The 387,063-nt window shown below is 48.1% G+C and carries 370 protein-coding genes, 3 tRNA genes and 3 pseudogenes; 174 read left to right on the forward strand and 202 right to left on the reverse strand.

The genetic code is table 11. The annotated features are described in order from the left end of the window. The 4 genes and pseudogenes from H6G46_RS03090 to H6G46_RS03105 form a co-directional block, all read right to left on the reverse strand. A partial coding sequence (locus H6G46_RS03090) for a transposase (RefSeq protein WP_190759827.1) occupies nt 1-225 on the reverse strand: 225 nt, incomplete at its 3' end. Nucleotides 226-289: 64 nt separating this feature from the next. Next, a pseudogene (locus tag H6G46_RS03095) lies at nt 290-439 on the reverse strand (IS701 family transposase); the annotation flags it as partial. 222 nt (nt 440-661) lie between these two features. Beyond that, nucleotides 662-2,179: a mechanosensitive ion channel domain-containing protein gene (locus H6G46_RS03100; protein ID WP_010873813.1), complete on the reverse strand. Its 1,518-nt coding sequence runs from the start codon at nt 2,177-2,179 to the stop codon at nt 662-664. 131 nt (nt 2,180-2,310) lie between these two features. Further along, nucleotides 2,311-2,928 carry a DedA family protein gene (locus H6G46_RS03105; protein ID WP_010873812.1) on the reverse strand — a complete coding sequence of 206 codons (618 nt, stop codon included), beginning with the start codon at nt 2,926-2,928 and terminating at the stop codon, nt 2,311-2,313. A 182-nt stretch (nt 2,929-3,110) separates the two neighbouring features. Between H6G46_RS03105 and H6G46_RS03110 the strand changes: the two genes are divergently transcribed. From H6G46_RS03110 to H6G46_RS03120, 3 genes are all read left to right on the forward strand, one after another. Further along, complete coding sequence (locus H6G46_RS03110) at nt 3,111-4,349, forward strand: LL-diaminopimelate aminotransferase (RefSeq protein ID WP_010873811.1); 1,239 nt, start codon at nt 3,111-3,113, stop codon at nt 4,347-4,349. Between the two features lie 71 nt (nt 4,350-4,420). After that, on the forward strand, nt 4,421-4,888 hold the full coding sequence (locus tag H6G46_RS03115) for a hypothetical protein (RefSeq protein ID WP_010873810.1): 468 nt from the start codon (nt 4,421-4,423) through the stop codon (nt 4,886-4,888). After that, nucleotides 4,875-6,032 (forward strand): DUF2974 domain-containing protein, encoded by a 1,158-nt coding sequence (locus tag H6G46_RS03120; protein WP_020862043.1) that lies wholly within the window; start codon nt 4,875-4,877, stop codon nt 6,030-6,032. The genes H6G46_RS03115 and H6G46_RS03120 overlap by 14 nt, the downstream gene beginning before the upstream one ends. A 56-nt stretch (nt 6,033-6,088) precedes the next feature. Here H6G46_RS03120 and H6G46_RS03125 read toward each other — a convergent pair whose 3' ends face one another. The 4 genes from H6G46_RS03125 to cobW all read right to left on the reverse strand — a co-directional run bounded on the left by H6G46_RS03125 (nt 6,089) and on the right by cobW (nt 9,895). Continuing rightward, entirely contained in the window at nt 6,089-7,057 is a 969-nt protein-coding gene (locus tag H6G46_RS03125) for a protochlorophyllide reductase (protein WP_010873808.1), read from the reverse strand. 121 nt (nt 7,058-7,178) lie between these two features. Then, entirely contained in the window at nt 7,179-7,700 is a 522-nt protein-coding gene (locus H6G46_RS03130; protein ID WP_199303413.1) for a PD40 domain-containing protein, read from the reverse strand. A 60-nt stretch (nt 7,701-7,760) separates the two neighbouring features. Further along, a complete protein-coding gene (locus tag H6G46_RS03135; RefSeq protein WP_010873806.1) occupies nt 7,761-8,774 on the reverse strand; it encodes a Ycf66 family protein in 1,014 nt (337 codons plus the stop codon). A 62-nt stretch (nt 8,775-8,836) separates the two neighbouring features. Further along, the gene (gene cobW, locus H6G46_RS03140; RefSeq protein WP_010873805.1) at nt 8,837-9,895 is read right to left on the reverse strand and encodes a cobalamin biosynthesis protein CobW; all 1,059 of its coding nucleotides are present in this window, start codon (nt 9,893-9,895) and stop codon (nt 8,837-8,839) included. 130 nt (nt 9,896-10,025) lie between these two features. On the opposite strand from cobW, the gene H6G46_RS03145 reads away from it, so the two are divergent. From H6G46_RS03145 to H6G46_RS03165, 5 genes are all read left to right on the forward strand, one after another. Continuing rightward, nucleotides 10,026-10,763: a DevA family ABC transporter ATP-binding protein gene (locus H6G46_RS03145; protein WP_010873804.1), complete on the forward strand. Its 738-nt coding sequence runs from the start codon at nt 10,026-10,028 to the stop codon at nt 10,761-10,763. Between the two features lie 226 nt (nt 10,764-10,989). Further along, nucleotides 10,990-11,910 carry a response regulator gene (locus H6G46_RS03150; RefSeq protein ID WP_223211295.1) on the forward strand — a complete coding sequence of 307 codons (921 nt, stop codon included), beginning with the start codon at nt 10,990-10,992 and terminating at the stop codon, nt 11,908-11,910. Between the two features lie 173 nt (nt 11,911-12,083). Then, nucleotides 12,084-12,392, forward strand: coding sequence for a circadian clock KaiB family protein (locus H6G46_RS03155; RefSeq protein WP_010873802.1), 309 nt, complete (start codon nt 12,084-12,086; stop codon nt 12,390-12,392). A 109-nt stretch (nt 12,393-12,501) separates the two neighbouring features. Then, on the forward strand, nt 12,502-13,710 hold the full coding sequence (locus H6G46_RS03160) for a methyltransferase (RefSeq protein ID WP_010873801.1): 1,209 nt from the start codon (nt 12,502-12,504) through the stop codon (nt 13,708-13,710). A 116-nt stretch (nt 13,711-13,826) separates the two neighbouring features. Continuing rightward, nucleotides 13,827-14,438 carry a Uma2 family endonuclease gene (locus H6G46_RS03165; RefSeq protein WP_010873800.1) on the forward strand — a complete coding sequence of 204 codons (612 nt, stop codon included), beginning with the start codon at nt 13,827-13,829 and terminating at the stop codon, nt 14,436-14,438. A gap of 17 nt (nt 14,439-14,455) precedes the next feature. On the opposite strand, the gene hisB is transcribed toward H6G46_RS03165, so the two are convergent. Then, nucleotides 14,456-15,088: an imidazoleglycerol-phosphate dehydratase HisB gene (gene hisB / locus H6G46_RS03170; RefSeq protein ID WP_010873799.1), complete on the reverse strand. Its 633-nt coding sequence runs from the start codon at nt 15,086-15,088 to the stop codon at nt 14,456-14,458. Between the two features lie 286 nt (nt 15,089-15,374). On the opposite strand from hisB, the gene H6G46_RS03175 reads away from it, so the two are divergent. Both H6G46_RS03175 and H6G46_RS18610 read left to right on the forward strand, forming a co-directional pair. Next, the gene (locus H6G46_RS03175; protein ID WP_010873798.1) at nt 15,375-16,403 is read left to right on the forward strand and encodes an ABC transporter ATP-binding protein; all 1,029 of its coding nucleotides are present in this window, start codon (nt 15,375-15,377) and stop codon (nt 16,401-16,403) included. 24 nt (nt 16,404-16,427) lie between these two features. After that, entirely contained in the window at nt 16,428-16,550 is a 123-nt protein-coding gene (locus H6G46_RS18610) for a hypothetical protein (RefSeq protein WP_255347036.1), read from the forward strand. Nucleotides 16,551-16,649: 99 nt separating this feature from the next. On the opposite strand, the gene H6G46_RS03180 is transcribed toward H6G46_RS18610, so the two are convergent. From H6G46_RS03180 to H6G46_RS03225, 10 genes are all read right to left on the reverse strand, one after another. Then, complete coding sequence (locus H6G46_RS03180) at nt 16,650-17,267, reverse strand: potassium channel family protein (protein ID WP_223211294.1); 618 nt, start codon at nt 17,265-17,267, stop codon at nt 16,650-16,652. 116 nt (nt 17,268-17,383) lie between these two features. Further along, nucleotides 17,384-19,054: a SulP family inorganic anion transporter gene (locus tag H6G46_RS03185; protein WP_010873796.1), complete on the reverse strand. Its 1,671-nt coding sequence runs from the start codon at nt 19,052-19,054 to the stop codon at nt 17,384-17,386. 161 nt (nt 19,055-19,215) lie between these two features. After that, nucleotides 19,216-19,878 (reverse strand): class I SAM-dependent methyltransferase, encoded by a 663-nt coding sequence (locus H6G46_RS03190; RefSeq protein ID WP_010873795.1) that lies wholly within the window; start codon nt 19,876-19,878, stop codon nt 19,216-19,218. A 28-nt stretch (nt 19,879-19,906) separates the two neighbouring features. Beyond that, on the reverse strand, nt 19,907-20,905 hold the full coding sequence (locus H6G46_RS03195) for a DnaJ C-terminal domain-containing protein (RefSeq protein ID WP_010873794.1): 999 nt from the start codon (nt 20,903-20,905) through the stop codon (nt 19,907-19,909). Between the two features lie 117 nt (nt 20,906-21,022). Continuing rightward, nucleotides 21,023-21,796: a TIGR04283 family arsenosugar biosynthesis glycosyltransferase gene (locus H6G46_RS03200; RefSeq protein ID WP_010873793.1), complete on the reverse strand. Its 774-nt coding sequence runs from the start codon at nt 21,794-21,796 to the stop codon at nt 21,023-21,025. Between the two features lie 8 nt (nt 21,797-21,804). Then, nucleotides 21,805-23,175, reverse strand: coding sequence for an aldehyde dehydrogenase family protein (locus H6G46_RS03205; protein WP_010873792.1), 1,371 nt, complete (start codon nt 23,173-23,175; stop codon nt 21,805-21,807). 56 nt (nt 23,176-23,231) lie between these two features. Then, nucleotides 23,232-24,251, reverse strand: a complete 1,020-nt coding sequence (gene hppD / locus H6G46_RS03210; RefSeq protein ID WP_010873791.1) for a 4-hydroxyphenylpyruvate dioxygenase — start codon at nt 24,249-24,251, stop codon at nt 23,232-23,234. A gap of 23 nt (nt 24,252-24,274) precedes the next feature. Beyond that, nucleotides 24,275-25,159 (reverse strand): methyltransferase domain-containing protein, encoded by an 885-nt coding sequence (locus H6G46_RS03215; RefSeq protein WP_014407146.1) that lies wholly within the window; start codon nt 25,157-25,159, stop codon nt 24,275-24,277. Nucleotides 25,160-25,310: 151 nt separating this feature from the next. Then, nucleotides 25,311-26,939, reverse strand: coding sequence for an FAD-dependent oxidoreductase (locus tag H6G46_RS03220; protein WP_010873789.1), 1,629 nt, complete (start codon nt 26,937-26,939; stop codon nt 25,311-25,313). A gap of 166 nt (nt 26,940-27,105) precedes the next feature. Further along, nucleotides 27,106-28,701 carry an Hsp70 family protein gene (locus tag H6G46_RS03225; protein ID WP_010873788.1) on the reverse strand — a complete coding sequence of 532 codons (1,596 nt, stop codon included), beginning with the start codon at nt 28,699-28,701 and terminating at the stop codon, nt 27,106-27,108. Between the two features lie 171 nt (nt 28,702-28,872). Between H6G46_RS03225 and thrS the strand changes: the two genes are divergently transcribed. Continuing rightward, entirely contained in the window at nt 28,873-30,684 is a 1,812-nt protein-coding gene (thrS, locus tag H6G46_RS03230) for a threonine--tRNA ligase (RefSeq protein ID WP_010873787.1), read from the forward strand. Between the two features lie 2 nt (nt 30,685-30,686). Here thrS and hisH read toward each other — a convergent pair whose 3' ends face one another. Next, nucleotides 30,687-31,319: an imidazole glycerol phosphate synthase subunit HisH gene (gene hisH / locus H6G46_RS03235; protein ID WP_010873786.1), complete on the reverse strand. Its 633-nt coding sequence runs from the start codon at nt 31,317-31,319 to the stop codon at nt 30,687-30,689. Nucleotides 31,320-31,564: 245 nt separating this feature from the next. Between hisH and argC the strand changes: the two genes are divergently transcribed. Continuing rightward, complete coding sequence (gene argC, locus H6G46_RS03240; protein ID WP_010873785.1) at nt 31,565-32,620, forward strand: N-acetyl-gamma-glutamyl-phosphate reductase; 1,056 nt, start codon at nt 31,565-31,567, stop codon at nt 32,618-32,620. A 142-nt stretch (nt 32,621-32,762) separates the two neighbouring features. On the opposite strand, the gene H6G46_RS03245 is transcribed toward argC, so the two are convergent. The 4 genes from H6G46_RS03245 to rnhA form a co-directional block, all read right to left on the reverse strand. Then, on the reverse strand, nt 32,763-34,241 hold the full coding sequence (locus tag H6G46_RS03245; RefSeq protein WP_010873784.1) for a DEAD/DEAH box helicase: 1,479 nt from the start codon (nt 34,239-34,241) through the stop codon (nt 32,763-32,765). Between the two features lie 130 nt (nt 34,242-34,371). Further along, nucleotides 34,372-35,703 carry a 30S ribosomal protein S12 methylthiotransferase RimO gene (gene rimO, locus H6G46_RS03250; protein WP_010873783.1) on the reverse strand — a complete coding sequence of 444 codons (1,332 nt, stop codon included), beginning with the start codon at nt 35,701-35,703 and terminating at the stop codon, nt 34,372-34,374. A 371-nt stretch (nt 35,704-36,074) separates the two neighbouring features. Beyond that, complete coding sequence (locus H6G46_RS03255) at nt 36,075-36,863, reverse strand: response regulator transcription factor (protein WP_010873782.1); 789 nt, start codon at nt 36,861-36,863, stop codon at nt 36,075-36,077. 182 nt (nt 36,864-37,045) lie between these two features. Next, a complete protein-coding gene (gene rnhA / locus H6G46_RS03260; protein WP_010873781.1) occupies nt 37,046-37,528 on the reverse strand; it encodes a ribonuclease HI in 483 nt (160 codons plus the stop codon). An 80-nt stretch (nt 37,529-37,608) separates the two neighbouring features. On the opposite strand from rnhA, the gene H6G46_RS03265 reads away from it, so the two are divergent. After that, complete coding sequence (locus tag H6G46_RS03265; RefSeq protein ID WP_010873780.1) at nt 37,609-37,965, forward strand: hypothetical protein; 357 nt, start codon at nt 37,609-37,611, stop codon at nt 37,963-37,965. A 100-nt stretch (nt 37,966-38,065) separates the two neighbouring features. Here the strand turns inward: H6G46_RS03265 and H6G46_RS03270 are convergent, their stop codons facing one another. Continuing rightward, on the reverse strand, nt 38,066-40,507 hold the full coding sequence (locus H6G46_RS03270) for a GspE/PulE family protein (protein WP_010873779.1): 2,442 nt from the start codon (nt 40,505-40,507) through the stop codon (nt 38,066-38,068). Between the two features lie 222 nt (nt 40,508-40,729). Continuing rightward, on the reverse strand, nt 40,730-41,119 hold the full coding sequence (gene queD, locus H6G46_RS03275; protein ID WP_010873778.1) for a 6-carboxytetrahydropterin synthase QueD: 390 nt from the start codon (nt 41,117-41,119) through the stop codon (nt 40,730-40,732). 216 nt (nt 41,120-41,335) lie between these two features. On the opposite strand from queD, the gene gmhA reads away from it, so the two are divergent. From gmhA to H6G46_RS03295, 4 genes are all read left to right on the forward strand, one after another. Beyond that, the gene (gene gmhA, locus H6G46_RS03280) at nt 41,336-41,920 is read left to right on the forward strand and encodes a D-sedoheptulose 7-phosphate isomerase (RefSeq protein ID WP_010873777.1); all 585 of its coding nucleotides are present in this window, start codon (nt 41,336-41,338) and stop codon (nt 41,918-41,920) included. Nucleotides 41,921-42,029: 109 nt separating this feature from the next. Beyond that, a complete protein-coding gene (locus H6G46_RS03285; RefSeq protein ID WP_020862049.1) occupies nt 42,030-42,599 on the forward strand; it encodes an HAD family hydrolase in 570 nt (189 codons plus the stop codon). Next, complete coding sequence (locus H6G46_RS03290; protein ID WP_010873775.1) at nt 42,596-43,807, forward strand: hypothetical protein; 1,212 nt, start codon at nt 42,596-42,598, stop codon at nt 43,805-43,807. Before H6G46_RS03285 ends, H6G46_RS03290 begins: the two co-directional genes overlap by 4 nt. A gap of 42 nt (nt 43,808-43,849) precedes the next feature. Then, entirely contained in the window at nt 43,850-45,040 is a 1,191-nt protein-coding gene (locus H6G46_RS03295) for a TRC40/GET3/ArsA family transport-energizing ATPase (protein ID WP_010873774.1), read from the forward strand. Here the strand turns inward: H6G46_RS03295 and H6G46_RS03300 are convergent. The 4 genes from H6G46_RS03300 to sufB form a co-directional block, all read right to left on the reverse strand. Further along, nucleotides 45,030-46,292 (reverse strand): SufS family cysteine desulfurase, encoded by a 1,263-nt coding sequence (locus H6G46_RS03300; RefSeq protein WP_010873773.1) that lies wholly within the window; start codon nt 46,290-46,292, stop codon nt 45,030-45,032. The two genes, H6G46_RS03295 and H6G46_RS03300, sit on opposite strands and share 11 nt — an antisense overlap. A 67-nt stretch (nt 46,293-46,359) precedes the next feature. Then, nucleotides 46,360-47,721: a Fe-S cluster assembly protein SufD gene (sufD, locus tag H6G46_RS03305; RefSeq protein WP_010873772.1), complete on the reverse strand. Its 1,362-nt coding sequence runs from the start codon at nt 47,719-47,721 to the stop codon at nt 46,360-46,362. Nucleotides 47,722-47,856: 135 nt separating this feature from the next. After that, nucleotides 47,857-48,627 carry a Fe-S cluster assembly ATPase SufC gene (sufC, locus tag H6G46_RS03310; RefSeq protein ID WP_010873771.1) on the reverse strand — a complete coding sequence of 257 codons (771 nt, stop codon included), beginning with the start codon at nt 48,625-48,627 and terminating at the stop codon, nt 47,857-47,859. 141 nt (nt 48,628-48,768) lie between these two features. After that, nucleotides 48,769-50,211 carry a Fe-S cluster assembly protein SufB gene (gene sufB / locus H6G46_RS03315; RefSeq protein ID WP_010873770.1) on the reverse strand — a complete coding sequence of 481 codons (1,443 nt, stop codon included), beginning with the start codon at nt 50,209-50,211 and terminating at the stop codon, nt 48,769-48,771. A gap of 255 nt (nt 50,212-50,466) precedes the next feature. Here sufB and sufR point away from each other — a divergent pair, with 255 nt between their 5' ends. Continuing rightward, entirely contained in the window at nt 50,467-51,189 is a 723-nt protein-coding gene (gene sufR, locus H6G46_RS03320; RefSeq protein ID WP_010873769.1) for an iron-sulfur cluster biosynthesis transcriptional regulator SufR, read from the forward strand. Here sufR and H6G46_RS03325 read toward each other — a convergent pair. From H6G46_RS03325 to coaD, 4 genes are all read right to left on the reverse strand, one after another. Beyond that, the gene (locus H6G46_RS03325) at nt 51,186-52,094 is read right to left on the reverse strand and encodes an Hpt domain-containing protein (RefSeq protein ID WP_014407145.1); all 909 of its coding nucleotides are present in this window, start codon (nt 52,092-52,094) and stop codon (nt 51,186-51,188) included. The genes sufR and H6G46_RS03325 overlap by 4 nt on opposite strands. Before the next feature lie 229 nt (nt 52,095-52,323). Continuing rightward, the gene (gene rsmG, locus H6G46_RS03330; RefSeq protein WP_010873767.1) at nt 52,324-53,118 is read right to left on the reverse strand and encodes a 16S rRNA (guanine(527)-N(7))-methyltransferase RsmG; all 795 of its coding nucleotides are present in this window, start codon (nt 53,116-53,118) and stop codon (nt 52,324-52,326) included. Between the two features lie 16 nt (nt 53,119-53,134). Next, nucleotides 53,135-53,968, reverse strand: a complete 834-nt coding sequence (locus H6G46_RS03335; protein ID WP_010873766.1) for a DivIVA domain-containing protein — start codon at nt 53,966-53,968, stop codon at nt 53,135-53,137. A 65-nt stretch (nt 53,969-54,033) separates the two neighbouring features. Beyond that, complete coding sequence (coaD, locus tag H6G46_RS03340; RefSeq protein WP_010873765.1) at nt 54,034-54,513, reverse strand: pantetheine-phosphate adenylyltransferase; 480 nt, start codon at nt 54,511-54,513, stop codon at nt 54,034-54,036. A 448-nt stretch (nt 54,514-54,961) separates the two neighbouring features. Here coaD and H6G46_RS03345 point away from each other — a divergent pair, with 448 nt between their 5' ends. Next, entirely contained in the window at nt 54,962-58,792 is a 3,831-nt protein-coding gene (locus tag H6G46_RS03345; RefSeq protein ID WP_010873764.1) for a diguanylate cyclase, read from the forward strand. Nucleotides 58,793-58,853: 61 nt separating this feature from the next. Here H6G46_RS03345 and H6G46_RS03350 read toward each other — a convergent pair whose 3' ends face one another. Then, nucleotides 58,854-59,327: an RrF2 family transcriptional regulator gene (locus H6G46_RS03350; protein ID WP_010873763.1), complete on the reverse strand. Its 474-nt coding sequence runs from the start codon at nt 59,325-59,327 to the stop codon at nt 58,854-58,856. Between the two features lie 163 nt (nt 59,328-59,490). Between H6G46_RS03350 and H6G46_RS03355 the strand changes: the two genes are divergently transcribed. Next, nucleotides 59,491-59,880 carry an AbrB family transcriptional regulator gene (locus H6G46_RS03355; RefSeq protein ID WP_010873762.1) on the forward strand — a complete coding sequence of 130 codons (390 nt, stop codon included), beginning with the start codon at nt 59,491-59,493 and terminating at the stop codon, nt 59,878-59,880. Nucleotides 59,881-60,046: 166 nt separating this feature from the next. Continuing rightward, complete coding sequence (gene sdhB / locus H6G46_RS03360; protein ID WP_010873761.1) at nt 60,047-60,784, forward strand: succinate dehydrogenase iron-sulfur subunit; 738 nt, start codon at nt 60,047-60,049, stop codon at nt 60,782-60,784. Nucleotides 60,785-60,812: 28 nt separating this feature from the next. Here sdhB and H6G46_RS03365 read toward each other — a convergent pair whose 3' ends face one another. Then, nucleotides 60,813-61,385 (reverse strand): hypothetical protein, encoded by a 573-nt coding sequence (locus H6G46_RS03365; RefSeq protein ID WP_010873760.1) that lies wholly within the window; start codon nt 61,383-61,385, stop codon nt 60,813-60,815. Nucleotides 61,386-61,595: 210 nt separating this feature from the next. On the opposite strand from H6G46_RS03365, the gene H6G46_RS03370 reads away from it, so the two are divergent. After that, nucleotides 61,596-61,814, forward strand: a complete 219-nt coding sequence (locus H6G46_RS03370; protein ID WP_010873759.1) for a hypothetical protein — start codon at nt 61,596-61,598, stop codon at nt 61,812-61,814. Nucleotides 61,815-61,965: 151 nt separating this feature from the next. Here H6G46_RS03370 and H6G46_RS03375 read toward each other — a convergent pair whose 3' ends face one another. Both H6G46_RS03375 and H6G46_RS03380 read right to left on the reverse strand, forming a co-directional pair. Next, nucleotides 61,966-64,011, reverse strand: a complete 2,046-nt coding sequence (locus H6G46_RS03375; protein ID WP_010873758.1) for an NAD(P)H-quinone oxidoreductase subunit 5 — start codon at nt 64,009-64,011, stop codon at nt 61,966-61,968. Nucleotides 64,012-64,129: 118 nt separating this feature from the next. Then, nucleotides 64,130-64,378: a Ycf34 family protein gene (locus tag H6G46_RS03380; RefSeq protein WP_010873757.1), complete on the reverse strand. Its 249-nt coding sequence runs from the start codon at nt 64,376-64,378 to the stop codon at nt 64,130-64,132. Nucleotides 64,379-64,486: 108 nt separating this feature from the next. Here H6G46_RS03380 and H6G46_RS03385 point away from each other — a divergent pair, with 108 nt between their 5' ends. Next, nucleotides 64,487-65,725, forward strand: coding sequence for a [cytidine(C)-cytidine(C)-adenosine (A)]-adding enzyme (locus H6G46_RS03385; protein WP_041426045.1), 1,239 nt, complete (start codon nt 64,487-64,489; stop codon nt 65,723-65,725). 29 nt (nt 65,726-65,754) lie between these two features. Here H6G46_RS03385 and H6G46_RS03390 read toward each other — a convergent pair whose 3' ends face one another. Next, on the reverse strand, nt 65,755-66,969 hold the full coding sequence (locus tag H6G46_RS03390) for an EAL domain-containing protein (protein ID WP_010873755.1): 1,215 nt from the start codon (nt 66,967-66,969) through the stop codon (nt 65,755-65,757). A gap of 429 nt (nt 66,970-67,398) precedes the next feature. Further along, nucleotides 67,399-68,274, reverse strand: coding sequence for an META domain-containing protein (locus H6G46_RS03395; RefSeq protein WP_010873754.1), 876 nt, complete (start codon nt 68,272-68,274; stop codon nt 67,399-67,401). A 266-nt stretch (nt 68,275-68,540) separates the two neighbouring features. Here H6G46_RS03395 and H6G46_RS03400 point away from each other — a divergent pair, with 266 nt between their 5' ends. Both H6G46_RS03400 and H6G46_RS03405 read left to right on the forward strand, forming a co-directional pair. Continuing rightward, nucleotides 68,541-70,031 (forward strand): hypothetical protein, encoded by a 1,491-nt coding sequence (locus tag H6G46_RS03400; protein WP_010873753.1) that lies wholly within the window; start codon nt 68,541-68,543, stop codon nt 70,029-70,031. 2 nt (nt 70,032-70,033) lie between these two features. Continuing rightward, nucleotides 70,034-71,554, forward strand: a complete 1,521-nt coding sequence (locus H6G46_RS03405; protein ID WP_010873752.1) for an amidase — start codon at nt 70,034-70,036, stop codon at nt 71,552-71,554. Between the two features lie 71 nt (nt 71,555-71,625). Here H6G46_RS03405 and hemH read toward each other — a convergent pair whose 3' ends face one another. Beyond that, nucleotides 71,626-72,789: a ferrochelatase gene (hemH, locus tag H6G46_RS03410; protein ID WP_010873751.1), complete on the reverse strand. Its 1,164-nt coding sequence runs from the start codon at nt 72,787-72,789 to the stop codon at nt 71,626-71,628. A 112-nt stretch (nt 72,790-72,901) separates the two neighbouring features. Between hemH and H6G46_RS03415 the strand changes: the two genes are divergently transcribed. Then, a complete protein-coding gene (locus H6G46_RS03415) occupies nt 72,902-73,540 on the forward strand; it encodes a class I SAM-dependent methyltransferase (RefSeq protein WP_010873750.1) in 639 nt (212 codons plus the stop codon). On the opposite strand, the gene purM is transcribed toward H6G46_RS03415, so the two are convergent. Further along, entirely contained in the window at nt 73,537-74,562 is a 1,026-nt protein-coding gene (purM, locus tag H6G46_RS03420; protein WP_010873749.1) for a phosphoribosylformylglycinamidine cyclo-ligase, read from the reverse strand. The two genes, H6G46_RS03415 and purM, sit on opposite strands and share 4 nt — an antisense overlap. 133 nt (nt 74,563-74,695) lie before the next feature. Between purM and H6G46_RS03425 the strand changes: the two genes are divergently transcribed. Both H6G46_RS03425 and H6G46_RS03430 read left to right on the forward strand, forming a co-directional pair. Beyond that, nucleotides 74,696-76,705 carry an elongation factor G gene (locus tag H6G46_RS03425; protein ID WP_010873748.1) on the forward strand — a complete coding sequence of 670 codons (2,010 nt, stop codon included), beginning with the start codon at nt 74,696-74,698 and terminating at the stop codon, nt 76,703-76,705. 107 nt (nt 76,706-76,812) lie between these two features. Next, a complete protein-coding gene (locus H6G46_RS03430) occupies nt 76,813-77,076 on the forward strand; it encodes a hypothetical protein (RefSeq protein ID WP_010873747.1) in 264 nt (87 codons plus the stop codon). Between the two features lie 66 nt (nt 77,077-77,142). Here H6G46_RS03430 and rfbB read toward each other — a convergent pair whose 3' ends face one another. The 4 genes from rfbB to H6G46_RS18380 all read right to left on the reverse strand — a co-directional run bounded on the left by rfbB (nt 77,143) and on the right by H6G46_RS18380 (nt 82,277). After that, entirely contained in the window at nt 77,143-78,171 is a 1,029-nt protein-coding gene (gene rfbB, locus H6G46_RS03435; protein ID WP_010873746.1) for a dTDP-glucose 4,6-dehydratase, read from the reverse strand. 30 nt (nt 78,172-78,201) lie between these two features. Next, a complete protein-coding gene (locus H6G46_RS03440) occupies nt 78,202-79,113 on the reverse strand; it encodes a MoxR family ATPase (protein ID WP_010873745.1) in 912 nt (303 codons plus the stop codon). A gap of 196 nt (nt 79,114-79,309) precedes the next feature. Then, nucleotides 79,310-81,928: a replicative DNA helicase gene (locus H6G46_RS03445; RefSeq protein ID WP_010873744.1), complete on the reverse strand. Its 2,619-nt coding sequence runs from the start codon at nt 81,926-81,928 to the stop codon at nt 79,310-79,312. Nucleotides 81,929-81,980: 52 nt separating this feature from the next. Beyond that, nucleotides 81,981-82,277 carry a hypothetical protein gene (locus tag H6G46_RS18380; RefSeq protein WP_223211292.1) on the reverse strand — a complete coding sequence of 99 codons (297 nt, stop codon included), beginning with the start codon at nt 82,275-82,277 and terminating at the stop codon, nt 81,981-81,983. Nucleotides 82,278-82,505: 228 nt separating this feature from the next. Between H6G46_RS18380 and H6G46_RS03455 the strand changes: the two genes are divergently transcribed. The 3 genes from H6G46_RS03455 (at nt 82,506) to H6G46_RS03465 (ending at nt 86,069) form a co-directional block, all read left to right on the forward strand. Then, nucleotides 82,506-82,961, forward strand: a complete 456-nt coding sequence (locus H6G46_RS03455) for a pre-16S rRNA-processing nuclease YqgF (RefSeq protein WP_010873742.1) — start codon at nt 82,506-82,508, stop codon at nt 82,959-82,961. Between the two features lie 13 nt (nt 82,962-82,974). Beyond that, nucleotides 82,975-84,090, forward strand: coding sequence for an ABC transporter permease (locus H6G46_RS03460; RefSeq protein WP_010873741.1), 1,116 nt, complete (start codon nt 82,975-82,977; stop codon nt 84,088-84,090). Between the two features lie 284 nt (nt 84,091-84,374). After that, nucleotides 84,375-86,069, forward strand: a complete 1,695-nt coding sequence (locus tag H6G46_RS03465) for a SulP family inorganic anion transporter (protein ID WP_010873740.1) — start codon at nt 84,375-84,377, stop codon at nt 86,067-86,069. On the opposite strand, the gene H6G46_RS03470 is transcribed toward H6G46_RS03465, so the two are convergent. From H6G46_RS03470 to H6G46_RS03495, 6 genes are all read right to left on the reverse strand, one after another. Then, nucleotides 86,018-88,567: a PAS domain S-box protein gene (locus tag H6G46_RS03470; RefSeq protein ID WP_223211291.1), complete on the reverse strand. Its 2,550-nt coding sequence runs from the start codon at nt 88,565-88,567 to the stop codon at nt 86,018-86,020. The genes H6G46_RS03465 and H6G46_RS03470 overlap by 52 nt on opposite strands. A 234-nt stretch (nt 88,568-88,801) precedes the next feature. Beyond that, nucleotides 88,802-90,004, reverse strand: a complete 1,203-nt coding sequence (gene alr, locus H6G46_RS03475) for an alanine racemase (protein WP_010873738.1) — start codon at nt 90,002-90,004, stop codon at nt 88,802-88,804. Nucleotides 90,005-90,269: 265 nt separating this feature from the next. After that, nucleotides 90,270-90,485 carry a 30S ribosomal protein S18 gene (gene rpsR, locus H6G46_RS03480; protein WP_010873737.1) on the reverse strand — a complete coding sequence of 72 codons (216 nt, stop codon included), beginning with the start codon at nt 90,483-90,485 and terminating at the stop codon, nt 90,270-90,272. A gap of 96 nt (nt 90,486-90,581) precedes the next feature. After that, nucleotides 90,582-90,779: a 50S ribosomal protein L33 gene (gene rpmG, locus H6G46_RS03485; protein WP_010873736.1), complete on the reverse strand. Its 198-nt coding sequence runs from the start codon at nt 90,777-90,779 to the stop codon at nt 90,582-90,584. A 94-nt stretch (nt 90,780-90,873) separates the two neighbouring features. Then, nucleotides 90,874-92,787 (reverse strand): S9 family peptidase, encoded by a 1,914-nt coding sequence (locus H6G46_RS03490; protein ID WP_010873735.1) that lies wholly within the window; start codon nt 92,785-92,787, stop codon nt 90,874-90,876. Between the two features lie 25 nt (nt 92,788-92,812). Then, a complete protein-coding gene (locus tag H6G46_RS03495; RefSeq protein WP_010873734.1) occupies nt 92,813-93,745 on the reverse strand; it encodes a GDP-L-fucose synthase in 933 nt (310 codons plus the stop codon). 192 nt (nt 93,746-93,937) lie between these two features. Here H6G46_RS03495 and H6G46_RS03500 point away from each other — a divergent pair, with 192 nt between their 5' ends. Both H6G46_RS03500 and H6G46_RS03505 read left to right on the forward strand, forming a co-directional pair. Continuing rightward, nucleotides 93,938-95,131 carry a DUF4105 domain-containing protein gene (locus H6G46_RS03500; RefSeq protein WP_010873733.1) on the forward strand — a complete coding sequence of 398 codons (1,194 nt, stop codon included), beginning with the start codon at nt 93,938-93,940 and terminating at the stop codon, nt 95,129-95,131. Nucleotides 95,132-95,243: 112 nt separating this feature from the next. Beyond that, nucleotides 95,244-96,167, forward strand: coding sequence for a PstS family phosphate ABC transporter substrate-binding protein (locus H6G46_RS03505; protein ID WP_010873732.1), 924 nt, complete (start codon nt 95,244-95,246; stop codon nt 96,165-96,167). Between the two features lie 6 nt (nt 96,168-96,173). On the opposite strand, the gene H6G46_RS03510 is transcribed toward H6G46_RS03505, so the two are convergent. The 3 genes from H6G46_RS03510 to H6G46_RS03520 all read right to left on the reverse strand — a co-directional run bounded on the left by H6G46_RS03510 (nt 96,174) and on the right by H6G46_RS03520 (nt 98,239). After that, complete coding sequence (locus H6G46_RS03510; RefSeq protein WP_231848820.1) at nt 96,174-96,497, reverse strand: hypothetical protein; 324 nt, start codon at nt 96,495-96,497, stop codon at nt 96,174-96,176. A 32-nt stretch (nt 96,498-96,529) separates the two neighbouring features. Further along, nucleotides 96,530-96,862 carry an MliC family protein gene (locus tag H6G46_RS03515; RefSeq protein WP_010873730.1) on the reverse strand — a complete coding sequence of 111 codons (333 nt, stop codon included), beginning with the start codon at nt 96,860-96,862 and terminating at the stop codon, nt 96,530-96,532. Between the two features lie 129 nt (nt 96,863-96,991). Continuing rightward, on the reverse strand, nt 96,992-98,239 hold the full coding sequence (locus tag H6G46_RS03520) for an aminotransferase class I/II-fold pyridoxal phosphate-dependent enzyme (RefSeq protein WP_010873729.1): 1,248 nt from the start codon (nt 98,237-98,239) through the stop codon (nt 96,992-96,994). Nucleotides 98,240-98,349: 110 nt separating this feature from the next. Between H6G46_RS03520 and H6G46_RS03525 the strand changes: the two genes are divergently transcribed. Next, a complete protein-coding gene (locus tag H6G46_RS03525; RefSeq protein ID WP_010873728.1) occupies nt 98,350-99,306 on the forward strand; it encodes an acyl-CoA desaturase in 957 nt (318 codons plus the stop codon). Between the two features lie 124 nt (nt 99,307-99,430). Here H6G46_RS03525 and H6G46_RS03530 read toward each other — a convergent pair whose 3' ends face one another. Next, a complete protein-coding gene (locus tag H6G46_RS03530) occupies nt 99,431-99,784 on the reverse strand; it encodes a hypothetical protein (protein WP_010873727.1) in 354 nt (117 codons plus the stop codon). 245 nt (nt 99,785-100,029) lie between these two features. On the opposite strand from H6G46_RS03530, the gene acs reads away from it, so the two are divergent. Next, nucleotides 100,030-101,991, forward strand: a complete 1,962-nt coding sequence (gene acs / locus H6G46_RS03535; RefSeq protein ID WP_010873726.1) for an acetate--CoA ligase — start codon at nt 100,030-100,032, stop codon at nt 101,989-101,991. 16 nt (nt 101,992-102,007) lie between these two features. Here acs and H6G46_RS03540 read toward each other — a convergent pair whose 3' ends face one another. The 3 genes from H6G46_RS03540 to H6G46_RS18385 all read right to left on the reverse strand — a co-directional run bounded on the left by H6G46_RS03540 (nt 102,008) and on the right by H6G46_RS18385 (nt 104,219). Further along, entirely contained in the window at nt 102,008-102,562 is a 555-nt protein-coding gene (locus H6G46_RS03540; RefSeq protein WP_010873725.1) for a DUF2854 domain-containing protein, read from the reverse strand. 126 nt (nt 102,563-102,688) lie between these two features. Next, complete coding sequence (locus H6G46_RS03545) at nt 102,689-104,023, reverse strand: cytochrome P450 (protein ID WP_010873724.1); 1,335 nt, start codon at nt 104,021-104,023, stop codon at nt 102,689-102,691. Between the two features lie 64 nt (nt 104,024-104,087). Next, nucleotides 104,088-104,219 (reverse strand): hypothetical protein, encoded by a 132-nt coding sequence (locus H6G46_RS18385; RefSeq protein WP_321160081.1) that lies wholly within the window; start codon nt 104,217-104,219, stop codon nt 104,088-104,090. Between the two features lie 212 nt (nt 104,220-104,431). Between H6G46_RS18385 and H6G46_RS18390 the strand changes: the two genes are divergently transcribed. Both H6G46_RS18390 and H6G46_RS18395 read left to right on the forward strand, forming a co-directional pair. Next, nucleotides 104,432-104,659 (forward strand): CYTH domain-containing protein, encoded by a 228-nt coding sequence (locus H6G46_RS18390; protein WP_010873723.1) that lies wholly within the window; start codon nt 104,432-104,434, stop codon nt 104,657-104,659. 82 nt (nt 104,660-104,741) lie between these two features. Continuing rightward, nucleotides 104,742-104,894: a hypothetical protein gene (locus H6G46_RS18395; protein WP_020862062.1), complete on the forward strand. Its 153-nt coding sequence runs from the start codon at nt 104,742-104,744 to the stop codon at nt 104,892-104,894. 30 nt (nt 104,895-104,924) lie between these two features. Here H6G46_RS18395 and H6G46_RS03560 read toward each other — a convergent pair whose 3' ends face one another. After that, nucleotides 104,925-105,359, reverse strand: a complete 435-nt coding sequence (locus tag H6G46_RS03560; protein ID WP_223211290.1) for a hypothetical protein — start codon at nt 105,357-105,359, stop codon at nt 104,925-104,927. A 232-nt stretch (nt 105,360-105,591) separates the two neighbouring features. Here H6G46_RS03560 and H6G46_RS03565 point away from each other — a divergent pair, with 232 nt between their 5' ends. Then, a complete protein-coding gene (locus H6G46_RS03565) occupies nt 105,592-105,819 on the forward strand; it encodes a CD225/dispanin family protein (RefSeq protein ID WP_230401099.1) in 228 nt (75 codons plus the stop codon). Nucleotides 105,820-105,871: 52 nt separating this feature from the next. After that, the gene (locus H6G46_RS03570) at nt 105,872-106,318 is read left to right on the forward strand and encodes a DUF2752 domain-containing protein (RefSeq protein WP_010873719.1); all 447 of its coding nucleotides are present in this window, start codon (nt 105,872-105,874) and stop codon (nt 106,316-106,318) included. Between the two features lie 57 nt (nt 106,319-106,375). Here H6G46_RS03570 and H6G46_RS03575 read toward each other — a convergent pair whose 3' ends face one another. Then, entirely contained in the window at nt 106,376-106,762 is a 387-nt protein-coding gene (locus H6G46_RS03575; protein ID WP_199303414.1) for a hypothetical protein, read from the reverse strand. Between the two features lie 198 nt (nt 106,763-106,960). On the opposite strand from H6G46_RS03575, the gene H6G46_RS03580 reads away from it, so the two are divergent. The 5 genes from H6G46_RS03580 to H6G46_RS03600 all read left to right on the forward strand — a co-directional run bounded on the left by H6G46_RS03580 (nt 106,961) and on the right by H6G46_RS03600 (nt 110,257). Next, nucleotides 106,961-107,155 (forward strand): hypothetical protein, encoded by a 195-nt coding sequence (locus H6G46_RS03580; protein WP_010873717.1) that lies wholly within the window; start codon nt 106,961-106,963, stop codon nt 107,153-107,155. A 74-nt stretch (nt 107,156-107,229) separates the two neighbouring features. After that, the gene (gene holA, locus H6G46_RS03585) at nt 107,230-108,231 is read left to right on the forward strand and encodes a DNA polymerase III subunit delta (RefSeq protein ID WP_010873716.1); all 1,002 of its coding nucleotides are present in this window, start codon (nt 107,230-107,232) and stop codon (nt 108,229-108,231) included. A gap of 59 nt (nt 108,232-108,290) precedes the next feature. After that, nucleotides 108,291-108,971 carry a phosphatase PAP2 family protein gene (locus tag H6G46_RS03590; protein ID WP_223211289.1) on the forward strand — a complete coding sequence of 227 codons (681 nt, stop codon included), beginning with the start codon at nt 108,291-108,293 and terminating at the stop codon, nt 108,969-108,971. Between the two features lie 193 nt (nt 108,972-109,164). Beyond that, a complete protein-coding gene (locus tag H6G46_RS03595) occupies nt 109,165-109,500 on the forward strand; it encodes a translation initiation factor (protein WP_010873714.1) in 336 nt (111 codons plus the stop codon). Nucleotides 109,501-109,594: 94 nt separating this feature from the next. After that, a complete protein-coding gene (locus H6G46_RS03600) occupies nt 109,595-110,257 on the forward strand; it encodes a hypothetical protein (RefSeq protein ID WP_010873713.1) in 663 nt (220 codons plus the stop codon). A gap of 34 nt (nt 110,258-110,291) precedes the next feature. Here H6G46_RS03600 and H6G46_RS03605 read toward each other — a convergent pair whose 3' ends face one another. Next, entirely contained in the window at nt 110,292-111,770 is a 1,479-nt protein-coding gene (locus H6G46_RS03605) for a DUF2779 domain-containing protein (protein ID WP_223211288.1), read from the reverse strand. Between the two features lie 310 nt (nt 111,771-112,080). Between H6G46_RS03605 and H6G46_RS03610 the strand changes: the two genes are divergently transcribed. Together H6G46_RS03610 and H6G46_RS03615 are read left to right on the forward strand one after the other, a co-directional pair. After that, complete coding sequence (locus H6G46_RS03610) at nt 112,081-112,830, forward strand: PHP domain-containing protein (protein ID WP_010873711.1); 750 nt, start codon at nt 112,081-112,083, stop codon at nt 112,828-112,830. A gap of 122 nt (nt 112,831-112,952) precedes the next feature. Beyond that, nucleotides 112,953-114,674, forward strand: coding sequence for a diflavin flavoprotein (locus H6G46_RS03615; protein ID WP_010873710.1), 1,722 nt, complete (start codon nt 112,953-112,955; stop codon nt 114,672-114,674). 151 nt (nt 114,675-114,825) lie between these two features. Here the strand turns inward: H6G46_RS03615 and H6G46_RS03620 are convergent, their stop codons facing one another. Then, nucleotides 114,826-115,803, reverse strand: a complete 978-nt coding sequence (locus H6G46_RS03620; RefSeq protein ID WP_010873709.1) for a vitamin K epoxide reductase family protein — start codon at nt 115,801-115,803, stop codon at nt 114,826-114,828. 192 nt (nt 115,804-115,995) lie between these two features. Between H6G46_RS03620 and H6G46_RS18400 the strand changes: the two genes are divergently transcribed. The 6 genes from H6G46_RS18400 to H6G46_RS03650 all read left to right on the forward strand — a co-directional run bounded on the left by H6G46_RS18400 (nt 115,996) and on the right by H6G46_RS03650 (nt 120,745). Then, nucleotides 115,996-116,277: an SID1 transmembrane family member gene (locus H6G46_RS18400; RefSeq protein ID WP_223211386.1), complete on the forward strand. Its 282-nt coding sequence runs from the start codon at nt 115,996-115,998 to the stop codon at nt 116,275-116,277. Beyond that, nucleotides 116,193-117,230: an alpha/beta hydrolase gene (locus H6G46_RS03630; RefSeq protein WP_010873707.1), complete on the forward strand. Its 1,038-nt coding sequence runs from the start codon at nt 116,193-116,195 to the stop codon at nt 117,228-117,230. Before H6G46_RS18400 ends, H6G46_RS03630 begins: the two co-directional genes overlap by 85 nt. A 70-nt stretch (nt 117,231-117,300) precedes the next feature. Continuing rightward, nucleotides 117,301-117,657: a ferredoxin:thioredoxin reductase gene (locus tag H6G46_RS03635; RefSeq protein ID WP_010873706.1), complete on the forward strand. Its 357-nt coding sequence runs from the start codon at nt 117,301-117,303 to the stop codon at nt 117,655-117,657. A gap of 19 nt (nt 117,658-117,676) precedes the next feature. After that, nucleotides 117,677-118,519, forward strand: a complete 843-nt coding sequence (map, locus tag H6G46_RS03640; protein ID WP_010873705.1) for a type I methionyl aminopeptidase — start codon at nt 117,677-117,679, stop codon at nt 118,517-118,519. A 34-nt stretch (nt 118,520-118,553) separates the two neighbouring features. Continuing rightward, nucleotides 118,554-118,624 (forward strand) — tRNA-Cys (locus H6G46_RS03645). Nucleotides 118,625-118,849: 225 nt separating this feature from the next. Further along, nucleotides 118,850-120,745, forward strand: a complete 1,896-nt coding sequence (locus H6G46_RS03650) for a cation:proton antiporter (protein ID WP_010873704.1) — start codon at nt 118,850-118,852, stop codon at nt 120,743-120,745. A 125-nt stretch (nt 120,746-120,870) separates the two neighbouring features. Here H6G46_RS03650 and H6G46_RS03655 read toward each other — a convergent pair whose 3' ends face one another. The 5 genes from H6G46_RS03655 to H6G46_RS03675 form a co-directional block, all read right to left on the reverse strand. Next, nucleotides 120,871-122,235 carry an ABC transporter substrate-binding protein gene (locus H6G46_RS03655; protein WP_010873703.1) on the reverse strand — a complete coding sequence of 455 codons (1,365 nt, stop codon included), beginning with the start codon at nt 122,233-122,235 and terminating at the stop codon, nt 120,871-120,873. A gap of 176 nt (nt 122,236-122,411) precedes the next feature. Continuing rightward, nucleotides 122,412-123,272 (reverse strand): Tic22 family chloroplast protein importer, encoded by an 861-nt coding sequence (locus H6G46_RS03660; protein WP_010873702.1) that lies wholly within the window; start codon nt 123,270-123,272, stop codon nt 122,412-122,414. 202 nt (nt 123,273-123,474) lie between these two features. Next, on the reverse strand, nt 123,475-123,813 hold the full coding sequence (locus H6G46_RS03665; protein WP_010873701.1) for a 30S ribosomal protein PSRP-3: 339 nt from the start codon (nt 123,811-123,813) through the stop codon (nt 123,475-123,477). A 65-nt stretch (nt 123,814-123,878) separates the two neighbouring features. Continuing rightward, on the reverse strand, nt 123,879-124,463 hold the full coding sequence (pth, locus tag H6G46_RS03670; protein ID WP_010873700.1) for an aminoacyl-tRNA hydrolase: 585 nt from the start codon (nt 124,461-124,463) through the stop codon (nt 123,879-123,881). Continuing rightward, a complete protein-coding gene (locus H6G46_RS03675; RefSeq protein WP_020862075.1) occupies nt 124,460-124,687 on the reverse strand; it encodes a DUF2811 domain-containing protein in 228 nt (75 codons plus the stop codon). Before H6G46_RS03675 ends, pth begins: the two co-directional genes overlap by 4 nt. 541 nt (nt 124,688-125,228) lie before the next feature. Between H6G46_RS03675 and H6G46_RS03680 the strand changes: the two genes are divergently transcribed. Genes H6G46_RS03680 through panD form a run of 3 tightly spaced genes read left to right on the forward strand, consistent with a single transcriptional unit; the run spans nt 125,229 to nt 126,947 of the window. Then, on the forward strand, nt 125,229-125,447 hold the full coding sequence (locus H6G46_RS03680; RefSeq protein ID WP_010873698.1) for an NAD(P)H-quinone oxidoreductase subunit O: 219 nt from the start codon (nt 125,229-125,231) through the stop codon (nt 125,445-125,447). A 37-nt stretch (nt 125,448-125,484) separates the two neighbouring features. Further along, nucleotides 125,485-126,459, forward strand: coding sequence for a malate dehydrogenase (gene mdh, locus H6G46_RS03685; RefSeq protein WP_010873697.1), 975 nt, complete (start codon nt 125,485-125,487; stop codon nt 126,457-126,459). Nucleotides 126,460-126,509: 50 nt separating this feature from the next. Further along, nucleotides 126,510-126,947: an aspartate 1-decarboxylase gene (gene panD, locus H6G46_RS03690; RefSeq protein ID WP_010873696.1), complete on the forward strand. Its 438-nt coding sequence runs from the start codon at nt 126,510-126,512 to the stop codon at nt 126,945-126,947. A 57-nt stretch (nt 126,948-127,004) separates the two neighbouring features. Here panD and H6G46_RS03695 read toward each other — a convergent pair whose 3' ends face one another. From H6G46_RS03695 to H6G46_RS03810, 24 genes are all read right to left on the reverse strand, one after another. Then, nucleotides 127,005-127,454: an NUDIX hydrolase gene (locus tag H6G46_RS03695; protein WP_010873695.1), complete on the reverse strand. Its 450-nt coding sequence runs from the start codon at nt 127,452-127,454 to the stop codon at nt 127,005-127,007. Nucleotides 127,455-127,503: 49 nt separating this feature from the next. Beyond that, entirely contained in the window at nt 127,504-127,959 is a 456-nt protein-coding gene (locus tag H6G46_RS03700) for a thiol-disulfide oxidoreductase DCC family protein (RefSeq protein ID WP_010873694.1), read from the reverse strand. A gap of 5 nt (nt 127,960-127,964) precedes the next feature. Further along, nucleotides 127,965-128,726, reverse strand: a complete 762-nt coding sequence (gene map, locus H6G46_RS03705) for a type I methionyl aminopeptidase (RefSeq protein ID WP_010873693.1) — start codon at nt 128,724-128,726, stop codon at nt 127,965-127,967. Between the two features lie 157 nt (nt 128,727-128,883). After that, a complete protein-coding gene (gene bioF / locus H6G46_RS03710) occupies nt 128,884-130,065 on the reverse strand; it encodes an 8-amino-7-oxononanoate synthase (RefSeq protein ID WP_010873692.1) in 1,182 nt (393 codons plus the stop codon). Between the two features lie 293 nt (nt 130,066-130,358). Further along, nucleotides 130,359-130,811, reverse strand: coding sequence for a group I intron-associated PD-(D/E)XK endonuclease (locus H6G46_RS03715; RefSeq protein ID WP_010873691.1), 453 nt, complete (start codon nt 130,809-130,811; stop codon nt 130,359-130,361). An 827-nt stretch (nt 130,812-131,638) separates the two neighbouring features. Beyond that, nucleotides 131,639-133,435 carry a hypothetical protein gene (locus tag H6G46_RS03720; RefSeq protein WP_010873690.1) on the reverse strand — a complete coding sequence of 599 codons (1,797 nt, stop codon included), beginning with the start codon at nt 133,433-133,435 and terminating at the stop codon, nt 131,639-131,641. A 32-nt stretch (nt 133,436-133,467) separates the two neighbouring features. Further along, nucleotides 133,468-135,087 (reverse strand): hypothetical protein, encoded by a 1,620-nt coding sequence (locus H6G46_RS03725; protein WP_010873689.1) that lies wholly within the window; start codon nt 135,085-135,087, stop codon nt 133,468-133,470. Nucleotides 135,088-135,167: 80 nt separating this feature from the next. Then, nucleotides 135,168-135,944, reverse strand: coding sequence for a class I SAM-dependent methyltransferase (locus tag H6G46_RS03730; protein ID WP_010873688.1), 777 nt, complete (start codon nt 135,942-135,944; stop codon nt 135,168-135,170). Between the two features lie 85 nt (nt 135,945-136,029). Continuing rightward, on the reverse strand, nt 136,030-137,331 hold the full coding sequence (locus tag H6G46_RS03735; protein ID WP_223211287.1) for an FkbM family methyltransferase: 1,302 nt from the start codon (nt 137,329-137,331) through the stop codon (nt 136,030-136,032). A gap of 106 nt (nt 137,332-137,437) precedes the next feature. Further along, nucleotides 137,438-140,482: an FkbM family methyltransferase gene (locus H6G46_RS03740; protein WP_010873686.1), complete on the reverse strand. Its 3,045-nt coding sequence runs from the start codon at nt 140,480-140,482 to the stop codon at nt 137,438-137,440. 369 nt (nt 140,483-140,851) lie between these two features. Further along, nucleotides 140,852-142,375 carry a photosystem II chlorophyll-binding protein CP47 gene (gene psbB, locus H6G46_RS03745; RefSeq protein ID WP_010873685.1) on the reverse strand — a complete coding sequence of 508 codons (1,524 nt, stop codon included), beginning with the start codon at nt 142,373-142,375 and terminating at the stop codon, nt 140,852-140,854. Between the two features lie 563 nt (nt 142,376-142,938). Continuing rightward, on the reverse strand, nt 142,939-144,438 hold the full coding sequence (gene bchE, locus H6G46_RS03750) for a magnesium-protoporphyrin IX monomethyl ester anaerobic oxidative cyclase (protein ID WP_010873684.1): 1,500 nt from the start codon (nt 144,436-144,438) through the stop codon (nt 142,939-142,941). 150 nt (nt 144,439-144,588) lie between these two features. Continuing rightward, nucleotides 144,589-146,118 carry a YifB family Mg chelatase-like AAA ATPase gene (locus H6G46_RS03755; RefSeq protein WP_010873683.1) on the reverse strand — a complete coding sequence of 510 codons (1,530 nt, stop codon included), beginning with the start codon at nt 146,116-146,118 and terminating at the stop codon, nt 144,589-144,591. 158 nt (nt 146,119-146,276) lie between these two features. Further along, complete coding sequence (locus tag H6G46_RS03760; protein ID WP_010873682.1) at nt 146,277-146,561, reverse strand: DUF4090 family protein; 285 nt, start codon at nt 146,559-146,561, stop codon at nt 146,277-146,279. A gap of 154 nt (nt 146,562-146,715) precedes the next feature. After that, nucleotides 146,716-147,153 (reverse strand): molybdenum cofactor biosynthesis protein MoaE, encoded by a 438-nt coding sequence (locus H6G46_RS03765; RefSeq protein ID WP_010873681.1) that lies wholly within the window; start codon nt 147,151-147,153, stop codon nt 146,716-146,718. A gap of 5 nt (nt 147,154-147,158) precedes the next feature. Then, on the reverse strand, nt 147,159-147,404 hold the full coding sequence (gene moaD, locus H6G46_RS03770; RefSeq protein WP_010873680.1) for a molybdopterin converting factor subunit 1: 246 nt from the start codon (nt 147,402-147,404) through the stop codon (nt 147,159-147,161). Then, nucleotides 147,388-148,431: a cyclic pyranopterin monophosphate synthase MoaC gene (moaC, locus tag H6G46_RS03775; protein ID WP_010873679.1), complete on the reverse strand. Its 1,044-nt coding sequence runs from the start codon at nt 148,429-148,431 to the stop codon at nt 147,388-147,390. Before moaC ends, moaD begins: the two co-directional genes overlap by 17 nt. Then, nucleotides 148,432-149,415 (reverse strand): GTP 3',8-cyclase MoaA, encoded by a 984-nt coding sequence (gene moaA, locus H6G46_RS03780; protein ID WP_010873678.1) that lies wholly within the window; start codon nt 149,413-149,415, stop codon nt 148,432-148,434. Then, on the reverse strand, nt 149,391-150,563 hold the full coding sequence (locus tag H6G46_RS03785) for a molybdopterin molybdotransferase MoeA (protein ID WP_010873677.1): 1,173 nt from the start codon (nt 150,561-150,563) through the stop codon (nt 149,391-149,393). The genes moaA and H6G46_RS03785 overlap by 25 nt, the downstream gene beginning before the upstream one ends. Before the next feature lie 15 nt (nt 150,564-150,578). Then, nucleotides 150,579-151,028 (reverse strand): cyanase, encoded by a 450-nt coding sequence (cynS, locus tag H6G46_RS03790; protein WP_010873676.1) that lies wholly within the window; start codon nt 151,026-151,028, stop codon nt 150,579-150,581. Between the two features lie 223 nt (nt 151,029-151,251). Next, nucleotides 151,252-152,760: a ferredoxin--nitrite reductase gene (locus tag H6G46_RS03795; RefSeq protein ID WP_010873675.1), complete on the reverse strand. Its 1,509-nt coding sequence runs from the start codon at nt 152,758-152,760 to the stop codon at nt 151,252-151,254. Between the two features lie 358 nt (nt 152,761-153,118). Continuing rightward, nucleotides 153,119-156,331: a glycoside hydrolase family 9 protein gene (locus tag H6G46_RS03800; RefSeq protein WP_010873674.1), complete on the reverse strand. Its 3,213-nt coding sequence runs from the start codon at nt 156,329-156,331 to the stop codon at nt 153,119-153,121. A 301-nt stretch (nt 156,332-156,632) separates the two neighbouring features. Further along, nucleotides 156,633-158,018 (reverse strand): MATE family efflux transporter, encoded by a 1,386-nt coding sequence (locus tag H6G46_RS03805; protein WP_010873673.1) that lies wholly within the window; start codon nt 158,016-158,018, stop codon nt 156,633-156,635. A 133-nt stretch (nt 158,019-158,151) separates the two neighbouring features. Beyond that, nucleotides 158,152-158,715 (reverse strand): TetR/AcrR family transcriptional regulator, encoded by a 564-nt coding sequence (locus tag H6G46_RS03810; RefSeq protein ID WP_010873672.1) that lies wholly within the window; start codon nt 158,713-158,715, stop codon nt 158,152-158,154. A 216-nt stretch (nt 158,716-158,931) separates the two neighbouring features. On the opposite strand from H6G46_RS03810, the gene H6G46_RS03815 reads away from it, so the two are divergent. Together H6G46_RS03815 and H6G46_RS03820 are read left to right on the forward strand one after the other, a co-directional pair. Beyond that, the gene (locus tag H6G46_RS03815) at nt 158,932-159,771 is read left to right on the forward strand and encodes a tetratricopeptide repeat protein (RefSeq protein ID WP_010873671.1); all 840 of its coding nucleotides are present in this window, start codon (nt 158,932-158,934) and stop codon (nt 159,769-159,771) included. 84 nt (nt 159,772-159,855) lie between these two features. Then, nucleotides 159,856-161,196 carry a TldD/PmbA family protein gene (locus H6G46_RS03820; RefSeq protein WP_010873670.1) on the forward strand — a complete coding sequence of 447 codons (1,341 nt, stop codon included), beginning with the start codon at nt 159,856-159,858 and terminating at the stop codon, nt 161,194-161,196. Between the two features lie 56 nt (nt 161,197-161,252). Here the strand turns inward: H6G46_RS03820 and H6G46_RS03825 are convergent, their stop codons facing one another. Next, a complete protein-coding gene (locus tag H6G46_RS03825) occupies nt 161,253-161,450 on the reverse strand; it encodes a hypothetical protein (RefSeq protein WP_010873669.1) in 198 nt (65 codons plus the stop codon). 54 nt (nt 161,451-161,504) lie between these two features. Between H6G46_RS03825 and H6G46_RS03830 the strand changes: the two genes are divergently transcribed. The 3 genes from H6G46_RS03830 (at nt 161,505) to H6G46_RS03840 (ending at nt 166,454) form a co-directional block, all read left to right on the forward strand. Continuing rightward, nucleotides 161,505-162,077, forward strand: a complete 573-nt coding sequence (locus H6G46_RS03830) for a Uma2 family endonuclease (RefSeq protein ID WP_010873668.1) — start codon at nt 161,505-161,507, stop codon at nt 162,075-162,077. 145 nt (nt 162,078-162,222) lie between these two features. Further along, the gene (locus H6G46_RS03835; protein WP_010873667.1) at nt 162,223-166,182 is read left to right on the forward strand and encodes an NACHT domain-containing NTPase; all 3,960 of its coding nucleotides are present in this window, start codon (nt 162,223-162,225) and stop codon (nt 166,180-166,182) included. 29 nt (nt 166,183-166,211) lie between these two features. Further along, on the forward strand, nt 166,212-166,454 hold the full coding sequence (locus tag H6G46_RS03840) for a hypothetical protein (RefSeq protein WP_020862086.1): 243 nt from the start codon (nt 166,212-166,214) through the stop codon (nt 166,452-166,454). Nucleotides 166,455-166,798: 344 nt separating this feature from the next. Here H6G46_RS03840 and H6G46_RS03845 read toward each other — a convergent pair whose 3' ends face one another. Genes H6G46_RS03845 through metH form a run of 3 tightly spaced genes read right to left on the reverse strand, consistent with a single transcriptional unit; the run spans nt 166,799 to nt 170,859 of the window. Further along, the gene (locus tag H6G46_RS03845; protein ID WP_010873666.1) at nt 166,799-167,035 is read right to left on the reverse strand and encodes a type II toxin-antitoxin system HicB family antitoxin; all 237 of its coding nucleotides are present in this window, start codon (nt 167,033-167,035) and stop codon (nt 166,799-166,801) included. Next, the gene (locus H6G46_RS03850) at nt 167,035-167,244 is read right to left on the reverse strand and encodes a type II toxin-antitoxin system HicA family toxin (RefSeq protein ID WP_020862087.1); all 210 of its coding nucleotides are present in this window, start codon (nt 167,242-167,244) and stop codon (nt 167,035-167,037) included. Before H6G46_RS03850 ends, H6G46_RS03845 begins: the two co-directional genes overlap by 1 nt. A 27-nt stretch (nt 167,245-167,271) precedes the next feature. Then, nucleotides 167,272-170,859 carry a methionine synthase gene (gene metH, locus H6G46_RS03855; protein WP_010873665.1) on the reverse strand — a complete coding sequence of 1,196 codons (3,588 nt, stop codon included), beginning with the start codon at nt 170,857-170,859 and terminating at the stop codon, nt 167,272-167,274. A 209-nt stretch (nt 170,860-171,068) separates the two neighbouring features. Here metH and yidD point away from each other — a divergent pair, with 209 nt between their 5' ends. Continuing rightward, a complete protein-coding gene (gene yidD / locus H6G46_RS03860; RefSeq protein ID WP_010873664.1) occupies nt 171,069-171,308 on the forward strand; it encodes a membrane protein insertion efficiency factor YidD in 240 nt (79 codons plus the stop codon). A 135-nt stretch (nt 171,309-171,443) separates the two neighbouring features. On the opposite strand, the gene H6G46_RS03865 is transcribed toward yidD, so the two are convergent. The 7 genes from H6G46_RS03865 to H6G46_RS03895 form a co-directional block, all read right to left on the reverse strand. Beyond that, nucleotides 171,444-172,655 carry a GNAT family N-acetyltransferase gene (locus H6G46_RS03865; protein ID WP_010873663.1) on the reverse strand — a complete coding sequence of 404 codons (1,212 nt, stop codon included), beginning with the start codon at nt 172,653-172,655 and terminating at the stop codon, nt 171,444-171,446. 71 nt (nt 172,656-172,726) lie between these two features. Continuing rightward, the gene (locus H6G46_RS03870; RefSeq protein WP_010873662.1) at nt 172,727-172,939 is read right to left on the reverse strand and encodes a DUF2839 domain-containing protein; all 213 of its coding nucleotides are present in this window, start codon (nt 172,937-172,939) and stop codon (nt 172,727-172,729) included. A gap of 88 nt (nt 172,940-173,027) precedes the next feature. After that, entirely contained in the window at nt 173,028-174,281 is a 1,254-nt protein-coding gene (locus H6G46_RS03875) for a HAMP domain-containing sensor histidine kinase (RefSeq protein WP_010873661.1), read from the reverse strand. Nucleotides 174,282-174,550: 269 nt separating this feature from the next. After that, entirely contained in the window at nt 174,551-175,597 is a 1,047-nt protein-coding gene (locus H6G46_RS03880; RefSeq protein WP_010873660.1) for a hypothetical protein, read from the reverse strand. Between the two features lie 126 nt (nt 175,598-175,723). After that, nucleotides 175,724-175,951, reverse strand: a complete 228-nt coding sequence (locus tag H6G46_RS03885; RefSeq protein WP_010873659.1) for a ferredoxin-thioredoxin reductase variable chain — start codon at nt 175,949-175,951, stop codon at nt 175,724-175,726. A 167-nt stretch (nt 175,952-176,118) separates the two neighbouring features. Further along, nucleotides 176,119-176,898 (reverse strand): peptidylprolyl isomerase, encoded by a 780-nt coding sequence (locus H6G46_RS03890; RefSeq protein ID WP_010873658.1) that lies wholly within the window; start codon nt 176,896-176,898, stop codon nt 176,119-176,121. A gap of 69 nt (nt 176,899-176,967) precedes the next feature. Continuing rightward, on the reverse strand, nt 176,968-178,590 hold the full coding sequence (locus H6G46_RS03895; RefSeq protein ID WP_010873657.1) for an AAA family ATPase: 1,623 nt from the start codon (nt 178,588-178,590) through the stop codon (nt 176,968-176,970). A gap of 169 nt (nt 178,591-178,759) precedes the next feature. On the opposite strand from H6G46_RS03895, the gene gltX reads away from it, so the two are divergent. Next, complete coding sequence (gene gltX / locus H6G46_RS03900) at nt 178,760-180,211, forward strand: glutamate--tRNA ligase (protein ID WP_010873656.1); 1,452 nt, start codon at nt 178,760-178,762, stop codon at nt 180,209-180,211. Between the two features lie 102 nt (nt 180,212-180,313). On the opposite strand, the gene H6G46_RS03905 is transcribed toward gltX, so the two are convergent. Together H6G46_RS03905 and H6G46_RS03910 are read right to left on the reverse strand one after the other, a co-directional pair. Further along, nucleotides 180,314-180,463: a hypothetical protein gene (locus tag H6G46_RS03905; protein WP_162098354.1), complete on the reverse strand. Its 150-nt coding sequence runs from the start codon at nt 180,461-180,463 to the stop codon at nt 180,314-180,316. Nucleotides 180,464-180,557: 94 nt separating this feature from the next. After that, nucleotides 180,558-180,974 (reverse strand): 1,4-dihydroxy-2-naphthoyl-CoA hydrolase, encoded by a 417-nt coding sequence (locus tag H6G46_RS03910; protein WP_010873655.1) that lies wholly within the window; start codon nt 180,972-180,974, stop codon nt 180,558-180,560. A gap of 256 nt (nt 180,975-181,230) precedes the next feature. On the opposite strand from H6G46_RS03910, the gene H6G46_RS03915 reads away from it, so the two are divergent. The 8 genes from H6G46_RS03915 to H6G46_RS03950 all read left to right on the forward strand — a co-directional run bounded on the left by H6G46_RS03915 (nt 181,231) and on the right by H6G46_RS03950 (nt 187,855). Then, entirely contained in the window at nt 181,231-182,736 is a 1,506-nt protein-coding gene (locus tag H6G46_RS03915; protein ID WP_010873654.1) for an efflux RND transporter periplasmic adaptor subunit, read from the forward strand. 15 nt (nt 182,737-182,751) lie between these two features. Next, a complete protein-coding gene (locus H6G46_RS03920) occupies nt 182,752-182,967 on the forward strand; it encodes a type II toxin-antitoxin system HicA family toxin (protein ID WP_020862091.1) in 216 nt (71 codons plus the stop codon). 2 nt (nt 182,968-182,969) lie between these two features. Further along, complete coding sequence (locus H6G46_RS03925) at nt 182,970-183,173, forward strand: type II toxin-antitoxin system HicB family antitoxin (RefSeq protein ID WP_010873653.1); 204 nt, start codon at nt 182,970-182,972, stop codon at nt 183,171-183,173. A 159-nt stretch (nt 183,174-183,332) separates the two neighbouring features. Beyond that, complete coding sequence (locus tag H6G46_RS03930; RefSeq protein WP_010873652.1) at nt 183,333-183,956, forward strand: hypothetical protein; 624 nt, start codon at nt 183,333-183,335, stop codon at nt 183,954-183,956. A gap of 137 nt (nt 183,957-184,093) precedes the next feature. After that, nucleotides 184,094-186,079, forward strand: coding sequence for an ABC transporter ATP-binding protein/permease (locus H6G46_RS03935; RefSeq protein WP_010873651.1), 1,986 nt, complete (start codon nt 184,094-184,096; stop codon nt 186,077-186,079). A 207-nt stretch (nt 186,080-186,286) separates the two neighbouring features. Next, nucleotides 186,287-186,463 carry an NAD(P)H dehydrogenase subunit NdhS gene (locus tag H6G46_RS03940; protein WP_010873650.1) on the forward strand — a complete coding sequence of 59 codons (177 nt, stop codon included), beginning with the start codon at nt 186,287-186,289 and terminating at the stop codon, nt 186,461-186,463. A gap of 120 nt (nt 186,464-186,583) precedes the next feature. Beyond that, nucleotides 186,584-187,363 (forward strand): pentapeptide repeat-containing protein, encoded by a 780-nt coding sequence (locus H6G46_RS03945; RefSeq protein WP_010873649.1) that lies wholly within the window; start codon nt 186,584-186,586, stop codon nt 187,361-187,363. A 198-nt stretch (nt 187,364-187,561) separates the two neighbouring features. Then, the gene (locus tag H6G46_RS03950) at nt 187,562-187,855 is read left to right on the forward strand and encodes a YggT family protein (protein ID WP_010873648.1); all 294 of its coding nucleotides are present in this window, start codon (nt 187,562-187,564) and stop codon (nt 187,853-187,855) included. Nucleotides 187,856-187,898: 43 nt separating this feature from the next. On the opposite strand, the gene H6G46_RS03955 is transcribed toward H6G46_RS03950, so the two are convergent. Beyond that, complete coding sequence (locus H6G46_RS03955; RefSeq protein ID WP_010873647.1) at nt 187,899-188,804, reverse strand: CoB--CoM heterodisulfide reductase iron-sulfur subunit B family protein; 906 nt, start codon at nt 188,802-188,804, stop codon at nt 187,899-187,901. Between the two features lie 306 nt (nt 188,805-189,110). Here H6G46_RS03955 and sigC point away from each other — a divergent pair, with 306 nt between their 5' ends. Further along, entirely contained in the window at nt 189,111-190,325 is a 1,215-nt protein-coding gene (gene sigC, locus H6G46_RS03960) for an RNA polymerase sigma factor SigC (RefSeq protein ID WP_010873646.1), read from the forward strand. On the opposite strand, the gene egtC is transcribed toward sigC, so the two are convergent. After that, nucleotides 190,322-191,197, reverse strand: a complete 876-nt coding sequence (gene egtC / locus H6G46_RS03965) for an ergothioneine biosynthesis protein EgtC (RefSeq protein WP_020862095.1) — start codon at nt 191,195-191,197, stop codon at nt 190,322-190,324. The two genes, sigC and egtC, sit on opposite strands and share 4 nt — an antisense overlap. A 616-nt stretch (nt 191,198-191,813) precedes the next feature. Here egtC and H6G46_RS03970 point away from each other — a divergent pair. Continuing rightward, nucleotides 191,814-193,073, forward strand: a complete 1,260-nt coding sequence (locus H6G46_RS03970) for a DUF4912 domain-containing protein (protein ID WP_010873644.1) — start codon at nt 191,814-191,816, stop codon at nt 193,071-193,073. Nucleotides 193,074-193,176: 103 nt separating this feature from the next. Here the strand turns inward: H6G46_RS03970 and H6G46_RS03975 are convergent, their stop codons facing one another. From H6G46_RS03975 to H6G46_RS18615, 8 genes are all read right to left on the reverse strand, one after another. Continuing rightward, on the reverse strand, nt 193,177-194,838 hold the full coding sequence (locus H6G46_RS03975; RefSeq protein ID WP_010873643.1) for a phospholipase D-like domain-containing protein: 1,662 nt from the start codon (nt 194,836-194,838) through the stop codon (nt 193,177-193,179). After that, entirely contained in the window at nt 194,826-195,188 is a 363-nt protein-coding gene (locus H6G46_RS03980) for a hypothetical protein (RefSeq protein ID WP_223211286.1), read from the reverse strand. Before H6G46_RS03980 ends, H6G46_RS03975 begins: the two co-directional genes overlap by 13 nt. A gap of 56 nt (nt 195,189-195,244) precedes the next feature. Next, entirely contained in the window at nt 195,245-195,796 is a 552-nt protein-coding gene (locus tag H6G46_RS03985) for a TolB family protein (RefSeq protein ID WP_010873641.1), read from the reverse strand. Between the two features lie 55 nt (nt 195,797-195,851). Beyond that, nucleotides 195,852-196,559, reverse strand: a complete 708-nt coding sequence (gene rpiA / locus H6G46_RS03990; protein WP_010873640.1) for a ribose-5-phosphate isomerase RpiA — start codon at nt 196,557-196,559, stop codon at nt 195,852-195,854. 222 nt (nt 196,560-196,781) lie between these two features. Then, entirely contained in the window at nt 196,782-197,237 is a 456-nt protein-coding gene (locus H6G46_RS03995; protein ID WP_010873639.1) for an RNA-binding protein, read from the reverse strand. Nucleotides 197,238-197,465: 228 nt separating this feature from the next. Next, nucleotides 197,466-197,810: a rhodanese-like domain-containing protein gene (locus tag H6G46_RS04000; RefSeq protein WP_010873638.1), complete on the reverse strand. Its 345-nt coding sequence runs from the start codon at nt 197,808-197,810 to the stop codon at nt 197,466-197,468. A 36-nt stretch (nt 197,811-197,846) separates the two neighbouring features. Then, on the reverse strand, nt 197,847-199,454 hold the full coding sequence (locus tag H6G46_RS04005) for a SpoIID/LytB domain-containing protein (RefSeq protein WP_010873637.1): 1,608 nt from the start codon (nt 199,452-199,454) through the stop codon (nt 197,847-197,849). Between the two features lie 61 nt (nt 199,455-199,515). Next, a complete protein-coding gene (locus tag H6G46_RS18615) occupies nt 199,516-199,641 on the reverse strand; it encodes a hypothetical protein (RefSeq protein WP_255345203.1) in 126 nt (41 codons plus the stop codon). A gap of 9 nt (nt 199,642-199,650) precedes the next feature. On the opposite strand from H6G46_RS18615, the gene H6G46_RS04010 reads away from it, so the two are divergent. After that, on the forward strand, nt 199,651-201,156 hold the full coding sequence (locus H6G46_RS04010) for a hypothetical protein (RefSeq protein ID WP_010873636.1): 1,506 nt from the start codon (nt 199,651-199,653) through the stop codon (nt 201,154-201,156). A 26-nt stretch (nt 201,157-201,182) separates the two neighbouring features. Beyond that, nucleotides 201,183-201,635 (forward strand): YraN family protein, encoded by a 453-nt coding sequence (locus H6G46_RS04015; RefSeq protein WP_010873635.1) that lies wholly within the window; start codon nt 201,183-201,185, stop codon nt 201,633-201,635. Between the two features lie 36 nt (nt 201,636-201,671). On the opposite strand, the gene H6G46_RS04020 is transcribed toward H6G46_RS04015, so the two are convergent. Then, complete coding sequence (locus H6G46_RS04020) at nt 201,672-202,922, reverse strand: competence/damage-inducible protein A (RefSeq protein WP_010873634.1); 1,251 nt, start codon at nt 202,920-202,922, stop codon at nt 201,672-201,674. A 208-nt stretch (nt 202,923-203,130) separates the two neighbouring features. Further along, the gene (folE, locus tag H6G46_RS04025) at nt 203,131-203,835 is read right to left on the reverse strand and encodes a GTP cyclohydrolase I FolE (protein ID WP_010873633.1); all 705 of its coding nucleotides are present in this window, start codon (nt 203,833-203,835) and stop codon (nt 203,131-203,133) included. Between the two features lie 336 nt (nt 203,836-204,171). Between folE and pyrR the strand changes: the two genes are divergently transcribed. From pyrR to urtE, 9 genes are all read left to right on the forward strand, one after another. Continuing rightward, nucleotides 204,172-204,708 carry a bifunctional pyr operon transcriptional regulator/uracil phosphoribosyltransferase PyrR gene (pyrR, locus tag H6G46_RS04030; protein ID WP_010873632.1) on the forward strand — a complete coding sequence of 179 codons (537 nt, stop codon included), beginning with the start codon at nt 204,172-204,174 and terminating at the stop codon, nt 204,706-204,708. A gap of 13 nt (nt 204,709-204,721) precedes the next feature. After that, on the forward strand, nt 204,722-205,150 hold the full coding sequence (locus tag H6G46_RS04035) for a hypothetical protein (protein ID WP_010873631.1): 429 nt from the start codon (nt 204,722-204,724) through the stop codon (nt 205,148-205,150). A 118-nt stretch (nt 205,151-205,268) separates the two neighbouring features. After that, nucleotides 205,269-208,514, forward strand: a complete 3,246-nt coding sequence (carB, locus tag H6G46_RS04040) for a carbamoyl-phosphate synthase large subunit (RefSeq protein ID WP_010873630.1) — start codon at nt 205,269-205,271, stop codon at nt 208,512-208,514. A 65-nt stretch (nt 208,515-208,579) separates the two neighbouring features. Continuing rightward, nucleotides 208,580-210,145 carry a reverse transcriptase domain-containing protein gene (locus tag H6G46_RS04045; protein ID WP_010873629.1) on the forward strand — a complete coding sequence of 522 codons (1,566 nt, stop codon included), beginning with the start codon at nt 208,580-208,582 and terminating at the stop codon, nt 210,143-210,145. Nucleotides 210,146-210,247: 102 nt separating this feature from the next. Continuing rightward, nucleotides 210,248-210,466: a type II toxin-antitoxin system HicB family antitoxin gene (locus H6G46_RS04050; protein WP_010873628.1), complete on the forward strand. Its 219-nt coding sequence runs from the start codon at nt 210,248-210,250 to the stop codon at nt 210,464-210,466. Beyond that, complete coding sequence (locus H6G46_RS04055; protein ID WP_020862098.1) at nt 210,463-210,642, forward strand: type II toxin-antitoxin system HicA family toxin; 180 nt, start codon at nt 210,463-210,465, stop codon at nt 210,640-210,642. The genes H6G46_RS04050 and H6G46_RS04055 overlap by 4 nt, the downstream gene beginning before the upstream one ends. Before the next feature lie 135 nt (nt 210,643-210,777). After that, complete coding sequence (locus H6G46_RS04060; RefSeq protein WP_010873627.1) at nt 210,778-211,374, forward strand: DUF3177 family protein; 597 nt, start codon at nt 210,778-210,780, stop codon at nt 211,372-211,374. Between the two features lie 125 nt (nt 211,375-211,499). After that, entirely contained in the window at nt 211,500-212,801 is a 1,302-nt protein-coding gene (proA, locus tag H6G46_RS04065) for a glutamate-5-semialdehyde dehydrogenase (RefSeq protein ID WP_010873626.1), read from the forward strand. Between the two features lie 77 nt (nt 212,802-212,878). Next, nucleotides 212,879-213,628 carry an urea ABC transporter ATP-binding subunit UrtE gene (gene urtE, locus H6G46_RS04070; protein WP_010873625.1) on the forward strand — a complete coding sequence of 250 codons (750 nt, stop codon included), beginning with the start codon at nt 212,879-212,881 and terminating at the stop codon, nt 213,626-213,628. A 558-nt stretch (nt 213,629-214,186) separates the two neighbouring features. Here urtE and H6G46_RS04080 read toward each other — a convergent pair. Then, nucleotides 214,187-215,152 carry a septal ring lytic transglycosylase RlpA family protein gene (locus tag H6G46_RS04080; protein WP_010873624.1) on the reverse strand — a complete coding sequence of 322 codons (966 nt, stop codon included), beginning with the start codon at nt 215,150-215,152 and terminating at the stop codon, nt 214,187-214,189. Between the two features lie 749 nt (nt 215,153-215,901). Between H6G46_RS04080 and H6G46_RS04085 the strand changes: the two genes are divergently transcribed. From H6G46_RS04085 to cobA, 3 genes are all read left to right on the forward strand, one after another. Then, entirely contained in the window at nt 215,902-216,207 is a 306-nt protein-coding gene (locus H6G46_RS04085) for a hypothetical protein (protein ID WP_010873623.1), read from the forward strand. Between the two features lie 147 nt (nt 216,208-216,354). Beyond that, complete coding sequence (gene mfd, locus H6G46_RS04090) at nt 216,355-219,954, forward strand: transcription-repair coupling factor (RefSeq protein ID WP_010873622.1); 3,600 nt, start codon at nt 216,355-216,357, stop codon at nt 219,952-219,954. 195 nt (nt 219,955-220,149) lie between these two features. Beyond that, nucleotides 220,150-220,941 (forward strand): uroporphyrinogen-III C-methyltransferase, encoded by a 792-nt coding sequence (cobA, locus tag H6G46_RS04095; RefSeq protein WP_010873621.1) that lies wholly within the window; start codon nt 220,150-220,152, stop codon nt 220,939-220,941. Nucleotides 220,942-221,066: 125 nt separating this feature from the next. Here cobA and H6G46_RS04100 read toward each other — a convergent pair whose 3' ends face one another. Continuing rightward, nucleotides 221,067-221,816 (reverse strand): alpha/beta hydrolase, encoded by a 750-nt coding sequence (locus tag H6G46_RS04100; RefSeq protein WP_010873620.1) that lies wholly within the window; start codon nt 221,814-221,816, stop codon nt 221,067-221,069. 213 nt (nt 221,817-222,029) lie between these two features. Then, nucleotides 222,030-222,623: a hypothetical protein gene (locus H6G46_RS04105; protein WP_020862103.1), complete on the reverse strand. Its 594-nt coding sequence runs from the start codon at nt 222,621-222,623 to the stop codon at nt 222,030-222,032. A gap of 116 nt (nt 222,624-222,739) precedes the next feature. On the opposite strand from H6G46_RS04105, the gene lpxA reads away from it, so the two are divergent. Together lpxA and H6G46_RS04115 are read left to right on the forward strand one after the other, a co-directional pair. Then, a complete protein-coding gene (gene lpxA / locus H6G46_RS04110) occupies nt 222,740-223,627 on the forward strand; it encodes an acyl-ACP--UDP-N-acetylglucosamine O-acyltransferase (RefSeq protein WP_010873618.1) in 888 nt (295 codons plus the stop codon). Nucleotides 223,628-223,636: 9 nt separating this feature from the next. After that, complete coding sequence (locus H6G46_RS04115; protein ID WP_010873617.1) at nt 223,637-224,734, forward strand: glycosyltransferase family 1 protein; 1,098 nt, start codon at nt 223,637-223,639, stop codon at nt 224,732-224,734. A 314-nt stretch (nt 224,735-225,048) separates the two neighbouring features. Here the strand turns inward: H6G46_RS04115 and H6G46_RS04120 are convergent, their stop codons facing one another. Then, complete coding sequence (locus H6G46_RS04120; RefSeq protein WP_010873616.1) at nt 225,049-225,336, reverse strand: hypothetical protein; 288 nt, start codon at nt 225,334-225,336, stop codon at nt 225,049-225,051. A 145-nt stretch (nt 225,337-225,481) separates the two neighbouring features. Here H6G46_RS04120 and H6G46_RS04125 point away from each other — a divergent pair, with 145 nt between their 5' ends. Beyond that, nucleotides 225,482-225,760 (forward strand): hypothetical protein, encoded by a 279-nt coding sequence (locus H6G46_RS04125; RefSeq protein ID WP_199303419.1) that lies wholly within the window; start codon nt 225,482-225,484, stop codon nt 225,758-225,760. A gap of 349 nt (nt 225,761-226,109) precedes the next feature. Here the strand turns inward: H6G46_RS04125 and H6G46_RS04130 are convergent, their stop codons facing one another. Next, entirely contained in the window at nt 226,110-226,265 is a 156-nt protein-coding gene (locus tag H6G46_RS04130) for a hypothetical protein (protein WP_010873614.1), read from the reverse strand. Between the two features lie 474 nt (nt 226,266-226,739). Here H6G46_RS04130 and H6G46_RS04135 point away from each other — a divergent pair, with 474 nt between their 5' ends. The 5 genes from H6G46_RS04135 to H6G46_RS04155 are packed head-to-tail and all read left to right on the forward strand — an operon-like array spanning nt 226,740 to nt 230,357. Then, nucleotides 226,740-227,624 (forward strand): hypothetical protein, encoded by an 885-nt coding sequence (locus tag H6G46_RS04135; protein ID WP_010873613.1) that lies wholly within the window; start codon nt 226,740-226,742, stop codon nt 227,622-227,624. 5 nt (nt 227,625-227,629) lie between these two features. Further along, the gene (locus tag H6G46_RS04140) at nt 227,630-228,160 is read left to right on the forward strand and encodes a carboxypeptidase-like regulatory domain-containing protein (protein WP_010873612.1); all 531 of its coding nucleotides are present in this window, start codon (nt 227,630-227,632) and stop codon (nt 228,158-228,160) included. Next, nucleotides 228,161-228,805, forward strand: coding sequence for a cobalt transporter CbiM (gene cbiM / locus H6G46_RS04145; protein WP_010873611.1), 645 nt, complete (start codon nt 228,161-228,163; stop codon nt 228,803-228,805). Between the two features lie 2 nt (nt 228,806-228,807). Beyond that, nucleotides 228,808-229,581 carry a cobalt ECF transporter T component CbiQ gene (gene cbiQ / locus H6G46_RS04150; RefSeq protein ID WP_010873610.1) on the forward strand — a complete coding sequence of 258 codons (774 nt, stop codon included), beginning with the start codon at nt 228,808-228,810 and terminating at the stop codon, nt 229,579-229,581. Further along, entirely contained in the window at nt 229,503-230,357 is an 855-nt protein-coding gene (locus H6G46_RS04155; protein ID WP_010873609.1) for an energy-coupling factor ABC transporter ATP-binding protein, read from the forward strand. The genes cbiQ and H6G46_RS04155 overlap by 79 nt, the downstream gene beginning before the upstream one ends. A gap of 82 nt (nt 230,358-230,439) precedes the next feature. On the opposite strand, the gene H6G46_RS04160 is transcribed toward H6G46_RS04155, so the two are convergent. The 4 genes from H6G46_RS04160 to H6G46_RS04175 form a co-directional block, all read right to left on the reverse strand. Further along, the gene (locus tag H6G46_RS04160) at nt 230,440-231,351 is read right to left on the reverse strand and encodes a TIGR04168 family protein (protein ID WP_010873608.1); all 912 of its coding nucleotides are present in this window, start codon (nt 231,349-231,351) and stop codon (nt 230,440-230,442) included. Continuing rightward, nucleotides 231,351-233,933 (reverse strand): DNA topoisomerase (ATP-hydrolyzing) subunit A, encoded by a 2,583-nt coding sequence (gene gyrA / locus H6G46_RS04165; protein WP_010873607.1) that lies wholly within the window; start codon nt 233,931-233,933, stop codon nt 231,351-231,353. The genes H6G46_RS04160 and gyrA overlap by 1 nt, the downstream gene beginning before the upstream one ends. A 402-nt stretch (nt 233,934-234,335) precedes the next feature. Then, the gene (locus H6G46_RS04170; protein ID WP_010873606.1) at nt 234,336-234,776 is read right to left on the reverse strand and encodes a DUF29 family protein; all 441 of its coding nucleotides are present in this window, start codon (nt 234,774-234,776) and stop codon (nt 234,336-234,338) included. Nucleotides 234,777-234,829: 53 nt separating this feature from the next. Beyond that, entirely contained in the window at nt 234,830-236,926 is a 2,097-nt protein-coding gene (locus H6G46_RS04175) for a cation:proton antiporter (RefSeq protein ID WP_010873605.1), read from the reverse strand. Between the two features lie 134 nt (nt 236,927-237,060). Here H6G46_RS04175 and H6G46_RS04180 point away from each other — a divergent pair, with 134 nt between their 5' ends. From H6G46_RS04180 to H6G46_RS04200, 5 genes are all read left to right on the forward strand, one after another. Further along, nucleotides 237,061-237,687: a hypothetical protein gene (locus H6G46_RS04180; RefSeq protein ID WP_010873604.1), complete on the forward strand. Its 627-nt coding sequence runs from the start codon at nt 237,061-237,063 to the stop codon at nt 237,685-237,687. A 116-nt stretch (nt 237,688-237,803) separates the two neighbouring features. After that, entirely contained in the window at nt 237,804-238,442 is a 639-nt protein-coding gene (locus tag H6G46_RS04185; protein ID WP_010873603.1) for a histidine phosphatase family protein, read from the forward strand. Between the two features lie 216 nt (nt 238,443-238,658). After that, nucleotides 238,659-239,333, forward strand: coding sequence for a response regulator transcription factor (locus H6G46_RS04190; RefSeq protein ID WP_010873602.1), 675 nt, complete (start codon nt 238,659-238,661; stop codon nt 239,331-239,333). Nucleotides 239,334-239,337: 4 nt separating this feature from the next. After that, on the forward strand, nt 239,338-239,991 hold the full coding sequence (locus H6G46_RS04195) for a DUF1361 domain-containing protein (protein ID WP_010873601.1): 654 nt from the start codon (nt 239,338-239,340) through the stop codon (nt 239,989-239,991). A 21-nt stretch (nt 239,992-240,012) separates the two neighbouring features. After that, nucleotides 240,013-241,335, forward strand: coding sequence for a deoxyguanosinetriphosphate triphosphohydrolase (locus tag H6G46_RS04200; protein WP_010873600.1), 1,323 nt, complete (start codon nt 240,013-240,015; stop codon nt 241,333-241,335). Between the two features lie 60 nt (nt 241,336-241,395). Here H6G46_RS04200 and H6G46_RS04205 read toward each other — a convergent pair whose 3' ends face one another. Then, nucleotides 241,396-242,001 carry an NYN domain-containing protein gene (locus H6G46_RS04205; protein WP_010873599.1) on the reverse strand — a complete coding sequence of 202 codons (606 nt, stop codon included), beginning with the start codon at nt 241,999-242,001 and terminating at the stop codon, nt 241,396-241,398. Between the two features lie 145 nt (nt 242,002-242,146). Continuing rightward, nucleotides 242,147-243,781 carry a methionine--tRNA ligase gene (gene metG / locus H6G46_RS04210; RefSeq protein ID WP_256363830.1) on the reverse strand — a complete coding sequence of 545 codons (1,635 nt, stop codon included), beginning with the start codon at nt 243,779-243,781 and terminating at the stop codon, nt 242,147-242,149. Between the two features lie 348 nt (nt 243,782-244,129). Here metG and H6G46_RS04215 point away from each other — a divergent pair, with 348 nt between their 5' ends. Together H6G46_RS04215 and H6G46_RS04220 are read left to right on the forward strand one after the other, a co-directional pair. Beyond that, on the forward strand, nt 244,130-244,948 hold the full coding sequence (locus tag H6G46_RS04215; protein WP_010873597.1) for a carbon-nitrogen hydrolase family protein: 819 nt from the start codon (nt 244,130-244,132) through the stop codon (nt 244,946-244,948). A gap of 511 nt (nt 244,949-245,459) precedes the next feature. Next, nucleotides 245,460-245,678: a hypothetical protein gene (locus H6G46_RS04220; RefSeq protein ID WP_223211285.1), complete on the forward strand. Its 219-nt coding sequence runs from the start codon at nt 245,460-245,462 to the stop codon at nt 245,676-245,678. Nucleotides 245,679-245,688: 10 nt separating this feature from the next. Here the strand turns inward: H6G46_RS04220 and dacB are convergent, their stop codons facing one another. After that, the gene (gene dacB, locus H6G46_RS04225) at nt 245,689-247,149 is read right to left on the reverse strand and encodes a D-alanyl-D-alanine carboxypeptidase/D-alanyl-D-alanine-endopeptidase (RefSeq protein WP_010873596.1); all 1,461 of its coding nucleotides are present in this window, start codon (nt 247,147-247,149) and stop codon (nt 245,689-245,691) included. 14 nt (nt 247,150-247,163) lie between these two features. Then, nucleotides 247,164-247,784: a VWA domain-containing protein gene (locus tag H6G46_RS04230; RefSeq protein WP_010873595.1), complete on the reverse strand. Its 621-nt coding sequence runs from the start codon at nt 247,782-247,784 to the stop codon at nt 247,164-247,166. A 130-nt stretch (nt 247,785-247,914) separates the two neighbouring features. On the opposite strand from H6G46_RS04230, the gene H6G46_RS04235 reads away from it, so the two are divergent. Continuing rightward, nucleotides 247,915-249,990 carry a PP2C family serine/threonine-protein phosphatase gene (locus tag H6G46_RS04235; protein WP_010873594.1) on the forward strand — a complete coding sequence of 692 codons (2,076 nt, stop codon included), beginning with the start codon at nt 247,915-247,917 and terminating at the stop codon, nt 249,988-249,990. Then, nucleotides 249,983-251,770: a 2-succinyl-5-enolpyruvyl-6-hydroxy-3-cyclohexene-1-carboxylic-acid synthase gene (gene menD, locus H6G46_RS04240; protein ID WP_010873593.1), complete on the forward strand. Its 1,788-nt coding sequence runs from the start codon at nt 249,983-249,985 to the stop codon at nt 251,768-251,770. Before H6G46_RS04235 ends, menD begins: the two co-directional genes overlap by 8 nt. Here menD and dusB read toward each other — a convergent pair. After that, the gene (gene dusB, locus H6G46_RS04245) at nt 251,729-252,796 is read right to left on the reverse strand and encodes a tRNA dihydrouridine synthase DusB (RefSeq protein WP_010873592.1); all 1,068 of its coding nucleotides are present in this window, start codon (nt 252,794-252,796) and stop codon (nt 251,729-251,731) included. The two genes, menD and dusB, sit on opposite strands and share 42 nt — an antisense overlap. Nucleotides 252,797-252,948: 152 nt before the next feature. Between dusB and H6G46_RS04250 the strand changes: the two genes are divergently transcribed. After that, nucleotides 252,949-254,343, forward strand: a complete 1,395-nt coding sequence (locus H6G46_RS04250) for an ABC transporter substrate-binding protein (RefSeq protein WP_020862109.1) — start codon at nt 252,949-252,951, stop codon at nt 254,341-254,343. 20 nt (nt 254,344-254,363) lie between these two features. Here the strand turns inward: H6G46_RS04250 and H6G46_RS04255 are convergent, their stop codons facing one another. Together H6G46_RS04255 and H6G46_RS04260 are read right to left on the reverse strand one after the other, a co-directional pair. After that, nucleotides 254,364-255,845 (reverse strand): site-2 protease family protein, encoded by a 1,482-nt coding sequence (locus H6G46_RS04255; RefSeq protein WP_010873590.1) that lies wholly within the window; start codon nt 255,843-255,845, stop codon nt 254,364-254,366. Nucleotides 255,846-255,997: 152 nt separating this feature from the next. Further along, entirely contained in the window at nt 255,998-257,482 is a 1,485-nt protein-coding gene (locus H6G46_RS04260; RefSeq protein ID WP_010873589.1) for a folate/biopterin family MFS transporter, read from the reverse strand. A gap of 402 nt (nt 257,483-257,884) precedes the next feature. On the opposite strand from H6G46_RS04260, the gene H6G46_RS04265 reads away from it, so the two are divergent. Then, a complete protein-coding gene (locus H6G46_RS04265) occupies nt 257,885-258,199 on the forward strand; it encodes a DUF2499 domain-containing protein (protein WP_010873588.1) in 315 nt (104 codons plus the stop codon). Then, on the forward strand, nt 258,154-258,519 hold the full coding sequence (locus H6G46_RS04270) for a DUF3593 domain-containing protein (protein ID WP_010873587.1): 366 nt from the start codon (nt 258,154-258,156) through the stop codon (nt 258,517-258,519). Before H6G46_RS04265 ends, H6G46_RS04270 begins: the two co-directional genes overlap by 46 nt. Before the next feature lie 81 nt (nt 258,520-258,600). Here the strand turns inward: H6G46_RS04270 and H6G46_RS04275 are convergent, their stop codons facing one another. From H6G46_RS04275 to H6G46_RS04290, 4 genes are all read right to left on the reverse strand, one after another. After that, entirely contained in the window at nt 258,601-259,926 is a 1,326-nt protein-coding gene (locus H6G46_RS04275) for a HAMP domain-containing sensor histidine kinase (protein WP_010873586.1), read from the reverse strand. Nucleotides 259,927-260,140: 214 nt separating this feature from the next. Beyond that, complete coding sequence (locus tag H6G46_RS04280; RefSeq protein ID WP_010873585.1) at nt 260,141-261,031, reverse strand: mechanosensitive ion channel domain-containing protein; 891 nt, start codon at nt 261,029-261,031, stop codon at nt 260,141-260,143. A gap of 49 nt (nt 261,032-261,080) precedes the next feature. Continuing rightward, nucleotides 261,081-261,980: a glycine--tRNA ligase subunit alpha gene (gene glyQ / locus H6G46_RS04285; RefSeq protein WP_010873584.1), complete on the reverse strand. Its 900-nt coding sequence runs from the start codon at nt 261,978-261,980 to the stop codon at nt 261,081-261,083. A 39-nt stretch (nt 261,981-262,019) separates the two neighbouring features. After that, nucleotides 262,020-262,805: a hypothetical protein gene (locus H6G46_RS04290; protein ID WP_010873583.1), complete on the reverse strand. Its 786-nt coding sequence runs from the start codon at nt 262,803-262,805 to the stop codon at nt 262,020-262,022. 54 nt (nt 262,806-262,859) lie between these two features. Here H6G46_RS04290 and H6G46_RS04295 point away from each other — a divergent pair, with 54 nt between their 5' ends. Further along, entirely contained in the window at nt 262,860-263,027 is a 168-nt protein-coding gene (locus H6G46_RS04295) for a hypothetical protein (protein ID WP_158299081.1), read from the forward strand. 225 nt (nt 263,028-263,252) lie between these two features. Here the strand turns inward: H6G46_RS04295 and cobS are convergent, their stop codons facing one another. Then, nucleotides 263,253-264,035 carry an adenosylcobinamide-GDP ribazoletransferase gene (gene cobS / locus H6G46_RS04300; RefSeq protein WP_010873582.1) on the reverse strand — a complete coding sequence of 261 codons (783 nt, stop codon included), beginning with the start codon at nt 264,033-264,035 and terminating at the stop codon, nt 263,253-263,255. A gap of 255 nt (nt 264,036-264,290) precedes the next feature. Between cobS and H6G46_RS04305 the strand changes: the two genes are divergently transcribed. Continuing rightward, on the forward strand, nt 264,291-264,737 hold the full coding sequence (locus H6G46_RS04305; RefSeq protein ID WP_010873581.1) for a hypothetical protein: 447 nt from the start codon (nt 264,291-264,293) through the stop codon (nt 264,735-264,737). Between the two features lie 70 nt (nt 264,738-264,807). Here H6G46_RS04305 and H6G46_RS04310 read toward each other — a convergent pair whose 3' ends face one another. The 4 genes and pseudogenes from H6G46_RS04310 to thiO all read right to left on the reverse strand — a co-directional run. Further along, a complete protein-coding gene (locus H6G46_RS04310; protein ID WP_010873580.1) occupies nt 264,808-265,746 on the reverse strand; it encodes a folate-binding protein YgfZ in 939 nt (312 codons plus the stop codon). Nucleotides 265,747-265,847: 101 nt separating this feature from the next. Beyond that, the gene (locus tag H6G46_RS04315) at nt 265,848-266,426 is read right to left on the reverse strand and encodes a DUF3782 domain-containing protein (RefSeq protein WP_010873579.1); all 579 of its coding nucleotides are present in this window, start codon (nt 266,424-266,426) and stop codon (nt 265,848-265,850) included. 335 nt (nt 266,427-266,761) lie between these two features. Beyond that, complete coding sequence (locus H6G46_RS18405; RefSeq protein ID WP_269464884.1) at nt 266,762-267,619, reverse strand: thiazole synthase; 858 nt, start codon at nt 267,617-267,619, stop codon at nt 266,762-266,764. 93 nt (nt 267,620-267,712) lie between these two features. After that, nucleotides 267,713-268,732, reverse strand: a pseudogene (gene thiO, locus H6G46_RS18410) (glycine oxidase ThiO); the annotation flags it as partial. A gap of 201 nt (nt 268,733-268,933) precedes the next feature. Here thiO and ruvB point away from each other — a divergent pair. The 4 genes from ruvB to secA all read left to right on the forward strand — a co-directional run bounded on the left by ruvB (nt 268,934) and on the right by secA (nt 274,499). Beyond that, on the forward strand, nt 268,934-270,019 hold the full coding sequence (gene ruvB, locus H6G46_RS04325) for a Holliday junction branch migration DNA helicase RuvB (protein WP_010873577.1): 1,086 nt from the start codon (nt 268,934-268,936) through the stop codon (nt 270,017-270,019). 27 nt (nt 270,020-270,046) lie between these two features. Further along, entirely contained in the window at nt 270,047-270,445 is a 399-nt protein-coding gene (locus H6G46_RS04330) for a DUF4253 domain-containing protein (protein ID WP_010873576.1), read from the forward strand. Between the two features lie 442 nt (nt 270,446-270,887). After that, entirely contained in the window at nt 270,888-271,508 is a 621-nt protein-coding gene (locus H6G46_RS04335; protein WP_010873575.1) for a TMEM165/GDT1 family protein, read from the forward strand. A 192-nt stretch (nt 271,509-271,700) separates the two neighbouring features. Then, nucleotides 271,701-274,499: a preprotein translocase subunit SecA gene (secA, locus tag H6G46_RS04340; RefSeq protein WP_010873574.1), complete on the forward strand. Its 2,799-nt coding sequence runs from the start codon at nt 271,701-271,703 to the stop codon at nt 274,497-274,499. A 103-nt stretch (nt 274,500-274,602) separates the two neighbouring features. On the opposite strand, the gene H6G46_RS04345 is transcribed toward secA, so the two are convergent. Then, nucleotides 274,603-275,262 carry an MBL fold metallo-hydrolase gene (locus H6G46_RS04345; RefSeq protein ID WP_010873573.1) on the reverse strand — a complete coding sequence of 220 codons (660 nt, stop codon included), beginning with the start codon at nt 275,260-275,262 and terminating at the stop codon, nt 274,603-274,605. Nucleotides 275,263-275,362: 100 nt separating this feature from the next. Continuing rightward, nucleotides 275,363-275,584, reverse strand: a complete 222-nt coding sequence (locus H6G46_RS04350; protein WP_020862115.1) for a hypothetical protein — start codon at nt 275,582-275,584, stop codon at nt 275,363-275,365. 226 nt (nt 275,585-275,810) lie between these two features. Between H6G46_RS04350 and H6G46_RS04355 the strand changes: the two genes are divergently transcribed. After that, nucleotides 275,811-276,614, forward strand: coding sequence for a PspA/IM30 family protein (locus H6G46_RS04355; RefSeq protein WP_010873572.1), 804 nt, complete (start codon nt 275,811-275,813; stop codon nt 276,612-276,614). Nucleotides 276,615-276,787: 173 nt separating this feature from the next. Here the strand turns inward: H6G46_RS04355 and rpsN are convergent, their stop codons facing one another. The 3 genes from rpsN to H6G46_RS04370 form a co-directional block, all read right to left on the reverse strand. Beyond that, a complete protein-coding gene (gene rpsN, locus H6G46_RS04360) occupies nt 276,788-277,090 on the reverse strand; it encodes a 30S ribosomal protein S14 (RefSeq protein ID WP_010873571.1) in 303 nt (100 codons plus the stop codon). Between the two features lie 99 nt (nt 277,091-277,189). Next, a tRNA-Arg gene (locus H6G46_RS04365) sits at nt 277,190-277,262 on the reverse strand. Nucleotides 277,263-277,315: 53 nt separating this feature from the next. After that, nucleotides 277,316-278,407, reverse strand: coding sequence for a pentapeptide repeat-containing protein (locus tag H6G46_RS04370; RefSeq protein ID WP_242018581.1), 1,092 nt, complete (start codon nt 278,405-278,407; stop codon nt 277,316-277,318). A gap of 332 nt (nt 278,408-278,739) precedes the next feature. On the opposite strand from H6G46_RS04370, the gene H6G46_RS04375 reads away from it, so the two are divergent. The 14 genes from H6G46_RS04375 (at nt 278,740) to H6G46_RS04440 (ending at nt 291,416) form a co-directional block, all read left to right on the forward strand. Next, the gene (locus H6G46_RS04375) at nt 278,740-279,750 is read left to right on the forward strand and encodes a PstS family phosphate ABC transporter substrate-binding protein (protein ID WP_010873569.1); all 1,011 of its coding nucleotides are present in this window, start codon (nt 278,740-278,742) and stop codon (nt 279,748-279,750) included. 321 nt (nt 279,751-280,071) lie between these two features. Continuing rightward, nucleotides 280,072-281,223 carry a phosphate ABC transporter substrate-binding protein PstS gene (pstS, locus tag H6G46_RS04380; RefSeq protein ID WP_010873568.1) on the forward strand — a complete coding sequence of 384 codons (1,152 nt, stop codon included), beginning with the start codon at nt 280,072-280,074 and terminating at the stop codon, nt 281,221-281,223. A gap of 81 nt (nt 281,224-281,304) precedes the next feature. Next, on the forward strand, nt 281,305-282,258 hold the full coding sequence (pstC, locus tag H6G46_RS04385) for a phosphate ABC transporter permease subunit PstC (RefSeq protein WP_010873567.1): 954 nt from the start codon (nt 281,305-281,307) through the stop codon (nt 282,256-282,258). A gap of 185 nt (nt 282,259-282,443) precedes the next feature. After that, nucleotides 282,444-283,307, forward strand: a complete 864-nt coding sequence (gene pstA, locus H6G46_RS04390; RefSeq protein ID WP_010873566.1) for a phosphate ABC transporter permease PstA — start codon at nt 282,444-282,446, stop codon at nt 283,305-283,307. A gap of 25 nt (nt 283,308-283,332) precedes the next feature. Then, nucleotides 283,333-284,142 carry a phosphate ABC transporter ATP-binding protein PstB gene (pstB, locus tag H6G46_RS04395; protein WP_010873565.1) on the forward strand — a complete coding sequence of 270 codons (810 nt, stop codon included), beginning with the start codon at nt 283,333-283,335 and terminating at the stop codon, nt 284,140-284,142. Nucleotides 284,143-284,256: 114 nt separating this feature from the next. Then, nucleotides 284,257-285,057 (forward strand): phosphate ABC transporter ATP-binding protein PstB, encoded by an 801-nt coding sequence (gene pstB, locus H6G46_RS04400; RefSeq protein ID WP_010873564.1) that lies wholly within the window; start codon nt 284,257-284,259, stop codon nt 285,055-285,057. A 103-nt stretch (nt 285,058-285,160) separates the two neighbouring features. Beyond that, nucleotides 285,161-285,649 carry a thioredoxin family protein gene (locus H6G46_RS04405; protein WP_010873563.1) on the forward strand — a complete coding sequence of 163 codons (489 nt, stop codon included), beginning with the start codon at nt 285,161-285,163 and terminating at the stop codon, nt 285,647-285,649. A gap of 189 nt (nt 285,650-285,838) precedes the next feature. Then, a complete protein-coding gene (locus H6G46_RS04410) occupies nt 285,839-286,666 on the forward strand; it encodes a cytochrome c biogenesis protein CcdA (RefSeq protein WP_010873562.1) in 828 nt (275 codons plus the stop codon). A gap of 1 nt (nt 286,667) precedes the next feature. Then, nucleotides 286,668-287,225 (forward strand): sigma-70 family RNA polymerase sigma factor, encoded by a 558-nt coding sequence (locus H6G46_RS04415; RefSeq protein ID WP_010873561.1) that lies wholly within the window; start codon nt 286,668-286,670, stop codon nt 287,223-287,225. Nucleotides 287,226-287,229: 4 nt separating this feature from the next. Beyond that, nucleotides 287,230-288,033 (forward strand): anti-sigma factor, encoded by an 804-nt coding sequence (locus tag H6G46_RS04420; protein ID WP_010873560.1) that lies wholly within the window; start codon nt 287,230-287,232, stop codon nt 288,031-288,033. Between the two features lie 342 nt (nt 288,034-288,375). Beyond that, nucleotides 288,376-289,761 carry a cation:proton antiporter gene (locus H6G46_RS04425; RefSeq protein WP_010873559.1) on the forward strand — a complete coding sequence of 462 codons (1,386 nt, stop codon included), beginning with the start codon at nt 288,376-288,378 and terminating at the stop codon, nt 289,759-289,761. Between the two features lie 273 nt (nt 289,762-290,034). Continuing rightward, nucleotides 290,035-290,274 (forward strand): antitoxin, encoded by a 240-nt coding sequence (locus tag H6G46_RS04430; protein ID WP_020862133.1) that lies wholly within the window; start codon nt 290,035-290,037, stop codon nt 290,272-290,274. 2 nt (nt 290,275-290,276) lie between these two features. Further along, the gene (locus tag H6G46_RS04435; protein WP_010873557.1) at nt 290,277-290,678 is read left to right on the forward strand and encodes a type II toxin-antitoxin system VapC family toxin; all 402 of its coding nucleotides are present in this window, start codon (nt 290,277-290,279) and stop codon (nt 290,676-290,678) included. A 135-nt stretch (nt 290,679-290,813) separates the two neighbouring features. Continuing rightward, a complete protein-coding gene (locus H6G46_RS04440; RefSeq protein ID WP_010873556.1) occupies nt 290,814-291,416 on the forward strand; it encodes a low-complexity tail membrane protein in 603 nt (200 codons plus the stop codon). 60 nt (nt 291,417-291,476) lie between these two features. Here H6G46_RS04440 and H6G46_RS04445 read toward each other — a convergent pair whose 3' ends face one another. Beyond that, nucleotides 291,477-291,620 (reverse strand): hypothetical protein, encoded by a 144-nt coding sequence (locus tag H6G46_RS04445; RefSeq protein WP_158299080.1) that lies wholly within the window; start codon nt 291,618-291,620, stop codon nt 291,477-291,479. On the opposite strand from H6G46_RS04445, the gene pheS reads away from it, so the two are divergent. Further along, nucleotides 291,619-292,614, forward strand: coding sequence for a phenylalanine--tRNA ligase subunit alpha (gene pheS / locus H6G46_RS04450; protein WP_010873555.1), 996 nt, complete (start codon nt 291,619-291,621; stop codon nt 292,612-292,614). The genes H6G46_RS04445 and pheS overlap by 2 nt on opposite strands. Before the next feature lie 158 nt (nt 292,615-292,772). Here the strand turns inward: pheS and H6G46_RS04455 are convergent, their stop codons facing one another. Next, nucleotides 292,773-293,102 carry a hypothetical protein gene (locus H6G46_RS04455; protein WP_010873554.1) on the reverse strand — a complete coding sequence of 110 codons (330 nt, stop codon included), beginning with the start codon at nt 293,100-293,102 and terminating at the stop codon, nt 292,773-292,775. A gap of 40 nt (nt 293,103-293,142) precedes the next feature. Beyond that, complete coding sequence (locus H6G46_RS04460; protein WP_010873553.1) at nt 293,143-293,883, reverse strand: 4'-phosphopantetheinyl transferase superfamily protein; 741 nt, start codon at nt 293,881-293,883, stop codon at nt 293,143-293,145. A 127-nt stretch (nt 293,884-294,010) separates the two neighbouring features. Here H6G46_RS04460 and H6G46_RS04465 point away from each other — a divergent pair, with 127 nt between their 5' ends. Together H6G46_RS04465 and H6G46_RS04470 are read left to right on the forward strand one after the other, a co-directional pair. Further along, complete coding sequence (locus H6G46_RS04465) at nt 294,011-295,312, forward strand: homoserine dehydrogenase (protein ID WP_010873552.1); 1,302 nt, start codon at nt 294,011-294,013, stop codon at nt 295,310-295,312. A 93-nt stretch (nt 295,313-295,405) separates the two neighbouring features. Beyond that, entirely contained in the window at nt 295,406-296,407 is a 1,002-nt protein-coding gene (locus H6G46_RS04470; RefSeq protein WP_010873551.1) for an NAD(P)-dependent oxidoreductase, read from the forward strand. Here the strand turns inward: H6G46_RS04470 and H6G46_RS04475 are convergent. From H6G46_RS04475 to purN, 13 genes are all read right to left on the reverse strand, one after another. After that, on the reverse strand, nt 296,404-296,790 hold the full coding sequence (locus H6G46_RS04475) for a phosphomannose isomerase type II C-terminal cupin domain (RefSeq protein ID WP_010873550.1): 387 nt from the start codon (nt 296,788-296,790) through the stop codon (nt 296,404-296,406). The two genes, H6G46_RS04470 and H6G46_RS04475, sit on opposite strands and share 4 nt — an antisense overlap. Before the next feature lie 187 nt (nt 296,791-296,977). Beyond that, nucleotides 296,978-298,465, reverse strand: a complete 1,488-nt coding sequence (locus H6G46_RS04480) for a 2-succinylbenzoate--CoA ligase (RefSeq protein ID WP_231848038.1) — start codon at nt 298,463-298,465, stop codon at nt 296,978-296,980. Between the two features lie 17 nt (nt 298,466-298,482). Further along, on the reverse strand, nt 298,483-298,917 hold the full coding sequence (locus tag H6G46_RS04485; protein WP_010873548.1) for a gamma-glutamylcyclotransferase: 435 nt from the start codon (nt 298,915-298,917) through the stop codon (nt 298,483-298,485). Next, the gene (locus H6G46_RS18415; protein WP_010873547.1) at nt 298,904-299,359 is read right to left on the reverse strand and encodes a hypothetical protein; all 456 of its coding nucleotides are present in this window, start codon (nt 299,357-299,359) and stop codon (nt 298,904-298,906) included. The genes H6G46_RS04485 and H6G46_RS18415 overlap by 14 nt, the downstream gene beginning before the upstream one ends. 13 nt (nt 299,360-299,372) lie before the next feature. After that, nucleotides 299,373-299,510, reverse strand: coding sequence for a hypothetical protein (locus H6G46_RS18315; RefSeq protein WP_190595399.1), 138 nt, complete (start codon nt 299,508-299,510; stop codon nt 299,373-299,375). Further along, a complete protein-coding gene (murJ, locus tag H6G46_RS04495) occupies nt 299,486-301,087 on the reverse strand; it encodes a murein biosynthesis integral membrane protein MurJ (protein WP_010873546.1) in 1,602 nt (533 codons plus the stop codon). Before murJ ends, H6G46_RS18315 begins: the two co-directional genes overlap by 25 nt. Before the next feature lie 135 nt (nt 301,088-301,222). After that, nucleotides 301,223-301,714: a PAS domain-containing protein gene (locus H6G46_RS04500; RefSeq protein ID WP_010873545.1), complete on the reverse strand. Its 492-nt coding sequence runs from the start codon at nt 301,712-301,714 to the stop codon at nt 301,223-301,225. Nucleotides 301,715-301,790: 76 nt separating this feature from the next. Continuing rightward, the gene (locus H6G46_RS04505; protein ID WP_010873544.1) at nt 301,791-303,818 is read right to left on the reverse strand and encodes a DICT sensory domain-containing protein; all 2,028 of its coding nucleotides are present in this window, start codon (nt 303,816-303,818) and stop codon (nt 301,791-301,793) included. A 177-nt stretch (nt 303,819-303,995) separates the two neighbouring features. Beyond that, on the reverse strand, nt 303,996-304,400 hold the full coding sequence (locus tag H6G46_RS04510) for a CAAD domain-containing protein (protein WP_020862135.1): 405 nt from the start codon (nt 304,398-304,400) through the stop codon (nt 303,996-303,998). Nucleotides 304,401-304,502: 102 nt separating this feature from the next. Then, on the reverse strand, nt 304,503-305,261 hold the full coding sequence (locus H6G46_RS04515) for a class I SAM-dependent methyltransferase (protein WP_010873542.1): 759 nt from the start codon (nt 305,259-305,261) through the stop codon (nt 304,503-304,505). A 24-nt stretch (nt 305,262-305,285) separates the two neighbouring features. Continuing rightward, complete coding sequence (locus tag H6G46_RS04520) at nt 305,286-306,785, reverse strand: AAA family ATPase (RefSeq protein ID WP_010873541.1); 1,500 nt, start codon at nt 306,783-306,785, stop codon at nt 305,286-305,288. Nucleotides 306,786-306,795: 10 nt separating this feature from the next. Continuing rightward, nucleotides 306,796-307,518 (reverse strand): PD-(D/E)XK nuclease family protein, encoded by a 723-nt coding sequence (locus tag H6G46_RS04525; RefSeq protein WP_010873540.1) that lies wholly within the window; start codon nt 307,516-307,518, stop codon nt 306,796-306,798. Then, on the reverse strand, nt 307,515-308,168 hold the full coding sequence (purN, locus tag H6G46_RS04530; protein WP_010873539.1) for a phosphoribosylglycinamide formyltransferase: 654 nt from the start codon (nt 308,166-308,168) through the stop codon (nt 307,515-307,517). The genes H6G46_RS04525 and purN overlap by 4 nt, the downstream gene beginning before the upstream one ends. 116 nt (nt 308,169-308,284) lie before the next feature. Between purN and H6G46_RS04535 the strand changes: the two genes are divergently transcribed. Further along, entirely contained in the window at nt 308,285-308,404 is a 120-nt protein-coding gene (locus H6G46_RS04535) for a photosystem II reaction center X protein (protein ID WP_010873538.1), read from the forward strand. Between the two features lie 163 nt (nt 308,405-308,567). On the opposite strand, the gene H6G46_RS04540 is transcribed toward H6G46_RS04535, so the two are convergent. After that, a complete protein-coding gene (locus tag H6G46_RS04540) occupies nt 308,568-308,978 on the reverse strand; it encodes a hypothetical protein (protein WP_010873537.1) in 411 nt (136 codons plus the stop codon). Between the two features lie 191 nt (nt 308,979-309,169). Here H6G46_RS04540 and uvrB point away from each other — a divergent pair, with 191 nt between their 5' ends. Further along, a complete protein-coding gene (gene uvrB / locus H6G46_RS04545) occupies nt 309,170-311,179 on the forward strand; it encodes an excinuclease ABC subunit UvrB (RefSeq protein ID WP_010873536.1) in 2,010 nt (669 codons plus the stop codon). Between the two features lie 189 nt (nt 311,180-311,368). Here uvrB and H6G46_RS04550 read toward each other — a convergent pair whose 3' ends face one another. Continuing rightward, nucleotides 311,369-311,812: a response regulator gene (locus H6G46_RS04550; protein ID WP_010873535.1), complete on the reverse strand. Its 444-nt coding sequence runs from the start codon at nt 311,810-311,812 to the stop codon at nt 311,369-311,371. Nucleotides 311,813-311,826: 14 nt separating this feature from the next. Beyond that, entirely contained in the window at nt 311,827-314,073 is a 2,247-nt protein-coding gene (locus H6G46_RS04555) for an ATP-binding protein (protein ID WP_010873534.1), read from the reverse strand. 454 nt (nt 314,074-314,527) lie between these two features. Between H6G46_RS04555 and H6G46_RS04560 the strand changes: the two genes are divergently transcribed. The 3 genes from H6G46_RS04560 to H6G46_RS04570 are packed head-to-tail and all read left to right on the forward strand — an operon-like array spanning nt 314,528 to nt 317,091. Beyond that, nucleotides 314,528-315,790, forward strand: coding sequence for a gamma-glutamyl-phosphate reductase (locus tag H6G46_RS04560; RefSeq protein ID WP_010873533.1), 1,263 nt, complete (start codon nt 314,528-314,530; stop codon nt 315,788-315,790). Nucleotides 315,791-315,811: 21 nt separating this feature from the next. Further along, complete coding sequence (locus H6G46_RS04565; protein WP_041428192.1) at nt 315,812-316,015, forward strand: hypothetical protein; 204 nt, start codon at nt 315,812-315,814, stop codon at nt 316,013-316,015. Further along, complete coding sequence (locus H6G46_RS04570; protein WP_020862136.1) at nt 316,012-317,091, forward strand: AI-2E family transporter; 1,080 nt, start codon at nt 316,012-316,014, stop codon at nt 317,089-317,091. Before H6G46_RS04565 ends, H6G46_RS04570 begins: the two co-directional genes overlap by 4 nt. 238 nt (nt 317,092-317,329) lie before the next feature. Here H6G46_RS04570 and rpsD read toward each other — a convergent pair whose 3' ends face one another. From rpsD to fmt, 4 genes are all read right to left on the reverse strand, one after another. Next, entirely contained in the window at nt 317,330-317,938 is a 609-nt protein-coding gene (rpsD, locus tag H6G46_RS04575) for a 30S ribosomal protein S4 (protein ID WP_010873531.1), read from the reverse strand. Nucleotides 317,939-318,102: 164 nt separating this feature from the next. Further along, complete coding sequence (locus H6G46_RS04580) at nt 318,103-319,227, reverse strand: abortive infection system antitoxin AbiGi family protein (protein ID WP_231848037.1); 1,125 nt, start codon at nt 319,225-319,227, stop codon at nt 318,103-318,105. A 121-nt stretch (nt 319,228-319,348) separates the two neighbouring features. Beyond that, nucleotides 319,349-320,152, reverse strand: coding sequence for an ABC transporter ATP-binding protein (locus H6G46_RS04585; protein ID WP_010873529.1), 804 nt, complete (start codon nt 320,150-320,152; stop codon nt 319,349-319,351). Nucleotides 320,153-320,187: 35 nt separating this feature from the next. Beyond that, nucleotides 320,188-321,180 (reverse strand): methionyl-tRNA formyltransferase, encoded by a 993-nt coding sequence (fmt, locus tag H6G46_RS04590; protein WP_010873528.1) that lies wholly within the window; start codon nt 321,178-321,180, stop codon nt 320,188-320,190. A gap of 213 nt (nt 321,181-321,393) precedes the next feature. On the opposite strand from fmt, the gene H6G46_RS04595 reads away from it, so the two are divergent. Next, entirely contained in the window at nt 321,394-321,873 is a 480-nt protein-coding gene (locus H6G46_RS04595) for a nucleoside deaminase (RefSeq protein WP_010873527.1), read from the forward strand. A 37-nt stretch (nt 321,874-321,910) separates the two neighbouring features. Here the strand turns inward: H6G46_RS04595 and H6G46_RS04600 are convergent, their stop codons facing one another. Next, nucleotides 321,911-322,570, reverse strand: a complete 660-nt coding sequence (locus H6G46_RS04600; protein ID WP_010873526.1) for a hypothetical protein — start codon at nt 322,568-322,570, stop codon at nt 321,911-321,913. Nucleotides 322,571-322,687: 117 nt separating this feature from the next. On the opposite strand from H6G46_RS04600, the gene accC reads away from it, so the two are divergent. Further along, on the forward strand, nt 322,688-324,034 hold the full coding sequence (accC, locus tag H6G46_RS04605; RefSeq protein WP_010873525.1) for an acetyl-CoA carboxylase biotin carboxylase subunit: 1,347 nt from the start codon (nt 322,688-322,690) through the stop codon (nt 324,032-324,034). 2 nt (nt 324,035-324,036) lie between these two features. Here the strand turns inward: accC and H6G46_RS04610 are convergent, their stop codons facing one another. Next, entirely contained in the window at nt 324,037-325,098 is a 1,062-nt protein-coding gene (locus H6G46_RS04610) for an Mrp/NBP35 family ATP-binding protein (RefSeq protein ID WP_010873524.1), read from the reverse strand. Between the two features lie 220 nt (nt 325,099-325,318). Between H6G46_RS04610 and H6G46_RS04615 the strand changes: the two genes are divergently transcribed. After that, nucleotides 325,319-326,605 (forward strand): pitrilysin family protein, encoded by a 1,287-nt coding sequence (locus H6G46_RS04615; RefSeq protein WP_010873523.1) that lies wholly within the window; start codon nt 325,319-325,321, stop codon nt 326,603-326,605. A gap of 15 nt (nt 326,606-326,620) precedes the next feature. After that, nucleotides 326,621-326,773, forward strand: coding sequence for a DUF2256 domain-containing protein (locus tag H6G46_RS04620; RefSeq protein WP_071822661.1), 153 nt, complete (start codon nt 326,621-326,623; stop codon nt 326,771-326,773). Here the strand turns inward: H6G46_RS04620 and ribD are convergent. The 4 genes from ribD to H6G46_RS04640 form a co-directional block, all read right to left on the reverse strand. Beyond that, nucleotides 326,724-327,830 carry a bifunctional diaminohydroxyphosphoribosylaminopyrimidine deaminase/5-amino-6-(5-phosphoribosylamino)uracil reductase RibD gene (gene ribD / locus H6G46_RS04625; protein ID WP_010873522.1) on the reverse strand — a complete coding sequence of 369 codons (1,107 nt, stop codon included), beginning with the start codon at nt 327,828-327,830 and terminating at the stop codon, nt 326,724-326,726. The two genes, H6G46_RS04620 and ribD, sit on opposite strands and share 50 nt — an antisense overlap. Before the next feature lie 87 nt (nt 327,831-327,917). Beyond that, nucleotides 327,918-328,556, reverse strand: coding sequence for a class I SAM-dependent methyltransferase (locus H6G46_RS04630; RefSeq protein WP_010873521.1), 639 nt, complete (start codon nt 328,554-328,556; stop codon nt 327,918-327,920). Between the two features lie 221 nt (nt 328,557-328,777). Next, a complete protein-coding gene (locus H6G46_RS04635; protein WP_010873520.1) occupies nt 328,778-329,932 on the reverse strand; it encodes an RNA methyltransferase in 1,155 nt (384 codons plus the stop codon). Nucleotides 329,933-330,015: 83 nt separating this feature from the next. Beyond that, nucleotides 330,016-332,034 carry a GspE/PulE family protein gene (locus tag H6G46_RS04640; RefSeq protein ID WP_010873519.1) on the reverse strand — a complete coding sequence of 673 codons (2,019 nt, stop codon included), beginning with the start codon at nt 332,032-332,034 and terminating at the stop codon, nt 330,016-330,018. Between the two features lie 217 nt (nt 332,035-332,251). Between H6G46_RS04640 and grpE the strand changes: the two genes are divergently transcribed. From grpE to H6G46_RS04655, 3 genes are all read left to right on the forward strand, one after another. Further along, nucleotides 332,252-333,001: a nucleotide exchange factor GrpE gene (gene grpE, locus H6G46_RS04645; protein WP_010873518.1), complete on the forward strand. Its 750-nt coding sequence runs from the start codon at nt 332,252-332,254 to the stop codon at nt 332,999-333,001. 233 nt (nt 333,002-333,234) lie between these two features. Continuing rightward, nucleotides 333,235-335,313, forward strand: coding sequence for a molecular chaperone DnaK (gene dnaK / locus H6G46_RS04650; RefSeq protein ID WP_010873517.1), 2,079 nt, complete (start codon nt 333,235-333,237; stop codon nt 335,311-335,313). Between the two features lie 48 nt (nt 335,314-335,361). Then, nucleotides 335,362-336,396 (forward strand): AI-2E family transporter, encoded by a 1,035-nt coding sequence (locus H6G46_RS04655; protein ID WP_010873516.1) that lies wholly within the window; start codon nt 335,362-335,364, stop codon nt 336,394-336,396. A gap of 30 nt (nt 336,397-336,426) precedes the next feature. Here the strand turns inward: H6G46_RS04655 and H6G46_RS04660 are convergent, their stop codons facing one another. The 3 genes from H6G46_RS04660 to H6G46_RS04670 all read right to left on the reverse strand — a co-directional run bounded on the left by H6G46_RS04660 (nt 336,427) and on the right by H6G46_RS04670 (nt 338,855). After that, entirely contained in the window at nt 336,427-337,092 is a 666-nt protein-coding gene (locus H6G46_RS04660) for a hypothetical protein (protein ID WP_010873515.1), read from the reverse strand. A gap of 273 nt (nt 337,093-337,365) precedes the next feature. Then, nucleotides 337,366-338,475, reverse strand: coding sequence for a patatin-like phospholipase family protein (locus tag H6G46_RS04665; protein WP_010873514.1), 1,110 nt, complete (start codon nt 338,473-338,475; stop codon nt 337,366-337,368). 74 nt (nt 338,476-338,549) lie between these two features. Then, nucleotides 338,550-338,855, reverse strand: a complete 306-nt coding sequence (locus H6G46_RS04670; RefSeq protein ID WP_010873513.1) for a hypothetical protein — start codon at nt 338,853-338,855, stop codon at nt 338,550-338,552. A gap of 26 nt (nt 338,856-338,881) precedes the next feature. Here H6G46_RS04670 and H6G46_RS04675 point away from each other — a divergent pair. Further along, nucleotides 338,882-338,954: transfer RNA gene (locus tag H6G46_RS04675), tRNA-Ala, on the forward strand. A gap of 61 nt (nt 338,955-339,015) precedes the next feature. Here the strand turns inward: H6G46_RS04675 and H6G46_RS04680 are convergent. Continuing rightward, a complete protein-coding gene (locus H6G46_RS04680; RefSeq protein WP_020862140.1) occupies nt 339,016-339,339 on the reverse strand; it encodes a phasin family protein in 324 nt (107 codons plus the stop codon). A gap of 179 nt (nt 339,340-339,518) precedes the next feature. Here H6G46_RS04680 and H6G46_RS04685 point away from each other — a divergent pair, with 179 nt between their 5' ends. From H6G46_RS04685 to H6G46_RS04700, 4 genes are all read left to right on the forward strand, one after another. After that, on the forward strand, nt 339,519-339,941 hold the full coding sequence (locus tag H6G46_RS04685) for a hypothetical protein (RefSeq protein WP_020862141.1): 423 nt from the start codon (nt 339,519-339,521) through the stop codon (nt 339,939-339,941). A 46-nt stretch (nt 339,942-339,987) separates the two neighbouring features. After that, a complete protein-coding gene (locus tag H6G46_RS04690; RefSeq protein WP_010873510.1) occupies nt 339,988-341,175 on the forward strand; it encodes an AI-2E family transporter in 1,188 nt (395 codons plus the stop codon). Nucleotides 341,176-341,327: 152 nt separating this feature from the next. After that, nucleotides 341,328-341,594 (forward strand): transcriptional coactivator PipX, encoded by a 267-nt coding sequence (gene pipX / locus H6G46_RS04695; protein WP_010873509.1) that lies wholly within the window; start codon nt 341,328-341,330, stop codon nt 341,592-341,594. Between the two features lie 155 nt (nt 341,595-341,749). Next, a complete protein-coding gene (locus H6G46_RS04700; RefSeq protein WP_010873508.1) occupies nt 341,750-342,577 on the forward strand; it encodes an amino acid ABC transporter substrate-binding protein in 828 nt (275 codons plus the stop codon). 146 nt (nt 342,578-342,723) lie between these two features. On the opposite strand, the gene chlG is transcribed toward H6G46_RS04700, so the two are convergent. The 5 genes from chlG to H6G46_RS04725 all read right to left on the reverse strand — a co-directional run bounded on the left by chlG (nt 342,724) and on the right by H6G46_RS04725 (nt 345,793). Further along, complete coding sequence (chlG, locus tag H6G46_RS04705; protein ID WP_010873507.1) at nt 342,724-343,698, reverse strand: chlorophyll synthase ChlG; 975 nt, start codon at nt 343,696-343,698, stop codon at nt 342,724-342,726. Between the two features lie 143 nt (nt 343,699-343,841). Next, nucleotides 343,842-344,432 carry an aminodeoxychorismate/anthranilate synthase component II gene (locus H6G46_RS04710; RefSeq protein ID WP_014407140.1) on the reverse strand — a complete coding sequence of 197 codons (591 nt, stop codon included), beginning with the start codon at nt 344,430-344,432 and terminating at the stop codon, nt 343,842-343,844. A 36-nt stretch (nt 344,433-344,468) separates the two neighbouring features. Further along, nucleotides 344,469-344,996 (reverse strand): diacylglycerol kinase, encoded by a 528-nt coding sequence (locus H6G46_RS04715; RefSeq protein WP_010873505.1) that lies wholly within the window; start codon nt 344,994-344,996, stop codon nt 344,469-344,471. A gap of 64 nt (nt 344,997-345,060) precedes the next feature. Continuing rightward, the gene (gene ybeY / locus H6G46_RS04720; protein WP_010873504.1) at nt 345,061-345,600 is read right to left on the reverse strand and encodes an rRNA maturation RNase YbeY; all 540 of its coding nucleotides are present in this window, start codon (nt 345,598-345,600) and stop codon (nt 345,061-345,063) included. A 4-nt stretch (nt 345,601-345,604) separates the two neighbouring features. Beyond that, nucleotides 345,605-345,793 carry a DUF3285 domain-containing protein gene (locus tag H6G46_RS04725; protein ID WP_010873503.1) on the reverse strand — a complete coding sequence of 63 codons (189 nt, stop codon included), beginning with the start codon at nt 345,791-345,793 and terminating at the stop codon, nt 345,605-345,607. 229 nt (nt 345,794-346,022) lie between these two features. On the opposite strand from H6G46_RS04725, the gene ilvN reads away from it, so the two are divergent. From ilvN to H6G46_RS04750, 5 genes are all read left to right on the forward strand, one after another. After that, complete coding sequence (gene ilvN, locus H6G46_RS04730; protein WP_014407139.1) at nt 346,023-346,541, forward strand: acetolactate synthase small subunit; 519 nt, start codon at nt 346,023-346,025, stop codon at nt 346,539-346,541. Nucleotides 346,542-346,640: 99 nt separating this feature from the next. Then, nucleotides 346,641-347,588: a hypothetical protein gene (locus H6G46_RS04735; protein WP_010873501.1), complete on the forward strand. Its 948-nt coding sequence runs from the start codon at nt 346,641-346,643 to the stop codon at nt 347,586-347,588. A gap of 93 nt (nt 347,589-347,681) precedes the next feature. Next, nucleotides 347,682-348,236 (forward strand): glutathione S-transferase family protein, encoded by a 555-nt coding sequence (locus tag H6G46_RS04740; RefSeq protein ID WP_010873500.1) that lies wholly within the window; start codon nt 347,682-347,684, stop codon nt 348,234-348,236. A gap of 157 nt (nt 348,237-348,393) precedes the next feature. Next, a complete protein-coding gene (locus tag H6G46_RS04745; RefSeq protein WP_010873499.1) occupies nt 348,394-352,113 on the forward strand; it encodes a HEAT repeat domain-containing protein in 3,720 nt (1,239 codons plus the stop codon). 26 nt (nt 352,114-352,139) lie between these two features. Beyond that, nucleotides 352,140-352,910, forward strand: a complete 771-nt coding sequence (locus H6G46_RS04750; RefSeq protein WP_010873498.1) for a hypothetical protein — start codon at nt 352,140-352,142, stop codon at nt 352,908-352,910. A gap of 1 nt (nt 352,911) precedes the next feature. On the opposite strand, the gene H6G46_RS04755 is transcribed toward H6G46_RS04750, so the two are convergent. Further along, entirely contained in the window at nt 352,912-353,616 is a 705-nt protein-coding gene (locus tag H6G46_RS04755; RefSeq protein ID WP_041426032.1) for a carbonic anhydrase, read from the reverse strand. 177 nt (nt 353,617-353,793) lie between these two features. Here H6G46_RS04755 and purU point away from each other — a divergent pair, with 177 nt between their 5' ends. The 3 genes from purU (at nt 353,794) to H6G46_RS04770 (ending at nt 356,458) form a co-directional block, all read left to right on the forward strand. Then, nucleotides 353,794-354,648 carry a formyltetrahydrofolate deformylase gene (gene purU / locus H6G46_RS04760; protein ID WP_010873496.1) on the forward strand — a complete coding sequence of 285 codons (855 nt, stop codon included), beginning with the start codon at nt 353,794-353,796 and terminating at the stop codon, nt 354,646-354,648. A gap of 93 nt (nt 354,649-354,741) precedes the next feature. Beyond that, entirely contained in the window at nt 354,742-355,743 is a 1,002-nt protein-coding gene (locus tag H6G46_RS04765) for a glycosyltransferase (RefSeq protein WP_010873495.1), read from the forward strand. A 31-nt stretch (nt 355,744-355,774) separates the two neighbouring features. Next, nucleotides 355,775-356,458 (forward strand): helix-turn-helix domain-containing protein, encoded by a 684-nt coding sequence (locus H6G46_RS04770; protein WP_010873494.1) that lies wholly within the window; start codon nt 355,775-355,777, stop codon nt 356,456-356,458. On the opposite strand, the gene H6G46_RS04775 is transcribed toward H6G46_RS04770, so the two are convergent. From H6G46_RS04775 to H6G46_RS04790, 4 genes are all read right to left on the reverse strand, one after another. Further along, nucleotides 356,440-357,420, reverse strand: coding sequence for a ribonuclease Z (locus H6G46_RS04775; protein ID WP_010873493.1), 981 nt, complete (start codon nt 357,418-357,420; stop codon nt 356,440-356,442). The two genes, H6G46_RS04770 and H6G46_RS04775, sit on opposite strands and share 19 nt — an antisense overlap. Nucleotides 357,421-357,494: 74 nt before the next feature. Continuing rightward, on the reverse strand, nt 357,495-357,710 hold the full coding sequence (gene thiS / locus H6G46_RS04780) for a sulfur carrier protein ThiS (RefSeq protein WP_010873492.1): 216 nt from the start codon (nt 357,708-357,710) through the stop codon (nt 357,495-357,497). Nucleotides 357,711-357,735: 25 nt separating this feature from the next. Further along, a complete protein-coding gene (locus H6G46_RS04785) occupies nt 357,736-358,932 on the reverse strand; it encodes a saccharopine dehydrogenase family protein (protein WP_010873491.1) in 1,197 nt (398 codons plus the stop codon). Nucleotides 358,933-359,025: 93 nt separating this feature from the next. Then, nucleotides 359,026-359,829 (reverse strand): alpha/beta hydrolase, encoded by an 804-nt coding sequence (locus H6G46_RS04790; protein ID WP_010873490.1) that lies wholly within the window; start codon nt 359,827-359,829, stop codon nt 359,026-359,028. 62 nt (nt 359,830-359,891) lie between these two features. On the opposite strand from H6G46_RS04790, the gene sixA reads away from it, so the two are divergent. The 3 genes from sixA (at nt 359,892) to H6G46_RS04805 (ending at nt 363,065) form a co-directional block, all read left to right on the forward strand. Then, nucleotides 359,892-360,386, forward strand: coding sequence for a phosphohistidine phosphatase SixA (sixA, locus tag H6G46_RS04795; RefSeq protein WP_010873489.1), 495 nt, complete (start codon nt 359,892-359,894; stop codon nt 360,384-360,386). 193 nt (nt 360,387-360,579) lie between these two features. Then, on the forward strand, nt 360,580-361,773 hold the full coding sequence (locus tag H6G46_RS04800; protein WP_010873488.1) for a citrate synthase: 1,194 nt from the start codon (nt 360,580-360,582) through the stop codon (nt 361,771-361,773). A gap of 122 nt (nt 361,774-361,895) precedes the next feature. Continuing rightward, nucleotides 361,896-363,065 (forward strand): pyridoxal phosphate-dependent aminotransferase, encoded by a 1,170-nt coding sequence (locus tag H6G46_RS04805; RefSeq protein WP_010873487.1) that lies wholly within the window; start codon nt 361,896-361,898, stop codon nt 363,063-363,065. A 45-nt stretch (nt 363,066-363,110) separates the two neighbouring features. On the opposite strand, the pseudogene H6G46_RS04810 reads toward H6G46_RS04805, so the two are convergent. Both H6G46_RS04810 and H6G46_RS04820 read right to left on the reverse strand, forming a co-directional pair. Further along, nucleotides 363,111-363,230: pseudogene (locus tag H6G46_RS04810) on the reverse strand (transposase); the annotation flags it as partial. A 335-nt stretch (nt 363,231-363,565) separates the two neighbouring features. Next, nucleotides 363,566-365,044: a WD40 repeat domain-containing protein gene (locus H6G46_RS04820; RefSeq protein ID WP_231848036.1), complete on the reverse strand. Its 1,479-nt coding sequence runs from the start codon at nt 365,042-365,044 to the stop codon at nt 363,566-363,568. Nucleotides 365,045-365,381: 337 nt separating this feature from the next. On the opposite strand from H6G46_RS04820, the gene H6G46_RS04825 reads away from it, so the two are divergent. Continuing rightward, nucleotides 365,382-365,804, forward strand: a complete 423-nt coding sequence (locus H6G46_RS04825) for a hypothetical protein (RefSeq protein ID WP_010873484.1) — start codon at nt 365,382-365,384, stop codon at nt 365,802-365,804. 164 nt (nt 365,805-365,968) lie between these two features. Here H6G46_RS04825 and H6G46_RS04830 read toward each other — a convergent pair whose 3' ends face one another. Continuing rightward, nucleotides 365,969-366,292, reverse strand: a complete 324-nt coding sequence (locus H6G46_RS04830; RefSeq protein ID WP_010873483.1) for a DUF3082 domain-containing protein — start codon at nt 366,290-366,292, stop codon at nt 365,969-365,971. Nucleotides 366,293-366,445: 153 nt separating this feature from the next. Here H6G46_RS04830 and glcD point away from each other — a divergent pair, with 153 nt between their 5' ends. Then, complete coding sequence (gene glcD, locus H6G46_RS04835) at nt 366,446-367,924, forward strand: glycolate oxidase subunit GlcD (RefSeq protein WP_010873482.1); 1,479 nt, start codon at nt 366,446-366,448, stop codon at nt 367,922-367,924. A gap of 172 nt (nt 367,925-368,096) precedes the next feature. Next, entirely contained in the window at nt 368,097-368,390 is a 294-nt protein-coding gene (locus H6G46_RS04840) for a PQ-loop repeat-containing protein (protein WP_041425837.1), read from the forward strand. 156 nt (nt 368,391-368,546) lie between these two features. On the opposite strand, the gene H6G46_RS04845 is transcribed toward H6G46_RS04840, so the two are convergent. Then, nucleotides 368,547-368,810, reverse strand: a complete 264-nt coding sequence (locus tag H6G46_RS04845; RefSeq protein ID WP_041425836.1) for a hypothetical protein — start codon at nt 368,808-368,810, stop codon at nt 368,547-368,549. A 112-nt stretch (nt 368,811-368,922) separates the two neighbouring features. Between H6G46_RS04845 and H6G46_RS04850 the strand changes: the two genes are divergently transcribed. Together H6G46_RS04850 and H6G46_RS04855 are read left to right on the forward strand one after the other, a co-directional pair. Further along, nucleotides 368,923-369,708: a hypothetical protein gene (locus H6G46_RS04850; RefSeq protein WP_010873481.1), complete on the forward strand. Its 786-nt coding sequence runs from the start codon at nt 368,923-368,925 to the stop codon at nt 369,706-369,708. Between the two features lie 9 nt (nt 369,709-369,717). Further along, nucleotides 369,718-370,203 (forward strand): PIN domain-containing protein, encoded by a 486-nt coding sequence (locus H6G46_RS04855; RefSeq protein ID WP_010873480.1) that lies wholly within the window; start codon nt 369,718-369,720, stop codon nt 370,201-370,203. A 35-nt stretch (nt 370,204-370,238) separates the two neighbouring features. On the opposite strand, the gene H6G46_RS04860 is transcribed toward H6G46_RS04855, so the two are convergent. The 3 genes from H6G46_RS04860 to efp all read right to left on the reverse strand — a co-directional run bounded on the left by H6G46_RS04860 (nt 370,239) and on the right by efp (nt 372,497). Further along, on the reverse strand, nt 370,239-371,132 hold the full coding sequence (locus H6G46_RS04860; RefSeq protein WP_010873479.1) for a carbon dioxide-concentrating mechanism protein: 894 nt from the start codon (nt 371,130-371,132) through the stop codon (nt 370,239-370,241). Between the two features lie 229 nt (nt 371,133-371,361). Continuing rightward, nucleotides 371,362-371,826 (reverse strand): acetyl-CoA carboxylase biotin carboxyl carrier protein, encoded by a 465-nt coding sequence (gene accB, locus H6G46_RS04865; protein ID WP_010873478.1) that lies wholly within the window; start codon nt 371,824-371,826, stop codon nt 371,362-371,364. Nucleotides 371,827-371,933: 107 nt separating this feature from the next. After that, nucleotides 371,934-372,497, reverse strand: coding sequence for an elongation factor P (efp, locus tag H6G46_RS04870; RefSeq protein WP_010873477.1), 564 nt, complete (start codon nt 372,495-372,497; stop codon nt 371,934-371,936). 46 nt (nt 372,498-372,543) lie between these two features. Between efp and H6G46_RS04875 the strand changes: the two genes are divergently transcribed. From H6G46_RS04875 to H6G46_RS04900, 6 genes are all read left to right on the forward strand, one after another. Continuing rightward, complete coding sequence (locus H6G46_RS04875; protein ID WP_010873476.1) at nt 372,544-373,752, forward strand: peptidylprolyl isomerase; 1,209 nt, start codon at nt 372,544-372,546, stop codon at nt 373,750-373,752. A 103-nt stretch (nt 373,753-373,855) separates the two neighbouring features. Continuing rightward, nucleotides 373,856-374,818 carry an o-succinylbenzoate synthase gene (menC, locus tag H6G46_RS04880; protein WP_010873475.1) on the forward strand — a complete coding sequence of 321 codons (963 nt, stop codon included), beginning with the start codon at nt 373,856-373,858 and terminating at the stop codon, nt 374,816-374,818. 39 nt (nt 374,819-374,857) lie between these two features. Next, the gene (locus H6G46_RS04885; RefSeq protein WP_010873474.1) at nt 374,858-375,358 is read left to right on the forward strand and encodes a thioesterase family protein; all 501 of its coding nucleotides are present in this window, start codon (nt 374,858-374,860) and stop codon (nt 375,356-375,358) included. A gap of 145 nt (nt 375,359-375,503) precedes the next feature. After that, nucleotides 375,504-376,763 (forward strand): DUF445 domain-containing protein, encoded by a 1,260-nt coding sequence (locus tag H6G46_RS04890; protein WP_010873473.1) that lies wholly within the window; start codon nt 375,504-375,506, stop codon nt 376,761-376,763. A gap of 139 nt (nt 376,764-376,902) precedes the next feature. Beyond that, the gene (locus H6G46_RS04895) at nt 376,903-377,511 is read left to right on the forward strand and encodes a DUF3038 domain-containing protein (protein WP_020862156.1); all 609 of its coding nucleotides are present in this window, start codon (nt 376,903-376,905) and stop codon (nt 377,509-377,511) included. Beyond that, complete coding sequence (locus tag H6G46_RS04900; RefSeq protein ID WP_020862157.1) at nt 377,508-378,161, forward strand: DUF4335 domain-containing protein; 654 nt, start codon at nt 377,508-377,510, stop codon at nt 378,159-378,161. The genes H6G46_RS04895 and H6G46_RS04900 overlap by 4 nt, the downstream gene beginning before the upstream one ends. 37 nt (nt 378,162-378,198) lie before the next feature. On the opposite strand, the gene H6G46_RS04905 is transcribed toward H6G46_RS04900, so the two are convergent. After that, entirely contained in the window at nt 378,199-378,882 is a 684-nt protein-coding gene (locus tag H6G46_RS04905; protein ID WP_223211282.1) for an SIMPL domain-containing protein, read from the reverse strand. A 279-nt stretch (nt 378,883-379,161) separates the two neighbouring features. On the opposite strand from H6G46_RS04905, the gene H6G46_RS04910 reads away from it, so the two are divergent. The 4 genes from H6G46_RS04910 to H6G46_RS04925 all read left to right on the forward strand — a co-directional run bounded on the left by H6G46_RS04910 (nt 379,162) and on the right by H6G46_RS04925 (nt 383,990). Beyond that, nucleotides 379,162-380,022: a pentapeptide repeat-containing protein gene (locus tag H6G46_RS04910; RefSeq protein WP_010873468.1), complete on the forward strand. Its 861-nt coding sequence runs from the start codon at nt 379,162-379,164 to the stop codon at nt 380,020-380,022. Next, nucleotides 380,001-381,065 (forward strand): ABC transporter ATP-binding protein, encoded by a 1,065-nt coding sequence (locus H6G46_RS04915; protein ID WP_010873467.1) that lies wholly within the window; start codon nt 380,001-380,003, stop codon nt 381,063-381,065. The genes H6G46_RS04910 and H6G46_RS04915 overlap by 22 nt, the downstream gene beginning before the upstream one ends. Nucleotides 381,066-381,227: 162 nt before the next feature. Next, on the forward strand, nt 381,228-382,886 hold the full coding sequence (gene groL / locus H6G46_RS04920; protein ID WP_010873466.1) for a chaperonin GroEL: 1,659 nt from the start codon (nt 381,228-381,230) through the stop codon (nt 382,884-382,886). 192 nt (nt 382,887-383,078) lie between these two features. Continuing rightward, the gene (locus tag H6G46_RS04925; RefSeq protein ID WP_010873465.1) at nt 383,079-383,990 is read left to right on the forward strand and encodes a 2OG-Fe(II) oxygenase; all 912 of its coding nucleotides are present in this window, start codon (nt 383,079-383,081) and stop codon (nt 383,988-383,990) included. Between the two features lie 57 nt (nt 383,991-384,047). Here the strand turns inward: H6G46_RS04925 and trxA are convergent, their stop codons facing one another. Both trxA and H6G46_RS04935 read right to left on the reverse strand, forming a co-directional pair. After that, a complete protein-coding gene (gene trxA, locus H6G46_RS04930; RefSeq protein WP_010873464.1) occupies nt 384,048-384,365 on the reverse strand; it encodes a thioredoxin in 318 nt (105 codons plus the stop codon). 40 nt (nt 384,366-384,405) lie between these two features. After that, nucleotides 384,406-385,062 (reverse strand): DedA family protein, encoded by a 657-nt coding sequence (locus H6G46_RS04935; RefSeq protein WP_010873463.1) that lies wholly within the window; start codon nt 385,060-385,062, stop codon nt 384,406-384,408. 65 nt (nt 385,063-385,127) lie between these two features. Between H6G46_RS04935 and H6G46_RS04940 the strand changes: the two genes are divergently transcribed. Further along, nucleotides 385,128-386,399: a lipid-A-disaccharide synthase-related protein gene (locus H6G46_RS04940; RefSeq protein ID WP_010873462.1), complete on the forward strand. Its 1,272-nt coding sequence runs from the start codon at nt 385,128-385,130 to the stop codon at nt 386,397-386,399. A 31-nt stretch (nt 386,400-386,430) separates the two neighbouring features. Here H6G46_RS04940 and H6G46_RS04945 read toward each other — a convergent pair whose 3' ends face one another. Both H6G46_RS04945 and H6G46_RS04950 read right to left on the reverse strand, forming a co-directional pair. Beyond that, nucleotides 386,431-386,889 carry a DNA-3-methyladenine glycosylase gene (locus tag H6G46_RS04945; RefSeq protein WP_010873461.1) on the reverse strand — a complete coding sequence of 153 codons (459 nt, stop codon included), beginning with the start codon at nt 386,887-386,889 and terminating at the stop codon, nt 386,431-386,433. Nucleotides 386,890-386,931: 42 nt separating this feature from the next. Next, a partial coding sequence (locus tag H6G46_RS04950) for a transposase (RefSeq protein ID WP_190759818.1) occupies nt 386,932-387,063 on the reverse strand: 132 nt, incomplete at its 5' end.

Genomic DNA, 387,063 nt, shown 5'->3' on the forward strand with positions numbered 1-387,063 from the left:
GTGCCATTGCTGGAAATAACCATAGACCGTTCGCCATTTAGGAAAATCATGGGGCAGAAGTCGCCAGGCACACCCCGTTCTGAGCATGTAAAAAATAGCATTGAGTATCTCCCTCAGACTAGTTTTCCGTTTTCTTCCCCCAGTTTTTGCTTTGGGTAAATGAGGTTCTACCAATTGCCACTGGCTATCAGTGATGTCCGTGCTGTAAAATTCTCGGATTATCATTAATTATGGTGAAAATTTTATTCTTTTCACCATTTTCCATTCTTCACCCTACTTTTCAAACACGCTCTAACGACCAAGGGCTGTTACCGAAGAAATAGTCAAATCCTTGTCCATTTTCTAGTCCTACTACCTTAGCTATTTCTGGGAAGGTTTTTCTCTTTATATTCGCAATTAATCCTAGATGCAAGTATTTAAAGTATTCAAAGCTTCTCACTTCTGGAAATAAGTCTCTGTATCCTTCGCAGTATTTGTCAATGAATTATACTGTTTCTTTTGCTTCACGTGGGGCAACCATATACCACCTCTGCATTTCAGACTATCTTCTCCATTTTATCCTACCCACAATGATAGAAGAGCGATAGCCTCTGATCTTTCATAAAAATAGGAAAGCTGGAGGTTTATTTAAGGTCAATGTATGGCGACAACGTAAATAGGTTTAACGATATGCAGATTCTTGACTGACACCAAAAATCTTATTAATTCTTTGCCGAATCCATTCCACCGGGTTCTTTAGATCTGCCTCTTCGAGTAGTCCCATTTCTTTCAGTTTTTGTTCATAGCCCTGGAGAGCATCCTGGCGCTTACCCAATTCTTCTGCGACAAGATTTGATAGTTGGGGATGGTTTGCTAACAATATATGAAAACAATCTTTCCCAATCAAAAATAAAGTGGAATCTTCGGCCGCTATCATAGTAGTGGGATAGGGAATTTCTAACATTAATGGCAACTCACCAAAGAATTCTCCCTGTTTGAAAGTAAATATACGGTTGCTAATTTTTTCATTTTCATAAATTGCATCTATCGCCCCAGTTAGCACAATACAAAAATAGCTGTGGTATTGGTTTTGTTTAATTAAAATTTCTCCTGGCTGTAAATGCCATCGTTTACCCATTTCAATCACATTTCTAATTTCAAGATCGTTGAGTTTTTGAAAGCAGAAGTTTTTCTTCAGTAGCTGAGTGAGGGTAGGGGATTCACCTACTTCTTTCCCGGGGACTGTAGCGTTGTTGTCTTGATCACTAACTGCTAGACAGATACTTTCTGGATTTCTCAACCAGATATCCCTTTGGGGAAAGGGCATATTAATTCCTCGACGACGACAATTATATTGAATGATGTGATTAAGGGAGCTAAAGATGAGAAATCTTTGGTCAATTCTTTCAGTCCAAACCCAGAGTTCAAAATTAAGAGAATTGTCCCCAAATCCAAGGAAAACTGCTTTTGGTGCGGGCTCGCTGACAATATTTTTTTCCATGGCGGCGGATTCCAATAGCACTTCCGTGACCAAAACTAGGTCACTGCCATATTCCACACTAACTGGTACTTCCAGGCGGCCACTACAATTTTCATAATTCCAGTTAACAACTAAATTGCTGGTTAAATCCGTGTTGGGCACCACTAGGTCACTACCTCTAAAGGTACGGATGATGGTAGAGCGAATGGAAATTTCCTTGATGTAACCAATGTGATTATTAAATTCAATTAAGTCACCAACTTTAAGTTTATTTTCGCCGAAAATTGTCAAACCACTGACTAAATTCCTAGTTAATTCCTGCAAGCCAAAACCAATGCCAATCCCTAGTCCCCCCATAATTACTGCAAAGCTAGCTAGTTCCAAGCCCATGGCTTGCAATACAACGATAAAGCCTAATACGGCCACCCCCAAACTAGTTAATGTACCAATTACTTCTCGGTTACCTTCACTAAATCTAAGTTTGAGCAGTAGGAACTTTTTTAGGAATTGTTTAGTAGCTTTGGCGAATACTCCTACCAGCAAAAGGAGAAAACAGGCTTGAATAATCCACCATAAAGTGATGCTTTCAGTGCCCAATTTGAAGATGGGAGTATTCAGTGTTTCAAACAGCCAAATGTTCAGGAAATGCCATTGTTCAAGCACATTGGCGATCGCCTGGGGCCCTGGTCCTTGTGGTGGTGGATTAATTTGTGCAATCACAGTAAGTTTCCCCAGAATCGGGATGTTTGAATGTGGCCAAGACCCGATTTTAGTCTAAGGTTCATGGGGATAGGGGGATGGGTAACTGAAAAATTCACCATCGAAATAGGATTGAAGCTGGATCCTAAAAATTAAGCCCTTCGACGTAGCTGTTTGCGAACAATTAACAGCACAAGAATAGCGACTATACTAACTAGGACAATTTTTGACACTGGCCCCAAATATTGCTCCACCAGTTCGTAATGATCACCCAGTTTGTAACCTGCGCTAGCTAAAAAAGTTACCCAGAGAGATATGCCCCCCAAACTGTAGAGAGTAAAGGAAATCAAACCCATGGCATTGACGCCTGCGGGCAAGGAAACAATGGTACGAATACCAGGCACTAGGCGTCCAAAAAAGACGGATTGATGGCCATAGCGACCAAACCAAACGTTCGATTTATGGATATCTTTGGCGTCTAGGCCAATCCATTTACCATAACGGTCAGCCAGTTGTTCTAGCCTTTCTTCGCTGACCCATTTACCGATGTAGTACCAGGGATAAGCTCCCAGAATTGTACCGATAATACCTGCAACGATCGCCGGGAATAATTCCAATTTTCCCTGGGCAACGGCAAAACCAGCTAAGGGCATGATCAACTCAGACGGAATGGGAGGAAATAAGTTTTCCAAAAACATTAAAAGGCTAATTCCCCCATAGCCCAATTGATTCATTACTTGGGGAATCCATTCTGTGATCCACTGGGACATAAATGTTCGATGGGGGTGTTAAGGATAGGTTTTAGCAGAAATTTGGACTAGCTATGGCCGTCACCATGATTAAACCAACGGGAGCAGTATTGATTGGAGCGAGCATAAACCCATTGCCATTTCCCCTGGGGCGAGGGGTAACTCACCTTTTATAATGGCGATCGCCCTTTAATCACCAAGCCATGGCCAGTATCAACGACAACTATCTCAAACTGAAAGCCGGTTACCTGTTTCCCGAAATTGCTCGGCGGGTAAATGCTTTCACCACTGCCAATCCTAACGCCCAGGTGATCAAACTTGGTATTGGAGATGTAACGGAACCCCTGCCCCTTGCTTGTCGCCAGGCCATGGCCAAAGCCATCGACGACATGGGCGATCGCCAAACCTTCAAAGGATACGGCCCGGAACAGGGTTACGCTTGGTTGCGGGAAAAAATTGCCCAGCACGATTTCCAAGCTAGGGGCTGTGAGGTTAACGCCGAAGAAATTTTCATCTCCGACGGTTCTAAATGTGACACCGGCAATATCCTCGATATTTTCGGCAAAGATAACACCATCGCTGTCACTGACCCTGTTTATCCCGTTTATGTGGACACCAATGTGATGGCGGGCCATACCGGCGATGCCAATGAAAAAGGGGAATACGGTGGTTTAGTCTATCTCCCCATTTCGGCCGAAAATGACTTTGTCGCGGCCATACCAAGCAAAAAAGTAGATTTAATCTATCTCTGTTTTCCCAACAACCCCACCGGAGCCACTGCCACTAAGGCCTATTTGAAACAGTGGGTAGATTATGCCCTGGCCCACGGCTCGATCATCTTTTTCGATGCGGCCTACGAGGCATTTATCACTGACCCCACTTTGCCCCATTCCATCTATGAAATTGAAGGAGCGAGGGATTGCGCCATTGAGTTTCGCTCTTTTTCTAAAAATGCTGGTTTCACCGGTACCCGTTGTGCGTTAACCGTTGTGCCCAAAACCTTAACGGCTAAAGCCGCCGACGGCAGTGACGTGGAGCTATGGAAACTCTGGAACCGCCGCCAATCCACCAAATTTAATGGCGTTTCCTACATTATCCAGCGAGGGGCAGAGGCCGTCTATTCCCCCGAAGGCCAAGCCCAAGTACAGGAACTGATTGCTTTTTATTTGGAAAATGCTCGCATTATTCGGGAGAAATTAGCCGCCGCTGGTTTGCAGGTTTATGGTGGCATTAACGCTCCCTATGTGTGGGTCAAAACCCCCCATGGCCTGAGCAGTTGGGACTTTTTCGATAAGTTATTACACACAGTTAATGTGGTGGGCACTCCAGGCTCTGGCTTTGGCGCGGCGGGGGAAGGCTATTTCCGCATTTCGGCTTTCAATAGTCGGGCCAATGTGGAGGAAGCGATGGAACGAATCACTTCCACCCTCAAATTGGGTTAGAATCCCTCCCAAAGGTAGCTCTAGCTCTACGCCTTTATCAATTGCCATTCCAGTTTGAAAGGTTTGAAAACATGGTGCAGTCAACCGTCGAACTTTGGCAAAAAAATCTGCACCGGGCCAAGCAGGCCAGGGATTTAGTTTTCGATTACGCCTTGGGCACCAGTTTAATTACTCTGTTGCCGATCGCCGGTTACTATTCCCTGCGCTTGCTGTTGGTGTTATTTCTGCTGGTGAAGATGTGCCGGGACATTGGTAAGATTTGGCAATTTCCCCGGGGCCAAGACCTGTTGGCGATCGCCGGTAACATTTTTGGGGCCATTGGCGCAGTAATTACCGCCGCTGTGGTTTGGGTCACCCTACTGGCGATCGGGATTTGGGTGCCCTATTTCGACAGTTTTAAAGGCTTTGCGGGGCTGTTTACCCTCACTTGGATGTTGGGCCAAAGCACCAACCAGTACTATGCCAATGGCGCTTTGGGGCATCGTTTCCATCAACCAGTCCAGCCCGACCAGGAGAGCATCAACCATGGGCATCTTTAACCGCCGCCGACTATTGCTGGGGGGAGTGGCCCTGGGGGGAGCATTCACCATAGGCCGGGAGGAACGCCATCGCCAGGAAATCAGGGAATTACAGGCATTAGCCAAAGCCCAAGCGGCCAACACCGACCGCACCAGCATGTTAAATGCCGCCTTTGAAGCGGATGCGGAAAAAATTTACCGGGGCGAGGAAATTATTAACAGTGTTAGGCTCACTCCCCCTATCCTGCCCTACGATCGCCAAATTTCCCAATTGCTGATCCGTTGCAGTAAAATCGCCACCCAGCAATACTTAACTGGGAAAACCATCCCTAGCTACGACGGCAATATTCGCCAGTTACCGGCCTATAGCTCCGACCTGGATGAGTATAAACAAATTGCTTCTTTTCGCGGTAGGGAAGCTCACATTTCCGAATCCGTTGCGGTGCAAATTCCCCTGGATAATACCGGTGACCCCTTAGATAAAACCTGGGACCAAGCGGAAGATTCCCTGGGGGAAACCATTCGTCAAGTGGTCAAAGTAACCCAGGAAATCCCCGTTTACCTGGGTTTTATCCTCAGTTCTCCCCGCCGCAATCTCATTGTTTTTCGGGGTACCCAAACCACCATGGAATGGGTCAATAATCTCCGGGCCCAACAAATTCCCTTCACCGAACGGCGATCGGGGCAATATTTTGGCAAAATTCACCAGGGCTTTATCGAAAATTATCTCCGTATTGTCAGTCCCATTCCGAGGGAAATTGCCCAGCAGTTAGACCCGGCCGTGCCCTGTTACGTCACTGGCCATAGTTTGGGGGCTTCCCTGGCGGTGCTGGCGGCGTTGGATCTAGCGGTTAACCTCCCCAACTTACGGTCCCAGATTCAACTTTATAGCTATGCCTGCCCCAGGGTCGGCGATGTGACCTTTGCCCAACTCCATTCCCGCCAAGTGCCCAACAGTTACCGTATTGTTAACCTCGCAGACGTGATTCCCCTCCTGCCCCCCACTACGGGGTTAGGCACCTATGTCCATGTCGGGCAAAGTTGGAGTTTCCTCAGCCAAGGAGGGGACATCTTACCCAACCATGTGGTGGATACCTACCAGGGAGCAGTGGATAGGGAAGTGGAAACGGATCAGTCCAGAGATTATCCAATCGCCGCCGTTTGATCGTTTTTGAACTGCCCCCCTGACCCCCCCAAGGCTGGGGGGAATTTATCGGTGAACTAAACCAGACCCACTAACTTTTCGCTTAGATCCCACATGCGCTGAGCTTTTTGGGCATCGCTTCCCTGTTCCGAAAGTTCCTGCACAAAGGCTTCCCGGCCCGCTTGTTGACGGTTGCCCCAGCTCCAATGCACCCCAGAATCCTTAAATTTGTCATCGGCCACCACCATGGCCACCCGTTCCCCTGCCAATTCTTGGCTGACATAGCCTTTGGTAACGTTTTTCTGGAACCAGGGAAAAATGGTGCGGAACAAGGAATAGTGATTGCGGAATAGGGGAGTATCGGCTACACAGCCCGGATAGAGAGAATTAAAAACGATGCCCGTTTCTTGGTGGAAGCGACGGTGCAACTCCCTGGTGGTGAGCATATTGCAGAGCTTACTATCTTTATACGCTTTGCCCGATTTGAATTTTTTGTTATTAATCATGGCAATGGGTTTCTTAAAGCCCGCTTCAAACCCTTCAAAGTTGCCCAAATCCGGCGGGGCGGGGATGGGAATTTTACCCCCTAGTTCTTTGCTGTTGGCCGTAACAGTGCCCAAAATGATTAAACGCTTATCTGCATCGGGACAGGCTTTTAAATCTTCCAACAACAGATTGCAAAGCAAAAAGTGCCCCAGGTGGTTGGTCGCCACAGAAAGTTCATAGTCATCCGCTGACCAGAGGGGTTCGTCCAGCAAAGGAAAATAAACCGCCGCATTACAAACCAGAGCTTTGAGGGGACGACCCAATTCCCGAAACTGGGCGACAAAGCGGCGCACACTGTCCAGATAGCCCAAATCCAATTTGATGATGGTGTAGGAATCCTTGGGAAAACCCAATTCATCGGCTACTTTCTGGGTTTTATCCAAATTGCGGCAGGCCATAATCACGTGCCAACCTTTGTCAATTAAAGCTTTAGCTCCGTATAATCCCACCCCGGAGGAGGCTCCGGTGATGATCACCGTGGGTTTCATCGGTTGTTCCATGGATTTATAAATTTTTAATTAATTGTTAGTGGTTAAACTTTGCCATTCTTTAGGATCGCACAATGTTGAAGCCGCTTTTGTGAAGGAGCTTTAAGCAAAATTCAGTTTTACCAATGGTTGATCATGGTGCAGTGGGGGGGCTTTCCACGGGAGCACCTTCGGCAATATCCAATTCAATTTGGGGACCTCGATCAAGGATTTCAATGTCCCATTGTCCCCGTTTAGCGGTTTCAAAAACGATATAGCGACCATCGGGGCTAATCCTGGGATTGCGTACCCACTGGCGATAGTTGAGGGTTAACAGGTCAGTTTTTTTGGTCAGGCGATCGTATAAGGCGATGTCAGGCCGCCCTTGAATGCTGGACAGATAAACCAAATAACGGCCGGTGCGGCTCAGACTGGGACTTTCGGCAATGGTGTTGGCTTGGTTCAATCCCGGTAGGTTGACCAATTGATTGTTGCGCAGGTCATAGACCAGAATTTCCCTGGTGCCGTTGCGGTTAGAAACTAGGGCCAACCAGCGACCGTCACCACTGAGGCTGGGCTGTTCGTCATTGAAGCGGCTATTTAAGCTCTGATCCAATGGCGATCGCCTGACGTTATTACAACCACTGAGCGCTAGGGGGACTAGTATTATTGCCAACCATAACCATGGAGTCCGCCCTAAACTACTCCAAATTCTCACCCTGTTCACTGGGAAAAACTAATAATCAAACCGTTCTTGGTCATCAGCTCCGATGGGGGGCTCTTCGCCATCGACGGGGGAGCGACTAGGGCGTTGACTGCGGGGATTACCACTGCGACTCTGTTCCTGGTTCCTATCGGCAGGGTCCTCGGGAGTGGTGGGGCGGGGAGTTAAATCGGCTTCGTCAATGGGTTGATAGTCCACATAGGCCGCGGGCGGTTCATCTTCGTAGGGACGGGCATTGCGGGGGGCATTTCTCTCCGGGCGATCGCCAAAGGAATCATTGGGGGGATTATTACTAGGACGGGGACGACGGGAAGGGGCCGGATCATTACCAGCTTCGGGACGGGGACGACGGGTAGGCGGCCGACGGCTAGGGGTGGGATCATCCCACACATCATTGGCACCACTCTCCCAACCGGAATAATCGTCTTCGTAACCGTAGTTATCGTTGTAACCAGGGGCGGGGCCGGGTCTTTGGGGGGCACTGCGGCCAGCGGAGGGACGGGAACGGGTTGGTCTGGGGTTGGGGTTAGTGGGGGGAGCGTTACGGCCTTGGGAACGGGGTCTGGGGCGGGCTTCCGCTTCTCCATAGCCATCGGGACGGCCACTGCGGGCATCATCGTCATAACCCCTCAGGCGGCGATTATTGCGGGCCACGGGTTCATCTTCCGGTTCCAACTGATCCAATTCCGCTTCCGTATAGACCCTGGTTTTGCTCACCCGGCGATCGTCTGCGTAGGGGGCACTGCGCCGGGCCTGTTCGGTGGTGATGCCCCGCAAACGAATGGTTTCAGCGGCAAAAAACACGGTGGAACCACTTAATAGAAGTTGTCCAAATTGTAAAATCGGGTCGAGCCGCCAACCTTGGAATAGCAAAATTAGTCCACACAGTAAGCCCACAGCGGAGAAAAAGATGTCGTAATCCCGGGACACCTCCGGCCGCACTGAGCGCAGGAAATAGAGCCCGGCCCCGGCCACTGCAAGAAAAATACCAAGGATGCTAGCTGAATTAAGCCCGAAATTTACCATTACCTTGAAAGCTTGTGTTTCTCTGCTCCATGGTAGCCGATTCTGTTGATGGCCGAAGGGGTCTAAATGTTGGCGATCGCCATTTTGATCTTTTCCGATTCCAAGCCCTGGCCAATGACCACCAAGCGGGTTTGCCTGCTATCTTCTTCTGTCCAGAGGCGATCATAAAAATAATCAAATCGTTGCCCAACTCCCTGGAGTACTAGGCGCATTGCTTTTTTGGGCACGGCGACAAAACCCTTAATGCGATAAATCTCATGGTCTTGCACCAAATCAGTTAAACCTTGAACCAAATGCGCCGGGTCAAATTCCTGGTCTAGGGCCACATACACCGCATTAATATCCTCATCGTGGTCGTGGTCTTCTTCATGGTCATGGTGACTGGGGCGACTGTCCAGGTTGTCTTCCACCGCCGCATTAAAGCCGAGGAGAATTTCTGGACTAATTTGCCCTTGGTGACAGGGCACCACTTTGACTCCTGTGGGTAACTGGTCACCTAACCAATTTTCCAGCCGTTGTTGATCCCCATCCCCCAACAAATCGGTTTTGGTCAACAGCACCATATCCGCACAGGCCAACTGGTCTTCAAACAATTCTTCAATGGGAGTTTCGTGGTCGAGGCTATCATCGGCCTGCCGTTGGGCTTCCAAAGCTTCCAAATCCCCTACCATGGCCCCCCTGGCGAGGGCATCCCCATCTACCACAGTAATTACTCCATCCACCGTGGCCCCAGTGCGAATTTCTGGCCAACGAAAAGCTTGAATGAGAGGTTTGGGCAGGGCTAAGCCGGAAGTTTCCACCACAATGCAGTCAATTTCCTCTCGCCGCTCCAACAAAGCCTGCATGGTGGGCAAAAATTCCTCCTGCACAGTGCAACAGAGACAGCCATTGGCCAATTCAACAATCTTGGGGGCTTCATTGCTTGCCGGAAAGATTTGATTGCCGTCCTCGTCACATACCCCGCAACTGCGGAGAATATCCCCATCAATGCCCACTTCCCCAAACTCGTTGACTAACACTGCAATGCGTCGCCCTTGGTTGTTTTGTAATAGGTTCCTAACCAAGGTGGTTTTGCCAGAGCCGAGGAAGCCAGTGACTACGGTAACGGGGATTTTGTGCATGGATTTCGTAAAAATTTGTAAAAATTAAATGGTGGCTATCTAGGGGCGGATCTTTAAGTTTAGCCGTGGTTTTCCCCTCGACAAAAGGTCATGATGGATACAAGCTCTTTTTCCCACTATCTATTTGCCCATGGCAATGCTTCTTTCCTCCCCCTCCAGTGACCTAGTCACCATGACACCAGCGGAACCAGTGGTGGCCATGGAAAATCTCAGTCATTTCTACGGCACTGGCAATCTCCGCAAACAAATTTTATTTGATATCAATCTCCGATTGGACGAAGGGGAGGTGGTGATCCTCAAGGGGCCTTCCGGTTCGGGAAAAACAACATTGTTGACCCTGATGGGGGGGTTACGGTCGGCCCAGAGCGGTAGTTTGCGGGTGTTTGGTCAAGAGTTAAATGGAGCAAAAAAACAGGATTTGGTTCAGGTCCGCCGTCACATTGGCTATATTTTCCAAGCCCACAATTTGCTCGAATCCCTCACTGCTAGGCAAAATGTACAGATGGCCATCGAACTACACCCCCAATACAATGCTCAACAGGCGAAAGAGTTGTCCATTGCCATGCTGGAGGCGGTGGGACTAGGAGCTCACATTAACTACAATCCCCACAATCTTTCCGGTGGACAAAAACAACGGGTGGCGATCGCCAGGGCATTAGTAAGTCATCCCAAAATGATTTTGGCCGATGAACCAACGGCGGCCTTGGACAGTAAATCGGGCCATGACGTGGTGGAGTTGATGCGAAAATTAGCCCGAGAGCAGGGGTCTACTATTTTGATTGTCACCCATGACAACCGCATTTTGGACGTGGCAGACAGGATTATTCAACTCGAAGATGGGCAACTTTGTGCCGACCCAGGGGAGTGAAGATTAATTAACCGACATTAAAAACTTAGTTAAAAGCTCCATATAATAAGTGTGGCTAAATCCCAAATTAAATCATAGAAATATTTAGGATTAGTCAAAGCTTATTTGCCAAGTTTTAATTGTGCTTTAATTTGTCTCAAAACTGCGGGCATAGGGACATTACCAGGTAAACCCCAGAGAGGCAAAGGCATAGCATTAAACTTAACTAACCCATAAACCCCTCACCTTGGAACTTAGCCGTGATTACATGACCCAGGAGCCCTACCAAATTCTACTGATTGAAGATGATTCAGCAACGGCAGCCATGGTTGACCATTGCTTCGGACCGTCGATTGTATCCCCTTTGGTGGAACGTCTACCGGTACAAATTACGACGGTGTCAAATTTGGCTGAGGCGGTGGACATTTGCCAAGATCGAGAGTTTGCCGTGGTTTTATTAGATCTATTTCTATCGGAACTCCAAGGCATTGATACCCTAATTAAAGCCCGCACAATTTTCCCCGACCAATCCATCATTGTCTATAGCCAAAGTGAAGATGAGCATTTAGTTATTCAAGCGTTCCAGCATGGGGCCGATGGCTATTTACGACTGAAAAATCTCGACAGTTATTTGCTTTATTATGAATTACTATCGGTTTTAGAAAGAAATATTTATCGTCGCAAGAGTGAAAATCAACGAAACTTAGCCAGCCAACAGAAGGAATACAGCGCCCTGGAAACCTTAATTAGCTCCACCACCAGCGTCACTGCCCGGATGTTTGGTTCTGATACCATCAAAGATTCCTTTCCAGAATTATTTGGGGAGTTGAAACAAACCTATGGAGAGTTGTTAGAATTAGCATTGGATCAACGCGCTTTTAGGGTAGACCATAATCTTTCTGAGCGCTTGAGAAATTTAGCCGATCGCCTAGGTTTTATGAAAGCCAGCCCCAGGGATATTATCGAAATCCACACCACCGTCCTAAAGGAAAAGAATCACAATATTAATGTAATTAAATCCCAAGCCTACGCCACCGAGGGCAGATTGATAGTATTAGAATTAATGGGCTATTTAGCAAGCTTCTATCGCAAATACTATGTCAGCTTGAATAACTTAAATATTTCCTCGCGTATTTCACCACGATTTCCCCCCAAAGATAGTTCTTAAATTAATTATCTTTGCTTGATTGTTTAGTTGTTTAACTATAACCTATTACACTTTGTTTTAACTAGATTAATAATCCATTATTTGATTGTTTTATTTAAATTTCCTTTAATTCAGGTTACTGACCCCAGATTAATTGAGCTAGATTTAAGCATTGGCTTTATTTGTTATCAGCGATGGATATGAATAGGATTGTGTTAAGACTTTATATCACGGGTAATTCGGTGCGTTCTCAGCAGGCGATCGCCAATATTTACCGCATTTGCCAAGAAGATCTAGGGGATCAGTACAATGTTGAAATCATTGACGTGTTGGAACAGCCTCAACGGGCGGAAGAGGAAAAAATCATGGTCACCCCCACCTTGATCAAACAATTGCCCCCTCCCCTACAGCGGATTATCGGCGATATGTCCAATACGGAAAAAGTTTTGCTGGGATTAGATATTGTGCCCGAAGGTTTGCAGGTTCGTTTGCCGGAGGATTAACCGCTATCCCCTAGGCGGTGGGCCGATATTAGGTGATTATTAAAAACCAGGGCGAAAATTTTGCCCCCATTCCTCTGGCGATCGCCAAAGCTCCAGTTTTTTCCCAATTATGTTGTCCAACTCCGACCAGCACCGCGCAGTTCAGGCCCTCTACAACACCTATCCCTTCCCCCCCGAACCCCTGCTACAGGAACCACCTCCGGGTTACAACTGGCGCTGGCAATGGACTGCGGCCCATAATTTTTGTTTAGGACGGCGGCCGGCTAATCAAAAGGTTCGCATTTTGGATGCGGGTTGTGGCACTGGAGTCGGCACGGAATATTTAGTCCACCTCAACCCGGAAGCGGAAGTTCATGCCGTGGACATCAGTGAAGGGGCTTTAGCCGTTGCCCAAACAAGGTTGCAAAAGTCCGGTGTGGTTTGTGATCGGGTGCATTTCCACCATTTATCCCTGGAAAATCTGGCCCATCTTCCCGGACAATTTGATTACATCAATTCCGTCGGTGTACTGCATCATTTGCCCGATCCAGTGGCTGGAATTCAGGCCGTAGCGGAAAAATTGGCCCCCGGTGGTTTATTCCACATTTTTGTTTACGCTGAAATCGGCCGCTGGGAAATTCAACTCATGCAAAAGGCGATCGCCATCCTACAGGGGAAAAAACGGGGCGATTACCAGGATGGGGTTGCGGTGGGTCGAGAAATTTTTGCGAGTTTGCCGGAATATAACCGTTTAGTGAAAAGGGAAAAAGAGCGTTGGTCCCTGGAAAATCATCGGGATGAATCCTTTGCGGATATGTATGTCCATCCCCAAGAAACGGACTATAACATTGATACGTTATTTGAATTAATCGACTCGGCTGGACTGGAATTTTTGGGCTTTTCCAACCCTGATTATTGGCAACTAGATCGCCTGTTAGGCAAAGCACCGGATTTAATGGAACGGGCTAAAGATTTAAGCGAAAAGGAACGATATCGTCTAATTGAATTATTAGACCCCGAAATTACCCACTACGAATTTTTCTTGGCTAAACCCCCCATACAAATTAGTGATTGGACGGACGATCAAACCTTACTCAAAGCCCTGCCCAATCTTCATCCTTGCCTGACTGGTTGGCCGAGCCGCAGTTTATTTGACTATAACTATCAGCCCTTAGAGTTAACCGAAGAGGAATTTAAGTTTCTCCAGGCAGTAGAAGCTCAGACAGAAATTCAAGCAAACGTGGAAAAAGTTCTAACCGACCTAGGCGATCGATCCATCGACTTGGCATTGGTGCGGAGCCTGCAAACTCGGCAACTACTGACCCTCGGCAACTCATAGGGGCTGCTTTTACGACTTCTCGATGCCCTGAAATTGGGAAGATAAACTGAAACTTCGCAGACGGGGGCTAAGGACTAAAATTGAAAAGTCCCCCTGGTTGCACAGAGGAAATTGCCATGGTTCAGGTCGTTGATGATCCGAAATCACTGCCGTTGAATATTCCCGAAGAACTGGCCCTACAGGTCACGCCGGCCCAATTTGCCATTTTAGCGGCGGAAAATCGAGATTTAAGGCTTGAACGTACAGCAACAGGAATATTAATTGTGAATCCCCCCACTGGTGGCGAATCGGGTAATCGTAATTTTCATTTGACTACTCAACTCGGTATCTGGTGTGAAGCTAACGATCGCCTTGGGGAAGGGTTTGATTCCTCCACGGGGTTTGAGTTGCCCAATGGGGCCAATCGATCGCCGGATGCATCTTGGGTTACTAAGGCGCGCTGGGAATCCCTCACCCAGGAACAACGACAAGGATTTATGCCCCTTTGTCCCGATTTTGTAGTGGAATTGCGTTCTAAAACCGACAGCCTCAAAAAATTGCAGGAAAAGATGCAGGAATATATGGAAAACGGCGCTCAGTTGGGCTGGCTGATTGACCCCCAAAATAAAAAGGTGGAAATTTACCGCTCTGGACAGCCAGTAGAAATATTAGAAAATCCCAGCAACCTATCCGGAGAAACTATTTTGCCAGGGTTTACCCTATCTCTGCAAAGAATTTTTTCCAGTTAATACTGGCCAACTTTAATCTATAAAACCCCTTTGGAACTGGGAATGGTATCAGCCCGACGGGGGTCAACCTCGATCGCCATACGCATGGCCCGAGCAAAGGCTTTAAAGGTCGCTTCGATAATGTGATGGGAATTAATGCCGTCAAGCTGGCGGATGTGGAGGGTCATTTGACTGTGGTTCACCACGGCCACAAAAAATTCCCGAACCAATTGGGTGTCGTAGGTACCCACCCGTTCCGTGGGAATTTGTAGGCCATAGCTGAGGTGGGGCCGCCCGGAAAAGTCTAAGGTCACCTGCACCAAAGCTTCATCCAAGGGAGCAATGAAATGACCAAAACGATTAATGCCCCGGCGATCGCCAAGGGCTTCAGCTAAGGCTTGACCAAGGGTAATGCCCACATCCTCGTTAGTGTGGTGGTCGTCAATTTCAATATCTCCGGTGGCGTTCACTTCCAGGTCAATCAAGCCGTGGGAGGCAATCTGGTGCAACATATGATCCAAAAAAGGCACCCCCGTAGCCACATGGCACAAACCACTGCCCATCAAATTCAAACTCACCCGCACATCAGTTTCTTTGGTAACTCGATGTACCGCCGCCGCCCGGGGGGGAAAGTTGGGGATCAGCAGGGAAGGGGTGGATGACTCCGGCATGGGGAAAAGATTGGTGAAATTGAGTGGCAATGGCTTTTTTCAGAACAGCCTTAATCCATTTTAAAGGTAAAGAGAAGATTGCCAAAAGTTAGAGTCTGTTTTCCCAAAACTCCAGTATTGCGGTCGCTTGATTGGGTCAGTTTACAGGGCTGATCAGATCTGGCTAACAGATTATTGAAAAAATGAGCAAATCTAGAAGCTATTCTGAGTGACTCATCCGTTTGAGCGGCCGGCCGAGAAAGGGGCATAATGTGCCCAGGTTGTTTACTCACTAATTTCCCCTGCCATGATTGAGGTTGAACATCTCAGCAAAGTTTACGGTTCCACCACTGCCATCCAGAATGTGGACTTTTCGGTGCAAAAAGGCGAAATTCTCGGTTTTTTGGGGCCCAATGGAGCGGGGAAAACCACCACCATGCGGATTTTGGCTGGTTACATTCCGGCCACTACCGGGACAGTGCGGGTGGCAGGGTTTGATGTCCATGAACAATCCCTGGCGGTACGAAAGCGCATTGGTTACCTACCGGAAAATCCTCCCCTCTATGGGGATATGACTGTGGCCAGCTTTTTAAACTTTGTGGCTAGCATTAAGGGCGTTAAACCAGGCGATCGCCGGCAAAGGGTGATCTGGGCCATGGAACGGTGCCAGTTAACGGAAAAACGCAAAGTCCTAATTCGCAAGCTGTCCAAGGGTTTTAAGCAACGGGTGGGCATTGCCCAGGCCATTGTCCATGATCCAGCGGTGATTATTTTGGATGAACCCACCGTGGGTCTAGACCCGAAGCAAATTATTGAGGTGCGTAATTTAATTAAAAGTTTGGCAGAGGACCATACTATTATCCTTTCCACCCATATTTTGCCGGAGGTGAGCATGACCTGTGACCGGGTGACCATCATCAATCAAGGGCGGGTGGTGGCCACCAATACCCCGGACAATTTACTGGCGGAGCTAAAAGGAAATCTCAGTTATCAGTTGGAAGTAGCTGGGGCAGAAGGAATGGCGATCGCCCATTGTTTACAGTCCTTGCCCGGTGTGGAAGAGGTGCAAACTAAAACCCACCCCCAACAGCAGGAACGCCAACAAATTTTGGTGCGGAGTAATCAACTGGAAGAACTGGGGCAACAATTAGCCCAGGCGATCGTCACCCAGGGTTGGGATTTATACGAAATGCAACGGCTACGCCCCACTTTGGAAGATGTGTTTTTAAATCTGATTACTAGCGAGGCGGTGGACGAAGAAATGGCCGTGGAATTGCCCGAAGAAAAACCCGAAAATCCAGAAGAAAGCAATAAAAATTCAGAAAATGCTCAGTAATCGCTGTCAGCAACGCAAATTCCCTTGCATTTAATACCATTACTGGCGGTGCGGCGACAATGGGGACAAAGAATGGGTTCCGAATCCGACGAGGAAGGTGATGATCCTTGGCGATCGCCAGTTTGGGAAGTGGTTCTGTCGGAATGATCGGTGGCGGAGACAACCATGAAATAAGTTAAGTAATACTGTTTGGGCTTGGTTTCGCTTTTACCATTGTGCCAAGGGATGAATTTTCTCGCATGGGCTCTAATCAGATTCCTGTTCTTCCCGGATCTGACTGTGGCAATTGAGGTCAGTCGTGTAAAGACTAACCAGGCGAGCAACAAAAATAACCGAGTACATTTGACCGACAATGGCTTCCATGTTGGACAATCCCATGGCAATGGAATCCGTAGGAGTTATGTCACCGTAGCCCAGGGTGGTCAAGGTCGTAAAGCTAAAATAGAGCAAGATGAAATTATTAATCCCATCACTTTGTAATTCGTTAAAATTAGTGGGGGAAATAATATAGGATATCCGGTAGAGTAAAAACCAAAAGACTCCAATCAGTAAATAGACACTGATAGCTCCTAATAAAGCATTTTGGTCTACTTTCTGGACCTTATTCAATTGTTGGCTAATGGTAATCACTGCCGCCCCGAAGAACACCGCATAGACTATATCCGCCCAAGTAAAGAGTCTTTGGGAAATGGTGGGATTACTAATCAACAAAGTTAATAAATCACAGCCCAAGGCGATCGCCACTAGTCCCCGTAGAAAAGTTTTCCAAAGAGAGCTGATGGCCATATTTTTTACCATTACCAAAATAGTCACCGTGAACAAGATGGAAGTAATAGTTCCCCCCATTCTCGTTTTCACAAACATGGTAAAAAATAGTAATAAAACAATTGACCAAAACAGATTGCGGTAATGCCAGTTATCAAGATTTTTCTGTCGATATTTGCCAAACATAAATCCCTGGCTCCGTGGCCATCAAGCATCTAATCAACATTGATGCAGACGGCGGCCATTTGTAAAGCTAATAAACGGCTTTCCAAGCGATGGTGGGGAGATAATTGGGCCAATACCGGCAACCTTTGCAAACGAGCCTGGACTTGCCCCTTGGCCCCCACCAAAAAAACTTCCCTTTGTTTGGCCAACGCATCTTTGAGCATGGTTTCGATCGCCAGTAGGGCAGTGACGCCCAAGCGGGGTACCGTGGCCAAATCGAGGATGAGCACATCGTAATTTTCCACAATGGCTAACCTGCGGGCAATGGATTTCGCCGCCCCAAAACTCATGGGCCCACTGAGATGGAACATAAAAATGCGACCATTGGCTGCCCGCAAAATTTGTTGTTCTTCCTCTAGTAGCCAGTCCTCCCCATCGGCCCTGGTTACGCTTTTAATCGATTCGAGTTGAAGATCGGTCAAATTTTTCACAGTGAACAGATTGGCCACAAAGACCCCCACCGCCACCGCCGTAATCAAATCCACAAAGACGGTCAATCCCAGCACCAAGTACATTAACCCCGCTCCTTTGGTGGAAAGTTGGTGGGCCCGCTTGAGAAAACTCCAATCGACAATGTCAATACCCACTTTGATGAGAATGCCGGCCAAAACAGCGTGGGGAATGGGTTCTGTCAACTGTCCCGCTTTAAGGACAATCATTAACAAAATCAACGCATGGATCATCCCGGCGATCGGAGTTTTGCCACCGGAATTGATATTAATCACCGTCCGCATAGTGGCCCCAGCCCCTGGCAAACCACCGCATAGGCCCGAAACAAGATTGCCAATGCCCTGCCCTACTAATTCGCGATCGGAATCGTGATGACTGCGACTAATGTTATCTGCCACCAGGGAAGTCAGCAAAGAGTCTAGGGAACCCAGCACCGCCAACATGATGCTGTAAAGCAACATTTGTTGCAAACTACCCCAACTGAGATAGGGCAAATGAAGGCTGGGCAAACCAGAGGGAATTTCCCCAATGCGGGGTAGAGATACATTCCCGAAAAAAATCATTGAAATTATCGTTCCCAGCACCAGGGCGATCAGGGGAGCGGGCAAAATCCGGTTAAGGCGGGGCGGAGAAAAAAAGACGATCGCCAGGGCAATCAAGCCCAAACCCAGGGCGGCAAAATTAACATCGTTGAGATAAGTGGGAATTGCTTGCAGGGAAGGCACTACCCCAGGGGCTGTTTGGTGGCCCAACAGGGGTGCAATTTGCAAAATCACAATGATCACGCCAATGCCGGACATAAAACCGGAAATGACGGTGTAGGGCATAAAGGTGATGTATTTACCCAAACCGAGTAAGCCTAAAACTACTTGAAAAATCCCGCCAAACATCACCACCGTGAGAGCCATGGCCCAGCCATTTTCTGGATTACTAGCGGTTAAATTAGCAAAAGTGGAAGCCATCACCACCGTCATGGGCCCCGTGGGGCCGCTAATTTGGGCTGGCGTTCCCCCAAATAGAGCAGCGAAAAATCCCGTACAAATAGCTCCGTACAGTCCCGCAATGGGCCCAGCTCCCGAGGCAACCCCAAAAGCCAGGGCTAAAGGTAGGGCTACGATCGCCGCTGTGATGCCACCGAAAATATCCCCCCGCAGATTATCGAAACGAAGTCCATGGACAAAACGGGTGGGGGAAAGCAGGGTAGTAGCCATGGAAAAGGAAGGGGAATTGCATCAAGATTGCTAATCGTCAGCATAGACCAGGGTTATGAATCTGGAACCCACAACCATCAGCATTTCCGGACAGGAATTAAGTTCTACCCCCGTCCACGTCCCCCATTACTAAATTCGATTAATCGAGAATTGGATAATGGCTATTTTTTGAGTGCCAAAGTCATGCCGTCCCCCAGGGGAATCACACTGATCCGTACCCGTTCATCCTGGGCTAGGTCACGGTTAAATTGTTGTAAAACTTGGGTTTGGGCTTCTTGGGGGTCAACTTCCGTCACTTTTCCATGCCAGAGCACATTGTCAATAACCATCAATCCTCCCCGCCGCAGTAAATTTAAGCCGATTTCGTAATAGCGGGGATAGTTCCGTTTATCGGCATCAATAAAAATTAAGTCAAATTCAGGCAACGGTTTGCCCTGGGTCAACTGCTCTAATGTTGCCAGTGCTGGCCCCAACCTTAAACTAATTTTTTCGGCCACCCCAGCCTTTTGCCAATACTTTTTGGCGATCGCGGTAGCGTTGGGGTCTTGGTCACAGGCAATAATTTGACCATCGGGAGGAAGTTGCAAAGCCATGGCTAAGGCACTATAACCCCGAAAAACACCTATTTCCAGTACCTGTTTTGCCCCGGTTAAACTGATTAACAAACCAAGAAATTGGGCTTGCTCTGGGCTAATTTGCATGGGGGCACCGGGTAAATGGGCCGTTTCCCGCCGCAATTGTGCTAGATAGAACGAATCATCTGCACTAATGCTTTGCAGATAGGAATAAAGACTAGGATCAAAACCGGTGATGCCCTTACCCATGGTCTTTCCTGTTAAATTCTATGGCAACCTATGCCAACAAATTGGCGTATTTTTCCACCGCTTGGCGGGGATTTTCTGTCCGTTGCGCCTGAATTTTTTCATAGCATTCCCGTTCAATGGCGCTGGGATTTTTCGGAGCAGTGATGATTAGGCGTACTAACTGGTCACCACGGCCCTGTTTAGGGTTCGGCCAACCTTTCCCTTTTAACCGCAGGGATTGGCCGGATTTGACTCCTGCCGGGACTTTCATTCGCACCATGCCATCGGGGGTCGGTACACTAATATCGGCCCCCAACACCGCTTCGTCCGGGGCGATCGCCAATTCACAGACCAGGTTATCCCCTTCAAATTGGAAAAATGGATGGGGGGTCAGTTGCAAGTTGAGATACAAATCCCCCCTTTGACCGTAAGGACTGGCCATACCTTTGCCCCTCACCCGTACTCGACTGCCATTTTTCGCTCCGGCGGGAATCCGCACAGTGACCATTTCTTCCCCTAAGTTGAGACGTTTTTCCACTCCCCGAAAAGCTTCCGCCAAAGTTAACTGTAGGGTTGCTTCCCGATCGCCTGCGGGGGCCTGGGCATTGCCAAAACCACCAAAGTCATTAAAGCCAGGGCCGCCGGTGGAATAGCTGTAGGAAGTTCTCTGACCGCCGCCACCGGGGGTATTGAAGCGTCCCAACAGTTCATTAATAAATTCGTCAAAATTGCCGTACTGGCTAAAGTCAAAGCCACCAAAATCCACGCCGACTCCAGGGCCGTAGCTGCCACTGGGTTGTCCTGCCGTGCCAGCCTGTTGCCAATAGCGGCCAAATTGGTCATATTTCTGGCGTTTTTCGGGGTCAGAAAGCACCTCATAGGCTTCGCTAATTTCCTTAAATTTTTCCTCCGCCGCCTTATCCCCAGGATTTTTGTCAGGATGATATTTCAGTGCTAATTTACGAAACTGCTTTTTGATTTCAGCTTCTGAAGCGGTTTTGGTCACTCCCAAAATTTGGTAATAGTCTTTGAAATCTGTTGATGCCATACAAGTGTCCCTCCTGTGACCTGAAACTGCCGCCCTGGAGCAAAGCCAGGAAAAGTTTATCCAAACCGGCTATGGAGTTGATCAAACTGCCCCAGCCTTACCCCTAACTAACTTACTCTAACAAGAAGTCCCGTCGGAGTTTGGCCGGTTCCCCCGATTCGGTTTTGCCCCCCGATACCAATGGACCAAGGTTTGGGGAGAAACCCCCAGATGATAGCCCGCCACCACCAGCTGGTTAATGGCCGTAGTCCGCAGTAGCCCCAGCTTTTGCCACCGCCGTCCAGATGTAATCACTTTGCCCCCGGCGATCGCCACCTTGCCCCGTTGTTTTCCCAGTTTTTGCATAAATTGGTAATCTTCCATAATGGGCAAATCAGCAAACCCTCCCAACTGTTGAAAATCTTGCCGTTGGATAAATAAACCTTGATCGCCATAGGGTTTTTGGGCGTAAATGGAGCGCCAAAGAATTAATTTTTCTAGCCAACGATAGGGTCTACCGGGGAGATCAATAGTTAAACCAAAAGCTCCGGCTATGTAACTAGAATTGGTTAATATCTCAGCAATTTGAGTAAAAAAGTCATGGGGCAAAATACTATCTAAATGTAAAAATAATAACCATTCACTCCTAGATAAACTAGCACCATAATTCATTTGGTTAGCCCGCCCTGTTTGGGGACTAATAAAAACGTGTAAAGGTAAAGAATCAGCATAGGTCTGGCATAACTCCACTGTGCTATCCTGACTGCCCCCATCAATAATTAAAATTTCTATCCGTTGATCCTCGGTAAATTGTCCCAAATATTGTCTGGTATTTTCAGTCGGAGACTTTTGTAAAATTTTTGCTTCATTAAACACGGGAATAATAATACTCAACTGGGGACGGTCGGCCATGAATAATCCTAGGAGAACAACTTTTTGATTAAATTCATTTTTTTGCCATAGGGAGAATAGCGTAAATTAGTTTCCCCCCAAAAGGGTCGTCGTAAAATGCTTTTATAATTGCTCAATGTGTCAAAAGTAGCCTTGCCATGGTAGCGTCCCATACCACTTTCTCCCACCCCACCAAAGGGTAAGTCTGTCACAGTTAAATGAAGCAAAATATCGTTCAAACAAACACTACCGGAACTGGTAGATTGCAAAATTTCCTCCTGTTTTTGCCGATTATTGCTAAAAAAATAAAGTGCCAATGGTTTAGGTTTGATGTTAATAAAATCTATTGCTTCTGACAAACTCTGATAAGTTAAAATTGGCAAAATTGGGCCAAATATTTCCTCTTGCATTAAGGGAGAATTTAAATCTGGATCGATGATTAAAGTTGGGGCAATGTAGCGATCGCCTTCGTTATGATCTCCCCTTGTAATTACTTTGCCATGGCTTAATAAACTAACTAACCGTGACCATTGTTGTTGGTTAACAATGCGAGTGTAGTCAGGGCTATGGGCTGGATTTTCCCCGAAAAGCATCTGAATTGCCTGTTGTAAAGCTGGTAAAAGTTGTTCTAAGCAGGATTGCTCCACCAATAAATAATCCGGTGCCACACAGGTTTGGCCAGCATTGACTAGCTTGCCCCACATAATGCGTTTGGCTGTTTCCTGGAGGTTGATTTCCCTATCCACCACACAGGGAGATTTACCCCCCAATTCCAACGTAACTGGGGTTAATTGCTCTGCCGCAGCTGCCATAATTAACCGACCCACCCTAGGGCTGCCGGTAAAGAAAATATGGTCAAATTTTTCCTGTAACAATTGTTGGCTAATGGTTTCATCTCCCTCCACCACTGTTGCCCAAGCCGGGGAAAATACATTTTGGATTAATCTGGTAATTACCCCACTAATAGCTGGAGTATATTCCGACGGCTTTACCACCACACAATTTCCAGCGGCGATCGCCCCGATCAAGGGCATTAAACAAAGATAAAAAGGATAATTCCAGGGGCTAATAATTAGCACTACACCAAGGGGTTCTGGTCTTAACTGGGCACTGGCAGGAAAAACCATCAGATTCGTACCTACCCGTTGGGGCTTAGACCATTGCTGAAGATGTTTTTGATAATAATTAATTTCCCTAATTACCCCCAAAATTTCGTTTACATAGCTTTCAAAGGTGGGCTTACCAAAATCTTGCTTAAGGGCCTTAATAATTTCCTCTTCCTGGGCTTGAATTTGCGTTTTTAATTTTGCTAGAGCTGTTAATCTATCTTGGACTGATTTAGTTTTGCCCTGACGAAAAAAGTCCCTTTGCTCAGCAACAACAGTTTTAGCAGTATTCATAATGTTAATTATGCTTTAGTAACGCACACAAGTTATTGATAACCTAACCCAAGTTATTATGGCACTTCTAACTGTTTTTCTAAAGTCTCCACCGCTTCATAGAGAGCTTGAAAGTTTCCTTGACCAAATCCTTTTGCCCGGTGGCGGCGTTCAATAATTTCCCAAAATAGAGTGCCTACTCCATAGCAAGGCTGACTAAAAATTTGTAGCAGTAATCGCTCCCCCGTATTATCTTGATCATCCAGCAAAATTTCTAGGCACTGTAAGGTATCCCAATCCAAACTTGCATAATTAAAATAGCTACTGTTTCTTTGCTGTTGATAATAGCCAGTGGGGATTTTTAAAAAATTTACGCCCCTTTCCCGCAGATGAGCCACAGTTCGCGTAATACTCGTAGTGGAAAAAGCGACATGTTGAATACCAGCCCCATGGTTATTGGCTAAAAAAGTTTGAATTTGGGAACTGTTATTGGTGGGACAATTGAGGTTAAATTGGACTTTCCCATTGGCACTGGCCAGGGCTTCGCTATACAGACCAGAATGGGGCGTATTGACAGTAAAACTCTGCTGCACCGACCAGCCAAACACCTGTTGATACCATTGGGAAGCCTGGGTAAATTGATCGGCGGCAATGTTTAGCACCACATGGTCGATGGTCGTTAAACCAACACCATGCAATGTTTTATTCTGATTTAGCTCAGAACGAACAGGATAAATGCTATGGTGCACATCTCCCCAGAGCAAAAAAGTTAATCCTTCTGCTTTAGTCAGAGGATGAATAACTGGTGTGGTTTCTATCTGTAATTCTGATAATTGATGCTGAATTTTTTGCCAATTGGCCACCTGCCAAGCGACTTCACCTACGCCGGGGGGATGTTTCTGGAGATAGTCGGCATATCTACTCAAACTAGATTCCGATGCCGAAATTAGCAGAAGTATTTGCCCCTGTTGGTAGATGCCAGTAATTCCTTGGTCAGTAATAATTTTATTTACGCAAGTGAAACCCCATTGACGTTGATAACAACGATGAGCTGACTGATAATCGTCAACGTATAAATGAAGATAGTCGAATTCCATAATTACCTAGGAGATTGTGGACTTCAAACTAAAGGCTTTATCCCCGTTAATAAGCCAAAACGCACTAATCCCCGTTCATAGCCCCATTTCATTAATCGTAAACACAGGGCGGCATTGATAATTTTTGGCCCCGCTTGCCCCAAGGCCCACAACACCCGGGGATCGAACGCAGACTCAATCACCCGGTCCCAAAAAGGTGCCACCGCCACTGACCAATCGGCAGTCTTAATTTCCCCAAACCCACATTCCCTGGCGATCGCCTCGTAGTCCGGCAGGGAAACCACATAGGGCAAACAGTAAACGTCATAGATGGCTTGGAGATGGCGACGTTCATCGGCAGTCAGGGGGCCATTGCCGGGATCAATGGGACGATGACACCAGGTCGCTAAAATCAGACGGCCACCTGGTTTAAGTACCCGCCAAGCTTCTTGTAAAAACTGAGCTTTGTTGGGCATGTGCTCCCCACTTTCCAACGACCAAACCCAGTCAAAGGAATCGGAAGCAAAGGGCAAATCCAAGGCATTGGCCACCTGAAACTGGCAGGTTGAGCCCAACCCCAGGGCCCTGGCCCTTTCCCCCGCCCGTTCCACCTGCACTGGGGAAAGACTAGCCCCCATCACTTCTGCTTGGTGTTGCTGGGCCAAGTACAAACTACTGCCGCCAATGCCACAGCCTAAATCGAGAATTTTTCGTGGTTTGGCGCTATTTTGGGGCACTGCCCAGGCCAATAGTTCTTTGATCAGATCAATTTGAGCCTGGCGGCGATCGATCCGATAGGTGCCGTGGGGACCGTAGTAGCCGTGGTGCATATGCTCACCCCAAACGTCTTCCCAGAGACCGCTGGAGTCGTCGTAGAAATTTTTAATTTTTTCGTAGAGGTCTGCACTGGCAATGGTGGCGCTGGCCATGGTAAGCAAAGAGAAATAACAATAGAATGCTAAGAACAGGGCGTGCTTAGGCCTAACATGGTAAACCATTTATCATTTTGAGCTTCACTTGCCATACACCCCGATGATGAACCATAGGCATTTTTTAGTATGTTGATTTAGGCTTTCTGCTTTACCAAAAACGACGTTGTTGTTTTAAAAAGACCCGAGCGCAATTTCTACCGGGCATACCTGATATGGAGCCACCGGGATGGGTACCCGCCCCTGTTAAGTAAAGATTTTTGATGGGGGTTTGGTAGTTGGCAATTTCCGGTAGAGGCCGGAGGAACATCATTTGGTCCAAACTCATATCCAGATGATAGACATTGCCGTTGTAACTTCCCAGCCGTTGGGCCAGTTCGGCGGGACTTTCCACTCGGCGACCAATGATCAGAGATTTTAGGTTAGGGGCATAGTCCGTTAATTTATCAATCACCCGATCCGCCACTTTTTCCTTTAACTCATCGGTCCAACCTGTGCCCATTAACCCTGTCCCTTCCAACCCGGCGATGCGGTAGGGGGCAAAAAATTCGATCCAGAGGGTGTGCTGCCCAGGGGGGGCCATGGTGGGGTCCAATACAGTGGGAATATCCAAATATAAAGACGGATTAGCATCGGGAATTTGCCCCAAGGCAATGAGGGCGTGGGCTTCCTCGACATGGCGTACCGAGTCGGCAATCAAAATAGTTCCCGTTAGATCCTCCGGCCCGGCCATGGCAGTGAAGTGGGGTAAACCGGAGAGGGCACAATCGATTTTTAAAATGGCTTCGTTATTGTTCACAGTGCGCCGTTCCAGTCGTTCCCCTAGGTTTTGATTCACCTTGGCTAGGGCCCCCGGTTCCACCAATTGCAAAAATAAACGGCGGGCATCGATGTTAGAAATCACGCCTTTTTTGGCCCGGTACTGTTCTCCGTTAGCTACCTCCACCCCGATCGCCTGGTTGTTTTCCACCAATACCCGTTTGACGGTTTGGTCAGTGAGGATTTTTCCCCCTTGGGCTTGCACTAACTTCACCAAGGCTTCTGTGAGGGCTCCAGTGCCTCCTTTTGGTCTGGCAATTCCCTCCAAATGCCGCATGGCCACCATCATCATGCCGGAGCTACTACCCTTTTGGGATGGGGGAGCGCCAATTTCCGAACATAGTCTAGCTAAAGGAGCTTTAACCCGTTCGCTGTCGAACCATTCATTGAGCACATCTTCCGGGGAGCCGATCATAGTGCGGATAAAATCCAACGCCTTGGTTTTCGACCCGGCGATCGCCAGCACGGATTTTAAGTTTTCCCAACCATAGTTCAGGGCTAAATCTAGTAAAGCCTGGGGCGGAGCATTAAAAGCAGGCTGGACAGCGTTGAGCAAATCCGTCCAATAATTGACAAATTGCCGATATTTTTCCGCATCTCGGGGGCTATAGGTGGCAATGTGGGCACAGGTTTTTTCTAGGGAACGGTAGCTCATAAAAGCTTGGCCATCCAGCCCCGGACAAAAAACACTGGGGTCACAAAATAAATATTCCAAACCATACTGGGCTAAATTTAGCTCCTGCAACACCGGCCCCAGAAAGATAAATTCGTGGTCAATGGCACAGCGGTTAAAGCGAAACTGGGGGGATAGCTCCGGCATGAGAGCTTCTGTGGTGGCCGCCCCCCCTGGTACTTCCCGCTTTTCTAGTAACGTCACCCCCAAGCCCCGTTGGAGCAAATAGGCTGCACAGACTAAGCCATTGTGCCCCGCCCCAATAATGACAACATCGGTGGTGATCATAAAAAAATTGGCCTCGACTTCGGGTAGAACATTTTATCCTGACCGTGGCGATCGCCTGGAATGAATTTTTCCCTGGGCAAGGTATTGATGAGGATCGTGCTCCACTAATCCCCGGCGATGGAAGTTAATTAATACTTCCCGGTAAATATTCTTTTTGGTAGAAAAACTAACGCAACTGGGCTACCACTTGATTTTCCAGTAACAGCTTTTGCTGCAACAAATCCTCCACCGTCAGACGCAGGTAGCGCTGGTCATCTACCCAAAATTTGACCTTGATGCGATCGCCACCGGGCACCCCAGGGGGAGAAAGTTGGGCAATTTGTCGGGCCCCATTGCGGTCATTGAGGGGTTGGACCGTGAATGCTTGATTTTCTAAAACCCTGGTAATTAACTGATTACCGTCAAAGTAAACTTCCGTAGCCCCAATGCTGGAACCTAGTTCCCCCACAATTAATTCAATGCTGGGCTGATTATCCAAGGAAGCGCCTAGGGTTAATTCAATGGGTTCGGCCATGGGGTAGGTTTGCCCATTTTTAATAATTGGGTGCCAATTATGGCTATTTTTACGCCGATTCCAATACCTAACTCCGTAGCTATGGTAGAGATAATCCTGCACCTCACGGCCTTGGTAAATTTGCAACGCTCCCAAGGCGATCGCCCCAAAGGGTTGTTGATTGCGAATTTTACCGGCGGGAAATTGGGCGTTAATCCAATCCTGCACCATGGGCAATTGACTGGTGCCCCCCACCACCAACACTGCATCCAGGTTAGCGGGAGTCAAACCTCGCCGTTGGGCCGTTTGCTGAACCTGTTCCCACAGGGCTGTTAATCGTTCAAAAAATTGCCGTTGTTGCAAAATTTCTGTTAAGTCCGATCGCCGTAGTTGAAATTCATAGGATTCCAGGGCTTGATCGTCGAAGTAAACCTCTGTGGCTTCTTCCGCTTCCCCTAGGGCAATTTTCAATCTTTCCGCTAATCGTCTAATCCAGGGGGAAACCTGTAAACCCTGAGCCTCGGTGAAATATTCACTAATCCAATAATCGATGTCACTCCCGCCCAAATTGGCCCCCGCTTTCGCCAATACCTTGGCCAGGGCTGATTTTTCCTCCGCTTTAGAACCCCCAAGAATACCGCCCCATTTGAGCAAAAATCCCGAACGACCCTTTTGTCCTCTGTCCCCCAATTGCACCCAGGAAAAATCCACCGTTCCCCCACCAAAATCCAACACCAAGATTTGACTGGCATCCCCCACTCCGTAACCCAATGCGGCGGCGGTCGGTTCATCCACCAGGCGTACTTCTTCCACTCCCCAACTGCGACAGGTGTGACTCAGCCAATGGCGATAGGATTCAAAGCTATCCACCGGCACCGTTAAAGCCAAACAATCCGGCCCTTGACCCTCCTGCTCTGTCAATATTCGGATCAATTTATCTAAATACCACTGCCCCAATGTCTCTAAGGACAAGGTATGGCCATCCAATTGGGGCAAAAATCCCTGCACTGCCACCCCAATGCCCCGCTTAAAGTTCTTAAAAAACCTGGTATCCGTAGAAATATCCCTGCCCCGATCCAGCACTTCCCTGGCGATCGCCACTTGGCCGAGGGCGGCATTTTCCACATATAGCAAACTGGGAACCAAAGGGCCACTATCCCCCAGGGGATGGCTCAGGGAGGGGAGGTCAATTAAATTTCCCTGACGGGTTGCTTCATTCCAGCGAGCAATGACGGTATTGGTAGTACCAAAATCAATGGCGTAGGGCACGACAAAACCAGAGATGAAGGAAAACGCCTTGGATTATAACCTGTTCCCATGGGCCAGATTTCGACCAGCAGCATGGGTCTAACCTTCAACCCAGTGGGGGGCGGGAGCGGATCAAGTATCATGGGAAAGGGCTGAATTCCTTCGTCTGAAAACTTTTTGTAAACACAATCCATGGCCAAAACCGTAGTTTCCCCCGATACCATTGCCCTTCCCCGTACCAGTGAGTCGGAGCAACTAAAAAAAATCCGCCACACCACTTCCCACGTCATGGCCATGGCGGTGCAGAAACTTTTTCCCAAAGCCCAAGTGACCATTGGTCCCTGGACGGAAACGGGGTTTTACTACGATTTTGATGTGGCAGAACCGTTTACAGAGGCAGATTTAAAGGCCATCAAAAAAGAGATGGTGAAAATCATCAATAAAAAATTGCCAGTAATTCGAGAAGAAATTAGTCGGGAAGAGGCTAAACAAAGAATTGAATCCATCCAAGAACCCTACAAATTAGAAATCCTCGACAGCATCCACGAACCCATCACCGTTTACCATCTGGGGGATCAATGGTGGGATCTTTGTGCTGGGCCCCATTTGGAATCCACGGCGGACATTAATCCCAAGGCGATCGCCTTAGAAAGTGTGGCCGGGGCCTACTGGCGGGGGGATGCCAACAAAGCTCAGCTCCAACGGATTTACGGTACTGCTTGGGAAACCCCGGAACAATTGGCGGAATACCAACGGCGCAAGGAAGAAGCTCTCAAAAGAGATCACCGTAAATTAGGCAAAGAATTGGGGCTATTTATTTTTGCTGACCCAGTGGGCCCCGGTTTACCCCTCTGGACTCCCAAGGGGACCATTATCCGCACCATTTTGGAGGATTTTCTCAAGCAAGAACAAATTAAAAGGGGTTATTTGCCCGTGGTTACCCCCCACATCGCCCGGGTAGATCTATTTAAACAATCGGGGCATTGGCAGAAATACCAGGAAGATATGTTCCCCATGATGGCGGAATCTCCCGAGGAAGCGGCGCAGGAAATGGGCTTTGTGCTTAAACCGATGAACTGCCCTTTCCACATTCAAATTTACAAGAGTGAACTGCGCTCCTATCGGGATTTGCCCCTACGGTTAGCGGAATTTGGTACTGTTTATCGCTACGAGCAATCGGGGGAACTGGGGGGATTAACCAGGGTGCGGGGCTTTACGGTGGACGATTCCCATTTATTCGTTACTCCAGATCAGTTAGACGAGGAATTTTTGAGCGTAGTGGATCTGATTCTGACCGTGTTTAAAAGTTTGCAACTGAAAAACTTTAAAGCCCGCCTCTCTTTCCGGGATCCAGAATCCGACAAATACATTGGCTCCGATGAAGCTTGGGAAAAGGCCCAGGGAGCTATCCGTCGGGCGGTGCAGGAATTAGAGATGGATTATTTTGAAGCCCCAGGGGAAGCGGCTTTCTACGGCCCCAAACTAGATTTCATTTTCCAAGACGCCCTGGAACGGGAATGGCAACTGGGCACCGTGCAGGTGGATTACAACTTACCAGAAAGGTTTGATTTGGAGTACATTGCCGCCGATGGTTCCCGCCAACGCCCTGTAATGATTCACCGGGCCCCCTTCGGTTCCTTGGAAAGGTTAATCGGCATTTTAATTGAAGAGTATGCGGGGGATTTTCCCCTCTGGTTAGCTCCCATTCAAGTTCGCTTACTGGCGGTGAGTGATGAGTTTTTACCCTTTGCCCAATCCATTGTCCAACAAATGCAATCTTTGGGTTTACGGGCCGAAGTGGATACCAGTGGCGATCGCCTAGGAAAAATGATCCGCAATGCGGAGAAGCAAAAAATCCCGGTTATGGCGGTAATTGGAGCGAAGGAAGTGGAAGCTAATGCCCTCAATATCCGCACCAGGGCTTCGGGGGAATTGGGGGAAATTCCTGTAACGGAAGTGTTGGAAAAATTGCAAGCAACGGTCACCAATCACGATACTTGGTAGGGTTAAATATCGCTCAAAGCAACTTTTTTGACAAAGTTAGCCAAAATTTTTAGCCCCAGGGTGGAGGATTTTTCCGGGTGGAATTGCACCGCCATCACATTATCCTTGGCGATCGCCGCTGCGATGGTTTGACTGCCGTGGGTGGTACTAGCGGCAATTACCTGGGGATCAAGGGGAGCCATGTAGTAGGAGTGGACGAAGTAAACTTGGGGTTCCGGGGGTAAATCTTGCCAGAGACATAAATCCGGTTGGTTAAACTGCAATCCATTCCAGCCCATGTGGGGAATGGTCAGTCCCGGCTCGGAACGGAAATGTTTCACTTGTCCGGGAATAATGCCCAGCCCCGTTTCCTGGCCTTCTTCAGAACTGTCAAATAGCAGTTGGGAACCTAAACAAATGCCCAAAAAAGGAATTCCCTTGGCGATCGCCGTTTTGAGCACCTCTTCCAAACCCCTGGCCCGCAAATGCTGCACCGCTGGATCAAAGGAACCTACCCCCGGCAGGACAATAGCCGTAGCACCGTCGATAACGTGGGCCTGGTCCGTTACCAGGGGATTGCCTCCCACTTTCTCCAAACCCTTACAGACGGAGTGGAGATTGCCCATATCATAATCAACGACGGCGATGTAACCCATGGGAAAAAAGACGCAAAGTAGGACAGAGTTAGACCATTGATGATCGGACCTAACCCCCGTCTAGCCATTGTACGCAAAGTTGACCGCTCCCCAGGACGGACTAGCAATATCTCTGGGCAGAAGGATCCCGGAAAAAATCTTTGCTAAACCGGGGATCAAGTTCGCCATTGGGCAATTTTGATATTAGAATTCAGCCAACACACCAATTTCACTAATCTGTTGGCATTATTTGAGATTTGAGAACCATGGGGAATGAAAAAGCTAGAGTCGGTATCATTGGCGCGTCGGGCTATGGCGGCATTCAGCTAGTACGTTTATTGTTGGAACATCCCCAGGTGGAATTGACCTACCTAGCGGGGCACAGCAGTGCAGGCAAGCCCTACAGTGATCTTTATCCCCATTTAACCCACCGGGTAAACCTCACCATCGAACCCATTGACCTAGAGGCGATCGCCAGCCGTTGTGATGCGGTGTTCCTTGGTCTGCCCAATGGTTTAGCCTGTGACATGGCCCCGGCATTATTGGCCAAAGGTTGTAAAGTTTTAGATCTGTCGGCGGACTATCGTTTCCGCAATCTTAACACCTACACGGAATGGTACAAAAAGGATCGTCAGGACCAAGCCACCAATAACCAAGCTGTTTACGGCCTGCCGGAATTGTACCGGGATGCTATTAGGGATGCCCAACTAATTGGTTGCCCCGGCTGTTATCCCACCGCCAGTTTACTAGCCCTTTCCCCGTTGCTGAAACAGGGTTTCATTGTGCCCGAAACTGCCATTATTGACGCTAAGTCCGGTACTTCCGGGGGAGGTAGAGAGGCAAAAGTTAACATGCTCCTAGCAGAAGCAGAAGGATCTTTGGGGGCCTACGGAGTAGCTAAACACCGCCATACCCCTGAAATTGAACAGATTGCCAGTGATTTGGCCGGTACGGAGCTAAGGGTACAGTTCACGCCTCACTTGATCCCCATGGTGCGCGGTATCCTAGCCACCGTTTATGCCACCCTGCGGGATCCGGGTTTGGTGCGGGATGATCTGATCACCATTTACAGTGCTTTTTACCGGGCTTCCCCCTTTGTGAAAATTCTGCCCCACGGGGTTTACCCCCAAACGAAATGGGCTTGGGGGACGAATCTTTGCTACATTGGCATCGAAGTGGACCCCCGCACTGGGCGGGTAATTGTCCTTTCCGCCATTGATAATCTGGTCAAAGGCCAGGCAGGGCAGGCAGTGCAATGCTTAAACCTCATGATGGGTTGGGAAGAATCCTTAGGCTTGCCCCAACTGGCTTTTTATCCCTAGTTATTCGGTTGGAAAAACATCCCAATCTGAGCCAATTGCCATCAAAGTAAAACTCCCCCAGGGTCTTAGTTCTGGAGGAGTTATTTTTTTCCGAGTCATTAACCCGGCTTTATTTTTTCAAACAGGCTATCTGAATCAATGTTTACTGTTGGCGATCACTATAGGCAGGACGACGGCCACCGCTGGAGCGACGGGGTTTGCCCGGTTTACCTTGGTAACCACCCCCACTTTTGTTCTGGCCACCGCCAGCATTGCGGCCACGACGGAGAACGGGCTTGTTGAAATCAACTTCCGGCACTTCCCAATCGGATTTCATCCAATGGGGACAGCTCTGGTCATAGATCATCTGTAAAGCAGCAGCGGCGATCGCCTGGGCATCGTACTCATCGCTCAATTCCCGCACTAAAGGAAGGAAGGAGGCCATCCGCTCACCGGTCAGGGCTTCCTTGAGTTGTTCCTGCAGTTTTTCAATCCGCTTGGCTTCCACCTGCGAACGGTTAGGAATGGTACAAACTTCAATTTGTTGTTTCAGACGGTTTTCGATGGATCGCAGTAAACGACGGTCAATGGGTTCCACCAAGGCGATCGCCTTACCAGTCTTACCAGCCCGACCGGTGCGGCCAATGCGGTGAATGTAGGTTTCAGCGTTATCGGGTAAATCAAAGTTGACCACATGGCTGAGGTTATTCACATCTAAACCCCGGGCGGCGATGTCCGTGGCCACCACCAGCTTAATTTTGCCATCCCGGAAACGGTGCACCAAACGCTCCCGTTGGGATTGGCTCAGGTTGCCGTGGTACTCATCCACGCTATGGCCCGCTTCTTGCAAACGACTGGTGAGGTCTGCGGCGGTTTGTTTAGTACGAACAAAAATAATGGCGGATTCGGGATCTTCCATTTCCAGAATCGGTTGTAGCGCTTTAGCCTTAGACCAACCGCGGGGCACGTGATAAAGCTGCTGCTCAATGCGGGTGGGGGTGGATTGGGTCTGTTTAACGGTCACCAGGGCGGGATCATTTAAAAATTGGTTGACCAATTCTTTGATTTCCCGGGGCATGGTGGCAGAAAAACAAGCGGTCTGCCTGGTGGGGGGAGTTTTACGCAGAATGGTTTTCACATCGTCAATGAAGCCCATGCTCAGCATTTCGTCCGCTTCATCCAGCACCACCCATTGGATGGTTTCTAATTTAAGTTTTTTGCGGTCAATTAGGTCAATCACCCGTCCAGGGGTGCCCACCACAATTTGCACACCCCGTTCTAGGCTGCGAATTTGCCGCTCGATGGATTGACCACCGTACACATTCAAAATAAATAGACGGCGCTCGTGGGAAAAGTCCTTCATTGCTTCCGCCACCTGCTGGGCCAATTCCCGGGTGGGGGTCAAAATTAAGGCTTGCAAGTCCCCCTCTGGGTCAATGCGGTCCATCAAAGGTAGGGCAAAGGCGGCGGTTTTCCCCGTGCCGGTTTGGGATTGGGCCAGCATGTCCCGGCCGCTCAAAAGCAGGGGAATGGCTTCAGTTTGAATTTGGGTGGGAGCCTCAAAGCCAATGTCGGCCAAGAGTTGACAACGTTTTTCAGAAAGACCAAGGTCAGCGAAGGTACTAGTCAAAGTATTAGTCATGGAAAAGTTAAATAATTTCGGATAACAAAAGACGGTTTAGTGGGCAAATAATTAAGGATTAAAAAGTTTGCGGGAATGGCTGGGAACCAACCGTCAATAACACAGCCAGTCCATCCCCTTAGTTCAATAGCTAAAAAACCTTAGCCTCCTCGGCGGTCATACCGTACAGGTCATAATCGTCGGTGGCAGTGATCACGACCGGGACGATTTCATTCAAATTGGCATTGCCCTTGACATAGACTAATCCGTCCACCTCTGGAGCAAAGCGGGTTGATCGGCCGATGAATTCCCCAGTGCTGGGATTTTCCTGCTCGATCAGCACATCCAGGGTCTGCCCCAAACAAGCGGCATTTTTCTGGGCGGAAATGGGCTGTTGCAGAGCCATTAACCGATCCCGGCGATCGCCCATTACTTCTTCGGGCACAGCATTGGGCAGATCAAAGGCGGCGGTGCCTTCCTCTGGGGAAAAAGTAAACACTCCCACATGGTCAAATTGATGGCGTTGGACAAAGTCTAGCAAATGCCCAAAATGTTCCTCGGTTTCCCCAGGAAAACCAACAATGAAGGTGGTACGTAGCACAGCGTCGGGAAGGGCAGTTTTTAGTCTAGTGATGATGTCGTCGTTGACTTGGCCCTGCCAGGGGCGATTCATGGCTCTGAGAATGTCGGGATGGGAATGTTGCAGGGGTAAATCCAAATAGGGGAGGACGTTGGGAGTATCCCGAATTGCCTCAATTACTTTGGGGGTCAATCCGGTGGGATAGGCGTAGTGAATACGAATCCAAGGAATATCGACTTTACCCAGGGCCTGTAATAGTTCTGCCAGTTTCGGCTCCCCATACAGATCCAATCCATAATTGGTGGTGATTTGGGAGATGAGAATTAATTCCTTTACCCCTTGGCTAGCCAGTTGTTCGGCTTCCGCCACAATAGATTCAATCGGGCGAGACCGTTGTTTGCCCCGTAGTTGAGGGATGATGCAAAAAGCACAGCGATAATCACAGCCTTCCGCCACCCGCAGATAGGCGATCGCCTCGTTGGTGGTGCGATAACGTGGCAAATTTTCGTCGGCTATGAAACTGGGATTGGGGGAAATGGCTTTAACTCGCTGACCCTGTTCCGTGCGTCGAATAATATCAACAATATTTTGGTAATCCCCGGTGCCCACCACGGCCACCGCTTCGGGAATTTCTTCTAAAAGTTGCTCCTGGAAATGCTGGGCCAGGCAACCGGAAATAACGATTTTCTTCTTTGCTTCCGCTAGTTCTACTAAGGTTCTCACCGACTCCTGGCGAGCATCCTGGATAAAACTACAGGTATTAACAATGACGTAATCTGCTAATTCTTCATTGGCATCGACTTGGTAACCCGCTTCCACCAGCAGGCCTAACATATGTTCAGAATCAATGCGGTTTTTTTCGCAACCCAAATGGTTGATGGCGATCGTTGGCGTTTGGCCCATAAATTAATTACTAGGGATTAACTGACTATTGACTGAGTTCGAGTCCAAGGGATGTAGGGTAGGGACTAAACCAGGCAATGATCAGCAAATTCTGTAAATACAGCCTGCGGATGGGGAACGGTGGTCAGACCCTTTTTATTTGTAAAGACATTGTAACAGATTTACACCAGAAAACCTGAGGTCGTTTGGTGTAATGTTATACATTTCCTGACATTACTCCCAATATTCTCCTACTCTGACGTTGAAAATGCCCACAGAAAAGTCGCCTTAATCCAGCAATAGATAGAAATATGGCGAAAAATTCCCCCATTAGTCCCATTGAGGAAATGGAGGAGGTTCTGAGCAAAAAAGTTTAAATAAATAATAATTTTCTAACCAAAACGATAGCCAAAGCCCCGCACTGTGACTAAATATTCCGGCTGACTGGGGTCCTGTTCCAGCTTTTCCCGTAGCCAGCGGATATGGACATCCACCGTTTTGCTGTCTCCCATAAAATCAATGCCCCAAATATGTTCAATTAACTGTTCCCTAGACCAGACTCGACGGGGATAGCTCATGAACAATTCCAATAGGCGAAATTCCTTCGGGGCCAAACTCACTTCTTCTCCCCGCATTAACACCCGACACTCCTGGGGATAAAGCACCAAATCCCTAAATTTGCGGAATGGGGCAATGTTATTACCAGCCAAGCCCTGGCGACGGATCATGGCGCGGCAACGGGCCACCAATTCCTTCAGGCTAAAGGGCTTAGTGATGTAGTCATCGGCCCCCACTTCCAAGCCAGTTACTTTTTCCATTTCACTGCCTTTGGCACTGACAATTAAAATCGGGGTATTATCGCCACCAAAGCGCAAACTACGACATACATCTAAGCCGTTTACCTGGGGAAGCATGATGTCCAGAATGATCAGGTCTACGGCGGCCTGACCGGGGTCTTCGCTAAATTCTTGCAACAGAGCTAAGGCATCACGTCCATCGTCCACCGCATAAACTTCATAACCTTCTTCCTGCAGTGATAGGACAATGGTTTCACGAATGGAAACCTCGTCTTCAACGACCAAAATACGATGGCTGGGGGGAATTTCCTGGTGTTGCAGACTATGGGGGGGGGCTTCTAGCGTTGCCATTGGGAAACCTACTAGATGGTATTTAACCAACATATAACACAGAACATTGATGTTAACAGCAAACTTTTTGGCAAAATAATGACATGGTGAAAAAAGCTAATCTCCGCTAGGGCTGGAAATTGGGCACGAAAAAAATTCCCCCGTTTGCTATTGAGGGAAAATCGTTGAATTGGCAAAGCCTAGATAGGAAATGGAAATTGGTTAAGTTTTGCCCCCTAGAATTTGCCGAAGCCTTCATCTACTAAGTTGGGATTATTTTGATAGGCGGCCACCGCTAGGCGATCGCACCGCTCATTTTCCTTATTGCCAGCGTGGGCTTTGACCCACTGGAATGTAACTTGATGTTTTTCGCACAGCGTTAACATCGTTTCCCACAGGTCGGGGTTTTTGGCCTTTTCCTTGGCATTCCTTTGCCATCCGTTGGCTTTCCATTTCTTGGCCCAACCCTTGCTCATGGCATCGACCATATAGCGGGAATCGGTATAGAGCAACACTTGGGACGGTTCTTGTAAATGACTCAAGGCGGCGATCGCCCCCATAATTTCCATGCGATTATTGGTGGTCATTTTATAACCGGCGGACAATTCCTCCCGACGACCATCACCGTAGAGAATCACTGCGCCATAGCCACCAGGGCCAGGATTCATGGAGCAGGCACCATCGGTGTAGAGAGTTACGGAATTGGGGGTAGAGGCCATGGACAAATTCAGCAAGGTTAGGGTTAATGGGAAAATCAGCGCTGGTCAAGCTGGGATCATAAGCAGGATGGAAAATCAGAGTGAACGAAGAGCGTTTTGCCGACACGAAACTAATGCGCCTACAACTTTGTTTATACCTGCTTCCCGTAGTGGGCATATTACCGTCCCTCTGGCAGTTACGCCAACCAGACCAACCTAACTGGGGCGACAATCAGCATCACCGTCAACGTCGCCGTTTAAGTCGTCGGTCATTGCAATTAACCCTAGGTTGGCTCTGCCTGTACCTATTACTCTGGGGGACTGGCCAGGGCGCGGGGGAATTGGCCGCATTTAGACTAATGTACCTAAATGGTCTGATCACCACCGGTTATTTCCTGGTGTGTTTGCTGTGGATGGGCAGAATTTTTTTCCAGCCTTTGCCATCCACTAAGAATTGAGAGTTCCCTCGTTCAAGGGCTTGGGATTTCTGCTTCACCGGGTTTATCTAGTCTTGGCTGTTCTGTGTTCTATGAGCCGAACAAAGCAATGGTTTTTGGGTTACCAGGGGTCAATCACAGATTTAAACGGATTAAATTTTTTCCCCTCCGGGACGTTAGCTTCTTCTTCTGCAATAAAGGTTTCCTCCCCGGCATTGAAGGGGGCAGCGGCAGGTTGGCCCAATTGATCGTCAATTAATAATTCTTCAATTTGATCAAAACCTTCCATAACGGTTACGGCTTGTTCATGTCTGTCCCTAGCCTTGGGCCTTTTGTGGGCAGATAAATCCTCCAGGGCCTGCAATTCTGCCATGAGGTCTAAGTTGGGGCCAGCAGCCGATGGGGAATGATGATCGCCAGCCCGGGTACGGTGAGCAGAAGGGCGATCGCCAGCCATTTTTTTCAAATCCGCCAGGGCACGGTTAAGCTCCTGCACAGATTTTTCCAGTTGTTGCAGACGTTGCCACCATTGGTCATCGGAGAACATAGTTTCCCCTGGGATGGTTTGAGTTGCGGGGGGAGTCATTGGTGATGATTGTGCACTAATAGCTTCAGGGGGGGACGATCGGGGCGATAGTTGCCGGGGCAATTGGGGAAAAAGTCTGGTCACTTCTTCGAGGGTGGTGACTCCCTGACTCACTAGGGTGATCGCCTGGCGAGCGGGACTAGCAATGCCAGCTTGACTTAAACCATTGATAATTTCTGCGTGGGAACAGGGGCTACTGACTAACTGTTGGAGCTCAGGAGTAATGGCCACGACCTCAAATATCCCCGTCATGCCAGAGTAACCAAGGCCATGGCACTGACGACAGAGACGACTTTTGATCATGGGTTGGGCCATCAACTCCATACTCAAACTGTTAGCCCGATAAATAGTTCCCGGAGGCAGACCAAAACGTTGTTGCTCTTCCGGTGTCACTTCCCCCCTCAAACGACAGGCTGGACAGACCCGTCGCACTGGCCGCTGGGAAACAATGCCCTTCAGGTGTTGCCCCAATACCGCTGGTTCAAACCATTGCTGCAGTTGGGCGATCGCCGAGGGCACATCTTTGGCAATGACAGAGGTGAAAACTAAATGGCCTTGGTTGAGGACTTGGGTCAAAATTTGGGCTGTTTCCTGATCCTCCAAGGGATCCACTGCCATCACTGCGGGCCATTGATCCTGGAGGGACTGCACTGCCTTTTCGCTGGTAAAGTCCTTTTGGGGGTTTACTTCTAGCTGATTAATGTTTTCATAAACATGGACAAGGGGATCGGACACCAAGGCAACGGAGCGATTCTGGTCCAACTGCTGTCCCAAAAAAGCTTCCATGGTAGTGGTTTTGCCGCCATAGGCCGCCCCAATTACCACCACTAAACCTTGGGATTCCTGGGCTAATCTTTGTAAACTTTCCTGGCTCTGGCGATCGCCACAAAGTTGGGCAAAATCAGGTAATTTTTCTAGGTGAGGAACCACCCGTACCAGTATTTTTTCACCGTAAAAACTGGGCAGAATATTGACGTAGAAAAATACTGACTGGCCATTATAACTTTTGCGGATGCGGGCCTTTTGGGGGATGTTGGTCTGGCTGGTGTCCAAATGGGCCATGGTTTTCACCCTGGCGACCAATTTGGGGCCTAACTCCCTAGGCAGGGGTTCAAGCAACATCCGGAGATTACCACCCTGACGAATCTGCACCAGCACCCGATTATCCTGGGGGTCAATGTGAATTTCGCTGGCCCCTTCCCGCAACCCAAGGATGAGAATTTTATTAGCTAATTTAACTTCTGGCCCTTCGGATTTGGCCTCTGGATTAGAATCATTTGTATTTTCGGCTATGGCACTGACCGGCGGGGGAGCAACCGGGGGAGTATTCTGCAGAGCTGCGATTTGTTGCGGTAAATCCTCAATAATTTCCGTTACTTCCACCACCGTTGCTTTGCCATCGTAGGGATCTTCACTAATCTCAGTTTGGCGGTGGGCGTTCAGGGCGGCCTGCACTTCCGGATCGTGGTAAAGCTGATCGATTAAATTATCAAAATCATCCTTGGTCACCCCCCGCCGCCGCAGGGTAAGCCGATGGGGCGCTAGTTGTCGTTGTAAAAATTGACTTGCTTCCGGGTCGCTGGGGTCCACCATCACCACTAACAAAGCCCCCGGATTTTCCCGGTAATGGAGGGGTAAAAAACCATACTGACGGCAGATGGGCAAAGGAAAGTAACGGTTCAGTAAACTGGCGATCGCCTCGGTGTTGGCCAGGGTCGTTAACTGATGTTGGTCAAAAAACTTCACCCCATGGATCACCGAAAGGGCAAACCGTTGCTGAGCTTGGTACTGGCGATGTAGTTCATCGGGCAAAGATTCCCCCAATATTGTTTCCACCAAAGTCGGCAGAGCAATGCCGGTGCGACGCGCCTCCATTAAAGCCTGATGAATTTGGGAAAGGGAAAGATAACCCGCTTCAATGAGGGCTTGTTCAAAAGGGGAGAGGCTAAATTCGGGGGAATCGGAGGAAAAGACCATGGCAGGGGCGACCGAGATAACAGTTCAGCAAACAACAACAGTGATGAGTAGTGCTAATTTCAGAATGCCTCAAGGGAGCAAAATCCTATCAAAATTGCGCTAAATACCCAAGGCTGACAATTTTTCCTACTAAACTTAGTACTTTCCCCTAGTTTAAGCAATGGTTGGCCGACTGGGGTCAATTTGTTCGGTTAAATCCCCTAATCCCAGGGATTACGAAAATCACAGCAATGGGGACAAACGGGGGGAAAAGTAACGGGCGGCGGAGGTACAGGTTTCCAAGACTTCCACGGAATGTAACCCCGGTACCCCAGCTTCTTCTAATTTGGCAAAGATCCAAGCGGCGATCGCCTCACTGGTGGGGCTTTCCAAACCAAGACTGTCGTTGAGGTAATAATGGTCGAGGTGATTTTTCACCAAGGGGTCCAAATGGGCTTTGAGCACACTAAAGTCCATCACCATGCCCGTTTCTGAACCAGTGGTTTTCAGGCGATCGCTGGCCACGTAAACCCGGCCCCGAAAACTATGGCCATGTAAGCGTCGACATTTCCCTTCGTGGTGGGGCAATTGATGGGCCGCCTCAAAGGAAAACTCCTTATAAATAATCCACATAAAAATCTCAAATCACTGTCTACTCACCCTAGGATGAGGGAAAATCGTCCCCAGTGACCAAACGCTGACCCCTTTAACATTAGCCAATTTTTGCCTCCCTCGATTAAGATTAGGAACTATATTTTGGCCCCTGCCACTTTTTTATGGCAATGGGAGTCCCTAAAAGTCGAAGCTAGATTTTTTGGCTGCTTCAGGCTTTGAAAATGAGGATTTACTATGTCTGAATGGGTTGAACAGCGTTTACAGTCCCTTGCCAAGGCTTTCGATCAATCCTATTGCGGAGCCATTGAGGCCGTGGTAGATCTGATTTGCCAAAGATTCCAGGCGGGTAATAAATTGCTCATCTGCGGTAACGGGGGATCCGCCGCCGATGCCCAACACCTGGCCGCTGAATTTGTCGGCCGTTTCCATTTCAACCGCCAAGCCCTACCGGCGATCGCCTTGACCGCCAACAGTTCCATCCTCACGTCTGTCAGCAACGATTACACCTACGATATTGTTTTTTCCCGTCAAGTGGAAGCTTTGGGCCAACCGGGGGATATTCTTTGGGGTTTGTCCACTTCGGGTAAATCCACCAATGTGCTCCATGCGCTGAAATGTGCCAAGGATAAGGGTTTACACACCATCGGCATGGCTGGTAATAACGGTGGTTTGTTCCAGGAATTTGCTGACTATCCCCTCTTCGTCGCCGACAAAAACACTCCCTGCATCCAAGAAGTGCATTTGATGACCTACCATCACATCTGTGAACAGGTGGAATCCCGTCTCTTCGCCCAAAAGTCTGTGGGAATCAAAGTCTAGTTGAAAGGGTGATCAAATTTAGTTCGATGGGGGGTAGGACTGCGTCCCCGTCCTGTAGGATACTAAAGCCATTTTTAATCTAGCCAAATAAATATTCACACCGATAACCTTGAGTGCCCTCCGCAAAGCCCTGTTCCTCGACCGTGACGGCGTCATCATTGACTATATTCCCTACCTTGGTAAACCGGAGCAAGTGCAGTTACCGGCCGGTGCCGGGGAAGCTTTAACCCAGTGGCAAAAAGCAGGATATTTATTAATTGTGATCACCAATCAGGCGGGCATTGGCCGGGGTTATTTTGACCACGGTGACGTGGCGGCGGTCCATACCAAAATCCGACAAGAGTACGGCAAAGAGGGAGTAAAGTTCACCGATTTTTTCCTTTGCCCCCACCATCCAGAGGACGGTTGTGATTGCCGTAAACCTTCCCCCGAAATGTTGTTGCGGGCGGCGGAGCAGTACCAAATTTCTCTCCAGGAATCCTACTTTATTGGCGATGCCCCCAGTGACGTGGGAGCAGCCATTGCGGCCGGTTGTCAGCCAGTGGTGCTAATGACAGGGCGGGGTGAGGAAACTTGCCAACAGTTGGATAAGTTTAGGTTGCAATTAGCTGGGCCAATTCCCGTCTTTGCCAATCTGGGGGAAACTGTTAGTCTGCTGGCTTCCCTTTCAAGCAAATGAACTCTGACCATTCTCGGGATCAACCCCTATTTATTTCTCTCATACCCCATCTGATGGGAGGGAAAGGCCATATTGTGCCTTACCACGGGGCGGTACGGCGATCGGTAGAGTATTTGGGGTGGCAGTATCAAGCTTGGGTGCCCCAGGATGCGGATCCAAATTTAGAAGAAATTGGCGATCGCCTCCATCGAATTCTTCTGCCGGAGGATTTGGAAGCGGAGGGGAGCATGGTGGCAAAAATAACCCGTCTTCCCCAAGCCATGCAATGTAGTGATGTTTTAGCTCAACAATTGCAATCTTTGTTAACCAATGGGGAAAGTAGACCAGTTATTCTATTTTTAGAACGGTTCATCCATCTCCAACTGTTTGCTATCTGGTGGGGACTACGGCAATTATCTCCCGAAGCCCGAAGCCGATTGCATTTTTGGATCCTCTACCGTCGGGACGTGCATCTAGACCAAACCCGTTCTATTTACCATTGGCTCCACCAACGCTTACGGAAATTATTACCCCCACCCCAATGCCAATTTTTAACCGATAGTGAACCCCTCGGGCGATCGCTCCAGGATTATTTTGGCCAACCATTCACCGTGATGCCCATTCCCCACACGGATTTTGCTGAAGTTGTACCTTTATTTACAGAAGCTGATCCCATTCTTTGCTGGTGGCCCGGTGCCCCTCGGGAAGAAAAAGGTTGGTCGGTGATGCGTCATTTGGTTTCATTGCCCCGGCCTAATTCACCTAGGCTCCAACTAATTGCGGCGGCGGCTTCCGGATTAAAAAGTGACAGTGAAGGAATTGAAGTTCATTTAATTGGCGATCGCCTGACTAGGGAAGAATACGCCGGTTGGTTAAATAAAGCCCAAATTATTCTCTTACCCTACGATCCAGAAGCTTATGCAGAAAGGACTTCCGGCATTTTCACCGAAGCCATCATCGCAGAAAGAATACCGTTAGTATCTCCGGGCACCTGGATGGCCAGGGAATTAAACCAGTACGACCTCGACAGTTTAGTAGTGGATTGGCAAGCCCAATCCCTAGTATGGGCAGAAATTGACCAAAAGTTGGCCGATTCAAGCATCCATCAGCAATTAGCAGCCATGGCCCAAGCTTACCGTCGGCACCACAGCCTAGAAAGTTATGCCAAAACCCTGCAAGAAATCTGGCTTTCCCGGCATAATGGAAACATGGAAGTTAACAATATGTAACATTCCGTCTCCAATTTTTCATCTTTCTAGGCAGATCCATCCATGCGCGTAATTCTGATGACAGGTAAAGGGGGGGTTGGTAAAACCTCCGTTGCGGCGGCCACCGGTCTCCGTTGTGCGGAATTAGGCCATAAGACCCTAGTTCTGAGTACCGACCCTGCCCATTCCCTCGCTGACAGTTTTGATCTGGAGTTGGGCCATGAGCCTCGCCTGGTGAAGGAGAATCTTTGGGGAGCAGAATTGGATGCTTTGATGGAGTTGGAAGGCAACTGGGGCGCAGTTAAGCGTTACATTACCCAGGTATTACAGGCCCGGGGGCTAGATGGAGTACAGGCGGAGGAACTGGCCATTCTCCCTGGCATGGATGAAATTTTTGGTCTGGTGCGGATGAAACGCCACTATGACGAAGCTGATTATGATGTACTGATTATCGATTCTGCTCCCACAGGTACTGCCCTACGTCTGCTCAGTTTGCCGGAAGTGGGGGGGTGGTATATGCGACGTTTTTATAAGCCTTTACAGGGGATGTCCGTGGCCCTCAGACCATTGGTGGAACCCCTATTTAGACCGATCGCCGGTTTTTCTTTGCCCGACAAGGAAGTGATGGATGCTCCCTACGAATTTTATGAGCAAATTGAAGCCCTGGAAAAAGTGTTAACAGATAACACGCAGACTTCCGTACGTTTGGTGACCAACCCAGAAAAGATGGTGTTGAAGGAATCATTGCGGGCCCATGCCTACCTAAGTTTGTACAATGTATCCACGGATTTAGTCATTGCTAACCGGATTTTGCCCGAAACCATTGATGATCCCTTCTTCCAACGGTGGAAAAGTAACCAACAGGTCTATAAACAAGAAATTTATGACAATTTCCATCCTCTGCCGGTGAAGGAAGCGCCCCTATTCTCGGAAGAAATGTGTGGCTTAGCAGCTTTGGAAAGACTGAAGGACACTTTGTACAAAGATGAAGATCCTTCCCAGGTTTACTACAAGGAAAACACCATTAACATTGTTCAGGGCAGCAACAATGATTACAGTTTAGAACTTTATTTACCAGGTATTCCCAAAGAGCAAATTCAACTAAATAAAACTGGCGATGAGTTAAATGTTCGTATCGGTAACCATCGCCGCAACTTGGTTCTGCCCCAGGCTTTGGCGGCCCTAAGTCCCGCTGGAGCAAAAATGGAGGATGATTACCTCAAAATTAGGTTTGCTGAGGCAGTTAAACGGTAAAGTCGTCATCACTAAAGAAGCGAATGGTTGCTTGCAAAGATTGTAAAAATAGGTCAATTTCTTCTTTGGTGTTGTAGAAATACAGACTGGCCCTAGCACTGCCGGAAGCGTCAAACAATCGGTGCAACGGTTGGGTGCAATGGTGCCCGGAACGGATGGCGATACCGTCTTGATCCACCATGGTGGCCACGTCGCTGGCGTGGAGTCCCGCCACGTTAAAGGACGCTAAAGCGGCCCGATCGCCGTGTTTGGGATTGGGGCCGTAAAGTCGCAGTTGGGGAATTTGCCCCAAGCCTTGCCAGAGGTAATGGGTTAATTCCACTTCATAGTTATGAATATTTTCCATCCCTAAGTCGGTTAAATAATCCACTGCCGCTCCTAAGGCGATCGCCTCGGCAATGGCCGGGGTCCCCGCTTCAAATTTGTGGGGCAACTCTCCAGTGGTGAAATGATCAAAAAAGACTTCAGCAATCATTTCGCCGCCGCCAAAAAAGGGAGGCATGGCTTCTAAGATTTCTTCTTTGCCGTAAAGGAACCCAATGCCCGTGGGAGCGCACATTTTGTGACCACTGGCCACTAACCAATCACAATCAATTAGTTGTACGTCCAGAGGGTAATGAGGCGCACTTTGGCAGGCGTCAACTAACACTTTAGCCCCAGCTTGGTGGGCTAATTGGGCAATTTCTTCCGCCGGGTTAACGCAGCCCAAGGTGTTAGAAATGTGAACAACAGTGACCAACTTAGTCTTTTCAGAAAGTAGAGTTTTAAAATGTTCTAAATCAAAGCTTTCTTGCTCGTCTAATTGGACAAATTTTAGTACAGCCCCGGTTTTGGCCGCCACCATTTGCCAAGGCACTAAATTGCTGTGATGTTCCATCACGGTGGTAATGATTTCATCCCCTGCTTTGAGATTATTCATCCCCCAGCTATAGGCCACCAAATTAATCGCTTCCGTGGCGTTACGAGTGTAAACAATCTCCCTTGGCGATCGGGCATTAATAAATTTTGCCACTTTATTCCGAACTGCTTCGTAGGCATCAGTAGCCCGCACACTTAGTTGATGGGCTCCCCGGTGAACATTAGCATTATCGTTTTCATAGTAATGCATCAATTTTTCCAGCACAGCCCGGGGTTTTTGGGAGGTGGCGGCATTGTCCAAATACACCAGGGGATGGCCATTAATTTCTTGATTTAAGATGGGAAAATCTTGGCGGACAGTGGCGGCAAGGCTGGGAATTTGGAGAGCAACCATGGCTTAAAAATCAAAGAATACTAAGGCTAACTAAAAAATCAACTAAAATACCGAGTTTGCTGACTGACTAAATAGTCCGACAGGAAACACATTGCCGCAAACGTCCTTGCAAAGAGGCTAAGGGAATTTGATCCAGAATTTCCCCAGCAAAGGCATCAATCAATAAATGGCGAGCATCATAATCATTTAGGCCCCGACTACGGAGATAAAAGACCTCGTCCGCCTCCAACTGGCTAATGGTAGCTCCGTGGGAACATTTAACATTATCAGCGGTGATTTGTAGCTCAGGTTTTGTATTAATACGGGCTTTGGAAGATAACACCAAATTACGGTTTAACTGTTGGGCGTTGGTCAATTGGGCCGCCTGGGGTACTAAAACCTTACCGCTAAAAACTGCCTGGGCATATTCATCCACAATACATTTATGGAGTTGATTGGTTGCCCCATGGGGATGGTTTAAAGCTATGGTACTGTGGGTGTCGCTCACCTGCCGTCCCGCCAGGATAGTTAAGGCCAAAAATTCAGTTTTCGTGGCTTCTTCCTGCTGTGTCATTTGCAAATTATGACGGGATAATTTTGCGCCTAAGTTAACATCAATTAATCGGTAACGACTTTGTTTCCCCTGGGCGATCGCCGTGGTGGCAATGTGGAAGCTATCACCGGAGTCCCGTTGGTTACGGATATGGGTAACCTGGGCATTTTCCCCTAAATAAATTTCGCTGACGATGTTGTTAAAGTAGGGCTGTTGCTGCGGGCGATCCGTGCAATTGGTGCTGATCGCTCCGTAGGACTCGGCGATGGTTACTTGGGCGTTATTTTCTACTACCACTAACAAACGGGGTTGCACCATGATAGGGGTTGGATCAACCACCGTTAAAAACAGTAAGTGGATGGGACTTTTCAGTTCAGTATTGGCGGGAATCCAGACTACCGCACTATCTGTCATCCCGGCAGTATTAAGGTTACTAAAAACTTCGTTACCGTCCGTTTTTTGCCCCAAATAGTTGGCTAACTGCTCCCTTTGATGGGCGGCAAGATTAGTCCAGGATTGACAAGTAATGGCGCTGGGTAAATCATTAGTATTCGACAACTCTGGAGTAAAAAAGCCATTGATAAATACCAGGCGACTTTGATGGGCTTCCGGTAAGTAGAAATTTTCCGCCGCCGCCACATCCAGACTAACTTTACCAGCGGCCACAAAATCAATTGCTTTTAGCTCGCTTAAATCCGTAAATTGCCATTCCTCATCCCGCTTATGGGGCAACCGCAAACTACCCAACAAATCGGCTGCTCCCTGTCGTTTATTCACCAAAATGGAGTCCTCCGTCCCGGAGACCATGGCTTGCTCCTTAAGGGCTTGCAGTTCTTTGTCTATCTCTGTTTGGTGAACTTTTTGAGTCAGGGCATCGGCTAAAATCGCGGCGGTCATGGGCAGTATCCTTGGAGATGGGCAAAGTGGATTAGTTTAGTTAGTGCAGTAGCTCAAATTGTCTCAATAATGCCTGGCGATCGGCCAACTTGCCTAGCAGAATGGAAAATAACGCAACCAAGCTGAAACAGAAGTTTAAATGGGAGCCAAAACCTGTTCATCGAGGAAATCGTACCCCTTCTCTTCCAATTCCAGGGCTAACTCCTTGCCTCCACTCATGACAATTTTACCGTCATACATCACATGGATATGGTCAGGAATAATGTAATTTAACAAGCGTTGGTAGTGGGTAATAACCAAGGTGGCATTGTCAGGATTTTTAAGAAAATTGACCCCCTCAGAGACAATGCGGAGGGCATCAATATCCAACCCCGAATCAATTTCATCAAGGATGGATAAAGTTGGCTCTAGGATTGCCATTTGCAAAATTTCATTGCGCTTCTTTTCTCCTCCAGAAAATCCTTCATTTAAGCTCCTTTCTAGAAAAGCGGGATTCATTTTCACCACGTCTAACTTTTCTTGAATTAGATCTTCAAAATCAAAGGTGTCTAATTCTTCTAAACCTAAATGTTTGCGTTTAGCATTATAGGCAATGCGGAGGAAATCTAAATTGCTTACGCCAGGAATTTCCAAAGGATATTGGAAGGCAAGAAAAATTCCCGCTAAGGCCCGCTCATGGGGTTCCAAAGCTGATAAATCTTGCCCCTGGTAGATAATTTCACCGCCAGTAATTTCATAGTCGGGATGCCCAGTAATTACTTTAGAAAGAGTACTTTTACCAGAACCGTTGCGTCCCATAATGGCGTGGACTTCCCCTGCTTTAATTTCTAGGTTAACTCCTTTGAGAATTTGATTTCCATCAACAGAGGCAGTGAGATTTTTAATGGAAAGAATAGTCTGGCTCATAAACGTATCAGAAATAACTTAATGAAAGATAGCTTGGTGAAGAATGAAAAAATCTAGGTTCTACTCTGGCTAGAATAGTTAATTATTCAGGAGAAAAATAGGTCAAACTTAAACCTAGCAGTTACCCCCCTTCGACAATTATTAACCCACAGTACCTTCTAGTTTGAGACTCAGTAATTTATCAGCCTCCGCCGCAAATTCCATGGGTAATTCGTTTAGCACATCCTTACAGAAACCGCTGACTAGCATGGACACCGCATCTTCCTCAGAAATTCCCCGTTGGGCAAAGTAAAAGAGTTGATCCTCGCCAATTTTGGAAGTGGAAGCTTCATGTTCTACTTTGGCGGTATTATTGTCCACTTGAATATAGGGAAAAGTATTAGCCGCTGCCCGATCGCCAATGAGCATGGAATCACACTGGGAATAATTGCGAGCGCCCTGGGCTTTAGGTCCCATTTTCACCAAACCCCGGTAACTGTTGGCGGAATTACCAGCGGAAATGCCTTTGGAAATAATGATACTACGGGTATTTTTACCGATGTGAATCATTTTAGTTCCCGTATCAGCTTGCTGTTTGTTGTTAGTTAAAGCAATAGAGTAGAATTCCCCGACGGAATTATCCCCAACTAGCACACAACTGGGGTATTTCCAGGTAATGGCGGAACCGGTTTCTACTTGGGTCCAGGAAATTTTGGAATTAACTCCTTTACATAGACCCCGTTTAGTCACAAAGTTGTAAATTCCGCCCTTGCCATTTTCGTCCCCAGCGTACCAGTTTTGTACGGTGGAATATTTAATGTCAGCATTATCTAGAGCTACCAATTCCACCACCGCCGCATGAAGTTGATTGGTGTCATACATGGGCGCAGTACAACCTTCCAAATAGCTAACGGAAGCCCCTTCTTCGGCAATAATTAATGTCCGCTCAAACTGCCCCGTATCCCCATTATTAATGCGGAAATAGGTGGACAATTCCATGGGACACTTCACCCCTTTGGGAATAAAAACAAAGGAACCGTCACTAAATACAGCAGAGTTTAAGGCGGCAAAGAAGTTGTCGGCGGTGGGCACCACACTGCCCAAATATTTTTGCACCAGGTCGGGATGTTCCTGCAATGCTTCAGAAATAGAACAGAAAATTACCCCGTCTTCCGCTAGCTTTTCCTTAAAAGTTGTGCCAATGGAAACACTGTCAAAAATGGCATCTACCGCCACATTACTTAAACGTTTTTGCTCCGATAGGGGAATCCCTAATTTTTCAAAGGTTTCCAACAAAGCTGGGTCCACTTCATCTAAGCTTTCTAGTTTTTTCTTACTTTGCTTAGGGGCGGAGTAGTAAATAATATCTTGGTAATCAATGGGGGGATAATGCACCGCCGGCCAAGTGGGTTCCGCCATGGTCAGCCAATGCCGGTAGGCCCGGAGGCGAAAATCCAACATGAATTCGGGTTCATTTTTCTTAGCAGAAATGAGTCGCACCACGTCTTCACTCAGACCACGGGGGATAGCATCCGCTTCAATGTTGGTGACAAAGCCATATTTGTAGGGTTGGTTGACCAGGTTTTTAACAGTGGTGGAACTCATCGAATGCAGTGTTCTCCGGGGAATTCAGATAGGGAACTGCCCAAGGCAAGGTAGATTGGCAGTGGGACGAAATAAATCTCAAGGAGCGAAACTAAAACAACAGGTAAGTTGTTTTAATCTATTCTAGAATAGATTAGCAACCCGATTGTTGTCAAAGTGCCAAGGTCGGTGCTCCTACGGGAAGTCCCTTGGCCATGGACTAGGGTTAACTAATTGATAATTAGCCGACAATTAATTTAGGTAATCCTGCTTAGCATGGGGGTTGTCCTTTCAGTTTACTGGACTGCCACGCATCGGTTCCAAAATTTCCTTCTCCTGTTGTTGACCATGACCCTCAGTTCTTCCCACTCCACCAAAGAAGATATCCTCTGCTATCTCCTCAAAGAGGGGCAAGGATCGGCGATCGCCATGGCTGAAGAGTTGGGCATTAGTCCCCAGGCCATGCGTAAGCACCTCAAGGATTTAGAAAATGATGGCCTAATTGAGCATCAACAGGAAAGACAGAGCATGGGCAGACCCCAATTTCTCTATCAGTTGAGTAAACAGGGGCGGGAACAATTTCCCCAACGTTACGGTGAATTTGCCCTTTCGTTCATCGACTCCCTGGTGGAAACAGTGGGGGAAGAACAGTTGGGGGCAGTGTTGAAAAAACAATGGCAACGGAAGGCGGAAGCCTATCGCCAACAAATTGGCCAGGGCCCCTTATCCAAAAGGGTACATAAACTGGTGGAGCTACGGCGGCAGGAAGGTTATATGGCGGAAATTCATCCCCTTTCGGTGGAGCAAGCGGAAAAATTTATTTTGTCGGAGCACCACTGTGCGATCGCCGATGTGGCCGAATCCTACCCCACCGTTTGTGGCCATGAGTTGGAAATGTTTGCCGCTATTCTGCCGGACTGTGCCATCGAAAGAACCCATTGGCTTAATGATGGGGAACACACCTGTGGTTATTTGATCCAGTCTAAAACCCCGAACTAACGGGCGGCAGAAAGATTTTTAATCAATTGACGCAGTTGGCTGTCGTTGAATACCTTCATGAGAACGCTAGCTGCCGCCGCTGGGTCTGCTGGAATGAGAACCTGGGCCACTTGGCTAGAGGCCAATTGTTTAAGACCATCGCTGACCCGAATGTTTCCAGGCTTGGCTAACACAAAACAGTCATAGCCCTGTTTAAGATCCTTCAGCACCACCGGGGCCAAGGTACGGTAGGAATGCAATGGATTGGCGATCGCCTGTTTACTGAGGGAGAGCAAATGCTGCCAATTTTCTTGCTTGGGGGCTAGGCGACCCAGACGAGTGCAATATTCCTGAAGTTTTTCCCGAGAAGTGGCCGATGGTTCCTGCTTAAACAACTGCAACATTTTATGTAGCAGGACCTTAATTTCCTCCGGCACATCACTCTCATTGAACGTACCTGTACTGGTGGACTTGGCCGCCATAGTTTGGGTAGAAGTGGCCGTGGCACTGCCCTGGTTGAGGAGATAATTCAGATAATTCTGTAACTCTTCAAACTGATATGCTGCCCCATCCACAATGGAATCTGCCTCTTCTGGCTGAAGTCCAGCGGGACTCTGCAATTTTTCCACCAAATCCTGCAAGACATCGTAGCCGTTGAGGAATAGGGACTCCAATTTTTGATCCACGGGCAATTGATGCTCCTTCAACACCTTGAAGGCATCTTCCAAACGATGGGCCGTTTTTTGGATGCTGGTGTAGCCCAACATGGCCGCCCCCCCTTTAATGGAATGGGCCGCCCGAAACATTTCGTTGACCTGTTCCGAGTCCTGCACCACCTTACCCAAGTCAAGGATGCCCCGTTCCAGGGTTTCCAAATGCTCCTGAGCTTCTTCGATAAAATAGCCGAGGATTTTTTGCTGATCCAAGGTCGTACCCTCAAATTTGGATGGCCACTCCCCTAGCATATACCGCCAGCGAGCTAAAGATAACAATGAACGCAGTAAAAGTTAACTCTAGTCCAAAAAAGGTGCAGCGGGCCGCCTGAGTAGGATGCTTTATTATCTTATACGGCAAATTTTAGCTTCAATGACACTTTTCCCTCAGAAAAATTTTCTGTCAGCAATTTATGACAACAAATCTCCGGGGATAACGAAGTTAATTCTCCACCCCCAAGGGATGGGAACGGGGTACTCCGATCGCCCGGGGAAAATCACTGGGAGTAGGTTTTTCCTTGGTTAGATAGATAAAGTGTCGCTGGGCCCCACTCCAGGGGGTAACGGCTGCCACCGTGGCACTGACTTTGCCCCCCAATAGAGCGCAGGCCCGTTCCAATTGTTCTGCTTCCGCCGCTGACCATTGACCCCGGTAAAGCACCACCGTGCCCCCCACCTTCACCAAAGGTAGGGCATATTCCGCACAGACAACCCCCTCTCCCACGGCCCGAATTAAAGCCAAATCATACTGGGAGCGATGCTGGGGCTGGTTCCCCACAGCTTCCGCCCTGGCCACCAGATAGGCCAAATTAGCTAAGCCCAAACGGTGCCCCAATTCCTCTAGATAGTTAATTTTTTTATGGGTGGAATCCAACAGGGCCACAGACCACTGGGGCCACACCAAGGCCACTGGCAATCCAGGGAATCCTCCCCCAGTGCCAATGTCGATCACCCGAGCTTGGGGGCAATTACGGCTATGGTCCGACAATAAAACCCCCGCCAGGGAATCCCAAAGGTGTTTTTCTAGGAAATCCAGGGGAGCGGTAATGCGGGTCAAATTCAAGCGGGCATTACCGACCAGGACTCCTTGGTAGAGCTTGACCATGGCCTCAATCTGTTCCCCGTCAGGTTGCCAAACCAAACCTGGGGGCCAATTTTCTAACCCCCGACGAAATTCCCCTAAATGCCCCTGGTTTGACGATAGGTCGCGATTATCTTTGTCTAGATTCAATGACACAATAACTTACTTCAGCTTAACGGGAACGGCGGCGGGGGCGATCGCCTCTGGGGGGTTTGGGGCCAGGGGAAGGCGGGAGCACTGGGCTGGGGGTGGCCACGGGGGGACGGTTGGTGATGGTGGCGTTATGTTCAGCGGAATTTTCGTAGAGGATCTGGCGGCTTTGGCTCACACTGCGCATCATTTGCCCTAATTCTCCTTCCAGGCGGCTCAACAGGCGATCGGCATAGGTATCCACATCCCTCTGCATTTCGGTGGCTTCCTGTTCCGTTTGTTTTTGTAGGGCTTCACATTCCTGCACAGTTTGCTGACGAAACTGTTGGATTTCCTGATGGGTAACTTGCTTGATTTGCTCTAGTTCCCCCATGGTCTGTCGCCGTAGGGTGTCGCACTCCTGTTGGGTTTGCCTTTGCAAAGCTTCACATTCCTGTTGCACCTGGCGCTGGAGGGCATCGCAATCCTGTTGAACTTGGGCTTTGTATTGGTCGGCTTCGTATTGGGCCTTTTGGATAATGCCCGATTCATCCTTAATGCGCTGGGCCTCCTGGTGGGCCACTTCAATCATCCGTTGGGCTTCTAACTCCGCCCCCTGCAAAATTTGCTGTTCCCTTTCCAAAATGGCGATCGCCCGATGAACCGCCCCTGGAATAAATTCAGCAATGACATCAATTTGGTCCAGGATTTTTTCCTCATCCACCACACTCCAGGCTGTTAGGGGAATGTGGAAGCTGTCATAGAGTAATTCTTGCAGCTCAGCTAGTTGTTGTTGAATATCAAAATCCACCGTCTGGCCGGGCACAACGGCGCTATTCTCAGTTACTTCAGGATTGGCACTCTCTCGGCGGGTCATAGGGTTATCTAGGCGCTTGACGGGGCAAATAGAACGAAATTTAAAACAGTTTTAACGCAATTTATCTAGGGGGATGGATAGGAAGAGCAAATATCGGCCAAGATTGAGGGGGGAACAAGATGATCCACACTACCACCGAACTTGGCAATTTCTTTGACAATACTACTACTTAAAAAGCTATATTCCTTGGCGGTGGCCAAAAATACGGTTTCCACTCCGTCCCAAAGAGTTTGGTTAGTGTGGGCCATTTGTAGTTCCTTCTCAAAGTCCGACAGGACTCGCAGACCCCGTAGTAATACCGTTGCCTGTTTTTGCTTAGCGTAGTCCACCGTCAGTCCGTTAAAGCTATCCACGGTCACATTGGTCAGATGTTGGGTACAGTGGCGGATCTGTTCCAGCCGCTTTTCCACCGAAAATAGGGGTTGCTTGCTGGGATTACAGAGCACAGCGACAATGATTTGTTCAAACAAACCACTACCCCGCTCAATAATGTCCAAATGGCCGAGGGTGATGGGGTCAAAACTACCGGGATAAATGGCGATCACAGAAGAGGTAATTTCAAGTTACGGGTGTATAAACTATCGGAACCAAGACCGGGGAAATGAAGCCCCGCAAATTGGCTTTATTGTGGGGGCTAGCCGACCAAGGTGCAACTTTCCCAACCGAGGGGAAATACCATGACCCTAGTTCTGGCCTCAATTTTGTTAAGATATAGAGACAATTTAGCTGAGTAAATTTTTTACATTTACTTTATTCAATAGGTTAAATTTTATCTTCCTTTCCCATAAGTCTAATTGCTTAGAGGATAGGGTAAACATAGACGGTCAGAGTCATCAAAATTTTAAGGTTTGCCCTTGCAGCCATGGTTGCCAAAGGGATAAGCCAGGATTTTGATCGATTTTGCTGTTCCTAGTAATTTGTTCTTTCGGGTCTTGGGTTGTTGGTCGTTACAACGAGATCCTTCCCACCGCTTAATCCCCGCCGAGTCAAAACATGAACCCTAATCGATCCTTAGAAGATTTTCTCCGTAACGTCATCAATAAGTTCCACCGGGCTTTGACTTTACGGGAAACCCTCCAGGTAATTGTGGAAGAGGCTCGTATCTTTTTAGGAGTGGACCGGGTAAAAATTTACAAATTTGCCAGCGATGGCAGCGGGGAAGTGTTGGCAGAGGCAGTTAACAGAGCTGCTTTGCCATCCTTGTTGGGGCTACATTTTCCGGTGGAGGACATTCCGCCCCAGGCCAGGGAAGAGTTGGGTAACCAAAGGAAGATGATCGCCGTGGATGTGGCCCACCGTCGGAAAAAATCCCACGAGTTGTCCGGTCGCATTAGTCCGACGGAGCATAGTAATGGCCATTACACAACAGTGGATAGTTGTCATATTCAATATCTCCTTGCCATGGGGGTGTTATCCTCCCTAACGGTGCCCGTAATGCAGGATCAGCAACTGTGGGGCATTATGGCGGTACACCACAGTAAACCCCGGCGATTTACCGAGCAGGAGTGGGAAACCATGGCCCTGTTGAGCAAGGAAGTTTCCCTGGCCATTACCCAGTCCCAGTTAAGCCGGCAGGTACATCAGCAACAGGTACAGGAAGCGCTGGTACAAAGGCTAGAAACAACGGTGGCTCAGTATGGCGATCGTCCGGAAACCTGGCAGTATGCATTGGAAACAGTGGGGCAAGCCGTGGAAGCCGATGGAGCTGTGCTCTACATTGCCCCGGATTTAACCGGTTCTGTTGCCCAGCATTACCAATGGAACCTCAGATTTGACTGGGGCAATTGGCTGGAAACGTCCCTGTGGCAGGAGCTAATGCGGGGCCAACCTTCAGCAGCGATGGAGCCGATGGCCGCAGTACAGTCCACCTGGGAAAAACCTCGACCGTTCACCAGTGTGGCACCGCTACCTCCCACTAACTGTGTGCCCCATGGTTACACTTTGGGGGAATTAGAACAGCGCTCCGATTGGATTGCCCCGCCGGAATCCCTAAGCGCAGAAAATTTCCAATCTTTCCTGATTGTGCCCCTGGCGGCGGATCAGCAATGGGTGGGGAGCTTAATTCTGCTGCGGAAGGAGAAATCTTTGGTAAAACACTGGGCCGGGAAACGGGGCATTGACCGCCGCAATATTCTGCCCCGTCTTTCCTTCGAGGCTTGGGAAGAAACCCAAAAATTGGTGCCCACCTGGAATCGCTCAGAACGGAAATTAGCCCAAGTGGCCAGCACCCAACTGTACATGGCCATTACCCAACAGTTTGTGACTAGACTGATTACCCAGCAAACTGCCTACGATCCCCTGACCCAATTGCCCAATTGGATCATTTTTAATCGTCAACTCACCCTAGCTCTGTTGGATGCTCTCTATGAAGGGAAAATGGTGGGGGTTTTGGTTATTGCCATGGATAGATTTAAACGCATTAATGAAAGCTTTGGCCATAAAACCGGGGATGGTCTGTTGCAGGAAGTGGCCGATCGCCTCAATCAAAAACTTAGCCCCCTAGCGGCCTATAGCCCCCTTCTGTCCCGTTGGCATGGGGATGGCTTCACTATTTTGCTGACCCAAATTAGTGATAACCAGGAAATGATTCCCCTGTGTGAAAGACTGTTGAGCACCTTTCAAGAACCCTTTTTCCTCCAGGGCCAACCCATTTATCTCACCGCCAGTATGGGCATTAGCACCGCTCCCTACGATGGGGAAACGGCGGAATCTTTGCTGAAGTTTGCAGAAATTGCCCTCACTAGGGCGAAATGTCAGGGCAAAAACACTTACCAGTTTTACCGCCCCCAGGATTCAGCCCCCATGCTCGATCGCCTGACGTTGGAGTCAGACCTGCGGCAGGCCTTGACTAATCAAGAGTTTGTACTCTACTTCCAACCCCAGGTGGCCCTTGATACGGGTAAATTGTTAGGGGTAGAAGCCTTGGTGCGTTGGCAGCATCCCCGACTGGGGCAGGTGGCCCCCGATGTGTTTATTCCCCTAGCAGAGGAATTGGGGCTGATCAATCATTTAGGGCAATGGGTGCTGGAAACGGCCTGTGCTACCCACCAACATTTTTTCCGGGAAACGGGGCGTCGGCTACGCATGGCAGTAAATATCTCGGCCCGTCAATTCCAGGACGAAAAATGGCTTAATTCGGTGCTGGAATGTTTGAAACGCACAGGCATGCCGCCGGAGGACTTGGAACTCGAAATTACCGAAAGTTTGATGATGGAGGATATTAAAGGGACAGTGGTGCTGCTCCATCGTCTGCGGGAAGAGGGGGTACAGGTGGCGATCGACGACTTTGGCACCGGCTATTCTTCCCTCAGCATTCTCAAGCAATTGCCCATTCACCGCCTGAAAATTGATAAATCCTTTGTGAATGATTTGCTCAATGAGGGGGCAGACACCGCCATTATTCAGTACGTGATTGATTTGGCCAATGGTTTAAATCTGGAAACTGTGGCCGAAGGGATCGAATCGGAAGCCCAACTGCAACGTTTGCAGAAAATGGGTTGCCATCTGGGCCAGGGCTATTTCCTCACTAGGCCCCTTCCAGCAGAAGCGATGATGACCTATCTTTACTATCCACAGATTCTTGATTTTGGCCCCACTCCGCCCCTGCCCAAGGTTGCTCTGCCGGAAACAGAAACAGAGGCGGGCCAGGGTAATGTTGGCGATCGCCCCTTGCCCAATTCCCTCAATCGGGAAAATCCTTGGACAGAAAAACTGCACGATTACGTTTTGCTCAAGGAACGGTTGCAACAGCGCAATGTCAAGGAAAAATTAGTGTTGAAAATTGCCAATAAAATTCGCGCTTCCCTCAACATCAACGACATTTTGTACTCCACCGTCACCGAAGTGAGGCAATTCCTAAATACTGACCGGGTGGTGTTATTTAAATTTAATTCCCAGTGGTCGGGGCAGGTGGTGACGGAATCCCACAATGATTTTTGCCGATCAATTATTAACGATGAAATTGACGATCCCTGTTTTAAGGGCCATTATCTGCGGCTGTATCGAGAAGGTAGGGTGCGGGCTGTATCTGACATTGAAAAGGCTGACTTGGCGGACTGCCACAAGGAGTTACTGCGCCATTACCAGGTCAAAGCTAATTTGGTAGTGCCGGTGGTTTTCAATGAAAATCTTTGGGGTTTGCTCATTGCCCATGAATGCAAAACCCCCCGTTATTGGCAAGAAGAGGATCTGCAACTGTTGATGGAGTTGGCAACCCAGGTGGCGATCGCCATTCACCAGGGGGAACTGTATGAACAATTGGAAACGGCCAACATTCGGTTACAGCAAATTTCCTCCTTGGATGCCCTCACCCAAGTGGGTAACCGCTACTTATTTGATTCCACCCTGGAACGGGAATGGCAACGATTACAACGGATTAGGGAACCCTTAGCTCTGCTGCTTTGTGACGTGGATTTTTTCAAAGGTTTTAACGACAATTATGGTCATCCTGCTGGCGATCGATGTCTGAAAAAAATTGCCGATGCCATGGCCAAAGTTGCCAAAAGACCAACGGATTTAGTGGCTCGCTACGGGGGAGAAGAATTTGCTATTATTCTTTCCGAAACTAGCCTAGAAGGGGCAATCAATGTAACGGAAGCTCTCCAGGTGGAAGTGGCTAATTTGGCCATTCCCCACACGGTATCCGGCACGGGCCATGTCACCCTCAGCATTGGCATTGCCGTTTATACTCCCGAACGCCATATCAATCCCAACGCTCTGGTCAAAGCGGCGGATTTGGCGCTGTATGAAGCCAAAGCAAAAGGTCGCAACCAATGGCTGGCCTATGAAGGGTCCCAGTTGCCCCATGTTGATGGGGAAGTTTAGCCCGATCGCCTAACAATTAAGCGGTTTGAAGATTGATATCCCGCCTTTATTTTTCGATCAATCAAACAATAAAATTAATCCCTTCCCCTTGGGCCGCCTGCCAACTGCGGGCATCGTAATAAAGGTCAGCCAAAGTAATTGAATAGAGAGCTTTGACAAATTTTTGGTGTAGTTGTCGCCACACACTGAGGGTAACCCAATCCTCCGCCAAACTTTGGTCATCCCCATATTGGGGAAATGGTTCCAGGCTTTCTTCCAGGGCCGCTAATATTTGCCCCAGGGAAATTTGATCCGGGGCCTGGGCCAATTGATATCCTCCCCTCACCCCCCGATAGGCATTAACTATGCCCGCCCGTCGCAGGGTAATCAACAGTTTTTCCAGATAGGGCCCAGGGATATTCTGTCGCTCGGCGATCGCCTTCACCGAAGCAGGGCCGTAGTCCGGTTGTAGAGCTAAATCCAGTAAGGCTTTAACACTGTAATGGCTTTTTGTTGTCAACTTCATCCCTTTAGTATAGAAGCCATCCTTGCCCATCAACTATCCCATTAAATTAACTATTTATTTGAACAAACTAGATAATTATTCCAAGAAACGTGTAATATAAGCAGGGTAGCAAGGAGCAAAAGAGTCAACCATTCCTTCGACTAATCTTCCCTTGCTTACCAATTCTGATCAATCTCAATCACCGAAAACTTGAATGGCTAAATCAAACGCAACCAAGCCCCTAACTGGCGAAGCATTGCTCGAGAAAGTTAAAGAATTAGGCGATCTGCCCAAAGAAGAGAAAGCTAAAATCTGCGGTTATGTAACTTCCACAAAAAAAGGCCTGCCCCGGGTCAATATGATGAAGTTCTACAACGCCTTAATGGATGCCCAAGGCATTGATTTAGACAGTTCTGCTTCCGGTCAAGGTCGGGGTGGCCGCTCCGCTAGTTACCGCATTAGCGTGCAATCCAACGGCAATCTTCTCATTGGAGCCGCCTACACAAAAAAAATGAGCCTCAACGTGGGAGATGAATTTGAAATTACCCTCGGTCGCAAACACATTCACCTCAAACAGGTGGGGGCTGACGACGAAGAAGAGTAAGGCTAATTTGCTGGGACTAATGGGGATAAAATTTAAGGGGGACATCCTCCTACAATTCCCCATTGATCTATGGAATTTTGCCGGGACCAGGAATAAAAATTATTGCCCCCGGCCCTTCCGTAATAGGAAGGTCGAGCCTTTTTTGCCCTGTTGATTTCCTCATACCATGGAAATTGTTTGCAAAATACAACGACAACTAACTGATGGCGATCGCCATTGGCAGAATTATTATTTGGATGTTGATCCCCAAACCAGCATCCTAAATTGTTTAAATCAGATCAAATGGCAACAGGATGGCAGCTTGGCCTTCCGCAAGAATTGCCGTAATGCCATCTGTGGTAGCTGCGCCGTGAGGGTGAACGATCGCCCGGTGTTGGCCTGCAAAGAAAGTATTAAAAGCTTGGGCCAGTGGTTAGCCGAAAGTAACCAGGAAAATACCGGAGTTTTCACCATCAGTCCCCTGGGGAATTTACCCGTTATTAAAGACTTGGTGGTGGATATGGAGAAATTTTTTGCCGGGTTAGATGCGGTTTATCCCTATTTGATTAATAAGCACCAAGGGGAAAAAGGAGCAGAATTTTCCCAATCCCCAGAGCAGCGGGCTGCCCTCAACGATGTGAGCAATTGTGTTCTTTGTGGAGTTTGTTATTCCGACTGCGACGCCAAAAAGAAAAACGAAAATTTTGTCGGGCCCCATGCCCTAGCCAAAGCTAACCGTTTGATTTTAGATAATCGGGATATGGCCACTAAGGCCCGCCTCGAAGCCCTGGGCAAAGATAAACAGGGGGTGTGGGGATGCAACAACTGCCGCATGTGTAGTGATTCTTGCCCCACTGGGGTGGCTCCTCTGTCCCAGATTGAAGCCTTAAAAATTCGTTTATTTGACTTGATGGATCCCCTTTAAATTCCTAAATTTAAGTTTACTTAAACCATTATTCAGAAATTAGTTCTAGGGTTTCCGCCATTGTTAAATTGCCTTCACTGTGGAGCACAAAGGGCAACCCGGCTCCGGCCAGACCCTTTTGGATATGGTGGGGAGTTTGCTCAAAAATAATGAATAGGGGACAGATTTCCTCCGCCGCTTCACTAAACATATGTTTTTCCTGGGGGGGCATCAACCATTCATAGTCTTGGTCCAGATAAATTTGACTCCGACGCCAACGACTGAGTAGATCAGAAAAGTTTTCCTCTGGGCGGTGGATAAAGACCAAAATTTCCGAGCCTAATTTCACCTGCCATTCTGGGTCACACATCAAAATTGCCAGGTCACAGGGAATTACCTTGGCCAAGGGAGTGGTTTGTCGGCCCCCTTGGTCAGCATCGTTGAGGGGAAGATGGCGCAAACGGACAATGGGCAGGGGGATGGTGATAATGCTTCGTTCTGGCCGCCGCAAACTGGGTAGCTTTTCTAGGTAGGGTCGATGTTGGCGCAGTAGGGCGATCGCCCCTTCCCGATCGGTGAAATCTGCTAAGAGAGCATCGTAATCATTTTTTTTACCGGACACGGAATCAACACCTCCTGGTTAGAATCTCGGCTTACCCCATTTTAACGATGGCTAGTTCTCGCCTTGTTCGGTAGCAACGAAAACTATTTTTTGCTTAGCTTTGCAATGGGGGAAGTGGCAACGGCAACAAGGCAAAAGTTTCATGAAGCAAGGTTCTGTTTTTAGTTAGCTGGGTTACCATGGCGGAAACAGCATTGGAGAAATAAGACCATGTCTGACCACACCGCCCAGATTAATGACCTCTGCCAAGCTTTGGAAACCCTAGACCAAGCAGAAACGTTACAGGGGGCAGAATACCGGGAACAAGCCCAGGCTTTCTTGGCCAATTCCTCCGTCGCTCTAAGATTCAAAACGGCGATCGCCGACCTGTTGATGCAGGCCAATCAGCGTTTAGTGCTCAAAACCGTCCAAGGGGAAGATAGTTATTAATTTTGTCTGACTTTGAAACAATAAAAAACCATCTGGCAGAGTAACCAAATGGTCATAAAAAAAATATTTACCGGGTTTGGCTGGAAAGCTTAGCCCCTTTTTGGGGGGAGACAATGCTAATTAACTATGCCAATTAACTAGTTCTCCCAACCTAGGTGAGGCTAAAAACAATTACAAAGCCTAACACCGCCCCAAACACAATGAGGGCGTAGAATTGGGCCCGGCCATTTTCTAGATATTTCAAACCTTCCCCACTGACTAGGGTGACTAAACCAGTGAGGTTGACCGCTCCGTCAATGACCTTGTAGTCCACTTCCATAATCTGACGGGCCACTCGACGGGAACCCTGGACAAACAGCTTGTCGTAAAGGTCGTCAAAGTACCATTTGTTCAAGGACAGTTGGTACAAGGATGGAAACTTTTCTGCCAACACTTTGGGGTCAAATTTGTGTTGCCAATACATTAAGGAAGCCACGGTAATGCCAATTAAAGCAATGCCGATGGAATTTCCAGCCATGACGTAAAACTCGCCCCATTCAAATTCAGCGGCGTGTTCCACCACTTCCCCCGGCGCATGGATAAACGCTTCAAACTGGTTGGCCCAGGGCCGTCCCAACAGACCAATTAACACCGAAGGCACGGCTAGGGCCATGAGGGGAAACGTCATGGTCAAAGGGGATTCATGGGGTTCACTGCTGTGGCCATGGTCGTCGTGCCCGGCTTCATGGTCCAATTCCTTCACGTTCATGGCTCCTGGGCCAAAGTTGGGCAGTAAACCGTAGAACTGTAAAACCCCGTCTTTCGCTTCCTGGTCATTGCCCCGAAAACCCCCTTCAAAGGTCATGAAATACATCCGGAACATGTAAAAAGCAGTCATACCGGCGGTGGCCCAACCCACAAACCAGAGTAGGGGATTGGCCTGAAAAGCGAGGCCGAGAATTTCGTCCTTAGACCAGAAGCCCGCAAAGGGGGGAATACCGCAAATAGCTAAAGTTCCAATCAGGAAACAGGTGGCCGTGATGGGCATATATTTCCGCAATCCGCCCATAATGCGCATATCTTGGGCCAGGATTGGGTCGTGGCCCACCACCCCTTCCATACCGTGGATCACGGAGCCGGAACAGAGGAACAGCATGGCTTTGAAATAGGCGTGGGTCATCAGGTGAAATAGCCCAGCGGAATAGGCCCCAATGCCCATGGCCATCACCATATAGCCCAACTGGGAAATGGTGGAGTAAGCCAAACCTTTTTTAATGTCATTTTGGGTTAAAGCAATGGTGGCCCCCAAAAAGGCAGTGAAGCAACCGGTGAAGGCAATGGTATTCATCACCACTGGAATCGGTTCAAACACCGGATACATCCGGGCGACCAGGAATACCCCCGCCGCCACCATGGTAGCTGCATGGATCAAAGCAGAAATGGGGGTGGGACCTTCCATGGCGTCCGGTAGCCAGACATGGAGGGGAAATTGGGCCGATTTGGCCACAGGACCAAGGAAAACCAAAATGGCCAGAATGGCGGCGATCGCCCCGCTGAGGACTCCGGAGGATACTAAACCCTCCAGGCGTTCCCCAATGGTCCCGAAATCAAAACTGCCAGTGGCCCAATAAAGGCCAAGGATACCTAGTAATAAGCCAAAATCCCCCACCCGGTTGGTGACAAAGGCCTTTTGGCAAGCATCGGCAGCGGCTTTACGGTCATACCAAAAACCGATCAGCAGGTAGGAACACATCCCCACCAATTCCCAAAAGATATAAACCTGCACCAAATTGGGGCTAATTACCAACCCCAGCATGGAGGAAGCAAAAAGACTGAGATAGGCATAGAAACGCACATAACCCGGATCGTGGGCCATGTAGCCATCGGTGTAGATCATCACCAACAGGGCCACGGAGGTTACAATCACCAGCATCAAAGCACTGAGGTGATCGATCACATAACCCATTTCCAAATGGAAACTCCCCGCCGATGCCCATTCGATCATTTGGGCATAGCTGGCATGGCCTTGGATTTGATCCCAGAGCAAAGCCCCAGACATTACCAATGCAGCCCCCAAACAGGAAATGATGAAAACAGCGTTGATTTGCCGTAGTTTATTGGTTGCTTGATTGAAAGAAATGAGGCCAATGCCAACTACCGTTGCGCCAAATAGGGGCAGGACGGGAATTAGCCAGGCTAATTGATAGAGTAATTCCATCTTGAAACCTTGGTTAACGAAGTTGCCTATATGTTATTGATACCGCGTTCATTGTTGCACGGAGCGTTATTTTTGCCGCGTTTCGCTGTCAGGGGAAACTAGTTTTGGCCAAAAAAAGCTAGGTGGGGACTAATTCATTGGGGCGTAAACGGCTCCATTTGCCCATTTCTTGTAAAAAACTGTCGCAACCCACCACATCCCATTCCATTTCGATGCCATGGTCGGGGGTACGAATATTTACGTTGATAGAAGGGTTGACCGGATCAAAATCCGGGCGATCGCTCAAATGGGGTTGTTGATGTTGATGTTCCACTGCATGGTAGGTGATACAGCGGTCCACGTAATGGCAGTTCACACAAATACACATGGTAAACCTCAATTTTTGCCTATTTTTCGCTACTCTAGCTTAGACTTAGAGATTGTGCCTAAACTGCAAACTGTGCTGGGGTAACGGTTATTGATTATGCTTTGTCCTGTGAGCCACCTGGCTGATTTACGTCAACAGGTTCCCTTTGATCTGGCTCTACTTCCTCCCCAAGCCTGTTTGGTCGGTGGTGCAGTGCGGGATGCCCTTTTGGGGAGACGACGGGAATATTTGGATTGGGATTTTGTCGTGCCTAGTGGAGCCATTGAAACGGCTTCGGCGATCGCCAGTCGATACCGGGCGGGATTTGTGGTGTTGGATAAGGCTCGACACATTGCCAGGGTGGTATTTGCCCATGGCACAGTGGATTTTGCCCAACAGGAGGGCATGAGCTTGGAACAGGATCTGGCCCGGCGGGATTTCACCGTTAACGCCATCGCCTATAACTTCCAGCAAAACAAATTAATTGACCCCATGGCGGGGGTGGGGGATTTGCAACGGGGTCAACTGAAAATGGTGGCGGCCGTAAACCTGGCTGATGATCCTTTGCGGCTACTACGGGCTTACCGTCAGGCGGCCCAGCTACAATTCACCCTCGATCCTGACACAAGAACAGTTTTACGGGAATTAGCTCCCCGCATTAAAACGGTGGCCGCAGAACGGGTGCAAGCGGAATTTAACTATTTGCTGGGCAGCCCCCGGGGTAGTCAGTGGCTTTTGGCCGCTTGGCAAGATGGTATATTAGCTCACTGGTTCTCCCATGCTAACCTCAGTTCCCTCAATGCCATTGGTTGCATCGATTTGGCGATCGCCGCCATCAAAAACCAGTTAACCCTGGTGGAACGTCAACAATTTTTTCAAGCATTGGGGAAAAAGGGCATTGCCATTGCTAAGTTGGCCAGCCTAGTCTGTGCCGACGTGAAAATCGCCGAAGGGGAATTACAACGGTTGAAATATTCCCGCCACGAACTGCGCTCTGTGCAGGCAATTTTGCAGGGCTATCCCCAGTTAAGTTGTTTAGAAAATAGCCCCACGGTGCGACAACTGTACTTTTTCTTTGTCGAGTTGGGTAAATATCTACCCCATTTTGTCCTCTATGCCCTGGCCCACTGTCCCCATAATTACCACAGTTTTATCTTTGAACTGTTGACTCATTATCTGAATTCGGGCGATCGCCTAGCCCATCCCCAACCCTTAATTACCGGCAAGGATTTAATCGACAAGTTGCACATTAAACCTAGTCCTTTGATCGGCCAACTGCTAACGGAAATCAACATTGCCCACATCGAAGGAAAAATTAGTAATGAGCAGGAAGCTTTAGCCTATGCTCAAGAACTGGGAAAATCTTGAACCGGGGCAAATTTGAAGGATATTTTCCCCTAACGGAAAGCATCTTGATCCAAGACCATTACTTGGTCAAAGCGTAGAGGTCGAGAAAATAGATAACCTTGACCATAGTCACAACCGAGGGATTGCAAAATCTCCAATTGTGCTTGGGTTTCAATGCCTTCCGCCACCACTGTCATGCCCAGGGCGTGGGAGAGTTGCAAAATGGCAGAGCAAATACTTTCACTGTTTTGATTGGTGCCCAAGCCATCCACAAAGGATTTATCAATTTTTACCCGGTCAATTTTGTACTCATTCAGATATTGCAAGCTAGAATAACCCGTACCAAAATCGTCCAACACTAACGCAAAGCCTTGGGAACGACAGTTTTCAATCCAGGGGGCGGAACTTTCACCGCTAAAAAGGGTACGCTCGATGATTTCCAGTTTTACCTTATCGGGGGTTAACCCATAGTGGTCTACTTTTTCTAGTAGCCAGGGAACAAAATCTTCACTGTTGGTTTGCCGACCAACAATATTAAAACTCATCAACAAATGGGGGTTAAATTTTGTCTGGAAAGTTTTTAAATCTTTTAATCCTTGTTCAATTACCCATTGACCGATGGGAATGATTAGGTCTGTTGCCTCCGCCACTTCGATAAAACGATCAGGGCGGACAAAGCCCCGCTTAGGACTTTGCCAACGGATTAGAGCTTCAAATCCTTCGATGCGGAGGTCGTCCATGAAGACAATGGGCTGGTACACCAAATGGAATTGCTCTTTGGCGATCGCCTCTTTCATTTCCCCCTCTAAACGGATCATGTCCACTGCATCGGTGATGCGTTCTTTGAGGGAAAGTTTAGTTTTAGTTAGGGCCGCATCTAGGACCAAAGCTGGCTCAGTGGTGCCACGAAAATTATTGCTTTCAGAACGAAAATGGCCGATTACCACCAACAATAGTAGGCGCAAAATCGGGTCGGCCGTGTCGATGCGTTGGTTAACTTGATCGGGAGTAACCAGGGAAAGAATGCAATCCGTGAGGGCGGAAGCGGAAGCGGAACGAGGTTTGGCATCCACCAGGGCCAATTCCCCAAATAAACTGCCCGGTTGGAGCACATTCAGCACCCGGCGATCGCCATTGAGTTCTGTCCAGATTTCCACCTGCCCTTCCTCGATAATATAGGCAAAATTACCTTGATCTCCTTCACTGAAAATGGGATCACCGGCTCGGTAACGACGAGCGGTAAGTTGGGCATTGGAGGGATTCATGGCGGTGATGGGATTTTGCGATGAAATGGTGGGATTAATCAGCAATCAAGCTAAATTAACTCCTTCTGACGGTGCAATTGTCAAAAATTGTGACTGTTCCTCTGCCAAGTTAATATTCCTGGGCAAACAGGGGCTAAACTTGGAGGGCTTGTTGCTTTGCCCCCATGGTTGAAGGTTAACGGATTTAATCGGCGCCAAAGGCCCTAAACCCTAACACCTCCTTGATTGTATGACGCTCATCGACACCAACAGCCTCCATAATGCCGCCTTTGTGTTGGGAACAGTTCTCTTTGTTGGAATTCTAGTCTGGTCAGTGTGGTTCGCGTTCCACATGGATTGACGCCTCCATTCCCCAACGGCGGTGAACCGGAGGAGAGCTTTTCCCCTCTGTCCCATGCTTTGTCTATAGCTTGCCTTCGTTGGGAATTATTATCTTGGGGCTGAATCTTCCTCGGTTAAAGGCAAAAAGACTAACTGTTCAGTTTTCTCTCCCATGAGATAGTCGATCACCAATTCTCCGCTAGTCAAAATTTCATACTTCTGGGCATTAACTAAGGCTTGAATAAATTGCTGTTCCTGGGCCATTAAAGGTTCGGAGCAGGCCATCATGGTGGAAGCCATGCGTTCATCCACCGTCAAATTGTCCCCATCAATGGTGAATTGTCCCATCAACCGATTACAGCCCCCTGTCCCGGTCAGGCGATCGCCAAGGAATTGAAGTTGTGGTATGGCTCGGGAGTTTTCGTTAGCAATGGGTTCCACACCGGCCATGGTCACCAGTTCCCATTGACTGTTGTGGAGAGCGCTGTACTGATTGGCGGGAATGAAACTAATGCTACCCTGTTCCCCATCCTTTAGATACGTTAATGTCAGTTGCCCATCGTTCCCGATGCTATAGGACGTTACTTGGGGCAGAAGTTGTAAAAATCTTTGTTCCTGGGCCATCACCTCGGCGGTACAGGCTTTACGGGTTGTGGCCAGAGCTTGGTTAATGGTCAAGTTACCATCACCGCTGGTATAGGCACCATTAAAAGTATTGCAACCTGCTGTTCCCGTCAGGCGATCTCGCAGAGATCCGCTATGCGGTGCGCCCTTGAACTGCAAAGTAATCGGAGCACTGCCTGGCACTGGGGCGCTAGGCCAACCGCTAATATACCAAGTAGTACCTTGAAGGGATTGGGACTTGGAAGTTTCCATGGCTTGAACAGAATTGCTAGGAAAAAAGGGCTGGGCCTTACCCATAGCCAACGCAAATCCACCCATAATGGCGGCAAAAAACAAAGTCCGGGAAAAGTTCAGGCGCATGGTTGGAGTATTGCAATTAGCTAAAAAACAAGATATCTATACCCCCATGATTTTACCATTGGGAATTTCTTGCCTAGAATTGGGACGGAACAGTTTCCCAATTGTTTTTGCCTTTGCCATTAGAGGCTATTGCTGAAACCTTATTTTTCCCTGCAATGGTGAGCACTCCGAGCTAATCTCCCAAAACTTCTGCCAGGGAGGCTTTCCATGGCTAACCTTAAAGTCTGGTTAGCGGCCATCATTCAAGCATTTTGCCATTTCCAACTATGCCCCGTCCCTTTGACCGATCCAAAAAACATCTAGCAGTACCTCTTTGGTATGAGCGTATATTGGCTCTAATTTTGCTTGCCAATTACAGTTTAGTTTTGTTTGATTTGACCTATATCCCATTGCGGGATTTTTGGTTACAGGGGACAGTGCAGCTTTCAGTTAAAGTCGGCCCTTTCCAGCGGGTATTTCCCAAGCGGCCCGTGCGGATTTTTCCTTTCAACATTACCCCATACTACGATTGGGTAAAAGGCATTGAACCTTACCGTTCCACCGCTGCCTATTTAGAACTGGTGGATGAATTAAATAGCAAACTAGATGAACAGGCCTTGGATGGGGCTGGCAACGTACAACAGGCGCAGGAAATTGATAACATTCTCGCGGAATTACGCCAAGACAGTGCCCAAATGATTATCGAAAATCCCTTCCAAATTGCCAATAAAACCGGCACTTTTGAGCGGATCAAAAATCTTATGCGGCTCCATGTTTTTGGTTCCACCGATGCATCTGCCACCGAATCCTTTGAAACCTTTTGGTCTAAGGATTACCTGCTTAAAAACGGACTAACTAACCAGCTAGTATTTTTTGACCAAGAAATTAGACCTCTGATTGCCACTAACTATTTCCGAGAAATTGGGGAAAATGGCCAGCCAGTGGATAATTTTGCCTTAATTGATTTTCCCTTTTTCCTGATTTTCTTAATAGACTTTCTGGGACGTACCCGTTTAATTAGCCTGCGTTACCGGGGGGTCAGTTGGGTCGATGCCATGCTGTGGCGTTGGTATGATTTCTTTTTGTTTTTACCATTTTTCCGTTGGCTGCGCATTATTCCCCTCACCGTGCGGCTAGATAAAGCTAAATTAATGGATTTGAATAAAGTTAAAGGGCAGGCTACCCAGGGTTTTGTTGCCATCATTGCTGAAGATATGACAGAGGTAATTGTGGTGCGGCTGGTGGAACAAATGCAACAATTAGTGCGGGAAGGAGCCCTGCGAAAATTTTTAGACCGAGCCAAAACCACCCAATATATTGATATTAATAACCGCAATGAGTTAGTAGAAGTCATTAGAATTGTTTCCCAGGTTTTATTGCAAAAAGTATTGCCAGAAGTAGAACCAGAAGTACGAGATTTTATGCTATATAATATGCAGTCTTCCCTAGGACAAATTCAGGGTTACACCCAGTTACAGAGTTTGCCTGGAGTAAAAAATATGCAGCGGGAAATAATGGCCAATATGATTGCAATATCCTACGAGCGCATACTGACTACTCTACAGAGCTTTCTAGAACAGGATAAGGAATTTGATCGACTACTGGAAAATTTACTGACTAAGCTGACCATGGAACTTAATGTGGAATTGAATCAACAACACCACCTAGAAGACATTGAAGAATTATTAATTGATTTCCTCGAAGAATTTAAAATTAATTATCTGCAAAAACTTTCCGAAGCGGATATTGAACGAATTTTGGGTAATACAGTTAGTTGATTATGCGGAGACAGGCTGATAGGGAGTCAGTGCTGCCGGATTACGTTAAGGTTTTAAAGCCTTTGCCTTTTAATTTTTCTAATTTTTCTAACCGCCAATTATTTGCCAATTTTAAAATGACTGATTTTTGTTTACTAAGCGCCCTCGACTTAGCCCAATTAGTCCGCACTCGCCAGGTTTCTCCTTTGGAAATCACCCAGTATTATCTCGATCGCCTGGGGAAATATGATCAAACAGTAGGCAGTTTTGCCCACGTGGCCTGGGAGTCGGCGATCGCCGATGCGAAGCAGAAAACCAAATATTTAGCGGGAATGGGTAATTCTGAACCTTTGCCACCATTTTTTGGCGTACCCATTGCGGTGAAGGATTTAAACTGCGTTGCTGACATGCCGGTGAGCTACGGGGTGTCAGCCCTGAAGGAAAATTTAGCCACCTACGATGACGGTGTTGTGGCCAAAATGAAAGCGGCGGGATTCACCATCGTGGGTAAAACCGTCACTTCCCAACTGGGGTCATTTCCCTACACCGAACCCCCAGGATTTTTACCGGCCCGCAATCCTTGGCATTTGGACTATAACGCGGGGGGATCTAGCGGTGGCAGTGCGGCGGCGGTGGCGGCGGGTTTGGTGCCCATTGCCCAGGGCTCCGACGGTGGCGGCTCTGTGAGAACTCCAGCAGCTTGTTGCAGCTTAGTGGGCTTTAAACCCAGTCGTGGCCGGGTATCCCAGGCTCCAGTGGGAGATTACCAGAGTGGCATTGCCTGCCATGGTCCCCTCAGTCGCACTGTGTTGGAGGCGGCGGCTCTGTTGGACGTCATGGAAGGTTACATCACAGGGGATCCCTATTGGCTACCGTCCCCCGATCGCCCTTTTGTGGAGACCACGGGGGAAACCCCTGGGCAACTGCGCCTGGCCTATGCTTTTTCCCTACCTCCCTTTAGCAGTTCTTCTGAGATTCAAGGGGCTGTGGCCAAGGTGATCGCCGTTTGCGAAAATCTAGGGCATCAATTGGAGGAAGCCTGTTTTGATGTCACTAGTTTAATTGAACCCTTTGCCCAAATTTGGAAAGCTGGGGTGGGGGCTTCCGGCATTCCTTTACCCCTGTTGGAATCGGTTAATCAGTGGTTAGGGGAAACCAGTGGCACTGCGGGGGACTATCTGCGGGGGGTAAGGAATATGCAGGTGATTTCCCGCCAAATTGTCGGCTTTATGGAACAGTATGACGCCCTAATTTTGCCCGTTTTTAATCATCGGCCCCCAAAAATCGGGGAATGGACCCATCTATCGCCCCCCGACGTGGTGCAGAAAATTATTGAATGGATTGCCCCCTGCCCCCCCGCCAATGCGGCCGGCCTACCGGCGATCGCCATTCCGGTGGGATTTGATGACCAGGGTTTACCCCTCAGTGTGCAAATTATTGGTAAGCCCGCCGCCGATGCTTTAGTCCTAGCGTTGGCACATCAAATGGAGCAACAGTTGCAAGGGAACCAGCCCCGCCAACTACCGCTCCAATTTATGCCCTAACGCAGTGTCAAGATCGGTTGCAATAATCTAATTCCCCCATCATTGGGGGTTTGGGGACTTTCAAAAGTTTTCTAAAGCAAGCCGACAAAATGCAACGGGCCCTGGCCGCTGATCAACTCCACCAACAGGGCAATGAAACCCAACATGGCGAGGCGACCATTCCATACTTCCGCCGCCGTAGTCAAACCCCATTCCCATCTTTCCTGGGGATACATTTTCATGTTCTTTTTGGGATGGGGCACCGTTTCAAAGGTGCAGGGAGGATCGTTGAGGGAATCCATCACCATCTGGGCCAAGGCGTCGATGAAAACTGGATGGGTGTTTAGGGCCGGTACCCGCTGAAAATTATCAATGCCGGCTTCTTCGGCAATTTCCCGATACTCGATGTCAATTTCCTGGAGGGTTTCAATATGTTCTGACACAAAGCTAATGGGCACCACCAATAGATCGTCAATGCCCTCCGCCCCCAGTTTTTGCAGAGCTTCTTCCGTGTAGGGCTTGAGCCATTCCACTGGCCCCACCCGACTTTGGTAGGCCAACGTGTATTGGTTCGGACGATCGAGAGTCCGCATTATCAAACGGGTACAGGCTTCAATTTCTGCCTGGTAGGGGTCTCCCGCTTCATCCACATAGCTTTGGGGCACACCGTGGGCACTGAAGAAAATATGGGCTTGGTCTGGATTGGGGAATTTCTTTAATTCTTGAGCAATCAAATCCGCCATGGCCTGGAGATAGCCCGGATGGTCGTACCAAGAGGGGATCAGGCTATAGTCCAATTGCCGCAAACTGGGGTCGTTATGCCACATTTCCTCCAACACCCGGAAACTGGAGCCGCTAGTGCTAATGGAAAAATGGGGATATAGAGGCAAAATCACCAGCCGTTGCAGGCGATCGCCTTTAATTTTTTCGACGGCTTCCTCCGTAAAGGGGTGCCAGTAGCGCATGCCAATGTACACTTTTGCATCCTGGCCAAGGCGTTCCAGACGGGTCGTGAGGGCGGAGGCTTGGGCTTCGGTAATCTGCAACAGGGGGGAACCACCACCGATTTCGGCGTAGTTGGCCTGGGATTTTTTCGCCCGTAGGGTAGAAATCAGCCATGCCAGGGGTTTTTGCAACCAAGGAAAAGGGAGACGAATGATTTCCGGATCCGCAAACAGGTTAAAAAGGAAGGGGCGTACATCCTCTAACTTCTCCGGTCCGCCAAGATTTAGCAGTAAGACCCCAACACGACCCATAATTGTTAAGCTTAGTAGAATGATTTTTCAGTTTCTTTACCAAGTGTAACAATAGATGGCGAAAAGGAAAGAATCCCAACCTACAAACGGCGTCCCAATTTCTTTCTAGGTTATGGCAACTATTTTCCGCACTTGGAGTTATCAGTATCCGTGGGTTTACGCCCTAGTTTCCCGCCTAGCGACTTTGAATGTGGGGGGAGAAGAGCGTTTCCATCAATTGCCATTGGAGAATTTAGCAATTTCACCGGGACAGAAGGTGCTGGATTTGTGTTGCGGGGGTGGCCAAGCCACTGTTTACCTAGCTCAATCTGGAGCCACGGTGGTGGGGCTGGATGCTTCCCCCAAGGCCCTGGGCAGGGCGAAAATTAATGTACCCCAGGCGACCTATGTTCAGGGTTTGGCCGAGGATTTACCCTTTGGGGAAGGGGAATTCGACCTAGTGCACACCAGCGTCGCCCTGCACGAAATGACTCCGGCACAACTACAGAGCATTATCAGCGGCGTACACCGTGTGCTCAAACCAGGAGGAATTTTTGCCTTAGTGGATTTACATCGCCCCAGTAATTGGCTATTTTGGCCGCCCTTGGCAATTTTTATGGGCCTGTTTGAAACGGAAACCGCCTGGCAGTTAATTAACACCGATTTAGGGTCATTACTGGACCAAGCTGGTTTCACAGTTGTTCGTAAGCATCTCTATGCGGGGGGCAGTTTACAGGTAATCCAGGCCAGAGCAAATAAGACTGTTAACTAATCTAGCCAAACAAAAGCGCCATCGCCTTCGATTACTGTCCCAATCTGATTAGCCACCAGCCCCTGCCCGGAGAAAAAATCTAGGGTTGTCTGCCTCTGCTCCGGAGAGACAAGCACCACAAAACCTACCCCCAAATTAAAGGTTTCCAGCATGGCAGTGGAGTTGACTTGGCCTTTGTCAGCTAACCAGTTAAATACGGGTAAGGGTTGCCAACTTCCAGCTTTGACTTGGATGGATTGCCCCTGCCCCAAACAGCGGGGGAGATTTTCTGGCAATCCGCCGCCGGTAATGTGGGCCATGCCGTGGATGTTAATGCCTGACTTCAATAACGCCTGGATAGGTTTGACGTAGATCCTGGTGGGTTCTAAAAAGATTTCTCCTAAGGACTGGCCTCCCCACTCTGGTAAACAATCAGACCATTGCCAGCCATTGCTTTCAATGATTTTCCGCACCAGACTAAAACCATTACTGTGGACCCCCGAACTCTCCACGGCGATCGCCACATCGCCAATGTTTACCTGGGAGCCGTTGAGTAATTGGGACTTTTCCACAATGCCCACCGCAAAGCCCGCCGCATCATATTCTCCTGCCCCGTAAAAACCAGGCATTTCCGCTGTTTCCCCCCCCAACAAAGCACAGCCAGATTGTTTACAGCCTTCCACAATGCCGGTGACCACATCGGCCAATTGGGCCGGTTCCAACTTGCCCGTGGCTAAATAATCGAGAAAATATAGGGGTTCTGCTCCGGTGGTCAAAATATCATTTACACACATAGCCACCAAATCAATGCCAATGGTGTGGTGTTGGTCCATGGCCTGGGCAATCTTCAGTTTTGTACCCACCCCGTCTGTGCCGGAAACCAACACCGGTGCTTTATAGCCAGCGGGAATCTCAAACAGCCCGGCAAAACCGCCAATGCCCCCCATAACCTCTGGGCGAAAGGTACTTTCCACCTGTTGCCGAATGCGGCTGACAAATTCCCTGCCTGCTTCCACATCTACGCCCGCTTGCCGATAATCCATGTCGTTTTTTACCCACTGAAACTTAACCAGAGTTAACAATCTCCTGCCCGAATTTTACAAGAGATTGCGGAGAGGTTTGAGGCCGGGAATTCTGGGTTAGGCTCAGCAATAAGAGCCTTTCAGGTATTTTTTTATGAACAACCCCACCAATGAATCCCTCCGCAACGTGGCCATTGTTGGCCCCTATGGCAGTGGTAAAACCACCCTGCTTGAAAGTGTTTTGTGGGTTAGTGGCAGTGTCAGCCGTAAGGGGAATATCAAAGACGGCAACACAGTGAGCGATAGCAGCCCTGAGGCCAAGGCCCGCCAAATGAGTGTGGAAGTGAGTGTGGCAGGGATTGATTATGAAAATTTGCGCTTAAATTTCCTCGATTGTCCAGGTTCCATCGAGTTTGCCCAGGAAACCTATGGAGCGTTGGTCGGCGCCGGTACTGCGGTCATCGTTTGTGAGGCGGATGTGAGTCGGGTTTTGACCCTCGCCCCTTTGTTTAAATTTTTGGATGATTGGGCCATTCCCCATCTGGTGTTTATCAATAAAATGGACCGGGCTAAACAACCCTTTGGGGAAGTTTTACAGGCCCTGAAAAGTGTTTCTTCCCGGCCCCTAATTCCCCAGCAGTATCCCATTTACAAAGGGGAGGAGTTACAGGGCTATATTGACCTCATTACGGAGCAAGCCTATCAATACCACACTGGCAGTGCCGCCGATCCCATTGCGTTGCCAGCGGAATTAGCCGGGGCTGAACACCAGGCCCGCCAGGAAATGTTGGAGGCGTTGGCGGACTTTGACGATCGCCTGTTGGAGGAATTGTTGGAGGAAGTGGAACCGCCCCAGGCGGAAATCGAAGCGGATTTCAAACAGGAATTGGGGGCAGATTTAATTGTGCCGGTGGTGCTGGGGGCGGCGGAGCAGGATTTCGGTGTCCGACCATTGCTGGATGTGTTGATTAAGGAAGCACCGGACCCCAGTGTGACGGCGGCCCGCCGGAGTTTGAGCACCGATGGTTCCGGCCCCGTCATTGCCCAGGTATTAAAAACCTATTTCACTCCCCAGGGTCGATTATCCCTGGCTCGCATTTGGCAGGGAACTTTACGGGAAGCTGACTCCCTAAATGGTCAAAGGCTGGGGGGCATTTATCGTCTTTTTGGTAATCAGCAAACACCGGTACAAACCGCCACGGTGGGGGAAATTGTGGGTCTAGCTCGGTTAGAAAATATCAACACCGGGACTACCCTTTCTACTGCTGATGTCAAACCCCTGCCCTTTGTTGAGCCTTTGCCCCCGGTCTATGGTCTGGCGATCGCCCCGGAACAGAGGAAAGATGAAGTCAAACTCAGCACTGCCCTGGGAAAATTAGTGGAGGAGGACCCTTCCCTAACTTGGGAGCAAAATACCGAAACCCAAGAAGTAATCCTTTGGGGCCAAGGGGAGATTCATCTCAAAGTGGCACTGGAAAGATTGGAAAGGCAATATAAACTGCCCATGGTCAGCCAACAACCCCAAGTTCCCTATAAAGAAACCATTCGTAAAGGCACAGAAGTTCACGGCCGCTACAAACATCAAACCGGTGGCCATGGCGCATTTGGCGATGTGTACCTTACCATTAAACCCCTGGAACGGGGTAACGGCTTTAGCTTCAGTGAAACCATTGTGGGGGGAGTGGTGCCCAAACAATATATTCCTGGGGTGGAAATGGGGGTACGAGAATATTTAGCTAAAGGCCCCCTTGGCTACCCTGTGGTGGATATCGCCGTTACTTTAACTGACGGTTCCTACCATAATGTTGACAGTTCTGAACAGGCTTTTAAACAGGCCGCCCGCCTAGCCATGACGGAAGGAATGCCCCAATGTAATCCGGTGTTGTTGGAGCCAATTTTGAGCGTTAACGTCACCACCCCAACGGAATTTACCTCTCGGGTGTTGCAACTAGTAAGCGGCCATCGGGGCCAAATTCTTGGTTACGAAGCCCGTTCCGACTGGAAAAGTTGGGACCAGGTGGCTGCCCATTTACCCCAAGCAGAAATGCAGAACTTCATTATTGAACTGCGTTCTTTGACCTTGGGGGTGGGGAATTTTACTTGGCAATCTGACCATCTCCAGGAAGTGCCGGATAAGTTTGCGCCTAATTTACGTCCAGATTGATTGTCTTCCTTAAGAGATGCTTGGGGGATTAGGTAATTTTGGCCTTTGCCAAGGCGGAAAATCAGGATAACCTTAAGGGGCTATTTTGGCGATCGCCCTAAAATTTTATGGTTTTCCCTTCCCCCAATGGTGGTGGCTCCGATCAAGGTAACTCTAATTTTGACGAATACGACGACATCACGGGAGCTCGTCGGGAAGAGGCTCTGAAAAAAGCCCGCAACTGGTTTGTCATTTTGGTGGTGGGAGGACTGGTGCTGGGGGTAGTGGTGGCCTTTGGCGTGGTGCAGGTTCTCAATAGCTTGGGATTAACGGAAAAACCTGATGCTCCCCTCCGCATTGAGATGGAGCGGGAAAATCCACCCCAGCAATAGGATTTTGTCAATCTCTGCAATCCCTGTTACCCAATGGACTAGGCGATCGCCTTTGGTTGATATTCACTAACCCAACAGGGGCCTCCACCAGGCTTCATGGTCTAAATACCATTGCACTGTTTGTCTTAAGCCCCGTTCCACTGTTACTTTTGGTTCCCAGCCCAACTCCCGTTTAATCTTGCTGGCATCAATGGCGTAGCGGCGATCATGCCCAGGGCGATCGGTCACATAGCTAATCAGTTGTCGTGCCGGCTTAACTGGTAAATCAGGAGCTAATTCGTCCATCAAGTCGCATAAAATTTCTACCAATTCAATATTTTTAACTTCATTGTTGCCGCCAATGTTGTAGGTTGCCCCTGGCAAGGCTTGGTGCAAAACTAAGTCCAGAGCTTGGCAGTGGTCTGTGACATAAAGCCAATCCCGCACATTTTGACCGTCACCATACACCGGCAACTTTTCCCCACGCAGAATGTTGAGGCACATGAGGGGAATTAACTTTTCGGGAAATTGGTAGGGGCCATAATTGTTGGAACAATTAGTAATTAAAGTGGGCAAGCCGTAGGTGTGAAAATAGGCCCGCACCAAATGATCACTGCCGGCCTTGGAAGCGGAATAGGGACTGTTGGGGGAATAGGGGGTGGTTTCCGAAAAACCCGGTTCATTGGGGGTTAAACTGCCGTAAACTTCATCGGTGGAAACGTGGAGAAAGCGAAATTGGGCTGGGTTTCCCCGCCTTTGCCAATGTTCTCGAAAAGCTTCCAACAGGGTGAAAGTACCCACCACATTGGTTTGTACAAAGGCTCCAGGGCCAAGGATGGAACGGTCCACATGGGATTCCGCCGCAAAATGGGCTATGGTCTCAATCTGCTCTTCCCTCAATAGTTGATCCACCAAATGGCGATCGCCAATATCTCCCTGGACAAAGCGAAAATTGGGCAGTTTTTCCAATGGTGCTAAAGTGGCTCGGTTCCCAGCATAGGTGAGGGCATCGAGGACAACAATACGGCGATCGCCGCAGGTTTGAACGCAATGGTAAACAAAGTTGGCACCGATAAAACCGGCCCCACCGGTGACCAAAATGGGAGTTTTTGCCATGGGAAAGAAAGAACGATTTGGTTAAATAAATTAAATGGGTACGCTGTCCAAAAGTCTTTGCAAAATTGCCTTGGGATCTTTGCCGCTCGCAGGAATTAAGCGGTGGGCTAACACATGGGGAGCAACAAATTTCACATCGTCGTCAATGGCATAATCCCGTTCTTCCAAAAAGGCAAAGGCTTGGGTTGCCCGTTGTAGAGCTGTTGTGCCCCGGGGACTAACCCCCAAAGTAACGTCCTCATCAGTCCGGGAGGCCCGCACTAAGCGTAGGAGATACTGTTGCAAATCCTCCGTTAGTTTTACCTGCCGCACCGCTTTTTGTAATGCCTCCACTTCTTCCAAGGAAATGCAAGACTCTAAATCTCCCACGGCGATCGCCTCTGGATTTTGTTGCCGCTGGAGCATTTTCAGTTCTTCTGCTTCCGACGGATAACCCAAACTGAGGGAAAGGGCAAAACGATCTAACTGGGCCTCTGGCAAGGGAAAAGTGCCCTGGTACTCAATGGGATTTTGGGTAGCAATGACAAAAAACGGATGGGGCACCAAACGGGTTTCACCGTCCACTGTGACCTGTTTTTCTTCCATCACCTCCAACAAAGCAGCCTGGGTGCGGGGGGTAGCCCGGTTAATTTCATCGGCTAAGAGAATATTGGCAAACGCCGGGCCGGGCAAAAACTCAAACTCACGACTACTGGGGTTCCAAATGTTAGTGCCGGTAATATCTGTTGGTAATAAATCGGGGGTACACTGCACCCGCTGAAACTTGCCGTTAATGGAACGGGCCAGGGACTTAGCTAAGAGGGTTTTGCCCACACCGGGCACATCTTCCAGCAAAGCATGGCCCCCACTCAACAGGGCCACCAACACCAAACGAATAGCCTCATCCTTGCCCACAATGGTTTGACTAAGATTTTGGGTAAGGACAGAAATCTGTTCTCGCATAGGGGAAGCATAGCGCCGCAGGCTAGGGGGATTTGGATAACAAATTAACAGCTTTTACTGTACCTCACCCGATGTGCCCAAGGTGACTGTGTATTTGCGAATCCCATTGGTTCACCATTGATGGATAAAAAGCAGGGAAAAGCTTTTGGCAATCAATTTACCAGAAACTTTGTGGGTAAAACTTTCTTTACTCAATCTAGTAATCATTACTTCGTTGCAAATTTAAAAATTGGGTAAATTCCGGTTTAAATAACAATTTAACTACGCCAGTGGGTCCATTTCTATGTTTAACAATTAGCAATTCTGCTACCCCTGGGTCCGGCGTGTCGGGATTATAATATTCATCTCGATAAATCATCATAATTAAATCTGCGTCTTGTTCGATACTGTTATGGACAATGATGTCATTGGCGACAAAGTTATGTGGTCCTGGCACAGTCAAATCAAAAACCTCTTCGACTCCAGTCTCCGTAATAGAAACGATGGAGTCCCAGTAAATATCACTCTGAGACAACTTTTCTATTTCTGGTGATTGGGTAATAGTGGCTATTTTTGCTGCTCTTTCCCTACTCAAATTATGTTTATAAAGAGCTGTCCCACAGTAGGCATTACCAAGTCTCATTTGCAAGTCGCGAGTAGTTATCCCTTTTATTTGAATTTGTGGCAACACATAGGTCTTCCAAATTTGTTTTGGAATGACATCCCTGTTAGTGTTTGCTTGATGTTGAGCGATATGGGTTTTAATTTCCTCAACACTTGCCTGTTTGTCTTTGTCAACAGCGCCAATTTGATCAACAAAGATTTGTAAATCAGCTTGCCCTGTAATGGTTACATGATAGTTATCCCTGCCTTTGCCATTCTGACTTATTTTTGATAGACGTGCGTTAATGCCTAATTTCAAGAGTAACGACTGTACATCCTTTGCTAACTTCTCGCTACTAGTTGCGTAATAAGCTACCGGTCTAGATGATTTTTCTACTATTAATTTGACGCAACCATCTGTACTCCATAAATGTCTTAGAAAAATGGCGATCGCCCTCTGTGGTTGTTCAAAAACTTGATTAGGAACAAATTTTTCGTAGGAACGCAGTCCGAATACGTCTAAATTCTCTAGCCATTTTGTAATCGGATTTTTTTTGTTATGGGTTAGCCGATAACTAGCAGGGATATAAACTTGGTACCATTGCCTTTCTTGGCTGATACGAGGATTAATTTGGTCGCCAAAAACTGCTTTTGCTAATTCGACTACCTTTTCAGCTAATTCTATTTTATTGCTTGTATATTGAATAGCATGGCGAGGTAAAGTACAGCCATCACCAATTAGATGCCCTAGTAATCCTAGTTCCTCATCACTCATTAATTGTAAAGAGGAGCTTTCTAGTTTACGGGGTAGAGCAATATGCTCTTTTAAAGATAGCTCATCTAATCTTTTCCAACCATCAATAGTTAAAAATCTATGATTTGCTGTTGCCTTGATAGTTCTACCTAGTCGAGTTTTTAAAATATAAACTAGCTTTTTGCCAGTACAAAATACACGACTAACTTTAGCTGATTCTAGCTTCATCGTCTGTTCATTAATTGCCCATATTTCAAAATCTTTTTCATCTAACAAATCTTTAATAGAAACTCTTTTTCCTGTGCTCGCCAAGCTGATCAAACTATCTCCACTGATGCAGCCACTCTCTCTTAAATCTGACATCATTGGCCGTTTGTTAGTTCTAGATTCCACCGCTCGACTTAACTGAGATAAAGCAATTACTGGCGCGTTAATTTCCCTGGCTAAACCTTTGAGAGAACGGGTAATTTTTGATAATTCCTGTACCCGATTATCACTGCCTCCTTCCATCAGTTGCAAATAATCAATTAGAACCATACCCAATGGACCTTTTTGTTCACTTTGGAGGCGACGCACCTGGGAACGCATTTGGGTTACGGAAATACTTGCCGTATCGTCAATGTAGATAGGTAAACTGGAAAGGGTGCCCATGGCCGCCGTTAAAGGTTCAAATTCTGCTTGGCTAAAGTGCCCTGTCCGTAAACGGTTACTATCAATTAAGGATTCACTAGCCACTAGTCTTAATGCCAACTGTTCCTTGGACATTTCTAAGCTAAAAATAGCCACAGGCAAATTCTGGTTTTTAGCGATGTTAGCGGCAATTCCTAAACCGAATGCCGTTTTTCCCATCGACGGCCTGCCGGCCAAAATAATTAAATCTGCCCGCTGTAATCCCCCTGTCATTGCATCAAGATCATAGAATTGGGTTTCTACCCCTGGACTGGAAAGTTTTTCGTGTAATTTATCTAATTCAATGAAAGTATTAACTAAGGTTTCTGATAACGGTACTAGCCCTGCTTGGGGACGAGATTGGGTGAGGCGAAATATTTTTTGTTCCGATTCATCGAAAATTGTTTCTAATTCTTTGCTAGTTTCGTAACCCAAATCAACGATGTCATGCCCCGCTGCAATTAATTGGCGACGCAAATATTTATCCATGATTAGGGCGGCAAAACGGTCAATGTTCACCGCTGAAATGGTGCGATCTAATAATTGAGTTAATTTCACCATGCCCCCGATCGCCTCGAAATGATGGTGATCTTGGAGCCAACTGCTGACAGACATCAAATCCGTGGGCTGACTTTGGCCATGGAGACTAAGCATGGCCTCATAGATCAAACGATGGGCCTTGACGTAAAAAGCGTCTACTACCAGGAGGTCAATGATGCGCCCCATGGCCTCTGGATCGAGGAGAATCCCCCCCAGGATGCACTCTTCAGCTTCAATGTTTTGGGGGGGCAGGGCAGGGTTAGCAGCCATCAAGTTGGAATGATTGGGGACAGTCTAGTTCTCGACCAGTGGAGCAGATATTCTAAGCGGTGTAGGAAGAAACCATGGCGGGCCGTCGCTCGGGAGTGCCGTATCTTTTGGCATAGAAGGCGAGAATTTCCTCAATAATTTGGCGATCGCCGGGGGAAAAATCATCCTGTAGGGTCAGCTCCAGGCCCCCCACCTGACTGTTGAAATAGTCAAACTGGGTAAAAGTGGGAGTCAGAAGGGTCGCGGTCACACCGGCAAGCTGTTGCACATGGGCCGCGATTTCCCGGTAAACAGCGAGGGGTAGTTGAGGAAAACAAATAACTTCGCTATGCAAGGCAGTGGCAACCAACAAAAACGTCTTATATGCCCATGATATACTCAACCGCCTTTTCTCTCTATCACACCCTAGACTGACTGCCCAGGGAAAAATTCACTTTCAACCCCGGTCAAGAAGTTTTGTGAAAATTCTCCTTTGCAAAGGAATTCCGATAGATTTTTCAATGGTACGACGCTTTTCCAAAGATTTTCTCGGACTAGGTTAAAGACCAAGTTTTTGGATGACAGCCTAACCATTACCATGGGACGTTGGCCCACTGGAAAATTAAATAAATTACCAAGTTGTATGAATTATTTAGGATTTGATCCTGGTCGGGATAAATGCGGGGTGGCGGTGATGACTGGCGATCGCCAAATTTTGTACCATGAAACCATTGCGGCCCAGGAAGTGCCCCAGCGACTGCCGGCCCTGTGTGAGCAGTATCAAGTGGAGCAAGTAGTAATGGGGAATCAAACCACCGCTAAACAATGGCAAAAACAATTGCAAAGTTACTTACTCCCAGCCATGGCCCTGGCATTGGTGAACGAAAAAAACAGTACTGTGGAAGCCAGGCAAAGATATTGGCAAATGTATCCTCCTCAGGGATTAGGGCGTTTGGTGCCCTTGGGTTTGAGGACTCCCCCCCGCCCGGTGGATGATATTGTTGCTATTTTGTTGATTGAGCGTTATCTGGATTTGGATAGCGGCCGTTGCTAGGGGACAAATTTTTATGGATTGGTGGAAAAAACTGCGGCGCAATAGCCTGGCTCGTTGGGGTGCCATACTACTATTGTTGTTTTACGTCGCTGTCATTGGAGCGGATATTTTTGCCCCCTATAATCCCTACAACGCCCAAGTGGATGGTTCCCTACTGCCTCCCACCCAAATCCATTGGCGATCGCCGGGGGGGAAATGGATCGGGCCCACCGTTTACCCCACCCGCCAGTTACCCACCGATTTAGAAACGGGATTAAGACCTTTAGAGATAGATTTCAGCCAACCTTCCCCAGTCCGCCTTTGGGTCCAAGGGGATAGTTACGTCTGGGGACAAATTAAATTACCCTTACCCCCCAGTTTTGCCCCAGTGGAAATTTTTCCGGGTATCCCAGGCGATCGCCATTTAATTGGTACCTTAGGGCCGGGTAAGCTCAACTTATTGGGGACAGACGAACAAGGAAGGGATCAATTTAGCCGTTTATTATTTGGTGGCCGCATTAGTTTATTCATTGGCTTGATTGGGATTACCATTTCCTTTCCCCTGGGCATGGTGGTGGGAGGCATTGCTGGATACTTCGGTGGTTGGTTAGACGTGGTTTTAATGCGTCTAGTAGAAGTGCTGATGACCATCCCTGGCATTTACCTGTTGGTGGCCCTAGCGGCGGTGTTACCTCCTGGTCTGAGCAGTGCCCAAAGGTTTTTGCTCATTGTGGTAATTACTTCTTTCATTAGTTGGTCTGGGTTAGCTAGGGTAATTCGAGGTCAAGTGCTTTCCCTCAAACAACAGGAATACGTCCAAGCCGCCAAAGCCATGGGGGCCGGGGCACCAAGGATTATTGTGCGCCACATTTTGCCCCAAACCGCCAGTTACATTATTATTTCCGCCACGTTGGCAGTGCCCGGATTTATTGTGGCCGAATCAGTGTTGAGCTTGATCGGCCTGGGCATTCAACAACCGGATCCTAGTTGGGGAAATTTACTTTCCATTGCCACCAATGCTTCTATCTTGGTGTTGCAACCTTGGTTGGTCTGGCCCCCCGCAGTACTAATTATTTTGACTGTCTTGGCCTTTAATCTATTGGGAGACGGCCTGCGAGATGCCCTAGATCCCCGCAGTTTAGGGGAATAATAGAGAAAAATTTGCTCAATGGGGGCTGGGGAAGATTTATGGTTGCCAAGCTCGACAGCAGAGCACCGATCAATCCCTATCCCTAAAAAGATTTAGTTTAATCATTGGCCAAAATTGATCTCACCGCTCAGGCTCTAACGGGAGTCCTCTTTTGACATTTGGTATAGATTTTATCTATCTGTATCATTGCCTGAAGTAAAAACCAGCCCTAGAATATTCTCTATGGAAATCTATTTTAAATAGACTAAAGACTATGACTAACCCATTTTTGGGGATATTGAATAATGCAAATAACTAACAAAATTCATTTTAGGAACCTGCAGGGGGACCTTTTTGGCGGGGTTACAGCGGCGGTTATTGCCCTGCCCATGGCCTTAGCCTTCGGGATTGCTTCCGGAGCAGGGGCTACGGCCGGACTCTGGGGGGCGGTGATCGTAGGGTTTTTCGCGGCCTTATTTGGCGGCACCCCCACCTTAATTTCCGAACCGACTGGGCCCATGACGGTGGTGCAAACGGCGGTTATTGCTAGTTTAGTGGCGGCAGATCCCGACAATGGCTTGGCCATGGCCTTCACTGTGGTAATGATGGCGGGGTTGTTCCAGATTGCCTTTGGTCTGCTCAAATTGGGCAAATATGTCACCATGATGCCCTACACAGTCATTTCCGGCTTTATGTCCGGCATTGGGATTATTTTGGTGATTTTGCAACTGGCTCCCTTTCTTGGCCAAGCTAGTCCCAAGGGAGGGGTAATCGGCACCCTCCAGGCCCTCCCTAACCTAGTAAGCAATGTCAGGCCGGTGGAAACCCTATTGGCGCTCATGACGGTGGGCATTATTTGGTTTATGCCTTCCCGTTGGAAAAAGTTTGCTCCGCCCCAATTGGTGGCTTTAGTGTTGGGGACAATTATTTCCATCACCCTATTTGGCGATCTGGATATCCGTCGCATTGGGGAAATTCAGGCCGGTTTGCCCGCTCTACAGCTACCAGTGTTTCAGGCTGATCAATTACAGAGAATGCTGATTGATGCGGCTGTTCTGGGAATGCTGGGCTGTATTGATGCCCTCCTGACTTCGGTGGTGGCTGATAGCTTGACCCGCACAGAACATAACTCCAACAAGGAATTAGTCGGCCAGGGCATCGGCAATGTAATGTCCGGTTTATTTGGTGGCTTGGGGGGAGCTGGGGCCACCATGGGGACGGTGGTAAATATCCAGTCCGGGGGACGCACAGCTCTGTCTGGCTTGATCCGGGCGATGGTGTTGCTGGTGGTAATTTTAGGCGCAGCTAAATTGGCGGCTACCATTCCCCTAGCCGTATTGGCTGGTATTGCGTTCAAAGTTGGGGTGGACATTATTGATTGGGGGTTCCTCAAGCGGGCTCACCATGTCTCCATCAAAGGGGCCTTGATTATGTATGCCGTCATTGTCCTGACGGTGTTGGTGGATTTAATTGCGGCAGTAGGTATTGGTGTATTTATTGCCAATATTCTCACCATTGACCGTATGAGTGCGTTGCAGTCCAAAGCTGTGAAAAGTATTAGCGATGCCGACGACGAAATTCTCCTTTCCGCCAATGAGAAACGTTGGCTAGATGAGGGCAATGGCCGGGTCTTGCTTTTCCAACTCAGTGGCCCAATGATTTTTGGGGTGGCCAAGGCGATCGCCAGGGAACATAATGCCATTCAAGAATGTGCCGCCATTGTTTTTGATCTGAGCGATGTGCCCCATTTGGGAGTAACCGCTTCCCTGGCCCTGGAAAATGCCATTGAAGAAGCGGCGGAAAAAGGTCGGGCCGTTTACATTGTGGGGGCAACAGGGCAAACCAAGCGACGCTTGGAAAAATTGCAAGTGTTCCGCTTTGTTCCTGAAAGTAATTGCTATGACGACCGTTCTGAAGCTCTCAAGGACGCTGTCCTAGCTTTGGGACCTCATGAAAGTGAGGACTCCCCTTCCAGTTCTTCCGTCCAGACCACATACTGATTTCTGCCCCGGCGTTTTGCTTCATACAGGGCCATATCCGCTTGTTTGATAAGGGTCCTGGAGATGAGTTCCTTGGAGGGAAACTGGGTGCCGATGCCCAAACTGATTGTGATTTGCCCACTAATGGGGGAAGCTTCATGGGCGATCGCCAATTGGCTGATGGCTTGAATGATTTTCTCGGCAACCATAATTGCCCCCTTGGTGTCGGTTTCGGGCAAAAGCACCGCAAATTCTTCCCCCCCAAAACGGGCCACTAAGTCCGCTGGCCGACTGGCAGCTTTTCTAGCTGCTTGGGCCACCCTAATTAAGCACAGATCCCCCTCCGGATGGCCATAGCGGTCATTGTAATTTTTGAAGCAATCTATATCAAACATGATTAAGGATATGGGCACTTGAGCCCTAGATAATCTCCGCCACTCTTGTTTAATGCGGACATTAAAGCAACGACGGTTAGCAATCTTCGTCAACCCATCAATATCTATTAATTGACTTAGTTTTTTATTAAACCTTTCTAGCCGAATTTGAGCTTTTTGTAAGGTTTGCTCCGCTGTTTCTGCCCTTTCTTTGGCTTTAATTAATAAATATTCTTCTTCTTTGCGATCAGTAATGTCTTTAATATAGCCATGCCAAATGGTTCCTCCATCGCTTTCCCTCCGGGGCGTGGCGTAGCCTAATACCCAGATCACTCGTCCATCAGCAAAACAAACTCGATACTCGTAATACCAGGGAGTTAGGTTTGCTGCAGACTCATAAATGGATCGGGAAACTCCTGGCAATTCATCAGGGTGCAACACGTTAAAAACTGGGGTGGCATCTTCTTTTACCTCCTCAGGGCTAACTCCATAAATTTTCCGAATCCCCTCACTGGCATAGGGAAAGTGAAAAGTACCATCGGGACGCATGCGAAACTGATAGATTACCCCCGGAATATGGCGAGCTAATTCCTGCAAACGTTGTTGGGATTCCAACAGATCAGTAATATCAGCGGAAATACCCAATAAATATTGCGCTTGACCGGATGCGTCACAAATAGGGATTTTTTTAGTGTGTAAAATACGTATCCCTTCGTGGCAGGTTTGGATAACTTCCATGGGGATATCTTGAACTTCTCCAGATAGTAAAACTTGCCTATCCTCTTGGATAAACCATTCAGCCCGCTCCTGAGGAAATAGCTCATAATCATTTTTTCCTAACACTTCTTCTTTCGTATAACCGATTAAACTTTCACCAGCTTTATTTAATTCTAAAAATCTCAGAGTTTTTGCATCTTTAACAAAGATCATGTCAGGAATATTTTCCACAATGGAAGCAAGAAAAGTTTTAATTTTTTCCAACTCTATTTCCGCTTCTTTCCGTTGGGTAATATCCTGAGCTGTGCCTAAGGTTTGCCAAAGTTGTCCTGTTTCTGTGCGGGTAAAAACTAAGTCTCGGCTTAGGAGCCAGCGCCATTGTTGTCTAGCATCTCGGACACGATACTCAATTTCAAGTATTTCACCGTCCCTTAATTTTTGACAATTTTCAATGGCGGCTAAAATTCGTGGCAAGTCTTCTGGATGGCAAATATTTGTAAACAAGCTGGCCCCCATTGTTTTAATTTCTTCTGGAGAATAACCTAAAAATTCAGCAACAGAACGATTACTATAGATATTGGCTTGCTTAATATGGTCATATATGTATAGAAGGCTGGGGGTTGCTTCGGCAATGCTTTCAATAAATTTTTGACTTTGTCTTAATTCCAGTTGGGTTTCTTTCAGGGCTGAAATATCCCGACCAACGGACTGAATTTCAATTAATTGACCCTTGTCATTGAAAATTCCCCGACTAACCCATTGGGTGTAACCTAATACTCCTCCTGCCCTTTTATCCTGATTTTCATTGATAAATTGTGGCTGTTCTGGGGTTAAGCAGGCTATTTTGTCCAGCACTATTTTCAAGTCTTCTTCAACAATGAAGTCTAGCCATTGCAAGCCGATTACCTCGGGTAAAGCAAGCCCTAGGGCTTGACAAAGGGCATCGTTGGCAAAGGTGATGGTGGTATCTGGTTGGGAGCGTAAAATAAAATCTGTCTGACTTTGTACTACTTGCCGATATAGTTCTTTGGAGCCTTGGAGTTCTTCCTTGGTTTGTGCCAGGGATTGTTGTAACCGGAGGGCCATACCATTGATGGCTTTGGCAAGCTGCTGAATTTCGGCAATGGCCACTGGTTGTGTTATGGTGCCGTGGGAAGTGCCTTGGGCTAAATTTTGACTGGTAGTAACTAGTTTTCGTAGGGGTTCAATGACTAAACGAGCAATGTAGAGACTAGTCAGGGCGGGAATTAAAAAAATGATAATGCCCAGAACTAGAAAAAGATAGACATTATTATTAAGTTGACCGAAAAAATCTAACGATAGCGCGGAAAAGACCAAAACTGCCATAACCAGCAAAACTTGCAGCACTAAGGGGAGAATTAGTACCCAATACAAAGGAATATGTTTTTTGGGCAAAAAATCAGCCAATGCCGGTTAGGAAAATTTGTATGTCAATAAATAAAACAAAACGACTGAAAAGTTAATGGCAGTCATCCACCACTATGGTAATTTGTTTTTCGGGCGATCGCCTGTGGGTAAAGAATTAATTTACAGAGCGAATCGGCCCCATTTAGTTGACCTTCGAGCGAAATTCTGGGGGCTTGGCAACTGGGCAGTTTTTCCGGTCAGCAATTATGGTTGCAAGGGATTCACCATGGCTGATTAGATAAGAATACGGGGTAGACGGTGTTTGAAGCCACAGAGAATTTCCCAGGATATGGTGCCCAAAGTAGAGGCCCAATGGTCTGCGGTGATTTGGCGATCGCCGTCTTGGCCAATCAGGGTAACCACTTCCCCCACTTGGGGATCATCAATGCCCCGTAAATCCACCATCATTTGATCCATGGTGATGGCCCCGATTTGTCGCACTGGTTGGCCCCGCAAAAGCACTTCCAATTGATTGGAAAGATTACGGGGGACACCGTCCGCATAGCCAATGCCCACTACTGCCATGGGCATGGTTTCTTCACTAACGAATTGGTGACCGTAACTAACGCCGGTGCCGGGGGGAATGGTTCTGATCTGGGTGATTTTGGCCCGCACTGTTAATACGGGTTTTAGGTCCAGGCAATCGCCTAGGTGGGGAGCAGGATAAAGGCCATACAAACCTAAACCTACCCGGACCATGTCGTAGTGCCAAGCCTGGCCGTGGAGGGTGGCCGCAGAATTAGCTAAATGTAATTTGGGTATGGGTAATCGGGCTTGACGCAAACTGGCGATCGCCTTGGCAAATCTTTCCTGTTGCTGGAGCATGGTGGCGGTGTTGGGGTCGTCCGCTGTGGCCAGATGGGAATATAAACTAGCTAGCCGTAGCTGGGGCAAAGATTGCACCAAACCAACAAAGTTCGCCGCCTGGGGCCAGGGAGTACCCAACCTAGTCATGCCCGTATCCAGCTTGAGATGTACGGGTAAAACCTTACCCAACTTAAGCAAAATATCGTTGAACAATTGGGCCTGTTCCGGGGAGCAGAGGGTGGGCTGTAGTCGCCAATGGGCAATGGCTTCAATTTCCTCTGGGCTATTAATACCTCCCAAAAGCAAAATCGGGGCGGTGATGCCCGCTTCCCTCAGTTCGATGCCCTCCCCCAAAGTGGCGATCGCCAACCAATCAGCCCCGGCCTGTAAAGCAGTTTGGGCTACCCGGACTGCTCCATGGCCATAGGCATCGGCTTTGACCACCGCCATCAAATTAGTTTTTGGCCCCACATACTGGCGGAACTGCCGGACGTTATGCACCAACGCCGCTTGGTCAATTTCCACCCAAGCCCGCTGACGAATCAATTCAGCTAAACGGTAGCCGGATAACGTTGACGAAACCCTAGAGGCTTGCTCCGGGGAAGATTTAACGTCTCGACTCAAGACCATAAAGTTTACTCCTCTGCACCCAAATTCCCCAAGGGGATACGCCTAAGATAAGGGCAAAGTTGGAAAAGTTCCAGTTCCCTAGGATAGAAATTGGCTTACTCCGACCAAAATTTCTCTGACCGATGAATTTCACGAGTAAAGAAAAATGCAGCAACCACAAAAGCCACTGCATTTCCCCGTATTTGCTACCCTGAGGTAGAAAGACGCATAAAGAATATCTACTTATTCTTATTCTCAGACTATTCTTAGCCCAAAGACGGAAAAACTAAATTTCTTTGTTGACGAAAGGTAAGAGAGCCACCAAACGGGAGCGTTTCACTGCGGTGGTCAAGTCCCGTTGTTGTTTAGCAGTCAAACCAGTGATGCGTCGGGGGAGAATTTTACCCCGTTCAGTGATGAATTTACGCAATAATTCCGTGTCTTTATAGTCAATCGGCTGATTGGGGGGCAGGGGAGAAAGGCGTTTACGGTAGTAGTTCATGGAGATTAGCGAAGATGACTTGATAGGGTGCTAGTTTGGGCATCTCGGTTACAAAGCGGATACCGAACTAAGGAAAATGTTCACAGACCAGGGAAATTATTTGGTTTCCTTGTGGATAGTGTGTTTGTTGCAGTGGGTGCAGAATTTTTTCAGTTCCAACCGGGCGGTGGTGTTACGACGATTTTTCATCGTGGTGTAACGATTAACGCCATTGGAACGCTTGTCGGGGTTACTGCGGCACTCGGTGCATTCTAGGGTGATGACGAGGCGTGCCCCCTTACCTTTTTTAGCCATAACTGTTGCGGGAAGGAATACGGTAATTTATACGCAAACTCTGATTATTGCACAAATTAGTCTTGGGACAAAATCTGCCCCTGGTCATTGGCCGTCAATTTTTGGCAGGGGTAAAGCCGAACACTTCGCCGTAGAAAGCAAGTTCTGACTCCAGGGCTTTTTTAATGTTGGCGGCCATGCGGAAGCCATGTTGTTCTTCGGGAAAGGCCACATATTCCACCTTAATGCCTTTGGCTTTGAGGGCTTGCACCATCATTTCCGTTTGGTTAGGGGGCACAACTTTGTCCTCCAAGCCCTGGAAGAAAATCACCGGGCAAGTAAGCTGGTCTGCATGGTTCACTGGCGATCGCCGTTCGTATAAATCCTTTCTTTCTGGATAGGGGCCAATTAGGCCGTCGAGGTAACGGGCCTCAAATTTGTGGGTATCGGTGGCCAGGGCAGTCAAATCGCTCACACCGTAATAACTAGCCCCGGCTTTAAAAACGTTGTGGAAAGTCAGGGCTGCCAGGGTAGTGTAGCCCCCCGCACTACCACCGGAAATGGCCAGTTGCTCCCCATCCACCAAACCTTGGTCTGCCAGGTAACGGGCCGCATTGACGCAATCCGCCACATCAACAATGCCCCACTGACCATTTAGCCGTTGACGATAATCCCGGCCATAACCCGTACTGCCACCGTAATTGACATCCACATAGGCAAAGCCTCGACTAGTCCAATACTGAATTTTTAAACTCAGAGAATTACCGGCCGCCGCCGTAGGACCACCATGGCTTTTGACCAACAGGGGAGGCAGGGCATCGGAGGGGCCTCGGAAATCACCGTTGGTGGGGGGATAGTACCAGGCGTGGGCGGTTTGACCATCATCACCGGAAAAACTGATGGCTTGGGGCTGGGCAAGGTAGGCTGGGTCAAGGGTAAAATCACTAGCCACTTTGAGAATTTCTGTTTCTTGGGCCTCCACTGCTAGGGCAACCACGGCGGATGATGTGGTGGGACCACTGCCAATGAACCAGAGAGTTTTGCCGTCACTACATAAAGAAGAGTAATTGCTGTAGGGCAGTCCCAAAATGCTTAACTGTTTACGGGAGGGTTTCAGTTTGCCCAACTGCCAAGCGCCATCCTGGGTGAAAGTACAAAGAATCGTGTCGGTATCGACAAAGGTATAGCTCCGTAAACCAAATACCCAATGGGGATAGGCAAATTCTGCATCGAGGGGAAAAACGTTATCCACTTCCCCTTTGTGATAGCGGTATAGGTTCCACCAATCAGTCCGATCGCCAACAAAATATAAACTGCCGTCGGGGGACCATTGGGGTTCATGGATGGATTCATTACCTGCCTGGCCAGCAATGATTTTAAGATTACTGAGGTTCCCTGCTTGGTCAATGTCGGCCAACCATAGTTGGGTCGCATCCCAGGGCATATGGGGATGGTCCCAGGTAATCCAAGCCAATTTCTGCCCGTCAGGACTGAGGCGTGGGGAAGAATAAAAATCATGGACCGTGGCGATCGTCGTGACCTCTCCATTTTCTAGACTAATGGCGGCGAGAAAATTTTCCGGCTCCTTTGCTTCTGAGTGATGACGTTCACCAACGGCAATTAATCTTTGTCTGGGTTGATCCAAAACAAAATCAGCAAAACGACAGTCTGGTCTGTTGGTCAATCGTTGCGGTTCTTGCCCAACGCCTTGGACGTAAACCTGTTGATCGCTGAAATTACTGAAATAAACCCCATCCGCCGTGACCAAAAAGGCTCCGCCACCATATTCGTGTACCCTGGTGCGGACATTGAAAGGGGCCGGAGTGACATCCCGCACAGTGCCATCGGGTTGCCGGTGAACTAGAACATTACGCCCTTTTTCTGCCGGCCTCGCTTCTAGCCAAAAGACATCTTCACCGCTGTTTTGCACTGCCCCCAAACCAATACTCCCCGCCAACAACGCATCGGCCGTAATTGGCGATCGCCAGGAACCATAGGGGGCAATCTGTTTAGTGGTCATGGAAATCACAGGAGAGGGGAAACTAGTTACCCTTTCAGGATACAGAAGCAGGCACCAACTTTTCCTGTTCGCTCCAGAACCACTTAATGGTTTTGGCCAAACCCTGATCCAAACTGGTCAGTTGTAAATCCGGCATTAGGCCATGGAGTTTTTTCACCCCCAAGCATTTTGATTTGGCCCCCACGTAACGGCTGGTATCGAATTCAATCAGGTTAAAGTCGTAGTCCACTTCCTGGCAAATTAATTCCGCAAAGCGACGAATGGTAAATTCTTCCCCCGCGCCAATATTGACTAAATCGTTATCCACCATGGCCGCCAGTTCCAGGGCAATGCGGGCAAAATCCTCTACAAAGACCAATTCCCGCCGCTGATAACCGTCCCCCCAGAGAGTAACCGTTTCGCCGTAGAGCTTACCCCGAATAATTTTGCGAATCAGGTCAAAAATAAAATGCATCTGCCGCCCATCGGTATGGTATCCGGGGCCGTATAGGGTAGAAGGTACTAAGCAGAGATATTTGAGCCCATACTGTTTTTGCAATGCCAACGCCCCCGCATAAAGCATCCTTTTGGTCATGGCGTAGGTGAACAAACTATCAATGGGTAAACCAGTGAGGTAATATTCCTCCTCCAAGGGCAAATTAGGATCATAGGCGCAACTAGTGCCCATAAAAATCAACTTCGCCTGGGGTTGTTGACTATGCCACCAATCTAGAACGTTAGTGTTTAATTTTTGGTTGATCAGCCACTGTTCCCCCGGATGGGACAAACAAAAATCCCCCGCTTGGGTCCAAGCAGCCAGGTGATAAATTTGGTCAAAACTGCCCTTGGTAAACTGATGTAGGGAATCCGGTTGGGTCAGGTCACAGTTACGGGAATTGATTTTGGTTAGCTCATGACCCTGGGCCTCTAGTTGATTGCAGAGGGTTGTGCCTAAAAAGCCCGTGCCGCCGGTGACCAAAATTTTCATCCGTTTATCCTTAAAAATACTGAAACTTTTCTTGCCCTATCATCATACAAGAGAGAGCGTTGGACTATTTCACATCTGTGACCATGCCATTTTAATTATAATAAGTATTATTGTCTTTTATATTTCACTCTTTAATATTTCCTCGTGTCTTTTCTTTTTTCTGGCTTGCATCCAGATAATGGAGAGAAATGAATGATGGAACTCAATTTTTTCCTTCGAAATCAGAACTTATGTGTTTATAGTCCAAGTACAATTTTCTCGAAGGGTAAGTTAGCCAAATCGACGGTAATTAAACTTCTAGTTAGTGCGCTTGCTGTTGTGTTCATGGGGTCGGAAGCTACTGGTGCAGAACCAGAATGTAAGGCGATCAATCGGGAGGTTTTAATGTCCCATGGAATGACTTTCAACGAGGATGACAGTTGCCGCCAGACCGATGACCCTTATGAATTTCCTTCGCGAGTGTTTATTCGTCCAGATCCGGACCGTGTTCGCCGTTGGCAGAATGAAGATGGTAGGCTTTTTTGGTCAACGGCCACTCCTCCCGGAGCAAATCCGGCCGACGCTGGACAGTGTGTGAATGTTGAGCACTTCAGGCCCGTTATAGGAATAACGCCAGGGGAGCTGAATTTTTTGGGATTAAAACCAACTGAAAATCAGGTTGTTATTGCCAATGTGCGGGACTTAGATGGTTTTGCCATTGCGGTCTTTTCTCGCGATTCAATTGCAGACATGATTTTTCAAGTTGTTGAGGCGGATGTACCAGTATTAGGTCGTTTAGGCATTCACTCCCAGGTTCGCATGAGGCTTAAACCCGGTCACCAGGTTTTACTCCATCACCAATGGCCATATGAAGCAGTGCCTTACAAGATTGTTGATGAGTTGTTTTTTTCTATTCACGGCGTGGGCTCTGGCCAGGAAATAGGACGAATTAATTACAACCCGAAACTTCTTTTAAGTGTGCTTGACGGCTCCCGTTTACTTGTTTTCGCGATCCACACAAGGGAATTTCGCCTATGGGACACGTATGCGCGGTTGAAAAATGCAAATATTAATCAGTATCCTCTTCAGTTGAACCATAACGAAATCAATAGATATATAGACAAATTTCTTCGTATTTCGTCAGAGAGTCGCCTAAATAAGCACTATTTGCTCACGGAGCGGAATTGCACGAATGGGCAGTTTAGGTTGCTTGAGTATGCCAAGGGCCATCAGTTTCAGCCAGATTGTTTGTGGCCCCCTTGGACAAATGGAACTATCCATCCAGACAAGTCGGCGGAAGCCCTGCGGACAAGGGGATTAATTGCGCCTGATGAGGTGAATGCTATTGGTCATTACGAGGAGGAGCCGGCTGTTCTTGAGCTACTTCAATCTTGGGGTTTTCTTTAAAATTCATCGAGGGAACTAGACAAAATTGATGGGAGGTTAAGTACAGGTTAACGAAAGCTAAATGGGCTATGATCTGTCCACTTCGATGGCACAGAGTTGGGAGCAATGACCCATGGGGCAAAAAAATGAAGCGGTTATCTTAATCGGAGCTTTAGCCATTACCGGAGTGGTGGTGGCAGGGGGCGGTTGGTGGCTATGGCAACGCTTCCAAACAGGTGGTGAAAACCCAGGAGAGATGGTTAACGAACCAGGGCAGTTACCTCCTCCCCCAGAATTGCAAGCTTCCGATGCGTTTGTGGCGCCAACCCAAGTTCCAGCGGGGACAAAAGTTACCATTGATGGCTCTACTAGTATGGTCAACATCAATGAGGCCCTGAAGGCTCAATTTCAGCAAACTTTCCCCGGCACAGTGGTGCAAACCGATGCCCAGGGCACCGACAAGGGCGTTGTGAACCTAATTTTGGGCAAAGTTGATCTATCTGCTAGTTCCCGTCCCCTCACTTCCCAGGAACAGGCCCAAGGCCTTGCGGCGGTGCCGGTGGCCAGTGACACGATCGCCGTTATGGTGGGCAGGCAAAATCCCTTTGCTGGAGGGTTAACTTCGGCTCAGTTGCGGGATATTTTTACGGGAAAAATTAGTAACTGGTCTGAGGTTGGGGGGCCAAACAACACTATTCAAGTAATCAATCGACCTTCTGAAAGTGGCACCCAACAAACCTTTGCCGCCCAAGTGTTGCAAGGACAAGCGTTTGGCCAGGGCGCAAATTTCCAAACTATGCCCAGGGATGCCACCACCCCGATCATTCGGGCTTTGGGTAGCAATGGCATCAGCTACGCCACCTATGGACAGGTAGAGAACCAGCAAACTGCCAGGATTGTGCCCATTGACAGCCTTAGCCCCAACCAGGAAAATTACCCCCTGCGACGACAATTATTTTATTTTTACAAAACGCCTCCCTCACCCCAGGTGGAAGCATTTTTGGGTTTTGCCACTAGCCCCCAGGGTCAACAGGCGATCACCAATGCCTTTGAATAGGTCTAATTAGTTCATATTGCGGTACTTTACATCATCTTGATTTTCATATTCATACTGGTTGTCATTCTCATACTGATCGTCTTGTTCGTAATCTAAGCTATTATCATCGACGGATTTTTCGTCAGTTAAATCCTGATAATTTTCCTGATTCATATTTTCGTAATCCTTCCGGTCCGCATCTTCGTAACCCATGGGATTATTGGGATTTTCCTCTTCTCCCGCCTGGGCCAGCACGGGAAAGAACACCAACGCCGCAGTTAACAAACTCAGTAAAGTTACCAACAAAAAAGTAGGCGATCGCCGGGTTTGATCGGTGGAAGTAGTAACCATGGCGTTAATGTCCTCTGAAGGGATGAACATGATCAAATTTTGACGCAATCCTGCCATTTAACGTTGCCGCCCTCTTCCACCAAGGCAGTGTTGCCCTTGGACCAAACGGTGATGAAACCATTGCTGTATTTATTCCCAGAGGCCGATTCCGCTTGGGGTAAAACCACTGTGCGACCATCCGGCAGGGTAACCTGAATGGCAGATCCTTCCACCATTTTAATTGTCAATGTTTCGGTTGGGGAGCAGTAGTAAGTTTGGGTCTCCTGGGCATAGCTAGGTATCGCTAAACCCAAGCCACCAAGAATTAGGGCCACTAGGACAACTTTAGCTGGGCGACCCCAGAGAGCGGAATAGGAATTTTTCATAACTAATCGTGTCAATCACGCCTCCAAATACTGTGGCTGTTTTGACCAGCTACCCTGATTCTATGACCGGCGATGGTCTTCCTAGCCCTGCCACAGACCACTTCCCTAAACGGCTGATATGTTGACGATCTAGGCTTTTTTCCCGTCCTCCAACTCCTCAAAGGCGGCCAAAATTTCCTCCAAGGCGATCGCCATATGGGTCCAGTGGGTGCCTCCTTGGCAAAAAACGGTGTAGGGTTCCCGCAATGGTCCGTCGGCGGACAACTCGGAAGTACTGCCGTCAATAAATGTGCCCCCAGCCATCACCACTTCACTGGCGTAACCAGGCATAGCGGCGGGTACGGGTTGAAGATAGGAACTAATGGGGGAAGCTCCTTGTAGAGCCCGGCAAAAAGCCAATAATTTTTCTGGACTGCCCAACTGAATGGCTTGGATCACATCCCGGCGGGGAGATAGGGGCGCAGGATTAACCGGGTAACCCAATTGGTCAAACACATGGGCCAGCAGATGGTTACATTTCATCGCTTCCCCCACCATTTGGGGGGCAAGGAAGAGGCCTTGGAATAACAGACGATTTTGGTCAAAAGTGGCTCCCCCTTCCCGGCCAATGCCTGGGGCAGTCAATCTATAGGCCCCCGCTTCCACCCATTCCTCTTTCCCGGCTAGGTAACCCCCTGCCGTAACAATGGTGCCCCCAGGATTTTTAATCAAAGACCCAGCCATCAGATCCACTCCGATCGCCGTCGGTTCCACTGTCTCAATGAATTCCCCGTAGCAATTGTCCACAAAACAAAGGGTGCGAGGATTTTGGGCTTTAACAATTTCGATAATTCTGGCAATGTCGGCGATCGCCAAACTGGGGCGCCAACTGTAACCACAGGAACGTTGGATTAAAACTAAGCGAGTTTCCGGACGCACTGCAGTTTCTAGCCCTTGCCAATCCACCGTGCCGGCCGCCGTGAGGGGCAATTGACGATAAGAAATGTTAAAGTCAGCGAGGGAGCCTTGACAACTTCCCCTAAGACCAATCACTTCTTCGAGGGTGTCGTAGGGAGAGCCCACCGCCGACAGTAGTTCATCCCCCGGTCGCAAAATGCCGTACAACGCACAGGCGATCGCATGGGTTCCGGACACAAACTGTACCCGTACAGCGGCCGACTCTGCCCCCATCACCTGAGCAAAAACCCCGTCCAGAGTATCTCTGCCTAGGTCATCATGGCCATAACCACTCACCCCGGCGAAGTGCTGTACCCCTACCCGATGGTGCCGAAATGCCTCTATGACTTTGTACAGATTTTCCTTGACCTTTGCGTCGATTTCCGAAAAGATTGGGACTAGGTTTTCTTCTGCTTGTTTAAGGAAGCTGGAATATTTCATTAAGACATTATTTAACTTTTGATGTTATTTGGGAATTCCCCTTAAACTATCTTTCAATCTTCGAGATCATCACCGATTCGATTTTCTTGGATGGTTGGTAAATCCCGGCGATGTTAAACCCATTAAACATTGAATACCTATATTTAAGCAAACTTTTTGACAATAGTTTAATCGTTTTTAACAAGCGCCAATTATTCCGTTTTTTCGTTAGGTTTTTTTTCATGACTGCTGCTCTTCCCAACGATTCCAAGCCCAAGTTGACTCCAGCTTGGACTGTGATCTTCTTTTTTACCTCCATTCATTTGGTGGCCCTGTTGGCTTTCCTGCCCCAGTTTTTCAGTTGGAAAGCAGTGGGGATGGCTTTCTTGCTCTATGTAATTACCGGCGGCATTGGCATTACTTTAGGTTTTCACCGTTGTATTTCCCACCGCAGTTTCAATGTTCCTAAATGGTTAGAGTATATTTTCGTAATCTGTGGCACCCTAGCCTGTCAGGGGGGCGTATTTGAGTGGGTCGGCTTACACCGTATGCACCACAAATTTTCTGACACCACCCCGGATCCCCACGATTCTAATAAGGGTTTTTGGTGGAGTCACATCGGCTGGATGATGTTTGAAATTCCTGCTAAAGCTGATATTCCCCGCTACACCAAGGATATCCAAGACGATAAATTTTATCAATTTTGCCAGAATAATCTAATTCTTATCCAGGTCGCCCTAGGCTTGATTTTATTTGCCTTAGGGGGCTGGCCCTTCGTTATTTGGGGCATTTTTGTCCGCCTAGTGTTTGTTTTCCACTTCACTTGGTTTGTCAACAGTGCCACCCATAAGTTCGGCTACGTTAGCCATGAATCCAATGATTATTCCCGCAATTGTTGGTGGGTAGCATTGTTAACTTTCGGTGAAGGTTGGCACAATAATCACCACGCCTATCAGTACTCTGCTCGCCATGGTTTGCAATGGTGGGAAGTGGATTTAACTTGGATGACCATTAAATTCCTATCTTTGCTGGGGTTAGCCAAGGATATTAAACTTCCTCCGGAAACTGCGATGGCCAACAAAGCCTAGGAAATGATTTGAACATGATTCAGACATTTTCTGATCATCACTAAGGTTTCCCCATAAGCAACCGTTTCCCTGTTGACTTCATTAAGTTCAGCGGGGATTTTTGTTGCTATTAACTAGGGCAATATTAGTAATAAAAATACTCCTGGCGATAACGTTGATGGTGCCAATTATTATCCCTATCCCGACGCTCCCAACCGTCCACCCTACAGTTGATGCAATTACTACCGCCATTGATGATGGTTAATTCGTCCTTGCCCCGGTAATTACGGTTGTGGCCTCTGTAGTAACTATTAGGATAGGTATCGCTGCGATTAGGCATAAAGATCGGTTGGCTAAAACCAGGAGTGCCAATACGATCGCCAGGGTTATTGTAGTTGTTGTAGCGATTGTAGTTACGAAATTGGGCGTTGGCGTTGGGGGCTAGACTGGCCAAAATCCCAAGGGTGGCGATCGCCGTCAGTAGATAGTTCCGTTTCATAGATTTATCCTCCGAGTGAATGGGCTATGGGCTGCGTGTAAAGGGTCCGATGTTTTCTTGATCTTTTCCCCACTGTCCAATTAACCCGGACCAATACTAGTTTCCTTCTTCTATCCTAGATCGCCCCCAGGGTAAACAGCAGAGGCAAAGAAATACAAAAGGTTACAAATCTGGGGAAAGGGGAAAAATTTTTGCGACAATCATCAACGTTGGGCCCAAGCCATTAAAGACTTTGACGGAGAACCATGTCAGATACCATTGAATCCATCCTGCAGGAAGAGCGACTGTTTGATCCCCCTACAGAATTTAGTGAGCGGGCTTACGTGCGTAGTGGGCGGGAGTATGAGCAACTGTACAGCCGGGCGGCCAGCAATCCGGAGAAGTTTTGGGGTGAGCTGGCGGAGCAGGAATTACATTGGTTTAAAAAATGGGACCAGGTTTTGGATTGGCAACCTCCCTTTGCGAAATGGTTTGTGGGGGGTCAGTTAAATATTTCCCATAACTGTTTGGATCGGCACTTAACCACCTGGCGGCGCAATAAGGCGGCCATTATTTGGGAGGGGGAACCGGGAGATTCCCGGATAATTACCTATGCCCAACTCCATCGGGAAGTGTGTCAGTTTGCCAATGCCCTGAAAAGTTTAGGCGTGCAAAAAGGTGATCGGGTAGCAATTTATCTGCCCATGATTCCCGAAGCGGCGATCACCATGTTGGCCTGTTCCCGTATCGGTGCGCCCCATAGTGTTGTGTTTGGTGGGTTTAGTGCGGAAGCCCTGCGGGATCGATTAGTGGATGCTGAAGCCAAATTGGTCATAACTGCCGACGGTGGTTTTCGTAAAGATAAGGCGATCGCCCTGAAGCAGGAAGTGGATAAGGCCCTGGAACACGGTGCCCCCAGCGTGGAAAACGTCATCGTCGTGCAAAGAACTAAAGCCGATGTGACCATGACGGCGGGACGGGACCACTGGTGGCACGAACTCCAACCTCAACAGTCGGCCCATTGCCCAGCGGAACCCATAGACAGTGAAGATATGCTGTTTATTCTCTACACCTCTGGCAGTACTGGCAAACCAAAAGGCGTGGTCCACACCACCGGGGGTTACAACCTTTACACCCACATGACCACCAAATGGATCTTTGACCTCAAAGATACGGACGTTTATTGGTGTACCGCTGATGTGGGTTGGATTACGGGCCACAGCTACATTGTTTACGGCCCCCTGTCCAACGGTGCAACAACGGTAATGTATGAAGGGGTGCCCCGCCCCTCCAACCCCGGTTGTTTTTGGGACGTAATTGAAAGGTATGGGGTGAATATTTTCTACACCGCCCCCACCGCCATCCGAGCCTTTATTCGCATGGGGGAAGCCGTACCCAACGCCAGGGATTTATCCTCTCTCCGTTTACTGGGCACTGTGGGGGAACCCATTAACCCCGAAGCTTGGATGTGGTACCACCGGGTCATTGGCGGCGGTAAATGCCCCATTGTCGATACCTGGTGGCAAACGGAAACCGGCGGCATTATGCTCACTCCCCTACCTGGAGCTATCCCTACCAAACCCGGTTCTTGTACCAAACCTTTTCCCGGCATTGTGGCGGAAATTGTTGATTTAGATGGCAATCCCGTCGAGTCAGACCAAGGGGGCTTTTTAGTGATTAAACAACCTTGGCCCAGCATGATTCGGGATGTGTACGGCGACACCGATCGCTTCCGCCATACCTATTGGGAACATATTCAACCCAAGGAGGGACAATATCTCTACTTTGCTGGGGACGGGGCCCGCCGGGATAAAGACGGTTATTTTTGGGTCATGGGCCGGGTGGATGATGTGATTAATGTCTCTGGTCACCGTTTAGGCACTATGGAAATTGAATCGGCTTTGGTTTCCCATCCCCTCGTAGCGGAAGCGGCGGTGGTGGGTCGCCCCGATGAATTGACTGGGGAAGCCATTTTCGCCTTTGTTTCTCTGGAGGGTAACGCTGAACCCAGTGAAGAGTTGAAAAAAGATTTGGTCAAGCACGTCACTGAAGAAATTGGGGCGATCGCCAGGCCAGCGGAAATCCGTTTCACCGATGTGTTACCCAAAACCCGTTCCGGCAAAATTATGCGTCGTCTGTTGCGGAGTTTAGCCTCCGGGCAGGAAATTTCCGGGGACACTTCCACCCTGGAGGACCGGACAGTGCTGGACAAATTACGGGAGGGCTAATAGCGTGTTGGACAAATTACGGGAGGGCTAATTGGGAAATTAGATTCACTGTCACCACTTTTTCTTCCGGCTCAGCGACGGTAACTTCCAGGTCTGGGCCGAAGAATTTGGCAATTTTTTCCTGCTTTTCCTGCCAAGTTTCCAGGCTGATGAAGGGGGAGGTAAAGGTTAGGGTAAGCACGTATTTTCCCTCCCAATCCTGTTCCAAAAGACTAGTGAGTACTGGTCTTTCTTCATCCGTGGGACTCAAACCTAGGCGCTCTAGGGATTCGTCCAGATGGGCTTCCTGGCCGTAACGGTAACGGGTCACATCTTTGCGAATTTGATTTTGGGTGGGGGTGGCCAGTTGGTTTCGCAGGGCGATAATTTTTTCTGAGGTCGGTTGACTAAATGGAATAGGTTTCAACTCCGCCGCCTTAAGGGCCAAGCCCCCTAACACTAAGGGAATGCCATAGAAAAAGCCAGCCAGATTGAGGGTGGCATAGTCGAGGGCGTAGGCCACAAAGCCTGTAATGGTGAGGATTCCCCCCACCGTTAACCCCACTGCGGCCAAAGAAATTTTAGGAAGCATTTAAGTCAATATCCTTACCAAGGAAAAAAAATGGGCAAATTGTCCCACGGCAATAGTATCTACCAAAACTGAGGTCCCTAGCCACTGGGATTGGCGATCGCCAATAATAATTTCACTACCAAATAATTACATGAGTGAATGTAGCTTTACTCGCAAATTATCTTTGGGCCGGGGACTAGGGGTAACAACCAACTCTAAATTTTGCCCCGGTAACAATGTCCAATCAAATTGTTGGATTAATCGGGTGGCAAATAATTTCATTTCCAGCCGAGCAAATTCCTTACCTAAACATTCCCGTAAGCCACCGCCAAAGGGAACATGGGCAAAGGGAGGATTATGAGTTGCACTACCATCAGGAGTAAACCGTTCTGGATCAAACTTTTCTGGGTCAGGATATAAATCAGGATCGGCGTGGGTTTGGCTAATTTGATAAGAAACTAACCAGCCTTTGGGAAAATGAAAACCCTGAAATTGACAATCTTGGATTAATTCTCGAAAACCACCGCCCACAGGAGGAATTAACCGCAATACTTCTTGTAACACTTGGTCTAGATAGGGCATTTTTTTAAGAGTTTCTGCCGTCAGCTCTTGGCTTAACTGCAATTTGTTCTGTTCCTGTCTGACCCTTTCTCGAATGTCAGAATGTTGTCCCAACAATAGACAAAAAGAAGATAATGCGGAAGTTAAAGTTTCATGTCCGGCAAACAATAGCAATAAAATTTGATCCTTCAGCTCCGGCAAAGATAACGGTTGGTTATTATCATCTCGGGCGGCCAATAATATGCCCAATGCATCTTCTTCACTGGGGGGTTGCTGTTGTCGAGCTTTAATAATTTTTTCAAGCTCAGCCAATAACAAAGCCCTTGCTCGTTGGGATTTACCAAATAGGGTATTAGGTAAAGGAATTGGCAGACTAAATAGCCCTTGAATATAAGTTTCAAACCAGGGAAATAATTGAGGATTTTGACTTACTTTTTCCCCCATGAACAACGTTGCCGCCACATCAAAAGTCATTCGTCTTAATTGGGGATACCAAATCACTTCATTGGCTTTACCCCATTGCTCCAAATATCCCTGAACAATGCCATCCATTTTTGGGAGATAACTGTCCAATGTCCTGGGTAAAAAAGCTTGGTATAGAATTTTACGGCGCGAGCGATGTATTTCTCCCATTTGAGTCGCTAACGCATTAGGTCCTAACAAAATTCTGGTGCTGAGGGGCCAAGTTGCCTGAAAAGTTTCCTGCTCCTTGGTGAATAAAAATCTATTCGCTAATGCCCCAGAAATAAAAATGACATTTTTGCCAAATAAACGGGTTTTAAAAATTGGGCCAAATTGCTGCTGCCGCTTTTTACCGAAGTCCCCATCATTAAGAAAATTGAGAGTTTCTCCTAACCACGGTAAACCAAAGTCACCGGGGGGAATAGGTAAAGAATTTAAATTTGTAGGAGAAGTTATCATGGAAAGAAATAGGTTGATTTGTTCGATATTAGTACTTACGAAGCCATCATCATATCAATCAATTTTAAAACAAGATCATTGATAAAGCTTGCTCCTTCTCCTGTTCAGAAGCCGCCAGATAGTGGGACAACACATTCAAATTCTTGTGACCACTAATTTTTTGAATAACCCGGAGATTCATTCCCTTCCGACACATTATGGTTAACGTAGTCCGGCGAAAAGAATGGGTTGATGCCCCCCAACACCAATCCTGTCAGTGGTGGCCTTCAAAATTTTGTGGGCCATGGAAGAATACAGATGAAAGCCCACTCGTTTGCCCAGAAATGTATAGGACAATGGAAACCTATCGGATTGTTGAGCTTACCGGTAATCATCAAATAAAACTTGCAACATCGGGGGGCGGAGGTTGTGGCCATCGAGATTGAACATAAATTCCTGGTTAAAGATGACCGCTGGCGGAGTTTAGTCCAGGGTTATTTGTACCGTCAAGGTTACATTGCCACCCCAGATTTAACTACGCTGCGAGTCCGTACCATTGGCGATCGGGCCTATCTCACCATTAAGGGTAAAAATGCCAGCATTGCCCGCTTGGATTTGAGTATGAAATTCTTGCAGTGGAAGCCAATTAAATTTTGACAGAACTCTGTTCACCGCCCCTGATTGAAAATATCGTTATTGCCTCGATTACCATGGTAAAACCTGAGAAGTAGACGAGTTTTTGGGGGATAACCAGGGTCTAATTTTAGCGGAAGTGGAATTAACCTACACTGGTGAAAAAATAAGTCTACTTCCCTGGATCGGGGAAGAGGTAACGGATGATGCCCGCTATTACAACGTCAATTTAGCCCAACATCCCTACAAAAATTGGTGACAATTTAAACAATAAAAAATATAAGATTTTTTAAGTTTCTTTTTCTTGTTTAAATCCAAAGCATGGCCAACCAAATAATTTAAACAATCCATCAACTTTATTTTTGAAACCTTGATAAGCAGTCAACAAAATTAATTTATCTTCATTAGTAGTTTCTTTATCATCTTTGATAAAATTCTCTAAATCTGGCATCTGTGTCAAATTTGAAGCAATTAGTGCTACTAGTTCAAACTCCAGCCGATAACTTGATGGTTTTAATTCGCTAGGGCTTAAGCTAAGTGGCTGTCCACTCTCATCGCGACATCTCCTAAGAGACTCACGAATAGAAGTTAAGTTTGTAGAAGCCATCACATAGTAATTTCTGACTATTTTGCATGACAAAGAGTTTTTGCCGTGTTCTGAAAGCTTGGCGAAACTAGGACTAAATTCAGAAGAGCTGATAAATTGTTCAGCTTTGTATTTCATAAAAATCATGATCGCAAGTTTTTCTTTAAAAACACAATTACTTGTTTTTGGCGCTCTTCATTCCCCTATTGTTATTAATAGTGCTCTGAAACTAACAAATAAGCAAGATCAAATTGTGAAGAAAACGCAACAAAATGAACCATTAAGATAATTTCTGTCTATCCTGGCTGGTATATTCCAGTCTACTCAGAAATGAGTTTGTTTTATGACAAATCAGTATGTACCAAATTACTTGGCGCAATCGATCCTGGTAACTCTATTTTGTTGCTTACCCCTGGGTATTGTGGCCATTATCAAAGCATCGGAAGTTAATTCTCGTTTAGCTTCAGGGGACTATGAAGGCGCTGTAAAGGCTTCCAAGGAAGCGAAAAAGTTTTGTTGGTGGTCCTTTGGTGCCGGCATAATTTTCATTGCCATCTATTTTGTGCTAGTGGTTATTGCCGCCGTCTTTGGTCAGTAATTAAAGTTACATTTTTTGACTTTGCCTTGTTCACCATTCATTAACGAATACCATGTTTAGTTTGAAAAATTATTCCCCATCTCCATTACTATCCGCTAAGGCCAAGGAATATTTAGTATTCACTTTGGTAACCCTAACCATTGTCGTTGCTGGCACTCTTCTGTTCCTGTTTGATCCTGCTTCATCGAAATTATTTCCCCCCAGCCCCTTTCGCAGTTTAACTGGGCTGTACTGCCCCGGTTGCGGCACTTTACGGGCGTTGCATCAATTATTGCATGGCAACTTAGTGGGAGCTTTTGGCCTAAATCCTTTGATGATGATTTCCCTCCCATTTATGATTTATTCCTACGTTGCCTATGGCTTAAAAACTATTAATGGGCGGACTTTATTAGTTTGGTTTGTTCCCCCCAAGGTAATCTGGTTCATACTACAGGCGATTTTAGCTTATTGGGTGGCCAGAAATATTCCCTTTGCACCCTTCTCTTGGTTGGCACCGTAGTTTTAAAATCCAACTACATTAAACATTAAAGGTGTTTATTGTGTTAATCCTAATGATTTATGGGCATCGGTGACGGGTAAAACTGATGCCATCTTCGTGAATGCTAGTTAATTTTTGATGATTCTCGGAAAGGCGAAAATGAAAGGTATCTTTCCAAGTTTCTCCTTCTCCCGCTAATTTAGCAGTCACACGAAGATTTAGCTCATCATCCACTGTTACGGCAGTTATTTTTCCCCTCGACTCATGGAAATCGACCCAACCATCTGATAGAACTAATCTAGTGTCGTCCATGGGTAGAGCACAGTTTTTTAAATTTTCTACCCATGTGCCTTGGAAGCGCGGGGGAATGGATTGGGCCAACACCATAGTTATTCCCCCCAAAACTTGACTAAGTGTTAACCAAGAAATAGTCAATGTTTGTTTTTTTATTACCTTATTAGACATGGATAAGTAACTTTTTATGAATAGTTCCGACAAAAGTTGTGCCAAAATATCCACAACCAAAATTGATAATTAACAAAACTTTTGAACTATTTAAAAGGCAATCACCTTGTCGGATGCTGTGTCCTGGTGGGTAATTTGCTAAAATGAACCCAGTAACCGCCTTTGAGCACAGTTTCCACTCTCGGCGTCTCAAGCACTATGGGATATTTAGTTTCGTTTGTTCTTTTGGTGGTCTACGTCGGCGGGGTCTGGCGTTTTCTTTCTGGCTATCGCCACACCAATTTTAATCGTAGCTTAGCAACCCGCATCTCCCTGGCATTGCTATGGCCTGGACTGCTCCTGGTCAATCCCTCCTATCGCAAAAACTTTCAAAAAGCTCTCAAAGGTCGTTAGTCGTTAAAAGTTTGTGTGAAACGCCCCCTGGCCTAAGCTTAAGGGAAGCTACATGAAAATCCCCCGGTGTTGCTATGCCCGTATATTTCTATTGGGGCGAAGACCAATTTACCCTGCACCAAGCAGTCAAACAACTGCAGAAACGTTGTTTAGATCCCCAATGGGAGGCCTTTAATTTTGAAAAAATTCCGGGGGAACAAGCTGATGCTACCCAACGGGGTCTGGAGCAAGCCTTGACACCCCCTTTTGGTAGTGGCGATCGCCTGGTGTGGGTGGTGGACTCCACCTTAGGACAAAGTTGCGACGATGGTTTGCTGGCTAGGTTGCAAAAAAGTTTGCCCGCCATTCCCACCGACTGCCATTTACTATTCACATCCAGTAAAAAGCTCGATCGCCGACTGAAATCGACCAAATATTTGGAAGGTAATGCCACTATCCGGGAATTTGCCCTCATTTCACCCTGGAATGTGGACGCTCTCATCCATCAAATTCAGGCGATCGCCCAGGATCTGCAACTTCCCTTAGCAACGGAAACGGAAGGTTTTTTGGCAGAAGCGTTGGGTAATGACACGAGGCTAATTTGGAATGAGTTGGGCAAGCTCAAACTCTATAGCGAGAGTCAAACGGGCCCCTTAACGGTGGCCCAGGTAGAACAGTTGGTCAATACCAGCACCCAAAATAGTTTGCAATTAGCCCAGGCGATCCGGGATGGAGAAACCCCCCAGGCATTGCAATTGGTGGCAGACTTATTGCTGACCCACAACGAACCGGCTTTAAAAATATTGGCTACCCTCACCGGCCAGTTTCGTACTTGGACATTGATCAAGCTTGCTTTGGAGGCAGGGGAAAAAGATGACAAAGCGATCGCCGCCCAGGCCGATCTCAGTAATCCCAAACGTTTGTATTTTTTAAAGAAGGAATTGCGGGGCATTACCGGCGGGCAATTGCTCAAAACCTTACCCCTGTTGTTGGAATTGGAATATCAACTAAAGCGAGGAGCGGACCCCTGTTCGAGCCTACAAACTAAGGTGATTGAACTATCATCATTATTCCAGCCCATACACCGTCGCCGTTGATCTCCGTCGGTCGACAAATGGCCCTATGCTTAAAAATTGTCAATTCTTACACCTTGCCAATGAAGTCTTCGGCCCATACTTCTTTACCTCCCTGGTTAACCATTGTCGGTCGGGTTCCCTTTTTCTGCTGCTTGGCGATCGTTGGATTATTAATCGCCCTAGGCCACAATTTTAAGGAAGTGAACGATTTAAAGGAAATCGCCTTTGACATTGCCTTTTTAGATTTCCTCCATAAGGTAATTCCCGAGGCCATGGCCCCTTTTTGGATCAAAGTCTATAAAGGTACGGGGGTGGAATTGACCGCCACGATGATTGCCATCACCCTAGGTTTTTTAGCTTGGAAACGCTATTGGTCGGAGATTAAATATCTAGTTTTTGCCACCCTGGGCATTCTTTTGGTAATTGACCAAGTGTTGAAGCCCTTTTTTAACCGTACTCGACCTTTACCCCGTTTAGTGGATGTGGATGGGCGTAGTTTTCCTAGTGGCCATGCGGCGGGCGGAGTGGTGTTTTACTTCTACTTAGCTTTTTTGTTGGCGGCCCATTTTCCCCAATACCGTTGGCAAATTTATCTTGGTGCCACCCTTTGGGTCGGCTTCATTGGCATTGCCAGTATGTATTGTCGGGTTCATTGGGCAACAGATATTTTGGCTGGTTACGGAGTGGGCTTTATCTGGTTAACCCTCAGTTTGTTTTTGCTCAAGCGGGAAAAGCCTGATGTCTATTTAAAATCTCAGTAAAACTAAAGTGCCCTCAAGATTCTACCAACATGCCATAGATCAAAACTTTACAAATAAGCTCTCCCACTAACAGCGTTGAATCTGGTAATCTCATTAGTAGGCGTAATGTGTACTATTTTACCCCGGCGATCGGACGCTAATTCCTCAATCACTCCCTACTTGTTAGCGTTGCCCAATATTTTTTTCCAGTCCTATGGCCAGTTCCAAACCTCCAGCTCGCATTGTTTATCAAGAATTTGGTCCGGTGGCAGACCCCCTATCGGAGGAGCAAATTGATCTTCCCCCCCAACAGCAAAATGTCCGCATCCAAGCAACTCGTTCTGGCCGCAAAGGAAAAACGGTGACGGTAGTGAGTGGTTTGCAATTATCGGCCATGGGACAGCAAGCTCTACTCAAGGCCCTGAAAAGTTTTTGTGGCAGTGGGGGCACCTTGAAAGAAGACTGCGTGGAAATCCAGGGGGATCAACGGGAGAAAATTCTTGCTTATTTGTTAAAGCAGGGCTACAAGGCTAAAATTAGTGGTGGTTAGATTACTAGGGTTCAATTACGCCTAATTACGTCTTTTTTCCTTCATTCAGAGTCTATTCTGTCCGATTCTGGACCCTTTTCCTCCCCCGTTCACCATGGTCAGCAGCCAAAAGCCCATCGGTATTATTCTTCAGGAAGCAAAACTAATTACCCCTGGGCAATTGGAGGTGGCTTTGTACGAACAAAAGCAATTCCAGATGTTGTTGGGGGAGATTCTTTCTCACCATGGCTGGATTTCCCAGGAAACGGCGGACTTTTTTGTTGATCTTTGGCCTGCAATGGTTGGTCAGCCAGTGCAAGGTCCCATTGGCTACTATCTGAAGATGGCCCATCTTTTGGATGAAGACCAGATCGAACGTATTTTGCGGGAACAACGACGGTTGGGGGTCCGCTTCGGTTCGGTGGCGGTGCTCAAGGGTTGGTTAAAGGAAGAAACAATTAACTTTTTTGTTAAAAATATTGTCCGTGAAGCTCAGGAAGATACTCCTTCGGCGGCCCTGGTTTTGCCTGTTCCCCAATTGCCAATTTCTCCAGTTTCCCCATTGAAAACTCCCCGATGGCGATCGCCTGAGTTGGTGGAAGCCCAAGCAAAAGAAACCTATGAACTTTTGTCAAACGAAAAAGGAGAAAATCTCCCCCCCATAATCCCAGCCTCATTGAGAAAAGACACTGATTCTCCCCGTCAGGCAGCGGAAACCCTGATCCTATTCGATGACCATCACCAAAGTCAGGGTAAAGAGGATGGGGAGAGCGACTAGATTATCCATGGCAATCGATCCTTGTTAGTCCTGGTCAATCTTTTAATTCCTGTTGCAAAACCTCATAAATTTTCACCATACCCAGGGTATCTAAACCACAATACTCCCGTAGTTGTTGGGCCATTTCTGCCCTTTTATCCGGCGCGGAACATTCCAGCAGTGCTTCCCACACTAGAGGGGCTTCATTGCCGGACTTGATGACCAAGTCGTCGTGGCAAAATTGGGGGGCCATCACCGGCAGAACTTTTTTGAGGGAATAGGAACCCCGGAAACCAGGATGGAAATACGCCCTTTTAAAGATTACCTGTAAATCCCAGAGGCGATCGATAATCTGATTAATTTTGGCCCCATAGTTGGGATAGGCCGCTGCCAACTGTTGTAATACTCCCTTTTCAAAGGACTGGTTATAAACCACCACTGACCCCCGATCGCCAATGTGGTGTATTAGGGAAATAAGTAGGGGGAGTCGGGGATCGGAATCCTCCGTGTGTAAATATTCAAAGTGTTCCAGGGAACCGTCGGGATTAAGGCGGTGGCAACTGTACTGAAAAATACAGCGTTCGTAGGGGTGCAGACCGGCAAAACGGGGAATGGCACTACTGTGGGTTTCCACATCAAAAAAGTACAAAGGCTGATTGGGTTGAATCTGCCCCAACAATTGCCTCAATAAATCCTGGTCTATTTGGGGTTTTGCTGCCGTCATCCGGTCAATGAATGTTCTTTGCTTTTGGGTCAAGGGAAACTCCGCCGGAATATCCTCCAGATTCCAGATATTAGAATTCATCAAATTTTGCAATTTATCCTGCTTCAACAAAGGAATGTCAAAAATGGAAATCGGCGGCACATTCTGCCAGCAATGATCTTTAAACGGACAACGGTAAGGGCGATCGCAATGGCTGCCAATGGGCACTTGGGGAGCGGTCGGTTCCGTCAACAATGTGCGGAATTCTGCCAGTTTTTGGGGTAACTGCCCACGCCAACGCACCACCGCCGCCGTTACATCCTGATAACAAAATCTATCCTGCACCACACTCCAATTCCTGGCCATGGGATTGACCACCATGAGGCTCGTTTTTTCCACCGTTAACCCCAACCCCTCCAACACGTAATGTTGCAAGGTCAAGTCGGCAATGTGTTCGTCTTTTAACTTAGTGGCGGATTTTACTTCAATAATTTCCCAATTTCCTGAAGGTAAGCGCCGCAATACATCACAGCGCACCAAAATATCGTCGTACAAAAAAGCCGGTTCAAATAAACATTCCACTCCTTGCCCTGCCCCCACCACCGTCAATTCCCAACTTTTCTCTAGGCAATGTTTAAGATTTCCGTCCACCAATATGCCATTTTTAAAAGATTCCCGGGCCGCCACTCCGATCGCCTTGCCTTGTTTAATTCTTTGTTCAGCGGCCAAGGACATGGGGGAAGCATCTTCGGGACGGCAGATAGACAACCATAGACGTTTTGGACAGTGCAACCCTGCCAAAAAGTAGGTCTTGCTGATGGGAAAAGACATGGTGGCCGACTCCATAGAAACCCAACCTTAAAACGCAGGTTCTGAGCAGAGAGAAAAGTACACGGGGTTCACTCTACCGATGTTACGCTTAAACCATTGCCCCATGAGTCTTGGAAGAAAATAATTTCCGATCTCCACCTAATGTAACCCAGCCTGAGCGCTGTGATTTTTTTCGGGTTTTATTTAGGCTGATTCTTACCGATAAATTGATGATGGCTTGACAAGGGAAAACTAATGGTCGGTGGTGGGGAACTTTTGCCCCCAAGGACTGGACGAAGGGAAAAAGCCAATTATGTAAAGTTTTGTTATTGTGGGAAAAGGGTGGGATGTATTTATATCCAGCACCAACCCGTTGTCAGGATGGCATTTATTCATGGTTAACGACCTTATTTCTCCGCAGTCTCAACAGATGGAGCGCCAACTTACAACTGTTTGGCAGTCCCTGACCCCCACCAGTTGTCCACGGTTTTATAATTTTCATCTCCACACCCGATGTTCCGACGGCCAGATGACCCCGGAGGGTTTGATCGAACAGGCCATACATCAAGAATTACAGGGTTTGGCGATCACAGACCACCATTGTGTGGCGGGTTATTACCGGGCCCAGCGCTGGCTCACCGAACATTGCCATTATCCTAGTCTCCGGCCCCAACTTTGGACTGGCATTGAAATTACCGCCAATTTAGACGGCACTGAAGTGCACATCCTGGGCTATGACTTTGACCCTACCCACCCGGTCCTAGACCCCTATCTAACCGGCGATCGCCCGGATAAGTACTATGCCCAAGCGCCCAAAGTCATTAAGGCTCTCCATGATGCCGGTGGCTTAGTGGTGTTGGCCCATCCAGCCCGGTACCGTCAGCCCGCCAGTCACTTGATCCCAGCGGCAGCCCGCCATGGCATTGATGGGGTAGAGGCATTTTATGCCTATGGCAATCCCAAACCTTGGCAGAGTTCTGTGCCCCAAATGGAAGAAGTTTGTTACCTGGGGGATTTGTATAATCTGTTCCGCACCTGTGGCACCGATAGCCATGGGGAAAGCATCATGTATCGTCTCTGAAGTCTCTAGGGAAAGTCGTAATCGTTAGAGTTAAAAATATCAATGTTTGTTAACTTTCCCCGGCTCTGGCCCCTGGGATACACTGGACAGAGAGTTTTCATTACCAGTCCTAGGAGTACGGCATGTTCACTACCCCCCTCCCCCCCCAAAAGCGGCTTTCTACCCAAACTGAGGCGATCGCCAAAAATATTACTGCTATCCGTTCTTTGGACTGGGACCGGGACCGGTTTGATATTGAATTCGGCCTACAAAACGGCACCACTTACAATTCCTATCTAATCCAAGCGGATAAGGTTGCCCTAGTAGATAGCTCCCACGAGAAATTCCGCCAGTTATATCTAGATTTATTACAGGGATTAATCGATCCCCAGCGCATTGATTACCTAATCGTCAGCCACACTGAGCCAGACCACAGTGGGTTAGTAAAAGACATTTTGCAACTCAATCCCCGCATTACGGTGGTGGCCACCAAAGTAGCGTTGCAATTTCTCGACAATTTTGTCCATCAACCCTTTGAGCGTATTCAAGTTAAAAGTGGCGATCGCCTGGATTTGGGCCAGGGCCATGATTTGGAATTTGTCAGTGCTCCGAATCTCCACTGGCCGGACACCATGCTCACCTATGACCCCGCCACGGAAATTCTCTTCACCTGCGACGTGTTTGGGATGCACTATTGCTCCGATGCAGTTTTTGACATCGATTTGGGCAAAATCGCACCGGATTACCAGTTTTACTACGATTGCTTGATGGGTCCCAACGCCCGTTCCGTTCTCGCCGCCATGAAACGCATGGATAATCTGGGCACCATTAGCACCGTTGCCAATGGCCATGGCCCCCTATTGCGCCATAACGTTGGCGAATTATTACATCGCTACCGCCATTGGAGCGAGTCCCAAAGTAAAGCAGAAAAAACCGTGGTGGTTTTCTATGTGGCTGATTATGGCTACGGCGATCGCCTTTCCCAGGCCATTGCCAAGGGAATTACTAAAACCGGCGTGGGGGTGGACATGGTGGACCTAAGCTCCGCCGATCCTCAGGAAATCCAGGAACTGGTGGGCCATGCCAGCGGGGTAGTTCTGGGAATGCCGCCTTTACAGGCTAACGCTGATCTAAGCACCAATTTCGGCGCAGTGTTGGCCGCCATGCAACCGAAACAGGTCTTTGGTTTATACGAATCCTATGGTGGGGACGACGAGCCCATTGACCCCCTCCGCACCAAATTTTTAGACCTGGGTTTGCGGGAGGCTTTCAAAGTGATCAAGGTCAAAGACACCCCCAGCGAAAGCACCTATCAGCTTTGTGATGAGTCCGGCACTGACTTGGGTCAAAATCTCATCCAGGCGGCCAAAATAAAACAACTCAAATCCCTGGACAGCGATCTGGAAAAGGCGATCGGTCGCATTAGTGGGGGGCTGTATATCATCACTGCCCAAAAGGGAGAGGTTAAAGGGGCCATGCTTGCCTCTTGGGTTTCCCAAGCCAGCTTTAATCCCCCTGGTTTCACCGTTGCTGTGGCCAAGGACCGGGCCATTGAATCCCTCATGCAAGTCGGTGATCGCTTTGTGTTGAACATTTTGGAGGAAGGCAACTATCAAATTTTGATGAAACATTTCCTCAAACGTTTCCCCCCTGGTGCTGATCGTTTTGCTGGAGTAAAAACCCAAACCGCAAGCAACGGATCGCCTATTTTGACCGATGCGCTAGCCTATTTGGAGTGTGAAGTAGCTAGTCGGATGGAATGTAGTGATCACTGGATTGTTTACAGCCAAGTAACCAATGGTCGGGTAGCTAAAGCAGAAGGGTTAACCGCCGTACACCATCGCAAAGTCGGCAATTATTACTAATAAAAAACTGCAATCAAACCGCAAAACTATCAAGGAAAATCCCCCAGGCCATCTCTAGCTTGAGGGGATTTTGTTCGGGGAATGATGGCGTCGCTATACCGCCAGACGATGGATCACTTTGTTAGTCGGCTTAATCCTTGGGTAGGTCTAACTAATTTCTCAGGCCATATTTAAAATCCATATTGCCTTCATAGCCAGTGAGCTCTGCCAATTCCCGGAGAGTTTTGACCCCAGGGTTTAGTTCTCCGTCAATGCCCCAGGTGGGGAAGGATTGAATACCGACATCCACACAGGTTTGGGTCTGGGGATTTTTCCCGGCCGGGTCGCACTCAATATAGCTAATTTTTTCAAATGCTTCTTTGCCGAAAAGTAGTTTTTGGTCATAGCAGTGGGGACACCAGAAGGCACCATAGTTGAGTACCCCTTTGGCAGTGAGGTATTCCGCCAACTCAATTTCCGCTGGTCCCGACTGAGTGGTGATGGGCCAACCACTGGGGGGTCTGGGTTGACCGGCAATGGCAGGAATGGGAATTGTGCCATCGGCTCCGGCTTTAGGCCCTTCAGCAGTGGCATAGAGACCCAGGGTGCCGACAATGGTTACCATGGCCACCACGACGGTGGTAAAAAATACTTGACTCACTTCTTCCCACTCCCGACCAACGATCGCCAAAATGAACAACAACAAAGAACAAATAGCAGAAGTTAGGCAGTACCAGCAAGCTTCCTGGAGCCGGAAAAAGGAGATGTACATTAAGTAACCGCTGAACACCGCCATGGACGTACCCCCCACCAGGAGAAATTTTCCGGTGAGATCTTCCAGGGAGTTACGCTGTTTTTTGTTGCTCTCCTCACTGACCAAAAAGGGCACCAAAGCGGCAATGCCCATGGCCAGATAAGCTGCCAGCCCAAAAACACTGAGGGGAATGTCAAAAACTTTGGCGTAGGCACTCTGTAACACCAGGTCACAACTGGAGCTACCGGTGGCCTGGTCCACGGGACAAAGGGCTTCTCCCCCGGTGAAGGAAATATAGGCCAGGTAGGAGGTGATCAAGATCCCCAGGACGGCGATCGCCCCCATAATGAAACGGGAATAGCGATGAATCCAAGGCACCGAACGACGACGAACCATAAATTAAAAGAGCAATTGATTTACAACCAGGTTAGCAAAAACCCGCCATGGGATAAGCTGACCGCCCTAGTCCCCGGTGGGGCATGGTTACAAACACCAACGGCCATGGCTTTCCCTGCGACTTTTAACCATTCTAGGGGCAACCTCCCAGTTCCAATTCAACGGTGCCAAATTCTATCAAGGGCAAAATTTGTGGGCAAGCAACCATCTCGAAGAAAGCAATTGAGGATTTCCAAACGGTTACTGTTAGTGGTGTTAACCCTAGCGTTTAGTATGGCTAGTGTGGGCATTATGGAGGATTTTCAGGGTAATTTTTGGCTCAAAACTTATTTGCTGCTGGGGGCGTTATTTTGGGGCAATTTGCTCATTTATCTGAGTTTTTATCCCCGGTGGGGGCAAAAGTTATTGCAACGGGAACAAAAGAAAAGCGGTCCAATTTCTGGCCCCAAATCCCGCCACGGGCAAAAAAACTAAACCATACTGAAGAAGACCAGTCGCTTTGGTCAATGCCACAACCATTAGGAGACAGCATGATTGAACCCCTTGGCTTTACCCGCAATTCCCTAGTTACTTCCCTGGGAACCATTGTTTACTACGAAGCAACGGAGGCCCCCTGGGTAGAGGCGGTAGATTCCCTCGGCGATCGCCAAACGTTGGTATTTCTCCATGGCTTTGGGGGTGGTTCTTCTGCCTACGAATGGTCGAAGGTTTATCCGGCTTTTGCTGCTGACTACCGGGTGTTAGCGCCGGACTTGTTGGGTTGGGGTCGCTCCGATCATCCGGTGAAAAATTACACTCCCCAGGACTATATCCAGGTTATTCAGGAATTTTTGCAACAAACCTGTGACCAACCTGTGATGGTGATTGCCTCTTCCTTGGTGGCGGCGATCGCCGTTCGCACTGCCATAGAGCATCCCAACCTATTTACAGGTTTAATTCTGAGTACCCCCACAGGGCTATCGGACTTTGGTGAAGATTACCGCAGTAACTTTTTTGCCCAATTGGTCAGTGTGCCAGTGCTGGATCGTTTTATCTACACCACCGGCATTGCCAACACAGCGGGCATTATGAATTTTTTGGAACAACGACAATTTGCCCAAGCCCGGCGCATTTATCCCGAAATTATCGATGCCTATCTGGAGTCCGCCACCCAACCCAGGGCGGAATATGCAGCCCTGTCCTTTGTTAGGGGGGATCTCTGCTTTGATTTGGCCCAATTTATGCCGGATTTAACCGTTACTACGGCTATCCTCTGGGGAGAATATGCCCAATTTACCCCTCCGGCGATCGGTCGTCGTTTAGCGGCGCTGAACCCCAATGCCATTAAAGCTTTTGTGGAAATTAAAGACGTGGGGTTAACGCCCCATTTGGAATTACCTGGGGTAACAATTGGGGTGATTCGTCGGTTTTTGGCTCTGCTCCAATAGTGTGTCAAGATAAATACACCGACGGCAAAATTGGCGTTTGTGCCGACCATCTAAATTCCCTTGAGAATCTATGACCAGCAGTGACACCCAGAACAACAAAACACTGGCCGCAATGAAAAATTTTGCGGAGCAGTATGCTAAACGTACGGATACCTATTTTTGTAGTGATCTTTCCGTCACCGCCGTTGTTATCGAGGGTTTAGCTCGCCATAAAGAGGAATTGGGTTCTCCCCTGTGCCCCTGTCGCCACTACGAAGACAAGGAAGCGGAAGTAAAAAATACCTTTTGGAATTGCCCCTGTGTGCCTATGCGGGAGCGCAAGGAATGTCACTGTATGTTGTTTTTAACCCCAGATAACGATTTTGCTGGGGATGCCCAGGATATTCCCATGGAAACTTTGGAGGAAGTCAAGGCCAGCATGGCCTAGATTTTTGGGCACCCATCCTATGAATTTACTCAGCCAGTTATTTGCGCCCCCTTCCCCCGTACCCTCCCCGACACCAAAGGCAAAAAAACGTTCCCGCCGGGGAGTACAGATTAAAACCCCCGCCGAAATTGCCATTATGCGCCAAGCCGGGGCGATCGCCGCCCAGGTATTGAAGGAGATTGCCGCCACGGTGCAACCGGGCATGACCACCGGGGATTTAGACCAGTTAGCAGAGGAACGAATTCGCTCCCTGGGGGCCACTCCCAGTTTTAAGGGTTACCACGGCTTTCCCGCTTCCATTTGTGCTTGCGTGAATAATGAAGTGGTCCATGGCATTCCCCGTCGCCGTAAGAAAATTCGTTCCGGCGATTTGCTCAAAGTAGATACCGGAGCCTATTTCCAGGGCTACCACGGGGATTCCTGCATCACCATTGCGGTGGGTAAGGTTTCCCCCCAAGCCCAGCGGTTGATGGAAGTAGCGGAAGGGGCCTTGTATGCGGGGATTGAACAGGTGAAGCCTGGTAATTACCTGATGGACATTGCCGGGGCAATCGAGGATTACGTTAAGCCCACCGGTTACACCATTGTGGAAGAGTTCACCGGCCATGGGGTGGGCCAGGCCCTCCACGAAGACCCCCATGTGTTTAACGTCCGCTGCCGGGATTTGCCCAACGTTAAACTTAAACCGGGCATGACCTTGGCGATCGAGCCAATTGTCAATGCTGGTTCCCGTTTCACCCGTACCCTTGGCGATCGATGGACGGTGGTGACGGTGGACAATGCCCTTTCGGCCCAGTTTGAGCATACGGTGTTGGTAACGGCCACGGGCTATGAGTTGCTGACCGATCGCCGTTTGGTCTAGATTGCCAACTCTGTTATAATAATTGGCCGGACATGGCGGCATAGCCAAGTGGTAAGGCAGAGGTCTGCAAAATCTTTACCCCCAGTTCGAATCTGGGTGCCGCCTTTAATTTTTTAATTGTTTAACCGACAAATTGTGTAAAGTCCAAAGACTTGAGTGAATTGGCGATAAATTTTAGGTTGGTAAACAGTTCTCCCGGAGCAAGCTCCCCAGTTGGTGGCAGACTACCTTACTTTGGAGGGGAGTTATTTGGCCTTTTAACTTAAAGGGCCACAACCCTGGCAATGATTTACCGTTAACCCACAGGCAGAACCAATTCCTTTGAGCCTTATGGAAGGATCATTTTCCCTTACCCTCCAGATTATCCTCACTGTCCTGTTTGGCATTGGGGCCCAAGTATTGGCGGGATTTCTCAAACTACCAAGCATTGTCTTTTTGCTTATTTTTGGTGTCATCCTCGGCAACAGCGGCTTGCATTGGATTCAACCCGCCAATTTTGGGGATGGTTTGGAAGTAATTGTTTCCCTTTCCGTGGCGATTATTTTGTTTGAGGGGGGCTTAAATTTAGGCCTGCGGGAATTGGGCCAGGTTTCCGGTAGTCTGCGTAATTTGGTCACCATCGGCACCCTAATTACCCTAGTGGGAGGGGGATTAGCGGCCCATTGGTTGGCGGAGTTCCCATGGTATTTAGCTTTTTTATACGGCTCCTTGGTGGTGGTAACCGGGCCAACGGTGGTGGGCCCCCTAATTAAACAGGTCCAGGTGCAGAAGTCTGTGGCTACCCTACTGGAGGGGGAAGGGGTACTGATCGATCCGGTGGGAGCAATCCTGGCAGTGGTGGTATTGGAAACCATTTTTAATACCAATGTCAGCGTTGAAACCGACATTATCGAAATTGCCATGGGCCTAATATTGCGCCTTGGGGTTGGCCTGGCGATCGGGGTGGGGGGCGGTTGGCTATTGAGTAATTTCCTCAAACGGGCCAGCTTTCTCTCGGAAGATGTCAGTAATCTGGTGGTGCTAGCGGGGGTGTGGGGAGTATTTGGTGCGGCCCAAGCATCCCTGAGTGAATCGGGCTTAATGGCCACCGTAGCCATGGGCATTTACCTCAACTCCTCTGCCCTGCCTGATAACCGACTTTTGCGACGATTCAAAGGTAAATTAACCCTGCTTTGTGTCTCGGTGCTATTTATTCTGCTGGCGGCGGAATTATCCCTGAGTAGCTTTGGGGCTTTGGGCTGGGGCAGTGTGCTCACTGTGGCGGTGTTAATGCTAGTCATTCGTCCCATTAGTATCGCTATTTGTACTTGGACTAGCGCTTTTAACTGGCGACAGAAACTTTTTGTGGCTTGGATTGCCCCTCGGGGTATTGTTTCTGCATCCGTTGCCTCCCTATTTTCCCTACTGTTGACTGAACGGGGCATTAACGGTGGCGATGCGATCAAATCGATTGTGTTTCTCACCATTATGATGACGGTGTTCATTCAGGGCTTAACGGCGAAGCCCTTGGCTAAACTGCTACGTATCACCGACACCCACACCACCGGCGCAGTAATTATCGGTTGTACTCCCCTGGGACGACTGGTGGCCCGTTTATTTACAGCCCAAGGGGAATCGGTGGTATTGATTGACAGTGACCCGGAAGCCTGTGCGACGGCGATCGCCGAAGGATTAACGGCCATTCAAACCAGTGCGTTGGATTCCCATGCGTTGGAAAAGGCCGGCATTGAAGAGATGGGGGCATTTATGGCCCTGACCAATAACGGGGAAGTAAATTTGGTGCTGGCTCAAAATACCATCAATGAATTTAACCCCCCCCGGGTGTGTGTGATTGCTCCGGATAACTTACCGGAAGATAATCCCTTGCTGAAAAATAAAGGGGTAAGAATTTTTATGGAGCAAAAAACTTTCAAAACCTGGAATCAGTACCTTAAGGATGGGCAAATTAAACTGGGCAAAACCCTGTTTAAGGAAACTGGCTTAGCCCTACAGCAAGCCCACACCCAAGCCCTAATTCGCTCTGGGGAATTACTGCCCTTAATGCTGAAACGGCAGGGCAGTTTGCAACTAGCTAAGACCACTGAAAATGCCCAAATTGGGGACGAAGTTTTTTACCTGCTCCACGACCCACGCCCCCAATTGTTAAAACAACTTTCCGGCAGCCGATCGCCGGATGTATTGATCCCAGAACCCCTGGCGGAAGTGGAAGAAGTCCCCATCTACTAGGGGAAAGATCGAAGTTGAAAAACGCCAAACCGCTCTAAAAGAAAAGCCCCCTGGAGCAACCGATGGGGGCCATTAATGGTTAATTAAAACTGATCAAATTGGTCAAGACAATTTACGGAGAAGTACTAGGAACCGGAACCGGGGGTAACTTTATCGATTACCTCTAGGGTGCCATCCCCTTTCACCGTCCAGACATCGTAAGTACCTACCACATCACCATTTTCGTCGATGTCCACATTGCCGCTGGCTCCTTGGTAATTAATGTCCTTGCCTTCCCGCACCATGGCGATCGCCTCACAGGCATCGGTCACTTCTTCCCCTGGACCATTGGAGACATCCCGGATTTTGCTCTGGATCCCCGCTCCTGTATTAGATTTTGCAGCTTCTGCCGCCAACATCATCAAAACAGTGGCATCGTAGGTGTGGGGCACAAACGCAGTTACGTCCTTACCGCCAGTGGCATCTTTCCATTGGGCAGTGAAGGCTTCCAGGGATTTGCCATCGGCACCGGGTACCGTACCCAGGGCCCCAGATAAAAGGGAAACTCCATTGGCATCTTTGCCTACTTTTTCAACGAAATCGGGGGAATAAACGCCATCCGTTAATAGTAGGGTGACTCCATCCATTAAGCCCTGGCGGTAGGCCGATTGCACCAACACACTCCCCGTATCAGCATAAAGAATAGCCGCCACAGCGTCAGGACTATTGGCAAAGCCCTGGGCCGCTTCCGTATCCAACGTTGCCGCCTTGGGATCGTAGCGCACCGGGTTATCTTTATTGGTCACATTACCGCCATCGGCGGTGAAGGATTCCACAAATACTTTTTCAAACCCCACACCATAGTCATTGTTGATAACCACGGTGGCGGCGTCGGTAAAACCTTGTTTCTTGGCCAAGGCAGCTAGGGCCTGGGCTTGGTACGTATCGGGAGGAGCGGTACGGGCCCAAAAGCCTTTAAATTCGCCCTTCTTGGCCTGGTCAGTAAACACAGGACTAGTGCTGCCCGGGGAAATCATCATAATGTTGTTTCTCACTGCGATGGGCACCGCCGCACTGGAAACGCTGCTGGCAAAGGAACCTACCACGCCAGCTACCTGATCCGCTTCTGCCAATTTGGTCATGGCGGAAACCCCTGCGGTGGGATCGGTTTGATCATCTTCAATCACCACCGTTACGTCTTGGCCATTGACGCCGCCACAGGCATTGATGGTATCCACCGCCAATTGCACCGCTAAAGGCATATTTTGCCCGATGGAAGATAGATCCCCCGTAGCCGGCAGCAGGGCCCCTAGTTTTAGCGCTCCTCCTTCTCCCCCGGTGCTGGGTTGACTAGCTCCGTCCCCAGGGGTAGGTTCTGGTTCAGCACAGGCAAACATTAGTCCGGCGGTGGTGCCAGCAAGGGCTAGATTCAAGGCGATCGCCGTCAACCGACGACGGGACTGGGGCCAAAATAGACGCATCCTGAAAAAATCTCCCACAAGGTTATTCATGGGTTAAATATAGTTAGCCATGGTCCCTTCGGCAACCCAGTGTGGTGACTTCATCAATGCAGGGCCAGGGGGGGATAATCCATCAAAGTTATTTCCCATCCTTCCCCCCTGATTCGAGGTAAGTGGTAATTTATTTGCCCCCATTAAGCCCTTAGATTAGAGATAAACTCCAGGGATTACTTAGGTTGTTGGGCGGATAAAGAACGGATAAATTGAATGGCTTCCTGGGTAGGCACAATGCGGATTTGCTTGAGCATGGCATCGTCACTGGTTTGTAAGGTAGAAATAACATTCTCCATGGCAATCACGTCGATCACGATGCTGTCGGCCATGGCAGGTTGCTCTTGCTTAAACCGTTCCACCATTTGCTGAATTTGACTAGCCTCCAGGAAGAAAGGAATAATTTGCTCGTTTTCCTGTTGGATAGTAAGGTAACCTTGGTCTTCTCCCCCTCTGGCTACGAATAGGGGTACTCCCCCTTGGTATTCAGAATTGGGCATTTGCTGAGCTGCTTGCACCTGGGCCGGGATGGGCACATAGGCAAAACCCAGGGGGTCGGTCTGGTTCGCATTGGCCTGGGCAATTTTCACTACTTCCCCCAGGGAAACGGGTTGAACACTGACCTGGGAACCAACGTCGGGTTTTTGTTTTTTCAGTTCCTGTAAAAAGCCATTGGCTTCTTGTTGACTAATGAAAACACCGGTAACTTTTTCGTTGTCATTACCGACGGCCACTAAGGGGGCTCCCTGGGCATCCACAATGGTAAAAACCGGCACCCCTTGAAGAATTTTGACTACCTCTTCGGTGGGCAAGGCTAAGGCCTGGAGGGTGGTACCTAACCAGGTACCAATCGCGGTGGTACCAATCAGACCGAGGGTTGCGCCGATGCGGAGTAAGGATTTCATTGTTGCTGTCGCCTCAAAAAGTAATGACAATAAAAATATTGATTTAATCTTCACGAAAATCTTGTTTTTTAAATGTCTGCGGGCCAAGGAAAATGGCGATCGCCGAAAAGAAAAGGTTTGTAGCCAAGGCATGGTCAGCCCTCCCAAACCAGAGGCTATGACAGTCTGGCCATGGGGAAGTTCCCCTCGACCTTACGGTAGCATATCGATTTTTTGAGGCGCCCAGGGAGGGAACAGTGCTGTTTTTTGACTGTCCCCAGGGAAACAATTTCTCCGCCACAGCCAGTGGATATCGGAATATGAAAATATTTTTTCTTCCTCACCCCGGGGGGATTTAGTTACTGCCGCTGAACACCACTTCGGGGAATTTACCCTGGGCCTCGGCCATGGAGATTTGTTTATTTTGATTTTTCAAGTCCTGCCAGAAGTTGATCACCTCGGTGGCCTGATTGAGGACGTTAATGCGGTCCGCTTCGGCGATCCAATGTTTGGCTTCGAGTTCGTCTTTCAGTTGTTGCCAAGCATCGGCCCGGGGCCAGAAGAAGTAGGAAGTGAGGGGACTAGTGCCTTTGCCCACAATTTGATCCACGGCGATCGCCACGTTTTGATCGAGCCAGAGGACTTTAAGAATGAAACTGGTGTGTACGGTAGATGCTGCTTCGGCTGTAGTCACAAGCGAAATTCCCAAGAAATGTAATAATTTGCCGACTTCCCATCATACCCCATTAATCCCATTACCTAAGGGCAGACGTCACGATTATTAAATAAACTCATGGTTTTGGCAATGCCATGGTGCAGACTATGGGCGATCGCCTCCGTGGCCAGGTCTAAGCTTTTCTCGACGATGGGTAATTCCGACGGGCTAAATTTGCCTAGCACATGGGCGATGGTGTCTTTACTGCCGTCACTTTTGCCAATGCCTAACCGGAGGCGGGGAAAATCCTGGGTGCCCAAATGACTAATCAGGGATTTCATCCCGTTATGGCCCCCGGCGGAACCCGTTTGTCTCAGGCGTAATCGGCCCAGGGGTAAATCCATATCGTCATAGACCACCAGCACCGACTGGGGGTCGAGTTTGTACCAGTCCACCACCGCCCGCACAGCTTGGCCAGAGCGATTCATATAGGTACGGGGTTTGAGCAAACAGGTTTTTTGTCCGGCCATTAGCCCTTCGCCAAACCAGCCCTGGAAGCGCTTATGGTCATACCAAGAACACTGCCAGGTGATCGCCAACGCATCCACCACCGCAAAACCAATGTTGTGGCGAGTTTGATCATATTTCGGCTCAGGGTTACCCAAACCCACAATTAACTTGGGAATCATTCGGCAGTTTGCAATAAAGTTTCCAGATAGACCCGGGCACAGGCTTTGTAACTGGTGGACATGGGTTTGGTGCCGTAGCCTCCCTCATTTTGCAGCAGGAACAGGGACAGGGCAGCGGAAAACACCCGGTCTAGGTCCCAATGGGGATGTTTATCCAGATAGGTGGTCAAGGACTGGTGCAGGTCTTCGGGAATTTCAGCAAAAACACTAACGGAGGTATCCATGGTTCTTCTCTCTGTCAAAGGGCGGAGCTGCTTTGGGGAATAACTTGGCCGGCTGAAGATTACGGCCCCACACCCAAAGTTTTTCTGCTGTGTGCCCAATAGTTTTATCGAGGAATTCCCCTGGCTGTCAATGGCGGAAAATTTTGCCCCGGTGGGCATTTCTCATTTTTGCTAACGAAACTATAGGAATTTGAGCTATTTTTACTTAACTCAACTTAACAATAAAAGGGCTTTAACCAACTCTCTCTAATTTTTTCTGGGATTCCCCAGGCGGCGATCGCCAGAAAAATATTCCTACTATCCCTAGCGTCAAAACCCTAAAAAATTCCCCCACCCCTAGGGTGCCCACGGCCCAGTCAGGGTTAAGAAATAGCCTAAAAACCTTAACCTCCTGGGGATAAAATCCGCTAACTGGGGGAATCACTGGGGAAAGTCTGGGGAATGGCCTGGGGAGAAACTAGCCAAAAATAAGAATTACAAAATTTTGGGGTTATGTAACAATTTAGAGTTAATTTCCCAGTCTCCCAACGAGGGCAAAACCATGGCCGCTAAAATGAAAAAGGGCAGTTTAGTGCGGGTTATCCGCGCACAATTGGAAAACAGCCTTGAAGCCCAAGCCAGCGATCGCCGTTTACCCGACTACCTTTTCCATAGCAAAGGAGAAGTGTTGGATTTAAACGAAGAATATGCCCTAGTGCGATTTTATGTCCCTACCCCCAACGTCTGGCTGCGCTTAGACCAAATCGAAGCCCTGGCTTAGGTTGCTTTTCTCCACCATCAACACCCCGGAGGGTGCCATGAATATTTTGGAGTATGCTCCGATCGCCTGTCAGTCCTGGCAGGTTACCGTGGTCGGCGCTGGCAATGTGGGGCGGACCCTTGCCCAGAGGTTAGTGCAGCAAAATGTCGCCAACGTAGTTTTGTTGGACATTGTGCCAGGCTTACCCCAGGGCATTGCCTTGGATTTGATGGCCGCCCAGAGCGTGGAGGAATACGACAGCAAAATCATTGGCACCAATGAATACGAGGCCACCGCCGGCTCCGATGTGGTGGTAATTACCGCTGGTCTACCCCGCAGGCCCGGCATGAGTCGGGATGATTTGTTGGGCAAAAACGCCAACATTGTGGCCCAGGGGGCCCGGGAAGCATTGCGTTATTCCCCCAACGCCATTTTGATTGTGGTCACCAATCCCCTGGATGTAATGACCTATTTGGCCTGGAAAGTAACTGGTTTACCTTCCCAACGGGTTATGGGCATGGCGGGGGTGTTGGACTCGGCTCGGCTCAAGGCCTTCATTGCGATGAAATTAGGGGCCTGTCCTTCTGATATCAACACCTTAGTGCTGGGCGGGCACGGAGATTTGATGCTGCCCTTGCCACGATACTGCACCGTCAGCGGGGTTCCCATTACCGAATTAATACCCCCCCAAACCATTGAAGAGTTGGTGGAGCGTACCCGTAACGGTGGGGCTGAAATTGCCGCCTTACTACAAACGGGCACAGCCTATTATGCGCCGGCCTCTTCCGCTGCGGTGATGGTGGAGTCCATTTTACGCAATCAGTCTAGAATTCTCCCCGCCGCCACCTACCTTGATGGTGCCTATGGATTGAAGGACATTTTCCTTGGAGTGCCCTGCCGTTTGGGGTGTCGAGGAGTGGAAGATATTCTCGAAGTGCAATTAACCCCTGAAGAAAAAGCTGCCCTCCATCTTTCTGCAGAAGCAGTTCGCCTTAATATTGATGTGGCGTTGGCCATGGTTAGCGACGGTTAACACGATAACGGACAGTGCCAATACCGTTTTTTCACCGAGGTTAGGGCTTAATGGGGAGCATTCGTTTGATGCACGCAAAATTACATCGGGTCTGTGTGACGGAGGCCAATGTTAATTATGTGGGCAGTATCACCATTGACCCAGTAATGTTGGAGCGGGTGGGATTGTTGCCCCTAGAGGAGGTGGATATTATCAATCTCAGCAACGGTAATCGCTTTTCCACCTATGTCCTGCCCGGTCAAGCCCATTCCAAGGAAATTTGCCCCAACGGTGGAGCCGCCTTGCTTTGTCAACCAGGCGATCGCCTGATTATTTTTGCCTACGAACTGTGCGATCGCCGTGAGGTATTACAAAAGGGGCACCAAGCTAAGGTGCTAGTGACCAACGAAAGTAATGAAACGGTGGATTTTTATTTACAAGAACTGATACCCAAGGAAGATGGGGTGAAATTCATCAACAATATTTGTTCGGAAGCCATCCCCCATTGAATTTGTTAGATTTGCACTATTGGTCTAGAAGGAGCCAAGGAACTAATGCTTTGCCCGTTAGTCCCCCAAATAATTCCGGTGGGGATCGGGGCGTTGACGATAATAGCGGTAGCGGCGATAATCCCGCAAAATTTGTCCATGATCAAAGCAAACTGGGTCGGGAAATTCCCACAAATCAAAAAAGCCAACGGTTTTAGCATCGTCCGCCGCTTGGGGTTTGCCGGTGGCCGCCGCCAGGAATACCACACTGAGGGTGTGTTGCCGGGGATCCCGGCGGGGATCTGAGTAGGCATAAAACATTTCGATAAGCTGGACGTCCAGGGAAATTTCTTCCTTGGCTTCCCGCAGGGCTGCCGCTTCTAGGGTTTCGCCGTAGTCCACAAAGCCTCCGGGCAGGGCCCAGCCGTGGGGCGGATTTTGCCGCTCAATTAATAAAATAGGTCGGCGGGGTTGATCAATCATTTCGATGATCAAATCCACCGTGGGAACTGGGTTACGAAAATTCACGACTATGCCTGTATTCTTTTCAATGGCCTTCAATTATTGTCGCAAAAACCTAGGGCTTACCCTCAACACCACTGGTAACCGGCAATGCACAACCATCGGTGGCACACATTCCCTTTTCCCGCTGGGCAAGGATTTCCGCTAGGCTTGACCGCCCAGTCCAGCTCAAACGGAGATCGGCCCAAAAGTCGTAAATTCTATCCACCAAGGGTCCGATAATGGGCCAACGGGTGGGAGCATATAGCCAGCCGATACCGAGAATTTCGTAAACTTCTCGGAAAACGGCCACATTTTTTACCACACTGCCGTCAGCCTTCACCCCATGGATACGGGCCATGGCATCCTCAAAACTGACACCGCCATGGTCTAGGGGATTGTAGTCCGGCTGAGCAATGTCCACAAAGTTAACTAAGCCCCGGCCCTGGTCTTTACTACGGAGAAAATTAACTTCCCTCAGACAAAGGGGACATTCACCGTCGTATAAAAGTTCGATTTGCCAACTTTTCACCGTATTTACTCCCCTAGGGTCAAAATTTCCACTCCATCTTCAGTGACGGCAATGGTGTGCTCAAACTGGGCGGAGAGCTTACCGTCCTTGGTGATGGCAGTCCAACCATCATCTAGTAATACCGCTTCCCAGGTGCCTTCATTGATCATGGGCTCAATGGTAAACACCATCCCTGGGCGTAATCTTTTGCCTTTGCCTGCTTTGCCATAATGGGGAATTTGGGGAGCGGTATGGAAAATTTTGCTAATGCCGTGGCCAACAAAATCACGAACAACGGAAAATCCCTGGGCTTCAGCGTGGCTTTGAATGGCGGCCCCAATATCACCAATTTTACCGCCGGGTTTAACTGCTTCAATGCCTAGGCGTAGACATTCTTCGGTGACTTTGACCAGTTTTTCTGCCACTGGGCTGGGAGTACCGACAAAAAAGGTGCGGGAACAGTCGCCATGGTAGCCGTCCACAATGGGGGTAACGTCAACGTTGATGATGTCTCCTGCCTGCAATACCCGTTTGCGGTGGGGAATGCCATGGCAGATAACTTCATTGATGCTGGTGCAAATAGACTTGGGGAAACCGTTATAACCAAGGGGGGCGCTGATGGCTCCGTGGGCTTTCGTCCATTTTTCCGCTTCGTCATTCAGCTCTAGGGTAGTTATGCCCGGTTGCACCATTGGCGCTAGGTGATCAAGTAGGGCCGCCGCTAGTTGGCCCGCCTGCCGCATTTTTTCTATTTCTCGGCGGGAAAGGAGGGTAATAGTGTCGCCCATTGATAATGCTTACTCTTACTGTGAAAAATCAAAAGATATGGCTGGTTTCACTTTCAGTTTAACCAAAACCTCTACTGAGTTCACTGTCCCATGGCGGGGATGTGATGTTCAAGGGGTAAGTAGGGAGACTGACAACTATGCACCGTCAAAGGCAACTCTAATTGGGGTAATAGTGGTCCAGTACTTCTAATAGTTGGTCAATGTGCCCTGGGGAGTGGGTGGCCATGACCGAAAAACGTATTCGACTGTGGGGAACCGTGGGGGGACGAATGGCCGGGGCAAAAATGCCCTGTTCTCGTAAATGCTTGGCCATTTCCAGAGCCATGGCTGGATTGGCGGCCCCTACCCAGAGGATGGGGGAATTAATTGGCGATCGCCGAAAGTTTAATTTTGTCAGACTTTCCAACCCTGTGGCTAGGTAATCAACGTTGAGCTGGAGTTGGACAATGCGTTCTGGTTCCCGTTGGATCAGTTGGATGGCCGCCAGGGCAGCGGCGGTGTCAGCCGGTGAAAGGCCGGTGGTATAAATCCAAGTGGCAGCTCGATTGCGCAGAAAATCTATCAAAGATGCACTACCAGCCACATAACCCCCCAGGCTCCCCAGAGCTTTACTGAGGGTTCCCACCTGAATCCAATCTCCCACCGGTAACTGAAAGTGTTCTCGACAGCCCGTGCCCATTTTTCCCATAGTGCCAGTGCCATGGGCATCGTCCACTAGCAACATGCTTTGAAATTCTTCGGCGATCGCCACTAACTGGGGCAAGGGACATAAATCGCCATCCATACTGAACACCCCATCACTGAGAATCAAACAACGACGGTGATTGTCTCGATGTTTCATTAATAGATCGGTCAAAACCTCTGGGCACCCATGGTCATAGTTAATTACCTTGGCTCCACTCAACTGGGCTCCACGCTTCAGACTGGAATGGTTATATTCGTCCGCTAAAATCAAATCCCGTTTACCCACCAACGCCGTGATGGTGCCCAAATTAGCCAAATAGCCAGAACTGAACACCAAAGCGGCTTCCGTCCCCTTCCAGCGGGCAATGGCCTGTTCCAAGTCTTGATGGAGCTGACGGTGGCCACTCAGCAACCGGGAACCTGTACTGCCGGTTCCCCATTCGGCGATCGCCTTAATGGCCGCTGTTTTTAGGTGGGGATGGCTAGCTAAGCCAAGATAATCATTGCTAGCAAAATTAACTAGCCGTTGCCCCTCCAACTTAATTTCTGGCCCTGGCCCTTGGGTAATTATCTGGGGATGGCGATGCCAATGGGCCCGCTGAATAGTTTCTAGAGCATCGTCTAGCCAAGTGTAGGCAGTGGAACCAGTAGCCATAAACTTTAGATTGAATAAAACAAACCCCCCAACCATTATCCGGCGGGGGGAATTTTTTTCTTTTTTTTTAATGGCGGGAGGCGGATTTGAACCACCGACCTTCGGGTTATGCTTACCAACTACAGTTTTCACTGCCTGACTCTGTCAGTTTGTGGTCTGGACTTTCTCTTCACCCTCAGCTTTTCTGTTAGGGTGTCTCCCATTAAGTCTCTACACCTTCCCAGAAACACCAAGCATTCCTAGGTTTGGCTCGGGATTACCATTTGAAAGGCTTCCCCGAATTTGAGAGATAATCACGCAGAAGTTTCCTTTTGCGCAGCCCCTTTTTGCAAGATGAGATGCCAAGCCTCTCGGTAACCGAATGACCTTGGTTTTCTCTGACGCTTATCAGTTTCGACCAGGTGAATTTCACTGCCGTAACTGATAAAGACATCAACCGGGAAGACGTAAAACAGCTCAAGTTCTTCGACGTAGGCAACAGCAAAATCAAAGTCATTCCCACGATAAGGAGATCTAACAATGTTTCTTCTGTTTGTCCTTGTTCTGCGATTGTCAACAACATAGTTGCCAGTCTTTTCGCTGAACCAGGAGCTTTTAACCTGCACCTTCAGAAGGATCCCTTCGACATCAAAGACCAAATCGTAAGAAAGACGGTCTCCCAATGGCTTCAGAACCCCCCAACCAAGCTTCAATGCACGAAGAATGGCGGCTTGCTCTGCAATGTCACCCTTAAGCTTAGTGCTCATGGTTTACATCTTGCGACCTGAGCCCGACGAGCTACCAGACTGCTCTATCCCGCGTCGCTTCGAATATCATAACTGATCGGGGGAATTTTTGCCAAACTTTATTTTTAGGGCAGATTCATCCCATAGTCTATGCACTGAAGAGTAAGAATTTTAGGGATTTTCGAAGTATACGGGCGGTACTTTACTGCAATGGTCACAACTAGATGACATGACGCGATCAAATACGGGGAGAGTCGCAAAATTCGGCGGCAAAGTGGATTGTGGTTTTGGCTTAAGAGCAATTTTTTGTCCCGAGCTGGTCTTGATATAGTCTTTACGGACTAATTTTCTGTTTTCCTGCACTAGCAAAATTAGAATGTGTTTGAAAAGTTTTGCTCAATCCCTTGCTGAGCAAACATTTGAGTATGTTTTGATAATAAACGCTGAAAACCCTATTTAGTAGGGCTTAGAGCCTAATTTTCAAACAAGCTGTCACTCAACTACCCCTCTTTCCTGAATCTCGGAAAGAATATTTTTCAGTACTACACAAAAAGTCTTACTGTGGAGGCATTTCAAGATTTTCAAGACTCGATAACCATGGGCGCTAGTATTTTATGAAGTACACAATCTAAATACATTGTTGTTAATGGGCTTTGAGGGTTTGCAAAAAATCAACTTGCCCAGTCTGACAAAAGAGAAGTAAAAAAAATAAGAAACTTTTTATGCATTGCTAGATTGAAAAACGCTACAAACGTAGAAAGATGTTTCTTTATTCGCTTAATCCTCTTTATTCTATTTTTTTGTTACTTTAACCGCCTCCAGCAAACCTGCTAACAAGCTAATGTCAATTACTCTTGAGGCTGAAAATAAATACGTGGAACAGAACCGCAATAATCACAATCTGGTGGTGGCATCAAATGTTCAAAAATAACAGTGGTGGGTAAATCTAGAGTTGGTTGATCGTTTGTCTTAGGCTTTAGATAAATTATTTCTCCAGCCGTGGTCTGGAACTTCTCTTTCCTGACTAATTGCCCTTGCTCTTCCACTAGTAAAACAACATCTTGGGGTTCAACTATTCTTTCTGGTTCCCAGGGGAAGTAAAAAAATAAGCCGTCATTTTTACCGGATAAAACAAACTTCCGATTGCTAATTACTTTATCCTTCCACTGTTCAGGCTCAACTACATCTGAATTAAGACGGTAAGTCCTTGGAGAAAATTGCCAATCATCGGGAAAGTCATATATTGATTCCAACACAACTGGTAAGCTCCAGTCAAAGGGATTAATTTGCTTACCCCAGACCAGACTGGGTGCTTGCACAAGGATTATTGTTCCCTCCTTGATGTCAGGAACTAAGGTAAAAACATCATGCCAAAAAGCCTGTTGATATTGCCAACTCATTTTATAATATTGCTGAACGCTGATCGAGAAGGTTAACAAAAAACTGAGGTAGACAGACAATAATAAAATTAATAATGTATGCCAAAATTTATGCACGCGGGTAATATAAAAAGCAATACCCCAAATACAAGCAAGAATCAAAGTAATGCCCAAAGCTGCAGAAAAATGAACTCGGGAAGCCCGACCATTGATATCGTGAACAGATAAAAGTAATGCAGATGAATAACCTAGAATAGTCATCAGTAATCCTGTCCCTGACAACTTCCAAAATTCTTGAAATGTATTTAAATCTGCTGGGATATCATTTTGTAAAAACTGTTTATTGAATAAATACCTTAGAACGATAAAAAATAATATTAATCCAATACAAAAAATAATAATATTCTCTACCCTTGGGGATGAAATTACTTCGATGGGACGTTTGAAAAACGAATAAAAAGCTATTAAGGGACCCCAGAAAACTTGATATACAACTTTTTGGATAAGCTGAAGTCCCGTTATCCCACTTATCCTAGATTCCCCAGCTAATTTTCTGAGAAATAAATAGATGGCAAGAATTATTGTTAAGGTTAGAAAATGATAGAGTTTTTCCTTTTTTGTACTTTTGGGGTGATTAAGCAGGGGGGCAGTCAAAAAAATCAAGAATAAGCTTTCGTAATCTAGCAGAGATAGAGTTGCAAAAACATAGCTGATTGGCTTCCTAAAATAGTTTAATTTATGTTTTTCAGAAGAAGAAACGTAAACGTGAAAGGCAATGAGAAGAAACAACAGAGCGGTTTGGATACCGATTAAATGTTGTAAAAGACCAAATGTTGTATCGGCAGGATATAGGACAAAAAGTAAACTAGCAATGATTGCCACATTTTTATTTTTTGTAATTTTTTTTAATAAAGAATACCAAAGACAAGCATTTAAACTTAAAATCGTAAATCCAATTAAATATAGGGCCCTAATTCCTCCGAGTTTTGCCCCGATAAAGGGGATAAAGGTAAGAAAAGTCATATGGAGTGGACGACCCTGCCAAAAACTACCAAAGGAAGCCCTAAGCCTAATCCAGTTTTGAGCTAAATTATTTGAGATAGCTGTACCACTAAATGCCCAATCATCTTCGTAAAGTCCAAAATCATTAATGAAAAGAAAACGAGAAAAAAATACAAGGGAAATAATAAAAAGATAAGGAAAAATAAACTGAATATTGAAGTGCTTGAAATAATTGGTAGTCCTGTTTTCGGAAAAGTTAATCATACAAATTGATCGTAATATATATAATTGTTAATTTATTTTTTGCAGTAAAGAGTACTGGGGGCAAGACTAATATCAAACCGTTTCATTTGATATTCTTTTGGAGAAAACCAATCTATATTACTTTTGGCAAAATCATCATCTAAGCCATCAAATATCACTATTGTCTTAATATCACCTTTATCATGAATATCCAATAATGTTCCGTTATAGCTAGGCAAGATTGCCTTGGGGTCTAAAAAGTTCCACACAGCTTCAGTATCAGCCAATTTATCAGAGTAAAATAAACTTCCTTCTAATCCATAAGTAACAATAAACAATTGTTCTCGATGCTTTACACTTCGTAGAACTTTTTGTAGAGCGTCTGATACTTCATAACGAACTTTAGGATTAAGAACCACTAAAATTGGATCTGGTTTCTCTGAGCATATTTCAATTTGGTCTATCAGCTCATTCATATATTGTTTTTCTTGAGATTGTTGGGAATAAATATCCCAAGCTAATGGTGATTGATTAAAGACAAGTGTAAATAATAAACAAGAGACTAGCAAAACACCAAGCCACCTACAACTATCACCAATGAGCGACAAAATCTTAGACAATAAAAGGGTGGAAACAAGAATAAAAGGAAATAGATAAAAAGCAGCTATGATCCCTGATTTTGTATAAATTAAAGTTTGGGGAATTAGAGAAATGAAGAGCAGAATAATAAAAGGAATTATTTTTTTTAATGTAACTAATAATGAATGATGAGTTAGGCGAGTTGTAACAAAAAGAATTACAATGCTTATTATGATAGGCAGAAAATAGCTTTGTAGTAATAGATCTTTTGATGTTCTAAGAATAGCAAATAAATCTAATGTTTCATTATCAACGCCAGCGTACCCCATACCGCTAGTTCCCAAGAAAAAAACTATATAGGTAAGCTCTAAAAACATTACTGCTAATAACACTCCTACAAAAATCCTATTGGTATCAATTGATTTCCACAGGGAAGTTTTTTGAAAATCGCTATAAAGCCAAACCTTAAGAGAAATTAAAGTCGGTATAAAGATAATGTAAGACTCTTTACACAAGGACATTATTATAATTAAAATAATAGCAATTACGGAGTTGATTTTTGAATATTTACTATGATTACAGCTTAAACCAATAAATAATAAGGCGGCCGACAAAAAAAACATACCTTGAGCATCGGGTATCATTGGCCTAACCCAAATTTCTGATTGCTTTCCTAGCAAGGTAGATATCGGAAAAAATAAAGAAACCGGGATTGAAAAAAATAAGATTCGTCCAAAAGCAAACAGAAAAAAAGATGTAAAAGCTCCCAGCAAAGTAATATATGAAAACCACAAAAATGAGTTAACTCCCAGGAGTTGGGTGATGGTCACCACTTGCAGCTGAAAATAAGGACGAAATCGCTGGATACTTCTGTCATGATTAATCCATATTTTTGCTGTTTCCCAAAAGCCGTGATTATCGAGATCTTGTTTCATCACAGGAATCTGATGATCGTCAATGAAATAACGAAAGCCAGAGTTCAATAAATCACTATAGGATGCAGTTATAAAAAATATGCCAATAAATAATAATAGGGCTAAGATACTGACAAAAAACTCATTGTTTGTATTGGTGATTTTTGGCAACTTATTCATGAGTTAAAATATATTAAACTCTTGATTCGATAGCAATTTTTTCGAAAAATAAAAACCCAACTAATTACGCTAGCTTGACTTTAAGGTAAAAAATCAGGATCGGAATCTAAACCATAGTAGTCTCTATCTGTAAAACGATGAACTATGCCAAAGGAAGTCGATTCATCCAGTGTGGTGGTTTTGGTCAGTATAAAATCGTCAATTTCCCTTTGATGAAGCTCCGCGGCTAAAGCCTGTCGAATAAAATTTCTGTAGTTAAAGGCAAATAGTGGTCGGGCTAAATAAGCTTTGTTCCAACCACATAAAAACATGGATAACTTATGTTTATTAGCCGACAAAAAAGAAAAGGCCGCCTCCGTTAATTGAGGATACATAGGATTAAAAAAATCATCTAAAACTATGATGCCGTCATCTGACAATAGTTGTTCGCACAATTCAAGATCATTAATCACAGCCCTGCCCGTATGTTCACCATCAATATGAAGCCAACGGCAACTAGAACGCAAATCACCAAGGGAGTGGAGTGTTACTTGATAAGACGGTTGCTGAATATAATTCCCTCTGGTGCCCAAAATGGGAGCAAGGTTGGCTTCTGCGTCCTCAATATAGCGCGTGCAATCGATTAGAACAAATTTTTCTGTTTCTTTAAGGTGAAGGGAGGACATCAAAGCTGACAGACCTTTGTAAACTCCAATTTCCAGCATATTGCCATGGATACCATGGGTATTTTGAAAACTTAGCAAAGCATCCCAGAGAGCCGCACTTTGTTCCAAGAAAAAACCGGCAATTCCCCCCTGCAATTGCTTAAATTCACCTAGCTTAGAGAGATACAAGTAGTTGTCTTGAAGTGATAGCATGGGGGATGATGTGGAACTCCAGGTGAACTTTGTTGATTATGACTACTGACGAATTTTTTTGCTCCATTTAGTATTTAGGGACAAGCTACGCCGCAAAATAGGTGGCGGGCATAACTGAATTGCACCATTTTAAAGCCTGGCTAAAGATTTCGTAATCCTGAAAGAAGAAAACATTGCCCCAAGAATTTTCTAAGGAATAGTCCGAGTTGCAGTAATAACTGACCTCGTGCTGCCCCCAGATGCGATAGATGATTATATGCCAGCGGTAATCCCTTTGTCGCATAGCTGGCACCATATCCACTAGATGGTTCATGGCCCCGGTTTGCCCAAAGGGGAAAGTGGGATCCCAAAATTCGGCCAATACCACTGGGTAACGAAAATTTCCCATGCCCTTAATAACTTCTAGGTCAAATCCTTCTGTATCAATTTTGACTAAGCCAATATCATCAGGCAGAGTTCCCGCTTCATGCAAACTAGCGATGGTTTTGACTTCCACTGTAATACTGTCATGGAAGACTAAGCCTTCAGTGAGGGAATGGCGAGTCAAACTGCTATAAAAAGTGGCATCATCAAAGATTTTGTCTTCCGTTTGATCCACCACTAGGTGTAAATTCCTAGTCTCATTGGCGGATCCTAGGGCGTAGCCAAGAGCATGGAAATTGCTATTTTGTCCCAATCTTTCCTGCAATTTGGCTAATACTGGCGGGAAAGGTTCAAAGGCATAAACTTCGTAGCCAGTCTGTAACAATCTGGCGGAGACATCGCCCCGGTTGGCGCCCACATCGATCGTCCGTCGGTGGGGAAGATAAGAGTAGAGATAAACCATCAACTCAATGTCGATCGCCTGGAAATAGCTGGGATCGGTGACTACTTTGAATTTTTGATCATGGACATCAGCGGCAATCTGAGCTAGGGTTTCTCGTAAGAAAACGTCTTGCTGTTGGCTGTTTTCCTGTAAATCCAAGAACTTATCAATTAAAATTTCTTGGTAGTGCTGCAGATTACCCAAAACAGCCTGGAACTCTTGGTGGAGCAGTTGATACCTTTGCTGGGATTCGCTCCTGATATTTTGAAACTCTTGATGAATATAACCGTTACTCCTCTCTGATTCTTCCCTAATTCTTTGAAATTCTTGATGGATAGCATTAATCATCTGTTCGACAATAATTTGTCTTTGCTGTCCACTTTCAACTAAATATTTAATGGTTCTAGCTGTATCGAGGGCAGACTTAATTAGAAATATTTGATTTTCCAAAATCTGATTAATATTTCTATTTTTTTGCTCTAATTCTAATCTAATTTCTTCCAGGTTTTGATCGGTGGTTATTTTAATTTGGTCAACACTTGCCTGGAGGTCATCTAATTTCTGTAGAAAAAGATCTTTCAATACCTTGATTCTCTGAACGATACGATTATTTTTTAATAATTGTTTAATCATTATGATTAGGCTTGGAATAGAAAGGAATTAGATTGAAGAGCTAGAAAAAATAAAGCTAAATTTTACGACTGGTTTCAGGTATTAACAAATCCTGACGGATGAATACGACTTCTTTTTGCAATAGGGTACCATCAATGGGCGATCGCCATTCGCCGGTTTCGTCGTAATAACGGAAACCCAATTGATCCAAGAGATTAAGCATCTCTAAAAAGACCAGGGCATTTTCGTCATAGCGGACATAGGAAAGTTCTGCCATCACTAGATCCACCTGCTCGAGGAAAGTATTTGCCCCCGCCAAGACAAGATGTTCGGCGCACTGCACATCCAGTTTAAGAATACCCCGCCCTTGGAGATTTTCTTCCTCAGCCACTTGGTCAAGGGTTTTAACCGCCACTGTCACTGTTTCATAATCCCGAAAGTCCGCTGGGGTGAGCAGGGAACTACCGTAAAGATCAGGGGAAACCTGAAAACTGAGCTGCCCCGATTCGTTTGAAACGGCAATTTCTAAAAACTTAGCTTTGGGGATATTTTTAAGATAGTAATTACGGGCAGCCTGTTCATAACGATTAATCAGAGGATCAATTAAAATGAAGCGGGCTTCGGGAAACAGTTGACTAGCGGTGTGGGACCAAATACCGTGGGAAGCCCCCACGTCCATGACAAAATCAGGGCGGTAATGGTTAACTCTCAATCGCCGCATCACTTGGTACACTTGGGTGTAATCCTTGTAGATCAGGCTGGGCACTGGAGGCTCGATAAAATGTACTAAGTCAATGGGCGATCGCCGGAAGAGGGATTCAAAGCGGTCATCGGCGGCTTGTCCTTCGGCAAGGGAACTCCAAATCCAACTGTCAATATTGTGATCACTAAATTTTTCCGCTGCTGCCACGGCATTTTCCCTAAGAACCCTTTGACGTTGGGGGTCTAAAACTTCGGCCACCGCAGCCCCAAAACTTTCTGGGGTATAGTCACAAACCACGCCAATCTGAAAACGATTAATAAAACTAGCGGCGGAGGTTTTTTTGCTCCCCATCAAAATTACTGGCGTGTTAGATGTGGCCAGGGCAAACAAGATCCGTCCAGGTAAACTCAGTTGAGAAAGCTGGGGCTGGTCATCCCGCTCATCCATGGTGCCGGTGGGAACCACCACAAAAGGATATTCCTTCAGTTTTTCCACCAACTTATCTTCGGGAAAAAGTCCTTGAGGATAAATACCTTTGGCTTGTAAGTCCTGTTCGGATTCCGTTAGCCAATAATATTTGGAGTTGCCGTACCAATCTAATTGCATACCAGCTTCCTTCACACTGTGACAGAGGTCGGCAAACCACCGTTGACTCCAGATACTGCCCAGGAGGGCGCCCCGCTTTTGTTGACAGTTTTCCTGTCGGGGCTCAAACACTGTCGTTTTAATTAAATTGTGGGGAACCACTGCTGGCAAAATCCAAAACTTCAAACCAAATTTATTTTCGTAGGCATCCCGCAGTTCTGGGTGAGTGGCAAAGCGCACATCTGCCTTTTGCAAAAATTCCTCCATCAGAGCATCGGGAATATTGTTGACTCGAATATTTTGGTCGTCCATAATCCAAATTCCCAGGGGGACCCCAAATAATTCCTTAATGGCGATCGCCGTCAGCACATCTTCGGTGTAATAGGGCACACAAAAGATCCGACTAACTTCATGGTCAGCGAAAATCTGGGTGATATTGGTGAAAACCTGCTTGCGGCTCCAGCCCCGCTGGGGAAGATAGTAAGACTCGAGACCAAAGTTATGTTCACCGCCGTAATGATTGTCGGAGCGCACAGAAATAATTTGCCCATCGTTGGGGAACACCCGCCGCACCAAAGCCCCTGTACCGTGGCGATGGGTGACTTCATTGGCGGTGACAACCACACTGGCATCAATGATCTTGGCCGACTGAGCTTCAAAACGGGCATCCATAGCTTGACCTTGGGCGAGGGAATCCCAAATCCATTGGGCAATGCCGTCTGCACTGAGGTTTTGCCCCAGCTTAAAAGCTTGTTTACGCATGGGCCCTTGGTTTTCTAATAAGTAATCAATTTTGGCGGAAAAGTCCTCTGGTTGGTAAGCACAGACAGTACCGATGCCCTGGCTCTGGACAAATTGGGCCACCGCACTTTCGGGGGAGCCCACAACGAGAATTGGCAGATTGGCAGTGGCAGTGATAAAGCAACTACGGGAAGGTAGGCTTAATTTTGTTAATTCTGGGCGATCGCCGCTCTGGTCAGAAATGCCTGTGGGAATAACGGCAAAATCAGCGGTTCGAAGAATATCAATTAACTCATCTTCTGGCACAAAGCCCTTAAAGTTAATGCCGTCTTCTCCCAACTCCGCTTCGTTAAAATTCAGCCAATCCCGGTTGGGGTTACCATACCAATCAATTTTTACCCCCGTGGCTCGACACAAAGAACGCAGTTGATCTAACCATTGTTGACTCCAGACATTGCCAATCATCACGCCCTGCCGCTTACTCGGCGATCGGTCCCAGCTCTGGGGCGGTTCAGTTTTAATTAAATGTCCCTGCACCACCGGAGGCACAAACCAAAACTTACGCTTGAATTTAGCTTCATAGGCATCACAGAGGGGACGGGAAATGCCCAAGCAAATATCAGCCCGGTACAATAATTCATCTACCAAACTATCGGGTACCTGGGGAGAGTAGATATTTTGATCGTCCATAATGAAAACACACAATGGACAGTTATACAGTCGCTTTAGGGCAATGGAAATTTGGTAATCCTCTGGGAAATAAGGTACCGATAAAAATCTTCGGGGAGCATAATAGTGCAACAGCCACTGCACCTGTTGGGCAATGGTGACAAAACTTCCTCCCTGCACTAAAAAATGGCGATCGCCAAACTCCTGTTGCCCGCCGTAAAGATCATGGGAGCGAATTGTCAATAGCTCATCTGAGTTGGGAAAAAGCCTTTGCAGTAAAACCCCCACCCCATGGTCGGCATTAATTTCACAATGGCTAATAACTATGTCCCTTTCCAAAGAATGAATACTACGGCCCAGGGATTGGAGGGCATCGGCCAGTTCCTGTTGTAGGTTGTAGTGATTTTCAGTTAATTCGACCATGGTGATAATCAAGGGATGTTAAAAATTAGTAAAAGCAACTAATTTCAATTGCTTACCAGGGGCTTTGACCCTGGCATCATAGCACACTGGTAAGGTTATTAATAACTCCAAAAAAGCAACAAAAAGCGACTTCCCCTGTAGAAGAAATCGCTTTAAAAATAGTTTCTGTAAACTTTAAGTTTTGATTGAGTTAGCTCGAATTATGAGGGATAACTCCCAAGACTTAGAACCTGTTTGTAAAGTCTGACTCTGCTCCCTAAATCTCCCGATGCTGGGGGACTTTGACTTAGTTTCCCCCCAAACTTGGGTGACCAGGGAGGCTTTTCAAACACGCTCTTAAGCTGTGGTTAAAAGCTGTGCAAGAAGCACCTAGGCTTCTTTCCGGGTGGAAAGGTCACCAACCTTAGCAAACACACCAAATTCCACTTGTTCTTCCAAACCAGGATCAACCCCAGCAAATACGTCACGGAACAGAGTCCGGGAACCATGCCAGATGTGACCAAAGAAGAAGAGCAAGGCAAAGACAGCGTGGCCAAAGGTAAACCAACCCCGGGGACTGGTGCGGAATACACCATCAGAGTTGAAGGTTTCCGTATCGAAGTCGAAGCCTTCACCCAACTGAGCTTTCCGGGCAAACTTCTTCACATCACTGGGATTGCTGAAGGTCTGGCCGTCTAAAGCACCACCGTAGAAGCTGACGGTAACACCGGTTTGTTCCACACTGAATTTAGACTCGGAACGACGGAAGGGAATATCCGCCCGGACTACACCATCCGCATCGGTCATGATGACGGGGAAAGTTTCAAAGAAGTTAGGCATACGCCGTACCTCCAGTTCCCGACCTTCTTTGTCTTTGAATATGGGGTGACCAATCCATTCCTGGGCAATGCCATCACCACTGTTCATAGCACCGGTACGAAACAAACCACCTTTAGCGGGGCTGTTACCGACGTAATCGTAGAAAGCCAACTTTTCAGGGATGGTGGACCAGGCTTCAGATAGGGAAGCTCCTTCTGCTAACTGGCTATCAACCCGGCGTTGGATTTCTTCTTGAAAATAACCCTTATCCCACTGATAACGGGTGGGGCCAAAGAGTTCGATGGGGGTGGTGGCATTACCGTACCACATGGTACCGGCCACGACGAAAGCGGCAAAAAATACAGCGGCAATACTACTGGACAATACGGTCTCAATATTCCCCATGCGGAGGGCTTTATACAAGCGCTCAGGGGGCCGTACCGTAAGGTGGAAAAGACCGGCAATGATACCGACAATACCAGCAGCAATGTGGTGAGCCACTACCCCACCGGGGTTAAACGGGTTAAAGCCAGCTGGTCCCCATTCCGGTGCCACTGGCTGTACGTGGCCCGTCAGACCATAGGGGTCGGATACCCACATGCCAGGGCCCCAAACGCCGGTGAGGTGGAAAGCACCAAAACCGAAGCAGAGCAAACCAGACAAGAAGAGGTGAATACCAAACATTTTGGGCAAATCCAATGCGGATTCACCGGTACGGGGGTCAACAAATAATTCCAGGTCCCAAAATACCCAGTGCCATACGGCGGCTAGGAACAACAGACCAGATAGAACGATGTGGGCAGCAGCTACCCCTTCAAAGGACCAGAAACCGGGATCCAAACCAGTTTCTCCGGTGACGCTCCAGCCATTCCAGGAACTGGTGACACCGAGGCGGGCCATGAAGGGCAAAACAAACATGCCTTGCCGCCACATGGGGTTAAGCACAGCATCGCTGGAGTCAAAAATGGCCAACTCATAGAGAGCCATAGATCCAGCCCAGCCAGCCACTAGGGCAGTGTGCATTAAATGGACAGAGATGAGTCGCCCTGGATCATTCAGGACAACTGTATGAACGCGATACCAAGGTAGTCCCATTGACGCTCCTTCTAGTAACGAATAGTGTTTTGTGTCTTAAAGACGTTTTAATTTTTATTCTGCGTTGGGTAAATAAAACCCTTGTCTATAGGTTGTGTTAACCGAACAAGACAGACAGAGTCAAGTTTTATCCATTATCCCTTACAAAGTGAGAATATTTTGAAGGATTGTAACGAGCGGCCAGGATTTCTGCAAGCTGTCCAGGGGATAGGCAAAGGGCTTGAATGACCTAGGGACGGTGCGGTTAGCCCCACCTTGCTCCCATAAGAAACTGGCGATCGCCCATGGCGCGGCCACGATGGAATGGCCAGGGACTACACTTTTGTTGCTGACCTGATGATGGGGGTGAGCGAAGCTGAATTCATCAGTTTGGGGAATACTCCAAAGTGCGGATTCCACCGTCGGTTTGATTACTGTCTACCGGTCCAGGGACAACAAATGAAAAAATGACTACAAAAAGCTAGTGACAAGGAAAAAGTAAAATGCCGATCGCCTTGGGGGTTTCGATTTTACCTATGGCAGAGGTGATGGGGTTGAGCAAAAAATATTCTGACCGTTTTTAGCTATTTACGAGTGATACTCAAGGGAATTTCTTGATGTTCTTGTGGCATTCCCCAAAATTCCTGTAGTGTGGGCCCATTTTTCACTCGGCGATCGCCAAAGAAAAAATTAATCAGCTCATGTACTAAAACGCGACGACCCATCAGGGTAAACCAATACATTCCCCGTCGCGAAGCTTTATTCGGTTGAAACAATAAACGCCATAGTGCTTTCGGTCGAGTTTGTAGCAAAATTTCAATCAACTTTACCCACAGAAAAATTCGCCAGGGAGGCATATGGGTAGCTGCTAAAACTTGGTGCTTATAGTCCCATTTGGTTTGATCAAGTTGGATGACACGCCTTTCCGATGCAATGCCATAGAAACTAGTCCAACGATGGGGCGTAACGTACAACGACATAATTTGATCGGGATCGTAATACAGTAACTGCTTTAAAGCCTGAATAAAATCACGATCTCTAACCTCTTCAAAATCCGTTACCCAAGTGGCAAGGGAGAGAATATTATGCTGTCTTAATAATCGAATTGCTTCACGATCAGTGCTTGTCTTACTTCCTTTTCGTATGTGCTTGAGCGTAGCTTCATTTGTATTTTCCATACCTAACAAAAATCGCTCGACTCCTGCCCTGCGGTAAAGATGTAGAATATCGGCATCCCGTACAATATCATCTGCTCGAGTTGAACCGATAATAGTTATGGATATATTTTCGGCGATGATAGCTTCGCAAAACTCTTGCCAAATGGCTTTATTTACCGTTGGATTTTCATCCGCTAAATTAAATAATTGTACGCCGTGAGTTCGATGGAGCCAGACAATTTCCTGGGCAAATTTTTTAGGATCACGATGTCGCCAACGGGCCCAAAATCCCCTTTGTCCGCAATAGTTACACAAATGGGGACAACCCCGGGAAAACTGGATAACCACGGCCTGTTTACCGCCATAATAACTATATTTTTTCAAGTCTACGAGTTCCCAGCCCACACGATAGACATCAAGGTCTTGAATCATCGGAGCAGGAAGCGTTTCAATAATTTGTTCGTCGCGACGGAAGGCAATACCATCTACTTTATTTAAATCATTATGATTTTCAAGGGCGGCTATCAATTTGGCAACAGTAGCTTCACCTTCACCTCGAACAATAAAATCAATTTGGGGTTCCTTTGTTAGGATGTCATGAAAATGATAAGTCGGAAAAACACCACCATAAACAATTATCAAGTTTGGCAATCGTTCACGTAAAAACAACGTTAGGCGGCAAACGATGGGATGGGCAGAAGTTGATCCAGAATGCCCAATCAAAAGTAATTGTGGGCAATGAGCGCAAACTCGTTCTACGATTTCACTGTCTGTAAGTGGACCAAATTCAGCATCGAGCAGAGTAACATCATGGCCAGCATCCAACAATGGGCCACCAATACTTAAAAGCCCCAGAGGTGGCAGTTGTTCCTTTGGAATTCGGCTACCAATGGCCGGGTGGGGTGGGTTTAAAATGAGAATCCGCATTATTGTGCTTTATCCACTTTTTTTAGTCAGGGTCAGGCCATCCATGTCTCGATCTCCTAAGATTGTTCAAAAGCGCTCGCTAGTCTGATGATGACTAAGTAGATATTGGTAAATTATTTGGATATACGCAAAAAAAGCTAGCTTTATTGTTTAAGTGAACCTATCTAGGGTGCGGTATTGAATAGCTTCCGCCAGATGAGATGCTTGGATATGCTCCGATCGCCCTAGGTCAGCGATGGTGCGGGATACTTTCAAAATGCGGTCCATGGCCCGGGCGGAGAGCCCCAGTTTTTTGATCGCTCCTTCCAGCAGTTGACGGCAGTTTTCATCCAAGTGACAAAATTGACGCAATTGCCCTGCCTGCATTTCGGCATTACAACTAATTTTTGCATCTTTACTAAATCTGGCGATCGCCATGGCCCTGGCCTTGGCTACTCTTTGCCGCACTGGTTCTGAACTTTCTCCCTGGCCTTGGCTAGTCATTTCCTCTGGCTTAAGACGGTTAACTGCCACCTGTAGATCAATGCGGTCCATCAAAGGGCCAGAAAGCTTAGACCAATACATTTCCCTCTGGCGAGGAGAACAGGAACAGGCTTGAATGGGATCGCCAAAATAACCACAGGGACAGGGATTGGTGCTGGCAATCAGGGTAAATTGGGCTGGGAACATGATGGTTTGCTTGGTGCGGGAAATGGTAACGTGCCCGTCCTCCAAGGGTTGACGCAAAAATTCCAACACATTGCGTTTAAATTCTGTCAGTTCATCTAAAAACAAAACCCCCCGATGGGCCAAGGAAATTTCCCCCGGCCGAGGAAAACTCCCCCCTCCCACTAGGGAAGGACCAGAGGCGGAATGGTGGGGACTGCGAAAAGGACGCTGACGGATTAATTGTCCCCGTTCTTTCAGTAACCCTGCCACAGAATGGACTTGGGACACTTCCAACGCTTCTTCAAATTGGAGCGGCGGCAAGATACCAGGCAAACGGCGAGCCAACATGGTTTTCCCACTGCCTGGTGGGCCGACAAAAATCAAGTTATGGCCTCCGGCGGCGGCAATTTCTAAGGCTCTCCGGCCATGGGATTGCCCTTTCACATCTTTCAAATCCAAACAAGGCAGGGAGGTGTTCCACTGTTGCTTGGCATCCTGGGCATTAACTGGGGTAAATTTTTCCGGTGCTCCGAGAAAGTCCACCACTTCTTTAATGTGGTCGAAGCCATAGACTTTTAAGCCCTGCACCACGGAGGCTTCCAAGGCGTTGCCCGACGGTACCACTATGCCTGCTAAGCCCATTTTTTGCGCTGTGGCCGCAATGGGAAGAACACCGGCGATCGCCCGTAAACTGCCATCCAGGGACATTTCCCCTAAAAACAAATAATCTCCCAATAGTTGGGCATCCACCTGCTCCGATGCGGCCAGGATGCCAATGCCAATGGGTAAGTCAAAGCTGGGGCCTTCTTTACGTAAATCGGCCGGGGTGAGATTAATGACAATGCGCCGCACGGGGAAAGCAAAGCCCGCATTCTTTAACGCCGCCTTGACCCGTTCCCTGGATTCCTGCACTGCCGTATCTGGTAGCCCCACCACGGCGATCGCCGGAAGCCCAGCGGAAACGTCTACTTCTACCCCGACCTTAATGGCATCAATGCCCAACAGGGAAGCACTCCAAACCCTTGCTAACATAGTCGACCCACAAACTCAGTTCACCTAGCCTGATTTTACCTATCAAGATAACATGGGAAAATTTTCACTAAAGGTCCCAAACTCTGCAGGGTGACAATGGACTGTGGGCTTAGTTAGCCAAGAGGCAAGATAGCTACTCTGCTCAGACGCAAAGTAGCCTACTTAGCGCCATAGAAAAAAGCAATTTCTTTATCCTTGAGGGGTGCAAAGCCAGCGTCAATTAATTTTTGGTCTAGTTCTGCCTGGACAATATGTTTGGCTCCAATGCGGACAATGCGGGAGCGCATGGTATTACTGACCCCACTGCGTTGCCGACCTGCTTCCAAGCCCATCACCTGATGATAGAGTTCCAGCTTGGCTTCGGGAATGGCACTGCCATCAAAATCAATGCCAGCGGCGATCGCCTGGTCAATGGCATCGGCTCCTTTAGTTGTATTAGCCATGATCAATATTACCCTCGAGTTATTTTACTTTAATTATCCTAGCGAAAAAGGGTCACTAAAATTACCAATTCCCACCGGATAATTATCGTTATTAAATCAAATTAGTGCCATTAATTAGTGTTATTAATCTCCATTTAGCCAGATGGTTAGTAATCTAACTACCATGATGATGGCAACAATAAACCCATGTGGCCGGATAATCGAAGTAATGTTCCTTTTTCCAAATGGGTAATCTCAGTTTAATTTGGTCAATAACATACTGAGTACCTTGAAAAGCAGCTTGGCGATGGCTAGCCACAGTCCCCACCCATACTGCAGTTTCACCAATTTTTAAATGGCCACTACGATGGACGGCGATCGCCTGGTGGAGATCATATTTTTCTTTAGCTTCAGCAATAATTTTAAAACCCTCGTTGATGGCTAACTCCCGATAGACTTGGTATTCCAAAGAGTCGACTTGTTTACCGTCATTGTGGTTTCTCACCCAACCAGCAAAAGTTACTAGGGCTCCAGCTTGGTCACACTGTAAAGCTGAAATTAAAGGTTGGGTATTGATTGGTTGATCACTAATGTCAAATAAAGCTAAAGCCATGGAAATTAACCCCCAGCAACGGGGGGGATAAAAACAATTGTGGACTGGTCTAAAATTATATTTTCCATGGTGGTAAATTCATCATTAACTGCCACTTTGACTTGGGAGGAGGATAAATTAAAACCATGACGTTTAGCCAAGGAATCATAAAGTTCTTGGTAGGTATTTAGCTTTGTTACTAAACTTTCTTCTGCAACCTTAGCCTGTTCTTGGAGAGAAGCAAAATATCTGAGTTTAATTGATTTGGCCATAATCTTCAGGACTATTAATATTAGCGATATCAAATAAATTATCCGGTTTAATCAGCTGACAATCTGCCATTTGTAAAATTTTAACTGGACAATGTAAACCAATATTTTGGGCTTTAGTAAATAACTGTAGAGCAAGGGGAGTATAAAAACCACAGAGAGCTTCGGGAAAACCTTGATCCGCATTTTCGTAGCAAGTTGCCACCAAATCTTGGCGAGCCTGGGCAATTAATTTTTCCACCATTGTACTATTGATATAGGCTAAATCACAGGCAATAATGAGCCAATTAACCCCAGGATAGCTCTGCAAAGCCGTTAAAATTCCCGACATCGGCCCCACACTTTCTCCCCTATCTACTAGGGTAGGTAAATTTTCCAACGGTGTTCCTTGCCACTGACTAGGACGGGCAGACAAGAAAACTTGCTCGCAATATTTTGCCAACAAATCATAAATATATTGCCCATGGGGTTGCCCTTGATAATTAATTAAAGCTTTATCTTTCCCCATGCGTCTACTTTTTCCCCCGGTCAACACTAAACCGTAAAGGGGCGTTTGGCTAACATCAGCTTTACCACCAGTTTTTTCGATTAATTTAGTATTTTTGATGATAATTTCTGAGCTGATAGATTTACACATATCGTAAATAGTCAATGCTGCCACTGAAACCCCGCAAAGGGCTTCCATTTCCACGCCAGTTTTGTAATTAGTGTTAACAGCACATTGTAAAAATATTTCTAAATAATCTCGCTTTTGATAAACAATATTAATATCAAATTTACACCCATGGATTGGCAAAGTGTGGCAAAAGGGAATCAGATCCGCTGTTTTTTTCACCGCCATAGTACCGGCGATAATCGCTGTTTGAATAACCGGCCCTTTCTTGAGAAAAATTTCCTGTCCTGTTAAGTAATCTTTGATAGCTTTGGGTAACTGCACTATGCACTGGGCCACCGCCCGGCGATCGCCAGCTACTTTTTGACTAATGTCCACCATACGGGGCTGTTGATTTTCGTCAAGATGGGTAAACATTTATCCTCCAATTTGATGCATAGCGTGGCTAACTTCAGGGGGACGCAAATAGGGCTTCATCCCCAATAATTGCTGATAAACATGTTGGCGTTCCAAGGATGAAAAGTTACGAATATTGATCCCTTCATTTTTAAGTAAACAAGCCCTTAGAGTGCCATCTACCGATAACCGCCAACGGGAACAATGACCGCAAAATGGCTGGGATTCGGAGGCAATAAAACCGATTATGCCTCCACAACTAGTGCTGTAACGAAATGCCGTAGCATCTAAGGCAGATTGGATCGGTTTTAGGCTATATTTTTGCTGGATTTTTGCCAGTAACTCTTGGGCAGAAATAAACGTTTTTTCTTGGTGTCGACAGGCATATCCAATACGCATAATTTCCAAAAATCTAATTTCCATTTCCCATCGCTTAGCATATTCAATAAGATCAAAAATTTCACGGTCATTAATTTCCCTCATTACTACAGTGTTAAGTTTGATTTTAAATCCCTGACGAGAAGCTAATTCAAGATTACGAAGAATTGTATTAAGGCAATTGCGATGGGTGATTTCTGAAAAAGTTTTGGCGTTTAAACTATCGAGACTAACGTTTAAATCCAGAACATTATTCTCCCCCAGGGTATCTAAATGTCGATCTAGAACAATACCATTAGTGGTTAAACCAATCTTTTTAAGTTTTAATTGACCGATGGCTCGGACAATTTCAGTAAAATTCCTTCTTAATAAAGGTTCTCCCCCCGTTAAACGGACTTCTTCCAAGCCCAACGCAATTAACTCTCCAATAATTTCCCCATATTCCTGACAAGATAAATAGCTTGATTGCTCAAGAAATATTGCATCTACTGGCATACAATAATGGCAACGCAAATTACACTGATCCGTGAGGGAAACCCTCAATTTACGAATGCGACGGCCATAACTATCAACTAAGGTCTTAGACATGGGCAATGCTAATTCTACCAGGCATAGAAAGGAAAACATTCTCCAGCCTGAAAAGATGCTTGGTGTTGGGGTAATTCCAAAAAGCCATCACTGCCAGCTAGGGCAATAAATTCCCCGGAGTTTTTGACTGGCAGTGGCTCAGCTTTAATCACCGCTTGGGGTGTGTGACTTAGTTTAACAGGCAAGAAATAGGTTAAATCTTTTTTAAAAGTAAAATCCGTAGTTAACTGAGCGTAGATTGGAGCACTATCCAAAAAATAGCGATGTAGACAAACAAGGCTAGAAATTGGATTCCCTGGCAGACCAATAATAACAGTTTTACTCCGATGATCAATACCAAAATACATTGGTTTACCAGGCTTTTGAGCCACACCATGGATATATTTAGTTACCCCCAATTGGGACCAGACTTCTGGTAAATAATCAAATTTTCCTTTAGAAATACCACCGGAATAAATCAAAACTCTATATTCCAGTTTAGCCTTTTGATAATGGCGAATAATTACTTCTTTATCATCAGCTAAGTGGGTCAAATTTACGTTTTGAAACCCTCGGCTTTGCAAAGATACTTGGAGCCCATAAATGTTAGAGCGACGTAATTGATGAATTTTTGGCTTTTGAGTAATTTCTACCAATTCATCCCCAGTAGAAATAATTTGGATGCGGGGCTTTTGTTTAACTCTAACTTTAGTTTTTCCAAAGGAAGTAATAATATTCCAGGCAGGACCATTTAACTTTGAGGAAGATTCTAAAATGACTTTGCCTGCTCGACAGTCACTAGCCTTGGGGTGAACAAATTCCCCCGGTTCTCTCTGCCGAGGATTAATAATTTTTACCTGATTATCGGCGATCGCCACTTCTTCGTAAGGAATAACCAAATCACAATTCTGGGGTAGTAGGGCTCCCGTCATCACCTCTAAGCAACCGGTCTGGTCTGGCAAACTAGATTGCGGAGTCCCAGCGGCCACCGTCCCTAAAAGCTTGAAATGACGACGGCCCTGGTGGTATTCCGACCAAGCCAAGGCAACTCCGTCCATCATCACCCGATCGCCGGGGGGATAATCCCGGTCAGCTTCAATGGATTCTGCCAAAACTCTCCCATAGCTACCATCAACATCCATGGTAGTATCACCAAAATTGGGCCAATGGGCTTGGATAATTTCAACGGCGGCGGCAACGGAAATCATTTCGGTGGTCCCCCATTACCATTTCTTGTAGGGTAAAAACTTACCATTCATCGTTACTTTAACCCGATCGCCTTTAGGGTCTGCTTCCTTCTCAATGTCTAAGGTGAAGTCGATGGCACTCATGATACCGTCCCCAAATTTCTCATGGATTACTTCCTTCATGGGCATACCGTAGACCTGCATGATCTCATAAAAGCGATAAATGAGGGGATCTGTGGGCACAACCGGCCCCAAACCCTTAACCGAAGGAGCAGTCAGTTCGGGCACAAGATCATCGCTCAAGCCAAGGCAGTGAAGAAGTTTCTCCGCCTCATCAACGGAGGCGCTGGCCTGTCGATAAATCACAGCAGCAATCCAGACTTCATCCCGTCCGAGCAATTGTTCTAAATCAGCAAACGTGATTCCCTTTGCTTTTTTTGCTTCCAGCAGTTTTGTCGTGATAGCGGAAATTTCAGTGCCAGCCATGGGTTTCTCCTTGTGATTAGTTGTAATTAAATGTGATCCAATAATTTCAGTTCAATGGAATTATTTTTTCGGTGAGTAAGTTACCTACCTATCCACGAACCATTGCCGCCCAGCAGAGTTCAAAGCCATGGGATTCCCACGGGAAAACTCCCACAGGGTATTACAGCTGATAAATCTGGGGACATTAACGATGGGGAAGCGGACTAGGACTAGAACCCTAAAATCAACGCCGCACAGCGCCAAATTGTTCAATCAAAATCTGAGCTAACAAAGGCTGCAGTTCATCACAGGGAATACTCTTATGGACACAGGTACCCAAATGGGCATCCTTACCCACTTTTCCCCCCAGATAAACATCGGCACCATCCACTGTTTTGCCATCTTTCCGCACTTTGGTTCCCATCAGGCCAATGTCCGCCACCTGGGGTTGGCCACAGGAATTGGGACATCCAGTCCAGTGGATCCGCACGGGCTTAGGCACCGTCAACTCTTTTTCCAAAGCCGCCACCATGGCCAAAGCTCGATTTTTTGTTTCAATCAAGGCAAACTTGCAAAACTGCGCCCCCGTACAGGACACCACTGACCGTTGCAGATTGTGGGGGTCAACTCGAAACTTAGTTAATAACGGTTCCGCCAACAAAGCCTCCAGTTTTTCGTCAGGGACATTGACCAAAATTAAATTCTGTTCCACCGTCAGCCGCACTTCCCCACTTCCATAGGTATCTGCTAAACGGGAGAGTTCAAAAAAGTCATTGGCATAGAGACGGCCCACCGGCACATGGAGACCCACGTAATTTAACCCGGCTTGTTTCTGGGGATGAACCCCTAAATGATCTCGCTTATCCCAATCTAATTCGTCCTTAGGAGCCGCTGTTAACAGAGGGAAAGGCAACTTAGCGGCCACTTCTTCCCGGAATTTAGCCACCCCCCATTCATCAATTAGCCACATTAGGCGGGACTTTTGACGGTTAGCCCGCAGACCATGGTCACGGTAAATTTCCAAGATAGAACGGCATAAATCCACCACCTGCTGATCCGGTTGCACCCAAGCATCGAGGGGAATAGCGGCTTCACAACGACGGGAAGAGAAAAAGCCCCCCACCACTACGTTAAAACCGAGAATTCCCTCCCGATAGGCTGGGACAAAAGCCACGTCGTTAATTTCTGCGTGGACAGAATTATCCCGGCTTCCTTCGATGGCAATGTTAAACTTCCTGGGCAAGTTGGTGAATTCCGGATTGCCCCGACCACCATTGGTGATCATGTCCTGTACCCCTTGCACCAGGTCTCTGGTATCAATCAATTCATCTTTTTCCAACCCTGCCACCGGAGAGCCTGTGATGTTACGGACATTATCCATGCCGGACTGGACCGAGGTTAGACCACAGCTTTCCAGCTTGCTAAAAATATCGGGAATATCTTCAATTTTGATGCCCCGGACCTGCAAATTTTGCCTGGTGGTGATGTCCCCATTGCCCCGATCGCCGTAGCGGTTAATAATGTCGCCAATGACCTGTAATTGCTGACTGGTGAGCAAGCCGTGGGGAATACGAAAACGGAGCATAAACTCGCCGGGGGTGACAGGGCGGAAAAAAATGCCTAACCACTTCAAGCGCAGATCCCGGTCCTCTTCGGGGATATTTTCCCAACCAATCTGGGCAAAATGTTCCAACTCAGCCCGGACAGCCAAACCATCTTTGGTTGCCTTAACGGTCTCAAATTTATTAGCCACAACGCTTCAAGCCAGATAACAGTAGAGATCAATATAGGGTTCCCGTTTCGTTAAAATTTGTAACGTAAATTACACTCAGCCAAGGCATATGCAGTTTACGCATTTAGCATATGCGTTAAATTTTGTTAAACATGTTTTAGTCAATCATCATCATTATTGACCAATGATATTGATGGTATAGGCAAGGATCAATGAAGTCCTGCAGGGGGGCAAAAAAGCATTACCAGCCAATAAATTTCTATAAACTCAAATTCAAAAAGCTTTGTGAACAATTAAACCGAAAAATATTTATCGCCAGCAAAAATTTGGGGCTGGTGGGGAGTTGCCCTTCTCCCCGCAGCATTCTGAGCTTGTTTTCCTACATCCCTTGGGGCGCTGAAATACCAGGTAAAGCATTCAACTGGGCCGCCGTGAGGGGATTACCCCCAAACTGTTCCACCGACCAAGCCAATGCTCCCGTTAAGCCTGCATTGTAATCAATGGCCACTTCGTTGCTGATGTAGTCATCCCGGGAGTCGTTATAACTAAAGTCATTGGCCGCAGTGGGACCGCCCACCAAAGCACCGAACAAAATATGCTCATTGGGCAAGCCGTTGCGGAAACCGTCCCAGCCCACTCCCGAAGCTGCCCGATGGTGGGGCTGTTGGGGAAAATCATTGCCGTAACCCACCATATAGCTAGCATTGCGGGGATTACTGCCTAAAATATAGTCCACTGTGTCCTGGGCTAACTGGGCATACTTACCAGTGGGATCGGTTAAGCCGTCGGAATAGACCGCTGCCAGCATTGCCGTATTGGCCGCGTAGCGTAGGGAACCCCATTGGCTAATAAACCGCAAACCGCCGTCAGTGATTTGCACCCCATCGGTGCCATTGACCCAAGCATCTAGCCAGCGGGTCACATCTTGTTTAATCGCTTGATTACCGGTGTCTTGGGCTAATATTACCGCCACACCATAGGAGGCATCGTCCCAATTGTGGGTCCAACCCCGACTCAATCCCCCAATGTCACTGTTGTAAATGTTCAATGCCTTTTGCAGATAGGCAGAACCATCCCCCCCTGCACTATTAACCGCCCGGGACAACCACGCTGCCCCATAGGCCAACTCATCTTCATAGCCACTCCAGGAGTTGTAATAGTTCCGCACTTCGGGAATAGAGTCGGAATATTTACCCCGGTAGGTGTCCGCAAATCGATATAAAGATTGGGCATTGACTAACAATTCATCCGCATAGGCAAAATCCCCCGCTTCTCGGAACAGAATAGAAGCCGCCGCCAGGGCCGCCGCTGAACCCGCCGCCACATCGGAACCAGGTTTATTAGCAGTAACCGCCATGGCTGGCCGGGCAATGGTTTGGCTTTCCGGGGCACTCCAGAGGGAATGATCTGCTGAAGCGTTACCCACCTGGGCGACAAAAAATACTGTCTCTCCATTGGCGTTGGTAACGTGAGCTTTGAGTAGATAGTCCGTCCCCCACCGTATGGTTGCAAGGAGATCATCCATTTGGCCACTGGTTTGGTAACCGTCCGTAAATTCCACGCCGCCCCAGGCCAGGGTGGTTAATGTGGAAGCAAGGGGTAAGCCAAATTTGCCGTGGTCCCCCGCATCATGATAACCACCGGTTAAATCCAGGCTTAAACCTGCTTGTAAATTACCGCTACTTTGTCCACCAAAATAAATGCCATCCCGGCCATCCCTTAACCCGGAATCTCCCCGCCAGTCAATGCGTTTAGTGGATTCGTCTAAGTCTCCAGAACGGTTGGCTTCGTAAAACAGGAAAGATTTTTGCAACGCTTCGCCGTAATTATGGTCCCCATTGGCGATCGCCGGGGGATCGACGGGATCAACAGGATTGGGGTTAGGATTAATGGGGTCAGTGGGGGGATTGGGATTAGTGGGAGTTCCTCCAGTATTACCACCAGAGCCAGTGCTGGGTTGACCAACTATACCGCCACCGAGAAAGAGTAAATCTGCGGTTAAGGCCCCGTCGTTGGCGATCGCCGTTCCTTGGGTACCGTTAAAGCCAACTTTGACCGAACTGCCAGGGGCAATGGAAGCGGCCCATTCACTGCCGGTGACCACATAACGGGTAATGCCTCCTCCTAAATCTGTACTTTGGACAGTGGCTCCCCAGGGGCTACCGGAAATTTTATGCACCGTATCAAAGGTAAAGCTCCAGCTATTAAGCTTAGTTCCCGAAACGTTAGTTACAGTCAACTCCGCCGTAAAGCCATTCCACCAACGATTACCTCCCACCGTGACAGTGAAAGGACTAGTGGGAGAAACAGGATCGGTGGGTGGGGGCGTGACTGGATCGGTGACCGGAGGATTGGTAGTGCCTCCCCCCATGCCATCACCGGGATCAGAACCGTGGTCCATACCGCCGCCATGGTCATGGTCACCGTGATCATGGCCACTACCATGACCCCCAGCACCGCCGCTAAATTCCCCACCACCAATGGGAGTTAAACCATTACCGGGCCTGCTCTGATGACCATCGGTAATTTGTCCCGCTGGCCCCTGGGGAGTGGCTAAACCAGTGCGACTAACAACGGTAACTTGCTCGACAGTGACCCCAAAGGCATCTTCTAAGCGGTCTTCCACCACCTGGTCATGGTGAAATTCCAAATTAGCCGGAATGAGTTGACTGCGGGTTACCCCCACCAGCAACAAAGTTTGTCCCGTGGGTTGGGTGGCAATTAATAAACCCTCCGGCGTATCGCTAACGGTTAATCTTTCCCTAGTGCCGTAGTAGAGAAAGCTCAACTTCATGGTGGCGGGGTTAAAATTCTCGATCCGTTCCTGCACCCCATACTCATGGGAACGGACATAAACCGTATTACTATTTCTTGCCCCTAAACCTAATTCCCAACTGAGGACTCCGCCAATGTCCTGCCGCAGATGCTCGTTCTGCACAATGCCAAAATTGGCCGCTGTCAAATCATCAAAGCTAACTCCCCGGATAATCTGAAACTCAGGAGTCCAAGCCCAGGGATTAATGATGGCCACTTTCCCGGTGCTGGTTTTACCAAGGATGAGGTTATGCACCGACACATCGCCAAAATCCAACCTATCCACAGCGGGATTGAAACCGACAATATCGGCGGCCGCAGGATTGGCAGCAAATACTCTACCAGTGCCGGGGTTAGGAGTGGGATCTACGACTGGATCCGTGGGAGGAATAGGATCTGGATGCTGATGTTCTCCCCCAGTCCCCCCAGTATTGGCATTAACGTCGGTGAATAATAAAGCAGAAGTCAAAGAGCCGCTATTACCGATCGCCGTTCCCTGGGTACCATTAAAACCAATGGTGACGGAACCACCGGGGGGAATACTCGATGCCCAACCAGCCCCAGTTAATGTGTAGCGGGTGATGCCATTGCCCAAATCCACGCTGGTAAAAGTTGCGCCCCAGGGATTACCGGAAATTTTGTGGACAGTGTCGAAGGTGTAAGTCCAATTGCTGAGGCTAGTGGTAGAAGTGTTGGTGATGGTGAAATCAGCGGTGAAGCCATTCCACCAGAGGGAGCCGCCCACCGCTACGGTAATGGGGGAAAGGATGCTATTCATAGGGAGGAGCGTTAAAGGGAACTTTTATAACTTAAGCAACAATTTCTGGAAACCTAAACCCTTCAAGTGGAGGGTTTTTTACTGGTCATTGCCATCCTCCCCCCTCGTTGGCGATCGCCTATAGGTAAATACTCCTAAGTTGTTCCTTGTTGGCAGACAGTAATGGGAATATTTCCCCAGAGAAAATTTACAATTAGTTGCATTTAGTCTCCCCAATTATTAGTTTGATCAAGTTGAATATTTGGCTGAAAAGACATTCAATAGCTTTAACTTAATGCCAAAATTACATGGCAATTATGGATTAAGATCTAGCAACGGGAAGGGATTTTTTCCGCACCATAACCTTCTGGAATCGCCACAAATAGGCAATAGAGGCCGCCGCTAGGCCAATGTATGTTCCGATCCAAACCCCTGCCCCCGATAGAGGGGTATAAAATCCCAGTAAATAGCTTGCGGTTAAACCAATGCCCCAATAGGCGATCGTGCCAAGCACCATGGGAATGCGGGTATCTTGTAGTCCTTGTAAGACACCGTTGGCTGTTCTTTGTAACCCGTCCAATACCAGTCCAAAAGCAGCAATCTTCATAATGGAAATACCGACATTTAAAGCCTCCCCATTGGCAGGGTCATTAAGGTCAAGATATAGTCCGATAATTTGCTGGGGATAGGCCAATAAAGCGATGCCAGCGGTCAGCATGAATAATACAGCCAAACCAATACTCACCAAGGCCGCCTGTCGAATTTGTGGCCAATGCTGTTGACCAAACCATTGCCCGACCCGAACGGTGGCCGCGTAGGACATGGCCAGAGGAACCATAAACAGAACAAGCACAGTTTGGGACACCACTTGATGGGCCGCTAAAATCGGTGTTCCCAATGCCCCCATAAAAAAGCTAGCGGTTAGATATAATCCATACTCCAAAACGGCGGCGATACCGATGGGACCTCCGACCCAAAGTAACTGTTGCAGAATTCTTGGCTTCAAATGATGGAGAGAGTCGAACAATGAATATTGATGGAGGGGTTTGTGCCAAAGCATATAAACCAGCAAGGACAGAAACATAATCCAATGGGCACTGATACTAGCAATGGCTAAGCCGGTAATTCCTAGGGCAGGAAACCCCCATTTGCCAAATCCCAACCCATAGTTGCCAAGAATATTAAACAAAGTTGCTGCGATCACAATCAGCATTATCGGCCGCGCTTGGGAAAGGGCAATAATACAGCCCCGGAGCGTAGCAAAGGCGATCGCCGGAAATAAACCCCAGGCCATCACATTCAAATAGGAATCTGAAAGAATGATGGTTGTGTCAGCCTGGCCAGACCAATGCATCACCCCGTTGAGGTGGGTTATGAACAACATTCCCGGAATTGATAGCAGTAGGACAATCCATAAACCCTGACGAGTTAATTGCCCAATGCGCCGGGTTTGGCCAGCGCCATAGGCCTCTGCCACTAGGGGGCTGACCCCGGAGATTAATCCCACCCCAGTCATCATAAATGCCATAAAGATCATAGTGGCTAATCCCCCCGCCGCCAGCACATCCTGCCCCAGCCAACCCATCATGACCGTATCGACAAATCCCGTTGCCGCCTGAGCCATTTGAGCACCGGCCAGGGGCACTGCTAATTTAAGAAATTCACGGGCCTCTGCTTGCATGCCAAATCGCATTGAAATATCTGTCATAGCATTGACCCAAAGAACTAAAATAGTTATTAAATATGAAAAAACAAATTTTCTCTAAAGATATTCCCTAGAGCCACCAACCAGCGCTGGAAACCATTTGGCAAACGTCGGCAAAAGATGAAAAATTGGGAAACTATAGCTGGGCCAGTTTCAGAGCAGTGGCAATGACCTGGGAGCGCAGGGGGTCTTCCAGGGGAGCAAAACCGTGTAAGTGGGTTAACCAAAGACCGTCCATAGCTAATCGAATCACCGTTGCTACGGCCGGATCGAGCCCGCTAGCCATAATCTGCCCATGGCACTCTTGCCAAAAATGTCGCATGGGGGCCAACAATTCAGGATTGGTGAAGTTTGCGGCCAGCAAATTGAAATGGAGTTCATAATTTTCCTGGTCGTCTAGCGCTGAGGCTCGAATATAAGCCCTAACCCAATGCCCTGGGGTGTCGGGGGCTGGATCATTGGCAAGTTCCTGATGCAATGTTTCCACAAACCTGTCTAGGGCCTGCTGAACCATGCCCGCAATTAAAGCCTCCTTGGTGGGAAAGTAGTGTAACAATCCGCCTTTGCTCACCCCTGCTTCACTAGCCACCGCATCCAAGGTGAGGGCGTCCACCCCTTGACTAACAATGACTTGATTAGCCGCAGTTAGTAGTTGGCTGGGTTGGATGGACTTGGAACGAAGCCTTTTTCCAGAAACCATATAATTTCGCCTCCGCAGATAATGCAAATATTCTTTTTTAAATTGACAGAAGACCTGGAAATAATTAAACCGTCCAGTTGGTTGGACACTTTCAAGATACCGTCCGGTCGGTCGGAAGTCAAGTTCACCGGGGCGCAATAATTTGAAGATTACCGCGGAGAAAATTTACAATGAGTTGCATCCAGTTGATCCCATTCCCAACTCCAGATTTTTTTAATGCTTTCCCTTCTACGAAAATATTTTGCTTTGCTTATGCCCTCCCTCTGGGGCATTGTGTTGGTAGGTTTGTTGCTGTTTTTTCCTTCCCCAGTCTGGGCAACGGAAAGCCCCATTCCCCTTACCGATGAACAGTTAGAAGTGGGAGATAGCCTGACGGATAAAGCCTTTGCTGCCACTGAAGCAGGGGATTTTGTCACCGCCGAGAAATATTGGACGGAATTGATCGAAAAGTTTCCCCAGAATCCGGCTGTGTGGAGCAATCGGGGTAATTCCCGGGTTAGCCAAAACAAATTGGACGAGGCGATCGCCGATTTTAACCAGGCCATTGAGTTGGCACCGGAACAAACGGATCCTTACCTCAACCGGGGCACTGCCTTGGAAGCTAAAGGGGAATTTAAAGCCGCCATCGCTGACTATAATCGGGTTTTAGCCGTTAACCCGGAAGATGCCTTTGCCTACAATAATCGGGGTAATGCAGAAGGGGGTCTAGGGAATTGGACCAGTGCATTGGAAGATTTCCAGCAAGCCACGGCGATCGCCCCTAATTTTGCCTTTGCCCAGGCCAATACTGCCCTAGCGTTGTACGAATTGGGACAAAAAACCGAAGCCATTCAAACCATGCGTCGTCTGGTGAAAAAATATCCCATGTTTGCGGATATGCGGGCCGCCCTCACCGCTGTGCTCTGGGTAGATGGCCAACAGGGGGAAGCGGAAAGTAATTGGGTGGCCGCTGTGGGGGTAGATAGCCGTTACCAAGATCTGGACTGGGTGAAACAGATCCGCCGTTGGCCCCCCAGTGTGATCAGTGCCCTAGACAAATTTTTGAGCTTGAGCTAAAAACCCTTTCTCGCGAAGTTTGGATAGCTTTCGACCCCGTCCATTCGCTAAATTGGAATTATTCAGTCCACCATTGACAAGACTATGCTCGATATTCAGGCGATCGCCGACCATGCTCACCAGGGAGCCGCTGCACTGGGAATTAAACAATATGACATCTACGGTTCTTCCGTGGATGATGCCGGAGTGGAGGTGGATTCTGGAGAACCGAAGCAGGTGGAAGCGTCAAACCGGGCCAGTGTAATTGTGCGAGTCTGGAACGAAAAGGGTTTGGTGGGGGTAACCAGCACCACGGATTTGGACCAAGCCGGCATTAGTTTAGCCCTGGAAACCGCCGCCGAAGCCAGTGCTTTTGGCATCACAGATAATATTCCCGACTTCAGCCCCGAAGCCCAAGTGCCCATCGGTGGCGCAGAGAATGACGTGGCGGAGCCGGCCCCTATGGGGGATTTAATTACCACACTAGTTAAAGCTGAGCAGGACTTATTGGCCAGCCATCCCGCCATCACCGGGGTGCCCTACAACGGTTTATCGGAACAGACCACGGAGCGGTTTTACCTGAACAGTGCTGGGGCCAAACGCTATGAATGCCGTTCCTATGCTTCCATTTATCTTTACAGTCGGGCAGAACAGGAAGGTAAAAAACCCCGCAGTGCCGGAGAAATGAAAATTAGTCGGGATTTGGCCAGCCTCGACATTGATGGTTGCTTACAAACAGTTAAAGAGAAAACCCTTAGCCATCTGGATTACCGCCCCATCCCCACCGGAAAATACACCGTCGTCTTTTCCGCCCGGGCTTTTTTGAGTTTGCTCGGTGCTTTTTCTAACCTTTACAATGCCCAAAGTATCCTCGATAAACAGTCCTTAGCTACCAAGGAAACCCTCGGCACGGCGATCGCCAGTGAACTGCTCTGTGTCAGCGATGATGCTCTGCACCCAGGGAATATCTCAGCGGAACGGTTTGACGGCGAAGGAACCCCCACCCGGAGAGTGGACATTATTAAAAATGGGGTTTTAACTGGCTTATTACACAGCGCTGGCACTGCTAAGCGGTTTGATACCCAACCCACTGGCCACGCTAACATCGGGTCTAAAATCACCGTCGGAGCCCACTTTTACCATGTGTATAGCGAGAAAACTGCTGAAAAAAGCTACAGTCTTGATCAAGCAGAAAACGTAGTTTATATCGATAAACTCCAAGCTCTCCACGCCGGGGTCAATTCCCTCCAAGGTTCCTTTTCCTTACCTTTTGATGGTTGGTTAGTAAATAAGGGTGAAAAGCAGAGTATTGATGCGGCCACCGTGGCAGGGGACTTTTTAGAAGTCTTAAAAACTATTGTTTACCTGGAACCGGAAGCAGAAGTCACCCCAGGGGGAGTGTGTCCCCTAGTTTGGGTGGAAGGATTGGCCATTACCGGGGAGTAGGTTAAGTACTAAAGTGCATGGCAGTGGGATGATAGGCCATGATCGCCCTGGTCGGACTATTTTGGGTAGAGACAATCGGTGTAATTATCGCCAGCAAATAGTTCTCTCGCATATTCCGCTGCTATTTCCCCCACTGTCAAAGCTTGCAAAGGAAAAACATCGGTAATATCCGACTCTTTTGGGGCAAAGAAGCCCGTAATATAAAGCCGTCGCCCTGACTTTTGCAGGGGAAATTCAAATTTGGCGATCGCCATAAAATTACTAAATCGTTAGAATAAAAGCCTAATTATTTCTGAAAACGGTAGCCTATGTTAGCGCTCCAACCCCGCTTTAAAAGCTTTGACGAGTATCTTGCGTACGAAGACGATACTGATCAACTCTATGAATTATTCAATGGGGAATTAATCGCTGTGCCGACGGAATCGGGTTTAAACTTTCAAATTGCCACATTTTTACTGCTCAAATTTGCTGAAATTGTCGGTTATCGACGGGTACGGGGACACGGTTTAGAACTAGAAGTTCACGGCGAACCCAAAAACCGTTTTCCTGATTTGACGATTATTCGAGAAGAGCATATTGCCCAATTAGCTAAACGCAATACGATTCGGTTATCGATGTTACCGCCCTTGCTAGTGGTGGAAGTTGTCAGTCCGGGGGAATTACAACGGGAGCGGGACTACATTGCGAAGCGTCAACAATATCAAGCCTGTGGCATTCCTGAATATTGGATTGTCGATCCCCAAACCCAAACGGTCTTGGTTTTAGAATTATTAGCCGGTTGTTATCAGGAAGTAGGTAATTTTAAAGAGGTAATGGCAATTCAGTCCCCTACGTTTCCCCAGTTATCGTTAACTGTTAATGAAATTTTTAAGGATCTTTGATTAACGGCGATCGCCCTGTGACTCCCTACATTAACCAAATGGTGTTCTTGCTTTAATCTCTGATGCTAGGGGCAGATAGATTATAATTAATAGAGTTTCAGAGAAATTTATCCTTGAGTTAAAAAATTTCCCCGTTCGGCTGAGCATGTCGCAACAAAACTATAATTGGAAGCGGTTCTGGTGTCCTCGCTCAGGTAACATAAGTCTGAGAGATGGCGGTTACTTAGACGATCCAAATACAAAATGGGGCAAAGCATGTAACCCAGATCTGGTGAGTTTAGAAGATATTGCTGAGATTCCTTGCCTTGTTTTATTGGGGGAGCCTGGCGTTGGCAAAACCCACGAACTAGAAAAGCTACAACGATTTACCGAAGAAACAATCTGCGAATATAGTAAAGTCCTGGGCTTGAATCTTCGAACCTTTACTAATTTAAAAGAGGATTTGTTTAGGGATAAAACTTTTTCCGACTGGTTAGAGGGTCATTATCACCTCCATTTGTTTTTGGACAGTCTTGATGAAGGACTCTTGAACGTCAAATCCTTGGCGATAGGATTGGTTGATGAGTTTAAGAAACCTAAATATCGAAGTCATATTAATCGTCTTCATCTCCGTTTAACTTGTCGAACTTTGGCGTTTCCATCCATTTTAGAAGAAGCTCTAAAAGCTCTTTGGGAAGAAAGTAACTTTGCAATTTATGAACTAGCTCCACTTCGCCGTATAGACGTAATCAACGCTGTGGAAGCTGAAGGTTTTTCTTCCGATGACTTTCTGAAAGCGATTAACCAAAGGGATATTGTACCCCTAGCGATTAAACCAATCTCTCTAGGATTTTTATTGAATACATACCGCCGTCATAACAGCCAATTTCCTCCAGAACAGAAACGTTATGAATCTTATCTTGAAGGATGCAAGTGTCTTTGCGAAGAAGTAAGTAAATGTCGTCATGCCTTAAAGGAGACAGGCAATTTAGATATTGATCAACGACTGATTGTGGCAGCTCGAATTGCCGCCGTTACGATCTTTGCTAATCGATTTGCTGTGTGGATTGATGTCGAACAGGGACAAGTTCCGGCTGAAGATGTTCCTCGTCAAAAGTTATGTTTCGGTTATGAAGAATCAAATGGAAGAGAATTTGAGATTACTCAAGAAGTAATTCAAGAAGTTTTAGATACTGGTTTATTTTCATCTCGTGGATTGCATCGAATGGGATGGGCACACCAAACCTATGCTGAGTTTTTTGCGGCTTGGTATTTGACGCAACGAAACATTGACTTATCAAAGATTAAGACATTGTTGTATTCATCTGCTGATTCCACTCCTAAGCTTATTCCACAACTTCATGAAACAGCAGTTTGGTTAGCTTCCATGAGGGATAATGTGTTTCAAGAGATAATTAAAACTGATCCTGACGTTCTTTTGCAAACCGATATACCTACTGATTCAGAGCTTCGAGCGACAATTGTTGCTAATTTATTAATGCAATATGAGGAAGAAAAATTATTTGATCGAGGATTTTGCAACGTTCGTAATTACGCAAAATTAAAACATTCTGGGCTAGCTGAGCAGTTGAAAGTTTATATTTGTGATTCCAGCAAGAAAGAGGATACACGAAGGATAGCAATTGATATTGCCATAGAGTGTAATCTCTCTGAGCTTCAAGGTGACTTAGCAAAGCTAACTCTTTGTCCATCACAGCCAATAAGTATAAGAGTTAATGCCGCCCGTGCTATTAGTTCAATAGGTGATCAATCTACAAGATTAAAGCTAAAGTCCCTTGCACTCAATGTTTTACCGGAAGATGAGCAAGATGAACTAAAAGCCTATGCGTTGAAAGCACTCTGGCCAAGGCAACTAACAGCCGAAGAATTATTTCAGGCGCTCACTCCATCGAAAAGGATAAATTTGCTTGGAATGCATCGATATTTTCTTGAGTCTGAGTTAGTTCCACAACTTGATTCCGAAGATTTAGTTATTGCTCTCGACTGGCTGAAAACTCAAGGTGTGCGATGCTTTGGGCATCCATTTGAAGAACTAGGAGATGCAATTCTGCTAAAAGCATGGGAACACGTTAACGTTCCTGGAGTACTGGAGGGTTTTACGCAAGTAGCATTATTACAATGGAAAGAGCATCAGAAACTCATTAGTCATTCTCCGAGTTTACAAGCCCAATTTCAAGAATCACTTTTGGGAAACAATCAAAAGCGTTATGCTCTTATTGAAAATTTAGTTGAAAGCATTGCAGAAAAAGATGAAGATGAAGATTTTTATTTTTTAACAAGCTCAATGACAGAACCAATTATAAGCTCCAATGATGTTGATTGGATGCTAGAAAAACTCCAAGATTCCAACCATGAAAAAATTCAAAGAGCGTGGGCTAAAATAATCGAGGAAGTATTTGATCGTCGAGATACAAAGCAGATAAGTGAAATTATTAAAGCCACTCAAAACAACTCTATTCTTAGTGACGTTTTTAGTTATTACTTTACTCCTATTGAGTTGGACTCAGAAGAAGTGACTCAATTACGTGATCATTATCTTAAAATGAAAAATTCCTGGAATAAGCCGGACTTGCTAGATCCTCCACCAAAAGAAAGAGTTATTGACTGTTTAGAGCAGTTAGAATCGGGAGATTTATCCGCATGGTGGCGACTAAATCGAGAAATGACTTTACTGCCACAAAGCAAACGTTATGGTCATAACTTAAAATTAGATCTGACTCAGCTTCCGGGATGGAAAGAAGCAGAGCAAGCAACAAAAAAAAGAATTATTCAGGGGGCAATTCAATATATTCAACAGCAAACAAATATAGATTATAGCTGGATAGGAACAAATACATATAATTTTTCCGAATTGTATGGTTGCAAGGCATTACAGTTAATCTTGACGGAAGCTCCAAGAACTTTAGACAATTTTTCAACGGATATATGGAAAAGATGGACACCCATAATCCTGTCAGTTCCTAATAGTTTTATTGACTCAAATCCAAGAAAAAATTGCCGAAAATTAGTCAGCCTCTCATATCACCATTCTCCAGATGAATTTTTGACAACGCTTTTAAAATTGATTGACAAAGAAAATCAAGATAATAATATTTTTGTGATTGATCGCTTAGAGATGTGTTGGGATGAAAAATTAGAAAATAACTTGACAGAAAAAGTAAAAGATTCTCAATTAAAGCCTAACGTATTTAGAAAGCTATTAGAAAAACTTATTGAGCAAGGAGCTGTTCAAGCCAAAGATATCGCTTTATCCACAATACGAAATTATACTAATAGTGAATTTGATAGTGAACGGCAAAAAGCATTGTTCGCCATTAAAGCACTTATCACTTATTCAGATCCAGATAGCTGGAATGTAATATGGGAAAAAATTACGGCAGATGTACAGTTTGGACGCGAGGCATTTGAATTAGCCGCTTCTTGTAATTTAAGTGGAATCAAGTTTGACTTGACTGAAAAACAAATTGCAGATTTATATGCCTGGTTAGTGTGGCAGTATCCTCATTATGAAGATCCGGATCATCGAAACGAAGTAATGGCTTATATAGTTAGCCCTAGAGATAATATTGCATTTTTTAGGAATAACTCTTTATCACAATTAAGAGACAAAGGGACCATCGAAGCCTGTGCTGAACTTGAGCGTCTTATCCAGGAGCTTCCCCATCTCCCTTGGTTAAAAGAAACGCTAACTTATGCACAACAAAATATGCGCCGTGAAACTTGGCGACCTTTTAAACCAGATAAACTTCTTGAATTTTTAATTATTCCAGAGCCTTCTAATTTAGATTTATCTAATCAACTTAGTACCATAGATAAGAGGACAGAAAAAATGGAAGATGAGCCCAAAATTATCAACAATATTTCAGATTCAACAATTAATGCTCCGGTCGGTACAAGTGGTGTAACAAGTAATAACGTGACTTGTTCTAGTCCAGAGAAACAAAAAAGATTTAATTGGGAGATTCTGTTTGGAGTGATTGGAATAATTGGAGTTATTGCAACAGTAGTTGGTATTTTTTTTAATGGTATATTTAACGATGTGCTAAAGGATAGTTTAAATGGTTCCCCTTCAAAGATTGAACAACAAGCGATGCCCAAAAATTAATAAATGGTTAACCTCCGAGGGAAAAGAGAATGCAAATTACAATCAATCTACCGCCAGATATTGAACAAGATTTACTTCGTCAAGCAAAAACAGCGAATGTTCCCCTACAAACCATCATTTTGAAAGCCTTACGCCAAATGATTGAAATGCCTACCGTTTCCACTTCCCAATGGACAGAAGTCGTTATATCTTACGAAGGTTTTCCGAATTTCCCTGAATTTGAGTCGTATCGAGATGAGCTTCTCTCTCCCTGTGAACCAGAGTTATTCTAATGCGTTACCTGCTTGATACCTATGTGATTAGTGACTTTATCAAGGGAGAGTCGGGAACAACGACCAAACTCAAACAAACCCCACCAATCGAGATTGCCGTTTCAACAATATGGCTTAGCCCTAAATCCCCAACGTGCATTAAAAATTGAACAAGCAATTGCCAGCATTTTAACGTCTGTCAATATTTTACCTCTGGGCATAACAGAGGCAGAACACGCTGCTCAAAATTATTTAAGCTTGAAAAATTAAATAGCATTGCTATACACGTGGGTATGAAGAATCAATCATCTTTATAAAATTATTTGTGTTTTTTTAATCTATGTCTTAATTTTACTTGCCTTAACTTAAGTCGTAACTAATGATTGTTGAAAAAATTGGGGAATAGGCAAAATATTCCCTTCCTCTAGCGTAGTTTCAATTAAAAAATCCAACAACTCCTTCCCTTGTTGGAAAGCCTCCTCATAGGTATCCCCATGGGTGTGACAAAAATCACCCCATTCAGGTAAACTGACCACAAAGCAGTTGTCAAGATCTGACCATTGAATAATTAAAGAATAATGGTTTTGAACATTTTCCATCATCAATTTCCTCCTTTTTGTTTAACAATTTGAATAGCTTGTAAAACATCCTTTTCTTGATAAAACTTAGCATCACTGCCATCTTTACCAGAAAGTGTGACTATTCCATCCAGTAGGGGATGATCCCATTTTGTATGACTCCCCTTGCCCGATTTACAGGTAAAACCTGATTGAAAAAGCATCGTTTTTAATTCCCTAATTTTCTTAGGCATAGCGTCAAATAAGAGAGTATGGGAATTTTAAGCGCTGAAATATTTAGCCGCAGGATGATAGGAAATAATCGCCGTGGTGGATTGTTCTGGATAAACCTGTTCACTTTCATCCATATACAAGCCAATTCGTTCGGTTTGTAACAATTCTAATTGTGTGTATTGATCCTGCATGTTGGGACAAGCGGGATAACCAAAACTGTAGCGGGAACCTTGGTAACGTTGCTGGAGAAGATCACGGATGTTATCTGGATCTAAATGGCCAAAGCCCAATTCCTGACGTATCCGTTGGTGAGTCCACTCCGCTAAAGCTTCCGCCATCTGCACCGCCATGCCGTGGAAGTAGAGGTAATCGGTGTAATTATCGCCAGCAAAAAGTTTCCTTGCATATTCCGTCGCGATTTCCCCCACTGTAACCGCTTGCAAAGGAAAAACATCAGTAATCCCCGATTCTTTTGAAGCAAAAAAGTCCGCAATACAGAGCCGCCGCCCTGATTTTTGCCGGGGAAACTCAAATTTGGCGATCGCCGTTGCGTCTGGGGGAATTTGGCCATTATTTTGGCTGACCAATTCTGGGTCATAAATTAACAAGGTATTGCCCTGGGATTGACAGGGAAAATAACCATAAACCACCGTAGGATGGAGTAAATTTTCTGCCATGACCTTACCTTTCCACTCAGCCAAAATGGGATGAACTTTTTCCGCTAGGAATTGCTCGTATTCTTCCCTGGATTGCTCCCTAGGTTTGCGAAACTGCCACTGACCAACAAATAATGCTTGTAAATCCAGTAAAGGGAAGACTTCATCGAGGGAAATATCACTGGATTGCAAAATTTTAGTGCCCCAAAAAGGTGGCACAGGTCTTTCTAGATCAGGGTCCACCGCTTCAGAACGAACAGTATCAATTACCTCCGGCTCCCTAGACTGCTCACTAGCGTCAATTAATTTTTCTTCTTCAATGCCAAAATTAGTTTTAGCACCATCATCAGTGGTCACATTATGGCCATTTTCCGTTGCATATTCCCCTAAAAAGCCCTGGAAATCATCCCAATTGTGGCTATTTTTAGCGGGCATTAGCTTATCCATGAAATGTAAATCGGCGAACGCATCTTTGCCGTAAATTACTTGGCCTTTGTAGGTATTTTGGCAGTCCTGGTGAACAAATTTAGGCGTTAAAGCAGCACCACCAAGAATGACGGGAACAGTAATGCCCTCTTGGTTGAAAACTTCTAAATTTTCCTTCATAAAAGCAGTTGATTTGACCAACAAACCACTCATGGCAATGCAATCGGGCCTGTGTTTTTTGTAGGCTTCGATAATATTTTCCACTGGCTGTTTAATGCCTAGGTTGACCACTCGATAGCCATTGTTGGAAAGGATAATATCCACTAAGTTTTTGCCAATATCATGGACATCCCCCTTAACAGTGGCAATTAAAAAAGTACCCTTAGCATTGTCGGCGGAATCATCCTTATCCATATGGGGTTCTAAAAAAGCCACCGCCGCTTTCATGGTTTGGGCCGACTGCAACACAAAGGGCAACTGCATTTGCCCGGAACCAAATAGTTCCCCCACCACTTTCATGCCATCCAACAAATAGATGTTAATGATATCTAAGGGAGCGTAAAGTTTTAAAGCTTCATTGAGGGCCTCTTCTAAGCCCAATCTTTCCCCATCAATGATGTGGCGTTTTAATCTTTCTTCCACCGGTAAATTGGCATCACCGGATTTATCCCGTTTGGTGGTTTTACCTTCAAATAAAGTGGTGAGTTTGGTTAACGGGTCATATGTACAGCGCTCTCCTTCAAATTCCCGGCGGTCATAGATTAAATCTAGACAGACTTGTTGTTGTTCTGGGTCAATTTTTGCCAGGGGTAAAATCTTATTGGCACTGACAATGGCCGCATCCATGCCCACCTGCATACATTCGTGGAGAAAGATGGAATTGAGTACCTGGCGAGCGGCGGGATTCAAGCCAAAGGAAACGTTAGAAACCCCCAACAAAATATGACAATCGGGCAATTCCTGGCGAATTCTGCGGATAGCATCCACGGTGGCTTTACCGTTCTCCCTGTCTTCTTCAATGCCGGTGGAAATAGGCAGAGCTAAAGGATCAAAGAAAATTTCTGTGGCCGGAATGCCAAAGGCGATCGCCGCTTCGTAGGCCCGTTTGGCAATCTCAAATTTTTTATCTGCAGTGCGTCCCATGCCATCTTCATCGATGGTGCCAATGACAATACCAGCTCCATATTCTTTGGCAATTTCTAACACTTTATAAAACCGTTCTTCCCCGTCTTCGTAGTTGGTGGAATTGAGAATACATTTTCCCCCTGCAACTTTTAAACCCGCCTCCATTTTTTGCCATTCGGTGGAGTCCAACATCAACGGCAGGGTGACATTATTGACTAGTCGGGAAGCTAATTCTTTCATGTCCCTTACCCCATCTCGACCAACGTAATCCACGTTGACGTCAAGGATTTGGGCTCCTTCCTTGACTTGGGATTTAGCCAGGGAAACTAGGCTGTCCCAATCTTCAGCATTGAGCAGATCTCGACATTTTTTCGAGCCACTGGCATTGAGCCGTTCGCCAATGATTAAAAAAGAATTTTCTTGGGCGTAGGTTTGGGTGGAATAAATGGAAGCGGCGCTGGGTTCGTAGTGAGGTTGGCGTTGTTTGGGCTGGAGATCCTTGGCAATATCCGCCAGGGCCTTGATGTGATCGGGTCTAGTGCCACAACAACCACCAATTACCTGTACTCCCAGGTCTTCGATGAAGTGCATCAGGGACATTTGCAGTTCCATCGGGGTGAGGCGATAAAAAGCTTGACCGCCAACGTTTTCTGGCAAACCAGCATTGGGAATACAGGACACCACAAAGGGGGAATGTTCGGAAAGATATTTAACGTGTTCCTTCATCAAATCTGGCCCGGTGGCGCAGTTTAGCCCCAAAATATCGATGGGATAGGGCTCCAAAATGGCCAGGGCCGCCGCCATCTCCGTACCCACCAGCATGGTCCCCATGGTTTCCATGGTTACTGACACCATCAACGGTAGGCGATCGCCTTTTTCGGCAAAGACCTGTTCAATGGCGTTCAAGGCCGCTTTAATTTGCAGCACATCCTGGCAGGTTTCCACTAGCAATAAATCCACTCCGCCATCGTATAAACCCCGCACCTGAACCACATAGGCATCCTTGAGACTATCGTAGTCCACATGACCTAGGGTGGGTAGCTTGGTGCCTGGTCCCATGGAGCCGGCCACGAATCGAGGCTTTTCTGGGGTAGAAAATTCCGCTGCTACCGCCTTGGCCAACTCCGCCGCTGCTTTATTTAAGTAATAACTTTGGTCTGCTAAATCGTACTCCGCCAGCACCAGGGGCGTTCCCCCAAAAGTATCCGTTTCCACGACATCGGCCCCCGCTTCGTAAAAAGCACGATGCACCGTAGCCACGGCCTCTGGCTTGGTATGGACTAAATATTCATTGCAACCTTCGTATTCCGCCCCACCAAAATCCGCCGCCGTTAGGTTCTGTACCTGCAGGTTTGTACCCATAGCCCCGTCAAAGACTAATACCGGGCGATCGGGACTGTGGATACGGTCTAAAAAAGCACTTTTCATAGGGAGGTCGGAGACCAGAAGCTAGATTGGATCGGGGTTATGGCATATTATATGAGGCTTGGCGCTCATCTAACAACATGGAAATGGAGCCATGGCATTATTTTTGAGCAATAAATATAAATAAATTAGTTGTCAAGAACGAAAATTTAAAGATTAATTGAAGTCCCAATTAAAAAATTGTTATTCTGTGATCATATAGTTGCTAATTCATGATGAAAAAGTTGCTTTTAACTCTGATCAAACTCTATCGAATTTTGATTTCACCGTTATTTCCTCCTAGTTGTCGTTTCCAGCCCACCTGCTCCCAGTACGCCTTGGATGCGGTGGAGATCCACGGAGTTTGGCGGGGCAGTTGTCTAGCTCTGAAAAGGATTTTACGATGCCATCCTCTACATCCGGGGGGTTATGATCCTGTACCCAATCCGGAGCAAGGGAAAATTTCTTCTTAAGAGTTTTTTAATCGGTTAAATGGTTAGAATTTAGTCTTCTTGACCTCATTTTGTCAAGGAACAAATTAGGCAAAAAACTCCCGATATGGGGGAATTAGTTGCCCAAAATGGAACATTACAAACAGACCCTTGAATTTAGATATGATGACCGTTTTCCGGTAGATCTTCATGCCCCAAATTGGCTTGTTTATCTTGATTATCTGGGCGATCCTTTTGGGACTTTAACGGCAAATTCAGCAGGGAAATACGACTGGGAATGGGGGTGCGGGGCAATGGTTGTAATCCCTGTAATACTTCGGAAAGTTGTAACCTCTCTGGCTTAGTTTCTTTGAGTTTGTGCCAGACGGAGCGGGACATCAACAAACGATGTTGCTGGCGTTGGGCTCCCAACTGTTCCAAATATTCTTCCCGTTCATGTTGGTAGTCTGCTGACTCTAACATTAGGGCCTGGGGGGGAAGCTCTTGCACTAGTTGAGCCATTTTCACCAGCAATTTAGGGTACAACCAAGTGTAGGCAGGATGTACGGTTAACTCTGCCTGGTGGGCCTGTTGACCGTCGGTGGACAAAGTGAGTTTGAAGTAGGCGATCGCCGCCTTACGCTGAGGTTCAAACACGTAGCCACTAACTTCCTCTTGGTGAGTGTACCAATTTTGCCAGCGGTTTAATAAGGAACTCAAAAAGCGCCGCTTGAAATCCGCCACATGGCGATCAAACACTTGCCGCATCAAAGGAGGCATGGAAACACAATCAAGCTGACAGAGCAGGGCTGCATCGGCGTTGCTGACGGGTAACAAATTGGGTAAATCGGGATCGTTCTGCGCCAGACTGGTCAACAGTTCCGCCGACAAAGACCAATGGGTAATTTGGGCTAGGGGTTGAAAACCATTCTGCCGGTAAAGGGCCAGGATATTTTTATCATTGACGTCCACATCCAACACCCAGGTCCGGGCTTCCCAAACATTTTGAAAACAGTAGCGCAATAGTTGGGAACCCATACCTTTGGGATCTGTGACCAACTCCGGCTGAATGGCCTGGGCCTGCACCGATAGTTGCTCAATTTTCCAGGTGGATCGACTGGTATTGAATGGGGCCACCTGCACAAAGCCACCGATGGTACCCTGGGGTTTCTGTTCCGCCACAAAGCAATGGAAAAGATGTTGCAAAGGATTGGGAAAACAGCCCAAGGCCCGGAGCAGGCCGTACCAAAAAAGATTCTGGGGCAACCCCCCTGCCAAAGAACGGCCTGAAGTTACGCCCTGTTGGTCGGTCAGTTTATCTAAATCCTCCAGGTCCCGGAACTGAACTCCCCGAACCAACAACAATTCAGTTTCATTAAGGGTAACCATAGGGCAGCAAAGAATGGCATCCTCCCCATCTTAACTGCTTTTCCTGACCTTAGGACTCGGCGATCGCCGGTTTATTGGACGGTCCACCAGCCAAAAGTGGGGCCAATAAATCTGACTGTAACCCACAGGCCTGCCATAACACCGATGCCAATCCAAGCTCCTTTGGTGGTCCATTTATAGAAATCTTCGGCTTGTTTTTTGGTTAAAGGCAGCCACTCCACAACCCGTTGATCCTGGCCATAGCGATCGCCAAGGGATTGTTTACGACGCTTTGATTCGCCCATGGTTGTTTTTATCCTAATTCAAGAAATTGTGGTGATTCTAACAAGAGAATTTTATCGATAAAACTGCCAATTTTCAATCACTCCATGGTCAAGTTTGATAATTTTTGACCGATGTTTTTAAAGGTAGAATGGCTGAAAAACAGCTACCAACCCCAGGAGTTGAAGTTAATTGAATATCGCCGCCATGGAGTTGGGCCAAGCGACGGGAGAGGGCTAACCCTAGCCCCGTACCTTTTTCCGCAAAGCTAGGGGGATGGGAAATTTGCTTAAAAGGTTGAAACAAATCTCTCTGGTCTTCTGGATCGATGCCAATGCCAGTGTCAATCACAGAAAAAATTAATGCTTTATCGGTGGCTTTTACTGCCAGAGTCACACTCCCCTTAGGAGTAAATTTGACTCCATTAGAAAGGAGGTTAATTAAGATTTGTTTCCACCGCCTTTGGTCAACATAGCAAAAGTCAACTCCATCATCAATGGTTAAATTTAGGGCTAATTGTTTTTCCTTCGCTTTAGTTTGCACCATGGAAATTACCGCAAGACAGAGGTCTTCCACTGCTACCTGTTCATAAAATAATTCTTCGCAACGGGCATCAATTTTTGACAGATCAAGAAAATCATTCACCAGGGAGAGTAAATGTTCAGCCGAATTTAAGGTACCTTGCACGTATTGGTGCTGCTTAGGATTTAATTTGCCATAAAGTTCATCCCTGAGCATTCTGGCAAAACCAATAATCGCTGTGAGGGGAGTCCTAAATTCGTGGTGAATATGGCTCAGGTTAATTGTCATGGAGGTATGGCGATCACCTCCATTAAAACTTTTCTGGGGGGAGATGGTTTCAGACTCACCATGGTATTGGTAGGTAAATACGTTCCCCACTTCCTGCAGAAACAAATATTGCTCAAGACGCCATTGGCTGTGGGGCCAAACTAAACAAATACCACCCACATATTGATTCTGCTGAAAAACAGGTAAGAAAAAATAGGGTAAATCGTCATTGGTATTTGCCTGCACTGCACCGGAATCAAAACTAGCCGACGTAATCTCTTGCCAGTGTTGTTTTAAATCAGTTAACAAGCTCTTGCCCCGTTGCAAATCTCCTTGGCGATCGCCAATAAATTTGAGACATTTTTCAGCCATAGGCCATGGAGAGTGCCCAGTCTGGAAGGCCATGGAGAGGGTAGGGATAATTTCGATAATTTCCGGTGTTTCTGGGCTAGCACCCAAGCGCCAATAATAAATTTCCTGCACCGGAATCATGCTCGCAATCAACCTAGCTATGGATTGCTCAAACCCATCCCCGGCCGTTTGCAAACTTTTCCTATTGGGGAAATTGGAACCCATAGTGACACTCAAAGCCAAAGAAATATTGACGCCATCGGCAATGGCTGGGCTAATAAATAGAATTGTATCTATAATAGCTAATTAACCCAAGCTCATCGTTTAATTTATCGAGAATTGTCCGCCTAGGGTGAGGCTAACCAGCTTTCTAATCACTCGCAATGGAAAAAAAATAGTTGTAGCCCGCTGGATAGATGGTTTGGGAAAGTCACCTAGAAACCTTCAAAATTTATTCGTTGATTACGAACAAAGAAGATAAAATTTCTCAAACTCTATAGGGGCGCATTTTGCCCCAGGTCATAATAGTAAATCTGCTGATTCTTATCCGTTAGAGCATTTAAATATTTACGATAAACTTTCTCCCCAGGGATTGGTTCTGTGAACTCTGGTGGTTGTTTATAATCCGTTTCAGGATAGGATTGTTGAATATTAAAAATCAAACTATAGTACCTCAACCATTGGCGCAATACTTTGATTAACTCTTCAAACTTTAGAACTGTGTTGCGATGTTGATGGTTCAGAGCAATAAATTGCACTATTAAAGCGAAGGAACGACTATTATTTTTTTCTGGTGGTATCTGAACAATTTGGCTAATTTTATCAAAAAGATTAATGTTTTTATTGACCAAATGAGTCAGGATAGCCAGATCATTAACGTTGCGAATTTCAATATTGCGAATCAAGTCAGAAATACTAGCTAAAACAGAATAATCTGACTGCTCAAAGGAGTGAAATCTCCTCAATAAATTTAGCCCCAGGGGATTGTCCGAGATTTGCTTGAGATTGTCAGCATAATGGTCGAGAGCTTCTTTACCCTCCGCTGTTTTTGTTTGGGCAATGGCTTCAACGACGGTGCGTTCTAGTCTTTGTTTAAAGGTTTCAGCGTCCTCTGATTCCTTGAGAATTTCAGGTACTTGGTCATAAAATTCCTGTTGTTTATAGCCCCGATATCTCAGTTCGGTTTGGTTAATAAACAGAAGCAAATCTTTGACGTCAATGGCTAGCTCCAAGTATCGGTAACTTTGTTTAAGTCCCGCATATTCCCCCAGATCATTGTCCAACATATATTGGATTTTGATATAGGTGATGAATTCTTGATCTAAAAATTGGGGACTGTCGATCGCCTCGGCGGTTTTAGCAAAAATATAGAGGTCATTGGCGTGTTTTTTCCGCTCAATTAAAGCTTCTTCCGGTACCTCTTGTTTGCTGTGGATAATACCTTCAATTAGACCCCCTTTCCCCAACACGGGACGATTCCACCAGGGCTGTTCTCGACCTGATTCTGGGGATGGATTATCGTCCTTGTTTGATCTAGCCATGGGCGAAGCTTGGGAGAAATTTCCAGTGTTACTGAAAGGAGTTAAATCTAGCTCAATCAATATTTTAGTCAACTTGATTAAGCAGGTAATCGAGAAAGCAACGGCGCTACATTGAAGATAGGACGACTAATCTTCAATCAGGGTAACTTCATCCGGACGGAAATGGGCCTTAAAACGCTGTTCAAACTTGACTAAAACCGGCAAATTAGCGCTGATGGGCCTGCCCTGCCATTCGGTCAATACGGCGGCCACTTCCCCTTCCATACCTTGTAAATCAAAGGCTGTTTTTTTATGTTCTGGATGGTGGTAAACCACAACGGAGGAGGTGACTCGAACACGATCGCCGACATTCATAGGGCTTTTCTCTAGGGTTGGCTTAGTTTATTGACAAGGTCTAGGGGCCAGGAAACCAAAAAATGGCGCCGTGGACATAGAGTTTCCATTTTTGCATAGGTTAGCCACCGCTAAGCAAGCATTACCTTGGTAGGGGACTTTCTAGGACAATGATTAATAAGGACAGTTCACTCCTGGGCTGTGACCAAATCAGGATCTACCTGGGATGCTTTGGGGATGGATGGAAGGGCAAACTGAATTTTGGTTTGGATTTGTTGGCTTAACCAGGTTTGAAACAGATCATTGCGCAGTCGTTGCCGTATATTGTCATCCAGTTGACTAGAAATATATTTTTCCAGTCGGAGCAAAATCCACCACTCCCCAACGGCGATCGGCAGGCAGAGTTTCCCGGCGGGGGTGCTTTTTAGCAGTTGGACTATTTGGGGATGGGGTACATTTAGTTCAACAGGGCCAATCAAACCACCATTTTGGGCTTCTGGCCCCTCGGAATATTGCCGAGCTAGGGCACTAAAATCTCCCTCTCCTTCCTGAATCCTAAAATATAGTTCTTGAACAATGCCGGAATCTCGACTGCGGATCAGGGAGTAGATAACCTGGTCTAATTTATCTTTGCTATTGAGGAAATGGCCCTCCAGTTGGTCATCCCAGGTTTGGTGTTTAAATTTTTCCAGGCGAGCGGTGCGGAGAATGGACGTTTCCAACTGTTCCAGGGTCATGCCAGATTGCTTTAACCAAGCCTGTCTTTGTTCTTCGTTAGTAATCTGAGTCTGTTGATAAAAAAGCGCCAAATTCTGCTGTTGCTCTTCCGGGGTCAGTTGGATATGGGCGATGGCCTGGTCGAGGAGAATTTCCCTGGCTAAATGGGGCAATAGTTGATATTCCACCATCAGGGGATACAACTCGTCTTCTCTCACTTGGCGATCGCCGACCGTCAACACCACCGACATAATTAGCCAACTCCTAACGCACAATATAGCTTGATTGCTCCATAACCCTAGCCCAAGCTGACCTAAACATCAATCAGAGGAAGGGAGAAATATCCGTAAAAGTTCCTCGGGTAAATGGTCTTCTTCCACAACAGAGGTATCGAGGTAAAACACCAAGGGGTCTTCGGACTCGGTGAAATCTTCCCAATCCAGGGTTTGGAGGAGCAACAATGTCTCATTGGCATCGGAAACATCACCCCGGCGAGACTGCAAGCGTTTTGTTAAAACTTCTATGGGGGCATCGCAATGGATGATGGTTACAGAAAGCTGCTCCCGTAATGCTAATTCAACCATAGGCGATCGCCATTGCTCCCGGTCAAATTTGGCATCGAGAATGACATTAAAACCGGATTTGACCGCCAGAGAGGCTAAATCCTGTAATGAATGGTAGACTTTTTCCGTCATAGCTTGACTATATAAATTAGCTTTCCCCCGTTTATTTAAAGGTACTCCGCCTAAATGTTTGCGCACTGCATCGGAACGAATATGAATAGCTGGTAAAAGTTGAGCAATTTGTTTGGCAACGGTACTTTTTCCCGACCCTGATAGCCCGGCCATTAAAACTATTTCTTTCTTTTGTTGTTGCCCCTGTTGGCTATATTGCCAAGCTAACCGGTAATAATCTTTAGCTGTTACTAAAGCCTGATCCTTTTCTATTTTAGTTAAATTGACATCATCTAGTAGAAAAGAAGTTACTTTAGCCCGCACATAGGCCTGGCGACAAAGATAAAAGGGTAACACTTGTAAACCATGCCAATCCCCTGTTTGTTCCAAATAAGTATTTAAAAATAAATAAGCCCAATCAGTTCTGTCTTTGGCCTGGAGGTCCATCATCGTAAAGGCAATGTCATACATTACGTCCACAAAACGAAAGGGCTTGTTAAACTCAATGCGGTCAAATAATTGAATTTTTTTGCGCCAGTAACACAAATTCCTCAGGTGTAAATCTCCGTGGCATTCACGGATTTTGTCCATGGCCTGTCTTTCTCGAAAAATATAACCTTGGGTTTGGTAAAATTTTTCACTAAATTGGCGAATTGCTTGATATTGCTCGGGGCTTTGGGCAATGCCTAGATATTTTTCTGTGGCCAAAAAGTTATCCGACACCGATTGCCAAATTACATCTGGATCGCCAAAGCTCTTAATTTCTTCGTTCGTTGTTGTTCCTCGGTGAAACTCCGCCACCTTCTTTGCTAAGTCAACGATGTCTTGGCTGGATAACTTGCCCTGCTCAAACATGGATAAAAGCAAGCAATCCTGGGGAAATTGAGCCATTTTTAAAAGATAATCCTTGGGCTGGGAATTATCGGTAGAATCTTCTTCTTTCTGCCATTGCCATTGGTTATCTTTTAACTGAACTGTTAACACTTCCAGGTAAATGTCCGGTGCGACGAGGGAATTTAAACGTAATTCTTCTTGTAAAAAATGCTGACGCTTTTCCGCCGTGGAGTAGTCCAAAAAACCTAAATTAACTGGCTTTTTTAGCTTGTAGGCATACTTTCCCGTTAAAAACACCACGGAACAATGGGTTTGCAAACATTGAATCGGTTCTTGGACAGGATGGGGATAAAAATCAGCCTTTTGTAGAGTCTGCAACAAACTCAGGAAGGGATCTTGAACAGACGTGTCAAGCTGATCAGTAAGGTTATTCATGAAGCTTATTCATGGGTGGTGACGAGGCAATTCCTTTCTCCCATCGTAACCCCACCACCGGAGGCGATCGGGTAATGGTAAATGTCTTGAGGTATTAATGGAGGCAAAGCTTTGGGTTAGGATGGATAACCGCCCGGAAAATTGTTAACCATTGCAACGAGGAAAACCTGTGACTGTCCGTGTCCGCATTGCCCCTAGCCCCACTGGTAATCTCCATATTGGGACTGCCCGCACCGCCGTTTTTAATTGGTTGTTTGCTCGTCACACCGGAGGCACTTTCATTCTGCGGGTGGAGGATACGGATTTGGAACGCTCCAAGGCGGAATATACGGAAAATATTCAGTCCGGTTTGCAATGGTTGGGCTTGAATTGGGACGAAGGGCCTTTTTTCCAAACCCAACGGCTGGATCATTACCGCAAAGCAATTCAACAGTTGCTGGACCAGGGGTTGGCTTACCGTTGCTACTGCACTAGTGAAGAATTGGAACAAATGCGGGAAGCCCAAAAGGCTAAGAACCAAGCTCCCCGTTACGATAATCGCCACCGCAATTTGACTCCAGACCAGGAGCAGGCTTTGCGGGCTGAAGGTCGTCAACCAGTAATCCGTTTTCGCATTGACGACGATCGCCAGATTGTTTGGCAGGATCAAATCCGGGGCCAGGTGGTGTGGCAGGGCAGTGATTTGGGTGGTGATATGGTCATTGCCCGGGCATCGGAAAATCCTGAAGAAGCCTTTGGCCAGCCATTGTATAACCTGGCAGTGGTGGTGGACGACATTGACATGGCCATTACCCATGTGATCCGGGGGGAAGACCACATTGCCAATACCGCTAAGCAAATTTTGCTCTACGAAGCTTTGGGAGGTGCGGTGCCCACCTTTGCCCATACGCCGTTAATTTTGAACCAGGAGGGCAAAAAATTATCTAAGCGAGACGGGGTAACTTCCATCGATGATTTCCGGGCCATGGGTTTTCTGCCCCAGGCGATCGCCAACTATATGTGCTTGCTGGGCTGGACTCCCCCGGATTCGACCCAGGAAATTTTTACTTTGGCGGAGGCGGCAGAGCAATTTAGTTTGGAGCGGGTTAACAAAGCTGGGGCTAAGTTCGATTGGCAAAAATTGGATTGGATCAATAGTCAATATCTCCACGCTTTACCAGCGGCGGAATTAGTGCCCCTATTGATTCCCCACTTGGAAGCCGGGGGCCATCAAGTTGATCCGGATAGGGATCAAGCCTGGTTGGTAGGTTTGGCCACTCTAATCGGCCCCAGTTTGACTAGGCTCACCGATGCGGCCACAGAAAGTCAATTACTCTTTGGCGATCGCCTGGAACTCAAGGAAGATGGACAAAAGCAATTGGCTGTGGAGGGAGCTAAAGCGGTGTTAGAAGCGGCGTTAACCTTTAGTCAAAACACACCCGAGTTAACTTTGGATGAAGCCAAAGGGGAAATTAATCGTTTGACCAAGGAATTGGGTCTGAAAAAAGGCGTGGTGATGAAATCCCTCCGGGCTGGGCTGATGGGCACTGTGCAGGGGCCAGATCTACTGCAATCCTGGTTGTTACTACAGCAGAAAGGCTGGGCTACAACCCGTCTCACCCAGGCGATCGCCGCTGAATAATATTGGGTTATCGAATGTCGTAAAAACCCCGTGCTTTTCCATAGGAGAAGGGGGGAACTGAGAAAAACTTGGGTCAAAAACCTTAACCGTCTCTCCGGTCTTTCAGCCATTGTCCTGGTCTTGATCCGTGGCATTGGGGGAATTATTATTCTGCTCCTCCCGATTTTGTTTAGCGATGCGCCATTGTCCCGTATCAGGGTCTCGGTAGGCCTTGTAGGGGGAGGGTCGCAACGGTTGGGAAGAAATTTTCACAGATATCACCCAAAGCCCAGGCGATCGCCAGGCTAAATCTCACCAGTCTAAGTTTAATGTTTTGATTTAGTTTGACAATGACGACAATCACCCCTCACGGGTGATCCAAATCACAAATCGCCGTTTGCCAGGGTTGGGGTAAGGGCGCTTTTTTCCTTTCCGGTAGGGCAATGCAGACATGGTGGGTTTGGGCCCGGGCCAGCAGTTGGGCAGACTCGGCTTGGCTAATCTCATAATCACAGCAAAAACGATGGGCACTAGCCTGGGTAATGGTCAAGTTCACCAACAGGCGATCGCCGCAGTGGGCAGGGGCGAAAAAATCAATGCTGGCATGGACTAAGGGCAAGGCAAAATCCCCGACACTAATGATATTTTGTAGGGATAAATGTTCTGATGACAGCCAACTTTCATAGGCTTCATGGCACATTTGCAAAAATTGGTTGAAATAAACCACCCCAGCTCCGTCCGTGTCCGCCAGGTAAACTTGCCTTTCATAGGTAAATGTCCCCATAGTCCCCCCCAGTTAACCGACCACTATCCCTTGAACTACTCCACCTGTTCTGGAACTGGCCACAAAAATCCACAGTCAATCAGCCTGGAAATCAGCAACAATGGTCAAAAATATTAAGAATTGTGCGCCCATCAATCCCTGAACTAGTGGATACAATAACCTTAGATTACCTTCCTTGCTGGCTTTTCTCGGCCATCTTGTTCACCTGAGTCAATTAACTATTTCCGTTGCGTCGTTTTTCGGCTTTTACACTCCCATGGTTAGAAAACGCTCCCAATTCCCTGTGATCGGCTCAATGGTGGCCCTTGCCCTGCTCAACACCGCCTGTGGAGGGGACAAGCCAGGGGCCAATGCCCCCAGAGCAATTCCGGTGCAGTTACAGACCCTGGAACCCAGCTCTGTGGTGGATAGCAACGAGTTTGTCGGCAACCTAGTGGCTACCAACTTTGTCGAGCTGGCCCCGAAAATTGATGGACGTATTTTGCGAATTTACGCCCAATGGGGTCAGCAGGTGAATGAAGGCGACCCAATTTTACTGTTGGAACCGACCCAGCAACAGGAAAATGTCAATGCCGCTGTGGGTAATCTCAACATTCAGCGGTCTAATTTTCAGGTCAGCGAAGCCAATCTCCGCACCTCCGAATCGGAAAGGGATGCGGCCCAGTCTTTTGTTACTACCCAAGAAGCCAACCTCGCCCGGGCGATCGCCGATCTGGCCAATTCCCAGGAAGTGCTGAAAACTAGGGAAGCGGATCTAAAACGGGCCCAGGCCAATCTTAACTTGGCCCAAATTAACTTCAAACGAGCCCAATTTTTAGTGGAAACGGGGGTGCAACCCCAACAGGATTTGGACAATCGCACCACTGAATTGGAAGATGCCAGGGCCAACACCGAAGCGGCCCAAAAAACAGTCCAGGCGGCCAAAGCTACCGTTCAAGCTAACCAGTCCAGTGTGTCTGCTTCCCGGTCTGCCGTACAGCAGGCTAAGGATAATTACCAAGCCGCCGTGCAGAGGGTCAGTGCTTCCCGGGCCACCATCAATGCCCAAAAAGGGGCGATCGAGCAAGCTCAAGGCCAATTGGGAGCCACATCCCAGGAATTAATTTATAACCGGGTTTTAGCCCCCGTCAGTGGGGTAGTGGGTAACTTACCGTTGCAAATTGGTGATTTTGTCCGCACGGGGCAAAGCTTTACCACCATTACCAACAACAACGAATTTGAACTGGACATTAACGTGCCAGTGGAACGCTATAACGATCTGCGCCTTGGTTTGCCCGTGGAAGTTGTTCGCAGTGATGGCCAAGCTGGGGAAGTGGGACGCATCAGCTTTATTTCCCCCACCGCCAACCGCAACGATCAGTCCATTTTGGCCAAGGTTATTTTCAAAAATGATGGCAGCCTGCGGAATAACCAGTACGTCCGAGTGAGAATTATTTGGGATCGCCAACCGGGCTTTTTGATTCCCACCACAGCGGTTACTTCCATCGGTGCCCAGCAGTTCATTTTTGTGGCCCAACCTAAAAACACCCAGGGCGAAGGCAAAGATGGCACGAGCAGTACTGAATTGGTGGCTCGACAAACCCCAGTGGTGCTGGGGGGTATCCAGGGGCAATCCTACCAGGTTCTTTCTGGAGTCAAAGCCGGCGAGCGGGTGGCGGTGTCCCGGATTTTGGAATTGCGGGACGGCATAGCCATTGAGCCTGCCAGTGCGGCCACTCCTTCTAGTAACAGTTCCCCTGAAAAGCTCGAGTCTTCCCTGTAACCCATTCAGTAGTAAATGCCCAAGAAAATTAGAGAACTAAAAAGTCTACTTAGCAAAGCAGGATTTACCGTTGAGTCAGGGAAGGGAAGTCATAGTAAATGGAAGCATCCCAAACTGGAGCAAGCTATCATTATTTGTGGAAATGATGGCAGTGATGCCAAACCATACCTTGAAAAACAGGTAAAGAATAGCCTTGCTATGTTGCAAAAACTTGATCAAGAGGACAGTTAACGGTGAAATATACAATCGTTATTCAATGGTCAAATGAAGACAATTGCTTTGTTGTCTTTTTACCTGAGTTTGAAACAGTGATGCAACCTGTTACCCATGGTGAAACCTATGAAGAGGCTTTTGATAATGCCCAGCAGGTATTAGGTTTATTAACAAAAGATGATCAACCTTTGCCCAATCCTAAACCACTTTTATTTATGGCCTAGTGCTTGATGTTCATTATTGGGGAGAAGATATTAACTTAGACTTATTAAAGTTAGTTTATTCGTTATTAGTAAAAAGGTTGCTTTTTTCCAGTTTTTAAGTCTTTTCTTTGAATATAAACTCAGGCAAAATCAGAATCGAATCTAAAAAAGTATTAAATTATGAATATAAATAAAGGCAAAGTAACCTATTTTAATGGTTTTTATTTTAGAGGCAGAACAGAAGCAGCCTGGGCATCAATATTTAGAATGATCGGAGCTTTTTTTGAATACGAGCCAAAAACATTTAAGCTGCCAAATCGGGAATTATATGTCCCAGATTTTTATTTTCCGAAGCTTGACTTCTGGGTTGAAGTTAAATGTGAGCCGCCTAATGATCGCTCTATTAATCAAATATTTGAACTCTCAAGGATAACAAAATTGCCTTGCTTCATTCTCTACGGCATTCCCTGCTTTCAAATGTTTTCTGATGCTAAAGTCTTAACTAATTTTGGAATAACTTACTTTACCCCTCCCGATGAAAAAATATGCATTTATTCTGGTAAACTTTCCCATGGACTCAAGTCTATGTTTGAAGCAATATCATTAATAAATGACATGAATATATTGAATTTTGAAAATCTCGTGATTCAAGCCACCAATCTTATAAAAGAAGAAAATAGTGGGCCAAGAAAAATTGATGAAATGACCATCCAATATTTAGTAAATTCACAAAAATGGTTTCGTATAAATGATGAAAATGAGCGACTAGATGCGCTTCAAAAATGCTTGTTAGAATCTGATTAAAATTATGACTTATTATAATAAGTAAAATACTCAATTATTCATTTTGTAGAGTAACTTTCACAGTCCTTGACTGTTTGAATGACATCCGTAGATTCCATTACTCAACACACTAATGTTCAATCCGGCTTTTGAGAATTATGACCCAAGCCCAAGCCAAGCGTTTTCAGTTTGATCGCCAACTGTGGCACCGCTTTGTTGAAACTGCCCAGCCCTATTTTTATCCGGTGGGGCAAAAGCAAACTCGGGTTTTTCTCGGTCTCATCCTGGCCCTCATGGTGGTGGTGGTGGCCTTGACCCTATTTTTATCCATGGGGTTGACCCTCTGGGCCACAGCAATTTTCCCTGACTTTTTTGCTAAATCTGGTGAGGGTTTGGTAGATGGGGTACAAGGTCTGATCAATTCCCCGGCTCCTTGGATCGGTTTAGTGGCCTTGGCCATGGCCGGGGCTGTTTTCATCAGCCAGCGCCAAAAATTACAACAACGGTGGCTCCAGTGGTTGCTGTTGGGCGTATTATTATCTCTACTATTTGTTGTCAACGGCTTAAACGTTATTTTAAGCTTTGTTTTTCGCTTCATTGATACAGCTTTAAACGGCAAAGATGCAGAAGTATTTTGGCAATTTCTCTGGATTTATGGCATTGTCATTGTGGTGGCTATTCCCATCATTGTGGCCTACCGCTATTTACGACAAAAGTTAGGGGTGCTCTGGCGGCAATGGCTGACGGAACACTTTCTTGGCCGCTACTTTAAAGGGCGTTCCTACTATCATCTCGACTCCAATTCTGCCTATACCTTAATTGATAATCCCGACCAAAGGATAACCCAGGATATCCAATCCTTTACCGGGGTTACTCTGGATTTTTTATTGGATATCCTTGACTCCATCCTCACCTTAATTTCCTTTACCGCCATCCTCTACACCATTTCCCAAACCCTTATGTGGGGGTTGATTGGTTATGCGGTCTTCGGGACAGTGGTGGCGATCGCCATTGGCACTAGGCTAATCCGCATTAACTATGAACAACTGCGGTTGGAAGCTAATTTCCGTTACGGCTTGGTGCGGGTAAGAGATAACGCCGAATCCATCGCTTTTTACCGGGGAGAAGGGCTAGAGCGGAAACAGGTTACGGATCGTTTGCTAGGGGCGATTAGAAACTTTAATTTACTAATTATTTGGCAAGCTTTAATCAGCCTATTTCAGCTAGGCTATAACTATTTCACCAGGCTAATTCCCTATATTATTATCGCCCCCCTTTACCTCGCAGGAGACCTGGACTTCGGGGCGATCGCCCAAGCTAGTTTGGCCTTTGGCATGGTCCTTTCTGCCCTATCTCTAGTAACCAACCAGATTCAAAATATTACTGAATTTGCCGCCAGCATTAACCGTTTAGGAGAATTTTACGAATCTTTAAATGGCCCCAGCAATGAATTGGAACGGCCGGAAAGTACTGGTTTTGACCACAACGTTATCACAACCCGTATTGGTGCCACCGTTGCCCTGGAAAATGTCACCCTTTCTCCCCCCAATTCCTCACGGATTTTGGTACGGGATTTATCCCTGGCCGTGGCTCCCGGTAACCATCTGTTGATCATGGGCCCAAGCGGGAGTGGCAAAAGCTCTCTCCTCCGGGCGATCGCCGGTTTATGGGACAGCGGTCAAGGCACCATTGAACGACCTGAACTGGCGGACTTATTATTTTTACCCCAACGGCCCTACATGATTTTGGGCACCCTGCGTGAACAGTTGATTTACCCCAGTGCCCAATCCATAGCGGACGACGATTTTCTCTTGGAAACTTTAAACAAGGTTAATCTACCGGACTTAGCCGAGCGTTTTGGTGGTTTGGATAGCCTGGAAAATTGGTCCAGCGTCCTTTCCCTGGGGGAACAACAACGTATTGCCCTAGCCCGAGTTTTCATCAACCAACCCCGCTATGCCATCCTCGACGAAGCCACCAGCGCTCTGGATGTGAATAACGAGGCGGAACTCTACCATGCTCTGACGGATTTGGGTACAACCTTCATCAGCGTGGGACATCGACCTACCCTGCGAAATTTTCACCGGCAATGTTTGGAAGTTCAGGCAGAGGGACGGTGGCAAATAAGCCCCATTAACAATTAATCGATATTCACGCCATTCCATCTGATCCATTTGAACTACCCGGGTTGAGTCAAAGATAAATAAATCCCAAGACCCATCCCAGCCCCCAACCAAAGATTAGCCCATAGTACTTCCCCCCACATATTTCTATGGTTAACTCTAGGTTTAGGGGCGAAAGAAAACCTGCTCCTTTGCTAGAATTGTCCAATCCAAAATCAGGTAGCCATTATGATTTTTCCCGGTGCAACGGTGCGAGTCACCAATGTTGATGATACTTACTATCGCTTTGAAGGCTTAGTTCAACGGGTTAGTGACGGTAAGGCTGCAGTCCTATTTGAAAATGGCAACTGGGACAAATTAGTCACTTTTCGGCTCTCGGAACTGGAAGCAGTCAAACCCATCTAGGCACTTTGCTCCATGGCTTGACCCCTCCATAACTGAGTTGCGGCCATGGGGGTGGGGACTATCCAGATATTTGGCTAGAATGGAGAGCAATTTTAAGTGCAGTTCCCTTGGCGTTAACCCATGAAAATTCGTCCCTTTCTTGTGGCCCTGGGCCTAACTACCTTTGCTGGCGCTGCCCACGGGGCCAACTTTGAGGATTTGACCCAACTGCTATCCACTAAAAAATGTCCCCTCTGTGATTTGCGGGGGGCAGGCTTGGTGATGGTTAACCTCACCCGGGCGGATTTGACGGGGGCGGACTTATCGGGGGCCAATCTGTCGGGGGCAGATTTGACGGGAGCGAATCTTTCCGGTGCTAATTTAACTTCCGCTTCCTTGAATGGGGCTAATCTGTCGGGGGCAAATTTAAACGGGGCGATCACCGATGGTACCGATTTTCGGGAAGCCTATTTTGACCGGGCGACGTTTATCAATACCAATTTGGAAACCGCCTATATGCAGGGGGCCAAAGCCGTTCCGAATACAGCCGGCACTCCCCAACTATTCTATGGCTGGGGCCTGTTAGAAACCAGTAAGGGAAATTATCAATCTGCCCTCAACCACTATGACCAAGCCTTGGCCCTGGACCCGGAATTTGCGCCGGGATATTTAGGGCGGGGTTTGACCTTGCTGAAAATTGGCAATGAAGCTTCCGCTAAACAAAATGTGGAATATGCCCAGTTATTGTTTGAGGAAAACCAGGATGAGGTGGGGGTTAAAACTTCAGAGCAGTTTTTAGAAGATTTGGCCAATATGCAGGAGGCCCGACGTCAGGGGGCAGGAAATCCCCAGTTGGATGCCATTGTGCGGGGGGTGGCTTCCATGGCGTTTAAATATTTACTACCCCTAGTGGGACTCTAGGAATATCAAACTGTGGTTAGCGGCGATCGCCTACGAAGCCAGGGAAAAACCATAGAAATAGTGACCCATGCACAGGGCATAATCAGCGCTTAATTCTTGCCGGCCTAGTTCCTCATTTGAAGATTGACCGCCAATTTGCCTAAAATCAAAGCAGACCTTTTTGCCAAAATCTCAGCCTAGTTGGGGCACAGAAAAAATATGAATTATGCGGCGATCGTCGGCCAGGGCTTAGGAATTCTGCTGGCAGTGATGACGGTGTTATTTATTTTTCGGATTATTCTCACTTGGTATCCCCAGGTAGAGCTGACTAAATGGCCATGGAAGCTCATTGCCCTACCCACCGAGCCATTATTAATTCCCCTGCGTAAGCTAGTGCCCCCCATCGGCGGCGTTGACCTAGCTCCTATCCTCTGGGTCTTCATCTGTACCTTTTTACGGGAAATTCTTATCGGTCAGCAGGGGCTGATCACCATGGCCAGTCGCTTGCAGTAAACCCGAGTTAAGCCTTATTTGCCTGAACTAATTGTTAGATAAGTTAAGTAAGACCAAGCTTAGCTAACACTGGGGTAGTAGAAACCACATGGCGGTCAAGTCCCAGCTCCTTGGGATCAATGCCTAGGGCCAAACCTACCAATTGGGGCAGATGTAACACCGGTAAATTTAATGGTTGCCCCAATACCTGACCAATTTCCGGTTGACGGGAATCCAGTTGCAGATGGCATAGGGGACAGGGGGTAACTAAACAATCGGCCCCGGCGGCGATCGCCGTTTGTAAATGCCGGCCGGCCAGTTGAAAAGATTGGGGCGTAGCATAGCTGGAGATGGGCCAACCACAGCATTGGGTACGACCTTCGTAGTAAATGGGGTTAGCCCCTAGGGTAGTAAAGACTTTTTCCAGAGATTGGGGATCAAAAGGGTTAGCTTCCGGCAAATTTTCCTGGGCCCGGAGCAGGTAACAACCATAAAAAGAAGCACAGTTGAGGCCAGTTAGACTTTGCCTGACCCGCTGGGCCAAAGCTTCTAGCCCAAAATCCTGTACCAAAGCCCAGAGTAAATGGGTCACCCGGCTGGAGCCTCGATAGGGAGCACAGCTTTCTTTTTTTAGGTAACCGTTGATTTGTTCCACATAGGCTGGGTCATCTTTTTGGGCTTTTTTTAGCCGTTCGTCCACATGGGCAATTACGCCCTGACAGGTACTGCAATGGGTTAATAAGGGCAAATTTAACTGTTCTGCCAAGGCGATATTGCGGGCATTAACGCTATCTTCTAACAGTTGGGAATCTTCTTTGAAGGTGCCAGAGCCACAACAGGAAGCTTTTTTTAGCTCCAATAATTTAATGCCCAAAGCTTTGCTCAGAGCGGTGGTGGCCAGGTGCAATTCCCCACAGGCCCCCTGGGCAACGCAACCGGGAAAGTAGGCATATTCAAGGGCAGTAATCATGGCGGCGACGGGAAGTGTTCTCTCTAGGCAGTATATCGTGGGCTTTTGGTCGGGGAACAAAAAACGCCATTCCCCACTAAGTTTAGTCAACGTCTTTAATGCTCTCCGTCAATGGAAAAGCCTGCCATCGGCCATAGATTTTTTGAAAGGTTTACAATGGAGAGACCGGGATTATAGAACCATATTGTCCAGGCAAACCCCGACTATAGTCGGAACAGTTTGTAGGGGCAGCGCCGACAAAAAAATAGACAATTAAAGAATGTTACCCTTGACTTAACATCGAGTCCCAGTCACCCCCGGACCTCCATGACTAAACCAAGCAACGATGAGCCGCCACTGACTAATGTACGAGATTTGGAAGCTATGTTGCCGCTGGAGGAAGAGGATTTAACGGCAGACTCCCAGGATTTGGAATACACCGCTGTAGCCCATCGTCAGCAATTTAGTACTGATTTAGTGCGCCTTTACCTCCAGGATATTGGTCGCATTCCCCTGTTGAAGCGAGATGAAGAGGTGCACATAGCCCAGCAGGTGCAAAGCTATCTCCGCCTAGTGGAAATCCAAAATCGGGCCGCAGAATCCGATGCTGCCATTGACCAATACCAAACGGCGATCGCCGTCCACGATCAACTTTTAGTCCAGTTGGGTCATCGTCCTTCCTATGAACGTTGGGCCAAAATCCTCGGGCAAACCGTAGCGACCCTTAAGCAAACCCTCAAAAGCGGTAAAAAACGATGGGCGGAGTTGGCGGGGTTGACGGTGGAAGAATTAGAGAATATTGAAAAGCAGGGCATTACGGCCAAAGCCCACATGATCAAAGCCAATTTAAGGCTAGTGGTTTCCGTCGCCAAGAAATACCAAAATCGGGGCTTGGAACTTTTAGATCTGATCCAAGAGGGCACCCTGGGGTTGGAGCGGGCGGTGGAAAAATTTGATCCCACCAAGGGTTACCGCTTTAGCACCTATTCCTACTGGTGGATTCGTCAGGGCATCACCAGGGCGATCGCCACCCAGAGTCGTATGATTCGTTTGCCGGTGCACATCACCGAGAAGTTAAATAAAATCAAACGAGCCCAGCGGAAAATTTCCCAAGAAAAGGGCCACACTCCGAAAATTGACGAAGTGGCGGAAGAATTAGGCATGACCCCGGAGCAGGTGCGGGAAGTGCTGACCCAAGTGCCCCGTTCCGTCTCCCTAGAACTCAAGGTGGGGCAGGATAAGGATACGGAGCTAATGGATTTACTGGAAACCGACACCCAGTCGCCGGAGGATGAATTGATGCGGGAGGCTCTCCAGAATGACATGCAGGAAATTTTGCTAGATTTGACCCCCAGGGAACAGGAAGTAATCGCCCTGCGCTTTGGTTTTCAAGACGGCGTAGCCCACTCCCTATCTGAAATTGGGCGTATTTTGAATTTATCGAGGGAAAGGGTACGACAGATTGAAGCTAAGGCTCTGCAAAAGTTGCGCCATCCCCGCCGCCGGGACCGCATCCGGGACTATTACGAAAATTTGGGTTAGGCCACTGAATTCGCTAAAACTTTAACGGCGATCGCCTCTGGACTATTAATTACCAAAATACTTTGGGAGGGACAGGCCTGCCATTTTTGGTCGGCAAATAGGGGTTCCGAAGCCACAATCACTCCCCCCGGACACCGCTCACTATTAGCCAACCAATATAGACTAGGTTCCGGTTGACGACTGGCATAACGACAGGCCACAATGCGCTGACCATCGGCCAGCAGAATATTGGCGGAAAAAAACGTGTCATGTTGTCGAGCCAACTCCACCAACGTCAGTAAACTTGCCTCCAACGCTTTTCCTAAGCTCGTCTTTGCCCAATCACTATCACCAGGAGAAGTTTGCCTTAACCGCCGGAGATTATCCAAAATTAGGGCAAAAATATGTTCCGAGTCGGTGGTGCCATGGATAAACTGATAACTGGCATCGCTCAATAAATTGCGTAGAGGCCGGTAGAGAGTGGTGCGAAAATTATTAATAAAGCCATTGTGGACAAATAAAAGTCCTTCCTCAGTAAAGGGCTGACAATTAGTCAAATCCACTGCCAACGGCGGTGTGGCGCTACGGACATAACTGACAAAACAACTAGACTGGATATACCGACTCAAGTGGGGCAGATTAATATCACTCCAAATGGGCAGGACATTTTTGTAGAGATAGGGATTGGGCAAACTTTCCTGGTCAAACCAACCCAAGCCAAAACCGTCAGCATTCAAAAGCCCCGCTGTCATTTCCTGGGGTTGATAGCTCTGGACAATCAGGGAATGTTCCGGGCGATAAATTAGTTGCTCTGGTCGCAGTGGTTGACCCAGATACCCTAAAAGACGACACATAAAAAACTTTTGATAATCTTGGCGGCCCGCTGAAATCATCCCTACCGACGGGGAAACCAAAGGACAGTGGCTGCCCATCCCGAACTTTTACGGGGAGCATAGACCAGCTTGAAAAATCTTTCAGGGCAAAAAAAAGGCAAGAAAAAGCCCCTGGGCGTCTTTCCTTGTTTCGACTCCGGGGGCTTCAACTTACTCCTCACACACCTCTAGATAATAACTTCCTCACCCACCTACCCCATGGACACTATGACAGTTAAGAGATTGTCACAGCGCCTGGGTTGATTATCAAGAAAACTTGACTTTTGCCGCTTCACTCCGGAATTGATGGGAGCAAAAAACATAAAACTTCACAAAATAAATCAAGGATTCATGACATAGGATTCAGTGAAATGCCTGAAACTCTGTAGTAGTCGGTGATCTTGGGGTTTTGATCCCCTTGACGTTCCGCCGCTGCTCCATGTTACAAAAGGTGAAGTTCGTGATCCCCGTAGGACTCTCTCCGGCGATCGCCCTGGCTCAAGGTCAGGAACTTTAACAACATTCACCTTTGCTCCCCCTGTATCCACCATTGGAAGTAACTAAACCCATCCTCTTTCCACGGGCTGATTGTGGAAACCCGTAGTATGGACTGTCCCATAAACCCAGAGTAATTGTTATGGCTAAAGAAGACCGACCCTCCCTCAAAGACATGACGCTGCGACAATTACGCCGAGTTGCCAGTGAATGTAATATTTCCCGGTACAGTCGGATGCGTAAATCCCAGCTACTAGCAGAGGTGGAAAAAGCCCTCAACAAACCTGCCCCTGCCCCATTTTCTGTCAAACCCCTTAACCGTCCCCAGGAGGAACAAGCTGTGGAAGCTTCTAAATTTGAACTTGGTCAAGATGATAAAGTTGGCGCTCCCCTCACCGCCGTTGATGAAGTTTTGGGGGATTTGCCCGGTGGTTATGGTGAAAGCCGCATTACCCTCATGCCCAGGGATCCCCAGTGGGCCTACGCCTATTGGGATATTCCCAAAGAACATAAAGATGCTCTCCGCAGTCAAGGGGGACAGCAATTGGCCCTACGGCTCTACGATGTAACTGACCTCGATTGGCAAACCGCCAGCCCCCACAGTGTTCAGGAATATCTCTGTGATGAATTGGCCCGGGAATGGTATTTACCGATCCCCGTTAGTGACCGGGATTATGCCCTAGATATTGGCTACCGCACCTTTGATGGTCGCTGGCTCACCCTGGCCCGTTCCACCCCCATTCGCATTCCCCCCGTTTATCCCTCCGACTGGGTGGAGGAAGTATTTGTCACCGTCAATTGGGACGAAGACCTCCAAGGTAAAACCATTTACCAATTGGTTCCCCCCAGCAAACGGCCCGTGGGAGTTTCCACCGCTGTGTATGACCAAGTATTTGACATGGCCCAGGGAGCGGAGGCAATGCGGATGGCCGGTTCCCTCTACGGTTCTATGCAACATGTACCCGGTTCCATCACCCATGAGCAAACCTTGAGTTCCTATGTGTTTCCCTCCGGGGTGGGTCTGTGGGCTGCTCCCAATGTTTCTGGATTGAATATGTCCGGCATTGGCATGGGTTATGGCCTTTCCAGCAGGGAATTTATGGCTTCGGAAGCTCCAGTCCGTCCCCGGCAGTTCTGGTTGGTGGCCGATGCTGAACTGATTGTTTACGGTGCCACAGAACCCGATGCCACGGTGACCATTGGTGGCCGTCCGATTAAACTCAATGAAGATGGCACTTTCCGTTTCCAAATGTCCTTCCAAGATGGCTTGATTGACTATCCCATTGTGGCTGTAGCGGTGGATGGGGAACAAACCCGTAATGTGCATATGAAGTTTACCCGAGAGACTCCTTCCCGTAACACCAATACAAAGGAAGAAGCCGTACCGGAATGGTTTAGCTAGATTGGCTCGTTTCCAATTTATTTGCCATTGTTTAAACGAGATAAATCATAAATTTCCCGGCCAAAGGATGTGAGTTATTGCTGTTTCCTTGGTCGGGATTTTTTTACCAGGTAACTTTGCCCCGTAAACCTTCGATTTTGCTGGGACCAATGCCTTTGACCCGGCCCAAGTCTTCTAGGGAAGTGAAAGCCTTTTGCTCCCTGGTGGAGATGATTTTTTCGGCGGTGCTGGGGCCAATGCCGGGTAAACTTTCCAGTTCCTCTTGACTCCCTCGGTTCAAATTCACCAAACGATTGGGAGTTGCTTTTGCCAGGGGCTTAGGGCTAGGTCGGGGATTGGCGCACTCCTGCTCCTGGCGATCGATGCGGGCTTGTACTGTGGGAGGTAAACCATATTCTGTGACGGCATAAAGTCGGTCTAATTCCCGTTGGTAATGGGCTGCTATTTGGGCATTCTGTAAAACCAATACCGTTTCATCGTTGTTGTGGTTAGCGGCGGGGGACCAATTGTGGGAGCCGGTGATCACGGTGTCATCATCCACCAGGGCAAACTTATGGTGTAATTTATCTCCCCTTGGTAGGGCCGGGGTACCGACAAATTCAGTTGGCAAAGCCCAGGGACTATTACCAGGTTGTTCTAGGCAGTCTTCTAGCAAAGTTACTCCCAATAGATCCAGCCCTTCGCTGTAGTAACGAAAGGCAAATCCCCGATCAATTAAAGCTTTAACCTCCGTGCCCGCTTGAAATCTTTGGTTGATCACATTAGATAATGCTTGTTCACTAAAAACAAACAATGCTAATTGAATTTTTTGTTGGGCTTGATTGAGGTATTGGGCAATTAAACCATTACTGGTGTTGGGAAAAGGGATTGCTCGGCGATCGGGGGAAAACTTTACTGTTACCGTTGTCTCTCCTACTTTTAGCACTTTAGCTGGTCTGCTGGGCTTATTAATACCAAAGAGACTGTCTTTTTCTGCTCCAGGCCCGTCCCCCCAAAGTAGATTAAATTCCTCTGTGAAAAGATGGGCGACAGCGGGGGATTGGACCACCAATAGGTTATTGGCGTTGCCTCGAGTAAAATTGTCATCATAGTCGCCATGCTGGTCGCTAGGGGTAAAGTTAGCAGAAGTTACAATGACCGTTTTATTATCCAGGACCATAAATTTATGGTGCATTAAGCCTGAGCCTTTACTGCCATCTTCTGTGTCGTCAATGAGGGGAATTTTCTGAGTGCGGAGAATTTCAATGGCATCCCGTTCTGCGCTTTCTGCGGGACTAATGCGACCGTCTTGATTTTGATCTAAATAGGCTAGGGGACCACGGTAACGGAAGGGATCCTTTTCTGTTTCTACTGCTTCTTTGATGGTTTGGTTATAGGTATTTTCCAGCACCAATCTGACCCGGACCCCGGTCTTTTGTTTCTCGACCAATGCCTGGGCAATGCGAGGTAAGCGTAATTCCTGTACTGCTAGGTCAATGGTGGACTGGGCTTGGTCAATTTGCTCCAGAATTATCTGCTCAAAATTGTCCCCCTGACGTTTAAAGTCGCGGTCTGGGTCAATGAAATCGGCTCCCTTGGCATTGTTGAGGTTAAAGTAAACCTGGATCTCCTCTTGTTGTGGTAAAGGATCTGGTCGGGCCAGGGATTGTCCTAACCCCAATGGATCAACTTTGCCAATGCCAATGACGGCGATCGCCACTAGTAGGGCCAGGGCAACAAAAATGACAACGGGGTTTGGTTTCCAGCCTCTGTTTAGTTTTCCCATGGTTCAATCTGGACGATCGCCAACTCGGTCTTACTTTTACCGCAGGGCTCACTACTCTGGCAATCGTTAAAGGATAAGGGTTGATAGGTGAGTTTGACCTTTTGGCCAATCAGGGCAACCTGTTCGCAAATTTCAAAGGCGGCGTATAGCCCCTGATACTGATTACCTTGACTGTCCATCAAGTCCACATAACAAGCTAAATCTCCATTGACCAACTCTGTGATGGTGGCAACTGTGGGCAAATTCGCTTCCATCGGCTCGGCCTGCACCGGGGGCAGTTCTTTAATTGCAGTGCATGCAACCGCACCAAAGCAGAGAGTCAACCATAGGGGAAAGGAAATAGGTTTCATTGGTGTTAGCACTTTGGTCATATTCTAATTCTCTTGGCCCAGGAGTTTTGCAATTGTTAAGGGGTAGTAATAATTTTGCCCTGGGCATCCATTACCATAATGTCCCACTGGCCGTCCTGGGCCACTTCAAACGCAATGCGATCGCCGTTGGCATTGATGACGGGATTTCTAGTGTCGGCGGCTAAATCAGCGGTTAAATTACGCTTTTGTTCCGTTTGGCGATCGTAAAGGACAATGTCAGTCTTCCCTTGGCGACTGAGGGCAAAGACAATATAGCGTCCGTCCTCAGTAATGGTGGGATGACTGGCCACCTGGTCCAGGGCATTGAGGCGGGGCAGGGTTTCCAGGCGGTTATTTTGGAGATTGTATAGATAAATTCCCTGGGTCCCGTTGCGGTCGGAGGTAAAGACCAAAAAGGGATAGGTGACCTGGGGAAAAATTTCCTCGGAGGCACTGTTAACGCCCCGGCCACTGCGGTCAAAGGAAAGACTCAAGTAACGGGGATAGCCACAACCCCCCAATAAAAGCAACAAACCTGCCCAAGTTAAAAACCGCTTGAGCAAGTTAGTGAATGTTTGGAGGTAAAGTCTGGGGGAAAGGGTATCCATATCCCTTCTATTTTCCCACCTTGACTCTAGTTAAGACGATGGAGTTGAGAGAGAACTAGAATTCCCGCACCGTGGGTTGGCCGTCAATAATTTCCCCTACCAAAATTACGTCCGCTACCCCCACAAATAGGCCGTTTTCTAACACACCGGGGAGATTGTTAATGGTTTTTTCCAACTCCGCTGGGTTGGTAATGGCATCAAATTTAACGTCAATGACGAGGTTACCTTGGTCAGTGACAACGGGGCCAGCTTTTTTCACCCCCATGCGTAGTTCTGGTTTACCACCTAATTTAGCTAAAGCTCGCATTACAGGAGTTAGGGCCATGGGAATCACTTCCACCGGCAGTAAAAAAGTGGAACCCAATTTATCCACCAATTTGCCACTGTCTACCACCACCAGAAAAGTTTCCGCCAAGGCGTCAACAATTTTTTCCCTGGTGTGGGCGGCCCCTCCCCCTTTGATCAAATTTTTCTGGGGGTCAACTTCGTCCGCTCCATCGATGGCAATGTCAATGCGATCCGCCACATCCAACGTGGTTAGGGGAATGCCATATTTACGGGCCAATACTTCCGCCTGAAAGGAAGTGGGAATGCCCACTACATTTTCCAATTCTCCTTTTTTCAGGCGATCGCCAATGAATTCCAGGGCGTAGGCGGTGGTGGAACCGGTACCCAAACCAACAATGGTGTTGGATTTAACTCGGTCAGCGGCGGCTTTACCCACTGCCTGTTTCATTAAGTTGGCCGCATCTAGCTCAGCCATAAAAATTTAACCTCCGTTATTTTTTGTTTTAAATTTTTTAATTAATGGACCAATCAGAGTGACATTGGGCAAAATCCTATCACTCCAAATTACCCAACCTTTCTCTAGGCTCTATGGCGTTTTTTATTAAACTCTAAACAGGACAAAGCAATCCGGCGATCGCCGAAATCTCTACAGTGCGAACATTATCAGAACAGTTCCGGTTCAGGAAAACCTGTGGACCTACTGGGCCGCTGTCAGTTTTTCTTTTAGTTGGGCCAACTGGTCTGCCCAACGGGGGTCGGGCTGGAAACCTTCAGAAGCAGTGCTGGTGTTAGTGCTAGTGGCCGCGGCTTTTTTATTAGTCCGTTTTTTATCGGTGCGGGGTTGCTTAGTTTTTTCCCCACTGGCCACCGGAGTTTCACTGCCCCCTTCTTCGTCATCCTTGGAGCGGGGGTTAGCCTTCTCGATTTTTAAAGGGCTATCCATGAAGGATTGACCATTATATTTCTCGATGAATTCATCCGCCGCTTCGTCAGTGGAAACCGTTACAAAAGCAAATCCCCGGCATTTACCCGTTTTACGGTCTTTGATAACTTTGGTGGAAACAACAGCATTGGCTTCTGCAAATACTTCCTGCAGTGCTTCCCGCTCAATGGATTCTTTGGGTAGGTTACCGACGTAGAGACGAATGGACATGATCTAAATACCTCCGGGGATATTTTCTGTAGGAGAAATTGCTCGGGCAAAGGGCCCTGTTGGATATTAAAAAAGTTGACTATTGGGCTAACAGTTAACCAAGTTTATGACGATAATAGACACCAGGCCATGGGGACAGTCCCGTCCGCCCCGGTTACTTTTCTTAATAATATCGGCTATTGTCCTCAAAACCAAACAGTTCGGCCCCCTGCAGTTATCCAATGGGAGTTAATAACAGGGAATGGTGGCATCAATCAAACGGGAATAAGCATCAATTCCCCCCACTACGTTTTTAACTTTACTAAAACCTTGATCCACTAACCAGTGGGCCATCTGGTCTGAACGGATGCCGTGGTGACACAACACTACGGTTTCTTTCTCCCCATCGTAGCGCTCCCGAATGGTGCCAGACCACTGGGCAAACTCGCTCAAGGATAGGGTTTCAAAGCCTGGCAGGGCCGCAATTTCCACCTCATGGGGTTCCCGCACATCAATCAACTGGCGATCGCCGTTGGGGTGAGCCAACATCAGAGCCAGATCCTGAACAGAAATTTCGATGGGCATGGAAGTCATACGCAGTGAGGTGGTAATTAGGGAGAAAAATGAATATCAAGGGCGGGGGGTTTGCCCCAGAATTTGCTCATTGAGCTGTCTGATTTGAGTGCCAGGATAATAAAAAGCCAAAATTTGTTCCGCCGACCAACCCAACTGGGACAGTTTATAAGAACCGAATTGACTCATGCCGACCCCATGGCCAAAGCCCCCCCCCACAAAGAAAACGCTTTGAAGTCGCTGGTTAGCATCGTAGGTGGGTTCCAGGTAAAACAAGGTACTGCGCGGAGGGCCAAAGGCACTGCGGGCTTCGTTCTTGGCTAATTCCACTACGCCTTTATCCGTTAGCACTTCCAGGAGCAAAATTCTGCCCGACGGCGATCGACGGGTAACTTTCATATCGTAAATAGTGGTGAAGTCCGCCAGGGGATGACGCCGGTTAGTCAGATACTTTTTCAAATCCTGATTCAACTCTGCCAACGTGGCCGGGTAGCGCCAGCGCAAGAACTTCCGCCCCGTCTCGTTAAAACCCTCCTGGAGGTTAATAAATTTACGGAAAGTAGCTTCATCGGCCAAACTTTGGGTAGATAAGTTCCAAATGGGCTGGGCCGAGTCGATAACTGCCTGGAGATAGGGCCGCTCTTCCCCATTCCACACATCGCTAAATTTAGCCGTCACCCCCCCCGCCGTGGAGGAGTAGAGGGCATCCACCAATTGATTGTTGTAGGTTAAAACCTGCCCCGCCGTTTCCTTGATCGCCTCATCGGCCCTGGGGGTAGTCCCACTTAAACCGTAGTAAACCTGACAGTGGGTGGTGGCACATAACTCGTAGCCATCGGCGGCAAAACGACGCCGGTTCTGCAGGGCATAGGTGCGGGCAATGATGGTTTGGGCCTTGGCGGCCGTGGGGGGAGCACCTGGGCCAATTTCATGGGGCACCACCCCCCGGAGATAGGTTTCCAGGGGCACATGGTTCACCAGAGTGTAATTGCCGTAGGAGTTGGGCTGGAGTTGTAACCAACCGCCATAGACAAATTTTTTCTCCCCTTCCGTAACTTGAATTTGATTTTTGGCCGCAGTGACAGTCACTCGGTCGGCGGGATAGCTTTGACCATTGATGACCACCATCGCCTGGGGCTTACTATCCAACAGTACACTTTCCAGGTAGGGCAATTGATGACCCTGCTTTTTTAGATCCGCCAGTAACCAACGGCGCACCAGGGGACTATCGTATACATCCCGTTTAGCCCATACTTGCCAACGTCCTGGCTGGGTAACTTCCACCGCAATGCCTTGAGCTTGCCAACGGAGAGCATCGTCTTCTGCTGTTTCAAAGGTGGCATGGTCTCCGAGCACTAATACTTCCGCCAATTTCCTTGGCACGGCCCGACGGCTAATGGCAATGGTGCCCTGTTTGCCCTGGAGAGTGACCTTTTCTCCCTGGTTGTTAACTGCGGTAAAGGTTAAGTCATCGTTGCCCACCCCGCTAATGGTCAGTTGGTCTCGGTCTTCATCCCCAAAGCGCTGCACGACCCCCACCTGGAGCAGCACATCCTTGGCAAAACTGGGTAAAGCTCCCCCAGCCACTAAGCCCAGGGCAATGACTAAGCCACCCACACGTTGGACAGCAACCTTCAGTAAGTTACGGGGGGGGGAAATAAACATAAATAATCAACGGCGATCTATATTGGCGAGGGAATCAAAGGCAATCTAGCATCCTAACCTATCATTTTTGCTCTGCCATCTGGAGGGGATGGGGACAGTGGCCCAGGGCTAACACCGATCGCCAAAGGGTTTGTGTTATTTTGAGGGAACTGTGTAAACGGCCTCCAGCACCGGCATTTTTCCTCACTTTGCCCTGATGGAGACTGGGACCGTCAAAGTTTTTCTGGATGGCGATCAACCTATGGCAATGGATTTACCCCTCAGGTTAAGCAATGCTCCCTCATTGGGCCAGGTTTTCACTCCGGTCAATGTGGCTATTTTGAGTTCCCTCGGCATCCATGGCTTTATTTTGGGCTTGGCTTTACCCCATTGGCAATGGCAAGAATCCGCTGGGGATAACCTGACAGACCGCAATCCCGTGGGAGTGATCGAATTAACTCCAGCAGAACAAAGTCGTTTACCAGAAACGGACATTTTTTCTAGCAGTGGCCTTTTTCCCACTGCCCCCAGTGGTAGTGACCCAGGTGCCATTCCCGCTGACCCAAATTTGCCCATTCCTCCTAGCGGCGACTACAACTATTCCTTGCCTTCGGGGCCGGGCATTATGCCACCGCCACCGGCCATGCCCAATTTACCGGCCTACCCCAATTTGCCCCCCCTGACTAGCTATGGCAATTTGAGCCGTTTACCCATCACTGGTCCCCCCATTCCTTCCCTACCCCGGTTCCCTTCCACCAGACAGATTCCCCGTCCCCCAGGCCTATTTGCTCCCACCCCAGACCAGGGCATGAATCCCCTGGGCCCCGGCCCCAACCGGCCTGATTTTGGACCCTTACCTCCTTCCCAGGGCACAGGCTTTATTACTAGGGCTCCCCAGGGCATTACTACTCCCCAGGAACCGGGTTTGAGGGCGGAGGGAGAAGACACTTCTCCAGAAAAGCTGCGGGAAAATACGCTGGTTTCCATTGCCCAGCAAGGCCAGGCTTTAAAAGCGAAGGACACCATTAGCGGCGCCTATCCCCCCATTGCCTGTCGTAATCGTACGGAAGCTACGGTGGTCTATAACGTTTTTCCCAGCGGTCAGAAAGATCTGGTGGGCCGCTCCCGCTATCCCATCTTCAATCAGCTAGCTGAACAGGCGATCGCCAACAGAACCTATGGTGAACCCACCCAGGTGACAGTTTCCTTTAAATATGATGCCGAGATTTGTGGTGGTGTGGATCAATTCATTCCCCCCGGTGGAGAAACCACCAATCCAGCAGTGCCGACTGTCCCTACGCCTTCCCAAGTTACCCCGGCCCCCACGATTAGCCCCGCCCCAGGCATAGCTCCTTCCCCTGCTCCCCTGCAGCCTCAGCCCACGCCTCCACCGGCGGTGCGGTCTTCCCCCATGCCCGATGCCCCAGCGCCCCGACGACAGCCCACTACCACTCCCAGTGATCCTCCTATGAACGTGGCTCCGTCCCCTACCCGTTCTGCACCGGCGCCAGCCCCAACAGCCACCCCAACCCCGACTTCATCTCAACCTTCTTTGCCGAAAACGAAGGGAGAAATGTTGCTACAACAAAATCAGGCTCCTTCCATTGTGCCGCCCCAACCCAATGGCAATAATGGGGAAACAGAAGCAGAAGAAACCCAAAGCCAAGCTCCTGGCCTGAACAATAACAATGGTTTGCCGGGGCCCATCCAATCCAAAAAGTAGTTAATGGTGTAAACGAACAAGCAACCATGACGGATTTAGGACAGGCCGGGGAAAGTTTGGTGGCGGCCTGGCTTGAACAGCAGGGCGGAAAAATCCTGCAACAACGCTGGCGATCGCCGTGGGGAGAAATTGACTTAATTACCCATTTTCCGGACACCAAAATTATCGCCTTTGTGGAGGTAAAAACCCGTAGCGGCGGCAATTGGGACCAGGGGGGATTGTTGGCGGTCAACGCCCGTAAGCAGGAAAAAATCTGGCAAACAGCCAACCATTTCCTTGCTAGTCAGCCCCAGTGGAGTGATTGGAACTGTCGTTTCGATGTGATGATCGTTTTTTCCCAGGGTTCCGTTCCTACAGGGGAGAATGCCGAGGGGAAGTTTGCTAATTTACCGACCAATTTCCAGATGGGCCAAACCATTGTCTGGCAAGGTTACCGCCTGCGGTTGGAGCAATATTTAACCGATGCTTTTGGAGGCTAGAGAAAAATGGGGAAAAATTAGTGGGATTCAGCTAACTCAGCTACTCTGTAAACGCCGCCGCAGATGATCCAATGCTTGGCAAGCACTCAAATATCTAATCCATTCCCGTCCCCGGCGATCGCCAAATTGCAACAAGATATGGCTAGCTTGACCATGGGGATCCGCCAGGCCAACGTACACTGTACCAATAGGTTTTTCCTCCGTCCCACCACCGGGGCCAGCAATGCCGGTAATGGCAATGCCCCAATCTGTACCCAGTCTTTCTTTCACTCCCAGGGCCATCGCCTCCGCTGTGGCTTCACTAACCGCCCCACAGTATTCAATGATTTCCGGATCCACCCCGAGAAGTTTAATTTTCACCTGATTATAGTAGGCAATGACTCCGCCCCAGAAGTAGTCAGAACTGCCTGGTTGATCGGTCAACAAAGCTCCTAAACCGCCGCCTGTGCAGGATTCCGCCACCGCTACGGTTTCTCCCCGTTCTCGCAACAGGGCCCCCACCACCGACGCAATGGTATCTTCATCCTGGCCAAAATAGTCCAAACCGGCGATCGCCTTAATTTCCTCTGCTATTGGATCAATAATTTCTTTGGCCAGGGCTTCCGAAGAAGCGGGACAGGAAATTCTCAAACGCACTTCCCCTTTACCGGCATAGGGGGCCACGGTGGGATTGGTCAAAGTGAAAAAATCCGTTACTTTTTCTGCCAGGGCCGATTCGCCAATGCCCTGAAAGCGCAACACTCGGCTGTAGATGGTGGTTTTTCCCCAGCCCTGGCTTTGTAGATAGGGCACCGCCACCCCTTGCCACATTTGACGCATTTCTGATGGCACCCCAGGGAAAGTCAAAATCAATAGGTCCGGTTGGGGATGCCAAATCATGCCTGGGGCCGTTCCCGTTGCATTGGCCAATAATTCTGCCCCCAGGGGAAGCAGAGCTTGCTTACGATTATTGGCGGCCATGGGGCGCCCCGTTTGGGCAAATTTTGCTTCAATATCGGCAATAACAGCGATGTTTTCCTGTAAAGGAGTCCGGAAAAAATCCGCTATGGTTTCCGTGGTCAAATCGTCCGGGGTAGGCCCTAATCCCCCAGTAAAAATGAGAATTTGGGCCCGTTCCCGGGCAATGGCGATCGCCCGTTTGATGCGCTCCGGATTATCCCCCACCACCGTTTGAAAATAATGGGGAATGCCAAGGCGGGCCAACTCCTGGGCTAAATATTGACTATTACTGTTAAGGATTTCCCCCAGCAATAACTCGGTGCCAACACAGATAATCTCAGCCGCCATGGAATTAAGCCCGCTAACAAGGAAACATCACTGGGTCATTAGAATGATCAAAACTACTTCTGGGGGAGAAGTTATACCTAGCCCTATCCATCTCAGCATTGCTAAACCAATCCAAGTAGATTTTCAATGTCTGAGATTGATTACTAAATATTTCTCCCAAAACCCTAACTAATTCGATGGGTTTTAGATAATTCTCCCCAGGAAACAATTAATAGAAATTAGGTTGATGGCGAATCAGGTTCAAAAACTCTTCTCTGGTTTTTTGTTCATTTTGGAAAGAACCAATCATGGCACTGGTCACTGTCCAGGAACCTGGTTTTTGTACACCACGCATTACCATGCACATGTGGGTGGCTTCCATCACCACTGCCACACCTTGGGGATCGAGGATTTCCTGTACTGCTTCGGCGATCTGCCTGGTGAGACGCTCCTGTACCTGGAGACGGCGGGAAAACATTTCCACGATGCGGGCCAGTTTGCTCAGTCCCACTACTTTTTGGTTGGGAATATAAGCCAAATGGGCCTTACCCATAAAGGGCAACATGTGATGTTCACACAAACTGAAAAAATCAATGTCCCGCACCAATACCATTTCGTTATGACCTTCGTCAAAAATGGCGCCATTGACTAATTTTTCCAAGGATTGGTCATAACCCTGGGTCAAAAATTGCATTGCTTCTGCTACCCGTTTGGGGGTTTTTAGCAAGCCTTCCCTTTCCGGATCTTCCCCTACTGACTCCAACATGACGCGCACCGCGTCCATCATTTTTTCTTTATTCAACTCAACATTTTCGGGATGATATTTCACCTCTTGCCCATTGTGGGTATTACGGTCAGGTAGGGAGGAAAGCTGATTCACTAATTTACCGGTGTTCATGCCGTTATTGATGGAATGGGAAGAAGCAATGGTCACAATAAACTGGAGGTTATGGGTATGTTTTTTAGCCCTAATGCTCCAATCGCCTTGATTGTATCGAATGATGCAGTCTCTAAAATTGTATCCGTAAAAGACCTCTGCACCGCCGACGGGTCTGGATTATGGGCAATAATCACAGTCGAGCCAGACTACCCCTGGAGGTAAACTCCGGGGCTGGAGCCATAAAGATTAGGAATTCATTAAGAAATGTAACAATCGACGTTCTAGATCATACCACGCCCCCACTGTCCGGCAGGGTGAACAGAGGAGACTTTCCCCTGTTACAGTGTCAGTGACAAAACAACTTTTTGGCATCGGTGCAGGTGGTGAGCCATGGCGGCCCAGATCATTGAAATTCTTTCCCCGGAGGAAATCCGACGTACCCTTACCCGTCTGGCTTCCCAGGTAATTGAGAAAAATAGTGACCTGTCGGAGTTGGTCTTACTGGGGATCTACACCAGGGGAGTACCCCTCGCCCATCAGCTTGCCCAGCAAATTGAAATGTTGGAACAAGTTAAAGTCCCCGTTGGGGCGATCGATGTGACTCTCTACCGGGACGATTTAAAACGGATCAAAACCCGCACCCCGGCTAAAACCAAAATTCCCCTCAGTTTGACTGGCAAAAGGGTTGTATTGGTGGATGACGTAATTTATAAAGGCCGCACTATCCGGGCGGCACTCAATGCGGTGACAGAATATGGTCGTCCCCAGGTAATTCGTTTATTAACTTTGGTAGACCGGGGTCATCGAGAGTTACCCATCCATCCTGATTTTGTTGGCAAAATCCTGCCTACAGCGGCGGAGGAACAGGTGAAAGTATATTTACAGGATCCCGATGGTCGGGACACGGTGGAGTTAATTAAAGGTTAATTTTCAACTCAAAATGCAGAATTTTTTTGTCATTGGTTTTCAATCCTGTCTGCGGCTTTTTGGTGCGTTTTGGATTTTTGGCGGCTTTCTGACCCTACAGGCGGCGCGGGAATCCCTCTTTTTAGACCGGGCCATAGAGGCGATCGCCTTAAAAAAACAGGATAAATTACTGAGCTATTTTTTATTTTTGGGTAGCATTTTCACTTTAGCCACCGGGATAACTTTGGTCTTAGCTAGTCGCTGGGTCTTTTTGCCCCTAACCCTGTCCATTGTTTCCCAAATTGTTTATTTCTCCGTGCAAAAACGTCGATTTAGTCGGGCCAAAACTGAGGAAGAAAGGGAAGATGCCCAGGTACAACCCACTACCATCAATGCTTTTAAGACTTCTTGCGTGGTGGCGATCGCCTGTGCCCTAGGCTGGGCGGTGGGGGCGATTAAATAGGATTCGGACCCGGATTTTTGGTCAATAAACCTGGATATGGGAACGGGTGGCGATCGCCGATAAAGCCTATACAATGATTGGGATCGAAATCCCCATCACGTCTCGGACAGTTTTACCTATGCCACGCCGCAACGACTTAAACAAAATTATGATTTTGGGGGCTGGCCCCATTGTTATTGGTCAAGCTTGCGAATTTGATTATTCGGGCACCCAGGCGTGTAAGGCGTTGAAGGAAGAAGGTTATGAAGTGGTGTTGGTAAACTCCAACCCAGCATCGATCATGACTGACCCGGAGTTGGCGGATCGCACCTACATTGAGCCGCTCATTCCGGAAATTGTGGAAAAAATTATTGAAAAAGAACGGCCGGACGCAGTTTTACCCACCATGGGGGGGCAAACGGCATTGAACCTGGCGGTATCTCTGTCTAAGTCCGGGGTGCTGGAAAAATATGGGGTGGAATTAATTGGGGCGAAACTGCCGGCGATCGAAATGGGGGAAGACCGGGAATTATTCAAGGAAGCCATGGCCCGCATTGGGGTTCCCGTTTGTCCATCGGGCATCGCCAGTAGCATCGAAGAAGCTCGGCAGGTGGCCCATGAAATTGGTTCCTATCCGTTAATTATTCGCCCTGCTTTTACGTTGGCAGGTACGGGGGGCGGCATTGCCTACAACCAAGAAGAATATGAGGAGATGGTGCAATACGGCTTGGATCAGTCCCCCATGTCCCAAATTCTGGTGGAAAAATCCCTGTTGGGCTGGAAGGAATACGAGCTGGAAGTGATGCGGGATTTGGCCGATAACGTGGTCATTATCTGCTCCATTGAAAACTTTGACCCCATGGGGGTTCACACTGGGGATTCCATTACCGTTGCTCCCGCCCAGACTTTGACCGATAAGGAATATCAACGGCTACGGGACTATTCAATTGCCATTATTCGGGAAATTGGCGTGGAAACAGGGGGGTCAAACATTCAGTTTTCCGTTAACCCGGCCAATGGCGATGTGATTGTGATCGAGATGAATCCCCGAGTCTCCCGTTCTTCGGCCCTGGCTTCTAAGGCCACGGGTTTCCCCATTGCCAAATTTGCGGCCAAGTTAGCAGTGGGCTATACCCTCAACGAAATTTCCAACGACATCACTAAGAAGACTCCCGCTTCCTTTGAACCCACCATTGATTACGTGGTGACCAAAATTCCCCGCTTTGCCTTTGAAAAATTCCCTGGGGCCGAGCCAATTTTAAACACCCAAATGAAATCCGTCGGGGAAGCCATGGCCATTGGTCGTACTTTCCAAGAATCTTTCCAAAAGGCGTTACGTTCCTTGGAAACAGGACGGTTCGGCTTCGGTTGCGATCGCCATGAGACTTTGCCGACGCTGTCCCATTTGCGTTCCCAGTTGCGGACTCCCAACCCAGAGCGGGTCTTTTCTTTGCACCATGCGTTTAATTTGGGCATGACAGTGGAAGAAATTCATGAGTTGACGGCGATCGATCCTTGGTTTTTAGACAAACTAGAGGATTTGGTCAAAACAGAAAAATATATGAAACAACGGAGTTTAAAAGACCTCACGGCCGCAGATCTGCGCTACATCAAACAACAGGGCTTTGGCGATCGCCAGATAGCCTTTGCCACCAAAACCACGGAAGACGAAGTGCGGGCCTACCGCAAATCCTTGGGCATTACCCCCGTGTATAAAGTGGTGGACACCTGTGCGGCGGAATTTGAAGCCTTCACCCCCTACTACTACTCCACCTACGAACCGGAAGAGTGCGAAGTATTGCCATCGGACAAACCCAAAGTGATGATCCTGGGGGGGGGGCCCAACCGCATTGGCCAAGGCATTGAATTTGATTACTGCTGTTGCCATGCCGCCTTTTCCCTCAGTGATGCGGGCTATGAAACCATCATGGTCAACTCCAACCCGGAAACCGTTTCCACCGACTACGACACGAGCGATCGCCTCTATTTTGAGCCGTTAACGAAAGAAGACGTTTTAAATATTATTGAAGCGGAAAACCCAGTGGGCATCATTATCCAATTTGGTGGTCAAACGCCTTTGAAACTGGCAGTTCCCCTGCAAAAGTATTTAAACAGTCCCGATTGCCCCGTGCAGACTAAAATTTGGGGCACTTCCCCTGACTCCATCGACACCGCTGAAGACCGGGAACGATTTGAGAAGATTCTCCACGAGCTGGAAATTAGCCAACCTCCCAACGGCATTGCCAGGGATTATGAAGAGTCCAGAGTGGTGGCCAACCGCATTAGTTATCCCGTTGTGGTGCGCCCTTCCTACGTGCTAGGGGGAAGAGCCATGGAAATCGTCTATTCCGATGAAGAATTAGAACGGTACATGACCTATGCGGTGCAAATTGAGCCGGACCACCCCATTTTAATTGACAAGTTTCTGGAAAATGCCATTGAAGTGGACGTGGACTCCCTCACCGATAGCACCGGCAAAGTGGTCATCGGTAGCATCATGGAACACATCGAAGAAGCGGGCATCCATTCCGGGGACTCCGCCTGTTCCATTCCCTACACCAGCCTTTCCGATAACGTTCTGACCACCATCCGCCAATGGACAGAACAATTGGCCCGGGCCTTAAACGTGGTGGGTCTAATGAATATTCAGTACGCAGTGCAGGGGGACCAGGTTTATATCCTCGAAGCTAACCCCCGGGCTTCCCGCACCGTTCCCTATGTCAGTAAAGCCACCGGCCGTCCTTTGGCCAAAATTGCTTCCCTGGTCATGTCCGGCAAAACCCTAGAAGAATTAGGGGTAACGGAGGAATTTATTCCCCAACACGTGGCCGTTAAAGAAGCCGTTCTTCCCTTCAGTAAATTCCCCGGGGCGGATACTTTGCTGGGGCCAGAAATGCGTTCCACTGGGGAAGTCATGGGCATTGACAGCGACTTTGGTAAAGCCTTTGCGAAGGCAGAGTTGGGAGCGGGGGTAATTTTAGCCACCACCGGAACGGTATTTGTGTCCATGAGCGATCGCACCAAAGAGGCGGCGGTGCCCGTAGTGCGGGAATTAATTGACCTGGGCTTTAAGGTTGTCGCTACCTCTGGTACCCAAAAAGTTCTGCGGGAACATGGCATTGAAGGGGTGGAAGTGGTGTTAAAACTCCACGAAGGGCGACCCCACGTCATTGACTGGATCAAAAACGGCCAAATCCAATTTATTATCAACACCCCCAGCGGCGAGGAGTCCCAGTTGGATGGCCGCACCATTCGCCGGGCTGCGTTGGATTATAAATTGCCCATCATCACCACGATCGCCGGAGGAAAAGCCACCGTTGCCGCCCTCCGCAGTCTGCAGGATCACCCTTTAGACGTTAAAGCATTGCAGGATTATCTAGGCTAGTTTGTCATGATTGGGACGCTCTAGACCCATTAAGCCTAGCTTGTCCCATACAACAGAACAAAAAAATGACTTTAACAAGCGAGTCACTTCATTGGGCAGTTAACTTTTTATATCATCATTCCGATGGTGACTTTTTTCCGAAAGTCTTGGAAATAGATGCCATTTATAATATGGCAGATGAATTTGTAGAACAGGTTGAGAATAAAAACTTAGATTTAGATAGTTTTAAACCTGGTTCTTGCCGTCGTTTTATTGTCCCTAAAGATGAATTGGCATACCGCCAAGCTACACAATTAGATCCACAAGATTCAATTATTCTTTCTGCATTAATCTATCAATATGGTCAGGAGATTGAAAATCGTAGATTAACAAAAGAAAAAGTATTTAGTTATAGATTTAAGCCAGATTTTCAAACAGGTTTTTATGATAATCAAATCTCTTGGAACCAATTCTGGCAGAGTGCATACGCGCTGAGTAATGGCTTTGATACAGTTTTATACTGTGATATTGCTGACTTTTACAATCAAATTTATCATCACACTGTAGAAAATCAATTATTTGCATCAGGTTTTCCAAATCAAGCAAAAAAATGGATAATTAGTTTAATAGAATCAACAACGGCAAAAGTATCTCGTGGAATACCTGTTGGGCCTCATGCTTTACATTTAATCGCAGAAAGTACCATGATCCCTATTGATAATTGTTTGGTTTCTAAGGGAATTAATTTCATTCGTTTTGCTGATGATATCATAGTTTTCTGTAAATCCAGAAATCATGCTAAACAGTTAGCATATTCTATTGCATCAACATTAGATAAGCAACAAAGATTAACACTTCAAAGGCATAAAACCCAAACATATAATTCTGAAGAATTTAAAAAGCTGTGTCCATCTATGATTGAAGATAGACCAATTTCCTCGGATGAAGATAAGATACTAAGAATCATAAGAAAATATTCTGATGGTAATCCTTATATTGCAATTTCTTTCAATAAAATTAGTGATGAGGATTGGTTGTCAATTTCTGATGAAATAATTACGAAGATCATTAAAGATTATCTTGACAAAGACCAAGTAGATTATATTCGTCTTCGATGGTTTTATCGGAGATTAACGCAAATAGGTCATCCTGGTGCCGTAGATATTTCAATTTCACTACAAGAAATTGAGAACTTAAGTCCTTGTCTTGCCAACATATGCGCTTATTTTACTTCTGTACAATCTATTGAAAAAAATAAATGGATTCAGATTGGAGAAAGATTATTATCTCTCTTAAATTCTGATGAAATTAAGAGCAATGAATATCTAAAACTTTCTCTTTTAAGCCTTTTCACTAAAAACAAATATATTAATCATTTCTCAAAATTAACTGAACAATACGCATCGAGTGACCCATTTGTAAGAAGAGAAATTCTACTAGCTGCGAAACAAAATCATGCTTTTGATTGGCTTCGAGATTACAAAGAAAATTATCAATTGATGGATCCTTGGCAAAAAAATGCTTATTTATACGCCATTTCTGGTTTACCACAAGATGAAAAAAAGTATTTTATAAACAATCTATGTACTTCGATCAGGCCCTTTGAAAAAATTCTAGCTAAATGGGTAAAGGGAAAGAATAATTCATGTTAAAAATACTTTTTATCTTCGAATAGCATATCCAGCAATTTTGCAAGCAATGTTAACGTAAATAAACTGACATTTACTGCTATTTACCATTGGGAGAAACTCATCATGAAAGCTGAACTAACTGCAATTATTGAAGCCGCTGAGGATGGGGGATATTGGGCTATTTGTCCAGAAATTCCTGGAGCTAATGGTCAAGGTGACACTATAGCAGAAGCAAAAGCTAGCTTGAAAAGTGCCATACAACTTATTGTTGAAGATCGCCTGGAAGATATTCGTCGAGGTTTACCTGAAGAGGCCATTGAAGAAACGATTCTAATTCCATGAAGCGTAAGGATTTAGAGAAAAAGTTGCGGCAGGCTGGTTGTTGTTTAAAGCAAGAAGGTGGCTCCCACTCTCTTTGGATTAATCCTACAACTGGAATTGTTGAAGCTGTGCCTCGACATACAGAAATCAAGGAGTTTTTAGCTCAAAAAATCCTTAAAAGTCTAGACGCAAAGTAGTCTTTTTGTTTCCACTGAATGACGCTGACGGTTAATCCCGTAAACTGGTCTGAAAATTTGGTAGCCTAGCAAAGCTGGGGGTTCACATTTTGGTGTGCATTGCCCCTTGGTTTTGTCAAATTTTTCGATGGTGTTATGGAAGTAGACGGTATTTGGTTGCGGTTAATCTGGTTGGACTATCGCTTAGCGGTCATCGTTTCTGTGTTTATCCCCTTGGTGCTGATCATTTGGTCGGCATTTAAGCGGGTGGATGCCATCAATCGCTTGCTAATTATCTATTGGCGCGTGGCCAGCCTGTTGGTGGTAACGGTTTATCTCCTGATTCCCGGCTGGTCATTGGCTTTCTTCACTGGTTTTGCCGCCCGTTGTCTAATTCCCATTAGTTTATGGTTTTGGGTGGACCTCAATGATGAAATCAAAGATTTACCCCCTTCTCCTTTGAAATTGGCCACCACCACTTGGCGATGGGCCATCACTATTTTTTCCTGCTTTGCCATCTTGGTAAATATTCCTTTCCTCTCCTGTGGGCTGAATGGCATTGGTGGGGCAGAAAGTTTCTGTCAGGTTTGGCTCCAGCCCCCTCTCCATTACAAGGCTTGGTTCCACGCTAATTCCAACACCGGATTTCTCGGCTTTTTGGGCATTGTGGGCCTAGTGGCCTATGTGATGTATTTCCTCTCTTTCCTGATTTTTCGTTTGGGTCGTCAAGGGCGATCGGCTCTGGATCATTAAAGCCATTCCCCCAGGTTCAAGCCGTAAATATTTTTAAATACTTTCCCCTGCGCTTTGCTGTTTGCCCCCCAAAGTTGCCCTGTCCGAAAAATAACTAAAGTATCTGCATCGTCAACGTCTAACCCATGGTTATTTCCCCAAGCCTTTCTGCCCTCCACACCCTGGCCCACAATGCTCGTCAAGCGGCCCTCCATCTGGGTAGTTTAAACACCGCCGAACGTAATCAGGCGATCGCCGCCATAGCTGATGGTTTAACGGCCGCTATGCCAGAAATTTTGGCTGCCAACCAGGAAGATTGTGCGGCTGCGGAAGCCATGGGCATTGCCAAACCCCTTTATAACCGTCTGTTGTTGGGGGAAAGTAAGCTCAAAAGCACCATTGCGGGGGTGAAGGATGTGGAGCATTTACCCGATCCCTTGGGCCAAGTTACCCTCCACCGCCAATTGGACGAGGGTTTAGTGTTAAAGCGGGTTGGTTGTCCCCTAGGGGTTTTGGGGGTGATTTTTGAAGCGCGTCCGGAGGCCCTAATCCAAATTAGTAGTTTGGCGATCAAATCCGGCAACGCCGTAATTCTCAAAGGGGGTCGAGAGGCTACCCGCTCCTGTCAAGTTTTGACTGAAGTGATTCAAACGGCCTTGGCGAAAACCGTTGTGAGTCCTGAAGCGATCAACCTACTCACCACCAGGGAGGAAATTCGGGAATTATTGGGTCTGAACCAGTATGTGGATTTGATTATTCCCCGGGGTTCCAACGAATTTGTCCAATACATTCAACAAAACACCCAAATTCCTGTGTTGGGCCACGCCGATGGTATTTGTCATCTTTATCTGGATGCTCAAGCTGATCTTAGTAAGGCTATCCCCATCACAGTGGATGCCAAAACCCAATATCCCGCCGCCTGCAATGCCATTGAAACTCTTTTAGTCCACCAGGCGATCGCCGCTGAATTTTTACCACCCTTGGCCCAGGCATTGGGGGAAAAAGGGGTTAGTTTGCGGGGAGATAGTGGAACTCAAAAATTAATTGACTGTGAACCCGCCACCGAAGCAGATTGGTGCACCGAGTATAGTGATCTAATCCTCTCCATCAAAATTGTTGATTCCCTCGAAGCGGCGATCGACCATATTAACCAGTACGGTTCTAAGCACACCGATGGCATTATTAGCGAAGATTTAACCGCCGCAGAGCAGTTTTGTCAGCGGGTGGACTCCGCCGGGGTTTACCACAATTGCAGTACCCGCTTTGCCGATGGTTTCCGTTATGGTTTTGGCGCAGAGGTGGGCATCAGTACCCAGAAAATGCCGCCCCGGGGGCCAGTGGGTTTGGAGGGTTTGGTCACCTATAAGTACCAATTGTGGGGCCATGGTCACATTGCCGCCACCTATACTGGCCAGGGAGCAAAAGCTTTTACTCACCTTGATCTTTAAGCGCTCTTAATTGCCCCAATCCCATCCCATTGGGAGGAATAATTAGCAAAGGTTGACGGGACGTTTGAACATTCTGGATGGCTATGTTATCCTTTCCCCCATTCTTGGCTAATTGGATCGTCCCCATGCTACAAATTTCCGACCTGAATGTGTATTACGGAGAAAGTCATATTTTACGTAATGTAGACATGTCCATTGCTCCGGGACAGATGGTATGTTTGATCGGGCGCAATGGGGTTGGTAAAACTACTCTCCTTAAAACCATTATGGGACTGCTTTCCCCCCGCAGTGGTTACGTAGTATATGGCGATCGCCAGTTGAATTCCGTGCCGACGGATAAACGGGCCCGTTTAGGTATTGGCTATGTGCCCCAGGGGCGGGAAATTATTCCCCGCTTGACAGTGCAGGAAAATTTACTGCTGGGACTGGAAGCCTGTGCCGATAAAAGTCAACGGCAAAAAGGCATTCCCGATGAAATTTTCGAGCTTTTCCCTGTGCTCAAAACCATGCTTTCTCGCTGGGGAGGGGACTTGAGTGGTGGTCAGCAACAACAATTGGCGATCGCCAGAGCTTTGATGGGCCAGCCGAAACTATTGCTGTTGGATGAACCCACGGAGGGCATTCAACCATCCATCATTCTAGAAATTGAAGCAGCGGTAAAACGGATTATTGCCGCCACAGGTATTTCCGTCCTTTTGGTGGAACAGCATTTGCACTTTGTCCGCCAGGCTGATCGTTACTACGCCATGCAAAAAGGGGGCATTGTGGCATCCGGGGAAACCCAAACTTTGAGCCAGGAGGTTATCCAAAAATTTTTGGCAGTATAGAGAAGCATCACGTTGAATCTCTAGGGTCTAATTCCCCGCTAGTTGCAGTGGGGAGCCTTCATTCTAAGCTTTTTTAGATTTTCAAATAAATAATGATATGGCATGATAGAGAATATTGGGTAATGAGCTTTTGGAAAGATGCCTACACACTGTCACTGTCCTCAATGTGGTTATGGAAATGTCGTCAAAAATGGCTTTGTCGAGGGTAAGCATTGATATCACCATGGCAATATTTGCCAAATTCAGGGTCAATGGCAGCATAGAACTACTACGCAACTGGCGCCTCTCATTACTTTCTTGAAACTCTCAAACTTTTCAAACACTTTCTGAAATTCTTCCAACAACAACGACAAGGGATAGAGGACGAGATCGCCCATCAATCATCAAAATAAAACCGCCGATCGCCTTGGACAAATCAAACCGGCAGGAGTTAATTGCTCTAAATATTGAGCATGGACTATGCCAGGGATAATTGTGCCCCCAAGACCCTGGGGAAAGCTGGGAAAGTCATTATGCTGAGGGACAATGGCATAGCCCGAAATTATAGGTTTTTAACTATTACTGCACAATGTCCAGGGCAACATTACCCACGCCGCTGCTATGGATACCGATCGCCCTGGCCGCTCCGGCGGAAAGATCAATTACCCGTCCCCCAGTAAAGGGCCCCCGGTCATTAATACGCACCACCACAGACTGGCCGTTGCGAAGATTGGTCACCTTCACCCTAGTACCGAAGGGCAAAGTTCGATGGGCCGCCGTTAGAGCGTTTTGGTTAAAACGTTCACCGTTGGCTGTGCGTCGGCCATGGAATCCAGGACCATACCAGGAAGCAATACCCCCCTTGATCCTTTTAATGGTTGCGGCAGCATCAAAGGTGTTGACCCGGGCCACCTGCAGAGCTGCTGGTAAAGCCACAATGGGTTCTGCTCCCCCCAACAAACGGCGCAGACGGTTAGCGGTTTGCAGAGCAGTTTCCGGGGCGGAGAGTTTTTTTTCTGGTAAAACAGTATTTTTGTTGATAGTCAGCAGAATTTCGTCTTCAGATTTGACCACCAGTTGGCGGGTAGTGGCATCTAGACCCACTTTGATGGTGCTTGGGTCAAAGAACTCAGCCCCGCTCAGTTCGTCCAGGCGACGGGCAACGGTCTGGGCCCGCTCCATGGTGTCGGTGACTTGGTCATTGCTCAGAGCAGCCAACTCAGTGGCGGTGCCCAAAAAGGTGACCACGGGAATTTGGTTCACCCGCAGGGTAACAGCTAAACGATTTTCCGGCCCTTGGTGGGGAACTAAAGAAATTAGTTCGGTGTCTTGGAAAGCAGGTGCCGGGGTAGAAGAAGTGGCGGTAACGGAAGATTCTAAGGGAGCTAGAGAAGAATTATTCTCTGAAACAGCTGTCGGAGCATCTGCTTGGGTGATGGCATTTAAGGCCAACAATCCAGAAGGGCAGTTACCCCACACCAGGGTTGTCAAACTCGCTGTGCCAATAACACCGGCGATCGAGCGACAAACGTTAATTCCTTTCATAGACTTAGAGGTAAAGGTCAAGGACTGCAAACCCCGATTGAATCAGAGGTCGGTGGTGAAAACTCAGGCAAATAGATTGGTGAGTCCCAGGCAGTCCCACTCATCCACGCATAGTACAAAAAGGCGGACAAGATTTTCGCTATGGGCTTCCACAAACTACCACGTAAATTGGGGGTTAGGCCCCAGAAAATCTTATTAGAGAGATAAACAAAGTTTATTAAGGTCTGTAAAAGCTTGCATTACAAGGTGTAAAGAATTTGTTCCGTTTCCAAAAAGCAGTGGGACAATTTGGATAGTGGTGGGTGATCAACAGCAGATCAAATCTTTTGTGAACATATCAACTCAATGTTTTGGGAGGAAACCGACCATGTTCTGGAAGCTCAGACAAGTATCCCGTTTCTGGTTTTGTTACTTGAATCAACCTATTTTTAGTCGAGAGTCAAAATCCACATGGCGATTGAGCCATTTTTGGTCCATGTATCAGATCTCCCTGCTGGAATCCTGTTGGCAAAAAAGTCCCATCAAGGAAACTTCCCTCTGATGGCGGTATGCTTAGCCAGTCTTGGCAAAGGGTCGGGAGAGTTGGTGGTTGACCAAAGAATTTGATTGTGGGTCACCGCAATTATTAGTCTTACCCCCCAGACCCCAAGCAGTTACCTTACCAAAGAGGGCAGGGAGTTATGCTACGATCCTTGGCCAATAGCCCCAGTGGTTGACTTGGTGATGATTTTTGTTAGGAAAACCAATCTATGACCCCATCAGATTATCAGGATCAGGAAGTTAAAACCCCCAAAGTGGAGGTGGTAGATTCCTACGATACGGGAGACGATGGCATCACTGATGCAGCCCGTAGATATTGGTTGCAGTTCCAACAATGGTTTGATAATTTGCCCCTCCCCGCCAAAGGCGCTGTGGCGATCGCCGTTTTGTTTGTTGCTTTTTCGGTGCTGACCCAGGTGCTGAAGTTTGTGGCTTCCCTGGTCACTTTGGCTATTTTGCTCGTCATTCTCTACGGAGTTTATCGGGTCTTTCTGCGCCAGGATAAGGGTAATTGAACTTTGTCTAATTGCAGAATTTGTTTAGCTTCCCTCCACCCTGAAATTTGCTAGGAGTTGGGATGGGGTTCTTGCTGTACCTGTTTTTGATAACTGAACAAGGGCAAAAGTTTTCCTAGGGGTCGACCTTACTAGGGATGATTGGCCATGGCTGAGCCTAGGGCTGTCCTCAAACAGGGCAATCGGAATAGGGACAAGGATTCTGTCGGGCTGGGGAACAGGCTAAGATTTGTTAGTATCTCCTCTGCTCTGAACCCAATGACCTTTTCCTCCATACTCCGCCATCTGCAAACCTTACCGTTGAGCAAAGACCTGCGGGAAAAATTGCAAAAGCGGGGCCATGTGCAACTCAGTGGCCTACCCCGGTTACCCAAAGGCCTAATCGTTTCCAGTTTGGCCCAGTCCCTGGAGAAAAATCTTTTGGTCATCACTGCCACGTTGGAGGAAGCGGGGCGCTGGACAGCCCAGTTGGAACTGATGGGTTGGCAAACCGTTAATTTTTACCCCACTTCTGAAGCTTCCCCCTATGACCCTGGGCGACTAGAGTCGGAAATGGTTTGGGGACAAATGCAGGTGTTGGCAGAATTAATCCAGGGCCATCAGGTTAAGGGCAAGGCGATCGTCGCTACAGAAAAGGCCCTACAGCCCCATTTACCCCCGGTGGCAACCTTACGGGAATACTGTTTGGCCCTACGACGCGGTCAGGAGATGGATAGCAAAAGTCTGGAGCTTACCCTAGCGAGGTTGGGCTACGAGCGTGGCAGTACGGTGGAAACAGAGGGGCAATGGAGTCGGCGGGGGGATATTGTTGATATTTTCCCAGTGTCGGCGGAGCTACCGGTGCGGCTGGAATGGTTTGGTGATGAGTTGGAAAAAATCCGGGAGTTTGATCCTGCTAGCCAGCGTTCCTTGGATGACTTAACTGGTTTGGTGCTGACCCCCACCAGTTTTGATCAGGTGATCGAACCGGCGTTAAATGCCCAGGCCATTGATCTCTCTGCTTGGGGAGAAGATGCGGAAACGGAGCAATTATTCGGCAAAGAGGGATTACAGCGATTTTTGGGTCTCGCCTTTACTGAACCGGCTTGTTTATTAGATTATTTACCGACAGAAACAGTCTGTGTACTGGATGAACCAGAGCAATGTGCGGCCCACAGTGAACGGTGGTTTGAGGCGGTGGCCCAGGATTGGTCAGCTTTGCAGTTACCGAATTTACCCCAATTACATCGAAATTTTTCGGCCCTTGGCGATCGCCTAAAAACAGATTTTCAATACATTACCCTGTCAGAAATCCACGAAGCGAATGGGGATAGTTTAGATATTTCAGCTCGACCCATCCCCACCATGCCCCACCAGTTTGCTAAGTTGGCAGAAATTTTACGGGGGAAACGGGAAATTTATAGCGGTTTGACGTTGGGACAATACAGCACTTGGTTGATTTCAGCCCAGCCCAGTCGTACTGTTTCTTTGTTGCAGGAACATGATTGTGCGGTGCAATTTATTGCCAATCCGAGGGATTATCCTGCCATTGAAAAAAGTCAGATTCAACGGACAGCGGTGACGTTAAAGTATTCAGGATTAGCGGAATTAGAAGGGTTTATCTTACCGACCTTTCGTTTAGTTTTAGTCACGGATCGAGAATTATTTGGTCAGCATGCTTTAGCTACACCGGAATATGTGCGGAAACGGCGACGGGCTACGTCTAAACAAGTTGACATTAATAAACTTTCCCCTGGGGATTATGTAGTCCACAAAAGTCATGGCATTGGCAAATTTTTGAAGTTGGATGCGTTGGCTAATCGGGAATATTTAATGATCCAATATGCCGACGGCATTTTGCGGGTGCCCGCCGATAGTTTGGACAGTTTATCCCGCTTTCGCCATACGGGAACTAGACCTCCCGAACTGCATAAAATGGGCGGTAAAGTGTGGGAAGCCACCAAAAATAAAGTCCGCAAAGCAGTTAAAAAATTGGCCGTTGATTTGCTCAATCTTTATGCTAAGCGGGCAAAACAGGTGGGTTATGCCTATCCGCCGGATAGTCCCTGGCAACAGGAATTGGAAGATTCTTTCCCCTACCAACCCACCCCCGATCAACTAAAAGCAGTACAGGATGTGAAAAGGGATTTGGAAGGAGATCGCCCGATGGATAGATTAGTGTGTGGGGATGTGGGCTTTGGCAAAACAGAAGTGGCGGTGCGGGCCATTTTTAAGGCCGTGACCAGTGGCAATAAACAGGTGGCTTTACTAGCTCCCACCACGGTGTTAACCCAACAGCATTACCACACCCTTAAAGAAAGATTTGCTCCCTATCCCATCACCATTGGTTTACTGAATCGTTTTCGCACTGCTTCGGAGAAAAAGGAGATTTTAGCCAAGTTAAAAAGTGGTGAATTAGATATTGTGGTAGGTACCCAACAGGTATTAGGTACATCGGTAAAATTTAAAGATTTAGGACTTTTAGTTATTGACGAAGAACAGCGCTTTGGTGTTAACCAAAAGGAAAAAATTAAGACCCTGAAAACGGAAGTAGATGTATTAACCCTAACGGCAACTCCCATTCCCCGTACCCTTTATATGTCCCTTTCCGGCATTCGGGAAATGAGTCTGATTACCACACCGCCACCTTCCCGTCGCCCCATTAAAACCCATTTATCTCCCTACAATCCCGAAGTAATTCGCACCGCCATTCGTAACGAGCTAGACCGGGGTGGGCAGGTTTTTTATGTCGTGCCTCGCATTGAAGGTATTGAGGAATTGGGAGGACAACTGCGACAAATGGTGCCCAGTGCTCGCATTGCCATTGGTCATGGTCAAATGGAGGAATCTGAGTTGGAAAGTACTATGTTAGCTTTCAATGATGGTGAGGCGGACATTTTAGTTTGTACTACTATCATCGAAGCTGGTTTGGATATTCCCAGGGTAAACACAATTATTGTTGAAGATGCCCAAAAATTTGGCTTGGCCCAACTTTATCAACTGCGGGGTCGGGTAGGGCGATCGGGTATTCAAGCCCATGCTTGGTTGCTCTATCCTAACCAAAAACAGTTAACGGAAAAAGCTAGATTAAGACTGCGGGCATTGCAAGAATTCAGCCAACTTGGTTCCGGTTATCAACTGGCCACTAGGGATATGGAAATTCGGGGCGTAGGTAATCTTTTGGGTGCAGAACAATCGGGGCAAATGGAGGCGATCGGTTATGAGTTTTATATGGAGATGTTGCAAGATGCCATTAAAGAAATCCAGGGTCAGGAAATTCCCAAAGTGGAAGATACCCAAATAGATTTACCTCTCACTGCCTTTATTCCCAGCGACTACATTCCCGATTTAGAAGAAAAAATGGCCGCCTATCGTCGCATTACTAGCATTGAATCCACTGATGAGTTGCCGAAAATTGCCTTGGATTGGGGCGATCGGTATGGTATGTTACCAAGTCCGGTGGAGGAATTATTTAAAGTGGTTAAGCTCAAGCATTTAGCCAAATCCTTAGGCTTTTCTCGCATTAAAGTGGAGGGTAAACAAAATCTTGTCTTGGAAACGCCCATGGAGGAACCCGCTTGGAAATTATTAGCGGAAAATTTACCCAATCATCTCCAGTCCCGCTTTGTTTACAGTGCCAAAAAAGTGGTGGTGCGGGGTTTAGGAGTGTTGGCCCCAGCTAAGCAAATGGATAATTTAATTGACTGGTTTGGCAAGATGCAAGGGGCTTTACCAGAAACAAAAATGGAAACTTTAGTGGGTAAATAGCCTCTGGTAAAATGTTAAAAATTTGACGTGAATGACGTAAGAACGTGTTTAAAAAGTTTTATTCCGCCCCCTAAATTCCCCAATAATGGGGGACTTTCACTCAGTATTCCTCCTAATTTGAGGGGCCAGAGGGGCTTTTAAAACAGGCTCTAAAAACTGTTGAATATTTTTCTATCTCTATAATTTCTACAAAGGGTGGTTGTTAGGTTGCAAAACGGATTGATGGGCAAAGTGTATTTAGTTGGAGCGGGGCCTGGGGATCCTGGCTTGATAACTGTTAAGGGTAAAACTTTGTTGGAAAATGCCGAAGCAGTGGTCTATGACGCTTTGGTGAGTACAGCTATTTTAGCTATGGTTAATCCCCAAGCCGAATTGATTGATGCAGGCAAAAGGAGGGGCAGACACACCAAATTACAGTCAGAAACTACACAGTTATTGGCGCAATTAGCTGAAAAACACGCCGTGGTGGTGCGCTTGAAAGGGGGAGATCCATTTATTTTTGGCCGGGGGGGGGAAGAGATGGAAGACCTAGTCAAAGCTGGCATTGAGGTGGAAGTGGTACCGGGCATTACAGCGGGCATTGCTGCCCCTGCCTACGCTCAAATTCCCCTCACCCATCGGGCTTACAGTTCCTCCGTCACCTTTGTCACGGGCCATGAATCGGCGGGAAAATATCGGCCTGAAGTCAATTGGGCGGCGATCGCCAAGGGCTCGGAAACCATTGTGATTTATATGGGGGTGTACAGTTTGGCCACCATTTTGCCCCAGTTAATGCTGGCGGGGTTGGGGGAAGATACTCCCATTGCCCTAATTCGTTGGGGAACCTGTCCAGAACAACAGAAACTAGTTGGCACTTTTGCCACCATTTTGGCCCAGATTGAAGTAGAAAATTTTCAAGCCCCGGCGATCGTGGTCATCGGGGCAGTGGTTAATTATCCGGCTAATCTCCGTCAGCAATTGGCACCTATACTGGGCGGTGTCAATTAAAAATTCTGTGCTACCAAGATGGCTCTTTTAAGGGCTTTATTATGTACCCATCCAGTAAAGCCAGAAAATTGACATTTGCCGGTTACATCTGCAATAAAAATATGCCTAACACCCACAGGATTGACTCACTCTCGCAGGGTAATACCGTCAGAGAATGTATGGCTAATGGTTGCTCTTGGAAAATCTCTTTCGTCAGCCGGTGTCATTCCTTCTACATGCTCAAAATGATCAATTAATCGGGTTATTCTAGAATTCTCAGATGGAATTAGATATGGATGTAATAAAAACGACTTAACTTTTTCACCGATGATTAGATCTATAGGTAGATCTTGATGCTTTACATTGTTCCGTGTAAAAAAATGAGTACCATTTAGCCTGGTTGACTCGATAGGAATAACACCATCACCACCACCATTAACACTTCCGGCAATCACTAAAGTTGGTATCTTTTGTGTGATTTTTTCCGCTAAATATTGACGATTGCGTCCCAACTCTTGAGCAATACCAATCCCCCAACCAAACAGATCTACTGTTCTTGCCAAAGATGCTCCTTGGATTGGTGAACCTATTAAAACCAAGGCATCTAAGCGTTCTAGCCAAGATGGATTTCTAGATAAAACTTCCACCCAAAGAATGCCCCCCATGGAAAAGCCGACCACACTGAAAGTAGATTGAGGAAAATCATTCAGAGTCTCACTTGCAGAGCGTTCCACTACTTCAATGAGGGGATCAAGATTTAAAAAAGTAGTGAGCAGGTTTAAGTTAGGAACAACAACATATGCGTTTTCTGAAGCAACTCTTCCCGCCAAAATTTGCATATTTTGATTGCTTTCACCCATACCATGCTGGAAAAACAGAATTGGTGATTGGCTCATTTTCAGGGAAAGCTGAATAAGTAACAGGTTAGCTTAGTCTTTATAGACCATGCCTTGAATAAATAGGTATTGTCAATTTGGCTGGATGTTACTAGAAAGCTTGGGAAAACTATATTCAAAGTCTTTCCCAAACTATCCAAGGTTTTATTGAGATTTTCTTGAGAAATTAAGTTTTTTAGCCAGACTGGCATTGAAGGTTAATTTAAAGCTCTCCTAATTTGGTTGGGTTTCACTGTAGGCAGGGAAAAGATCCCGGGGGAAATCCTCTGCGGCTAGGCAGGTATTCATCGCTTTTTGGGGAGTGAAATCGGAAACTTCCCGACTCAGGGCCAGCACACATTCCGAATGGCGACCTGGCAGTAAACTTTGGCGACAGCTATTGAGGGCCGCCATGGTGACATCTTCCCCTTCGGGGGAACGGTTCCGTCCCACTACGCCCCGGTCAATATCCACTACACAATTACCCAAATCCACCGGGCGACGCACTTGAAAACAGGATTGCAGAGCCACAATGCCAGTAATGTTGGTGTTACGGCTGATCATGTTGACGCATTGGGACATTTCCTTGGGAATAATCGCCTGGGAGCAACCAGAAGCGGCCGCATCATCACTAACTCCGTTTCTTTTCAGTTCCGTCACACAAACATCAAACTGGTTCCAGTCCCCAGCCACGGCGGCGATCGGGGCAAAAACCATACCGCTGGCCATCAACAGGCCACAACCAATGGGAGCAAAGGGACGACGGAGTTGTTGGAAATAATTTTTAAAGCTATGTTTAGAGCCGTTAGAACCGATAGAGCTAAGCATACGGGTTAACACCAAGACGAAATTGACACCATCACCAGACCACTGGATTGTAGTCAGAGTTGCAGAGAAGATCAAGCCACCGGGGGTCACTCCAGGGGTACAATGCCTGCTAATCTATGGGGAAGTTATTTGCCCTTGTCCCTGCTCCGATTATCCCCCATTCCGAGAGATTAATGTTGACTGATAACCGCTTGGGAGAAGCGACCTTGTCCCCATCTATCCATCCAACGGCCATCATCCATCCCCAAGCCCAGTTACACGCCACAGTTCAGGTGGGGGCTTTTAGTGTGATTGGAGAGAAAGTCACCATTGGAGCTAATACGGTCATTGGTCCCCATGTGGTGGTGGAAGGCCCCACGGAAATTGGTACGGGCAATCGAATTTTTCCCGGTGCAGTGATCGGTTGTGAACCCCAGGATTTGAAATATAAGGGGGGAGAAAGTTGGGTCAAAATCGGCAACGATAACCAAATTCGGGAATACGTCACCATTAACCGGGCTACGGAAGAAGGAGCAGTGACCCGCATCGGCGATCGCAATTTGCTGATGGCCTATGCTCATGTGGCCCACAATTGTGTGATCGAAAACGAAGTAATTATTGCCAACTCCGTAGCTTTGGCAGGGCACATTTATATTGAATCCCAGGCAAGAATCAGCGGCGTTTTAGGAGTGCACCAATTTGTCCACATTGGTCGCTTGGCCATGGTGGGGGGCATGAGTCGCATTGAACGGGATGTGCCTCCTTTTACCATTGTTGAAGGTAATCCTTCTCGGGTGCGTTCTTTAAACTTAATCGGCCTGCAACGTTCCGGTATGTCGGCGGAGGATTTGAGTGCGTTAAAACAAGCTTTTCGGTTAATTTATCGTTCTGACACCCCCTACCAACAGGCCTTGGAAGAATTAGGGCGATCGGCCGCCCATCCCTACGTGCAACATTTCCAATGCTTTTTGCAGAAATCTAGCTACGACCAAGGGCGACGGGGCCCCATCCCCGGCAAAAAATAGGTCAGTGCCATGACCGGCTCCCATTTATTAGTAAATCTTTCTTTTCTGCTGGCCCAACCGACGGGGTTGAGTGTCTATGCCAGTAATGTTTTTCCCCATCTCAAACCCCTCAAGCCAACATTACTAACTTCCCAGTTGGTGGCGGAGTTTCCCTGCCAAACTGTGCCGAATAATCTCACCCCAGCCCAGGGCAGTCGGGGCCATTTTAATCGCTTAGTTTGGACCCAGTTTCAGCTACCAGAACTTTACCGACAATTAAAAGGTTCTTTGCTTTTTTCCCCCATCCCGGAAGCTCCACTTTGGGCCGATTGTCGCACAGTGGTGATGGTGCATGATTTGATTCCCCTCCGGTTTCCCAACTGGAAATCTCCCCTGACTAGCTATTGCAAGTTTTATTTGCCGTTGGTGCTGGGGCAAGCGGAACATATTTTGTGTAATTCCCAAGCCACAGCCGATGATGTGGTGGACTATTTCCAAATTCCCGCCAGTAAAATTACGGCGATCGCCTTGGGCTATGACCGGGAACATTTTCAACCGGGACAGGATAATTTAGCCCCAAGGAAAAAGCCCTACTTTCTCTTTGTGGGCCGCCACGATCCGCACAAAAATGTGGGGCGGCTGATTCAAGCCTTTGCTCGATTTGTGCAAAATACCAACAGCCAAGATATTGAGTTAATTTTGGCCGGTCCTACCGATCGCCGTTACACTCCCAAATTAATGGCCTTGGCGACAGAATTGGGGGTTGGGACAGAGGTACATTGTTTAGACTACGTTAGCTATGACCAACTGCGACAACTTTATCGCCAGGCGATCGCCTTGGTGTTTCCCTCTTTATGGGAAGGATTTGGTTTTCCAGTGCTGGAAGCCATGGCCTGTGGCACGGCGGTAATTACCTCTTCCGTCTCGTCCTTACCAGAAGTGGGAGGAGATGCCGTTCTATTGGTCGATCCCTACAGTATTAAAGAGATTTATCAAGCTATGGAGCAGGTGTGGAAAGATCGCCGGTTGTGTCAGCAGTTACAACAACAGAGCTTAGCCAGAGCAAGGGAATTTTCCTGGGAAAAAACTGGACATTTAACTAGGGAAGTATTGGCAAAGTATCTTTAGATGAGGGCAACCTAATCCCCTGACGAACTGCTACTGGCAATTGGGCGACCGGTTCAGACCAATCTGATTTTAACGGCAAAAAACGTTTCATAACCGATAATGCCACCGACATAGGGGTTAACACCAACACGGATAATTCCATTAACAGAAGGGGAAGTTTATTAATAGAAATTGCGGTAATAGCGTGAGGCCAAAATAGTTTTTGTCTATACTCTCCAAAATAGTGATGCCAAATGCTTGATCAAATACGGCACTCCATACATCGTTCACAACAATAAAACTATTATCGAAGAAAATAAATGGAGGGATTAATTTCAATTAAATGTATCTTTAAAAATTAATTTACCTTTTAAGTAAACCTCCACTGTGTCGTCATTAATTGAGTAAGTATAATCTCCATTTTTCCAGGTCGAAATGCCGGCCTTGCGATTGCGGCCTAATTTAATACATCCTGTCCCGTAAACACAGCCTCGGTAGGTTCCCGCTTCGTAGTCCACGGTATATTCGCCTTTTTGACCATAGTAGGTAATGGGAACGGCGACAGCAACGGTTGCATAAACCACAGAGAAAGTTGCCATCAGCGCCAAATGTAATACCTTCATGGTTTATCCCCCAATGTTTGATCGCAAAATAATTATATCCGCTACTTAAATTTTTCTATCTAGTATTTTAAGATAGTTAACATAAAGTCTTGATTTAAGTTTGGAATTGTCTAAAGTTATTCTGCCTGGGAGATAATCTGGTGTGATGTTGTTTGCGTTTTTCCAGCCCCTCGAATTTCCGGATAACTTCAATCAGACACTGGCGATAAATGTCTATGCGGAAACCATTTGCGGCAGTCAGGCGGTCCTAGAGGTGGCCCGTGGCCAAGCAAGTCAGGCGGCAATGGATGCTTTTAATCGCCATCGACAACTACATCTATTTCCTATGCTGCTCTTGGATACTATCGGAAAAAATACCGAAGCCGAGTTATTAAAAAGTTGGGACGAGTTTTCCCGGCAGGTCTGCCCCGAAAAGTTTGAGTGATTATCTGTGCCAAGGGCAAAGAGTTTCCACTTCGGTCTGAACTGAGCAAAGGATGGTCCATCATCCCCCCCTATGGGGAGAACATTGAGCGTTTTTTTAAAGAGCAGAAAGCTCTCATGATGACTTAAGATCTGTTAAAGTTTGATGCTCAAAATTTTTAGAAAACCATCAGGCGGTTAAAGTTCAAATAATATTTCCCTGGGCAGGCTGTCAGTAGTGCGGATCCCAGCAAAAAGGCGACCTATCTCGGGGATAAATCGCCATTAACTCTAGAAATTTCTTGCAAACTTTGTCTCAACTGGCAGTCAACTCTCTTGTTGACATTCTTTGAGCTTATTCTTGTGGAAACTTACAGGTGGAGATAAGCAGCTTCTGCTTCCAATTGACTAACTAAGGACTGATTGCCGGCGGCCCGTGCCCGCTCTAAACGGTGCTGGAGGTTTTGACGCAGGGTTTCTTTGTGGGCGATCGCCGTTTGAGTCAAAACACGTTTACGATTATTCATTACTTCTACCCTCCGAAAGGCAGTGAAAAACTTACATTTAGATTTACATTCAACATAACATAAAATTATAGGTAATTTCCAGAACGGTATCTATTGTTACTGAAGTTAACAAAAATGTATGGCAGGAATCCGAACGGAAGAGGCATTAGCCTGGGAAAAAGCGGTTTTTCCACCGTGGGCAAAATCTACCCTTAGGAATAGAGATCGCGGTCTAAACTCTTCCCCTGGAAGTCCGGTGCGATAAGAAGTTTCGAGCTTCCCCATTGGTCTTGGTTTTAAATAACTTTTGGTTTGTCCAACTGCCCTGCTGTACTGTCAAGAAATAATGGTTAAATCCATATCCCCCTTCCCCCCAGAGGGTATTGTACTTTTCAAGCGGCCAAGGTTAAGTAGAAATTGTGCTTTTAATTTTTCCAATGTTGAATAAATTTTTTTACCTTTGACCATGGGAAGAAAACATTAGGAGCGTTGTTTGTGCCTCCAAGGAAAAGTATGCGATCGCCATTTAAAAGTGGGTGGTCTTTAGTATCATTGCTATTCGTATTGCTATCGGGCTGTGGTGGTGAAAATCTTTCCTCCCCGGAAATGAACGCCTCTCCCTCGGCAAATCAAGGCACTTTAACGGTGCGAGCCAACGGAGAAGAACGGGCCCGGGAAGGTCTGACCACCAAGGATGGCTGGGTTCTGGACTTTAATCACGTTTATGTTTCCCTGGCGGACATTAATGCTTACCAGGTAGGGTCGGCCTTTGATGCCAGCACGGATGCTTCATTGCCGGAAACCGCCGTGGCGATCGCCATGCCAGGACCTACAGTGGTGGACTTAGCAATGACGGGAAAAGATGCAGAAACGGTTTTAGTGGGGGAAACTCCGGCTCCAGCGGGGAAATTTAACGCTTTATCTTGGCAAATGCCCTTGGCCACAGAAGGCCCAGCCCAAGGTTACTCAATTTTACTGGAGGGAATGGCCACTAAAGATGGTCAGACTATTCCATTCAAACTAGGGGTAAAGAAGGAGTTGGGTTTTGTCTGCGGTGATTTTGTGGGCGATGAACGTAAGGGAATTCTCACCGCTGGCGGCAAGGCAGACTTGGAAGCCACCTTTCATTTAGATCATTTATTTGGGGACGGACAAGAACCCGTCGATAGCGACATTAACCTTAGTGCTTTTGGCTTTGATCCCCTAGCAGCCCTGGCCGGGGAAAAGGGCATTGATCTCAATAGTCAGGACTTGCAAGCTCGATTAGGGGCGGCAGATTATCAAACCTTTTTACAAGTTTTAGCCAACCTTGGCCATGTGGGGGAAGGCCATTGCCGACAAACCAAGGCATTCACCACCATCACTTCCTTCAACCTGTAAATCCGATGAAATTTAACCTAGCTCTATTTTGTTTAGCGGGAGGCATACTTACCCAGACGGTCTCCGTCCTTGCCCACGGAGTTAAAGTGGAACATCATTCGGTGGCGGCGATCGCCGTGGCGGCCCATTATGACTCCGGGCAACCCATGGCCGAAGCCCAAGTATTAGTCTATGCCCCGAATAATTCCACTGAACCTTGGTTAACGGGGGTTACTGACAAAGAGGGCAAATTTATTTTTACTCCAGCAGGCGATCGCCCTGGCAATTGGGAAGTGGCAGTGCGGCAAGGGGGCCACGGAAATATGATCACCATACCTTGGCAACCAGAAACAACAGCGGTTGATAGCACCGATACAGCCAATGCCCTTACTTCTAGTGTCAACCAAGGCACTCCAGAAATTACCGTAGCCTCTGTACCGGATGCCAATGCTGCCCTATCTCCCATTCAACGGGGTATCACTTTAGGGGCCGTAATTTGGGGTTTTGTGGGTACTGCCCTATTTTTCAGCAGAAGCAAAGGTGAGGGCAGGGCCTAGATGCACATTCCCGATGGTCTATTGCCACCCCAGATCGTGGCCGGGGGCTATGCAGTGACGGGGTTAGCCACTTGGTACTGTCTGCGGCAAATTAATCGTCAAGGCCATGCCCAGGAAAATATTCCCAAAGCATCTTTGCTGACCGCAGCTTTTTTTGTTGCTTCCTCTATCTATATTCCCCTGCCGCCGGTGAGTGTCCACCTAATTCTCAACGGTCTGTTGGGGGTAATGCTGGGCTATTTTGCTCTGCCAGCCATTTTAATTGGCCTCTTTTTCCAAGCTTTGATGGTGGGCCATGGGGGGCTGACCACCTTGGGTATTAATGGTGTTTTGATGGGTTTGCCAACGTTGGCGGCCTATCATATTTTTCAACTGCGCCATGGGCTAGAAAAGTTTCTGCCGGAGCGCTGGGCCATGGGCATTGCTGCTTTTTTGGGGGGTAGCAGTGGTTTAGCCTTAACGGTGCTAATTTTCATTGCCCTCACTGTCACCAGTTTACCGACGGGTTTGGATGCCACCGCTGAGCGCCGAGCGATTATGGTGCTGGCGTTGGGCCATGTACCTCTGATTGTGCTAGAAGGCATATTCACTGCCCTGGTGGTTTTGTTTCTGCAACGGACTAAACCGGAATTACTGGAGAGTTAGCAATGGGTTTAATGACGTTGGAAACCTATGTGCCTGGGCGATCGCCAATTCATGGTTGGGAGCCTCGACAAAAACTGTTTAGTCTGATGGCGTTGATGTTTGCTTTGGCCATGGTGCAGCAAGCTTGGTTAATGGTGCCCATGGTGAGCGTCACTGTCTTGCTTTATTGGTTGTCTGGCTTACCCCTGAGTTTTTTACTGCAACGGTTGAGTTACCCCGGTTTATTTATTCTCACAGCGGTTATTCTCCTCCCCTTTGTCAGTGGGGAAACAGTGCTGGGGCAGTGGGGCTGGCTCACCATTCGTCAGGAAGGATTGACGGCTATGGTGCTCATTGCGGGAAGGTTTTTCTCCATTCTTACCCTGGGTTTTATTCTCTTTGGCACCACTCCTTTTTTAACCATGGTTAATTCCCTGCGCCGTTTAGGTTTGCCTCCCCTGATGGCAGATATGGCCCTATTGGCTTACCGTTACCTCTATGACATTGGTAATACTTTCCGTACCATGCACCAAGCAATGCAACTGCGGGGCCTAGGACAACAACAGCAAAAACGGCGATCAATACAACAGTGGGCTTTTTTGTTGGGCAATCTTTTACTACGGAGTTATGAACAGTCCCAACGGGTTTACCAGGCCATGGTCCTGCGGGGTTATGGCCAAGCTGTATCTCCCCAGCCTAGCCCTAGGACGGAGGGAAAATGTTCAACGGGTTTAGGTTTAACGGTAATCGTATTGGCGATCGCCGTTGGTTTTGTGGTGGCGGAGGTGAGCCTGTGACGGGAACCAATGTGCGGGCCATGGACCGGAGCCAAGAAAAGGAAGCAATTAAGTCACCCATACCACCGGCAATTAGGGTGCGGGAATTATCCTTTGCCTATGGCGGACAAACTCCAGTACTAAACAATTTAGCTTGGCAAGTCGCCCCAGGGGAAAGGCTAGGCATTATTGGCCATAACGGTTGTGGCAAAACTACCTTATTTTTACTGCTTTGCGGACTGTTAAAAGCTAGCGCTGGCACCATCCAGTTATTGGGCCAGGCCCTGGAAGCGGGAAAATTTTTGCCTGAAGTGGGTTTCCTGTTTCAAAATCCCACAGACCAACTATTTGCTACCTCCGTTTGGGATGACATTGCCTTTGGGCCACAAAATATGGGCTTATCCCCGGCTCAAGTGACGGAGAGGGTTAACCAAGCGGCGGAGTTAACTGGCATTACTTCTTTGTTAGATCGTCTACCCCAACATTTATCCGGGGGGGAAAAGCAAATGGTGGCGATCGCCGGTTTGTTAGCCATGGCCCCGAAAATTTTACTCTGTGATGAACCCACCGCTAGTCTGGATATTAAAGCCCGCCGTCAGTTGATTAACTTTTTGGGGCAGTTCCAGCAAACGTTACTAATTTCCTCCCACGATCTGGAATTTGTGCTGGAAGTCTGCAACCGGGTCATAATCATTGACCAAGGGCAGATTGTCGCCGACGGCCCGGCCCAGGAAATTATGGCCGACCAAACCCTGATGGAAAGCCATGGTCTGGAAAAACCCTATTCTCTCCGTTAAAGGCGATCAGCAAACTGTGGGGAAAGCTCAGCTCCGGCTTCCTAGAATTCCTGCATAATCAGATAGACCGGGTCGAGAGAAGTTAATGGGCACTAATCCAAAGGGTTTCCTGGCTGATAATTTCTCCGTTATTCCGTAACCACACCAGGGTGATTTTTTCCACAGTGCCATTCACCAAAGTCACCAGGGAAAAATTACGGGCAGCGGGCAAACCGTCTTTTTCCGTTTGGATGCGGGGTACACAGGCCGCATTCAGATATACCGTTCCTTGATGATCCACATAAACCCTCTCCCGCAGACGATCCTGACGATGTCTAAGGCGATGGTGCATATGGCCGAAGGTCACCAATGGTACCTGTTTACCCTGCTCCCGCACAGAGGCGATCGCCCAGGCCAGATCCGGATCGCCAAAATCGCCGCCGATGGGATTCCAATCCCGACCACAGATGGATTCGGCATGATTTCCTAAGCCGGTGGGACCATTGTGGGCCAGAAAAATTAACGTTTCATGGGGGCTAGCCAGGGCCGTTGCGGCAATGTGGGTTTGGGACTGGGCAAAACTTTCCATGCCATATCGTTCCCGCATAAACTGTTTATTCTTCCATTCATTGCCCCCCCAGGTAAAAGGCCTGCCCCCCACCACCGAGAGGCTAAATTGCTGAAAATCCCGGCGGCCATAGCTAACATCTGCCAACCCCAGGAGTTCCTGCTGAGCTTTCACCCGGTCTTCTTTTTGGCGATCGTAGGGGCACTTTTTGCGCCCCCAATCGGAGGCGGTGAACCAAGCATCGTGGTTACCAAATACCGTTGCCTTGGGAATGGGTAAGGAGGCAATCAAGCTGACCACCGGCAATGATTCGTTGCCAAAATCCCCCACAAATAGTGCCAAGTCTACGCCGATCGCCTGGAGAGCTTGGTGGTCCGCCAATTCCCATTGTTCATGGATATCCCCCACAACGGCCAGGGTAGTGGTTGCGGTAGGTTGGGGGGCCATCAGCTCTCTTCGCTTTCCGACATTTCTGCCAATTCTTCTTCCCCAGAAGGAGGCACTAGGGCCACAGCGGCGATCGCATCATCGGCATCTAACCTTTGTACCCGCACCCCAGTGGCACTACGGGATTGGGGGGAAATATCGTTCACGGACTGGCGGATAATAATGCCCCGGTTGGTGACAATCATCAACTCGTCATCGGCGTTGACCACATGGAGGGCCACTAGCTGGTCATCTTTGGATTTAAAGCGGATCGCTTTCACTCCCAGGCCGGCCCGATGTTGCAAGCGGAATTGACCAATGGGCACCCGTTTGCCGAAACCCTTCATGGTTACCCCCAGCAACCAGGGGCCAGGATTGTCGCTTTCTTCCAAAATGGCATCGGTATCGCCCCCTAAGTCCTCATCCGGCTCATCTTCGGAACCAACGGCAATATTGGCCACCACCTGGCTCGGCAAAATATCCATACTGATCAGCGCATCCCCAGACCGGAGCCGCATGGATTTAACCCCCCTGGTGGCCCGACCGAGGGCCCGCAGTTCATCCTGATCCGCTTTGAAATGGATAGCCATACCCTTTTGGGAACCGATAATGACGCTATCTTCCGCTTTGGCTAAACGAACCCAACGCAATTGATCCCCTTCCACCAAGGAAATGGCGATTAACCCATTGGCCCGGATATTACTAAAAGCCGAGAGGGCAGTTTTTTTGATGTAGCCCTGTTTGGTCAGCATGATGAAATAGGTATCATCGTCAAATTCTGAAACAGACACTAGGGAGGTAATTTTTTCATCCTTGGGGATGGGCAACATCTGCACAATGGGCACCCCCCGGGCCGTGCGGGAAGCAATGGGAATTTGGTAAGCGTTGAGGCTATAGACCACCCCCCGATCGCTAAAGAACAGCACTTTATCGTGGTCACAGCAGGAAAGGAAATGCTCCACTCCATCGTCATCTTTAATCTTGGCGGCGGCTTTACCTCTGGTGGCACGGTTTTGGGTACCAAAGGTGCTGGCGGGCATCCGTTTGATGTAACCCTGTTCCGTCAATAAAATTAGGGCTTGGTCATTGGCAATTAAATCCGTGTCAATTAATTCCCCATCTTCTTGGACAATGACGGTGCGGCGGGGAGTGGCGTGAATAGCCTTAATTTGCTCCAATTCTTCTTCGATGATGGCATTAACCCTTTCCCGGCGGGCCAAAATATCTTGGAAATCGGCGATTTTGGTTTGCAGTTCATCATGTTCAGCGGTGATTTTATCCGCTTCCAAAGCCGTTAACCGGCGCAGTTGCATTTGCAAAATGGCATCGGCCTGCACTTCGGAGAGGGAAAAGCCTTCCACCAGTTCCGTTTTGGCAGAGGCCGTGTCCGCCGCTCCCCGAATCAGACGAATGACCGCATCCAGGTTATCCAGCGCAATCAACAATCCCTGGAGCAGATGATCCCGTTCTTCCGCTTTCCGCAATTCGTAGCGGGTACGGCGGGTAATGGTTTCAATGCGAAATTCCCAAAAGACAGTGAGGAATTTTTTAATGGTGAGAACTTCAGGAGTGCCGTTAACCAGCGCCAACAAATTCGCCCCAAAGTTACTCTGGATGGGAGTTTGTTTGTAAAGATTATTGAGCACCACCCGAGCGTAGGCATCCCGCTTCAGTTCAATGACAATGCGCATACCATCTCGATCGCTCTCGTCCCGGATGTCGGCAATGCCGTCAATTTTTTTATCGTTAACCAGATCCGCAATGCGTTCAATTAAAGCGGCTTTATTGGTTTGGTAGGGTAGCTCGGTGACGATAATGGCATCCCGGTCAGGCCGCCCAGGATGTTCCATGGTTTCAATGGAGGCCACCCCCCGCATGGTGATGGAGCCCCGGCCGGTTAAATAGGCTTCCCGAATGCCCGATCGCCCGAGGATCTGGGCCCCGGTGGGAAAGTCCGGGCCGGGAATAATCTGCATTAATTCCTGTTCGGTGATTTCGGGGTTACGAATTAAGGCGATCGCTCCGTCGATCACTTCCCCGAGGTTATGGGGGGGGATATTGGTGGCCATGCCCACGGCAATGCCGGAGGAACCGTTAATCAATAGTTGGGGAATGCGGGCCGGGAGAACGGTGGGTTCCTGTTGGGAACCGTCAAAGTTATCAATGAAATCTACGGTTTCCGCCTCAATGTCCCGCAATAACGAGTTGGTGGAAAGGGGTCTAAGGCGAGATTCCGTGTACCGCATCGCCGCCGGGGGATCATTATCCACGGAGCCAAAGTTCCCGTGGCCGTCAATAAGCGGTTCCCGCATGGAAAAGTCCTGGGCCATGCGCACCAAGGCATCGTACACCGCCGTATCACCGTGGGGATGATATTTCCCCAGCACTTCCCCCACCACCCGGGCACATTTCCGAAAGGGGCGATCGGGGGTCAGCCCCAGCTCGTACATGGCATAGAGAATGCGCCGATGGACTGGCTTCAACCCATCCCGTGCATCGGGTAACGCCCGCCCAACAATCACACTCATGGCATATTCCAGGTATGACTGTGACATTTCGTTTCTGAGGTCAGTCGCAATCAGGCGATCGGGCGAGTCAGTCATGCAATTACTCCAAGGCAGTTTGAAAGGTTTGAGTTGGGCTCCAATTCCCCCCAAGGGGAACAGATAACAGGGCTCAAAACAGCCTCTATTCTACCATTGGCCAGGGTGGGAGCCTCCACAGCCCTAATGCCCTCTCCGATTGCTCCTCAATTTTCACTCTAAAGTTTGTTTGAAAAGTCCCCTCCTCAACGTTAAGGGGAAACCGCCTGAAATTTACCTAGTATTGCCCGAGCTTCCGTGGGTCGTTTTAGAGGACAGAATAAAACTCTGCAAACAAATTCTGAAAAATTATCTCTTATGGGAAAAAAACTTGGCGATCGCCATGGTGAATCAATTAAATAATTACCACCCTTATCTGATTTTGGTTGTTGGAAGTCAAATGGCGATCAACACAAATAAAACCTAGTTTTTGTCAGGTAAAGTCGATGTAATTAAATCTAAAGCATCATTGATTAGGGCACTGTAATCGACCATTTTAGCCAATTCTTCACTGGAATAGCGACCTTCAAAAGCTTCCGCCGCCGCCCCGGCCAGGGCAATTCGATAGGCATCAGTTAAGGCTTCCCTCAACTCTTCTGAAGATAAATAGGTGCCCCCTGCTTTGCGCCGTCGATTAGTTTTTTGGATTTCGTCCACTGAATTGGCGATCGATAAATCCCACGAGCGGGTACTGCGTTTTTCCGCCTGTCGTTTAATCAAATGTAGTAGAAGTATCTTGGCATAACTACTAATTTTATTAATCTTATCGTCCCTACTCATTTCCGTCATTTCCTCCACCAACACCAGAGCATCAGAAACATTCCCTTGGGACAATAACGTTTTCAGTTCTAACAATTCTTCCATTGCTTTTCTCCCATAAACTAACTATCTGAATTTAGACCAACAAATAACGCAGGCTAGGCGTAGGGATCGCCAAACAAGACGAAGGAACTGGTAATTTCCCGCAAAATTTTATCGGTCACTTCCCCCAGGGCCACTCCCCCCACCGATCGCCGGCGGAAAGAACGGAGCACCACCAGGTCAAAGGTGTGGGAGACCCGCACAAGCACCTTAGCGGCATCGTCATGGCAAATGACTTTAATGGGATAGTCCGCCGTGGCCCGACATTGGTTTAGAAACCGTTCCATTTCCGTTTTAAACGCTTGCACCTGTTGTGGGGAGGTGTTGTGGGGACAAACATGGAGCAGGGTAACAATGGCTCCGTTGGTTTCCGCTAAGCGCTGGGTGAACTGGAATAACTCCAACGTTTGGGGGGTGAGATTTTTGATGGGGAAGAGAATGCGATGGAAAGAACGGGGGTCAGACAATAACCGCATCACCGCCACGGGACAATGGGCCGACCAGAACACACTGTCAATGGTGCTACCGAATAATTTAGCCCGTAAACCAAGGGTTTGTTGACTCCAACCCATGATGATTAAGTCCGCATTTTTTTCCCTGGCAGTATGGCTAATGGCCCGGGCCACATCATCATCAATGCGGAGGGCTGGGTGGGCATCGACTTTCAGATTGGTGGCCAGTTCCGTAGCCTGTTGCAGTAACAGCTCATTTCTAGCTAACCGGCTGGTTAACCCAGGATCATCCATGTGCACCGGCGCTTTGGCGATCGCCAGGGGAATCACCACCCCACTTTCATGGCGGGCGATCAGGGCTCCCATTTCCAACAAATAGCTCAAGGTTTGGGGATTTTGGGTGGGCACCAATACGGTGAAGGTAGAAGCCTTGGGGGGGATTAGGGTTACGGCCCCATTTTCCTCGGGGTCGTCTAAATCTTCTGTCAAACTGGACAGAGTATTGGGAATCGGAATTTTGGGGGCAAATTTAGCCGTCATCAACGGGCCAACGATAGACGTAATCAGCATTAAAACAATGATGGTGTTTAACACCGTCTCCGACACCAGGCGATCGCCAGCGGCATTAACTGCTTGGTATCCGGCCACCGCTGCCGCCAATGTAGCCGCCACCTGGGGAATGGAGAGGGACCACATGGTTAAACCCTCCACCCAGGTATAACCTAGTTTCCATTGGGCTAAAATCGCCGCCACCCCTTTGGAGAGAATTAACCCCACCACAATGGCCACCACCAAAGGGAATAGAGTGGTCAAAGTCACCAAAAAAGCCGGCAGATCCAACAGCAGCCCAATGCCAATGAAGAAGAATGGAATAAATAGGGTAGTTCCTAGGAATTCCACCTTTTCCTTTACGGGGCTGTTGCCCAGCACATCATTTACCGCTAGCCCCGCCAGAAATGCGCCGACAATTTTGTCCACATTGATTAACTCTGACCCCACTGAAGCGAGGAACACCGCCAGCAACACAAAGAGAAATTGGTTACTCTGTTCATCCCCGGTGCGACGAAAATATTCCCGTCCCGCCCAATCAAAACCAATTAAAACCAAGGCACTGTAAACGGCGATCGCCACCAATTGCACCACCAAACCCGCTGGGGAAAAACTGCCACTGTGGATGGAAATACAAATGGCTAAAACCAATAAAGCGGCAATGTCAGTGAAAATTGTGGCCCCAATGGTGACCATCACCGCTTGATTTCGGACTATGCCCAATCGCTGCACAATGGGATAACCCAACAAAGTATGGGAAGCAAACAGAGAGCCGAGCAACACAGACGCATTGAAGGAATAGCCAAAGGTCAACCCCACCGCCAACCCCGTCAGCAATGGCACCGCAAAGGTGAGGGAACCATACAGTAGCGAACGGTTCCTGGTCCGGCGGAAATCCACCATGTCAATTTCCAGCCCCGCTACAAACATCAGGTAAATTTTGCCGATGTCGGTGAAGAGTTTGATGCTTTCCGAATCTTCATTCAGCACCCCCAAACCACTTTTGCCCAACACAATGCCGGCAAACAAAAGTCCCACCAGTCCTGGTAATTTCAAGCGCTCAAAAATGGGCGGCAGGATCAGGGTCACCAATAATAAAATAGTGAAGTCAATTAAAGGGTTACTCGGAATTGGTGCGAATAGGCCATCCATAAAGTGGGTGGAGATTGTTTAGGTCATAGGCAAAAGCCATCGGCATCATCATACCGTTCCGGCTCCCGATCGCCATTTCTCTTCCCTTTCCCCTAGCCGGTTTTGCCATTGCGCCCCTTTCCCCCTTTATCCCCATGCGTAACCAGTATTTTTCCCTCATCAGCCCAGCCCTATGGCCTGCTGTAGTCCCCACCCTGGCTAGTGTTTACCTAGGAACTCTGGTCATATCCTCCCCGGCGATCGCCCTAGATTGTGCTGAAATAGGGGCACTGGCCCAACGCAATTCCCGTTGTTGGGAAAGTTTGCCCTCCATCATGGGCCCCAAGGCTGACAATGGTGACCCCCATAGTCCCAGTACCACTCCCGCTATAGATGCTGGCGATGGACTGCAACCTTTTCAAGGCGTCTGGAAATTCGATTATGAAAAAACCATGGAAGCCCACAGAGAAAGTCCCGACTATAAGCCAGAGGAAGACATGGAAGCATTATCTGGACTGCTGAATCTAATGTTTGGCATGGTTTCCCTGAAAATTAGCGGAAATCAATTGCAAATGAGCGCTGCTGACAGCAATGAAGTTATTACCACCATCGACTGTGAAGTGGATTCCGCCACCGCCACCGTGGTCACAGCCCAATGTACCAAGGACGGTGAAACCAAAACAATCAAATTTGAGAATATTTTGCCTGGGCAATATATGAGATTTAATGCGGTGGGGGAAAACGATTGTCCCTACTGTACTTGGCGTCGGGTGGAGCCATAACTACCCGGTGAAGCTGTACCCTAAACCTTGGTAAGCAGTTAGTCTAGCTAGCAAAACCGCCAGTATTAAAGCCAATTAACCGTAAACCACACAAGCTATCGAGAAAATCGCCCATTATGACCCTCAATCTCTACTTTTTGCGCCACGGCGAAACCACTTCTAGCCAGACAGGGACCTTTTGTGGCCGCCTGGACATTGACCTCACCAGCCACGGTTACCAGATGGCCCACCAATTTGCCGAAGCCTACAAGGATGTGAGCTGGACGGCTATTTTTGCCAGTCCCCTGCACCGCACCATGGCCACTGCCACTCCCCTAAGTAAATTGATTAATCTCCCCATTCAAAAACGGGATGGTCTGAAGGAAATTGCCTATGGGGAATGGGAAGGAAAAACCCCGGCGGAAGTTAATCAACAATTCCATGACGATTATGTGCGCTGGTTAGCCGATCCAGGTTGGAATGCTCCTTCTGGGGGAGAAAAGGGCATTGATATTGCCCGCCGTAGCTCGGAGGTGCTAGAAGAAATTGAACGAACTTTTACCACGGGGAATGTGTTGGTGGTGTCCCACAAGTCCACCATCCGCATTATGCTCTGTAGCTTGCTGGGCATTGACATTGGCCGTTTTCGAGACCGCATTGGTATGCCTGTTGCGGCGGTGAGTATTGTCACCATGTCCGAACATGGTCCTCTGATTGAAGTCATGGGCGATCGCTCCCACCTCAACCAGGACTTGCGCGATCGGTACGGCACTTAAGAAAATATCACCCAGGTAATTACAGGTAATTAAACGATTAAACCCATTCAAATTCATTGGCTGTTGCCATGGCTTCTTCCTCAGGGGAAATTTTTTCTGGGCCATGTTTTTGAAAGGTTGCAACGTTTTGAGACCTTCCCCTTGGCTTAACCCAGGTTGAAAGCCGCAATGGGGCCTTAGGATGAACATATTTGCTATGCGATCGCCTAGTTTGCCATGAGTCACCGTGTTCTAGTTGTGGAAGAGGAAGAAAAGTTAGCCCGATTTATGGAGTTGGAACTCAAATATGAAGGCTACGATGTCAGTGTGGCTAGGGATGGCCTAAAGGGCTTTACCCAAGCCCAGGAATTTCCCCCCGATTTAATCATTGTGAATGGAGCCCTGCCGGGCATGTCCGGTTTAGAGCTATGCCGGAGGTTAAGGGAAATGGGCAGTCGCATTCCCATTATTCTGATCACCGCCAAGGACGACGTGGAAGAACGGGTGATGGGGTTAGATGCCGGTGCCGATGACTACATTGTCAAACCCTTTAACTCCGATGAATTTTTTGCTCGCATCCGGGTGCAATTGCGCCGCACCCACACCACCAGCGATGAAGTATTGCAATTCGCCGATCTACGTTTCAATCGCAGTACGAGGGAAATCCAACGGGGCGATCGCCTGATTGATCTCACCGCCAAAGAATTCGAGCTGTTGGACTATCTGCTCTCCCATGCCCGCCAGGTGTTGACTAGGGAACAAATTTTAGAGCGGGTCTGGGGCTACGACTTTATGGGGGATTCCAACATCATTGAGGTCTATATCCGTTATCTGCGGTTGAAGTTGGAGGCGGCGGGGGAACCTCGTTTGATTCAGACAGTGCGGGGGGTGGGCTACGTACTAAGGGATTAGGGGTATGGAACTAATCATTTCCTGGCTACGGTTGTCCTGGCAGGTATTGGCCATCAATGGCGATCGCATTGCCTGGAACACTTTTTTGGCTATTATTCCCCTGGTGCTAAGCGTTTGGTTATTCCGTTGGCAGAATTCCCAGCGCCAACCATGGCCCCGATCGCCGTTGTGGTGGGTAATTTTTGCTGTGTTTGTGGCTTTTTTACCCAATGCCCCTTACATTTTGACGGACATTATCCACTACTTCAAGTTAGTACGGCAGGGGATACCGACTAGCGTCATGATTTTCACCGCTACGCCCCAATTTTTTCTCTTTCTAAATGTGGGTTGGCAATGCTATGTCATGTCCTTGCTCAACGCCGGTTATTATCTGGAGCAACGGCAATGGTCCGCGTGGATTTTCCCCATGGAGTTAATGGCCCATTTGTTGTCGGCGATCGGTATTTACCTGGGTCGATTTCTGCGGTTAAACAGTTGGCACGTGGTCACTGATCCCAAAGATGTGGGGCAAAATTTAGCCCAAAGCCTTTCCCATCACCGTCCCCTCTTGGCTATTAGCGTTACCGTGGTGATTCTGAGTGTTTTTTATTGGTTCACTAAACAGATTAACCTCGGGTTAGTACTACGATGGCAACAGGTTCGTCGTGGTGCCCCATAGGCCAACGAAAGCATTAACCCAATGGAATGGCAACAATTACTCTCCCGCAAGCGCCTCGGTAAACAACAGTTGGAGGAGCATCAGTTTGAGCGCACCTCTTTTCTGAAAGATTATGACCGCATTGTCTATTCCACCGCTTTCCGGCGGCTGAAGGATAAAACCCAGGTTTTTCCCCTGTCCAAAAATGCCGATGTCCGCACCCGGCTGATTCACAGTTTAGAAGTGTCCTGTGTGGGGCGTTCCCTAGGGCGCATGGTGGGGGATCAAATAATTAAACGCCATCAACTCCAGGCGATCGAAGCGGCGGACTTTGGTGATATTCTCTCGGCGGCCTGTTTAGCCCACGACATTGGTAATCCCCCCTTTGGCCATGCGGGGGAGGACGCCATCCAAACCGCTTTTCAAAAATGGTATGCCCGCAAAAATCGTTCCGGTGCCTTGATTAATCCCCTGGAAAAAGCTGACTTTGACCGCTTTGAAGGCAATGCCCAGGGCTTTCGGATTTTAACTAGGCTTGGTCTACCCCATCGCCCAGGGGGACTGCAACTAACCTGTGCTACCCTGGCCACCTTTGCTAAATATCCCCGGGAATCCTTTATTCCCCAACGTACCCTGGCCCGTCATCCCGGCAAAAGTTTACAAAAATATGGTTTTTTCCAAGCTGAAAAGGATCTATTCACTGAAGTGGCAGAAACCGTGGGTCTCATCGGGCGATCGCCAAAGGTTGCTTGGTGGTGTCGCCATCCCCTCACGTTTTTAATGGAGGCGGCGGATGATCTGTGTTACTCCATTGTCGATTTGGAAGATGGTTTTCACATGGGCTATCTCCCCTTTGCAGCGGTGCAAGATAAACTCCAAAGCATTGCTGACATTGACCTGAACCAATACGAAGGCAGTCCAGCAGAAACCATCAAGCGACTGCGGGCCAAGGCCATTAATCGACTGGTGAAGGAAGTTGCTCAACTTTTTCTTGACCACGAACCGGATATTTTGGCAGGGAAATTTGACCAATCCCTAGTGGAGCTAAGTCGCTTTTCTCCCCAACTCAAGGAAATTGAAACCATGACCACCAATGCGGTTTTTCACCATCCCAATGTGGTGAGAATTAAAATTGCTGGCTTTGAGGTCCTGGGGGATCTACTAACCGATTTTTTGACCTCCGTACTGGAAAAACAACCCCGTCCGAAGGGAAAATTGCTCAAATTTATGTTGCCTCCAGAGCATCAAATAGCCCCCGATGAAGATAATTACAGCAAAATTCTGAAAGTAACCGACTACATTGCCGGTATGACGGATTTACAAGCTACTCTGCTTTACCAGCAACTGCGGGGAATTTCTTTGTAAACTCCCATCAAAAGATCAATGACAGTGAGTAAGGAGGAATAGAAAAAATTGGCTAGACTTTTAGGAAGATTTTTCCTGAGAAAAAATAGGCAAGGGATTGACGTTACGATAGCCACTATTGGGACGGGGTTGTTTTTGAATTTCCTCCTTAATACTGTCAAGATCCACGTAACGGTCGGACACATTAATTAAACTGTCGCTGGTCATGGAACGGAGACTCACCACTTCAATGCGCGCCCCCCGATAACTGACCGCATCGGCCGCATAGGCCAAATCCCCATCGCCACTGACCACCACTGCGGTGTCATAGGAACCCACCAGGGACATCAAGTCCACGGCAATTTCCACGTCTAAGTTAGCCTTTTTAGAACCGTCTGGTAATTGCACTAAGTCTTTGGCAATGACTCGGTAACCATTGCGGCGCATCCAAAGTAAAAATCCCTGTTGTTTTTCGTTACTACGGTCTACTCCGGTGTAGAAAAAAGCCCGCAATAGGCGGGAGCCGCCCGTTAAACAGTGCAATAGCTTGGTGTAATCAATTTCAATGCCCAACTGTAATGCGGCGTAAAAAAGATTGGAACCATCGATGAAAATGGCTACCCGCCCCCGGTTTTCTAATAACTGATCCGGCGTAAACAGTGCATCCTGTTCAAAGTCCTCAAACATGGTGTTCCTAAATGACTAAGTTGTAATTTAAAGGGGTTTTAAAAAATTTTTTCAAGGGGAAAAGGCGGGAAAGTTATAAAAATGTTAATTTTTGTTAAAAAATCTTAAAAAGATTGAAATTGACCTAGGGGGTCAGTTTTTGATTCTACTCCTCTGCCGGTAACTCCAGTTTGGTAAAAATAGGTTGGGCAGGGGGCAGATTTTGGTTCGCACCCAATTGGCCCCAGGATTGGTGACGGTTGAATTCTTCCGCTTGCTCCAACGGCGATCGCCACTGGTCAAAGTCCCAGGTAAAACCTAGCTGTTGATAAATTTTGGTACTCAGGCGGGGAACAATGGGGGAAAGAAGATAGGCCGAGAGCCGAATGGATTCCAACACGCTGTACAGCACGTCTTCTACCTCCTTCTGACTGCCCTGTTTAAATAATTTCCAGGGGGCCATGTCGTCAATATATTTATTCCCAGCCCTCACCAGAGTGAAAATTGCTTCACAGGCATCAGTAAAGGACAGCCTTTCATAGGCACTGCTCACCTCTTCTCCCAAATGACTGCCCAGCGCTTTGAGGGGATTATCCGGGGCTAAATCCGTGGCCATAACCTGGGGGCCTTGACCCTGGCAGTACTTTTTCACCATACCGAGGGTGCGATTGAGCAAATTACCCAGGTCGTTGGCCAAGTCAGCATTGAGCACATTAACAAACCGTTGTTCATTAAAATCCCCATCTTTACCAAACTCAATTTCCTTGAGGAAATAGTAACGGAAAGCATCCTCCCCGTAGCGGTTAATTAAATCCAGGGGATCAACGGTGTTGCCCAAACTTTTACCCATTTTTTGGCCATCTTTGGTGAGAAAGCCATGGCCAAAAACCTGGGCGGGGATCGCTAATTCCGCTGACATTAACATGGCGGGCCAATAGACTGCATGAAAGCGCAAAATATCTTTGCCAATCAGGTGTAGATTAATCGGCCACCACTTAACCAGAGCGTTAGTTAAATTTGGTTCTTCATCTTCATCCAAGAGAGCGGTGACATAGCCCAAAAGAGCGTCAAACCAAACGTAAATGGTATGGTTGGGATCATTAGGGAGAGGGAAACCCCAGTCCAAATTGACCCGGGAGATAGAAAAATCTTGCAATCCCTGGGCGACGAAATTCAACACCTCATTGCGACGACTACTGGGTTGAATAAATTCCGGTCGTTGGGCGTACAGTTCTTCCAAGGGGTGTTGATAGCGGGAGAGGCGAAAAAAATAGTTTTCTTCATCCCGCCATTCTGCCTTGCGGTTGGGGTGCAGGGGGCAATGGTTATCTTCTAATAAATCTCTTTTTTCCTTAAATTCTTCGCAAGCTACACAGTACCAGCCCTGTTGTTGGGCCAGATAAATATCCCCTTTATCCCAAACCCGTTGAAAAAAATCTTTGACAATGGCTAAATGGCGGGGATCGGTAGTACGGCTAAAGCGGTCGTAAAGGATATTGAGCGATCGCCAGAGTTCCTTAAACTTGACTACGGTGCGGTCACAATGGGTTTGGGGATCAAGCTCTTGGGCTTCGGCGGTACGTTGAATTTTTTGCCCATGCTCGTCGGTACCAGTGATCATCAACACGTCATAGCCCTGTAATCTTTTAAAGCGGGCCAGGGTGTCCGCCACCACCGTGGTGTAGGCACTGCCCAAATGGGGCACATCATTAACGTAGTACAGTGGAGTGGTAACGGAAAAAGTGGGTACGGAAGAATCAAGCATTCGATCAAAAAAATTTGTAAAAGTGCTATGGAGAATATTCAGTTTGGTTAACCACCATGCTCAGAATGGTCAACGATAACGGTTACTTCTCTAATCTCCAGAGGATAGATTCCCAAGGGGAATTGTTAAGTAAACCTTGTTATTGTCCTTAGAAATTCTTATCAATAAGGCTAAAAATAGACTCTTAAAAATATGTTGAGATTAACAATCTTAAAAAGCGGGGGACTTCAGTCTAGCAAACACCAAACTTTAAGCAAGTTTTTCTCCATAATATCTTAAGATGTGAAGCCCTCTACCTCTTTTTTGGAGCAAGTTCCGTCCCTACACCCGATCAGGATAAAATGAACTGCTAGCCCCACTGCTTCTTTCTGACAAGGAATTTTCATGAAACCGTATTTAGCCGCTGCCCTGCAAATGACCAGCCGCCCCAACCTCACCGAGAATTTACAAGAAGCAGAGGAGTTGATCGATTTGGCGGTGCGCCAGGGGGCAGAATTGGTGGGTTTGCCGGAGAATTTTGCTTTTTTGGGCAATGAAACTGAAAAGCTAGAACAGGCAACGGCGATCGCCACGGCGACGGAAAAATTTTTACAGACCATGGCCCAACGGTTCCAGGTGACTATCCTGGCGGGGGGCTTTCCCTTTCCGGTGGCAGGGGAAGCAGGCAAAGCCTATAACACAGCTACTCTAATTGCCCCCAATGGGCAGGAATTGGCCCGGTACCACAAAGTGCATTTGTTTGATGTTAATGTGCCCGACGGCAATACCTACTGGGAATCGGCCACGGTGATGGCTGGGCAAAAATATCCCCCAGTGTACCACTCCGACAGCTTTGGTAATTTGGGGCTGTCCATTTGCTACGACGTTCGTTTCCCTGAATTGTATCGTTACCTTTCCCGCCAAGGAGCAGATGTTCTGTTTGTGCCCGCCGCTTTCACTGCCTACACCGGCAAGGACCATTGGCAAGTGTTGCTCCAGGCCCGGGCCATTGAAAATACCTGCTACGTCATTGCCCCGGCCCAAACTGGTTGTCATTACGAAAGACGGCATACCCATGGGCATGCCATGATCATTGACCCCTGGGGAGTGATCCTGGCCGATGCGGGGGAAAAACCAGGGTTGGCGATCGCCGAAATTAACCCAGACCGCCTCAAACAGGTGCGCCAACAAATGCCTTCGCTGCAACATCGGGTATTTGTCTGAACACAAGTTGCAAGGCCGTTCCCGGACAGTCCATGGCCCTAGGCGCAGAAGGAAAAACTAGCTTTTGCGCCATTATTTGGGCAGTTTGTCCTGGGGCATAAACGGGAAAAACCCATTGGGATCAAGGACTTGGGCGACATTAGTTAACCCATGGCCATTATCTAGCAAAGCTTAATTAATAGTTAAGAAAACCTGATACAGTCCGTCGAGAGTGTTAATTTCTTAGTCTCAGCAGGTCACTGCGGCCTGAAAAGTTCGTCAGCGGCGTTGTTTTCCTTGATTAATTACCTAAGCTATCTAAGGACCAACACGACGTAAATGGGCTTGACTGCCATGGGGATCAGCGCTAAATGCTACTGGGAGTAATTTTTGCTTTCTTTTACTTCGACTTTATAACTGTGTTTTATTTTACAAATCCTACAGGAATTCTATTGTTTTTTAACGCTGCAATTTGACCTATTTAGCCCGATTTTTGAGAAATCCTCTTTAATAAGTATCCTGAGCAATCACCATGATCATGCATACCCGACTGATCCAAGCCCCCCAAATTCTCACCAAGCAGACCATCCATTGCCCCAACTGCGGCAGCCATGCCGTCCGTCAACAATGCTTGATTGAAAAAGAAGTTGTCACCGAAACTGCTTGCCCTGTGTGTGACTATCTCTTGGTGAACTGCCAACGTACTGGCAGAGTAGTGGATTCTTATCTTTGTTTGAATGCCAAGCGTTAGCAACTAATATTTACCGTCCCTGGTCGCTGGGCTGACACTTTTCTACCTGGGCAGTCCAAAGTACCATCTGCTTCATTGCTTCCCGTAGCACGGAGGCCCCCAGGTCACTGTTGTTGACCATAAAACTGAATGCCACTGTGCCCCATTGCTGGTTTTCCACATAGCCCGTTAAGGAAACCACCCCTGTGAGGGTACCTGTTTTACCCCGCATTTTGCCCACCAGGGGAGTATCGGCGAAACTACGTTCCAGGGTGCCCGATCGCCCAGCAACGGCCAGGGATTGTTGATAAATGGTCCCCGTTGATTTTTGGGTTTGGTTAATTAAAAGTTGAACTAAGGCTTGGGGCGTCACTAGGTCTTGACGGGAAAGTCCTGAGCCATCCCGTAATCTGACCGTGGTGGTGGCTAGGCCTAGTCTTTCCACGTAGGACTGCCAATCCGTAGCCTGGGAAGGGGGCTGAATGGCATTGAGCAACGCTTCAGCGTAGAGGTTATTGCTGTCTTGGTTGACGGTTTTAATCAGTGTCCACAGGGGAGGGGAAGTGAGAGCCAGCAAAGGGGCCGGGGCGATCGCCTTGGTGTTGGCGCTAACGATCGAAGTGCTTACAGAAATGCCTTGTTCTGCTAACTTTTGTTGCAAACTGGCGAGGAAATATTGCTGGGGATCAGCCACAGCTAGGGTGATGGAACGGGTTTCCCCTGCGGGGGGCAGGCCGCCAGTGATAACCAATTGCCGTTGACCAAAAATCTGTTGTACCTGGGGAGGTTGGTGTGGATCAACGGCCGTTTCGGTCTGGTTAATGATCTGCCATTGTGCCCCAGCAATGGGATCGGACCAGGTGGGGGTCAATGGTTCCCCCAGATTTTGGGGCGTGAGGGTAAGGATCACTTGATTGCCAGTCAAAATTGCACCATTAACCGGGGGAGCATAACCGTAGTGCAAATCATCCCACTCCCAACTGGGGCGTTGGTAATCCTGGGGGGCAATGGTATCTACAAGTTCCAATTCTTCGATCGCCGTCACCCCCCTATCTTTTAAACCCTTGGCGATCGCCGTTAGGTCATCTACGTCAAAACTGGGATCGCCGCTGGAGATAACTTGGACTTTTTTGCCCCCGTCCCGTTGATAAACTTGGGTGGTAAAGCGAAAATTTGGCCCCAATTCCTGAAGAGCCATGGCGGTGGTAATTAATTTTTGGTTGGAGGCGGGAATAAAAAAACGGTCAGCCTGATATTGGTAAATAGGCTGGGAATCTGTCAGAGGTTGAATGGCAATGCCCCATTGAGCTCGGCTCAATTCTGGTTGTTGTAAATGGCTTTCCAGCTTTTGTTGTAAATCCCCTACGCAGAGGCGATCGGCCTGGGCCCCTACCCCCGTAGTGAGACAGAGGTAAAAAATCCCCGTTCCTGTCAGTTGGAGCGGCAATGGGTCCAGATATTTTTTCCATTGAGACAGCAAAACCAGCGCCATGGTTGGGTATTCCCCTAATCTGTAATTGCTTTGAGCAGTACATCACTCAAGCTCATGCCCTGCATATCTTCCATGGTGACGGTATCCACAATGTCGAACTTCGCTCCGGCCGCCTGTAATTGATCATCTAAAGCCTGAAAAAAGGCCGTTGCTTTTTTATCCCTGCCCACCTGAATCAACGAAATCGCTAACTCCTCATCCCGGTCAATTTTTTGGCTCGCTTCTAAAATTAAACGGATAACTGCTTTGCGGTCAGTGGGTTCCCCGTCGGTAATAATCAGAAAAGTTTCCCCATTGGGTTTAGTTTGTCCGGCCTGCCGTCGTTGGAAAAAATTGTCCAGGCCATCCTTGAGGGCACCGGCCAGATCAGTGCGCCCCATGGGTTCATTGTTGGCGTAGATGTAAGCAACTTTCTCGGCGGTAACATTGTCATAACGACGGAAGCGGCCAGAGAATAGATAAACGGTGATGCCGTCGGAGTCAATTTCTTCACATTTTTTCGCCAGGGCAATGGTCGAAGCTTGGGCTATTTCCCAGCGAGTGGGGCCATTGGGATCATCAGCGGTGGCCATGCTACTGCTTTTATCGATCATTAGGGTGTAGTCTCGGTTTTCGATGACAGCTTCAGCGCTCATAATCCTCGTGGGGCAATTTTGCAAACAATGGCGGTTTTTTCTCTTTTAGCCTATTACAACTTTTTGGAAATGTTCTTAAGATTGCATATTTCCTTAAAATTAATCAGAAATTTGTTCGAGGGGTAATGCTGTGCCGACTGTCCACTGCTCCAACTGCGATTGTCAAGCCCCCAATGACCTAGGCGATCGCCTGTGCAAAACCTGCCGGACTCCTCTGCTGAAAAGGTATCTGTGGTCGGTGGGGGACTGGATCAAGGCCTACCAACCGGGGGAACTGCTACTGGAACGTTATCTGTTGGTGCGGCCCCAGGTGTTGTTGGACACTACGCCGGCCCTGGGGGTCGAGGGGCCAGAGGAAATCCCGAATTATATTTTGCCCTACCAAAAGCTATTGCCCTTTCGTCTCAATGTGCCGGAGGTGTACGACTATTTTCCTAGTTGGGATGAGGAAAAGGATTTATCGGTGTGGCTGTTGGACTATGGCCCGGTGGCGCTGGATCAAGCAGGGGAACCTGTCCATGAACAGTTGTTACCTTCCCTGGGGGAAATGTGGGAGCATGCTTGTCCCTTACAGCAGTTAACTTGGCTCTGGCAAATGATTCGCCTTTGGCAACCGCTGCAACGGCAGGGGGTGGTGTCTAGCCTGTTGGAGTTTGATTGGTTGAGGGTGCAAGGCCCCCAGGTATTACTCCAGCAGTTAAAGCTAGATGAGCATCAATTCTATGAGATGAAGTATTTGGCAGGAGTCTGGGAGCCACTATTAACCAATGCCCATCCGGCGATCGCCGATTTTTGTCAGACCCTATGGAAAAAACTAAAACAGGGCAAAATTCCCCACGCTGACCATTTACTGAGGGTATTGGATACGGGCATTCAGTCCTTAGCAGAGCAGTACGATTTTAGTTACACGGTTTTTGCTTTGACCGATGGGGGCCCCAGTCGAGACCACAACGAAGATGCTTGTTTTCCCGTCAGTGAAACCCCCATTGAAGGGCAACAGTTGGCCAACACCATGACTCTGATTTGTGACGGGGTGGGGGGCCAGGAAGGGGGAGAAATTGCTTCCCAGTGGGTGATTGAACATTTACCCGTTCGGGTAATTTCCAAAATTCAAAAACAAATGAATGAGCCGGAGCAAATCCGCACTTTCATCCAGCACCTCAAGGAAGACATCCAAGAAGTTAACGAGCAACTCAATCGGCGCAATGACCGGGAGGAAAGAACAGAACGGGAACGGATGGGCACAACCCTGGTGATGGCCCTGGCGGATTTTCAACAATTTTTCCTGGCCAATGTGGGGGATTCCCGTTGCTATTGGTTAACGGCGGACAGTTGTAAACAGGTGACGGTGGACGATGATGTGGCATCCCGGGAAGTGCGGCTGGGACTGATGCTCTATCGCCATGCGGTGGAGTTACCCAGATCGGGGGCATTAACCCAGGCAGTGGGTTTGGGGCCCTCGGCCCAACTTCATCCCATCATTCAACGCTTAATTGTGCCGACGGATTGTCTATTTTTGCTCTGTTCCGATGGTTTTTGTGACTACAATCGGGTCGAACAGTATTGGCAAGATGATTTTCTCCCAGTGCTACAAGGCGATCGCCCGGTGGCAGAAGCGGTGCCCCGGTTAATTGAATTGGCCAACCAAGTTAATGGCCATGACAATGTTTCCGTGGCTTTAATTCATTGTCAGATTTCCCCCTCCGTCCCCACCCCTACCCAGGCGGAAAAAGCGGCGGCGGAAGCAGAGATAAATGATCCGGAGGGAGATTCCCCAGAGGAAGATTTTACTGGAGATACGGAATTGGGACTCAAGGCGATCGCCTATCCTGACTTTAGCCAAAGGCCAGTGTCCAAACCGAAGGAAACGGAACCGGAGCATCCCATCCCCCAACAGGACCCCAAGGAATCCTTGGCTTCCCGTCCCTTTGATACCCAACCGCCCCTGCCTCCGGAAGAAATTCCCCTCAATCCGCCCCTAGATCCTCCGACCGTCATGGCAGAACAACTAAACAAGACTCACCGGTCGAGGAGCTTGGCTGCCAAATTTCTTACCCTTTCCAAAACCAGCCAGTTATTAATTGCAGGGGGCATGGTGATTATTATTGCGACCCTAACGGTGGCAATGCTTAACCTCAGCCAAGGTAATGGCGAACAAAACCAACCATCGTCGAGCCTAATTGATTTGAGCGTGGGCCATGGTTGATTTCACTAACCCCAATACCCTGGCCGCCTCTGTGTTGGTGGAAACCTTATTTCGATTGGGACTCCAACAAGCGGTGATTTGTCCTGGTTCCCGTTCCAGTCCTTTGACGGTGGCTTTGGCCCGCCATGGGGGCATTGATTGCGTTGTTAGTTTAGATGAACGTTCCGCTAGCTTTTTTGCCTTGGGCCATGGCAAACGCACAGGGCAACCAGTGGCATTGGTGTGTACTTCCGGAACAGCGGCGGCCAATTTTTTGCCTGCCATTATTGAAGCCCATTACAGTCAGGTACCTTTGTTGGTTCTAACCGGCGATCGCCCCCCCAGATTACGTCATTGCCGGGCCGGGCAAACCATTGACCAAACCAAGCTCTATGGCCACTATCCCCAGTGGCAAACGGAATTGGCTTTACCGGAGCCAAACATGGACTATTGCCATTATCTGCGGCAAACGGCGCTCCATAGTTGGCAAAAATGTTTTTGGCCTGGGTTGGGGGTGGTGCATCTTAATTGTCCCTTTGACGAACCCCTGGTGCCTCTCGAACATGCCCGAGAGTCCTTACAGCACTTAGCTGAAGAATTTAGCAAAGAGCATTTTTACCGGGGGCTAACAACCTTTACGACCATGAATCGGGGAGAAGCCATTTCCCTACCCGTTAATTTTTCCATTTTCTCTTTCCCCTCACCCCAACTGGACTTTAGCCCATTGGGTTTGATTCTGGTGGGAGTTATGCCCGGTGGTGAAACGCCCAGTCTGTTAACTGATATTTTGGCGATCGCCAGGGGGTTGGGATATCCCGTATTGTGTGATGCCCTTTGTTCTTTGCGTAATTATGACGATGGCCAGACTGCTTTAATTACCAATTATGATTTTCTGATCCGTTGCCCCCGTTGGGCAGAACAGTTAGTGCCAGAACAAATTATTCAAATCGGCGAATTACCCACTAGTAAGGCGTTGCGGCATTGGTTGGGCACCATTGATTGTCCCCGTTACATTTTGAATTTCCATGGGGAAAATTTAGACCCCCTGCAAGGACAAACGATTTACCTATCTGCCAGTGTTGCCCAAGTAGCCGAATATATACATAACCAGGGTTTCATTCCTGATGCAGAACAAAAAAATTATGCCCATAGTTGGCTGGAAAAACAACGCCAAAGCCAAACAATCATCATTTCTGCCCTAGCTGATGCCCACACCCCTTTAATGGTGGCCCAATTAGCCCATTGTTTACCGCCCCAAACCAATTTGTTCGTGGCGAATAGTTTGCCTGTGCGCTGGCTGGAATTTTTCTGGCCTGCCAACGGCGATCACCATCGTATTTTTGTTAACCGGGGCGCTAACGGCATTGATGGCACCCTTTCCACTGCCATGGGTATTGCTCACCGGAGTCGGGGTGAAACAGTTTTGTTAACTGGTGATCTATCCCTATTGCATGACAGTAATGGCTTTTTAAATCAGAGCCAAATGCGAGGTAATTTAACTATTATCTTGCTCAACAATAACGGCGGTGGTATTTTCCAAACCCTACCCATTGCCCAGTGCGAAGATGTGTTTGAAACCTATTTTGCTACCCCCCAAGGAGTGGATTTTGGGCAACTTTGTCGCACCTATGGAGTGGAACACAAAATCATTACTAACCTTTGGGATTTGAAGGAACAATGGCCAAGCAATAATTCTAGCCCCATCAGAGTTTTGGAAATAATTGGCGATCGCCACCAAGAGGCCCAATGGTTAAAATCATTACAGGCACAATTTTGCTGTGCTGATAGCTTGATCCAGTAAATCTTTGCCTTCCTGTACAGAATTGATCTGAAAAAGTTGTTCCCGTAACGCTGCCGCTCCGGGAAAATCTTTGCAGTACCAAGCTAAATGTTTCCGGGCTTGGAAAAGTCCTCGTTGCCCCTTATATTCCCAAAGCATTTGTAGATGTTCCTGGGCACAGGTTAATTTTTCTGCGACCGTGGGAGCTTTTCGTTTTTCCCCAGTTTTAAAAAAATGCTCAATTTCCCCCACTAAAAAGGGATAGCCCAAACTGCCCCGGGAACACATCACTCCGTCCGCCCCGGTTTCCTCTAAACAGGCGATCGCCGCTTCTACCGAAAAAATATCGCCATTGGCAATGACGGGTATGGTCAGAGCTTGTTTAACTTTGGCAATCCACTGCCACCGGGCCCGGCCGTTATAGCCCTGGGCCCTGGTGCGGCCATGGAGGGTCAACATTTGCGCCCCCGCATCCTGCAATCTTTGGGCAAATTCGACAATATTAATTTCCCCATCATCCCAACCGAGGCGAGTTTTGACAGTAACAGGCACATCCACCGCTGCCACCACAGTTTTAACAATCGCTTCGGCCACTGCCGGTTGCCGCAGAAGGGACGAACCGCCCCCCTTTTTGGTGATTTTATTGACCGGACAGCCCATATTAATGTCCACCGATTGGGCTCCCTGGGCCACCGCTTTCTGGGCCGCTTCCGCCATAAAGTCCGGCCGACAGTCAAACAGTTGGATACTGATGGGATTTTCCCGGGGATCAATTTCCATCACCTGGGGCAAAGTACGGAGATGGTGGATTTCTGTGGCGCTGACCATTTCCGTGTAGAGCATGGCCTGGGGAGCATAGCGCCGCACCAAACGCCGAAAAACCAAATCCGTCACCCCCGATAAAGGGGACTGGAGCACCCGGCTGTGGAGAGTTAGGGAACCAATTTGCAAGGGTTTTGCCCAAATGGTGGGGTTGGGCGAGTGATCAAGCAAAGAATTAGGGGTCAAGGTTTGCAAGGAAATGAATCGATAAGAACATTTTCCCATCGATGAACCGTAGTCAAAAGGCGATCGTCTTTCGGTAACTACAGCAGAGGGAAACCATGGGGACAGGCTTTGAGGTCTAGTATGTTGGAAAGAATACCCTTGATGCCTACCAAGCTGTGTTTGGTCGGTTGCCCTTAAGTGTGAGTACCAATATGTCCAACAAAAACGAGATTCCCATTTTAATCGGTGCGTTGTTAGTCACCTTGGGCATTGTGGGAGGGGGAGGTTGGTTTTTATTTAATAGAATGAATCCTGCTACGGTGGGGCCCGGTTTATCCACCACGGGGTCCATGCCAAGGGAATTACAAGCCAATGTCAGCACGGGGGAAAAGGTGCTTGTTCCCACCATGGATAACGAAACTAAACTATTTGCTTCCAAGGCGATCGCCGGGGGTAAAAACCAGGAAGCGTTGCAACAGTTAACTCAATATCTGGAAAAATCCCCCAACGACCCGGAAGCCTGGATCTATCTGAACAATCTGCGGGCTTTAGACCATAATCCCCTCCAGATAGCGGTGGTGGCCCCGGTGGGCAGTAGCCTCAACATTGCCCAGGAAATTTTGCGAGGAGCGGCCCAGGCCCAGGAAGAAATTAATCAAAAGGGCGGGATTGACGGTCGTTTTCTGCACATCACCATTGTCAATGATGCCAATGACGGCACTTTAGCCCAACAATTTGCCGGGGAGTTAGTCAAACAAAATCAGATTTTGGGGGTGGTGGGACACAATGCCAGCAGTGCCACCCTCAGTGCGGCCCCTACCTACGAAGCGGGGGGATTAGTGCTGGTCAACGCCACCAGCGACGCCAATGGCATTACCAATGTTGGCAACCATATTTTTCGGGTTATTCCCCAAATCAATACCTCCGCCCAAACCTTGGTGCAACAGGTCGGGAAAGAAGTGGACCAAGTGGCGGTTTGCTACGATTCCAAAGCTCCCGATGGCGTTTCTTTTTACCAGGAATTTACCACTGGTTTGTTGGCCAGCGGCGGCCAGTTAGCCCCCACCGTCTGCGATCTGAGTGAAGCTAATTTCAACAGCCAAACCAAAATGGCAGAAATTGTTGCCAGCGGGGCCCAGGGATTGCTGATTTTGCCCCACATCGATCGTCTAGACCGTGCCTTTGCCCTGGGCGATGCCAACCGAGGAAGGTTAAAGCTCTATGGCAATAGTCCCCTGTCTACGATTAAAACGTTGGAGCAGGGACAGAGCATGGTGGATTTAATGGTGGCCATTCCCTGGAGTTCCAAGCGTGGGGCCAATCGTCCCTTTGCCGAGGCGGCCCGCAAGTTTTGGGGGGGAGATGTGTCTTGGCGTACGGCGGCCACCTATGATGCGGTTTATGTCGTGGCCAATGCCTTGGCCGTCGCTCCCAGCCGTGAAGGTTTACAAAAAGTTTTGACGGAACCGGAATTTGTTTCTAGCACCATTAACGGGGAAGTGCGCTTTTTACCCAACGGCGATCGGGCAGGGCAAGCCACCTTGGTGCAAATTAAACCTTCCCCCAGCCATGTGACCGGCTACGATTTTTTCCCCATTAACCGCTGAGTTAGCAATTTTTTTTAACCCTATATTCCCAACCACTGGGCTAATGGGGGCGGCACCGGCAAAAGGATCAAAATCAAAATGGCGATCGCCAGAATACCTAACAAATCCCGACGGTCATCCAACTCGCTGACATCATTTAAAGCTGGCTGATCCCCCACAGGCATCAGTAACAAAATAATTGCCCAGATGAAAAAATCACTACGGATAAAGGACAGCAGCACCATGGCCACCCTGGTAATTTGCCCTGTCACAATGGCCGCCCGTTGTCCCAACATGGCGTGGATAATGTGCCCCCCGTCCAATTGACCAAAGGGCATCAGATTCAAGGCAGTCACAATCAAACCAATGTAACCGGCGATCGCCAAGGGATGGAGGTCTAACACCGTATTAGCCCCTAATTGACTGCCCAACGCTGCCTTCGTAATTAGGGTCATCAGCAGAGAAAAACGATAATCCAGGGCATCAAACCGCAACAGGTTAGTATTGTCCGGCATGGGTTCCACAGTGGATTGGGCCAACCCCCACCATAAAATTGGCAACGCCACCACCAAGCCCCCCAACGGCCCGGCGATCGCCACATCAAATAAGGCCTTACGGTGGGGCACCGGGGACTTCATCTGGATAAAAGCGCCAAAGGTACCCAAAAAGAAGGGAATGGGAATGAAATAGGGCAAAGTGGTGCGGATTTTGTAGTGGATCGCTGCCCCATAGTGACTCAATTCATGGCACCCCAAAATAGTCAAAATTGCCAAACTGTAGGGTAAACCCACCATTAACGTCTGGATGCCTGCCTGGAGTTTTTCGGGGGTCAAACCGGCCATTTCCGCCCCCACCATGGTGGTGGTAAACCCAGTGAGCAGCAGTAAGGTTAACGCTAACCAAGGTTTATGGAGCTTTTCGCCATTATTAACGCGATCTTCCTTCGCCTGGGCCGGGTTAGGGACCAAGGCGAAAAAAGGTTGGCCTTGTAAACTTTCTTGAAATAAAACTAAAAAGCGATCGCCAAAGACATCTTCCACATTGCCCTTGACCCGTTCATAGGCCATTTCCGGCGCTACCTGTAATTTACCTCGGCACAGAATGGCTTGGGGGCGATAGTCTAATTGCTGGAGGTAATACACTCCCCAGGGAAAACAATCCCGCAAAGATTTTTCTTCCGCCGCATCAATGGGTCGAGGGGTTGGCTGTGATGATTTCTGCTCTTTTCCTTGGGTGCCATCGGTGCTAGGGGAAGCGGTAGCTTGGGCCTCTTTATCGGGGACAATGCGACCTTTTTGCACCAACCACCAGTAGAGCAGTGGACAAACCAAAAATGGCCCCAGGAGCAGTAGGGGCGGCAGGGGGGCATCGGGGCCGTAAATCATGGCCCAAATTGTCCAGAGGGTGGCCGGAGCCATCAACACCAACCACAATATCCAAATCGGGGTGCGGGTGATGGGGGCGGCATTGCTTTTAACCACAAAATAAGTGATGACAGCAAGGATGAGCAAAAGAAGCCACATTGTTACAAAACTCGGAGGTTACAGGGTCACAGCTAGATTCTGGGCGGGGTGGCCTGGATTAGCAAAACAGGCAGTTCGAGGCCAATCAATCCCCTCTCCAGTCTAAAGTATTGCCTCCAGGGGCAAAGCGTTGTAGCCCTACTCACCGGAAACTAGGGACGGCTGGAACTTTTTTCCGGGAAAAATTCGGGCAAGAAATTTTGGTCGCTCAAACTGCCCACTGTATGATGTTCAAACACTTCCGCTGGAGGCAACACCAGGCGATCGCCTGGGTCATCAGGATTATCCTCTTTTTCTGTTTTGTCTTTTACTTGGGGATCTCCCGCTGGCAACAGTCCCAAAAAGGGCAAGGGCAGCAGGGTGGAAAGGTTAGTGATAATGACCAACAAAGCCAAATTATCAAATTGGGTTTCCGTTACCCCCAACCAATGGGTCAGTAATGACCCCACCTCGAAGGACAATACGCCGGCCAAATTCATCACCGACATCAATAGGGCAAACAAAGTCGCTTCAATGCCCGGGGGACAGAGGCGCGCGGCCAAAACCAACACCGGCATAAAGGCAATTTGCCCCGTTACGGTGAGAATAATGCTATCCCCCAAGCTAAACCAATGGTCATCAATACCCATGGCTCGGTTGGCGTGGGTAATTAAAATCAGGGTAGTTAACCCCAGCAGGCTGGAAATCACTGTACTCCAGCCCATGATCACCCGGAAAGGCAAGGTTTTTAAAAAGCGTTGGTAAAGTCCCACCCCAATCAATCCGGCCACGCTAGTGACCAAGCGCACCCGCCCCAAAAATTTCGGCTCAAAGCCTAACTCGTTGGTGGTGAAATAAAAAAAGGCTGACTCGGCGCTGGGGGTTGCCTGCCAAAAGAAAATAAACAAAGTGGGCAATAGAATCGTTTTTTGACGTACCGCCTGCCAAACCAATTTAATTTGGGCCTTGGGTTGCGGTTTCTCCTCTTCCTCAGCGGTGGAAACTTCGCTGATTAAAAAAGCTGCCCCAACGGTCAGCAAAGGAAAAATGGCGGTGATGGCGAATACGGTGCGGGTGCTAAACCACTCCAACAAAGCCCCACTGGCATAGGCGGTGATAATGCCCCCCACGGCGGCGGCTCCCCAGGTGAGGGATTGCAAAGATCCCACTTGGGCTAAGGATTCCCGTTGGGCCCGTTCCACCACTAGGGAATCGACAATCACATCGCCGATCGCCACGGATAGGGAAGTGAAAAGCAACACTAACCCGGCTTGAGTACCACTGCTCACCCAGGCAGCAAACAATAGCCAACCGGCACTACCCATTAACCCCGATAACCAGAGGTATGATCGCCGTCGATAGCCAAATAGAGGCACCGTGTCGGACATTAAACCAAGCACTGGCTTCAGAATCCAGGGCGCCGCCCCTAAACCAATCAGAGCCCCCATAGCCGCCGGACTCAGTCCCAGTTCATCCTTGAGGAAAAAGCTCACTGCTAAACGGGAGAGACCCAACACCCCTTGTACAAAGTAAATGCTGAGGATGGCCAGTAACTCCCAACTGGGAGCATTGCCCAGGAGCACCTTTTCCCGCAGGAAACGCTTCAAGGGAGTGGAGAATAAAATGGCGATCGGGGTCATGGACATAGCAACAAGCACAGAAACTTGCTTAATATTTCGTTACGTATTCCCCATGGTAGGACATTTCCTCCGGCCAAGAGCCCAACCCAGGCACTGATTGGTTTCGGAAATTACTGGCGATCGCCAGCCGTAGGTATTAACCGAAATTAGCCAGAGTTAACCAATCGGTCAGATGGAGCGTTTTTCCGCAACGACCACCCCATGGGACTAACATCATCGAGGTAGTGGAGTTTTTCCTCGGAACCCTAAATTGCAACCACACCAGACGAAACGCTTTTGTTACCATTTGCCTAAAGGTCTTGCCTAAAAGATATGGCTCAGGTTGCTTTCCCCAGTCGGCAGTGGCTTTGAACAGTATGATTGGTTTGTTTTGATTGCAATCGTTACTGAATAGAAATCAGTCACCCAGGATAGCCCATAGTGAATGCTCTCTCAATTCCCACTTGGATGGTTCATGTTTCCAGTGTCATTGAATGGATCGTGGCGATCGCCTTGGTGAGTCGTTATGCTACAAAAGCTGGTTATGGCCACTGGCGGGCCCTGGCCTGGGGGATGGTGCCAGCCCTGGTGAGTGCCACCTGTGCCTGTACTTGGCATTTCTTTGACAATGCTAGTCAGTTAGATTGGTTAGTGACGCTCCAGGCCCTGACCACCGTGATTGGCAATATTACCCTTTGCCTGGCGGCCTGGTGGATTTATCGTCAATCAGCCCAGCCCTCTGCCCCCAAGCCCTGATGGAACTTAGCCAAATTTTTGCCAAGGAAAATCTTTTTGCCCTTTCCCTTTTTCCCTACCTGGGTTTTCTCTGGTTTCTACGGCAATCGCCGCAAACCCCCAAGCTCGTAATGGTGGGATTTTATGTTCTATTGGTGTTTGTTGTGGTAACTATCCCTGCGGGGCTCTACGCTGAAAGCCATTACCAAGCCCAGTTGGCCGATGTAGATTGGCTCCACGGCAGTGCAGAGGTATTTTTATCCCTTTCCAATCTGTTGGTAGTTTTTGGCTTTATCCAGGGTCTAGCCCGACAATCGGCGGAAAAACAGGAAAATAATTAGCTTTGTTGTTCAGTGAGCAGGGGAAATCGTAGGGAAACGATAAAGCAAAGTAAGAAGTTTAAAACTGGGAAATTTAACTGCCTATCCAAGAGGAGCGGCACTAGGCAGTTGCACCCGAAATTGACTGCCCTGGGGAGAACTGGTGACACTGATTTTGCCCTGGTGATGCTGAACAATGGCCGCCACAATCGCCAGCCCGAGGCCAACCCCTTGATTAGGCGATCGGGAAGGATCCGCCCGGAAAAAGCGGTCAAATAAATGGGGAATTTGCTCTGGGTCAATGCCCACCCCGTTATCTGCCACTGTGACCTGTAAGCCAGATTGCCTAGGTCGCAGGGCCCCATGGTCAGCAGTACAGTGTTCTAGGGTGAGGGCTACGGAAGGTTCCGTTTGTTCCCGGGGCCGGCTATGGTCAAAGGCGTTGGTAATTAGGTTAGTGAATAGGCGAGCCAACTGGTCCCAATCTCCTTGCACAGTGAAATCTTCCTCCAGTTCCTCTCCCCGGCTTTCGATTCTAAGGGAAAGAAAAATTCCCCGTTGTTCAGCGGTGAGCCGTTGTTCTTCAATCACCTCAATCAACAACGCATCCAAAGGAATGGTTTGCCAAGTCCGGCCGAGGGTCCCACTGTCAGAACGGGCCAGGAAGAGCAAATCATTAACCAAATTGCCCAGCCGTTGGGTAAGTCGTTCAATGACCTGGAGTTGTTGGCGTTGTTGTTGGGGGTCCGCTTCGGGATATTCCAAAGCCTGTTGCACATTGGTTTGAATCACCGCAATGGGGTTTCTAAGTTCGTGGGAGGCATCGGCGGTGAACTGTTTCAAGCTCTGGTAAGATTCGGCGATCGGCTCCATCGCTAACCCCGATAGAAACCAACCAATGGCCGCCGCACTACTCACCAAAATAGTTAGCCCCAAGCTTAAATCCCAGGCCAATTGCTGAATGGGTTTAGTCACTTCAAACCAAGGATGGCTCACCCGCAGATAGCCCAATACCATGCCCCCTTCCTGAATTCTTTTCGTTACTTGGCGCAACTGGCGATCGCCGGAAAAAGAAACTGTCTCTGTCTTAGATTGGCTAGCAAGGGAAAGGGGAGAATTGTTGCCCATGGTGGACCACAGCAAGCGACCCTCCGCACTGAACCACTCCAAATCAATGTGGTCATCGTCCACGGAAGCGTCATTATCGCGAAAACTTGCCGACACATTCAGCCCATATTCCGCCTGGTCTAGGCCTTGTACCACCAGAGAACGATTCACCACTTCCACCACATGCTTAAGGGTGTCATCAATTCTTTCTACCAAGGTTTGACGGACATAGAAATAAACCCCGCTAGCAAATAGCAACAATAACACCGCTGTTACCAAGGTGTACCACAAAGCTAAACGTCGACGGGTGGCCTGAAACATAGCGTTAATTGTCCTGGGACGAGGTGGCAAAAATCCTTGGGTACCAGATGGTAAGGGGAAATTGTATGGAACTTGTCAATTACCGGAGTTTCACTGATAAAGATGGGCAGAATAACTAAGTTTTCTCCCTCGATTATCATCCCCCACTGAGACCATGGGGGAAATTCAGTCATTCCCCCTAATTACTTAGTAACCTTAGAAATGTAGCTAACTTTTAAGCCGCTTTAATATCCAACTCCTTTGTTTCTGGTTGAATTAAATGTACGTCCCGCTGGGGGAAAGGAATGGAAATATTTTCTTCGTCTAGCTTCCGTTTAATTGCTTCGGTTAATTGCAATTTGAGGCGGAAGTAATCTTCAGATTTTACCCAGGGACGCACGTAGAAATTAACACTGCTATCTCCTAATTCCCCCAGGGCAATGGTAGGGGCTGGTTCTGTGCAAACTTCACTATTTTGATCAATTACCCACTGTAAAGAAGACCGTACATGGTCAATATCTTCCTCGTACCCCACCCCAATGACTAAATCTATGCGGCGCTCGGGCTTACCCACATGGTTAATAATATTATTTTCAATGATTTGTTTATTGGGAATAGTCACCAAGCGATTGTCGTAGGTACAAATGGTAGTCGAAAGTATCTCAATCGACTCCACGATCCCTTCAATGCCAGCAACTTCGATCCTTTCCCCCACCCGAAAATAATTAAACAACACCAGCAAAATACCCCCTGCCACGTTAGCGAGGGAACCCTGCAGAGCTAAACCGATCGCCAGGGTGGAAGCCCCCAAAAGAGCGACGAGGGAACTAGTTTGAATGCCTAGTTGGGCTAAACAGAGCACAAAGAACACAACCAAAAGTAGGTAGTAACTGATATTGCCCGCAAAGGAAATAAAAGTTGGCTCCAGATTGGATTTTCTTAAGGCTCTAATAATTAGCTTTTGTAGTCTTTTCGATAACCAAAAGCCAATTAATAAAATTGCTAGCGCAAAGAGAATTTTCAGAGAAGCAGTAATTAGTAAATCAGTAATTGCTTGTTGATCATAATCGAAAATATTATTTGGGAAAAAGGACATAATGAAAAAAAGAAACAACAAATTCACCATTAATGGTGTAGGGGACAGGCTGGGCGGTAATTTAAGTTTTTAAATCAGCCTATACGAGGGAAATTGGTTTATCTACTTTTTTATCCAAGGGAAAACCTAGGGCTTCCCGTTGTTGTAAATAAATATGGGCCACTTCCCTAGCCAAGTTACGAATGCGACCAATGTAACGGGTGCGCTCAGTCACGGCAATTACTCCCCTCGCGTCGAGTAAATTAAACGCATGGGAGCATTTCAGGACATATTCCAAACTGGGCAAAGCTAAACCCCGTTCGATTAACTGCCCTGCTTCCTGTTCGTAAAGGGCAAACAATTGAAATAATAAATCGGGGTTAGACGCTTCAAAATTATAGGTACACTGCTCTACTTCTCCCTGCCAGAAAATATCCCCGTAGCTGAGCTTTTCATTCCACTGAATTTGGTCGATCGCCTCCACATTTTGCAGATACATGGCCAACCGTTCCAAGCCATAGGTAATCTCGATGGAAACGGGGCGACAGTCAATGCCACCACATTGCTGAAAATAGGTAAATTGGGTCACTTCCATGCCGTCGAGCCACACTTCCCAGCCTACGCCCCAGGCCCCCAGGGTTGGGGATTCCCAGTTATCTTCCACAAAACGAATGTCGTGATCCTCGGGCTGAATACCCAGGGCCCGTAGGGAATCAAGATACACTTCCTGAATATTGTCCGGGGAAGGCTTAATTAACACCTGATACTGGAAATAGTGCTGTACCCGGTTGGGATTTTCTCCATAGCGGCCATCGGTGGGCCGGCGACAGGGCTCCACATAGGCCACTGACCAAGGTTCCGGCCCGATCGCCCGTAGAAAGGTGTGGGGATTCATGGTGCCAGCGCCTTTTTCCGTGTCAAAGGGTTGGGCAATGAGGCAACCTTGCTGGGCCCAAAATTCGTTCAACTTGGCGATAACAGCTTGGAAAGTAATGGTCATAGAAAGCCAACAACTTGATGCTAAATGATTACTAAAGGACTAGATGGTGACGAATAATTTGGACTCTGGATCATAGCTCCAAGCCAGGCCATCGGGGTCCCTAGTTTGACTCCAGTCGGCAAAATTATCTTCGTTTTTGCGCCGGGCTAGGGTGCTGGAGGTGGTGTCTAGGCGCTTGGCTAATTCCGATTGGATCAAGGTCAGGGCGGAATTGCTTGGGGTAGTTTCTGCTGGAGTGGATTCCGTGGCTTCGGCCGTCTTCTCCTCTTCCTGGTGCTTACGGGCTTCCTTAATTTCCGCCAATTGGGAGAAAGGACTTTGACCAACCGGGGCCGCCATCAATTCTTCCTGGGGAGGTACTAGGGGATGGTCCACCACCGGAGCGGTGGTAGCGGCTAACTGGCGAGAGCTGGGGGCAGGCTCTTCCAATTCCGGTTCACTGTCGTCAAAAATGTCGCCTAGGGTAGAGGAAGAAATAAAGTAGTAAACTTTCGCTTGCCCCACCTGTTTTTCGTAGGGGCCATACTCCGCCACCTTGTCATCCAGATAACGTTGGGCTGCCCGACCTTTGGCAATGCCCGCATCAATCAAATCTGCCTTGGTGATGATGCCCTGATTTTTTTGCACCAGTTGATTGAACAGGGGGTCGATGGCGATGCATTTCTGTTGCCATTGATAATTGTCCCAGGCCACCCAGGCGATCGCCAAGGTGAGACCGAACAAAATCCACCGCCAGGTTTTGTAGATAAAAACCATCGCCACGGCCAGGGGCAGAATCAGTACTAACAGTCCTTTGGGATCACTTTCGGCAACTTTTCCAGTCATGGCAACTCAGCAATTGAACCAGATTTAGATGAATCGAATCGGAAACAGAGTTAAATGTTAAGCAAAAACGAACAAACCTGCGGCAATGATCACAACAGTTTGCGGTCTGAATTTTACCCCAGCATTACCAACATTGACCTAACGGCTAGTCAATTCCCAGCCGTACAACAGGGCCACCAAGACCGTGAGGGCGGCCATGCCAAGGAAGATTCCCCCAGGTAAAAAGGTAATAATCCCCCAGCCCCTCAACAAATATAACGCTAGGGTCAATCCTACCAAACCCAATAGGGGTTTTCCAAACAAAGAAGAGGATGATCGCCGTTTTTTCCGTTTTTCTGCCAATGTCTACTCCTGCAAAATTTAGGACAATTATCGCCGATTCACTTTGATACTGGTCATAATCCCATGGCGGGGCAAAATTAACCGCCATTGAGATGGCTCAAACCTTTAAACCAAGGACAAACCTAGCAAAATCAATACTTCACTCCATTCCACCACTGCGCCATAGGTGTCCCCCGTGTGACCTTTAAATTGTTGAGCAAACCACCGCCCCACGGCCCAGGCTATTAGTGCCGAACTCCCCGTAGCCCCCAGAATCAACCAAGGCTCAATGGCTAGGGCGTAACCCATGCCCACTCCCCCAAAGACAATAATCATTGTGCCCAGCAGCAAATCGGGCCTTAATTTTAAATTGCGTTTATGCATGGCACCTTTGCCGTTTTCTCTCAGGTAAGGATAAAGGGCGATCGCCAACAGTTGGCCCCAACGGCCCCACCCCAAAGCCATGATAAGGGCCCAGCTTGCTAAACCATGGTCACTAAAACTAGCCAAGGCAAAGGTTTTTAGCAATAAAACCACGGCGATCGCCATCACGCCATAGGCCCCCGTATAACTGTCTTGCATTACCGCTAAGCGTTTGCTGGGATTGGTCACCGCTAAACCATCGGCCGTATCCGCTACCCCGTCCAAATGGAGCCCCCCGGTCAAAGCTAACCAAAGGCTAACCACAACGGCTGATTGCAATAGGTTGTCCATGCCCAACCAATGTAAGCCTCGATCTAACGCCAGCAAAATTAGGGACAGCAAAAGTCCCATTAGGGTTATCCAACGGGCAATACGGTCAAAATTTACTGGCCAGCTCGGAGGCCAGGGCAAACGAGTGTAAAACAGAATGGCCGCCCCCACACTATCTCCGCCCCAGAGAAAATACCAGCGACGCCACCATTCCATAAATCACCATTCCCAGGGTAAGAAGTTGCCACTCAGCAAAAACTTAAAATCTAGTTACGAATTCTTGGGCTAAGATCAAAATTGAAGCGGGGATCAATCAAATCGCTCCACCGACGGCTTGGCAACCCAAAACTAAAATTCCCCATCTAGACTAATACTTTTACGTGATTTTTGTTAGTAATCCTGGTGGAATTAATAATCGTAAATATTTAGCTTCAACCGACTGACCAAGCTTTTTACCCCGCCCTCACCCCCATGAATCCTGAATTTCATCCCCTCCCCCTGCCGGCTCCCTGTGTGATAGAACAGGGTATTTTGGTCAACAAAGAAGATATGCAACGGGCCCTAAACGATTTAGGACAGGTTAATTACTACTATCAATTGGATGGCATATCCCAGGCCGAAGGCCAGGGTTGGATCCTAGATGTGTTTAGCGATGCTCAACAGGCTACCGTTGTTACCAATCAATCCCTTTATCTCAACGTCAACAGCTTTGATTATCTGGAAATTAGCCTTGATAACCAGGGAAAAACTGTTATGGACCTCTGGCAAGAAAGTCGGCAGTTACGACTGATGCCCTTGGATGGTTGGCTCAGCCCAAGGGAAAATCATGGCCAACTTATACCTCTGGATTTGGAAGAAGCGGTAGCAGAGGTGTTAGCAGCCAGGTTTGATGTCCAGACTGACCAAGAAGACTTTTGACAGGCTTCTAGTCCTTGCAAACTTGCCCGATCAATTTGACTTTTGAGCGGAAAAACTTTTGTGCTGGGATCTAACTGGGCCCTTGGTAATATTGGTGGCTCAGGTAGGGTGGTTTTTCTACCGTGGCGATCGCCTCTCCCAACTGCACTGTCATGCCCTGATCAACCAACTTAGTTTTGAGGTAACCCAACCCCGTCAATCCTTTCACACTGGTTAAAATGCCCACCTTTTGTCCTTCTAGGGTAATCACCGTTCCCGCTTCCGCCTGGCGATCAAGGGTAATGCGCCACAACCTTTGTTTGACGCCTTGGTAAGTATTCAAACGGGCAATGGTTTCCTGCCCAATGTAACAACCTTTAGTAAAAGAGATCGCTCGCCACAAACCCGCTTCGAGGGGATTGTAGTCCTCTGTTAATTCTTTCCCTGCTTGGGGTCTGCCCTGGTAAATACGCAAACTTTCCCATTGGTCTGGGTTGATTAGGGGTAAATGCCCCCAAAGTTGATTAACCAATTCCTGTTGATCCGCAGGAAAAATCACCGTATAACCGGGCAAATCCAACCCCGTTTGGGCGGAAATGAGCAATTCAACTCCCTGCACCGATTGGGCTAACCATTGGTTCCCAGTGGGCAATTGCCAACCTAAATTATGCTCTTCAACCTTTTCCCCCAACAGCACCACCGCCCGATAATGGGCAGATAAATCCCGCAGTTCCACTTTGTCAAAGGGGAAAATAAATCGGTCCATCCATTGCCAGAGGAAATCTTTTTGCCCGGCTTCCACTTGAAGCCAAAGGGAGTCTTGACGTACATAGACCGTGGCAAGTTCTAAGGTTCTGCCGGTGGAGTTGACGAATACGGTTTCAAACCATTCCCCCACAGCCCTAGCTTCCACTGCGTTGGTGGTTTGGTTGTGTAAAAAGCGCCGCCGGTCTTCCCCTTGTAATGCAATCAAACTAAATTCGGGCAGGGGATAGAGCCAAGTTTGCTCCAGGTCAAAGGGAAGGGCCATGAATAAATAAATCTAAATTTGATTCTACTACTGAATTCTATAGCAGGATTAGGGGCAGAAAGTTTATGGCGGTTATCCATGGGTAGAGGTAGAAATTCTCCCTACCAAGCTTTGGGCTGAAAAGTGGGGGGAGTATCGAGTTCAAAAATTTCTCCCCGAATGCGGGCGACGTATAATCCAGCTTTTAACACTTCTTCCCGCAGGGCATTGGACAAATCTACGGCGGCGAGGATGCCATAGAGTTTTTTGTCTCCATGCTCAGGAAAAAATTCCCGAAAGCTTTGCAGGTGGGTAATTAATTGACCGATGGATTCCTGGCGGGCATGGCTTTTAACCTCTACCACAATGGCGGTGTTCACCTCTCCATTGGCATAGGCCAGCACATCTAATTCAATATGTTTGCCCCGCTTGCTCACTCGGACGCTGGGGGTCACCACTTCCATGGCAAATTTTTCGTAGAGGATAGTTTCCATGGAAGGCAAGGCCAGCCCTTCAGTAAAGCTGCCGAATTTTTTGCCTAGACCACCAATTTGTTTACTCAACTCTTGAATTTGGCGATCAGTTTTTTGGGACTGTTCTTTCAGTAAACGTTCAGTTTCTTGCAAACGCCGTTCCGTTTCTTTCTGGGACTGGATCAGTTCTCCAAGCAATTGCCAAACTTCATCAGCGGTAGTTGCCATAGTTATTCGGGATTATTTGTCTTGACTCAAGTTTAACGGGTCGCCACCTGTCCTTGGCGATCGCCCCAGCTCGCCGATTTGCAAAGCAAGTTTCGATAGCTGCAAGGTAATTTTAGTGGCTAATGAACGCTTTATTGTTGGGATTTCCTGTGCCTGAATTGTTGAGTATTTTTTTGTTGCTGTTTTTAAAAGTTCTCATTAGTTAAGAATATGTTTGAAAAGTAGGGTGAAGAATGGAAAATGGTGAAAATTCTATATTCTTCACCATTTTTCCCAATTATGCCGACTTTTCAAACACGCTCTAAGAGTTTGGGACTTTTGATCCGGAAAATCTCCTAACCCACTAGGCCCGTGAGGGGAGAACTGGCATTGGCCTTGGCTTTAATGGGCATTCTGCCCGACAGATAGGCGAGCCTCCCTGCTTGGGTAGCCATTCCCATAGCCTGGGCCATGGCCACGGGATTGGCCGCCATGGCGATCGCACTGTTGATCAACACCGCATCAGCGCCCATTTCCATTGCTTGGGCTGCTTCACTGGGGGTGCCAATGCCCGCATCCACCACCACGGGAACCTTGGCATTCTCAATAATGATGCCAATGTTGGCGGCGTTACGGATACCCTGCCCAGAACCGATGGGGGAACCAAGGGGCATCACAGTGGCACAGCCCACTTCTTCCAGCCTTTTCGCCAATAAGGGATCAGCGTTGATATAGGGCAGTACGGCAAAACCTTCCTTAACCAACTGTTCTGCCGCCTCGAGGGTGCCAATGGGGTCTGGTAAGAGGTATTGGGTATCGGGAATGACTTCTAGCTTGATGAAATTATTATCTTCCTGGCCCAGTAACTTAGCCATTTCCCTTCCCAACCGGGCTACCCGAATAGCTTCCTCGGCCGTTTGACAACCAGCGGTGTTGGGGAGCATCCAAATGGTGGACCAATCAATGGCTTCCGCTAATCCCTCGTGGCCTGGGGCATTGGTTTGTACTCGGCGCACTGCCACGGTGACAATCTGACAACCACTGCTAGCGACGCTTTCCTGCATGGTGGTGAGGGAAGGATATTTGCCGGTGCCCGTCATTAGGCGGGAGTGGAATTTACGGCCAGCAATTTCTAGCAAATCTTTACTGCCCTCTGAATTTTCAGCGGCATGGGGCAGGGAAGGGTTGGCAATGGAAGGAAATACAGCAGTCATAGGGCGGCAGGACAGTACAGGGGGATTGGTAGTTGTTAGAAAACGTTGGGGACTAAAGGCATGGATGAGGGGAGAAACCTTCTGGTCGAGGATTAAATCGCTAATCAAAGCGGCGGTGATGGGGGCGAGCAAAATGCCGTTGCGGTAATGACCGATCGCCAAAATGAGATTATCACAGGGGCCATAGCCCAAGAAAGGCTGTTCATCGGGGGTGCCGGGGCGAAATCCCCACCAAAAATCCTCAATGGCCCAATCGCCTAGGGCCGGGAAAAGTCTAATGGCTCGACCTAATAGGGTTTGAATGCCCTGGGGCGTATTATGGGGCTGCCAGTCCACCTGCTCCGAAGTTGCCCCCACAATTAAGCGGCCATCCCGCCGGGGCACCAGATAGGTTTGGGGACCAAAAAGTACCCGTTGCAAAGGATAGGGCTGGTGAGTTCCCGCTGGCATCCGCAGGGCCATCATTTGACCTTTAACTGGGAATACCGGCAGGGGCAGTAATTCCTTGGCCCAGGAGCCGTTGGCCAACACGTAGCTATCTGCTTGGAAAGAACCCTGATCCGTTAGCACCGCAGTCACTTGGCCATGACGTTGGGCGATCGCCTGGACGGTGACCCCTTCTTGAATTTGTACTCCCAGGGATTGGGCCGCTTGCCGCAGAGCACTGACCAGTTTGCGGTTATCCACTTGGCCATCGTCGGGATGCCACCAACCACCAATTACGTCTTCCCCCAGCCCTGGTTGATAGTATCGAATGGTTTCCTGGTCTAACCAGGCAGAATTAGTGGAACTATTGCCATGGGGCGCTTCAAACACGGGGGAGAGGATGCCACAGGGGTTATAACCCGTTTCCATGCCTGTTAACTGTTCCAGTTTTTCCACCCATTCCCCGTAACGCCAGCGGGAAGCCAAACATAGATCCAGCATGGGGCCTGGGGCGATTTGTTCCGCATGGGGGGCTAACATTCCCGCCGCCGCATGGCTGGCCGCCTGGGCAAAATCCCGACTCAGCACTGTGACCTGCAACCGCTTTTGCTTTAATTTCAGTTCCACGGCGATCGCCAAACCGATGATGCCACCGCCAATAATGAGAACGTCACTGGTTGTTTGCATAACCTTAAAAAATCAACCCCTGAATGCTTTAACGCCTTGGGTAAATGGGGGAGAAGTACCTAATTTCAGGTTAGCGGATTATCGAGGGCTGGAGGCTTTTTTGCTGGGATGTTCCGAACAACCCGGCGGCGATCGCCAATGTAGGATGGGGGGATACTGACTAGAACCGACTCAAGCTGAGCCTTTCCTTTTCCCTGCGCCATGGCCATTAAACGTTCCGGCAACAATAATCTTTCTCCCAACGTTAAATCCGATCTCCTTTCCCCGGAAGTTATTCCCCAGGAACGCAGTACCAGCCCAGAGTTAGAACAGCAAGAGGCATCCCTCAGGCCCCAACGGTTAGCGGATTACATTGGCCAACGGGATCTCAAGGAAGTGTTGCGCATTGCTATCCAAGCGGCCCAAGGTAGGCAAGAGGCGATCGACCATCTGCTGTTATACGGCCCACCGGGGTTGGGCAAAACCACCCTAGCTCTAATTTTGGCGGAGGAAATGCAGGTACGTTGCAAAATTACTGCGGCTCCGGCGTTAGAACGTCCCAGGGATATTACGGGGCTACTATTGGCTCTGCAACCGGGGGATATTTTGTTTATCGACGAAATTCACCGTTTAAATCGCCTAACCGAGGAATTGCTCTACCCTGCCATGGAGGATTTTCGTTTGGACATCACTATGGGCAAAGGCCAAAGCGCCAAAGTCCGCAGTTTAAAGTTAGCCCACTTTACTCTTGTGGGGGCTACCACCAAAGTAGGTTCTTTGACTTCGCCGCTGCGGGATCGGTTTGGCTTAATTCAAAGATTGAGATTTTACGAGGTTGATGAGTTGCAACAAATTATCCTCCGCACCGCTGGTATTTTATCCGTATCTATTTCCCCCACAGGGGCCGAGGCGATCGCCATGAGAGCCAGGGGAACTCCCCGCATTGCCAACCGTTTACTGAAAAGGGTGCGGGATTACGCCCAGGTTAAACAACAGCCGGAAATTGACCCTGCCCTTGCGTCGGAAGCATTGGATTTATACCAAGTGGATAAACGGGGTTTGGATTGGACAGACCGCTTAGTTTTACAAACTTTAATTGAACAATTCCAGGGAGGCCCCACCGGCCTAGAGGCGATCGCCGCTGCCACAGGGGAAGATGCCAAAACCATTGAGGAAGTGTACGAACCCTACCTGCTACAAATTGGTTACCTGGCCCGCACCAGTCGAGGCCGCATTGCCACCACCGCCGCCTATGAACACCTAGGGTTGACTCCCCCCACTCCCCTGCTACCTTGGAAGGAAAGTTAAGGCGTAGTCAAAAAATTCGTTTATTTTATGTTTGATCCAACGGCAATTATTGAGCAACAAACCAACGGCATTAACTACGACATCACCACCGAAGATTTGATTGCTAAGCTTCAGCAATGGGATGGGCAATATGGCATTGAAATCGGTGAAGTGAGCTTTGATAGCCTCATAGTCCGCTTTGAGAACTTACCCACGGATTTGAAAGCCCTAGCCGAGGAAATTTACGAGTTCTGCCCCGATGTCATTGACCAGGGATTTGGTTGTTTTGATGATATTCTCGCGATGGGCAAGGAAGCTGGCGAAGAAATCCCCCCCGATTTGCAAAACCTGCTAGAGGGAGTGGATTGGGATGATCCCGACTTTGGGTTAACCATCCTGCAAAATGCCCTGCGCCAAGACCAAGGGGTAGCCCTTTGGTGGGACTAGGTTTGATCGTTTAGAAAGTGTTTGAAACGTGCCAGGCTAGGTATTTATCCTCCTAAATCTCCTCACTAAAGCTCTGGCTTAAAAAGGGCGACTTTTGTGACAGTTACCCCCTTTCCAAGGGGGGATTAAACAGCCAAAACTCAACTCTCTGAACAGACTTTTAGATCTGATCGCCTTGCAAACATACATCAATACAAATAGAGTGCATAAAAGACTAAATATTTATAGTTCAAATAAATTGACCAACAGAATTTTATTTTATGTCAATACTAAACAGCAACTCAAAAAACAATGAAATAAAAATGAAGATAAAATGAATAAAATATGAATTAATGTGGGCTAAACAGTTGATGAAAAAAATTGAGTTTATTTAAAGAGAAATAACCTAGATCATGATAAATTGGGCAGGTGTTTACTGCGTTGCTCTGTTCCTGGCTGATCTATGCTGACCGCTTTTACTGCCGGATTATTGTTGATAACTGTTTCGGAATTAGGGGATAAAACTTTTTTTATTGCCATGATTTTAGCTATGCGCTATCCCCGCCGTTGGGTGTTAGTCGGAGTAGTGGGAGGATTGGCGGCAATGACTATTTTGTCAGTATTAATGGGACAAATTTTCACCTTTTTGCCCACTAGATACATCAACTATGCCGAGGTAGCTCTTTTCTTGATTTTTGGCACAAAACTATTGTGGGACGCTCGGCGGATAAAAGCCACGGCAAATCTGGAGGAAATGGAAGATGCAGAAAAAGCCATTGCCTCCGGCGAGAAAAAGTTAAAAATTGTGCCCCGGGGATGGGGCATTGTGGTGGAAAGCTTTGCCCTCACCTTTGTGGCGGAATGGGGCGATCGCACCCAGATTGCAACCATTGCTTTAGCAGCGTCTAATAATGCCTGGGGAGTGTCGGCGGGTGCCATTCTTGGCCATACCATCTGTGCGGTGATTGCGGTGATGGGAGGAAAATTTGTGGCAGGGCGTATTTCTGAGAAAACAGTGACGTTGATTGGTGGGCTTTTATTCTATCTATTTGCTGTGGTTTCCTGGTGGACCAAGATTGCATAGGACTCGGATTTGCAGATCAACCACTAGTCACTGACGGGATTGAATTCCCCTACCGACCGGAACGATACGGAATGTTAAGATAAGTCGTTGAAGGATTGCTAACTCCTGTGCCCAAAAAAGCCAGAGAATGGTGATCGCCTGACCGTTAAATTCCCCAGTTAGACTGCCCATCGGTTCCCTATCCCAAGTCCCATGTTAAAAGCCCTCTTTGGTGATCCCAATACCCGCAAACTGAAAAAGTTTCAACCCTACGTGGCGGAGGTCAACCTCTACGAAGAGGACATTGAAAAGCTGTCTGACGATGAGTTGAAGTATAAAACCGTCGAATTTCGGGAAGCGTTGGATAAGGCCCGCAGCGATGCGGAAACAGAAGAAATCCTAGACGAAATTTTGCCAGAAGCCTTTGCCGTGGTGCGGGAAGCGGGGAAACGGGTGTTGGGTATGCGTCACTTTGACGTGCAACTGTTGGGGGGCATTATTCTCCACAAAGGGCAAATTGCGGAAATGAAAACTGGGGAAGGAAAAACCCTGGTGGCCACTCTACCTTCCTATCTGAACGGTTTAACGGGCAAAGGGGTCCATGTGGTGACGGTGAACGATTACCTGGCCCGGCGGGATGCGGAATGGATGGGGCAAATCCATCGCTTTTTGGGCTTAACGGTGGGTCTAGTACAGTCCGGCATGAATCCTGAGGAAAGGAAAAAGAATTACGCCTGCGATATTACCTACACCACCAACAGCGAACTAGGGTTTGACTATTTACGGGACAACATGTCCACCGCCATGATTGAAGTGGTACAGCGCCCCTTTAATTTTTGCATCATTGACGAAGTTGACTCGATTTTAATTGATGAAGCCCGTACTCCTTTGATCATTTCTGGTCAAGTGGAGCGCCCCACAGAGAAATATTTGCAAGCGTCGGACATTGCCGCCCAGTTGGAGCCGGAGATTCATTATGAAGTGGATGAAAAACAGCGTAACGTGCTCATGACCGATGAAGGCTTTGAGAAGGCGGAACAATTGTTACAAACCACGGATTTATTCGACAAGAATGATCCCTGGGCCCACTACATTTTCAATGCCATCAAAGCGAAGGAATTATTCCTCAAAGATGTGAATTACATTGTTCGTAATGGGGAAGTCGTGATTGTGGATGAATTCACCGGTCGGATTATGGTCGGTCGCCGTTGGAGTGACGGTTTGCACCAGGCGATCGAAGCTAAGGAGCGGGTGGAAATCCAAAAGGAAAGTCAAACTTTGGCCACTATTACTTACCAAAATTTCTTTCTGCTTTACCCCAAACTTTCCGGCATGACGGGGACAGCCAAAACGGAAGAAACGGAATTGGAAAAGGTTTATAACCTCCAGGTAACCATTACCCCTACTAACCGTCCTTCTAGCCGTCAGGATTGGCCCGATGTGGTCTATAAAAACGAAGAAGCAAAGTGGAAAGCGGTAGCATTGGAATGCGAAGAATTGCACCAACAGGGTCGTCCCATCCTGGTGGGTACTACTAGCGTGGAAAAATCAGAAGTTATTTCCCGACTGTTGCAGTCCAGCGGCATTCACCATAACTTGCTCAATGCTCGGCCGGAGAATGTAGAAAGGGAATCGGAAATTGTGGCCCAGGCAGGACGCAAAGGGGCGGTAACCATTGCTACCAACATGGCTGGTCGGGGTACGGACATTATTTTGGGGGGGAACTCGGACTATATGGCTCGCCTGAAAGTGCGGGAATATTTAATGCCGAAAATTGTCCGCCCGGAAGATGACGAACTGGGGGCTGGGGTAACAGGTTGGGTCAGTGGCCGAGAAAAACCCCAGGGGTTTGGCAATCAAAATGGCAAAAAAAAGGTGAAAACCTGGCAAGTATCGCCGGACATTTACCCCACTACCATTAGCCAGGAAACGGAAGACTTACTCAAAAAAGCTGTTAAATTTGCAGTGGATCAGTACGGTCTGCAAAGTTTAACAGAACTGGAAGCAGAAGACAAATTGGCGATCGCCTCGGAGAAGGGCCCCACCGATGATCCTGTGATTCTCAAACTGCGGGAGGTGTATAACCAAATTCGCAGGGAATACGAAGTTCTAACCTCAGCGGAACATAAAGAAGTGGTAGAGTTGGGGGGACTGCACGTCATTGGCACGGAACGCCATGAATCCCGTCGGGTAGATAACCAATTGCGGGGGCGGGCTGGTCGCCAAGGGGACCCGGGCTCCACACGCTTTTTCCTCAGCTTGGAGGATAACTTACTCCGCATCTTCGGCGGCGATCGGGTGGCGGGACTAATGAATATGTTCCGGGTGGAAGAAGATATGCCTATTGAATCCAAAATGCTCACCGGTTCCCTAGAAGGGGCCCAGAAGAAGGTGGAAACCTATTACTACGACATCCGTAAGCAGGTGTTTGAGTATGACGAGGTGATGAATAATCAGCGGAAAGCTATCTATGCAGAGCGGCGGCGGGTGCTGGAAGGTTTGGATTTAAAAGAGCAGGTGCTAGTTTATGCCGAAAAAACCATGGATGAAATTGTCGATGCATACGTCAACCCGGAATTGCCCCCGGAGGAATGGGACGTGGAAAATATGCTCGACAAGGCTAAGCAGTTCGTTTATTTACTCGAAGACCTAACGGTGGAAGATTTGGGGGATATGACCGTGTGGGAAATGAAAACCTTCTTCCACGAAGAAGTCCGCAAAGCCTATGATCTGAAAGAAACCCAGGTAGATAAGGTGCGTCCAGGACTAATGCGGGAGGCGGAACGGTATTTTATCCTCCAACAGATCGACAATCTCTGGCGGGAGCATCTCCAGTCCATGGAAGCTCTCCGGGAATCCATCGGTTTACGGGGCTATGGACAAAAAGATCCCTTGATTGAATATAAGCAAGAAGGTTATGAAATGTTCCTGGAAATGATGATCGATATCCGCCGCAACGTGGTTTATTCTCTCTTCCAGTTCCAGCCCCAGCAACAACCCCAGGCCGTTTAACCCTAGTCCTAGTCAGTCAAGTTTTGTGCGGAAGGGGAGATTTGGATTTAGGCAAATGCCACCTCCCCAGTTTGATTGGGGGCTTACATGGTCTTAACTGCCGTTAGACTTTTGCCTGAAACTCCCTGAGCATTGACTCCAGTGATTCCCTCGGATTTAAGCACCAATCTTCTCCCCGCAAATAACCCACATTTCCCCCTGGGCAAACCGCTCTGAGGGGCAGATTTTTTTCATCCAAATAGCGATGAATTTTTTCCACACTGGCTTGCTGACGGGGCCAGTGGAATGTTTTAGCCTGCTTAATGGCCCTTAGATTACCTTCCCCATCGGGCAGTAAATGACGGCCGGTGAAAAGAATACCGCCGTTCTCTCCCCAGTAATAGCAACTAGCACCGGGAGAATAACCAGGAGTCCAGATGGCCGTGAGGAACGGGGCCATCGCCAATTGTTCCCGAAAACGACATATCCTTGCCCCGGGCAAAAGGTAAGCCTCCTGTTCCTGTACCACCACCTGACAGCTTAACTTTTCCTGGATTGTTTTCACTTTGGGGCCATGGCCATCTCGATGGGTCAGACATAGCCAACGCACCGGGCCTTGTTCCCCCAACCATGCTTCATTGTCTTCATGCCAAGCCGGACAATCGATCAACACATTGCCCTCCCCAGTGATTAATAAATAGGCTGTTCCCCCCAGGGTGTCCCGATTGGGTGCAAAACGATACAGGTTGGGCAGAATTTGACGGGGTAATTTGGCGATCGCCATGGAAAAATAGGTTACGGGTAGGGAAGGATAACGAAAGGATTCGGCGGGTAGGGCAAAATCTTGTCAGCAGACTAGGAATAGCAATTAAGCCCAAGCCCAACTACTTTAACTGTTCAAGTTGTTTTTCCCTCATTTCACTGGGCTTTTTAATATTTGGCTTTGGAGCCATCCCCAATAATTTTTGATTAATTTGTTCCCTGGTGTTTTTGCTATAACTAGCCCAGGGATCGGGCAAAAACATATCACCGATGCTGATAAAAGCCAGACCAGCAATCACCGCTGGAATGGCAAGGGAGCGCAAAATTTTAAATAGACTTGCCATAACGCTATGCCTCCACAATCAAATCTCGATTGGACTACCTGTGTTTCCATTCTAGGGTAGGGCACCATGGCGAAAGCCACTAAAACCAACTCCAAGGCTGTCTAGTGTCTGCGGGCTTGGTTTACACTGGATCAACATAGGGCCAACTCCTTAGTCCCCCTTATGCGGACTTCTGTACAGACCCCCATTCGTTAACCCCCAGCGATTTTGAGAGGATAAGTAAGACATGGGATTATTTGACCGTTTAGGCCGCGTCGTCCGGGCTAACCTCAACGACCTCGTCAGTAAAGCTGAAGATCCAGAAAAAGTTCTGGAACAGGCCGTGATCGATATGCAGGAAGACCTGGTGCAACTCCGCCAGGCCGTTGCCCGCACGATCGCCGAAGAAAAACGAACAGAGCAACGTCTTAACCAAGACACCCAGGAAGCCAAGAAATGGGAAGACCGGGCAAAATTAGCCCTCACCAATGGGGAAGAAAATTTGGCTAGGGAAGCCCTGGCCCGCAAAAAAAGTCTGACAGATACGGCGGCGGCGTACCAAACCCAGCTAGCCCAACAGAGGACCATGTCGGAGAATCTCCGTCGCAACCTCGCGGCTCTAGAAGCAAAAATTTCCGAAGCTAAAACCAAGAAAAATATGTTGCAGGCCAGGGCCAAAGCGGCCAAGGCTAATGCTGAACTGCAGCAAACCCTCGGGGGCTTAGGTACTAGCAGTGCTACTAGTGCTTTTGAACGGATGGAGAACAAGGTACTGGATATGGAAGCCACTTCCCAAGCGGCAGGGGAGTTAGCCGGCTTTGGCATCGAGAACCAGTTTGCCCAGTTGGAAGCCAGCAGTGGGGTAGAAGACGAGTTGGCCGCCCTGAAAGCTTCCATGGCCGGTGGAGCATTACCGGGAACCTCTGCCGCTACGCCCCAACTCGAAGCGGCTCCTGTTGATTCCTCAGTACCAGCTAATAATGCCAGTCAAGATGATGCGGTGATTGACCAGGAATTGGACGACCTACGTCGTCGGTTAAATAATCTGTAATTGGTTTAACTCAGCCAGTAAAAATCCCCCATTAACCTAGGTTTTGGGGGAAATTGATCAGATTGAATTACAAATGCTAGTGGGTCAGACTCCAGCAACTATGATTAGGGGTTCGAGTTTCCCTACAGGAAGCAATCAAAGCCTCGATCACCCACAGCCAGAACTGGGCAATATTACCAGCTAGACTTGGTTACACCGGGCAAAAGACCCTGGTGGGCCCATTCCCGTAAAACATTGCGGCAAAGGCCAAAGTCACGGTAGTAGGAACGGGGACGACCTGTAACCTGACAGCGGTTACGGCGACGGTTGGGGGCGCTATTGCGGGGTAAATCCTGCAATTTTTGGTGAACAGCTAATTTGTCTTCTAGGGTTTCAGCTTGACGGAATTCTTCTTTGAGCGCTTCCCGTTTAGCAGCATACTTTGCTACCAAGCGGCTACGACGCTTATCCCGCTCGATCATGGATTTTTTTGCCATCGGGGTTTAACTTTATTTCTTTAGTCTAAAAATTGAGCACTCCCCATCATATCACACTGCTTGGGGACACAAAGGTTTATGAAAGGTAATGGAACTAGACGAACACGGAGGGATTCGAACCCCCGACCCTCAGGACCGGAACCTGATGCTCTATCCACTGAGCTACGTGTCCAGGACAGACTTGGGCTGACCCTTTCATCTTGCGAAAAGAATTCACACCAGCTATCAGCGTAACATTTCCTGCACCGATTCGGAAGCTAACTGGGCACCATTTTCCAGTAACCAAGCTTCCTGACTGGGAGCTAACCCCGGATTGTCACCAAAACTGAGATTTTCCACCTTTGCGCCACTGAAATTGACGTTTTGGAGAGTGGCTCCCCGCAAATCCGCTTCCCGTAGGTCTGTGCCGATTAAAGTTGCTAGGGCTAAACTACTTTTACGAAAATCAACTTGGCTGAGATTAGCCCCTTCTAGGTAAGCGCCACTCAGGTCTGCACCCCGAAAATTGGACCGGCGGAGATCGGTATTACTCAAATCGCTGTCGGTCAGAATAGCTCCCCGGAAATTGCTGTCCATTAGTTGGCCATTACTAAGGTCAATGCTGTTGAGGTTAGCACCCACAAATTTGCCTCCCGCCAAATCCCGTTGCGGGTCCAAACCGACTAACTTCCCCAGGGTAAGGCAATCCAACTGGGGGGAGTTGATGATTAATTGCAGGCGATCGCCAAGGTTCCCGGTGTCTGCTTCCGTTACGGTGCGATTATTTTCGACATTGTATAGAGGTTGCCAGATAATTTGAGGATCGGCATCGACTGATTTGCTCAGGAGCCATTGACCCCAACAAAGGGCCGGAGTTAGGTAATTTTCCGCTATAAACTTAGCCAACAGGCGATCGGCAATAGCCAATTGGTTCGGACTCAAATCCGGTGGCCACAGGCCTTGGGTTTCGGCGATCGCCACCTGCCGAGCTTCTGCTTTAACTTCTGCCTGGAGTCGGGCCCATTGTCCAGTTAGGGCAAGTTCAACATTTACAGTTTGGGGAGAAACAGCTTCTGACGGGAAAACTATCTCCCCCACATTAAAAAATTTTTGCCCATGGTCAGTGGTCGCGCCTTCAGCCTGGACTGTTAAACTAATGCCCCGTAGCCAAAAGCGCAGTTTTCCCCCCAACAGTGATAACCATTGACCGTCAGCTTGGGGAATTAAAGTCAAAGCCAGATGGCCCTTTTCTCCCTGGGTCTGCCAATGGAAATCCGCCCCCAAAGCCATGGCCGAAAGATGGGGGTTAAAAATTTCGAGGGAGGAAAAGGTCGCCATAGTCACAAAAATCAGCTTTTTTCTCAAGTCTAGGTTAATCGGGGCAAAAAGTCCCCTGGGCAGACGTTGTGGCATTGTTCATGGAGTCCCGTCCCATTAATTTTTCCTGAAAGACTGGAATTACGGCTCGAAGAATATATCCCTTGGTTTACAAATGTTAGGGACGAAAAATACGGCACGATCAACCTCTCCAGCCCTTTAACCAAACCTTTACTAGGGCTTAACCTTCAACCAGCCGGGGCGACTTTAATATACAAAAATGTTGATAGATGCCCTAAAGCTACCGTCAACGGCTAATCACAATCGACCACCCTGGGGGCGGAGAAGTAAAAATGTTTGATTTAAGTCGATTGAGCCGGGGCATTGTCCCTATGGCTTTGCTCTTGTTGGGAATTTCTGCCTGTACACCATCCCAGACCAGTCAATCGATCGCCATTAATGGTTCGAGTACGGTTTACCCCATTACCGAGGCGATTGTTGCAGATTTCTCTGGGGGTAAGAAAGGGGTCGACATTGATGTGGAATTTTCTGGCACTGGCGGCGGTTTTAAGCTATTTTGCGAGGGTAAAACAGACATTGCTGACGCATCCCGCCCCATTAACAAGCAGGAAATGAAATTATGTAATGACAACCAGGTGCGGTATGTGGAATTGCCCATTGCCTTTGATGCCATTACTGTGGTCAGCAATCCCAAAAATGACTGGCTGAAAAGTTTGACTGTCGAAGAGCTAAAGCGCATTTGGGAACCTGCCGCCGAAAAAACCTTGACCCGCTGGAACCAAGTCCGGCCCGAATTTCCCGACCAACCTATTAACCTCTACTCCCCCGGTGAGGATTCTGGCACCTTTGATTACTTCACCGAGGCGATCGTTGGTCAAGCTGGAGCTAGTCGTCTCGATACCCTAAAAAGTGAAGACGATGAAATTTTGGTGCAGGGAGTTGTCCAAGACCTTTATTCCCTAGGCTATTTTGGCTTTGCCTACTACGAAGGTCGTATTGCTGACTTGAAAGCCATTGGGGTCGATAACGGTAGAGGACCAGTGCTGCCTTCCCGAGAAACGGTGGAAAAATCTGAGTATCAACCCCTGTCCCGCCCTTTATTTATCTACGTCAACGCAACCAAAGCCCAAGATAATCCTGCCCTACGGGAATTTGTCGATTTTTATCTGGCCAACGCCTCTGCCACTGCCACCAAGGTTGGTTATATTCCCTTGCCCGAGGAAGCCTATAACCTAGGCAAAATTAGCTTCAACAAAGGGGAAGTGGGCACGGTCTTCGGTGGCGAAAGTGTTATGGATCTGACCATTGGTGAGTTGTTAAAGAAACAAGCCTCCTTTGAATAATAAACAAGGGGCGAAGCCGTCAGAGTTTGTTTGAAAAGTCAAAATCAAAGGATTTATCCCCCTAAATCTCCTTACTAAAGCTCCGGCTTAAAAAGAGGGACTTGTGTAACAGTTTCCCCCTTCCAAAGGGGGCTAGGGGGGATTAAACAGCCAAAACAGAACTTTCCAAACACTTTCTCAAGGGGCAAGTATTGGGGATTCCCAGGAAGAAAATCCCAATTCCATAGACCTTAACCTTCCCTTTACCATGGTCTGGCTTAATGACTGTATCATGAGCAACTGTTTAGCCAGATTATACAAATCCGCGTCGAGAACACATCAATGACTACTTTCAAGCAGATTAAAAAGTTGTCCAAGCATTTAGTGCCCACAGCTTCTATCCTGGCACTAACTGTTGGTCTGGCAGCCTGTGGTGGCGGTGGTGGTGGTGGTGACACAGCCCAAACCGGTGGTGGTGATGCAACTACAACTACTGCCGCAGATGCCTTTGCCAGTAAAGTTTCCTTGACCGGTGCCGGTGCTAGTTTTCCTGCTCCCCTTTACCAAGGCTGGTTTGTGGCCCTCAATCAAGCTGTGCCTAACTTAGAAGTTAACTATCAGTCCGTGGGTAGTGGTGCTGGGGTTGAGCAATTCATGAGTAAGACCGTGGATTTTGGTGCCAGCGATGTGGCCATGGACGACGAAGAGATTGCCAAGGTTAACGGTGAAGTGGTAATGCTTCCCATGACCGCTGGTAGCATTGTTATGGCCTACAACTTGCCTGGGGTGGAAGGGTTGAAGTTATCCCAGGAAGCCTTGGCGGGCATCATGTTGGGCAATATTACTAAATGGAATGACCCCAAATTAGTGGCGGATAATCCCGATTTGACCTTGCCCGATCGCCCTATCACGGTGGTGCATCGTTCCGACGGTAGCGGTACCACGGCGGTTTTCACCATGAACTTGGCCGCCATGAGTCCCGAATTTAAGGAAACCATCGGTGACGGTAAAACCGTTGAGTGGCCCACCAGTAAAGGTAAATTCATCGGTGGTAAGGGTAACGAAGGTGTAACCGCTGGTATTCAACAAAATGAGGGAGCCATTGGCTACGTTGAATATGGCTACGCCACCAACAATAACCTGACCATGGCCAGCCTCCAGAACAAGGATGGACAGTTTGTTGTGCCGACCGATGAAAATGCTTCGGCCACCCTGGCTGCAGTCGAACTGCCGGAAAACCTGCGGGAATTCATCACTAACCCCGCTGGGGCTGATTCCTATCCCATTGTTACCTACACCTGGATGTTGCTTTATCCCCAGTACGCTGATGCGGAAAAGGCTAAAGGTATCGAAGCGATGGTGGAATTTGGTCTGAATGAAGGTCAAACCATGGCCCCCACTTTGGGTTATGTACCTTTACCTCAAAATGTGCGGGAAAAAGTGGCCGCCGCTGCTGACAAAATCTCCCCCGATTACACCATTACCTTGAAATAGTTCAGTCGCAAATATCCGAGTGGGGAGGCGATCGCCATTGATCTTCCTTCCCATTTGCCTTTCCTAATTCCCCATTTTTCCATGACCACTGCGCCCTATTCCCGGACAAAGCCCCTGGCTTCCCGCTCCGATCTTGAAAAAAATTTGGAGAAGGGATTTAAGTATTTAACTTTAGCCTTTGCCGTCAGTATTGGGCTGATTTTGCTGGCGATCGCCCTGTTGATTTTGTCTCAGTCGGTGCCGGCAATTAAAGCTTTTGGGCTGGGCTTTATCACCAATAATACTTGGAATCCTGTTACCAGCCAGTATGGAATCCTGGCCATTATGGTGGGCACATTGGTCAACTCCGGCTTGGCCTTACTACTGGCTATTCCCCTGGGCATCGGTACGGCGTTGTTTTTAAGTGAGGATTTCATTCCCAGTAAAATTCGTACTGTCCTCACTTTTATGGTGGAATTGCTGGCGGCCATTCCCAGTGTGGTCTATGGGTTGTGGGGCATTTTCGTCATTATTCCCCTGATTAAACCGGTGGGGATGTGGTTAAACGAATATTTTGGTTGGATTCCCCTCTTTAGCACCCCGCCTGCTGGCCCCGGTATGTTACCCGCCAGTATTGTTTTGGCCATTATGATTTTGCCGATCATTACGGCGATCGCCAGGGATTCTTTGGCTTCCTTACCGCCGGAATTACGACAAGCTTCCTTGGGACTGGGGGCTACCCGGTGGGAAACCATTTTTCGGGTGTTGATTCCCGCCGCTTTCTCCGGCATTGTCGGGGGGATTATGCTGGCATTAGGAAGGGCCATGGGGGAAACGATGGCCGTGACCATGATCATTGGTAACTCTAACCGTCTGAGTTGGTCTTTATTGAATCCTGCCAACACCATTGCTTCCCTACTAGCTAACCAGTTTGCTGAAGCTTCGGGGATGCAGGTTTCGGCGTTGATGTATGCCGGTTTTGTGCTGATTGTTCTTACTTTCATTGTCAATATTTTGGCAGAACTGATTGTGAACAAAGTCAAAGCTAAATATTAGTTTTTGCTGCAATTATTTTTACTTAGGGGCTGTTTGAGCCGTTTCCCTGACTTGACAATTACGGGCGAAATTTAAATCAAAGCTCTGGATTAAGCCAGTCAGTTTAAAAGACGAATCTCGAACTCTCAAACTCTTCCCAAACCTATATTTTTGCTTATTCTCCTAGGCCCTGGCCCCCCAAACCCATGACCGCCGTTAACCTCCAAAAGAAGAAATCTGACCTGAGAGCTATCTTTGGTTACTCCATGACTGCCGTGTCGGCGGCCTGTCTATTGGCCACCGTTATTCCCCTGTTTGCGGTGCTGATTTTTGTTGCCATTCAGGGTTTCCGCAGCCTTAACCTCAACCTTTTTCTCAAACTACCTCCGGCTCCCGGTTTGGCCGGTGGTGGGGTAGGTAACGCCATTATTGGGACTTTCATTGTGGTGGCGATCGCCACGGTGATTGCTGTACCCATCGGCGTTTTGAGTGCGGTTTATCTTTCCGAATTTAGCGGCGATAACCAAGTGGCCAGGGCGGTACGTTTTGCCACTAACCTGTTGAGCGGTATTCCTTCCATCATTGCCGGGGTATTTGCCTACGGTGCCTTGGTGTCTTCGGGGCTATTTGGTTTTTCGGCCATTGCGGGGGGGGTTGCCCTGGCGGTGTTGATGTTACCCACCATTATCCGCACCACCGACGAAGCTTTACAGATTGTGCCCCAGGATATTCGCTGGGCTGCCCTGGGGGTAGGGGCCTACAAATACCAAACTGTTTTATTTGTGGTTCTGCCCGCTGCCCTTTCCTCCATTATCACCGGGGTCACATTGGCGATCGCCAGGGCCGCTGGAGAAACGGCTCCCCTAATTTTCACTGCTTTGTACTCCAACTTCTGGCCCCGGGGACTAAAAGAACCCATCGCTACCCTGGCTGTGTTGGTTTATAACTTTGCGTCGGTGCCCTACAAATCCCAACAGGAATTGGCCTGGGCGGCTTCGTTATTGCTGGTGTTTCTAGTGCTGATTACCAACATCACCGCCCGCTTCTTTACCCGGAAGAAGGCTTATTAGATACTAATTGAATGAGGAATCCCCCATGAACGAATCCCCGGCGCAACCATTAACTGAAACCATCCCCGTCTTTACTACCCAGAACCTAGATATCTATTACGGTAGCCACCGGGCAGTGCGGGACGTTTCCCTGACTATTCCTAAAAATAAAATTACTGCTTTCATTGGCCCCTCCGGTTGCGGTAAAAGTACCATTTTGCGTTGCTTTAACCGTTTGAATGACCTGATTGAAAGTTTCCGACTAGAGGGCAAGGTTCTTTACCATAGCCAAGACCTCTACTCGCCTAATATTGATGTCACTGCGGTGCGGAAATATATTGGCATGGTTTTCCAAAAGCCTAATCCTTTCCCAAAAACCATTTTCGATAACGTGGTGTACGGTGCCAGGGTCAATGGCTACAAAGGCAATTTGGAAGAGTTGGCGGAAGATTCCCTCCGACGGGCCGCCCTCTGGGACGAAGTGAAAGATAAATTAAAAGCCAGTGGTTTTTCCCTTTCCGGTGGTCAGCAACAACGACTTTGCATCGCCCGGGCGATCGCCATGCAACCGGAAGTATTGTTAATGGATGAACCCTGCTCAGCGCTAGACCCCATTTCTACCCTGAAAGTGGAAGAGTTGATGAATGAGTTGAAGGAAAACTACACCATCATCATCGTTACCCACAATATGCAACAGGCCACCAGGGTGGCGGATTACACTGCTTTTTACAACGCAGAAGCCACGGACAAAGGCAATAAAGTGGGCTATCTGGTGGAATTTGACCGAACTGGCAAGGTGTTTGGTGACCCCCAGGAACAGGAAACCAAGGACTATGTCAGTGGGCGCTTTGGTTAAATGGTTCTCTCTGTTTTACTCTGTCAAACCTGGGAAGTCCCTCGGTCTAGAACAACCCAAGCTTTTCCGTTATTAGTAACCAATTATTTTTAAATTTTCAAGAGGATATTAGTTATGGTAGTTTCCAACGGCGTGGCCACGAAGGGGGTGTTAGAAGCCCAGGGCGTTAACGTTTATTACGGTTCCCACCTTGCAGTCAAAGATTGCAATATTTCCATTCCCGAAAGACGGGTGGTGGCTTTTATTGGTCCCTCCGGTTGTGGTAAGAGCACCCTGCTCCGTTGCTTCAATCGCATGAATGATTTGGTTTCCATCGCCAGGGTGGAGGGACGCATTACCTACCACGGTTCGGATATTTATGCCCCCAGCGTTGATCCGGTGGGTTTACGCTGTTCCATTGGCATGGTATTTCAGAAAGCCAATCCTTTTCCCAAGTCAATTTACGAAAACATTGCCTGGGGAGCTAAGCTAAACAATTTCCAAGGGGATATGGACGAATTGGTGGAAACTTCCCTGCGTCGGGCCGCCCTCTGGGACGAAGTGAAAGATAAATTGAAAGCCAGTGGCTTTTCCCTCTCCGGTGGTCAGCAACAACGGCTCTGCATTGCCCGGGCGATCGCCGTTCAGCCGGAAGTAATTTTGATGGATGAACCTTGTTCGGCCCTCGACCCCATTTCTACCTTGAAGATTGAAGGGTTAATGCACGAACTCAAAGAGCAATTCACCATTGTGATTGTGACCCACAACATGCAACAGGCGTCCCGGGTGTCGGACTACACGGCATTTTTCAATGTGGAATCGGTAGACAGAGGTGCCAAAGTGGGCAGCTTAGTGGAATATGGCCCCACGGAAGAAATTTTCCAAAATCCGCTCAAGGAATCGACTCGGGATTATGTCAGTGGTCGTTTCGGTTAATTAACTGTCAATTAACTAATTAAATCAAGTTGGTGAAATTAAATAAATCCAAAAGCCGGGTCAGAGGTGTATAGAAAGTGAACCTTCCATTGAGGCACTTTCTGTGAAAACTACCCGCTCCTTTTTAACATCTACTCTGGCGATCGCCTTTCTTGGTGGTGCCCTCGGCGTGGCTTCGGTGAGTCTTTCCTCTCCCCAAGTCAGCGTTGCCCAAATGATGCAGACCCAGGCCCCCAAAGCCCTGTCCCCTTCCCTCCAAGGCAAACCAGTGGTGGTGGATATCTATGCCACTTGGTGCCCCGGCTGTCAGACCATTGCTCCTACCCTTAGTCAGTTGAAGAAGCAGTACCAGGGCAAAGTGAACTTTGTGGTGCTGGATGTTTCAGACAAGAACACAACCAAAGCGGCGGAAGCTAAAGCCAAGCAGTTGGGGCTAACAACCTTCTTTGAAGCCAATAAAACCCAAACCGCCACCGTTGCCATCATTGATCCCGCCACAGGGATGGTTGTCCAGCAATTTCGTAAAAATGCCAATGCTGGGGACTACGCCAAGGTAATTGATGGGGAAATTTCCAGAATGGCGAAAAAATAGTTGACGCCGGGGGGTTTGTTACCGAAATCGCCCCATTTCTTTTTGCATAATTTTGTCCATTTTCCGACCCGGGGCCACTTAAGCTCTAGCAACCTTGGAGGTTTTATCAAAATATTTCCTCCCCACCGGGGCGCAGGCGGTTTGGTCAGCCTCTGCTTCGCTCCTCGTTGACCAAATTCTGAAATCGCCATGTTAAATCGTGCCCGTCGCTCCTTTTCCTCCATGGCTCCCTGGGCATTTTGCCTAATTTTATTTTTGGGAGCCCTGTCCTTAGTGGTGCTCACTAGTCAATGGGCCTCCCTGACAGCGGGCCTGGATCATTTCATTGCCGCGGTTGAAAATCATTACCAGCAATGGTTTGACCAGCAAAACACCGGCAATCCCCTGGTATTGCTACCTCTGGCTTTTCTGGGGGGACTGCTTGCTAGTTTTTCCCCCTGTATCCTCGCCCTATTGCCGGTGAATCTGAGCTACATTGGCACTCTGCAAGTTACTTCCCGCCGCCAAGCCCTGGGCAAAGCTAGCCTATTTGTCTTAGGTACGGTAATTGTGCTCAGCTTATTTGGCTTGGTCTCCGCCTTTGCCACCGCCGTCATTGTGGACTTTAAGGGCTACGTTCATGTGGCGATCGGCACCATCATTCTGGTCATGGGATTGAGTTTTGCCGGACTAGTTCATTTACCCCTACCCAAAACCCAAATTAATTTGCCTGTGGCAGGGCCCCTGGGGGTGGGTATGACCTTTGCTTTGGTGAGTTCTCCCTGTGCCAGTCCGGTATTATTTGCCGTGTTAGCTGCGGCTTCCACCACCGGTTCCCAGAGTTTAAGTGTGATGGCGATGGTTTTCTATGCTTTGGGTTACACCGCCGTTATTTTCTTCGCTAGCCTGTTCACTGGTTTGATCAAACAGAGCCGGGTTTTACTAAAAAACTCCCATTGGGTTACGGGACTTGGTAGTGGCTTGTTGATGTTAGCAGGGGGATATTATCTGCTGACAGGACTGGGTTGGTTTTTCTAGTATGCAAGTCGTGGTGCAGGATGACGGAGAAATTATGGCGGCGGTGCAACGGGGAGATTCCTTTGCCCTAGGAGTTCTCTATAACCGCTACGGTGCGGTGGTTTATCGTTTAGCCCTACGCATATTGCAGCGCTCCCAGGATGCGGAGGATTTAACCCAGGAAATTTTCCTTAGCCTGGAGACCACCACTCCCTACAACTCCCAACGGGGGAATTTACTCAATTTTTTGCTTACCCTCACCCGTTCCCGGGCCTTGAACCGAATTCGCCAGGGTCGGAGCCGAGGGCGACTGTTAAAAGCCTGTCAACACAACCACTTAACGAATGTTCCCAATTTACCTATGGAAAACGCTGCTTTGTCCGAGTTGTCCCAACGGGTAGCATCGGCCTTGGAGACTTTGCCCCCTAACCAAAGGCAGGTGTTGGAGCTGGCTTACTATGAAGGGCTGAGTCAGTCGGAAATTACCCAAAAATTAGCCATTCCCCTTGGTACGGTTAAAACCCGTTCCCGTCAGGGGTTATTAAAGCTAAAAAATTTATTACAGGATCTTGTGGAGTAAACCGATGGAATCCCTAAACCCGATCTCCCTGCAGGAATTGTTGGCGGGCTATGTGCTAGAAGATTTAAATCCAGGGGAGCAGGCCCAGGTGGAGGAGTTATTAAGCCAAAATCCAGTCCTGGTAAGGGAAGTTGAGCAACTGCGGGCTACCCTCAACCTTTTGCCCTTGGGACTATCCTCGGCCGATGTTCCACCGCCCCTATTGCTTTCCCAATCTTCAGTTAATCAATTTTCTCCATCCGTAATTAAATCGACTCCCAAGTTTACCTGGGGAAAACTAGCTTTGGGCGGTGTACTGGCCACGGCGATCGCCGGTTTAAGCTGGCAAAATTATCGACTACAGGAACAATTAGCCACCATTGAGCAAACTAATCAGACATTGCAACAGGTGCTTGACTCCCAAGGGGATCAACAGCAGACTGAACAATTGTCGGCCTATCGTCAGGTAGTTAATCTTCTTCAGGAACCCAACAAAAACTTTTTAACCCTGCGGGCCACCCAGGCTAAATCCCAAGCAACGGGCAGTTTAATTGTGGGCGCAGAAAGTGCATCAGCACTATTAGTGCTAAGGGATGTACCTCCGATTAAGGACGGTAAGGTTTACCAACTTTGGGCTGTGATTGATGGCAAAAAAGTGCCCTGTCGTTCTTTTCTACCCAATGCCCAAGGGGAAGTTTTGCTAGAGATTCCTTTTGAAAAATGGTTGTCTGCCTCGGAAGTGATGGTCACAGAGGAAAAAGAAGTTTCTGCCCGTCAACCCCGGGGAGAAATGGTGATCCAAGGCCAACAGACGCCTTTCCAATCTTGAGCTAGGGACGTTTGACACAATTAAAATCATCTATCTAGCAGCCTTTGATCAGTCTTTTTAGTTCTAAACTTAAGTCAATTAAAGATAGGATCATCCCGCTCAATCGCCCCACTAAAATCCCTACTCAAACAAGGGGGAGATTTAACTGCCACACCTCAATTTTTCAAATAAATTTCAAAAACTAGAATTATAGTTAATAACAACTTCTATTGACCATTGCCCCTGGTCTACAGTGAAAATATCTATCTCAGTGAATGGTTTGGATTGTATTTTCAGAGTCCTACGCCACTAAAAATTGGGGAGCTTTTGCCTTATCCTGCTTAGAGATGACATCCAATGTAAATGTTTATGAACCCATTGCTCCCTCCCCTGTGGCCAATGATCGCCACTGCCGTAGAAACAGAAACGGAAATAGCTCCATTGGTATTGGCTGGGGTGCTCCTCAGTCTGGTGGTGATCTATTTTGCTAGTAAGTTGGGCGGGGAAGTTTGTCTCCGACTCAATCTGCCGCCAGTGCTAGGAGAATTGGTGGGGGGCGTGTTAGTGGGGGTTTCGGCCCTGAAACTATTATTATTTCCCGAAGGAGGTCTGGCCCCCGAAGATTCCCTCGTTATTCAACTGCTGATGGGATCCGCGGATTTATCCCCGGAAGCGGCCCAGTCCGTTTTCAGTGCCCAGAGTGAAGTGATTTCCGTCATTTCCGAGTTGGGGGTAATTATTCTCCTATTTGAAATTGGTTTGGAGTCTAACCTCAAGGAACTGATTCGGGTGGGTCCCCAAGCGGCGATCGTGGCGGTGGTGGGGGTAGTAACTCCTTTTAGTTTGGGCACCATCGGTTTGATGACCATTTTTGGGGTGGCGGCCATTCCAGCAATTTTTGCGGGGGCGGCCCTGACGGCCACCAGTATCGGCATCACTGCGAAGGTGTTGGCTGAGATCAACCGCCTTAGTTCCAATGAAGGGCAGATCATTATTGGTGCAGCAGTATTGGACGATATCCTCGGCATTATTGTGCTGGCGGTGGTGGGTAGCTTGGTAAAAACTGGGGAGATCCAAATCAGCAATATTATCTACTTAATCCTTAGTGCCACCGGTTTTGTGGTGGGTTCAATTTTAATTGGTCGCCTGCTCAGCCCCTTCTATGTCAGCCTAGTCAACCGCATGAAAACCAGGGGTCAGTTGCTCTTGGTATCCATTTGTGTGGCGTTTGTCCTTTCCTACATTGCCCAAATTGTTCAGTTAGAGGCGATTTTGGGTTCCTTCGCAGCGGGGTTAATCCTAGCGGAAACGGAAAAGCGGGAAGATTTAGAAGAACAAATTTTGCCTCTGGCAGACTTTTTTGTGCCGGTATTTTTTGTCTGTGTGGGGGCCAAAACCGATGTCAGTGTGCTGAACCCCGCCGTACCTGCTAACCGAGAAGGTTTGATTATTGCCGCCTTTTTAATCCTGGTGGCGATCGTGGGTAAGGTGGTTACCGGTTTTACCCTGTTTGGTAAGTCGGAATTGAACAAATTGGCGATCGGGGTAGGCATGATTCCCCGGGGAGAAGTGGGTCTAGTTTTTGCTGGGGTAGGGGCCGCTAGTGGAGCGTTGGATCCTGCCACCGATGCCGCCATCATCGTAATGGTCATTGTTACTACCTTTGTGGCTCCCCCTTGGTTGCGGGCTGTGTTTGAAGGGGCCAAAAAGGAGGAAGCTCCGGAAAAACCAGTTCCCACCCCAGATTAGTTAATCGCAATCCAGATTTAGATTTATCCTAAATTCATTTTTTGTCCTCGAGGCTTCCCTGATAAGCTTTTCGGGGATTCTTACTTTGGGTAGAAACCCTTGCTAGAATTATGACTGATAGGTATGACTAGACTAAGTTTAGATTCCTAAGACTATAGAGTCATAATTTTCCCCTTGAATTATCGCTCCCATCACCTCGCAAACTGACCTAGTAAGAAAATTTTAACTACCCAAGGCTGAGCTAAAATTATTTCCATGAAAAGATCTGTAACTATGTCTTCAACCTATGTTGTTAAACTGGATTCCCGTGGCAAAAGTCAGAGTCTAACACTACCAGAAGATCTTCGTCTCAATGCCACCGAAGTGGAAATTTATTGCCAGGATGGCCGCCTAATTATAGAGCCTCTTCCCCAACCCTCTCTATTGGCCAAACTGGTTCTTTTGGATGACATAGAAGAAAGTTTTCCCGAAAATTTTACTGACAATCTTCCTCTAGATAATATTAATTTATAAGTGTGCAGTATCCTTATTTGCTAGACAGAAATATACTTTCTAATTTGATTCGTCATCCTAACGGAACGATTTTCTTCAAAATTAAAGAGGTAGGGGAAGCTAACATCTCCACAAGTATTATCGTGGCTTGTGAATTAGCTTTTGGTGCGGAGAAAAAACAATCAAAAAGGCTACAGGAAAGGGTTAACTTAATTCTAGACTTGGTTCCCATTGCGCCAATGCTTGCGGGCATGGAGAAAGTGTATGGCAAAATCAGAGCTATTTTAGAACACCAGGGAACTCCCATAGGTGGCAATGCTCTTTTAATTGCTAGTCAAGCTATTTACGCTAATTTGATTCTCGTAACTGACAATACTGGAGAGTTTAAACGGATGCCTGGTCTGTCCGTTGAAAACTGGCTTTGATCCATCACTACTCCAATCAGTATTTCTAATAATCTTGAAAAAATAATCTAACTCAAAAGCTCTGGGCCAAGGCAATTTGGTATTATTAGACGCAGTGCGGTACAACTACCAGATCAGCAATTAGGCATTTAAACCATGGGCGCATCTTTTCGGGCAGAACCATTTCTCTGGATTCATTTGGCGGGGATTGTGGTGGTGCCATTGGCCCTGTTAACCATGATGTTGGGGTTAGCGCTGGGAACCCCTTTTTCTGTTTATGGCCTGGAACTAATTTTCTTAATTGCAGTGGGTTGGTTGCCAGTGATGGTGATGCAATGGTTTAAGCCCTTTGAGATTTTTAGTTTGCTGATCATTGCTCTGCGCCAGGATAGTTTGGGGGAAGACCAACTGCGAATTTTAAGTTTGTTTAAACGGAGCCAACAACGATGGATTACTTTGTTTGGGGGAATAATTAGTCTGGGTCTATTGTGGCTGGTGTATTACTACGCTCCGATCGCCTATCCTTGGGTGACGGATTTGCCCCAGATTCGTTTGGCAGGGGTTGGGCTAGCGGCGATCGCCTATTTGATGGCCAATTTATTTTTGCAGGTGCCCCTGAGTGTGTTGGGGGTGTTATCCACAAGCCAGTCCAAGTTTACTGAGACGATTCCCCTAGAGCCAAATCAGATCGAACAACAGTTCACCATTCCCGGCATTAAGTTGCGGCAGATTCCCCTGGTGCCAAGGATTAGCTCTTGATAACAAAGGATTTGCGCTCTCTGCTGGGGTAGAATCGGTAACGGGCGATTTTTCCTAGGTTTAGCCGATGTTGGCCTTGACCATGGCCGAGGAAAGACCAATTATCCCCTGTTGATCAACCTGACCAGCGCTAATCAGTATTTGATCCATCCCCATAAACAAGGCCTTTGCTAGGGCGGAATTACGAGAGACCCATTTTTCCATGACTATTTCTTTGGAAGCCGATTTAAAATCCCTGCAACAGTCTGCCCAGGCGGCGATCAGCGGTTGTGACGACCTGGATGGGTTGGATAAATTGCGGGTGCAATACCTAGGGAAAAAAGGGGAATTGTCCCTGATTCTTAAAGGTATGGGTAAACTTTCTGCGGAGGAAAGACCTAAATTTGGGGCGATCGCCAATGAGGTAAAAGAGGCACTCCAGCATGATTTGGAATCCCGCAAAGCCAATCTACAAAATGCGGCGATCGAAGCTCAGCTAGCGGCGGAAACTTTAGATGTGACCATGGCGGGCAGTTACCGTCCCCAGGGCCGTCGCCATCCCCTCAACAGCACCGTTGACCGGGTGTTGGATATTTTTGTCGGTTTGGGCTACACCGTCGCTACGGGGCCCCAAGTGGAAACGGATTATTACAACTTTGAAGCGTTAAATATTCCCGCTGACCACCCCGCTCGGGATATGCAGGATACCTTCTTTTTAAAAGATGGTCGTCTGCTCCGTACCCACACTTCCCCGGTGCAAATCCGTTACATGGAGAAGCATGATCCCCCCATCCGCATTGTGGCCCCTGGTCGAGTTTATCGGCGGGATACGGTGGATGCCACCCACTCTGCTGTATTTCATCAAGTAGAACTATTGGCGATCGATAAAGGTTTAGCTTTCACCCATTTGAAAGGCACCATTCAGGCTTTTATCAAACAAATGTTTGGGGAAGCATTGCCGATTCGCTTTCGGGCTAGTTATTTTCCCTTTACCGAACCCTCAGCGGAAGTGGATGTGCAATGGCAGGGTAAATGGCTAGAGGTGATGGGCTGTGGCATGGTGGACCCCAACGTAATGGAAGCAGTGGGTTATGACCCGGAAGTTTACACTGGCTTTGCCGCAGGCTTTGGGGTAGAGCGATTTGCCATGGTGTTGCACCAAATTGACGATATTCGTCGGCTCTATAACAGTGATCTGCGGTTTCTGCGGCAGTTTTAATGTTTTAAAATTGATCAACTAATTAACTCTCAGAGCGTGTTTGAAAAGCCCCCCTGGCCCCCAAGTTTGGGGGGAAGTTAAAAATAAAAGTGCCCCAGCATTGTCGAAGATTTAATGAGGAGATTTAGGGGACAAAATAAAACTTTTCAAACAGATTCTCAGCGCTGGGGAACATTCAGGGATGGTGATGCTGATCTCGGCGCAGACTCCACACAGGAATTAGTGTCTTTAAGTACCACTCTCAGCAGTAAGGCCTGAATTACCAACAGCCCACAGGCGGCCCCTATGAGCAAGTACCAGTACTGCCAAGCCAGTTTTCGCAAGGTTTGGGCCACCGCATCAGCGATGATTCTTTCCAAATGATCGCTGGTCAATTCTTTATGGACAATTTTTTCTAGCTGGCCATAGAATTTGTCGCTGGTTTGGCGCACCGTTTCATTAACTTGATGGTTAATGGCCGCTTCCACTTTTTGCAGGGGATTTTCCATGGTTTCACAGGATTAAGGCCGTCGGCCCAAGGTAACGAAACTAGGGCAATGAATCAAGGTTACGGGGCCACTGGAATGGCTGAATATTGGGTAAGTAATTAGACTCAACTTGGTTGACCTCGTTAGTGCACCAGGCGATCGCCATCCAATAATTATCGTTGCTCCCTTGATCCGCTAACAAAGGTTGACTAGATAATCGCCAATGGTTTGTATCTCCGCTATCCGGTAAGTACTGATATTTAGCTAAATTTTCGTCTGGTATAACTTGATTCAAGCCACCGCTAATGCCCTTCCCTGTAGCTTTTAAAAATGCTTCCTTCGCTGTCCAAAGTTGGTAAAACAGTTTAGTTCTTTTTTCCCCCTCTAAACTTTCCAATTGCTGAACTTCCTGGGGAGCAAAAAAACGCTTTGCTAATTTTAAGTAGTGGGGTTTAGGGAGCATAATTTGCAAATCAACCCCAATTTCCCCCTCTGTACTTAAGCCAATCAAACCATAATTCCCGCTATGGGCCACGTTAAACCATGGCGATCTCCGCTCCCTGTCCACTAACTCCGGCTTACCTTGGGGGCCATAGGTGAACTGTAATTGCTGGGGCAAACAGTCAAGCTGACGGGCTAGGAGTATGCGTAAAGCTAACCGCATAGTCAAAAATCGTTGCTTATCCTGGGGCCGTTGGTAGCGTTCCCCCCGGGCCATTTCTTCGGAACTTAATAGGGCTTGATAACCCGGAATTAAGGGGCGATCGGTGGGACAAAGCCAAATTTGGGGCTGGGGGAGCACAGGTCAGTTTAAACAGCGTTTTGAACAATCAAAGAGTTTCAGTATTCTTTTCCCTGCCCAAGTCCAGATAGAATGGGGAGCCGATCGCCAGTAACCTAAAGAAAGGAAAGGCAACGGGAGGAAAATTGTGACAGTTAAAATTGGTTTACTCGGTCTAGGTACCGTCGGCAGTGGCACAGTGGAAATTTTGCAGGATCCGCAGGGTCGTAGTCCCCTGCTCAAAGCCATTGAGGTTAAAGCAGTGGGGGTGCGTTCCTTGGATAAACCCCGCCAAGTAAATTTGCCGCCGGAGGTTTTGACCACCGACCTAGAAGCCATTGTCACCGATCCTGACATTGCCATTGTGGTGGAGTTGATGGGAGGATTGGAACCCGCTAGATCCCTCATTCTCCAGGCGATCGCCCATAAAAAACACATTGTCACCGCCAACAAAGCGGTCATTGCCCGTTACGGCCCAGAAATTTACGAAGCGGCCAATCAACACGGCGTTTATGTCCTCCTGGAAGCGGCGGTGGGGGGCGGCATTCCCATCATTAAGCCCCTCAAGCAATCCCTGGGAGGCAACCGCATCCAAAGTATCGTCGGTATTCTCAATGGCACCACTAACTATATTCTTTCCCGCATGACCAGTGAGGGGGCGGATTTTGACGAGGTATTAACGGCCGCTCAACAATTGGGTTATGCCGAAGCGGATCCCAGTGCCGATGTGGATGGATTGGATGCGGCGGACAAAATTGCCATCCTTGCTTCCCTCGGTTTTGGCGGCCGGGTTAAACGGGAAGATGTGGCCTGTGAAGGCATTAGATCCGTTAGTGCGGTGGATATTGCCTACGCCGATCGCCTGGGCTTTGTGATTAAACTACTGGCGATCGCCGATGGTAATGCGGGGGAAGATTCAGAAGCATTGCAACTGCGGGTACATCCCACTTTAATCGCCAAGGATCATCCCCTCGCCAGCGTTAATGGAGTTTACAACGGTGTGTTGGTGACTGGAGATCCCCTGGGGCAAGTAATGTTCTACGGTCGGGGAGCGGGAGCTGGCCCCACTGCCAGTGCGGTGGTATCCGATGTAATTAACATTGTTGGCATTATTACCAGCAGTGACGAAAATCCTGCCCTTGATCCCCTGCTCAGTTGCACCCACCAACACTACTGCCAGGTTTCCCCCATTGAAGATCTAGTTACCCGTTTTTATTGCCGCTTCCTCTGTGCTGACGTGCCGGGGGTAATTGGCCATTTAGGCATGGGTTTTGGCAACCACGGGGTTAGCTTAGAATCCCTAGTGCAAATTGGCTTCACCGATGGCTGTGCAGAAATTGTCGTCGTTACCCATGATGTGCGGGAAGGGGATTACCGGGCCGCCCTGGAGGAAATTAGCCAACTAGAAGCAGTGAAGGAAATTCCTAGTGTGATCCGGGTGCTGTCCTAAAGCCAATGTTGATTGCAAAACAATAATGGCAAGGATTTGGCGATCGCCTTTTTTGGTTAGGGTGAGCAAAATTAATTTATTTCTGGGGAGTGTATGGGCATGGCTAGTTTAAAACGCATTTTTATCACCGGGATCAGTGGTTGCATTGGCCACTATTTAGCGGATGAATTAATCCAAGGCACAGACCATGAGCTATTCCTACTGGTGAGAAATCCCGATAAACTCCAATTTGATCCCAAGCTGAGGAGTAATATTCATTTAATCCCCGGTGACATGGGCACCATTGAAGCCCACGCAGACTTGCTGCAAACCATGGACTGCGCCATTCTCATTGCCACCAGTTGGGGAGATCGCCAGGAGACCTACAACATTAACGTGGTCAAAACCCTGACTTTGATTAATTTACTCAACCCAGAACGGTGCGAACAGGTAATTTATTTTTCCACCGCCAGCATTTTGGACCGCCAAGGGCAACCACTACCAGAAGCAGGAAGTTTGGGCACTGACTATATCCGCACCAAATATCTCTGTCATCAGGCGTTGGAATCCCACCATGATTCTCCACCGGAAGTCACCCCCATTGCCGAAGCCATGGCTAACAAAATCACAGTGGTTTATCCCACCCTGGTCTTTGGCGGCGAACCCAGTAAACCCTATTCCCATCTTTCCGGCGGATTGGGGGAAATTTTGCGTTGGTTACCCCTGATCCGTTGGTTCCGGGCCGATGGAAGCTTCCACTTCATCCACGGTAGGGATATAGCTCGGGTGGTGGCCTATTACGTTGACAATCCCCCCCAGAAACGAATTGATGTGGTGCTAGGTAATGCTCCCCTCACCGCCACGGAAGGTATCCGTCAGGTTTGCCAGTATCATCGCCAGAAAATCTACTTTCAAATTCCCCTCTCTCTTACCTTGGCCAATATTTTCATCAAGCTGTTCCGCATTCAAATGGCGGACTGGGATAGGTTTTGCCTGGATTATCGCCATTTCACCTATCCCAACCCCGTTGCTCCAGCCCAGTTAGGCTTACCGGCCCATTGCCAAACCATTGCCGAATTGATGGCCGCTAGCCCAAAATCCACTGGTCGTAATTAGCCGCGGGCGTAGTCATCCTGAAAACGGATAATATCGTCTTCCCCCAGATATTCCCCATTCTGCACTTCAATTAAAACTAATTTAATTACCCCAGGGTTTTCCAGACGATGGGCAGTGCATTGGGGCACATAGGTGGACTGATTTGGTTCCAAAAGTTCTTCTTTATCTCCACAAACGATGCGGGCGGTGCCGGAGACTACAATCCAATGCTCACTGCGATGATGGTGCATTTGTAGGCTGAGACGATGGCCGGGGTTGACCTCGATGCGTTTGATTTTGTAACCGTTGCCCTCCTCCAGGGTGGTAAAAGAACCCCAAGGTCTGGTTTCCGTGGGTAAATGACTGGGGGTGGTGGCAGCTTGGGCAAGGGGAGTGGCAATCATTAATCTTTTTCCTCAACAACAATTAACCGCATCGACAATTTTTTCTAACCCAGGCTAACACAACGGCTTAGTTAGGGTTTAGGTTCCTATGGGGACAGCACCAATCAACGTCAAAAATTTGTTTACCCCGACTTACTTGAATCCTAGGCAAAGTCGGTAAATAAACCATACTCACAGGTTATTGCTGTTACTCCTCCTCTTCGACCCCTAGTTGCTCCGTAGCCCAAGTTTGCCAAAATTGGTAGTTTAATTTGCCCAAGGGCGATCGCCGTAGGGTCGAAACGGGCAACCAATGCTTCGGACATTTCGGTTTACTTAACTGAGCTTTGACACACTGGCTCAGGGTGGAAACATCATTCCCCGGACCCGGGTTAGGTACATAGACTGCTACTAACATTTCTCCCCAATGGCGATCGCCAACTCCGACGATGACCACATCTTGGACTAAATGGCGATCGAGCAAGAGAGCTTCTATGTCCTCTGGATCAATATTTTCTCCGCCGCTGATGAGACGCCGACCCCGACGACCGGTGATATGAAGATAACCGTTGTGGCAATAACCTAAATCCCCGGTGGTGAAAATTTCCCGGCTGGAGTTTTCATTCTGGGGGACATAACCTTTGAATAAAGCACGGGATTGGATGTTGATAAGGCCCACTGTGCCGGGGGCAACCATTTCATCTTTGGAGTTGGTAATGGTCAATTGAACATGGGGCAACAACTTTCCGACACCCGTTTGGCCGGCCAGAAATTCTGCCGGGGTAAGGGTGGCAATTTGGGCCGCAGTTTCCGTCATGCCATAGGTGGGCGCTAGGTTAAGGCTTGCCGTTTTTGCTTTGGCCAAGAGTGCGGGCCAGGCCGGAGCTCCCCCTAAAAAAATTAGCCGGAAATTTTTTAACCAGGCACCATGGCGATCGAGCAAATACTCCAACTGGGTGGGCACTAAAGAGGTGACATAATCGGGGGGAAAAGGAGGGGCAGATTGTTTCACTAAGCTGTAATCCAGAGGGCTAAAATTCCCTCCAGTTAAGGCCGATCGCCACCATTGCATAAAGCCCCCCACATGGTACAGGGGAAGCAGACAAAAACTATTAATTTGGCCATTCCTAGGTAACAGGGGGCCAAGGAACTGCTTTAAACCGTCCACTGCCATGGTCAAAGTCTGGGGACTGTGGAGGGCAAAACGGATTGTGCCTGAAGAACCGCCGGTGGGAAAACCAATTAATAGTTCTGGGCTTTTCCCTTCTAGTTGGTTTTTCGGAGTGTTAGTTTTGTGGTGAACGGAAGTTAATTCTGAATTACTATCGGTGAGCTTTAACCACTGCTGTTGCCACATTAATGATCCCCAGAGGCGATCGGGTTGCAAAAATTGGGCCACTTGTTGCCATTCCCTTTGTTGCCATTGATGATTAGCAATGAATAACGTCCCCCGGCCGACCCGCAAAAAAGCCACCACCGCTGCCCAAAATTTGCCCACATTTGTCTCCGCTAACAAAATCTGGGGAGATTCAATTCCTGTCAAACTTTGCTCGTATTCTTCTTCCCATATTTGCCAATCAAGGGGTAATTCTTGCCCTAAAATTCCCAAGCCATTTTTTAAAGAAAATTCCAAGGCTGAGGCGATCGCCTGGGGGGAATTCAGTAGGTCCGGCATACCAGTTTCCATGAATTGCATAGACATCAGGCCGTGAATTATAGCTTTCCAGACCAACGGCCATGGGGCAGGTAAATTCCCCCATACTGCTCAATTTTGCGAGAGTCCATACGGTAAAGCCACGCTTCTGTCATTACCTGATCCTGGGGATCAAATATCTCAGCCCAGCAACGGTCATAAACATTCTCCTGGGGCGATCGCCCTGGTTGATAATCTTCCAAACTATCCAGGTGTTCTAGGGAAAACCCAGGGGGAAAGGTGAGGCAATAGCCCCAAACCCGGTCCTCTCCGATCGCCAGAGCTGGATAACCAAAATATTGCAGATGGTAGATTTGGCCGAGCACATAGCCCAGGGTAGGGGGCTCAATCTGACGGTGGCAGTAGGCTTGGTGATTACATTCCCCCGGCATGAGGGTGCCATAAACAAAAACCTTAATCTTCATATCCACGGGCAATAAATTAGGGCTCGCCATACTCTTGGAGAAAGCTGAGAAAATCCGTCAGGGCTGATCTGGTATCTGGGTTAGGGGTAAGTTGATGCCGTATTTGCGAAATGAAGAATCGATTTTGGATTCTAGCTCGGCCAGCCGCTCGTTGTCTTTCTTGATCTGCTCTGTTTCTTTCTCGATCTGCTTTTTCTCGTTCCTCGTTTGCAAGATCATCTCGTCGAGTTTCTCGTTCTCTTGCTTGAGCCGCTTGATATCGGCTTCGATTTCCAGCGTTCCACTCAAGGCCGAGACTAACCACCAAAGACGCTGTGCCCAAAGTGAACGCCCAGAAACTCCATTCGAGGATGGTAAAGGGGATGAGTTGGAAGGGGGTGGTGTCGATGTTGCCATAAAACCTCAATAATGCCGCTACAGCATACAGAAATGTGGTTAGGGAGCGGGGTAATAGGGCCAAGAAGGTTGCCATGGCATCATTCTAGCTACTTCAAGCAGATAGTACTGACCGAGAGGTTGATAGTAACAATATTGATCTGTGCTGGAACATCTAAAAAACCTAACTCTTTCATTGCCCTTGGGAAAATTTCTTTGCTGCCTAAACCCTTTTGAATTTTTTCCACAGGCGATCGCCTAGTAAATCCACCTCCGGTACTTTAGCCAAGGCCACTCCCACAGTGAACACTACTAGGATAATGCTGGACATGGTGAGCACTTCCAGGATATTCTCCACCAGGCTATTCACCCCCCAAAGTCTCTGCCACAGCACACTCCCCTGCCAGCCAGCCACACTGGCGATCGCCGTAACACCCACCAGTTTACCCAGGTCCATGGCCCAGCCCCCCAAACTTAGACCGGCTAGGCGACGGTTCAGCATCCAAATAAAAATAGTCATGGAAAAAAGATTTACCCCCACCGTTGCCATGACAATACCCACGGTGCCAAAGGGCTTATAGAAGAGGTAATCCAATAAACCATTCAGAAAAATATTAAATAGGCTTACTTTGAAAGGACTGTTCCCATCGCCCAGAGCATAAAATACCCGCACCAAAACATCTCGACCAAGGTAGAAAAACATGCCTAAACCGTAGGCTGCCAACACTGGAGCCACCTCTGCCGCCGCCTCTGCATCAAAAGCCCCCCGCTCATAGATAACCTGGACAATGGGAATGGCTAACCCCACCAAAATAGCTGTGAGGGGAAACATGGTCAGGGCGCTTAACATGATGCCCTGGCGGATACGGAGTTTTAATTCTGGCCAATCCTGGGGATCGGCTAAGCGGGAAAATACCGGCAAAAAGGGCACCAAAATCATATTGGAAATAATGCCCAGGGGAGTGAGGGCGACAAAATTGCCATAACGCATGGCGGCCGCCGCATTGGGAATAAAGGAAGCAAAAAACAGGTTGGTGGCAAAGTTGATATACAACATCCCTGAAGACAGGGTGGCCGGAATCATCACCTGCAAAACTTCCTTTACTCCCGGCAGGGCAAAATTAAACCTCAGCCGCAATTTACCCATACCCGCTTTGGCCTGGGGCACAATCTGAGCCAACCATTGCAACACGGCTCCAGCGGTGGTTCCCCCTGCTAATAGGAGAGAACCCAATAGCCAATAGGGTTCTGTGTTTAGTTGCTGTCCCAATTGCCAGACTGCGACCCCTAAACCCAGAATGACGGTAATACTGGAAAGCAAAGGGCTAATACTGGGCAATAGGTACTGATCTGCCGCATTTAAAGTCCCAAAGCCAATGCCAATTAACCCCGAAAGTAGGGCCATGGGAGCCATGATTTGTAACTGTTGCACCGCCATGCGTCTGGTTTCCGGTTCTAACCCCGGCGCCAGCAGGTCAATGAATATGCCCGCCCCCAGTACCAAAATGATGGTTACCCCAAGCAACACCCCACTGACCAGGGTGGTAACGGTTTCCACCAAGGGTGCCGCCTCTTCCCGATCTCGTTTGGACAGTACACTAACCAAGGCACTGTGGAATGGGCCATTAATGCCCCCAAGAAGTATAAAGAGAAAACCCGGAATCACGTAGGCATAGGCGTAGGCCGTCACCACCGTCCCCACCCCAAAGGCGGCGGCGATGATTTGTTCACGCAATAAACCAAAAACCTTACTGATCAAGGTGGCGATCGCCACAATGCCAGCGATATTAGCTAAGGAACGGGACGATTTACCAGACGGAGACACAGGCTAGATTCCAATAGATCAAGGGGCCATTATCTAGGAAGAACGGTGGCACGGCCTAATGTTTCCCCAATCAAAGGGGATAGCAAGGACTCCATAAGCTCGGCTTGGGTTGTCAGGCTTGCAACTGCATTGGTTTTAACTGGCTTCCAATCGAGCCTCCAACATCGCTAATTTACGCTTCAGAGTGGCATTTTCTTGCACCAGCCCCTGGTTACGCCGCAGTAAATCCTGTTGCAAAGCAATCTGCCGTTCATTTCTCCGTTGGCGATCGCGTAGATCCCTTAACACCACCATGGCGTATTGCAGTTGGCCCTGCTGATCAAAAATGGGAGTTCCCGTCACCTCCAAGGGAATAATTTGTCCCCCCTGGCGGATTTCCATGTCATCCACCTGATGGGATTCTCCCTGGAGAGCCCTAAGCAAAGGTTGTTCTGTGAGGGGATAAAGTTGATTTGTGCCGATTTGATAGGCTTGGTAAATATCGTTTAACCGGTCGATCGCCGCTTCGGGCCAGAGGCCTTTGCCTAGGAGCTCAATGGCGGCGAGGTTGGCATAGACTGGTCGTCCCTGGGCATCGACAACGAAAACACCAAGGGGCAGAGCATCGAAAAAATTTTTAAACTCCATACGGGGACTAAAACTGGTGCCATCGTCGGGGGATGGCAGATATTCGGTAAAGGTAAGGGCTATTTTTTAGGATAAATCAGGAAAACTTCTGTTTCTTTTTGCTCCGGGATGCAATGCGGGGGGAGGTTGCTTTACGCTTTTTCGGGGCAACTTCTTCCACGCCAAGATTTGGATTTTCCGGCATAACAATAGGAACGGTGAAATGGAACTGGGTGCCATGGTTTTTGCCATCGGAAGCGGCCCAGATTTCCCCTCCCCAACCGCTAACAATTTGGCGACAGATGGCCAGGCCAATGCCAGTGCCCCCCCGACTGCGGCGTAAAGCTCCTTCTTCTTGGTAAAAACGGTCAAACACGGTTTCCAAGCGGTTAGGCTCAATACCTCGCCCTGTATCGGTGATGGTGACTTCCAATTGGGACGGATTCGGGCGATCGACAGCGATGGAAATCCTACCATTGGTGGGGGTAAACTTGATGGCGTTATCCAAAAGCTTGGTCAACAATTCCACTAACCATTCCCCGTCCGCCTCCACCATGGGAGTTTCGCCATTCACCTGATTGACAATGACAGGTACTTCCTGGCCCCGATTGTGGGCTCGGATATGGCTCAAGGAAAGCTCCACACATTCTTCTAGGGAAATTGGCTCTGCGTTCCATTCCACTCGTCCACTTTCCAGTTGAGATAGCGTGAGAAAGTCCTGCACCAGTTTGCGCATCCTCTCCGCATCTTCCAGGGCAGTGTTCAACATTACCTGTCTCAATTCCTGGGGCATATCCGGCTCCGTGGCCAGGCTTTCCAAACACACTTGGATAGTGGAAAGGGGGGTGCGTAGTTCATGCCCTGTAATGGCCACCAGGTTAGACCGAGTGCGGTCTAGGGCAGCTAATTGCTCATTCAATTCCTGTAGGTTGGCATAGGATTCTGCTTGGATCAGTGCTACCCCAATTTGGGTGGCCACCCCTTCCACTAGGGTAAGGGCATCGTCCTCCCACTCCGTGGGGGCAGGACCACAGTGGTGAAATTCCATCATGCCCAGCAACCTTTCCCGATAAAAAATTGGCACTAACATCCAGGACAGAATGGCACAACTCTTCACCAGGGTTTTCACTTCCCCCGTAGAAGGCTCCGGTTCCCCTAACCTTGGATCTCGGTCGATGTTGTCGATGGCGATCGCCTCCTTGAGGACCACCACCTCCTGAAAAAGGGGATTATCTTTGAGGGGCCAGGGATAACCCTTGATGGAACCAACACCGCTACCGAGGAATTCATGGTTAATGGTCGCCACTGTATCATCAGCACTACAGCGGTAAATCACACAACGGCAAATGCCCAAACCTTGGCCTAGTTTTTCCACCGCCACCTGCATAATTTCCTCGGGATCAAGGGAACGTCGCACCGCCCCTGTGATGGAGTTAAGCAGTCTCTCCCGCTCTTCTTTGTCCTGCAAATTACGATTGGCTTTGATTAACTTATACTGTCCAGCTTGGAGATAGGTGATTAACCGTTGTACAAAGGGATCAGGGTTATCGTCAATGCCCCGGGGGGGAACAGTGCAGGAAGGCTGGAGCCAGGTTTGGGTCGCCTCCTCGATTTTGGCTTGTAACTCTGGACGGTAGGCTAAAATCCGTTGTAGCAATAGTTGGGCTGCAACTCGACTCACCTGGCGATCAAAGGTCCAAACACCTTCAAAACGGCGGTTACTATCCCATTTATCCTGGGTCGGTCGTTCTCGACAAATTAGACAACTGGCATAACGATCGCCAATGACAATCAAATGCCATTCCTGGGCGAGGCTGTCTTCAGGAGTAAAGGCAATGGTTTCGTAAATGCCGGAGTTGTGTTTAAATTCCGTCTCCGGAGCGGAGAGCACGTAAACCTGACTGCTCTTATCGGCAATACGTCGATAACGGTGGGCTTCTTGACGATAAAATCTCTCCCGCTGAAAAGCCGCAATGATCAGGGGATTGCCCGCTGTACTTTCCGCTAGTACCTGGTCTTCCATGGCGTGGGACAAGGCCGTGAGGGAAGACTTGAAGTAGGTTTGGGCCCGCAGATTGGGTAAAGCCTGCAATAGCTCTGTAAGAACAGACGGGGAGTTGCTCATCGCTCCTGAAAAAAGGGGAGGAAGAATGGCGAAAAACTAACTCCTAGAATACCAATGAAGGGAGAACTATCCCACACCGATGGGACGGGACGGTTGGTCATGGGCCAGAAAAAATCCCCCGAACATCAAACCCGGAGGATAGGCGCAGGAAAAAGAGGCTGGGGCGGTCTGGAGACACTAACCGCCAAAAATTTGCTCCTTTAGTGCACCAAATTCGGAAGCCAACTCTTGGCGCTTTTCAGCTTTCCAAAGGTAACGCCAGATAAACCAAGCGGTGTAGCCCATGCCGATCAACTGTAAAGTTGGTGCCAATAAAGGAATATCATTAATGGCATCGAGCACAGCAATCAAGATTTTGACGCTGATAATGCCCAACAGGATTATGCCCAGGGAAATGAGGGGTTGCTTGTTGTCCTCGAAAAACTCCCCGGTCATTTGAGGAATTTTACCCAGCACTTCCCACACCGGTTGTAGCCATTCCTGCCAAGCCTGGTCGGTGATTGGGGACTTTTGGGGATTGGGAGTAGTGATTGGTCCTACATCGGTTTTAATCCCGGCAGTTGCTGTCTTTTGTTCTTCCATCTTCAACCAGTCCTTTATTATTCGGATTGAATGTTTACGGCCCACAGCTTCCCATATTGGGGCACTGTTTAGCTTCTGCCCATATTATCGGAAAATTGCTTTTTACACCCCGTCTTGGGCCAGGGCTTTTCCACTTTGACTAATGGCAAAGGCAAAGCAGTGGTGGAAACCCCTAGGCTCAGTAAAGAGGACTTGGGGTGGTATAAATCCTACTTTTTGGCCAATTTCTGCCATGGTAGCCACCAATTCGGGGAAATCGCACTCCTTTATATGGGCAGCGATCGCCTGGAGTTGGTCGGGGGCAAGGGCAGTCCATTGACTTTCGGCCTTAGCTAAATAGGCTTCAATATACTGCTGTCGATTTTGCTCGGGCTGACGAAAAACGTCGTAGATAACTAGGCATCCCCCAGGGCGCAGCAGAGAAAAGCAATGGGCAAAAAATTGTTCCTTTTCTTCTGGGAGCAGATGGTGCAAAGAAAAACCGACGTGAATCAGATCAAAGCTGGCTGGGGCGGTTTGGTTGGCTTCACCCAGATAGGTCAAAAAATCCGTTTCCCTTAGCTCCACCTGTCGAAAAGGGTCCAAATTTTTCTGGGCTAGGGCCAGGGCATTGGGGGATAAATCTACCCCTGTATAGGAATTGATTTTACTCCCCGTCAAAGTTTTGGCGATCGCCTGGGCATCCCCACAGCCAAGGTCCAAAAAATCAAACGGGCGATCGAACTGTTGTTGAATCAAAGCCCCCACCGCCTGGTGAATTTGCCGATGGGCCATGTAATTGTGGTCAACCAACTGCTGATAGGTTTGCCATTGCTGAAAAAATTGTTTGGTTTGTTCAGTGGGTCTGGGGGAACTGGCCATGGCAAGTAATAACGGGATGAATGGTTAACTAATGGCGGGAAAACCGCTGTCCCTGGAGGCTAAACGGGCTTTACCAGCGGCGGCCCACTCCTGCAAAAATTGGATTTGTTCTTTGGCGGTGCGAGCTAAGGGCACCACTTGGCTCGCGGCGGAAAGAATGTCATCGGTGGTAAATTCCCGATTCTGGCTAAAGCCAATGTGCATCGCTTCCACCAAAATTTGCTCAATTTCTGCTCCGGAAAAGTCTGGGGTTTCGTAGGCCAGGCGGTGGATATCGTAATCAGCCATTTTATGGGGTCGCAAACGGTTAAGATGCACAGAAAAAATGGCCTCCCTTTCTGTTTTATTGGGCAGTCCCACAAAGAAAATTTCGTCAAAGCGACCTTTCCGCAACAGTTCCGGCGGCAGACTCTGGACATTGTTAGCGGTGGCCACCACAAAGACGGGGGAAGTTTTTTCCGCCAACCAGGTAATGAAAGCCCCAAACACTCTGCTGGTGGTGCCCCCATCCCCGTGACTGTCCATGCTCCCAAAGGCTTTATCAATTTCGTCAATCCAAAACACACAGGGGGCTAACGCTTCCGCGAGGTTGATCATCTGCCTGGTGCGGGCTTCCGATTCTCCTACCAAACCGCCAAATAATCGGCCCACATCCAACCTTAACAACGGTAAATGCCAATGGTGGGCGATCGCCTTAGCGGTGAGGGATTTGCCAGTGCCTTGGATGCCGGCCAGTAGTAAACCCCGGGGATAAGGTAAACCGTAACGACGGGCTTGCTCACTAAAGGCTCCTCCCCGCCGGAGCAACCAGTCCTTGAGATTATCTAGGCCTCCAATGTCGCTGATGCGTTCACTGGCGGGATAAAAATCAAGAATTTGGGTTTGGCGGATGGATTGACGTTTTTCTTCTAGCATCAATTCCACATCGTCTGCCCCCAACTGGCCATGGTCTGCTAGGCAACGGGCCAACACCCGCCGAATTCTTTCCATGGATAAACCTTGGGCTGCGCGACTCCACTCATCTCGCAGGGAAGACTCTACTTTTTGTCCCAAACCCGTCAACAACCGTTCAATTTCTCCTTGAATTTCGGCACTACTGGGCAGAGGAAAATCCATCACCGTAATGATTTCGGCCAACTCATTGGGGATGTAGATTTGGGGTGCGACAATGACAAGATTTTTAGCTTCGGCCTTGAGACGGCGAGCAAGGTTGCGTAGTTTTCGGGAAATGGAAACGTCGTCTAGAAAACGATTAAAATCCCGCAGGACAAAAATGCCATTACTACTGGCGGGTAATTTTTCGATAAATTCCAAGGCTTGGAGGGGATTGCGGCGGCCCACATTGGCTCCGTTGGGGTTGCCCTGGTACCCTTCTACAAAATCCCAATAGTAAACTGAGCGATTGCCCAACCTCTGGGCACTGCTGGCGATCGCCATTTCCAGTCGTTCTTCTTCCTGGGTGGGAATGTAGAGCAGGGGATAACAGGCCCGCAATAGTAATTCAAATTCTTCACTAAAAGTCATGGGCAAATAACTAGTCTGGTGGAAAAAACTGGTCGTGGTAGGGACAACGGTTACAATTATGTCGGTGGGCCAGGGGGGTACGGTGTCGATGCCAAGCGGCTAATCCTTGACGAAATTGCTGGAGCAAATCGGTTAACTCCCTTTCAGTGGCCCGGTGCTGAGCTTCGTTGTAAGTAATGGTATAGTGCTGAATTTTTTCCGGTGACTGCACAAACCAATAGGTCATGGATAACTGTTCGGGGGAATAGGAACTAGTTTCTGCCAACACGTACAGGTAAAGCTTAGTCTGCCAATGGTGGTGGAGTTTTTCCGGTTTGGCCGGCTGGGGATAGGTTTTCCAATCAAAAATTTCCCCCTGCTCCGGGGTGAGCACCAACAGGTCATAGACTACTGTCAATAAAACATCATCCCTGGCTAGGGTGCGTTGATGTTCAGCCTGCCTTTGGCCGGGGGGGAGGTGGAGCGCCGGCACTGTGGCAATTAAATTTTTTAGGGAATCCAGTAGGCTAACGTCCTGGGGGTCAAGGCTCTGGGCTGCTAAAGTTTCCAAGGGCAAACCCAAAGTCCATTGTTGAACCAGTTGGTGAAAATTTTGGCCCCATTCCGTTTTGACCTGGCGCTGGGGTTCTAGTAAACCGCCCAACTGTTCCCAATAACGCCGTTGAAATTGGGGCGGACAAACACTCAACAGTTGCAGGTGACCTTGGCTGAGGGAAAAATAGGGGGCAGTCATGGGCTTTGCTGGGCGGCAAGGGCGATCGCCAGGGGAAAGAGGCGATGTTCTTGGACTTGAATGCGTTGATGGAGAGTCTCCCCCGTATCATCAGCCAGAATGGGCACTACCGCCTGGGCCACAATGGGGCCACTATCCACCGTTGCTTCGGCATAATGGACTGTGCAACCACTCACTTTCACCCCCGCCGCCAAGGCCTGTTCCACAGCCCGCACACCTCGAAAACTAGGCAATAAACTGGGGTGGATATTCAACACCCGACGGCTAAAAGCATCTAATAGTACTGGAGTGACAATACGCATCCACCCGGCCATGATCACCCATTCCACCCCTGCTTGGCGAAAATGCTCAACAATATCTTGATCCAAATCTTCCCGGCTGTCGTAGTCCCGATGGTTGAGTAATCGGTGGGGCACCCCATGGTCCATGGCCCGTTTCCTAACCCCAGCATTAGGGTTGTTGTAAATCACCAGTTTCACCACTGCATTTAACTTTCCCTCCTTAATGGCCTTGGCGATCGCCTCAAAATTACTACCACTACCGGATGCCATTATCCCAAGGGATAAACAGCGGGGTTGGGGAATATTCCCTAAAGCAACGGGGGGGGAAATAAAACTCAAGTTATTCGACAAATCTGACATAGCCGACATAGGTTAAAAATTAGGGGCTTGGGCCCCGGAGCAATCCTGCCCTCAACGGGCTAACTTTGACATCCGATGGCGATAGAATGGGGAGCGATGTCTTTATAAAATGAGGTTAACGCGATATGACCCCTTCTTTAGCAAACTTTCTCTGGAGCCTGGTTTTAGGGGCTGCCATTGTGCTGATCCCCGCCACCGTCGGGTTAATTTTCATCAGCCAAAAAGACAAAATCACCCGTTCCTAGGTTTTTCCCTGGACAATTTAGATAGTGAAAACCTCCAGTCGGCCATAGTTTCCGAAGCTGGAGGCTCATTTTTAGTAGACCTGTTTTGATTAACTATGCCCCTGGCGATCGCCTAGATGGGAGTTCAGGGTAAGGGAACAAAGCAAAAATTCCCACCGCAAGACTAATCCAGGTAGCCCATCAGGGTGTTGGGATCATCAATCTCGTTGGAAGCTACGGGACGATTGCCAGCGGTGATTTCGCTGATGTGGAGATGGCTCAGGGCAATGGGGCGATTACCGGAAACGGTCATGGTACTGCTCACTTCCATGGTGCTGGCCCCCACTGGTCTGGTGGCTCCCATAGAACCATAAGTACTTACCACATGGATCTTGCTGGCTTCAATCGGTCGATTAGTGGGCATGCCCTTGGGGGTAGGCAGTAGATCAAGACCACCGATATGCTTGGGCTTCACCAAGGCGGACTCATCTTTGCTGGAACCGGCTCTAGGACGACGGCTCCGGTTAGCGGCAGTGGTTTTGCTGGCGGTTTCTTCGTTGGGGGTGGTGTTGGGCCCCTGCTGTTCCTCAGTCATGCTGTTTATCTCCTTAATATAAATATTCGATTAATTGATCAACAATAAAGCACTGTGCGAGACAGACAGGCCACCCACCGTGTTTTGTTAGCATTACTCTGCTTGTCTTCAAAGATACACCGCTGAATGGCCAGCCACGATAGTTATCTTTAATCAGCCCTATTATCCCAGACTATAGCTCCTTTGCCGCCATGACTTCTGACCTCTTTTCCCTCCATGCGCCCTTTCGTCCTACCGGAGATCAACCCACGGCGATCGCCAGTTTGATCGAGTCTTTGCAGGGAGAGCACAAGTTTCAAACCCTGCTGGGGGCAACGGGAACGGGGAAAACCTTCACCATGGCTTCGGTTATTGCGGAGTTGGGACGACCAACATTGGTATTAGCCCACAATAAAACCTTGGCGGCCCAATTATGTAATGAATTGCGGCAATTTTTTCCCGAAAACGCGGTTGAATACTTCATTAGTTATTACGACTATTACCAGCCAGAAGCCTATATTCCCGTCACCGATACCTATATCGAAAAAACGGCTTCTATCAACGATGAGATTGATATGTTGCGTCACTCCGCCACCCGTTCTCTGTTTGAACGACGGGATGTAATTGTGGTAGCTTCCATCAGTTGCATTTACGGTTTGGGTATTCCCAGCCAATATCTCAAAGCGGCCGTTCCTCTGCAAGTGGGTGCCGAATATGATCCCCGCCTAGTAATTCGGGATTTGGTCAATGTGCAATATAGCCGCAACGATGTGGAATTACAACGGGGACGATTTCGCCTCAAAGGAGATGTGTTGGAAATTGTGCCGGCCTATGAAGATCGGGTGATTCGCATCGAATTTTTTGGTGACGAAGTGGAAGCTCTACGGTTAATTGATCCGGTCAGCGGCGAAATTTTGCAAAGTTTAGACAGAATCAGCATTTATCCCGCCCGTCACTTTGTCACCCCAGAAGAAACCCTAGAAAAAGCCTGTCAGCAAATTCAAACGGAAATGGAACAACAGGTAGCTTTTTTAGAAAAAAATAATCTGTTGGTAGAAGCTCAAAGATTAAGTCAACGCACCCGTTATGACTTGGAAATGCTCCGAGAAGTGGGCTATTGCAACGGAGTAGAAAATTATTCCCGCTATCTAGCCGATCGCCAGGCGGGGGAACCACCGGAATGTTTAGTGGATTATTTTCCCGAAGATTGGTTATTAGTAATTGATGAATCCCATGTGACTATTCCCCAATTGCGGGGTATGTATAATGGCGACCAGGCCAGAAAAAAAGTTTTAATTGACCATGGCTTTCGTCTGCCCAGTGCGGCGGATAATCGCCCCCTAAAAGCAGAAGAATTTTGGCAAAAAGTTAAACAGTGTGTGTTTGTTTCTGCCACTCCGGGAGTTTGGGAAATAGAGCAATCGGAAGCAAGGGTAATTGAGCAGGTAATTCGCCCCACTGGAGTTCTTGATCCGGAAATTTTTGTCCGTCCCACCACCGGCCAGGTGGATGATTTATACGGGGAAATTCAAACCAGGGTAAAGCTGAAAGAACGGGTATTAATCACAACTTTAACTAAACGGATGGCGGAGGATTTAACCGATTATTTTTCTGAACGGGGCATCAAGGTTCAATATCTCCATTCCGAGATTCAATCTATTCAACGTATTGAGATTTTACAAGCTTTACGAGACGGGGAATTTGATGTGTTAATTGGGGTAAATTTATTGCGGGAAGGGTTAGATTTACCGGAAGTTTCCCTAGTAGCTATTATGGATGCAGATAAAGAAGGCTTTTTGCGGGCAGAGCGTTCTTTAATTCAAACCATTGGCCGGGCCGCCCGTCATATTCGGGGACAGGCGATTTTATATGCTGATAATTTCACCGACAGTATGCAAAAGGCAATCGCCGAAACGGAAAGGAGGCGGAAAATCCAACAAGAATATAACGAAAAGCACGGTATTACCCCTCAACCGATTAATAAACGGGCTAACAATGCCATTTTGCAATTTCTTGATATTTCCCGTCGTTTAAACAGTCAACAGTTGGAGGAAGTATATGAACAAGCCCAGGATTTACCCCTAGAAAAAATCCCCGATTTAATTCAACAATTGGAGGAAAAAATGCAAGAAGCGGCCAAAAAACAGGAATTTGAAGTAGCTGCCATCTACCGAGACCGCATTCAACATTTGCGTGATCGGCTTTTGGGCCACAAAAAGTAAATTGGCCGCGCCAAACGCTTTACGGCATCAATGGTTTGGAAACGGCGATCGCCAAAATGGTTGGCTTTTTTGGAACCTACTTCAGGGGCTTTAATATCATCATCATCCCAAAAGCAAGGAGATTCCTATCCGCCCAAACAACGACAATCTGGTGGACAATGGCTGGGTTAGCCATTCGGAGGATGCCAATTAAGCTGCCGGTAAAGTGACTGTTTCTAGCCAAAAGGATTCAATCCCTTGCACCATCTTGAATAAATCCTTCAAATTGCGGGATTTGGTTAAATAACAATTAACGTGGAGTTCGTAACTGGCAATCACATCATCCTCATTGTGGGAAGTGGTTAACACTACCACGGGAATTCTTTTTAGGTCCGGGTTTTGTTTGATTTCCGCCAACACTTCCCGGCCATCCTTTTTAGGAAGATTTAAATCCAGCAAAATTAGGTTGGGGCGAGGGGAATTTTCGTATTCTCCCTGTTGCTGTAAAAAGGCCATGGCCGCCAAACCATCCCGGAGAATGATCAGTTCGTGGTCGATGGTGCTGGTTTTCAACACCTCCTGGACAAGGCGGCTGTCGGCTTTGCTATCTTCCACCAGCAAAATGACCTTGGGGGGATTAGATTCGTCGGACATGGTTCAATACCTTTTTAGTTGCCAATGGGGATGGAGAAGTAGAATGTGGAGCCCTCCCCTGGGTTGGACTCTAGCCAAATTTGCCCTTGGTGGCCTTCGATGATTTTTTTGCAAATGGCTAGCCCCATGCCGGTGCCTTTATATTCATCCCTGGTGTGGAGTCGTTGGAAAATGACAAAAATCCGCTCGAAGAATTGGGGGTCAATGCCAATGCCGTTGTCTTGGACCGCAAACACCCAGGCATCCTCCTGGCGATCGCCCCAGATTTTAATTTTGGGTGACTTGTCCCCGGCAAACTTGATGCCATTGGCGATCAGGTTCTGGAATACCTGCATGAGCTGAATTTGATCCGCCATTACTGCGGGCATGGAACCCACTTCAATTTCTGCTCCACTTTCTTCAATCCGTTGCTTCAGGTTAGCCAGAGCTTTGTCCACCACTTCTTGCACATCGGTGAAAGTTAGTTGGGCATACTGGGTATCTACCTTGGCGTAGGTCAAAATATCATCAATCAAAGTCTGCATCAGGGAAACCCCTGTCACAGCAAAATCGATGAAGTCTTTGGCATCTTCGTCTAGAGCTTCGCTGTAGCGCATTTCTAGCAGTTGTACATAATTGCTCACTTGGTTGAGCGGTTCCTGTAAATCATGGGAAGCAATGTAGGCAAATTTCTTTAAATCAGCGTTGGAGCGTTCCAAGTTGCGGGCTAACTGGGCCAATTCTTCTGCCTGGCGCAAAATGAGGTTGACGATCGCCTTTTTCAGGGCCAGGGCACTTTGGATTTCCACCGATTGCCAGGGCAAAGATTGGAGTCGGACAATTTCTTTCCAGAGGTCAAAGGATTGGCGGGGATGGAGCTCGATTTTACCGTCTTCCTGGGTAGCTTCGTAAGCATGATTTGGGTCACCGCCCCAATTAACCGTTTGCAACACTTCAGGGCGAAACCAGAGCAAAAAGTTGTGACGGGCAATGGGAATGGCCAATAAGCCACTGGCCACGGATTTAAAATTCACTGCATCAGGATAAATTTGTGAGAGGGAAGAGGTGAAGAAAACGTCTTGCACTTCCCGATTCTCCAACCATTGCAGTAAATATTGCACTGCTTTCTCGTCCGGGGTTTCCCCTACTAAAATCAATTTTTCCCCAAAGCAAATGGCCGCCCCCTGGGAGCCCGTTAATCCCAACAGGCGATCGGGATGATTAGTTAATCCTTCGACAAAATCCGCCGCCGTGGTCATTTTGTCCAATAAAACCGCTTCATGCTCCGCCAACTGCACCCGGTAATCGAAGGTTTCCGTATCTTCCTGGGCGGAAATGTTGCTAAACACCACCCGACCAAAAAATTCGCAGGCTTTACGCAGTTCAAAGGGAATTACTTTGGGGGTTTGATGGTGGCAGGCAATGAGCCCCCAGAGATGGCCGTCCTTAATTAGGGAAATGGTTAAAGACGCTCCTACCCCCATATTTTTCAGATAGGTCAAGTGGCAATGGTACGCACTGCGCAGAATGGATTCTGTTAAATCCACCGCTCGGTTGGTGCTGGGGTTAACCGCTGGGGTCAGGGGCACCGCCACACCATAAACATCGGGAATTACTCGAATGGGGTTGTGGATAAATAGCCGACGGGCGGGTTGGGGAATATCCGATTCGGGATAGTGCAGGCCCAAATAGGGTTCCATATCATCCCGTTTATCTTCGGCAATGACATCACCGTGGTTATTTTCATCAAAGCGGTATAGCATCACCCGGTCAAAGCCAGTCATACGGCGGACTTCTTCGACAATAACATCGTAGAAATCCCGTAGATTAGCTTGTTGGCGCAACCGATTCAGGGCAGCGTTGGCCATGTGATAAAAACCGAGGAAGGGCAGATTATCGGAAGTGTAGGCTGGCTCTAGTTCACATACCAATAAACCGTCACTGTTGCGATGAAAAACCCCGTCAAAAATGACAAAGTCGTCCCCCATGACCCGCGCCCAAAGTTTACTGGGGTTGAGGCTGCTGATTTGTCCGGCCGTTAGGCGACTCTGGATGGGATCAATCTGAAAGCTATCAAACACTTCCCCTAGGGTTCTGCCCAACAAATCCTCTGGCGATCGCCCTAAAATGCCGGTGCAGTTGGCGCTAATTTGGCTGATGGTGAGGTCTGGTTCCTGCAGGACCACCACTAAACCGTGGGGCTGAATCAGGTGGGCGGTGTGGATGGCGAGGGTTTCTAGCTGACGGAGGGATTGGTCGCTGAGTTGTACGGTGGTGGCCATGGGTTTTTCCCTTAACTGTCTATGGGGAGAGGCTGATACCAATCACGACCGAGGCCGCAAATTTGGCTTTAAACTGGTTAGCAATAATGGCGGACTGGCCAACAACTCCATCTCCGTCCCTGGAGCGATAACGGCCAAATATTCTGGGTGCTTTCATCCTAACGAAGCTTTTTTATTTCCAAACCGCAACGTTACACAACGAAACTCTTTTGCAATTTTTCTTAATGATTAGCCAGATTATCCACCCTGGCTGACTGTCCCTTGGCGATCGCCATTTTGACTAAATTTGGGCTTTGATTGTTTAATTATTTGTAACTGTCAATCCGGCGATTGGCTACCTCTAACCTCCAAAACCCCTAGCCTTTCCTTTTTGTTACTTGGGTGGGTGTCCGTCAAACAAACTGTCCGAAATAAATCCATCTTTGCGGGTGGGCTTTGCCCCCTATAATTTTCGATGACTAGCGACGATGCCGCGGCCGGTTTAGTAAGGGTTCTCGATGCTGCCCAGGGAGCTTTCCTTGCCCTCGATTCCTATGGCGGTAATGATCGGAGTCGGGCGGTGTTGGCCATGGCGGAGGCGTTGGAACGTTCCTTTGCCCAAATTTTGGAAGCCAATACCTTGGACTTGGTGGTGAGTCGGGAAATGTCCGTGGCGGATTGTCTCTGTGAATGGCTCAAGCTCACCCCGGAAAGGTTGCAAAACACAGTGACTATCCTGAAGCGTTTGGCTTCCCTGCCGGATCCCCTCCAGCGAGTTATGGCTTCCCCCTACCAATTTAACCTGGCCCAGACCTATTGCCAGTTAATGCCCTTGGGGGTGGTGGCCCTGGTCTATGAATCCTTTCCTGAATTGGCAGCGATCGCCGCGGGCTTTTGCCTGAAAACGGGGAACAGTCTAGTTCTAAGAAGTTGCGGTGCTTCGAGCCATTCCACGGCGGCTATTTGCGAAATATTGCGGGAAGGTTTACTGGATGCGGATTTACCAGTGGATAGCGTTAGCCATATTCCCAGCGAAACCTCACCCAATGTGCAGGACTTGGTAGGCAATGCCAGCCAGCTCAATTTGGTTATTCCCTATGGCCGCCCCAGTTTTGTGGAACAAATTAGCCAACAATGCACTCCCCCGGTCTTGAAGGCCGCCATGGGCAACTGTTACCTCTACTGGTCTAGTAAAGGGGACTTGGAAATGGTGCGCCAGATGATCATTGACAGCCATGTGGGCCATCCAGATCCGGTCAATGCCATTGAAAAAGTTTTGGTTAGTCCGGGGCAAAATCCAGCGCCCTTGGTACGCCTATTGAACAACTTGCAGGCCAAGGGCTTTAAGCTCCGGGGGGACGCTGAACTCTGTGAGCAATTTCCCGACCATCTCACCCTAGCTAAGGAGAATGAATGGGGTAAAGCTTACCTGGACAGGACAGTGGCCTTTCGCACTACCCAAAACCTGAAAACGGCGATCGCCTGGATCAATAGCCATAGCAGTGGCCACGGGGACTGTATTGCCACGGATTCCTACCAGGAAAGTCGCCAATTTTCCATGGGGGTGGACAGCGCCCTGGTTTATGTGAATATTCCGCCCTATTTTTGTCGTAATCCCCGCCATGGGGAATCATTATTTTTGGGAGTATCGAGCCAAAAGGGTCAAAGGCGCGGCTTAATTGGGCTAGAAGCATTTATGACCCCCAAGCAAATTGTCCAGGGAGAAAGTCGCAGTTGAGCATTTTTTGAGCCATTACCCATGTCCCATTTAAATTCTCTGGCATTACTGACTCTAAAAGTATTACTTCCCTCATTCTTAATCTCCTGGGGCATTAAATTTATTGTGCCTGCCTTTGCTCCCCCACCGGAGTTGCCCTGGGTCTTACTATTGGTGTTCACTCCAGTGCTGGCGATCGCCGTTTGGTTAGGGCTACAGGAATGGCAGGGGAGGAAAATACCATGACCTTTGCCCAATGGTCTGGTTTTATTAGTCTCCTTTTGATGGGGGCAGTCCTGTGGCAGATCCGCCAATTATTGCTACTGCTGTTTGCTGCGGTGGTGCTGGCCAACGGTTTCAACCATCTTTCCCAATGGTTCCAGCGACGGGGCGTCAAAAAACAATTATCCATTCCCCTAGCGGTCATCATTCTACTGTTGGCCCTAGTAATAGTAGTGGCTCTGATCATTCCCCCCTTTGTGGACCAATTCCAGCAACTCCTGACCCTGGTGCCCGCCAGCATTGATGGCACTCTACAATGGCTCCGGAAAATAGCCAGGGCGATCGACCCAGAATTAACCCCCCTCCTGCCCAACTGGCAACAAATTACCGGGCAGATTAGGCCCATTTTGCAAAAATTAGCCGGCAACGGTTTAGGCCTGTTTTACAGCACCCTAGGGTTACCCCTCACCCTTTTACTGTTGATTGTGCTTAGTTTGATGTTTTTGGCTAATCCCAGGGCTTACCGTCAGGGTTTCATCCGTTGTTTCCCCGCTTTTTATCGAGCACGGGTTGATGTAATTCTGAAGGAATCGGAAATCTTGCTAGAAGATTGGCTCCGGTTGGTGGTAGTCAGTGCTGTGGTGGTCACCGCTGCCACTTGGTTCGGTTTAGTTTTACTTCAGGTGCGGCTTCCCCTGGCCCTAGCCCTTGTGGCCGGTATTTTTGTCGTCATTCCCAACATTGGCCCCCTGATTAGTCTAGTCCCCGCCATGGCGATCGCCCTGTTGGATAATGCCTGGAAACCCCTATTGGTGATGGTACTCTATGGACTGATTAATTATTTTGAATTCCATTGGATCACCCTCCATTGCATGGGCAAACCCCAGCCAATTTTGCGGGGAGTTTTACTGTTAGCCCAGGTCTTTTTTGTGAGTGTGTTTGGACTTTTTGGACTGTGGTTGGCGGTGCCCCTAACCCTAGTGGGACAAGTGTTAGTGCAAGAAATACTAATAAAAGATATTCTTGACCGTTGGCAAAGCTCGGAAGACGCTGGAGAAGAAAAACCAACACAAACCTCCCCTGCATTACCAAAATCCTAGAGAGGGGGCCACAGTAGGTTTAACTGACGGATAAGTCGGCCTGAAGGTGAGAATAATCCTCCTGTAAACTCCCACGAAGTCCACATCGACTAGATCTAAATTGAATCAGTCAGGAAATGCTAAATATTAACTTCCAAAGAAGTTTCGCAGTTTTTAACTCTATGCTTGTTCAAAAAATGCCACCCTTCCGTGGTTAGGGAAAGGGAAAGTGAAACCTCCCCCATTTCCCCAGACAGATCTACGCTTTCCTAGAATAATACTCAATTACAAGCAATTCATTGATCTGCAACGCCACCCACTCGCGGTCAATAACACTGTTGACCTTGCCAGTAAACGTATTTTTATCGAACTCCAAATGGGAAGGCACATTGGCCAAACCCGGAAATTCCATATTGGTTTCCACCAATTTACGGGAACGATCCCGATCACGGACACTGACAATATCCCCGGGGCGGCACTGGTAGCTAGGAATATCTACTACTTGGCCATTAACGGTGATGTGGCCGTGGCAGACTAACTGCCGAGCCCCCGGAATGGTGCCAGCCATGCCCAAACGGAACACAGTGTTGTCCAAGCGCATTTCCAGCAGTTCTAACAGAGCTTGTCCGGTGGAACCCGTAGCCCGACGGGCTTTTTTCACATAACGGACCAATTGCTTTTCCGTAATGCCGTAGTTCAACCGTAGTTTCTGTTTTTCTTCTAGCCGAATGGCATACTCAGAACGTTTGCGACGGGCTTGGCCATGTTGGCCGGGGGGGTAGGCACGGCGAGGGGATTTGCGGCTTAAACCGGGTAATTCCCCAAGGCGGCGGACGATCCGCAGACGAGGTCCTCTATAACGAGACATCTTAGTTGGTCATCTCCTAATTAATAATTCCCAAACGTCCCATTATACCCCATTGTCCAAGCAAAACCTAGAGATTATTAGATAAGGTAGCCACTGGATTAGCTTAAATCATTAACTTTGCATTGTAAAAACAAGGCATACAAATACAATACACATCTCAATAGTCAATGTTGTTCTAGTGGGTCGATTATCCTCTCCCACTTTGAATTGAATGAAGAGTTCATACCACTTTCAATATCCTCTATCACTTTGTTGTCATTGTTTCGTTCTTTTTGAGTTTGGTTATCTGCATAGTTTTCTTCTATGCTGCGACGTATGTATTCTCCATCTACTTTTTTTCCCTTCACCTGTTTTTTCACTTTCTGTTTGACACAATATGCAACATTGGCAATAATTAAGCCGAGGTCAATACTCCCGTCATTTATTATACTCTTTACACCTCCTTCAATTGACTCTTCTCCAAAATTTTCTGCTATATATTCAAGTATTGCTTCTCTGTTGATTGAATCTTGAATCTCTTCTTTTTTGTTATTTATGTAATTGACTACCTGGTTGAGATGAGTTTTCAGTTCATCTATTTTTTTATAGTGTGAATTGTAATAATTAATTAAATTGTTGGTACGGCACTTTTCCGCCAGTAGTTCCTCTAATTCATCGTCTCCAGTAAATTGTCTCCTCTGCAAAAAAGTGGTTATTTCATCATACTCCTGCCAATTTTCTAAAAATTGAATGTGCTGGATAGCTTCAACCTCATTAGAATCTTCTATTATTTTTCTGATAGCTTCTTGTTCTGCGCGTGGACAACAAATATATCTTATATCGACATAATCAAACTCTAGAGAATCTCCTCGTGTACATCGCCATTCTCTTTCCCATGTATAGCCCCGTAAGTCTGCATTTTCAAATAGAGGGGAAATTTGTGCTATCAAAAGTTCCATTTCCTTCTTCATTTCATTGGTTGATTTTTGGCTACCATCTACTCTTTTTTTAAGATCTTTGACGTAACTAAACAAAGATTCGTCAAGATAAACAGTAGGATAAACACCTTTATGAACCATTGTCTCTTTGCTAAATCCTAAGCCATACTCTAAGTTGATTCTATCTTTTCTGTCACTCCATCTATATCTAAAAAAATCTAATGCGAAGGGTGGGCTTTCAGTAAAACAAACCATTTTATATGGATGCTTCTCTTTATTTGCACCACGAGGGATATTCAATATTAATTTTTGTTGTTCTAGAATATTTATTAGGCTGTCTTTTGTTGTCAAATGAAATAAATAGGGGGACATGTCCGGTTTTTCACCGGGAGTCAAGTCAAATGTCCGAGTTCTATTTTTGGGGATCTTGTTTGACATTGTGCTAGGCACCACCGATTTGAAGTTAGAAAAAAGTAGTTTAGACTTAAATTTTCTAGGAATCGCCCAAATAGGCTTCCAGAACCCTAGGGTCAGATTGAATTTGCTCGGGAGTGCCATCGGCTAAGTTTCTCCCTTCCGCCAATACCCAAACGTGATGACAGAGGGTCATGATCACGTCCATATTGTGTTCAATCACTAAAAAAGTGATGCCCTGGCGGTTCCAGTTGACAATATGTTCACAAATTTGCCCAATCAGGGTGGGGTTAACTCCAGCGGCGGGTTCATCTAGCAGAATTAGTTTCGGATTGCTCATCAAGGCCCGGGCCATTTCCAATAACTTCCGTTGCCCCCCCGATAACGCTCCGGCATAATCCTGGGCTTTAGCCCCTAGGCCCACCGACTCCAACATGGCCATGGCTTTTTCCCGATTGGCCCTTTCTTCCTTCTGGACCCGTCGAAAATTAATTAGTCGGGGCAAAAACTTTTCCCCAGTCTGATGTTGATCCGCCAGCAACATATTTTCCAACACCGTCAGGCGGGAGAGCACTTTGGCCACCTGAAAAGTCCGCACAGAACCCCGTAGGGCAATTTGGTGGGGGGCTAGCTGGCCAATGGAATCACCATTGAAAAGCACTTCCCCTTGGTCAGGACGAATGAAGTTGGAGAGTAGATTAAATAGGGTGGTTTTGCCAGCACCGTTGGGGCCAATTAACCCGGTGATGCTACCTTCTTTGACTACAATATCGGCGTGGTCCACTGCCCGCAGACCGCCAAAGCTTTTGGATAGTCCCTGGGCGAGGAGTAGGGAACTTTCTGGACTACCGAGGTTTTCTGCCGGCGTGATGCGATCGCTCATGGAAACTGTGTCAATTACCGCTCAATTACTTTGATTTAGGCGAAGCTAATGGTGCTCCGGTTCCCGTTGATGAAATCCCAACCGCTTTGGGGCTTTTTGCCTGGGGGTTGAACTTGTTCCAATAATAGGTGGCCGTTGCCGGTTTCCAAAACAGGTCCCCAATTTTTGATGGTGCCGATTATATTGCCTGGTTCCCCCGCTTCTAATGAGTAATTTAGGTAGGCGGTGGCTAAATCTTGATACTTTTCCGGCAAGAGGGGAAAAAATTCAGCTCCAAGGGGAACAGTGCTAATTATTTTCAAAATCTGCTCTCCCCAAGCTGTGTGGCACGCCGGTGCAAAACCCCGCACTTGGTTATGGATTTCCAGGGCACTCCGGTGCCAATTAATGACAAAATCCCCTTTTTTCAGCAGTGGGGCATAGGTGGCTTCCGTTTCAGTTTGGGGAATGGGTTGCAGTTGGCCTGCATCTAAATCCTTTAGGGTTTGCACTAACAATTCCGCCCCCGACCTAGCCAATCGATCGCCGATCGCCGTTAGGTTATCCATTAAGCCAATGGGGGTAGTAGTTTTCAGCAGCATGGCCCCGGTGTCCATGCCTTCGTCCATCAGCATAGTGGTGACTCCGGTTTCCGTTTCTCCGTTGGCGATCGCCCATTGCAGGGGAGCAGCCCCACGATATTTGGGTAAGAGGGATCCATGGACATTGACACATCCCAGCCGGGGCATGACCAAAATTTCTGGGGAAAGTAGCTGCCCATAGGCCACCACCACAAAGAAATCCGCTTGGCAATTTTTTAACTTAGCTAAGGTTTCTTGGCATCGTTTGACCCGTTCCGGTTGCCACACAGGAATACCGGCTTGTACTGCGACTTCTTTAACTGGGGAAGGGATTAACTTACTCCCCCTACCCCGACGGCGATCGGGCTGGCTCACCACCGCCAACACATCAATATCCGGGTGCCCCAAAAGAGCTTCCAGGGTAGGAACAGCAAAATCTGGTGTACCAAAGAAAACAGTTTTCATCACAAAATATCTAGAAAGTCTGCCCAGTTCATTACACCTTTAACTACCATGGTCTTAATTACCCTTAACAATGTAAAGAATTGTGAGAAACGGCATCTCTGCATTAATCCTTCTAGTGAATTAAAAGTACAATTCGGGCCGATAGTTAAGCAAATTACAACCAAGTACAGTCGTAGTTCATCGGACTAAATCTACCCTTTTTGAGGATATACCCCAATGGTTACCGAACAAGACCGTGAGTACATGCGCCAGGCGATCGCCATTATGAGGGATGCGGGGGTGGTCAACAAGACCGGCGGTCCCTTTGGCGTCGTGATTGTCAAAGACGGAGAAGTGATTGGGGCGGCCGGGAACAGTGTGATCCAAGATAATGATCCCTCTGCCCATGCGGAAGTCAATGCCATCCGGGAAGCTTGTAAAACCGTGGGTAGCTGGAACCTGGAAGGGGCGGTGATGTACAGCAGTTGTGAATGTTGCCCCATGTGCTACGCCACCAGCTATTGGGCCAGGATTGACAAAATTTACTACGCCGCTGGTTGGAGCGATTTTGAAGATCTCTTTGACGACAGTAACATCAGTAAAGACTTGGAAAAACCTTACCCCGAAAGACTGCTGGCACCGGAGCAAATTTTACAGGAAGAAGCCCAAGTAGTTTGGCAGGAATTTCGTCAGTTACCGGACGGTGCCCGCTATTAAATTGGTACAAATCTTACCAAAAATGTAGCGTTATTTTTTAGGCCAATTGTTGGAAAATTACCCGGAAAAATTGCAGTAGTAAAAGCAGGGCAAGAATAATGGTTACTAAAGCCAGTGCTTGCTCTTTTTTTGTGCCTTGACCTTCTAGCCAGCGTTGATAAATGCCACTGACCCAAGGTACCGCAAACCAACCCGTGATAGAGACGCTACAAAAATTACCAAATAGCATCCAGGTGGGAAAGTCGATAAAATCCGGTTTACGGAATAATAGGTTAAAGCCCATCACAGTGGGATAAAGCACCAACAACACCAAAAGATTGATTTTCCACACAGGGGAAGGTTTGCTCAACTTGCGTTTTAGCCAACGACTGTAACCTTCCGTATTAACTTTACCTTCAAACTGATAACCAGCATTTTCTTCTAGGTAAATTAGTTGCCTTCTTTCCGGGCTATCTATCCAGCCCATAAAGTTTTCCAGTGTATCAAAACGGATTACAGTCTCCGCTACAAAAATATCCCCTTCAGATCTTAATTCCGTGGATTCACTGCTAATATAACCAGGATATTTTGTTACTAATATTTTTAACTGTTCTTGGCATTCCAGAAAAATTTCGTGGTGGTCCGGGGTGACCCGATGGGCAAAATGATACTCAAAATACTCATCGGCGGCCTGGTCTGGAGTTGGTGGGGAAGTCATGGGCAATGGGAATGGGGACGCGGGGTCAGTATATCGGCGATCGCCTAGTCAACAAAACCCGATATTCTACTAAAAGACTAAACACATCGTTTTCCAACGCTAGAGCTGGGTGGGCCAATGCAATTCGCCAAAATTTTAATTGCCAATCGGGGAGAGATCGCCCTACGCATCATTCACAGTTGCGAAGAATTGGGCATTCCCACCGTGGCAGTCCACTCCACCATCGATCGCCATGCCCTCCACGTGCAACTAGCCAACGAGAGTGTGTGCATTGGGCCACCCCCCAGCAATAAAAGCTATCTCAACATTCCCAATATCATTGCCGCCGCCCTCACCCGCAACGCCACTGCCATTCACCCTGGTTACGGATTTTTAGCGGAAAATGCCCGCTTTGCTGAAATTTGTGCCGACCATCAAATTACTTTCATCGGCCCCAGCCCTGAAGCCATCACCGCCATGGGGGATAAATCCACCGCCAAGAAAACCATGCAAAAGTCCGGTGTGCCCTGTGTGCCTGGCAGTCCGGGCTTGATTGAGTCGGAAGCAACGGCCCTAAAAATTGCAGCGGAAATTGGTTACCCGGTAATTATTAAAGCCACAGCTGGGGGCGGCGGTAGGGGGATGCGCCTCGTCCAGGAAGAAAAGGATTTTCTCAAACTGTTCCATGCGGCCCAGGGGGAAGCAGGGGCGGCCTTTGGCAATCCAGGGGTTTACCTGGAAAAATTCATTGAAAAACCCCGCCATATTGAGTTCCAAATTTTGGCCGATAGCCACGGTAACGTAGTGCACCTGGGGGAAAGGGATTGTTCCATCCAACGGCGACATCAAAAGTTACTCGAAGAAGCCCCTAGTCCCTTTTTGACTCCCCACTTGCGGAAAAAAATGGGGGAGGCGGCGGTGAAAGCGGCCAAATCCATTAACTACGTCGGAGCCGGCACAGTGGAATTTTTGGTGGATGGTAACGGTAATTTCTACTTTATGGAAATGAACACCCGCATTCAGGTGGAGCATCCGGTTACAGAAATGATTACCGGCTATGACTTGATTTCGGAACAAATCCGCATTGCCATGGGAGAAAAACTCCGCTTCCGCCAGTCCGACGTGGAAATTCGTGGCCATGCCATTGAATGCCGCATTAATGCTGAAGATCCCAAACAAAATTTTCGCCCCCACCCCGGCAAAATCAGTGCTTATCTCCCCCCCGGTGGCCCCGGAGTCCGCATTGATTCCCACGTTTACACCGACTATGAAATCCCTCCCTACTACGATTCCCTGATCGGCAAATTAATTGTTTGGGCTGGCGATCGCCCTTCGGCCATCAAGAGAATGCAGAGAGCCTTGCGGGAATGCGCCATCACTGGAGTACCCACCACATTGGAATTTCACCAGCGCATACTACAAACCCCAGCTTTTCTGGCCGGGGATGTGTACACCAATTTCATCGAAGAGCATTTAACACCCTAGTGCTAAACCAGGGCTGCCATGGAAACCTTGCCGGCAATTTGTTTGGCGATCGCCGTGAGGGCTTTGGCCGAGGCTGATTCGGGCTGGGAAACCACAATGGGAACGCCTTTGTCTCCCCCCTCCCGTAGGCCAATTTCCAACGGGACACAGCCCAATAGGGGTACATTCAATTCCTTGGAAGCTTTTTCGCCGCCGCCGGAACCGAAGAGATCATATTGGCGATCCGGCAGATCCGGAGGAATAAAGTAGCTCATATTTTCCACAATGCCCAACACGTTTACCCCCATTTGTTGGAACATTTTCAAACCCCGGCGGGCATCCAACAAAGAGACAGTTTGGGGGGTGGTGACAATGACTGCACCGGCCATGGGCACCGATTGAGTTAGGGTAAGCTGGGCATCGCCGGTACCGGGGGGCATATCCACGATCAGGTAATCCAAGGCTCCCCAATTAACTTGGTAGAGGAACTGACGGATAATGCCGTTCAACATGGGGCCCCGCCAAATTACTGGTTGGTCTGGATCAATTAAAAAGCCCATGGAAACCATTTTGATGCCATGGTTAAACACTGGCTCCAGCACTTCCCCCTGGGGGCTATTTTGCACCTGTACCGCCGCACCGCTTAGACCTAACATGGTGGGGGCATTGGGACCATAAATGTCTGCATCCAATAGTCCCACCGCCGCTCCAGTTTGGGCCAGGGCCACGGCCACATTCACCGCCACAGTGCTTTTCCCCACTCCCCCTTTGCCGCTGGAGATGGCAATGATATTTTTCACTTGTCCCACCGATTGGCGATCGGGCAAGGATTTTTGCTGGGGGGTTTCCGCCGTCACCTTTACTTCCACCTTTTCCACCCCCGGCAAAGTTTTCACCGCCTTTTCGCAATCCTCCACAATGAATTCCCGCAAAGGACAGGCCGGTGTGGTCAACACCAGGGTGAAACTAACAGTGCCCCCGGCGATCGCCACATCCCGGATCATGTTCAGTTCCACTAAGCTTTTTTGTAGTTCGGGGTCTTGAACGGGACGGAGTACAGTTAAAACGGCATCGGTGGTTAGCATAGTGGCAAATGATGACAAAAATTGGGAGAATTCTCTTGGGGATTACAGTCCACCCCTTGATCTTAAAGGTTTTTGGGCAGGTTCCAGCGGTTTACCCCCCAGGAATAGTTAAGCTTTACCATTGGGCAGGGTCTCAGCAAAGAGAAGAAAATTCCCCCCAAACCTAAGCATTGTGTCAGAGTGGAAAGAGACATAGAGCAAACCCTATCCGTTTTCCTCCATGACCCCCAGCCTATTGCCTCCCCGCCTCAATCTGCCCCATGTTGAAGTGTTGCCTAATGGTTTGACCATTATTGCGGAGCAGATGCCGGTGGAAGCCATATCTTTTCAGCTCTGGTTGAGGGTGGGTTCTCGCTGGGAGGGAGATGAAATTAACGGTACTGCTCACTTTTTAGAACATATGGTGTTTAAAGGTACTCCCCGCCTGGCCATGGGGGAATTTGAGCGGGCCATTGAATCAAGGGGGGCGGGCACCAATGCGGCCACCAGCCAGGATTACACCCAGTTTTACTTCACCTCTGCGCCCCAGGATTTTGAGCATTTGGCCCCTTTACAGCTGGATGTGGTGCTCAATCCCACCATTGCCGATGGACCCTTTGAACGGGAACGGTTAGTGGTGCTAGAGGAAATTCGGCGATCGCAGGATGATCCCCAGCGACGCATTTTTCAGCAGGTGGTGCAGTTGGCTTTTCCCGGCACTCCCTATGCTCGCCCTGTTTTGGGACGGCGGGAAATTATCGAAAATCTCCAAGCTCAACAAATGCGGGATTTCCACGCCCATTGGTACCAGCCCCCAGCCATGACAGTGACGGTGGTGGGCAATCAGTCCGTTGGTAATTTGGTGGAAACTGTAGCCCGCAGTTTTGCCGATTGTTACCGGGTCAAATCCCCTTCCCAAACCCTAATGCCCCCGCTGGTTAATATTCCGCCGCCTTTCACTAAGGTAGAAACGACCACGGTGGTGGATGACAGTTTGCAACAGGCCCGTCTAATTTTGCTCTGGCGATCGCCAGGGTTAGACCAGTTTGAGAAAACTTTGCCCCTGGGGGTCTTAGCGGTGATTTTGGGTCGGGGAAGAGTGTCGCGTTTGTTTAGGGAATTGCGGGAAGAAAAGGGTTTAGTGACGGCGATCGGTGCCAGTAATTCCACCCAGGCTACCCAGGGTATGTTCTACATTTCGGCCCAGTTACCAGCGGAAAATATTCCCATGGTAGAGCAATACATCCTAGACCATATTGAGCGACTACAAAATGAACCCATTCCAGAAAAGGATTTAGAACGCATCCGCACCCAAGTGGCCAATCGTTTTATTTTCGGTAATGAACGCCCCGGCGATCGGGCTAATTTATATGGTTATTACTACGCCCAAATTGGCGATTTAGAACCGGCCTTGACCTACCCCGTGCAAATTCAAGCTTTAACGGCCGCAGATCTACAAAAATCAGCCCAAACTTACCTGTCCCCCACTGCCTACGGCAAGGTTATTGCTTTACCAGCAGAGGATTGATCGAGGTTAATAACCATGGCCCACCGAGGTAACAAAGCCCATCTGCCCAGCAAAATTTGTCCCGTTTGCCAGCGTCCCTTCACCTGGCGGAAAAAATGGGCCAATTGTTGGGACGAAGTTAAATATTGCTCTGACCGTTGTCGTCGTTCCCGCATAGGTAGCCCGTAAATAACCAATCGGGCCCGATTGCCTGGCAATGGAGATCAGTTAAATTCAACGCTTGGGTCATTTGTTGAAAACCCAGTTCCCCCACCGGAGTCGGGGCTGCAACCCCACCAATAATTTTCGGGGCCAGAAAAGCATGGACTTTTTGCACTGTCCCCATGGCGATCGCCTCAGCAGCGAGAATACCGCCACATTCCCACAACACCTGCAAACAGTTCCGTTGATATAACTCTTCCATCACCGCCAAGGGAGTTAATTGCTCCAACACTAGGGTTTCTACCTCTAATTTTTCTAGATGGCTAAGCGTATTTCGATCACAGGTTTTTTCCGTAATAACCAAAGTTTTAGCTACATCTTGATCCCACAATTGAGCCTCTATGGGTAAATCTAAACTACGACTCAACACCACGCGCAAAGGATTCACCTCGCCCACCCCATGATTCGTTAACAAAGGATTATCCCGCCGCACCGTATTCCCCCCAATAATCACCGCCTGACATTGACTGCGTAATTGATGAACCCAATGACGAGCCGAGCTACTAGTCACCCAACTGCTATGGGCCTGGGCAGTGGCAATTTTGCCGTCCAAAGTCATGGCGTATTTGAAAATGCCAAAGGGTCGTTGATGCTTGATGCGAAAGCAAAAAGCCTCATTCAGTCGCTGACAAGCTTCCTCTTCCACCCCCACCTTCACCTCAATGCCGGCCTGTCTCAATCGACTAATACCTTTACCCGCCACCAAAGGATTGGGGTCCACCATGCCCACCACCACCTTGGCGATCCCCGCTTGAATAATTGCTTCTGTACAAGGGGGAGTACGACCTTGATGGTTACAGGGCTCCAAATTGACGTATAGAGTCGCTCCCTTGGCCCGATCGCCAGCTTCCCAGAGGGCAAAAATTTCCCCATGGGGCTGCCCCGCTTGGGGATGGAAACCTTGGCCGACAATCTCGTCTCCCTGGACAATGACCGACCCCACCAGGGGATTGGGGGCTGTTTTGCCGATCGCCGTTTTTGCCAGGGTTAGGCAACGACGCATATGGGTTTGGTCTGAGATCATGGCAGGGTAGGGAAATGGAATCTAGTCAAATCTACTGGATTTTTAGCAACGGATTACCCAGCAATTCCCGACTGTGAGTAATGAATATTAACCAGAATTTTGCCCTGACCCCTTCTGGAAAATTACCGATAAATTGTTAGCAGGCATGGGAATTATTGCTTGATTGTGTAAATTTCTCTTTCCCGCTTCCCCAATCACATCTTCCAACTGCCTCAAACCCCAAGCTGGGTTACGACTTTGCAACGATTGATCAAACGCTTCATTGCTAGGAGCCGTTGGTACTCCCTTTTGGCGGTAAGGGCCGTAGAGATAGAGGATGCCCCCCTCCGGCAAAATGCGTTCTGCCCCAGTTAGTAACCCTAAGCAGGATTCCCAGGGGGAAATATGAATCAAGTTGATGGCCACAATACTAGTAACGGGTTCCCGTAATATTTCTCGCTCCACTGGCCAAACCTGGTCATTAACGTCCAAATCCAAAGGTGACTGAAAATTGGCCAATGCTTGATGGTCTCGCCAGGCCATGATACTTTCCCGGCAAAGGGGGTCTGGGTCAGACGTAATCCACCAACGGGGGGAAAATAGGGGCGCAAAAAAGCAAGCATGTTCCCCGGTGCCACTGGCAATTTCTAAAATACTGCCTTGGGAGGGGAGATACTCCTGCAAAACAGCGGCGATCGTCTCTCGGTTGCGTTGGGTAGCGGGAGCATACTGACGGCGATCGGTCATGGTGAAAACAGCAAAAACTTTATGGTAAGCAGTAGTTGGAGAGAAAGAAGAGAAATCAACTACTAACCCATTATGGTGGCATTTTTCGGGATCTCCTGACCCACCCAAGGACGAAATAGGGTCAGAGTAGGGGAGCAAACTGGAGACAACACCAACAATTGCAAATTGGTTAATTGTTACCGTTAAAAATTTTCAATAATCAATAATTCAATGTGGCAACTTCAGTAAAGTTCATACTTCAACAGAGTGCAGGGTAGACCGCCATTGTTAACGGGAAAACGGGCAGAGGTTCTTAAGCCAATGCGTTTGGTCAAAGCCTTGTTTCCACTGAAAACGAAGGCTGTCCAACCCCTAAATCTTTGCTTGAGCACATCCCCTATTTGTTGATAAAAATCCCCCAATGCTTCCTCTTGGCCAATGCGCTTACCGTAGGGAGGATTACAAATTAGCACTCCTTCGGCGGCCGGTGGTTCAATGTCGGCAAAATTCAATTTTTGCCAATGGATTTTTCCTCCCAACTGACATTGTTGGGCATTGCTCTTAGCCGCCTGAATTACCTCCCGATCGCCGTCACTGCCCCACAGGGGAGCTTGGAGGGTATCCCTTTCCCCGGCCTTGGCTGTTTGCAGGAGGGAATGCCAGAGGTCTTGGTCGAAATCGGGCCATTGCTGAAAACAAAAACCAGGCTGAAATTTGCCGGGAGCAATGTTTAAACTTTGTAGCCCCGCTTCCAAGAGAAAAGTACCAGAGCCACAGAGGGGATCATAAAGGGGGAGTTCCGGAGTCCATCCGGCCATAGTTAACAAAGCAGAAGCTAAGGTCTCCTTCAGGGGGGCATTCCCCAGGGCAGGCCGATAACCCCGACGGTGCAGACTAAAACCCGTACTATCCAAACTTAGTTGACAATGGTTTTGGTGAATGTGGGCATTGATAACTATATCTGGCTGCTCGAGGTCAACACTAGAACGACGTTGATAGCGATCACGCTGTTGATCAACAATGGCATTTTTCACCTGAAGAGCGGTGAAATGGCTATGGTTAAGCTGGGGATTTTTGCCAGTGCAGTTAATTTGTAAAGTTTGCTCGGGGCTGAAATATTCGTCCCAATCTATTTTTTTGATGCTGCGGTATAGGTCCTGGGCGTTAAAGGCTTTGACCGTGGCCATGGGCATCAGCACCCGATAAATTAACCGAGACCAGAGGTTAATGCGGTACAGTAGGGCCCGATCGCCAATGAAGGCAACCCCAGCAAATTCTGGCTTTACCTGTTCTGCCCCCAATTCAGTTAACTCCTGGGCGGCGATCGCCTCCAGTCCCCGGGCCACAGTGGCAAAATAGGGCCGAGTTGTTGCGGAAAAGGCGCTAGTGTCTGGCATTGGTCAATGGTAAAGAATGGAAGACAGTGCACCTATCAATGGTCCATGGACAGAGCTAATTCCCCCCTCACCCCCATCGCTATTTAGCTAAACCGGGAAGTCATGCAATAGGGACAATCAAGCCATTCCTGTTGCAGTTCCGCCGCACACGTACGACAGGTTAAAGCACTCTTGCGCTTAGCCCGCATTTCTGACTCCAGTCCGGTATCGGTGAAAGTGACCCGTTCCACCTCCTCTAGGGTGGTGTAGCCTTCCTGCACTAAATTAAGACTATAGGCCAATAGGGTGATCATGCCCTCTTCCACCGCACAATCCTTAATGCGGTCAGTGGTGGCCCCCTGGTTAATCAATTCAGCAATACGCTCAGAATTACGCATCACCTCATAGACCCCCACCCGACCCTTATAGCCACTGCCACTACATTTTTGACATAAATTACCTTTTTGACGGGCAAGATGGATTTCGTCGGGACTGAGGGAATTGGCTTTATAAAAAGTAACCACTTCATCCCCGGAAGCGGACAGCCCAAAGCGGGACAATTCTTCCTTGCTAGGGTGGTAAGCAATGCGACATTCCGTACAAACTTTCCGCATCAGCCGTTGGGCCAACACCCCCAACAATGACCCAGAAACCATAAACGGCTCCACTCCCATTTCATCCAATCTGGCGATCGCCCCGGCCGCATCATTGGTGTGGAGAGTAGTGAGAACTAAGTGTCCAGTCAGAGCCGCCTCAATGGCCGTTTTGGCCGTCTCCTTATCCCTGGTTTCCCCCACCAGAATCACATCGGGATCCTGACGCATAAATGCCCGCAGAATATTGGAAAAATCCATGCCCTTTTCCCGAATCACCTGCACTTGGGTAATGCCCGGTAGAGCATACTCAATCGGGTCCTCCGCTGTGTTGATATTCACCTCGGGGCTATTGCGTTCCGCCAACACCGAGTAGAGGGTGGTGGATTTTCCCGATCCGGTGGGCCCCGTCACCAACATTAAGCCATAGGGCCGGGCGGCCAATTCCCTTACCGTTTGTAGGGTTTCGGGGTTAGTGATTAGAAAATCTAAGCCCAACTGAGTGGCGGAGTTGTCCAAAATCCGCAAACAAACCTTTTCCCCATAGCGGCTGGGTAGGGTATTAACCCGAAAATCCACCTTCCTGCCCTGGTAAATACGGCGAATTTTGCCATCCTGGGGCGATCGCCTCTCCGCAATGTCCATGTCCGCCATAATTTTAAAACGGGCCACCACGGCGGGGGTAATTTTGCGGGGCAGGGGATCGAAAGCCTGATTTAAAACCCCATCCTTGCGGAAACGAATTCTCAGGGTTTCTTCCTGCGGCTCCACGTGAATGTCGGAAGTTCCTTCCTGGAGAGCCTTAGCCAAAATTTTGTTGACCAGGTTAATCACCGGTGCTTGGTTAGCATCGTTGGAGTCTAGAGCATTATCTACATCTTCTTTGTCCTCCCCCAGATTCATGTCGATGGAGCCGACAATATCCGTCAAATCATTAAGTTTATCAAGGGCCCTTTCCTGGTCCCTTTTTTCCTGGGCCGCCTCCCACTCTTCCCGGATGGCATAGTACTGTTCCAACAGTTGGTTAAAATCATCTTGGGTGACCACCAAGCGGCGCAATTCAAAACCTTTAACCCGCAAAATTCGGTTTAGCTCGTCCTGGGCAGCCAAGTTATCGGGGTCCACCATGGCCACTAGCACACTGGGGGGGTCGCCTTCCTGCTGGGCTAAGGGCAAAAACTTGAATCGCCGACAAGTATCCAAAGGAAAAAATCGCCCAATCAACTCGGCCATTTGCTGGGTGGCGATCGGGGCAACCTCCGGATCGACGCTGTCCACCCCGTAAAGTACTTTGAGCTCAAATAACTGATTTTTTTTGTACTGCCGCAGTAGTTCTGGGGACAATTCTCGGCCAGTGACTGCCTTAAGTTCCTCGGGCAAAGACCGCCCAGTTTTTTTCACCTGGACTAGGGCCTGTCGCAATTGTTCAGCATCTACATGGCCCCCCGCCACCAATTTATTGCCGAAGGGGGAAAAATAATTTCGTAGGGCAACGGCACGGCTTTTCTTGGAAGAGGAGGAAGATGTCATAGCAAGACCTACCCAGATTCGTATGATGTAAACTATTCCCTAGCCAATGGTGACCATCGGTGATTATTCACAATGATAATCCTCCGGTCTAGTTAACTGGCCGCACTAACTTACCTGAATTGAAATAACATCGTCATAACTCCCGATCGGATTCGGAGTTTTTTTCAGGTCGGGTTACGCTTAGATAAAGTGTACAACTAGGTTTCACCTTATAAAGATGAACGAAGATCAAGTTTCCCTCGAAAATCAAACCAATCCTGTCTCCCCAGAGGCCAGTGATGTTCCTGCCGTAACTCCGGAGGAAAGTCCCCAGCCCACTGATGCTGTTTTAGGAGAGCCGTCCGGGGAACAGTCGGAAGATCCGAGGATTGGCGCTGCCACAGAAACGGAAGGGGGGCCGCTGGAACAAGAAAAAAGCAGTGAAGAGATAATTGCCATTCTGCAAAAAGACCTGGCCAGCCATCGCCAGGAATTGGCTGAACAGTCGGAGCAACTAGACTCCATCAAAAAGCGTTACGTGGCCCTGGCAGCTGAATTTGATAATTTTCGCAAGCGCACCCAGCGGGAGAAAGAGGAGCAAGCAAAACTCATCAAAGGAAGGACCATAACAGAACTTTTGCCGGTGGTGGACAATTTTGAGCGGGCCCGCACCCAGATCAAGCCCAACTCCGACGGGGAAAATCAGATCCACAAAAGTTATCAGGGGGTGTACAAAAACCTGGTGGACAGCCTTAAAGGTTTGGGGGTAGCTCCCATGCGCCCTGAGGGAAAACCTTTTGATCCTAAATACCATGAGGCGATGCTCCGGGAACCCACCGCTGAATATCCCGAGGATACGGTGATTGAGGAGTTGGTGCGGGGTTATCTTTTAGATGACATTGTGCTGCGTCATTCCATGGTCAAGGTGGCGGTGGCTCCGGAAGAAGGAGCTGAAGTGGTGAATGGAGAGGCGGGAGCTAACCCCTAGTACTCAGTCATTTTGGGGGACATTCCACTGTCCCTCGTTCTATTTTCGGCGTTTTCAGTCTTGCAAAAACTCCGATCACTCCAGGGTCGAAGAATGGGAAAAAAGGAATGGGAATATAAAATGGGCTCTAAGGATGGCCAAGTGGGGCTTAATGGTCTAAATTTGCATCAAAAGACTTAAATTTTCCTAGAAAATACCTAGAAGTCACCAATTGTTTTTCGGGGTCAGCAGTTATGGGCAAAGTCATTGGCATTGATTTGGGAACCACCAACAGTTGTGCTTCTGTGTTGGAGGGGGGCAAACCTATTGTGATTACCAACACGGAGGGAGGCCGTACCACCCCCAGCATTGTGGGTTTCACCAAAGGTTCCCAGCGGTTAGTGGGGCAATTGGCCAAGCGTCAATCGGTGACCAATGCGGAAAATACGGTGTACAGCATCAAACGCTTTATTGGGCGACGCTGGGATGACACGGTGGAGGAACGTTCCCGGGTGCCCTATAACTGCGTTAAGGGGCGGGACGATACCGTCAGTGTGTCTATTCGCGGACAATCCTATACTCCCCAAGAAATTTCCGCCATGATTTTGCAAAAACTGAAGGCGGACTCTGAGGCTTTTTTGGGGGAGCCGGTTACCCAGGCAGTGATTACCGTGCCGGCCTATTTCACCGATGCCCAGCGCCAAGCGACGAAGGATGCAGGGACGATCGCCGGTTTGGAAGTATTGCGGATTATCAATGAGCCAACGGCGGCGGCTTTGGCCTATGGGCTAGATAAACAGGAAACGGAAGAGTTAATTTTGGTGTTTGACTTGGGGGGGGGCACATTTGATGTTTCCCTGCTACAGCTTGGTAACGGAGTATTTGAAGTGCTATCCACCTCTGGTAATAACCATCTGGGGGGGGATGATTTTGATAATTGCGTTGTCCAGTGGATGGCAGAATCCTTTAAGCAAAAGGAAAATATTGACTTAAGCACCGATAAAATGGCGATTCAACGACTACGGGAGGCGGCGGAGAAGGCCAAAATCGAACTCTCCAGCATGCTGAATACGACCATTAACTTGCCTTTTATCACCGCAGATGAGTCGGGACCCAAACACTTGGAAATGGAACTTGCCCGGAGCCAGTTTGAGGAGTTAACTAAGCAATTACTAGAAGATACTAGGGTTCCCCTCACCCAGGCATTGGACGATGGTGAGATCAGGGCCAGTGATGTCCACCGAGTTATTCTGGTGGGAGGCTCTACCCGTATTCCGGCCATTCAACGGGTTATTCAAGAATTTTTTCCCGACAGTCAGTTAGAGCGTTCCGTTAACCCAGATGAGGCAGTAGCTTTAGGAGCCGCTATTCAAGCTGGGGTCATTGGTGGCGAGGTGGAGGATGTGTTGCTGTTGGATGTAACGCCTTTATCCCTGGGTTTGGAGACCCTAGGGGAGGTAACAACAAAAATCATTGAACGCAATACCACCATTCCCACTAGTCGCTCAGAAGTGTTTTCCACAGCGGTCGACGGACAAACATCGGTGGAAATCCATGTTATCCAGGGGGAAAGGGCCATGGCCAGGGATAACAAAAGCCTGGGTAAGTTCTTACTGGCGGGGATTCCTCCCGCTCCCCGGGGGATGCCCCAAATTGAGGTCAGCTTTGAAATTGATGTTAATGGTATTCTCAAGGTTTCTGCCCAGGACCAAGGCACAGGCAAGGAACAGAGTATTGTGATTAGCCATACCGGTGGCTTGAGCGGCGGAGAAATTGAAAAGATGCGCCAGGAGGCGCAACAGTATGCCGCCCAGGATCAATTGCGTCTGCGGATGATGGAACTACAAAACCAAGCGGATAGCCTTTTCCACACCTACGAGACTACACTCCAGGAAAGCGGTGAACTAGTGCGGGAAGAACTCAAGTCTTCTGGCAAGCAGAAGAAGGACCAATTGGCGATCGCCTTACGGACCCCCAATACGCCGGTGGAGAAATTGCAGACCTTGGTGGAGGAATTCCGGCAAATTATTTTACTGATTGGTACGGAAGTCTATCAACAGGGCAAAGGGGCTGCTAGTAATGAATTTGCCAATTTTGTTCAGGGCACTAGCAGTGGGACAAGTCAAATGATTGAATCCCTGGAAACCAATTTGAATCCTATCCAAGCGTCCTCGGGCATCACCATGACACCGGGCACTATGATCAATGGCACCGTCAATCCCGGTGGGATGGATTATGTGGAAACTGCTCCAGTGTACGGTCTAGATGACGGGGAGGAATTTGACTTTGACGCTGATGAAACTGTTTACAGTGACTATGAAGCGATCGATTAGTCCAGGATAATTGCCGTCGCTGGGATTGTTTAACTATTTTATTTTTTGATGAATTGGCCCAATATGCCCCCTGGCGATCGCCGTTGGTTGTGGATTGGTCTGACGTTGCCCCTGTGTCTGCTCAACGGTTGGGTACTACTGCAGATATTGGATTATTTCCAGTCCCCCCTGAGAATTTTTATTATTGCGAACCTGGTCGCTTTTATTCTCGGTTATCCGGTGCGTTGGCTCCAGCGCTATCCCCGTCTAAAGTTGCCCTACGCAGTGGCATTGGTATTACTCACCACGGCGATTATTTTGGCGGTGATTGGTCTGTTGGTAATTCCCAAATTAGTAGATCAAATTCGTACTGTTTTACAACTTTTGCCCCATCTCAATGCCCTGGGCGATCGCCACTTAGAAAGCCTAGATAATTTAAGCAATCAGTGGGAAATTCCCACCAATTTCCGTGCTTGGGGCCGGGAATTATCCAATGAGTTTCCTAACCAAATTCGCTCCATTACCAACCAATTAATAAATTTATTGATTTGGACTGCAGGTAGCTTAGTAGAAGCCGGCTTTATCTTTATTATGACTGTCTATTTATTGCTGCGGGGACAGACATTTTGGGATGGCATATTCCGTTGGTTACCCATTGATTGGCGTCATAAGGTACGACAAAGATTACGCCATAGTTTTCAGAATTACTACATTGGCCAAGCCACCGTGGCGGCGTTGCTAGGGGTTAGTTTAATCATTTCTCTAAGCATTTTTCAAGTGCCCCTGGCCCTACTATTTGGTATGTTTGTTGGCTTTATGGCTTTCTTTCCCTTTGGGGGAGGCACCAGCATTGTTTTAATCAGTATTATTGCCAGTTTTCAGAGCATTTGGTTGGGCATTAAAGTCTTGGCGATCGCCACTGTAGTGGATCAGGTGGTGGAAAATGGCCTAGCCCCAAAATTACTGGGTCGTGTCACCGGGGTGCACCCCGTTTGGATTTTACTTTCCTTGATGATTGGTGCCAAGGTGGCCGGATTGTTAGGTATTTTAGTGGCTATCCCCATTGCTAGTTTCATACGGGATATGCTCAATGATTTTATCTAGTGCCGTAGAGAAGAATAGGGGGAATTAAGGTCAAGGATTAACTTCTAACTGCATCATGCCATCTTGTACTTGTACGCCCTGTAAATTTAACTCATCTAGATTTACTTGCAGTAATTGGTTTAACTTCTCCGGGGGAATATTTAACCGTTGGGCCATATCTCCGATGCGAAAGCTCAACTCACCAATTTTAATGCGGGAATTTTCCGTCATAATCAATTGCCCTGCTGCCAGTTGGGGCGTACCTTCTAAGGCAACATAAAAAGGCTGATTTTGACTCGGTAACAGTGGTAAAACCCGATCAACAATGCGTTTTTGGCCCGGGGACAGTTGGGCATTGTCCAACATTTGGGGGTCCAATACTGTGCCCACTTCCAAGGTTTCCCCCCTAATTTGAGTTTGCAGTCTGGGTATAGATTCCATCTTCAACTGACGATCCACTTCCCCTTGCAAGACCTGCCCTAATTCTTTTTCTGTCAAAGTAACCCTCACTGGTTCCTGGCGATCGCCATCATTCTTTTGGGCAATTTCTTGACGAATCTTCTCCTGAAGAAAATCGGCTGGGGGAGCAATGGAGGGCGTGGATGTTTCTGCCTCAAACCAAGCCGGAATTTGGGTGGCCCGCCGCCAAAAATAGTAACCCAGTCCCGCTCCGGCGATCGCTAACAGCATGACGAGAATGAAAATTTTTTTTAGCATTGTCAACGGTTAAAAATTAGTTTGCCTTGGACTTAACTTATCATCATAAAAATATTAATATCCAGTCATAAATATCATCCTTAGGGAACTTCGATAGAAAATAAAGGAATATTTCTTAGTAATACCAAAGTTTATTTAGATTGATTAGAGGATTGTAACGATTGGGGATATGGGCTAGTTTGGGTGAGTACATGGGCAGGAATTAAAGTGATAAGAAATACAATGATTAGCCCTGATGACCTTAAAATAAAAGCTCATATTTTTTGCTCATAATCAATGAATACCCATTTGTTGGAGTCTCGTTTGGATAAATTTCTTTCCCTGTTTTTCTCCGTCGGCAATCAGCCGATTAATGTTTTCTGGGCAACGATCTAATTTATTTTCATAATTTAAACTTTTAGCCAATTCCGGTGACATTTCAATGGCTGGTATATGATAAGTTTGGTCGGGATCTTCAGGAAAAGACTTAGGTATTTTTAACGGCTCTTTGATGCCAACTTCCTGTAAAAACTCCTCTTTAAAAGCTCCTTTTATAAATAAATAATTGAGAAATTCGATTTGATCCAGGCTTTGAAATAAAGAAACATTCCCTTCCAACTCATTGCGGCGATCGGCAATGTCATCGGCATCGGTGGGAATTTTATCGGTCTGGGTCGGATTAATTTTAATTACCCAAATTTCCTGGGGAATGTTCTCAATACCGACAAAATCTTGCCTGTATAAAGAACGAATGGGAGGATTATCAGAAAATAAGCCATCCCAGTAAGCTTTTTTTTCACCCTCTTCTTCAATAACAACGGTGGGAAAAATATTTGGCACACAGGCCGAAGCAAGCAGATGCTCTATTCTTATGGCTTCCTGGCGAGAATTAAACTTATCTAGTTTTCCCGTCAGAATATTGCAAGCTCCAATTAAAAGTACCGGGGGCTCTAATTGCTTGCCCCAAGTTGCTAACTCTGAAAAATCGACATGAACCTGTAACAATTCTTCTAAATTGATAAAGCGACTCCGTAACCCTTGGGTAGCCGAAGCTAACCAGGTCTGGGCTAGGGGAGAATAGGGAGTCACACTATACTGGGGAACGATGCCTTTGCTGGTCAACTCCAGAGACCTAATGACAAAATCATTAAAAAATCTTTCCTGATAGGTTTGGGCACTGTTATCCAGCCAAAAATCAAGCAATCTTTTCCAGACCGGATTTTCTCCTTTTTTCAGGGCATACCAAATTAGTAGGGCACAAATAGCGCCTCCAGAAGTACCACTCAAACTCACAATGTCGAAGTGGTCTTGCATCTTGTTCTCGAACAGAGCCTTCATTACACCGGCGGTGAAAGCAGTTTGGCTGCCCCCACCCTGACAGGCGATCGCCACTTTGGGTTTCATTGGTTTTGCTGCGATTAATTTGCTGAAAGTTTCTTCAACTGTGCCAGGAAATTTTTGTAAAACTTAATTTTTCCCTAATCATTAACCAAGTTCGCCCACCAGCGACCCTGACTAGCCAACTGCCAAATTTGTAACACCCCTTTGATCAAAGACCAACGTTTTAGCAAGAGATTGTACTGCTGACGTAAATGTCGATTTTTTTGGGCCAAATTGGTCAACAGGGCAGGGGCCGGAGCAAACAGGTTATGGCAACAGCTTTCCCAATGGTCTAAACGCTTGGTGAGTTGCTGTAACTGTCGATAGACAAAGTAAAGCCTAACGGCTAAGAAGACATTGCCCAGGGCTAGGACAAAATTAAAACAGATAACGAACAGCAACATCGAATGCTAGAATGGAGGGTCAGTTCGGGGAATTAGCTCAGTTGGTAGAGCGCTGCGATCGCACCGCAGAGGTCAGGGATTCGAGTTCCCTATTCTCCATAAACTCTATCGTGCAATTGTTTTGTCACTGTTCACCAGGGCCAATGGGCCCCACCCAGGGTTAACGCCAACGCTGATTTTCCAGGTCACGGATTTGTCGTTCTAGGCGATCTATACGTCCCCGCAACTCGTCCATTTCCGACTGACGGGGTAGGCCCAAATCCTGGAGCATATTGCGCAGTTGTCTTTCCAGATTTGCTTCAATTTGTCCCTGCTCGTTTTTGATTTGGTTCATCAAATCATCCACAAAAGCGGTGGCCTGGTCGGCGTTAATTTTGCCTTCCTTCACCCATTGATCACTCACATCGCTGAGTTTTTCCGCCACGAGGGTGGTGGTGCCAACACCGATCATCAAGAGTTGTTTAAGCCAGTCGTTTGTATCCATGGAAGGTTGCGGGATTGAACAAAGTTGAAAATTTGCCGAAAGTTGAGGCGAAGAATGGCGACTCCATTGCTCCTTGCCCTTCTCGTCAACCATAGCAAAAACCATCGTGAACGTTTTAAATTTTCAGTTCTGGGTGCCCCCAGTCCACTGCCATGCCCTCCTTGGGCTGTTGCTATATAATGGGCGGCACGGTCCTATGGGCGATCGCCGCCGAACTTTTTTTTGAGAGTATGAATTTGATTACCTGGTTAGCTGATTTTTCCCGAGGCCACTGCGTTGGCATTTGCGCCGCCCTGGTACCGTCAATTTTACTCTGGACCACCATTTGCGCCGTTTTAATTGCCCTAGGGCAACCCCGCTGGTCAGTTAACACTGCCTACGTTGCCACCCTCACCGTCTGTGGAGTAATGGTGCTCCACGTTGCTTCTTGGTTCAGTATTGGGGTCATTACCCCAGTCACCTTTATTTTGTTGGGGCTTTCCCTCTCCTGTGGGAGCTTAGCTACCCTGTTTTGGCGATACTCTTCCCAATGGCAAAAATTTTGTCACTCCGGATTGAGGGAAACAATCAAAGCTAAATGGCCCCAGACCTTAAAGATTTGACACTCCCACGACCCCTGGATCGAGGCTCTCTGCGAGACCGCCAACTATGACAGAACCAGCCAACAATCATCCCAGTCCCCCGCCGCAAAATTGGTTGTTCAAATGGTGGAATTCCCTCAATGCCATCACCCGCCTATTAGTGTTAGTACTGGGGGCCCCGTTAATGGTGCTCAATGCCAGGGCCCTGTCCTCGATTTTTGGTTATTTTGAATCCCTTTTTGTTATTAGCCTCATTGCCTCCGTCATCGCCTTTTTACTCAACTACCCGGTGGCCTGGCTAGAAAAACAAGGGGCTAAACGTTTTGTGGCGGCTAGTTTTGTTTTCCTCACCGCCCTGATTATTTTCACCGCCCTGGGGGTAACCCTCATTCCCCTCGCCCTATCCCAAGCCCAACAACTGGTGGCCCGCCTACCGGATTGGCTCGATTCGGGGCAGAAACAATTGGTATTGTTGGATCAAAAGGCAGAGATTCTTGGTTGGCCGGTCAATTTTGATGGTCTTATTCCCCAAATTAACAGCCGCCTAGCGGCCGAATTACAAAACTTGGCTGGCAGCACCCTCAACCTCGCCCTAAGCTTGACCGTCTTCACCGTAGTGCGTTTGCTGGACGTACTGTTGACGATAATTTTGACCTTTTATCTCCTCCTCCACACCGACGATGTTTGGCAAAGCATCATAGGTTGGTTGCCAGAGCGTTTCCAAAAACCTTTTTCTGATACTCTACGCCGCAGTTTCCAAAACTATTTCCTCGGCCAATTGGTGTCCGCCACCTGCATGGCCCTGGGGCTGATTTCTGGCTTTTTACTGCTCAAAGTTCCCTTTGGCTTACTTTTTGGCCTCACGGTGGGAGTAATGGCCCTAATTCCTTTTGGTGGGTCGGTGGGCATTGTGCTGGTTACTTTTTTGGTAGCTCTGCGGGACATTGGCATGGCGTTGCAACTGCTGGCGGTGGCTCTAGTGATCCAGCAAATTGTTGAAAATGGCATTGCCCCCAGGGTACTGGGCAGTGTGACAGGATTAAATCCCTTTTGGGTCTTGATTTCCCTGTTAACCGGGGCCAGAATCGGCGGACTACTGGGGGTAATAGTGGCTGTGCCTTCGGCTGTGATGATTAAGGAGGCCCTGGGAGCAATCCGCAGCATGAAGCCCTTGGTGCCAGCCCCAGACCATAATCAAGACCCTTTGTACTTTAAAAACCAGGAAGAAGTGCAACCACTGCCCCCCCGGCCTTAGTGCCTATGGATCGGTCCGTATCAAAAACTACAGCAAATTTGAGGTTAATTCGTGCCAACGGCTTAAGGAGGGACAGGAAGGGGTAAGATTTCTCTAGCCAGTGACAGCCATCTCGGTTGGCAATTTGTCCTTGCCCTAACTCCCCGATCTCAATGAGTAACGAAATTTACCTTAACCATCCGACCTTCGGGCTTTTGTATCAGATTTGTTTCTTGGATGATAATCAGGAGATTTTTACTACCCTTTATGCCCAAAGGTTATTTTTTTTGGTAAAAACGACGCCGAACAATACCCAATTTGAACCCATTACCAGGGCGGATGCCAAACTATTAATTGAAAATCGCCTGAGGTTTCTACGCCGGGCCGGGGATTTTAAGGCCTATGACGTGTTGGCAAAGTTACATAAAAACACTTTTTGAGATTGATTTCTTGGTAAATGTTCCCGGGGATTATGCCGTTTTAGAACATTTTCAGTCTCCTATGGGATTTTATCTGGGCCCAAGCGAACTAATTGCGCTACCCTGAGCCTGGATAAACCCTTAGTAAATTCAAGCGAATTTAAGGATTGAAATTTATGTTGCTCAAAAGTGCTTTTACTTGGTTGGCTTTGACCTTTACCACTGGCCTGGTGGCGATCGCCCCGGTCCAGGCGGAAACTGTGTTGGAGAGGGTGGCCCGCACGGGGGAATTACGGGCTGGAACCCGCACCGATGCTGTCCCGTTTGGTTTTGAGATGGCCAATGGGGAAATGGAGGGTTATGGGGTTGATTTAATGGCCTTAATTGCCTTGAAGTTGGCAGAAGAGATGGGTAAGACCATTACGGTTGATTTAGATAGGGTTGACCTCCAGAGTCGTTTTGAGGCGATCGCCAGTGGGGAATTGGATATAGTTTGTGAAGCCACCACCATTACCCAAGATCGGTTGGAATTAGTGGATTTTTCAGCTCCATTCTTTATTTCCGGGGCCAAGTTTTTGATGAAACAAGGCAGTGTGGAGGGCTTTAACATTAATGGCACCCTGGAGGGCATTCCCATTGCCTACATTCAAAACACCACCACCTTTGATATCATCCCCAAAATTTATCCCCTAGCCCAGTGGGTGCCAGTGCAAGACCGGGAGGAAGGCATTGCTAAATTGGATGGGGGCCAGGTGAAGGCCGTTGTCAGCGATGGCATTTTGCTAGTGGGGGAACTGCTTAAACAGGGCAAAAACCCAGCTGAATACGCTCTAGGACCTTATCAACCCATTACCACGGAACTTTACGCTTGCATTCTGCCCCAGGGGGACGGAGACTGGAAACGCTTTGTGGATGAAGTAATTTCTAGCACGGAAAACCATGATTTGCTCCAGGAATGGTTCAACATTGACCAAACCAATGTGGTGCGGGTTGATCCCCTTTAGATTTTAGGACGGCGATCGCCGGGGATAATTGACCAACCATTTCTCCCATTGAATAGTAAAACCAAGCCCGGTCTACTCTTTTGCTAGCTTCCTGGGCTTGGAATTGCACGCTTTTTGAGCGTGATTTAATCTTTCAGTTAGAGAGTTCAAATCCCCGCATGGCCTAGGGCCAGACCGGTGGCTAACATACCAAAAACTAGAAATGGCTGGGCACTGGCTTGGTATTTGACATCATTTTCCAGGGGATTACGGAGAAAATACATATCCTGAAAAGTTATCTGGGGAATGAGCAATAGCAACACAATGGTGGCATAAAGCTGTTGGTGAACATAAATCAGGTATCCCGCAATACCCGCTTGGAAAACGTCGATCATGATCACGCAGATCCAAGCTGCTGTCCCGATACCAAACATCACCGGCAAGGACTTGAGCCCCAATTGGCGATCGCCTTCCACACTTTTGAAATCGTTAACCACCGCAATGCCCAAACCAGCCAAGCTATAAATTAGGGTCAAGACCATAATGGTGGGATTGAGGGTGCCAAACAGAGCATGGCCCGCCCACCACGGTAGGGCAATGTAGCTAGCCCCCAGAGCATAGTTACCCAACCAGCCATTTTGTTTTAGCTTCAACGGTGGTGCAGAGTAAATATAAGCAACAAAGGCTCCCCCCAAGGTGAGCACCATCATAATGGGAAAATCGTGCTGGGCCCACACGTCCAAGCCGTAGGCAACGCCAATACCAGCCACCAACAGAATTAAAATTTGGGTCACCACCTGGGGCACGGAAATGGCCCCGGAAGGAATAGGTCGGTAGGGTTCATTGATGGCGTCGATGTCCCGGTCGTAAAAATCATTGAGGGTTTGGGTATAACCGGTCATTAACGGGCCGGACAACAACATACAGGTGAGGGCTTTAAGGAAATCCTCCACTGACCAGATGTAGCCCCCGGAAGAAGCGGCCCCACAGACCACCCCCCAGATCAGGGGAATCCAAGTGATGGGCTTCATCAACTGAAGACGAATTTTCCAAATGGAACTTTCCCCCGGGGCGGCCCCCTTCATGCCCAGTAACTGCCGAGCCTTGGCTTGGTTTTGGCCGGTATTTTGTGTGTCAGACATAGATGATTCAAAGGTTGACTAGCGTACCCAAAAACACTGACCCAGCCTATCACCCTTGGGGCTAGGAATGCCATGGAACAATGGGGGTAACTTGGTTGGGGGTTAAACCTTGACCGACTTAGGCCGAATTGAGAGGAAAGTTCCTAACCGAGACTCTGCAGAAAGTTTTCCAGCATTTGCTTCCCTTCCTTCGTGAGAATACTTTCCGGATGGAATTGCACACTCTGCACATGGGGATAGTCCCGGTGCTGAAAAGCCATTACCATGCCGTCGGCCAACCAGGCCGTCACCTCCAGGCACTCCGGCAAACTCTCCCGCTCAACGATCAGACTGTGGTAACGGGTTGCTTGCACGGGACTGGCTAGACCAGCAAAAATGCCCTGTTGTTGATGGTAGATCTGGGAAGTTTTGCCGTGCATCAATTCCGGGGCGGCCACCACCTTGCCCCCAAATACTTGGCCAATACTCTGGTGCCCCAGGCAAACGCCTAAAATCGGCGTGGAGGCGCTGAGCTTTTCAATTAACTGGAGGGAAATGCCCGCGTCATCGGGACGGCCAGGGCCGGGGGAAATAACAATGGCATCGGGCTGGAGGGATTTAACTTCTTCGAGGCTAATTTGATCGTTGCGATACACCTTCAGATCTTCGGCTACGGCGTATTTCTGCCCCAATTCGCCTAAATACTGAACGAGGTTGTAGGTAAAACTGTCGTAGTTATCTATGACCAGAATCAACTGGAATGCTCCTTTACGGTCAAATGTGGACGGGGATTAGACCATCAAGGATAGCAGTGGTGGTAATAATAAACAGCCCCCCACTATCACTGCGGCGATCGCCGCTAATAATACTGCTCCGGCCGCACAGTCTTTGGCAATTTTAGCTAGCTCATGGTAGGACTGCCCCACCGTTAAATCCACCACCGATTCCAGGGCTGTATTTAACAACTCCAAAATCATTACTAGGCAGGAAGTCAGGGCCAGCACCGCCACGGCGATCGCCTCTAAATGCAACAGAGAGGCCGCTGTGATGACCGCTACCCCTGTGAAGGTATGGATACGAAAATTCCGCTGGGTGGCAAAGGCATAACTAACTCCGGCCCAGGCGTAACGAAAACTTACCAAGAGATTGGGGGCCACCTGCCAGGCATTTTTTCTCAACGGCTTTTTAGCACCGGGCTTGGAGGCAGGTACCACCAGACCCAGGGGAGGAGGGGGCTGGGTCTGATTAGCCTTGCCGGATAAACCCTGATCAGCAAAAACCGCCGAGGATGGGGAAGACATGGGATATACCGATTTCATGAGCTACGACTCCGAGCAGTGTAGTCGACAGAACAATTCTCCTATGTAACCTGGATTACAAGTTTTAGGTGAATAGGGGAGGATTTTGGCCGATTAAAGTTAATAGATGGGATTGTTCGGACAACATGGTGGTGAGGGAGGCTTCGTCGGGGTGATCCCAACCGAGGAGATGGAGTAGGCCGTGGGCCGTTAACCACACGACTTCTAATTTTGCACTATGGCCCCGTTCCCTAGCCTGATGGTCAGCCCGTTCTAGGGAGATCACTATATCACCCAAATAAAGGGGTTCCTCCGTTTCTTCAGATTCTATTAAGGGAAAATCTCCTTCTAAGGCCGCAAAAGCCAACACGTCGGTGGGCTTATCCTGGTGGCGAAATTTACGATTTAACTCTTGGATACGGCGATCGCCGGTGAATAGTAAGGTGAGTTCGTAGCTGGAGGCGGGGGGAAGACAATCTGCCAGGTATTCCAGCCAGCGTTGACACCACCCTTGCCAGGGATTGGTTAGTAACTCTTCCACCCCTGAACTCGCCATGGCGGAACCAGTCAAATCAGTTTGTAAGCTTAATTCCACCGCAATCTTGTTAACAGAGGTAGGGGCCATGGCCTTAGCGGGTTAGGTAGGAAATCCCCACCAGCACTCCGAGGAGGGCACTGGCGGACAGAAAAAAATGGGTTAGGGATTTGCCCTTTTTGCGCACCATATTACGCATAGCCAACTTAACGTAGGTCGGTGGGGGTTCCGCTGGGGCAGGATTGGTCATTTCCGGCGCTTCCGGGGTGGGTAAATCACTCATAAAAATCTATGGCAAGGGCAAAAACAATCGTTTAAGATCCGACGGACTACTCTTCAGCTTCCCTAACTCTAGTGAGGAATTTTGCAAAATGCAAGCTTGCCCGGCGGGCATGGTAGGATATAAGGCTGGATTTATCAACGAATTTCACTAACTTTGCACGACTGGGCCCTAACCCAGACCGGTGGAATTTTACCCCAATGGCCACCGGCGATCGCCTTCTTTGCCCCCCATGAAACACACCCTCTCTGTTTTAGTTGAAGATGAAGCCGGAGTGCTAACCCGCATTGCCGGACTATTTGCCCGCCGTGGTTTTAACATTGAGAGCTTGGCGGTGGGGTCGGCGGAACAGGGGGACGTTTCCCGCATCACCATGGTGGTGCCGGGGGATGAGAACACCATCGAACAACTGACCAAGCAACTCTACAAGTTGGTTAACGTAATTAAAGTACAGGACATCACCGAAACTCCCTGTGTGGAAAGGGAATTGATGCTGGTGAAGGTGAGCGCCAATGCCCCTAACCGAGCGGAAGTGATTGAGCTAGCCCAGGTATTCCGGGCCCGCATTGTGGATATCTCCGAAGACACCGTCACCATCGAAGTGGTGGGGGACCCGGGTAAAATGGTAGCAATCCTCCAGATGTTGGCCAAGTTCGGCATTAAAGAGGTGGCTCGAACGGGCAAAATTGCTTTGGTGCGGGAATCCGGCGTCAATACGGAATATCTGAAATCCCTGGAATCCAAGTTTTAGGGCCTATCCTTCCTTCTTTAACCATTGATATCCATTGGCCTCAAGCACGTCTCCCCAGGGTTGTCCTGAGCTCTTTGCCCAGTATTTGCAAACATCTCCATGGCTGATCGATTTTCTCCATCAGACCCCTCCCTCGCATCCCAACTGGAAGCTACCCTGGGGCAACTTGAACAGGTAATTCAAAAGTTACAGGCCAATCCCCAACAAGGCATCCAACTTCCCCGAGCAGCCGTTGACCGCCTCCAGGCCACGGCTAGCCGCTTAGCGGTGTTGGTCAATAGTTCTGCAACTTCTGCCCCCGCCCCTCTGCAACCAGGCCCCCTACCTGGTGATCTGCAAACGGAACAATGGGACGATTTTTTTGCTGAATCTGTAGAAACAGATGTTAGCGCTTCCCCCCAAGTTAATAAAGTCAAACCCCGTAAAAAAGGGAAATTCGGTATTTTGGCCACCATTGCCACTGCCCTGTTGGGAATTTTGGTGGGGATTGTCCTTTGGATTGGTATTCCCCCCCTTAATCTGCCGCCACTTTGGGATCAATTAGCGACCCAATGGGCTAATGTAGCAACGCTTTTGCCGACTAAAGAGCAGCCCCCGGTGCCCCTGGCCGATTCCACGCCCAATACCGTCAATACATCTCCCGAAAAGACAACCAATTTAGTTGAAGAGACCGGATTACCCACAGTCCTGGAAGCCCCCTCTCCCCCCGCACCCGTGGCCGTTTCCCCCCTGCCCCTGGCCCCCTTAACTCCGGAACAGAGTTTATTGGCGGTGATTCAGCGGGAATTAGTAGATTTAGAAGGACTTTATCCTCCCCAGTTGATGGAGCGCATCGAACCAAACTTTTTAGCCAGTCGCTTGACCTTGACGGTAGGCGATTCCTGGCAGGAATTGTCCCCCAAACAGCAACAAACCCTCCTAGATGCCCTATGGCAGAGGGCCCAAAAACTTTCCTTCCGACGACTGTGGATTTACGATCTAAAAGGGGATCTCATTGCCCGATCGCCGGTGGTGGGCCAGGATATGGTGGTTTTTAATCTTCCGTAGGGCGATAACTTTTTTGCAAAACTCTGCTGGGGATCGGTTTCCCAAGCCAGGACAACATCTAGGATTAAACAGCATCAAATCGGAGAAAAAATCATGATCAAACTATACGGTGCCCCCCAAAGTCGAGCCTCCATCATTCAGTGGTACTTAGAAGAATTATCCCTGCCCTACGAATTCGTCAACGTTAACCTCAAGGAAGGGGAACATCGCCAAGCTCCCTATTTAGCCATTAATCCCTTTGGTAAGGTGCCGGCGATCGCCGATGGGAACTTTCATCTCTGGGAATCCGGTGCAATTTTGCTTTACTTAGCGGAAAAAGCTAGCACCATTCCCGCCGATGCCCAGGCCAGAGCTCTAGTTAACCAGTGGATTTTATTTGCCAATTCCACCCTGGCCAATGGTTTATTTATTGAAGCAGTGCGGGAAAAGGAAATGCCCCGACTGTTGCAATCTTTGGAGAAAATTTTAGGGCGATCGCCATTTATCCTCGGAGAAAAATTTTCGGTGGTGGATGTGGCCGTCGGTTCAATTTTGGCCTATGTCCCCATCATGCTCAAACTTAATTTTGACGACTATCCTGCGGTGGCGGCCTACGTCCAGGGCCTAGTGCAACGACCGGCTTTCCAAGCTTCCATCGGTGCCCGCTGACCAGTGACCAGATCAACCTGGGAAACCCTAACCCCATGGCCCCATCATAGTTTATTTTTATAGTCAAAATAAACTACATGATTGGTGGAAGTGCGAATTTGTCGGTAATTATTTGCCCCGGCCAACGGTTCTAGGGTAGGTAGATTTGGTACAGTGAATGCCAGAGGGAATTTATTCTGCCTGTGACCCAAAATTCCTGGCGATCGCCCCCAATTCCTGCTTCCTCCCCACCTTGTTGGCAACTACCATGGTCCACTCCTCCAGCCTTTCAGGGACAGCGAACAATCACCACGGTCAAGAAAATAACCAGGAAAGTTCCCCGAATGTCCCCGACTGGGCCACGGTATGTCAACAGTTGCTCTACCGGGCTCTCCCCTGCACCTCAGTGCAAACTCAGCCGGAATGGGTTGTGAAAAAAGCCGGTCGCATTCCCCGTTCCCTTAAGGTTATTGCCAGCGGATCTACCGGCGGCCACAACGCCCCGGCTAGCTATGGCCCCCTGGAATTTTTGGACAGTTTATTAACTCCCATCGCCGAGGGAGGGGAAAAAAGCCGTTACCTGGCGATCGTGGGGGAAGCGGGATCTGGGAAAACAATTTTTTTGCAACATTTTGCCCAGGGGCTCTGGCAACGCCACCAAGAAGGCCAGGCCCATTGCTTACCCATCTGGCTTAACCCCTCTCGTTTTAAACACCGGAGCATCAAAGACTATCTATTTGGTCCTTGGTTACAAGAAGCCATGGCCCTCGAAGAAGAAATTCCCCCGGCAACTTGGCGGGATAGTTTACTGCTGGGACTCCAGACGGGGCAGTTTTGGTTAGTGTTAGACGGCATTGATTACACCTTTACCGACCCAAGCCAGATGTCCGGGGCCCAAGGCAGCCTTACCTGGCTCAAGGATAGTTTGGCGGAAGTGCCCACCACTCCGGTGCTGTTGAGTTGTCGTCCGGACACCAGGCGCAACGATCCCCGGGGACTGGCCGGTTTTACCCGTTATCAAATCGAGCCACTGGTCTATCCTGATAACGTGGAAATCGCCATTGAAGATTATTTCAGCGCCGATCGCCCGGGTCAACCGGAAAACCCCGGTAAGCCCAATGCCCTAGCCAATGCTTTGAAAGAGGCCCTGGCCAATCCCTCGGTGAGGTATTTACGTCCCTATCTCCTCCGTCCCCGGCGCTTAATGCTGTGCTGTCGCTTTTGGGCAGATCAACCGAGGGACTTTCCCGTCAGCAGTGGAGCTCTGTATAACAAATTAGTTAAGGCTTTTTATCTGTGGCAGAGTGAATGGGCCCCTACCAAACCAGGACAGCAGGATGAGTTGGCCCAGCTTTTGGGTCAATTAGCTAAACAAATGCTGGGGGAAAACCGAGCTGACCATCGGCCCCTGGCCCCGGTGGAAGTGGAAAAAATTTTTGGCAAAGATTCCCCCCTGTTGCGTTCGGCTTTGCAATTGGGCTGGTTAATTCCCAAGACTGCTGTGCGCAAAGGCGTTTGGGAAAGGGGCTATGGCTTTGCCGACGACACTTTTCGGGATTATTTTGCCGCCCTGGCGATCGCCGATTGGCACTTTTTCCTAGATATTTATCGGCATCAGTATCGTATTTTCGATCCAGAGTGGCAGAGGGTATTGGCCTTTTGGTGGGGAAGGGAAGATATCAGCTTAGTCAATAAACAAGCCTTTCTCCAGGCAATGTTGGAGTTTGACGACCGTTGTAGCCCGGAAAATTTTTACGGACTCAGGGCTTTGGAGTGTGCGGCCCTGGCCCTAAGGGAATGTCCCGACCTTGCCCAGGCCGATGAAATTGTGGCCAGATTATTAGCCCAGGGATTGCCGCCCATGGCAGGTAATGGGGGTCAACAAAAATGGGTGACGGCGCTTTTGACTGAAACCCACCGCGCGCCAGTGCTCCAAGCCCTGCTCAAAATTCTACAAACCACCGAAGATGACCGGATATATGGTCAATGCTGCCAATGGCTGGGACAGTGGGGGCAGGGATTTCCCCAGGCGATCGAAGTTTTAGAGCAACAGTTAGCCCTCCATGAACAATCTAGTTTGCGCTTTGCCATTGCCTCCGCACTGATTTTAATTGATCCCAATAGTTCCCCCGGGGTAGCTACTTTCTTGGCGGCATTGCGCCCTGGCCAAAAAGATTACAGCCTAGCCCTCCAGACCTTAGCCCATTGTGCCGTGGGCAACTTGCCGGTGATTAAAGCTCTGCTGGATTTTCTTTCTCCCAAATTATCGGTTCTGCACCATCGTCAGGTGTTGCAATGTTTGGAAGTGGTGGGCAAAAACCACAGCCTGGTCATTGCCGGCCTGCTGCAAAAACTAAGGCTTTATCCCCCTGGGGCTTTTCTCTGCCAGACAGCCGAAAGTCTAGAAAAAATTGACCCCGGCAACCCCACTGCTCTGGTCGTTCTCCAAAGGCATATCCAAGCAGATCAACCCCTACCGTTGCGAAAACAAGCCATCTATAGTCTGGGGGAAGTGGAAGTGCCGTCGCCCACCGTCGTAGCTGGCTTAGCTGACCTATTGATGGCGGAGGAGGATGTTTTTGTCCGTTGGTTAATTGTCAGTAGTCTGGCCAAAATTGGCCAGGGAGACCCCTCGGCGATCGCCACCCTAACTACCCTAGTGGAAAAAGCCGTGGCCCAACCCCGCACGGAAGAAGGGGACTGGTTGCTCAATGAAACTATCCAAGCTCTGCTAAAAGTCGATCCCCAGAACGTCGGCATTTTGTCTTCCCTGGTATATTTGTTGGAAAACACCGAAACCAGCGAGCATCTCCAAACTTGGGCCGAAATTTTAGGCCGCATTGATCCAGGTAATCCCATCGCCATTAATACTCTCCTACGTCTATTGCGTAACAAGGAGGATCCCTATGGCCAACGACAGGCCGCCGCCAGTCTAGCCACCATTGATCCAGGTAACCTTTCTGCCCTCATGGCCCTGATCAATCTCCTGCAAAATGGCGACAACGAAAGTATCCGCCTAGCGGCCGCCCAAGATTTAGCCCTGGTGGGAAAAAATAATCCTGCTGTGTTGGCGGCCCTAATCCGTGTGGTTGGCACCGATACTGAGGCAGAAATACTCCGGGGTGTGGTGAAAACCTTGGCCCAAATCGGCTCTAACAATCGGGAAGTGACCCAAGCCCTGGTGGGATTACTGCTGGAAAATCCTGAAGATCGGGTCCGTCAGGATGGAACCCAGGCTTTGATCAAAATTGTGCCCCGTAAGTTATTACCCACGGTGGTTTATCAGTTGCGGGAGCTATGTGCCCGGCCCCAAGGGGAAAACTTGGCAGACCATTGGCAAATTTTTTGGTACTGTGCCCGACAAATGACCTATGCTGACTTTTATCAAGCATGGCATCAAACTCCCCTGGCGGTGTCCGGCACCAGTATTCCTGGGAAAAGTTCTAAACAAAGATCCTTTTTCCGATACTCCCTGGCCCAAACTTTACAGGGGGAAAGTGATCCCCTCAATGGTTGTCGGATAATTTGGATTGATACTAGTCAATTTTTGAACTTGGATAATCCCAGTGTGGATATCTACGACCAAATGCTTGACCAAGATTGTCCTGAATTTGACGGAGCTATCCCTGATAATTTATCTAAACTGCGGTTCTACTGGCATCAACTACAACGGAAGCAAGGTCATCCCCTTCTGCTGTTGTTCGAACAGTTGAGTCCCTCCCCCCTAGACCTGGAACAACTTTGGCAGCAGTTGGGCACTTTCCATGGCCCGATCGCCATTTTGGGGGTGACGCCGGCCCCGAAAACTGTGGTGTTGCCCTATTTTCAGTTGCGGGAATCCCAAACTACGGCGGCGGACATTGTCGCTTGGTTGCAAAATTGTCTCACCTCCCCTTGAATTACTAAAATCATCACACTTTGGCTATGACCTATTGTTTGGGTTTAATTAATCGTTTTGGCATGGTCATGGGGGCAGATTCCCGCACTAATGCGGGGGTAGATTATACTTCCGCCTATAAGAAATTATTTGATTATTCTCTCCCTGGCGATCGAATTTTAATTCTTTGCACCTCCGGCAACCTAGCCATTACCCAGGCGGTGCTCCATCAGATTGACCGAGATATCCAGCGGGATGACGGGGACCATCTCCACAACATTGCCACTATGCACGAAGTGGCCACTTACATCGGCGGTAAGGTGCGGGAAATGCAGGAAAAAGACCGACCATGGCTAGAAAAAGATGGCATTGATTTTCAGTGCAATTTCCTCTTGGGAGGGCAAATTAAGGGGGAACCGCACCAGGAATTGTACTTGATTTATCCCCAGGGTAATTTCATCCAAGCCACCAAGGAGACTCCCTTCCTACAAATTGGCGAAACTAAGTATGGCAAGCCGTTGCTGGACCGCACCATCACCTATGACACCCCCCTGGAAGCCATGGCCAAATGCGCCTTGCTTTCCATTGACTCCACTATGAAGTCAAATATTTCCGTTGGGCCCCCCATTAATCTGACCATGGTGGAGGCCAATCATTTTTCCGTGCGCCATACACTACAACTACGCTTGGGAGATCCCTACCTGGCTAAAATGCGTAGCCTGTGGGAATCCTATGTACGTCAAGCTTTCGAGTCCATGCCCAATGTGGAATGGGAAGCCAGCCAAAGCGATTCCGGGGAAGATGTCTTGATTGATTGAACTACAACAGTGTTACAATGCCCGACTCTAGATTGTAGTAAGCGCCCATAATCAATAACCTTTCTTCAGCTATCAATTGACTTAGCACCGGGGATTGTATGAGTACTGCCATTTGGTGTTCAACGTTGGCTTTCGTGGCCATGACCACACTGGCGGCATTACTGCTGTCATCGGTAACAGAGCCGATATCAATTTTTTTGATCACACTGCCAATTTGTCCCGGTAAATCTCCCCCATCCATGGCGGCTTTCACAGCCCCACAACCTTGGTGTCCCAAAACCATCAACACCTTTGCTCCCAAAACTAGGGTGCCAAATTCCAAGCTTCCCACCTCCTGAGGGGTTGCGACGTTGCCGGCAATGCGACAGATGAACAAATCCCCTAAACCCTGATCAAAGATAATCTCCGGCGGTACTCGGGAATCGGCACAACTAAGGATAGCGGCAAAGGGATTTTGACCTTGGGCCACTTCCGCAAGACGATAGAGGTCTTGGTTGGCCTTAACCCTTTTTTGTGCGGCAAAACGTCCATTGCCCTCCATCAATTCCGTTAAAAGTTGCTGGGGCGTTTGGTTAGCAGACTGGGCCTGGGCAGCCGGGTTACCAGCCATTTGATTGCCCAGTATGGTGGCCATCAAGCTAGTGCCGAGGAAAGCTCCGCCATATTGGATTAACTGACGGCGATCAATAGTAGGGATTTTAGCCATGGGGTAATTTAGCTGAGTATCAGGAAGAACAACTAAAAAAACTGAGGTATTTTGAGTTAGGGCAAATTTTTCAATTTTCCCCATCATAGTCAGAAAAATTCCCTGGGGGCACTAAGTGGGAAAATGACAAGGTGGACTATCGTCTCATATTCCTAGGGCTGTATTCCTTTGTCTTTGATGCAAAATCTCACCGCAACACTGCTTGTTTCCTGTCCTGACCAACCGGGCATTGTGGCCCAAATTGCCCAGTTTATTTATCAAAACCAGGGCAATATTATCCATGCCGACCAGCACACGGACTTCTCCAGTGGACTTTTTTTAAATCGGGTGGAGTGGCAGTTGGACAATTTTCGCCTATCCCGTCCGGAGTTGTTATCCGCTTGGTCCCAATTGGCTGAGCAACTCCAAGCTACTTGGCAAATTCATTTTTCTGACCAGTTGCCCCGGTTAGCCCTCTGGGTGTCCAAGCAAGACCATTGTCTGCTCGATATTCTCTGGCGTTGGCGATCGGGAGAGTTGCGTTGTGAAATTCCCCTCATTATTAGTAATCATCCTGACCTCAAATCCATTGCTGACCAATTTGGCATTGATTTCCATTGTTTACCCATTACGAAAGAGAATAAATTAGCTCAGGAAACGGCCGAATTGGCTTTGTTGAAACAGTACCAAATTGATCTAGTGGTGTTAGCAAAATATCTACAAATTTTAACCACGGATTTTGTGGTTCAATTTCCCAACATTATTAATATTCACCACTCTTTTTTACCGGCTTTTCCCGGCGCTAATCCCTACCATCGTGCCCATGAGCGGGGCGTAAAAATCATTGGAGCCACCGCCCACTATGCCACCGCCCAATTGGATGAGGGTCCAATTATCGAGCAGGATGTGGTCAGGGTTAGTCACCGGGATAATGTGGACGATTTAATTCGTAAGGGAAGAGATTTAGAAAGGGTGGTGCTGGCTAGGGCCGTGCGTTTACATTTGCAACATCGAATTCTTGTTTATGATAACCGCACTGTGGTGTTTGCTTAATTTTAGTGACATTCAGATCAAAAGCTAAGATTTATTTTAGTGTTTTAATATTTATTAACTTATTTTTATTCCGTATATTTAAATCAAACTTCAATGCGTAAACTTTACTTTTTATTACCGGGATTAGGGGGTAAATTCGTCTGTGGCGGCCTATGGGCAGAATTAAAAACCATCAAGCTGGTACAAGAAATTTGTCCTGCCACCATTGTTACCTATAAACAGCGGGAACCAAACACGCTTTTTTTAGATGATATTTTGTCTCAGGGAGATTTAGGTCAAGTAATTTTTGTGATTAGTTGGGGCTTTGATATTCCCAAATTAGCAAAAAAATTGCAGGGTTATCGGGTAATTTACCACGCCCACAGTACCGGCTACGGCTTTGATTTACCGACAGCTTTGCCCATCGTTTGCATTAGCCGCAACACCATGGGTTATTGGGGACAACGATCGCCCCATTCTTTACTGTATTATTTACCCAATCATATTTCCGAAGATTTCAGTGATTTAGGCCTAGTCCGGGACATTGATGTGTTGGTGCAAGCTCGTAAATCATCCCACTATTTATTAAAACAATTAATTCCGGCTTTACAGAGTCAATGTAACGTAAAAGTAATTGACAGTTACGTAGAAGATTTAACGGGAATATTTAACCGGGCTAAAGTTTATCTTTACGATTCAGCAGAATATTGGGCGCAACAGGGAGTAAGTGAAGGTTTTGGCCTGCAACCCATGGAAGCCATGGCCTGTGGCTGTCATGTTTTTTCTAGTGTCAATGGGGGGCTCTCCGATTATCTAGACCCTGGATTTAACTGCGAAAAAATTGCTGGTTACGCTCTGGACTACGACTGTCAAAGAATTCTAGGTGTGGTAAAAGGTTCTAGGCAATGGCGCAGGGTAGACCCCAATTTGTTGGCAGAGTATCGTCGGGAAAATATTTTAGAACGGTTAAGGGTGATTTTATTAGATATTAACGAATTTTTTGATTATCATCCCAGTTTTAGTCAAACCATTGAACCTTTAACCCAAAGAAGAATTGCTTGGCTAAAGTTTAAAAGTTTACTGACAAAAGTAAAAAATAAGTTTAAGTCAAGCTAAAACTTGATCGTAATCATTTTGTTAATTCCCTATGACTAATATTCCTTACCGAGAAAATTTACAACGACTTTGTGAGCAAGCTGGTTATGCTTCTCTGTCTAAACTATCAGAAACGGCAGACATTTCCACTTGGTATCTCTACCGTTTAGAGCGGGGTTTGATAGCACAAATTCCCCTGGGCGTTATGGTCAAATTGGCGATCGCCTTGGGTTTAACCCTAGAAGAGTTGTGGCAAGAATTGGGTGGAGGAAACGAATTAGGAAAAATAGAACAAGATCAAGCGGTGATCGAGGAAAACCAACAACTACAGCAGACCATTAAGGCATTGCAAGGGGAATATACCAGACTGCAACGGCAATTGACCTATCAATCCCAGCAATTGGAAAGTCAATGGCAACAAAAAGCTCTAGAAATTCTTGAGCCTTGGTTACTGCAATGGCCCACTGCCGCCGCCGCCGCCCAACAAAATCCCCAATGGCCAGCCCAAAAGCTTTTACCCCTCACTAAACCCATCGCGACCCTACTTCAACAATGGCAAGTGGAGGTGATCGCCACTGTGGGGGAAATGGTGCCCTACGATCCCCAATACCATGAATTTATCGGTCCAGGGCCACGGCCAGACGTTGGGACCATGGTGATGGTGCGTTACGTGGGTTACCGACGCAGCGAAGCTTTACTGTATCGGGCTAAGGTCGGCTATGCAGGGGATGCCTGAGGGGTTGACATTGCGATGGCAGGATCGGCTGTGCGGCGAGGAATTTCCACCGTTAAAAAATCCCTAGCCAAACGGGTATTGGGAAAAATAGCTTGGGCTTCCGCCAGTAGATTTTCCAGTTGCAGGGGATTGCCGGGGGCATAGCGGGGGCTGAAATGGGTCATGATTAACTGCTTGACATTGGCCAACAAAGCTACCTGGGCTGCCATGGTGGAAGTGGAATGGAGCCGGTCAAAGGCTAGCTGGGCATCCTGATGGGCAAAAGTGGCTTCATGTACCAGCAAATCTGCTTCCTGGGCCAAGGCGATCGCCTCTTCACAAAAGACCGTATCAGTACAGTAAACAAATTTCCGGCCCGGTTCCGGTGGTTCACAGAGGTCCTGACCTCGAATTCGGCGACCATCTTCCAGGGTGACGGTTTTTCCCTGTTTTAACTGGCCGTAAATAGGACCAAAGGGAATGCCCAAAGCTTCCGCTTGCTCCACATTGAAACGCCCTGGCCGTTGCTTTTCCTCCACTCGATACCCATAGGCCGGAATGCGATGTTTTAGTAAACCGCAGTGGACTTGAAAATCCTTATCTTCGTAAATTAGCCCATTTTCTCGGACAGTGTGAACTTTGAGGCGTTTGCCCAGGTGGGTACTAGAAAAACGGCAACAGGCTTCTAAATAATCCCCCAAGCCCTCTGGGCCATAAATTTCAATACCTTGACCGGAGCCAGCTAAACCGGAGCTAGCCAATAAACCCATCAGCCCAAAAATGTGGTCGCCGTGGAGATGGGTAATGAAAATGCGGGTCAATTGGGAAATTTTGACTTCACTGCGCAAAAACTGGTGTTGGGTGCCTTCTCCGCAATCAAATAACCACAATTCCGCCCTTTGGGGTAAACGGAGGGCAATGCTGGAAACATTGCGGTTACGGGTGGGAACGCCGGAGCTGGTACCAAGAAAAGTAATTTCCACAGAAAAAGTGCTTACAAAAAAAATTTGGGGCTAAGAACCATTCTAGGCGGTGCTATACCACTCCCCATTAAAAGCTAGCCGCCTCCCACAATGGTAACTACCTCCAGGCGATCGCCGTTTTGCAATTGGGTTTCCGGCCAAAATTGTCGATGGAGAATTTCACCGTTGTATTCCACCGCAATTAAGCGGAGGTTAAACCCTTGATTTTGCAAAAAATCCGGCAATGTAACTGGACTAGAAGCGATTTGGCGATCGCCGTTGACGAGGAGGGTAATGGGGTCAGAAGTCATTAAAAATTGAGTTAAAAACTAATCACTAATCGTCAAAAGGAAAAGGGCCGTTGACTACTTCGTGCCAGGGCAAACCCATTTCCCCCAATTTGGCGAGGAACGGATCGGGGTCCATTTCTTCCACATTGAATACCCCTGCTTGCTTCCATTTGCCCTGTACCATCATCAGTCCCCCCAACGCGGCGGGCACTCCGGTGGTGTAGGAAATGGCCTGGGAGCCTACTTCGGCAAAACAGACAGCATGGTCGCAGTTATTGTAGATGTAATAGGTTTTGGCTTGACCATCTTTAACGCCCTTGATGTAGCAACCAATGGAGGTTTGCCCCGAATAATTTTCCGCCAAGGAAGCGGGTTCCGGTAACACAGCCTTGAGAAATTGTAGGGGGACAATTTTTTGCCCCTGGTATTCCACTTCATCAATGCGGGTCATACCCACCGCCTCCAGCACCCGCAGATGGTTAATGTAAGCTTCCGAAAAGGTCATCCAAAAGCGGGCCCGTTTCAGGGTAGGAATATTTTTCACCAGGGATTCCAATTCCTCGTGGTAGAGCAAATAGGAAGGGCGATCGCCAATGTGGGGATAGTTAATATCCCGGTGAACGGAAAGGGGATCAATTTCCTGCCAAACCCCATCTTCGTGGTAACGGCCCTTTTGGGTAATTTCGCGAATATTAATCTCTGGGTTGAAATTGGTGGCAAAGGCCTGACCATGGTTCCCCGCATTACAATCCACAATGTCTAGGTAATGGATCTCATCAAAATGGTGCTTGAGGGCATAGGCAGTAAAAACTCCCGTTACCCCTGGGTCAAAGCCACAACCCAACAGAGCCATTAACCCGGCATCCTTAAACTTGTCTTGGTAAGCCCACTGCCAACTATATTCAAACTTGGCCACGTCGGGAGGCTCGTAATTAGCGGTGTCGAGGTAATCCACCCCCGCTTCTAAGCAAGCATCCATCAACACCAAGTCCTGGTAGGGCAAAGCCACGTTAATGAGCAAGTCGGCCCCAAAGTCCTGTAGGAGTTTGACCGTGTCACTAACCTGAAAAGCATCCAGGGCAGCAGTTTTAACCTTGGGGGAACCAATGTGAGCCGCAATTTGATCACATTTGGCCACCGTGCGACTAGCCAGAAGAATGTCTGTAAAGTCCTCTAAAGCCGCGCATTTGTGGGCCACCACACTGCCCACGCCCCCAGCTCCCACAATCATTACTTTAGCCATTGTTAAACCCTCCAGTGCCCCAAAAGCTGTCCCCCAAATATTAGCTTAAAACGCGAGAAGCCCCGCGCCATAAACCTGTCTTAGGGTCACCAGTTAAACGAATTCATTTTCCTGTAAATAATCGGCGATCGCCTTGGTGATTTCCGTTGGGTTAGCCAGATGGGGAAAATGCCCCGGAGTATCAATCCAATAAAGTTCACTATTTTTCATAATCCTGTAAAGATAAGCCCCCACTGTGGGCGGCACAAAAATGTCCTCCTGGGGTTGCACGATTAAGGTCGGGATCTCCACCTGGGCCACCTCCCGACGGTAATCGGACATGATGATGAGACTAAATACCACCAAGCCAATGTCAGGACGCAGTTGCAAAAGACAATGGGAAAATTCTTCCACCAATTCTGGCTTGTTGGGATCATTAACCGCCGCCGGGGCATAGGTGCGAATCCACTCGGCATAGTTATGGCTCATTTCATTGAGAATTGTGGCGATTTTTTCTTGGCTAAAACCGCCTTTATAATCCCCATCATCCCGATAGCGGGGGGAACCACAAATGAAAACCATGCCCTTAAACAAATTCGGATCCCGCAAACTGGCTAGCACCCCAATCATGCAACTAGCAGAGTGGGCAATTAGAATTCCCTGACGCACCCCTGCCAAATGGGCGATCTCCATCAAATCATCGGCATAATCCTTGAGGGAATTGTAATTTTGAATATCAAAATCTTTGCTATTAGCGGGTTTACTGCCAGGAAAGTCAAATAAAACAATGCGATAATTTTCTTCAAAGGCCGGATAGATAGAGCGCCAAGCGTTTTGTTCACTCCCAAACCCATGGGCAAAAACTAAGGTTTCTTGGGAATTAACATTACCTAAAACTTGGATGTTGTATTTTTCCATGGCTTTCTGCTTGAGTTTGCCGGCCCATCGCCTCTAACTTCCCTATTTTATCGGTCATTTCTATGGAACTTTACCTTATTCGTCACGGCATTGCCCAGGAACAGTCCCCGGATATCCCCGACGGCGATCGCCAGTTGACTAAAAAAGGTAAGGACAAAACCCAGCGAGTGGCCCAACGCCTCCAGGCGATCGGAGTGGAATTTGACCTCATTCTCACTAGTCCTTTAGTACGAGCTCAACAAACAGCACAGATTCTCATGGACCAGGGGCTTGCACCCCAATTGGAAACCTTTTCCTCCCTCGCCCCCGGGGAAGACATTCCCCAAGGCATCAATGATTTAAAAGAAGAATATCGCCACCGCAGTCACCGTTGCCTTGCCCTAGTGGGTCATCAGCCGGATTTGGCCAACTGGGCTGAATATCTCACTTTTGGTAGCCCCCAAGGCAAATTAATTGTTAAGAAAGCTGGCATTATTGGTTTAACGTTGCCTTCCTGGGACTGTCCACCGGGTGAAGGGCAACTGTTTTTGCTCACTCCCCCCCGTTGGCTGGTCTAGATCTAGCCCACAATTGATCGAATGATCGAAGCTCGTCGGACCAGTACTGGGCTCAATCCAGGGGTGAAGGTAAATTTCCAGAATTCCTTCAGATTCCCTAATATGGATATGGGGACAGGCTGGCCCGGGCCGGCGCAATTTTTTGTTAATCCAAATCTCTAAGCAACAACAGTAGTGGCATTGTCCGTTATAGGTGAATTATATGATGACTGATAACGAAGTGTTTAAAGAAGGCCTAGCCGGAGTCCCCGCCGCTAAATCGAGGGTGAGCCATGTGGATGGCACCGACGGTATTTTGGAGTACCGGGGCATTCGCATCGAAGAATTAGCCAAATCCAGTAGTTTTATCGAAGTAGCCTATCTGCTCATCTGGGGTAAATTGCCCACCCAGGCAGAGATCGAAGAGTTTGAGTACGAAATTCGCACCCATCGACGCATTAAGTACCACATCCGGGACATGATGAAATGTTTTCCCGAAACAGGGCACCCCATGGATGCCTTGCAAACTTCAGCGGCGGCCTTGGGATTGTTCTATGCTCGACGGGCCTTGGATGACCCCAAATATATCCGGGCGGCGGTGGTGCGTCTGTTAGCCAAAATCCCCACCATGGTGGCAGCTTTCCACATGATCCGGGAGGGTAACGATCCCATTCAGCCCAATGATAAATTGGATTACGCTTCCAACTTCCTTTACATGCTGACGGAGAAGGAGCCAGACCCCTTTGCCGCCAAAGTGTTTGATGTGTGTTTGACCCTCCATGCTGAGCACACCATGAATGCGTCCACCTTTTCGGCCCGGGTAACGGCTTCTACTCTCACGGATCCCTATGCAGTGGTTGCCTCGGCGGTGGGGACTTTGGCGGGGCCGCTCCACGGGGGAGCCAACGAAGAAGTGCTAAATATGCTTGAAGAAATTGGCTCAGTGGAAAATGTCCGCCCCTACGTGGAAAAATGCCTGGCCAACAAACAGCGCATCATGGGCTTTGGCCACCGAGTTTATAAAGTCAAAGACCCCCGGGCAATTATTTTGCAGGATTTGGCTGAACAGTTATTTGCCAAAATGGGCCACGACGAATATTACGAAATCGCAGTGGAGTTGGAAAAAGTAGTGGAAGAATACGTGGGTCAAAAGGGCATTTACCCCAATGTGGACTTCTATTCCGGTTTGGTTTACCGCAAGCTAGACATCCCCGCCGATCTGTTTACGCCCCTATTTGCGATCGCCAGGGTGGCGGGTTGGTTGGCCCACTGGAAGGAACAATTATCAGTCAATAAAATTTACCGTCCTACCCAAATTTACATCGGTGACCATAATTTATCTTATGTTCCCATGACAGAACGGGTAGTTTCCGTGGCCCGCAATGAAGACCCCAATGCGATTATTTAAACTGAGCTTAATCGTGTTGATCTAAATCGGCTCAATTCCAGCTCCCTTGCTGGGGTTGGCATGCTCTGTCTGACTAGCCTTAGCCATTTTTTGCTGTTGTTTACCCCAGGGATGTTTTGATTATGCGACTAACCCAGCGAGTTAGCCAAGTTGTGCCTTCCATCACCCTTGAAATTACGGCAAAGGCCAAGGCAATGCGGACTGAGGGCATTGATGTGCTTAGCTTTACCGCTGGGGAACCGGATTTTACCACTCCCCCCCACATTGTGGAGGCGGCCAAATTAGCCTTGGATGAAGGGAAGACCCGCTATGGCCCCGCCGCCGGAGAACCGGCCCTCCGTCAGGCGATCGCCAAAAAGTTACGGGAAAAGAATAATTTGCCCTACGAGGCGGCCAATATTTTGGTGACCAATGGGGGTAAACATTCCCTGTTTAACCTAATGCTAGCCATGATTGAGCAGGGGGATGAGGTAATTATTCCCGCCCCCTATTGGCTCAGTTATCCAGAAATGGTGCGTTTAGCCGAAGGAACCCCAGTTATTGTCAACACCACAGCGGCCACGGATTACAAAATCACCCCAGAGCAACTACGGCAGGCCATTACCTCCAAAAGTAAGCTGTTTGTGCTGAATTCTCCTTCCAATCCCACCGGGGCAGTTTACACTCCTGCCGAAATTAGGGCTTTGGCGGCGGTGATTTTGGAATATGAGGATTTATACGTAGTTTCCGATGAGATTTATGAGCGCATTCTCTACGATGGCACAGAGCACCTCAGCATTGGTGCGGTGAACGACGAGATTTTCCAACGCACCATCATTAGTAACGGTTTTGCCAAAAGTTATTCCATGACCGGTTGGCGGGTGGGTTACCTGGCGGGGGAATTACCCTTAATCCAAGCCTGTAGCACCATCCAGGGCCATAGCACCTCCAACGTTTGTACCTTTGCCCAGTACGGGGCGATCGCCGCTCTGGAAAATCCCCAAACCTGTGTGGAGACCATGGTCAAAGCCTTCACAGAAAGACGACAGGTGATAGTGGAAGGCATCAATCAAATTGCAGGGCTGAGTTGTCCTAATCCGAAAGGAGCATTTTATGTTTTTGTGGACATTGCTAAAACGGGGCTTAATTCCCTGGAGTTCAGTGCCCGATTATTAGAATCCCACCAGGTGGCGGTGATTCCTGGAGCGGCGTTTGGAGCCGATGACTGTGTGCGTTTTTCCTACGCTACCGATATGGACACCATTAAACAGGGTTTGGCCGAGTTAGAGCGGTTTGTCAGCACTTTGGCTTGAGCAACCGTCCAACCCGTTGAGAGGAGTCAGTTTTACTCCCTGTAGGTAACGTTTAATTCGGTCATGGCTCACGCCATCGAGATGCTTGGCAAGGTTTGTTAGGGTGTAGTTAGTTGGACTGCTCAGTAAATACTGACAGTAATCTAAACGAGTGAAAAAAGTCATCCTACCACCTTAACCTCATCTATCTTGCGTAAGTCCTGTGGGGGTTTTAATCGGGATTATGCGTGATATAGCAAAAGCTGGGGGTGAGGTTATATTTTTACCGTCATATTCACCGGACTTGAACAAAATTGAGAAGTTCTGGGCGAAACTAAAACGTTATGTTTCCCAACTTGTTAGTAATGGAGAATCGCTGATTTCTGGATTTGATGTAGCGTTGAGAAAATTGTCCTAACTATCTCGCTCTTTGCTGTACTGCTTGCAAGGCCAAAGTGGCATTGAATTCGGCGCTATACTGTCTTTTCTTTTGGCTCATAAACTTTCCTCGGTTGCGGTTTTTAGTTTAGAGCTTTCTCCCCTGTCCGCTTTTTTGGGGCCACCTCAACCCGCCAGACCCGGATACCTTGTTGAGGAATATAAACCGCCAGAGTTGTACGGTCAGCGCTCAGAGCCGAGGGGCCAAGGGGAAATCGGAGATCACTCTTTGCCCTTTCCTCTGTTGGTTGTAAATCCAGCTTTTGCCGAGCCTCTCCCGTTTGTGGATCCCACACCTGGAAAGCACCATCGCTACCCACAAAAATTCCCTGTTCCGTCCAATACAAAACTTCAGCCCGGTCAGCCTTGGCAATGGTCTTGACTTGCTTTGGCGATCGCCAATCCCAAACGGAAAGGGGGGCACCTTGACCCAGAGCAACGGCCAATTGTTCTCCATCCGGGGAAAATGCCAGGGACAAAACCCCCGCTGGCTGGTTACTGGTTAGGGCTGTAACTTGTTTCTGGTTGCCTATATCCCAAATTTCAATGCGATCGCTATAAAGTCCGGGGGGAAAAGCCACTAAACGACCATCAGGACTAATTGCAATGGGCACACTGAATCGTTCCGTGGGGGCCAGATCGGCATTAATGGTTTGCAATAATTTCCCGGTGTCTAAGTCCCAAACCTTGATGTTATGGGGTTCTGGCTCATTTGCCCAGGCATCCACCGACGCCAACGTTACCAGCTTATTATCGGCGATCGGATAGGCTAATTCTCCTCCTTCTAAGCGCATTTGCACTGCACCGTTGGTTAAATCCCGCACCTGCACTTGCTGAACAGCCGCAGTGATTAACTGTTGGCCATCCTTGCTAAATTCTAGAGATGAAAGAATATCTTTTAGGGTTACTGAGCTATTGGGCTTGGTCTTAAAGGAATATAAAACCTTTTTGCGGGGCAAATCCCAAATTTCAACCTTGTCTTCCCCATATCGCACCGTTACCACCGCCAGTTGTTGACCGTTATCACTGAGGGCAAGGTCTTTAGGCCCACTTTCATAACCCTTCAGTTCACCTACCACCGGAAAAGGATCATTTCCGGTCGGTTTTTCCATGACCAATGCCGGGGGAGCCAGGCCAACATAAAGGACAACAGTGGCAAAAAAGTAGGTTAACAGTAAAACAATGCCAATTAACTTTTCCCGCTTAATTTGAGAAAACTGCTTAGTTCCCAGGGTTGCACCGATAACGGCCCCAGCAATGGAACCGAGGGGAGCTAAAAACACAAACATCATCAAAAACCACAGCCCCGAATAGGGGCCACCAACAAGGGAAGCTGGATTCGCTTCGATGGGTAATAGGCCGATGAGTACCATACCAATGAAGGAGCCAAATATGGCCGGTTTGATTAACCATCCCCTGGGGTTGGGAGAATCTGATAAATCCGATAAATTTTTTCCCCGCCAAATTAGAGTAGCGATCCAGCCCACCACTGACCCCACAACACTGGCAATTACAAAACTAACCAGGGTCATGCGTAAGAGTTTAGGTAAAACCAATGTCATGAATGTGTCTAGGTTCAGATAACTCATCGCTTTTATCCCAATAAGAAATGGCCGTGGCAAAAGACTAGGCTAACTTTGTCCATATCCTGACAAACTCAGCCATAAAAACAGATACAGTTCTCTGAGCTTGTCTAGTTTTTCAACAATATGGTAGTGCCATTTATACACTCCCGTGCCGACCAATGGCAATGGTAAAATAGTGAATTTAAATTAAGAAAATGATGATTTCTTTAGTTTCTGTTCAAATTACATTAGCAACCCAATGTTTGTTATTAAGATATACACTTAACTCAGAATAATCATCTGCTTACAATCACTCATTGGAGGTCGGAATTAAATGTCATCTTTTAATCAGATAACTACCATTTTCAGTCGAAAAGTTCAGATTGGACAACTTACGGTGCCAGTGGCAATAGCTTTTTATCTTTTAGTCTTTTCTGCTACTGTCTGCATTTTAAATTACAAATATTTGCAAGAATATAATCAATTGATGGAATATATTAAAAAATATTACCCGGACATTTATGAGGAAATACGTCAGAAACCAGACGTTGGCAATATGGCCTATTCAAAGGGATATAAACGCCTAAAACCATTGATTAAACTTTCCAACAGTATGGATTCATTCGATGATCCAAAATTAAACAAACTCGTATCTCAGTTTATCAAGTTCGACAGAAATTTTATGATTTTTAGTTCAGTTTTAATAGCTATTACTATGATTATTGGCTTAGCCGTGGGCATCCTTTATTTAAATTAGGCCATCAATTGTTTAAAATGGAAGAGATAACGAGGGAAATTAGCTCCACAACTTTACAAATTGCATGGTTTACATGCTCCCCATGGCTAGAGCTGGGGGCTTTTCAAGCACGCTCTTACGGTGATTTTTCGTTAAAGTTGATTGGAAAAACTAAACTCCCCCAGCTAACTTTCCCCATTATTACGGTCGGGTTGTTTTTGCAGAATTAACTGAACCATCAACAAAATTAAGCCGATCGCCACAAAGGCAAAAATAAAGGTGCCCATGGAAGCTAATCCCAGCACCAAAGTTCTCACCGCCGAAGCAATGCGCTGGACAATGGGCTTATCAGACAACACCGGCTTACTGGCAAAACTAACGGCGATCGCCGAAGTCAAAAGATATAAACCCCAAGCTAAGGTCGCGGAAATGCCGGAACCGACCAAACATCGTAGGGGCGTAGGAGGAACAGGTTCTTTTTTTTCTGGTTTGGGGGAATCTTCGCTCATATTTGGGAAAATTTGACGAGGGTTTGGGCCGAACAAATGGATAGCTGAAAATAATCGTAATTTCGCTAGCTAGTTTCCCTATTGTACTACTGACGCTGCTGTCCACCGCAAAATCCACTAGAATTTGGCATAGGTACTTTTCCCTTCCCCACCATGGCCATTTTCTCCCCCGTCAACGCCGTTACCGATATTATTCCCCAGCTCGAAAAAATTGTTGGCCAGGATGGAGTAATTAAACGCAAAGACGAGCTATTCACCTACGAATGCGACGGTTTAACGGGTTATCGACAACGGCCGGCCCTGGTGGTTTTGCCCCGCACAACGGAACAGGTAGCCACAATAGTGAAACTTTGTCACGATCGCCAAATTCCTTGGATTGCCAGGGGGGCTGGCACAGGGTTATCGGGGGGAGCCTTGCCGGGGGCCGATAGCCTATTGATTGTCACCACTCGCATGCGGCAAATTTTGGCAGTAGATTACGACAACCAGACCATTGTTGTCCAGCCGGGGGTGGTGAATAACTGGGTTACCCAAACCGTTAGTGGGGCTGGCTTTTACTATGCCCCTGATCCTTCCAGTCAGATTGTCTGCTCCATTGGCGGTAATATTGCGGAAAATTCCGGTGGAGTTCATTGTTTGAAATATGGCACCACCACCAACCATGTGCTGGGCTTGAAACTGGTTATTCCCGATGGCTCCATTGTGGAAGTAGGGGGGCAAGTCCCCGAAACGCCGGGCTACGATTTAACCGGTTTATTTGTTGGTTCCGAAGGAACCCTAGGCATCGCCACAGAAATCACCCTAAAAATTCTCAAAACCCCAGAATCTATCTGTGTCGTATTGGCGGATTTTCTTTCTCTCGAAGCCACCGCCCAATCCGTGGCCGATATCATTGCGGCGGGCATCGTCCCAGCGGGCATGGAAATTATGGACAATTTCAGCATCAATGCGGTGGAAGACGTGGTGGCCACCAATTGTTACCCCAGGGATGCGGCGGCCATTTTGTTAGTGGAACTGGACGGTCTGCCCATCGAAGTGGAATTAAACCAAGCCAAAGTAGAAGAAATTTGCCGCAACAATGGAGCCCGCAACACGGCGATCGCCTACGACCAAGAAACCCGCCTAAAAATGTGGAAAGGAAGAAAAGCGGCCTTTGCGGCGGCGGGTAAACTAAGCCCCAGTTACTTTGTCCAAGATGGTGTGGTACCCCGGACTCAATTGGTACAGATTTTAAGCGACATTAATGATTTAAGTAAGAAATATGGCTTTGCCATTGCCAATGTTTTCCATGCCGGAGACGGTAATTTACATCCCCTAATTTTGTATGATCAAAAAGTACCAGGAGCCTGGGAAAAAGTGGAAGAATTGGGGGGAGAAATCCTTAAACGCTGTGTGGAATTGGGGGGAAGTTTATCCGGAGAACACGGCATTGGCATTGATAAAAATTGCTTTATGCCCAATATGTTCAACGAAGTAGATTTAGAAACAATGCAATGGGTCAGACAATGTTTTAATCCTGATAACTTAGCTAATCCTGGTAAGCTTTTTCCTACCCCCCGCAGTTGTGGAGAAGTGGCCAATGCCCAACGGCTTAACCTAGGCCAGGACAAGAAAATGGAGGAAATTTATTGACCCTAAAACAAAAAACTGACAATAATCTCCCATGGCTCCAAAAAGTCTGAGAAAGTCAACAAATGGTTAAAAATGGCTAAATGGGAAGGTTAATTAACTTTTAGAGCAAATAGGATTTGGATAAATTCAGATAATCGTTCCACATTGTTAAACCAGCGTTAAAAAAGCATCGATGCAACAAGAACCAGCAAATCAAAATCTCAGGGCCATAGGATGGATCGGCGCTTTCATGTTGGCAGTTTGTGGCATCCCCCAGGCCTACGAATGTTGGCTGAATGGCAATGCTAACGGTTTGTCTCCCTTGTTTTTAGGATCGTGGTTTATCGGGGAAGTCCTTACGCTGGTGTTTGTTCTTTATGAGCAGGCAAGAACTGATGCTAATATGTGGCCCCTTTTATTTAACTACGCCATTAATATCTTGACTATTTTTGTGATGATTTATTACAAAGTATTTCCTGTTATTTAAAACCAGAAAGTTTTTGTTAACCAATTAACCTGTACCTTTGGCGATCGCCTACGATCAAAAAACTGCAGTTGTAGAGATGTTACCAATGCCTAGCGAAATGATTTGCTCAATAAGCAAACAATCATTCAGGAAAAACTCACTAGCAAGGTTAAATAATTACAGCAAATTTTGTGGGTAAAATAAAAACAGTTGACATTCCTCAATTGTTAACTCATATCTAGAACGCTTGCGAAAATTTTCCTGCAAATAACCTCTCCCCCGTTCTTCAGTCCATCCCAAGCGCCTCATTTCCTTTAATATTAATTCCAATTCTGGACATAACTCAATCACACCGGCAATTAATCGGTAGCACTGGCGACTACCACCAAGAAAAAGCCCCGTCAACTCCGGAGTAAGAAAGGGAAGACAGAATGATCCCATAGCGCAGTGTCAAAAAAAGCAAATAAGCTGACCCTCTCCCATCTATCCACAGAGTCGATTACTTGTTATTCTCACTGTAGAGGCCACGCAATCAACTCCGTGCCAACCTACAATGACCCAAAGCTATGGAGATACCACGATTGAAACAAGCTTGACTGGAGCAGGGATATCCCCCGGCAAAGTCAGGTCGAAGGATATTGGCGAATTAATTGCAGCGACAGAAGAAATAATCAGCACTTACGTTCATGATAAGCATTCCGAGATCCGTACCAATGACATCATAGTCGGTCTGAAAAACGTTAAAGGTGATGGCTATATCCTGGAGTATGAGCCTAGTCTACCCGAAATCACGGTTCCTGCCTTTGAAGCCGTTTCCCATTGCATAGAGACCCGCAAGCTCGAAATTCTTCCCTCAAAAACCGTTGAAAGCATTGCCAAGATTCGTCAACTCTCTAAGAAAGGAGGATTTAATACGGAATTTTATGCCGTCAATGGGAGTCGTAAATATCTAACCTCAATCAATCAAACATTAGAAATTCCTGCATCTATTACAATGCAAGGGGAAACCACACTCTACGGAGAAATCATTCGAGTCGGCGGCAGTGAACCCAAAGTTGCGATCAAAATGATGTCCGGTAAAATACTCTACTGTGATGCTAAAAAGGCGATCGTTCGTCAAGCTGGGCAAAGATTGTATGAGATTGTTGGCATCAGGGGGAACGCCGAATGGAGAATGAATGACATGGAAATCCAGTCTTTTCAAATCATCGAGTTCACGGACTACCAAGACTCCCCAATAACAGAGACCTTTAATCATCTTAAACAGAGTATCAGCGATGCTTTCTCCCACATCGATGACCCAGTCTCCTACTTTGCCGAAAGCCAAAATGGAGATTAATGCACTGAAATGAGTATTATTTGTCTTGATACAAATATTGTCGTGTGGGGCATTCAAAGGCAATCATCCTCCGACCGTCAAGAAAACATCCCAAAGGCAGAAGCTCTAATGAATCAGCTGGAAGCCAACCGCAACCATATCATTATACCGGCTCCCGTTTTTGCCGAGTTACTGATGGGATGCAATCCTCAAGACAACCCAAGAGTCATGGAAGAGATTTCTCGAAGGACCAAAATAGTACCATTTGACGTTCCAGCGAGTATTGAATACGGCAAAATCCATATCAATAAGTGGGGGCTGAGGGAAGAATTAGGCATCCAGCGGGAAAAGATGAAAATTGACATGATGGTCTTAGCTGTTGCCCTAGCCCAGAAAGCATCATGCATCTACTCGGAAGACGATGACATACACAAGTTGGGCAAGGAAATCATCGAGGTCCGCAGAATGCCCAGCATAGCCCTTCAGGGAAATCTCCTTGATGCCCAAAATACCTAAGCCGGCTTCCAATAGCCCTCTAACGCCCCGTTTAGCTAATCAATTTCTGGACCTAGCACTTCCACTATGGGCTTTTCCGCCTCTTTTTCTAGAACTAAGGGAGCTTCTGTTTTCTCTTGCAAAGGCAACGGTTTTGCCTGACGTTGGGGTACTACAGCCTTTTCTAATTCCGGTAAGGCCACCAATTGCCGTTGTTTTTCCCGGACTTGATTGGGCAGTAACATCGGTAGAGGTTCATTTTCGTCCAACCAATAGGTGGCTACTGGCAGGGTATGTTCCAAATCCTCTAACAATCGGGGAATGATCATTACTGCGTGGAGTTCCCCAATGCGTTCTGCTTCCTGCATCCCCACCTCGATCGCCATGGCCACATTGGCCACCGTTCCCCGGACAATGGCGGTGCAAAGGCCATCTCCAATAATTTCGTAGGAAGCTAGCTGCACATCGGCGGATTTGAGCATGGCATCGGCGGCCCCCACCATAGCCGGAAAACCTCTGGTTTCCAATAGGCCAATGGATCGATTGCTCAAACGACTGTAACCCCGTTGCTGTTGAGCAAGTTCTACCAGATGACTACCGATGGGGAATACCGCCTGGAGGTTGGGCATGGGCCGGGGAATAACCAATTTCGACACTAACTGGCCAAACTGTTCTGCTGTTCTGGCCCCCTCTTCCACTGCTAGGCGCACATCGGCCACCTTGCCCCGTACCACTGCGGTACAGTAGCCACTGCCAATTTTTTCGTAGCCCACCAGGGTCACTTGGGAAGATTTCAGCATCATGTCTGCTGTCCCCACGATCGCCGGAAAGCTTCTGGTGGAGACTAACCCCAGGGCACTATCACTGGGTTGATGTTGATTTATTTGCTGATAACTGGGGCGCGGGGAACGGGCAATGGGGACGCTAGTCATTGTTGGGGAAGTCGGCACAACTGGAAAAGATCAGGGCCGCTGTGGCGATCGCCTTCTATGATAACCCACCGAGTTGGAAGCACCCAAACGGTATCTCGAACCAGGGTCAAGCAGAATGGAGTTTAGATCCTGTGCCGCGAAATTTGGGTTTCTATTCTAAATGGCTCCACTAAAACTCAAATGATAGGGGGGGGGTTTACCGAAGTTCCTTGCAAACTTCGGGGCAAAGGACATTTTAAAGGGACCTCTAGGGTTTAATCCACATTAGGGTTTGACCGTATTCCACCGGCTCCCCATTTTCCACCACAATCTCCATCACTTGCCCCGCCACTTCCGCTTCAATTTCATTCATTAACTTCATTGCTTCAATGATGCACACTCCCTGGCCTTTGCTGACTGCATCTCCCACTTCCACAAAGGGAGGCTCATCCGGGGCTGGGGCTCGGTAAAAAGTACCCACCATGGGGGAAACGATCGCCGTCCACTTTTGATCCGCTGGGGATGGGGCCGCAACTTCGGGGGAGGGAACTGAGGCAGAAACCACCGGGGCAGGCTGGGGGGCGATCGCCTGAGGGACAACGGAGATGCCGCCGGCCATACCATCCTTACGGACTGACACCTCAAAATCGCCGCTTTTTAGACTGAACTCCGTGATATTACTTTGGGAAATTACCCCCAACAATTCCCGCAGTTCCGTAAAGTTAATAGCCACGAATTACCCACCCCCCAATACAACAAAATACGATTAGTAAAGCTTGAGCTGACCAATGAGCCTACGGGTTAAAATCCATCTACCCAATTGATCAAGTTAAGCACAGCTTAGGCATTGTCCCGTCCTAGGTAGGAACCATCCCTGGTATCAACTTTAATCCTTTCTCCCTGGGCAATGAATAGGGGCACCATTACCTGGGCACCGGTTTCCAAAATGGCTGGCTTGGTGCCGCCAGTGGCCGTATCTCCCTTCACACCGGGGTCAGTTTCAACAATTTCCAGCACAACGCTGGTAGGCAATTCCACATCCAGAATGGTGCCATCCCAAGTGACAACGCTGACTTCCATCTCCTCTTTGATGAATTTGGCCTTGTCTCCCAGGGTATCGGGGGCAATGCTCACCTCTTCAAAGGTTTCCATATCCATAAAGACATATTGGTCCCCATCTTTATAGGTATGTTGCATCACTGATTTTTCGATGTTGGCCTGGGGCACCGTTTCCCCCGCCCGGAAAGTTTTTTCCACCACGTTGCCGGTTTGAACACTTTTGAGCTTGGTCCGCACAAAGGCGGAACCCTTGCCTGGTTTAACGTGGAGGAATTCCACCACCTTCCAGACTGCGCCGTCCATCACAATACTGGTACCTGTGCGAAAATCGTTACTGGATATCATGGAAGCCAAGGAAGACTCAAAAGTTCACCCAACATTCTACTAGGGGATGGGGGCGTTGAAGTGGGAAAATTTTGCTGTTGCCCCCTATGCTGGAGAACAAACCACAATCATTATGATGCAAATTATTAAAACTCCCCTGGGGATAATTACCCGACGGGGCCTGCAATTGAGCTTGTTGTCCTTGTTGCTAACCATGCTATCTCTGACATGGGCTATGCCGGGATGGAGCTTGCCTTTGAACCAGCCGATGCTGTTGGGTGCTTTGGCCCAGGGCAATGCCATTACGGATCCCAATGCCATTTTGCGCTACGCTCTGCCCATCGATAATCCAGAGGTGCGGCGCTTGCAGGACAGCTTGGAAGATATTTCTAACCACATCCGGGCTAAGCGTTGGCCGGCGATTAAAAAAGATGTGCGGGCGGCTAATCTGACCATCACCTTGAAGGAAGATAAGATTCTTGCTGGGGTACCGGCCGATCGCCAACCGGAGGCGGAAACTTTATTGGGCAGTATCAAAACCGATTTAACTGCCCTAACCGAAGCAGTAGAGGCTAAGGATAAAGAACAGGTGATTAGCTTCCGTAAATCAGCCCTGACGGCGATCGGGGATTTGGAAGCCCTGATGGTGACGGATTTCCCCTTTGCCATTCCTGAAGAATTTGCTAATCTTCCTCAACTCAAGGGCCGGGCCACGGTGGAAATGACCACCAATAAGGGTCCCCTGACCATTGTGGTGGATGGCTACAGCGCCCCCATTAACGCCGGTAACTTTGTGGATTTGGTGCAACGCAAATTCTATGACGGTTTACCTTTTATCCGTTCGGAAGATTTCTTTGTGACTCAAGCGGGGGATCCCCCAGGGCCAGAAGCGGGCTTTATTGACCCCCAAACCAAAGAATACCGGGCCATTCCCCTGGAAATTTTGGTCAAGGGAGAAGAGGGCCCCATCTATGGCATGACCTTGGAAGATGCCGGCATGTACTTACCGGAATTGGCCTTACCTTTCAATGCCTACGGGGCGATCGCCTTGGCTCGGCCGGAAACGGAACCCAATGGTGGTTCTTCCCAATTTTTCTTCTTTAAGTTTGATACCGAGCTAACTCCACCGGGGTTTAATTTGATGGATGGCCGTTATTCGGTCTTCGGTTATGTGGTGGACGGGAAAGAAACGTTGGAACAGTTGAGTGAAGGGGACAAAATTGTTTCCGCCAAAGTAATTAGCGGTGCAGACAATTTAGTTAACGGCAATAGTTGATAAATCAGTGAACCATTGTCAGAAACTTTATTAAGGGAGGTAAAAATACCTCTCTTTTCTTTATTTTTTGAGATTAATGTAGCCGTTAATCCCAGCCTGGGCCATGGATAAACCCTATCACGTTAAATTTTATTCCTACAATTTCCCCCTGCCTAAGCCAGTGGTAACAGCCCATGGCCATTGGCAACGGCGACGGGGCTTGATTGTGGAGTTAACCGACCAAAGGGGTAACAGGGGCCGAGGAGAAATTGCTCCCCTACCCTGGTTTGGCACGGAAGATTTAGCCAGCGCCACGGATTTTTGCCGCAGTTTAAAAGGTCGGATTACCCCCGCGCAAATTGAGAAAATTGGCGATCGCCTACCCTGTTGTGGGTTTGCCTTTGGCTCAGCGGAGTGGGAGTTAGAGAGCGGCAGTGTGATTGAAAATTCCCCCAACTCTCTCAGTTACTGTCAACTTTTGCCTACAGGGGAGGCCGCCCTGGATTATCTCGCCTCCAATCCCCAGTTGGGAGCTAGCACGTTTAAATGGAAAATTGGCGTCGGGGATTTTGCTGTAGAAAGGGATTTGTATGGGCAGTTATGGCGACGGTTACCGGAAGGCTGTCAAATTCGCCTCGATGCCAACGGCGGTTTGAGTGTGGACATCGCCCAACAATGGTTAACTCTCCTCGATCGCCAAAGGGAAAATTCTGGGCCCAAAATTCAATACCTGGAGCAACCCCTGCCTCCTGGGGAAATTGACGAGATGTTTCGACTGCAAGAAGATTTTGCTACCTCCATCGCCCTAGACGAAGCGGTATGCAGCTTAGCTCAACTCGCCCAACTCTACGATAAAGGTTGGTCCGGGCTTTACATCCTCAAAGCCGCCATCATGGGGAATCCTAGGGTACTGAACCATTGGTTAAAAACCCATCCCATCCCCGCCATTTTTTCCTCCGTGTTTGAAACGGCGATCGCCAGGGGTCAAGTGTTGGCCCTGGCCCAAAAGTGGAACTTACCAGACCATGCCGTTGGCTTTGCTCCCCTAAGGGAACCCATAACAGAGGCCACCCCGGACTCGGTATGATGGGGATCAGCGTTGTTTAATGCCCCCTTTAGATTGACTGTGAGTGATTCCCCCAAGCCCCAATTACCCCCAAGCCCCCAGGGAGACCATTGTCTAGTTCACCAACAGGAACTGGAAGCTGTGACCGAAAAGTGGTTTGAGATTATGGTCCGGGTACAACCCCACCACACTGATTACGGCGGCGTTGTTTGGCATGGCACCTACCTAACCTGGCTGGAAACCGCCCGAGTGGAATGTTTGCGGTCCATTGGAGTGGATTTTGCCGACTTGGTCAAGCTGGGTTGTGATTTACCTGTGGTGAGCCTGGCCCTACGGTACCACCGAGCCATCCGCTTGGGACAAACAGCAGTGATTAAAGTGCAAATGCAAGAAATTCAGAAAGTGCGGCTGGAATGGCAAAATCAAATTGTTTGTCTGGAAACCGGGGAACCCTGTGTAACTGGCAAAATTACCCTAGTGGCGATCGACCCTGCCAAGGGCAAAATTATGCGCCGTTTACCACCGGTGGTACAGGAACATTTACTAAAGCTGAGACAGTGATCTTTGATCCGCCATTGCAGTATTTACTACCTTGGGAAGGAGGGGAAATTTGTTTGTTGGCACTGACGAGAACTTTTAACTTTCCCTTTTCGCAACCATTACTTAAACAAAACTTCCATACCGTTCAGTTTGGGTCGGGGATTCCATGCCCTTGCCTTTGATGATGATTAATTACTCCCTACTCCTCTCCCTAGCTTTACCACCCATTGCGGGGGGAATTATTGGCTATTTCACCAACGATTTAGCCATCAAAATGCTCTTTCGTCCCTACAAACCTCTCTTTCTGGGCCCCTATCAACTCCCCTTTACTCCTGGATTAATTCCCCGCAACCAGGAACGACTGGCTAAGAGGGTTTCCGACACCATTATGGGTTCTTTGCTGACCCCGGAGGAGCTACAACGGCTGGCCCGTAAACTACTGCAACGGGAGCGGGTAGAGGGAGCTTTAGGATGGTTATTGCAATTGGCCCTAAAGCAAATTCGGGAAGATAAGCAACAAAAAACCGCCCAAATTCTCGCCAATATTTTACGAGATTTATTTAGTGAATCTTTACCCCGCCTATTAAAAGCCCTGGCTCGGCAGGATAATTTTCTCTCGGACCAGATTAACCGTATTTTTGACCAAATTTTGCTGGAATTTCGGCTGTCGGAATTACAATCCCGTCAGTTTGCTGATTGGTTACTGGGCACAGTGTTGCCGCCGGACACGATTCGTTTGGCGTTGGTGGACTTTTTGAGCGATCGCAATATCCAGGTGATTGATGAGGGTTTTCGAGAAAAAACCAGTGGCACCTATTGGGTGGTGGCCAATTTATTTGGGGTGCGTAATTCCCTCACCCGTTTGCGGGCTTTTTGCCTGGAGGAAAAGGAAACGGCCAATTTACGCTTGAAGGAATTATTGCTTTCCCTAGAAATTCGGAATCGCCTCAAGGACTGGCTACAGCAATTGTCCCTGGAAAATTTACCGGTTTCGACGGTGCGACAACTACGGCGGACCACAGGGGAAGTGGTGCGGACCTATATTCGGGAGCGGGGGGAACCATTGCTGAAGGATTTTGGTAGCTCGGTGGATTGGGATAATGTGGCGGTGCTCATTGTCAATCGGCTCCAGTCTTCCACAGCGGTAACCGGCTCCTTGGGCTTGGTAAGTGAGGAATTGGCCTCAATTTTGGAACGGTATTTGGAGGATGACCTAGAAAAAATTGTTAAGCAAATTATCCCCATCCTGGCCATTGACCAGGTGATTATCAACCGTATTAATGAAACCCCCGCCGCCGAGCTGGAAACCGCTGTCCAGGCCATTGTGCGCAGCGAACTCCAGGCCATTGTCAACTTGGGGGGAGTGCTAGGGTTGATTATTGGTGGTCTGCAGACTGGCTTTTTCCTGGTCAGCCGTGGTTTTTGATGGGAGTCCGACCCGATGCGATACCATGGTTGGCAGTGTCAGAGTTTAGATCGTTGTTTAGGTCATTTCCTCCGATCCTTTGGTCGCCCTTTTTACTGTTATTTTCCTTTGCCCAACTCAGCCTGTGTTAACTTCGCCCATGTCTGATGCCGCTGTTGTTGTTGAAGAACAGGCCGCTGTGCTAAAAACTTTGCCGGATTTTCCCCTGTCTAATCAGCGGTGTGCCAGCCAGTTACAGCAACGCCTTGATTTGCTATTACTGGCGATCGAGGCTTTGGATGTGGGCTCGGCGTCGAAAATGTTAGCCAGTGCGGAAAGTTTAGGTTTGCAATCCATCATTCCCCATGCTCTAGCCCTGTGGCGGTTACGCTGTACTAACCCCTGGCGACGTTCCTATAACCGCACCCTACTCACCCTAGACCAAGCTAAGGCCCTGACGGCGATCGCCCACTACCAGGCCAAGCCGTTAAATGTAACCATGCGGCAATTACTAATTGCGGAACGACAAATGCGAGCCAAACAGTTGCCAGTGGGCACCAATTTTTTACTGTCGGATTACCTAGACCAATTCCGTTCCCATTTTAGTAGCCGGATGAATCCCCGCCGGGCTAAAGTATCGGTGTTGTTGGCTTCGGAACCGGCCATGGACGATTTTGCCCTGGGTTTGCTTAACCAATTGATGTTTTGCACCGGCACCATTGGCATGGAACGTTTATGGATCAGCTTGTTTGACGGAGAAGTAGCTTGAATATTCAACGACCCTATCGCCTACCCAACTGTACCCTCACCCTGGAGGGCATGGCCAGCGGCACTGACCCCGGTTCTAGCAACGGGGATTTGCAAATCATTCTCAATGCCCGTTGTCAGTTTCTCAGTACCAATCAAAGTTTAGAGGGGGGGAGGGCTTTTCTGGAAGCCTTGGCCAAGGCGGTCAACAGTTACGCCCAGGGTTGTTTGAGTGGGATTCCCCACCCCGCAGAAACCAAGGGGGAAAATGGGGAATGGGCCGAGTTAATGCCCCTGCCGGATCAGGCCCTGCACCGTTTGGTGTGGCATCCGCCGGCCGATGAATCCTCCGAGGCGATCGCCGTTGACCTAAGCACTGTGGAACTTTTTGACCTAGTGGAAGCGGTGGATCAGTTTATTGGCGATCGGCATACCTTACCGGATTTTTCCCTTACCCTGGAGCCCCTGTCCCGCCGCCACCGACAATCGGATGAACCCTTTGTGCAACGGGCCATTCCTGCCAGCTTGGGAGCTTTGGGCTTAGCGGTTTTTGCCCTGGTGCTCTACTGGCTGCCCATCCCCGAAATTCGGGAGCCGGAAGGGAACCCCGGCAACCCCCCTAATTTGGTCCAGCCGGGTAATGGCAATCCCCCCAATGGCCCCACTCCTTAACAGATCTAGGAAAATAAGGCTTATCATTTGACATTAGTTAATAGGCAATTTCCAAAGTTACTGTGGCCTGCACTGTTTGGTCACCGCTAATAATGGGGGTGGGAGCAGACTCTGCCATGGGGGAGGCGGCCAGGGCGCCCCGAAAAAGGGGCATGGGTTGGTCCGGGCTAGGGTTAATGACAATACGGACAATGTTTTGAGGCGTTAGATTCAAACTGGACAACACCACCCGAGCTTGGGCTTGGGCATCGGCGGTGGCGGCTACTAGGGCCTTTTGCTCAGCCGCTTTGAGGGTTTCAGGAGTGGCAATAAAGCGGATACCATCGATGCGACTGGCCCCGGCCCGCACAGCTTCATCAAGGATTTTTCCCACTTGGTCGCTTGGGTACTGAAAACTGACGGTGTTACTGCCGATGTAACCTTCCAGTCTTCTTTCGTTATTGCTGTAAACATAATTGGGTTGGAGTTGGAGTCCTTGGGTTTGTAATTTATCCACCCTTTGACTGCGTAGATAGGCCACCAGACGGTTACTCCGTTCGGCGATCGCCGTTTGCACCTGGTCAGCGGTATCGGCTTGGACTTCCACTGTTAGCTGAGCCTCCGTTAGGGTGGTGGGGACAGACTCCGAAGCTTGGCCGGTGACAGTGAGCAATTGTTGCATTTCGTTAGCCCAGAGGGGAGAGGGGGGCAAGGTGGTGAGTATCGCACCGGACAAGAGCACGGATGCAGAAAATTTAGAAAGTTTTGATATGCCCATAGTTGGCCTCCTAGAAAAAAATTTTGGTCGCACCCTTCTTTTTGATGCTCAAAGGGAAAGTTCCAAATCCTCCAAATACCAATACTTTGGAGGGACTTAGCTGGAGTATGGAAGCTAACCCCTGCTCCATATTTGCAAGGTACAATGAAGGGTTGACAACAAGTTACCCACTCAATGCTATGGTTTGCACTAGATAGGGTTAATCTTAATTGACCGGCAGTCTCGGCAGCGGAAAAATTTTCGATGGTAGACAATAATCAAGCCCAGGCAATTCTTCGTCAGTACCAGGTAGGGGAACGCAATTTTCCCAACTTAGCCCTACGGCACATTGACCTCCATGGCTTCACCCTAGCAGGGGCGGATTTTAGCGGATCGGACTTCAGTGAAGCTAACCTGCGAGGAACGGATTTGCAAGGCTGTAAATTACAGGGATGCTATTTTAACAATGCAGATCTGTCGGGGGCGAATTTAGCTAAGGCGGACCTAAGGCAAGCATCTCTAATAAAAACTTTTTTGCTTAAAGTCAACCTCCAGGGAGCTCATTTAAACAATGCCCTTTGTGCCGGAGCTTTGTTAACCAGGGCTAATCTTGAAGATGCCTGTTTGCATGGAGCCTTGCTGACGGGGGCAGACTTAACCGGAGCAAAGTTAAGCAAGGCAAAATACAATCAACAAACCCAGTTTGATGCTGGCTTTAGACCGGAAAACTTTGGTCTGATTAAAGAAACAGGGAGCGCTACTCCTGATCCTCAAACTGAAGCTCAGACTCAATCCCCAGCGCCCCTACCCACTAGCTTGACGGTGGAAGACCTGTTGTTGACTTTTGAATATTTAGGTAATTTGGGTAATCATTATTTGGGCAGTACCATGGCTAGCCGTTATCTACAATCGGCCCGGCCCAAACAAGAATGGTTTGCCCAGTTTGAGGTGGATAAAAAGATCGTTAAACTTAACTATCAAGGGGCCAAGCAGGAACAGTTGACCCCAAAGCAAATTGAGTTGGCTCAACAATGGGCTCAGCAGTATGTCAAATCCTGCACAGTCATTTTTAAGACTTTTCCCACCATGATCGAAACCGATCAATGCGTTTTCGATGTTACTTAATATTTAGTATATTTAGTGACTCGCTCTTGGGAGCAGGATTTTTTCAGGGAGGAAAAAGAGCAATGGTTGTGTCAACTCCGATCGCCGCTGAGGAAAAGCCACCGATTCAGGCCAATGTGGTGGAAACTTGGGAAATTAGCAAAATCTACCGCACCGGCTTTTGGATGAATCAGAAGGTGGAGTCCCTTAAACCTTTGTCCATTGCCGTACAGCAAGGGGAAACCTTTGGTTTACTGGGTCCTAATGGAGCAGGTAAAACTACCCTGTTAAAAATTCTTTTGGGGGTAATTCGTGCCAGCGGTGGCCGGGGTACTCTACTAGGCAAACCCATCGGCGATCGCCAGACTAAACAACGGGTGGGCTACCTACCGGAAAATGCCTACTTTTATGACTTTTTAACCGCTTGGGAATTTTTGGATTACATCGGCAGTCTGTTTCAAATTGGGAAACAGGAACGACAACGGCGCATTCTGGCCATGTGTGACCTGGTGGGGTTAGCCCAAAAAACCGCCAAAAAGAAGCAATTGCGACAATATTCCAAAGGTATGTTGCAACGGGTGGGCATGGCCCAGGCATTGATTAACGATCCTGAAGTCGTTTTCCTCGATGAACCCATGTCCGGTTTGGACCCCCTGGGGCGCTACCAAGTGCGGGAAATTATTCTTTCCCTCAAGGAACAGGGCAAAACCATCTTTTTCAACTCCCACATTTTGGCGGACGTGGAACAAATTTGTGACCGCATTGCCATTTTGGCGCGGGGGGAATTGCTGTGCAGTGGTTCTTTGGCGGAAGTGTTAGGTAATGACGAAGGCTATGAAGTGGTGCTCAAGGGAGGAGAAGAAGAGGCGTTGGGTAAATATCTAGCCAATTTAAGTCAGGAACAGGATGTTTGGCACGGCCATTACCAAGGGGATGTCCAAGCTCTAGTGGATGCGTTACCCAGTCTTAATGCCCGTTTGATCAGCATGAACCTGGCCCGCCCTTCCCTGGAAGATTATTTCATCCGCCAACTGCGAGAACGGGGTATCACCACCAGCCAGTGAGCATTAAACGTCCGTTACTCCCCCATTTAAATCCAGGGCGATCGCCAAGCTCTAAGACCGGGAAACCGAACCTTACCTGACTTAGCACTCCACTGCCAAGAGTGCTAAAGTGCTTTATGGACTTGTCCGCCACCTTTGACGTTATTTGTAACTTTTTAGTCTATGTCTAAACTTATTTCCTTTAAGGATGAATCCAGACGCTCTTTGGAAGCGGGGATTAATGCCCTGGCTGATGCGGTGCGGATTACCCTCGGCCCCAAAGGTCGCAATGTTTTATTAGAAAAGCAGTACGGTGCTCCCCAGATTGTCAACGATGGCATCACCGTAGCCAAAGAAATTGAACTGTCCAACCCGGAAGAAAATGCTGGAGCTAAGCTAATCCAGGAAGTTGCTTCCAAAACCAAGGAAATTGCTGGGGATGGCACCACCACCGCCACTATTATTGCTCAAGCTTTAGTGCGGGAAGGTCTGCGCAACGTCGCCGCCGGTGCTAATCCCGTGGCTCTCCGTCGGGGCATCGAAAAAGTTACCACTTTCCTCGTTCAAGAAATTGAGGCTGTGGCTAAACCCGTGGAAGGTTCGGCGATCGCCCAAGTGGCCACCGTATCCTCCGGTAACGATCCCGAAGTTGGGGCCATGATTGCCGATGCCATGGACAAAGTCACCAAAGATGGCGTCATCACCGTGGAGGAGTCCAAATCCCTCAACACCGAATTGGAAGTGGTGGAAGGGATGCAGATCGACCGGGGCTATATTTCTCCCTACTTCATCACCGATAGCGATCGCCAGTTGGTGGAGTTTGATAATCCTTTAATCCTCATCACCGATAAAAAAATCAGTGCCATTGCGGAATTGGTTCCCGTACTGGAAGCTGTGGCCCGGGCCGGTCGTCCCCTGTTAATCATTGCGGAAGACATTGAAGGAGAAGCCCTTGCTACCCTAGTGGTCAATAAAGCCCGGGGTGTACTCAACGTGGCCGCCATTAAAGCCCCCGCCTTTGGCGATCGGCGTAAAGCTGTGTTGCAAGATATCGCTATCCTCACCGGTGGTAGCGTCATTTCCGAAGACATTGGCCTGAGCCTCGACACCGTCAGCTTGGATCAATTGGGCCAAGCCGTTAAAGCCACTTTGGAAAAAGACAACACCATCCTCGTCGCTGGGGCCGACAAACGGGCTTCCGCTGGAGTCAAAGAGCGGATTGAGCAGTTGCGGAAAGAATATGCTGCTTCTGATTCCGATTACGACAAAGAAAAAATCCAAGAGCGCATTGCCAAACTAGCCGGTGGTGTAGCTGTGATTAAAGTCGGGGCCGCAACGGAAACCGAACTCAAAGACCGCAAACTCCGCATTGAAGATGCCCTCAATGCCACCAAAGCCGCAGTGGAAGAAGGTATTGTTCCCGGTGGTGGTACAACCCTAATTCGTTTAGCGGGCAAAATTGAAAGCTTTAAAGCCCAACTCAGCAACGATGAAGAGCGGGTTGCCGCCGACATCATCGCCAAAGCCCTGGAAGCTCCCCTGCACCAGTTGGCCAGCAATGCTGGGGTAGAGGGTTCCGTCATTGTGGAAAAAGTTAAAGAAGCTACTGGCAATCAAGGTTACAACGTCATCACTGGCAAAATTGAAGACCTGATAGCCGCTGGCATCATCGACCCCGCTAAAGTGGTACGTTCTGCTCTGCAAAATGCCGCTTCCATTGCTGGGATGGTGTTGACCACTGAAGCTTTAGTAGTGGAAAAACCTGAACCTGCGGCTCCCGCTATGCCCGATATGGGTGGCATGGGCGGAATGGGTGGTATGGGCGGCATGGGCATGATGTAATCGTTCCATCCTTGCCATGATTGACTCATCAATCCATTGTTAATAATCTGAAGGCTTTGTCGCCTTTTGTCCCCTTTCCTTTACTAACTAGGAGGGGGATTTTTGTTGGCTTCAAAACAGTTAGAATTGTTCCAACCATCAATTTTCAGCAAAAAATGTGATTGGCCTTAGGTAACCCAGGGGAACTGCATAATGAACAGGGGAGCAAAAGTAAAGACCAACGGAGATAACCTAGCCTTATCAACTAGAGCAAAAAAGTTATTAACTAAATCCATTGATACTTTAGAAACAATTATTGACAACGATCAATGTTCTCCTCAGGAAAAAGCAACGATAGCCCTAAAAATCCTCGAAATGGCAGGGATTTTCACCGAATTTAAGCATCACTCAGTGGATAAATTAGTGGCTAAGGCTGAGGAAAAAATTAGGCGATTACAGTCACAGTATCCTCAAATAAACCTCAGCCTATCGGAACCGACATTACACCAGCAGTCAGAATCAATATTTTTGCCCGGTACCTACGGAGAAATTAAAAACTTCTTATCACCGGAAGAAAATCAAAAAATCATCACAGAGGCTATTGATAAAAAAGAAGAATACATTAAATCTAACACTACTACTAAAGCTAATCAATATCGCCAATCCTACGTGCTTTTTTCTCAAAAAATTCCTGCATTATCAGCTTTAATACGGGAACGAATCAAACAAAAGTTACCGGAATTACTGGGTCAACTAAACTTTTCTCCCTTTGAAGTTGCAGAAATAGAATTACAACTCACAGCCCATAATGATGGTTGTTATTATAGAATCCACAATGACGCAGGTAGTGAAAAAACAGCTAGCCGACAAATTACCTATGTCTATTATTTTTATCAAGAACCGAAAGCTTTTTCTGGGGGAGAATTAAGGCTCTACGACACGGAGCTTAAAAATAACACCATTACTACCCATCCGAAGTTTCAAACCATTACCCCCATCAATAATTCTATTATCTTTTTTAATAGCCGTTGTCGCCACGAAGTGATGTCTGTGGTTTGTCCTTCTAGGGAATTTGCCCATAGTCGCTTCACAGTCAACGGCTGGATCCGCAAAAAGATGAATTGACTGAATATATTTAGAAACTATTAACTAAAGGTTTGTTGTCGATCGCCGGAATGGTATTTACACAAAAACCTGTAACTGTTGGATCAACTGGGCGGCCTGTTGTACGCCTTCCATGCGGTGCACTGGTTGGCCCTGCTTGAATAACACCAAGGTCGGTAAAGACTGGATTTGGTATTGGGTGGCGATCGCCGGATATTTATCAGTGTCAATTTTCACCACTTGGATTTGTTGGCGTAGATGACTGCCCACTTGCTCCAGAATGGGGGCCATCATTTGGCAGGGGCCGCACCAGGTAGCGTAAAAGTCCACTAGCACCGGCTTGGGGGAACCGGCCAGCATTTCAGCAAAATTAGCAAACTGTTTTTTGACGGCCATGGTATTTTCCCTCGCAAAGATATTAATCCAGTTCTAACAATTATTGGGGGCGATCGCCTATGGTCGACTCAATGGTTTGATCAAAACGCTTTTGCAGGAAGTGAAAGACAAAGTAAATGCCCACCATGCCCACCACTGCTGCTAGGGCAAACCAACTGAATTGGGTCGTCCAGGCAATAATTTGCTCGATGGTGACCACCCGCCCCAAAAAGTAAGCCAAACTAACGGTGATGGCAGCCCAGACGGAGGCACCGCCGATGTTGTACAACAGGAATTTGCCGTAGGGCATGCGGACAATGCCGGCCATGGGCCCCGCAAAAATTCGTAACAGGGTAACAAAACGACCAAAAAACACTGCGGCCGCCCCATTCTGACTAAATTTATGCCGGGCTTGGTCTAGTTTTTCCTGGGGAATGTTGAACAGTTGGGCCGCCCTGGTTAGTAAGGGCCAACCGCCCCAGCGTCCCACCCAGTAACCACAACTGTCCCCCAACACGGCCCCGGCGATCGCCGCGATTAATACCCCGCCATAACTTAAATCTCCACTGCCGGCCAAAAAGCCCCCCAACAGGGTTATGGTTTCTCCAGGGATGGGAATGCCTGCATTTTCCAAGGCAATGCCAAAGAATACGGCTCCGTAACCATATTGGCGGGCCAATTCCTGCAATGTCTCTAGCGAAAAAAATTCCCAACCCATGGTGATACTTATTTAATAATTCTTAATACTCTGCTTATTTTCAGTGTAACGGATGGGAGTGTTGGATGTTGCCGAAGATTCTACTGCTCAGCAATGGGCACGGAGAGGATGCGATCGCCGTCAGTATTGGCCAGGCTTGGAGTGAGTTGGCGGGAATGGAGCCTGGGGAAATATTAGTGGGATTGCCCCTAGTGGGGGAAGGCAACAGTTATCGACGTTTAAATATTCTCTTGATTGGCCCGGTGAAAACCATGCCCTCCGGCGGCTTTAACAACATGGATGCCAGGGAATTATGGCGGGATGTTCAGGGAGGCTTATGGGGATTGACCAAAGCCCAGTTAGGCGGTTTGCAAAAATGGACGGCCCAGGGGGGGAAAGTTCTAGCGGTGGGGGACATAGTGCCCTTGGCCCTCGCTTGGTTGGGCCGAGGTGATTACGCCTTTGTGGGCACAGCCAAGTCGGAATATTATCTGCGCTCCCCCGCTGGGGCATGGTTACCTAGTACCCAAGCTTGGGAAAAATGGCTTGGTTGCGCTTACTATCCTTGGGAACGGTGGTTAATGACGAGGAAAAATTGCGTAGCAGTCTTTCCCCGCGATCGCCTCACCCATGAAAGTTTGTTAAACCAAGGTGTGGCCAGTTATGCCGTGGGCAATCCAATGATGGACGGTTTAAACCCGCAGGATTACAAGCCCCAAACGTTACAGCCAGGACAAAGTTTAACCATTACCCTTTTACCCGGTTCCCGATCACCGGAAATGGAACGCAATTGGGCCTTGATTGTGGAAAGTTTAACCAGTGTGTTAGCCCATTTTGCCGATGCTTCCATAACTTTCCTGGCGGCGATCGCCCCTTCCTTGCCCTTACCAACGTTGATGGCTGAACTGGAAACCCAAGGTTGGCAACCACTGGAAGATAATGCCGTGGAACTTTTGACCAACAAGGTTTCTTGCTTGATTAAAGGGCCCGTTTTCCAAAAAGATCATGCCCGGCTGGTTTTTAGCCAACAGCAGTTTGCCGATTGTTTGCACCATGCCCAAGCGGCGATCGCCATGGCCGGTACCGCCACAGAACAATTTGTCGGGTTGGGGAAACCAGTGATTAGTTTTCCCGGACAAGGCCCCCAATACAATCCCTATTTTGCGCGCCGTCAAACCTGGCTTTTGGGAGAATCCTTAATTTTGTTGAATAGTCCTGACCAAACTGGGGAAGCTTTACAACAAGTACTTCATGATGTTGAGCGACTAGAGGCGATCGCCTGTAATGGCCGGGAAAGGCTGGGACAAGCTGGAGCGGCCCGCCGCATTGCAGAGATTCTCAGGGAACAATGGTGTTAGGTTTTTACTAGAAAAATTTCAGCGCTAACGCCTACAAGTGAATCTGGCTAACCGTTGCCGACAAACTCCGCCACAAATACCAACTAGCCAGACTGCGATAGGGCTGCCAGTTTTTGCCGTATTCGGACACTTGCTTTGGATTAGGGCGATCGGGCAATTGATACAATTTTTGAATTGCAATCCGAATTCCTAAATCTTGATTAGGTAAAATATCCTGACGACGAAGACGAAATAGAAGAAATAGTTGCGCTGTCCAGGGACCAATTCCTTTAATAGCTGTTAACTGTTCAACGATGGCCCGGTCACCCCAGGTTTCTAATTCAGGTAAAGAAGGAAAATTATTTTGTAAGGCGATCGCCCAAGTTTTTAAATAGCGAGTTTTATAACGGGAAATACCTAGTTCCCTCAATAATTCTGGGTCCACATTAGCTAAGGTTTGTGCGGTCCATCCTTTGGGTTGCCCATAGTCCAAAAATCTTTGGAATAACATTTGCGCCGTATTAGTATAGTAGTTTCAAATAAAGCTGAGACGCTAAACGCCACAGTAAGAACGGATAATTTCATCAAGAGACGTGTCAATAGGAGCGTACATTCTAGCTCGTTTCAAGGCACTAAAGTCATGCTCAATATCATTTAAATCAGGAGAATATTTCGGCAAAAAAAG

The organism is Synechocystis sp. FACHB-908 (genome assembly GCF_014698595.1).
In the GTDB taxonomy this organism is placed as follows: domain Bacteria; phylum Cyanobacteriota; class Cyanobacteriia; order Cyanobacteriales; family Microcystaceae; genus Synechocystis.

Excerpts from the sequence above, each read along its gene's own strand:
- H6G46_RS03105 (WP_010873812.1), bottom strand. The coding sequence starts at position 2,928 with ATGTCCCAGTGGATCACAGAATGGATTCCCCAAGTAATGAATCAATTG.
- H6G46_RS03110 (WP_010873811.1), top strand. The coding sequence starts at position 3,111 with ATGGCCAGTATCAACGACAACTATCTCAAACTGAAAGCCGGTTACCTG.
- H6G46_RS03115 (WP_010873810.1), top strand. The coding sequence starts at position 4,421 with ATGGTGCAGTCAACCGTCGAACTTTGGCAAAAAAATCTGCACCGGGCC.
- H6G46_RS03120 (WP_020862043.1), top strand. The coding sequence starts at position 4,875 with ATGGGCATCTTTAACCGCCGCCGACTATTGCTGGGGGGAGTGGCCCTG.
- H6G46_RS03125 (WP_010873808.1), bottom strand. The coding sequence starts at position 7,057 with ATGGAACAACCGATGAAACCCACGGTGATCATCACCGGAGCCTCCTCC.
- H6G46_RS03135 (WP_010873806.1), bottom strand. The coding sequence starts at position 8,774 with ATGGTAAATTTCGGGCTTAATTCAGCTAGCATCCTTGGTATTTTTCTT.
- cobW (WP_010873805.1), bottom strand. The coding sequence starts at position 9,895 with ATGCACAAAATCCCCGTTACCGTAGTCACTGGCTTCCTCGGCTCTGGC.
- H6G46_RS03145 (WP_010873804.1), top strand. The coding sequence starts at position 10,026 with ATGGCAATGCTTCTTTCCTCCCCCTCCAGTGACCTAGTCACCATGACA.
- H6G46_RS03155 (WP_010873802.1), top strand. The coding sequence starts at position 12,084 with ATGGATATGAATAGGATTGTGTTAAGACTTTATATCACGGGTAATTCG.
- H6G46_RS03160 (WP_010873801.1), top strand. The coding sequence starts at position 12,502 with ATGTTGTCCAACTCCGACCAGCACCGCGCAGTTCAGGCCCTCTACAAC.
- H6G46_RS03165 (WP_010873800.1), top strand. The coding sequence starts at position 13,827 with ATGGTTCAGGTCGTTGATGATCCGAAATCACTGCCGTTGAATATTCCC.
- hisB (WP_010873799.1), bottom strand. The coding sequence starts at position 15,088 with ATGCCGGAGTCATCCACCCCTTCCCTGCTGATCCCCAACTTTCCCCCC.
- H6G46_RS03175 (WP_010873798.1), top strand. The coding sequence starts at position 15,375 with ATGATTGAGGTTGAACATCTCAGCAAAGTTTACGGTTCCACCACTGCC.
- H6G46_RS03180 (WP_223211294.1), bottom strand. The coding sequence starts at position 17,267 with ATGTTTGTGAAAACGAGAATGGGGGGAACTATTACTTCCATCTTGTTC.
- H6G46_RS03185 (WP_010873796.1), bottom strand. The coding sequence starts at position 19,054 with ATGGCTACTACCCTGCTTTCCCCCACCCGTTTTGTCCATGGACTTCGT.
- H6G46_RS03190 (WP_010873795.1), bottom strand. The coding sequence starts at position 19,878 with ATGGGTAAGGGCATCACCGGTTTTGATCCTAGTCTTTATTCCTATCTG.
- H6G46_RS03195 (WP_010873794.1), bottom strand. The coding sequence starts at position 20,905 with ATGGCATCAACAGATTTCAAAGACTATTACCAAATTTTGGGAGTGACC.
- H6G46_RS03200 (WP_010873793.1), bottom strand. The coding sequence starts at position 21,796 with ATGGCCGACCGTCCCCAGTTGAGTATTATTATTCCCGTGTTTAATGAA.
- H6G46_RS03205 (WP_010873792.1), bottom strand. The coding sequence starts at position 23,175 with ATGAATACTGCTAAAACTGTTGTTGCTGAGCAAAGGGACTTTTTTCGT.
- hppD (WP_010873791.1), bottom strand. The coding sequence starts at position 24,251 with ATGGAATTCGACTATCTTCATTTATACGTTGACGATTATCAGTCAGCT.
- H6G46_RS03215 (WP_014407146.1), bottom strand. The coding sequence starts at position 25,159 with ATGGCCAGCGCCACCATTGCCAGTGCAGACCTCTACGAAAAAATTAAA.
- H6G46_RS03220 (WP_010873789.1), bottom strand. The coding sequence starts at position 26,939 with ATGATCACCACCGATGTTGTCATTATTGGGGCGGGGCACAATGGCTTA.
- thrS (WP_010873787.1), top strand. The coding sequence starts at position 28,873 with ATGGCCAAAACCGTAGTTTCCCCCGATACCATTGCCCTTCCCCGTACC.
- hisH (WP_010873786.1), bottom strand. The coding sequence starts at position 31,319 with ATGGGTTACATCGCCGTCGTTGATTATGATATGGGCAATCTCCACTCC.
- argC (WP_010873785.1), top strand. The coding sequence starts at position 31,565 with ATGGGGAATGAAAAAGCTAGAGTCGGTATCATTGGCGCGTCGGGCTAT.
- H6G46_RS03245 (WP_010873784.1), bottom strand. The coding sequence starts at position 34,241 with ATGACTAATACTTTGACTAGTACCTTCGCTGACCTTGGTCTTTCTGAA.
- rimO (WP_010873783.1), bottom strand. The coding sequence starts at position 35,703 with ATGGGCCAAACGCCAACGATCGCCATCAACCATTTGGGTTGCGAAAAA.
- H6G46_RS03255 (WP_010873782.1), bottom strand. The coding sequence starts at position 36,863 with ATGTTGGTTAAATACCATCTAGTAGGTTTCCCAATGGCAACGCTAGAA.
- rnhA (WP_010873781.1), bottom strand. The coding sequence starts at position 37,528 with ATGGCCTCTACCCCCAATTCCGTAACTCTCTACACCGATGGTGCCTGC.
- H6G46_RS03270 (WP_010873779.1), bottom strand. The coding sequence starts at position 40,507 with ATGGTCTTTTCCTCCGATTCCCCCGAATTTAGCCTCTCCCCTTTTGAA.
- queD (WP_010873778.1), bottom strand. The coding sequence starts at position 41,119 with ATGTGGATTATTTATAAGGAGTTTTCCTTTGAGGCGGCCCATCAATTG.
- gmhA (WP_010873777.1), top strand. The coding sequence starts at position 41,336 with ATGTCTGAATGGGTTGAACAGCGTTTACAGTCCCTTGCCAAGGCTTTC.
- H6G46_RS03290 (WP_010873775.1), top strand. The coding sequence starts at position 42,596 with ATGAACTCTGACCATTCTCGGGATCAACCCCTATTTATTTCTCTCATA.
- H6G46_RS03295 (WP_010873774.1), top strand. The coding sequence starts at position 43,850 with ATGCGCGTAATTCTGATGACAGGTAAAGGGGGGGTTGGTAAAACCTCC.
- H6G46_RS03300 (WP_010873773.1), bottom strand. The coding sequence starts at position 46,292 with ATGGTTGCTCTCCAAATTCCCAGCCTTGCCGCCACTGTCCGCCAAGAT.
- sufD (WP_010873772.1), bottom strand. The coding sequence starts at position 47,721 with ATGACCGCCGCGATTTTAGCCGATGCCCTGACTCAAAAAGTTCACCAA.
- sufC (WP_010873771.1), bottom strand. The coding sequence starts at position 48,627 with ATGAGCCAGACTATTCTTTCCATTAAAAATCTCACTGCCTCTGTTGAT.
- sufB (WP_010873770.1), bottom strand. The coding sequence starts at position 50,211 with ATGAGTTCCACCACTGTTAAAAACCTGGTCAACCAACCCTACAAATAT.
- sufR (WP_010873769.1), top strand. The coding sequence starts at position 50,467 with ATGGGGGTTGTCCTTTCAGTTTACTGGACTGCCACGCATCGGTTCCAA.
- H6G46_RS03335 (WP_010873766.1), bottom strand. The coding sequence starts at position 53,968 with ATGACCCGCCGAGAGAGTGCCAATCCTGAAGTAACTGAGAATAGCGCC.
- H6G46_RS03345 (WP_010873764.1), top strand. The coding sequence starts at position 54,962 with ATGAACCCTAATCGATCCTTAGAAGATTTTCTCCGTAACGTCATCAAT.
- H6G46_RS03350 (WP_010873763.1), bottom strand. The coding sequence starts at position 59,327 with ATGGGCAAGGATGGCTTCTATACTAAAGGGATGAAGTTGACAACAAAA.
- H6G46_RS03355 (WP_010873762.1), top strand. The coding sequence starts at position 59,491 with ATGGCTAAATCAAACGCAACCAAGCCCCTAACTGGCGAAGCATTGCTC.
- sdhB (WP_010873761.1), top strand. The coding sequence starts at position 60,047 with ATGGAAATTGTTTGCAAAATACAACGACAACTAACTGATGGCGATCGC.
- H6G46_RS03370 (WP_010873759.1), top strand. The coding sequence starts at position 61,596 with ATGTCTGACCACACCGCCCAGATTAATGACCTCTGCCAAGCTTTGGAA.
- H6G46_RS03375 (WP_010873758.1), bottom strand. The coding sequence starts at position 64,011 with ATGGAATTACTCTATCAATTAGCCTGGCTAATTCCCGTCCTGCCCCTA.
- H6G46_RS03380 (WP_010873757.1), bottom strand. The coding sequence starts at position 64,378 with ATGTGTATTTGTGTGAACTGCCATTACGTGGACCGCTGTATCACCTAC.
- H6G46_RS03390 (WP_010873755.1), bottom strand. The coding sequence starts at position 66,969 with ATGAATCCCTCCAATGCCCAACTTACCGCTCGTCGTTACCGAGCCGGT.
- H6G46_RS03395 (WP_010873754.1), bottom strand. The coding sequence starts at position 68,274 with ATGCGCCTGAACTTTTCCCGGACTTTGTTTTTTGCCGCCATTATGGGT.
- H6G46_RS03400 (WP_010873753.1), top strand. The coding sequence starts at position 68,541 with ATGCCCCGTCCCTTTGACCGATCCAAAAAACATCTAGCAGTACCTCTT.
- H6G46_RS03405 (WP_010873752.1), top strand. The coding sequence starts at position 70,034 with ATGCGGAGACAGGCTGATAGGGAGTCAGTGCTGCCGGATTACGTTAAG.
- hemH (WP_010873751.1), bottom strand. The coding sequence starts at position 72,789 with ATGGGTCGTGTTGGGGTCTTACTGCTAAATCTTGGCGGACCGGAGAAG.
- H6G46_RS03415 (WP_010873750.1), top strand. The coding sequence starts at position 72,902 with ATGGCAACTATTTTCCGCACTTGGAGTTATCAGTATCCGTGGGTTTAC.
- purM (WP_010873749.1), bottom strand. The coding sequence starts at position 74,562 with ATGGATTATCGGCAAGCGGGCGTAGATGTGGAAGCAGGCAGGGAATTT.
- H6G46_RS03425 (WP_010873748.1), top strand. The coding sequence starts at position 74,696 with ATGAACAACCCCACCAATGAATCCCTCCGCAACGTGGCCATTGTTGGC.
- H6G46_RS03430 (WP_010873747.1), top strand. The coding sequence starts at position 76,813 with ATGGTTTTCCCTTCCCCCAATGGTGGTGGCTCCGATCAAGGTAACTCT.
- rfbB (WP_010873746.1), bottom strand. The coding sequence starts at position 78,171 with ATGGCAAAAACTCCCATTTTGGTCACCGGTGGGGCCGGTTTTATCGGT.
- H6G46_RS03440 (WP_010873745.1), bottom strand. The coding sequence starts at position 79,113 with ATGCGAGAACAGATTTCTGTCCTTACCCAAAATCTTAGTCAAACCATT.
- H6G46_RS03445 (WP_010873744.1), bottom strand. The coding sequence starts at position 81,928 with ATGGCTGCTAACCCTGCCCTGCCCCCCCAAAACATTGAAGCTGAAGAG.
- H6G46_RS03455 (WP_010873742.1), top strand. The coding sequence starts at position 82,506 with ATGGGACGTTGGCCCACTGGAAAATTAAATAAATTACCAAGTTGTATG.
- H6G46_RS03460 (WP_010873741.1), top strand. The coding sequence starts at position 82,975 with ATGGATTGGTGGAAAAAACTGCGGCGCAATAGCCTGGCTCGTTGGGGT.
- H6G46_RS03465 (WP_010873740.1), top strand. The coding sequence starts at position 84,375 with ATGCAAATAACTAACAAAATTCATTTTAGGAACCTGCAGGGGGACCTT.
- alr (WP_010873738.1), bottom strand. The coding sequence starts at position 90,004 with ATGGTCTTGAGTCGAGACGTTAAATCTTCCCCGGAGCAAGCCTCTAGG.
- rpsR (WP_010873737.1), bottom strand. The coding sequence starts at position 90,485 with ATGAACTACTACCGTAAACGCCTTTCTCCCCTGCCCCCCAATCAGCCG.
- rpmG (WP_010873736.1), bottom strand. The coding sequence starts at position 90,779 with ATGGCTAAAAAAGGTAAGGGGGCACGCCTCGTCATCACCCTAGAATGC.
- H6G46_RS03495 (WP_010873734.1), bottom strand. The coding sequence starts at position 93,745 with ATGAAAATTTTGGTCACCGGCGGCACGGGCTTTTTAGGCACAACCCTC.
- H6G46_RS03500 (WP_010873733.1), top strand. The coding sequence starts at position 93,938 with ATGATGGAACTCAATTTTTTCCTTCGAAATCAGAACTTATGTGTTTAT.
- H6G46_RS03505 (WP_010873732.1), top strand. The coding sequence starts at position 95,244 with ATGGGGCAAAAAAATGAAGCGGTTATCTTAATCGGAGCTTTAGCCATT.
- H6G46_RS03510 (WP_231848820.1), bottom strand. The coding sequence starts at position 96,497 with ATGGTTACTACTTCCACCGATCAAACCCGGCGATCGCCTACTTTTTTG.
- H6G46_RS03515 (WP_010873730.1), bottom strand. The coding sequence starts at position 96,862 with ATGAAAAATTCCTATTCCGCTCTCTGGGGTCGCCCAGCTAAAGTTGTC.
- H6G46_RS03520 (WP_010873729.1), bottom strand. The coding sequence starts at position 98,239 with ATGAAATATTCCAGCTTCCTTAAACAAGCAGAAGAAAACCTAGTCCCA.
- H6G46_RS03525 (WP_010873728.1), top strand. The coding sequence starts at position 98,350 with ATGTTAAACCCATTAAACATTGAATACCTATATTTAAGCAAACTTTTT.
- H6G46_RS03530 (WP_010873727.1), bottom strand. The coding sequence starts at position 99,784 with ATGAAACGGAACTATCTACTGACGGCGATCGCCACCCTTGGGATTTTG.
- acs (WP_010873726.1), top strand. The coding sequence starts at position 100,030 with ATGTCAGATACCATTGAATCCATCCTGCAGGAAGAGCGACTGTTTGAT.
- H6G46_RS03540 (WP_010873725.1), bottom strand. The coding sequence starts at position 102,562 with ATGCTTCCTAAAATTTCTTTGGCCGCAGTGGGGTTAACGGTGGGGGGA.
- H6G46_RS03545 (WP_010873724.1), bottom strand. The coding sequence starts at position 104,023 with ATGATAACTTCTCCTACAAATTTAAATTCTTTACCTATTCCCCCCGGT.
- H6G46_RS18385 (WP_321160081.1), bottom strand. The coding sequence starts at position 104,219 with ATGTGTCGGAAGGGAATGAATCTCCGGGTTATTCAAAAAATTAGTGGT.
- H6G46_RS03560 (WP_223211290.1), bottom strand. The coding sequence starts at position 105,359 with ATGAAATACAAAGCTGAACAATTTATCAGCTCTTCTGAATTTAGTCCT.
- H6G46_RS03570 (WP_010873719.1), top strand. The coding sequence starts at position 105,872 with ATGTTTAGTTTGAAAAATTATTCCCCATCTCCATTACTATCCGCTAAG.
- H6G46_RS03575 (WP_199303414.1), bottom strand. The coding sequence starts at position 106,762 with ATGTCTAATAAGGTAATAAAAAAACAAACATTGACTATTTCTTGGTTA.
- H6G46_RS03580 (WP_010873717.1), top strand. The coding sequence starts at position 106,961 with ATGGGATATTTAGTTTCGTTTGTTCTTTTGGTGGTCTACGTCGGCGGG.
- holA (WP_010873716.1), top strand. The coding sequence starts at position 107,230 with ATGCCCGTATATTTCTATTGGGGCGAAGACCAATTTACCCTGCACCAA.
- H6G46_RS03590 (WP_223211289.1), top strand. The coding sequence starts at position 108,291 with ATGAAGTCTTCGGCCCATACTTCTTTACCTCCCTGGTTAACCATTGTC.
- H6G46_RS03595 (WP_010873714.1), top strand. The coding sequence starts at position 109,165 with ATGGCCAGTTCCAAACCTCCAGCTCGCATTGTTTATCAAGAATTTGGT.
- H6G46_RS03600 (WP_010873713.1), top strand. The coding sequence starts at position 109,595 with ATGGTCAGCAGCCAAAAGCCCATCGGTATTATTCTTCAGGAAGCAAAA.
- H6G46_RS03605 (WP_223211288.1), bottom strand. The coding sequence starts at position 111,770 with ATGTCTTTTCCCATCAGCAAGACCTACTTTTTGGCAGGGTTGCACTGT.
- H6G46_RS03615 (WP_010873710.1), top strand. The coding sequence starts at position 112,953 with ATGTTCACTACCCCCCTCCCCCCCCAAAAGCGGCTTTCTACCCAAACT.
- H6G46_RS03620 (WP_010873709.1), bottom strand. The coding sequence starts at position 115,803 with ATGGTTCGTCGTCGTTCGGTGCCTTGGATTCATCGCTATTCCCGTTTC.
- H6G46_RS03635 (WP_010873706.1), top strand. The coding sequence starts at position 117,301 with ATGACCAGCAGTGACACCCAGAACAACAAAACACTGGCCGCAATGAAA.
- map (WP_010873705.1), top strand. The coding sequence starts at position 117,677 with ATGAATTTACTCAGCCAGTTATTTGCGCCCCCTTCCCCCGTACCCTCC.
- H6G46_RS03650 (WP_010873704.1), top strand. The coding sequence starts at position 118,850 with ATGGAAGGATCATTTTCCCTTACCCTCCAGATTATCCTCACTGTCCTG.
- H6G46_RS03655 (WP_010873703.1), bottom strand. The coding sequence starts at position 122,235 with ATGAATAACCTTGTGGGAGATTTTTTCAGGATGCGTCTATTTTGGCCC.
- H6G46_RS03660 (WP_010873702.1), bottom strand. The coding sequence starts at position 123,272 with ATGCCTTGGCTACAAACCTTTTCTTTTCGGCGATCGCCATTTTCCTTG.
- pth (WP_010873700.1), bottom strand. The coding sequence starts at position 124,463 with ATGATTCCCAAGTTAATTGTGGGTTTGGGTAACCCTGAGCCGAAATAT.
- H6G46_RS03675 (WP_020862075.1), bottom strand. The coding sequence starts at position 124,687 with ATGGATACCTCCGTTAGTGTTTTTGCTGAAATTCCCGAAGACCTGCAC.
- H6G46_RS03680 (WP_010873698.1), top strand. The coding sequence starts at position 125,229 with ATGGCCGCTAAAATGAAAAAGGGCAGTTTAGTGCGGGTTATCCGCGCA.
- mdh (WP_010873697.1), top strand. The coding sequence starts at position 125,485 with ATGAATATTTTGGAGTATGCTCCGATCGCCTGTCAGTCCTGGCAGGTT.
- panD (WP_010873696.1), top strand. The coding sequence starts at position 126,510 with ATGGGGAGCATTCGTTTGATGCACGCAAAATTACATCGGGTCTGTGTG.
- map (WP_010873693.1), bottom strand. The coding sequence starts at position 128,726 with ATGGGCGACACTATTACCCTCCTTTCCCGCCGAGAAATAGAAAAAATG.
- bioF (WP_010873692.1), bottom strand. The coding sequence starts at position 130,065 with ATGGCTACTGGTTCCACTGCCTACACTTGGCTAGACGATGCTCTAGAA.
- H6G46_RS03715 (WP_010873691.1), bottom strand. The coding sequence starts at position 130,811 with ATGAGCACTAAGCTTAAGGGTGACATTGCAGAGCAAGCCGCCATTCTT.
- H6G46_RS03720 (WP_010873690.1), bottom strand. The coding sequence starts at position 133,435 with ATGATTAACTTTTCCGAAAACAGGACTACCAATTATTTCAAGCACTTC.
- H6G46_RS03725 (WP_010873689.1), bottom strand. The coding sequence starts at position 135,087 with ATGAATAAGTTGCCAAAAATCACCAATACAAACAATGAGTTTTTTGTC.
- H6G46_RS03730 (WP_010873688.1), bottom strand. The coding sequence starts at position 135,944 with ATGCTATCACTTCAAGACAACTACTTGTATCTCTCTAAGCTAGGTGAA.
- H6G46_RS03740 (WP_010873686.1), bottom strand. The coding sequence starts at position 140,482 with ATGGTCGAATTAACTGAAAATCACTACAACCTACAACAGGAACTGGCC.
- psbB (WP_010873685.1), bottom strand. The coding sequence starts at position 142,375 with ATGGGACTACCTTGGTATCGCGTTCATACAGTTGTCCTGAATGATCCA.
- bchE (WP_010873684.1), bottom strand. The coding sequence starts at position 144,438 with ATGCGGATTCTCATTTTAAACCCACCCCACCCGGCCATTGGTAGCCGA.
- H6G46_RS03755 (WP_010873683.1), bottom strand. The coding sequence starts at position 146,118 with ATGTTAGCAAGGGTTTGGAGTGCTTCCCTGTTGGGCATTGATGCCATT.
- H6G46_RS03760 (WP_010873682.1), bottom strand. The coding sequence starts at position 146,561 with ATGGCTAATACAACTAAAGGAGCCGATGCCATTGACCAGGCGATCGCC.
- H6G46_RS03765 (WP_010873681.1), bottom strand. The coding sequence starts at position 147,153 with ATGGCTTTAGCTTTATTTGACATTAGTGATCAACCAATCAATACCCAA.
- moaD (WP_010873680.1), bottom strand. The coding sequence starts at position 147,404 with ATGGCCAAATCAATTAAACTCAGATATTTTGCTTCTCTCCAAGAACAG.
- moaC (WP_010873679.1), bottom strand. The coding sequence starts at position 148,431 with ATGTTTACCCATCTTGACGAAAATCAACAGCCCCGTATGGTGGACATT.
- moaA (WP_010873678.1), bottom strand. The coding sequence starts at position 149,415 with ATGTTTTCCTTTCTATGCCTGGTAGAATTAGCATTGCCCATGTCTAAG.
- H6G46_RS03785 (WP_010873677.1), bottom strand. The coding sequence starts at position 150,563 with ATGATTTCCGTTGCCGCCGCCGTTGAAATTATCCAAGCCCATTGGCCC.
- cynS (WP_010873676.1), bottom strand. The coding sequence starts at position 151,028 with ATGGCTGGCACTGAAATTTCCGCTATCACGACAAAACTGCTGGAAGCA.
- H6G46_RS03800 (WP_010873674.1), bottom strand. The coding sequence starts at position 156,331 with ATGAATAGCATCCTTTCCCCCATTACCGTAGCGGTGGGCGGCTCCCTC.
- H6G46_RS03805 (WP_010873673.1), bottom strand. The coding sequence starts at position 158,018 with ATGACAGATATTTCAATGCGATTTGGCATGCAAGCAGAGGCCCGTGAA.
- H6G46_RS03810 (WP_010873672.1), bottom strand. The coding sequence starts at position 158,715 with ATGGTTTCTGGAAAAAGGCTTCGTTCCAAGTCCATCCAACCCAGCCAA.
- H6G46_RS03815 (WP_010873671.1), top strand. The coding sequence starts at position 158,932 with ATGCTTTCCCTTCTACGAAAATATTTTGCTTTGCTTATGCCCTCCCTC.
- H6G46_RS03820 (WP_010873670.1), top strand. The coding sequence starts at position 159,856 with ATGCTCGATATTCAGGCGATCGCCGACCATGCTCACCAGGGAGCCGCT.
- H6G46_RS03825 (WP_010873669.1), bottom strand. The coding sequence starts at position 161,450 with ATGGCGATCGCCAAATTTGAATTTCCCCTGCAAAAGTCAGGGCGACGG.
- H6G46_RS03830 (WP_010873668.1), top strand. The coding sequence starts at position 161,505 with ATGTTAGCGCTCCAACCCCGCTTTAAAAGCTTTGACGAGTATCTTGCG.
- H6G46_RS03835 (WP_010873667.1), top strand. The coding sequence starts at position 162,223 with ATGTCGCAACAAAACTATAATTGGAAGCGGTTCTGGTGTCCTCGCTCA.
- H6G46_RS03840 (WP_020862086.1), top strand. The coding sequence starts at position 166,212 with ATGCAAATTACAATCAATCTACCGCCAGATATTGAACAAGATTTACTT.
- H6G46_RS03845 (WP_010873666.1), bottom strand. The coding sequence starts at position 167,035 with ATGATGGAAAATGTTCAAAACCATTATTCTTTAATTATTCAATGGTCA.
- H6G46_RS03850 (WP_020862087.1), bottom strand. The coding sequence starts at position 167,244 with ATGCCTAAGAAAATTAGGGAATTAAAAACGATGCTTTTTCAATCAGGT.
- metH (WP_010873665.1), bottom strand. The coding sequence starts at position 170,859 with ATGAAAAGTGCTTTTTTAGACCGTATCCACAGTCCCGATCGCCCGGTA.
- yidD (WP_010873664.1), top strand. The coding sequence starts at position 171,069 with ATGATGAAAAAGTTGCTTTTAACTCTGATCAAACTCTATCGAATTTTG.
- H6G46_RS03865 (WP_010873663.1), bottom strand. The coding sequence starts at position 172,655 with ATGGTTACCCTTAATGAAACTGAATTGTTGTTGGTTCGGGGAGTTCAG.
- H6G46_RS03870 (WP_010873662.1), bottom strand. The coding sequence starts at position 172,939 with ATGGGCGAATCAAAGCGTCGTAAACAATCCCTTGGCGATCGCTATGGC.
- H6G46_RS03875 (WP_010873661.1), bottom strand. The coding sequence starts at position 174,281 with ATGGGTTCCAATTTCCCCAATAGGAAAAGTTTGCAAACGGCCGGGGAT.
- H6G46_RS03880 (WP_010873660.1), bottom strand. The coding sequence starts at position 175,597 with ATGGCTAGATCAAACAAGGACGATAATCCATCCCCAGAATCAGGTCGA.
- H6G46_RS03885 (WP_010873659.1), bottom strand. The coding sequence starts at position 175,951 with ATGAATGTCGGCGATCGTGTTCGAGTCACCTCCTCCGTTGTGGTTTAC.
- H6G46_RS03890 (WP_010873658.1), bottom strand. The coding sequence starts at position 176,898 with ATGTCGGTGGTGTTGACGGTCGGCGATCGCCAAGTGAGAGAAGACGAG.
- H6G46_RS03895 (WP_010873657.1), bottom strand. The coding sequence starts at position 178,590 with ATGAATAACCTTACTGATCAGCTTGACACGTCTGTTCAAGATCCCTTC.
- H6G46_RS03910 (WP_010873655.1), bottom strand. The coding sequence starts at position 180,974 with ATGGGGACATTTACCTATGAAAGGCAAGTTTACCTGGCGGACACGGAC.
- H6G46_RS03915 (WP_010873654.1), top strand. The coding sequence starts at position 181,231 with ATGGTTAGAAAACGCTCCCAATTCCCTGTGATCGGCTCAATGGTGGCC.
- H6G46_RS03920 (WP_020862091.1), top strand. The coding sequence starts at position 182,752 with ATGCCCAAGAAAATTAGAGAACTAAAAAGTCTACTTAGCAAAGCAGGA.
- H6G46_RS03930 (WP_010873652.1), top strand. The coding sequence starts at position 183,333 with ATGAATATAAATAAAGGCAAAGTAACCTATTTTAATGGTTTTTATTTT.
- H6G46_RS03935 (WP_010873651.1), top strand. The coding sequence starts at position 184,094 with ATGACCCAAGCCCAAGCCAAGCGTTTTCAGTTTGATCGCCAACTGTGG.
- H6G46_RS03940 (WP_010873650.1), top strand. The coding sequence starts at position 186,287 with ATGATTTTTCCCGGTGCAACGGTGCGAGTCACCAATGTTGATGATACT.
- H6G46_RS03945 (WP_010873649.1), top strand. The coding sequence starts at position 186,584 with ATGAAAATTCGTCCCTTTCTTGTGGCCCTGGGCCTAACTACCTTTGCT.
- H6G46_RS03950 (WP_010873648.1), top strand. The coding sequence starts at position 187,562 with ATGAATTATGCGGCGATCGTCGGCCAGGGCTTAGGAATTCTGCTGGCA.
- H6G46_RS03955 (WP_010873647.1), bottom strand. The coding sequence starts at position 188,804 with ATGATTACTGCCCTTGAATATGCCTACTTTCCCGGTTGCGTTGCCCAG.
- sigC (WP_010873646.1), top strand. The coding sequence starts at position 189,111 with ATGACTAAACCAAGCAACGATGAGCCGCCACTGACTAATGTACGAGAT.
- egtC (WP_020862095.1), bottom strand. The coding sequence starts at position 191,197 with ATGATTTCAGCGGGCCGCCAAGATTATCAAAAGTTTTTTATGTGTCGT.
- H6G46_RS03970 (WP_010873644.1), top strand. The coding sequence starts at position 191,814 with ATGGCTAAAGAAGACCGACCCTCCCTCAAAGACATGACGCTGCGACAA.
- H6G46_RS03975 (WP_010873643.1), bottom strand. The coding sequence starts at position 194,838 with ATGGGAAAACTAAACAGAGGCTGGAAACCAAACCCCGTTGTCATTTTT.
- H6G46_RS03980 (WP_223211286.1), bottom strand. The coding sequence starts at position 195,188 with ATGAAACCTATTTCCTTTCCCCTATGGTTGACTCTCTGCTTTGGTGCG.
- H6G46_RS03985 (WP_010873641.1), bottom strand. The coding sequence starts at position 195,796 with ATGGATACCCTTTCCCCCAGACTTTACCTCCAAACATTCACTAACTTG.
- rpiA (WP_010873640.1), bottom strand. The coding sequence starts at position 196,559 with ATGGCTGAGCTAGATGCGGCCAACTTAATGAAACAGGCAGTGGGTAAA.
- H6G46_RS03995 (WP_010873639.1), bottom strand. The coding sequence starts at position 197,237 with ATGTCCATTCGTCTCTACGTCGGTAACCTACCCAAAGAATCCATTGAG.
- H6G46_RS04000 (WP_010873638.1), bottom strand. The coding sequence starts at position 197,810 with ATGACTTCCATGCCCATCGAAATTTCTGTTCAGGATCTGGCTCTGATG.
- H6G46_RS04005 (WP_010873637.1), bottom strand. The coding sequence starts at position 199,454 with ATGTTTATTTCCCCCCCCCGTAACTTACTGAAGGTTGCTGTCCAACGT.
- H6G46_RS04010 (WP_010873636.1), top strand. The coding sequence starts at position 199,651 with ATGGAGACTGGGACCGTCAAAGTTTTTCTGGATGGCGATCAACCTATG.
- H6G46_RS04015 (WP_010873635.1), top strand. The coding sequence starts at position 201,183 with ATGACGGATTTAGGACAGGCCGGGGAAAGTTTGGTGGCGGCCTGGCTT.
- H6G46_RS04020 (WP_010873634.1), bottom strand. The coding sequence starts at position 202,922 with ATGGCGGCTGAGATTATCTGTGTTGGCACCGAGTTATTGCTGGGGGAA.
- pyrR (WP_010873632.1), top strand. The coding sequence starts at position 204,172 with ATGGCGGCCCAGATCATTGAAATTCTTTCCCCGGAGGAAATCCGACGT.
- H6G46_RS04035 (WP_010873631.1), top strand. The coding sequence starts at position 204,722 with ATGCAGAATTTTTTTGTCATTGGTTTTCAATCCTGTCTGCGGCTTTTT.
- carB (WP_010873630.1), top strand. The coding sequence starts at position 205,269 with ATGCCACGCCGCAACGACTTAAACAAAATTATGATTTTGGGGGCTGGC.
- H6G46_RS04045 (WP_010873629.1), top strand. The coding sequence starts at position 208,580 with ATGACTTTAACAAGCGAGTCACTTCATTGGGCAGTTAACTTTTTATAT.
- H6G46_RS04050 (WP_010873628.1), top strand. The coding sequence starts at position 210,248 with ATGAAAGCTGAACTAACTGCAATTATTGAAGCCGCTGAGGATGGGGGA.
- H6G46_RS04055 (WP_020862098.1), top strand. The coding sequence starts at position 210,463 with ATGAAGCGTAAGGATTTAGAGAAAAAGTTGCGGCAGGCTGGTTGTTGT.
- H6G46_RS04060 (WP_010873627.1), top strand. The coding sequence starts at position 210,778 with ATGGAAGTAGACGGTATTTGGTTGCGGTTAATCTGGTTGGACTATCGC.
- proA (WP_010873626.1), top strand. The coding sequence starts at position 211,500 with ATGGTTATTTCCCCAAGCCTTTCTGCCCTCCACACCCTGGCCCACAAT.
- urtE (WP_010873625.1), top strand. The coding sequence starts at position 212,879 with ATGGCTATGTTATCCTTTCCCCCATTCTTGGCTAATTGGATCGTCCCC.
- H6G46_RS04080 (WP_010873624.1), bottom strand. The coding sequence starts at position 215,152 with ATGAAAGGAATTAACGTTTGTCGCTCGATCGCCGGTGTTATTGGCACA.
- H6G46_RS04085 (WP_010873623.1), top strand. The coding sequence starts at position 215,902 with ATGACCCCATCAGATTATCAGGATCAGGAAGTTAAAACCCCCAAAGTG.
- mfd (WP_010873622.1), top strand. The coding sequence starts at position 216,355 with ATGGCTGAGCCTAGGGCTGTCCTCAAACAGGGCAATCGGAATAGGGAC.
- H6G46_RS04100 (WP_010873620.1), bottom strand. The coding sequence starts at position 221,816 with ATGAGCCAATCACCAATTCTGTTTTTCCAGCATGGTATGGGTGAAAGC.
- H6G46_RS04105 (WP_020862103.1), bottom strand. The coding sequence starts at position 222,623 with ATGCTTAGCTCTATCGGTTCTAACGGCTCTAAACATAGCTTTAAAAAT.
- lpxA (WP_010873618.1), top strand. The coding sequence starts at position 222,740 with ATGGGGAAGTTATTTGCCCTTGTCCCTGCTCCGATTATCCCCCATTCC.
- H6G46_RS04115 (WP_010873617.1), top strand. The coding sequence starts at position 223,637 with ATGACCGGCTCCCATTTATTAGTAAATCTTTCTTTTCTGCTGGCCCAA.
- H6G46_RS04120 (WP_010873616.1), bottom strand. The coding sequence starts at position 225,336 with ATGAAGGTATTACATTTGGCGCTGATGGCAACTTTCTCTGTGGTTTAT.
- H6G46_RS04125 (WP_199303419.1), top strand. The coding sequence starts at position 225,482 with ATGTTGTTTGCGTTTTTCCAGCCCCTCGAATTTCCGGATAACTTCAAT.
- H6G46_RS04130 (WP_010873614.1), bottom strand. The coding sequence starts at position 226,265 with ATGAATAATCGTAAACGTGTTTTGACTCAAACGGCGATCGCCCACAAA.
- H6G46_RS04140 (WP_010873612.1), top strand. The coding sequence starts at position 227,630 with ATGAAATTTAACCTAGCTCTATTTTGTTTAGCGGGAGGCATACTTACC.
- cbiM (WP_010873611.1), top strand. The coding sequence starts at position 228,161 with ATGCACATTCCCGATGGTCTATTGCCACCCCAGATCGTGGCCGGGGGC.
- cbiQ (WP_010873610.1), top strand. The coding sequence starts at position 228,808 with ATGGGTTTAATGACGTTGGAAACCTATGTGCCTGGGCGATCGCCAATT.
- H6G46_RS04155 (WP_010873609.1), top strand. The coding sequence starts at position 229,503 with ATGTTCAACGGGTTTAGGTTTAACGGTAATCGTATTGGCGATCGCCGT.
- H6G46_RS04160 (WP_010873608.1), bottom strand. The coding sequence starts at position 231,351 with ATGGCCCCCCAACCTACCGCAACCACTACCCTGGCCGTTGTGGGGGAT.
- gyrA (WP_010873607.1), bottom strand. The coding sequence starts at position 233,933 with ATGACTGACTCGCCCGATCGCCTGATTGCGACTGACCTCAGAAACGAA.
- H6G46_RS04170 (WP_010873606.1), bottom strand. The coding sequence starts at position 234,776 with ATGGAAGAATTGTTAGAACTGAAAACGTTATTGTCCCAAGGGAATGTT.
- H6G46_RS04175 (WP_010873605.1), bottom strand. The coding sequence starts at position 236,926 with ATGGATGGCCTATTCGCACCAATTCCGAGTAACCCTTTAATTGACTTC.
- H6G46_RS04180 (WP_010873604.1), top strand. The coding sequence starts at position 237,061 with ATGCGTAACCAGTATTTTTCCCTCATCAGCCCAGCCCTATGGCCTGCT.
- H6G46_RS04185 (WP_010873603.1), top strand. The coding sequence starts at position 237,804 with ATGACCCTCAATCTCTACTTTTTGCGCCACGGCGAAACCACTTCTAGC.
- H6G46_RS04190 (WP_010873602.1), top strand. The coding sequence starts at position 238,659 with ATGAGTCACCGTGTTCTAGTTGTGGAAGAGGAAGAAAAGTTAGCCCGA.
- H6G46_RS04195 (WP_010873601.1), top strand. The coding sequence starts at position 239,338 with ATGGAACTAATCATTTCCTGGCTACGGTTGTCCTGGCAGGTATTGGCC.
- H6G46_RS04200 (WP_010873600.1), top strand. The coding sequence starts at position 240,013 with ATGGAATGGCAACAATTACTCTCCCGCAAGCGCCTCGGTAAACAACAG.
- H6G46_RS04205 (WP_010873599.1), bottom strand. The coding sequence starts at position 242,001 with ATGTTTGAGGACTTTGAACAGGATGCACTGTTTACGCCGGATCAGTTA.
- H6G46_RS04215 (WP_010873597.1), top strand. The coding sequence starts at position 244,130 with ATGAAACCGTATTTAGCCGCTGCCCTGCAAATGACCAGCCGCCCCAAC.
- H6G46_RS04220 (WP_223211285.1), top strand. The coding sequence starts at position 245,460 with ATGATCATGCATACCCGACTGATCCAAGCCCCCCAAATTCTCACCAAG.
- dacB (WP_010873596.1), bottom strand. The coding sequence starts at position 247,149 with ATGGCGCTGGTTTTGCTGTCTCAATGGAAAAAATATCTGGACCCATTG.
- H6G46_RS04230 (WP_010873595.1), bottom strand. The coding sequence starts at position 247,784 with ATGAGCGCTGAAGCTGTCATCGAAAACCGAGACTACACCCTAATGATC.
- menD (WP_010873593.1), top strand. The coding sequence starts at position 249,983 with ATGGTTGATTTCACTAACCCCAATACCCTGGCCGCCTCTGTGTTGGTG.
- dusB (WP_010873592.1), bottom strand. The coding sequence starts at position 252,796 with ATGGGAAAATGTTCTTATCGATTCATTTCCTTGCAAACCTTGACCCCT.
- H6G46_RS04250 (WP_020862109.1), top strand. The coding sequence starts at position 252,949 with ATGTCCAACAAAAACGAGATTCCCATTTTAATCGGTGCGTTGTTAGTC.
- H6G46_RS04255 (WP_010873590.1), bottom strand. The coding sequence starts at position 255,845 with ATGTGGCTTCTTTTGCTCATCCTTGCTGTCATCACTTATTTTGTGGTT.
- H6G46_RS04275 (WP_010873586.1), bottom strand. The coding sequence starts at position 259,926 with ATGTTTCAGGCCACCCGTCGACGTTTAGCTTTGTGGTACACCTTGGTA.
- H6G46_RS04280 (WP_010873585.1), bottom strand. The coding sequence starts at position 261,031 with ATGGTGAATTTGTTGTTTCTTTTTTTCATTATGTCCTTTTTCCCAAAT.
- glyQ (WP_010873584.1), bottom strand. The coding sequence starts at position 261,980 with ATGACCATTACTTTCCAAGCTGTTATCGCCAAGTTGAACGAATTTTGG.
- H6G46_RS04290 (WP_010873583.1), bottom strand. The coding sequence starts at position 262,805 with ATGACTGGAAAAGTTGCCGAAAGTGATCCCAAAGGACTGTTAGTACTG.
- H6G46_RS04295 (WP_158299081.1), top strand. The coding sequence starts at position 262,860 with ATGTTAAGCAAAAACGAACAAACCTGCGGCAATGATCACAACAGTTTG.
- cobS (WP_010873582.1), bottom strand. The coding sequence starts at position 264,035 with ATGGAATGGTGGCGTCGCTGGTATTTTCTCTGGGGCGGAGATAGTGTG.
- H6G46_RS04305 (WP_010873581.1), top strand. The coding sequence starts at position 264,291 with ATGAATCCTGAATTTCATCCCCTCCCCCTGCCGGCTCCCTGTGTGATA.
- H6G46_RS04310 (WP_010873580.1), bottom strand. The coding sequence starts at position 265,746 with ATGGCCCTTCCCTTTGACCTGGAGCAAACTTGGCTCTATCCCCTGCCC.
- H6G46_RS04315 (WP_010873579.1), bottom strand. The coding sequence starts at position 266,426 with ATGGCAACTACCGCTGATGAAGTTTGGCAATTGCTTGGAGAACTGATC.
- H6G46_RS18405 (WP_269464884.1), bottom strand. The coding sequence starts at position 267,619 with ATGACTGCTGTATTTCCTTCCATTGCCAACCCTTCCCTGCCCCATGCC.
- ruvB (WP_010873577.1), top strand. The coding sequence starts at position 268,934 with ATGGCCATTAAACGTTCCGGCAACAATAATCTTTCTCCCAACGTTAAA.
- H6G46_RS04330 (WP_010873576.1), top strand. The coding sequence starts at position 270,047 with ATGTTTGATCCAACGGCAATTATTGAGCAACAAACCAACGGCATTAAC.
- H6G46_RS04335 (WP_010873575.1), top strand. The coding sequence starts at position 270,888 with ATGCTGACCGCTTTTACTGCCGGATTATTGTTGATAACTGTTTCGGAA.
- secA (WP_010873574.1), top strand. The coding sequence starts at position 271,701 with ATGTTAAAAGCCCTCTTTGGTGATCCCAATACCCGCAAACTGAAAAAG.
- H6G46_RS04345 (WP_010873573.1), bottom strand. The coding sequence starts at position 275,262 with ATGGCGATCGCCAAATTACCCCGTCAAATTCTGCCCAACCTGTATCGT.
- H6G46_RS04350 (WP_020862115.1), bottom strand. The coding sequence starts at position 275,584 with ATGGCAAGTCTATTTAAAATTTTGCGCTCCCTTGCCATTCCAGCGGTG.
- H6G46_RS04355 (WP_010873572.1), top strand. The coding sequence starts at position 275,811 with ATGGGATTATTTGACCGTTTAGGCCGCGTCGTCCGGGCTAACCTCAAC.
- rpsN (WP_010873571.1), bottom strand. The coding sequence starts at position 277,090 with ATGGCAAAAAAATCCATGATCGAGCGGGATAAGCGTCGTAGCCGCTTG.
- H6G46_RS04370 (WP_242018581.1), bottom strand. The coding sequence starts at position 278,407 with ATGGCGACCTTTTCCTCCCTCGAAATTTTTAACCCCCATCTTTCGGCC.
- H6G46_RS04375 (WP_010873569.1), top strand. The coding sequence starts at position 278,740 with ATGTTTGATTTAAGTCGATTGAGCCGGGGCATTGTCCCTATGGCTTTG.
- pstS (WP_010873568.1), top strand. The coding sequence starts at position 280,072 with ATGACTACTTTCAAGCAGATTAAAAAGTTGTCCAAGCATTTAGTGCCC.
- pstC (WP_010873567.1), top strand. The coding sequence starts at position 281,305 with ATGACCACTGCGCCCTATTCCCGGACAAAGCCCCTGGCTTCCCGCTCC.
- pstA (WP_010873566.1), top strand. The coding sequence starts at position 282,444 with ATGACCGCCGTTAACCTCCAAAAGAAGAAATCTGACCTGAGAGCTATC.
- pstB (WP_010873565.1), top strand. The coding sequence starts at position 283,333 with ATGAACGAATCCCCGGCGCAACCATTAACTGAAACCATCCCCGTCTTT.
- pstB (WP_010873564.1), top strand. The coding sequence starts at position 284,257 with ATGGTAGTTTCCAACGGCGTGGCCACGAAGGGGGTGTTAGAAGCCCAG.
- H6G46_RS04410 (WP_010873562.1), top strand. The coding sequence starts at position 285,839 with ATGTTAAATCGTGCCCGTCGCTCCTTTTCCTCCATGGCTCCCTGGGCA.
- H6G46_RS04415 (WP_010873561.1), top strand. The coding sequence starts at position 286,668 with ATGCAAGTCGTGGTGCAGGATGACGGAGAAATTATGGCGGCGGTGCAA.
- H6G46_RS04420 (WP_010873560.1), top strand. The coding sequence starts at position 287,230 with ATGGAATCCCTAAACCCGATCTCCCTGCAGGAATTGTTGGCGGGCTAT.
- H6G46_RS04425 (WP_010873559.1), top strand. The coding sequence starts at position 288,376 with ATGTTTATGAACCCATTGCTCCCTCCCCTGTGGCCAATGATCGCCACT.
- H6G46_RS04430 (WP_020862133.1), top strand. The coding sequence starts at position 290,035 with ATGTCTTCAACCTATGTTGTTAAACTGGATTCCCGTGGCAAAAGTCAG.
- H6G46_RS04440 (WP_010873556.1), top strand. The coding sequence starts at position 290,814 with ATGGGCGCATCTTTTCGGGCAGAACCATTTCTCTGGATTCATTTGGCG.
- pheS (WP_010873555.1), top strand. The coding sequence starts at position 291,619 with ATGACTATTTCTTTGGAAGCCGATTTAAAATCCCTGCAACAGTCTGCC.
- H6G46_RS04445 (WP_158299080.1), bottom strand. The coding sequence starts at position 291,620 with ATGGAAAAATGGGTCTCTCGTAATTCCGCCCTAGCAAAGGCCTTGTTT.
- H6G46_RS04455 (WP_010873554.1), bottom strand. The coding sequence starts at position 293,102 with ATGGAAAATCCCCTGCAAAAAGTGGAAGCGGCCATTAACCATCAAGTT.
- H6G46_RS04470 (WP_010873551.1), top strand. The coding sequence starts at position 295,406 with ATGGGCATGGCTAGTTTAAAACGCATTTTTATCACCGGGATCAGTGGT.
- H6G46_RS04475 (WP_010873550.1), bottom strand. The coding sequence starts at position 296,790 with ATGATTGCCACTCCCCTTGCCCAAGCTGCCACCACCCCCAGTCATTTA.
- H6G46_RS04480 (WP_231848038.1), bottom strand. The coding sequence starts at position 298,465 with ATGCAATTCATGGAAACTGGTATGCCGGACCTACTGAATTCCCCCCAG.
- H6G46_RS04485 (WP_010873548.1), bottom strand. The coding sequence starts at position 298,917 with ATGGCGAGCCCTAATTTATTGCCCGTGGATATGAAGATTAAGGTTTTT.
- H6G46_RS18415 (WP_010873547.1), bottom strand. The coding sequence starts at position 299,359 with ATGGCAACCTTCTTGGCCCTATTACCCCGCTCCCTAACCACATTTCTG.
- H6G46_RS04500 (WP_010873545.1), bottom strand. The coding sequence starts at position 301,714 with ATGGAGTTTAAAAATTTTTTCGATGCTCTGCCCCTTGGTGTTTTCGTT.
- H6G46_RS04505 (WP_010873544.1), bottom strand. The coding sequence starts at position 303,818 with ATGAGCAACTCCCCGTCTGTTCTTACAGAGCTATTGCAGGCTTTACCC.
- H6G46_RS04510 (WP_020862135.1), bottom strand. The coding sequence starts at position 304,400 with ATGGAAGAACAAAAGACAGCAACTGCCGGGATTAAAACCGATGTAGGA.
- H6G46_RS04515 (WP_010873542.1), bottom strand. The coding sequence starts at position 305,261 with ATGGCCAGTTCCCCCAGACCCACTGAACAAACCAAACAATTTTTTCAG.
- H6G46_RS04520 (WP_010873541.1), bottom strand. The coding sequence starts at position 306,785 with ATGACTTTTAGTGAAGAATTTGAATTACTATTGCGGGCCTGTTATCCC.
- H6G46_RS04525 (WP_010873540.1), bottom strand. The coding sequence starts at position 307,518 with ATGACTGCCCCCTATTTTTCCCTCAGCCAAGGTCACCTGCAACTGTTG.
- purN (WP_010873539.1), bottom strand. The coding sequence starts at position 308,168 with ATGTCGGCTATGTCAGATTTGTCGAATAACTTGAGTTTTATTTCCCCC.
- H6G46_RS04535 (WP_010873538.1), top strand. The coding sequence starts at position 308,285 with ATGACCCCTTCTTTAGCAAACTTTCTCTGGAGCCTGGTTTTAGGGGCT.
- H6G46_RS04540 (WP_010873537.1), bottom strand. The coding sequence starts at position 308,978 with ATGACTGAGGAACAGCAGGGGCCCAACACCACCCCCAACGAAGAAACC.
- uvrB (WP_010873536.1), top strand. The coding sequence starts at position 309,170 with ATGACTTCTGACCTCTTTTCCCTCCATGCGCCCTTTCGTCCTACCGGA.
- H6G46_RS04550 (WP_010873535.1), bottom strand. The coding sequence starts at position 311,812 with ATGTCCGACGAATCTAATCCCCCCAAGGTCATTTTGCTGGTGGAAGAT.
- H6G46_RS04555 (WP_010873534.1), bottom strand. The coding sequence starts at position 314,073 with ATGGCCACCACCGTACAACTCAGCGACCAATCCCTCCGTCAGCTAGAA.
- H6G46_RS04560 (WP_010873533.1), top strand. The coding sequence starts at position 314,528 with ATGACTAGCGACGATGCCGCGGCCGGTTTAGTAAGGGTTCTCGATGCT.
- H6G46_RS04565 (WP_041428192.1), top strand. The coding sequence starts at position 315,812 with ATGTCCCATTTAAATTCTCTGGCATTACTGACTCTAAAAGTATTACTT.
- H6G46_RS04570 (WP_020862136.1), top strand. The coding sequence starts at position 316,012 with ATGACCTTTGCCCAATGGTCTGGTTTTATTAGTCTCCTTTTGATGGGG.
- rpsD (WP_010873531.1), bottom strand. The coding sequence starts at position 317,938 with ATGTCTCGTTATAGAGGACCTCGTCTGCGGATCGTCCGCCGCCTTGGG.
- H6G46_RS04580 (WP_231848037.1), bottom strand. The coding sequence starts at position 319,227 with ATGTCCCCCTATTTATTTCATTTGACAACAAAAGACAGCCTAATAAAT.
- H6G46_RS04585 (WP_010873529.1), bottom strand. The coding sequence starts at position 320,152 with ATGAGCGATCGCATCACGCCGGCAGAAAACCTCGGTAGTCCAGAAAGT.
- H6G46_RS04595 (WP_010873527.1), top strand. The coding sequence starts at position 321,394 with ATGGTTACCGAACAAGACCGTGAGTACATGCGCCAGGCGATCGCCATT.
- H6G46_RS04600 (WP_010873526.1), bottom strand. The coding sequence starts at position 322,570 with ATGACTTCCCCACCAACTCCAGACCAGGCCGCCGATGAGTATTTTGAG.
- accC (WP_010873525.1), top strand. The coding sequence starts at position 322,688 with ATGCAATTCGCCAAAATTTTAATTGCCAATCGGGGAGAGATCGCCCTA.
- H6G46_RS04610 (WP_010873524.1), bottom strand. The coding sequence starts at position 325,098 with ATGCTAACCACCGATGCCGTTTTAACTGTACTCCGTCCCGTTCAAGAC.
- H6G46_RS04615 (WP_010873523.1), top strand. The coding sequence starts at position 325,319 with ATGACCCCCAGCCTATTGCCTCCCCGCCTCAATCTGCCCCATGTTGAA.
- H6G46_RS04620 (WP_071822661.1), top strand. The coding sequence starts at position 326,621 with ATGGCCCACCGAGGTAACAAAGCCCATCTGCCCAGCAAAATTTGTCCC.
- ribD (WP_010873522.1), bottom strand. The coding sequence starts at position 327,830 with ATGATCTCAGACCAAACCCATATGCGTCGTTGCCTAACCCTGGCAAAA.
- H6G46_RS04630 (WP_010873521.1), bottom strand. The coding sequence starts at position 328,556 with ATGACCGATCGCCGTCAGTATGCTCCCGCTACCCAACGCAACCGAGAG.
- H6G46_RS04635 (WP_010873520.1), bottom strand. The coding sequence starts at position 329,932 with ATGCCAGACACTAGCGCCTTTTCCGCAACAACTCGGCCCTATTTTGCC.
- H6G46_RS04640 (WP_010873519.1), bottom strand. The coding sequence starts at position 332,034 with ATGACATCTTCCTCCTCTTCCAAGAAAAGCCGTGCCGTTGCCCTACGA.
- grpE (WP_010873518.1), top strand. The coding sequence starts at position 332,252 with ATGAACGAAGATCAAGTTTCCCTCGAAAATCAAACCAATCCTGTCTCC.
- dnaK (WP_010873517.1), top strand. The coding sequence starts at position 333,235 with ATGGGCAAAGTCATTGGCATTGATTTGGGAACCACCAACAGTTGTGCT.
- H6G46_RS04655 (WP_010873516.1), top strand. The coding sequence starts at position 335,362 with ATGAATTGGCCCAATATGCCCCCTGGCGATCGCCGTTGGTTGTGGATT.
- H6G46_RS04660 (WP_010873515.1), bottom strand. The coding sequence starts at position 337,092 with ATGCTAAAAAAAATTTTCATTCTCGTCATGCTGTTAGCGATCGCCGGA.
- H6G46_RS04665 (WP_010873514.1), bottom strand. The coding sequence starts at position 338,475 with ATGAAACCCAAAGTGGCGATCGCCTGTCAGGGTGGGGGCAGCCAAACT.
- H6G46_RS04670 (WP_010873513.1), bottom strand. The coding sequence starts at position 338,855 with ATGTTGCTGTTCGTTATCTGTTTTAATTTTGTCCTAGCCCTGGGCAAT.
- H6G46_RS04680 (WP_020862140.1), bottom strand. The coding sequence starts at position 339,339 with ATGGATACAAACGACTGGCTTAAACAACTCTTGATGATCGGTGTTGGC.
- H6G46_RS04685 (WP_020862141.1), top strand. The coding sequence starts at position 339,519 with ATGGGCGGCACGGTCCTATGGGCGATCGCCGCCGAACTTTTTTTTGAG.
- H6G46_RS04690 (WP_010873510.1), top strand. The coding sequence starts at position 339,988 with ATGACAGAACCAGCCAACAATCATCCCAGTCCCCCGCCGCAAAATTGG.
- pipX (WP_010873509.1), top strand. The coding sequence starts at position 341,328 with ATGAGTAACGAAATTTACCTTAACCATCCGACCTTCGGGCTTTTGTAT.
- H6G46_RS04700 (WP_010873508.1), top strand. The coding sequence starts at position 341,750 with ATGTTGCTCAAAAGTGCTTTTACTTGGTTGGCTTTGACCTTTACCACT.
- chlG (WP_010873507.1), bottom strand. The coding sequence starts at position 343,698 with ATGTCTGACACACAAAATACCGGCCAAAACCAAGCCAAGGCTCGGCAG.
- H6G46_RS04715 (WP_010873505.1), bottom strand. The coding sequence starts at position 344,996 with ATGAAATCGGTATATCCCATGTCTTCCCCATCCTCGGCGGTTTTTGCT.
- ybeY (WP_010873504.1), bottom strand. The coding sequence starts at position 345,600 with ATGGCCCCTACCTCTGTTAACAAGATTGCGGTGGAATTAAGCTTACAA.
- H6G46_RS04725 (WP_010873503.1), bottom strand. The coding sequence starts at position 345,793 with ATGAGTGATTTACCCACCCCGGAAGCGCCGGAAATGACCAATCCTGCC.
- ilvN (WP_014407139.1), top strand. The coding sequence starts at position 346,023 with ATGAAACACACCCTCTCTGTTTTAGTTGAAGATGAAGCCGGAGTGCTA.
- H6G46_RS04735 (WP_010873501.1), top strand. The coding sequence starts at position 346,641 with ATGGCTGATCGATTTTCTCCATCAGACCCCTCCCTCGCATCCCAACTG.
- H6G46_RS04740 (WP_010873500.1), top strand. The coding sequence starts at position 347,682 with ATGATCAAACTATACGGTGCCCCCCAAAGTCGAGCCTCCATCATTCAG.
- H6G46_RS04745 (WP_010873499.1), top strand. The coding sequence starts at position 348,394 with ATGCCAGAGGGAATTTATTCTGCCTGTGACCCAAAATTCCTGGCGATC.
- H6G46_RS04750 (WP_010873498.1), top strand. The coding sequence starts at position 352,140 with ATGACCTATTGTTTGGGTTTAATTAATCGTTTTGGCATGGTCATGGGG.
- H6G46_RS04755 (WP_041426032.1), bottom strand. The coding sequence starts at position 353,616 with ATGGCTAAAATCCCTACTATTGATCGCCGTCAGTTAATCCAATATGGC.
- purU (WP_010873496.1), top strand. The coding sequence starts at position 353,794 with ATGCAAAATCTCACCGCAACACTGCTTGTTTCCTGTCCTGACCAACCG.
- H6G46_RS04765 (WP_010873495.1), top strand. The coding sequence starts at position 354,742 with ATGCGTAAACTTTACTTTTTATTACCGGGATTAGGGGGTAAATTCGTC.
- H6G46_RS04770 (WP_010873494.1), top strand. The coding sequence starts at position 355,775 with ATGACTAATATTCCTTACCGAGAAAATTTACAACGACTTTGTGAGCAA.
- thiS (WP_010873492.1), bottom strand. The coding sequence starts at position 357,710 with ATGACTTCTGACCCCATTACCCTCCTCGTCAACGGCGATCGCCAAATC.
- H6G46_RS04785 (WP_010873491.1), bottom strand. The coding sequence starts at position 358,932 with ATGGCTAAAGTAATGATTGTGGGAGCTGGGGGCGTGGGCAGTGTGGTG.
- H6G46_RS04790 (WP_010873490.1), bottom strand. The coding sequence starts at position 359,829 with ATGGAAAAATACAACATCCAAGTTTTAGGTAATGTTAATTCCCAAGAA.
- sixA (WP_010873489.1), top strand. The coding sequence starts at position 359,892 with ATGGAACTTTACCTTATTCGTCACGGCATTGCCCAGGAACAGTCCCCG.
- H6G46_RS04805 (WP_010873487.1), top strand. The coding sequence starts at position 361,896 with ATGCGACTAACCCAGCGAGTTAGCCAAGTTGTGCCTTCCATCACCCTT.
- H6G46_RS04820 (WP_231848036.1), bottom strand. The coding sequence starts at position 365,044 with ATGACATTGGTTTTACCTAAACTCTTACGCATGACCCTGGTTAGTTTT.
- H6G46_RS04825 (WP_010873484.1), top strand. The coding sequence starts at position 365,382 with ATGTCATCTTTTAATCAGATAACTACCATTTTCAGTCGAAAAGTTCAG.
- H6G46_RS04830 (WP_010873483.1), bottom strand. The coding sequence starts at position 366,292 with ATGAGCGAAGATTCCCCCAAACCAGAAAAAAAAGAACCTGTTCCTCCT.
- glcD (WP_010873482.1), top strand. The coding sequence starts at position 366,446 with ATGGCCATTTTCTCCCCCGTCAACGCCGTTACCGATATTATTCCCCAG.
- H6G46_RS04840 (WP_041425837.1), top strand. The coding sequence starts at position 368,097 with ATGCAACAAGAACCAGCAAATCAAAATCTCAGGGCCATAGGATGGATC.
- H6G46_RS04845 (WP_041425836.1), bottom strand. The coding sequence starts at position 368,810 with ATGGGATCATTCTGTCTTCCCTTTCTTACTCCGGAGTTGACGGGGCTT.
- H6G46_RS04850 (WP_010873481.1), top strand. The coding sequence starts at position 368,923 with ATGACCCAAAGCTATGGAGATACCACGATTGAAACAAGCTTGACTGGA.
- H6G46_RS04855 (WP_010873480.1), top strand. The coding sequence starts at position 369,718 with ATGAGTATTATTTGTCTTGATACAAATATTGTCGTGTGGGGCATTCAA.
- efp (WP_010873477.1), bottom strand. The coding sequence starts at position 372,497 with ATGATATCCAGTAACGATTTTCGCACAGGTACCAGTATTGTGATGGAC.
- H6G46_RS04875 (WP_010873476.1), top strand. The coding sequence starts at position 372,544 with ATGGGGGCGTTGAAGTGGGAAAATTTTGCTGTTGCCCCCTATGCTGGA.
- menC (WP_010873475.1), top strand. The coding sequence starts at position 373,856 with ATGGATAAACCCTATCACGTTAAATTTTATTCCTACAATTTCCCCCTG.
- H6G46_RS04890 (WP_010873473.1), top strand. The coding sequence starts at position 375,504 with ATGCCCTTGCCTTTGATGATGATTAATTACTCCCTACTCCTCTCCCTA.
- H6G46_RS04895 (WP_020862156.1), top strand. The coding sequence starts at position 376,903 with ATGTCTGATGCCGCTGTTGTTGTTGAAGAACAGGCCGCTGTGCTAAAA.
- H6G46_RS04910 (WP_010873468.1), top strand. The coding sequence starts at position 379,162 with ATGGTAGACAATAATCAAGCCCAGGCAATTCTTCGTCAGTACCAGGTA.
- H6G46_RS04915 (WP_010873467.1), top strand. The coding sequence starts at position 380,001 with ATGCGTTTTCGATGTTACTTAATATTTAGTATATTTAGTGACTCGCTC.
- groL (WP_010873466.1), top strand. The coding sequence starts at position 381,228 with ATGTCTAAACTTATTTCCTTTAAGGATGAATCCAGACGCTCTTTGGAA.
- H6G46_RS04925 (WP_010873465.1), top strand. The coding sequence starts at position 383,079 with ATGAACAGGGGAGCAAAAGTAAAGACCAACGGAGATAACCTAGCCTTA.
- trxA (WP_010873464.1), bottom strand. The coding sequence starts at position 384,365 with ATGGCCGTCAAAAAACAGTTTGCTAATTTTGCTGAAATGCTGGCCGGT.
- H6G46_RS04935 (WP_010873463.1), bottom strand. The coding sequence starts at position 385,062 with ATGGGTTGGGAATTTTTTTCGCTAGAGACATTGCAGGAATTGGCCCGC.
- H6G46_RS04940 (WP_010873462.1), top strand. The coding sequence starts at position 385,128 with ATGTTGCCGAAGATTCTACTGCTCAGCAATGGGCACGGAGAGGATGCG.
- H6G46_RS04945 (WP_010873461.1), bottom strand. The coding sequence starts at position 386,889 with ATGTTATTCCAAAGATTTTTGGACTATGGGCAACCCAAAGGATGGACC.